Origin of the sequence: Hymenobacter norwichensis DSM 15439, from assembly GCF_000420705.1 — a bacterium.
Lineage (GTDB): Bacteria > Bacteroidota > Bacteroidia > Cytophagales > Hymenobacteraceae > Hymenobacter > Hymenobacter norwichensis.
This window is the reverse complement of record NZ_ATVL01000007.1, coordinates 460,792-922,164: the sequence shown is the minus strand read 5'-3', so window position 1 is coordinate 922,164 and position 461,373 is coordinate 460,792. Positions and strand designations below refer to the sequence as shown.

At 56.5% G+C, this 461,373-nt stretch carries 386 protein-coding genes, 5 tRNA genes and 1 pseudogene (2 of these 392 cut by a window edge); 206 read left to right on the top strand and 186 right to left on the bottom strand.

The annotated features are described in order from the left end of the window. Positions 1 to 351: the start of a glycoside hydrolase family 31 protein gene (locus G536_RS0110115; protein WP_022823477.1), read on the bottom strand. The gene continues 2,046 nt to the left of window position 1, outside the view; 351 of the gene's 2,397 nt are visible here — the first part of the coding sequence; its start codon is at positions 349 to 351; its stop codon lies beyond the left edge, outside the window. 806 nt (positions 352 to 1,157) lie between these two features. Here G536_RS0110115 and ald point away from each other — a divergent pair. The 3 genes from ald (at position 1,158) to G536_RS0110100 (ending at position 5,011) form a co-directional block, all read left to right on the top strand. Next, positions 1,158 to 2,285, top strand: a complete 1,128-nt coding sequence (gene ald / locus G536_RS0110110) for an alanine dehydrogenase (protein ID WP_022823476.1) — start codon at positions 1,158 to 1,160, stop codon at positions 2,283 to 2,285. A 166-nt stretch (positions 2,286 to 2,451) separates the two neighbouring features. Further along, positions 2,452 to 3,057: an SMI1/KNR4 family protein gene (locus G536_RS0110105; protein WP_022823475.1), complete on the top strand. Its 606-nt coding sequence runs from the start codon at positions 2,452 to 2,454 to the stop codon at positions 3,055 to 3,057. A 61-nt stretch (positions 3,058 to 3,118) separates the two neighbouring features. Beyond that, on the top strand, positions 3,119 to 5,011 hold the full coding sequence (locus G536_RS0110100; RefSeq protein ID WP_022823474.1) for an LTA synthase family protein: 1,893 nt from the start codon (positions 3,119 to 3,121) through the stop codon (positions 5,009 to 5,011). A 90-nt stretch (positions 5,012 to 5,101) separates the two neighbouring features. Here G536_RS0110100 and G536_RS0110095 read toward each other — a convergent pair whose 3' ends face one another. After that, positions 5,102 to 5,557 (bottom strand): type I restriction enzyme HsdR N-terminal domain-containing protein, encoded by a 456-nt coding sequence (locus G536_RS0110095; RefSeq protein WP_033370014.1) that lies wholly within the window; start codon positions 5,555 to 5,557, stop codon positions 5,102 to 5,104. Positions 5,558 to 5,745: 188 nt separating this feature from the next. Here G536_RS0110095 and G536_RS0110090 point away from each other — a divergent pair, with 188 nt between their 5' ends. The 3 genes from G536_RS0110090 to G536_RS0110080 all read left to right on the top strand — a co-directional run bounded on the left by G536_RS0110090 (position 5,746) and on the right by G536_RS0110080 (position 8,788). Further along, positions 5,746 to 6,519: an AMP nucleosidase gene (locus G536_RS0110090; RefSeq protein ID WP_022823472.1), complete on the top strand. Its 774-nt coding sequence runs from the start codon at positions 5,746 to 5,748 to the stop codon at positions 6,517 to 6,519. 152 nt (positions 6,520 to 6,671) lie between these two features. After that, positions 6,672 to 7,121 carry a hypothetical protein gene (locus tag G536_RS0110085; RefSeq protein WP_026880033.1) on the top strand — a complete coding sequence of 150 codons (450 nt, stop codon included), beginning with the start codon at positions 6,672 to 6,674 and terminating at the stop codon, positions 7,119 to 7,121. A 20-nt stretch (positions 7,122 to 7,141) separates the two neighbouring features. Next, positions 7,142 to 8,788: an amidohydrolase gene (locus G536_RS0110080; protein ID WP_022823470.1), complete on the top strand. Its 1,647-nt coding sequence runs from the start codon at positions 7,142 to 7,144 to the stop codon at positions 8,786 to 8,788. 447 nt (positions 8,789 to 9,235) lie between these two features. On the opposite strand, the gene G536_RS0110070 is transcribed toward G536_RS0110080, so the two are convergent. The 9 genes from G536_RS0110070 to G536_RS0110025 all read right to left on the bottom strand — a co-directional run bounded on the left by G536_RS0110070 (position 9,236) and on the right by G536_RS0110025 (position 20,513). After that, positions 9,236 to 9,751, bottom strand: coding sequence for a DinB family protein (locus tag G536_RS0110070; protein ID WP_071837706.1), 516 nt, complete (start codon positions 9,749 to 9,751; stop codon positions 9,236 to 9,238). Between the two features lie 124 nt (positions 9,752 to 9,875). Continuing rightward, complete coding sequence (locus tag G536_RS0110065) at positions 9,876 to 11,318, bottom strand: MFS transporter (protein WP_022823467.1); 1,443 nt, start codon at positions 11,316 to 11,318, stop codon at positions 9,876 to 9,878. A 330-nt stretch (positions 11,319 to 11,648) separates the two neighbouring features. Further along, positions 11,649 to 12,239 carry a nucleotidyltransferase family protein gene (locus tag G536_RS0110060; RefSeq protein ID WP_022823466.1) on the bottom strand — a complete coding sequence of 197 codons (591 nt, stop codon included), beginning with the start codon at positions 12,237 to 12,239 and terminating at the stop codon, positions 11,649 to 11,651. 14 nt (positions 12,240 to 12,253) lie between these two features. Further along, entirely contained in the window at positions 12,254 to 13,441 is a 1,188-nt protein-coding gene (locus G536_RS27295) for an XdhC family protein (RefSeq protein WP_022823465.1), read from the bottom strand. Between the two features lie 107 nt (positions 13,442 to 13,548). Continuing rightward, positions 13,549 to 15,885 (bottom strand): xanthine dehydrogenase family protein molybdopterin-binding subunit, encoded by a 2,337-nt coding sequence (locus G536_RS0110050; protein ID WP_022823464.1) that lies wholly within the window; start codon positions 15,883 to 15,885, stop codon positions 13,549 to 13,551. Between the two features lie 160 nt (positions 15,886 to 16,045). After that, positions 16,046 to 17,026 carry an FAD binding domain-containing protein gene (locus G536_RS0110045; RefSeq protein WP_022823463.1) on the bottom strand — a complete coding sequence of 327 codons (981 nt, stop codon included), beginning with the start codon at positions 17,024 to 17,026 and terminating at the stop codon, positions 16,046 to 16,048. 100 nt (positions 17,027 to 17,126) lie between these two features. Next, the gene (locus G536_RS0110040) at positions 17,127 to 17,765 is read right to left on the bottom strand and encodes a (2Fe-2S)-binding protein (RefSeq protein WP_022823462.1); all 639 of its coding nucleotides are present in this window, start codon (positions 17,763 to 17,765) and stop codon (positions 17,127 to 17,129) included. A gap of 315 nt (positions 17,766 to 18,080) precedes the next feature. Next, the gene (locus tag G536_RS0110035; RefSeq protein ID WP_022823461.1) at positions 18,081 to 18,290 is read right to left on the bottom strand and encodes a hypothetical protein; all 210 of its coding nucleotides are present in this window, start codon (positions 18,288 to 18,290) and stop codon (positions 18,081 to 18,083) included. A gap of 1,515 nt (positions 18,291 to 19,805) precedes the next feature. After that, a complete protein-coding gene (locus G536_RS0110025; RefSeq protein WP_022823459.1) occupies positions 19,806 to 20,513 on the bottom strand; it encodes a RibD family protein in 708 nt (235 codons plus the stop codon). A gap of 370 nt (positions 20,514 to 20,883) precedes the next feature. Here G536_RS0110025 and G536_RS27285 point away from each other — a divergent pair, with 370 nt between their 5' ends. The 6 genes from G536_RS27285 (at position 20,884) to G536_RS0109995 (ending at position 27,004) form a co-directional block, all read left to right on the top strand. Continuing rightward, positions 20,884 to 22,131 (top strand): site-specific integrase, encoded by a 1,248-nt coding sequence (locus G536_RS27285; protein WP_084708560.1) that lies wholly within the window; start codon positions 20,884 to 20,886, stop codon positions 22,129 to 22,131. Continuing rightward, on the top strand, positions 22,118 to 23,146 hold the full coding sequence (locus tag G536_RS32135; RefSeq protein ID WP_157530536.1) for a hypothetical protein: 1,029 nt from the start codon (positions 22,118 to 22,120) through the stop codon (positions 23,144 to 23,146). Before G536_RS27285 ends, G536_RS32135 begins: the two co-directional genes overlap by 14 nt. 97 nt (positions 23,147 to 23,243) lie before the next feature. After that, on the top strand, positions 23,244 to 23,567 hold the full coding sequence (locus G536_RS33055; protein WP_022823456.1) for a helix-turn-helix domain-containing protein: 324 nt from the start codon (positions 23,244 to 23,246) through the stop codon (positions 23,565 to 23,567). Beyond that, on the top strand, positions 23,560 to 23,931 hold the full coding sequence (locus G536_RS0110005) for a hypothetical protein (RefSeq protein ID WP_022823455.1): 372 nt from the start codon (positions 23,560 to 23,562) through the stop codon (positions 23,929 to 23,931). Before G536_RS33055 ends, G536_RS0110005 begins: the two co-directional genes overlap by 8 nt. Further along, the gene (locus tag G536_RS30535; protein WP_169515080.1) at positions 23,870 to 24,865 is read left to right on the top strand and encodes a BT4734/BF3469 family protein; all 996 of its coding nucleotides are present in this window, start codon (positions 23,870 to 23,872) and stop codon (positions 24,863 to 24,865) included. The genes G536_RS0110005 and G536_RS30535 overlap by 62 nt, the downstream gene beginning before the upstream one ends. Before the next feature lie 594 nt (positions 24,866 to 25,459). After that, positions 25,460 to 27,004 carry a DUF3987 domain-containing protein gene (locus G536_RS0109995; protein ID WP_022823453.1) on the top strand — a complete coding sequence of 515 codons (1,545 nt, stop codon included), beginning with the start codon at positions 25,460 to 25,462 and terminating at the stop codon, positions 27,002 to 27,004. Between the two features lie 436 nt (positions 27,005 to 27,440). On the opposite strand, the gene G536_RS32965 is transcribed toward G536_RS0109995, so the two are convergent. Next, positions 27,441 to 27,659 (bottom strand): YHYH domain-containing protein, encoded by a 219-nt coding sequence (locus G536_RS32965; protein ID WP_157530532.1) that lies wholly within the window; start codon positions 27,657 to 27,659, stop codon positions 27,441 to 27,443. Between the two features lie 119 nt (positions 27,660 to 27,778). Here G536_RS32965 and G536_RS0109990 point away from each other — a divergent pair, with 119 nt between their 5' ends. From G536_RS0109990 to G536_RS30530, 3 genes are all read left to right on the top strand, one after another. Beyond that, positions 27,779 to 31,126, top strand: a complete 3,348-nt coding sequence (locus tag G536_RS0109990; RefSeq protein WP_022823452.1) for a class I SAM-dependent DNA methyltransferase — start codon at positions 27,779 to 27,781, stop codon at positions 31,124 to 31,126. Between the two features lie 27 nt (positions 31,127 to 31,153). Then, positions 31,154 to 32,887, top strand: a complete 1,734-nt coding sequence (locus tag G536_RS0109985; protein WP_022823451.1) for an SBBP repeat-containing protein — start codon at positions 31,154 to 31,156, stop codon at positions 32,885 to 32,887. Positions 32,888 to 33,851: 964 nt separating this feature from the next. Continuing rightward, a complete protein-coding gene (locus G536_RS30530; RefSeq protein WP_022823450.1) occupies positions 33,852 to 34,184 on the top strand; it encodes a DUF5681 domain-containing protein in 333 nt (110 codons plus the stop codon). Positions 34,185 to 34,574: 390 nt separating this feature from the next. Here the strand turns inward: G536_RS30530 and G536_RS0109975 are convergent. Then, positions 34,575 to 34,662, bottom strand: a tRNA-Ser gene (locus G536_RS0109975). Positions 34,663 to 34,731: 69 nt separating this feature from the next. Further along, positions 34,732 to 35,790, bottom strand: a complete 1,059-nt coding sequence (locus tag G536_RS0109970; RefSeq protein WP_022823449.1) for an asparaginase — start codon at positions 35,788 to 35,790, stop codon at positions 34,732 to 34,734. A gap of 159 nt (positions 35,791 to 35,949) precedes the next feature. Between G536_RS0109970 and G536_RS27265 the strand changes: the two genes are divergently transcribed. Beyond that, positions 35,950 to 37,233: a glycoside hydrolase family 28 protein gene (locus tag G536_RS27265; RefSeq protein WP_084708558.1), complete on the top strand. Its 1,284-nt coding sequence runs from the start codon at positions 35,950 to 35,952 to the stop codon at positions 37,231 to 37,233. Positions 37,234 to 37,399: 166 nt separating this feature from the next. Here the strand turns inward: G536_RS27265 and G536_RS0109955 are convergent, their stop codons facing one another. The 5 genes from G536_RS0109955 to G536_RS0109935 form a co-directional block, all read right to left on the bottom strand. Then, positions 37,400 to 38,173, bottom strand: coding sequence for a TatD family hydrolase (locus G536_RS0109955; RefSeq protein ID WP_022823446.1), 774 nt, complete (start codon positions 38,171 to 38,173; stop codon positions 37,400 to 37,402). 99 nt (positions 38,174 to 38,272) lie between these two features. After that, positions 38,273 to 39,379: a glycosyltransferase gene (locus G536_RS27260; protein ID WP_169515079.1), complete on the bottom strand. Its 1,107-nt coding sequence runs from the start codon at positions 39,377 to 39,379 to the stop codon at positions 38,273 to 38,275. A gap of 50 nt (positions 39,380 to 39,429) precedes the next feature. Next, complete coding sequence (locus G536_RS0109945; RefSeq protein WP_022823444.1) at positions 39,430 to 40,068, bottom strand: polysaccharide deacetylase family protein; 639 nt, start codon at positions 40,066 to 40,068, stop codon at positions 39,430 to 39,432. Positions 40,069 to 40,124: 56 nt separating this feature from the next. Then, the gene (locus G536_RS0109940; protein ID WP_022823443.1) at positions 40,125 to 41,252 is read right to left on the bottom strand and encodes a glycosyltransferase family 4 protein; all 1,128 of its coding nucleotides are present in this window, start codon (positions 41,250 to 41,252) and stop codon (positions 40,125 to 40,127) included. Positions 41,253 to 41,359: 107 nt separating this feature from the next. Further along, a complete protein-coding gene (locus G536_RS0109935) occupies positions 41,360 to 42,760 on the bottom strand; it encodes an oligosaccharide flippase family protein (RefSeq protein WP_281170606.1) in 1,401 nt (466 codons plus the stop codon). Between the two features lie 339 nt (positions 42,761 to 43,099). Here G536_RS0109935 and G536_RS0109930 point away from each other — a divergent pair, with 339 nt between their 5' ends. Both G536_RS0109930 and G536_RS0109925 read left to right on the top strand, forming a co-directional pair. Then, complete coding sequence (locus G536_RS0109930) at positions 43,100 to 44,188, top strand: GumC domain-containing protein (RefSeq protein WP_071837683.1); 1,089 nt, start codon at positions 43,100 to 43,102, stop codon at positions 44,186 to 44,188. Between the two features lie 67 nt (positions 44,189 to 44,255). After that, positions 44,256 to 45,719, top strand: a complete 1,464-nt coding sequence (locus tag G536_RS0109925; protein WP_022823440.1) for an O-antigen ligase family protein — start codon at positions 44,256 to 44,258, stop codon at positions 45,717 to 45,719. A gap of 101 nt (positions 45,720 to 45,820) precedes the next feature. Here the strand turns inward: G536_RS0109925 and G536_RS0109920 are convergent, their stop codons facing one another. From G536_RS0109920 to G536_RS27255, 7 genes are all read right to left on the bottom strand, one after another. Beyond that, entirely contained in the window at positions 45,821 to 46,540 is a 720-nt protein-coding gene (locus tag G536_RS0109920) for an FkbM family methyltransferase (protein ID WP_022823439.1), read from the bottom strand. 110 nt (positions 46,541 to 46,650) lie between these two features. Further along, positions 46,651 to 47,889, bottom strand: a complete 1,239-nt coding sequence (locus tag G536_RS0109915; protein ID WP_022823438.1) for a PP2C family protein-serine/threonine phosphatase — start codon at positions 47,887 to 47,889, stop codon at positions 46,651 to 46,653. An 87-nt stretch (positions 47,890 to 47,976) separates the two neighbouring features. Further along, positions 47,977 to 49,167, bottom strand: coding sequence for an ABC transporter permease (locus tag G536_RS0109910; RefSeq protein WP_022823437.1), 1,191 nt, complete (start codon positions 49,165 to 49,167; stop codon positions 47,977 to 47,979). A gap of 2 nt (positions 49,168 to 49,169) precedes the next feature. Beyond that, positions 49,170 to 49,427, bottom strand: a complete 258-nt coding sequence (locus G536_RS0109905) for a hypothetical protein (RefSeq protein ID WP_026880025.1) — start codon at positions 49,425 to 49,427, stop codon at positions 49,170 to 49,172. A gap of 75 nt (positions 49,428 to 49,502) precedes the next feature. Further along, a complete protein-coding gene (locus tag G536_RS31785; RefSeq protein WP_245575791.1) occupies positions 49,503 to 50,036 on the bottom strand; it encodes a c-type cytochrome in 534 nt (177 codons plus the stop codon). A 162-nt stretch (positions 50,037 to 50,198) separates the two neighbouring features. Then, positions 50,199 to 51,386 carry a glycosyltransferase gene (locus G536_RS0109895; protein ID WP_022823434.1) on the bottom strand — a complete coding sequence of 396 codons (1,188 nt, stop codon included), beginning with the start codon at positions 51,384 to 51,386 and terminating at the stop codon, positions 50,199 to 50,201. Next, complete coding sequence (locus G536_RS27255) at positions 51,383 to 52,435, bottom strand: lysylphosphatidylglycerol synthase transmembrane domain-containing protein (protein ID WP_022823433.1); 1,053 nt, start codon at positions 52,433 to 52,435, stop codon at positions 51,383 to 51,385. The genes G536_RS0109895 and G536_RS27255 overlap by 4 nt, the downstream gene beginning before the upstream one ends. 127 nt (positions 52,436 to 52,562) lie before the next feature. Here G536_RS27255 and ruvC point away from each other — a divergent pair, with 127 nt between their 5' ends. The 4 genes from ruvC (at position 52,563) to G536_RS0109870 (ending at position 55,785) form a co-directional block, all read left to right on the top strand. Then, complete coding sequence (ruvC, locus tag G536_RS27250; protein ID WP_022823432.1) at positions 52,563 to 53,186, top strand: crossover junction endodeoxyribonuclease RuvC; 624 nt, start codon at positions 52,563 to 52,565, stop codon at positions 53,184 to 53,186. Positions 53,187 to 53,279: 93 nt separating this feature from the next. Next, complete coding sequence (locus tag G536_RS0109880; protein WP_022823431.1) at positions 53,280 to 53,498, top strand: KTSC domain-containing protein; 219 nt, start codon at positions 53,280 to 53,282, stop codon at positions 53,496 to 53,498. A gap of 299 nt (positions 53,499 to 53,797) precedes the next feature. Beyond that, positions 53,798 to 55,069 carry an LVIVD repeat-containing protein gene (locus G536_RS0109875; protein WP_022823430.1) on the top strand — a complete coding sequence of 424 codons (1,272 nt, stop codon included), beginning with the start codon at positions 53,798 to 53,800 and terminating at the stop codon, positions 55,067 to 55,069. Next, positions 55,069 to 55,785, top strand: a complete 717-nt coding sequence (locus G536_RS0109870) for a hypothetical protein (RefSeq protein WP_022823429.1) — start codon at positions 55,069 to 55,071, stop codon at positions 55,783 to 55,785. Before G536_RS0109875 ends, G536_RS0109870 begins: the two co-directional genes overlap by 1 nt. 191 nt (positions 55,786 to 55,976) lie before the next feature. Here the strand turns inward: G536_RS0109870 and G536_RS0109865 are convergent, their stop codons facing one another. Genes G536_RS0109865 through G536_RS0109845 form a run of 5 tightly spaced genes read right to left on the bottom strand, consistent with a single transcriptional unit; the run spans position 55,977 to position 59,037 of the window. Continuing rightward, the gene (locus tag G536_RS0109865; protein WP_022823428.1) at positions 55,977 to 56,372 is read right to left on the bottom strand and encodes a hypothetical protein; all 396 of its coding nucleotides are present in this window, start codon (positions 56,370 to 56,372) and stop codon (positions 55,977 to 55,979) included. Continuing rightward, positions 56,373 to 57,110, bottom strand: a complete 738-nt coding sequence (locus tag G536_RS0109860; protein ID WP_022823427.1) for a class I SAM-dependent methyltransferase — start codon at positions 57,108 to 57,110, stop codon at positions 56,373 to 56,375. It abuts the gene before it with no gap. Continuing rightward, on the bottom strand, positions 57,107 to 57,844 hold the full coding sequence (locus tag G536_RS0109855) for a DUF2071 domain-containing protein (protein ID WP_022823426.1): 738 nt from the start codon (positions 57,842 to 57,844) through the stop codon (positions 57,107 to 57,109). Before G536_RS0109855 ends, G536_RS0109860 begins: the two co-directional genes overlap by 4 nt. A gap of 1 nt (position 57,845) precedes the next feature. Beyond that, positions 57,846 to 58,235: a DoxX-like family protein gene (locus tag G536_RS0109850; protein ID WP_022823425.1), complete on the bottom strand. Its 390-nt coding sequence runs from the start codon at positions 58,233 to 58,235 to the stop codon at positions 57,846 to 57,848. 4 nt (positions 58,236 to 58,239) lie between these two features. After that, positions 58,240 to 59,037, bottom strand: coding sequence for a PhzF family phenazine biosynthesis protein (locus G536_RS0109845; RefSeq protein ID WP_022823424.1), 798 nt, complete (start codon positions 59,035 to 59,037; stop codon positions 58,240 to 58,242). Positions 59,038 to 59,254: 217 nt separating this feature from the next. On the opposite strand from G536_RS0109845, the gene G536_RS0109840 reads away from it, so the two are divergent. From G536_RS0109840 to G536_RS0109830, 3 genes are read left to right on the top strand one after another with little or no spacing between them, the layout of a single operon-like run. Beyond that, entirely contained in the window at positions 59,255 to 59,809 is a 555-nt protein-coding gene (locus tag G536_RS0109840) for an RNA polymerase sigma factor (RefSeq protein ID WP_022823423.1), read from the top strand. Next, positions 59,802 to 61,349, top strand: a complete 1,548-nt coding sequence (locus G536_RS32120) for a hypothetical protein (protein ID WP_157530531.1) — start codon at positions 59,802 to 59,804, stop codon at positions 61,347 to 61,349. Before G536_RS0109840 ends, G536_RS32120 begins: the two co-directional genes overlap by 8 nt. 16 nt (positions 61,350 to 61,365) lie before the next feature. Continuing rightward, positions 61,366 to 62,364, top strand: coding sequence for a hypothetical protein (locus G536_RS0109830; RefSeq protein ID WP_022823421.1), 999 nt, complete (start codon positions 61,366 to 61,368; stop codon positions 62,362 to 62,364). Positions 62,365 to 62,453: 89 nt separating this feature from the next. Here the strand turns inward: G536_RS0109830 and hutI are convergent, their stop codons facing one another. Then, on the bottom strand, positions 62,454 to 63,707 hold the full coding sequence (gene hutI, locus G536_RS0109825) for an imidazolonepropionase (protein WP_022823420.1): 1,254 nt from the start codon (positions 63,705 to 63,707) through the stop codon (positions 62,454 to 62,456). A 77-nt stretch (positions 63,708 to 63,784) separates the two neighbouring features. Between hutI and G536_RS27245 the strand changes: the two genes are divergently transcribed. Further along, positions 63,785 to 64,318, top strand: coding sequence for a 2'-5' RNA ligase family protein (locus tag G536_RS27245; protein ID WP_022823419.1), 534 nt, complete (start codon positions 63,785 to 63,787; stop codon positions 64,316 to 64,318). Positions 64,319 to 64,410: 92 nt separating this feature from the next. Here G536_RS27245 and G536_RS0109815 read toward each other — a convergent pair whose 3' ends face one another. From G536_RS0109815 to kduD, 14 genes are all read right to left on the bottom strand, one after another. Then, the gene (locus G536_RS0109815) at positions 64,411 to 65,949 is read right to left on the bottom strand and encodes an aldehyde dehydrogenase family protein (RefSeq protein WP_022823418.1); all 1,539 of its coding nucleotides are present in this window, start codon (positions 65,947 to 65,949) and stop codon (positions 64,411 to 64,413) included. 145 nt (positions 65,950 to 66,094) lie between these two features. Further along, positions 66,095 to 67,447, bottom strand: coding sequence for a Gfo/Idh/MocA family oxidoreductase (locus tag G536_RS0109810; RefSeq protein WP_022823417.1), 1,353 nt, complete (start codon positions 67,445 to 67,447; stop codon positions 66,095 to 66,097). Between the two features lie 61 nt (positions 67,448 to 67,508). Next, positions 67,509 to 68,531, bottom strand: coding sequence for a class 1 fructose-bisphosphatase (gene fbp, locus G536_RS0109805; RefSeq protein WP_022823416.1), 1,023 nt, complete (start codon positions 68,529 to 68,531; stop codon positions 67,509 to 67,511). A 102-nt stretch (positions 68,532 to 68,633) separates the two neighbouring features. Then, complete coding sequence (locus tag G536_RS0109800) at positions 68,634 to 69,107, bottom strand: nuclear transport factor 2 family protein (protein ID WP_022823415.1); 474 nt, start codon at positions 69,105 to 69,107, stop codon at positions 68,634 to 68,636. Between the two features lie 116 nt (positions 69,108 to 69,223). Next, the gene (locus tag G536_RS0109795; protein ID WP_051166898.1) at positions 69,224 to 70,582 is read right to left on the bottom strand and encodes an MFS transporter; all 1,359 of its coding nucleotides are present in this window, start codon (positions 70,580 to 70,582) and stop codon (positions 69,224 to 69,226) included. A 79-nt stretch (positions 70,583 to 70,661) separates the two neighbouring features. Next, a complete protein-coding gene (locus G536_RS0109790; RefSeq protein ID WP_022823413.1) occupies positions 70,662 to 71,318 on the bottom strand; it encodes a beta/alpha barrel domain-containing protein in 657 nt (218 codons plus the stop codon). Positions 71,319 to 71,415: 97 nt separating this feature from the next. After that, positions 71,416 to 72,423, bottom strand: a complete 1,008-nt coding sequence (locus G536_RS0109785; protein ID WP_022823412.1) for a sugar kinase — start codon at positions 72,421 to 72,423, stop codon at positions 71,416 to 71,418. Positions 72,424 to 72,513: 90 nt separating this feature from the next. After that, positions 72,514 to 73,968, bottom strand: a complete 1,455-nt coding sequence (gene uxaC / locus G536_RS27240) for a glucuronate isomerase (RefSeq protein WP_022823411.1) — start codon at positions 73,966 to 73,968, stop codon at positions 72,514 to 72,516. A gap of 135 nt (positions 73,969 to 74,103) precedes the next feature. Further along, the gene (locus G536_RS0109775; RefSeq protein WP_022823410.1) at positions 74,104 to 75,756 is read right to left on the bottom strand and encodes a UxaA family hydrolase; all 1,653 of its coding nucleotides are present in this window, start codon (positions 75,754 to 75,756) and stop codon (positions 74,104 to 74,106) included. Between the two features lie 150 nt (positions 75,757 to 75,906). Then, complete coding sequence (locus tag G536_RS0109770; RefSeq protein WP_022823409.1) at positions 75,907 to 77,442, bottom strand: tagaturonate reductase; 1,536 nt, start codon at positions 77,440 to 77,442, stop codon at positions 75,907 to 75,909. Between the two features lie 11 nt (positions 77,443 to 77,453). Beyond that, positions 77,454 to 79,529 (bottom strand): pectate lyase, encoded by a 2,076-nt coding sequence (gene pelA / locus G536_RS32735; protein ID WP_022823408.1) that lies wholly within the window; start codon positions 79,527 to 79,529, stop codon positions 77,454 to 77,456. 81 nt (positions 79,530 to 79,610) lie between these two features. Further along, on the bottom strand, positions 79,611 to 79,952 hold the full coding sequence (locus tag G536_RS0109755) for a cupin domain-containing protein (RefSeq protein ID WP_022823407.1): 342 nt from the start codon (positions 79,950 to 79,952) through the stop codon (positions 79,611 to 79,613). A 15-nt stretch (positions 79,953 to 79,967) separates the two neighbouring features. Next, on the bottom strand, positions 79,968 to 80,798 hold the full coding sequence (gene kduI, locus G536_RS0109750) for a 5-dehydro-4-deoxy-D-glucuronate isomerase (protein WP_022823406.1): 831 nt from the start codon (positions 80,796 to 80,798) through the stop codon (positions 79,968 to 79,970). Between the two features lie 113 nt (positions 80,799 to 80,911). Continuing rightward, positions 80,912 to 81,682, bottom strand: coding sequence for a 2-dehydro-3-deoxy-D-gluconate 5-dehydrogenase KduD (gene kduD, locus G536_RS0109745; protein ID WP_022823405.1), 771 nt, complete (start codon positions 81,680 to 81,682; stop codon positions 80,912 to 80,914). A gap of 307 nt (positions 81,683 to 81,989) precedes the next feature. Here kduD and G536_RS27225 point away from each other — a divergent pair, with 307 nt between their 5' ends. Next, on the top strand, positions 81,990 to 83,042 hold the full coding sequence (locus G536_RS27225; RefSeq protein ID WP_022823404.1) for a LacI family DNA-binding transcriptional regulator: 1,053 nt from the start codon (positions 81,990 to 81,992) through the stop codon (positions 83,040 to 83,042). Positions 83,043 to 83,122: 80 nt separating this feature from the next. Here G536_RS27225 and G536_RS0109735 read toward each other — a convergent pair whose 3' ends face one another. The 4 genes from G536_RS0109735 to G536_RS0109720 all read right to left on the bottom strand — a co-directional run bounded on the left by G536_RS0109735 (position 83,123) and on the right by G536_RS0109720 (position 91,679). After that, the gene (locus G536_RS0109735) at positions 83,123 to 85,066 is read right to left on the bottom strand and encodes a DUF4350 domain-containing protein (RefSeq protein ID WP_022823403.1); all 1,944 of its coding nucleotides are present in this window, start codon (positions 85,064 to 85,066) and stop codon (positions 83,123 to 83,125) included. Between the two features lie 167 nt (positions 85,067 to 85,233). Beyond that, positions 85,234 to 86,892 (bottom strand): glycoside hydrolase family 28 protein, encoded by a 1,659-nt coding sequence (locus G536_RS0109730; RefSeq protein ID WP_022823402.1) that lies wholly within the window; start codon positions 86,890 to 86,892, stop codon positions 85,234 to 85,236. Between the two features lie 54 nt (positions 86,893 to 86,946). Next, positions 86,947 to 88,602 (bottom strand): RagB/SusD family nutrient uptake outer membrane protein, encoded by a 1,656-nt coding sequence (locus G536_RS0109725; protein WP_022823401.1) that lies wholly within the window; start codon positions 88,600 to 88,602, stop codon positions 86,947 to 86,949. A gap of 110 nt (positions 88,603 to 88,712) precedes the next feature. Continuing rightward, positions 88,713 to 91,679 (bottom strand): SusC/RagA family TonB-linked outer membrane protein, encoded by a 2,967-nt coding sequence (locus G536_RS0109720; protein ID WP_033369783.1) that lies wholly within the window; start codon positions 91,677 to 91,679, stop codon positions 88,713 to 88,715. 285 nt (positions 91,680 to 91,964) lie between these two features. On the opposite strand from G536_RS0109720, the gene pncA reads away from it, so the two are divergent. Continuing rightward, entirely contained in the window at positions 91,965 to 92,573 is a 609-nt protein-coding gene (pncA, locus tag G536_RS0109715) for a bifunctional nicotinamidase/pyrazinamidase (protein ID WP_022823399.1), read from the top strand. Between the two features lie 67 nt (positions 92,574 to 92,640). Here pncA and G536_RS0109710 read toward each other — a convergent pair whose 3' ends face one another. Then, entirely contained in the window at positions 92,641 to 93,441 is an 801-nt protein-coding gene (locus G536_RS0109710) for a class I SAM-dependent methyltransferase (RefSeq protein WP_022823398.1), read from the bottom strand. A 118-nt stretch (positions 93,442 to 93,559) separates the two neighbouring features. On the opposite strand from G536_RS0109710, the gene G536_RS27220 reads away from it, so the two are divergent. Next, positions 93,560 to 94,669 carry a mechanosensitive ion channel family protein gene (locus G536_RS27220; RefSeq protein WP_022823397.1) on the top strand — a complete coding sequence of 370 codons (1,110 nt, stop codon included), beginning with the start codon at positions 93,560 to 93,562 and terminating at the stop codon, positions 94,667 to 94,669. Between the two features lie 144 nt (positions 94,670 to 94,813). Beyond that, a complete protein-coding gene (locus G536_RS0109700; protein ID WP_022823396.1) occupies positions 94,814 to 95,368 on the top strand; it encodes a GNAT family N-acetyltransferase in 555 nt (184 codons plus the stop codon). Positions 95,369 to 95,513: 145 nt separating this feature from the next. On the opposite strand, the gene G536_RS0109695 is transcribed toward G536_RS0109700, so the two are convergent. Next, entirely contained in the window at positions 95,514 to 96,632 is a 1,119-nt protein-coding gene (locus tag G536_RS0109695; protein WP_022823395.1) for a spore photoproduct lyase family protein, read from the bottom strand. A gap of 316 nt (positions 96,633 to 96,948) precedes the next feature. Between G536_RS0109695 and G536_RS0109690 the strand changes: the two genes are divergently transcribed. Next, positions 96,949 to 98,463 carry a malate:quinone oxidoreductase gene (locus tag G536_RS0109690; RefSeq protein ID WP_022823394.1) on the top strand — a complete coding sequence of 505 codons (1,515 nt, stop codon included), beginning with the start codon at positions 96,949 to 96,951 and terminating at the stop codon, positions 98,461 to 98,463. Between the two features lie 66 nt (positions 98,464 to 98,529). Here the strand turns inward: G536_RS0109690 and G536_RS0109685 are convergent, their stop codons facing one another. Together G536_RS0109685 and ctlX are read right to left on the bottom strand one after the other, a co-directional pair. Further along, positions 98,530 to 99,267 (bottom strand): SDR family oxidoreductase, encoded by a 738-nt coding sequence (locus G536_RS0109685; protein WP_022823393.1) that lies wholly within the window; start codon positions 99,265 to 99,267, stop codon positions 98,530 to 98,532. A gap of 243 nt (positions 99,268 to 99,510) precedes the next feature. Further along, entirely contained in the window at positions 99,511 to 100,440 is a 930-nt protein-coding gene (gene ctlX, locus G536_RS0109680) for a citrulline utilization hydrolase CtlX (protein WP_022823392.1), read from the bottom strand. Between the two features lie 155 nt (positions 100,441 to 100,595). On the opposite strand from ctlX, the gene G536_RS0109675 reads away from it, so the two are divergent. Further along, entirely contained in the window at positions 100,596 to 101,438 is an 843-nt protein-coding gene (locus G536_RS0109675; protein ID WP_026880016.1) for an ion transporter, read from the top strand. A 104-nt stretch (positions 101,439 to 101,542) separates the two neighbouring features. Here the strand turns inward: G536_RS0109675 and G536_RS0109670 are convergent, their stop codons facing one another. The 3 genes from G536_RS0109670 to G536_RS27215 form a co-directional block, all read right to left on the bottom strand. Then, positions 101,543 to 102,205 (bottom strand): class I SAM-dependent methyltransferase, encoded by a 663-nt coding sequence (locus G536_RS0109670; protein WP_245575788.1) that lies wholly within the window; start codon positions 102,203 to 102,205, stop codon positions 101,543 to 101,545. A 159-nt stretch (positions 102,206 to 102,364) separates the two neighbouring features. After that, positions 102,365 to 103,198, bottom strand: coding sequence for a phosphatase PAP2 family protein (locus tag G536_RS0109665; protein WP_022823389.1), 834 nt, complete (start codon positions 103,196 to 103,198; stop codon positions 102,365 to 102,367). Between the two features lie 144 nt (positions 103,199 to 103,342). Next, on the bottom strand, positions 103,343 to 103,771 hold the full coding sequence (locus G536_RS27215) for a BLUF domain-containing protein (protein WP_022823388.1): 429 nt from the start codon (positions 103,769 to 103,771) through the stop codon (positions 103,343 to 103,345). Between the two features lie 290 nt (positions 103,772 to 104,061). Here G536_RS27215 and G536_RS0109655 point away from each other — a divergent pair, with 290 nt between their 5' ends. Next, complete coding sequence (locus G536_RS0109655) at positions 104,062 to 104,994, top strand: NmrA family NAD(P)-binding protein (protein ID WP_022823387.1); 933 nt, start codon at positions 104,062 to 104,064, stop codon at positions 104,992 to 104,994. An 87-nt stretch (positions 104,995 to 105,081) separates the two neighbouring features. Here the strand turns inward: G536_RS0109655 and G536_RS0109650 are convergent, their stop codons facing one another. After that, positions 105,082 to 105,678 (bottom strand): hypothetical protein, encoded by a 597-nt coding sequence (locus tag G536_RS0109650; RefSeq protein ID WP_169515078.1) that lies wholly within the window; start codon positions 105,676 to 105,678, stop codon positions 105,082 to 105,084. Positions 105,679 to 105,865: 187 nt separating this feature from the next. Here G536_RS0109650 and G536_RS0109645 point away from each other — a divergent pair, with 187 nt between their 5' ends. The 3 genes from G536_RS0109645 (at position 105,866) to G536_RS27210 (ending at position 109,120) form a co-directional block, all read left to right on the top strand. Next, positions 105,866 to 106,990: a TlpA disulfide reductase family protein gene (locus G536_RS0109645; protein ID WP_022823385.1), complete on the top strand. Its 1,125-nt coding sequence runs from the start codon at positions 105,866 to 105,868 to the stop codon at positions 106,988 to 106,990. Positions 106,991 to 107,116: 126 nt separating this feature from the next. Continuing rightward, positions 107,117 to 108,127 (top strand): glycoside hydrolase family 43 protein, encoded by a 1,011-nt coding sequence (locus G536_RS0109640; RefSeq protein ID WP_022823384.1) that lies wholly within the window; start codon positions 107,117 to 107,119, stop codon positions 108,125 to 108,127. Positions 108,128 to 108,376: 249 nt separating this feature from the next. Continuing rightward, positions 108,377 to 109,120 carry a ThuA domain-containing protein gene (locus G536_RS27210; protein WP_022823383.1) on the top strand — a complete coding sequence of 248 codons (744 nt, stop codon included), beginning with the start codon at positions 108,377 to 108,379 and terminating at the stop codon, positions 109,118 to 109,120. Between the two features lie 100 nt (positions 109,121 to 109,220). Here G536_RS27210 and G536_RS27205 read toward each other — a convergent pair whose 3' ends face one another. The 4 genes from G536_RS27205 to G536_RS32880 form a co-directional block, all read right to left on the bottom strand. After that, positions 109,221 to 110,510 (bottom strand): MFS transporter, encoded by a 1,290-nt coding sequence (locus G536_RS27205; protein ID WP_022823382.1) that lies wholly within the window; start codon positions 110,508 to 110,510, stop codon positions 109,221 to 109,223. Positions 110,511 to 110,643: 133 nt separating this feature from the next. After that, a complete protein-coding gene (locus G536_RS0109625; RefSeq protein WP_169515077.1) occupies positions 110,644 to 111,060 on the bottom strand; it encodes a hypothetical protein in 417 nt (138 codons plus the stop codon). A 114-nt stretch (positions 111,061 to 111,174) separates the two neighbouring features. Next, complete coding sequence (locus G536_RS32730) at positions 111,175 to 111,513, bottom strand: HPP family protein (RefSeq protein WP_245575786.1); 339 nt, start codon at positions 111,511 to 111,513, stop codon at positions 111,175 to 111,177. Between the two features lie 91 nt (positions 111,514 to 111,604). Then, positions 111,605 to 111,727 (bottom strand): hypothetical protein, encoded by a 123-nt coding sequence (locus tag G536_RS32880; protein ID WP_281170600.1) that lies wholly within the window; start codon positions 111,725 to 111,727, stop codon positions 111,605 to 111,607. A 274-nt stretch (positions 111,728 to 112,001) separates the two neighbouring features. On the opposite strand from G536_RS32880, the gene G536_RS27195 reads away from it, so the two are divergent. From G536_RS27195 to G536_RS31770, 10 genes are all read left to right on the top strand, one after another. After that, complete coding sequence (locus tag G536_RS27195) at positions 112,002 to 113,618, top strand: glycoside hydrolase family 28 protein (protein WP_051166923.1); 1,617 nt, start codon at positions 112,002 to 112,004, stop codon at positions 113,616 to 113,618. A gap of 191 nt (positions 113,619 to 113,809) precedes the next feature. Beyond that, entirely contained in the window at positions 113,810 to 114,409 is a 600-nt protein-coding gene (locus tag G536_RS0109610) for an RNA polymerase sigma factor (RefSeq protein WP_022823379.1), read from the top strand. A 200-nt stretch (positions 114,410 to 114,609) separates the two neighbouring features. Beyond that, positions 114,610 to 115,728: a FecR family protein gene (locus G536_RS0109605; protein ID WP_022823378.1), complete on the top strand. Its 1,119-nt coding sequence runs from the start codon at positions 114,610 to 114,612 to the stop codon at positions 115,726 to 115,728. Between the two features lie 149 nt (positions 115,729 to 115,877). Further along, the gene (locus tag G536_RS0109600; protein WP_084708554.1) at positions 115,878 to 119,243 is read left to right on the top strand and encodes a SusC/RagA family TonB-linked outer membrane protein; all 3,366 of its coding nucleotides are present in this window, start codon (positions 115,878 to 115,880) and stop codon (positions 119,241 to 119,243) included. 22 nt (positions 119,244 to 119,265) lie between these two features. Further along, on the top strand, positions 119,266 to 121,005 hold the full coding sequence (locus tag G536_RS0109595) for a RagB/SusD family nutrient uptake outer membrane protein (protein ID WP_022823376.1): 1,740 nt from the start codon (positions 119,266 to 119,268) through the stop codon (positions 121,003 to 121,005). Between the two features lie 148 nt (positions 121,006 to 121,153). After that, positions 121,154 to 121,591 (top strand): GNAT family N-acetyltransferase, encoded by a 438-nt coding sequence (locus G536_RS0109590; protein WP_071837702.1) that lies wholly within the window; start codon positions 121,154 to 121,156, stop codon positions 121,589 to 121,591. Positions 121,592 to 121,724: 133 nt separating this feature from the next. Further along, a complete protein-coding gene (locus tag G536_RS0109585; protein ID WP_026880011.1) occupies positions 121,725 to 122,411 on the top strand; it encodes a GNAT family N-acetyltransferase in 687 nt (228 codons plus the stop codon). A 105-nt stretch (positions 122,412 to 122,516) separates the two neighbouring features. After that, positions 122,517 to 123,968 (top strand): glycoside hydrolase family 28 protein, encoded by a 1,452-nt coding sequence (locus tag G536_RS0109580; RefSeq protein WP_022823373.1) that lies wholly within the window; start codon positions 122,517 to 122,519, stop codon positions 123,966 to 123,968. A gap of 162 nt (positions 123,969 to 124,130) precedes the next feature. After that, a complete protein-coding gene (locus G536_RS31775) occupies positions 124,131 to 124,982 on the top strand; it encodes an acetylxylan esterase (protein ID WP_051166896.1) in 852 nt (283 codons plus the stop codon). Continuing rightward, on the top strand, positions 124,970 to 125,446 hold the full coding sequence (locus tag G536_RS31770; protein ID WP_051166895.1) for an acetylxylan esterase: 477 nt from the start codon (positions 124,970 to 124,972) through the stop codon (positions 125,444 to 125,446). The genes G536_RS31775 and G536_RS31770 overlap by 13 nt, the downstream gene beginning before the upstream one ends. Before the next feature lie 34 nt (positions 125,447 to 125,480). Here G536_RS31770 and G536_RS31765 read toward each other — a convergent pair whose 3' ends face one another. The 7 genes from G536_RS31765 to hutU form a co-directional block, all read right to left on the bottom strand. Next, positions 125,481 to 126,053 carry a DUF6985 domain-containing protein gene (locus G536_RS31765; RefSeq protein ID WP_157530528.1) on the bottom strand — a complete coding sequence of 191 codons (573 nt, stop codon included), beginning with the start codon at positions 126,051 to 126,053 and terminating at the stop codon, positions 125,481 to 125,483. 75 nt (positions 126,054 to 126,128) lie between these two features. Continuing rightward, positions 126,129 to 127,205, bottom strand: coding sequence for a DUF5694 domain-containing protein (locus tag G536_RS0109565; RefSeq protein WP_157530527.1), 1,077 nt, complete (start codon positions 127,203 to 127,205; stop codon positions 126,129 to 126,131). Positions 127,206 to 127,235: 30 nt separating this feature from the next. Continuing rightward, on the bottom strand, positions 127,236 to 127,613 hold the full coding sequence (locus G536_RS27180; RefSeq protein ID WP_022823370.1) for a GNAT family N-acetyltransferase: 378 nt from the start codon (positions 127,611 to 127,613) through the stop codon (positions 127,236 to 127,238). Between the two features lie 282 nt (positions 127,614 to 127,895). Then, positions 127,896 to 128,624, bottom strand: coding sequence for an NADPH-dependent F420 reductase (locus G536_RS27175; protein WP_022823369.1), 729 nt, complete (start codon positions 128,622 to 128,624; stop codon positions 127,896 to 127,898). Positions 128,625 to 128,782: 158 nt separating this feature from the next. Beyond that, entirely contained in the window at positions 128,783 to 129,256 is a 474-nt protein-coding gene (locus tag G536_RS32115) for a hypothetical protein (protein ID WP_157530526.1), read from the bottom strand. Further along, a complete protein-coding gene (locus G536_RS0109550) occupies positions 129,253 to 130,095 on the bottom strand; it encodes a DUF4747 family protein (RefSeq protein WP_022823368.1) in 843 nt (280 codons plus the stop codon). Before G536_RS0109550 ends, G536_RS32115 begins: the two co-directional genes overlap by 4 nt. A gap of 132 nt (positions 130,096 to 130,227) precedes the next feature. Further along, a complete protein-coding gene (hutU, locus tag G536_RS0109545; protein ID WP_022823367.1) occupies positions 130,228 to 131,991 on the bottom strand; it encodes a urocanate hydratase in 1,764 nt (587 codons plus the stop codon). A gap of 424 nt (positions 131,992 to 132,415) precedes the next feature. On the opposite strand from hutU, the gene G536_RS0109540 reads away from it, so the two are divergent. The 4 genes from G536_RS0109540 (at position 132,416) to G536_RS27170 (ending at position 135,133) form a co-directional block, all read left to right on the top strand. Then, entirely contained in the window at positions 132,416 to 132,982 is a 567-nt protein-coding gene (locus G536_RS0109540) for a DUF2975 domain-containing protein (protein WP_169515076.1), read from the top strand. 5 nt (positions 132,983 to 132,987) lie between these two features. After that, positions 132,988 to 133,221 (top strand): helix-turn-helix domain-containing protein, encoded by a 234-nt coding sequence (locus tag G536_RS0109535; RefSeq protein ID WP_022823365.1) that lies wholly within the window; start codon positions 132,988 to 132,990, stop codon positions 133,219 to 133,221. Between the two features lie 322 nt (positions 133,222 to 133,543). Beyond that, the gene (locus tag G536_RS0109530; RefSeq protein WP_022823364.1) at positions 133,544 to 133,912 is read left to right on the top strand and encodes a hypothetical protein; all 369 of its coding nucleotides are present in this window, start codon (positions 133,544 to 133,546) and stop codon (positions 133,910 to 133,912) included. A 225-nt stretch (positions 133,913 to 134,137) separates the two neighbouring features. Further along, positions 134,138 to 135,133 (top strand): MBL fold metallo-hydrolase, encoded by a 996-nt coding sequence (locus tag G536_RS27170; protein ID WP_022823363.1) that lies wholly within the window; start codon positions 134,138 to 134,140, stop codon positions 135,131 to 135,133. 67 nt (positions 135,134 to 135,200) lie between these two features. On the opposite strand, the gene G536_RS0109520 is transcribed toward G536_RS27170, so the two are convergent. Beyond that, positions 135,201 to 136,133, bottom strand: a complete 933-nt coding sequence (locus G536_RS0109520) for an arginase family protein (protein WP_022823362.1) — start codon at positions 136,131 to 136,133, stop codon at positions 135,201 to 135,203. Positions 136,134 to 136,264: 131 nt separating this feature from the next. Here G536_RS0109520 and G536_RS0109515 point away from each other — a divergent pair, with 131 nt between their 5' ends. From G536_RS0109515 to G536_RS30505, 24 genes and pseudogenes are all read left to right on the top strand, one after another. Further along, on the top strand, positions 136,265 to 136,705 hold the full coding sequence (locus G536_RS0109515; protein WP_022823361.1) for a copper resistance protein NlpE N-terminal domain-containing protein: 441 nt from the start codon (positions 136,265 to 136,267) through the stop codon (positions 136,703 to 136,705). Between the two features lie 153 nt (positions 136,706 to 136,858). Continuing rightward, a complete protein-coding gene (locus G536_RS0109510; protein ID WP_022823360.1) occupies positions 136,859 to 137,593 on the top strand; it encodes a YebC/PmpR family DNA-binding transcriptional regulator in 735 nt (244 codons plus the stop codon). 116 nt (positions 137,594 to 137,709) lie between these two features. After that, positions 137,710 to 138,291, top strand: a complete 582-nt coding sequence (locus G536_RS0109505) for a hypothetical protein (protein ID WP_022823359.1) — start codon at positions 137,710 to 137,712, stop codon at positions 138,289 to 138,291. A 59-nt stretch (positions 138,292 to 138,350) separates the two neighbouring features. Beyond that, entirely contained in the window at positions 138,351 to 139,403 is a 1,053-nt protein-coding gene (locus G536_RS0109500) for a proline iminopeptidase-family hydrolase (RefSeq protein WP_022823358.1), read from the top strand. Positions 139,404 to 139,429: 26 nt separating this feature from the next. Then, the gene (locus tag G536_RS0109495) at positions 139,430 to 139,786 is read left to right on the top strand and encodes a hypothetical protein (RefSeq protein WP_022823357.1); all 357 of its coding nucleotides are present in this window, start codon (positions 139,430 to 139,432) and stop codon (positions 139,784 to 139,786) included. An 83-nt stretch (positions 139,787 to 139,869) separates the two neighbouring features. Beyond that, positions 139,870 to 140,973, top strand: coding sequence for a 23S rRNA pseudouridine(2604) synthase RluF (rluF, locus tag G536_RS0109490; protein WP_022823356.1), 1,104 nt, complete (start codon positions 139,870 to 139,872; stop codon positions 140,971 to 140,973). Between the two features lie 513 nt (positions 140,974 to 141,486). Next, a complete protein-coding gene (gene yiaA, locus G536_RS0109485; RefSeq protein WP_022823355.1) occupies positions 141,487 to 141,885 on the top strand; it encodes an inner membrane protein YiaA in 399 nt (132 codons plus the stop codon). Positions 141,886 to 142,056: 171 nt separating this feature from the next. Next, complete coding sequence (locus G536_RS0109480) at positions 142,057 to 142,596, top strand: sugar O-acetyltransferase (RefSeq protein ID WP_026880008.1); 540 nt, start codon at positions 142,057 to 142,059, stop codon at positions 142,594 to 142,596. A 273-nt stretch (positions 142,597 to 142,869) separates the two neighbouring features. After that, entirely contained in the window at positions 142,870 to 143,877 is a 1,008-nt protein-coding gene (gene bioB / locus G536_RS0109475) for a biotin synthase BioB (protein WP_022823353.1), read from the top strand. Between the two features lie 77 nt (positions 143,878 to 143,954). Next, entirely contained in the window at positions 143,955 to 144,578 is a 624-nt protein-coding gene (locus G536_RS0109470; RefSeq protein ID WP_033369781.1) for a hypothetical protein, read from the top strand. Then, positions 144,578 to 145,723 (top strand): aminotransferase class I/II-fold pyridoxal phosphate-dependent enzyme, encoded by a 1,146-nt coding sequence (locus tag G536_RS0109465; RefSeq protein WP_022823351.1) that lies wholly within the window; start codon positions 144,578 to 144,580, stop codon positions 145,721 to 145,723. The genes G536_RS0109470 and G536_RS0109465 overlap by 1 nt, the downstream gene beginning before the upstream one ends. 46 nt (positions 145,724 to 145,769) lie before the next feature. Continuing rightward, positions 145,770 to 146,119, top strand: a pseudogene (locus tag G536_RS33050) (immunity 51 family protein). Between the two features lie 36 nt (positions 146,120 to 146,155). Further along, positions 146,156 to 146,776, top strand: coding sequence for a dethiobiotin synthase (gene bioD / locus G536_RS0109455; protein WP_022823350.1), 621 nt, complete (start codon positions 146,156 to 146,158; stop codon positions 146,774 to 146,776). Between the two features lie 230 nt (positions 146,777 to 147,006). Continuing rightward, complete coding sequence (locus tag G536_RS30510) at positions 147,007 to 148,794, top strand: serine hydrolase domain-containing protein (protein WP_022823349.1); 1,788 nt, start codon at positions 147,007 to 147,009, stop codon at positions 148,792 to 148,794. Positions 148,795 to 148,929: 135 nt separating this feature from the next. Continuing rightward, a complete protein-coding gene (gene bioA, locus G536_RS0109445) occupies positions 148,930 to 150,264 on the top strand; it encodes an adenosylmethionine--8-amino-7-oxononanoate transaminase (protein WP_026880006.1) in 1,335 nt (444 codons plus the stop codon). Further along, positions 150,257 to 151,513 (top strand): beta-ketoacyl synthase N-terminal-like domain-containing protein, encoded by a 1,257-nt coding sequence (locus G536_RS27155; RefSeq protein WP_022823347.1) that lies wholly within the window; start codon positions 150,257 to 150,259, stop codon positions 151,511 to 151,513. Before bioA ends, G536_RS27155 begins: the two co-directional genes overlap by 8 nt. A 253-nt stretch (positions 151,514 to 151,766) precedes the next feature. Then, complete coding sequence (locus G536_RS0109435; RefSeq protein WP_022823346.1) at positions 151,767 to 153,125, top strand: M20/M25/M40 family metallo-hydrolase; 1,359 nt, start codon at positions 151,767 to 151,769, stop codon at positions 153,123 to 153,125. A gap of 419 nt (positions 153,126 to 153,544) precedes the next feature. After that, entirely contained in the window at positions 153,545 to 156,697 is a 3,153-nt protein-coding gene (locus tag G536_RS27150; RefSeq protein WP_169515075.1) for a SusC/RagA family TonB-linked outer membrane protein, read from the top strand. Positions 156,698 to 156,846: 149 nt separating this feature from the next. After that, positions 156,847 to 158,814, top strand: a complete 1,968-nt coding sequence (locus G536_RS0109425; RefSeq protein WP_022823344.1) for a RagB/SusD family nutrient uptake outer membrane protein — start codon at positions 156,847 to 156,849, stop codon at positions 158,812 to 158,814. A gap of 415 nt (positions 158,815 to 159,229) precedes the next feature. Beyond that, positions 159,230 to 160,003: a slipin family protein gene (locus G536_RS0109420; protein ID WP_022823343.1), complete on the top strand. Its 774-nt coding sequence runs from the start codon at positions 159,230 to 159,232 to the stop codon at positions 160,001 to 160,003. 354 nt (positions 160,004 to 160,357) lie between these two features. Then, a complete protein-coding gene (locus G536_RS27145; RefSeq protein WP_022823341.1) occupies positions 160,358 to 161,728 on the top strand; it encodes an aspartate kinase in 1,371 nt (456 codons plus the stop codon). A gap of 177 nt (positions 161,729 to 161,905) precedes the next feature. Next, on the top strand, positions 161,906 to 163,054 hold the full coding sequence (lysA, locus tag G536_RS0109405) for a diaminopimelate decarboxylase (protein ID WP_022823340.1): 1,149 nt from the start codon (positions 161,906 to 161,908) through the stop codon (positions 163,052 to 163,054). A gap of 148 nt (positions 163,055 to 163,202) precedes the next feature. Further along, positions 163,203 to 164,693 carry an SDR family oxidoreductase gene (locus G536_RS0109400; RefSeq protein WP_022823339.1) on the top strand — a complete coding sequence of 497 codons (1,491 nt, stop codon included), beginning with the start codon at positions 163,203 to 163,205 and terminating at the stop codon, positions 164,691 to 164,693. Between the two features lie 520 nt (positions 164,694 to 165,213). After that, complete coding sequence (locus G536_RS30505) at positions 165,214 to 167,043, top strand: prolipoprotein diacylglyceryl transferase family protein (protein WP_022823338.1); 1,830 nt, start codon at positions 165,214 to 165,216, stop codon at positions 167,041 to 167,043. Here G536_RS30505 and G536_RS31380 read toward each other — a convergent pair. From G536_RS31380 to G536_RS0109385, 3 genes are read right to left on the bottom strand one after another with little or no spacing between them, the layout of a single operon-like run. Then, the gene (locus tag G536_RS31380) at positions 166,945 to 167,277 is read right to left on the bottom strand and encodes a DUF2905 domain-containing protein (RefSeq protein ID WP_084708549.1); all 333 of its coding nucleotides are present in this window, start codon (positions 167,275 to 167,277) and stop codon (positions 166,945 to 166,947) included. The genes G536_RS30505 and G536_RS31380 overlap by 99 nt on opposite strands. 19 nt (positions 167,278 to 167,296) lie before the next feature. Further along, positions 167,297 to 167,563 (bottom strand): hypothetical protein, encoded by a 267-nt coding sequence (locus G536_RS0109390; protein ID WP_157530525.1) that lies wholly within the window; start codon positions 167,561 to 167,563, stop codon positions 167,297 to 167,299. A 28-nt stretch (positions 167,564 to 167,591) separates the two neighbouring features. Further along, positions 167,592 to 170,138, bottom strand: coding sequence for a type IA DNA topoisomerase (locus G536_RS0109385; RefSeq protein WP_022823336.1), 2,547 nt, complete (start codon positions 170,136 to 170,138; stop codon positions 167,592 to 167,594). 1,162 nt (positions 170,139 to 171,300) lie between these two features. Here G536_RS0109385 and G536_RS32490 point away from each other — a divergent pair. Further along, positions 171,301 to 171,816 (top strand): T9SS type A sorting domain-containing protein, encoded by a 516-nt coding sequence (locus G536_RS32490; RefSeq protein WP_169515074.1) that lies wholly within the window; start codon positions 171,301 to 171,303, stop codon positions 171,814 to 171,816. Between the two features lie 188 nt (positions 171,817 to 172,004). Here G536_RS32490 and G536_RS0109375 read toward each other — a convergent pair whose 3' ends face one another. Further along, positions 172,005 to 173,519: a peroxidase family protein gene (locus G536_RS0109375; protein WP_022823334.1), complete on the bottom strand. Its 1,515-nt coding sequence runs from the start codon at positions 173,517 to 173,519 to the stop codon at positions 172,005 to 172,007. A 303-nt stretch (positions 173,520 to 173,822) separates the two neighbouring features. Here G536_RS0109375 and G536_RS0109370 point away from each other — a divergent pair, with 303 nt between their 5' ends. Then, a complete protein-coding gene (locus G536_RS0109370) occupies positions 173,823 to 174,917 on the top strand; it encodes an NAD(P)-dependent alcohol dehydrogenase (protein WP_022823333.1) in 1,095 nt (364 codons plus the stop codon). A gap of 72 nt (positions 174,918 to 174,989) precedes the next feature. On the opposite strand, the gene G536_RS27135 is transcribed toward G536_RS0109370, so the two are convergent. Further along, positions 174,990 to 175,358 (bottom strand): hypothetical protein, encoded by a 369-nt coding sequence (locus G536_RS27135; RefSeq protein ID WP_022823332.1) that lies wholly within the window; start codon positions 175,356 to 175,358, stop codon positions 174,990 to 174,992. A gap of 132 nt (positions 175,359 to 175,490) precedes the next feature. Here G536_RS27135 and G536_RS0109360 point away from each other — a divergent pair, with 132 nt between their 5' ends. From G536_RS0109360 to G536_RS27130, 3 genes are all read left to right on the top strand, one after another. Then, positions 175,491 to 175,994 carry a glycine-rich domain-containing protein gene (locus G536_RS0109360; RefSeq protein WP_022823331.1) on the top strand — a complete coding sequence of 168 codons (504 nt, stop codon included), beginning with the start codon at positions 175,491 to 175,493 and terminating at the stop codon, positions 175,992 to 175,994. Further along, positions 175,991 to 176,815 (top strand): hypothetical protein, encoded by an 825-nt coding sequence (locus G536_RS0109355; RefSeq protein WP_022823330.1) that lies wholly within the window; start codon positions 175,991 to 175,993, stop codon positions 176,813 to 176,815. The genes G536_RS0109360 and G536_RS0109355 overlap by 4 nt, the downstream gene beginning before the upstream one ends. A 129-nt stretch (positions 176,816 to 176,944) precedes the next feature. Continuing rightward, positions 176,945 to 179,425: a M1 family metallopeptidase gene (locus G536_RS27130; RefSeq protein WP_022823329.1), complete on the top strand. Its 2,481-nt coding sequence runs from the start codon at positions 176,945 to 176,947 to the stop codon at positions 179,423 to 179,425. A gap of 112 nt (positions 179,426 to 179,537) precedes the next feature. Here the strand turns inward: G536_RS27130 and G536_RS0109345 are convergent, their stop codons facing one another. From G536_RS0109345 to G536_RS0109270, 12 genes are all read right to left on the bottom strand, one after another. Beyond that, on the bottom strand, positions 179,538 to 180,515 hold the full coding sequence (locus G536_RS0109345) for an NAD(P)-dependent alcohol dehydrogenase (RefSeq protein ID WP_245575783.1): 978 nt from the start codon (positions 180,513 to 180,515) through the stop codon (positions 179,538 to 179,540). A 152-nt stretch (positions 180,516 to 180,667) separates the two neighbouring features. Next, positions 180,668 to 182,278, bottom strand: coding sequence for a SulP family inorganic anion transporter (locus tag G536_RS0109340; protein WP_022823327.1), 1,611 nt, complete (start codon positions 182,276 to 182,278; stop codon positions 180,668 to 180,670). A 163-nt stretch (positions 182,279 to 182,441) separates the two neighbouring features. Next, positions 182,442 to 183,842 carry a HAMP domain-containing sensor histidine kinase gene (locus G536_RS0109335; protein WP_022823326.1) on the bottom strand — a complete coding sequence of 467 codons (1,401 nt, stop codon included), beginning with the start codon at positions 183,840 to 183,842 and terminating at the stop codon, positions 182,442 to 182,444. A gap of 157 nt (positions 183,843 to 183,999) precedes the next feature. Next, on the bottom strand, positions 184,000 to 184,677 hold the full coding sequence (locus G536_RS0109330; protein WP_022823325.1) for a response regulator: 678 nt from the start codon (positions 184,675 to 184,677) through the stop codon (positions 184,000 to 184,002). A gap of 403 nt (positions 184,678 to 185,080) precedes the next feature. Next, entirely contained in the window at positions 185,081 to 186,331 is a 1,251-nt protein-coding gene (locus G536_RS0109325; protein ID WP_022823324.1) for a 5-(carboxyamino)imidazole ribonucleotide synthase, read from the bottom strand. Continuing rightward, positions 186,328 to 186,840, bottom strand: coding sequence for a 5-(carboxyamino)imidazole ribonucleotide mutase (gene purE / locus G536_RS0109320; RefSeq protein ID WP_022823323.1), 513 nt, complete (start codon positions 186,838 to 186,840; stop codon positions 186,328 to 186,330). The genes G536_RS0109325 and purE overlap by 4 nt, the downstream gene beginning before the upstream one ends. A gap of 461 nt (positions 186,841 to 187,301) precedes the next feature. Further along, entirely contained in the window at positions 187,302 to 188,579 is a 1,278-nt protein-coding gene (locus G536_RS0109310) for a dihydroorotase (protein WP_022823321.1), read from the bottom strand. Positions 188,580 to 188,654: 75 nt separating this feature from the next. Next, complete coding sequence (locus G536_RS27125; RefSeq protein WP_022823320.1) at positions 188,655 to 189,635, bottom strand: aspartate carbamoyltransferase catalytic subunit; 981 nt, start codon at positions 189,633 to 189,635, stop codon at positions 188,655 to 188,657. Between the two features lie 57 nt (positions 189,636 to 189,692). Then, positions 189,693 to 189,929 (bottom strand): hypothetical protein, encoded by a 237-nt coding sequence (locus G536_RS0109300; RefSeq protein WP_022823319.1) that lies wholly within the window; start codon positions 189,927 to 189,929, stop codon positions 189,693 to 189,695. Positions 189,930 to 190,591: 662 nt separating this feature from the next. Further along, positions 190,592 to 191,512, bottom strand: a complete 921-nt coding sequence (locus G536_RS0109290; RefSeq protein WP_022823317.1) for a DUF808 domain-containing protein — start codon at positions 191,510 to 191,512, stop codon at positions 190,592 to 190,594. A 206-nt stretch (positions 191,513 to 191,718) separates the two neighbouring features. Continuing rightward, positions 191,719 to 194,016 carry a catalase/peroxidase HPI gene (gene katG / locus G536_RS0109280; protein ID WP_022823315.1) on the bottom strand — a complete coding sequence of 766 codons (2,298 nt, stop codon included), beginning with the start codon at positions 194,014 to 194,016 and terminating at the stop codon, positions 191,719 to 191,721. Between the two features lie 606 nt (positions 194,017 to 194,622). Then, positions 194,623 to 194,696: transfer RNA gene (locus tag G536_RS0109270), tRNA-Ile, on the bottom strand. 150 nt (positions 194,697 to 194,846) lie between these two features. Here G536_RS0109270 and G536_RS31375 point away from each other — a divergent pair. The 3 genes from G536_RS31375 (at position 194,847) to G536_RS0109255 (ending at position 197,459) form a co-directional block, all read left to right on the top strand. Then, entirely contained in the window at positions 194,847 to 195,521 is a 675-nt protein-coding gene (locus G536_RS31375) for an HAD family hydrolase (protein ID WP_022823313.1), read from the top strand. After that, positions 195,478 to 196,686: a site-2 protease family protein gene (locus tag G536_RS0109260; RefSeq protein ID WP_022823312.1), complete on the top strand. Its 1,209-nt coding sequence runs from the start codon at positions 195,478 to 195,480 to the stop codon at positions 196,684 to 196,686. Before G536_RS31375 ends, G536_RS0109260 begins: the two co-directional genes overlap by 44 nt. A gap of 128 nt (positions 196,687 to 196,814) precedes the next feature. Beyond that, on the top strand, positions 196,815 to 197,459 hold the full coding sequence (locus G536_RS0109255) for a hypothetical protein (protein WP_022823311.1): 645 nt from the start codon (positions 196,815 to 196,817) through the stop codon (positions 197,457 to 197,459). 91 nt (positions 197,460 to 197,550) lie between these two features. On the opposite strand, the gene G536_RS0109250 is transcribed toward G536_RS0109255, so the two are convergent. Beyond that, positions 197,551 to 198,735, bottom strand: coding sequence for a phosphoglycerate kinase (locus tag G536_RS0109250; RefSeq protein WP_022823310.1), 1,185 nt, complete (start codon positions 198,733 to 198,735; stop codon positions 197,551 to 197,553). A 197-nt stretch (positions 198,736 to 198,932) separates the two neighbouring features. Between G536_RS0109250 and G536_RS0109245 the strand changes: the two genes are divergently transcribed. Both G536_RS0109245 and G536_RS0109240 read left to right on the top strand, forming a co-directional pair. Then, positions 198,933 to 201,701, top strand: a complete 2,769-nt coding sequence (locus G536_RS0109245; protein ID WP_022823309.1) for a D-alanine--D-alanine ligase family protein — start codon at positions 198,933 to 198,935, stop codon at positions 201,699 to 201,701. Between the two features lie 131 nt (positions 201,702 to 201,832). Further along, positions 201,833 to 202,621 (top strand): PASTA domain-containing protein, encoded by a 789-nt coding sequence (locus G536_RS0109240; RefSeq protein WP_022823308.1) that lies wholly within the window; start codon positions 201,833 to 201,835, stop codon positions 202,619 to 202,621. Between the two features lie 218 nt (positions 202,622 to 202,839). On the opposite strand, the gene G536_RS0109235 is transcribed toward G536_RS0109240, so the two are convergent. The 3 genes from G536_RS0109235 to G536_RS0109225 form a co-directional block, all read right to left on the bottom strand. Further along, on the bottom strand, positions 202,840 to 204,741 hold the full coding sequence (locus G536_RS0109235; RefSeq protein WP_022823307.1) for a DUF294 nucleotidyltransferase-like domain-containing protein: 1,902 nt from the start codon (positions 204,739 to 204,741) through the stop codon (positions 202,840 to 202,842). Then, the gene (locus tag G536_RS0109230) at positions 204,734 to 205,447 is read right to left on the bottom strand and encodes a 3'-5' exonuclease (RefSeq protein WP_022823306.1); all 714 of its coding nucleotides are present in this window, start codon (positions 205,445 to 205,447) and stop codon (positions 204,734 to 204,736) included. Before G536_RS0109230 ends, G536_RS0109235 begins: the two co-directional genes overlap by 8 nt. Positions 205,448 to 205,510: 63 nt before the next feature. After that, positions 205,511 to 206,581 carry a LacI family DNA-binding transcriptional regulator gene (locus tag G536_RS0109225; protein WP_022823305.1) on the bottom strand — a complete coding sequence of 357 codons (1,071 nt, stop codon included), beginning with the start codon at positions 206,579 to 206,581 and terminating at the stop codon, positions 205,511 to 205,513. Between the two features lie 437 nt (positions 206,582 to 207,018). On the opposite strand from G536_RS0109225, the gene G536_RS0109220 reads away from it, so the two are divergent. The 4 genes from G536_RS0109220 to G536_RS0109205 all read left to right on the top strand — a co-directional run bounded on the left by G536_RS0109220 (position 207,019) and on the right by G536_RS0109205 (position 214,469). Further along, positions 207,019 to 207,999, top strand: a complete 981-nt coding sequence (locus tag G536_RS0109220; protein ID WP_022823304.1) for an arabinan endo-1,5-alpha-L-arabinosidase — start codon at positions 207,019 to 207,021, stop codon at positions 207,997 to 207,999. A 346-nt stretch (positions 208,000 to 208,345) separates the two neighbouring features. Beyond that, positions 208,346 to 210,397 (top strand): transketolase, encoded by a 2,052-nt coding sequence (gene tkt / locus G536_RS0109215; protein WP_022823303.1) that lies wholly within the window; start codon positions 208,346 to 208,348, stop codon positions 210,395 to 210,397. Positions 210,398 to 210,523: 126 nt separating this feature from the next. Then, the gene (locus tag G536_RS0109210; RefSeq protein ID WP_033369979.1) at positions 210,524 to 213,361 is read left to right on the top strand and encodes a bifunctional transaldolase/phosoglucose isomerase; all 2,838 of its coding nucleotides are present in this window, start codon (positions 210,524 to 210,526) and stop codon (positions 213,359 to 213,361) included. Between the two features lie 103 nt (positions 213,362 to 213,464). After that, positions 213,465 to 214,469: a glycoside hydrolase family 43 protein gene (locus G536_RS0109205; protein ID WP_342664760.1), complete on the top strand. Its 1,005-nt coding sequence runs from the start codon at positions 213,465 to 213,467 to the stop codon at positions 214,467 to 214,469. A 189-nt stretch (positions 214,470 to 214,658) separates the two neighbouring features. On the opposite strand, the gene G536_RS27115 is transcribed toward G536_RS0109205, so the two are convergent. After that, complete coding sequence (locus tag G536_RS27115; protein WP_051166892.1) at positions 214,659 to 216,395, bottom strand: GH39 family glycosyl hydrolase; 1,737 nt, start codon at positions 216,393 to 216,395, stop codon at positions 214,659 to 214,661. 193 nt (positions 216,396 to 216,588) lie between these two features. Here G536_RS27115 and G536_RS0109190 point away from each other — a divergent pair, with 193 nt between their 5' ends. The 6 genes from G536_RS0109190 (at position 216,589) to G536_RS0109160 (ending at position 222,963) form a co-directional block, all read left to right on the top strand. Continuing rightward, positions 216,589 to 217,749, top strand: coding sequence for an MFS transporter (locus tag G536_RS0109190; protein WP_022823299.1), 1,161 nt, complete (start codon positions 216,589 to 216,591; stop codon positions 217,747 to 217,749). 87 nt (positions 217,750 to 217,836) lie between these two features. Next, positions 217,837 to 218,202 carry a helix-turn-helix domain-containing protein gene (locus tag G536_RS32110; RefSeq protein ID WP_071837680.1) on the top strand — a complete coding sequence of 122 codons (366 nt, stop codon included), beginning with the start codon at positions 217,837 to 217,839 and terminating at the stop codon, positions 218,200 to 218,202. After that, entirely contained in the window at positions 218,189 to 218,794 is a 606-nt protein-coding gene (locus tag G536_RS0109180; RefSeq protein ID WP_157530523.1) for an IS630 family transposase, read from the top strand. The genes G536_RS32110 and G536_RS0109180 overlap by 14 nt, the downstream gene beginning before the upstream one ends. A 326-nt stretch (positions 218,795 to 219,120) precedes the next feature. Continuing rightward, the gene (locus G536_RS27105; protein ID WP_245575779.1) at positions 219,121 to 220,503 is read left to right on the top strand and encodes a 3-keto-disaccharide hydrolase; all 1,383 of its coding nucleotides are present in this window, start codon (positions 219,121 to 219,123) and stop codon (positions 220,501 to 220,503) included. Positions 220,504 to 220,538: 35 nt separating this feature from the next. Further along, entirely contained in the window at positions 220,539 to 221,894 is a 1,356-nt protein-coding gene (locus tag G536_RS0109165; protein WP_022823297.1) for a Gfo/Idh/MocA family protein, read from the top strand. Positions 221,895 to 221,913: 19 nt separating this feature from the next. Further along, positions 221,914 to 222,963: a DUF6807 domain-containing protein gene (locus tag G536_RS0109160; protein WP_022823296.1), complete on the top strand. Its 1,050-nt coding sequence runs from the start codon at positions 221,914 to 221,916 to the stop codon at positions 222,961 to 222,963. A gap of 13 nt (positions 222,964 to 222,976) precedes the next feature. Here the strand turns inward: G536_RS0109160 and glpK are convergent, their stop codons facing one another. The 10 genes from glpK to G536_RS0109110 all read right to left on the bottom strand — a co-directional run bounded on the left by glpK (position 222,977) and on the right by G536_RS0109110 (position 239,931). After that, entirely contained in the window at positions 222,977 to 224,497 is a 1,521-nt protein-coding gene (gene glpK / locus G536_RS0109155) for a glycerol kinase GlpK (protein WP_022823295.1), read from the bottom strand. A 41-nt stretch (positions 224,498 to 224,538) separates the two neighbouring features. Further along, a complete protein-coding gene (locus G536_RS0109150; RefSeq protein ID WP_245575777.1) occupies positions 224,539 to 226,194 on the bottom strand; it encodes a glycerol-3-phosphate dehydrogenase/oxidase in 1,656 nt (551 codons plus the stop codon). Between the two features lie 318 nt (positions 226,195 to 226,512). Further along, positions 226,513 to 228,564, bottom strand: a complete 2,052-nt coding sequence (locus tag G536_RS0109145) for a glycoside hydrolase family 127 protein (RefSeq protein WP_022823293.1) — start codon at positions 228,562 to 228,564, stop codon at positions 226,513 to 226,515. Between the two features lie 47 nt (positions 228,565 to 228,611). Further along, complete coding sequence (locus G536_RS31370) at positions 228,612 to 230,468, bottom strand: NPCBM/NEW2 domain-containing protein (RefSeq protein ID WP_022823292.1); 1,857 nt, start codon at positions 230,466 to 230,468, stop codon at positions 228,612 to 228,614. Between the two features lie 109 nt (positions 230,469 to 230,577). After that, positions 230,578 to 232,650 (bottom strand): alpha-L-arabinofuranosidase C-terminal domain-containing protein, encoded by a 2,073-nt coding sequence (locus G536_RS0109135; RefSeq protein ID WP_022823291.1) that lies wholly within the window; start codon positions 232,648 to 232,650, stop codon positions 230,578 to 230,580. Positions 232,651 to 232,731: 81 nt separating this feature from the next. Beyond that, positions 232,732 to 234,408, bottom strand: coding sequence for a sodium/sugar symporter (locus G536_RS0109130; protein ID WP_022823290.1), 1,677 nt, complete (start codon positions 234,406 to 234,408; stop codon positions 232,732 to 232,734). Between the two features lie 52 nt (positions 234,409 to 234,460). After that, positions 234,461 to 235,951, bottom strand: a complete 1,491-nt coding sequence (gene araA, locus G536_RS0109125) for an L-arabinose isomerase (RefSeq protein WP_022823289.1) — start codon at positions 235,949 to 235,951, stop codon at positions 234,461 to 234,463. Positions 235,952 to 236,121: 170 nt separating this feature from the next. Continuing rightward, positions 236,122 to 236,820: an L-ribulose-5-phosphate 4-epimerase gene (locus G536_RS0109120; RefSeq protein ID WP_022823288.1), complete on the bottom strand. Its 699-nt coding sequence runs from the start codon at positions 236,818 to 236,820 to the stop codon at positions 236,122 to 236,124. Beyond that, entirely contained in the window at positions 236,817 to 238,556 is a 1,740-nt protein-coding gene (locus G536_RS27100; RefSeq protein ID WP_022823287.1) for a ribulokinase, read from the bottom strand. The genes G536_RS0109120 and G536_RS27100 overlap by 4 nt, the downstream gene beginning before the upstream one ends. A 175-nt stretch (positions 238,557 to 238,731) precedes the next feature. Further along, positions 238,732 to 239,931 (bottom strand): aldose epimerase family protein, encoded by a 1,200-nt coding sequence (locus G536_RS0109110; RefSeq protein ID WP_022823286.1) that lies wholly within the window; start codon positions 239,929 to 239,931, stop codon positions 238,732 to 238,734. Positions 239,932 to 240,788: 857 nt separating this feature from the next. Between G536_RS0109110 and galK the strand changes: the two genes are divergently transcribed. Together galK and G536_RS0109100 are read left to right on the top strand one after the other, a co-directional pair. Beyond that, positions 240,789 to 241,940: a galactokinase gene (gene galK, locus G536_RS0109105; protein WP_022823285.1), complete on the top strand. Its 1,152-nt coding sequence runs from the start codon at positions 240,789 to 240,791 to the stop codon at positions 241,938 to 241,940. A gap of 102 nt (positions 241,941 to 242,042) precedes the next feature. Next, positions 242,043 to 243,095 carry a UDP-glucose--hexose-1-phosphate uridylyltransferase gene (locus tag G536_RS0109100; RefSeq protein ID WP_022823284.1) on the top strand — a complete coding sequence of 351 codons (1,053 nt, stop codon included), beginning with the start codon at positions 242,043 to 242,045 and terminating at the stop codon, positions 243,093 to 243,095. Between the two features lie 291 nt (positions 243,096 to 243,386). Here the strand turns inward: G536_RS0109100 and G536_RS0109095 are convergent, their stop codons facing one another. Beyond that, complete coding sequence (locus tag G536_RS0109095) at positions 243,387 to 244,478, bottom strand: cellulase family glycosylhydrolase (protein ID WP_022823283.1); 1,092 nt, start codon at positions 244,476 to 244,478, stop codon at positions 243,387 to 243,389. Between the two features lie 215 nt (positions 244,479 to 244,693). Here G536_RS0109095 and G536_RS0109090 point away from each other — a divergent pair, with 215 nt between their 5' ends. The 3 genes from G536_RS0109090 to G536_RS30495 all read left to right on the top strand — a co-directional run bounded on the left by G536_RS0109090 (position 244,694) and on the right by G536_RS30495 (position 249,142). Further along, positions 244,694 to 245,728, top strand: coding sequence for a LacI family DNA-binding transcriptional regulator (locus G536_RS0109090; RefSeq protein WP_022823282.1), 1,035 nt, complete (start codon positions 244,694 to 244,696; stop codon positions 245,726 to 245,728). Positions 245,729 to 246,091: 363 nt separating this feature from the next. After that, a complete protein-coding gene (locus G536_RS0109085) occupies positions 246,092 to 246,592 on the top strand; it encodes a fasciclin domain-containing protein (RefSeq protein WP_425402131.1) in 501 nt (166 codons plus the stop codon). 225 nt (positions 246,593 to 246,817) lie between these two features. Further along, complete coding sequence (locus G536_RS30495) at positions 246,818 to 249,142, top strand: endonuclease (RefSeq protein ID WP_022823280.1); 2,325 nt, start codon at positions 246,818 to 246,820, stop codon at positions 249,140 to 249,142. A 95-nt stretch (positions 249,143 to 249,237) separates the two neighbouring features. Here the strand turns inward: G536_RS30495 and G536_RS0109075 are convergent, their stop codons facing one another. Then, on the bottom strand, positions 249,238 to 249,516 hold the full coding sequence (locus tag G536_RS0109075; protein ID WP_022823279.1) for a GNAT family N-acetyltransferase: 279 nt from the start codon (positions 249,514 to 249,516) through the stop codon (positions 249,238 to 249,240). Positions 249,517 to 249,728: 212 nt separating this feature from the next. Between G536_RS0109075 and G536_RS0109070 the strand changes: the two genes are divergently transcribed. From G536_RS0109070 to G536_RS0109055, 4 genes are all read left to right on the top strand, one after another. Then, entirely contained in the window at positions 249,729 to 250,262 is a 534-nt protein-coding gene (locus G536_RS0109070) for a hypothetical protein (protein WP_022823278.1), read from the top strand. Positions 250,263 to 250,389: 127 nt separating this feature from the next. Then, complete coding sequence (locus G536_RS0109065; RefSeq protein ID WP_022823277.1) at positions 250,390 to 250,659, top strand: hypothetical protein; 270 nt, start codon at positions 250,390 to 250,392, stop codon at positions 250,657 to 250,659. Positions 250,660 to 250,821: 162 nt separating this feature from the next. Beyond that, on the top strand, positions 250,822 to 251,640 hold the full coding sequence (locus G536_RS0109060) for a universal stress protein (RefSeq protein ID WP_022823276.1): 819 nt from the start codon (positions 250,822 to 250,824) through the stop codon (positions 251,638 to 251,640). A 229-nt stretch (positions 251,641 to 251,869) separates the two neighbouring features. Next, a complete protein-coding gene (locus G536_RS0109055) occupies positions 251,870 to 253,030 on the top strand; it encodes a Gfo/Idh/MocA family protein (RefSeq protein ID WP_022823275.1) in 1,161 nt (386 codons plus the stop codon). Between the two features lie 130 nt (positions 253,031 to 253,160). Here the strand turns inward: G536_RS0109055 and G536_RS0109050 are convergent, their stop codons facing one another. Beyond that, on the bottom strand, positions 253,161 to 255,302 hold the full coding sequence (locus G536_RS0109050) for a TonB-dependent receptor family protein (RefSeq protein ID WP_022823274.1): 2,142 nt from the start codon (positions 255,300 to 255,302) through the stop codon (positions 253,161 to 253,163). A gap of 269 nt (positions 255,303 to 255,571) precedes the next feature. Between G536_RS0109050 and G536_RS0109045 the strand changes: the two genes are divergently transcribed. The 4 genes from G536_RS0109045 to G536_RS0109035 all read left to right on the top strand — a co-directional run bounded on the left by G536_RS0109045 (position 255,572) and on the right by G536_RS0109035 (position 258,756). Further along, on the top strand, positions 255,572 to 256,090 hold the full coding sequence (locus tag G536_RS0109045) for a hypothetical protein (protein WP_169515073.1): 519 nt from the start codon (positions 255,572 to 255,574) through the stop codon (positions 256,088 to 256,090). 25 nt (positions 256,091 to 256,115) lie between these two features. Next, positions 256,116 to 256,853 carry a hypothetical protein gene (locus G536_RS32105; protein WP_157530519.1) on the top strand — a complete coding sequence of 246 codons (738 nt, stop codon included), beginning with the start codon at positions 256,116 to 256,118 and terminating at the stop codon, positions 256,851 to 256,853. Positions 256,854 to 256,922: 69 nt separating this feature from the next. Then, positions 256,923 to 258,143: a PQQ-dependent sugar dehydrogenase gene (locus G536_RS27090; RefSeq protein ID WP_022823272.1), complete on the top strand. Its 1,221-nt coding sequence runs from the start codon at positions 256,923 to 256,925 to the stop codon at positions 258,141 to 258,143. A gap of 61 nt (positions 258,144 to 258,204) precedes the next feature. Next, positions 258,205 to 258,756, top strand: a complete 552-nt coding sequence (locus G536_RS0109035) for a hypothetical protein (RefSeq protein WP_022823271.1) — start codon at positions 258,205 to 258,207, stop codon at positions 258,754 to 258,756. 126 nt (positions 258,757 to 258,882) lie between these two features. On the opposite strand, the gene G536_RS27085 is transcribed toward G536_RS0109035, so the two are convergent. Continuing rightward, positions 258,883 to 259,326: an energy transducer TonB gene (locus G536_RS27085; RefSeq protein ID WP_022823270.1), complete on the bottom strand. Its 444-nt coding sequence runs from the start codon at positions 259,324 to 259,326 to the stop codon at positions 258,883 to 258,885. A gap of 168 nt (positions 259,327 to 259,494) precedes the next feature. Between G536_RS27085 and G536_RS0109025 the strand changes: the two genes are divergently transcribed. The 8 genes from G536_RS0109025 (at position 259,495) to G536_RS0108990 (ending at position 268,619) form a co-directional block, all read left to right on the top strand. Next, positions 259,495 to 259,809 (top strand): hypothetical protein, encoded by a 315-nt coding sequence (locus G536_RS0109025; protein WP_022823269.1) that lies wholly within the window; start codon positions 259,495 to 259,497, stop codon positions 259,807 to 259,809. A gap of 268 nt (positions 259,810 to 260,077) precedes the next feature. Continuing rightward, entirely contained in the window at positions 260,078 to 261,025 is a 948-nt protein-coding gene (locus G536_RS0109020) for an alpha/beta fold hydrolase (RefSeq protein ID WP_026879992.1), read from the top strand. A 107-nt stretch (positions 261,026 to 261,132) separates the two neighbouring features. Beyond that, positions 261,133 to 261,717 (top strand): DUF7010 family protein, encoded by a 585-nt coding sequence (locus G536_RS0109015; RefSeq protein WP_022823267.1) that lies wholly within the window; start codon positions 261,133 to 261,135, stop codon positions 261,715 to 261,717. A gap of 13 nt (positions 261,718 to 261,730) precedes the next feature. Next, entirely contained in the window at positions 261,731 to 262,807 is a 1,077-nt protein-coding gene (locus tag G536_RS27080) for a sensor histidine kinase (RefSeq protein ID WP_169515072.1), read from the top strand. Positions 262,808 to 262,896: 89 nt separating this feature from the next. After that, positions 262,897 to 263,643: a LytR/AlgR family response regulator transcription factor gene (locus tag G536_RS0109005; RefSeq protein ID WP_022823265.1), complete on the top strand. Its 747-nt coding sequence runs from the start codon at positions 262,897 to 262,899 to the stop codon at positions 263,641 to 263,643. A 73-nt stretch (positions 263,644 to 263,716) separates the two neighbouring features. Then, entirely contained in the window at positions 263,717 to 264,634 is a 918-nt protein-coding gene (locus G536_RS0109000; RefSeq protein ID WP_022823264.1) for a pirin family protein, read from the top strand. An 832-nt stretch (positions 264,635 to 265,466) separates the two neighbouring features. Then, a complete protein-coding gene (locus tag G536_RS27075) occupies positions 265,467 to 268,016 on the top strand; it encodes a S8 family peptidase (protein ID WP_169515071.1) in 2,550 nt (849 codons plus the stop codon). Between the two features lie 354 nt (positions 268,017 to 268,370). After that, positions 268,371 to 268,619 carry a hypothetical protein gene (locus G536_RS0108990; protein ID WP_033369768.1) on the top strand — a complete coding sequence of 83 codons (249 nt, stop codon included), beginning with the start codon at positions 268,371 to 268,373 and terminating at the stop codon, positions 268,617 to 268,619. Between the two features lie 164 nt (positions 268,620 to 268,783). Here the strand turns inward: G536_RS0108990 and G536_RS27070 are convergent, their stop codons facing one another. Together G536_RS27070 and G536_RS0108980 are read right to left on the bottom strand one after the other, a co-directional pair. Continuing rightward, positions 268,784 to 269,491 (bottom strand): carbonic anhydrase, encoded by a 708-nt coding sequence (locus G536_RS27070; protein ID WP_051166921.1) that lies wholly within the window; start codon positions 269,489 to 269,491, stop codon positions 268,784 to 268,786. A 53-nt stretch (positions 269,492 to 269,544) separates the two neighbouring features. Continuing rightward, positions 269,545 to 270,249, bottom strand: a complete 705-nt coding sequence (locus G536_RS0108980) for a TIGR02117 family protein (protein WP_022823260.1) — start codon at positions 270,247 to 270,249, stop codon at positions 269,545 to 269,547. Between the two features lie 91 nt (positions 270,250 to 270,340). Between G536_RS0108980 and G536_RS0108975 the strand changes: the two genes are divergently transcribed. Further along, positions 270,341 to 270,751 carry a hypothetical protein gene (locus G536_RS0108975; RefSeq protein ID WP_211223322.1) on the top strand — a complete coding sequence of 137 codons (411 nt, stop codon included), beginning with the start codon at positions 270,341 to 270,343 and terminating at the stop codon, positions 270,749 to 270,751. A 63-nt stretch (positions 270,752 to 270,814) separates the two neighbouring features. Here G536_RS0108975 and G536_RS0108970 read toward each other — a convergent pair whose 3' ends face one another. From G536_RS0108970 to G536_RS0108945, 6 genes are all read right to left on the bottom strand, one after another. After that, on the bottom strand, positions 270,815 to 273,631 hold the full coding sequence (locus G536_RS0108970; protein WP_022823258.1) for an MSEP-CTERM sorting domain-containing protein: 2,817 nt from the start codon (positions 273,629 to 273,631) through the stop codon (positions 270,815 to 270,817). Beyond that, positions 273,615 to 274,151, bottom strand: a complete 537-nt coding sequence (gene xrtK / locus G536_RS0108965) for an exosortase K (protein WP_022823257.1) — start codon at positions 274,149 to 274,151, stop codon at positions 273,615 to 273,617. Before xrtK ends, G536_RS0108970 begins: the two co-directional genes overlap by 17 nt. 131 nt (positions 274,152 to 274,282) lie before the next feature. Then, positions 274,283 to 275,278 (bottom strand): AAA family ATPase, encoded by a 996-nt coding sequence (locus tag G536_RS0108960; protein ID WP_022823256.1) that lies wholly within the window; start codon positions 275,276 to 275,278, stop codon positions 274,283 to 274,285. A gap of 45 nt (positions 275,279 to 275,323) precedes the next feature. Next, a complete protein-coding gene (locus G536_RS0108955; protein WP_084708542.1) occupies positions 275,324 to 277,318 on the bottom strand; it encodes a TonB-dependent receptor in 1,995 nt (664 codons plus the stop codon). 82 nt (positions 277,319 to 277,400) lie between these two features. After that, complete coding sequence (locus tag G536_RS0108950) at positions 277,401 to 278,348, bottom strand: DMT family transporter (protein WP_022823254.1); 948 nt, start codon at positions 278,346 to 278,348, stop codon at positions 277,401 to 277,403. Between the two features lie 82 nt (positions 278,349 to 278,430). Further along, entirely contained in the window at positions 278,431 to 280,725 is a 2,295-nt protein-coding gene (locus G536_RS0108945) for an aconitate hydratase (protein ID WP_022823253.1), read from the bottom strand. Positions 280,726 to 280,982: 257 nt separating this feature from the next. Here G536_RS0108945 and G536_RS27065 point away from each other — a divergent pair, with 257 nt between their 5' ends. Beyond that, positions 280,983 to 282,314 carry a TlpA family protein disulfide reductase gene (locus G536_RS27065; RefSeq protein ID WP_071837679.1) on the top strand — a complete coding sequence of 444 codons (1,332 nt, stop codon included), beginning with the start codon at positions 280,983 to 280,985 and terminating at the stop codon, positions 282,312 to 282,314. A 107-nt stretch (positions 282,315 to 282,421) separates the two neighbouring features. Here the strand turns inward: G536_RS27065 and G536_RS0108935 are convergent, their stop codons facing one another. Further along, positions 282,422 to 282,973: a hypothetical protein gene (locus G536_RS0108935; RefSeq protein ID WP_022823252.1), complete on the bottom strand. Its 552-nt coding sequence runs from the start codon at positions 282,971 to 282,973 to the stop codon at positions 282,422 to 282,424. Between the two features lie 186 nt (positions 282,974 to 283,159). On the opposite strand from G536_RS0108935, the gene G536_RS0108930 reads away from it, so the two are divergent. The 4 genes from G536_RS0108930 (at position 283,160) to dnaK (ending at position 289,512) form a co-directional block, all read left to right on the top strand. Further along, positions 283,160 to 285,238, top strand: coding sequence for a VWA domain-containing protein (locus tag G536_RS0108930; protein WP_245575776.1), 2,079 nt, complete (start codon positions 283,160 to 283,162; stop codon positions 285,236 to 285,238). Positions 285,239 to 285,394: 156 nt separating this feature from the next. Continuing rightward, on the top strand, positions 285,395 to 286,297 hold the full coding sequence (locus G536_RS31750) for a pseudouridine synthase (RefSeq protein ID WP_022823250.1): 903 nt from the start codon (positions 285,395 to 285,397) through the stop codon (positions 286,295 to 286,297). Between the two features lie 23 nt (positions 286,298 to 286,320). Beyond that, entirely contained in the window at positions 286,321 to 287,292 is a 972-nt protein-coding gene (locus G536_RS27055; protein ID WP_071837698.1) for an alpha/beta hydrolase, read from the top strand. 270 nt (positions 287,293 to 287,562) lie between these two features. Beyond that, positions 287,563 to 289,512, top strand: a complete 1,950-nt coding sequence (dnaK, locus tag G536_RS0108915; RefSeq protein WP_022823248.1) for a molecular chaperone DnaK — start codon at positions 287,563 to 287,565, stop codon at positions 289,510 to 289,512. A 162-nt stretch (positions 289,513 to 289,674) separates the two neighbouring features. Here the strand turns inward: dnaK and G536_RS0108910 are convergent, their stop codons facing one another. Beyond that, entirely contained in the window at positions 289,675 to 290,232 is a 558-nt protein-coding gene (locus G536_RS0108910) for a 2'-5' RNA ligase family protein (protein ID WP_022823247.1), read from the bottom strand. A gap of 154 nt (positions 290,233 to 290,386) precedes the next feature. Beyond that, a complete protein-coding gene (locus tag G536_RS27050; protein WP_022823246.1) occupies positions 290,387 to 291,490 on the bottom strand; it encodes an endonuclease/exonuclease/phosphatase family protein in 1,104 nt (367 codons plus the stop codon). A 303-nt stretch (positions 291,491 to 291,793) separates the two neighbouring features. On the opposite strand from G536_RS27050, the gene G536_RS0108900 reads away from it, so the two are divergent. The 3 genes from G536_RS0108900 (at position 291,794) to G536_RS0108890 (ending at position 295,023) form a co-directional block, all read left to right on the top strand. Further along, positions 291,794 to 292,411, top strand: a complete 618-nt coding sequence (locus tag G536_RS0108900) for a MarC family protein (RefSeq protein WP_022823245.1) — start codon at positions 291,794 to 291,796, stop codon at positions 292,409 to 292,411. 74 nt (positions 292,412 to 292,485) lie between these two features. Then, on the top strand, positions 292,486 to 293,517 hold the full coding sequence (gene hemE, locus G536_RS0108895; RefSeq protein WP_022823244.1) for a uroporphyrinogen decarboxylase: 1,032 nt from the start codon (positions 292,486 to 292,488) through the stop codon (positions 293,515 to 293,517). A 348-nt stretch (positions 293,518 to 293,865) separates the two neighbouring features. Further along, entirely contained in the window at positions 293,866 to 295,023 is a 1,158-nt protein-coding gene (locus tag G536_RS0108890) for a DUF6056 family protein (protein ID WP_022823243.1), read from the top strand. Positions 295,024 to 295,026: 3 nt separating this feature from the next. Here G536_RS0108890 and G536_RS0108885 read toward each other — a convergent pair whose 3' ends face one another. The 6 genes from G536_RS0108885 to G536_RS0108860 all read right to left on the bottom strand — a co-directional run bounded on the left by G536_RS0108885 (position 295,027) and on the right by G536_RS0108860 (position 302,553). After that, complete coding sequence (locus G536_RS0108885; protein ID WP_022823242.1) at positions 295,027 to 296,040, bottom strand: bifunctional heptose 7-phosphate kinase/heptose 1-phosphate adenyltransferase; 1,014 nt, start codon at positions 296,038 to 296,040, stop codon at positions 295,027 to 295,029. A gap of 149 nt (positions 296,041 to 296,189) precedes the next feature. Continuing rightward, positions 296,190 to 297,419, bottom strand: coding sequence for a pyridoxal phosphate-dependent aminotransferase (locus G536_RS0108880; protein WP_022823241.1), 1,230 nt, complete (start codon positions 297,417 to 297,419; stop codon positions 296,190 to 296,192). A 390-nt stretch (positions 297,420 to 297,809) separates the two neighbouring features. Further along, positions 297,810 to 299,873, bottom strand: a complete 2,064-nt coding sequence (locus G536_RS0108875; protein ID WP_026879984.1) for a glycosyltransferase family 2 protein — start codon at positions 299,871 to 299,873, stop codon at positions 297,810 to 297,812. Between the two features lie 165 nt (positions 299,874 to 300,038). Further along, positions 300,039 to 301,418 carry an aspartate kinase gene (locus G536_RS0108870; RefSeq protein ID WP_022823239.1) on the bottom strand — a complete coding sequence of 460 codons (1,380 nt, stop codon included), beginning with the start codon at positions 301,416 to 301,418 and terminating at the stop codon, positions 300,039 to 300,041. Between the two features lie 144 nt (positions 301,419 to 301,562). Next, a complete protein-coding gene (gene recR, locus G536_RS0108865) occupies positions 301,563 to 302,177 on the bottom strand; it encodes a recombination mediator RecR (protein WP_022823238.1) in 615 nt (204 codons plus the stop codon). 94 nt (positions 302,178 to 302,271) lie between these two features. Beyond that, a complete protein-coding gene (locus G536_RS0108860) occupies positions 302,272 to 302,553 on the bottom strand; it encodes an ATP-dependent Clp protease adaptor ClpS (protein WP_022823237.1) in 282 nt (93 codons plus the stop codon). A gap of 200 nt (positions 302,554 to 302,753) precedes the next feature. Here G536_RS0108860 and G536_RS0108855 point away from each other — a divergent pair, with 200 nt between their 5' ends. Then, positions 302,754 to 304,928, top strand: a complete 2,175-nt coding sequence (locus G536_RS0108855; protein WP_022823236.1) for a S9 family peptidase — start codon at positions 302,754 to 302,756, stop codon at positions 304,926 to 304,928. 228 nt (positions 304,929 to 305,156) lie between these two features. Here the strand turns inward: G536_RS0108855 and G536_RS27045 are convergent, their stop codons facing one another. Continuing rightward, a complete protein-coding gene (locus G536_RS27045) occupies positions 305,157 to 307,724 on the bottom strand; it encodes a DUF4132 domain-containing protein (protein ID WP_022823235.1) in 2,568 nt (855 codons plus the stop codon). Between the two features lie 87 nt (positions 307,725 to 307,811). After that, positions 307,812 to 308,204 carry a hypothetical protein gene (locus tag G536_RS0108845; protein WP_022823234.1) on the bottom strand — a complete coding sequence of 131 codons (393 nt, stop codon included), beginning with the start codon at positions 308,202 to 308,204 and terminating at the stop codon, positions 307,812 to 307,814. 141 nt (positions 308,205 to 308,345) lie between these two features. On the opposite strand from G536_RS0108845, the gene G536_RS0108840 reads away from it, so the two are divergent. Together G536_RS0108840 and G536_RS0108835 are read left to right on the top strand one after the other, a co-directional pair. Next, on the top strand, positions 308,346 to 308,903 hold the full coding sequence (locus tag G536_RS0108840; RefSeq protein ID WP_022823233.1) for a hypothetical protein: 558 nt from the start codon (positions 308,346 to 308,348) through the stop codon (positions 308,901 to 308,903). A 26-nt stretch (positions 308,904 to 308,929) separates the two neighbouring features. Continuing rightward, positions 308,930 to 309,697 carry a hypothetical protein gene (locus G536_RS0108835; protein ID WP_022823232.1) on the top strand — a complete coding sequence of 256 codons (768 nt, stop codon included), beginning with the start codon at positions 308,930 to 308,932 and terminating at the stop codon, positions 309,695 to 309,697. A gap of 59 nt (positions 309,698 to 309,756) precedes the next feature. On the opposite strand, the gene G536_RS27040 is transcribed toward G536_RS0108835, so the two are convergent. After that, positions 309,757 to 310,431, bottom strand: coding sequence for a YceI family protein (locus G536_RS27040; RefSeq protein WP_022823231.1), 675 nt, complete (start codon positions 310,429 to 310,431; stop codon positions 309,757 to 309,759). A 51-nt stretch (positions 310,432 to 310,482) separates the two neighbouring features. Further along, positions 310,483 to 310,929: a MarR family winged helix-turn-helix transcriptional regulator gene (locus G536_RS0108825; RefSeq protein ID WP_022823230.1), complete on the bottom strand. Its 447-nt coding sequence runs from the start codon at positions 310,927 to 310,929 to the stop codon at positions 310,483 to 310,485. A gap of 170 nt (positions 310,930 to 311,099) precedes the next feature. Here G536_RS0108825 and G536_RS0108820 point away from each other — a divergent pair, with 170 nt between their 5' ends. Further along, positions 311,100 to 311,678 (top strand): DUF6799 domain-containing protein, encoded by a 579-nt coding sequence (locus tag G536_RS0108820; RefSeq protein WP_022823229.1) that lies wholly within the window; start codon positions 311,100 to 311,102, stop codon positions 311,676 to 311,678. Between the two features lie 10 nt (positions 311,679 to 311,688). Here the strand turns inward: G536_RS0108820 and G536_RS0108815 are convergent, their stop codons facing one another. The 4 genes from G536_RS0108815 to G536_RS0108800 all read right to left on the bottom strand — a co-directional run bounded on the left by G536_RS0108815 (position 311,689) and on the right by G536_RS0108800 (position 316,045). Beyond that, complete coding sequence (locus G536_RS0108815; RefSeq protein ID WP_022823228.1) at positions 311,689 to 312,702, bottom strand: dipeptide epimerase; 1,014 nt, start codon at positions 312,700 to 312,702, stop codon at positions 311,689 to 311,691. A gap of 279 nt (positions 312,703 to 312,981) precedes the next feature. Beyond that, positions 312,982 to 313,626 carry an ATP-binding protein gene (locus G536_RS29985; protein ID WP_051166889.1) on the bottom strand — a complete coding sequence of 215 codons (645 nt, stop codon included), beginning with the start codon at positions 313,624 to 313,626 and terminating at the stop codon, positions 312,982 to 312,984. Beyond that, entirely contained in the window at positions 313,623 to 314,519 is an 897-nt protein-coding gene (locus G536_RS30490; RefSeq protein WP_022823227.1) for a hypothetical protein, read from the bottom strand. The genes G536_RS29985 and G536_RS30490 overlap by 4 nt, the downstream gene beginning before the upstream one ends. Positions 314,520 to 314,608: 89 nt before the next feature. Next, complete coding sequence (locus G536_RS0108800; protein WP_022823226.1) at positions 314,609 to 316,045, bottom strand: phage tail sheath family protein; 1,437 nt, start codon at positions 316,043 to 316,045, stop codon at positions 314,609 to 314,611. A gap of 424 nt (positions 316,046 to 316,469) precedes the next feature. Here G536_RS0108800 and G536_RS0108795 point away from each other — a divergent pair, with 424 nt between their 5' ends. Together G536_RS0108795 and dinB are read left to right on the top strand one after the other, a co-directional pair. Further along, entirely contained in the window at positions 316,470 to 317,891 is a 1,422-nt protein-coding gene (locus G536_RS0108795) for a dicarboxylate/amino acid:cation symporter (protein WP_026879983.1), read from the top strand. A gap of 158 nt (positions 317,892 to 318,049) precedes the next feature. Beyond that, positions 318,050 to 319,129, top strand: coding sequence for a DNA polymerase IV (dinB, locus tag G536_RS0108790; protein WP_022823224.1), 1,080 nt, complete (start codon positions 318,050 to 318,052; stop codon positions 319,127 to 319,129). Position 319,130: 1 nt separating this feature from the next. Here dinB and G536_RS0108785 read toward each other — a convergent pair whose 3' ends face one another. The 3 genes from G536_RS0108785 to G536_RS30485 form a co-directional block, all read right to left on the bottom strand. Next, entirely contained in the window at positions 319,131 to 319,535 is a 405-nt protein-coding gene (locus G536_RS0108785) for a hypothetical protein (protein WP_022823223.1), read from the bottom strand. A 50-nt stretch (positions 319,536 to 319,585) separates the two neighbouring features. After that, positions 319,586 to 320,029: a hypothetical protein gene (locus tag G536_RS0108780; protein WP_022823222.1), complete on the bottom strand. Its 444-nt coding sequence runs from the start codon at positions 320,027 to 320,029 to the stop codon at positions 319,586 to 319,588. Between the two features lie 155 nt (positions 320,030 to 320,184). Further along, positions 320,185 to 320,838: a sce7726 family protein gene (locus G536_RS30485; RefSeq protein ID WP_022823221.1), complete on the bottom strand. Its 654-nt coding sequence runs from the start codon at positions 320,836 to 320,838 to the stop codon at positions 320,185 to 320,187. Positions 320,839 to 320,974: 136 nt separating this feature from the next. On the opposite strand from G536_RS30485, the gene G536_RS0108770 reads away from it, so the two are divergent. The 3 genes from G536_RS0108770 to G536_RS27020 all read left to right on the top strand — a co-directional run bounded on the left by G536_RS0108770 (position 320,975) and on the right by G536_RS27020 (position 324,945). Continuing rightward, positions 320,975 to 321,871, top strand: a complete 897-nt coding sequence (locus G536_RS0108770) for a T9SS type A sorting domain-containing protein (RefSeq protein ID WP_169515070.1) — start codon at positions 320,975 to 320,977, stop codon at positions 321,869 to 321,871. A gap of 134 nt (positions 321,872 to 322,005) precedes the next feature. Next, entirely contained in the window at positions 322,006 to 322,509 is a 504-nt protein-coding gene (locus G536_RS0108765) for a hypothetical protein (protein ID WP_157530517.1), read from the top strand. A gap of 102 nt (positions 322,510 to 322,611) precedes the next feature. Continuing rightward, on the top strand, positions 322,612 to 324,945 hold the full coding sequence (locus G536_RS27020; RefSeq protein WP_022823218.1) for a GAF domain-containing protein: 2,334 nt from the start codon (positions 322,612 to 322,614) through the stop codon (positions 324,943 to 324,945). A 73-nt stretch (positions 324,946 to 325,018) separates the two neighbouring features. On the opposite strand, the gene G536_RS0108755 is transcribed toward G536_RS27020, so the two are convergent. The 4 genes from G536_RS0108755 to G536_RS27010 form a co-directional block, all read right to left on the bottom strand. Then, positions 325,019 to 325,873 (bottom strand): bestrophin-like domain, encoded by an 855-nt coding sequence (locus tag G536_RS0108755; protein WP_022823217.1) that lies wholly within the window; start codon positions 325,871 to 325,873, stop codon positions 325,019 to 325,021. A gap of 102 nt (positions 325,874 to 325,975) precedes the next feature. Continuing rightward, positions 325,976 to 326,650, bottom strand: coding sequence for a phosphatase PAP2 family protein (locus tag G536_RS27015; protein WP_157530515.1), 675 nt, complete (start codon positions 326,648 to 326,650; stop codon positions 325,976 to 325,978). Positions 326,651 to 326,778: 128 nt separating this feature from the next. After that, a tRNA-Leu gene (locus tag G536_RS0108745) sits at positions 326,779 to 326,860 on the bottom strand. A gap of 135 nt (positions 326,861 to 326,995) precedes the next feature. Further along, positions 326,996 to 327,709: a phosphatase PAP2 family protein gene (locus G536_RS27010; RefSeq protein WP_022823215.1), complete on the bottom strand. Its 714-nt coding sequence runs from the start codon at positions 327,707 to 327,709 to the stop codon at positions 326,996 to 326,998. Positions 327,710 to 327,816: 107 nt separating this feature from the next. Between G536_RS27010 and G536_RS0108735 the strand changes: the two genes are divergently transcribed. Continuing rightward, a complete protein-coding gene (locus tag G536_RS0108735; protein ID WP_022823214.1) occupies positions 327,817 to 328,464 on the top strand; it encodes a class I SAM-dependent methyltransferase in 648 nt (215 codons plus the stop codon). A gap of 103 nt (positions 328,465 to 328,567) precedes the next feature. Beyond that, complete coding sequence (locus G536_RS0108730; RefSeq protein WP_022823213.1) at positions 328,568 to 330,400, top strand: M61 family metallopeptidase; 1,833 nt, start codon at positions 328,568 to 328,570, stop codon at positions 330,398 to 330,400. Positions 330,401 to 330,477: 77 nt separating this feature from the next. Here G536_RS0108730 and G536_RS0108725 read toward each other — a convergent pair whose 3' ends face one another. Next, entirely contained in the window at positions 330,478 to 331,209 is a 732-nt protein-coding gene (locus tag G536_RS0108725) for a Bax inhibitor-1/YccA family protein (protein ID WP_022823212.1), read from the bottom strand. 108 nt (positions 331,210 to 331,317) lie between these two features. Between G536_RS0108725 and G536_RS0108720 the strand changes: the two genes are divergently transcribed. The 10 genes from G536_RS0108720 to G536_RS0108675 all read left to right on the top strand — a co-directional run bounded on the left by G536_RS0108720 (position 331,318) and on the right by G536_RS0108675 (position 343,747). Beyond that, positions 331,318 to 332,535, top strand: coding sequence for an MFS transporter (locus G536_RS0108720; protein WP_022823211.1), 1,218 nt, complete (start codon positions 331,318 to 331,320; stop codon positions 332,533 to 332,535). 167 nt (positions 332,536 to 332,702) lie between these two features. Continuing rightward, complete coding sequence (locus tag G536_RS0108715) at positions 332,703 to 333,428, top strand: hypothetical protein (RefSeq protein WP_169515069.1); 726 nt, start codon at positions 332,703 to 332,705, stop codon at positions 333,426 to 333,428. Positions 333,429 to 333,554: 126 nt separating this feature from the next. Then, positions 333,555 to 334,154, top strand: coding sequence for a hypothetical protein (locus tag G536_RS27005; RefSeq protein WP_157530513.1), 600 nt, complete (start codon positions 333,555 to 333,557; stop codon positions 334,152 to 334,154). Positions 334,155 to 334,249: 95 nt separating this feature from the next. Next, a complete protein-coding gene (locus tag G536_RS0108705; RefSeq protein WP_022823208.1) occupies positions 334,250 to 335,266 on the top strand; it encodes an MBL fold metallo-hydrolase in 1,017 nt (338 codons plus the stop codon). A 473-nt stretch (positions 335,267 to 335,739) separates the two neighbouring features. Next, positions 335,740 to 336,753 (top strand): ABC transporter transmembrane domain-containing protein, encoded by a 1,014-nt coding sequence (locus tag G536_RS0108700; RefSeq protein WP_022823207.1) that lies wholly within the window; start codon positions 335,740 to 335,742, stop codon positions 336,751 to 336,753. Further along, a complete protein-coding gene (locus G536_RS0108695; protein WP_022823206.1) occupies positions 336,746 to 338,119 on the top strand; it encodes an HlyD family secretion protein in 1,374 nt (457 codons plus the stop codon). Before G536_RS0108700 ends, G536_RS0108695 begins: the two co-directional genes overlap by 8 nt. 15 nt (positions 338,120 to 338,134) lie before the next feature. Further along, the gene (locus G536_RS27000) at positions 338,135 to 339,667 is read left to right on the top strand and encodes a TolC family protein (protein WP_169515068.1); all 1,533 of its coding nucleotides are present in this window, start codon (positions 338,135 to 338,137) and stop codon (positions 339,665 to 339,667) included. A 108-nt stretch (positions 339,668 to 339,775) separates the two neighbouring features. Further along, the gene (locus G536_RS0108685) at positions 339,776 to 341,260 is read left to right on the top strand and encodes a sodium:solute symporter (protein WP_022823204.1); all 1,485 of its coding nucleotides are present in this window, start codon (positions 339,776 to 339,778) and stop codon (positions 341,258 to 341,260) included. A gap of 59 nt (positions 341,261 to 341,319) precedes the next feature. Beyond that, positions 341,320 to 341,796 carry a TonB family protein gene (locus G536_RS30480; protein WP_022823203.1) on the top strand — a complete coding sequence of 159 codons (477 nt, stop codon included), beginning with the start codon at positions 341,320 to 341,322 and terminating at the stop codon, positions 341,794 to 341,796. Positions 341,797 to 341,911: 115 nt separating this feature from the next. Next, on the top strand, positions 341,912 to 343,747 hold the full coding sequence (locus G536_RS0108675; RefSeq protein WP_022823202.1) for an ABC transporter ATP-binding protein: 1,836 nt from the start codon (positions 341,912 to 341,914) through the stop codon (positions 343,745 to 343,747). Positions 343,748 to 343,821: 74 nt separating this feature from the next. Here G536_RS0108675 and G536_RS0108670 read toward each other — a convergent pair whose 3' ends face one another. Next, a complete protein-coding gene (locus G536_RS0108670) occupies positions 343,822 to 344,823 on the bottom strand; it encodes a T9SS type A sorting domain-containing protein (protein ID WP_022823201.1) in 1,002 nt (333 codons plus the stop codon). 298 nt (positions 344,824 to 345,121) lie between these two features. Here G536_RS0108670 and G536_RS0108665 point away from each other — a divergent pair, with 298 nt between their 5' ends. The 3 genes from G536_RS0108665 to G536_RS0108655 all read left to right on the top strand — a co-directional run bounded on the left by G536_RS0108665 (position 345,122) and on the right by G536_RS0108655 (position 347,678). After that, on the top strand, positions 345,122 to 346,117 hold the full coding sequence (locus tag G536_RS0108665; RefSeq protein WP_022823200.1) for a cation diffusion facilitator family transporter: 996 nt from the start codon (positions 345,122 to 345,124) through the stop codon (positions 346,115 to 346,117). Positions 346,118 to 346,160: 43 nt separating this feature from the next. After that, the gene (locus tag G536_RS0108660) at positions 346,161 to 346,700 is read left to right on the top strand and encodes a hypothetical protein (RefSeq protein WP_157530511.1); all 540 of its coding nucleotides are present in this window, start codon (positions 346,161 to 346,163) and stop codon (positions 346,698 to 346,700) included. A 93-nt stretch (positions 346,701 to 346,793) separates the two neighbouring features. Continuing rightward, positions 346,794 to 347,678 carry a DUF2911 domain-containing protein gene (locus G536_RS0108655; RefSeq protein ID WP_022823198.1) on the top strand — a complete coding sequence of 295 codons (885 nt, stop codon included), beginning with the start codon at positions 346,794 to 346,796 and terminating at the stop codon, positions 347,676 to 347,678. A gap of 240 nt (positions 347,679 to 347,918) precedes the next feature. On the opposite strand, the gene G536_RS0108650 is transcribed toward G536_RS0108655, so the two are convergent. From G536_RS0108650 to G536_RS31745, 5 genes are all read right to left on the bottom strand, one after another. Then, positions 347,919 to 349,613, bottom strand: a complete 1,695-nt coding sequence (locus tag G536_RS0108650; protein WP_022823197.1) for a sodium:solute symporter family protein — start codon at positions 349,611 to 349,613, stop codon at positions 347,919 to 347,921. A gap of 178 nt (positions 349,614 to 349,791) precedes the next feature. Continuing rightward, positions 349,792 to 350,427, bottom strand: coding sequence for a phosphatase PAP2 family protein (locus tag G536_RS0108645; RefSeq protein WP_169515067.1), 636 nt, complete (start codon positions 350,425 to 350,427; stop codon positions 349,792 to 349,794). A gap of 102 nt (positions 350,428 to 350,529) precedes the next feature. Then, complete coding sequence (locus tag G536_RS0108640) at positions 350,530 to 353,154, bottom strand: PIG-L family deacetylase (RefSeq protein WP_026879981.1); 2,625 nt, start codon at positions 353,152 to 353,154, stop codon at positions 350,530 to 350,532. Positions 353,155 to 353,322: 168 nt separating this feature from the next. Next, a complete protein-coding gene (locus G536_RS32095; protein WP_157530508.1) occupies positions 353,323 to 353,775 on the bottom strand; it encodes a hypothetical protein in 453 nt (150 codons plus the stop codon). A gap of 511 nt (positions 353,776 to 354,286) precedes the next feature. After that, the gene (locus tag G536_RS31745; RefSeq protein WP_169515066.1) at positions 354,287 to 355,345 is read right to left on the bottom strand and encodes a T9SS type A sorting domain-containing protein; all 1,059 of its coding nucleotides are present in this window, start codon (positions 355,343 to 355,345) and stop codon (positions 354,287 to 354,289) included. Between the two features lie 575 nt (positions 355,346 to 355,920). Here G536_RS31745 and G536_RS0108625 point away from each other — a divergent pair. Further along, a complete protein-coding gene (locus G536_RS0108625) occupies positions 355,921 to 357,549 on the top strand; it encodes a S8 family peptidase (RefSeq protein ID WP_022823192.1) in 1,629 nt (542 codons plus the stop codon). Positions 357,550 to 357,611: 62 nt separating this feature from the next. Here G536_RS0108625 and G536_RS0108620 read toward each other — a convergent pair whose 3' ends face one another. Continuing rightward, positions 357,612 to 358,031: a DUF805 domain-containing protein gene (locus G536_RS0108620; RefSeq protein ID WP_022823191.1), complete on the bottom strand. Its 420-nt coding sequence runs from the start codon at positions 358,029 to 358,031 to the stop codon at positions 357,612 to 357,614. A gap of 456 nt (positions 358,032 to 358,487) precedes the next feature. On the opposite strand from G536_RS0108620, the gene G536_RS0108610 reads away from it, so the two are divergent. Further along, a complete protein-coding gene (locus G536_RS0108610; protein WP_022823189.1) occupies positions 358,488 to 359,333 on the top strand; it encodes an MOSC domain-containing protein in 846 nt (281 codons plus the stop codon). Positions 359,334 to 359,391: 58 nt separating this feature from the next. Then, positions 359,392 to 360,057 (top strand): DUF2461 domain-containing protein, encoded by a 666-nt coding sequence (locus G536_RS0108605; RefSeq protein WP_022823188.1) that lies wholly within the window; start codon positions 359,392 to 359,394, stop codon positions 360,055 to 360,057. 87 nt (positions 360,058 to 360,144) lie between these two features. Here the strand turns inward: G536_RS0108605 and G536_RS0108600 are convergent, their stop codons facing one another. After that, positions 360,145 to 360,768, bottom strand: a complete 624-nt coding sequence (locus G536_RS0108600) for a deoxynucleoside kinase (RefSeq protein WP_022823187.1) — start codon at positions 360,766 to 360,768, stop codon at positions 360,145 to 360,147. A gap of 141 nt (positions 360,769 to 360,909) precedes the next feature. Here G536_RS0108600 and G536_RS26985 point away from each other — a divergent pair, with 141 nt between their 5' ends. After that, positions 360,910 to 361,392: a hypothetical protein gene (locus G536_RS26985; protein ID WP_022823186.1), complete on the top strand. Its 483-nt coding sequence runs from the start codon at positions 360,910 to 360,912 to the stop codon at positions 361,390 to 361,392. 15 nt (positions 361,393 to 361,407) lie between these two features. On the opposite strand, the gene G536_RS0108590 is transcribed toward G536_RS26985, so the two are convergent. Further along, on the bottom strand, positions 361,408 to 362,067 hold the full coding sequence (locus G536_RS0108590) for a hypothetical protein (RefSeq protein WP_157530504.1): 660 nt from the start codon (positions 362,065 to 362,067) through the stop codon (positions 361,408 to 361,410). 136 nt (positions 362,068 to 362,203) lie between these two features. Here G536_RS0108590 and G536_RS0108585 point away from each other — a divergent pair, with 136 nt between their 5' ends. Further along, positions 362,204 to 362,722 carry a GNAT family N-acetyltransferase gene (locus tag G536_RS0108585; RefSeq protein WP_022823184.1) on the top strand — a complete coding sequence of 173 codons (519 nt, stop codon included), beginning with the start codon at positions 362,204 to 362,206 and terminating at the stop codon, positions 362,720 to 362,722. A 96-nt stretch (positions 362,723 to 362,818) separates the two neighbouring features. Next, a complete protein-coding gene (locus tag G536_RS26980; RefSeq protein WP_022823183.1) occupies positions 362,819 to 363,088 on the top strand; it encodes a CDGSH iron-sulfur domain-containing protein in 270 nt (89 codons plus the stop codon). Between the two features lie 93 nt (positions 363,089 to 363,181). Here the strand turns inward: G536_RS26980 and G536_RS0108575 are convergent, their stop codons facing one another. Next, positions 363,182 to 363,442 carry an acyl-CoA-binding protein gene (locus tag G536_RS0108575; protein WP_022823182.1) on the bottom strand — a complete coding sequence of 87 codons (261 nt, stop codon included), beginning with the start codon at positions 363,440 to 363,442 and terminating at the stop codon, positions 363,182 to 363,184. A gap of 182 nt (positions 363,443 to 363,624) precedes the next feature. Here G536_RS0108575 and G536_RS0108570 point away from each other — a divergent pair, with 182 nt between their 5' ends. The 3 genes from G536_RS0108570 to G536_RS0108560 all read left to right on the top strand — a co-directional run bounded on the left by G536_RS0108570 (position 363,625) and on the right by G536_RS0108560 (position 366,343). After that, a complete protein-coding gene (locus tag G536_RS0108570) occupies positions 363,625 to 364,917 on the top strand; it encodes a metal-dependent hydrolase family protein (RefSeq protein WP_022823181.1) in 1,293 nt (430 codons plus the stop codon). Between the two features lie 137 nt (positions 364,918 to 365,054). Then, on the top strand, positions 365,055 to 365,705 hold the full coding sequence (locus G536_RS0108565; protein WP_022823180.1) for a hypothetical protein: 651 nt from the start codon (positions 365,055 to 365,057) through the stop codon (positions 365,703 to 365,705). A 104-nt stretch (positions 365,706 to 365,809) separates the two neighbouring features. Continuing rightward, positions 365,810 to 366,343 carry a CinA family protein gene (locus G536_RS0108560; protein ID WP_022823179.1) on the top strand — a complete coding sequence of 178 codons (534 nt, stop codon included), beginning with the start codon at positions 365,810 to 365,812 and terminating at the stop codon, positions 366,341 to 366,343. Positions 366,344 to 366,456: 113 nt separating this feature from the next. On the opposite strand, the gene G536_RS0108555 is transcribed toward G536_RS0108560, so the two are convergent. After that, entirely contained in the window at positions 366,457 to 367,494 is a 1,038-nt protein-coding gene (locus tag G536_RS0108555) for a hypothetical protein (RefSeq protein ID WP_022823178.1), read from the bottom strand. Positions 367,495 to 367,655: 161 nt separating this feature from the next. Here G536_RS0108555 and G536_RS26975 point away from each other — a divergent pair, with 161 nt between their 5' ends. The 3 genes from G536_RS26975 to G536_RS26970 all read left to right on the top strand — a co-directional run bounded on the left by G536_RS26975 (position 367,656) and on the right by G536_RS26970 (position 370,999). After that, a complete protein-coding gene (locus tag G536_RS26975; protein ID WP_022823177.1) occupies positions 367,656 to 368,891 on the top strand; it encodes a zinc dependent phospholipase C family protein in 1,236 nt (411 codons plus the stop codon). A gap of 295 nt (positions 368,892 to 369,186) precedes the next feature. Further along, positions 369,187 to 370,092, top strand: a complete 906-nt coding sequence (locus G536_RS0108545; RefSeq protein WP_022823176.1) for a manganese catalase family protein — start codon at positions 369,187 to 369,189, stop codon at positions 370,090 to 370,092. A gap of 157 nt (positions 370,093 to 370,249) precedes the next feature. Next, complete coding sequence (locus G536_RS26970; RefSeq protein ID WP_071837695.1) at positions 370,250 to 370,999, top strand: peptidylprolyl isomerase; 750 nt, start codon at positions 370,250 to 370,252, stop codon at positions 370,997 to 370,999. A gap of 11 nt (positions 371,000 to 371,010) precedes the next feature. On the opposite strand, the gene G536_RS0108535 is transcribed toward G536_RS26970, so the two are convergent. Beyond that, on the bottom strand, positions 371,011 to 371,376 hold the full coding sequence (locus G536_RS0108535; protein WP_157530502.1) for a hypothetical protein: 366 nt from the start codon (positions 371,374 to 371,376) through the stop codon (positions 371,011 to 371,013). Between the two features lie 197 nt (positions 371,377 to 371,573). Then, entirely contained in the window at positions 371,574 to 373,706 is a 2,133-nt protein-coding gene (locus G536_RS0108530; RefSeq protein ID WP_026879976.1) for a M13 family metallopeptidase, read from the bottom strand. Between G536_RS0108530 and G536_RS32090 the strand changes: the two genes are divergently transcribed. From G536_RS32090 to G536_RS0108515, 3 genes are all read left to right on the top strand, one after another. Continuing rightward, entirely contained in the window at positions 373,705 to 373,869 is a 165-nt protein-coding gene (locus G536_RS32090; RefSeq protein WP_157530499.1) for a hypothetical protein, read from the top strand. The two genes, G536_RS0108530 and G536_RS32090, sit on opposite strands and share 2 nt — an antisense overlap. A gap of 246 nt (positions 373,870 to 374,115) precedes the next feature. Beyond that, positions 374,116 to 375,123: a GDP-mannose 4,6-dehydratase gene (locus G536_RS26965; protein ID WP_022823172.1), complete on the top strand. Its 1,008-nt coding sequence runs from the start codon at positions 374,116 to 374,118 to the stop codon at positions 375,121 to 375,123. Between the two features lie 93 nt (positions 375,124 to 375,216). Beyond that, a complete protein-coding gene (locus tag G536_RS0108515) occupies positions 375,217 to 376,917 on the top strand; it encodes an ArnT family glycosyltransferase (RefSeq protein WP_084708536.1) in 1,701 nt (566 codons plus the stop codon). Between the two features lie 68 nt (positions 376,918 to 376,985). Here the strand turns inward: G536_RS0108515 and G536_RS26960 are convergent, their stop codons facing one another. Both G536_RS26960 and G536_RS0108505 read right to left on the bottom strand, forming a co-directional pair. Next, a complete protein-coding gene (locus tag G536_RS26960; RefSeq protein WP_022823169.1) occupies positions 376,986 to 377,669 on the bottom strand; it encodes a lipid-A-disaccharide synthase N-terminal domain-containing protein in 684 nt (227 codons plus the stop codon). Continuing rightward, positions 377,656 to 378,417 (bottom strand): glycosyltransferase, encoded by a 762-nt coding sequence (locus G536_RS0108505; protein WP_022823168.1) that lies wholly within the window; start codon positions 378,415 to 378,417, stop codon positions 377,656 to 377,658. The genes G536_RS26960 and G536_RS0108505 overlap by 14 nt, the downstream gene beginning before the upstream one ends. Before the next feature lie 147 nt (positions 378,418 to 378,564). Here G536_RS0108505 and G536_RS0108500 point away from each other — a divergent pair, with 147 nt between their 5' ends. From G536_RS0108500 to G536_RS26940, 8 genes are all read left to right on the top strand, one after another. After that, positions 378,565 to 379,188 carry a DUF3575 domain-containing protein gene (locus G536_RS0108500; protein WP_022823167.1) on the top strand — a complete coding sequence of 208 codons (624 nt, stop codon included), beginning with the start codon at positions 378,565 to 378,567 and terminating at the stop codon, positions 379,186 to 379,188. A 49-nt stretch (positions 379,189 to 379,237) separates the two neighbouring features. Further along, positions 379,238 to 380,590 carry an exodeoxyribonuclease VII large subunit gene (xseA, locus tag G536_RS26955; RefSeq protein ID WP_084708535.1) on the top strand — a complete coding sequence of 451 codons (1,353 nt, stop codon included), beginning with the start codon at positions 379,238 to 379,240 and terminating at the stop codon, positions 380,588 to 380,590. An 83-nt stretch (positions 380,591 to 380,673) separates the two neighbouring features. Beyond that, entirely contained in the window at positions 380,674 to 380,979 is a 306-nt protein-coding gene (gene xseB, locus G536_RS26950) for an exodeoxyribonuclease VII small subunit (RefSeq protein WP_022823165.1), read from the top strand. Positions 380,980 to 381,100: 121 nt separating this feature from the next. Continuing rightward, a complete protein-coding gene (locus G536_RS0108485; RefSeq protein ID WP_022823164.1) occupies positions 381,101 to 381,457 on the top strand; it encodes a hypothetical protein in 357 nt (118 codons plus the stop codon). Positions 381,458 to 381,471: 14 nt separating this feature from the next. Beyond that, entirely contained in the window at positions 381,472 to 382,176 is a 705-nt protein-coding gene (locus tag G536_RS0108480; RefSeq protein ID WP_022823163.1) for a hypothetical protein, read from the top strand. Between the two features lie 301 nt (positions 382,177 to 382,477). Then, positions 382,478 to 382,999 (top strand): hypothetical protein, encoded by a 522-nt coding sequence (locus tag G536_RS32485; protein ID WP_169515065.1) that lies wholly within the window; start codon positions 382,478 to 382,480, stop codon positions 382,997 to 382,999. Continuing rightward, a complete protein-coding gene (locus G536_RS26945; RefSeq protein ID WP_022823161.1) occupies positions 382,992 to 383,810 on the top strand; it encodes a sensor histidine kinase in 819 nt (272 codons plus the stop codon). The genes G536_RS32485 and G536_RS26945 overlap by 8 nt, the downstream gene beginning before the upstream one ends. Next, entirely contained in the window at positions 383,807 to 384,214 is a 408-nt protein-coding gene (locus tag G536_RS26940; protein ID WP_022823160.1) for a response regulator, read from the top strand. Before G536_RS26945 ends, G536_RS26940 begins: the two co-directional genes overlap by 4 nt. Before the next feature lie 141 nt (positions 384,215 to 384,355). Here G536_RS26940 and G536_RS0108460 read toward each other — a convergent pair whose 3' ends face one another. Next, on the bottom strand, positions 384,356 to 384,718 hold the full coding sequence (locus tag G536_RS0108460) for an MGMT family protein (RefSeq protein ID WP_022823159.1): 363 nt from the start codon (positions 384,716 to 384,718) through the stop codon (positions 384,356 to 384,358). Between the two features lie 131 nt (positions 384,719 to 384,849). Here G536_RS0108460 and G536_RS0108455 point away from each other — a divergent pair, with 131 nt between their 5' ends. The 4 genes from G536_RS0108455 to G536_RS26935 all read left to right on the top strand — a co-directional run bounded on the left by G536_RS0108455 (position 384,850) and on the right by G536_RS26935 (position 391,377). Beyond that, positions 384,850 to 385,353 (top strand): YciE/YciF ferroxidase family protein, encoded by a 504-nt coding sequence (locus G536_RS0108455; protein WP_022823158.1) that lies wholly within the window; start codon positions 384,850 to 384,852, stop codon positions 385,351 to 385,353. Between the two features lie 228 nt (positions 385,354 to 385,581). Continuing rightward, positions 385,582 to 386,736, top strand: a complete 1,155-nt coding sequence (locus tag G536_RS0108450; RefSeq protein WP_022823157.1) for an efflux RND transporter periplasmic adaptor subunit — start codon at positions 385,582 to 385,584, stop codon at positions 386,734 to 386,736. A gap of 86 nt (positions 386,737 to 386,822) precedes the next feature. Then, positions 386,823 to 389,900, top strand: a complete 3,078-nt coding sequence (locus tag G536_RS0108445) for an efflux RND transporter permease subunit (RefSeq protein WP_022823156.1) — start codon at positions 386,823 to 386,825, stop codon at positions 389,898 to 389,900. A gap of 58 nt (positions 389,901 to 389,958) precedes the next feature. Further along, positions 389,959 to 391,377, top strand: a complete 1,419-nt coding sequence (locus G536_RS26935) for a TolC family protein (RefSeq protein WP_022823155.1) — start codon at positions 389,959 to 389,961, stop codon at positions 391,375 to 391,377. Positions 391,378 to 391,389: 12 nt separating this feature from the next. Here G536_RS26935 and G536_RS0108435 read toward each other — a convergent pair whose 3' ends face one another. Continuing rightward, on the bottom strand, positions 391,390 to 391,800 hold the full coding sequence (locus G536_RS0108435; RefSeq protein ID WP_022823154.1) for a hypothetical protein: 411 nt from the start codon (positions 391,798 to 391,800) through the stop codon (positions 391,390 to 391,392). 295 nt (positions 391,801 to 392,095) lie between these two features. Here G536_RS0108435 and G536_RS0108430 point away from each other — a divergent pair, with 295 nt between their 5' ends. Next, positions 392,096 to 392,284: a hypothetical protein gene (locus tag G536_RS0108430; RefSeq protein WP_022823153.1), complete on the top strand. Its 189-nt coding sequence runs from the start codon at positions 392,096 to 392,098 to the stop codon at positions 392,282 to 392,284. Between the two features lie 157 nt (positions 392,285 to 392,441). On the opposite strand, the gene G536_RS0108425 is transcribed toward G536_RS0108430, so the two are convergent. The 8 genes from G536_RS0108425 to mltG all read right to left on the bottom strand — a co-directional run bounded on the left by G536_RS0108425 (position 392,442) and on the right by mltG (position 400,473). Further along, positions 392,442 to 393,713, bottom strand: coding sequence for a zinc dependent phospholipase C family protein (locus G536_RS0108425; protein WP_026879970.1), 1,272 nt, complete (start codon positions 393,711 to 393,713; stop codon positions 392,442 to 392,444). Positions 393,714 to 393,944: 231 nt separating this feature from the next. Next, positions 393,945 to 396,485 (bottom strand): fibronectin type III domain-containing protein, encoded by a 2,541-nt coding sequence (locus tag G536_RS0108420; protein ID WP_084708534.1) that lies wholly within the window; start codon positions 396,483 to 396,485, stop codon positions 393,945 to 393,947. A 642-nt stretch (positions 396,486 to 397,127) separates the two neighbouring features. Next, positions 397,128 to 397,212: transfer RNA gene (locus G536_RS0108415), tRNA-Ser, on the bottom strand. Positions 397,213 to 397,275: 63 nt separating this feature from the next. Next, positions 397,276 to 397,362 (bottom strand) — tRNA-Ser (locus G536_RS0108410). Positions 397,363 to 397,490: 128 nt separating this feature from the next. After that, the gene (locus tag G536_RS0108405; RefSeq protein ID WP_022823150.1) at positions 397,491 to 398,492 is read right to left on the bottom strand and encodes a YihY/virulence factor BrkB family protein; all 1,002 of its coding nucleotides are present in this window, start codon (positions 398,490 to 398,492) and stop codon (positions 397,491 to 397,493) included. Between the two features lie 52 nt (positions 398,493 to 398,544). Then, positions 398,545 to 399,036, bottom strand: coding sequence for an acyl-CoA thioesterase (locus tag G536_RS0108400; RefSeq protein WP_022823149.1), 492 nt, complete (start codon positions 399,034 to 399,036; stop codon positions 398,545 to 398,547). Positions 399,037 to 399,040: 4 nt separating this feature from the next. Then, on the bottom strand, positions 399,041 to 399,313 hold the full coding sequence (locus G536_RS26925; protein ID WP_169515064.1) for a hypothetical protein: 273 nt from the start codon (positions 399,311 to 399,313) through the stop codon (positions 399,041 to 399,043). A gap of 80 nt (positions 399,314 to 399,393) precedes the next feature. After that, positions 399,394 to 400,473, bottom strand: a complete 1,080-nt coding sequence (mltG, locus tag G536_RS0108390) for an endolytic transglycosylase MltG (protein ID WP_022823147.1) — start codon at positions 400,471 to 400,473, stop codon at positions 399,394 to 399,396. Positions 400,474 to 400,597: 124 nt separating this feature from the next. Between mltG and G536_RS0108385 the strand changes: the two genes are divergently transcribed. Further along, positions 400,598 to 401,578 (top strand): T9SS type A sorting domain-containing protein, encoded by a 981-nt coding sequence (locus G536_RS0108385; RefSeq protein ID WP_169515063.1) that lies wholly within the window; start codon positions 400,598 to 400,600, stop codon positions 401,576 to 401,578. Between the two features lie 190 nt (positions 401,579 to 401,768). Continuing rightward, positions 401,769 to 402,401: an L-threonylcarbamoyladenylate synthase gene (locus tag G536_RS0108380; protein ID WP_022823145.1), complete on the top strand. Its 633-nt coding sequence runs from the start codon at positions 401,769 to 401,771 to the stop codon at positions 402,399 to 402,401. A gap of 83 nt (positions 402,402 to 402,484) precedes the next feature. On the opposite strand, the gene G536_RS0108375 is transcribed toward G536_RS0108380, so the two are convergent. Continuing rightward, positions 402,485 to 403,390: a lysophospholipid acyltransferase family protein gene (locus tag G536_RS0108375; RefSeq protein ID WP_022823144.1), complete on the bottom strand. Its 906-nt coding sequence runs from the start codon at positions 403,388 to 403,390 to the stop codon at positions 402,485 to 402,487. After that, positions 403,387 to 404,316 carry a hypothetical protein gene (locus G536_RS0108370; RefSeq protein WP_157530497.1) on the bottom strand — a complete coding sequence of 310 codons (930 nt, stop codon included), beginning with the start codon at positions 404,314 to 404,316 and terminating at the stop codon, positions 403,387 to 403,389. Before G536_RS0108370 ends, G536_RS0108375 begins: the two co-directional genes overlap by 4 nt. Positions 404,317 to 404,478: 162 nt before the next feature. On the opposite strand from G536_RS0108370, the gene G536_RS0108365 reads away from it, so the two are divergent. The 6 genes from G536_RS0108365 (at position 404,479) to G536_RS0108340 (ending at position 411,920) form a co-directional block, all read left to right on the top strand. Then, positions 404,479 to 405,126, top strand: a complete 648-nt coding sequence (locus G536_RS0108365) for a WbqC family protein (RefSeq protein WP_022823142.1) — start codon at positions 404,479 to 404,481, stop codon at positions 405,124 to 405,126. A 122-nt stretch (positions 405,127 to 405,248) separates the two neighbouring features. Further along, the gene (locus G536_RS0108360; protein ID WP_022823141.1) at positions 405,249 to 407,855 is read left to right on the top strand and encodes an ATP-dependent Clp protease ATP-binding subunit; all 2,607 of its coding nucleotides are present in this window, start codon (positions 405,249 to 405,251) and stop codon (positions 407,853 to 407,855) included. 214 nt (positions 407,856 to 408,069) lie between these two features. Beyond that, a complete protein-coding gene (locus G536_RS0108355) occupies positions 408,070 to 409,635 on the top strand; it encodes an acyl-CoA carboxylase subunit beta (RefSeq protein ID WP_022823140.1) in 1,566 nt (521 codons plus the stop codon). 12 nt (positions 409,636 to 409,647) lie between these two features. Then, positions 409,648 to 409,926, top strand: coding sequence for a hypothetical protein (locus tag G536_RS0108350; RefSeq protein ID WP_022823139.1), 279 nt, complete (start codon positions 409,648 to 409,650; stop codon positions 409,924 to 409,926). Between the two features lie 18 nt (positions 409,927 to 409,944). Continuing rightward, positions 409,945 to 411,015: a M42 family metallopeptidase gene (locus G536_RS0108345; protein WP_022823138.1), complete on the top strand. Its 1,071-nt coding sequence runs from the start codon at positions 409,945 to 409,947 to the stop codon at positions 411,013 to 411,015. A gap of 104 nt (positions 411,016 to 411,119) precedes the next feature. Then, positions 411,120 to 411,920, top strand: a complete 801-nt coding sequence (locus G536_RS0108340) for a helical backbone metal receptor (RefSeq protein WP_022823137.1) — start codon at positions 411,120 to 411,122, stop codon at positions 411,918 to 411,920. 68 nt (positions 411,921 to 411,988) lie between these two features. Here the strand turns inward: G536_RS0108340 and G536_RS0108335 are convergent, their stop codons facing one another. Further along, a complete protein-coding gene (locus G536_RS0108335) occupies positions 411,989 to 413,257 on the bottom strand; it encodes a 3-phosphoshikimate 1-carboxyvinyltransferase (protein ID WP_022823136.1) in 1,269 nt (422 codons plus the stop codon). Between the two features lie 85 nt (positions 413,258 to 413,342). Beyond that, the gene (aroB, locus tag G536_RS0108330; RefSeq protein WP_281170605.1) at positions 413,343 to 414,371 is read right to left on the bottom strand and encodes a 3-dehydroquinate synthase; all 1,029 of its coding nucleotides are present in this window, start codon (positions 414,369 to 414,371) and stop codon (positions 413,343 to 413,345) included. Between the two features lie 142 nt (positions 414,372 to 414,513). On the opposite strand from aroB, the gene G536_RS0108325 reads away from it, so the two are divergent. Continuing rightward, positions 414,514 to 414,972 carry a hypothetical protein gene (locus G536_RS0108325; protein WP_157530495.1) on the top strand — a complete coding sequence of 153 codons (459 nt, stop codon included), beginning with the start codon at positions 414,514 to 414,516 and terminating at the stop codon, positions 414,970 to 414,972. 96 nt (positions 414,973 to 415,068) lie between these two features. Here the strand turns inward: G536_RS0108325 and G536_RS0108320 are convergent, their stop codons facing one another. Then, positions 415,069 to 416,166 carry a chorismate mutase gene (locus tag G536_RS0108320; RefSeq protein WP_022823133.1) on the bottom strand — a complete coding sequence of 366 codons (1,098 nt, stop codon included), beginning with the start codon at positions 416,164 to 416,166 and terminating at the stop codon, positions 415,069 to 415,071. Between the two features lie 161 nt (positions 416,167 to 416,327). Here G536_RS0108320 and G536_RS0108315 point away from each other — a divergent pair, with 161 nt between their 5' ends. The 6 genes from G536_RS0108315 to lysS all read left to right on the top strand — a co-directional run bounded on the left by G536_RS0108315 (position 416,328) and on the right by lysS (position 424,549). Next, on the top strand, positions 416,328 to 417,518 hold the full coding sequence (locus G536_RS0108315; protein ID WP_022823132.1) for a proline dehydrogenase family protein: 1,191 nt from the start codon (positions 416,328 to 416,330) through the stop codon (positions 417,516 to 417,518). Between the two features lie 115 nt (positions 417,519 to 417,633). After that, positions 417,634 to 418,002, top strand: coding sequence for a hypothetical protein (locus tag G536_RS0108310; protein WP_022823131.1), 369 nt, complete (start codon positions 417,634 to 417,636; stop codon positions 418,000 to 418,002). A gap of 167 nt (positions 418,003 to 418,169) precedes the next feature. After that, complete coding sequence (locus G536_RS33045; RefSeq protein ID WP_022823130.1) at positions 418,170 to 419,024, top strand: hypothetical protein; 855 nt, start codon at positions 418,170 to 418,172, stop codon at positions 419,022 to 419,024. Between the two features lie 319 nt (positions 419,025 to 419,343). Next, entirely contained in the window at positions 419,344 to 421,494 is a 2,151-nt protein-coding gene (locus G536_RS0108300) for a carboxy terminal-processing peptidase (protein ID WP_022823129.1), read from the top strand. Between the two features lie 272 nt (positions 421,495 to 421,766). Beyond that, on the top strand, positions 421,767 to 422,798 hold the full coding sequence (locus G536_RS26920) for a hypothetical protein (protein ID WP_022823128.1): 1,032 nt from the start codon (positions 421,767 to 421,769) through the stop codon (positions 422,796 to 422,798). A gap of 185 nt (positions 422,799 to 422,983) precedes the next feature. Beyond that, entirely contained in the window at positions 422,984 to 424,549 is a 1,566-nt protein-coding gene (gene lysS, locus G536_RS0108290) for a lysine--tRNA ligase (protein ID WP_022823127.1), read from the top strand. Between the two features lie 555 nt (positions 424,550 to 425,104). On the opposite strand, the gene G536_RS26915 is transcribed toward lysS, so the two are convergent. Together G536_RS26915 and G536_RS32960 are read right to left on the bottom strand one after the other, a co-directional pair. After that, complete coding sequence (locus tag G536_RS26915; RefSeq protein ID WP_022823126.1) at positions 425,105 to 425,458, bottom strand: YtxH domain-containing protein; 354 nt, start codon at positions 425,456 to 425,458, stop codon at positions 425,105 to 425,107. A 168-nt stretch (positions 425,459 to 425,626) separates the two neighbouring features. Beyond that, positions 425,627 to 426,061 (bottom strand): CsbD family protein, encoded by a 435-nt coding sequence (locus tag G536_RS32960; RefSeq protein WP_022823125.1) that lies wholly within the window; start codon positions 426,059 to 426,061, stop codon positions 425,627 to 425,629. Between the two features lie 340 nt (positions 426,062 to 426,401). Here G536_RS32960 and G536_RS0108275 point away from each other — a divergent pair, with 340 nt between their 5' ends. Next, complete coding sequence (locus tag G536_RS0108275) at positions 426,402 to 426,644, top strand: Kazal-type serine protease inhibitor domain-containing protein (RefSeq protein WP_033369915.1); 243 nt, start codon at positions 426,402 to 426,404, stop codon at positions 426,642 to 426,644. 14 nt (positions 426,645 to 426,658) lie between these two features. Continuing rightward, positions 426,659 to 427,030 (top strand): cupin domain-containing protein, encoded by a 372-nt coding sequence (locus G536_RS0108270; RefSeq protein ID WP_022823123.1) that lies wholly within the window; start codon positions 426,659 to 426,661, stop codon positions 427,028 to 427,030. A gap of 22 nt (positions 427,031 to 427,052) precedes the next feature. Here G536_RS0108270 and G536_RS0108265 read toward each other — a convergent pair whose 3' ends face one another. After that, positions 427,053 to 427,925 carry a hypothetical protein gene (locus G536_RS0108265; protein ID WP_022823122.1) on the bottom strand — a complete coding sequence of 291 codons (873 nt, stop codon included), beginning with the start codon at positions 427,923 to 427,925 and terminating at the stop codon, positions 427,053 to 427,055. Positions 427,926 to 428,050: 125 nt separating this feature from the next. On the opposite strand from G536_RS0108265, the gene G536_RS0108260 reads away from it, so the two are divergent. Together G536_RS0108260 and G536_RS0108255 are read left to right on the top strand one after the other, a co-directional pair. Further along, complete coding sequence (locus G536_RS0108260; RefSeq protein ID WP_022823121.1) at positions 428,051 to 428,911, top strand: dienelactone hydrolase family protein; 861 nt, start codon at positions 428,051 to 428,053, stop codon at positions 428,909 to 428,911. A 46-nt stretch (positions 428,912 to 428,957) separates the two neighbouring features. Beyond that, positions 428,958 to 429,605, top strand: a complete 648-nt coding sequence (locus G536_RS0108255) for a hypothetical protein (protein ID WP_022823120.1) — start codon at positions 428,958 to 428,960, stop codon at positions 429,603 to 429,605. 137 nt (positions 429,606 to 429,742) lie between these two features. On the opposite strand, the gene ilvA is transcribed toward G536_RS0108255, so the two are convergent. The 11 genes from ilvA to G536_RS26905 all read right to left on the bottom strand — a co-directional run bounded on the left by ilvA (position 429,743) and on the right by G536_RS26905 (position 443,064). Beyond that, a complete protein-coding gene (gene ilvA / locus G536_RS0108250; protein ID WP_022823119.1) occupies positions 429,743 to 431,011 on the bottom strand; it encodes a threonine ammonia-lyase IlvA in 1,269 nt (422 codons plus the stop codon). 40 nt (positions 431,012 to 431,051) lie between these two features. Further along, positions 431,052 to 431,804: a class I SAM-dependent methyltransferase gene (locus G536_RS0108245; protein ID WP_022823118.1), complete on the bottom strand. Its 753-nt coding sequence runs from the start codon at positions 431,802 to 431,804 to the stop codon at positions 431,052 to 431,054. A gap of 70 nt (positions 431,805 to 431,874) precedes the next feature. Beyond that, positions 431,875 to 432,942 (bottom strand): ketol-acid reductoisomerase, encoded by a 1,068-nt coding sequence (gene ilvC, locus G536_RS0108240; RefSeq protein ID WP_022823117.1) that lies wholly within the window; start codon positions 432,940 to 432,942, stop codon positions 431,875 to 431,877. 201 nt (positions 432,943 to 433,143) lie between these two features. Beyond that, positions 433,144 to 433,752, bottom strand: coding sequence for an acetolactate synthase small subunit (gene ilvN, locus G536_RS0108235; RefSeq protein ID WP_022823116.1), 609 nt, complete (start codon positions 433,750 to 433,752; stop codon positions 433,144 to 433,146). A gap of 167 nt (positions 433,753 to 433,919) precedes the next feature. Beyond that, the gene (ilvB, locus tag G536_RS0108230; protein WP_033369914.1) at positions 433,920 to 435,677 is read right to left on the bottom strand and encodes a biosynthetic-type acetolactate synthase large subunit; all 1,758 of its coding nucleotides are present in this window, start codon (positions 435,675 to 435,677) and stop codon (positions 433,920 to 433,922) included. Then, on the bottom strand, positions 435,640 to 437,358 hold the full coding sequence (gene ilvD, locus G536_RS26910; protein ID WP_022823114.1) for a dihydroxy-acid dehydratase: 1,719 nt from the start codon (positions 437,356 to 437,358) through the stop codon (positions 435,640 to 435,642). Before ilvD ends, ilvB begins: the two co-directional genes overlap by 38 nt. Positions 437,359 to 437,513: 155 nt before the next feature. Then, on the bottom strand, positions 437,514 to 438,416 hold the full coding sequence (locus G536_RS0108220; protein ID WP_022823113.1) for a branched-chain amino acid transaminase: 903 nt from the start codon (positions 438,414 to 438,416) through the stop codon (positions 437,514 to 437,516). A gap of 361 nt (positions 438,417 to 438,777) precedes the next feature. Beyond that, entirely contained in the window at positions 438,778 to 439,902 is a 1,125-nt protein-coding gene (gene leuB / locus G536_RS0108215) for a 3-isopropylmalate dehydrogenase (protein WP_022823112.1), read from the bottom strand. Beyond that, positions 439,890 to 440,486 carry a 3-isopropylmalate dehydratase small subunit gene (leuD, locus tag G536_RS0108210; protein ID WP_022823111.1) on the bottom strand — a complete coding sequence of 199 codons (597 nt, stop codon included), beginning with the start codon at positions 440,484 to 440,486 and terminating at the stop codon, positions 439,890 to 439,892. The genes leuB and leuD overlap by 13 nt, the downstream gene beginning before the upstream one ends. 15 nt (positions 440,487 to 440,501) lie before the next feature. Further along, positions 440,502 to 441,896: a 3-isopropylmalate dehydratase large subunit gene (leuC, locus tag G536_RS0108205; RefSeq protein ID WP_022823110.1), complete on the bottom strand. Its 1,395-nt coding sequence runs from the start codon at positions 441,894 to 441,896 to the stop codon at positions 440,502 to 440,504. Between the two features lies 1 nt (position 441,897). Next, entirely contained in the window at positions 441,898 to 443,064 is a 1,167-nt protein-coding gene (locus tag G536_RS26905) for a 2-isopropylmalate synthase (RefSeq protein WP_022823109.1), read from the bottom strand. Between the two features lie 165 nt (positions 443,065 to 443,229). On the opposite strand from G536_RS26905, the gene G536_RS0108195 reads away from it, so the two are divergent. Beyond that, positions 443,230 to 444,774, top strand: coding sequence for a hypothetical protein (locus G536_RS0108195; protein ID WP_022823108.1), 1,545 nt, complete (start codon positions 443,230 to 443,232; stop codon positions 444,772 to 444,774). Between the two features lie 165 nt (positions 444,775 to 444,939). Then, a complete protein-coding gene (locus tag G536_RS0108190; RefSeq protein WP_022823107.1) occupies positions 444,940 to 445,257 on the top strand; it encodes a hypothetical protein in 318 nt (105 codons plus the stop codon). 202 nt (positions 445,258 to 445,459) lie between these two features. Here the strand turns inward: G536_RS0108190 and G536_RS0108185 are convergent, their stop codons facing one another. Beyond that, the gene (locus G536_RS0108185) at positions 445,460 to 447,028 is read right to left on the bottom strand and encodes a M28 family metallopeptidase (protein WP_022823106.1); all 1,569 of its coding nucleotides are present in this window, start codon (positions 447,026 to 447,028) and stop codon (positions 445,460 to 445,462) included. Positions 447,029 to 447,609: 581 nt separating this feature from the next. Between G536_RS0108185 and G536_RS0108175 the strand changes: the two genes are divergently transcribed. From G536_RS0108175 to G536_RS0108140, 8 genes are all read left to right on the top strand, one after another. Then, a complete protein-coding gene (locus G536_RS0108175) occupies positions 447,610 to 450,783 on the top strand; it encodes a SusC/RagA family TonB-linked outer membrane protein (protein WP_084708532.1) in 3,174 nt (1,057 codons plus the stop codon). 21 nt (positions 450,784 to 450,804) lie between these two features. Beyond that, entirely contained in the window at positions 450,805 to 452,424 is a 1,620-nt protein-coding gene (locus G536_RS30470) for a SusD/RagB family nutrient-binding outer membrane lipoprotein (protein WP_022823104.1), read from the top strand. Positions 452,425 to 452,591: 167 nt separating this feature from the next. After that, a complete protein-coding gene (locus G536_RS0108165; RefSeq protein ID WP_022823103.1) occupies positions 452,592 to 452,894 on the top strand; it encodes a putative quinol monooxygenase in 303 nt (100 codons plus the stop codon). A gap of 10 nt (positions 452,895 to 452,904) precedes the next feature. Continuing rightward, positions 452,905 to 453,231, top strand: a complete 327-nt coding sequence (locus tag G536_RS0108160) for a ribonuclease E inhibitor RraB (RefSeq protein WP_022823102.1) — start codon at positions 452,905 to 452,907, stop codon at positions 453,229 to 453,231. Positions 453,232 to 453,331: 100 nt separating this feature from the next. Further along, positions 453,332 to 455,143, top strand: coding sequence for an ABC transporter ATP-binding protein (locus G536_RS0108155; RefSeq protein WP_022823101.1), 1,812 nt, complete (start codon positions 453,332 to 453,334; stop codon positions 455,141 to 455,143). 611 nt (positions 455,144 to 455,754) lie between these two features. After that, on the top strand, positions 455,755 to 456,801 hold the full coding sequence (locus tag G536_RS0108150) for a hypothetical protein (RefSeq protein WP_169515062.1): 1,047 nt from the start codon (positions 455,755 to 455,757) through the stop codon (positions 456,799 to 456,801). Positions 456,802 to 456,814: 13 nt separating this feature from the next. Then, entirely contained in the window at positions 456,815 to 457,261 is a 447-nt protein-coding gene (locus G536_RS0108145; protein ID WP_022823099.1) for a hypothetical protein, read from the top strand. Between the two features lie 12 nt (positions 457,262 to 457,273). Further along, positions 457,274 to 458,926, top strand: coding sequence for an ATP-binding protein (locus G536_RS0108140; RefSeq protein WP_022823098.1), 1,653 nt, complete (start codon positions 457,274 to 457,276; stop codon positions 458,924 to 458,926). A 68-nt stretch (positions 458,927 to 458,994) separates the two neighbouring features. On the opposite strand, the gene G536_RS0108135 is transcribed toward G536_RS0108140, so the two are convergent. Further along, complete coding sequence (locus G536_RS0108135; RefSeq protein WP_022823097.1) at positions 458,995 to 460,410, bottom strand: cytochrome P450; 1,416 nt, start codon at positions 460,408 to 460,410, stop codon at positions 458,995 to 458,997. A gap of 197 nt (positions 460,411 to 460,607) precedes the next feature. Here G536_RS0108135 and G536_RS0108130 point away from each other — a divergent pair, with 197 nt between their 5' ends. After that, on the top strand, positions 460,608 to 460,910 hold the full coding sequence (locus tag G536_RS0108130; RefSeq protein ID WP_022823096.1) for a hypothetical protein: 303 nt from the start codon (positions 460,608 to 460,610) through the stop codon (positions 460,908 to 460,910). A gap of 86 nt (positions 460,911 to 460,996) precedes the next feature. Here the strand turns inward: G536_RS0108130 and G536_RS0108125 are convergent, their stop codons facing one another. Further along, positions 460,997 to 461,373, bottom strand: partial view of a hypothetical protein gene (locus G536_RS0108125; protein WP_022823095.1) — the 3' portion only. 49 nt of this gene lie beyond the right edge of the window; the window shows 377 of its 426 coding nt (coding positions 50-426); its start codon lies beyond the right edge, outside the window; its stop codon occupies positions 460,997 to 460,999.

Sequence of the window (461,373 nt, the reverse complement as noted above, 5' to 3'; positions counted from 1 at the left end):
CAGCGGCTGCCCCTTAGCAGTCCGGAAGCTGACCTGGCCGGTTTGCTGGTTGACCAGCACCTGCGTGCTTGCGCTGCCCACGGTAGCTACGCCGTTCTTTTCGCTGTATTTCAACTTGCCCGGCGCGGGCGTTAGCACCACCGCCAAACTTTTTTTCATGGCTTCCCGGTCTTTCGGAAACTTCAGCACCCGCACGATATCAGGCGAGTAAAACTGCACTTCCACGGTCACTGAGTCGGTGCTGAGCTTGAGGCCGGTAGCGGTAGGCTGGTAGCGCTGGGCCTGAGCGGCAACGGCGGTAGTCAGTAGTAGCCCCAGGCTGGCTAATGGTTTAAAGCTAGTTGGAAACATTCTGTTTGGGGGTGGGTAGCAAATGTTGTGGGGAGGATCAGGAAAGAATCAATCGTAAAGCCATAAACTAAGCTGTCCGCCTGAGGCTAGCAGCATCAACCGCAAGCCCTGCGTGGTGCGCTCGAAGGCCAGTGGCAACTAGCTCGGGCCAACCCACCGAATAATTTTCGGGGTTGAGTGCAGCAGCCAGACGGACCTGCTAAAGCTAGGTTTTATTGAAGGCGGCAAGGCAGTTCATTGGCTTCGAGTCAGGGAAAGAGCAGTACGGTACCATTAAAGCAAATAATGCAGGGCGCAGGCAGCTGGCAACTAAATAGCGAAGGCTGCTTTTCAGATTAGCTCAACTATGCCCTTGCTTGCAAAGATGATTAATTTTCGCACAATCGATTGTGCTTATGTAAATAAGTATGCAGCACTACGGCTCAAACTATGAGCAGCCTGCAACTCAAGGAGTAACGGGCGAAAAGGAAGGTTGAGCGAACAGGCAACTGAGGCCAAGTATACTGGCAGCAAGGTCAGTTTTTATAAATGACCATTGTGGCACAAATCAGCTTTTTAAGGGGTAATAATTCGTCAGGCAGCTGTTTCTGCATTCAATTTTAAGCTCCCGGCACCACTCCTAGCCCATAATCGAGACGGAAGGCCATTTTGCAGCCATGTGCTAGCCCTCTGGTTCAACAACCATAGGCTGGCGGCTTGTAACAAAGGAACGGCGGCCTGGCAACGTGCAATGCCAACCGCTTCGCTTATCTTTGCTGCCGTTTTCAAGCCAGTTATTTTCCCCTCCTCACCATCTCCGCTCTCACATGATTATTGGCGTCCCGAAAGAAATCAAGAACAACGAAAACCGCGTGGGTCTGACGCCCGCCGGCGTAGCTGAACTCCGCAAGCATGGCCACGAGCTGTACGTGCAAAGCACAGCCGGACTGGGCAGCGGCTTCCAGGACGCCGAGTATGAAGAGGCCGGCGCCACTGTATTGCCTACCATCGAGGAGGTATATGCTAAGGCCGAGATGATTGTGAAAGTAAAGGAGCCGATTGCGCAGGAGTACCCACTTATCAAGGAAAACCAGCTGCTGTTCACGTACTTCCACTTTGCCTCGGGCGAGGAACTGACCCACGCCATGATTGAGCGTAAAGCCGTGTGCCTGGCCTACGAAACCGTGGAACTGCCCAGCCGCGCCCTGCCCCTGCTCATCCCGATGAGCGAAGTAGCCGGTCGCATGGCCCCGCAGGAAGGTGCCAAATACCTGGAGAAGCCGCTGAAAGGCCGTGGTATCCTGCTGGGCGGCGTGCCCGGCGTGAAGCCCGCCGAGGTGCTGGTGTTAGGTGCCGGCATCGTGGGTACGCAGGCCGCTAAAATTGCCGCCGGTCTGGGCGCGCAAGTGACCATCATGGACATCAGCCTGAACCGCCTGCGCGAGCTGGACGACTTCATGCCCAAGAACGTGGTGACGCAATACTCCAACGAGTATAATATCCGCGCGGCCATCAAAACTGCCGACCTCATCATTGGCGCGGTGCTGATTCCGGGGGCCAAAGCGCCGCACCTCATCACCCGCGAGATGCTGAAAACCATGAAGCCCGGCACGGTACTCGTGGATGTGGCCGTGGACCAAGGCGGTTGCATCGAAACCTGCGAGCCCACCACGCACGAAAACCCCACCTTCATCATCGACGACATTGTGCATTACTGCGTGGCCAACATGCCCGGCGCGGTGCCCTACACCTCTACCCTGGCCCTGACCAACGCTACACTGCCGTACGCCGTGAAGCTAGCCAACCTGGGCTGGCAGGAAGCCTGCCGCCGCGACGAGGCCCTGCGTCTCGGCCTGAACGTGGTGCATGGCGAAGTGGTGTACAAAGGTGTAGCCGAAGCCTGGAACCTGCCGCTGGTTGACGTGCAGAATGTGTTGGAAGGCGCTGCTGTGTAATTGAAAAGTAGAAGCAAACAATAGATATTGGGCGTTCTGACAACTTCATGGTTGTTAGGACGCCCAATTTTTAATTCAACCCGGCAGCTGGTGGCTCTCATTCAATGTGCAGCCTGACTTCGTAAAGTCACCATTTTTAATCTTCAATTTTTAATTTCCGATTGATTTGAAAGGTATTCTGTTCACTGGCGGCGAGCTAACCGACCTCGTCACGTTTGCCCGGCTTCCGGTGTATCTACAAACCTTCCTGCGCGAGCAGAACGGCGTAGTAGCATATTTCGGGGGCCTGCACATCCGGGGCTGCGTGGCCGAACCCACTTGGCACTCTTTGGACGTGGCTTGGCACGGCGAAGAAGCCTTTTGGCGCACTTATGATGAAGTAATGGAATCCGATATTCCATTCGGGCAGGACTGTGTAGGCAACCAGTTTCTGCTGCGCGGCGACGCGGTGCTGTGGCTGGACACCGAAACCGGCGAGCTGGCCGACTTGGAAGTGGACTTTAAGCATTTTCTGTTTGGGGCTGAAAAATTTCCGATGGATGCGCTGAGCATGGAGCCGTTACGAGCTTTTCAGCAAGGTGGCGGCGTGCTGCGGCCGGGCCAGTTACTAAGCGTGTATCCGCCGTTCTGCATGGCCACCAACAACCAACAGCCCGCCAGCACCAAAGCAATAAGCGCTGCTGAACGCCTGGCTTGGCTGGCCAACTTCTACCGCCAGATCAAGGATTTGCCTGATGGGCAGTCCATCCGCTTCACGCCCGACCAGAAATAGTGCTTGGTATTCATCAGAACAACCTAAGCGCTGCCATCTAAGCACCAAGCACTAAGAACCCATGATTTCACCGCTTTTGCGCCTGTTGCTGCGTCGGTTGCTGCTGCTGATGGGCGTGTATGTGCTGCTCCGGCTGGGCTTTTACTGGGCCAACCGGAGCGTATTTCAGGAGGCACCCACGGAGCAAGTGCTACTGGCGTTCTGGCACGGCTTCCGCTACGACATTTCGGCACTGCTGCTGCTCAACGTGCCGTTTCTGGTGCTGTCGTTGGTGCCGGCTTTCAGCTTCCGCTGGCAGGGCTTCTTGCGCGGGTTCTACCTGACCGTCAACGCCGTTGGCATTGCCCTGAACCTGATTGACACGCAGTATTTCAAGTTCATCGGGCGGCGCACTACCAACGAGCTGTTCACTATCACCGACGACATTCAGCGGCAGGCGGGGCAGCTGGCGGGGCACTACTGGTTTCTGCTAATTCCGTTTGGGGTGCTGTTTGGCCTAGTGTGGTACTTTTACCCCATGCCTTCCGAGGCCGACGCTGCCTACTATCAGGCCCGCCCAAAGCGGCGAGTGTGGCAGCCGATTGTAGAGGTGCTGCTCCTGGCCGGACTCACGGTGCTGGGTATCCGGGGTGGGGTACAGCTCAAGCCCTTACGCACAGGCCACGCCTTCATGCAGACGCCGCCCGTGCTGGGTCACGTGGCGCTGAACAGCACCTTCACCTTCCTGAAAAGTTTGCGCACGGAAGCTCCCGAACGGCGCACGTATTTCCCCTCAATGGCGGCACTGAAGCCGGCGCTGGCCGCCCGACCGCCTGGCCCGCGCCCCGGTGCCCCGCGGGATAATGTGGTGATTCTGCTGATTGAGAGCTTTGCCTCCGAGTACAACGGCATCGAAAACGGTGGCAAGGGCTACACGCCGTTCTTCGATTCGCTGGCTACTCAGGGGCTGTTTTTCCGGCAGCATTACGCTAACGGCCGCCGCTCCATTGAGGCGCTGCCGGCGGTGCTGGCGGGCTTGCCGGCCCTCACCGAAAACTCGTTTATCACCTCTGATTTCCAGACTGATGAACTGCACGGGCTAGGCGAATTGCTGGGGCGGCAGGGCTACGCTACCTCGGTATTCCATGGAGCCACCAATGGCACCATGGGTTTCAACACCTTCGCCGGCATTACCGGTATTCAGCAGTACTACGGCCTAAGCGAATACCCCGGCGGCACCTCCAGCCCCGATTTTGATGGGCACTGGGGCATTTTCGATGAGCCCTACTTACAATATTTCGCTAAGCAGCTGGGGCAGCAAAAGCCGCCGTTTTTCTCCACAGTGTTCACGCTCACTTCGCACGAGCCGTTTCCGGTGCCAGCGCAGTATAAGGGCAAGTTCACGGCCGGCGAACTGCCCATTCATGCCTCCGTGCAGTACACCGATTTTGCGCTGCGGCAGTTCTTTAAAACCGCCGCCCGGCAGCCGTGGTATCAGAATACGCTGTTCATTGTGCTAGCCGACCACACCTCCCAAACCCTGCGTGCCGAGTACCAGAACACGTTGGGTTCCTACAAAACGCCGCTGCTACTCTTCCACCCCGGTCATGCCTTGCCCGCCGCCAACGTGCAGCGCATCACCCAGCAAGCCGACATTCCGGCCACCGTCCTCGACTACCTGGGCCTAGCGCCGGGGCAGCCACTGCTGCCGTTCGGCTACTCTGTGTTTGACGCCGGTACCACCGGCCGGGCCTTGTTCTTGAGCGGCGGCAGCTACTTCCTCGTCCACTCTGACTATGTGGCCGAACTCACCACCGACAATCAGGTGCGCCTCTACCCCTACCAAAAGCATGCCCTGCCTGCGCTGCCCCTAGCTGCTCCCGACCCGCAGAAGCTCCATCAATACGGCAACGAGCTGAAAGCCTGCGTACAGTTCTACCTCAACGGCCTCGCCGACAACACGCTTTACAAGTGAAATGGTGAACCTGTGAGATGGTGAGTTTACTGTTCTGCTGGCGCTACTTGCGCAAAACCGTGCGACTAGAACATAAAACGCACCATTTCACTAACTCAAAACCTCACCATACGGCGGCACTTCGCTTAGCCGCTCGTTGGTGCGCTGCGCGAGATTTACGCGCCAGCAAAAATGCTGCAACCCGTTGGTAAGCAGCAGCAGCGGCGCCCCGATGGTTTGGTTGTAGGTGGCGGCCTGCTGGGCTACGGCCGCCGTGATGGGCACGGTGGGCCGCTTGCATTCCACCAGCAGCAGCGGGTTGCCGTCGGGGCCGAGGGCCCAGAGGTCGGTGCGCTTCTGGCGCTGGTTGTAGCGGTGCCCCCGCTCGATGCTCAGCAAGCCGCGCGGGTAGCCTCGGTGGTTTATCAAATAATGAAGAATGTGCTGGCGCACCCACTCTTCGGGCGTCAGCACCACGTTCTTGCGGCGCAGTACGTCCCAGATATATAGAATTTCGCCGGTTTGCGTAACTTTGTACTCGAAAGGCGGCAGGTTTAGCTCTTGCATCACCTCCAAAGGTACGGCCTGGGCTCTGTTCCCGCTTTTCAATTCCGTACCGTCGCCCTATCACAAGGTCGGCGGTTTTTTTATAGGGTCTTAGGAGCTTAGTGGCTTGGCTTTATTCGCCGCCAAAGCCCTAAAACCCCAAGCCCTATCCAACTAAGACCCCAAATTCCCAATAAACCAAGACCCTAATGAAAACCAAATCAGACATCGTAGAGAACTGGCTGCCCCGCTACACCGGCGTTCCGCTAAAAGAGTTCGGCCAGTATATTCTACTCACCAACTTTCTGAACTACGTGCACATGTTTGCCGAGCAGTTTGGCGTGGAAGTGCGCGGCCTCGATAAGCCCATGCAGTCGGCTACGGCTGGCGGCATTACCATCATCAACTTTGGTATGGGCTCCCCCATGGCGGCCACCGTAATGGATTTGCTGTCGGCCATCAGGCCCAAAGCGGCGCTGTTCCTGGGCAAATGCGGCGGCCTGAAAAGCAAAACCAAGCTCGGCGACCTGATTCTGCCGATAGCCGCCATCCGTGGGGAAGGTACTTCCGACGACTACTTACCTGCAGAAATTCCGGCCCTGCCTTCGTTCCGCTTGCAACGCGCCGTGAGCAGCATGATCAAGAAGCACGAGAAAGACTACTGGACCGGCACCGTGTACACCACCAACCGCCGGGTGTGGGAGCACGACGAGAACTTCAAAGAGTACCTGCGCCAGATTCGGGCTATGGCCGTGGATATGGAAACGGCTACCATCTTTACGGTAGGCTTCGTAAACGAAATTCCGCACGGCGCGCTGCTACTCGTGAGCGACAACCCGATGACGCCGGAGGGCGTGAAAACGTCGGAGAGTGACAAAAAGGTGACGGCCGATTTTGTGACGGCACACCTGCAAATCGGCATCGACTCGCTGCTGGAACTGAAGAACTCCGGCGAATCGGTGAAGCACATGCGCTTTGAATAGTGCAAGGCACTGAGAAAACACTAGTTGCTTAGTACCAAGCATAACGTTTATCCCCAGTAATTTGTAGTTACTGGGGATTTTTTTGCAGTTTACTTTCTTCTTACTTTTCCTTATTCATTTCGTTTTAATATCGACCGAGACGTTTATTCTACATGGGTGCTTTTTCTTCTACCTACCTTGATATTGAGTATCAGTCTATACCGCGGGTGTTGGCGGCCCACTGGCGGCGCGGAGTGATGCCATTTGAGCTGCAACGCGGCTACATGGCTATGCTAGATGAAGCCGTGTCTCGCCGGTGCCGCTTTTGGCTTATCAACCTCAGCGGCCGGGCTAGCGGCGTAAGTGCCACCGACCTGCAATGGATATTGGAAGAGTTCTTTCCGCAACTCCCGTTGCGGCTTCGGAAGCCCGTGTACATTGCCTACCTAATGGCGCCGCACCAACTAGCTGGCTCCCTCGCTGATCCTAATATTCCTAACGCCTCGTATTACGACGACCGTTCTTACCGCATAGAGCGGTTTACAGTAGAACCAGAGGCCCTAGCCTGGCTCCAGAATTGCCGCCAGGAGGATGCCAAAATTCGCCGCCGCAAAACCGCGTAGGGGCGCGTACCTTCGCCCGTATGAACCGAATTTTCTTGTTTGCCGCAGGCCTGTTGGTGAGTCTGCTGAGCGGTTGCCAGTCGCGCCAGCCCGTTGATTTGGTGGTCTATAATGCCACCATATATACCGTGGATTCCGCCTTCAGCAAGGCCACGGCCTTTGCCGTACAGGATGGCAAGTTTGTAGCCGTGGGTACCGCCGACGAAGTGCAGGCAAAATTCCAGGCCAAGCAGGAAGTAGATGCCCACGGCCAGTTCATCTACCCCGGTTTCTACGATGCGCACTGCCACTTCTACCGCTACGCCCTGGGCTTGCGCGACGCCGATTTAGTGGGTACTACCTCGTGGGCGCAGGTGGTGCAGAAACTACAGCAACAACGCCAGCAGTTCCCGCAGGCCGCGTGGCTCACCGGCCGCGGCTGGGACCAGAACGACTGGCCCGGTAAGCAATTCCCAACCAAAGACACGCTGGACGCACTGTTCCCAAACACGCCGGTATTTATCGTGCGGGTGGATGGGCACGCTGCCCTCGTCAACCAGAAGGCACTGGATTTGGCCGGCGTAACAACCCGTACGCCCATCAGCGGCGGCACCATCACCAAGGATGCCGCCGGCCGCCTAACTGGTTTACTGGTTGACAACGCCGTGGATTTGGTGTCAGTGAAGATTCCGGAACCGACGGCTACCGAAGCTGCTACCCTCCTGCTGGAAGGCCAGCAGCGCTGCGTGGCCGTGGGCCTCACCAGCCTCGCCGATGCCGGCCTCGACAAAGCCAATATCGACCAGATGGCGACCTTACAGCAGCAGGGCAAGCTGAAGCTGCGTCTCTACACCATGCTCAATCCCACTAAGGCCAACAAGGAGTATTACCTGAAAAATGGCCCTGTATTTCAAGACCGCCTAACGGTGTGCAGCTTCAAGGTGTACGCCGATGGGGCCTTGGGCTCACGTGGCGCCTGCCTACTGCACCCCTACACCGACAAGCCCCGGGAAACTGGCTTCCTGCTTTCGTCTATTGCCGATTATCGCACTTTGGCCAAAGAACTGGCAGCTAGCAAATTCCAGATGAACACCCACGCCATTGGCGACTCCAGTAACCGGCTCTTACTCGATATATACGGGGAAGTGCTGACAGGCAAAAACGACCGGCGCTGGCGCATCGAGCACGCCCAGGTGGTAAGCAAGGCCGATATGGTGAAGTTCGGGCAGTTCAGCATCGTGCCTTCGGTGCAGCCCACCCACGCCACCTCCGACATGTATTGGGCCGGGGAACGGCTGGGGGCTGAGCGCCTAAAAACTGCCTATGCCTACCGCGCCCTGCGTGAGCAATACGGCCAAGTGGCTATTGGCTCCGACTTTCCGGTGGAAGACATCAATCCGCTGTTCGGCTTTCACTCGGCTGTAGCTCGGCAGGATGCCAAGAACTACCCGGCCAGTGGCTTCCAGATGGAAAACGCCCTCAGCCGCCCTGACGCCTTGCGCGGTATGACCACCTGGGCCGCCCACGCCGCCTTCCAAGACAAGCAGAAAGGCAGCATCCGGCCCGGTATGGCCGCCGATTTCGTGGTCCTGGACACCGACCTGCTAGAAGCCCCTAAGGAAAAGCTACGCGGTGCGCAAGTGCAACAAACCTGGATTGCAGGCGAGCAGGTGTACAAGGGCAAATAAAGTTATTCTACTGCTTGGCTTTCTTTGTGGTTATGTTTTGCAGTTCAGCCAGTTCTTCCTTCCTAGCCGCTAGCAGTTCTTTCGTGCGGGAGCATATACTCACTGAAAGAACCGTTGGGGATATCTAGTTATCGGCATGACTTAAGTAAGTCTTCCCAATCTGAAAACCGAACTGGCAATTGGTATCAGCTAACAGCACACACTTTAGCACATTGCTGTTGCCTTCGAATACCTTTTCTACTTTCAAGTTTAATAGTTGCTCATACCTGCCAACCAGAGGGCGCTGCTACTATAGTGGCCACGTAAGCTGCTGATGCTTGCCGGAAATCTTGCGCAAGCGCAGGCAACACGTAGCATTCACAAGCGCTTGTATTATAGCTACTAACCACGCCCGTCAGCATTAGAAAGAACGTAGTTAGTAGCCGCATACGGGTTTAACGGTTGCTATTAGCGTTGCGGTGCTTCATCAGCAGAGCCGCCATAGATGGCTGGTACCGGAATATCTAACAGGCGCAGGTACACGCTTAGTTGGCCGCGGTGATGAATAAGATGGTTGAGAACCAAAGTGCGGACTACGGCCGCGCGAGGTATCGTCATGAATACCTGCTCGCCCCGGCGCATAGTCCAAGTGCCATGCAATGTGGTATCGTCTACTTGCTCTAAAGCCTTATGGATATTTTCGCCATTCACATCGAAGCGGCGCAGCACTTCATCGGTAGTGGTTGGCGACGAGGGCATTTGCTGGGTGAGTATATCGGTTTCGGGCCCCAGCAATGACATTTCCAAAAACCCAACTAAGTTGGCCATGTGTGAGGCCAGCGTCCCCAGCTTCATGGATTTAGGATGCGGCTGCCAGCTGAACTGCTCAGTAGGTACCCGTTCTAGTAGGCGGCGTGTCAACTTCAGCTCGTGCTTCAGTTCGGCGCTGAGGCTAGCTTGTAGAGTGGGTTGCGAAGTATTCATAGTGCTTAGAAAGAAAAAAAAATGCGAGACGGCAGCCGTTACATGCCAAGCGTTTGGGTTGAGCTGCTGACAAAAAAGCCGCTTACCAATAATAGAAGCGGCTTTCTCAAGCTTGAGGTTATGGCTATTTTCTAGTAGCCGGCATACCGGCATTAGGCGTAGCAGGTGGCGGCGCCAAGGTGTCGTTTACATCTTCGCGGAGCTTGCGGCCACGCAACTGCAACAGGAAAATCAGGCCTAGGATAAAGAACACAATCAGGGCCAGGATGCTGTAGCGCATGTTGCCGCCCATTAGCTGCGAGATGCCTCCGAATACTACCAACCCAATCACAATGCCTACTTTCTCGGTTACATCGAAGAAGCTGAAATAGGCGGCGGAGTTGGGGGTATTTTCCGGAATAATCTTGGAATACGTGGAGCGCGAGAGGCTTTGCACTGCGCCCATGGTGAGGCCAATAACGGCCGCCAGCGCATAGAACGTCCAGCCAGCCTGCACGAAGTAGCCGGCGATACAAATCAGCATCCAGATAAATACGGCCCAGCTTAGGGCCCGTGTATTACCGATGCGCTCTGAGAGCTTGGCAAACAGGTAAGCACCCAATATGCCCACAATCTGAAGCAGCAGAATGGTAATGATGAGCGACTTGCTATCCAAATGCAGCTCTTCGTCGCCGAAAAGTGTGGCCACATACATCACGGTCTGTACGCCCATGTTGTAGGTGAAATAAGCCAGCAGGAAACGCTTTAGGTTGGGCTGCTTTTTGGTTTCTTCCCACACCTTACCCAACTCCCGAAAGCCGTTGAGCAGCCAGCCCGACTCGGCGGTGGCGCCAGCGGGGCGGCCTCGGTCAGGGGGCAGCGTGAAAAAGGGAATCTGTGCAAACCCGGCCCACCAAACGCCCGTGAGCAGAAAGCTGTAGCGGGTGGCCATGCCGGCATCCAGCCCAAACATAGGCGTGCCCGACAGCGTGGGGCCCTGAATCAGCATCAAGCACATAACCAGCAGCAGCACCGACCCGATGTATCCCATAGAGAAGCCGCGCGCTGATAGGGAGTCGAACTTTTCTTCCGAAGAAATATCGGGCAGGTAGGAGTTGTAAAAAACAATAGAGCCCGAAAAGCCCACCGTAGCCATGATGAACACAAACACACTGATGGTGAAGGTGCTGGGCTCAAAGAAATAGAGGCCGGCGCAGGAAATGGCTCCGATGTAGCAGAAGATTTGCAGGAACAGCTTCTTGCGGCCCGAATAATCGGCTAGGGCCGTGAGAAGCGGGCTGATGAGGGCAATGACAAGGAAAGCCGCTGACACCGAATAGTTCTGCAAGGAGGTACCCGGAATGTGCATTCCTAGAAATTCCACTGGCGTTTTACCGCTGTCGGTACCCGTAATGGCCTTCACCATGGATCCCCAATAGATGGGAAAAATGCTGGAGGTAATAACCAGCGGATACACCGAGTTGGCCCAGTCGTAGAACGTCCAGCCGGTGGTGATGCGCTTGTTGTCTTTGGGAATGTCAGAGGTGTGGGCGGCTGGTGCCAGCGGTGTAGTAGGAACTGAAGTCATGAAAGAGGGAGTAGCAACGTAGCAACGAGTGAAGTAACGGGTTTCCAAGGTTCAGGTTGGGGTGGACCAAGCCGCTGACTTTCACTTCACGTCAGGAAAGCGAATTACACCATCTTATTACAAAGTAATTCTATAGCTCCTCAACATTATTTAACCCTGTGCCTTCTCCTTCACTTCTGCCCTATCTAATTGCGAAACTATCCGCACGAATGTGCCATTCGTCGGCTACACGACGGCTTCTCCAAGCCAGCAACCTTATCGAACAATAACTAATCCAGCTGTGTGGGCAGCACTTTTCACACGCTAGCTGAGTATATATTCGCTAGGGTACTATTTTACCAGCAGCGCCGCGTACTGCTCAGGCGTATCCACGTCGATGGCGCCTTCCGGAAAAGGCACAGTGGCTACCAGTTGCGGGTGCTTTTTTAGGAATTGGCTGGCGCCGGCGTTATCGGGTAGAGTACCCAGCAGCGGCAATGCCTCAGAGCCAAAGAGCACGGGTACACCGCGCACTCCGCCGTACTCGGCGGCGACTATAGGCTGGCCGGTAGATTCGTGGGTGATGGCTAGCTGCTGGAGTAACGCCGGCGTCACGAAAGGCTGGTCGCAGAGCATGACTATAATAGCCCCCAAGACCGGCGTGGTGGCTTGCAGCAGATGCAGGCCAGTTTTCAGGGAAGCTCCCATGCCCAGCTGCCAACTCTGGCAGCGCACCACCTGCACTGGCAGCCCCGCCAGCTCCGGCAACAACTCCTCGTGTAGCGCGCCTGTTACCACTACTACCGAGGCACCAGCTGCGGCAGCTACGGCCGTTTCGGCAGCGCGGCGCAGCAGGGTCTGGCCTTGATACGGAAGTAGCTGCTTGGGTTCACCAAGCCGGGACGACGAACCGGCTGCCAGCAAAATAATAGCCGTAGACATTGAGTAGGCGTTGCTTACAACCCACAGACCGCATCTACCCGGCCTTCGGCTACTAAGGGCGCGTTGGCGTGCAGTGGCGGATGGATTGGGTGCGGCGAGTCGCGCAGGAAACCGGCCGGGCGACCTGCCAGCACCGCCTGAATTTCAGCCACTATTGATAACGCAATTTCCTCGGGCGTTTCGGCCCCTAAATTGAGGCCGATAGGGCTATGCAGCCGAGTGGCTAGCAGCTCGGCGGCAGCAGGTTCTTCTTTGTGCAAGTCGGTGAGCAGCCGCTCGTATTTCTTACGGGGTCCTAGCAGCCCGATGTAGCGGGTGGGGGCGCGTAGTAAGTGGCGTAGCACGGCTAGGTCGTAATAATAGTTGTGGGTCATGAGCAGCGCGAAGCGGGCATCGTGCGGCTCGTTTGGCACTTCGGCCAGTGGCAGAATCCGTACCTGCTCGGCCTCCGGAAAACGACTAGCCTGCGCCTGCGCCGGGCGGCCATCCACTACCTGCACCCGCCAGCCCAAACCAGCGGCCAGGCGTACCAACGGCTGCACATCGTTGCCGGCTCCGTACACCGTGAGGCGCACTGGGGGGCGCAGAATTTCCAAGCTTACTCGCACCGTACCCGCTCCTACGGGGTAGTGCCGGGTGGCAGGCTGACTGGCTACAAGTGCAGTTTGGGCGTCGGCTAGAATGGTAGCATACAACTCGGAAGTGACTGGCAGAGTACCCTGCACGGTATTGTCGGCGAGCAGCAGAAGCCGCTCCCCCATCTGAGCTGGTGCGTCGGGGCCGGCCAAGCTGAAGACGGTAGCTACCACGGCCGGTTTCTCCACGCCTTCTGCCCAGCGGCGCAGCAATTCCAGCGGGTTATTGGGGTCGGCGAAATCGAGGGGTTCCAACAGAATTTGCACGACGCCCTGGCAGCCCAACGCGGCCCCGAACTGCAAATCGTCGTCAGGGTCGGTGGAGTCGTAGGTGACGACGGTGGGGCGGCCCTGCCGGATAGTGCGGCGGGCACGTTGGCGGGCGTCGCCTTCGAGGCAGCCGCCACTAATGGCCCCTGTCAGCCGCCCGTCGTCGGTGACCAGCATCCGGGCGCCGGGCCGCCGGTAAGCCGAGCCAGCCACATCCACCACTGAGGCCAGCGCGCAGGCCTGGTTGGTGGCTTTGTGGTCGTCGTAGGCTATAAGAAGTCGTTGAAGCTCAGTCATGTTTCAATTATCAATTGGGAGCTGTCAGTTGTCAGCAATGAATTACCAGTTGCCCTGAAAGTTCTACTCCCAGTTGGCAACTGATAGCTTATTACCAACAACTGACATTACACTGCCAGTGCGCCCATTACTTTGTCGGGGGTGATAGGCAATTCCCGAATCCGTTTGCCAGTGGCGTGGAATACGGCGTTGGCCACGGCGGCCGATACGCCCACCATCGAAATTTCACCAATGCCCTTCACGCCCATAGCATTTATATAGGGGTCGTGCTCGTCGATGAATTCCACAGTCATGTCCGGAATATCGGCATTGACGGGAATGTGGTATTCGCCGAGGCTGGCATTGGTGTAGCGGGCAAACGTCTGGTCCCGGAAGGTTTCTTCCATCAAGGCCGCCCCAATACCGAAAATACTGCCGCCGATGATTTGGCTGCGGGCGGTTTTGGCATTTAGAATCCGGCCGGCGGCGTGCACGCTCACCCAACGCGTCACGCGCACGGTACCTAGCTCGGCATCTACATGCACCTCGCAAAAGTGTGCCCCAAACGAGTGCATGGAATGTTCGCCCGCCTCATCTTTCTTGGTGGGGTCAGCGTTGAGGGCAGCCTGGGCAGCTTCGTAGCCCGAGCCGTATTTGCCGTTGCCGGTACCTTCCATGTCGGGCAGGTCGTTGCGCTTCATCAGGGCCATGAAGTCTTCGCCTTTCTGCTTGTTGGATTTCAGCACCAGCCGGTTTTTCTCCACCATTACATCATCTAGCTTAGCCCGGTATAGCGGCGACTTTTTATCGGCTACAGCCAGCTTCTTCAGCTTCTGCCACACCTCTTGTGCTGCCACGTACACCGACGACGACACCGTGCCGCCCGCCACCGAACCGCCCGAGTTGGGCGCCGTCGGTAGCCGCGAGTCGCCCAGCTCGAACCGTACTTTGTCGGGCGTGATGCCTAACGTATCGGCAGCTACTTGGGTCATAACGGTATAGGTGCCGGTACCCAGGTCGGTAGCCCCACTTTGTACCACGGCATGACCATCAGCGTAGAGCCGCACACGGGCCGTGCCCTGCGAATTGTGCACCGGGTATGAAGCCGTAGCCATACCGTAGCCCACCAAATATTTCCCGTCGCGGGTAGCTCCATTGCGGGGGTTGCGCTTGCTCCAGCCAAACAGCTCGGCACCACGGGCGTAGCACTGCTTCAGGCTCTTGCTGCTCCAAGGCTTGCCGTTGGTGGGGTCTTTTTCGGCGTAGTTGCGCAGCCTGATTTCCAGCGGGTCGATGCCCAGCTGGGCCGCCAGATCGTCCATCGAGCACTCAATGGCAAACGAGCCAGGCGCTTCGCCGGGAGCCCGCGTAAAGGTGGACGTCATTACGTTGGCGCGGGCCAGCTGGTAGCTCGACTCGAACGTAGGGCAGGCGTACAGCAGGTTGATAATCTTGCTATTGGGCTCGGCGTAATTGTCCCAGGGCGAAGTGGTTGAGGTTTTTTCGTGCACCAGCGCCAGCAGCTTGCCTTCCTGAGTAGCTCCTATCTGTAGGGTTTGGGTCTGGTCTTCGCGGTGGCCCATGCCCGTAAACATTTGCTGGCGCGTGAGAGCCAGCTTCACTGGCCGGTTCACGGCTTTGGCAGCTTGCACCGTTAGCACCGTGTGGGGCCAGCTAGCACCTTTGCAGCCGAAGCCACCACCCAAGTATTTGGTTACCACCCGCACCTGCTCCTGCGGTAGCCCCAGCATAGTAGCCAGAGACTTCTGGGTGCGTGTAATGCCCTGCGTAGATTCGTATACCGTCAGCCGGTCGGGGCCTTCCCATACAGCCGTAGTGGCACCGGGCTCCATGGGGTTGTGGTGGTTGATGGCGTGGGTATAGGTGGCTGTGTGTTTGATGGGGGCCGCTGCCAAAGCCGCCCGGGCGTCGCCGCGCCGAGTGTAGCCTTTGGTTTTGTCGTCCTGCACCTTTTCCGGGTTGAATATTTCGGCTTTGGGGTCCAGGTACGAGGCCAGAGGCTTCTCCACAGCATATTGCACCCGCACCAGCGAAGCAGCATGGGTGGCTCGCTCAAAAGTGTCGGCTACTATTAATGCCACAGGTTGTCCGGCATAGTGCACTACATCTGAAGTCAGCGGCAGGAACCCCATTGGGGCCCCAATAGCCTTTTTGCCTTCGGGGTCGTTGGGCGTTTTCGCGAGTTTGGGTAGGTTCTGGTGGGTGAGTACGGCTAGTACCCCAGGCTCCTTCAGGGCTGCCGTGGCGTCAATGCTCTGGATTCGACCTTTCGCAATTTCACTGCCTTTCAGCACCCCGTAAGCCAATCCCCGCTGCGGAAACTCGGCCGAATAGCGGGCTTTGCCAGTTACTTTGTCGTAACCATCTATGCGGTTGAGCGGCTGCCCCACTACCCCACCCGTGCCAGGGCCATTGGTTTCAAAAAATCTGGGTTCGGTATCCATAGTGAGAGTGAGCTTGGCTATAACACCAAGCTTCCGCTTGGCAAGTCTGTTTACTGTACTAGGTGAAGCGTGCGACTAGGTGTCGCCAGGGCTCATTTAAAACACAAGCGGCGCACATTATTTGTTGCGGCTGGTGGCTTACATCAAGAAGAGCATACCACTAGACTGCTACTTCCTGCAACGCCCGCACAACGGTTTTTTGTACCATCTCCACTTTGAACCGGTTGTGCTCCCGCGGTGCGGCCCCACTCACGGCTGCAACAGCCGCCGCCCGGAAGCTGGCCTCGTTAGCTGGTTTGCCCACCAGCAGCTTTTCGGCCTCTAGGGCGCGCCAAGGCTTGGTACCCACGCTGCCCATAGCAATACGCGCCGACCGGATTTGGCCGCCTTGCACATCCAGCCCCACCGCTGCTGATACCAGCGCAAAAGCGTAGCTAGCCCGGTCGCGCACCTTCACGTAGTGCGACTTGCGGGCGTGGGCTGCGGTGGGCACCGTTACGGCCACAATCAGCTCGTCGGGCTCCAGCACGGTTTCGCGCTGCGGCGTGGTACCAGGCAGCAAGTGAAAATCGAGAAGTGGCACGCGGCGCTGCTTGCCCTTGCTGTTTTCCAGTAGCACTACGGCATCCAGCGCCACCAGGGCCACGGCCATGTCACCGGGGTTGGTGGCAATGCAAGCGGTGCTGCCGCCCAAAATAGCCAACCCGCGGTTGTCGCCGGTTTGGGCCGGGCAGCCCGAGCCAGGGTTGCGCTTATTGCACGGAAAAGCTGTGTCGCGAAAATACGAGCAACGAGTACGCTGCATCAGGTTGCCACCAATGCTGGCCATGTTGCGCAGCTGCGGTGAGGCACTTAGCAGCAGCGCCTCCGAAATGGCGGGGTACTGCTGCACTATCAACGGATTCTCGCCTACGTCGCTCATTCTTTCCAGCGCCCCAATACGCAGGCCGTCAGCTGTTTCACTGATGCCTTTAAACGGCACCATGTTGATGTCAACCAACTGTGGATGCTGCTCCACGTTAAGCTTCATCAAGTCGAGAAGTGTGGTGCCGCCGGCAATAAAGGCCGACTGCGCATTGTCTTTTCGGGCACTGGTAGCCTCTTTGGCCGTGCTGGTGGTGGTATAACTAAAGTTATTCATGTACTAGTGCTTTGTGCCTCGTGCTTAAATATTGTCGCGCCTCCTTTGTGCTTACCTGTCTTCTCGGTCGAAAAACGATGTAAGCACAAAGCCCAAGGCACTATGCACTCTTTGCCACTTCGCGCACAGCGGCGGTGATGTTGGGGTAGGCGCCGCAACGGCAGAGGTTGCCGCTCATCCATTCGCGGGCTTGGGCATCAGTGGTGGCGTGGCCTTCCTTCACGCACGCCACACCGCTCATAATCTGCCCCGGTGTGCAATACCCGCACTGAAAGCCGTCGTGCTTGATAAAGGCAGTTTGCATGGGATGCAGAGCCTCTCCTTTTGCTAGGCCTTCAATGGTGGTAATTTCTTTGCCTTGCGTCATCACGGCCAGCGTTAGGCAGGAGTTGATGCGCTTACCATCTATGTGCACGGTGCAGGCTCCACACTGGCCATGGTCGCAGCCTTTTTTGGTACCGGTCAGGTCCAAATACTCGCGCAGGGCGTCAAGCAAGGTCACGCGGGGTTCAGCGCGTAGCGTGCGTGCTTGGCCGTTTACTCGCAATGTTATTTCGCTTACTCCTTCCACCGTTTTCGAGTAGGCCTTTAAGCGCTCGGCCTGGCTGACCAGCGGCGGCGTAAGGGCCAATCCCAGAATCCCGCCTGCCTGCTTCATAAAGGAGCGCCGCGATTTATCATCGGGCCGTGCGCTGAGCGGATTTTCGGGGGAGTCGTCGGGAGTAGGGTAAGCTGACATAAGAGGAAAGAAAAGCGCAAAGTGAACAGCTAACAGCCCTATGCGAGCTACCGGCATAATAACAACCTATTTGATGAACAGAGGTTTAAGGGGCAGATGTGGCAGTATCGCGCAACTTTCTGGCCCCTCCGAGCAACTCAATCCTCCTTATTGAATACGGCAGACTATACAGTGGAGTTTATGCTACTCTTCATCTGGCAATAATTAAGCTGCATGCGCTGGCTATATAGTTAGGTAGCCTTACAACTGGCCTAAAACAGCACAACCCCTCCACCTTACGGTGGAGGGGTTGTGCACTTCAGCGAAGGTCTGAAATTACATGCTGGACTTATCCATCTTCATTTTGCCTTTGCCCTTCTTATTGTTCATTTTGGTTTTGCCATCCGTAGATTTAACCTTCTCTTTTTTCGAGTTGGTTTTCATCTTGGTGGTATCGCCCTGCATAGGCATGCCTTGGGCGAAGGCAGGAGCTACAGTACCAAGCAAGAAAGCAGAGAGAACAGCAGTGAACAGTGCCTTTTTCATGACTAGTGGTGTGAGAGAAGGATAATATGAAAAGCAACCTGAAATACAGTTGCGCTTAGCCTAAGCTGGCACAACAATCGAAGCGCATACGAACGCAGTACCGTTCAGGTTGTGCCCCAATGTTCATAGAATGTGTTGCTTGAACATCTCACTCCGTTTTTCACCAATCTACCGGCCGGTCCAACGGATATTCCTAGAGAGCTTCATACCTCATGAGGCTACCACCTAGGGCATCTATTCGGTAGGCAGGCCAGTGATGCCTTTGCTACGACGGCGCCAGCAATACCATGCCCAGCGCGTCGGAAAGAATCCGCTAGCAAGGTCGTAAGACTTGTAACAGGTGCGGCGCAAATGAGCGCGCTGAGATAAACGTGACAGGTTCGGACGCATGAGTAATGTATTCTTTAAGTACGCAAGGCCCTATTGAGTTGGATTGAGTACCTAGATACAAAAACTGCCCGTCGATTTCATCTAAAGCATCCTATTTGAAATTACTTTACAAACATATACAACTGTATAACAGATATTTACAAACTTTTACTAATGCATTGCCAATAGGGTTAAAATGATTCTAGTAGAAGCCCGACTGGCTTATTATTATTGCATAGCAGGCAGTACTGGTATTCCAACTTCTGCCTTGGAAAGCGTAGCCAAGACCAGTGCTTTACGGCCTAATGCTTCAAGGGCAGTTACTGGTTGCTGGCTGTGCGTACTAATCGTTTGCGCGGCTGCTTGGCAGGTCAGCTAGCCACTGCCGCACGTGCAGATGCTAAGCCTGCTTTCAATTTGACAACTGGCGCTGGAACCACTACCGCCAACGGCTCTTTGGTGGCCCACCCAGTTGCCTTAGCCTGCAAAATAATATCGGTGACAGGGTCATACCCTTCAGGCCACTGCTCCCTCGGCAGTTCACGCCACGAGTCATACGGATAAGGCGGAGTGTCAACAGCTAACACCCACGAAAAGAGATTGCGGAGCCAAGTAACCGGCGAATTCATATGCTAGATGCGAAAGTAATGATATACAAACTTAAATATAAGCTCGACATTATCAATATATTTTACAACATTAGCAAAATATTGCAATAAATGATTTATTAAAAGTATTTTGCCACCATAAGCATACTAAAAAGTATAAGCACAAATCACATATTTTGAGCTTAAGTATACCGTATTCGCCAAGATACCAAGCTATTGAGGTATAATATTTACTGTGTTGCATACATATTCTTGGAGTTGTTTCGGCCAGAAGCAGGCTTTGTCATATAGCTCGTATGTAAGCCACTCATTAGCTCTCACTCTTTCCTAATGATTTTAATTCTAGCCGTGCCTATATATCAATCCTATATACCTTGAAGCCCGTTGGAATAACATTAGCAGCACGTTGACAGCAAGCTAACTTGTAGGCTGAGCTTACGAGCATACACCGAGAAAAACGCAGCAAGAGCTACTCGCTAGCGCCTTTCCTGGGGAGGAAAAACGCTAGCGAATAGCTCTTGCTGCACCGGCTGATACTTTACTTAGTGGATTTGAAGCGGTATTTAAGCCAGACTACATCGTTGTCTAGCTGTTTTACTTCAGCTAGATGTAGCCGCGTGGCGGGACCTTTGCGCAGGTAGTCGCTCACCTCGAAGGTGGTTGGCGACTGGGGTGTACCGTCAGCAATGGGCAGCAGCAGCAAACTCAGCTCATCAACCAGCCCGGCATTCAGCAAGGACCCGTTGAGGTGGCCGCCGCCTTCTAGCATCAGCGTTTGAATAGGAAACAGTGCGGCTAATTGCTCGAGCGCTGAGGCAAAGTCCACTTCGGTGCGGCCAGCAAACAGGTACGAAATGCGCTGGCGTTGCAGGTAATACAGGTAGTCGTCGCTCACCTGCTCGGTCAGCACTTCCACAATATGGTCGCCGCCGGTGGTGTTGGCGTCCCAGCCGAGCCGGCCGTGCGCATCTACGGCCACAGCAAAGGAAGTGGCCTGCACATCGCCGATGAAGGGCTGCCGGGTAATGGGGTGCGGGGCCGGTTGCAGGTTGGGCTGCACGCCGCCGGAAAAGTCACGCTCCATGGTCACGCGCCCGCACATCCAGGCCTGGCTGGTGAAGGTATCGTGGTACTTCTCGAAGTAGCCGGAAAAGGTATCAGTGAGTTCTTTGTCCTTCCAGTTCGCAGACAGAATCTTTCCGTCCACCGAGGACATCATGTGGCAGATTACGTGAGGTCGTTTCATAGTAGGCCTTAAACGGAAGATGCGCGGCCGTGGCCCGTCCATTTTTCCCCTTTGCCTTCACTGCCGGATCTACCCACACGGCAGCCGGCGGCACGGCACCCGTATATCAATCCCCAGAAAAAAGCAAAACCCCGTTCCTGACTCAGAAACGGGGTTTATTGTAGAGAGGATGGGACTTACTCCCTACATGCGGGCCCGACAGCATAAGACTCAAATAATGCCTCTTTGCAGCGTATACAGGCATATTGAGCGTGTACCCTGAAAGAACAAATCGGGTAAAGTCGGGGTAAATCGGCAAGTGTGTACCCCTACGCGTACCCCGAAAAACATTTTTCAGTAGCTTTAGAACGGCAACTACTTACCCCGTTTTATGGCAACTGTATCCTTCCATTTGAAGGAGCCCAAGGCTGACCGCCCTACGGCTATCTTCGCGCTGCTCACTGTTGACAGGCGCACCCGGATAAAGGTCTATACTGGCCTTTCTATCCATCCTACCCAATGGCTAGCTAAAGCACAGAAGGCACTGGAACGCGGCTACCCAGATAACCCAGCAGTTAATGACGCGCTAGAGGTCAAGGCAAAGCAGATAGAAGATTGTTACGCCTCTTATTTGGCAGAGGGACTACTTCCAACAGCAGCTCAACTCAAAGAGGCCGCCGCTCCCAAGTCACAGGAGGAAACGCCCGAAGCAGGCCCTACCCTCGCCTTCTGGGACTACTATGCTGAATGGATAGAGTTAGCCCGCGTACGTGGCAAAGCCCGGAGCGCCGCCGTATACGAGACAACCGGCCGGCACCTACGCGGCTTTGAGAAGAAAGCGAAGTACGCCGTAGGATTCGATACAATTACCACCGCCTTTAACGACCGTTTTACAACCTACCTGCTAGGTACTGCTGGCCTCACAGATAACACAGTAGCTAAGCAGGTAATGACGCTCAAACGTTTTATGAAGTGGGCAGCCGAACGCGGCTACCACCAAAGCATAGGATACGAGCGGCTAACCTGGAAACGACAGGAGCCCGATATAATGACGCTCACTGCTGAGGAAGTGGAAGCGTTGGAAACCTTGCCCCTGCCAGAAGCCGGTTACCTAGACAACGCCCGCACCCTGTTTCTACTGAGCTGCTACACCGGCCTCCGCTACTCCGACCTAGTAAGCATCCGGGCCGAACACTTACGCGGCCAGACGTTACGCCTCACTACTCAGAAAACACGGGAAGCAGTAACCATCCCACTGCAGGCCCGCGCCCTACCTATTGTGCGCCGGATGATTGCCGGAGAAGTGCGGCCGATAACTAATCAGAAGCTCAACGACTACCTAAAGGAATTGGGAGAGCGGGCCGGTATTACAGAGCCGGTAGAGGTTATCCGCTACCGGGGCGGAACCCGCGAAAGCCACACTGTACCCAAGTGGCACCGTTTAGGCTGTCATACTGGCCGCCGTACGTTCGTAACGCTAAGCCTAGAACGGGGCCTACGGCCGGAGTTGGTAATGAAGATAACCGGGCACCGGGATTGGAAGTCTTTCAAACGCTATGTGAATATCACAGAGCAAGCGGTAGAACGCGAGTTTGCCCGCGTCTACGAAATGCCTCAGTTATTACGTGTTGCTCAATAATTTACTCGCAAAACAAATTCAATTAATGATGAATAAATTAATAGGCAATTCTATAATACCGTTTGCAACTCCAAAAAATATTGGCGAAAAAGCATCCGTCATGCTACCAGTTATTCCATCTGCAAAAACTATTACACATCTAGCGCCTTCAATCCCAAATTCTAATGCTCGAAGTAGCTTTATCGATCTAATAACTCAATTAGAGGGCACCACACATGGCGCTGCTTTATTAGGTCTATACTGTACTAAGCCTTCCTTTTTACCCCAACAGTATATCAAAACTAAATGGATTGGCTTTGTACAAAATGCTCTTAAACAAGTGTCATTTGGAGAATCTGATATTGACGGATACATTACTATTCATGAAGAGGGAAAGCCTATAAGTCATTTAGAATTACCAAATGTTATAAGAGAAACGATTATATTTTTTGATAAATTATTTCATGTTCTCAGAAGAAGTACGAGAGAACATATCTATATCACCCTGAATTTTTATTACAATAACTACAAGGCTACTAGCCGAAAAATGGCTAGTGACTTTGTAGCTCAACTAGCAGCGAATACAAGAGAAGCTAATTTCACAGAGGAAGTGAATGATGCTGTTAAACAATGGGCAGAAAGCAAGAGACATAAAGTACCTCCCTTGGCTGCTATATCTCCTGTTTCTGTTATAGAAACAATGACTATTAAAGCTCAACAACCAGTAGATAAGGTTCTAATAGGATACATTGATATTGACACGTTAAGAGACATACTAAGAAAATTCAAGATGATTGGTCCTGATGCAATCAGTAAGCCTCTAAAATGGGTCGCTTTAAGGTCTGCACTTGAATCCCTCAATCTACTGCTCCCACTTACCGACCAAGAGGCCTCTAACTTTATGTTGAGTCATTTCGGAGTTAAGATTGCCCGCAACTCGTTTAATAGAAGAGTAGAAACAGAAAAAAGAAACTGTCAGGCCACGCGCTTATATCGGCAGTTTTGCGAAGTCATTCCAGAGTATAAACCAGCTTAAACTTGACATTCTTTGACTTTGCTTGATGCGTCAAAGAGTGTCAAGACTCAGTTCTGTATTTCGCCTCGGTTCTGCACAAAAGTAGGCCACCAGCGAAATGCAAACCATCCTAACCAGCGGAGTGACATACTCCCAACTCCTAGATGACCTAAGAGCAATTATCAGGCATGAGGTAAGTAGCTCAAGCCCGGCCGCGCCCACTGATACAGCCAGTGGGCCGGAACTTCTAACCGTGCGAGAGGCCGCCGATTTTCTGAATGTATGCCCCCAAACCATCCATGACTGGAAACGGCGGGGTATGCTCTTATATCACAAAATAGGGGGCCGTACGTACCTGAAAAGAGTCGATGTGCTGAACGCACTACAGGGCCACCAGCGTACGGCTAAGCCAGCCGGGAAAGGAGGAACGCGCCGTGGCTAACGTACTGCTTCTCGATGCGCCACCAGTGCTACTGTTAGCCAGCGGCCGGCCCTGCCTAGCTTACCCCGTACGCCGCCGGGATTGGCCCGCCGTGCCAGCCGGTTCTGCCGTGGCACTACTCACAACCGGGGAAGGGATGGACTTTGGCCCGCGTATCCTCTGGGTAGGCAAAGCAGTAACGAATCTGCTTACCTCTTATAGTGGCGCACTGGCTTTTGTTCCGGCTGACCCGCACCCCAACGACGATCCGGTGTTTCGTTTTGAGGCGTCGGACATAAAACGGCTCTATTTGCTGAACCCAGTTGCTGCGGCTTCACCCGTTACGGTTACCAGAACGGGCCCGGCCCGCCGACCCCGTGGCTAGTGGTGGGCCTCCGGCCGCTGAAACCCGTGCCATGGATACGGCCGCCGTACGCGCTCTATTCTCTGACTACAGCCCAACCCTTACCCGTACCGCCGCCGAACTGGAAGCAGCTTTGCACCGACACGGCTACACGGGGCCCCTCTCCGACTGGCTAAGCATGCTCCGGGCCGGTGGCCTCCGGGAGCCGCGGCGGGGTGTATTTGGCGCACCTTGGAAGCCAACAGAATACAGTGAAACTACAGGGAATTATTCCGAAGAATCGGACAATAAACGGAATACAATCGGAATAGAACCGGCCCCAGCAAGTGAGGCCGCGCCACCGGAGCTACTGGCCAATAACAGCAACGAAACAGCAATAACAGACCCGGTTTCAGTGGTACTGGAGCCGCCTCAGTTCAGCTACTTCCGGGGCGGTATCCGGAGCGCCACTCCTTACGCGGCCATTACCCCGCGCCAACTCTGGGAAATGATACAGGGCCCTATGTTCGCGTCGGCTACGGCCCAACTCCGGCAAGTACCGGCTGGCAGTGACGCCCGCGCCGAACGGAAAAAGCTACTCGACTACGTAACGCCCGCCGGCACCTTCGCTCCTACCCGTGCCAATGGCAACCTGGTTGCCCCTTCGGGTTTGCTGGTGCTGGACTTTGACCATTTGTCCGACGTGGGCACGGCCCGCACCGCCTTACTAGCTGATCCGCTGCTGAGTCCGGCTCTGGTAGTCCTATTTACCAGCCCCGGCGGGGAAGGGTTAAAGGCTATCCTGGAAGCGGACCCAACCGCCTCTCACCTCGACAACTTTCGGGTACTATCGGGCTACTTGCTAGGCTCCTACGGGCCGGAGCTACAACCCGACCCCAGCGGCAAAGATGTTGCCCGCGCCTGCTTTGTCTGCCATGACGACGACGCCTGGTTAAGCCCACGCTTTGCAGGTTAAACCGCGGGCTTTCGCTCAATATTGAGCAGAAGAATAAACTGGGTTTTGCGGCTTAAATACCCCTAAAAAGGAGAGTTATACTGGCTAGCAGTGAAACGCCTGACCGGTATCCTACTTCCGAGAAAAAAGCACGGGCTGGGTTTTCGTCCACTTGGATAACAACCCCACAGAACCCTACAAAACCCTACATTTTGAATAGAGCTGGCAATGAAATTAGACTTAAACGCCCTCCGGGCTGCTACCCCGGCACCGGAGCCCGACCCGACAAAACCCGACACATCAACGCCCGCGCAACCCGTCGACGGGAGTTTCGGGCCCAATACGCGCGCACGCGCGTACGCGCGTACTGGGCCCGAAACTCCCCCGCCGGTGTTGACAAATGTTGACAGTTCCACGCGCACGCACGCGTACGCGCGTACTTCTCCCGAAACTGCCAACAGGACAGAACTGGACACCCCTACGCGCGCGCACCCGTACGCGCGTACTGGTCGCGAAATGCCTACCCTTGATGCCCTTACCTGGTGTATAACCCAACATGAAGCACGGCATGGCGCTTTTCCGGCTAAGGGTGGGCGTAATGCTTGGCTAACTGCTTTGGCCTTTTTCTGCAATGAGAAAGGGGTACCCCTACCCGATTTGGAGAACCACGCCGCCGGGTATGCCGGCGCCGATTTCTCTGCCGATGAAATAGCCCGTACCATACGCGGCATTTACCAGCGGGGGGCCGGCCAGCATAACAGCAGGCCATGGGAGCCGCCCACGGCCCGACCCGACACAGCCGCCGGAGCTGAGTACGGTAGCGCCGGACGTAGCCTCGGCGGCACGGGCTCCGGCCCCTTGCCAGCCGCGCCCCTCCATACGCCGACCATTTCGGAGGAAGTGTACCAGCTGCTACCTGACTTCCTGCAACAGTGCTGCCAGCCCTTGCCCACGACCCGCGAACGGGACGTACTATTAACCGGTGCGCTGGCTGTGCTATCGGGCTGCTTCCCGACGCTGGAAGGAATGTACCGGGGCAAGGTTATCGGGGCCAACGTGTATGCCTTTGTGGTAGCCCCCGCGGCCTCCGGCAAGGGTGCGTTGGATTGGGCCCGCCGGCTGGCATGGCCTCAGCATTTGGCCGTGCGCGAAGCCAGCCAGCGGGAACGGGACGGATACGAACTGCAGCTACAGGAATACGAGCAACAGAAGCGCGCCGCCAAAGCCGGCGGGCCGCTACCCCCAAAGCCAACAGAGCCCCCGCGCCGCCGACTCTTTATCCCAGCCGACAACGGCGCGGCCAATGTGGTAAAGACGCTGGCCGAAAACGACGAACGTGGTATACTGTTTGACACGGAAGCCGACACCCTAAGCGGCGCGCTAAAGCAAGACTTTGGCGACTACTCCGCACTGTTGCGCAAATGTTCCGAACACGAACCGCACCAGTACGACCGCAAAACCGCTGGCACCTACGAGTTAAGCCGGCCGGCCCTGTCGGTGGCGCTGGGAGGCACGCCGGAGCAAGTGGCGCGGCTTATTCCAACTGCTGAGGATGGGTTGTTTTCGCGCTTCTGGTTTTATGCCTTTGAAGCTCCGCACGTTTGGGACGACCCGTTTGCCGTACCCGCCGGCGGCTCTCTCGATACCTGGTTTGATGCCCTGTCGGTGCGGGTATCAGGAATGATAGCCGCCGCTGGCGCGGGCCGGGTAGTGGTACGCCTTGCCCCAACTCAGGAACAACGTTTCAACGCGGCCTGGCAGCAGTGGCTACGCGAAGGAATAGCCGACTTTGGGGAAGGGTCTGGCAGTGCCTCTAAACGCCACGGCCGCGCCTGTTTCCGCCTCTGTATGCTGCTGACGCTGTTACGCTGTTTTGAGAACGGGGAAGCCCCGGCCGGCCGTACCCTTACTTGCGAAGATGCCGACCTAACGGCCGCTCTAGCTATTGCCGACGTGTACAGGCAGCACGCGCTAGCTTTGTACGAACGGCTACCCCGCCCCGGTGGCTCTGCTTTCCAAGGTGCTACCCGATACGCCAGCAAGGCAGAGAAAGAGGCCCGCGTACGAGAGCTACACGCCCAAGGCTTGAGCGTGCGGGCTATTGCTGAACAATTAGAATTAGGCAAATCAACGGTAGCACGTTGGCTGGGATTAAGCTAGCTACAATAGAGAACCTTGCCCAAAGTTACTTGTCCCGTGTCCCAGTATTGGGACGGGACATTACTTCATTTCTTGACAAGGCTATACAAGAAGTATACTCCACCTACTACCACAGCGGCAATAATTCCCAAAGCCATAACAGATTGCAGAATAATATGGAGCCAGTTAAATAATGGAATGAGGCATATGAGGCCACCTAGGTATAATAGGCCTGTTACGCAGCCCCAATTGCTAGATCCATCCTTACCTAGTTTTGAGAGTCCGTACCCCAAAAGAAAGCAACAAGTTGCAGCTAGAATACCATACCCAACGTCAGAGGCTGATAGTAGGTCAACTTCGTCGTTACCGTAGTAACGCCCTCTATCATAATACCTCTGAGCAGCTACACTAAATGACAATGAGAGCGCACAAAGAACTAGTATAATTTTCTTCACTATTATTTATTGCTTCTGGATTTTAAGATAAAAAAGACAATAGCAGCACCACCTAGGGCTATCCAACCCATGTTCCCTCTTACCCCTCTATGGTAATGATAGCCTCCTGATTTATGATTGTGATGTCCCCCATTGCTATCTAATCCTCCGCTGTGGGCCGACAAGTTTAGCGCTGAACATATAAGGAATACAAAGATTGAGAGTTTGAAAAACAGCTTCATAGACAGATTCGGATAAATACAGCCTCTAAGCAACTAAAAAAAGACTGATTCTAAAACAGTAGATAATTGGAGTGAGGAATTATCTTCCCCGCCTGATTCCTACCTTATTCTTATCCGCTTTGACTTACCCCGACTTTGAAGCCCGCTGGAAGAACTCCGGCGGCGCGGAACGGGCCAATTACGGCCTGTTTCTACAAGACCTATGCGACCTGCTGGAAGTACCCCGCCCCGACCCTACTACCGACGACCCTACCCAAGATAGCTACGTGCTGGAACGGGCCGTGCAATTCAACGACGGGGCTAAGAAAAGCACCGGCCGGATTGACCTGTATAAGCGCGGCTGCTTTGTGCTGGAAACCAAACAGGGCACCGACACCGCCGACCAGCAGAAGAAACAGGAACGCGCCGACCTAGGATTGGAGCCCAGCAAACGCCGCAAGGGCCACGCCGTACGCGGCTCCGCCAAGTGGGCTGAAATGATGCAGGCCGCCCGCCAACAGGCCCTTGGGTACGTGCGCGCCCTGCCTGCGGAGGAACCCCGCCCGCTGTTTGTGCTAGTGGCCGATGTGGGCTACTGTATAGACGTGTACAGCAACTTTGCTGGCGTTGGGGATTCCTTCGTACCCTTCTCTGACCAAACCAGATTCCGGCTGCCGTTGGCCGCGCTGGCCGATGAAGCCACACGGGCTATGCTCCGCCAAATCTTCCTTGACCCGAAAGAGCTAGACCCCAGCCGCCGCGCCGCCCGCGTGACGCGGGAACTGGCTGCCCGTCTGGCTAAACTATCGGAGCAGCTGGAACGGGCCGGGCACGCGCCCGACGTGGTAGCGCAATTCCTGATGCGCTGCCTGTTTACCATGTTTTCGGAAGATGTAAACCTGATTCCGAAGCAGAGCTTTACCGGCATGCTGGCTCAATACAACACCCCGGAGCTACTGGAATTTCTGCCCGACGCACTTACCAACCTGTGGCGCACCATGGACACCGGCGGCTTTTCGTCGGATTTGAAGGCCCGGTTACGCCGCTTTAATGGCAAGCTGTTTCACGATGCCACGGCCCTACCCCTGAACGCGGGACAGGCGGAGCTGCTGTTGCAGTCGGCTAAAGCGGATTGGACAGAGGTAGAACCGGCCATTTTCGGTACGCTGCTGGAACGCGCCCTCGACCCCAAAGAACGGCACAGCCTGGGGGCGCACTACACCCCGCGTCGCTACGTGGAACGCCTGGTGCTGCCTACCGTGCTGGAACCCCTACGCCGGGAGTGGGCCGCCGCGCAAGCCGCAGCCGCCCGCCGCTTGGAAGAAGGCCAGCCCAAAGACGCCCGCGCCGAGCTGGTGCGCTTCCTCACTCGCCTCACTAGCATCAAAATATTAGACCCCGCCTGCGGCTCCGGCAACTTCCTATACGTGACGCTGGAACACCTCAAACGGCTGGAAGGGGAAGTGCTGGCCGCCATCAACAGCTACGGCCAAACCGGTTTGCTGGAATTGGGTGGCGGTACCACCGTTAGCCCGCACCAGTTGCTAGGGCTGGAACTCAACCCGCGCGCGGCCGCCATTGCCGACGTGGTGTTGCGCATTGGCTACCTGCAATGGCACCTGCGCACCTACGGCCCCTCCGAACTCCGGGAGCCGCTGTTGGATGAGTACCAGAATATCCGCCAACAGGATGCCGTGCTGACCTATGATGACGGTTTTCAAAACGCCAGACCTACTGAGTGGCCTAAAGCTGATTTCATCATTGGTAATCCTCCCTTCTTAGGTGACAAAGCTATGCGCGGCGCGTTAGGTGGAGCCTATGTGGATACGCTACGCAAGACTTATAAGGGTATTGTACCTGAGTCTGCTGATTTAGTAATGTACTGGTGGGAAAAGGCTGCTGAAATTGTACGTCAAAATAAGGCGGAGGCTTTCGGATTCATTACCACAAACTCTATTACTCAAACTTTCAACCGCCGGGTAGTTCAACGTCATCTTGATGCCTCCCCTCCGCTTTATCTTACTTATGCTATAGCTGACCATCCATGGGTAGATAGTGCTCAAGGAGCTGCTGTACGAATTGGCATGAGTGTAGGGCGTACAGATATGCTGGCTGGCAAATTATTGAAGCTAACAAATGAAGCGGCTACGGATGACGACGACGCCCACTCCGTGGAACTCACAGAATTTGAAGGCATAATTAATGCTGATTTTACTGTTGGCGCCGATGTAGCAAGTGCCAAAGCATTAGAGGCGAACGGAATAATTTCGAGTTTCGGAATGATGCTAGCAGGTTCAGGTTTTATAGTTACTCCTGCTGAAGCTCAGGCCCTTGGTTTGGGACGTATTCCGGGGCTAGAAAAGCATATTAGACAATATAGAAATGGCAAGGATTTGACAGCTTCACCTAGGGGTGTGTATTTGATTGATCTATTTGGACTAACTGAGAGCGAAGTAATCAATCGGTTTCCTGAGGTATACCAGCATATTTATTCGAGAGTAAAGCCCGAACGGGATCAGAATAATAGAAAAAAACTGAAGGAGGTCTGGTGGCAATTTGCTGAGCCTAGAAAAACTTTAAGAGCGGCTTTGCAAGGCCTCTCACGTTTCATTGCTACACCTGAAACAATGAAGCACAGAATATTTCAGTTTTTGAGCAATGAAATACTACCTGATCATAGGTTAGTTAATATTGCACTAGATGACGCCTTTTATTTAGGTGTGCTATCAAGCCAAATTCATACAACTTGGGCTGCTGCTGCAGGAGGTAGGTTAGGTGTAGGCAATGACTTAATCTATAATAAAACCCGAACGTTAGACCCTTTCCCCTTCCCAATAGCCACGGTGGAGCAGCAGGCGCGCATCCGGGAGCTAGCCGAACAGCTGGACGCCCACCGCAAACGCCAGCAGGCCCAACACGCGGCCCTCACTCTCACCGACCTCTACAACGTGGTGGAAAAGCTACGCGCCGGCCAGCCCCTCACCACGGCCAAAGAGCAAACCATTAATCAGCAGGGCCTAGCCTCTGTGGTATTGAGCCTGCATCAACAGCTAGACGCCGCCGTAGCTGATGCCTACGGCTGGCCCACCGACCTACCCGACGCGGAAATCCTTACCCGCCTGGTACGCCTCAACCACGAACGGGCCCAAGAAGAACAGGCCGGCCACGTTCGGTACCTTCGCCCCGCTTACCAGGCCCCCGAAACCGAGCAGGCCAAACTTTCTTTGCCTGCCGACGCAACCGTTCCCGCTACCGGCCGGTCATCCTCTCCAACGGGGGGAATCGCCTCCCAAGTCTGGCCCGCCGAGTTGGCCCAGCAGATGCAAGCCTTGCGCGACGCCCTACAGCAAGCCGCCCAGCCGCTCACCGCCGCCCAGGTAGCCACTTGCTTTCGGCGCTTGAAACCCGAAAAGGTAGAGCCTCTTCTTCAGACACTTACGGCACTGTCTTTGCTCCGCCAAACGCCCGAGGGCGCCTATGTACTATAATCCTTCATCCTTACCCCTGCCGTCTGTATGAAAACAATTATCCTCCATTTTGCCCAGCTAGCTTTAGTGACCTTAAGCAGCATGGCATTCGGCCCGCGCGCCGTTGCCCAAACCACCCCAGCTTGGGTCAGTGTATCCAACACTGGCGAATATTTCTCCTACAATAGGGGTAACCTGCACCTAGCGACCGACCCAGCGGGTAACGTGTATGAATTGGGTATGTTCAGCGTGGCGGCCAACGTGGGCCATACCTACCTTCGGAGCCAAGGCAGCTTCGACGGCTACTTGGGCAAGTACAACCCCGATGGCACGGCGGCCTGGGTGCGACAATTCGGTTCGACTGACCAGGACGGGGCTGATGATGTGGCGTTCGACGCAGCTGGCAACGCCTACGTGGTGGGCTCCTTCACGCACCGCATCAACCTGGGAAACGGCCAAACCCTGGATGCGGGGACGGACCCCGGCCGGAAAATTTTTCTCATCAAATACGACCCCGCCGGCAATCCCCTGTGGGCACAGCAGAGCGACTCCTACCCAGGCACCATGCTCCCCACCTGCCCGCCCGTAGCCAACAGCTTAGGCGTGCAAGTTGATGGCGCCGGCCACGTAAACGTGACCTGCGTGTATAGTTTCGCTACCGGATTTGGCTTCGGCGGGTTGCGAGCAACAGCCAGCGCCGCCCCGAACAGCAATGCGCTGGCCACTGTGTACATGGCCCGTTTTTCGGCCGCTACCGGCACGCCTCAGTCGTTGTTTCCGCTGCTATACTCCACCGCGGCCAACGGAAACGGGCTGATTTATGCGCAAAAGCTGTTGACCGCTCCCGACGGGGGCACCTACCTTGTGGCCAACTACGTCACGGCTCTGTCCTTCACCTCGGGGCTAGCCCTACCTGCGCCCACCAGCCCCGACATGCTGGTGGCCAAGTACAACGCCGCGGGCCAGGTGGAATGGGCCCGCACCTTTGGGGGGCCCAACTGGGATGAAATGACCGGCGCCGCCATCGATGCAGCTGGCAACGTCTATGTGAGCGGTTCTTTCCGCGGGTCGTTGAGCTTTGGCACCACTACTTTGCCCGGTGCCGGCGCCGAGGACGGGTATGTGGTGAAATATTCCTCCCAAGGCAACCCGCAATGGGCAAGGTCGCTGGCTGGTCCTGGCGCCGACCTTTTTCGCGGCGTGTGCGCCGACCCCGCCGGCAATGTGTATGTGACGGGTAGTGCTAGTTCCAACGCCCAGTTTGGCACCCGGACCTTCACGTCGGCGGGCAAGCTCGATATGGTGGTAGCCGCCTACACGTCGCAAGGCGTGCTGAGCTGGGTGCAACAGGCCAGCAGCGCCGAAGACGATGAAGGTTTTAGCCTGGGTTTCACGGCCCAGGGGCGGTTGCGTGTATTCGGCTACGCGGGCCGTGGCGCTACTTTCGGTGCCATTCAGTCGGGTATAAGTTCTAATTGGATAGGGGTTATGGCAGAGTTAGCCGCTTCTCCGCAGACTCCGCTCCCAGTGGTCGACGCGCAAAGCCCGGACGGGAAAACGTTCGACCTGTACCCCAATCCGGCTACTACGGAAGTGCATCTAAAGGGCATTCCAGCAGGGGCCCGGGTGCAAGTACTTGATGCGTTGGGCCGCATAGTCCGCGAAACCGCTATTTCAACTGCTTCGCAAGTATCGGTGCGGGGCCTGGCGCCGGGCCTCTACACGCTTCGCGCTACCGATGCCCAGGGCCAGCGTTATGCTGCCCGTGTGTCGGTAGAATAGCGTGCCCTACCCGAGGCCGGGATTCTGCAGCGTCAGTCTATAGCAGTCAGCGCTGGCCCTACACACCGCCATGGCCACGGCCGCCGCTGCATCCGAAGTCACAGGCCCCCAGTTCTGGCCCAACAGATGCAGGCCGTTCGGGATGCCGTGCAACAAGCCAGGCAAGCTCTTACCGGGGCCCCAAGTGGCCGCCCGTTCCCGCCGCAACAAGCCGGAGCACGTTTAGCCGTTATTAGATATCCTAACCGCGTTGAGCCTCTTACGCCGCACAGAAGAAGTAGCTTACGCGGCCTAGATTTTCGAGTAAATACTTTCTTCCAAAGTTGACTAAAAGTACTGCCTGCCTTAGACCGGGCCGCGTGCATTACAGCAGCAAAGGGTATATCTAACCGGTATACCCTTTGTTGTTTTCGGGCGGATTAGCAGAAAGCAGTTTTGCTTTCATGCGAAGGGAAGCAGAGTTTTCCGCATAACTGAAGAAAACCCTATGAACGCCAGGCGCTAAGGTTTACCGGTAGATTCTGTAAAACTAGATTTTACCGCTTTTATGAAAAGTACCTCTAGGGATTTTTCGCACCGTCGGTAACTGGTAGTAAAAGTCAATACCAGTCAGGCAAAGCACCCTACTCCGTAAATTTCATGGAATTAGAGCGGGGCCCAAATCCAATTTTGGATTCACCCCCGCCGGGTTATACTCTGTAGATTTTACAGAGCTACAGCCACATTCTATCCTGGCTAAGCTGTAGCAGCCCGCGCCCGCTCCGAACTAGCAGGCAGAGAAGTTGTCCACAAAAACGGACTACTTTCCCGGCCCCGCCGGCGTAGGCGTGCAAACATGGAACCCCAAAAAGTACATGCTCAGATACGCCTGCAATCGGCGCAAAATTGCGCCGCCAAAACCAGCGTGCCCCGGAGCTTTAGGCGTATCTTCCCTGTAAACAACAGGCCGAAACAGGCACCGCCGATGCAGTACGACAAAGGAACAAGTGGCAACCCCGCCGGCCGCCCCAAGGGCCGGCCCAACAAAGCTACGGCCTACGCCCGCGAAGCCATAGGCGCGGCCCTCTCCGGCGTCACTGCTGAGAGCCTACAGGCGAAGCTGGAAGCCCTCAACGGTAAAGACTTTATAGACGCCTACGTGAAGCTGGCAGAGTTCGTAACGCCTAAGCTGCAACGTACTGCCCTGGCTGCTGATGATACCGACACAGGCCGAATCAAAGTGACGTTACATATCGGCGGCACCCCAGCCCAACAGAAAGCCAACGCCCAAGCCGCCCGCTTGCTGTTGCCCAACTAGGGCCGGCTGTTACAATTGATAGAGTTATCGGACGTTGTTTCTTGCCGCCGGGTTACTCCCTAAAATTAGGGAGTAGCCCGGCGGCACTCATATGTAAGGGTAGCCGGTACTCTGGACACCCTTGCTCAATGAATCCGATTTTATGAAACGGCTTACTAAGCCTCTAAAAAGAAAGGCCGCCGCATCAAATGACGCGGCGGCCCTTGCCCGTAGGTAGGAGCTGGCAACTACTTACCCAGCGGATAGAACAAAGATAATCGGCCAACGCAAAAATGCACCGGCATGCAGAGCCTCATGCTTTCTGTTATACGCTGGTTATACTTCGTGTACCCCTACGCGTACCCCCAAAAAAACAAAACCCCGTTTCCATTACGGAATCAGGGTTTATTGTAGAGAGGATGGGATTCGAACCCACGATGAGCTTTAGACCCATACACACTTTCCAGGCGTGCTCCTTCAACCACTCGGACACCTCTCTAGGTGTGGTTAGCGGGCACAAAATAGCACCCGATTTTCCGGATACGCAAGCCGCACCCGCAACAACCTTTCAACCCAGCGTGATTTCGCCGCGCAAATTGTGGGTAAGGAGGCGGCTGGTTTCAGCGGCGGAACGGCCTAGGCCGAGCACGAACATGAGTTTGGCAATGGCCGCTTCGCGGGTGATGTCGTCGCCGCCGATGATGCCGAGGTCGGTGAGTTGGGCGCTAGTTTCGTAGCGTCCCTGAATCACGCGGCCTTCCTCGCACTGGCTGACGTTGAGCACCTGTACGCCCCGCTCCCGCGCTTCGCGCAGGCAGTTGAGAAACCAGGCAGAAGTAGGCGCGTTGCCGGAGCCATAGGTTTCGAGCACGCAGCCGCGCAGGCCCTCCACTTCCAGTTGGGCACGGATCATACGCTCAGTCAGGCCCGGATAGAGCGACAGCAGCGTTATCCGCTCGTCGAGATGCTGGTGGGTGTGCAAGCGGGCGGCGGGCAGCAGCCGGATCTGTTCGTCGTTGAATTCCAGCTCGATACCAGCGCGGGCTAGAGGCGGGTAGTTTTCCGAGCGGAACGCATCATACTGCTGGCTTTCCACTTTCTTGGCGCGGTTGCCTCGAATCAGCAGGTCGTTGAAGAAGACACATACCTCGGGCACGCGCACGGTGCCAGCCGTGGGGTTTCGGGCCACGGCTATTTCCAGGGCCGTAATCAGGTTGCGGCGGGCATCGGTGCGGATACCGCCCACTGGCACCTGCGCCCCCGTAAATACCACCGTCTTGCCCAGGTTTTCCAGCAGAAAGCTGAGTGCCGCCGCCGAATAGGCCATGGTATCGGTGCCGTGCAGCACCACAAAGCCATCGTAACGGGCATAATTTTCCTGGATGAGCAGCGCCATCTTATACCAGTCGGCCATCGTGACGTTGCTGGAATCAATGGGCTCGCCTAAACTCACCACTTCCACGTGCATATTGAGCTGGTTCAACTCAGGCATTTTCTTGCGAATCTGCTCAAATTTCATAGGTACCAGCTCGCCTTGCTTGTTGTAGGCCATGCCGGCGGTGCCCCCGGTATAGATAACGAGGACGGAGGTTTCGGGGCGGTTGTTGGAGGAAGCCAAGGCGGACATGGTTGGAATGGAGGCGCCAAGTTAACGACGTCTGGCAACCTACGCAGTTTGTAGGCCCGCCGGAAGTTTACACCCTATAGCAGGAAAGTGCAGAACGGCTGCATCAGCTAAAGCCCCCATCTTCAAATCACCTACATTATCCAGCCTCACTCCTACCCGATGACACAACGAAACTGGCTTCTTCTGACAGCGCACCTGCTAGTGCTGGTTGTGCTGGCCTCGTTCAGTGCCCGGCAGCCCCCCAAGCGCTACAATATTGCCGCCAACGGAGCTGTAGCTGATGGCCAAACGCTAAACACCCAAGTTATTCAAGCTTCCATTGACAAGTGCTCGGCGGCGGGCGGCGGTACGGTGGTGGTTCCGAAGGGCACGTTTAGGACGGGCGCCATCTTTCTGAAACGCGGGGTGAACCTGTTGATTGAGAAAGACGGCGTGCTGAAAGGCTCGACCCGGCCTGAGGACTACCCGCAGGTAGCCACCCGTTGGGAAGGTACTGAGCAACAGTTCACGGCAGCGCTGATAAACGCCACCGACCTGACCGGCGTCACAGTGGAGGGCGCGGGCACTATTGACGGCTCCGGCGAAGAATGGGTGGAACTGGCCCGACAAGCCCGGCTACAAGAAAACAGCACTGCCCCTGCCGCCGCCCGCTTGGGCCGGCCGCGCCTGATTTGCTTTCAGAACTGCCGCAAGGCGCGAATTGCCAACCTGAGACTGAACAACCAAGCTGTGTGGGGCCTGCACATTCTGTACTGCACAGGCATGGTGGTGGAAAACCTGACCATCCGGGCCGCTCACAACATCCCCAGCTCCGATGGCATCGACGTGGATTCCAGCCGCGACATCCGCATCAGCGGCTGCGACATTGACGTGAACGACGACTGTATCAGCATCAAATCAGGCAAGGACGCCGACGGCTTGCGGGTAAATCGGCCCAGTGAAGACATACTCATCAAGAAAACCCGCTTCGGCTACGGGCACGGCGGCGTGGCGATGGGCAGCGAAACCTCCGGCGGCATCCGGCGCGTGATGGTGCGCAACTGCGTGGCCGAAGCCGACAACTGGGCCCCGATTCGGTTTAAGTCGCAACCCAGCCGCGGGGGTGTGGTGGAAAATATTACCTACCGGGATATGGTGTTGCGCAACACTCGCCAGGCCTTCGAGTTCAACATGGAATGGCGCATGGTACCGCCCGTTGCCCCGCCGGCGCAAGTGCTACCCCTGGTACGTAACGTGAAGCTCATCAATATTACTGGCACTGTTACGACGGGTGGTCGCATCCACGGCCTCAAAAACAGCCCGATTGAAAACGTCAGCTTTCAGAACTGCGTGGTGACGGCACAAAAAGGGCTAGTGCTGGAAAACGTGCGTGGCCTGGACACCAGCGGCCTAAAGCTGACCGTAGTGGAAGGCGAAGCCATCGTACGGCGCGATGCGCAATAGAAGCATTGGCCACTTCAACCACTGTTAATACCGAGCGTCATGCTGAGCTTGCCGAAGCAGTTCTCCCGCTTCGTTGTAACGGCTCAAGTGAAGCGGGAGAGCTGCTTCGGCAAGCTCAACATGACGGGCTAGGGTTTTACATTGTCTAGCCTGAGGTATGGGCGTTTCACATGTTAGCGCCGAACAGTTCCTTGGTGTTGCGGGTGGTGGCGTCGGCTATTAGTTGCACGTCTTTTTGCAGGATGTCGGCTACGCGCTGGGCGATGAAGGGCAAGTAGGCGGGCTCGTTGCGCTTGCCGCGGTGGGGCATGGGGGCTAGGTAGGGGCAGTCGGTTTCGAGGAGCAGGTGTTCGAGGGCGATGCTGGGTAGCGTCTTGTCGAGGCCACCGTTTTTGAACGTGGCTACCCCACCGATGCCCAGCTTGAAGCCCAGCTTGATGACTTCTTCGGCTTCGGCTGCCGAGCCAGAAAAGCAGTGGAACACACCACGCAAGGTGCCATCCTGCGCCGCTTCGATGAGGTCGGCGGTTTCGCGGAAGGCGTCGCGGGTGTGCAGCACTAGGGGCAGGTTGTGCTTTTTGGCCAGACTGATTTGGATGCGTAGGGCTTCTTGTTGCTCGGCGAGGTGGCTTTTGTCCCAGTACAAATCGATGCCGCACTCCCCTACCGCCACAAATGGGCGCTTATCGAGCCACTCTTCCACTTCGTAGAGCTGCTTCTCGAAGTGCTTGCCCACTGAGCAGGGGTGCAAACCCATCATGGGGTGGCACTGATTGGGGAAGCGGGCCTCGGTTTCCAGCATCCCATCAATGCTGGAATGGTCGATATTGGGCATGAAGATGGTTTCAACGCCGGCCTCATAGGCGCGGTTCAGCATGTCGTCACGGTCAGCTTTGAACTGTTCGGAATAGACGTGGGCGTGGGAATCAGATAAAGTCATGGTGGTTGATTATTGACGGCTGGTTGCTACTTGTTGGTATTGTGAGTTGCCTGATGTTATGCCAGACCAGCAACAAATAACAAGCAGCAAGCAACCTTCTTACTTGTACTGCCGGCCTTTCCATTGAAACGACAGCGGCAGCAGGCGGTAGGTGGTGAGGGTGAGCGTGAGGATGAAATTATATAGTTCAGCCAGCGGCATCAGCCATAGCGGAGCGCGGCGGCCGGCCCGGCGGTAGCAAAAGTACGCCAGCATGCCTTGCAGCAGCATCTTGCCGGCCAGCACCAATCCGGCTACACCTGGCCCAGCCAACCACGCCAACACCAGCAGCATCGGGTAGAAGCCAGTGTAGTAAAGCACGCCGCCGCGCAGGTTCCATGGCAGGCTTTCCAGGCCGCGCATCCAGCGGCGGCGCTGCTGGAGCAGGTTGCCGAGGGTGCGCATGGGCAAGGAAATAGCCAATACTTCGGGCCGGAAAATAATGCGGTAATCGAAGCCCTGCTGGATGGTGGCCTGAAACAACGCGTAGTCTTCGGTGACGGAAAACGGCAGCGCCTCATAGCCCCCAATGGCCTCGTACGCGGCGCGCGTTACCAGCATGTTGTTGCCCATCGCCGTCACGGGCCGCCCTAGGTCAGACACCACCTGCACCAGCCCCAACGACATCAGCCAGTCGAGGCCTTGGAGCTTGTCGAAGAGGCGCGGCCCATCCACCAGCGTCAGGCCGGTGACGGTGCCCACGCTGGGGGCCGCGTGCGCCAGTAGCCCTTGTATCCAGGTGGACGGCACGGCAATATCAGCGTCGGTGATGAAGAAATAGTTGCTGGAAGCGGCGCGGGTAAGGTGGGCCAGCACGTTGGCTTTGCCGCGGGCCAGCCCGAGCGTTTCTTCGATCTGTAGTACCTGAAAGCTACCCGCAAAACCCTGCATGGTGCGGGCCGCTACGGCACTGGTAGCGTCGGTGGAAGCATCATCGCCGAGCAGCACTTCCAGTAGGTGCGCGGGGTAACTGAGCTGGCGGATGGCGGTCAGGCAGCGGGCCAGGGTGGCTTCCTCGTTGCGGGCGGCAATCAGGATGCTGATGCGCGGCAATGGTTCCGGCAGCGGCTTCGGCTGGCTGCCCGGCCGGGTGGCAAACAGCGTGGTGGAAGCCGCCAGAATCAGAAACCAGCCAACCAGAAGAACCGTGAGAAGTAACAAGGGCACAGAGTAATTATCGGCGCAAAGGTAAGTTATAGCGCCACGCCTGCTTTCCGTTACAGCGCTTCGAACGAATATCCGGCGGCAGCGCAGGCGTCGAGGTAGCGGGGCAGCACGGCGCGTAGGTTGCGCTGGGCCTTCTGGCTGTCGTGAAACACCACGATGGAGCCCGGCCGGGTATGGGCCAATGCAGCCTTCAGGCAAATATCGGCGGGGTAGGTGGCATCGTAATCGTAGGTCAGCACATCCCACATGATGAGGCGGTAGTTGGGGTGCAGAGCGGCGGCTTGGGCGCGAGTGATACGGCCATACGGTGGCCGCAGCAACGGCTGCTTTTCCGGTGTTCCGGCCAAGCTCTCCAACACCTGTTGGCACTGCTGCACCTCAGCCAGATACTCGGCATCAGGCAAGCGCCAGCCGCTGACGTGGTGGTGGGTATGATTGGCGAGGCGGTGTCCAGCGGCCAGTGCCTGTTGGGCTACCTCGGGGTGTTTTTCCAGATTGTCACCTACGCAGAAGAAGGTGGCGCGGGCATCATGGCGGGCTAACTGTTCCAGTACAAAGGGCGTCTGCTCAGGAATGGGGCCGTCGTCGAACGTTAAATACAGCAGCTTTTCACCCTCGGGCGCGGGTCGGCGCCATTCGGTATGGGGAAGCAGGCGTTGCAAAAGTTTCGGCAGACGGTGCAGACGCATGGGTCAATAGTTGGTAGGTGGGCGAATAGATGAGCGGCTAACAATATCTGACGCACTTATCTGCTTATCGAAATAACTGCTTGCCACAGCGCATCCGCGCTTTTATCCCAGGAAAACCGCTGCACATTCACTTTGCCTTTACTCACCAATTGATGCCGCAGTTCCGGCTCCTGCCAAAGCCGGCCTAACGCGGCAGCAATGGCGGCAGAACTATACGGGTCAACGAGCAAGGCCGCGCCGCCGGCTACTTCGGGCATTGAGCTTCGGTCGGACGTTAGGACGGGTGAGGCGCAGGCCTGAGCTTCGATGATAGGAATACCAAACCCCTCGAAATAAGGCACATACACCGTAGCTAATGCGGCGGCGTACAGTTGCACTAACTCGGCGTCGGTTGCACGGCCAGTGAGGTGTACGTCGTGGCGGTGCTGCATTTGTTGGTACACATCGAACATGGGGCCAGCTTTCCAAGCTGTGCGGCCTACAATGAGCAGCTTGGAAGGCGCACCAGTTTGCTGTTTGAATTCATCGAAGGCCTTGAGCAGATTCACCAGGTTTTTGCGCGGCTGTAAGGCTCCCACAAACAGAAAGTAGGGCTTGCCGGCCGCAAACCGCTCCCGCGTGGCCTGTTGCACCGCGGCGGACTGGGGGTGGAAGTGCGCGTCGACGGCATTGTACACCACTTGAATCTTATCGGCGGGCAGTTGGTACGTGGCTATCAGGTCTTGCTTGGTGGCTTCCGATACAGCCACTAACCGCTCGGAGGCTCGCACGAAACGCGGGAAAAAGTAATGGTAGTATTTGCGGCGCAACAGCTCTACATCCTGGGGGAAATGCTCGAAGGCCAAGTCGTGCACCACCGTCAGGCGCGGGACGTTGGTGGCCAGTGTAGTAAAGCCGTCGGTACTGAGAAACACGGCCGGCTTGTGCCGCCGCAGCCACAAAGCCACAGCTCCCTCAAACCAAGCCACGAACAAAAACGGGTGCCGCGCCGGCGGGAACAGCACGTGCGGCACCACGTTCGGCCCGAACACGTAGCGCGCATCAAACGGCCTATCAAACAGGAAATGGAACGTGTGCTCGGGGTGCGCGGCCACCATGCGCTTCAGCGTTTCGAACGTGAAACGCCCAATGCCCTCCAGCTGGTCGCCAGGCAGTAGAAAGCGGGTATTGACGGCTATATCCAAGTGGCGAAGTAGTGAAATGGTGAACTTGTGAAACGGCGAGTATATCCCTGCAATGGCGCAAATAGAACAGTAAACTCACTGTTTCACAAGTTCACTGTCTCACCGCCTCACTTTGGCAGTAAGCGCCGAAGCTCGGAAATCCGCACGATACCCGTTACAAACAAGATACCTCCGAAGGCCACACCCGCCAGCACCGATTCGGGGAGCCAGTGTAGCGCCAGCCCGGCTTGCAGGCCGTACCACACGGCGCACAGCAGCCCAAACGCCAACGCCAACCGGCCCAGCCACGCCCATGGAATAGGCACGCCCGTGCGGCGCTGCACCAGCCACAAGTACCCTAACGATACAAATACGGCGCATACCAGCGTGTTGATGGCCCCAGCTACCGCGCCCAATTTGGGCAGCAGCAGTAGGTTCAAACTCACGTTCACCACCACACTACCAGCCACTAGCCAGCTGACCGGCCGCTCGTGGTTGGTGCTGGTGAGCAGGGTACTATAGATGGCAAAAAAGGCGTGCACCAGTACGCTGACGAACAGAATTTTCAGGCACACCGTCATGCGGGCAAGTTCTTCGGGGGTGCTGTGCTTGAACTGGAAGAACAGCAGCTCCCCCCTGAACAGTACGAAGGCGCACATCAGCAGCAGCGGTACTGTTACCACCCGCTGCCCGAACCATAGCAGGTCGCGCTGCTCCTGCGGTCGGCTGGTGGCGTGGGCAAATTTGGCAAAGAACAGCGGCAGCACTGTCCAAAGGTACATCATCACGGTGTCGACCAGCCGGTACGAAGCCTGATAGTAACTAGCTTCCTGCGGCGACACGATGCGCTCCAGCATCAGAATATCAATTCGCTCATTGAGGCCATACACCAGCGTAATAAAGGCCAGCGGCAGGCTGGCTTTCATTACTAGCCGGGCCTTGTCCCAATCCAACCGAAACCTCACCCAGCCGTAGAGCCGCGTCACCAGCCCATAGAGCACAATGAACGTGAAGCCGATGGCTATTGACCTGGCCACCACGTAGTTGTTTAGCGTAATACCCACCGGAATCAAAGCCAGCACCAGGGCCAGCAGCAGCAGCTTTTCCAGCACCGACAGCAGCGCATCGGTGTTGAAGCGCTGATGCGCCTGCAATACTCCCCGCAAGAACAGCGTGTACTGCGCCAACAACAAGCCGGCACCCGTAAGGGCCAGCAACGTGAGCAGATGTCCTTGGTAGCCAAGCAGCCACCCGATGCCCACCAGCCCGCCCAGAAACAGAAAGGCTAAGCCGCTTTTAAGCGGTAACAGGGTAGGAAAATATTCGGTTAGAAACTCCGGGCTGGCAGCTATACGCTTGGTGGTCAGCTGAGTAGTACCCAAGTCGGAGATGGAAGCTACGATGGTCGCCAGCGTGAATAGCGCCCCAAACGTGCCAAATGCCACGTGCCCCAGCCGGTCTTGCACTAGGTTTTCCACTACCACCCAAGCCGGTTTCACCAGCAGATTGAGCAGCACGACAAAGCTGATATTTCCGAAAAAGCGTTTGATAAGCGCAAAAGTAGGCGAAAAGGCGGATTGACGCGGTAGCAGATTAGGAATAGATAATCTTCCGGTAGTACCACCGCCTTACAAACGCCCTAAAAACGCTCTACCCCAGGATTCCCTTAAACACGAGTTTGCCTGCCCAAGTAATCTTTTCTAAGCAGCCAACGAAGATTCTACCTCGAGTATAAGGAGTACTCCACCGGGTAGTGCTCCTATATAAGGCAGTTATTCACGTATTCACTCGCATTTTCCGAGTAGATTTGCCTCGTTGTGGTAGTGCCGATTGGCTGATGGTGCTGCCTGGTTGTCTTTTTCCGCTGTATGTCGTCCCGATCTTATTCGCTTCTGGGTTTGTGGCCCGTTATCAATCGTTGGAAATTTTTGGTTCTGACAGCTGTGGCGCTGGCCTTGGTAGTCAGCGTAGTGGTGGCTCTGATGCTACCCAATATCTACAAATCAACTACGGTATTCTACCCCACCAACCCGCAAACCACTGACCCCGACCGGATTGTAACCGAAGGCGGCAAACTGGAACTGGGTGGCCGCAGCGAAGACCTGGACCGGGTAATTACCATCGGCGAGTCGCAGCCGGTGGCCGAGGCGCTCATCAGGCGCTTCAACCTGCACCAGCACTACAAAACCGGCAAGCCCGGAGATGATGCCGCCGACCAAGCTGCCCTCGACGAATTTACGGGCAACCTGACTATCGTGCACAACGACCGGGATGCCATTGAGCTGACGTTTCAGGACAAAGACAAGCAGCTGGCTGCCCGTATTGCTAATGCATTGGTGAAAAGCATTGACTCGGTGAATCAGCAACTTACCTTTGCCAACCGGGGCAAAGTGCTGGAACTGTACGCCCAACGCCGCAGTTTTCTGGAGCGCGAATACCAGCTCACCTACGATAGCCTGCTGGCTGGCCGCCGCCGCTACGGCGTGTACGGCCTGGCTCTGGAATCCCGTTACTTAGCTAAAGAGATTATCGAAACGGAAAGTGAGCTGCGGCGCGCCGAGGGCGAAGGCAACAGCGGCAAAGCAGCCGGGTTGCGCCGGGCCCTGCGTGCTCTTACCAAAACGGAAGGCGGCAACATTTTCAACCTAGAAAGCTATACAGCCGGCATCGACCGGATGAACACGCTCTACGCCCGCTTCAATGATATTCAGGGCCGCTTGCTGGGCGCGCGTAGTGCGTATGAAACTGCCCGGCTAGGTATTAGTGGTAAGATTTCCAGCATCTACGTGGTGCAAGAAGCCTACCCCGCCACCAAGAAATCCAAGCCAGTCCGTTGGCTGATTGTGGCTTCTTCAGTGCTGATTACGTTCGCGCTGTCGGTCATCTTCATCACGCTGCTGGAGCTGTATCGCGGCAACCTAGCCATGGGCAAACCGTCCAAAGCTGGTAAGGAATAACGCCAGTAAACCGGACGGCCACTGTTTGACTGGCTGGCTCCCAACTACCTGCTAACTTGTTTTCGGTTTGAACTTCCTAACTCGTCTGCGTCCGCAAAACACCGACCAACGCTTCTTTATGGCGTTTGTCGGGTTGCTGCTGGTCTCTGGCGTAGTGGCGCTCTTCTCGAATGCTTTGGGCTGGCTGGCACTGCCTATCGTGGCGCTAGGTGCAGCAGTATTGCTCGTCGATTGGCGCTGGGTGTACTATTTGCTGCTGCTCACGCTGGCTTTCTCACGCGAGTTTCCGTTGCCGGGGGGGCTGAGCATGGATGTGCCTTCTGAGCCACTGATGCTAGTGTTGTTGGTATGCGTGGTGGTGAGCGTACTGCTGGGGCGGGAGGAAATACCCCGGCAACTCTGGGTGCATCCGCTGGTAGTCATCATGGGATTGGCGCTGCTGTGGTCAGTTATATCTGCGCTGTTCTCGGTGAGCGGGGTGAAATCGGTCAAGTATCTGCTGGCTAAAACTTGGTACATCGGGCCGTTTGTGTTTGGCACGCTGGCTATTGTGCGACGCCCGCGCGACGTGTGGCGGCTGGTTGGCTTCTTTACGGTAGGCGTGGTGATTACCATCCTTTACACGATGAAGCGACATGCGGCTCTTAGCTTCGGCTTCGATACCATTAACAAGGCCATCCAGCCCTTCTACATCAACCACGTTATTTATGCCACCACAGCGGCGTTGCTGGTACCCTACGCCTATTTTGCTGGCCGGAGCGCCACTACCACTCGGGCGCGTTGGCTCTGGTACGCAGCCCTAACGATACTAATAGCCGGCGTGTTTTTGTCGTATACGCGGGCTTCCATGCTATCCTTGATAGTAGCTGGCCTGTTTTATGTCGTCATTCGGTGGCGGCTGGTACGGCTAGTGCTGGTAGCGGCGGCAGTAGCGGCGCTTAGTGGGGCCTTCTACTTTATGAGCGAGAACAACTATATGCTCTATGCGCCTGATTTTGAAAAGACTGTCTTCAACGGAAAGAACTTCGAGAAACACCTTGAAGCCACTTACAAACTCCAAGACGTATCGGGCATGGAACGGGTGTACCGCTGGGTGGCCGCCGCCCGCATGATTGCCGACAAGCCCATGACCGGCAGCGGCCCCGCTACGTTCTATCCAGAGTATAAGCGCTACACGGTCAAGAGTTTCCGCACCTACGTGAGCAACAACCTGGAGAAATCCACTACCCACAATTACTTTTTGCTACAGCTAGCAGAGCAGGGCGTGCCGGGGTTCGTGCTGTTTGTGTCTCTCATCAGCTCAGCCTTGGTGATGGTGGAGCGCATCTACCACCGCAGCCGGGTGATGCTGCATCGGCGCGTGGTGATGGCGGCGGGGCTGTGCCTCGTGATTATCATCTTCCACCTGTTACTCAATGAGTTGATTGAAGTGGACAAAATTGGCTCCTTCTTCTACATCTCGCTGGCAATACTTATGCGCGCTGGTATGTGGATCAGAGAGGAAGCACCTGAAGAACAAGCTACTGCTTAACAACTACTAGCACTAACGCACTGCGGCCCTCCGCCAAGCCTGAGTGAACTACTCAAATCTTGGCGGAGGGCCGCAGTGCGTTAGCGCCAAACGCTTCGTAATCAGGGGTAGGCGATGAAGTAGTAGTGCGACTTGTTTTGGTAGTGCTGCTCGAATTGCTTTTGGGTGAGAGCTGGCCGGCTATTCAGCCAATTCTCCATCAACGAGACCTTCAAGCCACACTCCATCAGCACATTAAATACCATGTCGGGGGTGGAACCGTAGAACTCGGACGCGCCCAGGCCACACTCGAAGATAACCACTGGCTTGCATCGGGTGAGGGTCTGGCGGGCACCTTCCAACACCAGCAACTCGCCGCCTTCCACATCTATCTTCACAAAGTCAACTTGCTCGGTAGCGGGCAACACATCATCCAGCTTGTCGGTCTGCACTTGGATGGATGTATCCTGCTCATCTTCCCGGTCGTATTTGCGCTTAATCAGGCCGCTGTAGGCCGGGTTGGAAACCACGTAATTGAAGGAGGTTTCGCCGCGTTTGTTGCTGAGCGCGATATTGGAAATGGTGATGTTGGGGCGGTTGTACTTGGCGCGCAGTGCTTGGTAGAGCACCGGAATCGGCTCGAAACCGTAGTGTTTGCCAGCCGGACTGGCCGCCAGCAGCATATCGAGTACCTCGCCTTTGTGGCAGCCCACATCAATGCAAGTACTGTCGGGCCGGCAACTGCGCCGGATTACTTCGGCTGTTTGACGGTCGTATTTCTGGTTTTGCGTGAAAGCGAAAGGTAAACTCTTGATTAGCCTTTTTGCCAGTTCTTTAAGCATGAATATGGAGTTAGAAGACAGAAGTTAGGAGCGGAAGTTGGCAGAGAGAAACTAGACGGCAGAGACAACACTCTGGCTTCTAACCCCTACTCTACGAACCCTTTGCTTCCTCACTTAAACCGGCAGCTTAAGATGGTAATGTCGTCGGCAAAGTGACTACCGTTGACGTTGAATTCTTTGATTTCGCGTAGTAGCTCTTCGTGTAGGCGCGGTAGTGGCAGGTAGCGGTTCTGCCGGATGACGCGCAATACGCCTTCTTCGCCAAACTCGTTGTAGTTGTCGTCGAACACCTCCGTCAGGCCATCTGTATAGGTGAGCAGCAGCGTGTGCGGCGGCACCTCTACCTCCCCTACCTTCAGCATCGGCAGCTCGTCCATTACGCCCAGCATAATGGTACCGTCTTTTAACAGCTGCACCGAGTTGTCGTCGGCGAGCAGCAGCGGATCGTTGTGGCCGGCATTCACGAATTGCAGCTTGCGGGTGGTGCGGTCATAAAGCCCGAAGAACACTGTAATGAACTTGTCGCCGCCAGCATTGCGGAAAATCAGGTTGTTCAGTTCGTTGGCTACCGTGGCTATATCGGCCTGCTGGCGGAGCAAGGTGCGCAAGCCCGCTTGAAAGTTCGACATCAGCAATGAAGCCGCTACACCCTTGCCCGATACGTCGGCAATGCAGAACATAAACCGGTTGGCATCCAGCGGCACCACGTCGTAGTAGTCGCCACCCACGGCAGTATGCGGCACGTACGAAGCCGCTACGGCTACGTAGGCATCGTTGGGCAAGGAGCGCGGAAACAGCATGGTTTGCACCTCCTGCGCAATTTCAATCTCCTTGCGCATGGCGGCGGCGGCAATGCGCTGCCGCCCCAAGCGCCGGTTCTCGATGGCTCCGAACAGGATGTTGCTCAGCGTTTCCAGAAACTTGGTAGCCTCGCCGCTGGCGTAGTCATCGTGCATATTGCCAATGAACACGTAGGCTACTACTTCATCGTTGCGCACCACCGGAATCAGGGTTTCCAGCAGCTTCCACTTCTCGTCGGGCAATACGCTGGCTACGGCCGCTGGGGCTGAAGTACAGTTGTTGATAACCACTTCGGGCAGCGGAATACGGCGGTAATCGGGTAAGTGCTGCCCAAACGATACCATGCACTGCCACTCCCCTTCCTCTTTCACATAGAGCACCACGCGCCGGATGTTGAGTTGCCCCAACAGTGTGAACTGGAATATCTTATAGAGCGCCGACTCGCCCAAGTCCTGGTTGATAGCCTGCGTGATTTCCAGCAGCGCGCCCAGCTCCCGGTCTTTCAGGAAGAGCCGCTTTTCGGCAGTAATAGGGGCAGCGTTTGGCATGTAGTTACTTGTTGAATTATTGAATTGATAAATGGTTGATTGTTCTGTTCTGTGGTTGGTCATTCAACCATTTATCAAGTAAGCCATTTACCCATCCAAGGGTGTTTTCGGGTCGTAGGCGTCGCGGAGGCCGTTGCCAAGCAGGTTGAAGCTCAGCACCAGTAAGCTGATAGCTAGGCCCGGCAGCAGCGTAAGCCACAAGCCGGCTTCGGTGCCCAGTAGCTGAAACCCCTCGTTCACCATCAGCCCCCACGACGGCGCCGGTGGCTGCACGCCCAACCCCAGAAAGCTCAGCCCCGCTTCGAGCAATATAGCTGCCGCAAAATTACTGGTTGCAATGACAATCAGCGGCCCGGTCATATTGGGCAGTAAGTGGCGGGCAATCAGGCGACTCTGGGGCAGGCCCAGAACCCGGCCGGCTTCCACGAAGGTTTTTTCGCGCAAGCTCAGCATCTGGCCGCGCACCACGCGAGCCACGTCCACCCACATAGTTAGGCCCACGGCCACAAAAGAGGTCCAGACACCTTTAGAATCCAGTGCCAGCGAAATGGCAATGACCAGCATAATACCCGGAATGCTCCACACTACGGTCATCAGGCCCAGCAACAAGCTATCCAGCCAGCCGCCCACGTAGCCAGCCACCGCGCCAATAGTCATGCCTAGCACCAACGAAATCAACACGGCTACCAGCCCGATTCCCAGCGAAATACGCGTACCCAGCAGCAACCGGCTCAGCTCGTCACGGCCGGCTTTGTCGGTACCCAGCCAGTAGGTTCGGTTGATAATTCGCTCTTGCTCTATTACTTGCCGAAGCTCAGCGGCCGAACCCGCTTGGCCGGCCAGTTCGGTTAGGGCGTAGTGGCGGGGCTGGTCGGCGAGGGCGGAGTGGTTGCGGTAAGGCTGGGTGAACAGCGAGTCGCCCACGAACCGGTAGCTACTTATAGGCACTTCTTGGTAACGGGGCGCGCGGCCATGCAGCCAAGTAGTCAGCAGATTGTCGGCGGCGGTGGAGCGGGCAGCTTCGGGGAGCGGCAGGCGCAGGATGGTGGCCCGAAAACCCGGCGGCTCCTTTTGCAACTGCACGAGGCTGTTGTTGGCATTCGGCGAATTGTCGGGCAGCACCCAATAGCCTAGCACGGCCACTAAAGCGCACAGCACAATAAAGCCCAGCCCCGCCATAGCCGGTCGGTTTTGTAGTAGGCGCTGGCGCACGTAGTAGCCCGGCGGCCGGGCAATAGCCGCGGCGCTTGGCTGTCCTGATATGACGGCCCCGGCCACCGCTAGCGGGTATTGTGTTGCAGCAGACCTTCTTTAGAGGCCAGATAGTAGCAGTCCTGACTGATGGCCCCGAACGAGCTTTCCTCGTAGGCTAGCTCGGTATCGGGGTCGGGCCAGAAACTGCGGATGAGGCCTTGTTCCAGCAAGCCACGCAGCCCCTGCTTCAGAGCAACTTCAGACAAGCCAGTTTTCTGGAGTAAATCACGAAAAGAAGTAACGAAATACAGTTCGTCGAGAATGTCGAATTCAGGGTCAGTCACGGGCAATAAGAACGGGGAGTACGGGCAAAGGTAGCGCGCACCGGCCGGATTAGCTGCCTGCCGGGCGCATGATGGCTAGTTGAGGGCAACCGCAGTAGATCTTGTCATGCTGGAATTGCTTTCCACTTCCAGGTAAGCGAGAATCTGCCGGATTTCCTGGTCGGAAAGGGCGAAGCTGGGCATTTGCTGCTTCTGGTACTGATTGAAAATCTTAACGGCGTACTCGTCGCCGCTGGCTACCACTTTGCTGGAATTCTTGATCCAGGGAATCAGCCAGGAAACTGGGCGGCGTTTGTGCAAGCCAGCCAGCGCCGGTCCTACTACCACATCATTCACAGCGTGGCATTGGGCGCAGTTGCCTTTGAAAAGGGCGTCGCCAGCGGCAATGGCAACAGCTTGCTCAGGAGAAACAGGAAGCCGATTTTCTAAAGACTGGGTGGTACTATCCTCTCCAGATCCTGCGCATAACGATTGTTCAGTTAAAGCCGGCGTATCGGTGTCGGCGCGGACCGCACCCGCATCGGCAAGAGGAGTTACAAGACCGGTGGCGGCGAAAAACACCCCACCAATAGCAAATACCAACACCACGACCAACAGGGGGAACATCATTTTCAGGCTGAAATTAGACATAGCGCAGCGGTTAGATGAAACTGTTTGACTTACTCGAAAAAGTAGTTGCCAAACGCCAGCATCCCTATTATTTCCACCTTTTTATTTCTTTGCTACCGTTCAGGCACTTGCTTTCTAGCGGTGTGCTGCCACGGAGAACGGCTAACGCAACTGCCGACCCTTCCACTCGTAGCCGCCACGCAGGCCCGCCAAGCCCACCAGCAGCGCATATGGCGCATACGCCAACTGTAGCACCGGCACCCAGACCAGCCAGCGCCGCCGCCGGAAAAACTGCAGTACCGGCGTCAGAAACAGTACATCGGCCCCCAGCTTCATAGTCCAGCCAACGACCACCCAGGACGCCAGAATGGGCTGCACCAGCATAGCCACAGCCCCACCGGCCAGCGCCACGTTGGCAGCCAGCACCAGCACAGCTAGCTGTTGGGGAGCGGCGGCTTGGTAGTGCTGCCACTTGCTGGCCCAGCGCACCCGCTGCCGGAGCAGTTGCCGCAGGGTTGGTTGGGCGGCGGTACGCACTGTGGCTTGTGGGTCTTGCAGAAACCGGATGCCCGCCGGAAACATTGCGTGCAGCTTGTGCAGCAGAAATTCATCGTCGCCGCTGGCCACTTGGGCGTTGCCAGTGTAGCCACCTACCGCGTGGAAGCTGGCGCGGCGGTAGCTAAGGTTGGCGCCGTTGCACATGGTGGGGGCGCCCAGCAGAATGCCTGCTGCGCCACTGCCCACCAGCCCTACCAGTTCCAGCCCCTGCAACGCCGCCAACGCGCCCTGTCCGGTAAGCAACACCGGCCCACTTACAAATTGAGCATCCGGGTCGTGGGCTTGCTGGTGGGCAGCCAACCAGTTTGGTTGCACGCGGCAATCCGCATCGGTGCAGACAATCCACGGAGCCTGGGCGACGGCAATGGCGGCTTCTAAGGCGGCTTTTTTGCCGCTGCGGGCAGGATCGGGCAAATTGGCCAGTTGTAACAGGCGTAGCTGGACGGCACTGGTTCGGGCCGCCTCCGTCACTATTGCCGCCGTGGCATCGGTGGAATGGTCGTCGATGACAATAACCTCGAAGGCAACAGGCGACAGAGTTTGGCGTTGCAAATCCGCAAGAAGGTTGGGCAGGTTGGCGGCTTCGTTCCGGGCGGCTATCAGGACAGAAAGTTGCGGGTGGAGCGCACCAGAGCTAGTAGCTGTTGGCTGTTGGCTGTTGGCCTTCTCCAACTTCTTTTCTTGGGTAAGAGGACGTGGGGGCGAGTTCCACGCCCGCCGGAATTGCAGCATCCGGAGGGCGTAGGCAACTGGAGCAGCCAGCAGCAACAAACCCAGAACAGTAGTTTTCATGAGGCAGCGGAAGCTTGGGTGGTGGCACCAACTGGTTTCTTTTTGCGAAAGACTTTCAAGCGCAGCACAAAGCCCAATCCGGCGGCGCTGGGCAGGGCGATGTTCAGTACCCATAAGCTCAGGCTGGCGCTCAGCACGGGTAGCACCGGCTCGCCCAGCAAGCCAAATAAATGCGTGGCCGACAACTCCCGCACGCCTACATCGGCTAAGGCATTGAGCGAGGGAACCAACGACTTCAGCAGAAAAGTACCCGCCACGGCGGCCGCACCCGGCCCCAGTGGCGCATGGGCACCGTAGGCGTACAGCAGCAAGCCAAACTGCCCGCAAAACACCACGTACCGCAGCCCCGACAGTGCCAGCACCACATGGATGGCCTGCGCCGGATAGGTAGGCATGACGGCTAGAAACCGGCGGAAGCGGCGCAACGGCGGCACGGCCATCAGCACGGCCAGCAGCAGCCGCGAGCGGTAAAGCGGCAGCAGCACGGCGGCATTTACCAGCACGGCAGCCACTATTACCCCCAGTCCGGTAGCCGGGTAATCGTACAAGTAGAAGGTCAGCAGGAAGTACACCAAGCCTGCCGTACCGGCCAGCACCGTAACCACCAGCTGCCCATAGCGGCCCAGAAACACGGCGCCCAGCGCATCGAGGCGGCGGCTTTTCAGTTCGATGATGCGGCCGGCGTAGTCGCCTACGCGGTTGGGGGTTACGAAGCCCAGCGTGAGGCCCACCAGTACTGCCCGGAAACTACGACGGAACGAAACGGGTTCTAAATGCCGAGCCAGCCGCCACCACTTCCAAGCTTCCACGCCCCAGTTCACGGGCACCAGCGCTAGGGCCAGCAGCACCGGCGTACGGCCCTCGCCGGTAAGCGTGGACGTGAGGAGTCGCCGCCAAGCCGCCGCCGTAGCTGCGTCGGCCACCACCGAATGCCAGAGCAGCCCTAGCGTGAGCAGGGTTATCAGGAGCTTGCCCCCTACCACTAGCCACTTGCGGCGCGTGGTGCGTTCCGGCTTTTCAGCGTATTTTTGTGAAAGGTGGTCGGGCAAGATGACAGCAACAAAAGCGGTTAGCGTCGGCAAGTTACCTACACTATTTGCATATGTGTTGGCATTTCACTGCTACCAACCGCAGCGGCAGTCTACCTACTTGCTAATCACTATTTGATCCCCCCGAATGATTCTGCCCCTCGCTCCCACCGATTTACTACCCAAGATTATTATGGGCGTCGACCCTGGCACCAACATTATGGGCTATGCCCTGATTGAGGTGCAGGGCCAGCGTGTGAAGGTGCTGCGCTATGATGTGATTGACATGCAGAAGATGGGCTCCAACCACGCCCTCAAGCTGAAGAAGATATTCGAGCGGATGCTGGAGCTGATTGACGAGTTTCTGCCCGACGAATTGGCCATTGAAGCGCCTTTCTACGGCGTAAACGTGCAGAGTATGCTGAAACTGGGCCGGGCGCAGGGCATGGCCATTGCCGCCTGCCTCTCCCGCCAGATTCCGTACGTGGAATACGCGCCTACCAAAGTGAAGCAGTCGGTGACGGGCACGGGTACGGCCACCAAGGAGCAGGTAGCCCACATGCTGCGCCAGACGCTCACGCTGCCGCCCATTGCCGAGGCGTCTAAGTTCCTGGATGCTACCGATGCGCTGGCCGTGGCCTTGTGCCACCATTACCAGAAAGGCAACAACGCCAAAGCCGGGGGCAAAAGCTGGGGTAAGTTTCTGGCCGACAACCCCAGCAAGGTAGCCGCCCCAGTAGCCGGCAAGAAAAAGAAGGTGGCCTCCAAGTAAGTCACCAACGCCGGCGAATTCAAGCCGCAGAAGAGGTTACCTCTTATTACTACAATTACTTAATACGTTACTATACCTCTTACTATCAATTATATGCAGCGCCGACCAGTCCGTTCTACTTCCTTGAAAGCCGTTGGCTACGACGACACTACTTTGGTGCTGGAAATAGAGTGGCGCAACGGCAGCATCGTGCGCTATACCGGAGTTCCTGAACCGATGTACCAAGCCTTGCTGGCAGTGCCCGGGAAGGCCATGTTCGTAGAGCAGGTGGTAGAGCGGGGTGGCTACGCACGGGAGCAGATTCGCAAGTAGATAAGCGCCTGCTTATACTGTCATGAACCGCAGCCGGCTTCTTAGTGGCAGCCCATTTTCCGGCGTTTATCCGACTTAAGATGGAATCGGCTCGGCAGCTTTTTGCTACCAGAAAGCCAGTAGTTCATAACAACACGCAAAGCAACTTTGGGTGATGCTACCGTGGTTTGTAAGGGCCTGAGAATAGGTGTGTAAAAATCCACTTATTGGCTTGCAACTTTCCAGTAAGTCTTTGGCTCTGAAAAGAAAGAGGCTTGCCTCTGCGCCGTACATCCTTCCACTTTTTACTACCCTATTCCATGACTAAATTATCTACTTACCTGTTCAGTTGGCTACTGCTGCTGGGGCTGCTGGCTTGTGGCAAGAAAGAAGACCCCACCGTTGCGTATTACGAAGGCTACGCCCCACAGCTCATGGACCGCACGGTGCTGGAGCAGTCGGTAAGTGCGCTGCCGGCGCGGCCCATGCATGAGGCGGGCAAAATATACCTGTTGGGGCGCTACCTGTTTATAAATGAGCGGTTCGAGGGTATTCACATCATCGACAATCAGAACCCTGCCCAGCCGCGCCCAATAAGCTTCCTGCGCATTCCCGGCAACGTGGATTTGGCCGTGAAAGGCAACCTGCTCTACGCCGATAATGGCCCCGACCTAGTAACCATCGACATCAGCAACCCCGAAGCCGTGCAGATAAGAGGGCGCGTACGCAACGCCTTCCGCGAGCTGCCAATGCCCGTACGGTGGGCCAGCATCCCCCCGGAATCCCTGCCCGAAAACCGCCCAGCCAACTCGGTGGTGGTAGGTTGGAAAAAGGTGCAGATTCCGTACACAGTCAACCCCAACCCGGACCCCCGGTGGTGGGGAGACGGCCGCATCTTTATGGCCAACGCTTCTTCCACTTCGGCCGCGCCCGGCGCGGTAGGCAAAGGCGGCTCTTTAGCCCGGTTTGCTATTTTGGGGCAAACGCTCTACACCGTGGATGAGCAAAGCCTACGCCTGTTCGATTTGAGTGATCCAGCCCAGCCTTCTTCCGGCTCGAACTTCGCTCTGCAATTCGGCGTCGAAACCATCTTCCCCAAAGGCCAATACCTGTTTTTGGGCACCCAGCGCGGCATGTACATCTTCGATGCCGCCGTGCCCCAAACGCCCCGCCAAGTCGCCTACTATCAGCACACTGTAAGCTGCGACCCGGTGGTAGTAGACGATCGGTACGCCTACGTAACGCTACGCAGCGGCCAGGCGTGCGGCGGCGGCACCAACCAGCTCCAGGTTATTGATCTAACTAATCTGAGCCAGCCGCGCCTGGCCCGCACTTACCCCATGACCGGGCCGCAAGGCCTGGGTGTTGATGGCAACCAGCTGTTTATCTGCGACAAAGACGGCCTAAAGGTGCTTGACACCAGCCAGGCCCCCACCCTCACCCAGCGCCAGTTTTTCCCCGTCAAGGTGTTTGATGTAATTCCGAATGGCGGCGTATTGCTGGCCATTGGCACCGAAGGGCTTTATCAGTATAGCTACACCGGCACCGCGCTCCAGCAGCTGAGCTTGTTGCCCATTACACCACAGCTCTGATGCCGACTACTCGTGCGGGCTACTGTTGCCTGTGGCTGTTGCTGCCTGCGTTGCTACTTGGCATAGCGGGCGGAGCACAGGGGCAGAACACGCCACCTACCCGGACGTTGCTGGTGAAAGCTGTGCCCCAATACGTGGTGGTGAGTGGCTATTGGCTGGAAGCAGAGCGAAGTTGGAAGCAACACCCGAACCAAAGTTTCGCCGTTACTGCGCAGGCCTACGCCGGCCCTACCGGCAACCCCAATGGCGAGACTCCTATTGATAACCCCTTCTCCCCCGACCAAAACCGGCAAGTGCGCGGCGTGGGCCTGCAAGTGCACCACCGCCTGTACCTAGACCCTACATTTTCTACCGACTATCCATCGGGCTGGTATGTCAGCTACGGGCCGCAGTTCCAGCACTTTGCTTTGTCACACGAGGGGCTGGGCTGGAAGGTAGTGGAAGGCCCGAACGGGGCGCCCGTGTACGAGTTGCGCAACGGCCGCCACACCGAAACCATCAACCGCTACGGCGCCAGCGTGCAGCTAGGTTACCAGGCACCGCTGCCACCCGGCCCGGTTTTTCTGGACTTCTACGTGGGGTTTGGCTGGCGCGAAAGCCAGAGCCGCGGCGACTCCTGGAAAATGAGTGGCCGCTACCACTCCGGTTCTTCCAATTACGGCCACGAGGGGTTTTACTTTCCGGCGGGCTTCAAGATAGGCGTAGCGCTGCGCTGACCTAAACTCGCCACTCACCGCCAAAAGCAGTATGGCCGGCCTTCAACACTGAGGATACCCCCAGAAGCTGAAGAACGACCGTACTGCTTTTTGGCTTCGCAGATACTTGATAGTGTTGCCACTTGCCTGCCTTTACGCTACTACTCTATGAGCCGGATGCACAAAAACCTGCCTTCAAAGCGCACCGATTTTCATTGCCAGTATACCGTGAAGAAGACAACCACTAAGTAAGTCCACAGCAAAGAAAAACTTATGTGAATAGTGGTTTCGAGACGCTTGCCACGCCACAAGGCACTGGAGTAGCCAAAGAACTGCACCAGTAACCGGGCCAGCCAGAAGAGCCCCAAGCCAAACGCAACTTTTCGGCCTAGCGAAGTTCCAACCAACTCTGACGCACAGTTCAGGCACAACAGCCCCATAAGCAGTACTACAAGAGCAATGAATAAGGTGTGCACGTACATCATTTGCCGGTTAATCAAACTCAAAGGTTTCAATTCAGTTGGCCAATCGAAGTAGCGTGGAAAACCAGCGTGCAGTAGTGCCAGCACCACCAGCAACCCGCCAATAACCTTGAGTTGCAGTTCCATTTACCGAAGTATAAAAGCAGATACGAAGGGGGTTATTTTCTTTTCTTCCTCCAGGTGTAACCCGGCCGCCCGGAATACGCCTTGCCATATTGAGCGGGAATAGAAATGCAGGAACCCAATTGTGTAAGCCAGGAAATTTGCCGGGTCGCGCAGATGCTCGACTACTAACACTCTTCCTTGCGGACGCAGAATTCGGCGTATTTCGTTGAAAAAGGCAAGCCGTTGCGTGGGCTGGCGTATCTCGTGCGCAGCCAGCATCACAACCACTAAGTCGGCACTTGCGGTAGGAATAGGTAGGGCCTGAGGGCGCACCTGCTGCGTGCCCGGAAATGCAGGATACGCCGCCCGGGCACGCCGAATCGAGACTTCCGTATGCTCGGTTGGGTTGTAGAAATCGAGCACTACTAGCTTTGCATCAGCAAAGTGGTGCTGTAGCAAAGCACTGGTTTCATCGAATCCAGCATGAATATTTACCACTGTTCCTTGGTTAGGCAGCCATTGGGGGCTCATCCAAGCCAAGCTATAGAGCTTTGGCGTGTCATACACGTAGCAGGAAACCAGCAGTGACACGATGGTAGGAGCGGCTACCAGAAAGCTTAACCCGTAGGCGTACGGTTGCAAACCCGCATTGCCGTAAATACCCACAATGCATAGCAAAAGCACTACCGCACCAGCCACTACATAGAAGTGCCAGTTGAATCGAACGATGTTCCAGACGCCCTGGCCTAGTTTTCTCACGCGTGCCAGAGTTCAGTGCGGCCCTTTTTCCAGCTATACGGTACGTTAGCCATTGTGAAGGCACTGGCCAACCGTACGTCGCTGAAGTGCAACTGCTTGATAAATCCGACCTGTGCCTGGTGTACTTGCACTGGCACCGGACGCCACTCTTCCCGCACTCCTTCTACAATCCGCACTAGTTGCTTGGCCGGCTGATACGAGAAGGTAAACGGTAACGGGCCAGCAAAACGCCGGGCCTGCTGCCAAGTAGCAAACGGCGACCCAATCGGCAATGCTGGCTCCGTTGGGGGTATTTCAACGCTAACAATTAATTCTGCCTTCTGAGATTCAAAGGCAAAGTGGTTTGCTGAAGCGGAATATCGGACGTCAATAGTATTGTAGTGGTAGCTAGTAAACAACGTACCTAGCAACTGCATTTTCAAGCTGTCGGTTTCCGATTTGAGGATGTAAAGTCCGCGGAGCCGCTTACCAGTTGCCGTGGTGTAGCGCACGAATACCCGGTAGCCAATCAGAAAAAAATCGTTGCCAAGCCACGCCGGTAGTCCTTGCGGGCGCAACGCGTTGGTTTGCACCATTGCCACGGCTACAAAGCCCCAGGTACCATCCAGGGTATCCAGCGTCAGGCATTCCGGAATCAAGGACTGCAACTCGGTGGCGGGCACAGCAAACGTAACGACCGTGGTGCGGGCCAAATGTGCCTCTACGCCAAATGGATGATGTGCTAGCCAAGCCATGCTACCAGGTGGAATTGGAATTCGGGTGTAGCCTAAAACCGTAGTAATATAGCACAAGCCCAAACAAGCCCGCGAAAACCAGATTGAACTCGTGCCACAGCAATAGATCGGCAGCTAGCAAGAACTCCAGCATATTCATTCCTAGCACCAAGGCTATTTGAATGGCCACGTTAAGCTTTACCCAACGCCCGCTAAGTACCCACAGGGCCATCACTATTTCTGCCACGCCAATCAGCCGTGTGAGCGGACCAGCATAGGCAGGGCCAAGTATGCGCGCTACAATGGCTTCATGGCGGGGCACCAGATACAGCACCTTGCATAGTAGACCGTTGATCAGCCATACCAGGGCTATACTATAGCGCAGGAAGTGTTGAACGATATACTTTTGCATTGCGCTACCCCACCTCAATTTCGCCGCGCAGATACGTGACGGCGTAGCCACTGATGAGTACCCGCTCGCCGCGCAATTCGCACCACAGCTCGCCACCCCGCGCCGATACTTGCCGGGCCTTGAGGGTAGTTTTGCCGAGCTTCGCCCCCCAAAACGGCACGAGTGTGGTATGTGCTGAGCCAGTTACTGGGTCTTCGGGCACGCCCACCCGCGGACCGAAAAAACGAGATACAAAATCGGTTTCTGCATCAGCAGCCGGCGCCGTAACTACTACGCCGCGGTACTCCACCTGCGCCAGCTGCGCCTGGTTGGGCTGAATGGCGCTCACTTCGGCCTCAGTGGCAAACAACACAATTAGATCGGGGCCGGCTAGCACTTGCAGCGGCGTAGCGCCCAAGCCGTCGAGTAGGCCGTTGGGGTGCGAGGTCAGCAACTGGGGCGGGCGGCTCGGGAAATCCAGGGTAAGGCGGCCGTTGGTTTCGCGCAGCACCCGCAGCGGGCCACTGGCCGACTGAAACACGATTTCCGGCCCTTCAAAGCCCAGATGCTGGTATAGCACGTGCGCCGAGGCCAGCGTGGCGTGGCCGCACAGTTCTACCTCCACGGCGGGCGTAAACCATCGTATTTCATACTCGTGGCCGGTTTTGGGTACAAAAAAGGCGGTTTCGGCGAGGTTGTTTTCGGCGGCAATGGCCTGCATGGTTTCGGCGGGCAGCCACTCGGGCAGCGGACACACCGCGGCAGGGTTGCCAGCAAAAGGCCGGTCGGAAAAGGCGTCGATTTGGTAGATAGGGAAAGTCATGGCAAAGCAAAGATTCAGGTGGCAAGCCATTAAGGTAGTGGCGAAGCTGGAAATTGCCGGCAGCATCTGTATTTGGCGCGGTGCAGCCTTTGCTAAGAGCTTATATTACAGCCTCTAGAAATAAAGTTGGTACCCAACGCAACGCTACTGGGCCGGGGCCGGTCATGGGTGCAGAACGCTAGCGGATTACATCTTTATTTCTCTATCCAGGTTGCCGATGGCCCACACTCTTGATGCTGTTCTGGAAGGCTGTCGGCGGGGGCGCCCTTCGGCCCAACGGGCCCTCTACGACCAGCTAGCGTACCGACTGATGGGGGTGTGCCTGCGCTACTGCCCATCTAGGGCAGAAGCTGAAGACGCTTTACAACTCACGTTTGTGAAAATCTTCACCCGCCTCGACCAGTTTCGGGGACAAGGCCCTTTCGAGGCTTGGGCCCGCCGCATTGCCGTTACTACCTCGCTCAACCTCTGGCACCAGCACCAGTTGCGCGGCCCCCAGGTGGAACCCGACGAGGCTGCCGAGCTGCACCACCCCGATGGCACGCCATTCGACCAGCTGTCCGCCGATGACTTGGTTGCTCTGATAAATACCCTGCCTCCAGGCTACCGGGCCGTGCTCAACCTCTACGCCATTGAGGGCTACACGCACGCCGAAATTGGAGAATTGCTGGGCATTTCGGAAGGCACCAGTAAGTCGCAGCTTTCCCGGGCCCGCCGCCTCTTAGAGGATAAAATACTCGCGCAAGCGAATAGTTCTCCTTACCATGACTGAACGCGAATCGAAAGAATTTTACGACGACCTCCGGCGCAAGCTGGAAGAATACGGCAGCCCGCCGCCCGAATCGGTGTGGGCCGGTATCCGACAGCAGGTACCAAACCGGCGTCGTCGGTGGTGGCGAGGCGCTTTGCTAGTGCTATTACTAGTGGGCACGGTGTCTTACTTGACTATCAGCACGCGTACTCAGCGTCCTACTCCAATCAGTACGCCGGCTGCTGTTGCCACTGTCTCCCCGGGCGCGCAAGCTGATGCCAGCGTTTCCAGCGGCAGTTCAAGCCGCCCCCAATCCGCTGCTGCGCAGGCACCTAGTACTGGCTTGTCGCCCAATACTGGAGCGGCACCATCATTAGCCACTCCCGAAACGCAGCCTGGTACTAATGTGGCAACGCAGGAAACCGCACCAACAGCTAGTAGGCAGGCGGACCGCGGCCTTATAGCAGGGCGGCTAACTGACCCTACTGGAAAAGCACCACGGCAGGTACTGGCACCCGATAGCGCCACGCAGCCTCAGTCGGAAGCCTCGGGCGCTACCCTAGCAGCTACGTCAACAACTAGCGAGGGCCGTAAGCAGCACAAAGCACGAGCAGGTGTTGCGTTGGTGGTATTGCCTAAGCAATATCCAAATCCAACGCGCCGGCAGATACCTGCTGCTTCGCTGGAAACCACTTACGCGGAGCCAACGAATAAGGAAACTCATCCGGAGCAAGAAGCAGCAAAAAATCTTACTGCGGGTTTGAGCAGTGAAGGTGCGGCCTACGGTAGTAGCTCTTTGCCGACTAACCAGACAACACTATTTGGGGGCCGCTTGCTGCCGCTGCTGGTGCGCTTGCAGCTTCCGGGGTTACCCCTGCCAAGGCCAACTGCCGTGCTGGTTCCGGAAGTCCGGCAGCCACAGCCTATCAAACCCAATTGGGCCATACAGGCGTTGGGCGGGCCTACCGTATCGTACCGAAAACTGGGGGCTAATGTGCGGCGCGTGGAACAACTGGAACGGCCCGCGGCGGGCTATGGCATGCAACTTGGGGTGGCCCGAACCCTCACGCCCCGCCTTTCGCTTTCGGTAGGGGTTGGCTACACGGAAGTAGCCGCCAGCTTGTATCTGCGCCTACAGAAAGCGGATTCTGTGCCGTTAGTTATCACACGCTTGCGCGACTATTACCGCTTGCTTACGGTGCCCATGGAAGCACACTATCTGCTCGGTGCTACTACCCGGTGGCGCTACGGCGTACAGGCCGGAGTTGCACCGGCCCTGTTGCTGAGCGCCCGCACCACCGAGGGCGGCGCCTGCAACTGCCAGCAGCAACAGTGGCAGCCTAGTGACAGTACCCGCCGCTTCCGGCAACTGAATCTGACGCTTACGGCGGGTGCTTTTGTGGGCTACCAGGCAGCTCCCGGCCTGTGGCTGACGCTTCGGCCGCAGGCGCAATACTTCCTCAACTCTATTACCGATCCTACCTCTGGGCGGGCCGCACGCCACCCTTGGAGCGTAGGCGTGCAGGGTGGAATCTCCTTCGATCTTCCTTTCAAACCTTAATTCTATCTACCTACTTATGAAGAATTTCCTTGCCTATGCCCTGCTTTGCGCGCTGCCTCTGTTTGGTAGCTGCAAGAAGGACGCCGACTTGATTGATTGTGCCACCGAAACCGAAAGCGGCAGTGTGCTGACGGCCACTCTCACCAAGCATGCCGTGCCCGTGCAACAGTTCACCGTTACGCCCAACAGTGCTGCTGTGGTCCGGACAGCGGCGGGCTCCACAATTTATGTACCCGCTAGCCTGGTGCGCCCAGATGGCCGGCCACTTTCCGGCAGCCCAGTGGAAGTACGGGTGCAGGAAGTAACCAAGCGCAGCGAAATGATTTTCACCAATACTCCTACCATCTCCAACGGGCAACTGCTGGAATCGGGCGGCATGTTCAATGTGGCGTTTCAGCAGGATGGGCAGCAGCTTCGGCTTTCCCGCAATTCTCTTGTAGTCAGGACCAGCCTTCCAACGGCGCTGAGCACCACCGCCAACATGCAGTTGTTTCGGGGCTTACCTGATAGTGCAAACCGCACTCAGGTGGGCTCATGGAGCCAGATAAATACGCAGACGCAGCAGGATTCCAGCCGCATCTTTCCAGTTATGAGCCCCATTGGCAATGGTACTGTTGTAGGGTTCCAGGTGAACCTAAGCCCTAATATCTACAACTTTAACCTGGGCCTACTCAATTGGATTAATTGTGACCGGTTTGTGACGGCCACCAACCGCACCACTGTGCAGGTAAATGTGACGCGGCAGCCGGTTACTAACGCTACTACTCGCTCTTTTCTGGTATTTACCAATCTCAACTCGGTACTAAGTGCTTACCTGGGTGGCGCAACGAGCAATACGTTTTACGCCAGTGCTATTCCGGTTGGCCAATCCGTCACGGCGGTAGTGCTGCACCAAGAAGGCACCCAGCTGTACTTCGGCAAGCAAACGGCCATTATTGCCGCCAACCAGCAGTTCAGCCCCACGCTCCGGCCCGTAACGGAAGCCGAGCTGACCACTGAAATCAACGCGCTATGAGTCTCTTATCCTTTATTCTTGAATAGCTATCCAACGTATGCTAGCACAAAGAAGCGCGGCCAATCAGGCGGCGCTTCTTTGTTTTATACTCAGCACCTTATGCCGCCAATTACCACTTCCCGCACCGGGTTTTCGCCTAGCCAGTAGGGTATTTCCTGGTAATCGGCTACATCGAGCACCAGCAGGTCGGCGCGCTTACCAGGCTCTAAACTACCTATTTCCGCTTGCAGATCCAGAGCCCAAGCCGCGTTGAGCGTGACGGCGGCCACGGCCTCCCTAGGGGTGAGGCCCATCTTCAGGCAGGCTATAGACACTGCCAGCCAGAGGTTTTTGCTGGGGCACGAGCCGGGGTTGAAATCGGTGCTGACTGCTACTGGCACGCCGGCTTCAATTAGCTGCCGACCGGGCGCATATACCTCCTGCCTAAGAAACAGCGGCACCAGCGGCAGCAGTACCGCTACAGTGCGGCCGTTGGCGGCTACTTGTGCGGCATCAGTGGAATTGAGGTAGTCGCAATGGTCGATGCTGATGGCGCCTAACTCGGCGGCCATGCGGCAGCCGCCCAAATCGTGCAACTGCTCGGCGTGGATTTTCAGTTTAAAGCCCATTGCCTGAGCCTGGGCTAAATAGTGGCGCGACTGTTCCACACTGAATGCACCTTCCTCACAGAAAATATCCACGAATGGCACTTCGACGGGACTAATCTGCGGCAACACCTCCGTAACCAACAGCTGGAGGTAATCGGCGGGCCGCCCCTTGTATTCGGGACCGGGCACGTGGGCCCCCAGGAAGGTGGGCACCACGCGCACAGGCTGACGGCGACCGGCCTCTTGAGCAATCCGGATGAGACGCAACTCGGTTTCTGCATCGAGACCGTAGCCGCTTTTTGCTTCCACGGTTGTTACGCCGTAGCGCTGAAAACCGGCCAGATGGTGCAAAGCGTTGGCCAGTAGGGTTTCATTGGAGGCGGCGCGGGTGGCGCGCACGGTGCTTTGGATGCCGCCGCCGGACGCCAGAATATCGAGGTAGGATTCGCCTGCAAGCTTGCGTTGAAACTCGTGGGCGCGGTTGCTGCCAAACACTAGGTGCGTGTGGCATTCCACCAGGCCTGGCATCACCACGCGCCCGTTGGCATCCAGCACCTGCGTTTCGGCGGTTACGTGGGCTTCGTCTAGCTCCGCCATTGTTCCTACGGCTACGATACGGTCGTTTTCACAGGCTACGTAGGCATCAGCAATAATGTGCCAGTCCTGCATGTGGGCACCGGTGAGCAGCTGCTGGGTGGGGCCGCCGGCCAGCGTGAGCAGTTGGCCGCAGTTACGAACGAGAAGCGTGTAGGGCATAAGACAAGAAGCGCAAGTTGTGGTGCAATATCGGCGGACGGCGGCAACCTGAGTGTTCCTACCGTGGTATTAGCTGCATGCCCACCTCCCTACCCGCAGTTTCGGCCGCCACTCCCCTCATCCTCACGCTAGCCCTCGACGCTGAAACCCAGCTGTTTTTCGATGAGCTTCGGCAGCAACACTTCCCGCCCGAGCGCAATTATCTATCGGCGCACCTCACGCTTTTCCATCACCTGCCCGGCGCCGACTACGCCACCATCACCAACCACTTAAATCAACTAGCCGCCACCCAGCCACCGCTGAAATTAGCCGTTACAGGTGTGCGGTTTTTGGGCCGCGGCGTGGCGTACACGCTAGAATGCCAAGCGCTACAAGCCTTGCACCGCACGCTCCAAACCACCTGGCAGCCTCACCTTACCCCCCAGGATCAGCAGAAGCTCAACCCACACGTCACGGTTCAGAACAAGGTAGACCCCGCCGTAGGCCGCACCTTGCACCAGCAGCTGTCAGCCGACTTCCAACCCTTTGAGGCCACGGGTACGGGCTTGCAGCTATGGGCCTACCGCAACGGGCCGTGGGAAGCCCTCCAAACATTCCCTTTTGCAAGTTGAAGCGTTACAACATTGGTAAAAGAAAAACCTGCTTGTACTGCTCTAAATTGAGCAGTACAAGCAGGCTAGCAGCTACAGTTATTCGCCTAAGCTTATATTTTCTCTGGCAGCAACGTCGAATCCTGGTAGTTACCTAGCACGGGTTTGTCGCCTTGGGTTACGGCTTCTACCAGCAGCGCGCCGCCCACAAAAGCCCCTTTCCACGACTCGCCGAGGCCGCCGAATACTTCGTCCCGGTCGCCGCGGGAGCGTAGCTTGTTGATGCCGACTTTGAAGGCGCGCACTTCCTTGGCCGTGCGGGCAGCCCATTTCTGGTCGTCGGAAGCTACGGCGGCTACTAGGGCGCCGTTGCTGATGTTCATTTCGCCTACCAGTTCCTCTACCCGATCCACTAGCACAATGCTGTCAATCGGGCCGAAAGGCTCTTTGAAGTACAACTCGCTCTGGCGGGGCAGGTTCACCAGGGCCCGCGGGGCGCGGTAAGCCGAGCGGTCCTGGCCGGGCAGGAACAGGCTTTCGTCGAGCTTGCCTTCGTAGATGGGCGTGGCGCCGGTTTTCAGCGCGTTGGCGTAGAGACGGTCTAGTTCCTGCGCCTGCATGGCGTTGATAACCGGGCCAAACGCCAGGTCCGGCAGCTTATCGTCGGGGTTGTCAACCAAGGTAGGGTTGCCCACTTTCAGGCTGCGGATGGCTTCCCAATACGTTTCCAGGAACTGCGGAAACAGCTGCCGCTCCACCACAAAGCGCACGTAGGCGGTGCAGCGCTGCTTGCCGTAGTCATAGCCTTTTTTGAGCTGGTCGGCCAGGCCGTTCCAGTCGGAGTAGTTCCAGATGCCGTAGGTGTTCACCCCTTCCATTTCCAGCATATAGCGCTTGTGCTCCTGGCTGAGGGCGTCGGCAATGTTGCGGCCGTTATAGCGCCCACCCACGAAGCTGAGGCAGTCTACGGCTTCATTCTTCACCAGCACGTCGCTTAGCTCGCCGCCCGAACCGCTCACCAGCGTAACCGGCAAGCCACAGCGGCGGGCAATGGCAAAAGTTAGGCTCAGTGAAATAAAGCCGCCATCGGTAGGGGTTTTGGCAATCACCGAGTTGCCGGCCAAAGCCTGCACCAGCACCGCGTGCAACAGCACCGACATTGGGTAGTTCCAGGAGGCAATGTTGCTCACCAAACCCAGCGGCTTGCGCGAACCCAGCATACCTTCGATGTTGTCGATGTACCACTGCACGCCGTCGATGGCCCGGTCGATGTCGGTGAAACCTAGCTTGTAGGTTTTGCCTATTTCCCACATAATCAGCTTGGCCGTCAACTCGACGTGCTCCCGCAACTGGTTCAGGCAATCCTGCACGCGGCTTTTCCGCTCGTCGAGGTCGGTGGCGGCCCAGCCGGCGGCTTCCTTTTTGGCAAATTCCACGGCCCGTAATGCGGTGGCCCGATCGAGCATGGGCAGGCTGCCTAGGTCGGTGCCATCAATGGGCGAGGTGAACGGGCGCGGCTGGCCCGGCTCCTGCCAGCGGCCTTCCATCAGGTTCAGAAATTTCCCGTCGGCCGCGAAAACCTCCGGCGTTACAGCTTTCATCTGAGTTAGCAAGCCGCTGAACTCAACCTGGGGCGAAATGATTTTAGGCATTGTAGAGAAAAGGAACTGGTTGGAAAGGAGAAATCAACTCTGTTCCCGGCGGAATGTTGGGTATTGCTAGTTACCTGTTAGTTACTGACTGTTGATTTCGTTTAGCATAAAGCCCGGAATCAGCAATCAACTCTCAGCTTGCAACTCACGCTTTAACAGCTACTGGTTTCAGATTGGTAAGGTCAGCAATGCGGACGGGCTGGCCGCTGGCAATGCTTTTGCGGGCCGCAATACCCACCAGAATAGCCATGGCCCCGTCGCGGCTGCCAGCAGCTTGGCGGTAAGTATCGGGGGCTTCGGGGTGGCGGAACAGTTGGGCCCGCAACAGCTTGTCGCCGCCGCCGTGGCCCTCGGCCTGGGGTACCTGAATGTATTCCACCTTACCGAAATTGTGCGACACCATAATCTCGTCGTAGGGCTCCATTTTCATTTCGCCCGACTCCTTGATCCATGCTTCCACCCGGCCTTTGGTGCCGTTGAAGGCTATGCGGTAGCCTTCATAGGGCGAGTACGCCGTGAGCGAATAGCTGACCTGCACCCCGTTGGCGTAGCCGATGGTAGCGGCCATCTTGTCGTAGATGTTCACGTCTTCCTTGAACACGCACCCGTCGCGCAGATAGCCGTCGTACTGCTCGTTGGCAGCGTACAGGGCCATCAGGCGAGCGTCTTTGGTCATGTCCCAGTAGTAGGGGCATTTGGCTTTGTGCGGGCAAGGGCGGCAGTTGCTGAATCGGAACGGGCCGTTTTTGCCGTAGTTTTCCAGCGCGCCCTTGGCGTACACCGTTTCCGGCTCCGATTCCAGCCACCAGTTCAGCAAATCGAAGTGGTGCGAGGCCTTGTGCACCCACAGCGAGCCACTTTTTTCGGTGAGGCGGTGCCAGCGGCGGAAGTAGTCGGCGCCGTGGCGGTTGTCGAGGTACCAGTGAAAATCGACGGAGGTTACCTTGCCAATGGTGCCTTGGCGCAGCAAATCGTAGATTTTCTGGCGGTGCGGGGAGTAGCGGTAGTTGAACGTGACGGTCACCTTTTTGCCGGTGCGCTTCTCGGCGTCGAGAATGGCCTGGCACTTGGTTTCGTCGGTGGTCATGGGCTTTTCCGACACAATGTTGGCGCCCATTTCCATGCCCTTGATAATGAACTCGTCGTGGGTGGCATCCACGGTGGTTACGATGAGCGTGTCGGGCTTGGCCTTACGCATCATCTCCTCGAAGTTGGTGTACGTGGGGCACGACACACCCATCAGCTTCTTGCCGGTTTCCAGGCGCCCTTTGTTGCTGTCACAGAGCCCCACAAACTCAATCACATCGGCATGCTCTTCCAGCAGCAATTTGCCCCACATGCCGGTGCCGCGGTGGCCGGTGCCCACCATGGCTACTCGGCGTTTGGCTTTGGGTGCGCCGAGTACGGCCAGTGGTAGCGGCGTAAGTAGGCCCGCCGTAGCTAGCGCCGACTTTTGGAGAAAGTCCCGTCGGGACTTATCGTGTACAGTTGGATGCATGGGGATGGGATTTAGGATAGTGGAGCGCAGAACGGAGGCAGGAGGCTAGCTCCTCAGTTGATCAGACGGCGGCCAGCACGGCTTCGCCGGAGGCTATCAGTTCTTGTACCATGTCGGTGGAGCCGATGAAAAGCGGGGTGCGCTGATGAAGCTCGGTAGGCACAATATCCAGCACGGCTTCGGTGGCCGAGATTACCGCCTGGCCGCCGGCCTGCTCGATGAGCATAGCCAAAGGGTAACACTCGTAGAGCAAACGCAGCTTGCCATTCGGGTTTTTGCTGGTGGGCGGATACAAGTAAATACCGCCGTTGAACAGGTTGCGGTGGTAATCGGCTACTAGCGAACCGATGTAACGGCCGGAGTATTCGCGGCGCTTGCAGTTCATCAGAAACGTGCGGATAGACTCCGGATAGTCGAACCAGTAGCCTTCATTACAGGAGAATATCTTGCCCTGCTGCGGAATCTGGATGTTGGGGTGCGAAAGGAAAAACTCGCCCAACGACTGCTCATACGTGAAGCCTACCACGCCGTGGCCGGTGGTATACACGAACATGGTGCTGGACCCGTACAAGATGTAGCCCGCCGCTACCTGCTGCCGGCCGCCTTGCAGAAAATCCACTTCCGAGGCCTTGGTACCCACGGGCGTAACGCGGCGGTAGATGCTGAACAGCGTCCCGATGCTCACGTTCACGTCGATGTTCGAGGAACCGTCGAGCGGGTCCATGGCCACTACGTAGTTGCCCGAATCGTTGTCGGTATGTATGATTTCACCTTCTTCTTCGGAGAGAATGGCGCAGGTTTCGCGGCCGTTTTTCAGGGCTCGTACAAACCGAATATGAGCTTCCATATCCAGCCGTTGCTGCTGCTCGCCTTGCACGTTTTGCGTGCCCATGCCGCCGGTAACGTCCGAAAGCCCGGCCCGATTCACGTCGCGGTGCACGATTTTGCCAGCCAGCGCCAAGTCGCGCAACAGCTGCGACAACTCCCCGGTAGCAAACGGAAATTCGGCCTGCTTGCGCATGATGTAGCGCTCCAGCGTGATGCCAACGGGCTGCGCTAAGGTGTTTTCTTGGGTGATACTCATAGTTATTTTGCTGTTAGCTACTAGCTGATGGCTGTTAGCTTTTGGGAGGGATATTCGGAAGATCTAACAGCTATCAGCTAGTAGCCAACAGCCAAGTAAAAACTAGCTCTTGGCTTCGGGCTGTTTCTGCGACTGCCATAGCACTACCTGCCAGCCTTTCTTGGGGTCTTTCACCTGCACCACCACGTACTTGATATGCGCTACGTTGGGCGTACCGTCGGGCTTATTGGGTTGGTAGATGGTGATAGTGCCGTTCACTACGGCGGCCTTACCGTCGTTGTAGGCGCGCACGTTCACGGCTTCCACGTCAATCTTATCATACACGCTCTTGCCGTCGCGGATAGATTGGATGTACTCGGTTTTGTTGTTCTGCTTGCCGTTGGAGTGCGTGTACACCAGGTCATCGGCGAATACTTTTTCCAGGATGGTGTAGTCCTTTTTCACCTGCGCCTCGAAGCGCTGACGCTCTAAGGCTTCCACCTCTTTGGCAGCAGCTTTGTCTTTGGCAGATTGGGCGAACGTGAGGGCGGGTAGCGCCAGAAACAGCAGCGCCAGCAGGAAATTCAGTTTTTTCATGGCAATACGGGAGAAGCGTCTGGCTTTTACCAGGCGTGGTCAAGGAAAACGAATAGGAAATAGAGAATCAGTGCAAAGCCTGAGCGGGCCAGGATTTCGCCCGGCCCGCTTACTAGTTAGGCTTTCGGCTCATCCAGTTGGATGGGTTCCATGCGGGGCACTAGCGCAAACATCAGCGCCCAAGCCAACAGGTAGGCCGATCCGCAGATAATGAACGTAATAAAGTACGCCATGTCAGGCTGGTCGCTGTAGTGGGCAATCAGCTGCTTCTGGATCAGGGCTGTGAAGGCAATACCACCCAACCCGCCGGCCATGCCGCCGATACCGGTAACCGAAGCCACTGCCCGTTTCGGGAACATATCCGACACCGTGGTGAAGATATTGGCACTCCACGCCTGGTGAGCCGCCGCCGCAATACCTATAACCAATACGGCCAACCACATATTCATCCGGCCCAAATACTGCGCGAATACTATCGGGAATACGCAACACGCAATAAGTAACATGGTGCGCTTGCGGGCCGCAAAGGCGGGCATGCCACGCTTAATGAAACCCAGAGGCAAATAGCCGCCACTTACGCTACCAATACTTGAGAGCACATACACGGCCGCCACTGGCAGCGCAATAGCCGTACCATTCAATTGGTACTGCTTTTTCAAGAAATCAGGCAACCAGAATAGGTAGAACCACCAGATAGGGTCCGTTAAGAACTTGCCAATAACGAAGGCCCAAGTCTGCCGAAACCCTAGCAAGGTAGCCCACGAAGCCTTGGGCTTTTCTTCGGTCACGCCTTCCGCCGGCAGGCCCACCGGAATATCAGCATTGATGTACTCGAACTCGGCTTTGCTTAGGCGTTTGCTGTTAGAAGGAGTATCATAAATTACCAGCCACAGCACCAGCCACACGAAGCCCAAGGCGCCGGTGATCAGGAAGGCCCACTGCCAACCATATTGTTCGGCAATAAACGGCACCGAGAGCGGAGCAATAATTGCTCCCACGTTGGAGCCGGAGTTGAAGATACCCGTGGCCAGTGCCCGTTCGCGCTGCGGAAACCACTCGGCTGTCGTTTTGATAGCCGCCGGGAAGTTACCAGCCTCCGTGATACCCAGAAAGCTTCGTGCCACTCCAAAACCCAGCGTACTGCTTACTAGGGCGTGCCCCATGGCGGCTATGCTCCACAGCGTAGTAGAAAGCGCATACCCGATTTTGGTACCCAGCTTATCCACTACCCGGCCAGCACCCACCATACCAATAGCATAGGCTAGCTTAAAGGCAATTTCAATGTTGGCATAATCGGCATCTGTCCACTTGAATTCGGTTTCCAGATAGGGCTTGAGCAACGAAATAACGGCTCGGTCGAGGTAGTTTATCGTGGTAGCGAAAAACACCAGGGCGCAGATGACCCAGCGGTACTTACCGATGGACTCTGACACGGACGACGGGGCGGGGGGAGAATGGGTTGGGGATGGAATCATGCGAGTTCGGGAAAGGAAGTCAAGGGGCGGTACTTGGTGGCAAACTGCCGGCACCCTCACGGTGCCGAGCAGCCCGACGTCACTTTTTCAAGGTATCTACAAATTTCAACAGCTCGGCAATCTGGCGGCTTAAGGCTTCGGTATCGTCGGCGTTTTTGAAGAGCTGGGAACCCATGCCTACCACGTTTACGCCGGCCTCAAACCACTCTTTCAGGCTGTCGTTGGTGGGCTCTACCCCGCCCGTCACCATGATGGGCACTTTGGGCATCGGGCCGCGCAGGCTCTTGATGAAGCCTGGCCCTACCACGTTGCCAGGGAATATCTTCACAATAGCAGCGCCCAGTTTGGTGGCTTGGTACACTTCCGAAATGGTCATGGTGCCGGGCAGCCACGGAATGTTGTGCTTGTGGCACACCTCGGCTACCTCAGTGGTCAGGCAGGGCTGCACCACAAAGTCAGCGCCGGCGGCAATGAACCGCTCAGCATCTTCGGCTACGTAAATGGTACCGATGCCCAGCAGCATATCGGGGCAGGCTTCCCGCACAAACGTCACTAGTTCGGTAAACACATCGAAGGCCTTTTCGCCCCGGTTGGTAAACTCAAACACGCGCAAACCACCCGCGTAGCAGGCTTGCAGAATACGCTTGGCATAGGCCGCGTCGGCGTGGTAGAACACCGGCACCACGGGGTAGCGCAGTACAGTTTCGAAGGCTTCAGCGGGAGAGAATCGGGACATTATTATCTTGAGCTGTTGGCTAGTAGCAGTTGGCTAGTAGCTCTTTTGAAACAAACATTTTAAAAGCTAATAGCCATCAGCTAGAAGCCAAACACCATTACCGCACCAAGCGGCCCGTGGTATTGCCCTGCATCACGTGCTCGACCTCGGCGGCCGTCACTAGGTTCACGTCGCCGTGGATGGTGTGTTTGAGAGCCGAGGCCGCCAGGGCGAAGCTCAGCGCTTCGGCGGGCGTGGCATACGTCAAGGCACCGTAGATGAAGCCGCCCATGAAGGCGTCGCCACCCCCGATACGGTCCACTACGGGCGTAATGTCCAGGTAAGGCGTTTCGGTGTAAGAGCCGTCGAAGAGCATACCTTTGATTCGCTCGTGCGAGGCACTTTGGGTCTTGCGACGGGTGGAAATCACCTGCCGAATTTGCGGGAAACGGGCCATCAGCTGCTCCCCCATCGAGGCAAACTTGTTTTCGGCACCCGCGACTACCTGAATGCCAAACAAGTCGTCGGCGTCATTCTCGGAGCACACCACCACGTCGCAGCCAGCAACTAATTCAGTCATCACCTCTTGGGCAGTTTGGCCGTACTGCCACAGGTTGCGGCGGTAGTTTACGTCGGCCGAAACGGTGATACCCAAGCGGCGGGCGGCAGCAATGGCATCGGCAGTAGCCTGCGCAGTAGCAGCCGAAATGGCGGGCGTAATACCCGTCCAGTGCAGCCATTGGGCGTTTTTCAGAATTTCATCCCAATTGAAAGCCGCCGGGTCGAGGTTGGCAAACGACGAATCGGCCCGGTCGTATACCACCTTGCTAGGCCGCAGCGACGCTCCTACTTCCAGGAAATACAATCCCAGCCGCTTGCCGCTGTACACGGTGTGCTGCATGTCCACGCCGAGGCGCTGAAAGCTCTGCACGGCGGCTTGGCCCAACTCGTTGGCGGGGAAGCAGGTAACGTGCGCGGCTGGCATGCCGAGGCCGGCCACGGCGGCCGCCACGTTGGCGTCGCCGCCGCCATAGTTCACCTCCAGGCTCGCAGACTGCGTGAGCCGGTAGTTGAGCGGTGTCGATAACCGCATCATGATTTCCCCGAAGGTCACTACCTGTTTCATGTATTACTATTGTTCCACGAAGCGCTAAGCCTCGTATCGTTGCTGAAGTGAAAAAAAGTAGCGCGAAGGCTGGCTCCGCGCTACGTCCGGTTAGCTATGGGCAAAGCTGGCTTTGCTAGCTGCTGCTACCACCGAGGCGGCCTCAAAGCCAAAGTACTCCTTGGCGTTGTTATAGCAGATGTTCTGCACAATGGCGCCGAGGTGAGCCATATCGTCGGGCAACTCGCCGTTTTCCACGTCGTTGCCGAGCAGATTGCACAGAATGCGGCGGAAGTACTCGTGGCGCGGGTACGAGAGGAAACTGCGCGAATCGGTGAGCATGCCCACGAAGCGGCTCAGCAGCCCCATGTTCGACAGCGCGTTGATTTGCTTTTCCATGCCGTCCTTCTGGTCGAGGAACCACCAGCCGGAGCCGAACTGCACCTTACCCGCCACCGAGCCGTCGTTGAAGTTGCCAATCATGGTGGCAATCAGCTCGTTGTCGGCGGGGTTGAGGTTATAGATGATGGTTTTGGCCAGCTTATCCTGCCCGTCGAGACGGTCGAGGAAGCGCGACAAAGCTTGCCCCTGCGAGAAGTCGCCGATGGAATCCCAGCCGGTATCGGGGCCGAGCTGGCGTAGCATGCGGGAGTTGTTGTTGCGAAGTGCACCCAAGTGGTACTGCTGCGTCCACCCTTTCTCCCAGTCCATTTCGGCCAGCAACACTAGCATAGCTGATTTGAATTGCAGCACTTCGCTGGCAGTCAGTTCCTCCCCACCCCGCACTTTGGCGAAAATGGAGCTGATTTCCTCAGCGGTGTAGTCAGCGGCATAAATCTGCTCCAAGCCGTGGTCCGACAACCGGCAACCCAAGGACGCAAAGAAGTCGTGACGCAGACGCAAGGCGTTTTCTAGGTCACTAAACGTGCGGATTTCCACGTCGGCCGCTTCGCCCAGCTTATCAAGGTACTGATTATATGCAGCGGCGCTTTCCGGCGACATGGCTTTGTCGGCGCGGAAGGTGGGTAATATCTGCACGTCAAAGCCGCTTTCGATGATGGCTTGATGGTACTCCAGCGAGTCGGCCGGGTCGTCGGTGGTGCACACCACTTCCACGTTCATCTTGCGCAGCAGGTTCCGCACCGAATAGTCAGGCGTTTGCAGCTTGGCGTTGCACTCGTCGAAAATGCGGCGGGCGCTGTCTTTGTTGAGCAGCTCCTTGATGCCGAAGTACCGCTGCAATTCCAGGTGCGTCCAGTGATAGAGCGGGTTGCGCACGGTCTGGGGCACGGTTTCGGCCCACTGCTCGAACTTCTCCCAGTCGGAAGCATCCCCGGTGATGAAACGCTCCGGAATGCCGTTGGCGCGCATGGCACGCCACTTGTAATGGTCGCCGTAGAGCCAGATTTGGGTGATGGTTTCAAACTGCCGATCCTGCGCAATCTGCTCGGGAATCTGGTGCGAGTGATAGTCGATGATGGGCATCTGCTTGGCATACTCGTGGTAGAGCTGCTGGGCAGTTTCGGTTTGCAGTAGGAAATCCTCGTTCAAAAAGGGCTTTTTCATACTAGAAAAGGGCGTTGGAGCCGAAAGCGTGAGCAACTAGCTCACCCTGGTTATTTAGAAAAGTAAGCGACTCGGCCGGCATGCCCGTCCTGAAGTCTCCTGTGACGCTTGATTTTCGCTGGAAAGCGGCAGCTTTTACAGCGAAACGCCACGCTTCCACGGAATAAAGTCGGTTTGACCGTGGCGCACGGCGGCTACTTCCTCGCCGCTAGCCACCCGAATCACGTAGTCCAAAATCCGCTCCCCGGCCTGCTCGATGGTTTCCTCGCCGTCGATAACCGTTCCGGTGTTCACGTCAATGATGTCGGGCATGCGGTTGGCCAGGGCTGTGTTGGTGGCAATTTTCACTACCGGCGCAATGGGGTTGCCGGTGGGCGTGCCGAGGCCAGTGGTAAACAGCACCACGTTAGCCCCCGACCCAACTTCGGCCGTGGTCGATTCCACGTCGTTGCCGGGAGTACAGAGCAGGTTGAGGCCAGGCTTGGTTACGGGCTCGGGGTAATCGAGCACGGCTACCACCGGCGAGCTGCCGCCTTTGCGCGCCGCGCCCGCCGATTTCATGGCATCAGTAATCAATCCGTCACGGATATTACCCGGCGAAGGGTTCATATCGAAGCCCGAGCCAACAGCTATAGCACTGTCGCCGTAGGCTTTCATGAGGTGGCTGAACCGCTCGGCGGTTGCGGTATCCACGCTCCGGTCAACCAGTTCTTGCTCCACACCGCACAGTTCCGGAAACTCGGCCAGAATAACCGAACCACCCAGCGCCACCATCAAATCGGACACGTGGCCCACGGCGGGGTTAGCGGAAATACCCGAGAAGCCATCGGAACCGCCGCACTCCAACCCAATGCACAGCTTGCTGAGCGGGGCGGGCTGGCGCTGCTGCTGGTTGGCTTGCATCAGGCCGGCGAAGGTCTGGCGCAAAGCCATGCTTACTAGCGTTTCCTCGGTGCCGAGCTGCTGCTGGTCCAAGATGAACAGCGGCTTGCTGAAGTTAGGGCTGCGCTTGTTGATTTCGTCTTGCAGCATGCTGGCCTGCGCGTTCTGACAACCTAAGCTGAGTACGGTAGCACCCGCCACGTTGGGGTGCGTGATGTAACCGGCCAGCAAACCGCAGAGCGTTTGGGCGTCTTGCCGAATGCCGCCGCAGCCTCCTTCGTGGCTCAAAAACCGGATGCCATCCACGTTCGGAAATGGCTTAGGTTTCTGGTGGCCCGGTTCGGCGCTGTGCAGGTCGGTAGCCAGAATTTCTTCCACCGATTTACCGGCCTGCATCAGCGCCAGCAGCTCCTGCGTCTGGGGCTGGTATGATTTGCGGCGAGCGTAGCCGAGGTCAGTCACCAGAGCTTCTTCCAGCACCTGAATGTTGCGATTCTCGCAGAACACCAGCGGAATCACCAGCCAGTAATTGGCGGTACCCACGCTGCCATCGGCGCGGTGGAAGCCCATAAAGGTGCGGTCCTGCCACTTACTTACGTCGGGGCCCTGCCAGCTGGCGCGGCGCTCCTGGTGCTCGCCGTAGCTGTCGGTGGCATGGCGAATGTTGGCCGTGGTGAGCAATCCGCCCACACCAATAGCGGCGGCGGCTTTGCCTACCAGCACCCCATACATGTGTACTGGGTCGCCGGGGGCCAGGAATTGCAGGGCCAGCTTGTGCTTGGCCGGAATCTTTTCGGTAGTGGTGACGGTAACCCCGTCGTAGGTTACGGGCGTGCCGACGGGCAGGTCGGTGAGGGCCACCAGCACATTGTCGTCAGGATGTATTTTGGCTACCAGATGCTTCATTGCTTGGTCTTGATTTACGGCCTTTTAAGAGCCGGACAGAGACGCCTCAAACCGGCTTCTCAAGGTTACTAATTTTGTATCAACTAATTTGTCGGAACAGGTTATCCGATTCAAGCACAACAAAACAAACCGGGGTTTCGTGTCTCTGGCTTACTCGGCCACTTCCTGCCGTGCTACGGTCTTGTTCAGCACCTTCGCTACGGTAGCTTGCGCGCCGTGCTCCAACAGGTGCTTAAGGTAGTTGCTTACTGAGGCCGCAAAGCCCGGAATGGTTAGCAAATCGTGGCCCCACAAACTGGTGTTGTGCAGCACGGTGCGGGTCAGTTCTTCGGGCTCCAGGCGGCTCCAGAGGTCGGCGAAGTAGCTGGCCTTCTCGTCCTGAATGGGGTACTCGGTGCCGTTGTTTTCGCCGTACCACACGCTGCCCTCTTGGCGGGTGCCGCGCATGAACAGCAAGTAGGCCGCAAAGCCCAGTGCCACATAGTGCGGCACAGCTTCCAGCTTTTTGGCGTAGTGCAGCAAGGCGGGTACTACCCGCATTTGCAGCTTGGCCGAGTAGTTGAGGCTGATGCTAAGCCAGCGGTGCTCGATGTAGGGGTTGCGGAACCGGTCGAGCACCTGCATACCGAAGCGCTGGCCCGTTTTTTCGTCTACGGCGTACGGAATACCGGGCAGCAAATCGGCCAGCATCAGGTTGTGCACGAAGCCGGCCAGCAGTTGGTTTTCCATGGCTTCCCGCACGGTGTTGGCCCCGGCCAGGAAGGCCAGTCCGCAGCTGAGCGTGTGTGTGCCGTTGAGCAAACGCAGCTTTAACTCCCGGAACAAGGTGATGTTGGGCTGCACAATTACACCGGCATCCACCTGCTCGAAGCTCAGCACCGACTTCACGTGCTCGTTGCCCTGAATGGCCCACAGCGTGTACACTTCCGACATCGTCAGCAACTCGTCCTCATACCCCAGTTGCTCGGAAAGCGAGGTTTGCATAGCCGTGTCGGGGCGGCCGGGCACGATGCGGTCCACGAGGGAGTTGCAGATGGAGTTGGCCGTTTCCAGCCAGTCGATGAATTCGGCGTCGAGGTTGTTGCGGTGGGCTTGCTCCAGCAGGATGGCCTCCAGCTTGGTGCCGTTGTCTACAATCAGCTCGGTTGGCACAATCACCAGGCCCTTAGCTTTGTCGCCTTGGAAGGCCTGGTAGCGGGCGTGCAGGAAAGCCAGCAGCTTGCCCGGAAACGAAACCGGCGGGCTTTGGCTTACATCGTCGGCTACTAACTCGATCCCTACTTCGGTGGTATTCGACAACACTACCGTCAGTTCGGGGTTGGCGGCGCAGGCCAGTACTTCGGCCCATTGGGTTTTGGCGGACAGTACCCGGCTGATGGCCGAGCACACCACGTTTTCTTCCACTATCTGCTCGTCGGCAATGCCCCGGATGGCTAGCGTGTAGAGGTTGTCCTGCTGGGTGAAGGCGTCTAAGTCGCCACCGCCGGTGCTTTTCACCACCACAATGCGGCCATTGAAAACACCTTGGCGGTTGGCCTTGTCGATGAGGTAGTCGGGCAGGCCGCGCAGGAGCACGCCAGTACCGAACTGAAGCACTTTTTCAGGCAACTCAAACTGGGCCGCGGTGGGTAGGGCCGCCGCAGTGGTAGGCGCGGAAAGAACGAGGGATTTTGAAAGCTGGGGCATGTCCGGGGAGGTTATTTACTTGCTTGCGGGGATACAGTGGCGGGGACGGCAGCCCATTTCTGCTGCCATTTTGGGTAGGTTTTGGTAAGCAGCTTCTCGGGCCAAGTGCCCGCGTAGACGTAGCCCGCCCGCCGCTCATTCTCTATTTCAGCTAAGGTGTAATGTACTTTGCTGTCGCGCCCGACGTAGATGGGGCGGTTGGTTTCAAGGTCATAGAAGCGGGCCCATAGGTTGGCGCCGGGCTCGGCTATCATCAGCCGGTCGCGGCCGGTAGGCTGCTTGGGGTCCTGCACTTCTTTCACGGCCATGTTGGGTATTTTCACTTGCTCGAACCAGGCAATGGCGCTGGCAATGGCCTGCTTCACTTCCGCCGAAGGGTTATCAATACCTAACAGGAACTCCACAATAGCCACCGATTCATCACCGCTCAATGAGGCCAGCTCGAAAGCCCGGGCCTTGTCGGGACGTAACGTTTTTTCGTCGTACTGCGCGCACCACGCGGTGCGCTTGCCTTTTTGCACGTACTGCGTTTTCAACATGCAGTCGATGCCACGCGCTACGGCGTCTTTGGCGGGTACTACCAGTTCAGGGCTCACCAAGGCGTAATCGGCTTGCTGGTTGGCTACGGCCCGCAGCACCAGCAGGGCCCGCACCATGGCGTTGTCGTTGTAAGTAATTTGGTGGCGGTAGCCGCTGAAATCGGGGTAGAACTGCGGGAAGCCGCCGTTAGCGTACTGCATTTTCAGCAAGTAGCGAATACCCCGCTCTGCGCTTTGTTTGTACACCGGGTTATTGGTGCGCTTGAAAGCCGCCAGCAAATACTCTATTTCACGGGTGGTGGCTTTATTGTCGATGGTGGCGTCTTTGCGGTCGGCATCGGCTAGGGTGCTAGCCCGCAGCGTCGCCGACAACGGCTTGGTGTAGTCTACCTTCACTTCCTTCACGGCTTTCGGCCAGCCGCCCACACTACGCTGATACACCAGCATCTTCTCGGCAATGCTGTCGGCTTGGTCGGCGCGCAGGTTGGCGGCCGTGGGCAGTGTGGAGTTGGTTTTGGCTGGGTTGGAAGGGGCTAATGCCACGGTGGCTTTCTTGCCCGATACTGGGTACCACCGCCCACCGTACGTCCAGTCGGCCGTAATTTGGGAGGCTTTGGGCGCGCCAACTGCGGCACTGAGGTTATCTTGGTGCCAGGCGTAATCGCCGCCAGTGTGGTGGCAGTTGGCGTAGTACACGCGCCGCCCCCACTCTTTGGCGCCCGGTCCGGAGGTGGCCCAGTAAATGTCGGCGTCAGCCATGTTCTTGGCAAACTTGCAGTCCAGCAAATAGAACTGTGCCTCCCGGTGGAAACGGCCCAGCTTGAAATTGTCGTCGCCCTCGAACACGCAGTTTTTCAGTACCGTTTTCGAGTCCTTGTTGCCCGAGCCATCGTGCCAGATGGCCGCGTTAGGATTATGGCAGATGAAGCGGCAGTTTTCGGCATAGGCCCAGCCGCGGGGGCAGTAAAAATCCACCCCACCTTCCATGGTGCAGTCCTGAAAGTAGTACAGGCCTGCATCGGTATCCCAGGGGCTAACGGTGTCGCCGCCCAGGGCGCGGAACGTGCAGTGCTTCACCACAAGCCGAGTAGTACCTGGCATGGTGCGCAAGGCCATCTGGTGGCCGGTTTTGCTGATGGTTTTCTTTTTTGTTGGGTCGGTTGGGCAGTCGATTACCACTTCGCCTTTCGCATCGAAGCCGTAGGTGTTGAGGACCGTCAGGTTTTCGAGGGTGATGTCGGGCGAGTTGCGCATATTGAGCGTCGCCACGCCCCAGTCGTCCTGGCCGCCGTCGGGGTTGCAGCGCCACTCGTCACGGGCAAGAGCGTAGGTCAGGATAACGCCTTTCTCGCTTTGCCCTTTCAATATGATTTGCTGCTTGTTATCGAGCAGCACTTTTTCGCGGTAAGTGCCATTCTTGATGTACACCGTGCGCGGCTTTGCGGCTGTATTAGGCAAACTATTGAGCGCGGCCTGGATGGTCCGGAAATTTCCCGAACCATCCGCCGCCACCGTCACCTGCTGGGCCCGGGTTGAAAAGATCCCCATCCCCCCTATTCCCGTCAGCAGGAGCAGTAGTTTTCTCAATAAGTTATGGTGCTGAGTCCGCATCGTTTCAAGTGAACCAGACTAGATAAAATCTTCGCGCATGGGGCTGAACGTGTCCAGCAGTGTACCTGCTTCCAGGCATTCCACGCTGTGCCACACGTTAGAGGCCGCATAAAAAACGTCTCCTGCGCGCATCACCCGCGTATCGTCGCCCACGGTAGCCGTAAACACGCCGCTTTCCACGTAAGTGATTTGGGTGTGCACATGCTGGTGCCGGGCTCCAATACCGCCCTGCTCAAATGCCACCCGGACCAGCATCATGTCGGGGCCATAGGCGAGTATCTGACGGCGCAAACCGTCGGCTACCGGCAGCCAGGGCTGACTGTTGTTGTCGAGTTGAAAAGGAGCTTCAAGAATTGCCATAGGGCGAATCAGTAACTAGCGGAGGTCGTGAATGGTAACGGGGTCCATGTCGGTGTACTCCAGGTTTTCGCCGGCCATACCCCAAATGAACGTGTAGTTGCTGGTGCCGCAACCGGTGTGAATCGACCACGGCGGTGAGAGGATAGCCTGCCCACTGTTCACCCACAAAGGGCGCGTTTCCTGGGGCTGGCCCATCATGTGTAGCACCCGCTGGTTTTCGGGCAAATCGAAGTACAGATACGCTTCCATGCGCCGGTCGTGCACGTGGCTGGGCATGGTGTTCCACACCGAGCCGGGCTTGAGCCGAGTCAGGCCCATCACCAGCTGGCAGCTCTGGATGCCTTCCAGGTAGATGTACTTATAGATGGTGCGCTCGTTGGCAGTTTCCGGCGTGCCTAGTTCCACGGGCGTAGCCTCGGCCTGGGTCATGCGGCGCGTGGGGTAAGCGTGGTGCGCCGGCGCCGACAGCAAGTAGAACTTAGCGGGTTGGTTGCCGTCGGTGGAGGCGAATACCACTTCCTTAGCGTCTTTGCCCACGTAGAGGCAATCTTGGTTGCCTAGCTCATACACGGTGCCATCCACCGTCACGGTGCCGGGCGCGGCCGTGTTAAGGATGCCCAGTTCGCGGCGCTGCAAGAAGAAATCAGCTTTCAGATTCTCGGGGCAGGGCAAGGTCAGCGGCTCGGTGGTAGGCGTGGCGCCGCCCACAATCATCCGGTCGTAGTGCGTGTATACCAGTTCGATTTCGCCGGCCACAAACACGTCTTCAATCAGAAAATTCTCGCGCAGTTGCTGGGTGTTCATCGCCGCCGTTTCGCGGGGGCTGATGGCATATCGTTGGGTCATTGGAAAGTGGTGAAATTGTGAGGTGGTGAAATTGTGAAGTGATGTTATAGTGGCGCGTTCTGTGCGCTTGGCGCTGTCAAGAACGGAAAACTCACCACTTCGCAACTTCATCTTTACCGGCCCATCCAGCCGCCATCGACGGTGAGGATGGTGCCGTGCACGTAATCAGCGGCCGACGAGGCCAGGAACACGGTTGGGCCTTTGAAGTCGGCGGGGGTGCCCCAGCGGCCGGCCGGAATGCGGCTCAAAATGCTGGCCGACCGGTCGGGGTCATTGCGTAGGGCTTCGGTGTTGTCGGTGGCAATGTAACCGGGGGCAATGGCGTTGACGTTCACGCCGCGGCCGCCCCACTCATTGGCTAGGGCCTTCACTACCGAGCCAATGGCACCTTTGCTAGCGGCGTAGCCCGGCACGTTGATGCCGCCTTGGAAGGTCAGCAGCGAGGCCGTGAAGATGATTTTGCCGCTACCCTGCTGAAGCATTTGCCCGCCAATGGCACGGGCCAAGCGGAACGGCGCATCGAGGTTGATAGCCAGCACCTCATCCCACAGCTCATCGGCGTGCTCGGCGGCGGGGGCGCGCTTGATGGTGCCGGCGTTGTTGATGAGAATATCGATGCGCGGGAAGTCCTGCTGCACTTGCTTGATGAAGGCATCTACGGAGGCCCGCTGGCTGAAATCGGCCTGGTAGGCGTGGAACTGTCGGCCCAGGGCTTGCACTTGCTGCTCAGTGTCGGAGCCGCTCAGGGCCAACGAGGCCGATACGCCGATGATGTCGGCGCCGGCCTCGGCTAAGCCCAAGGCCATGGCCTGCCCGATACCACGGTTGCAGCCCGTTACTAAGGCAATCTTTCCGGTTAGGTCGAAAGAGTCAGCGAAGGCCATGCAAATAGGAGTTTGTAAACTTTTAGAGGGAAAATGATGTACTTTTCATACAACCTGAAGCACATCGTATCTGTAAAGATTAAGGATTGTGTTAGCCAAAACGAAGAATAGAACAATGTTTATTCTCGCAAACGTTATCGGGAACGTTGCCAACAAGTGGATTGCTAGGTTTTACTGGCGGTGGTGTGGCTAAACTGAGTAGCTCTTTCTACTTTCACCCCCGGTAAGACACTTGGCGCTGCTGTTCACAGCTCTTGCACTTTAGGAAGCCCACCTCCTACCCTACTCCCTCAAACCTGCCTTCCCATTGGAAACATTCACCATAAAAGACATTGCCCGCGAGCTGAACATTTCCACTTCCACGGTGTCGCGCGCGTTGCGGGGCAGCTACGAAATCAACCCGGAAACGAAGCGGCTGGTAATGGAGTGTGCCGAGCGGCTCAACTACCGCCCCAACCCTATTGCGCTTAGTTTGAAAGGCAGCGCCAGCCGGGCTATCGGCGTTATCGTGCCCCAAATTGCCAACTATTTCTTTTCGCAGGCTATCAACGGCATCGAGGCTATTGCCTACAACCGTGGCTACCACGTTATTATTTTCCAAAGCCAGGAATCCTACGAGCGGGAAATGGCCAACGTGCACCAAGCCATGTCGCGCAAGGTGGATGGGCTGCTGATTTCGCTGTCCAGTGAAACCTCCGACGTGGCCCACCTGCGCGACGTGCTCGACAAACACGTACCCATTGTGCTCTTCGACCGGGTAGCAGACGAGTTGGGCGTGACGCAGGTGGTAGCCGACAACTTCGGGGGTGCGTTTGCCGCCACAGAACACCTGATTCAGTCGGGCCGCCGGCGCATAGCGCACCTCACCATTCAGCCCTGGCTGAGCATCACCCAGGAGCGCCTAGCCGGCTACCGCGCTGCCCTAGAAAAGTATGGCCTGGAGTACGATGAAACACTAATCCGCTACGGTACCTTTGGCCCCGACGAGGTAGGCCCGATGGTGGACGAGTTGATGGCCCTAGACCCCATGCCCGATGCCTTTTTCACTGCCTCCGACCGGCTGGCAGTAGGCTGCCTGAAGGCCTTGCACCAACGCAACCTAGCCATTCCGGATGATGTATCGCTCATTGGGTTCACCAACCTGAACGTGGCCGATTTGCTGTCCCCCTCGCTGAGCACCGTAGTGCAGCCCGCCCAGGAAATCGGGCAGGTAGCGGCCGAGCGTCTGATTGACTTAATCGAGTTCAAGCACCGCGCCAAGCCCGTAGGTACCGTTAAAATCCCAACCGAGCTGATTGTGCGCGACTCCACCCGCTTACCGGAACACGCCGAGCACGCAGGCGCAGCTTCCAGAAAATAACCGGCATCTGTACACCGATAAAACAGAAGGCCCGATTCCGTACGGAATCGGGCCTTCTGTTTTACACGCGTTTCTTAGCTTTACTTAGCATTACTCTGCTGCAACAGCCAAGTCGCCAAATCTTTGCCAGCCTGGAAGTTCTCGAACTTCGCTGGGATTTTGCGGCCGTCGGTGTACTCGTTGTACAGCCACGGGTCACCGATGGCGAATACTGTCCCTTTGCCCACTTTGGCGGTGGCCATAATTACACTGTTGCCGTTGCTGATAAGCGGCTTGGCGGGGCTCTTCACGTCCAGCACCGACAGTTCTTTCACGTAGGCGGTTCGGGCCGTTTTGAACACCGAGTTGCCGGCTGGCAAAGTCACCAGGCCTTGGTCGAACTGGCTGCCTTGCACCATGTTCATGCTGGTGTTGGTGAACTGAATGCCAAAAGCTTTGGCCAGCGTGTTGAAGCGCGGAATTTCGCAGTTTGAAGTGTCGTTAGCCATCAGCACCAGCGTACCGCCGGCCTTCACCCAATCGGAAATAGCCTGCACGTCGGCGGGCTGCACGAAGTTGGGCTTGGGGCTTTCCTTTTTGCTGTCGGGGTCCACGATGATGTAGACATTTACGTTTTTCAACGCGGCAGCCGTAGGAGCAGTAGGAATGGTAACGGTTTTGGCGCCTAACTCCCGGAACTGGTTGCCCCACAGATAGAAGCCGCCGTGCTGGCGCTCCTCCCAAGTGTAGTGCCAAGGCTCCGGCTCACCAGTCAAGGGGCTTTTGCGGATTTCGTGGTTGAAGTAGTTGTCGAGGCCTACGGTTTTGCCTTTACCGGCAGCACTCTCGGCGGCAATTTCCATTTCCACGCTGGCCATGATGAACGGCCCTACACCCTTCAAATCGTTTTTGCGGAGCGGCTCGCTCAGGTAATACTCGAAGCTTCCGTCGCGGTAGGGGTTGCCGCCGAGGCCGCCCACGCTTACCGTGCCGTTGAAGGCCAGCGCGTTGCCGGCTTCAGTGGTTACAAAGGTTTTCAGCAACCCGTCGTAGCCTTTTTTAGCCACGGCGGCGTACTTACTGTCGAGGTAGCCCAGGCGCACGCCCTTGGCCAGCGCATACACGAACATGCTGCTGCCCGAAGCTTCGGCGTAGTTGCCCTTGCGGGAGCCCTGGTCTACTACCAACGACCAGGTGCCGGTTTTAGAGTCCTGGTACTTGGCTAGCACGGGCGCCAGCCGCTGCAAATCCTTGACGAGCTGTGCGCGTTGTGGGTGGTTAGCGGGGAAATAATCCAGTACATCCACTAAGGCCATGGCGTACCAGCCCATGCCCCGGTCCCAGAAATTGGGCGACTGGCCAGTGGTTTTGTTGGCCCACTTCTGCTCCTTGCTTTCGTCGTAGCCGTGGTAAAGTAGGCCGGTTTTAGGGTCCACCAGGTTCTTCTCGATGAGGGCAAACTGCTTGGCTACATCGTCGAAGCCAGTGGGCTGGTTGAACACATTGCTGTACTCGGAGTAGAACGGCTGGGCCATGTACAGGCCATCCAACCACATCTGGTTGGGGTACACCTTCTTGTGCCAGAAGCCGCCCGCTTTGGTGCGCGGCTGGCCGTCCAGCTGCTTGCGCAGGTACTGCGCGGCTTTGATGTACTTCTGCTGCGCCGCCGAGCTACCCAACGACACCTGGCTCATCAAGAGCAGCGCGTGGCCGGTGGCCATGTTGTCGAGGTTGTAATCTTCCTGCTTGTAAGTGCGGATGCTGCCATCGGCCTGCACGAACTTGTCGAGGTCCTTCTGAATGTAGGAGAAGTACTTGGGGTCACCGGTGCGCATCCATACTCGCTCCAGCGCCTTCATCATCAGGCCCTGCTCGTAGTCCCAGCGGGCAGTGGTGCGGTTGCCGATGAGGATGGAATCGGGGTACCACGACATAAACGCATCGGTCATGCGCTGCGACATGGCGGGGGCTGCCGGTTTGGTTTGGGCGGTGGCGGAAAGAGTAGTCAGCAGCAAGCCGGTGGAAAGGAAACGGCGAATGGACATAGGCGGAAAGGCAGGCTAAGTTTCGGTAGTTAGTTGAAAAACTTCTGTCATCCGGCGCTTACGCGGGGCTCTCGTGCTGACGGAACGGGTAGTATTACACCGGTTCGTTCTACTAGCACAAGGTCCTGCGCAAGCGCCGGATGACAGACAAAGATGGGGAGGACAGATTACAGCTGGGAAACTGTTACCACTTTCTTGGATAGCTTCTGGCCGAGCTCCACGTCTTTTTTGGCGGCTTTGGTGTTAGTATTCACCAGCTTCACGGCCTTGCTCCGGTCACCGGTTACGCGCAACAGCAAATCGGCGCCAGAAGCGTATTTAATATTGTCGAGGGTGATGTTCTGGCTATTTTGCACTTCCATCACCGGCTTGGTTTCCGTGGAGTACAGCGACACGTTCTTCAGCCGGATGCCGTTGCCTTCCTGGCATACCAAGCCTTTTTTGCTTTCCAGCACCACGTTTTCAATTTCAATATCCTGCACGTTCATTTCAGGCAAGCCGCGCACCAGAATGCCGGTAGCAGCACCTTTGCAGGTCACGTTTTTGATGCGGAAGTTGCGGAACACCGGGGTACCGTCGTTCAGCGGCTCGGCCTTGATTTCGGGAATGGCAAACGCCTCGCCAGTCACCTGCACGGGGTCTTTGGCGGCGTAGTACATGTCGAACAGGATGGCTTCGCCGGCAATGTCGGTCATTTGCACGCCGTCCACGAAGATGTTTTCCACCACCCCACCGCGGCCGCGGGTGGTTTTAAAGCGCAGTCCCACATCGGTACCAATAAACGTGCAGTTGGTCACGTACAGGTTGCGCGCCCCACCCGACATTTCACTGCCAATCACGAAGCCGCCGTGGGCGTGGTACACTTTGGTGTCGCGGATGATGAAGTTCTCGGTAGGCACGCCGCGCTTGCGGCCCTGCTCGTCGCGGCCCGACTTGATGCAAATACCATCGTCGCCCACGTCGAAAGTGCAGTTCTCCACGATGCCGTTCTTGCACGACTCCAGGTCCAGGGCGTCGGTGTTCTGGCCGTACCAGGGGTTGCGGGCCGTTACGCCGCGCAGCGTGATGTTCTCGCACAGCAGCGGGTGAATGGTCCAGGCCGGTGAGTTTTGGATGGTAAAGCCTTCGAGCAACACCTTTTTGCAGCGCTGCAAGCTTAGCATATTAGGCCGCAGAAAGTCTTTGATGTCGGCGTAGTCGGCAATGTCTTTGCCGGGTTGCAAGACACCGGGCTTGGTGGTAGTAGAGCCCTTCAACGACTGCGCCGTGGGGTACCAGGTGGTGCCTTTGGCGTCCACCACACCACCCGATTTCACCAGTTTCTGCCACTGCCCTTCGGCTAGCTTTTCCTTCTTCACCATGCGCCACGCGTCGCCGGCCCCGTCAAAAACTCCTTCGCCGGTAATGGCAATATTTTCCAGGTCGGAACCCGAAAGCGGCGACTGGTTGCGCACGGCATCCACGCCTTCCCAGTTGGTTTTTATCAGCTGGAAATCGGAAAGCTTGCTGCTGAACTGCACCAGCGCGCCGCGCTGTACATGCAGGTTCACGTTGCTTTTCAATTGAATCGGGCCGGTGAGCCACAAGCCGCGCGGCACGAGCACCACGCCGCCTTTCTGGCTACAGGCGTCAATGGCTTTGCGGAACGCTTCGGTGTTCAGGGTCTGACCGTCGGCCACCGCCCCGTACTTGGTGATGTTGAACGTGTCGCGGCTGAAGGTTGGCTCCACCACCTTGGGCAAGGTGGGCGGCGTGTCGGCAGCGGGCCGGAAAGCCAGCAGGCCACCCGTGAAAAGGGCTAGAACGCAAGCAGTAAGTTGTTTCATAGGTGCAAATAAAACCCCACTGGCTAAGTCACCAGTGGGGTTTCGTGGAAAGTATTAGCGGTATCCCTGGTTCTGTATGAACTCCGCTTTGTTCTGAATGGCATCCAGCTGGCGTTGCGGAATGGGCCGTAGCATGTGATAATCCTGAATGCTGGCTCCCGCTTCGGGGTTGTTGGCTTTCACCCGTGGCACTAGGCGGTTGGTGCGCTTGAGGTCAAACCACCGGAGCTGCTCGCCGGCCAGTTCCCGGGCCCGCTCATCGAGGATGAAGTCTAGGCTCAAGTTGGCGGCGGTGATGCGCATGTCGGCCACTTTGCCAGGCAAGGCGGCCCGCTCCCGCACCGCGTTGATTTGCGTAACGGCTTGGGTGGTGTTGCCCAGCTTGAAGTTGGCTTCGGCGGCCATCAAGTACACGTCGGCCAGCCGGATAACGTAGGCGTCGCGGGCACTTTGCTCTTCGGCAATGGTTGGGCGGGTCGGGTCGTCGAACTTACGCAAGCACACGTAGTGCAGCCGGTCGCCGACTACTGCGCCCGTAGCGGGGTTGTACACCTTGCTTAAGTCGTAGGTGCGGTAGTTCTTGGCGTTTTCAACGCTGGTTGGAATTTCCTTTTTGGTAGCCAGAATAGCAGTATCGCCTTTGGCCAGAGGCTTAGCTCCAGTCACGGCCGTGTTGGCAATCCAGGCGGTTTTGAATGAAGCGAGGTAACGTGAATCCTTGGTTTCATCGAACAACCTGAGCAGGAACAACGACGGCATGTAGCGGTTGAAGGGACGGCCGTTGGCAATGTCGCGCGTCATGCCGGGCTGGTCGTCGTACTTCATGGTCCAGAGCAGGTGGCCGTTGTTGGCGCCGCGGGGGTGCCCATCGGGGTACAAAACATCATCACGCTTATCGTCTAGGCTTAGCTCTTTCGAGTAGTTCACAGCCCACACGATTTCCTTGTTTTCCAGGTTGGTCATCGACCACAAATCGGCATAGTTGGCCTGAAGCGAGTAGCCGTAGCTGGAAATCACCCGCTGGGCCAGCGTGGCAGCCTCCTGGTTGTTGCCACGGGTGAGGTGCATCTTGGCCAGGAACGCCTCGGCGGCGGGCTTTGTCACCCGGCCGTACTCGGTGGTGGTGTTCGGCAGGTTGGCTACGGCAATGTTCAGGTCGTCGAAAATCTGCTTGTAGAACGTCTCAATCGGGGTACGGTTAGCTGTGGTTTGCACCGTGGTGGTTTCATCGGTAGTGAAGTGCACGCCACCCCAGGTTTCTACAATGTGCCAGTAGTAGAAAGCGCGCAGAAAGCGTAACTCACCCTCACGGGTTTTCTTTTGCGCGTCCGTCATGCCCGACTGCCCAATGCGGTTGATACCCGCGTTGCAGAGGTTAACGGCGGCATACAGCTTGCCCCACAAGGCTTCGAGGGCGCGGGAGCTGCCTTGCAGCGTGGTGTAGTCGGTCAGGTCGGGGTTGACGTCGCCGGCGCCGCGCTGCCACAGGTCGGTGCCCATTTCCGAGGCGCTGTAGCCGTCTTCTTTACCGTACCACCAGCGGGTGTACGAGTAGGCGGCATTCACCAGCGTTTCAAAGCCAGCGGGCGTGGTATATACGGTTTCGGCGGTGAGGCCCGAGGGGTTGTATTCTTCCAGCTGCTTTTCGCAGGAAGAAAGCACGGCCAGCGCGCAGGCAGCCAGACCGAGGGATATGCGAGATATTTTCATGGAGTTGATGCGTGGTAAGTTGTGCTTGACACTTGATGCTTATTGAATTATTCTTCTCAGGAAGAAATCCATCAGACTAAGCACGATGCCCTATCATCAAAGCACTGTGATTAGAAACCGAGGTTGAGACCCGCCAATACCACCCGTGGGATGGGCGACGTAATGCCCCCGCCGCGCTCTGGGTCGTAGTCCTCAATGTCGCTCCAGGTTGCCAGGTTTTTGCCCTGCACGTACACCCGCAACGAAGACATATGTAGCTTGTCTAGCACCGATTTCGGAATGTTGTAGCCCAAGGTGGCAGCGCGCAGCTTTACGTACGAGCCGTCGCGGTAGTACAGGGTATTGCCGTACAAAGCGCTTTGCTGCGTGGTTTTCGAGAGGCTGGCGTCCGGCCGCGGGTAGTCGTTGGACGGGTTTTCAGGCGTCCAGTAGTTCTGGCGGGAGCTGTTCTCGATGCCCTGGGGGTCGTAGAAGCTGTTGTACTCGTAGTTGAACATCTGACCCATGCGGGCAAAGAACTGGAACGACAAGTCGAAGCCCTTGTAGCTGAAGTCACTGTTGAAGCTGCCGTTCCACTTCGGTACGCGCCAGCCCAGCACTTTGCGGTCGGCGCTGGCTGTAATCTGGCCGTCGCCGTTCAGGTCGCGCACCTTAATCTGACCGGGTTTCTGGCCGTAGGCTTTAGCCTGGTCCGCTTCATCGAGCTGCCAGATGCCAATCTTCTCGTAGTCGTAGATAACGCGGGTGGGTGAGCCGATAAACCAGCCGTTGGTGATGTCGCTGCTGGCCCCGCCCAAGTCCACAATTTCCTCACGGTTCATAAACCACGTCACCCCGGCGTTCCACTTGAAGTTTTCGTTGTCGATGACGCGCCCGTTCAAACCTACTTCTATGCCTTTGTTGCGGGTTTTACCAATGTTCTGGGTGATAACCGATACGCCCGAGCTAAGCGGCAGAAACCGGTCGAGTAGCAGGTCGCTGGTTTCGGTGTTATATACATCAACCGAGCCAGTGAGCCGGTTGTCCAGCATCCCGAAGTCCAGACCAATGTTCTTGGTATTCGATAGTTCCCAGCCCAAATTGGGGTTGCCGATGCGGTTAGCGAAGGTGTAGCCCGGCGCGCTGGTTTCGCCGTAGCCAAACGGAATCCGCGACAGCAACGACTGCGACGAGTACACCGGTACATCATAGTTGCCGGCTCGGCCGTAACTCACCCGCAACTTCAAGTCAGTCACGGCGCTGATGTCTTTCATGAAGTTTTCGTCGATGATGCGCCAAGCCACCGCCGCCGACGGGAATAAAGCCCATTTGTTGCCCGCCGCCAGCTTCGAGGAACCGTCGCCGCGGCCGGTGAGCGTGAGCAGGTAGCGGCCCTTGTAGCCGTACTGCACGCGGCCCGTAAACGAAATCAGCTTGCTGTCTTCGTAGGCACTATTGATACCTAGCTGCTGGTTGGCGTTGGCTAGGTTGTAGTAGAGCTGCGAGGCCAGCAACTGGTTGCGACCCTGGGCGTTGGAATTCTCGGTGTTGAAAGTCAGCAACGACGTAACGCCGGTGGCCGTGAGCGAATGGTCACCGAAGGTCTTGCTGTAGTTGATAATGTTTTCCCAGCTCCAGTTGGTTACAAACTGCGTGCCGTACGACGACTGCGGCACCGAGCCGTTACGATCCAAGGTATTGCTGCCCTGATAGATACCCGTGCGAGCGTTGGACAGCGTGAGGCCCAAGTTGGAGCGAATGTTCAAACTCGGCAGAATCTGGTAGCTCACGTAACCCGTCGTGAAGGTGCGGGTGGTGCGGGTGTTGTTCTCGTAGTTGCCATCGACCTCATCAATGATGGGGTTGATGAAGTTGCCGCTGTTGGGGAAGATAGCCAGGTTGCCATTGGCGTCATAAGGCGTCAGCAGCGGGTTAATTTTGTTGGCCTGGTTGGTGGGGTCGCGCCGGACGCTCTGGTTGTAGTACGTCAGCTGGCTTTGCAGACCAATGGTGATTTTCTTGTTAATCTCCTGGTCGATGTTGAAGCGAATGGAGTACCGATTGAGGTTATCCAGCTTAAACAAACCCTGCTCGTTGAAGTAGTCGAACGAGGTGTAGAACTTGGTTTTTTCGGAGCCGCCTGAGAGGCCGATCTGGTGCTCCTGCTGCACGCCTTTGCGCAGTAGCAAATTCATCCAGTCGGTTGAGGTACCGTTGCCAATAGATTCCAGTTCGTAGGGCGTGAAGATTTTAGAATCGTCGGCCGCGCTGTTCCACAGGCCCGTAGTGCGGTTGGCTTCCCGCTTCTGAGCCACGTACTGCTCGGCGTTGTTCACCTTGGGGTAGTTCGCAACGTCGGTCTGGCCGTAGTAGGAGTTGATGGTCACCCGCGGCTGACCCGAAGTACCGCGCTTGGTGGTAACGATAATAACCCCGTTGGCCCCGCGCGAACCGTACACCGCCGTGGAAGCCGCATCTTTCAGCACCTCCATCGACTGAATGTCGTTGGGGTTGATGTCCTGAATGGAGTTGTACTGCACGCCATCCACAATGAACAGCGGGCCGTTGTTGGCGGTGAGAGAGCGGTTACCCCGCACCGTCACGCTCACGCCCGACGTGGCCGAGCCGTTGGTGCGCGCAATATCCACGCCCGGCAGCCGGCCCTGCAACGATTCCATAACGTTGGCCGCCGGCGTCTTCTTGATGTCTTCTTCCTTTACCGATACAATGGCGCCGGTTACGTCGCTCTTTTTCACCTGCCCGTAGCCGATAACCACTACCTCGTCCAGGGCTTTGGTATCAGCCAGCAGCCGGACCTTCACGGCGTCATTGCTGCCGGGGCTTACGGTCTGCGTAACGTAGCCGATGTAACTAATAGTAAGCTGCACGCTGCCCGTAGCGGGTACGCTCAGCGTAAACTGGCCGTCGGGGTTGGTGGAAGCGCCGTTGGTGGTGCCTTTCACCAGTACCGTTACGCCCGCCAGTCCTTCGCCGGTTTTAGCGTCCAGCACTTGCCCTGAGAGCTGCCGGGTTTGCTGCGCCCAGGCCGGCGCCGCCGCGCACAGCATGAGAGCTGGTAGTAGTAAGGAATGTTTCATGAGTAGGTGGGAATTGTAATAAAGAAGCAAGCAGGTAAGCTCACTGCACTCATTGCATGCAGCACTGTACTTTGACTGCTAGTTAATATTAAGCAACTCAAACGTTTGCGGAAGCTTGTTGTCCATTGTTTTTTTATGCAAACGTTACCGGCAACGTTCCCACAAGCGCTACTCACGTATGCTTTTCACTGGCCAACACTACATTTATCTAATTCGTAGCGGTGCTTCTTCGGTTCGCCTCTGCTCCTTGCCACTTTCACCCGACGTTCTAAATAGGCTCCTTCAATGAAAGCGCTTCTCTTAATTGATATCCAGAATGACTTTGTACCCGGCGGGGCCCTAGCCGTAACCGACGGCGACGCTATTCTGCCGCTGGTGAATGAATTGCAGCCACGTTTCGAGTTGGTGGTAGCCACCCAGGACTGGCACCCGGCCGGGCACGGCAGCTTTGCCAGCAGCCACCCCGGCCAGCAGGCCTTCCAGCAAATCGACCTGCACGGGCTGCCCCAAACCCTCTGGCCCGACCACTGCGTGCAAACCACGCCCGGCGCCGACCTGCACCCCGCCCTCGACCAGCACCGAATTGAAGCCGTGTTCCGCAAGGGCACCGACCCCGCCATCGACTCTTATAGCGGCTTCTTCGACAACGGGCACCGCAAGGCCACCGGCCTCACTGAGTATCTGCGCGGCCGCGGCGTCACGCAGGTGTACCTGGCCGGCCTGGCCGCCGATTACTGCGTGTACTTTTCAGCCAAAGACGCGCTGGAGCAAGGCTTCGAAGTGTTCTTCATTGAGGATGCCACCCGCGCCATTTCCGCCGATGGCTACGCCCAAGCCCGCGTGGATTTGCTGGCTCACGGCGTGCATTTCGTATCTGCCGCGGAAGTGCAGTAAGTAGTTCCGGGGCGGGAGGAATCGTTGGCTAGGTGCAGTCCAGTTGCTCCCGCCCTGGAACCGCAACTTACCGCTTGCGGGCCATTACCGAGTACAACATAGGCAGCTTATCGGGTAGATGCTGGAGACGGTAGCGGTGCTCAGCTATCTGCTCCAGGTTGGCAAAGCAGTTGTAGGGCGAGTAGTCGTACTCGTCGAAGTGCGTAATTTCCAGGCCCTGCTGCAACAGGCTGCCCAGCACTTCGCTCAGGCTGTGGTTCCAGGAAATAGCTTTGTGCTCGATGGGCGCGGCGCGGTCGGCATAGGTGCCGGTTTCCATTTCCTCGATGGCGGCGCGGTTGAAGTACGAATATTCCACCCGGGTGAAGTCGTTGTCGAACATCCACACCACCGGATGAAACTCGACTAGCAACAGCTGGCCGCCGGGCTTCAGGAAGTGCGCTACTACGGTGGCCCATTTAGTGAGGTTGGGGAGCCAGCCCAGCACGCCGTAGGTGGTAAACACCACATCAAACTGCTGGTGCAGGTGCTCAGGCAGTGCGTACACATCAGAGCAAATGAATTCAGCTGATAAGTGCAGCTCGGTGACCAACTCGCGGGCCTTGGCAATGGCCTTGTCCGACAAATCGACGCCCGTTACCTGCGCCCCCAGCCGGCTCAACGACAACGAATCCTGCCCAAAATGGCATTGCAGGTGCAGCACCGACTTGCCGGCCATCTCGCCCAGCAGCCCCAGCTCTACTTCCCGCAACGACGACTTACCGGCCCGAAAGTTGACCATATCGTAGAAATCCGACGCTACATGATAGTCGGTTTTCATGTTCCAGAGGTGCCGGTTCAGCGCAAGGTAGTTGAGGGGCTCGTTCATGCTGCAAGAAATCATTTTACTAATACTTTCCCTATCGTAAGGCTTACTTGCGCCACTGGACCAGCAGCAACCTTTCGCGTTGGAGTAGGGTACTGCTAGGCGGACTCGCTTTCTGCCCATGAAATTCAACTTACCGGAACTGCTTCCCGATCAACTCGAAGCCATTCTATATACTGCCTTAGTAATAGCCGGCGGCTTGGCCAGCGGATTGCTGCTCAAATTTGTGGTTTTCCTGGTGTTGCGGGCCTATAACCGCCGTGAAGACACGCTCCTCTCCCACTCCGTGGCCCGCCATCTAAACCGGGCCAGCACCTATTTTTTTCCGGTGCTGGTGCTTTCGTTTGTGCTGCCGCTGGCTCCGCTCACGCCCAAGCACTACGAGGTGCTCAGGCGGCTAGTGGAGACGGCGCTGCTTATCACGTTTGCCTGGGGCTTGGTGAAAACCGTGGACGTAATCGAGGATATGGTGAAGCAGCATTACCAGCTGGGCGGCGACGATAACCTGCAGGTACGCAAGCTGTTCACCCAGCTTCAGTTTGTGCGCAAGCTGGTGGTTTCGCTGATCATCTTCGTGGCGGTGGCCCTGATTCTGATGAGCTTTGCCACGGTGCGCAAAATCGGGACGGGGCTGCTGACCTCGGCGGGTATTGCCAGCGTGATTGTGGGTTTTGCCGCTCAGCGCTCCATCGGCAACCTGCTAGCGGGCTTCCAGATTGCCTTCACCCAGCCCATCCGAATTGATGATGTGCTGGTGGTGGAAGGCGAATGGGGCCGGGTAGAGGAAATAACATTTACGTATGTGGTGCTGCGCATCTGGGACGAGCGGCGGCTGGTACTACCACTCAACTACTTCATCGAGAAGCCGTTCCAGAACTGGACCCGCACCGGCTCCCAACTGTTGGGCACCGTTTTCATCTACACCGATTACACCCTGCCAGTGGAAGAAGTGCGAGCCGAGCTGAAGCGCTTGGCCGCCGCCAATCCGCTCTGGGACCAGCGCGTGTGCGTGCTGCAAGTCACCGACTCTAAAGAGCGCACCATCGAGCTACGGGCCCTAGTGAGTGCCTCCAGTTCCAGCCGGGCCTTCGATTTGCGCTGCGAAATACGGGAGCAGCTAGTAGCCTTTATCCAGCAAAAATATCCCGAAAGTCTGCCTAAAACCCGCACTACCCTCGATGCACCAGAGCCGCCGTTCCTGCCCACCGGCGCGGCTGCCGAAGCCAGCTAGCGGCAAGTTAAGTTGGCTCTGCTGCCCCGCCTAGCCACACTACTTTCGGCGGCACACCGTTAGGCGGCGTGCCCGAAACGCCGTACCTTGGATGGCTCTAAACGACCGAGTAGCCACTTTTCGGTGGTTTACTTTTCTGCCTGCATGATTCGACTCGAGTACTTCACCCCCACTGATTTCCCCCAACTGATTTCCTGGATTCCTGACCCAGAACTGCTGCAAAGCTGGTCGGGAGCACTGTTCAGCTTCCCCCTCACCGAAGACTCGCTGGCTTGGTACCTGGAAGGCACCAACGACTTGCAGGAATCAGACGCGCTGGTGTACAAGGCAGTGGAATCGAAGACAGGCGAGGTGGTGGGCCATATTTCGCTGGGCGGTATCAGCCGCAAAAACAACTCGGCCCGCATCAGCCGGGTGCTGGTAGGCAACACCACGGCCCGCGGCCGGGGCGTATGCCAAGGCATGATCAAAGCCATCCTAAAAATCGGCTTCGAAGACCTAGGCCTGCACCGCATCGACCTAGGCGTGTACGATTTCAACACGGCCGCCATCCGCTGCTACGAGAAGTGCGGCCTGAAACAGGATGGCCTCATGCGCGACATCCTTAAGCACGGCGACGAATACTGGAGCCTCGTGGAAATGAGCATGCTGGAGCACGAATGGCACGAACTGCACGGCAAAAAACAGAAAAGCTATTAGATATTAGCTTTTCTTGATGCCTACCCTGTAAGCCGCCTAGTTGGTAGTGAAAATGCCCGCCAAGTAGTGTACTACTTGGCGGGCATTTTCATTGCTGAACATATATCCCGAGAAACCTAACAGCCAGTAGCTATAACAAGGAGGCTTACGTCCAGTACAGCATGGGTGCGTTTGGGAAGCGGCGCTGCCATTCCTCATAAAAGAACTGTTTGAGCGGGCGCATATCGTCGGGCGGATACACGTACTTCACGCCGCCGAACTTGTTGCGCTTGGCGGCCCGTAGGCTTTCATCGAAGTTGAGAGCTGTATTAGGGTACCACTCACGCAGCACATCACGGGAACCGGGCGTGAAGCGGTGGGTGATAAACTCCACGGTCAGGTCGCAGTCGAAATCCAGCGCCGCCGCTACCCGGTCGAGGAGTTGGGTGTAGTGTTCCTGCCAGTCGGGTACCAGCATGATGGGAGCCAGCACCACGCCTACCGGGTAGCCGCCCCCACCCTGCGCCACGGGCAACGCCAGCTTGCGCAACGCCTGAATACGGGCCTCCACGGAAGCCGTACCGCCTTCCATGCGCCGGGCTACGGGCTCGGCATTGAGGCTCACGCGGGCCCGGGTACGGCCGTTGTGCGGTAAGTCTAGCAGGGAATTCACATGGTCGTACTTGCTCACGAAGCGCAGCCGGGCACCTTCGCGGGTGCCGTAGTGCCGGATGCACTCAGCCAAGCTACCAGTCAGGTGCTCGATGCCCAGCACGTCGGTGTAGCAGCTCACCTCGAAGCTGGTGAGACGGCCGGGCTGCTCGTAGCTGGCTGTGTTTTCCAGCAATTGAGGCAGGTTGGCAAACACGCGCACCACCGGCGGCCCCTGCAAGCTGCCGGCTAGGTAGCAATACTGACAGTGCGCCGGGCAGCCTTCGGCCACGTTCATCTGCCAGTCGGCGGAAGGGGGCGTGGGCTGGAGGCGCAGAGCGCCGGGCGGGGCTTTTACCACGGCTAAGGTGTTCTTGGCATTGCGGTACGTTTCACGGGCATCGGCGCCGCGCAGGTTGGTAAGGCGGTTGCTTTTCAGCAACTCCACATCTAAACCATGAGCCGTTACGCGCTTTAAAATCTGCTGGCCGAAGGGCTCGTCGAGCGCATCGGGCGTGAAAAGCACCCGCTTGGGCAGCCACAGCTTGGCCGACTTCGTGAGAGGCTCTGGAACGGCAACCGGGGCCAAGGTGGGCTGGTTGAATAACGGCAATACAGGCAACGAATCGAACATGAACTACGCGGATTTGATAGCTGTTGATAGAACACCAAATGCCGCCGGATAAGTCCGTAAAACATACATAAACCTGTGATTTTTCGAGGTTTTTGATAGTTCTACCAGTAGTTTACTTGTTGCCTAGCAAGCTCCACCATGAGTAGCCCAAACGGTACTTTTATCTGTTTTCAAGTCGCTAGCAGTACCTTTGCAGCGGCTTTCAACGTATTGCCACTTTCCGCTCCCAAATACGCTTTTCCAATCCCGCCCCAACCTAGCGCCACCCGCGCCGGGTTGGGGCTGTTTCTGAAACTCAGTTTCTGTCACTGAACCGATGCCAATCAACGATATTGCCACTGACCATCCCGTAGCCGACGTTATTCTTATCGGGGCGGGTATTATGAGCGCTACTTTGGGCATGATGCTCAAAGAGTTAGATCCCAACCTGACTGTTGCTATCTACGAGCGGCTCGACGTAGCTGCTGCCGAGAGTTCCGACGCCTGGAACAACGCCGGCACTGGCCACTCGGCCTTTTGTGAACTGAACTACACGCCCGAGCGCCCCGATGGCTCCATCGACATCAGCAAGGCCCTGAAAATTGCCGAGCAATTCGAGGAGAGCAAGCAGTTCTGGGCGTTTCTGGCCGAGCGCTACGAGGTGAAGGAAATTAGCCGCTTCATCAACCACATTCCGCACATGAGCTTTGTGTGGGGCGCCGACAACGTGGAATACCTGCGCAAGCGCCACAAAGCCCTCACCAAATCGGCCTTGTTCGAGGGCATGGAGTTTTCCGAAGACCGGGAATTGCTGCAAAGCTGGATTCCGCTGGTGATGGAAGGCCGCGACCCGGCGCAACCTGTGGCCGCCACCCGCATGGATTTGGGCACCGACGTGAACTTCGGTTCCCTAACCCGCGGCATGTTTACGCTGCTGCAAGCTAAGCCCGGCGTTTCGTTGCACTTCAACCACGAGGTGCAGAAACTGAAGCAGAAAGATGGCGTGTGGCGCATTCAGGCCAAGAATCTGGCTACCGGCGAAGTAAGCAAGATACGGGCGAAGTTCGTGTTTATTGGGGCCGGTGGGGGCTCGTTACCGCTACTCGAAAAATCAGGTATTCCGGAGGCCGATGGGTTTGGCGGATTCCCGGTGAGCGGGCAGTGGCTGAAGTGCACCAACCCGGCCGTTATTGCGCGGCATGAAGCCAAGGTGTATGGCAAAGCCTCGGTTGGCTCGCCGCCTATGTCGGTCCCACACCTAGATACCCGCATGATCGAAGGCAAGCGGGAACTGCTGTTTGGGCCGTACGCGGGCTTTAGCACCAAATTCCTGAAATCGGGCTCGTACCTGGACTTACCCGGCTCGATTCAACTCAACAACCTGCGGCCGATGATTATGGCCGGCCTGAAAAATATACCGCTCACTAAATACCTGATTCAGCAGGTGCGCCAGTCGCCGCAGGACCGGGTGGCAGCGTTGCGCGAGTATTTGCCCGAGGCCCGGCCCGAAGATTGGGAACTGGCCATTGCCGGCCAGCGGGTGCAGGTTATCAAAAAAGACGCCAAGCAAGGCGGTGTGCTGGAATTTGGTACCGAAGTGGTAAGTGCCGCCGATGGCTCTATTGCGGCCTTGCTGGGCGCTTCGCCGGGTGCCTCCACCGCCGTGAGCATCATGCTGCACCTGATTCAAAAATGCTTTCCGCAGCACTCCCGCACCCCAGAGTGGCAGGCTTGTTTCCGCGAAATGATTCCGTCGTTCGGCCAGTCCTTGCCCGACAACCCCGAGCTAGTGGCCCAGGTGCGTACCCGTACCAGCGCCGTACTAGGTTTGGAGCCAATGGTAGAGAAGTAGGACCTTCAATAAGCAAAAAAGCCCTCTGCAACGTGTGCAGAGGGCTTTTCGCTTATTGAAGGTTGATTATCGGTTGTTCATCTGCTCGAAAGCGGCATCCAACTCGGCGCGGGAAGCCAGCCGGCGAGTTTCCGAACTCTCGTAGCCTACTTCCACTTCACCAGCTGCTAGCCGGGCCATCACAGAGTCGGCAAAGTCATCGACGGGTACGCCGAACGTGTGCAAGCCAGGGCCGCCGAGGTCGGTATTCACGGCCGGGGGCACTATTTCCAGTACCTGAATCGGAGTTTGGTTTAATTGGTGCCGCAAGGAAAGCGTGAAGGAGTGCAAAGCTGCTTTGGTGGCACTATAAATGGGCACAAACGCCGCCGGCGTGAAAGCCAGCCCCGACGTCACGTTGATGATGGCTGGGTGGGACTGTGCCTGCAATTGTTCGATAAACAACATAGCCAAGTGAATGGGTGCCTCTACGTTGATGATGATTTCTTGGCGGCGAGTTTCCCATTCTTCGGTATCGGTGGCTAATTGCACGCGGTTCTGAATACCCGCGTTGTTGACCAGCACATTCAGGGCCGGAAACTCGTTGCGTACCCAGTCTAGCAGCGCTACCCGCTCGGCGGCATTGCCTACGTCGCAGACGTGGGTGTGCAAGCCAGGTAGTTTCTGCTGCGCCTCTTGCAGCTTGTCGGCACGGCGGCCACACACGATGACGGTGCTGCCGGCCCGTACAAAACGCTCGGCCAGCGCGAAGCCAATACCCGAAGCGCCACCGGTGATAAGAACAGTGTTGTTGGCTAAGTTCATGAGTTGAGGATGGAGTTGGAAGGGCTGCAAACAGTACGTTTTTACTCTCAGCCTAGCTACTAGGTTGGATTAGGGCCTCACGGTTACGCCCTTACCATGTTCGCCATGCTGAGTTTGTCGAAGCATCTCGCGTGCTGCTATTAGATTAGCAATCCAGCATCAGCACGCAAGATGCTTCGGCGCCTTTGCATTTCCGCTTTTCTTACTCTCATCTTACACAGCTTAGAAAGCTAGCAATCAGGGCTAAGCACCGCTTTTCGGCGGCAGAAACACCTCGGCCAGCATGCACCGGACGCTGCCGCCCCCGATAGTTTCGATGGTGGGAATGGGCAACGGCAGCAGTTCGGCGTACTTCTCCAAGGTCTGGCGTTGCGGCTCAACCAAGGCATCGAAGGCGCTTTGCGACATAGCCAGCACCACTTTCTCGTCCGAGGTGCGCAGCGCCAGCAGATTACCGGCAAAGCAGGCCACCTGCGCCAACGAAATAGCGACAATTTCGTGGCCGGTGACGGTGAACGAGGCAACCACGGCAGCGCGCTCGGCAGCATCGGTTATACTTTCCAGGCACACCACAGCAAAGCCGCTGCCAATACAGAGCATCACGTTGGTGTGGTAGATTTCCTGCCCTTGCGCATCGTAGGCGCGGAATGCCACCGGGCGGTAACTTAATTGTGCGGCTACTTCCTGGAACAAGGCCGCGTCGGTACGGGGCGAGAGGGCCGCGTAGGCCACGCGGTGCTCGTGGTCGAAGAGGATGCTGCCAGTACCTTCCAGAAACCGGTTTCCCTGCTCGTGCGCCGAGTAGTCGAGCACTTCTTTGATGGTGAACTGCTGCCCCAGCGCCGCCAGAATATCGGGGCGGCGCTCCGGACGGCGGTTGAGGGCACACATTGGGTAGAGCAGCACCCGGCCGTCGGGGTGCAGCGTGAGCCAGTTGTTGGGAAACACGGCGTCGGGCTTGGCGGGCTCGGGCGTATCCTCGAAGATTAGCACCCGTACCCCTCTGGCGCGCAGCGTAGCTGCCAGCCGGTCAAATTCTTTGAAGGCCTGCGCCTGCACAGCAGCGGCATCGAGCCCCGGCAAGTGGTGCTGGAAGTGGTTGGATTCGGCCGTTTCGACATTGAAGCCGAAGCGCACCGGCCGAACCACAAAAACGGTGTTGGTGGCTTGCATAGCCGGCAAATTACGAGGAAGCCCGGCAGTTCTGATGCCGGTAGCCCGGTGGGCACGTACCTGTTGGGCACCAAGACGGGCGAGGCTTCCGTATAGCTGCATTCCGCTTGGCCCAGCTACCGGCTGGGCTGGGCTATCTACCGGGCTCTATTACTATGGAAATTCAACCTTACGAAAACGCACCCGCCTGGAAACGCGCCGCGTACAGCGTCATCTTTGAAGCAGACACGCCGGCCGGGCGCATGTTTGATATTGTGCTGCTCGGGGTTATTGTACTGAGCGTGCTCACGGTGATGCTGGAAAGCGTCCCCTCCATCAATGCCCATTACGGCCCTGTGCTGCGGGCCGTGGAGTGGGGCTTTACGGCACTATTTACGGCAGAATACCTAGCCCGGCTATTGGTGGTCCGGCGGCCCCTGAACTACGCCTTCAGTCTGCTGGGTATCATTGATTTTCTAAGCATTGTGCCCACCCTAGCCACCCTAATGCTGCCCGGCAGCCGGTACCTAGTAACTATCCGCACGCTGCGGCTGCTACGGGTATTCCGAGTTTTCAAGTTGGGCCAGTTTGTGGGCGAGGGCGAGTTTATTGTCACGGCCCTCAAGGCTAGCCGCTTCAAGATTCTGGTATTTCTGACGGCCGTTGTGACGCTAGTAGTGGTGATGGGCACGCTGATGTACGTGGTGGAAGGCGGCCGCAACGGCTTTACCAGCATCCCGCAAAGCATCTATTGGGCCATCGTTACGCTCACCACCGTTGGCTACGGCGACATATCCCCTACCACCGTGCTAGGCCGTACGCTGGCATCCATCCTCATGATTCTGGGTTACGCCATTATTGCCGTGCCCACTGGTATTGTATCGGCGCAGATGGCTGGCGCCCGGCCGGCAACCCCTACCACCGCCTCCGCCTTCAAGCAGGTAATCTGCCACGTGTGCCAAGCCACCGACCACCGCCCCGACGCCGAGTTCTGCTGGCGCTGCGGCGAGAAGCTGTAGGGTTTGAAAGTAAGAGGGTGTGCGGGTAGGATGGTGTGAGTTATGCTATGCTTCCCCTTGCTCCCCTACCCGCACACCCTCTTACCTTCAAACCCTAAAATACCCTATACCACCCTTCCAATCACGGCAAACAGAGGGTCGGAATGGCGAAGCGCGGGGCTCCGGTCGAGCAGTTCGATATTGTGCCAACCGCCGGCAGCTTGCAGGTATTGCTGCACTAGCACGAGGTGGCCCCGGTCGTCGAGGGCGTGCCAGGCGGCTACGGCTTTGCTGGGAAAGCAACGATTGGAAAAGGTGATAACCAGGGGCGCGCCGGGCTGCATCACGCGGGCTAAGTCGCGGAGTACGGCTACCGGCTGGGTCAGGTAGTCGATGGATACGCAAATAGCCGCACCATTGAAAGCGTTGTCTTCGAAAGGCAAGGAGGGTTGCTGATTGAGGTCCTGCACCACGTACTCGGCCAAGCGTGGGTTGGCGTGCAGCTCCATTTCGTTCATACCCAGCCCAACCACCCGCTCGTACGGCACTTCGGCGGGCAGGTGGCTCACCCAGCTACTCATCAAATCGAGTAGGGTGCTGCCGGCTGGAAAATACTCCCGGTACAGTTGCGTAACGGCCGCAATGGCCCCTTCATCAATGTGCGTAACGAAGCGCGGGTGCTGATAAAACTGGGCATCGGGCGTTTCATCTTGGCGCCGGAAAGTGCCCGCTGGGAAAGAAAAGCTATTCTGGTCGTGGGTCATGGGAGGCGTTACCTGAAGTTTCAAGGTGCAGGTCGTTCCCAAGTCTAGTGGCTCGGGTATCCGACTTGGGCATTACGCTCTATAAACGGCCTCACGGGCAAATAGTAACTGAAAAAGCCGTTGGTTTTCCAGTTACAGAAAACCAACGGCTTTTTCAGTTAGCACCAACGCCAGCTACAGTGGCTAGAGCTGTTTGGTGAGCAGCAGGCCACCATAAGAGAAGCCGTTCACGTTCATACCTTGCATGGGCACGACGGACAGACCGGCGCGACGGCCAGCTTTGTGCAACTGCGGCACCACAATACCCATAGTAGCACCCACGGCATAGCCCACAATGTTGTCGGAGAGGAAGTGCTTGCCAGCTTCCATGCGGTAGTAGGCCACGGCGGCTGGCACCACGGCGGCGGCTCCCCACACAAAGGGCTGGGCCGGCGAATCGGGGTTGAAATCGTGGAAGACCTTGGCCGCGAAGAACGTGGCCGTAGCCGTGTGCGCCGTATGACCCGCGAAGAAAGAGTTGGTGGCAATTACGCTGGTGCCTTTGCTGATGGGCGCGTCGGAACCGTAGGTGAAGGGTCGGTAGCGCGACACGTTGCCCACCGTCATCGTGAAAATGGCATCGGTGGCGAGCATGGTTTGCAGGTAGAGCCCGGCCACTTGCCCGTAGCGGGCCCGGATGTCGGAGTTCAACGCTAGCAAGCCCGGCGCTACCACCAACGAGCCGTAGCACAGATAGTCGCTGGCGGTTTGGGCCGACTCGCTGTAGTTGCCGGCCACAAACCGGTCGAACTTCGGCACGTCGTTTTTGTTGAGGTTGGCTATATCGGCTTCGGTGAGGCTGGTTTTCTGCTGAATCAGGTAGAGCCCCACGCCACTAACGGCACCGAGGCCAGCAGTAATGGGAGCATCAACGCCGAAACGGGTTTGGTACGGCGACGGGGCCTTCTGGGCCGTAGCCTGTGGTCCGGCCGCTAGTAGTAGCGAGCCAGACAGGGTGAGAGTAGCGAGTAGCTTCATAAGGAAAAAGAGAGGGACAGAATGCCGCTAAAACGCGGAACTGTGGAGCTAGGTTGCTGCCCACCCGTCGTTTTACGTAGCCAAGCGGGTTGCCGGCCATCTTGAAACGATACAAACATCTTGAAAAAATACTGATACTTGCATTTAGGGCAATAAACAGTCGTCGGTGGCGAAAGATCTAAGCAAATCCATCATGTCCTTGTCAACGCCCGGCGGCGTGGCAGCCAGGAAGCGGGCGGGGCTAGGGTCGATGTAGCCTGTCAGCCGCCCGAAGTCATCTTCCGACAACGCTCTAAAGCCCATCGACCAGTTGTGGAAGATGCGGGCCGGAATAGGGCCGTCGGCCAGCAGAACCACGCGGGTATGGCGCGAGTCGGCCCGGATGCGGGCATACATTTGCTGCACTGCCGCCGGCGCACCTTCCAGCACTTGCAGAAAGCAGCCGTTGCCGTACAGTAGCAGCCCCGTGATGCCTAGCCGGGTGTTGTTGACGAACGACTGCCGAAGCAGAGATTTCAGCTCGGCAGTTGTGGGCTGCCCTACGGCATAGCTTTGGTAAACAATCTGGTGCATAGCTCAATCGGGGTTACGTCCGCCTGAATCCGGACCTCTGATTCTGCCTATTCGGCCTACTCCTATAGTACTACCTACGTCCTATTGCTACTGCCGGGTACGTAAGCGTTGTTGCCGTTCCGTCCGAAATTTACCGTTTCACCCTTGGTAGTAGCCGAAATTGCCCCTGCTAACTTGCCCCGTGGCGCAACTTTTCCAGGTGTCAGCCGGTAGTGTAGCTCCCGGCTTGGCCGCTTATACCGCCGCGCCGGGCTCCGCCTAGTTTATTCACCCTGTACGCCTCCTTCCCTTTGACTCAGCCCCTTCCGCCCGCCACTCCTTCTGCCGCCGCTCCTACCATTGTGCTAGCCGGGGCCACCGGGGCGCTGGGCCTCCTGATTGCCCACCACCTGCGCCAGCGCGGCGCCGCCGTACGAGCACTAGTGCGTTCCAGCGCCCTGCACAAAGCCGAAGCGCAATCGTTGCGGCTGCAAGGCGCCGAGGTGGTGGAAGTTGACTACAACAGCGTAGCCGACCTCACGCAAGCTTGCGCCGGCGCTACTTGCGTGGTATCAGCCCTATCCGGCCTGCGCGACATTATCGTGGACGCACAAACTAGGCTCCTGGAAGCGGCCGTGGCAGCCGGGGTTCCGCGCTTCATTCCCTCCGACTTTTCCGCCGATTTCACCAAGCTGCCCGAAGGCTCCAACCGCAACTTCGACTTGCGCCGGGAGTTTCAGCGGCGGCTCGATAAAGCGCCCATTCAGGCCACGTCCGTTCTCAACGGTATGTTCATGGATTTGCTCACGGGCCAGGCGCCGCTGGTGCAACCCGGCATCAGCCGGATAGTGTACTGGGGCGACGCCGACCAGCCGCTGGACTTCACCACGATGGTAGATACGGCCGCCTTCACCGCCGCCGCCGCCCTCGACCCAAACACGCCGCGTTACCTCCGGGTAGCCGGCGACGTGCAAAGCATCCGCGGGCTGCAAGCCGCCGCTAGTGCGGCAATGGGCAAAGAATTCAAGCTGTTGCGCGTTGGTAGCCTGGGCGTGCTAGCCGGCCTTATCAAGCTGACGAAAACCCTAGCCCCGGCCAAAGACGAAGTGTTTCCGCCGTGGCAGGGCATGCAATACATGCACAACATGCTCACGGGCCAGGCCAAGCTAGCCGAACCGCTCGACAATGCCCGCTACCCCGACATCCAGTACATTAAAGTACAGGACCTACTGGCCCGCAAGTAGCCGCCAGCCCTAAGCAAAAGAGCCTGACCAGCGCCATAAGGCGTCGGTCAGGCTCTTTGTATGTAATAAGAGTTTATGAAGTGACGGTTAGCACGGAAAGTAGAACTCCACTTCTTGCAAGCGTCCTTTCTTGAATATGAGATTCAAGGAAGCATCCATGAGTTGCCCACCATGCTCGAAAGGCAAGCTTACTGTCCCACTATCAGATCCGGCCTCTTTGACTGGTAGCGGGTAGAAGCGGCGTACGTCTTCTAGAGTTGTGTTTTGGTTGAGAACCAGCTTGCCAATATTGCCGTAGAATTTTCCCGTTGTTACGTCAAAGAGATATAGAATGGCCTGGTTACCATTCACATCGTACATCGTTTTGCTATAGTACCAGAAGTCACCTTCCGGGCTGTTTATGGGGATATCCAACACGCTTCCGCATTCCACAGCACCTTTCGCAATGCTGTCTGGGCGGCCTAATTGTTTGATTAAGGCCTGCGTGGTGAGTTGTCGGTGTGGCTTGCCATTGACGGTGAATAGTTCATCTTGAATGCGCTCAGAGTTGGCAGCTACTGCATTTGCCCCTACTGCGCTGGCACTGTCGGCGTGGGAGGTAGCTTGCTCCTTTACAGGCGTGGCTGGCTGCTCTACACTGGCTGCGGCGGGCGTAGATGGGCTGCTTTGGCAGGCAATAGCCAAACTCAGTAGCAGCGGCGACAAACGGAATAGAAGCTTCATAGTGGTGCTAAATAAGGTCAAACGCTGGTTTCGTGGGCAATACTAGCAGCTGGAGCTTGCATTATGGCTTCTGTTGTTGAAGCCCGAATGATATACACTATGCTATATTACAGAGCGTTGCATCTTGCTGCCTAACCACCACCTTATTATGAAGACTTCATTACTCGGTTTATTGCTAGTTGCGCCTTGGCTGGTGCAGGCCCAGACGCCCTTCACCATTAAAGGCACAATTGGTAAGCTGAATGCGCCGGCCAAAATCTACTTATTGCAGGGGATGCAGCCCACGGATTCTGCAACGCTCAAAAATGGCACCTTCGAGTTCAAGGGCACTACTGACATACCGAAGCCGGCGAGTCTGGTAATAAAGCGCAACGGCAAGCTAGGAGAAGGCCTATTCGGGCCAACCGATGAAGCCAGAATATACCTAGAGCCTAGCCCAATCGTGGTTACCAGCCCCGATTCGCTGAAAAACGCCCGCATTACGGGAGGCCCCATCAACGCCGACCACCAACGGTTGGTGGCCTCCTCGAAACCCTTGCTCGTCAAACAGAAAGCATTGGGGGCCGAATATCAGAAGGCAACGGAGCAAGAGCGCGGAACACCCGAGTTCAAAGAGCGAATGGAGGCTATGGGCCAAGCCCTTTTCAAAGAATACGCGCAGAGCGACATGGCGTTTATTAAGGCCAACCCTACCTCTTGGGTGAGCTTGTACTCTTTGCATAGCTTAAAAATGATACAGCAACCACAATATTACGAGGTTGCGCCGCTGTATGAGGCACTAAGCCCAGAGTTAAAGAAAAGCGCGCCCGGCCGCCAGTACGGCGACATGGTGCAGGGACTTAAGGTTACAGCAGTAGGCGCTCAGGCGCCAGCTTTCACGCAGAAAACGCCCGAGGGCAAGGCAGTATCGTTAACCGACTACCGGGGCAAATACGTGCTAATTGACTTCTGGGCCTCCTGGTGTAAACCTTGCCGCGCAGAAAACCCCGCCGTAACCAAAATATACAACCAGTATAAAGGCCGCAACTTCGATATCTTGGGCGTGTCGCTCGACGACGAGAAAGGGCGCGAAAAATGGCTGAAAGCCATCCAGGACGACCAGTTGGCTTGGACGCAGGTATCGGACCTGCGCGGTTGGGAAAACCAGGTGGCCCGGCTTTATGGGGTGCAGGGCATTCCGCAGAACTTCCTGATTGACCCAACCGGCAAAATCGTGGCCTTTAACCTGAAAGGCGACGACCTAAAGAACACCCTGGCCCGCTACATCAAGTAAGCTAGCCACAGCCATATAAGTTAAACGCTAATTCCCCTCCTCAACTGAAGAGGGAATTAGCCTCTTGCCACTTACGGACTACCACTCCCAAGCCGCATACTCTGGAATTTCACTATCATAGCGGCCATGAAGAACCTTCTGCTGCTCACGGTATTGCTTGGCCTGCTACTGCCCCAGGCCCTACTGGCGCAAACCACCAAAACTGCCGTTAAGCCAAAGCCTACTGCTGCCGCTGCGCAATCTGGTAACCCAATATTCCCGGGCTGGTACGCCGACCCCGAAGCCATCATTTTCGGCAAGCAATATTGGGTGTACCCCACCTACTCGGCGCCCTACAACCAGCAGGTGTTGATGGATGCGTTTTCGTCGCCCGATTTGGTGCACTGGACCAAGCACCCGCGCATTGTGGATACGGCCAGCGTTAAGTGGGCCAAGCGGGCTATGTGGGCTCCGTCCGTCATCAAAAAAGACAGCAAATATTTTCTGTTCTTCGGGGCCAACGATGTGCACGAGGGCGAAATTGGTGGCATTGGGGTAGCCGTAGCCGACCGGCCGGAAGGTCCGTTCAAGGACCTCCTAGGCAAGCCACTCGTCGGCAATATCCACAACGGCGCCCAACCCATCGACCAGTTCGTATTTCAGGACAAAGACGGGCAGTACTATCTGCTGTATGGTGGCTGGTCGCACTGCAATATGGCGCGCCTCAAGCCCGATTTCACTGGCTTCCTGCCTTTTCCTGATGGCAGCACCTTCAAGGAAATAACGCCCCAGAACTATGTGGAAGGGCCGCTGATGTTCCAGCGCGGCGGCAAGTACTACTTCATGTGGAGCGAAGGCGGCTGGACCGGGCCCAACTACTCGGTGGCCTACGCCGTGGCCGATTCTCCGCTGGGACCCTGGCAACGGGCGGGCAGGATTTTGCAGCAAGACCCGAAAGTAGCAACTGGCGCCGGCCATCATTCGGTGCTGCAAGTGCCGGGTACCGACGAATGGTATATTGTGTATCACCGCCGCCCCCTCACCGAAACCGACCAGAATCACCGCGTCACCTGCATCGACCGAATGTATTTTGACGCGCAAGGCCGCATTCAGCCCGTGAAAATTACTGAAGAAGGTGTAGCCGCCCGCAAGCTGTAATTAGCATCTGCTTGCTTCAACGTCTGCGTGCACGTTCACTTGCGCGCTTCGTACTTTATTCACTAGTAGTCTGCACCTGCTCTTACTGCACAGTTATCCTGTTTTATGAGCTCCAGTCCGATGGCTTTTCAACCGCCGGGCCAGTCGTCCGCTAGTTAGAAAGGGAGAAATCCTACGACCAGTCTGAGGGCCGAAAAGCCGTCGGGCTAGGTAAACCAGTTCTGAAACTGCACTTAAAAAACAACTGATATGCGTCTGCTGGCTTTAACTTGTGTTTTTATCGCCTTTACTCTAGGGGGCTGCGCTACAAAAAAGGCCGACAAGCCGCAGCCCGAGCCAACCACTGCGGTATTAATATTCAGCAAAACCAGCGGCTTCCACCACGAGTCGATTCCGGCTGGCATCCGAACAATTCAAGCCATGGGCCAAGAGAATAACTTCCAGGTTGATACCACTACGGATGCCAAACTATTCACAACGGCGGGGCTACGGCGCTATCAAGCGGTAATATTTCTGAGTACCACGCAGGACGTGCTGAACGACGACCAGCAGAATGCTTTCCAACAATATATCCGCAGTGGCCGGGGTTTTGTTGGGGTACACGCCGCCACCGATACAGAATACGACTGGCCCTGGTATGGGCAACTGGTAGGCGCTTATTTCAATGGCCATCCGGCAGTGCAGGCAGCTACCGTGCGCGTCACCAATACCACTCATCCGGCTACTGTGGGTTTGCCGGCGCAGTGGGCGCGTACTGATGAGTGGTACAATTTCCGTAACCTCAACCCCACCCTTACGGTGCTGGCCACGCTTGATGAAAGCACTTACACTGGCGGCACCAACGGCCCCAACCACCCTATTGCTTGGTATCATGAATTTGAGGGTGGCCGGGCGTTTTATACCGGAGGCGGCCATACCAATGAGAGCTTCGACGAGCCGTTGTTTCGGCAGCACTTGCTGGGCGGCATTCGTTATGCTATTGGCAAAGAGTAAGGCCAAGCACTAATACGCTGCCGCGCTTTGCTCGACCTAATTTATATCCACTCAGGCACGCAGGCCTAAGCGTGGAACTACGCCTAAACGGCAGCCTCTTTTACGTTGCTGACCCCAGCGGTATTGCGGACTGCCGCGCAGCCGCTACAGTCGCTGGCTGGCGGCCGGAACCAGTTTCGCGCAGCAATAAGCTAGCCAGCAGAGCTACGCTGGTGCAGCAAATCCAGAACAGCCCGCCAGTCATGAAGTGGGCGCTAGGGTCGTCGGCGTTGCCCAGGCTTTGGCCGTACACGCGCGCAAACAACGGCCCCAGCACCGCCGAGACGCCGAACGTGAGAAAGTTCATGGCGCCGGTGGCACTGCCTTTCACTTCGTCGGGGTTGGCTTCTTTGATGATGGAATACGGAATCATGGCCGCGCCCGAGGCCACCCCAAACAGGAACAGGCTACCATAGAGCGGTAGTAGCGTGGGCAAAAAGAGTTGTTGCAGCCCAATTACTATCATAGCAGCTGCGCCACCGAACAACACTGGCTTGCGGCGCCCAATACGGTCGGCTACCCAGCCCAGCAACGGGCACCCCACCACCCAGCCTAGTGGCACCATCGAGCAGGCCCAAGTAGCGGCGGCGTAGCTCATCTGCTGGTCTTGCTGCAATGAGGCCACGCCCCAGTTCATGGCGAAAATAGTAGTGGGAGCAAATAGCAACCCCGCAATCAGCCCACACAGGTAGGACTGCGGGTTGCGGAACACAATTTTGTAGGGTTGCAGAAAGCCGCCCGCTGCCACGGGCTTACGGGCTTGCTCGGCGGCATCATTGGGGGTAATGAAATACAGCGCCAGCGCCGTAGCCAGGTTGGCCGCGCCCATCAACATCCAAAACAGTTGTACATCGAACCCGTTGTGAATCAGCGGCCCTACCACCGACTGCCCCAAGGCGCCACCCAGCATGCCCAGGCACTGCGTAGCGCCAATGGCCGTAGCCAACGAACCCGCCCGAAACCCTCGTGAAGCTAGGTACACCGACCCCGTAAAGGCAAACGCCGAGCCCGCTCCTTGCAACAGCCGCCCCGCATTACCAGCGGCTGCGCCGGGCACTGCAAACAGCGCGCTACCGACGGCCACCACCAGCACGCCCACCGGCAGGGCATACTTGGCGCCGGTGCGGTCTAAGGCAATACCGGCTACTAGCCCAGCCAACGAGTAGGTGTAGTAGTACGTACCCAGAATGGAGCCGACTTCCAGGTTGCTGACCCCAAACACACCAGCTAGCTCCGGAATCATGACGGCCGGGCCTGAGCGTACGGCGTATTCCAAAAAGTAAAACAGCAAAGAAAACACCCAGGCAATGACATAAGGCCGAGTGCTGCGTTGGTTGTCGAGTTGTTCCATTTTGCGCGTACGACACCGAAGTACGCAAGCCCCTAGCCTACCCTTCCGATGCCCTGGTTTAATGCAAGGGTTGTACCCCGTGGCCGCCGCATTGGTTTTATTTAATCGAGAAGCGGACTGGCAAGTACCTGACTTACTGAACCCCGGCTGCCCTCAACGCCGCCAGCAGTTTATCACTGCTGAAGGAAAAAGGCACTGTGCTACCGTCGCTGCTGATGTGGGTGGAATAGGTTTTCGACCACAGAAACGTATGCTCCTGCACCGGCCCGAAAGCCGACCAGGGGATAAATAACGGGGGATGCCCGATAAAGAAAATTTTCCAGGTGGTCAGGTACAGGCCCTGTGGAGTGAAACCAGCCCGGGCGGCATTTTTGTAGTTTGCTACTCCCACGCGCAGGAAAGTTAGCGTCTCCCGATGTGCAGTGGCGGGCACAGCCTCCACTGCATATTGCGCGGCCAGCCGCTGCCAGCCCATGCGGGAAATCATGAATACAATCAAGCACCAAAAAGCCCCGAAAACAGGGATAAACAGCAGCGGAAGCCAGGGCACAATAGGATGCATGCTTTTCCATACGCTTCCTGTGCGCCGCCGGTTAATACGCTCCTGTAGATGCGGCAATATGGCCGCTATCCGCTACATATTCTTTGGCTACCAATAACGCCGCTAGACTGTGTACCAGTACTTGTTGGTGGGGTAGCTGTGGGTGGCTGTAATGTTGTTGGACACCAGCGCCACGGCCAGCAATAGCAGCACGCCTACCAGTGCCGGCAGCAGCACATACCAGCAACCCAGCGCTTTTAGCTGCTCCGAGCCTACCGTGACAATGAGGGCGGTAGCGCCGCCGGGTGGGTGCAACGTTTTGGTTATTTGCATCACCACACTAGATAGTGCCACGGCCAGCGCCGATGCCAGCCACATTTCCCCGCCCACCAATTTCTGCGCCGTCACGCCGATAAGGGCACTGAGCACGTGCCCGCCCAGCAGATTGCGGGGTTGCGCCAACAGACTATTGATAACACCATAAATCAGCACCGACGAGGCCCAAACGAACCGACGAGCAGCATGGTGTTGGTGGACCCAAACTCATAGCGGCTCAGCAGCCCGATTCCCACAAACGCCCCACGAACGTCCAGAAGTGCTCCTTGTAATCGAACAGCGTTTCCTGGTAGATGATGCCCTTTACCCGACGCACGTGTCCCCGTAGTTTTCTTCGCATTGGCAACAATTGACCGCGCCCAACAATACGTTCTGCCGCCACAAGTAAGGCATCAGCCGCAGGCCTATCGTGGTAACCCCATCCTCGTAGGTCTGGGTTTCTGAATAGCCGAGGGTAAAATTTACAGTGCGGGCGGCGTATTTCTGGAATACAGAAATCTCGAATAATAGGACAGTACAGGACAGTTGCTACTACCCTGGCAGGTTGCTTTACGCCTCTTATTTAGCTGCTTATGGTGCCTTATCCACCTTTGGTTTTTCAGGAAAATCGGCACATGCGCAAAAACCGCTTGTTCGTGCTAGCGCAGGTTTGCTGGCTGTTGCTTGTTGCCTCGTGCACGGTGGGGCATAGCGGGAGGCCAGCAGCTACTACGGCTGCTATTCCCACCAAAGAGCAGGTTGGGGCCAGCCAGCTACCCGCAGATATTGCGCCGGTGCGGGCTCCGTTTACCATGCCAGCCTTCCGAAAACCATCGTTCCCGGCCTACACACGCAGTATTGTTGAGCAAGGAGCCCATACCGGCGCCAAAGTCACAGCCGAAATCCAAGCTACCATCGACGAGGTAAGCCAGCACGGCGGGGGCACGGCAGTGGTGCCGGCCGGCAAATGGCACACCGGGCGTATCAGCCTGAAAAGCAACGTAAACCTGCACCTCGATGAAGGCGCGGAACTGTATTTCAGCGGCGAAGTGAAGGATTACCGCCCGGCCGTATTTACCCGCACCGAGGGCGTGGAGGTCATGTCGTTGGGCGCCTGCATTTATGCCAACGGGCAACAAAACATTGCCGTGACGGGCAAAGGCAAACTTATCGGGCCCACGCAGGGCGGCTCGGTACGCAAGCAGACGATGACCCACGACGTGGTGGAAAACGTGGTGCTGGCCAGTACGCCGGTAGCGCAGCGGGTGTACGAAGGCCACAACGGCAGCATCGTTTTTCCACCCATGTTCATTTCGCCCATTAACTGCCGCAACGTGTACATCGAAGGTGTTTCGCTGGAAAACACGGCCTTTTGGAACATTGTGCCGGTGTACTGCGACGGAGTGATTATCCGGGGCGTAACAGTGAATTCGGTGGGCATTCAGCGCGGCGACGGTATTGACGTGGAATCGTCGCGCAACGTGCTGATTGAGTACTGCACTTTAAGTTGCGGCGACGACTGTTTCACCATCAAGGCCGGGCGCGGTGAGGACGGCCTGCGGGTGAACATGCCCACCGAAAATGTGGTAGTGCGCTACTGCTTGGCGCGGGAAGGGCACGGCGGCATCACCTGCGGCAGTGAAACAGCAGCCCTGATTCGCAACCTGTACGTGCACGACTGCGTGTTCGACAATACCGGCGTGGGTATTCGCTTCAAAACCCGACGCTCACGCGGAGGCGGGGGCGAAAATCTGACTTATGAGCGCCTGCGCATGAACCTGAAAGCCACGGCGTTTCACTGGGATATGCTGGGCAGCGCCACCCACGTAGGCGCGCTGGCCAGCCGATTGCCTGCCCTGCCCATTACCCCTCTCACGCCGCATTTCGCCAACAATACCGCCCGCCACATTCTGGTAGAGCAAGCCAGCCAGTTTGTGAAAGTGGAAGCCATTCCGGAAACGCCGCTCACCAACGTGCTGCTGGAAAATATTGAGGTAAACGCGCAGAAACTATTTACGGGCGCCGACCTCCAAGGCTTCACCGTGCGGCGTGCCACCCTCCGTACTGCCGCCGCCCAGATTACGCTGCTTGATGCCCGGCAGGTGCTGTTCGAGGAAGTGAAGTTCGTGGTGCCGGGCAACGCCGTGCAAGCCACCGTAACGGGCGACAAATCCGCTGACATTCGTTTCAAGAATTGTGAACCGCAAAAACCCGCAAACTGGTCGCAGCCCACTTGGAACAAGCAGCACTAAGCCGATACATCCTGTTACAATCCTCCCCAAGCACAGAGAGATACAGCAGAAGCAAGGTTCTGACTGTAAAAGCTTTAGCCAAGTAGCAGGGCCATCCGGTTTTTATTGCAGCATGCTAGCTTACTAACTGCGGTTCTGATAACTTTAACATTCAACCTTTCTTCCGTACCATCTGAGTTGCCCTTTTCAGCGTGTATACTCCTGCCCCTTCCTACAATGAGCAGCGCCACGGCGAGGACCTGGCGCTGTGGCAAGCCTTCCGGGCGGGGCAGCAGCAGGCATTGGCTACCCTCTTCGACCGTTACGCGCAGCAGCTCTACGCCTACGGGCACCACATCACCGCCGACGAGGAGGCCGTGAAGGACGGCATCCAAACGTTGTTCGTGACGCTGTGGGCGCGGCGGGAGCATTTGGCGGCAGAGGTATCGGTGAAGTTCTACCTGTACGGCAGCCTGCGGCGGGAGCTGCTTAAGCTGCGCAAGGAAGCGCGCATGTGGGTGCCAAGCGCCGAGCACCTTGAAAACGAGCCGTCGGTGGAGCAGCAGCTAATGGCTTCCGAAGACGAGCACCACCGCACTATCAAGCTCAGCACCTCATTGGGCCAGCTTTCCGGCCGGGAAAAGGAAATTATCAACCTGAAGTATTTCAACAACTTCAAAATCAGAGAAATTGCCGACTTGCTTCAAGTCAACGAGCAAACGGTTTCCAACCTGCTGTACCGCGCCCTTCAGAAGCTGCGCCGTTCTTTCACTATCAGCTTGGCCCTGCTGCTGTTGCTGCCGGGCAGCTGAGGGTCCTTACCATTTTTCGTAGCAGGTTGCACTGTACTATACAGTAAGCCTCAAAGGCCATTATGCTGAGCTTACCGGAGCAAAAAAAATATTTAAAGAATTACTGCGCGATGCGTGGTAGAAAAATGGTTGGGCTTGCTCTTACCTAGCACAGGCCTTTACTCCGGCAACCGCACTGCCCGGACGATAGCCGCTGACTGATGCCCGGCCCCCACGATTACCTCTCTTTTTCTGCCGAAGACTTTGCCCAGGACGAGCATTTTGCACGCTGGGTACTCACCCCCGATGCCGACACCGAAGCGTTCTGGCAGCAGTGGTTAACCACGTACCCGTTTCAGCGCGACGAGGTGGAGCTGGCGCGCCACTTGCTGCTGGCCCTGCACCAGCTGCCCCAGGTGCGCCTTACCACCGACGAAAAGCAGGACCTCAAGCAGCGTATTTTCACGGAAATAGGGGCCGAGCAAACGCCCACCACGCCAGCCTTCCACTCGCGCCACCGCGGCAACTGGTATTGGGCGGCAGCAGCACTTGTTTTCGCGCTGCTGGGGGGCTGGCAGCTGTGGCAGGTGCGTCAGCCAAGCGCCAGTTCCTACGAAACGCTTGTAGCGGCAGCCCGGCAAGCAGAAGCACTGAAGGAAGTGGTGAATACTGGGCCCCAAACGCGCCTGGTTAATCTGCCTGACGGTAGCTCGGTGCTGCTACGCCCGCGTACTCGCTTGGCGTTTCCGGCGCGCTTCACCGGACTTACCCGCGTGGTGTACTTAAAGGGCGACGCGTTTTTTGAGGTGTCGAAGAATCCCGAGCGGCCCTTCTTCGTCTCGACGGCGCATTTGGTAACCAAGGTGCTCGGCACCAGTTTCGAGGTGCAGGCCCAGCCCGAGGCGCCCGCCGTGGTAGTGACAGTGAAAACCGGGCGGGTATCGGTGTATCCGCAGGAAAGCCAGCAGGCGCAACGGCAGTTGCACACGCGCAAGCTGGAAGGCTTTGTGTTGGCGCCCAATCAGCAGGTCATCTATCATCTGCAAAACCGGAAGCTGCTTCGCTCCTTGGTTCCGCAGCCCATTTTGCAGCCCGGCGCCCCGCGTACGGTTGCTTTCGAATACGCCGAAACACCGATTCGCAAAATATTCGCCGATATCGAGCAAGCCTACAACGTGGACATCGTGTACGACGAAACCACGCTGGGCAACTGCCCGATTACGGCCTCTCTCTCCGACGAACCGCTTTTTGAAAAGCTCAACCTGCTGTGTAAAGCAGTGCACGCCAGCTACGAAGTACTGGATACTCAGATTGTTGTGACGGGTTTCAGCTGCCAGTAATCCGCCTTTTCACTTGCTGCTATGACCTGACCCGCTACTGTTTTCCGCGCAAAAGAGCCGGCGAAGCTTGCACCGCCCGGCCGCTATATAACGTCGTGCCATCCGGCCAGATGGAGACGCCAGTTCCTCCCTAAAAATCCCCCGCAATTATGGCTACTACGTTACCCTCCCGGATTCGGCTGGGGTTATCCGCTCCATTTCTCGGCCTAGCTTGGTCGTTGGCACCCCAGCCCGCAGCCGGCGCCAATCTGTTGCCGCAGCGGCAGGAAATTCTCTCTCGAACTATTACACTGGAAGTCAACGACCTGGAGCTGAAAACCGCGCTAGACCGCATCGGCCAGCAGGCCGATGTGAAGTTTGTGTATAGCTCGCGCATAGTGGATGCGCACCGCAAAGTATCGTTGCAGGTGCAGCAGCAGCAACTGTCCACGGTACTCACTCAGCTGTTTGAGCCACTCAACCTGGCTTATGAGGTGCTGAAAGGGCAAGTGGTTATCAGCCGCCGGGCCACCAAAACGGGCGCGCTACTCCCAGCCTCCCAAGCCACAGCTGCCACCGCCGACGTAACCGTAACCGGGCGCGTGGCCGATGCCAAAGGAGGCGGCCTGCCGGGCGTAACAGTGGTAGTGAAAGGCACCACCCAGGGCACTTCCACCGATGGCAACGGCAACTTCACGCTGGCCGTGCCCAGCGGCGGCACTTTGGTTTTCAGCTCGATTGGGTTTGTGTCGCAGGAAGTACCCGTAACGGGACCTACGCTGAACGTGGTGCTGGCCGAGAATACCAAAGCCCTAGACGAGGTGGTGGTAATTGGCTACGGGACGGTGCGCAAGCGCGACCTGACCGGCGCGGTGTACTCCGTGAAGGCCGATGACATTACGAAAACGCCCACCCACAACGCTGTGGAAGGCTTGCAGGGCCGCGTACCGGGCGCCGACATCACTCGGGCTTCGGGTGCGGCCGGGGCCAACTCCAACATTCTGATTCGGGGTACCCGCTCCATCAACGGAGCCAACAACGGCCCGCTGGTGGTTATCGACGGGTTTCAGGGCGGCAACATCAGTGACCTGAACCCCAACGACATCGAGAGCATTGAGGTGCTGAAAGATGCCAGCTCCACGGCCATTTACGGGGCGCAGGGGGCCAACGGGGTACTCATTGTAACCACCAAGCGTGGGTTGGCCGGCAAAGTGCAGGTGAACTATAACGGCTACTACGGCGTGAACGACTACCAGTTCCCCGACTCCCGCACCGGCGACGACTACCTGGCGCTGCGCCGGGAAGCTTGGCGCGCCACCGGCGACTGGAACAGCCCCACCGACGACCCCAAAATCTTCCCCGACCCCGGCGAATACGACGCTGTGCAAAACGGGCAGTGGGTGAACTGGATTGATCAGGTGAAAAACCGCGGCACCCAGCAAAGCCACGCCGTATCGTTGCGCGCCGGCTCCGACAAAACCCGGGTGTTCAGCTCGTTGGGCTACTTCCGCGAGGAAGGCATGCTGAAAAACAACAACTACAACCGCTACAACGCCCGCCTAAACGTCGACCAAACCATCAGCAAGGTATTCAAGGCGGGGCTGCTGAGCCAGGTGAATTTCTACAAACAGAACGACCGGCAGAACCCGCTCGGCCAGGCTACGCAGATCAGTCCGCTGGGCGTACCCTACAACGAGGCCGGCGAAGTCAACCTCTACCCTATTGCCGCCGACCAGACGCGCATCAGCCCCTTGGCCGATGAGCGAGGGCCCTACGTAGCCCGCGACAACACCATTCGTACCAACGTCATTGCCAATGGCTACCTGGAAGTGACGCCGCTGGAAGGCCTGACGTTCCGCTCCAACCTAGGTACCAACCTCGACTTCCGGCGGCGCGGTATCTACAACGACCGTACTTCCTTCTCGCAGGCCAACAACCGCACGGCCGTAGCTTCCACGGAAAACACCTTCAATCGGTTTCTGAACTGGGACAATATCCTGACATACAGCCGCGAGATAGGCAAACACTCGCTCACGCTCACCGGCATCACCAGCTACATCCGCAGCGACATCGACAACACCTACGCCAGCGGCACCAACCAGCTGCTGGCCTCGCAGCTGTTTTACGATTTGAGTTCGACCAGCACAGCCACTACGCGTAACATTTTGTCGCCTTACGTGGGCTCCGAGAACATGGCGTATGCCGCGCGCGTCAACTACAGCTTTGCCGGCAAGTACCTGCTCACGCTGAGCGGCCGCTACGACGGCGCCTCTCGCCTCGCGCCGGGCAACAAGTGGGACTTTTTCCCTTCCGTGGGCGTAGGCTGGAACATTGCCGACGAAGCCTTTTTGCAGGATACCCGCTGGCTTTCTCAGTTGAAGCTGCGGGCCAGCTACGGCGTGTCGGGCAACTATTCCATTGCGCCCTACGGCACCCAGAGCGTGTTGTCGGCCAGCTCACGCATGAGCTTTGGCGAGGTACCAGCGCAGTTCTATCAGTTCCAGCCAACGGTGGGCAACCCCAACTTGGGCTGGGAAAAATCGGCGGCGTTGAACCTGGGCCTGGATTTGGGCTTGTTTGACAATCGTTTGTCGGCGACGCTGGACGTGTACAATACCAACACTTCCGACATTCTGCTGCTGCGCCCGCTGCCCATTTCCTCGGGCGTGACGCAGGTGTACGAGAACATCGGGGCGACGCGCAACCGGGGCGTGGAGCTGGCCATTACCTCGCAGAACATTGCCACCGACAAGCTGCGCTGGTCCACTACGCTCACCTTCACGCGCAACCGCGAGGAAATCACCAAGCTCATCAACGACCGGGACATTATTGCGACGGGTACGCCGGAAACCAGCTCGCTGCTGCTCGGGCGGCCTATTGGCTCGTTCTACTCCTACCAAAAGCTGGGCATCTGGCAAACCAGCGAAGCCGATGAGGCTGCGCAGTACAAAATCGGTAACTACTCCTTCAAGCCCGGCGACATCAAGCTGGCTGACCTCAACGGCGACTTCACCTTCAACGCCAGCGACCAGGGCTACATCGGCTCGACGGTACCGAAGTGGGTGGCGGGCCTGCAAAACACGGTGAGCTACCGCAACTTCGATTTGAGCGTGCTGGCCGTAGCCCGCTACGGGCAGTTTATCGACGCCAAGTTTCTGGGCCGCTACAACACTTCGGGCGGCGGCAACGGCCCGGCCATCCTCGACTACTGGACGCCCGAAAACCCCAGCAACGACTTCCCGCGCCCGCGCCGGGGCACCACGCTCAGCTCCTACCAGGGCTACACCGGCTACCAAGCCCTGAACTTTGTGGACGGCTCGTTTTTCAAGATTCGGACGCTGACGCTGGGTTACAACCTGCCGAAAGCCTGGGCTGGCAAGGCCCTGCTGGAAAACGCCCGCCTGTACGTAACCGGCACCAACCTGCTGATTATCACCAAGAGCGACCTGATTGAAAATTACGACCCGGAGCGGGGCGGCGACGAATCGACGCCGCTGAGCCGCCAGATAATAGTGGGTTTGAACCTGAGTTTCTAACGACTTCTCCCCCCCTCCGACGATGAAAATCTCACTAGCAAAGCATATCGGGCTGGCGGCAGTAGCCGGCGCCCTGGGCCTCACCGCCTGCAACGACCTGGACGAGTTCAACCCCTCCAACGCCACCGCCGATACCGTGTGGACGACGCCCGAAGGCTTCGTAACGGTGGTGAATGCGGCCTACTCCGAGCAGCGCTCCTGGTACGGCAAGGAAGACGGCGAGTTCATGAGCGAATCGGGTACGGACCTGTGGTTCAACCGCGACAAAAACACCTACGCCGGCCAAATCACCCAGTACGCTGGCCTGACGCCCTTGCAAGGCAACCCCAACCGCGCCGCCTGGGTGCTGCTCTGGAAATCCATTAACCTCTGCAACGCGGGCATCAACCGCATTGGCGACGCGGGCTTCAGCAACGCCGAGGAGCGTAACCGCCGCGAAGGTGAGCTGCGCTTTTTGCGGGCCTTTTATTACTGGCACCTGGTGGAAACCTACGGTGGCGTGATGTTGCGCACCGAAGAAACCAAGGAGCCAGTCCTGACGGCCACGCGCAGTTCGGTACCCGAGTTCTACGATTTGATTATCAGCGACCTGCAATTTGCCGCCGCCAACTTGCCCCTGAACTGGGGCAACGAGTACAGCCGGGCGTCGCGCAAATCGGCGCTGGGCTTTCTGGCCCGGGCCTACCTCTCGCGGGCGTATTACAGCACCGGCGCCGAGGCCCAGCAGTACTTTACCAGAGCGCGCGATGCGGCCAACGACGTAATCAACCGCAAGGGAGAGCTGCGCGTGGATTTACGCCCCGCCTACGCCGACCTCTGGAACCCAGCCAACAACAAAACGCTGGGCCGCGACGGGGGCGAGGCGCTGTACGTAATCAGCAACTCCACCAACATCGGGCTGAACTACGACGACAACGGCAACCGTTTGTTTCACGTCTTCCAGACGCAGTACAGCAACCGGCCGGGCCTGGAACTGACGCTGAACTACGGCTTCGAGAACAACCGCCGCCTGATGCCCACGCTCACGCTGCTCGACCTTTACGACCAAACGCGCGACAGCCGCTACGATGGCTCGTTTCAGGAAGTGTGGCTGGCTACTCGCGCCTACACCTGGACCACCGCCGACGCTACCACTTACCTGAAAGACCCCAGCGTGGTGGGCCGGCAGATTCGGGTGGGCGACACGGCCATGGTGATTACCAAGCGCGCCATTCCGGGCAAGCGGACGAAAAACTACGTGGTGTTCGACCGCGACGATGTGTACCTGCCGAACCGCACCATTCGCAACGGCCTGAATTTCGTGACGCTACGCAAGTTTCAGGACCCTGACCGGGCCGCCGCCAACGTGCAGGCCGGCACCAAAGACGTGGTGGTGATGCGCCTGGCCGAGATGTACCTGATTTCGGCGGAGGCCGAGAACCGCTTGGGCAACAACGCGGCCGCCGCGGCTATGGTGAACGTGCTGCGCACCCGGGCCGCTAAGAAAACGCCCGTCAACTACACGGCGGCCCTGCAAGTACCGGCCGGCGACATTACGCCGGATTTTATTCTGGATGAGCGGGCCCGCGAATTTGCCGGCGAAAACATCCGTTGGTTCGACGTGAAGCGCATGAAGGATGGGCCCAGTTTCGTGAGCTACATCAAGCAGCGCAACCCCGACATCACGCAGGTGCAGGACTTCCACCGGCTGCGGCCCATCCGGCAGGAAGAGCTGAATTCTCTGCTCAACGGCACCGAGTTCGGGCAGAACCCTGGGTATTGAGTAGCTGGTGTTGAGTGGTAGGTAGTCGGGGGTACTGTTGGGCGAATGCTACTCGGAAGCTTACCGCTCCACACTACTCCACAGCTGCTGCCTGCTACTCATCACCAACTGTCAATTTCTTCTCATTCCAAGCCTTTCCACACTGATTATGCCGCCTGTTTTTTTGGCCACCCACGCTCCCCAGATTCTGGCTTGTTGGCCCGTGCTGCATTTGCTACGCCCCCAACTCCAGCAGCATACTTTTCTGGCTCGGATTCAGCGCATGCAGCAGAGTGGCTACCAACTGGCGTATATCGAATCCGACGGCGTAGTGGTGGCCGCTATGGGGTTCCGCTACCTCGACCAGCTGGACGCTGGCACCCTCTACATCGACGACCTGGTTACGTTGCCTGCCGCGCAGAACAACGGTTACGCCAGCTACCTGCTCGACTATGCCACCAACTTGGCCCGGACGCTACGCGCGGAAGGCGTGGCCTTGGCCTCGGCTTTCTCTCAGGCCGCAGCGCAGCGGCTGTATCTGCGCAAGGGCTTTCGGCCACTGGCGTTTCATTATTATCACCCGCTCGATTTGGGAACGGGCGAATAGGTGACAGGCGCAGCCGATTAGTGTGGGCGGCTAGGTTTTAGCGGAAGCTTGGCTAGCTTTCCTGCTTGCAACGCCTCCTCAGCTAAGCGCCTTCGCTGTCGGTGGAACTGAGGCAATGCTTATTTCCTGCTACATGGAGCACCCCTTAGACAACCCCATCTGGAACGCCTTACGCACCGGCAACCACGCCCTGGCCCTCGGCGACCAGCAAGCCCGCATTCTGCCACCCGACGTAGGAGCATTTGCCGGGCTAGCCGATTACTCGCCTTCAACCTTCGCCAGCCTGCACAAGCTGCTACCGGCCGGTGCCTTAGCGGTGTTGTTTACGGCCGAAGCCATCAACCTACCCGCTGGCTGGAAGCCATTGCTGCACCGAGACTTATTGCAACTCGTGTATCCTGCACTTGTAGCTCCACCCGTCGTCGACAGCCACTTGGTGGCTTTGCAAGAGCAGGATGTACCCGCCATGCTGGCCTTAACGGCCCTGACCAACCCTGGTCCGTTTCTCGCCCGCACCATCGACTTCGGCCAGTACTACGGCGTTTTTCAGGACGGACAGTTGGTGGCTATGGCCGGCCAGCGGCTGCAACCTTCGCCGTACGTTGAAATAAGTGCCGTGTGTACCCACCCTGCACACCTCGGCAAAGGCTACGCCAACCAACTGCTGCGGCACCAAATCAAGCTTATTTTAGCCGCGGGCCGCACTCCTTTCCTGCACGTGTACGAGAACAACACCCGAGCCTACGCCCTCTACCAGCAACTGGGCTTTCAGCTGCGCAAACAGATGCAGGTGTACATCTTGGAAAGGCAAGAACAGTAGTTACTAGCCGTTCTTGCCGCGTGGCCGCCGCTATACTTTCTTGTTGAAAGCAACTATGGAACTGAAATACCGTGGTTGCTTGGTCTTACTTGTTTGCTTTATCCTATGAATCTGAATCAGTACGTTGTCAGAATACTGGCCTTAGTGGCGGGCATTACGCTGCTCCTGGCCTGGCGCCCCAAAGACAAAGACGAGCCCACCGTGTGGACATCGGTTAGCCAGCCCCTCAAAGAAATCGAGCGAATCCGTAAGCTGATTAAGGCTCCCACGTTCAAAAACAAAGACTATGCGGTGGTTGACTTTGGGGCCAAAGGCGACGGTACCACGATGAACACTGAAGCTTTTCGCAAAGCTGTGGAGGCCTGCAACGCCGGGGGCGGCGGGCGGGTGGTAGTACCGAAAGGCCGCTTCCTGACCGGCCCCATCTACCTGAAAAGCAACGTCAATCTGCACGTGAGCGAGCAAGCCATCATTGTGTTCAGCCGCAACACCAAAGACTACCCTCTGGTGCTGGTGCGCTGGGAAGGAATGGATTGCATGAATTATTCGCCCCAGATTTACGCCTACAACGAAACCAACATTGCCATTACTGGCAGCGGCACCATCGACGGCAATGCCGACAAGGACAACTGGTGGCCCTGGAAAGGCCGCACGCAATACGGCTGGCAGCCAGGCACACCCAACCAAACCAAAGCCCGCGACAGTCTGCACGTACTGATGCGCCAGCAGGTGGACCCGCGCAAACGCATTTTCGGCGACGGCCACTACCTGCGGCCGTACATGATTCAGCCCTACAACTGCAAAAACCTGCTGATTTCCGGCGTCAAGCTCATCGAGTCACCGATGTGGTTTATTAGCCCGGTGATGTGCGAAAACGTGACGGTGGAGAAGGTGCGCATCTCGTCGCACGGCCCCAACACCGACGGCTGCGACCCCGACGCCTGCAAAAACGTGCTCATCAAGGACTGCTACTTCGACACCGGTGACGACTGCATTGCTATCAAATCGGGCCGCGACGAGGACGGGCGGGGCCCCGGCAAGCCGGCAGAAAACCACATCATTGAGGGCTGTGAGATGAAAGACGGGCACGGCGGCGTGGTGCTGGGCAGTGAAATTGCCGGGGGCGCCCGCAACATTTTCGCCCTGAACTGCACCATGAGCAGCCCCGATCTGGACATCATTCTGCGCATCAAAACCAGCTCTTCCCGCGGCGGTATCATCGAGAACATCTTCCTGAAAGACATCAAGGTAGGCACCTACAAAATGGCGGCCGTGCATTGCACCATGTTCTATGAGAAGCCCGGCAAGTTTTTGCCCACCGTGCGCAACATATGGGTGGAAAACCTGGACGTAGCTGATGGCGGGGAATACGGCGTGTTTGTCAATGCCTACAAAGAGTCGCCGGTGAAGAACCTACGGCTGGTTAACTCCACCATCAGAAGCGTGGACAAGCCGCTGCAAATCGACTACGAGCAGGGCCTGGTGTTGCAGAATGTGCTCATCAACGGCCAGCCCGTGAAGCCCACGAGTAGCCCGGCCAAGTCGCCTAAAAAGTAGTTTGGCTCTAGGCGGCTACTAGCGGTAGCCCAACGGGGCGTTGGCGCGGTGTAGGCCACGCCAGCGCCCCGTAGTTGCGCAAAACGCGGCTGTACGCCTCGGCTACACCCGCAGTTTGACACCCGTTTTCAAGTAGTTTCTTTCCTGGTTACCTCTCTTTGCATGGGCACTCGTTACGCGCGCTTCTGGCTGTTTTTGTGCTTGCTTTCAACTGGCATCAGCCAACTAAAGGCGCAGAATTCGCCGGCCCCGATAAAGCTGCTGGAGTTTGTGCTGACCCCTGGGGCGGAAGACTGGAAGTACAGCGTGGGCCAGCCGGCGGTGGTGCAGGTGACGGTGTTGAAGAATGACGTGCCCTTGAAAAACGTGACGCTCAGCTACGAAGCGGGCCCGGAAATGCTGCCTGCCGACACCAAAGGCACTGTGCTGCTGAAGCGAGGACAAGGCAAAATCAAGCTGGGCACTAGCCAGCAACCGGGCTTCCGGCAGTTGGTAGTGAAAACGGAGTACCAAGGCAAAACCTACAGCGGCCAAGTGAAAGTGGGCTTTTCGCCGGAGCGGATTCAGCCCACCGTTGCGTTGCCCGCAGACTTTCTGGCGTTCTGGAACCAGGCCAATGCCGAAGCAGCCCAAGTGCCAATGGCGCCCTTGCTCACCCATCTACCCGAGCACTCCACGGCCACCGTGGATGTGTACCTGGTTAGTTTGCAGCATTACCGGGTGGGGCAGCGCCTATACGGCTACCTCTGCAAGCCCAAAGCACCCGGCAAGTACCCGGTTTTGTTTCAGCCGCCAGGGGCCGGGGTCAAGCCGTTCAGTCCGGTTACTGCCTATGCCGAGCAAGGCTACATCAGCTTCAGCATCGAGATTCACGGCTACTCTCCCCTACTAAGCAGCGAAGAATACAAAACCATCAATAAAGCAGTAGGCAACTACCAAACCCAGAACCTAGCAGACCGCAACGCCTATTACTACAATACAAGCGGGTGTACCTCGGGTGCGTGCGCGCCGTAGATTACCTGTGCAGCCTGCCCGAGTTTGACGGCAAAAACGTGGTAGTAACCGGAGGCAGCCAAGGCGGCGCGCTGGCCATTGTTACGGCCGCTCTAAATAAGCGCGTTACCGCCTTGGCGCCCTTCTATCCAGCTCTCTGCGATTTAACCGGGTATCAGCACGGCCGGGCCGGAGGCTGGCCCCACTTGCTCACCGAGCGCACCACCCCCGATGCCAGCCTGCCAGCCCAACTCGCCACCATCGGCTACTACGACGTGGTGAATTTCGCCCGGCAAATCACAGTGCCCGGCTTCTACTCCTGGGGCTACAACGATAACACCTGCCCGCCTACGTCGATATATGCAGCTATCAACGCCGTGCAGGCGCCCAAAACCGTGGTTATCACGCCCATCTCAGGGCACTGGCGTTTCGAGGAAACCAACCAGCAGTCGTTGATATGGCTGAAGCAACAGCTGGCCAAGTAGAACCTACTTCCGGTTAGCGGCGGCCCGAGCTGCGCTACTCCGTTCCTTCGGCGTCGCGGGCGGCTATCCATTCCAGAATAGCCGTGTCGGCGCCCCCTACTTCCACTACCCGGCTGCCATGCAGCATGGCGCCCAAGCCGTGTTCCTCTTCCCAACTGCACACAAACTCGTATCCGGTGTAACTCAGCCCGTTTTTGGCGGTGGAAAATATGTTGATGGCCGTGAGCTGCATAAGCCCGACCAGTTGCGCCGGCTCGGTTAGGGCTGGTAGGTAGCGGGCGGCCTCCTCTTCATCGTAGCCGTTTTCGTCGCGCCAGGTTAGGTAGTCTTGTTGGTACCAGTCAAACACCGCCGCCAAAATGGCCTCGCGCACCGTTGCGGCCTGGGCCGCTAGCTGCTCGTACGCTGCGGCCTGCTCCGGGCTTGGCAGCGCGGGCTCGTCGTTTTCAGTGGATACGCGTACTTCCACAGTGCCATCAATAGGCAAAGAGGTATCATCTGGCAGCCGCATTCCGGTCCAGGTAGGCAACTGCACCAAAGCCGACCAAGCGTATCCATCCCAAGCAAGCGGCGGAAACGGCGGGGCAAGAGTTTGAGGGAGGGTCATGCTACGTGGCGTTAGATTGATACGGTTCTCTAAGCGTGACTGGCTAGCTCAGCCGTGCAGGTTGGGGCGGCGGTTCTACGGCAGGTCGTTGTAGATGCGTACTCGTACCTGGGGCATTTGCGCCAGAATCTCGCGCATGGCTTGTCCGTGTGAGGCGCCCACGGCTACCAACACACGTTTCGCCTTCTGCGCGCGCGCTTGGCGCACCACGTTTTCGCACATGCCTTGGTTGCGCAGTTTCCATTGCACATGCATGTCCTGCACGGCTTGGGTGGGAAAACCGGGCGCTCCGTACAGCGCCTCGCCGCCGTAGAAATTCAGGGCTGCATCGAGCTTCTCGTACGCCGGGGTGTTTAGCAGGCGGTAAGCGTCGGCGTCGGTGGGGGCGGTGTTGAGGTGGGCGAAGTAGGCAGTTTTGGCCCCATCAATGCGCCGGTACGTGGCCGCCTGCGCCGTAGTCGAATCGACCTTGAAGCCCTTTTGCAAGGCTACGTACTGCGTGTAGGCTTGGCCGGAGGCCGTGTTCCAGGGCCCGTCGTAGCGCTGGCAGTCCATCCCAAAAATCTGCTCCTGCCCCAGCTCGTGCAGCAGCGGGAAGATGATGGTGTGGTACTCGGTGAGCGGGCGCACCAGCTTGACTTTACGCAAGGAGTCGGCCGGGCCGAAGGCCTGGGTGTAGTAGGTGCGGTCGGCGGCGGTTAGCAGCCCTTTCAGGGGTTCTTCCAGCAAATACAGCTGATACTCGGCATTGCCCCGGTCGTAGCCAGCGGTGTAGTAGCGGGCCAGATCTACGCGGGGGCGCACCAGGGTTGGGGCTTTGCGCAGGCGGCGCTGGGCGGCGGCGGCTTGTTTGGCGGTGAGTGGGGTGGCAGTCAGTTCGCGGCGCTGCAAGTACTTCTGCCAGCGCTGATACGACCGGGCCATGGCCTGATCGGCAGGAAGTTGTTGGGCGTCGACTGCCGTCAGGTACTCACCGAACACCATGTCGGGCCGGTAGGCTTTCAGCTTCTCAATCACGGGGCGGTATTCTGCCGGTTTGCTGCCATTGTAGTGCGAGGTGGCTACAATCACCACTTCCAACGGCTGTTGCGCCTTTCCCTCCCTTACCGCCAGGCTGCACAGCAGAACCAGCGCACTTATCACCTTTCGCATCAGTATCTTGAAAAACTATGGAGTGTACTACTACGCAGCGGCGCGTTGACTTTTGCCTGCTTTGGCGCCATTCGGCGGCGGCCAACTGTTACTGCTGTGGCGTTGGCTGGAACCAGCGCTGATAACCGGGCGCTGCCACTCTGGGTGCCGCTTCAGGTAGCTGGTCACGAAGGGGCACAGCGGAATCAGCTGCCGTTGCCGCCGCTCCACTTCCGCCAGCACCTTTTCCACCAGAGCCGAGCCTACCCCCTGCCCTTCCAACTGCGGCGGCACTTCGGTATGAAACAGGGCAATGGCTTCAGGCCGGTCGCCGTACTCCACGAAGGCGGTGGCGTGGTTTACAGTCAGCTCGAAGCGGTGGCTGCCGCTGTTGTCGATGAGCGGAAGGCCTTGCAGTTCGGGTTTCATAAGAGGTAAGATGCGGAATGGGGAAGAGTGGTTGGCTCGGGGCTAAAATAAGGATAGAAGTAAAAGCGCGTTTGGATTCCACTAAAAGCGCCTATAAACCGTCATGCTGAGCTTGCCGAAGCATCTCTACCACCAAAGTAAATTATATACCATTGCGGTAGAGATGCTTCGGCAAGCTCAGCATGACGTTTTTTCCTAAACACGCTCTAAGAACAAAAAGCGCCCCCCAGGTTTCCTAGGCGGCGCTCATAGTGAGTTAATTAGCTGATTATTTTGCCGCGGTTAGCGTAGCGAGATGCCTTGCGCCTCCATATGCTTTTCGGCAGCATTTTGGTTGGCCAGGAACTCGGCGTGCTGTTCCTCGGTGCGCGTGGTGCCAAGGGAAGCCAGATGCTTGTTCACTTCGGTGGCCGACAAATCGTTGCAGTAGATGGGGCCGCCGGGCTGCTGCCGCCACGATTCGCTCATGCTGCCACCGTCCACGGCGTCGAAGCCTAGTTCCTCTACCAGGGCCATTACTTTCTGCTTGGCGGCGGCATCGTCGGAGGCTACGGGCAGGCCAATGCGGCCGGGCGTACCGGCGGGCTGGCCGTTCTTTTCGAGGTGCTCGGCGAGGATGTTGTTGAACACCTTCACGACGGGGCGGCCCAGGTGCTGTTGCACCCAGCCGCTTTCAGTCAGGTCGCCGGTTTCCAGCTCCGGCATCTGGTCGTCGCGCAGCAGGGGGTAGTAGTTGCTGGTGTCGATGATGGGCACGTTGGCGGGCACGCCCTCGAACAGGTCCTTGGGCAGGTCGGGGATGTTTTTCAGCGGGATGGTTACCACAATAAAGTCGCTGCCGCGCTGGGCAGCTTCCTCGGCCGTAACAGGCGTAGCGCCCGTCTTCTGCTCCACGTCTTTCAGGGTTTCCGGCCCGCGGGAGTTGGCAATGTATACTGAATGGCCGAGGCTGGTGAGCCGCACGGCCAGGGCGCTGCCGATGTAGCCGGCCCCAATGATTCCGATGTTCATGGTTGTGTTATTTGGTTCGTGTCCCGGTGATGTGCCGGTGCAGGGAGGTAAACAACGGAAGCGGGGTTTTGCTTTTTTCTTTATACTCTCTAAAACGGACAACGCATGAGTTTTCTGAAGCGTTACTTATATCATTACGGGTAGGTGCAACAACAAAGTCATTTTCCCTTTAAAAATTTCATCCGGTACATAGAATATGCTATGGCATCTCTGGCTGAATTATATGAGCAAAAAACCGCATACGAAAACAAGAATGCAAAAGTAGATATATAAAATTGACTCTGATTGTTTACAGGACCCTTTGCCTTAAATGAAGTAACTAAAGAAAGGGATATAGAAGTTACTAGGCCAACAAACAATACTGCAAGAGTATATTTATATAGATTAATTATAGCAGAATAACTACCATCCTTTTCAAGGAATTTTACAAATTCATCACTTGATGACGACAATATTATTGCAAGAGCAGCGAAATAAACAGAAAACAATATTGACAATACAGAAACGCCCGTATTATAAAAAGCTAGTGCTATATCATGAAAAACTCTATCAGGTGAGTAATAGTAAGTAAGGCCTCCTACTACTAATGCTAAAGCAAGGTCCCAACTCACTATTATATCTTTTAACTTCATGGCTTTCCTTTAACTCGATTAATCATTCGCTGTATATAGGGCAATATATATTCAACGAGTATAGACGGCTCAGATTTTTCGTCATCTAGCTTAAAAGTTTCGGGATTATCAGCAGTTGTATAACTGACATCAGCTCCATCTTGGTCTGTTCCTATTGCAGATGCTATACCATAACCATCTTCAGCCATAGCTATAGATTGCTCTATATGATTGTCCGTTGATAAAGAAGGACCAGCTGGTTTAGCTTCATACAACTGAACATATTTTCCTGCATGCAGGTTCTGAATTCTATTATCTACTTGTTCCCAGACGCGCGAAGAACTTGGGTTAGAAGGATGAAGATTAATTTTTATTTCTTTAATGCGCCGCATTGTTCTTAACCTATCAAGCAGACTACCTCTATCTTCAATAGTTTCTATTTTTGCTTCAATAAAAAAATTATCATTCGCTCTTTCAATGAGCTCTGTAAATCTATTTGCAAAAGATTGTATATTAAAATGCCTTGAAGGAGTGTTGTACACAATAAGACCTGTCTCATTTTCCAAAACAAATCTAGCCAAACTTATTACTTCATTCTCAACTTCGATTTCAGTTACTTCCCTATTTTTTTCATCCACCACTGGATGCAATTCGTTTTTACTATATTTTATCAAATATCCAACAAAGAATAAACGACCTGAAATACTCACTTCATCTATTTTTGAAAATTTAAATCTAAAATTTAAATGATCTATAGCCACATCTGCAGACAAACTATTTCTTATTATTATTTCTTTTTGCTCATAAGAATCATAATTAGCATTCAAGTTAAACCGACCCAAGTAGAATACTTTACTCATATAACAAAATAAAAAAAGAGAGGATTATACATGTTACCCAAGCACCAGTTTCGAAAAGCAGTGCTTAGATAAGAGCAAATTGACGGTATTAAATTTTTCGAATGCAAGAAACAAAGTTTGGATATCAGCTTCCTAATTCCGCCCTGGAATCTTCACGCCGCGTTCCTCGGCTACTTGCTGGGCCAGCTCGTAGCCGGCGTCGGCGTGGCGGAAGACGCCCATAACGGGGTCGGTGGTGAGGACGCGGCGCAGGCGCTCGGCTTTTTCAGGGGTGCCGGTGGCTACTATCACCATGCCGGAGTGGGTGGAGTTGCCGATGCCCACGCCACCGCCGTTATGCAGCGAAACCCAGTCGGCGCCGCTGGCGCAGTTGGCCAGGGCGTTGAGCAGAGGCCAGTCGGCTACGGCGTCGGAGCCGTCTTTCATGCCTTCGGTTTCGCGGTTAGGCGAGGCCACGGAGCCACAGTCGAGGTGGTCGCGCCCGATGACGATGGGGGCTGATACTTCGCCCCGCGCCACTAGGTCGTTGATAACCAGTCCGAACTTCTCCCGCTCGCCGTAGCCCAGCCAGCAGACGCGGGCCGGCAAGCCAATGAACGGCACTTTGGCCTGGGCCTTGGCTATCCAGCGGGCCAGCATCTTGTTCTCGGGAAAGGTTTCGAGCAGAGCCCGGTCGATGCGCAGTATGTCCTGCGGGTCGCCGGAGAGGGCCGCCCAGCGGAAAGGGCCTTTGCCTTCGCAGAACAGCGGCCGGATGTAGCCGGGCACGAAACCGGGGTACAGGAACTGGCCGTGCTCGTCGCGCACTTTGAGGCCACCTTTCTCGGCTTGGCCGCGCAGGTTGTTGCCATAGTCGAGGGCGACAGAACCGGCGGCCTGCATGTCGATAATGGCTTGGCAGTGCTTCACGATGGAGGTCAGCGCCTGGCGCTTGAACTCCTCAGGGTTACTGGCGCGCAAGGCCAGCACCTCATTGATGTCGCCTTCAGGCAGGTAGTCCATCAGGTCGTGGGCCGAGGTCTGGTCGGTTACGATGTCGGCGCGGAAGCCACGAGCTAGCAGCTCGGGCAGCACAGTGGCGGCGTTGCCGGTCAGGCCAATGCTCCAGCCTTTGCGCTCCTGCTTGTACTGCGCGCACAGCTCCAGGGCGTGGTTTAGGTCGCGGGCCTGCTCATCGAGGTAGCCTTCACGCACCTTTTGCTTCACCCGCTCATCAATCGGCTCGATAACCAGGCACACCCCGTCGTTCATGGTAATGGCCAGCGGCTGGGCGCCGCTCATGCCGCCGAGGCCCGCCGTAACCGTAACAGTGCCCGCCAGCGTACCCGAAAAGTGCTTATCGGCTACGGCGGCGAAGGTTTCGTAGGTGCCTTGCAGAATGCCCTGGGTGGCAATGTAAATCCAGGAGCCAGCCGTCATCTGGCCGTACATCATCAGCCCCAGTTTGTCCAGTTCATCGAAATACTCCTGGGTGCTCCAGGCGGGCACGAGGTTGGAGTTGGCAATGAGCACCCGCGGGGCATGGGCCCAGGTACGCAACACGCCCACCGCCTTGCCGCTTTGCACCAGCATGGTTTCGTCGGGTTCCAGGTTTTTGAGGGTGCGCACAATGGTTTGGTACTCTTTCCAGTTGCGGGCCGCACGGCCGGCGCCGCCGTACACAATCAGCTCGTCGTAGACCAAGCTCACGGCCGGGTCGAGGTTGTTTTCCAGCATGCGCAAAGCCGCTTCGGCTTCCCAGGTTTTGCAGCGCAGCGTAGTGCCGTGCATAGCGCGCACGGATTCCTCGGGCTTGTACTCATAGTACATAGGCCGGGTGGCAGGCGCGGCGGCCGGGGTAGATTGGCTGGTGGCTTCGAGGTTGAGTTCGGGCGTGTCGAGGGCGGAATGGGGCATGAGGTGGAAGGCTGATGAAAGTGGGTAGGCTGGCAAGTTAAACTTTTCGCTCTTCTACCCTAGCGGCCTTTCCATTGGGTTGCACTCCCCGTTTGGCAGCCGTTGATTACGGTAGCCTAGCTCCTTTCTATTACTGAGTGTGCTCGGCCTGTGCCAGTTAATTTTCAGGGCTGCGCGGTATGGCTTAATGGTGCTGAGACACAACACTCTTCTATCGAACAAAGAAAATTATTTATCTTTAATCAGATATTATTTATTGTTTATCAATAAATTTTTATTTCTTTGATCTGCTCTGCCAATTCTATTTATACCTCTCCCTATGAACCAGTTCACTACGCTGCTCCTCAAGTTTTTGCAATTTGTTTTTACCCTATCCAGCGTGGCTGGTGTAGTTGGCCTAGTGGGAATTGGGATTTTTACATTCATGTTCCCCTCTTCCCCCAAAGCTGACGACATAGTATCCGTGAATGTACGGCAACACCTCCCGTCGACTAGCGCCACTATACCGTCGGTTACTATTGCCAAGGAGGAAGTGGCAGCCGGTAAGCCGACCCAACTAATTATGCATGCTCAAACCGGCACCCTCGTGCTACGGGAGCCACAGGCAAGCCGCCGCTTGTTGGTCCGCATCATCAACGCCGAAAAAGGTCCATTACCGCTGATGCTGGCGGGCCTAATTTTTAGCTTCATCATGGCCGCAATTCTAAACGACGTTAAGCCCGGTGTACCTTTTAGCCCAGCCAACACCAGGCGGCTATATTGGCTGGCTGCGCTTTTTATTGGCTGCGAGGTGTACCAGCGGGCAGCTTTCTGGTGGATGCAACACTACCTTCACAGCGTGACCCCACCCGGTATAGCTGAATTGACGCCTAACTCCGAGTTCAGTTCGTCGTTGGTGTCTAATGGGTTGGTCGCGGCCATGCTGGTGATACTAGCGGCTAGCTACCGGCGCGGAGTGCAACTGGCCGAGGAAGCAGAATTAACTGTCTGAACGAGATGCCCATTGTAGTCCGATTAGACGTCATGCTGGCGCGGCGCAAAATGTCGCTCAGTGCGTTGGCCGCCGCCGTAGATATCACGCTGGCCAACCTGTCCATCCTGAAGAGCGACAAAGCCAAGGCCATTCGGTTCAGCACGCTGGAAGCCATTTGCCAAGTACTGGACTGCCAGCCCGGCGACTTACTGGAATTTGTGCCTGACGAGAATGCCTCCTCCTCATCTGCCAGCTAGCATATCTTTTTCCGGGAAGCTGTAGCTGCTGTCCTCTTAGGCAACAAGCACATTTACCTGCAACTCATTGAAGGTCAGAAAGCTTCTTAGATGCCTTGAGTGCCTGAAGCTCCTCAGATACCTTTTGCACTATTCGTTGTATCTGCTTTTACTAATAGCTCAACTGTACTATTTTACAAAGCTGGACTATATAATAAAATTATGATCTGTTTTATCTTTTTTGGGTTACCTCCGTTAGATATCGGTATTAAACCACAGACAGCTCAGCTACTGGAGCCGTCTCAACCTATTCCAAACTCCTTACCACCATTACCCTAACACGATGAAAAAAGTATTGTTTCTTGCCCTTGCAGCCGCTTCGTTGACTTTCGCTTCGTGCGGCAACCAAGCCGGTGAAGGCAGCCAGGCTGGCGGCGAAACCAGCGACGCCTCGGGCACCTCAACCGAAGCTTCCTCTTCGGATGCTAGCGGCACGGATACCGGCATGAGCTCCGACACGTCGATGTCGGGTGGCACGGGCGCCGCCGACGGCTCCACTACCATGGGCGCTACCACCACTGACGGCACCTCTACGGCTGGTACCACGGCTGGTGGCACCACGGCCGGCGCTTCTACCACCACGGGCGGCGCTACCACCGGCAGCACTACTACAGGCACTACCGCCGGCACCGGCACTACCACCGGTCAATAGAAGATACGGGCACGCCCGGTTTTCGGGAATTGCTTTGTACCCCGACCACTATCCTGCTTGTTCAGGCCAGAAGCCACCCGTTTCGGGTGGCTTCTTTTGTTTGGGGCCGGCTGGGCTGTACAGTCGCTACTAACCGATAAAATCCGGGGTTGTTGTCTCCCTGCCGGCCTGATTTGCGTACTATCTCCCAAATCGAGCTCAACCATTACTTACCCAACAAACACCATGAAACAAGTAGCTCCCGGCGTCACGCAGCTTACTATTCAGCGCTTTGTCAATCTGTATTTTGTAGAAACTGGTCACGCTGGCGGCTGGGTGCTGGTCGATACGGGCTTACCCGGCTCCGAGAAGGCCATTATTGCGGCAGCCGACGAGTTGTTCTATCCCGGCACACACCCCGAGGCCATCATCCTGACCCACGGCCACATGGACCATTCCGGCTCGGCGCTGGCCCTGGCCGAGCACTGGAAAGTACCCGTGCTGGCCCACCCGCTGGAGTTGCCCTTCCTGACGGCCCACGCCGTGTATCCGCCCGCCGACCCCACCGTGGAAAACGGCGGTACGCTGGCTTTCATGGCTCGGTTTTTCCCGCCGCAGTCGTTCCAGTTGAGTAGCGTGGTACAGGCCCTTCCCACCGATTCTGAGGAAGTACCGTTTTTACCGGAGTGGCGCTGGGTGCACGTGCCCGGCCACGCGCCTGGCCAAGTGGCGTTGTTCCGCGAGAAAGACAAAACCTTGCTCGGCGCCGATGCCTTTGCCACGGCTAACCACGAGTCGGTACCGTCGTTGCTGCTCCAGGTTCCCAAGGTGAGCGTGGCGGGTGCGCCGTTCAACTACAACTGGCAGCAGGTACGCGAGTCGGTGCAGAAGCTGGCAGGTTTGCGCCCCGAAAACATCGGCTGCGGCCACGGCCCGGTGATGCAGGGCGTAGAAGCCACCGATGGCCTCCAACAGCTGGCCAACTTCTTCCCTATGCCTACCACCGGCCGCTACGTACTCGACCCTGCCCGCCTCGATGCAAACGGCGTAGCTTACCTGCCACCCGCCCCCGAAGACCCGTTCCCACAGCGCCTGACACTGGCCATTGTGGGCGTGGGCTTACTGGCTGGCGCGGCTTGGTTGGTACAGCGGCGGCAGCAGCGCCGGCACGAAGGCTACCCAACCACCAAGTACGTTTCGTCGCGTCGCTTCCCCACCGGCTCCGGCAAATATCAGGCGTAGAACGCACGTTCTCATTGAAAAAGCCGTTCCGCTTCAACTGTAAGCAGGACGGCTTTTTCACTGGTATTCAAATCCTAGTAGTTATTCTGGCTGCTGTGGTAAGCCCAGCTGCCACGCCCGTTAGGTAGGCCGTGATGATGGTGGCGGCCAAGCGGGCCGTTTGGTTGTCCCGGTCGAAGATGGGGTTCAGCTCTACCACTTCAAATAGACGGACTTCCGCTGCTTGCCCTGCCAGAAAAGCCGCTTCTGCCGCTTGCCGAGGCGTGAAGCCATCAGCACTGGGGGCCGAAACGGCGGGGGCATATGCTTCGGCGCAACCGTCTAGGTCGAAGCTGACGAAGGCTGGCCCACCGGCTCGCTTCAACGCGCGGCGCATGTACTCCGGCATTCCATCGGCTTGTATGTGCGCCAAAGGCACTATATGAACTTGCTGTTCGTGCAGAAAGTTGATATCGGCCTGCGTGTTGAGGTTGGAATGCAGGCCGATTTCAGTGAAGCGAAAACCAGCCAAAAATTCTTCGCGCAGCAGCTTACCGAAGGGGGTACCGCTACTGATGATGCCGAGCTTATGCTTCACGTCGGCGTGCGCATCAAGGTTGATACCCCCAACTGGCTGGCCGCCACTGGCATCAGCCAGGCCGCGCACGGTGCTGTAGGTGCCGTCGTGCGAACCACCGAGCACCACTACCCGCGGATACTGTCGGCACAACTCGCCTAGCTTCTCCCGAATACGGTGGTGATTTTCTTCGTGGTTAGGATGGCGTAAGTCCACATTACCAGCATCCGCAATTCGCAGGTTTTCGAGGCTGACGTTGTGCTCTAGGTTATAGGTTTTGTGGTAGCGGCGCAGTTCCCGCCGGATGGCGTCGGGGGCATGTACGGCGCCAGCCCGTCCCCCTTCCAGCACCGTTCCAAAATCAAGCGGCAGGCCCACTAAGCACACATCGGCTTCGGCCAGTTCGGCGGTAGGACGAATAAGGTCGCGGAGAAAGTCAGGCATGAAATGAACTGGTACAGTAGTGAAATGGTGAGGTTGTTGTTCTGGCTGCGCAATATGCGCAAGCGGCGTCATTAGAACGGCAACCTCATCATTTCACTACTGCACCACCTCACTTGTATTACCTTTCCAGCATGAATAGGCGCTATTTCGTTTTCATTATTGGTTTGCTGCTGAGCGCACCAGCGGTGCTAGCACAGCGCAAAGCCACGCCGGCGGCCACGCTCAAGCCGTCGTTCTTTACCACCTACACTTACCTCAGCTACAGCATCCTGGACCAGGAAAGCGGCCCTACTCCAGTGGCGGCCAGCGGCGTAGGCGGCACCCTCACGCTCCGCCCCGACGGCACCTACCAGAAGCACCTGACCCTGACCGTCAACCAAAACCCCATGCCCTTCGACCAGACGGGCCGCTTCACTTTCGCCGGCAACCACATCACCTTCACGTACAGCGACAAAAAAGGCCAGCCCCGCACCGACCAAGGCACGTTCAGCTTGCGCAACAACCTGCTCACGCTGGTTATCGAGGGCTACCCGGCCGGCAACTCCAGCACCTACACGCTACGGGCGCAGTGAGCCGGTAGCCGGCCCGAACGCCACGTAGCCGGCCGGCCCAAACCGGAATTCGCAATTGCGCCCCGCCCGGCTTTCTCCTAACTTGCAGCCCCTTCGGCTCCACTACGCCGACAGAAATTCTCACTAACTCACCATTTCACCAACTCACCATAGATGGGACGCGCATTTGAATTCCGCAAAGGCCGCAAAATGAAGCGCTGGGACCGGATGTCCAAAGATTTCACCCGCATCGGCCGGGAGATTGTGATGGCCGTGAAGGAAGGCGGCACCAACCCCGATGCCAACTCCCGCCTGCGCACGGCCATGCAGAACGCCAAAGGCGTGAACATGCCCAAAGACCGGGTGGAAGCCGCCATTAAGCGGGCCAGCAGCAAGGAAGAGAAAGACTACCAGGAAGTGGTATATGAAGGCTACGCCCCCCACGGCGTGGCCGTGGTAATTGAAACCGCCACCGATAACCCCACCCGCACCGTAGCCAACGTGCGCATGTACTTCAACCGTGGCAACGGCGCCCTCGGCACCGCCGGCTCCTCAGACTACACCTTTACCCGCAAAGGCGTGTTCCGCCTCGCCGCCGAGGGCCTCGAACTCGACGAGTTGGAACTGGAATTGATTGACGCCGGCGCTGAAGACGTGTACGCCGACCAGGAAGAAGACGAGCAAGGCAACGTGAAGGACTTCATTGTGGTGGAAACCACTTTCCAAGACTTCGGCCAGATGCAGAAAGCGCTAGAGGAAAAGGGCCTGAACGTTACGTCGGCCCAGCTTCAGCGCGTGCCCAACACCACCGTCCACCTCGAAGGCGACCAGCTGGAAGAGGTAATGAACCTCATCGAGAAGTTCGAGGAGGACGACGACGTGCAGGCCGTGTACCACACGCTCGGCTAAACCACGTATTCACCGGGTTTTATAGTCGATTCGGTTATGTTAGCGGGCCGCTCCTGACTGGGGCGGCCCGCTACGTTTATTTGGTATCACCACAAGCGCCAATAGAAACTCTACCTATGAATTTCGATTTTGCAGAGGTTGTTAATCCTTTTCTAGAAAAGGCAGATTTCAATCAGGCAATTCAGCTCGCTGAAGCTCGACTAGTGGCTATTCCTACTTCCCCTTTTCATTTGATACTTGGCAAGTCGCTACTCAACCAAGCCGAAAGCTTATGTCTGTGGGTTGACAGCTTCTACGAGAAGGCAACACGCAGTATCGTCGTTAAGTCACTTTACTTTGAGTTGACCGAATTTGATATCAACACCGATAAGTGGGAAATTGAGGGATTTACGTACGCGGAGGATGGTGGCCTTGACGACCAGGAATGGCTAGCCGATTTCAGCCAAACCATTAGTACTGACGAGGCATTCGTCCTGGTAGGCTATGAAAGTTTGCAGGAGGCATTCGAGGAAATTGCGCTTGATTCCGACGACTTGCAAGACGCTCACGACTGGTGTGAGCAACTCGTTTTGGCGCGGTATCGGCAGTTAGTGTATACTGCTCACCAGCAAGCAGTAGAACGACAATTGTCGTGGGCTCATATTCCTGTTTATTGCGCAGAACACGGGTACAACATTATTACAAAGTCAGTCGTGTAGGAAAGCATACTATTTATTCTCGCTCAGTCCTGCTACTTCTTCATTTTCTTCTCATAGCCATGACAAACAAACTACTCGCTCCTGCCCTCCTCCTTGCCGGCCTCCTTACCACCGCGTGCAATACCCAGCCCAAGCAGGAAGCAGCCGTTGCGCCGGCGGCTAGCTACTTCCAGCGCACGGAAACCGGCGTGCAGGATGGTGGCGTGCAAGTCATTCCGATTACCACGCCCAAGGGCACGTTCAACGTCTGGACCAAGCGGTTCGGCAACAACCCGAAGATGAAGGTGCTGCTGCTCAACGGCGGCCCTGGTGCCACCCACGAGTATTTCGAGTGCATGGAGAATTTCCTTCCCCAGGAAGGCATCGAGTTCATCTACTATGACCAACTCGGCTGCGGCAACTCCGACAACCCCAAAGACACCGCCATGTGGAGCTTGCCGCGCTACGTAGAGGAAGTGGAGCAGGTGCGCCAAGCCCTCAACCTGACCAACGACAACTTCTATCTACTCGGCCACTCCTGGGGCGGCATCCTGGCGGCCGAGTACGCCTTCAAGTATCAGCAGAACCTCAAAGGCCTTGTCATTTCCAACATGATGATGAGCTGCCCCGACTATGGCCGGTATGCCGACGAGGTGCTCGCCAAGCAAATGAAGCCCGAAGTGCTGGCCGAAATCCGGCAGTTGGAGGCTAGAAAGGATTTCGCCAACCCGCGCTATATGGGGCTGCTCGAACCCAATTTCTATGCCCAGCACCTGTGCCGCATCGTACCTAATCCGGAGCCGGTAACCCGCTCCATGAACAAAATCAACCAGTCGCTTTACGTGACTATGCAGGGCCCCAGCGAGTTTGGCATCTCGGGCAAGCTCACCACCTGGAACCGGGTACCCGACCTGCCGAAACTATCAGTACCAGTCCTGAGCATCGGCGGCCAGTACGACACCATGGACCCCGAGCACATGCGCATGGTAGCTCAAAAAGTGCAAAACGGCACGTCCTTGATCTGCCCCCAAGGCAGCCACATGAGCATGTATGACGACCAGCAGATCTATATGAACGGACTAACCAAGTGGATAGTGAGCGTGAATAAGGGGGAGAAGAAAGTGGAGCTGTAAAGTCTAATAAATCACAATCTCACCTTATGCCCATCCCCTACCGCACCCTCTTTCTGCTCGAAGCTGACGCGGCCATTATCTTCGAAATCAAGCGTCTCGATGTGCAGAGCGACAACCCCGGCGACGTGTATTTCTGGCTGTATTTCGATAAAGCCACGCAGACCTTGCACCCGCTCACGTTCGTATCGATGAACAAGGACGGCGACCAGCAGCAACGTGAATTCACGCAGGGACACTTGCACTTTACAACTACGCAAGGCGCATACACGCCCCAGGCGGCAGGCGCGCCGCTGCCGTTGCACCCCGTAACGCCCGCCACCCTGCCTGCCGAAGTGGAAACGGCGCTGTTTGCGTTTTTCGCAGCGGCTGACGCGGCAGTTTAAGTGAAGCGTTTGCTTCTGCCGTATCTTTGTGGCCCGCTGGTATTTCTGGCGGGTCGTTTCTTTTTCGCTTAGCATCCCACACCATGTCAACCCGGCTCAATAAATACATCAGTGAAAGCGGCTTCTGCTCCCGGCGGGAGGCCGACAAGTTTATCGAGCAGGGCCGCGTGTTCGTGAACGGCAAGCGGGCCGAGGTGGGCGTGCAGGTCGGTGCCCGCGACAAAGTGGTGGTGAATGGGCACGCCATTGAGCCGCGGGCCGAGGAAGACGCCGTGTACATTGCCTTCAACAAGCCACCGGGCGTGACGAGCACCACCGAACGGGGCGTGAAAGGCAACATCATCGACTACATTAAGCACAGCGTCCGCATCTTCCCCATCGGCCGCCTCGATAAGGAGTCGCAGGGGTTGATTCTGCTGACCAGCAACGGCGATATTGTCAACAAGATTCTGCGGGCCGGCAACCGCCACGAGAAGGAATACATTGTGATGGTGGATAAGCCCATCAACGACCAGTTCATCGAGGCCATGGCCAACGGTGTGTCGATTTTGGGTGTGATGACGCAGAAGTGCGAGGTAAAGAAGGAAACCAACTACATCTTCCGCATCACCCTCATTCAAGGCATGAACCGCCAGATTCGGCGCATGTGCGAAGCCTTCGGCTACGAGGTGGTGCAGTTGGAGCGCATCCGGGTAATGAACATCAACATCAAAGGTATCGGTATCGGTGACTGGCGCGAGCTAACCGAGAAGGAGCTAAAGGAGCTGTTCAGCATGATCGAGCACTCCAGCGGCACCGACGATGGCTCAGTACCGCGCCGCCGCAAAACCGTTTCCACCGCCGAGCAGTGGGCCGACCGGCCATCGCGCAAAACGGCGCGCCCGACCTCCGGTCAAGCCGCTATAGCGCGCCCCGCCTCCGGCCCCGGCAACGATGACGCGCCACGCAAGCCCAAAACCAAACTAGCCGGCGCCTGGGTTGAAAAATCCGCTGGCCGCAAACCCGCTACTCCGCGTGGCCTGGCTACTGCGGGCCGCGCCGCCGGCTCCGGGCGACCAACCGGCCAGCCCGGCGCCCGCCCCAACCGCCCGGCTGGCCCATCCAAAGGCCCTTCGGGAAGCGCCGGTCGGCCCAAAAATACCACCCGCGGTACCCGCGGCAGCGCCCGACCCGGCAAACGCTCTTAATCACAAACCAGAACGAGCCGCTCCACTTGGAGCGGCTCGTTCTGGTTTGTGGTACATGCTGTCTGTCATTGGCGAAGATAAGCGCACCCATAAAAACCCTAGACCGTCATGCAGAGGCGCAGCCGAAGCATCTCGCTCGAATCGTTGAATCGGCTCTGCAACCTCAGCACGCGAGATGCTTCGGCTCCACCTCTGCATGAGGGACTGGGGCTTGTTAACGGAGCAATTTTCAGCCTGCTGCGCGTGGGAAACAATACGAATTAGCGCCATTTAATAGTCTGATTTTATCAAAAAAATAACAGAAGCCAAATCAATAAAGAATACCTTTCAAGAGCATTAAAACAGCCTTTTCAGTTAAATAACACGATTTAAAACCCAAAGAATAAAGCATTTTCAAAAGTCTAATCAAGACAGAAGTTTGGATACGGAGTAGGTGGGAATAACTGCTATGTTTGGCTTGTCGACCGGCTACTACCCGGCGTTTGTACTCCAACCACACACCATTGTACCGTTATGAACACCAAGCCCTCCAATGCCTTCATTGCCGCTTCCTGGGTGGCGCTGCTTGCCGGAATGGCCGCCTTTATTGTTGGCCTGTGGAACGCCCAGATGGTACTCAACGAAAAAGGCTACTACTTCACCGTGCTCATGTACGGTCTGTTCTCGGCTGTTTCACTGCAAAAAACCGTGCGCGACCAAATGGAAGGCGTGCCGGTGACGAGCATATACTACGGCCTGAGCTGGTTTTCTACCCTAATGGCGGTGGCGCTGCTGGTGGTAGGCCTCTGGAACGCCACCCTCACGCTCAGCGAAAAAGGCTTCTACGGCATGTCATTCCTGCTGGCGCTGTTCGGGGCCATTGCCGTGCAGAAAAACACCCGCGACAGCCGTACCAACAGCAACCCGCTGTAAGCACCGAGTCGCGCGGCAATGCAGCTACCCGTTGTTCTGTCATTCCGACATTCCGCGCATTAAGCGGCGAGAGGAAGCTTAGTTTCCCTGAACGAAACCTGACCTCCCGGCGGCGCAACAACAAGGCAACCCGTAGCTTTGGCGTCATTATCCCTCTTTTCAGCTATGGTGATGACACCCAAACAACAGATGCTGGCCGGCGAACTGTATCAGGCCAACGACCCGGAACTGGTAGTGGAACGCCTGCACGCCAAGACCTTGTGCCACCGCTACAACCAGGAGCCCGTGCACCTCGATAAGCAAGTTCTGTCCGAGCTGCTGGGCTACGAAACCGATGCCCACATGGAGGCCCCGCTGCGCTGCGACTATGGCTACAACATCAAAGTAGGCCGGAATTTCTATTCCAACTACAACCTCACCATCCTCGACTGCGCCCCGGTCATCATTGGCGACAACGTATTTATTGCCCCAAATGTGTTGCTCAGCACCGCCGGCCATCCCGTAGAAGTCGAACCGCGCATAGCGGGCTGGGAGTTTGCCCGGCCCATCACCATCGGCGACAATGTGTGGCTGGGAGCCGGCGTGCAGGTGATGCCCGGCGTAACCATTGGGGCCGGCACCACCATCGGGGCCGGCAGCGTAGTCACGCGCGACATTCCGGCCGGCGTGGTGGCTGTCGGCAACCCCTGCCGGGTGTTACGGTCGGTGTAAGCCAGGCAGAACGATGTAGAGACGCGACACTTCGCGTCTCGGCGTACGCGCCGTTTGGACGACACAAGGCAAACGACCTCAGCAACGCCGAGACGCTAACCACAGGCCGGCGTAGCCAAGTGTCGTGTGTCTACAACACCAACGAAAAACAAAAAACCAGCAACGAAAAACGAGGACCCCGTATCTTGCGGCTCGCCGTGCAGCGTCAGCACCGGCGGGCTGCCCTTTTCAGGGCCTGTTTCCTGTCAATTCTTCACCGCCTACCGCTCCCACATGCAGCTCCGTACCGACTGGACCCTCGAAGAAGTAAATGCCATCTATCACCAGCCCGTGCTGGAACTCGTGACGCAGGCCGCGGCCATTCATGCCCAAACCCAGGCCACCGGCGAAGTGCAGGTGTGCACTCTGCTGAGCGTGAAAACCGGCGGCTGCCCCGAAGACTGCGCTTATTGCCCTCAGGCTGCCCGCTACCATACCGGCGTGCAGGCCCATAAGCTCCTGCCCGATGCCGAAGTACTGGCCTCGGCCCAACGCGCCAAAGACTCGGGCAGCACCCGCTTCTGCATGGGCGCTGCATGGCGCGAAATCCGCGACAACCGGGACTTCGACCGGGTGCTGGGCATGGTGGAGCAAGTGAACGGCCTCGGCCTCGAAGTGTGCTGCACGCTGGGTATGCTGAACGAGTACCAGGCTGAGCGCCTCAAGCAAGCCGGCCTCTACGCCTACAATCACAACCTCGATACCAGCCGCGAGCATTACGACGACATCATCACAACCCGCACCTACGACGACCGGCTGAACACGCTGGAGCACGTGCGTAAGGCGGGTATTTCGGTGTGCTCCGGCGGTATTATCGGCCTCGGCGAAACCGACGAAGACCGGGTAGCCATGCTGCATACCCTAGCGACCCTGCCCGCTCACCCCGAGTCGGTGCCCGTGAATGCGCTGGTGCCCGTAGCCGGCACGCCCCTCGCCGACCAGCCCCGCGTGAGCGTGTGGGAAATGCTGCGTATGATTGCCACGGCCCGCATTCTAATGCCGCACACCATGGTGCGCCTCTCGGCTGGCCGCCAGGAAATGCCCGTTACCGAACAGGCCCTGTGCTTCCTGGCCGGTGCCAACTCTATCTTCAGCGGCGAAAAGCTTCTCACCACTCCCAACCCCGACTTCGACGCCGACAAGCAGATGTTTGCGCTGCTCGGCCTGAAGCCCCGCAAATCGTTCAAGGACGTGCCGGAAGGCGCTATGGTGTTGGGTAAAGAGGTTTCAATAGAGGCGTAATCTATTTTACAAATAGATTAGTTAGTGCTCCTTCGGTTAGACATTTCTGAACCGAAGGAGCATTTTTCTATTTCTGCATGGAAATGTATTCCCCTAAGATTAAAGCACTTGCTTGGGTACCATTAGTAGGAATGCTGCCACTTTTCGGTCAAGCACAAACTACCAGCGGTTCTATGCCTGCACTACAGCAGCTTTACTCCACATATGCAGTACATGGTGTTCCGTTTGGAACCTCAGAAGGAACCGTTCCGAGCTTACAACCACAGGTCTCCGGCATTGGCAAACGCTGGAAGATAACCCGTGTGTATGGACTTATATCCCAAGCCGACACGGCAACGTTTGCTCACGAGAAAATACGCCCCCAGTTCTGGTTTCGTGGTGGCCGATTTATCGGAGTGACTTACCAATTGAAAAAGGAACAGAAGACCCGCGTTATTCTACAAGCACTTACTCGCCGGTACGGTCCACCGAAACCTGGCAATGTGGAAGGCGCCTTCTATTGGTTAGGCAAGCGCACGTACATTCTCTATGAGGATGCTTTGCCTGACGTTGCGCTTCATATTGCCAGCTTAGGTATGCTCAATGAGCAAGTAATTGAAACGTCCGTTCGTCAGGAGGCCAGAACCTCATTAGGCTGGCAGCCCGACTCGCTAGGATTACCTCGGCAGTTCCCGTTGCCTACCGAAAAGAAAAAGAAGTAGTGTCAACTCTCTCTCCCCTCCACCAGCGCCTTGCCCAGCAACTCACCCAGCGTGAAGTAGCCGGCACGCGCCGCCGCCTCACGCAGCCAGCGGCCGGACTGGTGGATTTCAGCTCCAACGACTACCTCGGGCTGAGCCGTCACCCAGCAGTACAGGCTGCTTTGCAACAGGCTATGGCAGAAGCTGCGGGTAGCACCGGCTCCCGGCTGCTCACCGGCAACTCGGCGGCAGCCGAAACGTTGGAAACACACTTGGCGCAGTTTCACCGGGCCGAGGCCGCGTTGCTGTTCAACTCTGGCTACGCGGCCAATATGGGCTTCTTCTCGGCTGTGCCCCGCCGCGGCGACACCATTCTCTACGACGAAGCCTCCCATGCCTCCGTCAAGGACGGTATCCGCAGCAGCTTTGCCACCGCTTGGAGCTTCCGCCACAACGACCTCGCCGATCTGGAGCGGCGGCTCACCCGTGCTACTGGCGCCGTGTTTGTGGCTGTGGAGTCGCTCTATTCGATGGATGGCGACATGGCGCCGCTGCTGGAACTGGCGGCGTTGTGTCGGGCGCGGGGCTTGTACCTAGTGGTGGACGAAGCGCACAGCAATGGCGTTTACGGACCAGCAGGCGAAGGATTAGTAGCGGCTCTAGAACTGGAAGCCGAGGTATTTGCCTGCATCCTTACGTTTGGGAAGGCGCTAGGCAGCCAAGGGGCCGCCGTTGTTGGTCCCGCCGTGTTGCGCGACTATCTACTGAACTTTAGCCGCCCGTTCATCTATACTACGGCCCTTCCTCCACTTACCGTAGCAAGCCTTACAGCCGCCTATCAGGTACTGCCGCAGCTATCCGCAGAACGCCAACGACTCTTCGCCCTTTCCGACTACCTCAAGGCTACGCTCAATGCTGTGCCCGGTTTGCACGTGCCGCCGGAAAGCCACATCATCCACCCGGTATTCTTCCCGCAGCAACCCGGCCCCGAAACCGCCCGGCGCGTAGCCGGTGCCGCCCAGCAAGCCGGCTTCGACGTACGCCCCATCGTGTCGCCGACGGTGCCGGTGGGCACCGAGCGGCTACGGCTTATCGTGCATAGCTACAACACAGTGGCGGAAATTGACGGGCTAGCGGCGGTGTTAGGGCAGGCAATTACCAGTTGAAGAAAGTTTTGCGTACTACTTCATCCCACCATAAGGAAACCACAGTATGAATAGCGAAGGATTCAAGAAAACGATTAGCCCGTTCTTCTGGTCGGAATGCGACAACAGCGCTTCTGTATGTTTGGAAGTTGGAAGCTATAGAAACGAAATCTTTGAAGCACGAGCCGAAGAGGGCTTCGAAGGCAGCGGCTATGACTGGGCTTCCTTAGCCAGAGTATTTTAGCAGAGAAACATCCTCAGCTAGTGGGCACCGTGAAGTTTGACCCAGAAGGAAGCATGTACTGCGCCTACTCATCAGACAAAGAAGCGCTAAAGCAATTTGCTGTTGCTTTCAAAACGGCCGTCGAGAACGAAACGCTGATACGCGACCTATTTTCTCGAGCAGAACTCGATTAGGCTCAACACTGCTTCTACACTTAAGAAACTACTCCCTTGGAACGACTTTTCATTACCGGCATTGGCACCGACGTTGGCAAAACGCTGGTTTCGGCCATCCTCACCGAAGCCTTACAAGCCGATTATTGGAAACCCGTGCAGGCGGGCCTAGAGCCTACCACCGACGCGGCCACGGTACGCAGCCTCGTGCAGAACCCGGTAAGCCGATTCTGGCCCGAGCGGCACCGACTGCAATTGCCAGCCTCGCCCCACGCCGCCGCTGCCGTGGAGGGTATCACCCTGCAACCTGCCGATTTTCAACTACCTGAAACCACCAACCACCTGCTGGTGGAGGGCGCGGGCGGGCTGCTGGTGCCGCTGGCACCTGGCTTCCTGCTGGCCGACCTTGCCCAGCAATTCGCGCTTGATGTAATAGTGGTGTCACGCAACTACCTTGGCAGTATCAATCACACCTTGCTTACGCTGGAAGCTTTGCAGGCGCGCGGGCTGCGGGTGCGCGGCTTGGTGTTCAACGGGGAGCCCACGCCCGCCACTGAGGACTTCATTGCCGAACACACCGGCGTGCCGCTTATGCCTCGCATCTTGCCCGAAACGGAAGTCACACCGGCTATGGTGAGCCGCTATGCGGCCGAGTTTCGGTCGTGGTTCGGGTTGTAGAAACTAGTTCAGGCAGCCCGTGCATAGCTTGCTCTGTTTGTACTTAACCCAGCTACACTTTACTGACAGGCCCTATACTGAATCCAGCATCCAAGCAACAGTTAAAATTCATATTTATTGAACTTATATTGAACTAGAAACTTCAAATAAGCTAATAAAATTGCGCTAGCAATCCGAATTGAAATCAGCTTCAATTCAGGCTATTAACGGCGTTTTTATCGGCTATTTGTTTGAAGAGATTTTATACTTTCCTATACCTGCTCCTATCCTTACAAGCTATAGCGCAGCAAGGCGTTCCAGTTCCCGAATTCACCTCATTTGAGGTAGCCACGCAGCGCTTCATGCAGCGCTGGAATATCTTGGGTGCTTCCGTGGCCTTCGGGACGCAGGGCCGGCTGGTGTACGCCCGCGCCTTTGGGTACGCCGATGTGGCTCGCACCGTGCCACTACAACCCTACCACCTACTAAGGGTGGCCAGCCTCTCGAAGCCTATTACGGCCCTAGCGGTGCTGAAGCTGGTGGAGCAGGGCCGTCTCGACTTGGTCGGCAAAGCTTTCGGGCCGACAGGGTATCTGCGGAGTCCATACTATACCGGGGCCATCACCGATAAGCGTATCCACGACATTACGGTGCAGCAACTGCTGGAGCATACTGCCGGCTGGGACCGGCAAATTGGGTGCGACGGCTACAACAGCTGCGACCCAATAGATTTTCCCGTTTACGCGGCTCAAACCCAAGGTGCGCCCACCCCCGTAGCCGACTCCACGCTACTTCGGTTTCTGCTCACCAAAAACCTGAATTACGCACCCGGCAGCCGCTTTGCATACTCCAACATGGGCTACTTGGCGCTGGGCAAAATCGTGGAAAAAGTAACGGGGCAAAGCTACGAAGCGTGGGTACGTGCCAACCTGTTCGTGCCAGCCGGCGCCCTCGAAGCCCATTTGGGCCACGACCTGCCCGCCGGGCGCTTGGAGCGCGAAGTGGAATACCAGAGCAGCTACCAAATGCCGGCCTGCAATGGATCGGGGCGGCAGGTACCGGCGGCTTACGGCGGCTTCCACCTGGAAGCCATGAGTGCCCACGGCGGCTGGGTGTGCTCGGCCCGTGACCTGGTACGGCTGCAACTCGCGGCGGAAGGCAACGCCACCCACCCCGGCCTATTGGCCCCCGCTACGCTGGCAGCAATGGTAGCGCCCTCGAACGTGGCCCCCGGCTACGCCAAAGGCTGGCAGGTAAACCAAGCAGGCAACCGTTGGCACAGTGGTTTGCTGGATGGCACGGCCACCTACTTGGTTCGCACGGCAGGCACCTACACCTGGGCCATTCTGCTCAATAGCTGCCCCAATACCGAAGCATTTTGGCAAGAGCTAGACCAATTGGGCTGGCGAGCTATGCCCACTGCTGCGGCCTGGCCGACGCATAATCTGTTGGCGCCCGCCGAAAACGCCACGGCCCTCAGTGCCACCGAAGACTCCTTGGGCGTGGTGCTGCACTGGACCCGCGGCACCGGCACCCGCCGCTTGGTACTCATGCAGGCCGATGCCCCCGTAGATGCCTTTCCGCTGGATGGCACCCACTACCAAACCGCTGCTTTCGGCCGTGGGCCTGCGCTGGGCCGGGGCACCTACGTAGTAGCCAACGAAGCCGACGACTCCGTGCGCATACCCCGACCAGCGCCAGGCCACAAGTATCACCTTCGGGTGGTGGAATACGCTGCGGATGAAACCACTAAGTACCGGCCCATTTATACCCTCGATGGCAACCCAACCCTGGTGCTACACAGTGCTCCCGAGCTAGCCTTGCAGCTCTATCCCAACCCCGCACGGGAACAGCTAACTGTGAATGGCGCTGCTCAGCCGCTACCCTACGAGGTGCTGGACAGCCAAGGGCTACTGCTACGCAAGGGCATACTGGCCTCCGACCAGCTGATTACGGTTGCTGAGCTACCGACCGGCACCTATTTTATTCGTTTTCAAGCGCCTAGTGGCCTTGTTTCGCAACGATTTATCAAGGAGTAACGGCGGCACACAGCTTGGCTTTAAGACAGGGCGACGCACCGCGGCCAACCTTCCGGCGGCGACCTTGTTGCATCCTGGTTTAGCTTTGCGGCCGCTGCTGGGGCGTATTGCCCTTCTTCCTCCTTGTCGAAATCAGTGAAATCAACCTCGCTTTCCCCGTCCACCAATTCCCTTGCCCAGCGCGACCACGCCGTGCTGTGGCACCCTTACACCCAGATGCAGACTGCGCCGCTGCCCATCCCCATTGTGCGCGGGGAAGGCAGTTGGCTGATTGCCGAGGATGGCACCCGGTACCTCGACGGTATTGCGTCGTGGTGGGTGAATTTGCACGGGCACGCTCACCCGCACATTGCGGCCCGCGTGAGCGAGCAATTGTACACGTTGGAACACGTACTGTTTGCCGGTTTCACGCACCCTACGGCCGTAGAACTGGCCGAACAGTTGCTGGAAATCTTGCCCAGCAACCAGGCCCGCGTCTTCTACTCCGACAACGGCTCGACGGCAGTAGAGGTGGCCCTGAAGATGGTGATGCAGTACTTTCACAACCAGGGCCAGCCGGAACGCCGCACCTTCCTCTGCTTCCGCGACTCCTACCACGGTGACACGTTCGGGGCTATGTCGGTGAGTGGGCGCGGGGCGTTTACGGCGCCGTTTGGACCGTATTTATTTGACGTGGAGTTTATTGATGTGCCGGTGCCGGGCCGGGAGGCGGAGGTATTGGCGCAGCTTGATGCGGTAGTAGCCCGCCCCGACGTGGCCGGCTTTATTTTCGAGCCGCTGCTGCTGGGCACGGCGGGCATGATTACGTATTCGCCTGAAATACTGAGTGAGCTGATGCGCCGCTGCCACCAGCACGGCGTGCTATGCATTGCCGATGAGGTAATGACTGGTTTCGGGCGCACCGGTCCGCTATTTGCCAGCGAACTGCTTGCCGAGTTGCCCGACATGATGTGCTTCTCAAAGGGCCTGACCGGCGGCACGATGGCCATGGGTCTGACCACCTGCACAACCACTATTTACGAGGCGTTTCTGAGCGAAGACCGGCTGAAAACTCTGTTTCACGGGCACTCCTATACTGCCAATCCCATTGCCTGCGCCGCCGCCCTGGCCAGCCTGGAACTTACCCGCGCCGACGAATGCACTATGCAGCGCACCCGCATTGCCGCCGCCCACGCCGCATTCCGGCAGGAAATAGAAAGCCAGCCAGGTGTCCGGCAGGTGCGGCAATTAGGCACTATGCTAGCTGTGGAATATGACCCCGGCGAAGGCACCAGCTACTTCAGTGGCCTCCGCGACGCGCTGTACCAGCTGGCCCTCGACAACCAAGTGGTGCTGCGCCCGCTCGGCAACGTGGTGTATCTGCTACCGCCCTACTGCACCACCAACGCGGAGCTTGACCTGCTCTACAACGTGCTGCGCCAGATGCGCCAGCTAGTGCTTTCCCTCACCGCTACGTCTTCTCATGTCTGATTCGCCCGATTTGATTGTGATTCGGGGTCGGGGCCGGGTGAGTGCCTTGGGTACCGATGCAGCCACTTACGCTCCTGTCAGCTACGCGCCTTTCCAAACCCAAGCAGTCGGCTCCCATAACCTCCCGGTGGCCCGGCTGCCCGCTACCGCCGAAGCGGCCGTAGCAGCTTTACAACGCCGCTACCCCGCCTACCGCCAACTCGACCGCACGGTATTGCTGGCGCTGCTGGCAGCCCGACAAGCCACCGCCGAAGCGGGCTGGAACCCGGAGGCCACTCTTCCGCACACACCCCTCACTCCCAACATCGAAAAACCAGCAACCGAAAACCAACAACCAATAACCGTCAGCATAGGATCCAGCCGCGGAGCTACGGGCCGACTGGAGCAGTTTCACGCCGATTTTCTGGCTGATGGGGCGGTGGCTGCTGCCTCTTCGCCCCTTACCACCCTGGGCAATGTGGCAAGCTGGGTGGCATTTGATGCGGGCAGCCACGGCGGCGCGGCCCTCAGCCATTCTAGCACGTGTAGCAGCGCGTTTCAGGCCCTGGGCAACGCCATGGCGTGGCTCCGGGCCGGTATGGCCACCCGCTTTCTGGCTGGCGGCACCGAGGCCCCGCTCACCGATTTCACCTTGGCCCAGATGCATGCGCTGGGCATTTATTCCACCTTTCCCGCGGCCGACTGGCCTTGCCGACCCGGTGCTGGCCGGCCTTCTACGTTTGTGCTCGGTGAGGGCGCGGCCCTATTTGCGTTGGAGAAAGTTACGGCTGCCTCTCTAGCAACTGGGCAACGCACAGACGAGCCTGTATTCGTGCTGGAAGGTGTGGGCTTCGGCTTTGAAGCCATTGCCAGCAAAACCGGCCTTTCACCCGACGGGCAGCATTTTCAGCAGGCTATTCGCCAGGCACTGCACCAAGCCGGTTGCCAACCAGCCAATGTGGATGCGGTAGTATTGCACAGTCCCGGCACCCCGGCCGGCGACGCCTCCGAGCGGGCAGCACTACGGGCGGTTTTCGGGGAGGAATTACCAGCGTTTCTATCCAACAAGTGGCTGCTGGGCCATACTCTCGGGGCCTCGGCAGCACTCAGCCTGGATTTTGCCCTGCACGTACTCGAAACCCAGCAGTGGCCTGCTGCCCCTTTTGTTACGGATTTGGCAAAAGCCACCTCCCGTCCCATTCGGCGTATTCTGATAAATGCGGCTGGCTTTGGCGGCAACGCAGCCAGCGTGCTTGTGACGCTGCTATAACCAGAGCACTTCACGCCTTAGCGTTGCTAATAGTATTCGACTAGCGCAGTTCTGGTAGTTCAACACCGAAACTTGAAGTGTCGCGTTTCTGCAATAGCGCTAAGCGTAGCATTATTGAAATTATGGCAAAAACAGGGGAAGTGCTTTATTAAAAGTGCTAGAAATTCTCATTGGCTTTACATTGCAGTGCAGCCGCAACGTTTGCCTGTCTTCGTGGGTCTCTGCCCTTAGCTTCTCTTAATTCATTCGCTGAATGCTTCGTTCTACTCTGTTCTTGCTGGCCCTGGGTTTTGCCGTCTCCACTTTTGCCCAAACCAAACCCACCACTACGCCCGACCCCATCATCACGAAAATGGTGGAGGACCTGTCGGAGAAAAACCTACGCGACGACGTGGACAAGCTTGTGAGCTTCGGCACGCGCCACACTTTATCCGACACGAAAAGCAAGAAGCGCGGTATTGGGGCGTCGCGCAACTGGGTGGAAGACGAGTTTCGCAAGTACAGCAAAGCCAGCGGCGGCCGGCTGAAAGTCGAGCAGGACACCTTCACCATCAAGCCCGATGGTCGCCGCATCAACCGGCCGGTGCTCATGGCCAACGTCATGGCCACATTGCCCGGCACCGACCCTACCGACAAGCGCATCTTCCTTGTGAGTGGCCACATCGACTCGCGCGTTTCGGATGTGATGAATGCCACCGCTGACGCGCCGGGCGCCAACGACGACGGCTCGGGCACGGTGGCAGTGATGGAGCTGGCGCGGGTAATGAGCAAGCAGCAGTTTCCGGCTACCATCATTTTTGTGGCGGTGCAGGGCGAAGAGCAGGGCCTGTATGGCTCCACGCACCTCGCCAAGCGGGCCAAAGCGGAGAACTGGAACCTAGTGGCCATGCTCAACAACGACATCATGGGCAACTCCACTGGCCACGACCCCGAGCTCAAGAACACCACCCAGCTGCGCGTGTTCAGTGAAGGCGTGCCCGCCACCGAAACGCCCGAGGAAGCCAAAGTACGGCGTACCCTATCCTCGGAAAACGACTCGCCGAGCCGGCAGCTGGCCCGTTACGCCCGCATGGTTACCAAAAGCCACGTAGCTGGCCACGAAGTAGTGCTGGAGTACCGCCCCGACCGGTTCCTGCGCGGCGGCGACCATACGCCCTTCAATCAGCAGGGCTTTGCGGCGGTGCGTTTCTCTGAAATGAACGAGGACTTCCGCCACCAACACCAGGATTTGCGCACCGAAAACGGCGAGGAATATGGCGACTACGCCAAGTTTATGGACTTCGCCTACCTGCGCAAAAACACCGGCGTAAACCTAGCCACGCTGGCGAACCTAGCCTTAGCCCCCGCCGCTCCCGAGAATGTAGGAGTGCTCACTGCCAAGCTCACCAACCGCACCGAGCTGCAATGGGAAGCCCCTAAAGCCGGCGAAAAACCCACGGGCTACTACGTACTGATGCGCGAAACCAGCGCCCCAGAGTGGCAGCAGAAATTCTTCGTAGCCGACACCAAAGCCGACCTGCCCCACAGCAAGGACAACTTCATTTTTGGGGTAGTTTCCGTGGATGCCGAGGGGCACGAAAGCTTGCCAGCACTGCCCAAGCCGGTGCGGTAACGCTTCAAAACAAGACCGGTACACTACAGTACAGTTGCCTTTCCGGCCGATACTCTTCTGTTAGATTACTGGTTTTGGGGGTGGCAACTGGCAACTACTTCGCTAGGAATGCTATGTAGAGCTTACTGCGGCTCAGCCATTGGCTAAGGCTCCATTCTAAAAAGCTAAGCCGTATCAGAAAAACCACTTCTTGGTAGCAAGGAGTGGTTTTTTTTCGTGTGGCGAGTTCCGTGCTGGCGCAGGATAACTAGCAGGCTGGTTGGGCTTTTAACGCATGGAAGCTCCTGTGTAGCAACTTTCTGATAGCCCTCGAAAACCTTTGCGTGCAGGAGAGTGCGGGATGGGGTAGTATGATTTTACTGAAAACTTTCAGCAGAATTCCTTTAAATCCCACACATCCTATGCGAAAAATTTATCATTTGTCCCGGCACCTCCCAGCTGCGGCCATGCTGTTGGTAGCACCGGCTGCAGTGGGCCAGGTCATAACCGGCAAAATCACCGCCGACGATTCCAAGGCGCCCCTGCCCGGCGTAACGGTGGTACTCAAAGGCAGCACGACGGGCACTGCTACCGGCGCCGATGGCAGCTACTCCATCAACGTACCAAACCGCCAAGGCACGCTGATTTTCTCGTTTATCGGGTACGCCACGCAAGAGGTGCCGATTGATGGCCGCTCAGAGCTGTCTATCGTGCTGGGCCAAGACACCAAAGCCTTGGGCGAAGTGGTGGTAGTGGGCTACGGCTCCCAGAAAAAGAGTGATGTAACTGGCGCTTTGTCGTCGGTATCAGAAGAACAGATTCAGCAGGTAACCACCCAAAACCTCACGCAGGCCCTGCAAGGCCGGGCCGCTGGGGTTGACGTGGCCGGCGGCAACTTCCGCCCCGGCGAAACGCCCGCCATCCGCATCCGGGGTAACCGCTCCATCCGGGCGTCCAACGAGCCGCTGTACGTGGTGGATGGCATTCCGCTGGCCCAAGGCACCGGCCTCAACGACTTCAACCCCCAGGATATTCAGTCGGTGGAAGTGCTGAAAGATGCATCGGCCACGGCTATTTATGGCTCCCGCGGGGCCAACGGCGTAGTGCTAGTAACCACCAAGCGTGGGCAGGAAGGCAAGTTCACGCTCAACTACAACAACTACTTCAGCATTGATAAGGCCTCGCGCACGCTCGACCTGTTTAATGGTGGCGAGTTCTTGGAACTGCAGCGCGAAGCCAACCGCAACACCAACGCCTACCCCACCCTCTACGCCGACCCAGCACGAGACTTCGCCTTGTTCGGGGCCGCGGACCTCAACGCCTGGGAAGGCATTGCCGATGGCTACGAGTGGACTGACCGCGCTAACCGCGTAGTAGCCACCCGCCCTACCACCGAAGAGGAGCGCGCCCGCTACGGCGCCAACGTTACGCAGATTCCGATTTACGATGCCAGCAAGGTGCGCACCACCGACTGGCAGAAGCTGGCTCTGCGCACGGCCCTCACCCAAAACCACCAAATCAGCGCCAGTGGCGGCACCGATAAGATGCGCGCTTCGCTGTCGGTGGGCTACCTCAACCAGGAGGGCATTCAGCAAGGCCAGGATTTCACGCGCTACAACGCCCGCGTTACCCTCGACTATAAGGTCAACAACATCGTGACGCTGGGGGCTTCCACCAACGCTAGCCTAGCCATTCAGAACTACGGCCCTGACATTTACGGCCGCGCCGTGGGCCAGATTCCGTATGCCACGCCTTACGCGCCCGACGGCTCGTTTATCGTCAGCCCGGCTTTCATAGCTACTATTTACAACCCGTTGCGCGAAGTCGATAACGCCTTCAACGAGCGGCGCGTGACCCGCTTCTTCGGCAGCTTCTACGGTGAGGTGAAACTCCCGATTGAAGGATTGCGCTATCGCCTGAACGTAGGCCCCGACTTCCGCAACAACCGGACAGGTATATTCCAGTCGGCTAGGGCTATTGCCCGGGATGCCGGCGGGCCAAACTCCACCTCGTTTGCTTCCTACGACCAGGGCCAGAACTTCACCTACGTAGTGGAAAACCTGCTGTTCTACGACAAGCAGATCAACGAAAAGCACAGCCTGGGCATCACAGCTTTACAAAGCGTGCAGGCTGACCGGAGCGAAGGTTCCTTTGTGAGTGCCGTAAACCTGCCCTACGACAGCCAGAAGTGGTACAACATCAGTTCTACGTATCAGGCGGCCGCCAACGGCTTTAGCTCCGGTTTCTCCAAACGCACGTTGCAGTCGTGGATGGGACGCGTGAACTACAGTTTCATGGACCGCTACGTGCTGACGGCTACGGGCCGCGCCGACGGCGCTTCGGTGCTGGCACCAGGCAACAAGTGGAGCTTCTTCCCCTCGGTAGCTGTAGCCTGGAAAATTCAGCAGGAAAACTTCCTGCAGAACGTAACGGCCATCAATGAGCTGAAGCTGCGCGGCGGCTACGGCACCGTGGGCCAGGCCTCGGTTGACCCCTACACTACGGGCGGTACTCTACAGCGTTCCTCCTACGCCTTCAACGAAGTACCAGCCTACGGCTACTCGCCTACGCCGGGTACGTTGCCCAATACCCTTGGTGGCATTCCCAACCCGGATTTGCAATGGGAACGGACTTCAACCATCAACTTAGGTTTAGACTTCGGGTTGTTTAAGAACCGGGTAAGCGGCTCGGTGGAAGTGTACCGCGCCAACACCTCGGACCTGCTGCTGCCACGCGGCCTGCCCACAGTAGGCGGGGTAGCAAGCATTCTGCAAAACATTGGCGAAACCCGCAACAGCGGCTTGGAAACCAGCTTGACCACGGTGAACGTGGAGTCGGATGGTGGTTTCCGCTGGAGCACCGACTTCATCTACACCCGCAACAAGGAGGAGTTTGTGAAGCTGGCTTCCGGCGCGCAAGACGACATCGGTAACCGCTGGTTTATCGGGCAGCCGCTGGGCGTGTACTATAGCTATCAGAATGCCGGCATCTGGCAGTTGGGTGAGGAAGACGCGGCCCGCGTGTACGGCCGGGTGCCCGGCGACATCAAGGTGGTGGACCAGAACGGCGACAATGTCATCAATGCCAACGACTTCGTGGTGTTGGGCTCAAACCGGCCAAAGTGGACGGGCAGCGTCAACAACACGTTCAACTACAAGGGCTTTGAGCTGAGCTTCTTGGTGTACGCCCGCATCGGACAGAAGGTGGCCACCGGCTATACCACCAGTTTGGGCGGGGTGTTCCAGAGCCAGCAAGGAAACTACTGGACTCCGAGTAACCCCACCAACGACTTCCCGCGGCCTATTTATAAGAATGAAACTCCCGTTGGCTACGAGAGCTACGCTTTCGTGAACGGCAGCTTCGTGCGGGTGCGCAATATCTCGCTCACCTACACCGTGCCGCAGGCCATCAGCTCGAAGGTGAAAATGAGCAACCTGAGCGTGTATGCCAACGCGGTGAATCCTTTCCTGTTCACCAACTACAAAGGCCTCGACCCTGAAGCTACTGATGTAGGCACCACGTCCGGCGAGCGGGCCCAGGCCCGCAACCTGGGTACCAAGAGCCTAGTGTTTGGCTTGCGCGTGGGATTCTGAGTTGACTGCTGAACACTGCTTGTTGATTGGTAGCATAGTGGGTGGTTGTTACTTATGAGTGCTACAAAGGCTCGAACAACCACCCACTATCCTACCAATCAATAATCGACGATTCAACACTCAACTCCCATCAATCAACAATACTTATCATGAAATTCAACCGTACCATACGCATTGCCACCCTTACCGTCCTGATGGGATTGGGGCTGGGCTCCTGCAAAGATTTCCTGGAAGAAGAGCTGGTTTCCACGCTCACCAACGACTACTTCAACACTGAGCAGGGCCTGGAAGACCTGGTGAAAGCCAGCTACGAGCAAACCCGTTACAAATTCGCCAATGAGCACTCTTATGCCATGTTCAACTTTGGCGTAGATGAGATGACCAGCGCTGACCAAATCAACTACGAGTGGTGGAACCGCTACGACAACCGCCTGAACTCGTCGGATTTGTTTGTGGGCGAGGTTTGGACGGCCAACTACGACGGCATCAACCGCTGCAACATTGGCATCTCTCGGATTCCCGGCATACAGGGCACTACCACGCTCCGCACCGACGCGCAGAAAACCCAGCGTCTGGCTGAACTTCGCTTCCTGCGGGCCTACTATTACTTTCAGCTGGTCCAGCAGTACGGCGCTATTCCGCTGTTGCTGCAACCCACCGAAGGCGTGCAGTTGGAGTTCACCCGCGAATCGGTGCCGAACGTGTACAGTGCCATCATCAAGGACCTGCGGTTTGCTTCGGATAACCTGGCTCCAACCACCACCGAGTTCGGCCGGGCTACCAAGAATGCAGCCATGCACTACTTGGCGAAGGTATACCTGACCCGCGGCAGCGCCGTTACCGACGTGCGCGGCCAGAAGCCCACCGATATGGACAGCGCGGCCTACTATGCCGACCAGGTGATTACCTCGGGTCGCAACCCACTGGCTACCAACTATGCGGACTTGTTCGACGTTGCAAATTCGCCGACTACTCCTTTCGCCTATAACTTTCTCCCAACCTACGCCAGCAGCGTAGCGGCTCAAACCAACCGCGAAATCTTGTTTTCGTCGCAGTTCGTCAACGTGCCCGCGCTGTCGGGCCGCTTCGGCAACCGGGTGCACTCTTACTTCACGTTGTCGTACGACGGCGAGCCGGGCATGATTCGGGACCTGCTCAACGACCGGCCCTTCCGCCGCGTGATGCCGACCAACTATGCCATGGACATCTTCGACCGGCGCAACGATTCGCGCTTCTATAAGATGATGAAAACGGCGTGGATTGCCAACAACACCAGTGCCACCAGTTACCCCCGCTGGACCGCCGCCGACGCCCCCACTCCGGCGCAGGTAGGCCAGCCTAAGTTTGCCCTCGGCGACACGGCGTTCTACGTTATTGTGAACACGCGCAACAACCCAGTGCCGCAAGCCCAGATTGACCGCTCGCGCTACAAGATTTTCGCCCGCTTTGTGCGCAACGCGGCCGGCAACGTGGTAGCCGGTGCCTACGACCCATCGGGCACGCTGGCGTTGCGCAACAAGTTTCCGCAGCTCATCAAGTACACCGACCCATACCGCCCCAGTGCCGCCGATGAAGCTGGCACCAAAGACGGCATCCTAGCCCGCTCCGCTGAAACGTACCTGATTGGCGCAGAAGCCTACGGCCGCAAAGGCAATTATACCAAGGCCCTGGAATACATCAATGCGCTACGGCAGCGCGCGGCTTACAAAGCCGGCGAGGTGAAACCCTCGGTGAACTGGCGCATTGAAGGCGGTACCCGCGGCGACGTGGCAACGACGTACCCCGCTCTGACGGCTACGCTGACCAATTTCACCACCAACGACGCCCGGGAGCTATACCCAGCTTCCGTTACCACTACCGAGCAGCGCTTCATTCACTTCATCCTGAATGAACGCACCCGCGAACTATTGGGTGAGTTGCACCGCTGGGAGGACCTGACCCGCACCGAGACGCTGTTGCTACGTGCGCCTTTGTTTAACGCCGATGCTGCCCCAGTAGCCAACGCGCCGAAGTTCAAGCTGCGCCCAATTCCACAGAGCCACTTGGAGCGTATCTTCCGTAACGGCCGTCCGCTCACCAACGAGGAGCGCATTGCCGAGCAGAACCCTGGCTACTAAACTGGATTCAGAGCCAGAAACTAGCCTCAGCTAAAAACAGCAAAGGGAGTAAGCCGTATTGGCTTGCTCCCTTTGCTGTTTTTCGTGCTATTATAACCATTGTAGAGACGCAACACTTGGCTACTCCGATCTTCAGTTCACGTCTCGGCATCGCGCTGCCGGGGCTCCTACCCTACCAAAACGGTAAGCTACCCTAACCGAAATGGTAGGGCAACAACGGGCGCTACAAAGCTTTACCAAGAGTGTTCAACCACTTATTAGCTTCATAAAAGCGCTTTTAAGAGTAATAGACCAGCTTCTACAAAGCAAATACAACTTGGGTGAGCAAGATTAAGCCAAGCCGGCACCGGGTTTGTGGCGGAAGATGATAGCGCCAGTTCATTGACGCCAGCGTTTCACCTTCACTTCTTTTCCTATGTCATTGCTCTCTATTGTACTGCTAGTCGTTGTTTTCCTGCTACTTGGCCTGCGCATTTCCCAAGAGTACGAGCGGGCCATTGTGTTCCGGTTGGGCCGGTACACCGGCACGCGCGGGCCGGGGCTGTACTGGATTATTCCCTTCATCGAGCGGCGCGTCACCATTGACATGCGCACCAAAACCGTAGACCTGGAACAGCAGGAAACCATTACCAAAGACAGTGTAACCATTAAGGTAAATGCGGTGCTCTGGTTCCGGGTACTCGACCCGGCGGCGGCCATCATCAAAGTGGCCAACTACAACCAAGCCGTGTACCAACTGGCCGTGACGGCACTGCGCAACATCATCGGGCAGCACCAACTGGATGAAGTGCTGCGGGGCCGCCAGCAAATCAACGCGTCGTTGCTGCAACTCGTGGATGCCGCTACCGAGCCCTGGGGCGTGAAGATTGAACTGGTGGAAATCAAGGACGTGGAAATTCCCGAATCCATGCAGCGGGCTATGGCGCGCGAGGCAGAAGCGGTGCGCGAAAAACGGGCCCGCATCATCAAGGCCGAAGCCGAACTGGAAGCCAGCATCAAGCTCACCCAAGGGGCCCAGCAGATGGAAGCCAGCCCGATGGCCCTGGAGCTACGCCGGATGCAGATGATTTCCGAAATCGGCATCGACAACAGCACCACCACCGTCGTCCTGATTCCGTCGGAGTTCAGCCACGCCGCCAAGGGCCTGGCCACTATGGCGGCTGCCATACCCTCGGCGCCGGCGCAGTAAACACTGCACTTCAGCTGCCAACACAGCCACGCGCGGCAAAGCAAGCCCGCCGCCGAGCTGGCACAAGATTTCTGCGGGGTATGCAGGCAAAATGAGAATTATGTTTTTACTTGCAGCCGCAGAACCACTTATGCGTGGCTTGCTTGCCTCTATGCTGTTTGCTTCACCTGTTTTCAATGCGCTACCGCTGCCTGTTTCCAAGGCAGCCAGCATGTGCGTGATGGTGAAGAAATGCAAGAAACGGATTCCGGCCTGACCGTCGTAGCTGTTCTCTGCACCTTCGTTTGCTGAACTCTCCGCGCCGGTCCTAATAGGGCCGGCGCTTTTTTTGTTTCTCTATTCCCTTTTTTCAGTATGAAAGTTCTCAAGTTTGGCGGTACGTCAGTGGGGTCGGCGCAACGAATGCGTGAGGTAGCCGAGTTGGTTGATATACCTGGCCAGCGGCGGGTAGTGGTGTTATCGGCCATGAGTGGCACCACCAATACACTGGTGGCTATTGCGCAGCTGCTCTACGCCGGCGACCTAGCCGCCGCCACGGCGCGCATCGAAATCATGCGCCAGGATTACCATATGGTAGCCCGCGAGCTACTACCTGAACCTGCCGTAGCGGCAGCAGCCATCAGGCACCTGGACACCATTTTTCGGGCCCAGTTCGACCTTACGCGCCAGCCGCTTTCCGCTTCCGGCGAGCGGGTAATTCTGGCGCAAGGCGAGCTGTTGAGCACCTACCTGTTTCACCAATACGTCACGGGTATTTTGGGCCGCGAAGCCGTGCTACTGCCTGCGTTGGACTTCATGCGCCTCGACCACGACGATGAGCCCGACGCCGCCTACATTCGGGAGCACCTAGCTGCCACGCTGGCACCGCACGCCAACCAGCAGCTATTTATCACGCAGGGCTATATCTGCCGCAATACGCAGGGCCACATCGATAACCTCAAGCGCGGCGGCTCCGACTACTCGGCTTCATTGATTGGAGCAGCTTTGTCGGCCGAGGAAATTCAGATCTGGACCGATATCGACGGGTTGCACAACAACGACCCGCGCATTGTGCCCAACACGTATCCGCTGCGCGAATTGTCGTTTGACGAGGCTGCCGAGCTGGCGTATTTCGGGGCGAAGATTCTGCACCCTAGCTCAGTGCTGCCGGCCCGCCAGCACGGCATTCCGGTGCGGCTACTCAACACCATGCAGCCGGAAGCGCCTGGCACCCTTATTTCCAGCAAAACCGGTGAGGAAGCCATCAAGGCCGTAGCAGCTAAAGACGGTATTACGGCCATCAATGTAAAATCGAGCCGGATGCTGCTGGCACACGGCTTCCTGCGCAGCTTATTCGAGATATTCGAGCGGTACCGCACTTCCATCGACATGATTACCACCTCGGAAGTAGCCGTTTCGCTCACTATTGACGACGCCAGCCGCTTGCCCCAGATTCTAGAGGAGTTACGCCGCTTCGGTACTGTGGAAGTAGACAACCACCAAACCATTATTTGCCTGGTGGGCAACCTGGGACAGGCCAACCACGGCGCGGCGCATCGGGCGTTTAAGGCGCTCCAAAACATTCCGTTGCGTATGATTTCCTACGGCGGCTCCCCCAACAACATCAGCATCCTGGTGAATTCTGCCGATAAAGTGCAGGCGTTGCAGGCGCTGAATGCAGGGCTGTTTCAGCGGCCAGCTACTTCCCTCAACTCTTCTTTTAAAGAAGAGGAACTAGCTTTCTAGTAGTAGATTTGCTTGCGTTTGAAAACCGGGTTTTCAAACCTATTCCTTCAACTTCCCGATTACCAGCCATTCGCTGCTCTTTCCGGGTCCGGAGGTACAACCACCAGCCAATTTCAAGGCCGGTTACTGGCTCCTCCACCCGAAAACAGCCTCTGTACGAGTGCGTTTTAACTGCTCATGTCCTTTCAGCTTTCTTCCGCGCTGCACGCGCAGCCAACTCCTTTTTACCACTACGACCTAACCCTGCTCGACCGCACGCTCACGGCCTTGCAGCAGGCCGCCAAGCCCCGCAATTTTCAGGTACACTATGCCTTGAAGGCCAACGCCAACCTGCCCGTTCTGGAGCGCATTCGCAACGCGGGCCTGGGCGCCGACTGCGTGAGCGGTGGCGAAGTGCAACGGGCGTTGGAAGCTGGTTTCGCGCCGGGTCACATTGTGTTTGCGGGCGTGGGCAAGTCGGATGCGGAAATCAACTTGGCGCTGGCCGCCGATATTTGGTGCTTCAATGCCGAATCGGCGGCGGAGTTGGCGGTGCTGGATGCTCTGGCCGGAGCGCAGGGCCGCACGGCGCGAGTGGCATTGCGCGTGAACCCCAACGTGGATGCCTATACGCACCCGCATATCACCACCGGACTGGCCGCCAACAAGTTCGGCATCAGCCTGACCGATCTGCCGGCTGTGGTAGCACAATTCGCGTCGTGGCCCAACCTAGAGTTGGTAGGTTTGCACGCGCATATCGGCTCTCAGATCACCAACCTGACGGTGTTTGCCAAGCTCAGTGAGCGACTCAATGAGTTGCAAACTGTCCTCACCGACCAGGGCCACCACCTCCCCCACCTCAACGTGGGCGGCGGCTTAGGCATCAGCTACGAGCAACCCGACGAGCAGTCCATTCCCGATTTCGAGGGCTATTTCTCGATGTTTGAAAAGCACCTGGTGCGGCGGCCAGGCCAGCAGGTGCATGTAGAGCTGGGCCGGGCCGTGGTGGCGCAGGCAGGGACGCTCATCAGCCGGGTGCTCTACGTCAAGCAAAGCCAGGAAACCAATTTCGCCATTCTCGATGCAGGCATGACCGAGCTGATGCGCCCGGCCCTCTACGGTAGCTACCACCATATCCAAAACCTAACCAGCACCGGCCCCGAGCAGCTCTACGACGTAGTAGGCCCCATCTGCGAGTCGTCGGACACGTTTCGCAAAGGCGTGCAGCTCCCCACCACTCAGCGCGGCGACTTGGTAGCCATCCGGTCAGCGGGCGCGTACGGCGAGGTGATGTCATCGGGGTACAACCTGCGCGAAAAAGCCGCAGCGGTGTACACTGAGGAGTAACACGGAAGTAACTTTGCCGCACGAATAGCTGGAAGCTCCTGACGTCGATGGTCGTTGGGAGCTTTTGGTTTTTAGTGGATTACCAGCTTTTCACGCAACTCAACGGCGGCGCTTCGGTTAAAGAGAATCTACCTCCTAACTGTCCGCTATGAAAATCCTACTCACTGGTGCTAATGGGTATATCGGCCAGCGCCTGCTGCCGCTGCTGGTAGAAGCCGGCCACGAGGTCGTGTGTTTGGTGCGCGACCCGCGCCGGTTTGAGTTGCCGGAGCGCCTACGCAGCCGCGTAACCGTAGCCGAGGGCGACCTGCTGAAACCCGACTCGCTGCGTGAGCTGCCTACCGACATCGAAGCTGCCTACTATCTGGTGCATTCCATGAGCGGTAGCAACAAGAACTTCTACCACTCCGAGCAGCAGTCGGCGCGGCACTTCGCGCATTACTTGGATACTACCACGGCCCGGCAGGTTATCTACCTCTCCGGCATTGCCAACGACCACGACCTGAGCACCCACCTTCGTTCCCGGTTGGGGGTGGAGCAGGAATTAAGTAAGTGCAAAGCGGCCTTCACCGTGCTGCGGGCCAGTATTATTATTGGCTCGGGGTCGGCGTCGTTCGAGATTATCCGGGACCTAGTGGAAAAGCTGCCGGTAATGGTGACGCCGCGCTGGCTGAACTCCCGCTGCCAGCCCATTGGTATCCGTGACGTGATGCATTACCTAACAAACGTGTTGGGCAACGAAGCTTGCTTCAACAAGTCGTTCGACATTGGCGGGCCCGACGTGCTGACCTACCGTGAAATGCTGCTAGGGCTGGCCGAGGTGCGTGGCTACCGGCGCTATATCGTGACGGTGCCCGTGCTTACGCCGCGGCTGTCATCATGGTGGCTGTTTTTGGTTACGCGCACCACCTTTTCGCTGGCCCAAAGCTTGGTGGAAAGCTTGCGCAACGACACTGTATCGGACCCAGCCCGCAGCATTGGGCAAGTGTTGCCGCACGAGTGCATGAGCTACCGTGCCGCCGTGGAGCTAGCATTTCAGCGCATCGAGCAGAACGAGGTAGTGAGCAGCTGGAGCGACGCGCTAAGCAGCGGCGTGATGCCCCGCAACTACATGGACCACATTCAGATACCACAGCACGGCCTGCTCACCGACCGCCAAACCCTGCGCTTCACCCGGCCCCCACAGGAGGTGCTGCAAAACGTGTGGAGCATTGGTGGCGAGCGGGGCTGGTACAAAGTGGATTGGCTGTGGCGGGTGCGCGGCCTCCTCGACAAAGTAGTGGGTGGCGTGGGGTTGCGCCGGGGCCGCCGCTCCCCCACCAGCCTGCGCGCCGGCGACCCGCTGGATTTCTGGCGCGTGCTGGTAGCCGACCGCAAAAGCTGCCGCCTGCTGCTCTACGCCGAAATGAAGCTGCCTGGCGAAGCTTGGCTGCAATTCCGCATTCTGCCCAACGACGACGGCTCGCACACGCTGGAACAGCTGGCGGCTTTCCGCCCGCGAGGTTTGGCGGGCCGGCTGTACTGGTACTCACTGGTACCGTTTCACTTCGTCATCTTCAAAGGCATGATTGAAAACATCGTGCAGTACGGCGAAGACGCTCCGCTGCCCCATCCACCGTTGGCAGCACCGGCTAGCTAAAACTCTTTCAAGCGGCTCGTTCGAAGGTGGTCTGTCTGTCGCAGTAGGCCGTCAACCGCTTAAACCTAATGAAGATTTACGTTGGCAGAAGTAATTGCAAGTATACACCTGCAAGACGATTATCTATTGCCATTATATAAATTTAAAAGTCTCTATATATAAGGTATATCTATTTGATTTTCAAATTACTAACACAATGCATCAGCTATATTTAGAGTCTGAATATATCAGCTTTTAGCCTCGTTTACAGAAACGAATTTCTGTAATTCAACCCATGGTTCAGCGCAATTGGATTTTCAAGATTCATAGCAGCTGAGTCTGCCTTCAACCCACATTGCATTAGGTTATTGCTGCTATCCATTTACTTTCTATTCACTTAGTAATACAGTGTAGTATAATGGTGCTTTTATACTTGGCCGCCTTTCGAAATCTATAGCTCGAAAGGCGGCCTTTTCATTGCCGCTGCTTTTATACCCGCGCGCTGGTTTTCGTTTTTCGCTCCTCCTTTCCATCTACTGCTATGCCCCTATCTGCTACGCTGCTACTGCCTTCGCCCGAGGGACACGCTTATTCTTATTATACCACCTGCTATGTAGCGGCTTTCGGGGTACAGCTGGCCCTGCTGCTGCGGGCAGGCTATAAGCGTGGCTATCCGCTTCAAACGTGGTTGGTGTTAGTAGCTGCCAGCACCCTAGCGTTTATTGTAGGCACTAAGCTGCTAGCTCTGCCCGCCGATGCTTGGCCTGCTTTGCTGCAACACGGCACCTGGCCCGCCACTACGGCCCGATCAGTACTGGGCGGCGGCCTAGGGTTTGGCATGGTGCTGTTGTTGCTACGCCGATGGCTAGGCTTCGGCTGGCACGTGGCCGATGCCTTTGCTATGCCGTTCTGCGCTGGTTTGGTGGTGCAATGTGTGGGCTGTCTACTGACCGGCTGCTGCTTCGGGGAGGTTACTGATGGTAGTTGGGGAATTACTTATGCGGCGGGATCTATTCCTTACATTTTTCAACAGCAGCAGGGCTTGTTGGAAATGGGAGCTGCCCACTCCCTGGCCTTGCACCCCACTCAGCTCTATACGCTGGTGCTGTGCGCCGGCACCGGGCTAGTACTATGGCTGACGCGCCACCGCCACTGGCCGGCTGGCAGTTGGGCTTTGCTGCAAGCCGGTTTGCTGGTACTGGGGCGGCTGGTTATCGAATTCTGGCGTGAGCCGGCCGGTGAGCCAGTTGGCGCAGAGTTTATCACGCTGGGCGGCATCCGGATGATGCAGTTGCAGTGGTTACTGCTGCCGTACGCCACTTTTTTACTGGCCGTGTGGGGCCTTTTCGTGTACCACGCGCGTACCGTAAAGCTCACCCCAGAAGTGCCACCCCGCAACCAGCCTGTGCGCAACCTGCTGGTTGTGGTGCTACTGCTGGTTTGCACGCTACTATTGCCAGCAGGGGCACTCACGCTGCCAGAAGTGGTGGTAATGAAGGCAGTACTACTGGTGGTAGTGCTTCTGGCTACTGCTACGGTATTACAAGGGGCTATTGCTACGCGACGAGCCGGGCTGCCCTTGGCTGCGGCGGCCGTAGTGTTGCTATTCACCAACCAGGTACCCGCTGATTCTGCCCGAACAGAGTTAGAAATTGGCTTGGGCGCAGGTAGCGGAGCCTTTTATGAAGATGTCTCGACCAGCGGCTGCTCTTCGCCCTACAGTCGGGAAACATTCGACCACCGCTACTCTTTACGTGGTGGCTCCATAGAACTTCACCGCTACCGACCCGAAAATCGTTTGACTACCTATGGCCTAGGCATTTGGCAAGGCCAGGACCGTATTGCGTACCAGGACCTTGATCCTGAAGACGGCACTGTTATATTCCAGGCTGCTAGTAAGAAGTCCCTATTAGACATCAACCCGTACATAGCTTCTCATTCGCGGCTACGCCCTGGGCGGGTAGGTTTTGGGTTTCGCGTAGGTCTGCACTTAGGAAGGCTTGCCCGCTATGGCGAGAAACTTGACAAATGGGAAGACTTCAGCAACGCCAATGTTGAATTAGGCACCTGGGTAGGTCTGCGTGAAATCATATACCTACAAGGTGATATTAACCGTGGAATGTTAGGGTTAGGCAATTTTACCAGTCGCGTAGGCTTAGGTTCTGGTTTAGGCCGCCCAGATGGTAGTTCTATTCTAGCCGGTATGGCCTTCAGCCGTCATCATCCTAGCTACGGTATGGGCTTTGTTGAAGCTAATATCCGATTGGGAAATTCAGGCTTTATGCTCTACCCCTATGGCGCTACCAACTTCGATGGGCACCACCAAGTGAATATGCGCGTTGGCTATAGAATTCCTTTGAAAAAGCAATAAGGCATGTTCGCTCAGTCGGCGCCACAGCCATAGTATCGCGCTCAGCAATAAACTCACAAGTAGCATCGACACGAGGGGCGCGTACAGCCGGAAGCCGGGCCGTTCAATGCGGATATCGCCGGGCAAGCGGCCGAACCAGCTCAGCCACGCACCGCTACCAAGCCACACGAACGCACCGAAAGCAGCTACGGCCAAGCCCATTAGGACAAGTATTTTACCAAGCTGAGGAGACATAACTACGAGAGTGAAGCCTTTACCACTTCACTACTAGTAGCGTACCAATAACTACTAGCACCAGAAAAACGCCAAAAGCCAGCCATTCTTCACGCTTTCTGAAATCCTGCGGGTACGAACGACGAATCCGCGCTTGTCCCCCAATGGCAATAAAAAGCCCCACTACAAAAAGCGGAAACATCACCTGCATGGATACATGCCCCCGCGTAAACAAATACAAGACTAGTAGCACTGGCAAACCCATGCAATAGGCAGCGAGGCGCGGCAGAAAAGTAGATTGGTTCATATAGTGGTGAATCTAACAAAGATATACATCAGCCTTGCCCGAACACCGGCTCGATGCGGCCTTCTGGGTTGATTTGCAGCACCGCCTCATAGCGCTGTCCTGATTTGGCCGACACGAACCCACGAATAACGCCGGTTTTGCCTTTGCGCAGCAGTTGGTTCATTTGGGTGTCGCTCAAGGTTTTACCGCCCCACTCGAAGGGCACCCGGAACTGGCAGTCTTCGCGGAAACGGGAGCAACCGTAGGCAGCTTTGCCTTTGAGCATGGTGCCAAGCCGGCATACTGGGCACGGAATCTGGCCGGGGTCGGTAGGCGTGGTGGGTTTGCTCTCGGCGGCGCGCACCAGCTGCAAGGTCCGTTGCGGGGTGAGGCGGATGGCAGCGTCGAACTTCTGGCCAGCATCATCCACGAAGCCTTTGATAACCGGCGTACGGCCTTTGCCCAGCAGTGGCGCCAGCTGCTTGTCGGTGAGTTTTTTGCCCTCAAACTCAGTGGGCAGCCGAAACTGGCAGCCTTCGCGCCAGCGGGAACAGCCGAAGGCGGTTTTACCGCGCAGCACATGGCCGCTACCGCAAGCCGGGCAGGCACCAAGCGCCCCCGGAACAGCCGGCGTAAGCGCGGCTTTGGGCGGAGTGGCTTTAACGGCAGCGGCTTTCTTCTGACCGGTGAGGTCGGCTAGCTCAGTTTTGCTGACGGTGATGCCACGGCCCGAGCCGTCCTGCTTCACTTCCTGCACCATTTCGCGCACCAGTTGCTTCAGCTCATCCAGGAACAAACCCGCATCTAGGTTGCCGGACTCAATCTGCCGCAGCTTCCGCTCCCACTGCCCGGTCAGCTCCGCCGATTTAAGCGTGGGGTTGCGAATCAGGCCGATGAGTTCAACGCCAGTGGCGGTGGGCAGAATCTTCTTCTTTTCGCGGATGATGTAGCCGCGCTTGAACAACGTTTCGATGATGGCGGCGCGGGTACTGGGCCGTCCGATGCCGTTTTCCTTCATAGCCAGCCGCAGTTCGTCGTCGTCTACGTTGCGGCCAGCGGTTTCCATGCCGCGTAGCAGCATGGCCTCGGAGTATTCGCGGGGCGGCTGGGTTACTTTCTGGTCGAGGCGCGGCTTGTGGGGGCCGGTTTCGTCTTTCACGAAATTGGGTAGCACGGTGCTTACCACATCGTCTTCGCCCTCGCCAGCCGCTTTCGGGGCCGACGGGGCTTGCTGCTTTTCCGGGTCGCCGTACACCACGCGCCAGCCTGGATTCAGAATCTGGCGGCCCCGCACCCGGAACGGGTAGCCGCCGGTTTCGGCCGTAACAGTGGTGTTCGACACTTCGCAGTCGGGGTAAAACGCGGCCAGGAAGCGGCGCACGATGATGTCGTACACGCTTTGGTCGTGGCCGCTGAGGCTGCTGGCACTGGCGCCGGTCGGGATGATGGCGTGGTGGTCGGTGACTTTGTTGTTGTTGAATACCTTGGTGCTCTTGCGGATTTTAGCGGCCAGCAACGGCGCCGTGAGGCCCGCATAACCACTCAAGCCACGCAGAATATCCGGGATTTTGGGGTACTGGTCGTCGGGCAGAAACGTGGTGTCTACCCGCGGATAGCTTACCACTTTCTTCTCGTAGAGGCCCTGCACAATCTTGAGCGTATCCTCAGCCGACAGCCCTAGCTGGTTGTTGCACTGCACCTGCAACGAGGTCAGGTCAAACAACGAGGGCGGCGTTTCATAGCCTTTCTTGATTTCGACGCCGGTAACGGTCAGCGGCACGTCTTTCACGGCGGCCATAGCCACGTCGGCTTCTTCCTGGCTCACAAAGTAGCCACGGGCTTTCAGGCGAGCTTTTTCGTCGGGCTCATCGTCGTCGGCTTTGCCTTTCTTGGGCGGCGCAACGTGGCTGAACATGGTGCCGCGATACTCGGTGCGCAACACCCAATATGGCTCCGGCTTGAAGTTCTGAATTTCGTGGTACCGATCCACCAGCAAGGCGAGCGTGGGCGTTTGTACCCGGCCCAGGCTCAGCACTTGGCGCTGCCCGGCGGCGTATTTCAGCGTGAACAGCCGCGTAGCATTCAGCCCGAGCAGCCAGTCGCCGACGGCGCGGCTCTTGCCGGCCTGGTAGAGCTTGTCGAACTCGGCCCCGTCGCGCAGGTTGGCAAAGCCCTGGCGGATGGCTTCTTCAGTCAAAGATGAAATCCAGAGGCGCTTGAAGGGCTTGCGGTACTTGGCTTCCATTAGCACCCAGCGCTGAATTACTTCCCCTTCCTGCCCAGCGTCACCGCAGTTAATTACTTCCTCGGCATCAGCCAGCAGGTTTTTGATGACGTTGAACTGCCGCACCACGCCGTCGTCGCGGCGCATGAGCTTGATGCCAAAGGTTTCGGGCAGCATGGGCAGGTCGTGGATGCTCCAGCGCTTCCATTCGGGGCGGTAGTCCTCGGGCTCCCGGAGCTGGCAGAAGTGGCCGAACGTCCAGGTGACTTGGTAGCCGTTGCCTTCGTAGTAGCCATCCATGCGCCGGTTGGCGCCGAGGACAGTGGCAATTTCGCGGGCAACGCTGGGCTTTTCGGCAATGCAGACTTTCAAATCGGTGGTTCTCGCTGAGGTGGTATGGTTGCTGAGGTGGTCAGCAGGGAATCAACAAAGATAACAGGAGAAAAAGTCGGCTGATGTACATAGAAATTAGGCTGTTTGACCAGGGCAAAAAGAAACACAAAAAACGACTAGTGTATCACCTTAAGGCTATTGCTGCTTAAACCGCTTGTACTTGTCAACTATAATATTTTCTTGATTTGTTGATACTATATTAACCAATGCAACCCTTTGCCCCTGCTGCCGGTCATACCGACACAGGCCATACAGCAGTGGGTTAAGCAGTATACATCACCTTACTATATCCTTCTTCTTTCTTATGTCTAAAGTTTTCTCCTTCCTCTTGTTGCTTATCAGTAGCTTTCCGGCTCTAGCTCAATGGCAGCCCGTTAGCGACCCTGTGCCTGTAGGTAGTGTATTGCAAGGTTGCCAGCTCGATGCTATCAATGCGCAGACTGCGTGGTTTACCAATACATCTTACTCTACCCCGCTGCCAACGGTTCAGGTTTCACGCACTATTGATGGTGGCCAAACGTGGCAAAATAGTACGCCGGTAGCACCAGCTGCTGGCCGTTATACAAGCAGCATTCTAGAAGCTTACGATAGCCAGAATGCTTGGCTGATACTACAGCGCACCATTACAGTTGGCACTACACCCAACCTGGAGCTACACTACACTGCTGATGGGGGTGCAACCTGGAGCCGGCGCTCCTTGCCGACAGTATCTCCGCGGCAAAATATGATTCGTTTTTTCAGCCTTACAGAGGGTCTGCTACTCGACCAGGTAGCGGGCGCATTATATCGCACTACTGATGGGGGCCTAAGCTGGCAACTACAAACTACCACCCCTGCTCTATCAGCAGGTCAATCTTTATCGGGTATTCACGAAGCATCTGGCATACTTTGGGTTGATGTTTGCGACACACAAGCACATCCTATTGCGTTTTGGGCTAGTACCAACCGTGGCTTAACGTGGCGCAGTCAGTTGATACCAGTTGCACCAAGTGCGGTGGTATTTAGAGATGCGCAGCATGCCTTGCTCCCTACTCCTCAAAGAGGCCTACTAAGCAGCATTGATGGAGGCTTAACGTGGCAAAATGCCACGGCTCCTCCCTGCTGGCAGAACACCACGACTTCTGCTCTCCGATTAGGGCCGTTGACAGCCATACCAGGTACTCGTGCGTATATAGCAGGCGCTGAAAACTGGATTGGATTTACGAGAACCAATGGCTCAGCCGTTACATACGACGATGGCCAGACTTGGACAATACTAGAGAGCAACAATAGTTACCTGTCTATACAGTTCACTTCGCCCGACGCGGGCTGGCATATTCGCGCTTCCTTTGCTGCTCCCACTTGGTGGTATGAGTATGAAGGGATAGGCCGCTATGTGGGCCGCCCACTAGCAGCACGCGCAGCAAGCACACCGGTTGTTGCCGCCGATGTGTTTCCCAACCCCAGCCCCTCGGGCACTTTCACCGTGCAACTTCCCACTACGGCTGGCCCGATTAGCCACGTGCGCGTGCTCGACGCACTAGGTCGTAGCATATATCAAGCGGCGGCATTGCCCGCCGACAAACGCCTCGACCTGAGCCAGCAGTCCAAAGGCGTTTACTCACTAGAAGTACAGACCAGCACTGGCGTGGTACGGCGCAAACTGTTGGTAAAGTAAGTAGTAGTGAGGCAACCCAATCAGCCTGTAAAAGTGTTTATAGTGCCTTCATAGATAGCATAACCTGTTTTAGCGGAACTGGCCTGACGGATTTTGGGCCATCGTGCGCCAGCTAGCAAAAGTAGCATCCCACGACCGGCCCGACGTCCCAAAAGGCCGTTAGAGTAGTCGTGGGATGACGCTTGTCTTTATAGCTTGACGCTTACTTTCCCTTCGGCAATGCGAACCAAGTCAGCAATGGTGAAGTGCTTACCAGTGCGGTAAGGCTCCCAGCAGTCTAGGCAGGGCTTCCAGAACGGGTTTTGGGTGAGGAAGGAGCTATTGTCGCCTTCCAGCAGCCCCACAAATACCTCGGTAATGATGCGGCCCCCCACGTCGCCCAGGCGGATGCCCATGTGCTGCACTTCGGCCTCCTTGAGGATGTAGAACCAGAGCGGCGTGCTTTTCTCGAAGTTCACTTTATAGCCTTTCAAATCCTCGAACACGTCGTCTTCCAGCGGCTTCATGCGCATAGCATGGGCCACCCGTTGGCCCGAGGGGAGGCTGAACGTAAGCTGCCGCAGCAGATTGCGCGAAGCCAACGAAATGACGTCGCCGCCGGCGAAGCCCAACAGCTGGAACAGCGGCGACGACAGCTTGGTATCGATAAGCTTGTTGGGGCGGGTGCTACCGTCGCCGAGGTTGAAGAACGTATGCCAGTCGATGAAGCGGCGCGGGGCCCGTTTGCCGCCGCGCAGGTCGTTGGGGTCGGGGCTGTGGTGGTCGGCGTTGAAGTCGAAGATGGTGGCAAAAAACGGAGCTGGATTGGGGGCGCTGGTAATACCAAAATTGGCGCGGTAAGATGGCCGCACTTGGCTGTGCCCAAACCGGTATGCCGCCACCGAAAACTCCACCGGAATGTAGGGCGCGTTGTGCCAGTTGTAGAACTTGCGGCCATTGTTCAGCACGTCGTCTACCACCTGCTCGCCGCAGAGCTGAGGCAGAAACTCGTGCAGCAGCAGCCACTGATAATGCCAGCGCACTAGTTCCTGTGCTTCCCGAAACACTTCACTGGGGCCCTTACTCGGATATTTCACTCGCACGGCGTCTACCAGCACGTTGTGAAAGCGCAGAAACAGCAGGTGCAACTGCGATACTATCAGGTTTTCGTCGTTGCGCGGGTCGCCGAGCAGAGCTGTGTTCTGGGTGTTGCGCGGCAAGTCAAACTTCTCGATTCCGTCTTTCCCCTTTACGCCCAGCGGCTCAACCAGAAACTTGATGCCCTGCCCGTCGGAAGCGTCGTAGAGGTGGGGCGAGGCGCCGGGGCCGCTGCCGTACACGTTGTCGAGGGCCAGCGTGGGCGTGCGGAAATTCTCCACAAACTCCGGGTCAATCTGGCGCTCTAGGCTGGAAGTCGGGTCGAACGTAACGTCGTGGTCGATGAATTGACCAAGAAAGGTCATGCCGGCCGTCATGAAGGGAGCGTTGGGGTTGTTGACTTGCAGATCGGGGTTGGTGATAAGGTCAACTGGCGGCTTGGTCAGGTCATCTTTGGCATCCATGATACCACCCTTCTTACCGATGTCCTTGAGGGCCTCGCGCACCTTTGGGCTGTCCGGCGCGAAGGACGGTAGGTTGGCAAACATTCGCCCGAACTTCCCTTTGTCGTAGTAGCGGGAGGTGTACGGTACAATATCCTGGTAGAGCGCCCCGTGTCGTGTCATAACCTAATTATTTAGAGTGGTTATCAAATATTAAAAAGCCCTAATAAATAACCTACCCAGTCACATCTATATGTGATGCGCGGCCATACCACATCCGCCCCCTCCAACCCTATTATTGGCTGCCTCCAGAATATCAGACGCTGGCCGCTTCAGCAGTCATGTACCTACAACATTCTGCCATTCAGTTGTGCCCCACCAACTTCCGGCTGAATGCGGCCGTACCTCACACAGGCTCCACTGGCTTCAACCGGCTGTGGGCCACTCCGCCCTTTTCCACTTCCAAAACCAACCTGAGTTACCGCTATGTCAACTACCTCCCCCGACATCATCAAAACCAAAGCTTACGGTGCTACCAACTCGATTTTCAATGGCCTCAAACGCATGGAAATCGAGCGCCACCGCCCGCAGGCCGACGAAGTGCACATCGAAATCCTCTACACCGGCGTGTGCCACTCCGACCTGCACCAGGTGAAGAACGACTGGAAAAACACAGTGTACCCCTGCGTACCTGGCCACGAAATTGTGGGGCGGGTAATTGAAGTTGGAAGCACTGTGAGCAAGTTCAAAGTAGGCGACACGGTGGGCGTGGGCTGCATGGTAGACTCGTGCGGCCAGTGCAAGCCTTGCCAGCACGGCGAGGAAAACTACTGCCAAGGTCCGGTCAGTTGGACGGCCACCTACAACGGCCCCATGAAGCCCGACGGCAGCGGCGCCAATACTTTCGGGGGCTACTCCACCAACATCACCGTGAAGGAATCATTCGTGCTGCGCATTCCGGATAGCCTCGACATCAAGGCTGCCGCACCGATTCTGTGCGCGGGCATTACCACGTATTCGCCGCTCAAGCACTGGAACGTGAAGGAAGGCGACCGGGTAGGCATTGTGGGTCTGGGTGGGCTGGGCCACATGGGCGTAAAATTGGCCAAAGCCCTGGGCGCTACCGTCACGGTGATTACCACTTCCAAAGACAAGCGCGCTGATGCCGAAGCCATGGGCGCCCATGAAGTGCTCATTTCCACCGACTCAACGGCCATGAAGCAGCACGAAGCCTCGTTCGACTTCATCCTCAACACCATCCCCGACGCTTACGACATCACCGACTATGTGAACCTACTCGACCTCGACGGAACCATAGTAGCGGTAGGCTTGCTGGGAGAATACAAGAAGCCGCTCAACAACATGGAAATGGCCACGTACCGCCGCACGGTGGCCGGTTCAGTTATCGGAGGCATTGCCGAAACCCAGGAAGTGCTGGACTTCTGCGCTCAGCACAACATCTTGCCCGACGTGCAGATGATTAAGATGCAAGACATCAACAAAGCCTTCGACGACCTCATGGACAAGGAAGTGCGCTACCGCCACGTCATTGATATGCAGTCGTTGAAGGACGAAGCGTAAACTCATTAGCAGTAGACAAAAACGGCCCACCTGGTAGCAGGCGGGCCGTTTTTGTTTTCAAAAAATTGGGCGCTACACTTCGTCCGGCATTTCCTCGGGGCGCGACAGAGTGCCAGCCGCCAGGCCAAATGCTCCGAGTAGCAGGAAGGAATTGCGAGCCGCTTTATTGTCGGCGAAGCCGAACAACCACGGCGCACTGGCCGCCAGCACGCCCACGCCTATGTCGAGCAGCAGATGGGTTTTGAAGGGCAGCTTCTTGAAAGCGCCCCACTCGGCGCGGGTGAATAGGCTGGAGGTGAGAATGTTGCCGGCCAGTACGCGGGTGAGCGTAACGGCTGTTTTTTCATCTTCAAACCCAGCTAGTTTAGGCAGGGCCAAAGCTAGAGGAATGTAGCTGTAGTCGGTGAAGCCGTGTTGCTTACGGGAAATAGGCTGATTCATATGTGCAAACGTTCAGATGGTGGATAAAACAGGTACGCCAGGGATGCAAAAAGGGTATTGTGGAGGTTGTGAGCCGCTTGTATGACTTAAAATGCTTTATCTTTCGGTAAGCTCAGCTGTTATTGCTTTCCCATGACGCCCACCCGGCAACCCGACCTGTGGAACCGCATCCGACGCTTCGAGCTGGACGACCCAGCCGCGGCGTTTTCCTTCACCGACCGGCTGGCCCGTGAAAATGGCTGGCCCCTGGAATATGCCCTACGCGCAACGCTGGAATACAAGAAATTCATGTTTCTGCTGTGCCTCACCGAGCACCCGCTCACGCCCTCCGACCAGGTGGACCAGGTGTGGCACCTGCACTTGCTCTACACCCGCTCCTACTGGCTGGAATTCTGCGAGCAAGTGCTGGAACGGCCCATTCACCACGGCCCCACCCGCGGCGGCGACGCCGAGCGGGGCAAGTTCAACGACTGGTACGGCCGCACCAAAGCGCTGTATCAGGAGGTGTTCAGCCAAGTGCCGCCCGCCGACATTTGGCCCGACAACGAGACGCGGTTCCGAGACGTAAACTTCCGCCGAGTGAACTTGAGTGCTTTTTGGCTGCTACCCAAACTTCGTTTTCGTCGCAAAACATGACCAGCCTTCCCCCGCACTCCCCCGCCGAGCTGCTGTTGCTGCTTGCTAAGCACCACAACCCCAATCTGCGCCAGCTACTGCGCGTTACGTTCCTGGATTTGCTGCGCCAGCAGGTACTCGCCATCCGCAACGAGCCAGGCCAGCCGCATCCGCGCGACCCGGTTACGTGGCAGCAATACATTGTAAGCGGCCCTGCCCTGCGCACGCACGCAGCATTACCTCACGAAAAGCTGCTGATTAACGCGTTCCGAGCTGAAGACCAACTGCGTATACCATTCAAGCAGTACGTACACATGGTGTTTGAGCAGGCCCGCACCGCGTCGGAGTACTACAAGCTCATTGAGGCGAATGCGCGCACCGGGCAATTGTTTTCGCAGCACTGGTTTTGGAGCCTGATCAATACCCGCTACCTCACCCGGGAGGGCCAGCAGCTGCAAGACGCCGTTGAAGCGGAACTAGTGCGCCTCGACAAAGAGGTGAAGGCGCAAACCGCGCAAAACCCGGCCAACAGCTACCAGCTGATGTCATTGCTCGGCGGCGCGTTTTTTCTGCTGCCTTCCTACACCTCGGAAACTAGCAGCCAGCTGGAACGGGAGCTACACCAGCTGCACGAGCCACGCGACAATACCAGCACCGATTTTGGCGGCACCACCGATAGTGGCACTTCCTGGCACGCACACGGCACCACCTTCGACAGCCATTGCCCCAGCCACGGCGACTCTGACAATAGCAGCGGCGGCGGTGGCGACAATAGCAGTGGGGATAGTGGCTGTGGCGGCGACAGTGGCTGCTCGGGTTGCGGCGGCTGTGGCGGCGACTAGCTTTCCTTGGCTGGCAGGAACGCACGGGTCCTGCTGATGCAGGAGATGTTTCTTCGAGGGTGCGAGGCAACTTCAGCTTGAAGTCCACATCTTTAGGCCCTCAAACCTCTTCCTCTCACGTTCCTTTCAATGAAGCATTCTTTTGCGCTAGGCCTGTTGGTACTAGCCGCCAGTGCTGTGCAGGGCCAGGCCCCTGCCCCACCCACCGAGCCAGTTGGGCCGTACCGGGCTTCAGCCACCAAAATCAACGACTTGGTACACACCAAGTTGGATGTGCGCTTCGATTATGCCAAGCGCTACCTCTACGGCAAAGAGTGGGTGACGCTCAAGCCCCACGGTTACGCCACCGATTCCTTGCGGCTCGATGCTAAAGGCATGGATATCAAGAGCGTGGCCTTGATGAACGGCGAGCAGCAGGTGCCCCTCAAATACACCTACTCCGACCAGAACAACCTGCGCATCGACCTCGGCAAAAGCATGGCACCGGGCACCGCATATATGGTGTACATCGAGTACACAGCCAAGCCCGACGAGCTAAAAGTGCAAGGCAGCGCGGCCATTTCCGATGCCAAGGGCCTGTATTTCATCAACCCCGATAGCTCCGTAGCCGGTAAGCCGGTGCAAATCTGGACGCAAGGTGAGACGGAAGCTTCATCGGCCTGGTTCCCGACCATCGACCGGCCCAACCAGAAAACCACCTCGGAAATCAGCATGACGGTGCCCAGCAAGTACGTCACGCTCAGCAATGGCGCCCTAGTCAGCCAGAAACCTGCTGGGGCCGGCCTGCGCACCGATACCTGGAAAATGGAATTGCCGCACGCGCCCTATCTGTTTATGATGGCCGTCGGCGACTTCAAAATCCATAAGGAAACTTGGCGCGGCAAGGAAGTCAGCTACTACCTGGAGCCCAAGTACGCGCCTTACGCCAAGCAGATTTTCGGCAACACGCCCGACATGCTGGAATTCTTCTCGACCCGGCTGGGCGTGGAGTTTCCGTGGAACAAGTACGCCCAGATTGTGGTGCGCGACTACGTGAGCGGGGCCATGGAAAACACCTCGGCCACCCTGCACGGCGACTTTGTGCAGATGACCGACCGGGAGCTAATTGACCGGCCGTACAGCAACGAATCGGTTATTGCGCACGAGCTGTTCCACCAGTGGTTTGGCGACTACGTGACGGCCGAAAGCTGGAGCAACCTGACCGTGAACGAGAGTATGGCCGACTTCTCGGAAGGCCTCTATGCCGAGCACAAGTACGGCGCCGACGAGGCCGACGCGCACAACTACCGCAACCTGCGCAACTACCTCACCAACGCCCGTAGTGCCTCTAAGGACTTGGTGCGCTTCCACTACGCCGACAAAGAGGACATGTTCGACTTGGTGAGCTACCAGAAGGGCGGCGCCATTGTAGACATGCTGCGCACCTACCTCGGCGACGACGTATTTTTTGCTGGCTTGCAGAAGTATTTGAAAGACAACGCCCTCGGCAATGGCGAAGCCCACCAGATGCGCTTGGCCATGGAAGCCGTATCGGGCCAGGATTTGAACTGGTTCTACAACCAGTGGTATTTCAGCTCGGGCCACCCGCTGGTTACCATCGATTACAGCTGGGACGCCGCCAAAAAGATCCAGGCCGTAACCGTGAAGCAGACGCAGCCCGGCAAAGTATTTCAGTTGCCGTTTGCCATTGATTACTACGTGAACGGCAAGCCGCAGCGCCAGCGCGTGATGATGACCGAAGCCACGCAAACTTTCCTGATGCCGCTGGCCAGCAAGCCCGACTTAGTGAACGTGGACGCCGAAAAAACGCTGGTGTGGATGCCTACCGACAAGAAGTCGATGGCCGAATACGCTTACCAGTATGCCCACGCTCCCTTGTACCTGGACCGGCGCGAAGCTTTAGTAGCCGCTGCCAACGAACAGAAAACCAACGCTGCTGCCCGTACCCTGTTGCTGAGCGGCTTGCGCGACAAATTCGCCGGCTTGCGCAGTCTCGCCCTAGAGCGCCTCGACCTCGACGACAAAGCCGTAGCCAAAGCGGCTGCCCCTGCCGTCCGGAAACTAGCGGCCAGCGAGAAAGAGCCCGCCGTACTAGCCGATGCCCTCACTACTCTATCGAAGCTAAAGGACAAGCGCGACGCCAAACTGTTTGCCAACAAGTTCAACGACAGCAAATCGTACAACGTGCAGGGCGCTGCGCTTAGCGCCTTGGCCAGCACCGACCCGGCGCAAGCCTTGAAGCTGGCGAAGCCGCTGGAAACCAGTGAGCAACAGTCGGTGGTACAGTCTGTAACGGAGGTGTACGCCAAAGCCGGTGGCACACCCGAGTGGAACTACATCCGCACCAAGTACGATGCCGCCAGCCTGCAAGGCAAGTTCGGCTTGTTGGAAAGCATTTCCACTATGCTCCCCCGCCTGCAAGACCCTACGGCTTTTGCCGAAGGCGTAGACCGGATTAAGGCCATTGCCATTCAGTTCAAAGCCCGCGGCGCCGACAAGCCCATGATTGAGCTACTGCAAGGCGTAACCAAAGGCAAGTCGGGCGCCGCTGCCACCATGCAGCAGCCCATCATCGACAAAGCCGTAACTGAAATCCAGCAGGCCAAGTAAGCCCGCTTGGCATTCCAACATTCCACGCATTAAGTGGAATGTCTGAATAACAGCAAAAAGCCCCTTCTGCACAAAGCGGAAGGGGCTTTTTGCTGTCACAGAACAACCAGACCTATTCCACCGTCAGCACGATTTTGCCGGCGGCGTGGCCCTGCTCGTTGTAGCGATGAGCTTCGGCAATTTCCTGGAGAGGAAAAGTTCTATCGATGATAGGTCGCAGGGTGCCAGCTTGCAGCCATGCGGAAATCAGGGCCAAATCCGAGCCGCTTTCCTTGGCCATGAAGGCGTGTACCGTTTTGGTGCTGAACACTGCGGCCGCCTTGCCAGCTACTATTGCAGCGGGGTCGGGTGTGGTGGTAACGTAGCGGCCGTTGCGGCGCAACGCTTCTTTGCTGGCTACAAACGAGCTTTTACCAGCGGCATCGAACACAATGTCATAGTGGCTCAGGTCTTTGGTGAAATCGTGCTCTTGGTGGTTGAGCACCCGGTCGGCGCCGAGGCTGCGCACTAGGTCTTGGTTGTCGGGGCCGCACACGCCGGTTACTTCGCCAGCGCCCAGAGCTTTGGCAATCTGCACCGCCATTGACCCCACACCGCCGGATGCACCATTAATCAGCACCCGGTCGCCGGATAGCAGCTGGGCATGGTCGCGGAGGGCTTGCAGGGCCGTAAGGGCAGCCAGCGGAATAGAGCCCGCTTCCTCGAAGCTCAGCTTTTCAGGGATGAAAGCCGCCACCGAATCCGCCAGCAGTGCGTATTGGGCGTTGGCACCACCCACGCCATCGTTGGGCATGCCGTACACCCGGTCGCCGGGCGAAAAGCGCGTGACGTTGGCTCCTACGGCCGCTACCTCACCGGCCACGTCGCGGCCCGGAATTTTGGGAAACGAGAAGCCGGTAATAAGTTTTAAGTCGCCGTTGCGGACTTTCCAGTCTACGGGGTTGACGCTGCTGGCCCGCACCCGCACCAGAATCTGGTTGGCTTTGGGCGTGGGGGTAGGTTGTTCGCCGTATTGTAGTACATCGGCGGGGCCGTATTGCTCGAAATAAGCTGCTTGCATGGCTAAGTGAGTTGGTGTTTGGAAATTCATACGTAACTCAACTGTACTTAGTGACCCAACCCATACAGTAGCAGCCTCGCTGAAAAGCAAAACCGCCGCAGCCAGAAGCCACGGCGGTTTTAACCACACTTAACTAATTAACTTGCCCGGGGGCAAGAGGGTGAGCCCTGCTGACTTGGCAGCTAGTGGCTAATCATGTCGACTTGTTTGATGCCGCGTAGCTCCAGCTTGATACCGCGGGATTCCGCAGTTTGCCGGAAGTTCTCCACGGCTTCTAACACGTCGTAGTCTATCATTTTCGATTCGGTGCCATCAAGGATGACGTGGGTGCCGGGCGAGAATTGCTCCAGCATGCGCACGATGCTGGCCTTATTCAGAAACGAGACATGCTCACTTAGTTTGAGGTGATACACCCCGGCTTCTTGAAGCGCAGGCGCTGAGCGCAGGAAATACGCCGACTCGTAGTGGGTTTTCAGAATGTAGAAAATGCCCACTACTAGCCCAATAGTCACGCCTTTCAGCAGATCGGTAAACAGCACGGCCAGCACCGTTACAATGAACGGCAAAAATTGCTGCCAGCCCAGCCGCCATTGGGTACGGTACAGGGCGGGCTTGGTCAGCTTATAACCCACTACCAGCAGCACAGCCGCTAGAGCCGATAGGGGAATCCGGTTCAGAATGGTTTCAAGGAACAGCAAGCTTACCAACAGTAGCAAGCCGTGAAAAAACGCTGACACCTTGGTTTGGCCGCCCGCGTCGATGTTGGCTGAGCTACGTACGATAACCGCCGTTAGTGGCAGACCGCCCAGCAAACCGCTCACCATGTTGCCGGTGCCCTGCGCCATTAACTCCCGGTTGGTGGGCGTAGCGCGCTTCCTGGGGTCAAGCTTATCCACGGCTTCTACGCTCAATAAGCTTTCCAACGAAGCCACAATAGCAATAGTAAAAGCCACTGTGTAAGTAGCGGGCCGGGTGAAGGCCGTCCAGTCGGGGGCGGTGAAGATGCTCGCCAAATCCTGCCACGACGACACTACGGGTAGCTGCACCAAATGCTCGGGCCGTACCCGCAGCCCCGGTACCGTAACGTCGAGCAGGGAGCTGATGCCGATGGAAAATAACACCACAACCAACGCTGCCGGAATAATCCGCAAGGCTGCTACCCGCTTGCGCACTACGTTTTCCCAGAACAGCAGCACGCCTAACGATAGCAGCCCAATCAAGGCCGAGCCCCAGCCGAAAGAACGTAACGCACCAGCCACTGCCGAAAACGTGTTTTGCCCGTCAAATTGCAAGAACGTCATGTCCTCGAAGTAGTCGGTATCAGCCCCCAGCAGATGCGGAATCTGCTTGAGGATGAGAATCAAGCCAATAGCGGCCAGCATACCGCGGATAACCGACGTAGGAAAGTACAGCCCAATGATGCCAGCGCGCACCAAACCCATTATCACCTGTAGCGCCCCTGCTATTACCGTGGCCGCCAGTACCGCCTGAAAAGTGCCCAGAGTTTGCAGCGCCGTCAAAACAATGGCCGTTAGCCCCGCAGCTGGCCCGCTTACGCTAAGTTGTGAGCCGCTAAGCCAGGATACCATTACCCCCCCCACAATGCCGGTGATGATGCCTGACAACAGCGGTGTACCAGAAGCCAGTGAAATGCCTAGGCACAATGGCAACGCTACCAGGAAAGTAACCAGCCCAGCCGGAATATCTTTTCCTAAATGTTGCAGGTAACCCACCTTGGCTGGTGCCTCGGCAGCAACTTTGGTGGTCAGCGGGACGTTGACTATTTCAGGCATAAATAGACGAGTTTGATGTCCCCAATGTCAGGCAGTAACCGCCTACCGATGTGGATATCTTACAAGTCTATAAGTCAGCAATTAAGACCTGGTTAAAAGGAAATTAAAAGCAGATTAATTTCTAAAATAAGCGTCTACTTACCCTCCCGTTGATCCTCACAGTTTAACCCAGAGCGGGCCACTCCAGCAGTACTTGCGTTCCTTCTCCCAGTTGACTTTCCACCCGCACCGTTCCGCCGTGCAACGACATGATTTTGGCCGTAAGCGGCAGCCCAATACCATGGCCTGGCACCGTCCGGATGGCTTCGGCGCGGAAAAATGGCACGAATACCTGCTGGCGGTCGGCCTCAGTCATGCCTACGCCGTAGTCGCGCACTTCCAGTACCACATGCCGGGTGGTGGTGGTCAAGCTGGCCAGCACCGGCATGTTGGCGCCCGTTGAGAACTTACAGGCATTTTCCAGCACGTTCAAGAAAGCCGATAGCAGCAGCGCCTCGTTGCCCCGTACTGCAAACGGCTGCTTCACCTGGACTGGCACATCGCCAAATTCTAAATCGACGCGGTGCGTAGGGTGGCGGCGCTGCAATTCCTCATGGGCTTGCAGTAGCAGTTCATCAAGGCGCAAGGTGGTCAGAGGTACCTGCGAAGGATCGTCGGAGGCACGGGCAATTTGGAGTAGGCCGTTGGTGAGGTCTTTGAGCAGCCGAGATGCGTCGAGGGTACTTTGCAGCACCCGGCGGTATTCCTGGGGGCTGCGCTCCTGCTGGAGCAGGGCCACTTCCAGCTCACCAATCAATACGGTGAGTGGGGTGCGTAACTCGTGCGAAGCGTCGCGGACGAAGGTGCGCTGCCCGGCAAACGCAATTTCCAACCGGTCGAGCAGTTGGTTGAAGCGCTGGGCCAAGTGAGCTATTTCGTCGTATCCATCGGCCTGCGAGAGGCGCCGGTGCAAATCAGAAGCCGTGATGCTGTCCACTTCCCGCACCACTTTCTGCATAGGTTGCAATGCTTGGCTCGCAAAAAACCATCCGCCAATACCCACAATAATCAGTGAAACCAACAGCCCGCTAATCAGGATATTACGCAAACCCTGCTGCCTATCGCGCGTGTCAGTATCCACCGAGGAAGCCACCACCACAAAGTAGCCTTGGCGAGCATCTTTGTACAGTAGCCCTACCGTCTGATAGAACCTATTACGCGTCTGGACCTGCCGGCCGGTTTGGCGCACGGCTGTCAGTAAGCTCACAGGCACGGGCACTTCCGTTAGCTGCCCTTCTCGAAACACCACTTTATTGTCGGCGTTGTACACCCGCACCTCTTCTTCGGGCAGCGTCCGGTAGAACTGCCGCAAGTACCGCCGATAAGACGCCCGGCTGGCCTCGTCGGCGCGGTTGGTACCGTCGAGGTAGACGTGGGCCACAATACGGGCCCGCGCAAACAAGCTCTCCGTAAACGACTCCTGGCGGGCCTGGAATGTGAAGTAGTAGATTACTACCGAAAACAACAGCAGCGTAACGGCCAGAATAGCAGCAAACTGCAAAGCCAGACGCAGGCGAATAGACATGATGAATTGGGATGCTGATTAGTGATGTGTTGATGCGCCTTGCTATAATGATTGGGGCTTCCTATTTCATTGAAATACTTGTGCTAACGTGCCTAACATCTATTCTCTAGCCAGCGTCGTCATGATTAGCAACCACCCCAACAGGCAACACATTGGCCTATTCTTCCTTCATCACGTAGCCCATCCCCACCAGCGTATGAATTAGCTTGGGGTTGAAGTCTTTATCAATTTTCTTACGCAGGAAGTTGATATACACGTCAATAACGTTGGAACCCGTATCGAAGCTAGTTTCCCAGACGTGCTCCAGAATGTCCACCCGTGAAATAACCCGGCCCTTGTGGCGTAGCAGGTACTCCAAGAGCGAAAACTCGCGTGCGGTTAGCTGAATGGGCTGGCCAGCCCGCTGCACTCGTTTGCTGCCGGGGTCAAGAGTAAGGTCGGCGAGGAACAGTACGGCAGCGTTACCGCTAGCTTCGGGCCGTCGGCGCACTAAGGCCCGAAGCCGCGCCAGCAATTCTTGAAAAGCAAATGGCTTCACCAAGTAATCGTCGGCGCCGGCATCGAGCCCTCGGATTTTGTCGTCCGTTTCGCCCAGGGCCGTCAGCATCAGAATCGGGACGGCGGAGTTCTGAGCGCGCACCTGCCGGCATACGTCGAGGCCACTTAGGCCGGGCAGCAGGTTATCAAGGATAATCAGGTCGTAGGTGCCCGCTAGTGCCATTCGCAAGCCAATGGGTCCATCGGTGGCTACCTCTACGGCGTGCTGTTGCTCGGTAAGGCCTTTGTGCAGAAACGCCGCCACTTTGGGCTCATCTTCAACCAGCAGAATTTTCATGGATTAGATTCAGGGTGCAGAACGAAATCGAAACGGCAAGATACTGGGATTCAGTTGGAGCTACCGAACGGTGTTACCCGCAGAGCAGCTATTGGGCATACAACCCAGAAGGCTAGGCTTCCTGCCTTTTGCAGCCCTTAGTAGTAGAACTCAAACCAATTTGTGATAACAGAGTTATTGGCAGCAAAACAAAACCCCTATTTGCAGCTTGCAAATAGGGGTTCATAAGCCCAATTAGTACTCATCAAACTGTTGGCGTTCAGGCTCAGAAGCTATTGGAGCCTGAAGTCACTATAGCTACCTCGATGCTTACTTCTTTTCTCAGCAGAGAGCATCAGGTAATGAATGATGTGGTCCAGATACGAGACCTTCGGCTGACTTGGTCACGTTCAGGCAAGGGCCTCTATATAGCGTCCAACCCTGGCAAGTTGAGCAGAGCACCGGCGCGGCGCGCCACGGTTTTGATACTGTCGACATCCAGGCCGGTGATGGTCAGGTGGCCCATTTTGCGGCCGGCGCGGGCCTGCATCTTGCCGTATAAATGCAGATGCGTGCCCGGCAGGCTTAGCACAGAGTACCAATCCGGTTCTTGCAATTGACCATCGGCGTCAAACCACACGTCGCCCAGCAAGTTGAGCATGATGGCCGGGGAATGCTGGCGTGGCTGCGGTAAGGGCAAGCCGGCCATGGCGTGCACCTGCAAGTCAAACTGCGACGCGTCACAGGCGTCCAAGGTGTAGTGGCCGCTGTTGTGCGGGCGCGGGGCCATTTCGTTGACAACCAGACCACCGAACTCACTGCCATCGTCCACCACAAAAAACTCCACACACAGCACTCCGACATAGCCAAGATGCTGCGCTATAGCCACAGCGGCCTCACGCGCCCTAGTAGACAAGGCTACCGGCATATTGCCTTCATACGCGTGAGTCACGGCCAAAATGCCATCGACGTGCACATTGCGCTGCGGAGCGAAGCTGACGACTTGCCCGTCCCAACCACGCGCCACCAGCACCGAGCACTCGGCGGTGAGCGGCAACATCTTTTCCAGCACGCAGGCCACACCACCCAGCTCCGCCCAGGCGGCAGCCAGCTCATCGGCAGTCTTGACGCGGACTTGGCCCTTGCCGTCGTAGCCCATGCGCGCGGTTTTCAGGATGCCGGGAAGCAAATCGGCCTGTTCATCCAGCACGGCCTGCAACTGGGCCGTCGTTTCAATCACCGCATAAGGCGCGCAGGTCACCCCCGACACGTCAGCACAGGCCGCGAACTGCGCTTTTTCCTCAATGCGGTTTTGGGCAATGCCAACCACGGCCGCACTGGGTGCCACGGGCCGGGTTTGCGCTAGGGTTTGCAGAGCCTGGGCCGGCACATTTTCAAACTCGGTGGTAATAGCTTGGCATAGCTGGGCTAGTTCCGCCAGCCCGATCGGGTCGTCGTAGTTGGTCTGGATGTAGTGGTGACTCACCAGCCCGGCGGGGCTTTGCGGGTCGGGCTCCAGCACGGCGGTGAAGTATCCTAGGCGCTGAGCAGCATGCACAAACATCCGGCCCAGCTGCCCGCCCCCCAGTACCCCTAAGGTGGCCCGCTGACCCGCAGCGTCCACACTACCTGGAAAAATTGGAGCCAGGGCTGCAACGTGATTATCGGCACTCATAGGGGCAACGTCATGGCGCGAGCCGCTTCGGTTTGTTCGGCGCGAAACGCCTGTAGCTTTGCAGCCAAGTCTGCGTCGTGCAAAGCCAACAGGCTGATGGCAAACAGCGCCGCATTAGCCGCCCCGGCAGTGCCAATAGCAAACGTAGCAACGGGTATTCCTTTGGGCATTTGCACGATGCTATGCAGCGAATCCACCCCCTGCAAATGGCGGCTGGCCACTGGCACCCCCAGTACGGGCACCGTAGTTTTGGCCGCCAGCATGCCCGGCAGGTGGGCGGCCCCACCCGCGCCAGCAATGATGGCTTGTAAGCCACGCGGACCAGCTTGTTCGGCGTAGGCAAACAAGTCGTCGGGCATGCGGTGGGCCGACACTACGCGCGCTTCGTGGGCCACACCAAACTGGGTGAGAATCTGCACGGCATGCTGCATGGTGTCCCAGTCGCTGCTGGAACCCATAACCACGCCAATTAGGGGTTTGATAGTATTGGAAGAGGAAGGAGTACTCATCGAAATTATTTAGTGGTCATGCTCAGCGAAGCGGAGCGGAGTCGAAGCATCGTAGCAGGTTAAAGGAGAGCACTAACCGCTTATCCAAACGTAAGCAAATCCAGCACTAAGCAATCCGACTACAAAAAGAATGATACCTAGTAAAATATTGGTGTAGCCAACATCCTTCTTTTCTAAGTCGCCCAGCCTGCTAGATGATTTGAAACCTTTGAAAGAAAAATACAGGCCTATAACGCTGCAAGGCATTACCGTGAGTAGTGCTAGCAACAGAAAAAATCTAGCAGAAAACCCAGCAGTACAAGTCCAAAAGGAGCCAAATAGCTATAAGTGGCTTTTTTGTAGTAGCGCACAATATGCGTTGTACTATCACCTATCTGCGATGAATTCTCCATGATTCTATAGATCAGTCATCCTCAATCTGCGCGATAGGAACGCTTCTCCAAGCTTAGTAGGACACTTACTTAGCGCTCCAGCAGGATTTCCGAACCCAAAATCACCAGATCTACCCGTCCTTTCAACGTCTGGTCGATGAAGGGCGTGTTCTGGGATTTGGATTTCATGAATTCCCGCGTAAAGGTCGTTTCCGCTTCGGTATCAAACAAAATACACTCTGCTGGCTGACCGACTTCGATGGTGGGTACTGGCAAACCCATCAGGCGGCGGGGTTCCGCTGAGTAGCGCTTCACCAATAAGTCCCACCCAAATTTGCCGGGCTCAATAAAGAAATGGTGGAGCGACACGAGGGCGGTATCTAGGCCGGTGATGCCGTTGGGCGCGCTGATGAAATCCTGCGCTTTTTCAAACGGCGTGTGTGGCGCGTGGTCGGTGGCAATAAGGTCGAATACGCCGTCGATGAGCCCTTCCAGCAGCGCATCACAATCGGCCTGCGTGCGCAGCGGTGGGTTCATCTTATAGTTGGTGTCGTAGTCGCCGATGTGCTCGTCGGTGAACAGCAGGTGGTGCGGGGCCACTTCGGCCGTCACCTTCACGTCGCCGCGGGATTTCCACCAGCGAATCGTTTCCATGCCGAGCTTGCTGGATACGTGTTGGATGTGCACGTGCGCACCCGCCGCCCGGGCCAGCCGGATGTCGCGGTCAATGATGATTTCCTCGGCGCAGGCCGGTGAGCCCTTAATGCCGAGCCGGTAGCTCATCACGCCTTCGTTGAGGGCGCGCGGCCCAGCCAGCTCCGGCACCTCGCAGTGGCTGGCGAAAAACATCCCAAACTCGGTGGCGTACTGCATAGCCCGTAGCAGCACCGCTGGGTCGTTGGTGGTGTCTCCATCGTCGGTCAGCATGGTCACGCCGAGTCGGTGCATCCCCTCAATTTCCGCTAGTTCCTTGCCCTCACGGTTCTTGGTGACACAGCCGGAGGTATACACCGGAATGCGCGACCGGTGCTTGGCATTTTCCAGCACCGTAGCTACCACCGTTGCCGAGTCGATGGCCGGGCGGGTATTGGGCATCATCACCACGCCAGTAATGCCGCCATTGATAGCTGCCTCACTCCCCGTAGTAATGGTTTCCTTGTTCTCAAACCCAGGGGCGCGGAAATGAACGTGGGCATCAAACATACCCGGCATCAGCACCCGGCCCCGCGCGTCGATGACGCGGGCTCCTTTGGGAACAGTCAGGTTGGGTCCAATGTCCTGAATTTTCCCCTCGACAATCAGGACGTCGCCCTCGAGCAGCACAGGTGAATTTTCGGAGGCAATGCGGGCGTTTTGAAGGAGAAGCATGAGGTGATAATTGCTGTAAACCGGCAAGGGGTATGGAAGAAGTAAAAGTAAAGAGTTAACCGCCGCGTTCGGCACTTAGGGCATAATCACCGATGAGCCAGCCCGCTGCCGCGCGGCATATGCCTCCTGTTTCGGGAACTCCCCGCCTGGCGTGAGCCAGTCGAGCACGGCCATGCGGATGGAGATGCCGTTTTCAACTTGGTTGGTAATCAGGCTGCGCTCATAGTCCATAACGGCATCGCACAGCTCAACCCCCCGGTTCACGGGGCCAGGGTGCATGATGTAGAGACCCTTATCGCGGATTTCCGCTAGCCGGGCAGTAGTAATGCCGTACACCCGGTGGTATTCGCGGACGCTAGGGAAAAACTGCACGTCTTGGCGCTCCATCTGCACACGGAGCAAGTACACTACATCGGGGGCCCAAGCCATGGCCGCTTCGTAGTCGGTGAAGCGGGGGATGCTTTCCGGCACGTATTTGGGCACCAGCGAGCCTGGACCAAGGTAGGCAACTTCAACACCTAGCTTTTGCAGCAACGTGCTGGTAGAGCGCGCGACGCGAGAGTGGAGAATGTCGCCGATGATGAGCACTCTTTTACCCCGAGGATCAGGGAATTTTTCCTTGATGGTGAAGGCATCCAGCAGGGCTTGGGTGGGATGCTCGTGCGCCCCGTCGCCGGCATTGATAACCGACGCCGTGGTTTGGCGGGCAATCATGCCGGGCAGGCCGGGGTGGCTGTGGCGGACGACGATATAATCGGTGCGCATAGCTTGGAGCGTCTCGATGGTCTCGCGCACCGACTCGCCCTTGGTGATGGAGGAATGGGCGACGTCGAAATTCGTTACCTCCGCCGAGAGGCGCTTGGCCGCCACCTCAAAGGAAGAATGGGTCCGGGTGCTGGCCTCATAGAACAGCATGAGCACGGACTTGCCCTCTAGCGCAGGAATTTTCTTCACCGAGTGGGTGAACAGTTTTTTAAAGGACGTGGATTGGTCGAGCAGGAACTCGATTTCCTCACGATGGAGGGAGGCAATGTCGAGCAGGTCTTTACGTGCCATACCGAAGTTGAGGAAAAATGAGGTTGACTAGCTAAAATGGACAGTGTTAATTCTTATCTACCCCTCGCCATAACGGGAAGCTGCGTGCTGCGCGACGGCAGCCGCCAAACTCAGCGGGCATAAAAAAACCGTTTCGGAATCCGAAACGGTAGCGGGGCAACAATCAGAAGAGACAATAGAGATACCAAAGGCAAAATCGGGGAAACCAATGATGGCGAAGACCTTACGGTCCACTCGCGGTTCCCAGCCGAGCAGGATCTCGCGCTTCATCAACGAATTTTTTGGTTGAAGCATGGCGCAAAATTAAGGCATTGTTAAGCCCAGCAATTCATTAGTAAGATTAATTTTTTTCACCTCGCGCTTCACAAATTCTATTTCCAACCTAACGAGCTGAGCTACGCAGTTTTTGTTGTCTTTTTTGCTATCAAAAAAATTATGGCCTGCGTGGCCAATTGCTTTGCATGTACGCTCCATCTTAACTTTAGCTCTTTATTCCGCAGCCTTAGCTGACAGGCTATGGCTGCGGCAAATCCCCACAAGCTAAAATTTTGGCGGCGCTAGCTCATCAGTGAGGTCCACGTCTTGGTTGAAATCTGCCACCAAGCTCGAACATCGAGTTCAACTGTTGCTGCCGTGGTTGAAGCCTAACGTTAGCAGTACTTTAGCTTAGGACATGCCACCTTCAAGCACAGTCGTATCTGGACTGTATAGTGGTTGTACTTCCTCTATACTACCACTTCTTCGTTAGGCATAATTTCAACGGAATGTTATCTATTTTCTCGTTGCTCTAGCAAGGCGTTTATTATATTTTACCAATTTTAATTTACACTAAACAAATCAAATCCTGGTTCCTGCCGTAGTAATAGTTTTGGTCAACTCTCCTAATCTAGCCGAGCCGTTGGCAACGGGCTAGCTTTTCAAGGCAAGGATACACGGAACCAGTAAATACACTTTTGTTAAGGCTTGCGGAATATCTTTTTGAAGAGCAACACTGCTTTTTCAACCACAAACCCTATCAGGAGCCCGCCTACTGCGCAAGCCAGCACTTTAGCCAACCATGCCACCACCGGTAGGTGAGCGAATGTCTGCTCTAAACCGTGCAGCAAATGATTGGTAAAGGGAATGCCGTGGGCAATGATTTCGGCCCCAACCCACAGCATGGCGGCTGTTCCCACATAGCCTAGCACACTCAACAAGCGCGGCATTAAGTGCACGATGCCACGCCCAATTTTTTGCGTAACAGCAGGGTAGTTATCCTGCGCTAAGTGCATGCCGATATCATCTGCTTTCACGAGCAAGCCCACAAAGCCATAGACGGCCACGGTAATAAACACAGCCACAGCCGCCATAACGACAATCTGGTTGACAATCGGTTGGCCGGTCACCTGGCTATAGGCAATGGCCATAATTTCAGCGGACAAAATAATATCGGTGCGCACGGCCCCCGCTACCCGCTCTTGTTCCAGCTCCTCGGGCGTAATCTGCTTTACGTTTTCACTTTCCACTGGCACGTCGGGATGTTTGCTAAATAAAGAGTGCACCTTTTCGTACCCTTCAAAGCATAAGTAAGCCCCACCTACCATTAAAATGGGCGTAATAGCCCACGGCGCGAAATACCCGAGTAGTAGAGCCGCAGGCGTCAGAAGCAGAAGCTTATTGATTAGGGACTTCTTGGCTATTTGATAGATAATAGCTAGCTCCCGAGAGGGGTCGAGGCCCACAACATACTTGGGTGTCACGGCCGTATCATCAATAACAATACCGGACACTTTGCCGGTGGTCTTGGCTACTTGGGCCGGTACGTCATCTAGACTAGCCGCGCTGGCTTTGACTAAAGCGGATATGTCATCTAAAAGAGCAAAAAAACCGGAAGCCATACGTTGGATACTTATACTGTGATTTTCGCTTTTAAAAAGCTATGCGGGGTGCCGCTGCCTTCGGGCAGCAAGTTATAGCGGTTTTGCGAGCGGGGCACTTCTTTGTTAAACAAAGGAATAAGCTAAGTAATAGCCCCCAAACAAAAGTCCAGTCCCGCTACTATGCGAGGTCTGCCTTTCGTTTGGGGGCCGTTACTTAGCTTATGCTATGCTTTTACATCGTAACGATCGAGCATCATCACCTTGTGCCAGGCCTTCACAAACGCTTTTACAAAGCGCTTGTGTCCATCGTTGCCAGCATATACTTCTGATACGGCGCGCAACTGACTATTGGAGCCAAACACTAGATCGGCGCGCGTGGCGGTGAAACGCGTTTCACCCGTCTTGCGGTCGTTAAGGGTTAGGGTTAGGCTTTTGGTATCGGCTTTCTTCCACTCCAGGTCGGTGCTCGTCAGCACGTTAAAGAAATCGTTAGTGAGCACGCCCACCCGATCGGTGAAGATACCGTGCTTGGAGTTGTCGTGGTTGGCATTCATAGCCCGCAGGCCGCCTACCAACGCCGTCCACTCAGGAGCGGTGAGTGAGAGCAGTTGGGCTTTATCCAAGAACATTTCCTCTGGCGCCACACCCTGGGAAATTTCGTTGAAGCCCTCGTCGAGGTAGTTGCGGAAGCCATCGGCCACGGGCTTTAGCCAAGTGAACATCTCGATATCGGTGAGGTCTTGCGTGGTATCGCGGCGGCCCGGCGTGAAAGGCACCTCTGTAGGCACGCCCGCATCGGCAGCGGCTTTTTCAAGTGCCGCGCAACCGCCCAGTACGATAAGGTCGGCCAGCGAAACTTGCTTGCTACCCGCATCCGAGCCGTTGAATTTCTCCTGCACCGTGCGCAAGGCCGCCACTACCGGCACCGTACGACGGTTCACCTCCCAGTCCTTTTGAGGAGCTAGCGCGAGCCGGCCACCGTTGGCGCCACCGCGCTTGTCGCTGTGGCGGTGCGTGACGGCCGCCGAAAATGCCGTGAACACCAAATCTGAAGGCGACACTCCTAGGTTCAGGATTTCCTTTTTCAGCGCTGCCACATCGGCCGCGTCGATGGGGGCGTAATCGGCCAGTGGAATGGGGTCTTGCCAGAGCAAGTCGTTTTCGTTGCGTTTTTCCGGACCTAAGTACCGCTCGCGCGGCCCCATGTCGCGGTGCGTCAGTTTGTACCACGCTTTAGAAAAAGCTTGGGTGAAGGCCTCGAAATCGTTCAGAAACTTCTCGCACACCTTGCGATATTCGGGGTCTTCTTTTAGCGCAATATCCGTGGTCATCATCATCAGCGCGTTCATCTGGCCGGGGATGTGCGCGTCGGGCGTTTTAGGAGCATTCGAGTCCACAGGCGTCCATTGCAGCGCGCCGGCTGGGCTCTTGGTCTGCTTCCAGTCGAACTTGAACAGGTTGGTGAGGTAGTCGTTGTCCCACTGCGTAGGGTTGGGCGTCCAACTGCCTTCGATGCCGTTGGTCATCGTATTTTCGGCATTACCCGCACCCTTGGGGTTGTGCCAGCCCAGGCCCATGGCTTCCATCGGTGCAATTTCGGGCGGCATCCCAATTTCGGCGGCCGGCACCATGCCGTGGCTTTTGCCGAAGGCGTGACCACCAGCAATGAGAGCCACGGTTTCCTCGTCGTTCATGGCCATACGCGTGAAGGTGGTGCGGATGTCGCGCGCCGAACCTAGAGGGTCGCCATTGGCATAAGGGCCTTCGGGATTGACATAAATGAGGGCTTGGTGCGAAGCAGCCAACGGGTTTTCGAGGTCGTAGTTAGCGTCGCCGTTGCGGCCGCGCCAGCGCTTGTCGCGGTTCACCATCTCGTCAGGCGATTTAGCCTTGGACAAGTCATGTATCACCTCGGGTCCCCAATACGTAGCGTTGTCGGCCTCCCAGGCATCCTGGCGGCCACCGGCGAAGCCGTAGGTTGGGAAGCCCATGATTTCTAAAGCGCAGTTGCCGGTCAGTACAATCAAATCAGCCCACGAAAGGGCACTGCCGTATTTCTGCTTAATAGGCCAGAGCAATCGGCGCGACTTATCTGTGTTGCCATTATCCCACCAGCTATTGATAGGCGCGAAACGCTGTAAGGCTTCGCCCGCACCGCCGCGGCCGTCGGCAATACGATAGGTGCCAGCCGAATGCCAGGACATGCGAATCATCTGTGGGCCGTAGTTGCCGTAATCGGAAGGCCACCAATCTACCGACGAGGTTAGGAAGCCTTTGATTTCTTGCTTCAACGCTTCTAAATCAATAGAATTGAAAGCCTCCGCGTAGTTGAAGTCCTCACCCAATGGGTTGGCTTGGGGACCATTCTGATGCAGCAGTTCCACTTTTAGGCGGTTGGGATACCAGTCAGACAGCGTGGGGGGTGTACTTACTACACCTCCAATTCGGTCGCCGCCGAACGGGCACTTCCCAAGCATTTCGAAGCTCTTGGTGTCAGTTTTGTCGTGGTTGATGTTGAGCATGACGGGTTCGATAAGTGGACTTAGTGTAGGATAGCTGACCGGCCCAGAGTGCAAGCAAAAGAGGCTTGCGCAACCTGGACCGTAGCTTTCCGCTACGCTGTACGCTAATTCACTTATAGAGGAGCTTACTCTCAGAAAATAATTTCAAATGGGCACCGTAACCCGGCCGTACATACGAAGCCAGCGCTACGTTGTAGAACTGGCAATCAACGGATTAGGAGCGGTATAAATTGAATAACTATTTTTATCCCACAGCCATGGTGACAAGAAATAGAGCGCTGAAGGAACTGGCAATAGATATAAGTAAGACATGCACCAGCGCAGCATACTTGTATTTGGCGGCATTGGTGCTTTTACTGAGCTTGCTAGCAATTCTCCAGAGCCGCTCTTCAGCGGTTTTCTTCTGCTGATGCTTATAAGAGGTGTTACAAGTCGTAGCCAAGCACAGAATGCAAGCAACAGTAATGCTTAAAAGTAGTGTAAATCGAGGTTGGCTTTCTTCAAGCAAGACCACGGATAAAGTTGAGCAACTACCAAACGCGGCCTTACAAACAAAAAAACACCCTTGCGAAGTGCTGATTATCAGCTCATTGCAAGGGTGCATTGTGGGCCCAACTGGAATCGAACCAGTGACCTGCTGATTATGAGTCAGCTGCTCTAACCGATTGAGCTATAGGCCCGGTGCGAAGACTGCCAAAGCAGTTGGTTTCGGCAGCGCAAACTTCGACTTTTACGGGCAATTTTGCAACGCTGCTCGCAAGATTTGCTGGAACTGGTCTTTGGTCAGCACCCCATATCGTATTTCTTTTCTGCTGTATACTTCCTCACTCATGCCACATAAACTGCCTAATCTGCTCTTCGATTTCGGAGGCGTTATCCTCAACATCGAGTTTCGGCGCACCTTAGAAGCTATGCGTCTTCTGAACTCGCAAGGAGAAACTATTCCGTTCACGCAGGCAGCCCAAAGTGAATTGTTCGACTTAGTGGAAACCGGCCGCCTCACGCCTCATGAGTTTCGAGCGGGCTTGCGGACGCACTACAACCTGACGGCTACCGATGCCGAGCTAGACGCTGCCTGGAACGCTATGCTGCTGGATGTACCGGCGGAGCGGCTGGCTCTCATTGCCGATTTGCGTGCTCAAGGTCACCAAACCGCGCTGCTTTCCAACACCAACCACATTCACATTGAGGCCGTCAACCAGACGTTGAAAACGCAGTACGGCTTCGAGCACGGCATTGCTGATGTGCTGGACCGAGTATTCTACTCGCAAGAGGTAGGCTTGCGTAAGCCGGGCGAGGAAGTTTTCCAGCATGCCTTGCGCGAGATGAACTGGAAAGCCGAAGAAACTCTTTTCATTGAAGACAGTTTTCAACATATCGAAACGGCCCGCCGCCTGGGGTTGCGCACGTTGTTTCTGCCCCCGCCTCATACCATCCTCGACGCTCTCCCCGCTGCCATCCGTGCCTTTCCCCGAGAATACGACCCCGCCACTGCCGTTTCCTGACGCCCCGGCGCCTACGCCCGCAGAAGAAGTTGAGACAGCCTTTATTCAGTATGAAAAACCTACTCCGCCTTGGCGCACCGCCGCGCTCCACTTAGGGCTGTTTCTGCTGACGCTGCTTACTACCACGCTGGCCGGCGCCGAGTGGATGACCGGCAAGCTCACCTTTGGCCCAACGCCCTTAACTGCTGCGGAAATGCAGCGTGGGCTCTGGTTTTCGCTGCCATTTCTGGGGGTGCTCACGGTACATGAGTTTGGGCATTATTTCACGGCCCGCCGCAACGGCATTCGGGCTACGTTGCCGTATTACATTCCGTTTTTCACGGGCTTCTTCAACACCATCGGTACGTTTGGGGCGGTTATCCGAATCAAGGAGCGGATTTTTTCGCGCCGGGAGTTTTTTGATGTAGGCCTGGCCGGACCGCTGGCGGGGTTTTTGGTGGCGGTACCGGTGCTCATCTACGGTTTCACGCATCTGCCGCCGGCCGACTACGTGTTTCAGGTGCACCCCGAATATCGGGCATACGGCTCTGACTATGCCCGTTACGTGTACCAATCCGGCGAGGGCATAGCCTTGGCGCGGCCGTTGCTCTACCAGGGGCTGGAATATCTGTTTGCTGATCCTGCACGCCTGCCGCATCCGTACGAGCTAATGCACTACCCGGTGCTAATGGCAGGCGTGCTGTCGTTGTTCTTCACGGCGCTGAACCTGCTGCCCATTGGTCAGCTCGACGGCGGGCACATTTTGTACGGCCTGTTGGGGTTCAAGCAGTTCAATCGGCTGTCGATGGTTCTGTTTGTGGGCTTCATCTTTTACGCTGGTCTAGGGTTATTTTCCTTGCAAACCGATTCCGACACTTGGCTATACTGGGGCTTACCCTACTTCGGGTACCTGTTTCTAGTATTTAGAAGAGCCTTGCCTACTCCGCGCCGGGCATTGCTCCTAAGCCTGAGCGTGTGGGCCGCACAATTAGCTGTAACAGTGGCCGTACCCGATATTATGGGTAATCCGGGCTGGCTGGTGTTTGGGCTGATGCTGGGCCGGGTTACAGGTATTTACCACCCGCCTGCTCCCGACGAGTCGGCGCTGAGCACGGGCCGCAAGGTGCTGGGCTGGCTGATGCTAGTTATTTTTGTACTGTGCTTCACCCCAAGTCCGTTTCATTGATTGCTGCGTAGCTGTTTTGGTGCTATTGCCTCGTGCGTAGTACTTAGGCTGCTCTGCTATAATCCGTGAAGTAGGCACAAGCCACTACCAACTAAGCACTATATCAATCAGGCATTTATTCCCAGAGAATGATAATTGAACAACGTCGGCTGCTGGCCGGCTCCACGCAGCTTGCTCTACGTCCCAACGGATTATATATCTGCCAACGCAACAGCCACGGCCGCGCTACGCTGGAATTTGAAATGCCGTACGAGGAAGTGCTGCCAGTGCAAGTAACACGCTTCCGTACTACGCCGCAACTCACTTGGCGGCCCTTGCTGGCGCTGTGGTTTGTGGTTAATCTATTACACCGCTTGATTCCTGTTACCGAAAACGGACAGCTTTCCGACGCAGCCTGGCTAGGACTGTTCGGATTTGGTGGCCTGCTGATCGGAGTATACCTCTATGGGCAACGCAACTGGTGGCAGCACGTTACGCTAGGCACGGCCCGCACCAACATCACTCTCGCCGACCGTTCCTCAGAACGCGCCTCGGTCGATAAGTTTGCTCGTGCGCTGGAGTCACGCACCAAAGCCTACCTGCGCGAGGAATACGCCAACATCAACCCGCTTGGGCTCATCGACACCCAGTTGCACCGCCTACGCTGGCTGCGCAAGCTCGACGTGCTGACCGAGCGGGAAGCCCGCATCCTCGCCACCCGCCTCACCGGCCGCCTCGACTCATCCCCCCTACGCAGTATGGGTCAGGAATTAGAATCGCCTTATGTGAACTAAGTGGTGAGATTGTGAAGTGGTGAGTTTGATGTTCGACTTGCGCAAACAGCGCCGAAGGAACACCACACTCACCACTTCACTATCTCACCACTTAGTTCAGCGCTGCTACGCCGGGTAGTTCTTTGCCTTCCATGTATTCGAGGAGGGCGCCGCCGCCGGTGCTGATGTAGGATACTTTCTCGGAGAAGCCTAGTTGGTTGACAGCCGCCGCGGAGTCGCCGCCGCCGATGAGGCTGAACGCGCCGGCTTCGGTGGCTTCGGCAATGGCTTCGGCTACTTTGGTGGTGCCGGCCGCGAAGTTGCTCATCTCAAACACACCCATTGGACCATTCCAGAGCACAGTTTTCGACTGGCGCACGATGTCGGCAAATGCCTTCTGTGACTCGGGGCCGAGGTCAAGGCCCAACCAGCCGTCGGGGATGCTGTCGTTGTTGGCTTCTTTGGTATTGGCGTCGTTGGCGAATTTATCGGCAATGATGCTGTCGGTAGGGAGCACTAGGTTCACGCCCTTGTCTTTGGCTTGCTGGATGAGGCGTAGGGCCAAATCCATCTTGTCGGCTTCCAGCAACGAGCTGCCGATGCTGCCGCCCTGGGCTTTGGCAAACGTGTAGGCCATGCCGCCCCCGATGAGCAGGTTGTCTACCTTATCAAGCAGCTTCTCAATCAACAGAATCTTGTCGGAGATTTTGGCGCCGCCCATAATGGCCGTGAAAGGCCGCTCGGCGTGTTCCAGCACTTTTTGGGCGTTGTCTAGTTCTGATTGCAGCAAGTAGCCGGCCACCCGGTCTTCGGGTGCGAACTGTGCGGCCATTACGGCCGTGGAGGCGTGCTTGCGGTGAGCGGCCCCGAAAGCGTCGTTCACGTACACCTCGCCGAGCTTGGCTAAGTTTTCAGCAAAGGCTTCGTCGCCTTTCTCTTCTTCGGGGTAGAAGCGTACGTTTTCTACCAGCAGTATCTGGCCGGGCTGCAAGGCGTTGGCTTGCTCTTCAGCTTTCAGGGCGTCGTCGGCAAACTGTACGTCGGTGCCGTACTCTTCGCCGAGGCGAGCTACGATGTGCTTCAGCGAGTACTTGTTTTCGGGACCACCTTTGGGCCGGCCCAGGTGCGAAAGCAGCACCACCGAGCCGCCATCGGCCAAAATCTTCTTGATGGTGGGCGTAGCCGCCCGGATGCGGGTGTCGTCGGTGATGTTGAATTCTTTGTCCAGAGGCACGTTGAAATCTACGCGCACCACGGCGCGCTTGCCACTGAAGTTGTACTGGTCGAGCGTTTTCATGAAGAAGAAAGAGATGGGGAAAGTGGAACGTAACGGGGCGAATGTAGCATAAGCTTTGTATGCTTTGAAGCTTATGCCCGGAATACGGCCACGAAAATCATCGGCTACACGTCGTAGTATGGCCTATACGTCCCACTTTCGTAGTAGGCAAAGCCACTCTACACCTTACGTTCCATCCCCGTACCTTTGCGGTAACTATGAAAATTGGCATCTTCTTCGGCGGCCCGTCGCGCGAGCGGGAAATCTCCTTTGCGGGCGGCCGCACCGTATATGATAACCTCGACAAGTCTCTGTTCGAGGCCGTTCCTGTGTTTGTGGATAGCCGGGGCAACTTCATTCTGCTCGACTGGCACTACATCTACAAAGGCACCATCCGCGACTTTTACCCGCCAGTTTCGGCGCTGCCGCCGTCCACGCTGCCGGTGCAGGTGTACCTGGAAAGCCTAGGCGACTTATCCCAATCCGAGCAGGACAGCATCATTTCCGAAGTAGGCCGGCGCGTGCAGCCCCACGAGTTGCGCGAGCTGATGGACTTCGCCTTCCTGGCTTTGCACGGACCGGGCGGCGAAGACGGTGCCATTCAGGGCTTGCTGGAATGGTACGGCATCCCGTATTCCGGCTCCGGCATTCTGCCCTCGGCTTTCGGCATCAACAAAGTGGCTCAGAAGAAGCTGCTCAAAGCCCTGGGCCGTCCTACCCCCGATTTCCGCGTGATTTCAACGGAAGAATGGGATGCCGCCGACCCTGCCGCCACCCTCGGTTATCTGGTGCGGGAGTTGGGCCTGCCGCTGGTATTTAAGGCGCCGCGCCAGGGTTCCAGCATCGGTATCAGCATTCTGCGCGAGGCCGACGTGGCCAAGTTTGCCACGGCTATGGAGCGCAGCTTGTTCCGCAAAACTGTCACCCGCACCGAGTGGCAGCAACTCACCGAGCATGATAAACTCCAGTGGGTGCAGCAACTGGTTGATATTCGGGAAGGCATTGGCCTGCCGGTTGTTTTGGCTGCTAGCCCTGAGCCATTAGTTGTTAGCTCTCTGGCAGAGGAAAACGCTAACAGTCAACAGCTAACCGCTACAAGTTCGTCTTTCATTTACCATCCCGAAGCGTTACTAGCCGCTCTCGATACCCAGCTGGCAACCGCTGAAACCGTGCTGCTAACCAGCGTGGAAGGTGAGGCGCAAGTATTGGTGGAAAGCTTCGTGCAGGGCCGCGAATTCTCGTGCATTGTGGTGGAAGACCCCGATGGCAAACCCCTGGCCCTGCCGCCCACAGAGATTGTGAAGGGCGAGGAAATGTTCGATTACCGCTCGAAATACCTGCCCGGCCTGGCCCGCAAAGTCACCCCCATCGACCTGCCCGAAGCGGATATTCAGCGCATCCGAGAGGCATGCGAGGAAATGTTCGACACGTTCGGCTTTCAGGTATATGCGCGGTTGGATGGCTTCATTCAGGCCGACGGTACGCTGTTCCTGAACGACCCGAACACCACGTCGGGCATGTTGCCGGCGTCGTTCTTCTTCCACCAAGCCGCCGAAATCGGGCTGAATCCTTCGCAGTTTCTCACCTTCCTGATTCGTACCTCGTTGGCGGCGCGGCGGCGCGGCGGTATGCAGCCGGTGCGGCTGGCCGGCTTGCTTAAGCAGCTAGATGATGCCGTAGCAGTTCGCCAAACCCAGGAGCGCACCCGCACCAAAGTGGCCGTCATTATGGGCGGTTATTCGTCGGAGCGGCACATTTCGGTGGAGAGCGGGCGCAACATCTACGAGAAGCTTAGCTCTTCGGTGAAGTACGAGCCGGTGCCTGTGTTCCTGACCGGCAACAGCCAGGAGTTCCGCCTGTATGTGCTGCCCATCAACGTGATGCTCAAGGACAACGCCGACGACATCCGGGAGAAGATCGAGCTAGCCGAAGCCGGCCACGCCACGCATCCTATCCTGACGCGCATCCGGCAGGAAGCGGCTACCATTACTAACACCTACGCTGGGCAACCGGTGGAGCAGCCACGCGCCATTACGTTCCCGGAGCTGGCCAAAGAAGTGAGCGAGGTCTTCATTGCCTTGCACGGCCGCCCCGGCGAGGATGGAGCTTTGCAGCGCCAGCTAGAGCAATACGGCCTGCCGTACAACGGCTCAGGCGTAGCCAGCAGCAGCATCACCATCAACAAGTTCGAAACCAACCGCAAGCTGCGCGAGGCCGGCTTGCGCGTGGCCGAGCACCGCATGGCCAGCCGCCTGGAGTGGACCGCCGACCCGGAGGCGTTCTACCAGAGCCTGGAAACGCAGTTCCCCTACCCCTTCATTGCCAAGCCCGCCGACGACGGCTGTTCCTCGGCCGTGAAGAAAATCAAGAATCGGGCGGAGCTGACGGCCTTCACCCGCCTCATCTTCCGCGACCAGGAGGACTTGATGGCCGCCGACGCTACCGTGCTGCACCTAGGCTTCAAGGAAGAGTTTCCGCAGAAAGAAACCTTTCTAATAGAAACCCTGATTGAGCGCGACGGCGCGGCCCACTTTTTGGAAGTAACCGGTGGCCTGCTCACGCATTGGGGCGAAAATGGCGAGCTGCAAATCGAAGTATTTGAGGCCTCCGAAGCCCTGGCCATTGGCGAAGTATTGAGTTTGGAAGAGAAATTCTTGGCCGGCGAAGGCCAAAATATCACCCCGGCCCGCTACGCTCCCGACCCCGTGGAGCGGCAGCGTATTTCCGAAGAAGTGAAGGCCGAATTGCGCCGCGTGGCCGAGGTGCTCGATATCCAAGGCTACGCCCGCATCGACGCGTTTGTGCGAGTACGGCAAAACGGCGCCGTGGAAGTACTGATTATCGAGGTGAATTCGTTACCGGGTATGACGCCTGCCACCTGCATCTTCCACCAAACCGCGCTGGCCGGCTACACGCCTTATCAGTTCATCGACCAGATTTTGGAGTTTGGGAAAGCGCGGAGTGAGAAGCTAGCATTCCAGAGCTAGAAGCTGGGAGTTAGAATTCATTCTGCTTTCCAACTCCCAGCTTTCCTTACTATTGTAGCTCCTAACTTCTTCTTTTCTGCTTCTCCTAGCACTCCAACTCCCAACTTCTAGCTCCTAGCTTCTTCAATAGAATGTCTTTTCTTAAATCTGATACGCCGATTGACCTGGTAAAGCACTTAGTGGTAATGGCGGTGGCCACGGCGGCGCTGGTGTTTGGCTTCTTCTTCGTGTATCTGCCGCTCACCACCAACCACGGCGAAACCATTGTGGTACCCAAGATTACGGGCATGAATCAGTCCGACCTCGAAGATTACCTCGACGAGCGGAACCTGCGCTACTTCGTGGATGATTCCAGCTACAACCCTGGCACCCGGCCGTTTACAGTGCTCAACCAGGACCCCGCGCCGGGTGAGAAGGTGAAGGAAGACCGCAAAATCTACATCACGGTAGCGATGCAGAATCCGCCGGTTATCAAGATGCCGAAGCTCACCGATGGGTCGGAGAAGAACGCGCAGATGATTATTTCCAGCTACGGCCTCACGGTGGGCAAGCTCATTAAGGTGCCCGATGTGCGCCAGAACCAAGTGCTACGGCAGTTGGTGGACGGCAAGGAAATAACACCCGGCTCACCTATTGCCAAAGGTACCCGCGTGGACCTAGAAGTCGGTGACGGCCTCGGTAACCAAGAGTTTGCGGTGCCTAACCTCATCAATATGCCCGCCGATGAGGCCACTACCCTGCTGGTTGGCCAGGGTCTACAACTCGGCGAAACCTTCTATCAGGAGCCCCAAGACGGCGAAACCGAAGGCACCGTAGTGAAGCAGCGGCCGGTAGCCTCACCCGTTGCCACCATCCGGATGGGCCAGCTAGTAGACATTTGGGTAGCTGGCAAAGCGCCACTCTCTGAAGTGAAAGACTAACGGATTCTTGCGGATTACAAACACTACGCCCCGGCAAAGTAGCGGCAACGTCACTTCGCCGGGGCGTAGTGTTTGTGCTCAAGTATTTAATTTCTCGTCATGCAGAGCGCAGCGAAGCATCTCGCGTGCTGACGTCAGACTACTAACCTAGCAGCAGCACGCGAGATTCCTCGGTAAGCTCGAAATCATGGCCTTTATTGGGTTGCTACCCGCATAGCCTACAGCGTCTTGGTGAAGGCTACTTTGATGCGAAGCTGGAAGTCGGCTATGACTTTGAAAATCTCCTTTAGGGTTACTTGCTCTACTTGCGTGAGGACTTTGGGGTCGAGGTAGTTGGTGGGCGGCACCCGGTCGTTGATGAGCTGGCGGGCCTGCTTTTTCAGGCGCATACCCATCAGGTAGTAATAGGCTTGAAACAGTTCCTCATACTCTTTCTCAGTGAATACGCCTTTCGTGCGTAGCTCCTGAAGCCGCTCACCGGTATTGGTCTTGAAAATCTGGTGTTTGAGGGCGTACACCCGTACTAGATCCACGATGGGCGTCATAGTTTTTTTCAGGTCGAATACCTGCTGGGTGCCTTGCGTGAACGTGCGGAAATTGCGGAAAAACGTGAGGGGCGGCTCGTATTGCAGGGCGTTTTTGGCCATGTAGTAGAAAAACCGGTCCACCGGGCCACGCAGCTCCTCACCCATAAATGCCTGTAGCTCGTCCATGATGGCTGCCTCACCATACAAGAACCGGCAGTCGAAAAACGTGGAGAACTTCATCACCGTTTCGGCGTTCGAATCGCTCATCCAGCTGTGATAGTTGCGCTTCCAGTGCGACAGGGAGTGAGTCCACTTGTGATTTTTAGCCATGAAGCCGCCCGTGCAAAAGCTGAGTCCGATGTGGTTGAGCTGGTCGGAAACGGCTTCGGCGAAGTGCAGGAAATACGCCCGCACCAGTTCGCGCTGCTCGTTGGCCTTGTCTTCGTAGATAATAGCGTTGTCTTGGTCGGTGAGCAGGGTTTGCTCTTTGCGGCCTTCGCTGCCGAGCACCATAAACACGAACTTGGCTGGGGCCGGGCCGTGCTCGGCCAGTACGCTTTCAATCACCTTCAGGGCAATGGTATCGGCCACGGTGGTGATTACCTGGTTCACAATTTCGGCCTTCACGCCGCGGCTAAGCAGCTGATTTACCATGTCGGGCACCATCTCCCAGCGCCGCTTCAACTCCCGCGCGCTCTGCGCCGATTTCACCGCCTGAATGAACATAAACGGCGACTGCGCCAAGTCGCTTAGCAGCTTGTTGCGGCTCATAAACCCAATGTACTGCCCGCCCTTCTCCACTAGCAGATAGCGGGTTTTCGTTTGGAACATCAGCAGGATGGCCTCATACACGTAGGCCTCGCTGCTGATGCTCACAATGGGCGTATCCAGCACGTCGGCTACGGGGCGCGTCACGTTCAGCTGCTGCGCTATTACATTGTCGCGCAGCGTGATATCGGTTAGGTAGCCGATGATTTCACCGGTATCGGCGGTTACAAACGAGCAACTCACCTTCGCTTCGGCCATGAGCTGGGCGGCCCGGAAAATGGGCGTATCGAAGGGCACGGCTAGGATAGAGCGTACCTCCAGCGTCTCGATACGGCGCGAGTACATCTGGTCGGCGGCAATGTAATTTTCTTCGGGCGCTGATATAGGCTTCACGAAGTGCGCGTATTCCTCGTTGAGCATCCGCTCGCCGTAGCGCGCCGTGAAGTAATGAAAGAAGTTCTCGTAAGCTAGGCAGAGCGCTCGGAAGTCGCGCCGGGGCAGGGCATATACCACGGTGCCTTTGCGGGCTATAACCGTGCGAATTGAGCGTTTCTTGTTGAGCAATATCGACATGCCGCCGTAGCAAGCCCCTACCCCGTAGGTTTCGGGCAGACGCTTGTTTTGCTCACTATCGTAAAAAAACGTTTCGTAGGCGCCCTCCACCACAATGTCGAGCCCCCGCAGCTTGGAAGTATCCTGCTGGTAGATAAGGGCTTCCTTGGTATAGCGCACCTCTTGCAACAAGCTTTCCACGCCCAATAGCACGTCATCGGGCAGTAAGTTGAAGGGGCTGACGGTTTTCAGAAAAGCGAAGCGGTTATCCATAAACCCAAAATAATAGCAGTAAAAGCACTCCGGCCACAACCAGCACGCCCGGCCCTAGCCACCGATGCCGCTGAAAGATACCGGGTTCGGCGGTTGGTACCAGCAGCTGCGGCTGGCCAGCAATAATAGCCTCATCCAAATCGCCAAGGCGGCGCAGCTCGAAAAAACAGTTCGCAGTGGCCTGGGCATCGGCTTGGGCGTCGTGCTGACGCGGCATCGGCTCCCGAAACAGGTGTTCGTGCAACTCGCCCAGGCGCAGGAAATTGCGCTGAACTGCTTTTGCGTGCCGCTGGCTGGTTTGCATGGTGCAGAGCGTGGGCAGTTCGGCCAGCAAATTGGGCAAGCCCGTCCGGTGGAATTCCGCGCCTATCATGTGAAAATCGAGCCGCATGTAATGGCCGACTACTAGGGGCTGATACACGCGCAAATCGTCGTGGAAGCGCTGCATAACCAGAGCGGGGTCCTCGCCCTGCTCGGACAAGAAAGTTGCTGTTAGGCCATGAATGGCTTGAGACCGGGCCCGCATCTGGCCAGCGGGTACTCGCAGAAAGTGGTTTTCCTCTTTTACCAGTTCACCTGTTTGGGTGTACACCAGCCAGGCAAGCTGCGCTACGTAAGGCCAGTTGCGCTTGGCCGCGTACGTCGTGTTCCAGTTGCCGGGCAGCCCGGTGGTTTCGGTATCGACAAACAGTAAAAATTGCTGCACCCGGCTTTTCTTAATTATAAGACGTTTGTCTGCTCCATGTTCCAACAGGCGCAACCGGGAGCATTAAGCTTTGTTCTGATGCAACGACGAATCCCGCACAAACAATTGGGGCTGCAATACCACCTGCCGGTGCGAGAAGTTGGTGCCTTTGGCTTCCACTAGCTCCAGAAAAAGCCGCACGGCTGCTTGGCCCATTTCCTCGCAGCGCTGATCCACGGAAGTGAGCATGGGTTCAGTAATAGCGGTGAAGCCCTCGTTGCTGAAGCCAGCCAGCGCCACATCCTGCGGCACTCGAATCCCCTGCTGCTTGAGCAACTGCAATGCCCCCAGCAGCGCTGAGTCGCCAGCCGCAAACACAGCATCAGGTGGGTTGGGCAATGTCAGCAGATGGCGCATGGCTTTCATACCTTCCTCCAGGTTCATGTCGCAATATACAATCAGGTCCTCGTCGTGCGGGATGTTGTATTCGGTGAGGGCATCGAGGTAGCCCTGACGGCGGTTTTTGTAGATGTTGAGGTGCTGCAAGCCCGCGAAATGGGCTACGCGCCGGCAGCCTTGTTCCAGCAAGTGCTTGGTGGATTGAAAGCCCCCGTCCCGGTCGTTGAGCACCACGGCATTCACGTTTTCGCCTTCCATTGCGCGGTCGAAAAACACCAGCGGAATGCCGCGCTTACGCACCTTATCGAAGTGCTTGAAATCAACAGTAGTGCGCGACAAGGAAACCATAATACCGGCTACCTGCGCGCTAATCAGCGTTTCGATGTTGCGCCGCTCGTGCGCCACATCCTCGTTCGACTGGCAGATGATGACGCTGTAGCCCGCCTTGCTGGCAGCCGTTTCGATACCGTGCACCACCGACGGAAAAAAGCGTCCTTCTATGTATGGTACTACCACCCCAAGCAACTTGCTTTTGCCTTTGCGTAACGCCGCCGCCAAGTGGTTGGGCTGGTAGTTGAGCTTTTTGGCCAGCTTGAGCACCTTCTGCTTGGTGGCCGGCCCAATGCTGTGGTGGTCGCTCAGTGCCCGCGAAATAGTAGTCATCGAAACACCTAGCTCCCGCGCCAAATCAGCCATAGATACCGGACTGTTGGGCTCGTGGGTGGTATCGTGTTTTTTGCTGCCGCGTGGAGGCATAAATGGATGGCGAAAGGCTGCTTATATAGATGCGTTGCGTAAAGCTACAGCAGTTTTATAGACTGCCTATAGCCTGACGAAATACGCGCTGCTTGCTATGCGTGGTATAATATGCTTTTCTTTTTCACCGAATGGCAATGATGCTCCTCAAAGCGAAAGGTTGCCTTGAAAACTCTTACTTTGTAAATAACTGTGTATGACTGCTGAAATAAAGCCACGCTTACTTCAGTACGTGCCATGCTCATAACCCCAAGTGAAACGACACTGCTTTTAGGTAACTAGTCTAATTAAAAGCGCATTGGGTATAAGCTCATACACCTTCGAAAAGCTTAATCGGAGAACAACAGAGCACTTTACAGCGGCAGCAGAATATGAATAGCATAATTTCTCTTATCTATGCGCAGATTACACAATCGTTAATCTAGCATTTCTGCTTGATGAGATTTTTACTGTTCCTCCTAGTGCTATTCGTTGGGTTTCCGGGGTTCACCCAGCAGGCTCCGCACCTCATTCCGGCCCACGACCCGGTTATGATCCGACAGAACGGCACGTACTATATGTTCTGCACTGGTCAAGGTATTGCCATCTGGTCGTCGAAGGATATGAAGACTTGGAAGCTGGAGAAGCCGGTGTTTGCCAGCGCGCCAGAGTGGGCCGTGAAAGCCATACCCGGCTTCAAAGGCCACATTTGGGCGCCGGATATTTCCTTGCATAACGGCGTGTATTACCTGTTCTACTCGGTGTCGGCGTTTGGCAAGAACACGTCCTGCATTGGGCTAGCTACCAACAAAACGCTGGACCCAACCTCACCCGACTACCAGTGGGTGGATAAAGGCAAGGTGATTCAGTCGGTTCCGGGGCGCGACCTGTGGAACGCCATCGACCCCAACCTAGTGCGCGACGACAAGGACACGCCGTGGTTGGTGTTTGGCTCGTTTTGGAGCGGTATGAAGCTGGTGCAACTCCGCCCCGACCTTACAGCCCCCGCCCAGCCCGAGCACTGGCGCACCGTAGCCGCCCGTCCCCGCGACCCGAAGCTCACCGACTCCTTGCCCGGCGACGCGGCCATTGAGGCCCCTTTCATCTTCAAGAAGAACGGCTATTACTACTTGTTTACCTCATTCGATTACTGCTGCCGTGGCCCCCAAAGCACGTACAAGATGATGGTGGGCCGCTCGAAAAGCGTAACCGGTCCTTATGTGGACAAAGCCGGCACGGGCCTGGAGCAAAGCGGTGGCACGCTGGTACTGGAAGGCGACAAGAACTGGTTCGGCGTCGGGCACAACTCAGTGTACACCTTCGATAAGACCGACTATCTAGTTTTCCACGGCTACGATGCCGCCGACCGGGGCCGCTCCAAGCTCCGAATCGAGAAACTAGGTTGGGATTCCGATGGCTGGCCCGTGGTAAAGCGCTAAAATATCAGGTTATTTTTTCACTGAATCGTTTCCGGTCGGCCATATAAATAAGGAAATACTCTTCTTTGCATAACCGAATAGTTGGGGGCCGGAGAAGCGCTTTAGCCCCGAACATTCTTTGGAGCAAGCCGGTCAATTTAGCGCGCTGGTTGCGCACTAATGCCACTACTTACTCGGCGCTAGGCTTCCAATAAACGTATAGGGCCATTCCGGGGACTGGTTTGCCCGAGCATTCGAACCCGCTGGCTGGTTCACGCTGCTTGTAACGGCAAGCAGTTCAGCATCAACCGCAACATTTCACCTAATTCTCACTCAATCAAGCACATACACTTCTTTCCATTTTCTCATGACTGAACAAGCAACGTCCATCGAGCAGCAAAGTGTTAATACCATCCGCCTGCTGTCCGTGGACATGGTGCAAGCGGCCAACTCCGGCCACCCCGGCCTGCCACTTGGTGCCGCCCCCATGGCCTACGTCCTGTTCTCGCGCTTTTTGCGCTTCAACCCCCAAGACCCCAAGTGGCCTAACCGGGACCGTTTCGTACTGTCGGCAGGTCACGGCTCAGCACTGATTTACAGCCTGCTGCACCTCTACGGCTATGATTTGCCACTGGCCGAGCTGAAGCAATTCCGGCAGCCTGGCTTCCGCACCCCCGGCCACCCCGAGTCCAACGTGACGCCCGGTATTGAAGTAACTACTGGCCCCTTGGGTCAGGGCTTCGCCAACGGCGTGGGTATGGCAATGGCTGAGGCGCATTTGGCCGCCACGTACAACAAGCCCGGCCACACCGTGCAAGACCACTATACCTACTCTATCGTGAGTGATGGTGACCTGATGGAAGGCATTGCCTCAGAAGCGGCTTCGCTAGCCGGCCACTTGAAGTTGGGCAAGCTCATCTACCTCTACGACGACAACGACATCTCGCTCGACGGCCCGACTAGCTTGGCCTACACCGAAGACGCTATGAAGCGTTTCGAGGCGTACGGCTGGCACACCCAGCGCGTTGAAGATGGCAACAACCTCGACGACATAGAGGCCGCTATCAAAGCAGCCCAAGACGAGAAAAATAAGCCTTCGATTATTTCGATTAAGACCATCATTGGCTTCGGTTCACCGCTGGCCGGCACCAACAAAGCCCACGGCAGCCCCCTCGGCCCCGACAACGTGAAGAAAGCCAAGGAGTTTTTTGGTTGGGACCCAGAAGCCAGCTTTGTGGTACCCGAAGGCGTGTACGAGCACCTGAGCAAGCCCGGCCAGCAAGGCGCTGAGTTGCAAAAAGAGTGGGACGAGCAGTTCAAGAAATACGAGCAGGAATTCCAGGTGGAAGCCCAGCAGTTCCACGTTTCCTTCAACGGCGACCTACCCGAAGGCTGGGACAAAGACCTGCCGGTTTACACCCCTGCTGATGGCGAGCTAGCCACCCGCCAGGCATCCGGCAAGGCCCTGACGGCCCTCAAGAAATCCGTTCCGTTCATGTTCGGCGGCTCGGCTGACTTGGCTTCGTCCAACGAAATGGACAAGTCAGGGGATGACAGCTTCCAGCCCGGCCACTATGAGCGCAGCAACATCTGGTTTGGGGTGCGCGAGCACGCCATGGGCGGCATCATGAATGGTATGTCGCAGCACGCGGGTGTACGCGCCTACGGCGGTACCTTCCTCACCTTCTCCGATTACATGCGCGGTGCCATCCGTCTCACGGCCCTGGCCGAGTCGGCTGCCACGTTCGTTTTTACCCACGACAGCATTGGCTTGGGCGAAGACGGCCCAACGCACCAGCCAATTGAGCAAGTGGTATCGTTGCGCACCATTCCGAACATCGTGGTGCTGCGCCCCGGCGACGCCAACGAAACCACCGAAGCCTGGCGCATTGCCATGACCACGCCTAAGTCGCCGGTCTGCTTGATTTTGTCGCGCCAGAAACTGCCGATTTTCGACCAGACCGTACTGGGTTCCGCTCGCGAAGGTGTGGCCAAAGGTGCATACATCCTGAGCGAAGCTGACGGTGGCACGCCGCAACTGATTTTGATTGCAACGGGCTCGGAAGTGAGTTTGGCATTGGAGTCGCAGAAGGCGCTGCAAGGCGAAGGGGTAGCTACCCGCGTGGTGAGCATGCCGTCGTGGGAACTGTTCGAGAAGCAGGATAAGGCCTACCGCCAGCAGGTGCTGCCGCCTTCGGTGCGCAAGCGCGTGACCATTGAGGCTGGTTCGCCAATCGGTTGGGCCAAGTACGCCACCGACGAAGGCACCAGCATCAGCATGAACCGTTTCGGCGAGTCGGCCCCGGCCGAATACTTGTTCGAGGAGTTCGGCTTCACGGTGAAAAACGTGGTGAAAGTCGCCCACTCCGTGCTGAACGGTCAGCCAGAAGAAGAAGACGAAAAACAAGTGGTTTCGTAAGCAGTAACCAAGGTGCGCGAACAGCTAGCCTACTTGTAGCGCGGAAGCCACCAGATTTCCGCGCTACACTTGCTGCTTCTGGCCACCTATACTTCTTACATTCGCTTTCCACTCTATTCCCCTAGCATGAACCCATTAATTGCCATCCGCGAGTTCGACCAGAGCATCTGGCTGGACTTTATTCGCCGCAAAATTCTGATTAACGGTGAGTTGAAGCGCCGCATTGATAACGAGGCATTGCGCGGCGTAACCTCCAACCCGGCCATCTTCGAGAAGGCTATTGGCGGTTCCGACGACTACGACGGCGCTATCAAAAGCTTGGCGCTGCAAAACAAGACCACCGACGAAATCTACACGGAGATGGTTATTGCAGACATTCAGCACGCCTGCGACCTGTTCCGCCCGCTCTACGACAGCCACGATAACTCTTCCGACGGCTACGTGAGCCTGGAAGTGTCGCCGACGCTGGTCAACGATACCGAAGGCACCATTGAAGAAGGCATGCGCTTCTGGAAAACGGTGGACCGCCCGAACGTGATGATTAAGGTGCCGGCCACCCTGGAAGGCCTCCCCGCCATCCGCCGGCTCATCGCCGAAGGCATCAACGTCAACGTGACCCTGATTTTCGGGTTGGAGCGCTACCGCTTGGTGGCCGAAGCTTACATTTCTGGCCTCGAAGACCGGGTGAAAGCTGGCCTACCCCTCGACAACATCGACTCGGTAGCCAGCTTTTTCCTCAGCCGCATTGATGTGCTGATTGACCCGATGCTGGAAAAAATTGCAGCCGAAGGCGGCGAGAAAGGTGCGCTAGCTGAAAGTATGGTGGGCGAAGTAGCCCTGTCGAGTGCCAAGCAAGCCTACCAGATCTACAAGGAAATCTTCCAAGGCCCGCGCTGGAAAGCGTTACTGGCCAAAGGTGCCGATACGCAGCGCCTGCTGTGGGCCAGCACCGGCAACAAAAACCCGAAGTACGACGACCTGAAGTACATCGAGAACCTGATTGGGCCGAAAACGGTGAACACCGTGCCAACCGAAACGCTGGACATTTTCCGCGAGAAAGGCCAGCCCGCTAACCGCCTGGAAGAAGGCCTTGACAAAGCCGCCGACGTGCTGCGCCGCTTACCCGAGTTGGGCATCAACCTGGAAGAGCAAACCCAGGCGCTGGAAGAGGATGGCGCTAAAAAATTCAAAGAGCCCTTCGCTAAGCTGATGGACTCGATTGAGAAGAAACGCCTGGCAGCACTGGAGCTAACCACGGCTCCGGCTAAGCTGGCGTTGGGTCAGTACCAGGCTGATGTCGATGCCAAAGTCAAGGAGTTCAACGACAAGAACTTCACCGAAGGCTTCTGGAACAAGCAGGCAGATTTGTGGGTGCAGGATGCCGAAGGGCAGGAAAGCATCCGCAGCTTCATGGGCTGGCTGCGCGTGGCCGAAACGATGGTAGCGGCCGTGCCCGCCATCGAGCAATTCGCGCAGGAAGTGAAAGATGCCGGCTTCAAGCACGTAGTGGTAATGGGCATGGGCGGCAGCACCATGGCGCCCATCGTGTTTACCGAGAGCTTCGAGCAGGGCGAAAACGGCCTGCCAATTTCGGTACTCGATACCACTGACCCAAGCACGGTACGCCGCATTGAAGAGTCAATACCGCTGGCAGATACGCTGTTCATTGTGGCCAGCAAATCGGGCACCACGGCCGAGCCGCTGGCATTTGGCGACTATTTCTACGACAAGGTAAAGCAGATTAAAGGCGACAAAGCCGGCGAAAACTTCGTGGCCATTACCGACCCCGGCTCCAAGTTCGTGACGTCGGCGACGGCGCAGGGCTACCGCCATATCTTCTTGAACTTCGCGGAAGTGGGTGGCCGATTCTCGGCTCTTACCTACTTCGGTTTGGTGCCAGCGGCCATGTACGGCTTGAGCACCGGCGAAATTCTGGGCCGGGCTGTGCTGATGATGCGCGCCTGCGGCGCTTACGGCAAAGTGGACCAAAACCCCGGCGTAGAGCTAGGTGTGGCGCTGGGCGTACTAGCCAAGCAAGGCCGCGACAAGCTAACGCTGATTGTACCCGAATCGTTGAGCAGCTTCGGGTTGTGGCTGGAGCAACTGACGGCCGAGAGCACTGGCAAGCAGGGCACCGGCATCATGCCGATTGCCGGCGAGCCAGTGCGCGAGCCTGCGCTATATGGCAACGACCGGGTATTTGTGTACGTGGGCTACGAGAACGAAGCCGACGAAGCCAACAAGCAGGCGCTGCAAGCGCTGGAGCAAGCCGGCCACCCCGTGGTGCGGATTACGCTCGAAGACGCGTATGATTTCGGCCAGGAGTTCTTCCGTTGGGAAGTAGCCATTGCTGTGGCCAGCGCTGTGCTGGAAATCAACCCCTTCGACCAGCCCAACGTGCAAGCCGCCAAAACGGCTACCGATGCGCTGATGAAAGTGGTGGAAGAGCAAGGCAGCCTGCCCGAAGGCGACGCGCCAGTAGTAACCGAAAACGACGTGGCGTACTACACTGCCGTGTCGGGTTCCAGTGCTACGGAGGTGCTGCAAGCCTTCTTCGACCAGGCCCAGCCCGGCAACTTCCTCTGCCTGCAAGCTTACTTGACCGAAACGCCTAGCCTGAACGCCAGCCTCGACCAGTTCCGGGCGCAGGTGCAAGAGCAGTTGCACATTGCTACGGCTTCCGGTTACGGTCCGCGCTTCCTGCACTCCACGGGTCAATACCACAAGGGCGGCCCCAACAACGGGCTGTTCGTGCAGTTCACCAAAAACCACCCGCAGGACTTGCCCCTCCCCGGCCGCTCCTACACGTTCGGCACGTTCCAGAACGCGCAAGCCGCCGGTGACCTACAAGCCCTACACGACTATGACCGTCGTACGCTGCACATCCACCTCGGCGACGATGCCGAGCAGGGTCTGCAAACCGTGCTAACGGCCCTGCAAGCGGCTACGTTGCAAGCGAAGTAATCGAGTAACCGACTAGGTTGAAATCGGCTTGGCACTAGCAGCGCCAAGCCGGTTTTTTTGTTTAGTTTTAACAATCGATTGTGTAATTCTTCACCATTCCAGAATGCCCTTAAACTCCCACAAAAAAGCTGTTTCCTTATTCCGCTACGCCGCCTTCGCTGGCTTATTAGGAATGATGACCGTGCCCTCGGTGTTAGCTCAAAACCCAGCTTCGACGGCACCGGCGGGCAACCCCATCATTAAGCAGAAGTACACTGCCGACCCGGCCGCCTTCGTGCACAAAGGAACCGTGTATCTCTACACTGGCCACGACGAAGCACCGGCCCGGCAGGAACGCTACGTGATGCACGACTGGCTGTGCTTTTCCTCCACCGACATGGTGAACTGGACCGAACACGCCTCACCCCTCGCCGTCAAGGATTTCACGTGGGCCAAAGACGATGCGTGGGCTTCGCAGGTGGTGGAGCGCAACGGTAAGTTTTACTGGTATGCGGCCGTGGAGCACGCCACCGTCAAGGGCAAAGCAATTGGCGTAGCAGTAGCCGACAGCCCCACCGGCCCTTTCAAAGATGCTCGTGGCTCAGCACTGATTACGAGCGACATGACGCCCGACGACAAAATCAGCTGGGCCGATATCGACCCCTCGGTTTGGATAGACGAAAAGGGCCAAGCCTACCTGTTCTGGGGCAACACCACGTGCTACTACGCCAAACTCAAGCCCAATATGACCGAACTGGACGGCCCCATCAACAAAGTGGCGCTGCCCAACTTCACCGAGGCCCCTTGGGTCCACAAGCGCGGCGACTGGTACTACCTCTCCTACGCGTCTGGCTTCCCCGAGAAGATTGTGTACGCTATGAGCCGCAAGATTGAGGGTCCGTGGGAGTATAAGGGCATTCTAAACGAAATAGCTGGCAATTCCAACACCAACCACCAGTCCATCATCGACTTCAAAGGCCAGTCGTACTTCATCTACCACAACGGCGCCATCAACACCGATGGCGGCAGCTACCGCCGTTCCGTCTGCATTGATTACCTGAACTACAACAAGGATGGCACGCTCAAACGGGTGGTAATGACCACCGAAGGTGTGAAACCGGCGAAGTAAAATACAGATAGGCGTGGCTTCGCACATTTGTCTACTTACGAGAAGATAAAAGGTCGTCATGCAGAGCGGAGCCGAAGCATCTCGCGTAGCGTCGTTGAGTTAGTCTATCAACGTCAGCACGCGAGATGCTTCGGCTCCGCCTCTGCATGACGGCCTTTTTGAGTAGTGAAGGTAAAGCCGCTTACACTCCTACCAAGTCAGTTTTAGCAGCGAAACGCCTTGCCGCGGGAGCGTAAAGCGCAGGGTGGTTTTGCCGTCTTTGGTTTTCACCCAGGCCGGCGAATCGAGTAGGGCCAGCTGGCCAGCTTGCTCCAGCTGGGCGCGTTGGGTGGCCGATACGTTTTGCGGGGAACCCATTTTCTGCCACACCGTGTAGGAGTTGCTATGCTCGCCGTCGATGCGGTAGTGCTGGGCTAGGGCTTGCGGCGCGGTTATACCTTGCAGCACAATTTCAACTTCCGATGCCGCCGCGGGCAGGTCGTCGTTGTGGTAGTTCCAGACGAGCACGTTGGCGGAGCGGCCATCGGTAGAGGCCAAGGCGCTAATATCGGGTCGCTGGGTTTGCTGGCCTTGGCGCACGTCCTGCAACGACAGCGCCGTAGCGTTGCTGACGGTTACGCGCTGCCCGCCCATCAGGCCCATCATCCGGAATACATTCAGCACCGGCTTACCGACGCCGTTGGTGGCTAAGTCGCGGAAACCGGCAAACCAGGGCTGGTTTTCAAACTCGAACGACCAGCTTACCGCACCCAGCAGATTCACCTTGTACTCGTCGGCTAGCTCATATAAGTGCGCATAGGCGGCGGCGGTGTAGCTGGAATACATGGTGCCGTTGCGGTAGGCATTTTCCGGGCTCAAATCTACGGAGCAGGCCGCGCAGCCTTCGGGGTCGTTTTCGCCGATGATGATGGGCAGCTTCTGGTACTGCGGAAACGAGGCCACGATTTTAAAGCCTTCGGTGAGGTCCTTGAACTGGGTGCCCATGTTCATGCGCACGTGGCCCTCCACCACTTTCGGCCCGCCTTTGGCGTGGAAGGTGATGAAGTCGAGGCGGGTGCCGGATTTGCCGGTGGCGTAGTTGGTGCCGGTGGCGCAGTGCTGCAAGAAGTTGCGCAGAAAGTCGGCGGCCTTATCCCAGCCTGGGCCAGTGGTTTCGGGGCCGCCGAGTTGGATGCCGGGGCAGGCACGGTGCACGGCTTCTTCGGTGTAATCGAACAGCTTGCTGTACTCTTCGGGCGTGCCTTTCCAGTAGCCGATATTCGGCTCGTTCCACAGTTCCCAGGGCCAGCTTTTCACCTCAGCTTCGCCGTAGCGCGCCACGCAGTGCTTCACCCATTGGTACACAAGCTCATTCCACTTCTTGTAGTCGTTGGGCGGATAGGCCCAGCCGGTGTAGATGTCGTTATAGTTGTCGCCGGGCTTCCAATGGTGGCGGTACGGCACCGGGTGCGACGATAACGCCTCGGGCATGAACCCGATTTGGGCAATGGGCTTCATGCCCCGCGCCAAGTAGGTATCGAATATCTGGTCGGCTATTTTCCAGTTGTAGATGGGCCGGCCTTTTTTGTCTTCGGTGTAGGCGTTAGTAGAGCCCCACTTGAGGGCAGGCGTCCCGTCGCCGGTGGTGAGCAGGTTGTGGGTGCGCACGTACACGGTGGTCGGACTCAGGGCGGCTAGTTCCGTCAGCAGCTTCTGCCCGTCCTTCATGTAGGTGTAGTTCGGCTCGTCATACCCAAAGTAGGCCCACATTGGGTACATGGGGCCTTTCGGCTTCGCCAAATCCACCTGAATAACCACCGGGGCAGCAGGTGTTTGAGCTTTGGCAGGGCCAGCGGCCAACAACAGCAAGCAAACGGCATAAAAAATTGTAGCGCGAAAAGCCGTTCTGCAACGAACAGCGCGAGTATCTGGTACCGCACCATACATGCACATGCAGGAACTCGCTGTGTTCGGCGCGGAACGGCTTTCCGCGCTACGGTTCACACAGGAAGATATGGCCAGCTTTAGCATACGTGGTGGGGTTGGGAGAGCAAGAACGTTCGAAGCAAGCTAGCATTCCTGTCTGCCAAACACAACCGATTGTGTACCTGCGCGTACCTTTGCCCGATTATTCCTTTATATGCAGCTTTCAATTACCCGAAGCCGGATTGCCGTTGCGGCCGTTTTCTTCCAGGCAGGCATCTGTTTCGCCAGCTGGGCTTCCCGCATTCCCGACATCAGCTTGAAGCTGGGGTTGAGTGAAGGCGACCTTGGCCAGTTGCTGCTGGCCATGCCAGTGGGCGCCCTCACCGCGTTGCCGCTGGCCGGCTGGCTAGTGCACCGCTGGGGTAGCCGAACGGTGGTGCTGTTAGCGGCCATCCTATACGCGGTGTTTCTGCCGCTGCTCGGGTGGGTGGAGCATTTCTGGACGCTAGCCGCGGCGCTAGCACTGTTTGGCTTTGCCGGCAATCTGGTGAATGTATCGGTGAACACTCAGGCCATTAATGTGCAGGCACACTACGGCAAACCCATCATGGGGTCGTTTCACGGGCTTTGGAGTTTGGCGGGCTTCTTGGGCGGGGCGCTGGGCACGTTGCTGATTGGCTGGCAACAGTCGCCCCTCTCCCACTTCTTGCTGGTGGCCGTGCTGGGGCTGCTGCTGGTGCTGGGCGCGCACCCGTTCACCGTGCGCCACGACGAAGGCAGCGAATCCGGCGGCATGAGCTTGCGCCGCCCCGAGCCATATTTACTGCGCATCGGGCTGATTGCGTTTTGCGGGATGCTTTGCGAAGGCTGCATGTTCGACTGGAGCGGGATGTATTTCCAGCGGGTAGTGCGTCCCGATGCCACGCTGGTAACCAGCGGCTACGTGGCCTGCATGAGCACCATGGCCCTGGGCCGCTTCCTCGCCGATTACTTCACGCACCGTTTCGGGGCGGCCCGCATGCTGCAAGTCAGCAGCGCGCTTATTGCCTCGGGGCTGCTAACGGCAGTGGTTTTCCCGTATTTGGTGCCTGCTATTCTGGGCTTTTTGCTGGTTGGGTTTGGTATTGCATCGGTTACGCCGCTGGCTTACTCTGCTGCCGGGCAGGCGCAAACCGTGTCGCCGGGGGTAGCGCTGGCGCTAGTTTCCACCATTGGGTACCTGGGGTTTCTGTCGGGACCGCCGCTGATTGGGTTGCTAGGTGAGATCTTTAATCTGCGTATCTCCTTTGCACTTGTGGCGGTAGTTGGGGCCGCGGTAGGAGTACTAGCAGCGGGCATTGCCATCAAACCCAAGCCGGTGCCCACTCCAGCGTAGCGGTTTCGATTAGCCTTAGCCACACGTATGTTATAGCAGATTCAAGAACGGTGTAGCTGTTCGCGTCCGGGCTACGTAAGCAGTTGTATGCAAGCCTATTCTTTGGATTTACGCCAGCGTGTGGCCCAGGCGTGCGCTGAGCCGGGGGCGCGGCAGGCGCAGGTGGCTCAGCGCTTTTGCGTGAGCGGGGCCTTTGTAGGCAACCTGTTGCGGCGGCAGCGACAGACCGGTCAGGTGGCAGCTTTGCCCGGCCGGGGCGGACCGCCGCGCTGCCTGAGTGCGGCGGCGCAGGCGTGGCTGGTGGCGCAGGTCGAGCGGCAGCCAGACGCGACGCTGGCGGAGCTGCGTGACGGGTTGCTGGCCGAAAGCGGTCAGTGTGTGAGCCTCGGGGCGGTCTGGCGCGTACTCGACGAGCACGGGCTGCGCCGCAAAAAAAAGCCTGCACGCCACTGAACGCGACACGCCCCGCGTGCGCGACGCGCGTTGCCAGCATGTAGAAGCCATCGCCACCCGCCGCGATGTGCACCGGTTTTACTTTTTGGATGAGACCGGCGTGCGCCTGGACTACTGCCGGCACTACGGGCGGGCAGCAGGCAGCCAACGTGTAGGGCAGGCGGTGCCGCTCCGGCGTGGGCGGGCGTTAACGCTGATTGGGGTGCTGGGCGTGCGCGGCCTGACGGCGGTGCAACTGCTGGACGGCGCCTTGAACCAGCACAACTTTGCCTTCTACGTGGGCCGTGTACTGGGTCCGCAACTACGCCGCGGCGACGTGTTGGTGTTGGATAACCTGGCCGTGCATAAACTCGGCGGGCTGCCGGAAGCGCTGGCTGTCCGCGGCGTGCAGCTGCTGTTTTTACCGCCTTACTCGCCCGACTTCACCCCGGTCGAGCAGGCCTGGAGCAAGCTCAAAACCATCTTGCGCCAAGCGCAGGCTCGCACCCGTGAGGCGCTGGAAGCGGCCATTCAAACCGCCTTGCAGTGGATTACCCGTGACGACGCCACCGCGTGGTTCAACCACTGCGGCTATCACGTACACCGTTCGTGAATCTGCTATATCTGCCACTAGGCGCTAATAGTTTCGCTCTTCGTAAACGATTGCGCAATTAAAGCCCAGAATATTGGCTATTGGATTGTATTTGCCTATAGATTAGCATATCAAGCACTTTGCCTGGTTGCGAAAGGCACACCTTAGCTCTAAGGCCTTCTCTTGCTTCCTGCGCGCCACTGGAAAAAGGGCAACGAAAAACGCACCACCGAAATCGTTTGCCTTTTCATCATCAAGTACCACTAGATGCTACTTGCTGCCTGAGTTTTCTGGCAAGTGACCCTCCTACTCGCACTACATCCTCCACCATTCCTAATTCCACCAAGTTGATAAAGCTTACGACCTTCGTTATCTGCGCCACCGCGGTTTCAGCGGCGTTTGTGCAGCCTCGCCCCGCTCCTGTCGACCCTGCCGATACCTGGCAGAACCTGTTCGACGGCAAAACCCTGACCGGCTGGAAGCGCCTGGCTGGCACCGCCGACTACAAAGTGGAAAACGGCGCCATCATTGGGACGACGGTGATGAACTCCGGCAACACGTTTCTGGTCACCGAGAAAGAGTACGGCGACTTTCAGCTGGAACTGGACATTATGCTGGAAAGCAACGTCAGCAACTCGGGGGTGCAAACGCGCAGCCACTTCAACACGCCCGGTTTCGAGAACAAAGTGTACGGCCGGCAGGTGGAAATCGACCCGTCCGAGCGGAGCTGGTCGGGGGGCGTGTACGATGAGGCGCGCCGGCAGTGGCTGTACCCGCTGGATTTGAATCCCAAGGCTAAGCCGCTTTTCAAGGTGGGGCAGTACAACCACATGAAAGTGGAATGCATCGGCAACGAGATGAAAACCTGGCTGAACGGCACGCCCGTGGCCTACGTGGTAGACCCGGTGGATGCCAAGGGCTTTATTGGCTTGCAGGTGCACGGCATCACCACCAAAGAGCAGGAAGGCAAAAAGGTGTACTTCAAGAACATCAAAATCAAGACCACTGGCCTCAAGCCAAGCGCCTTCCCTACCGACATTTACGTGGTCAACTTTATGCCCAACATGCTGACGCCCTACGAGAAAGAGCACGGCTGGAAGCTGCTGTTCGATGGCAAATCCTCGGCGGGCTGGCGCAGTGCCAAAGGCACAGCTTTTCCGGCCAAAGGCTGGCAGGTGAGTGATGGCATGATGAGCGTGCTGCCCGCCGAAGGCAAGGAATCAACCAATGGCGGCGACATTGTAACCAATGGCCAGTACAAGGCCTTTGACCTGTCGTTTGAGTTCAAGCTGACGCCGGGCGCCAACAGCGGCGTGAAATACTTCGTGACGCTGGCCGAGCAAAGCACGGGGTCAGCTATTGGCCTGGAGTATCAGGTGCTAGACGATGAGCTGCACCCCGACGCCAAGCTCGGGCGCGACGGCAACCGCACGCTGGCCTCGCTCTACGACCTCAAGAAGGCCGATAAAAACCCGCGCTTCATTCACAAAATCGGGGACTGGAACGTGGGGCGCGTGATGGTGTACCCCGACAACCGGGTGGAACATTACCTGAACGGCGCCAAAGTGCTGGAATACACGCGCGGCTCCCAGGAGTTCAAAGACCTGGTGGCCATCAGCAAGTACAAGGTGTGGCCGAACTTTGGAGAGGCCCCGGCTGGGCACATTTTGCTGCAAGACCACGGCAACAACGTGTCGTTTCGGAGCATCAAAATCAAAGAGCTGAAGTAATCATCCGCTTTTCTCACCCTCAATTGCCTGTTATTATGTCTTATCAGCGTCGTGATTTTCTTAAAACCACTGCCCTAGCTAGCGCCGGAGTGATGTTCTCGCAGGTTTCCTGGTCGGCCAGCAGCTACAAGCGCATCATCGGGGCCAACGACCGGGTGCGAGTGGGCGTAGTGGGCTTCTCTGACCGTCACCGCAACTCCCACATGCCTTGCTTTCTGAACCACTACAAGGAGCTGAATTTCGATGTAGTGGCCGTGTCCGACATTTGGAAGCAGCGCCGGGAAGAAGGCGCGGCCATGTGGAAGGCGAAGCTGGGGCACGACGTGGTGGCCTACCGCAACAACGAGGAGATGTACGCCAAGAAAGATGTGGATGCCGTGTTTGTGGGTACCGCCGACTTCCAGCACGCGCTGCACGCCATTGAGGCCGTGAAAGCCGGCTGCGACGCCTACGTGGAAAAGCCCTTCGCCGAGACGATGGAAGACAACCGGGCGGCCCTGAAAGCCATTAAGGCGTCCAAGCAGATTGTGCAGATTGGCTCGCAGCGCCGCAGCGGAGCCAACTATCACGCCGCCGATTCTTTCATCAAATCCGGCAAGTTTGGCCCGATTACGATGGTAGAACTAACCTGGAACGTGAACCAGCCGGGGCGCTGGCGCCGGCCGGCCTTACTCAGCCAGCTCAAGGAAGCGGATACCGATTGGAAGCGGTTTTTGATGAACCGCCCCGCCGAAGCCTTCGACCCGCGGAAGTACTTGGAGTACCGGTTGTTCTGGCCCTACTCCTCGGGCTTGCCGGGCCAATGGATGAGCCACCAGATTGACACCGTGCATTGGTTTACGGGCCTGCAACACCCGCGCAGCGTGGTGGCGAACGGCGGTATTTACATGTGGAAAGACGGCCGCCGCAACTGGGATACGCTAACGGCCGTGTTCGACTACGGCCCGGCCAACGACCCGTCCAGCGGCTTCCAGGTGACGTTTGGCTCGCGCATGCACAACGGCGACGAACGGCCCACCGAAATCTACTACTCCAACGGCGGCGAGCTGAACCTGAACACCAACAAGGTGATACCCAGAGGCGGCCTAACCAAACAGCACGCCGACGAAATGCAGATGCAAGCCAATCTGCTGCCGGAGTTCAGCTTGTCGGAGGCTACGGCGGTGGCTGCATCGGCCAATACGGGCGGCGACTTGCTTACCTCCAACCACGTGCGCAACTGGATGGAGTGCGTCCGCAGCCGCAAGCAGCCCAATGCGCCTGTTGAGGCCGGGTATTATCACTCCATTGCCAACATCATGACCACCGCCGCCGCGCACACAGGGCTCAAAGCCACCTTTGACGAGAAAAAGCAGGAGGTGATGGTGGGCGGTAAGGTGTTTACTTCTTAGCCCGTTACAGGTCCGCGCCATGATGAAATTTCTTTGCTTGCTTTTGACGGCTGGCTGCTTGACCGAAGTACAGGCGCAGCAAAAGCCGGCTGTGCGCATCACCAAAGACGCCAAAGCCAAAAAGATAGATGTGTTTGTGGGCAAGCAGCTATTCACCAGCTTCCTCTACCCCGACAGCCTGGAAAAGCCCGTGCTCTACCCGCTGCACACGGCCAAAGGCACGGCCGTTACGCGCGGCTTCCCCGTAGCGCCTAAGCCCGGCGACCCCACCGACCACCCGCACCACCTTGGGTTGTGGTTGAACTTCGAGAACGTGAATGGCCTCGATTTCTGGAACAACTCCTACGCCATTCCAACCGAGAAAAAGGGGGCCTACGGCTGGATCAAGACCGACAAAATCTTGGAAACCACCAGCGGCCCCACTGGCACCTTGGCCTACCACGCCAACTGGACGAACCAGCAAAACGACGTTTTGCTAGAGGAAACCACCCGCTTCGAGTTCAGCGGCACCCACCAGCAACGCACCATCGACCGGGTTACGACGCTCAAGGCGAATACCGAAGTCACGTTTACCGATGTCAAGGATGGGCTGCTAGGCTTGCGAGTGGCCCATGAGCTGCAAATCCCGAGCGACAAAGACGAGAAGTTCACCGACAACAAAGGCAACGTAACGCTAGTGAAGGCTGGCACCGACCGAATCCCCAACGGCAACTACCTCGCCAGCACCGGCAAGCGCGGCAACGACGTGTGGGGTACTCGCGCCGCATGGTGCAAGATGTATGGCAAAATGGGCGCTGATTCGGTGAGCGTTGTTATCCTCGACCATCCCAAGAATTTCAACTATCCCACCTATTGGCACGCCCGCGGCTACGGCTTGTTTGCCGCCAACCCACTCGGCGAGAAGATTTTCACCAACGGCGCCACTGCCAAAAACCTTCAACTCAAGAAGGGCGAATCGGTGACGTTCCGCTACCGAGTGCTAATCGACGAAGGCAACAGTACCCTATCCACCAAACAACTCAACCAAGCTGCTGCCGACTTCGCCAAGAAAAACCTAGCCGTGAAGTAAGGCCCATATAATACTAGCTAGTTTCGAGTAGGGTGGATTGCGGGGCTTTTGACCATACTTGCAGGGCCTGCACGGCGCGGTGCCAGTTCGCAATTCCGGCCTGCACCTGGGCTGGTTGCAGCTTCGGGCTGAACCGTTTTTCGGCGTGGGGCAGCGCCTGAATTTCCTCTAAGCTTTTCCAGTAGCCCACGGCCAGTCCGGCCAAGTAAGCCGCGCCCAGCGCGGTGGTTTCGGCCATGCGCGGCCGCACTACGTTGGTGTTCACCACGTCGGCCAGAAACTGCATCAGGGTTTCGTTGCTGGTTGCGCCGCCGTCTACCCGTAGCTCGGCAATGGGTAGGCCGGCATCAGCCTGCATGGCTTTCAGCACGTCCATGGTTTGGTAGGCAATGGCTTCCAGGGCGGCGCGGGCGATGTGCGCCGCTTGGGTGGCCCGGGTCATACCGAAGATGACGCCCCGCGCGTACGGGTCCCAGTAGGGCGCGCCCAGCCCAGCAAAAGCGGGCACGAAACACACTCCGTCGGAGCTGCTGACTTGCCTAGCGAGCTGCTCTACCTCCGCCGATGTTTTGATGACGCCGAGGTTGTCGCGCAGCCATTGCACCACGGCGCCGGCAATGAAAATACTGCCTTCCAGCGCATACTGCACCTGCCCGTTTATCTTCCAGGCCACGGTAGTAAGCAGTTGGTTTTGCGAGAGCCGGGCTTCCGTCCCGATGTTCATCAGCATGAAACAGCCGGTGCCGTAGGTGCTTTTCACCATACCCGACCGCACACACTGCTGCCCAAACAGCGCCGCTTGTTGGTCGCCGGCAATGCCTGCAATGGGTATTTTCGAGGCGAAGATGGTGGTTTTGGTTTCGCCATACATCTCGCTCGATTGCCGCACATCGGGCAACATGCTACGCGGAATATCAAACAGCGCCAGCAGTTCCACATCCCATTCGAGCGTGTGAATATTGAAGAGCATGGTGCGGGAAGCGTTGGTTACGTCCGTCACGTGCAGCTCGCCCTGGGTGAAATTCCAAATCAGCCAACTATCCACGGTGCCAAATGCCAGTTTACCCGCCTCGGCCTGCTTGCGGGCGCCTTTTACGTGGTCGAGAATCCAGCGCACTTTGCTGGCTGAAAAGTAGGCATCCAGCAGCAACCCGGTTTTGCGGCGAATCAGGTCTTCCTGGCCTTCGGCGCGCAGTTGGTCGCAGTATTCGGCGGTGCGGCGGTCTTGCCACACAATGGCGTTGTAGACCGGCTTGCCAGTTTTGCGGTTCCAAACTACCACGGTTTCGCGCTGATTGGTGATGCCGATGGCGGCAATGCTCTTGCCGTTGCGGCCAGCTTTCACCGTGGCTTCCGCCGCCACCCCCGCCTGCGTCGACCAGATTTCCAGCGGGTCGTGCTCCACCCAACCGGGCTTGGGGAAAATCTGCTTAAACTCCTTCTGCGCTTCGGCCACAATATGCCCTTTCTTATCGAAAAGGATGGCGCGGGAGCTGGTCGTGCCTTGGTCGAGAGCCAGAATAAACTGTTGCATGGCGGGTGGATAAGTCAAGGGTAAGATACGACCAGAAGCACTCAGCTAGGCAGCACGTACTGCTGGGCCACCTCTCGGAATGCCGCTACTTGCTGCTGCTGCCAGGCGGCATCGTGGCCTAGCTCCTGCGCCAGCAGGGCGGCCACTGCTGGCGCCACGCGCAGGGCTGCGCGGGCGTCGAGGAACAAGATGCGCACCCGCCTAGCCAGTACGTCTTCCACGGTGCGGGCCATTTCGTGGCGGGCAGCCCATACCACTTCCGCCTTCAGAAATTCGAGGCTTAGGTCCAGTTTTTGGCCGAGTTCGGGTTGCTGGGCTATTAGTTCGAGCAAGGCCGGTTGGTCGGTGCCGTACACGTAGAGGTGGCTGCTTCGGTCGGGGGTGGGCTGGGCACCGTGGATGGGTAGGTGGGCGGTACGGCTGGCGGCAGCGGGCAGCTTGCTCAGCGCCACGGCCTGGTCCACGGTGTCTTGGCCCATACGGCGGTAGGTGGTCCATTTGCCGCCCGTAATGGTGATGAGCCCGGTTTCCGACACGATTATCTTGTGGCTGCGCGAAATTTCCTGAGTTTTCTCGTCGCCGCCTTCCGTAGCCGCCAAGGGGCGTAGCCCGGCAAATACGCTCAGCGCATCGGAGCATTGGGGGGCGCGGGTGAGGTAGCGCCCGGCCGTGCGCAAGATGAACTCGATTTCCGCTTCCAGGGCCTGCGGTTCCTGGCGGTATTCGGTGAGGGGCGTGTCGGTGGTGCCAACCACCACCCGGTTGTGCCAGGGCACGGCAAATAGCACCCGGCCGTCGTCGGTTTTCGGAATCATCAACGCGTCGTCGCCGGGCCAAAACGACTTGTCTAGCACGATATGCACGCCCTGGCTGGGCCGCACCAGCTTCCGGCCGCCCGGCTTATCAAGTTGCAGAATATCATCCACGAAGATGCCGGTGGCATTTACCACCACCTTGGCGCGCACTTCATAGGCAGTGCCGGTTTCCTGGTTGGTGGCCGATACGCCAATGATGTTGCCGCGCGCGTCTTTCAGCAGCCCACGCACCTCGAAGTGGTTGAGTAGCGTACCGCCTTGCTCGATGGCCGTTTGGGCTAGGTTGATGGCCAGCCGCGCATCATCAAACTGCCCGTCGTGGTAGAGCACGCCGCCGCGCAAACCCTCCGGTTTCAGGCTGCCGAGGCGCGCCAGGGTTTCCGCTTTGCTAAGATGCACCGAAGCACCCAGGCTGAGCTTACCAGCCAGCAGGTCGTACAGTTTCAGACCGATAGTATAGAACGGGCCGCCCCACCAGTTGTAGTTTGGGATGATGAAATCCTGATTCTTGACCAGATGCGGCGCGTTTTTCAGCAACAGACCCCGCTCGTATAATGCCTCGCGCACCAGCGCTACGTCGCCTTGCGCCAAGTAGCGCACCCCGCCGTGCACCAGCTTGGTACTGCGGCTGCTGGTGCCTTTGGCGTAATCCACCTGCTCTAGCAGCAAGGTTTTGTAGCCCCTACTGATACCATCCAGCGCCACCCCCAGCCCAGTAGCGCCGCCCCCAATTACCAGCAGGTCCCACTCAGGCTGCGCTTCCAATTGTTGCAACAGCACCTCCCGGCGAAACGGCGTGAACGAGGGTTGATTGGGCATTGCGTAGGTGGGTTGGTTGGTTGACGAGTCGAGGTCTATACGGTAGATAACAGGCTTACGCATCAAACTGGAATAGGCACTATCAGCCCAACAATAACTGGTCATGCTTCAAGAAGCATAACCAGTTTTGTTCTATACATGAGCTAATCACATAACAAAGGCCGTCATGCAGAGCGCAGCGAAGCATCTCGCGTGCTGAGGTTGCAACAGTAATCCAGCGTCAGCACGCGAGATGCTTCGCTGCGCTCTGCATGACAGTTCTTTTGTTTGCTATGCACACCCTGGTAAACCCATAAAAAACCGGTCATGCTTCGGGAAGCATGACCGGTTTTTGACTGGCAGAAATGAATCTGGATTCCTCTATACGGTCGGAATAACAGTCTACTTGGCGACTATCTTCTCTTCCGCTTTGCGGGTAATCAAGTCCACGTCGGTGATACGTTCTGGGAACCACACGGTCATTTCGCCTTTGCCGCGGTTGGCCCAAGCGTAGTACGGAATGGCGGTTAGGGTTTGCTGCACGGTGCTGATGGAGTTGTTGGCGGCGTCCACTTTCACCACGGGCACGGTGGCGGTTAGCTCGGTGATGCCGTTGAGCACGTCAGGCTTGTAACTGGCCGTGAAGCTGGTAGCGGCGGGCACCACGATGTTGCTGGTGCGGCCGTCGTTGTCTTTCCACTCGGCGCAATACATCAGCGGGCCGCGCTGTAGGGCCACTTTACCAGCATCGTCGCGCACGTTGGGGTTAGCCACTACTTTGCGCGTTTCCATCGGCAGGGCCACTTCTACCACGTCGTTTTTCTTCCACTTGCGGGCCAATACGGCGTAGCCATTGCGCGTAGTGTACGGCTGCACCTTACCGTTCACCTTGATGCTCACTTGCTCCTGCGAAGGGGCGGCGAAGGTGTAGAGGTTAGATGGCAACGCTTCGTTGCGGGCCCAGCCGGGCAGGCGCACCAGAAGGTTGAAGTCGGCGCTGGACTTGGGGGCTACCGTGAATTTTAGGTCAGCGTTCCAGGGGTAGTTGTTTTGCTGGGTGATGCGCACGGCCTGCTTGTTCACGTTCAAATCGGTGGTGCCGTTGATGAACAGGTTGACGTACACGTCATTGGCTTTCTGGGCATACACGTAGCCCGGCAACGACGGGAACAGCCGCGCCAGGTTGGTGGGACAGCACGAGCACTCAAACCAGCCCGCCCGCTCCGGCTCCGACTGCCCGAACACGGCGCTGTTCTTGATTTGCATGGCGTTGGAGTAGAAGAACGACTTGCCATCGAGCCCCACACCCGAAATCAGGCCGTTGTAAAGCACCTTCTCCATTACGTCCACGTACTTCGAGTCGCCGTGCAACAGGAACATGCGCTGGTTCCAGTACACGTTGGCCACCGAGGCACAGGTTTCGTTGTAGGCCGTGCCATTGGGCAGCTCATAGTTGCCACCGAACCGCTCCCCACCAGCCACGGCTCCGGTGCCGCCGGTTACGTACAGCTTCTTGGTAACCATGTTGTTCCAGATGCTGTCCACCGACGCCAGCATTTTCTGGTCGCCGGTGAGGGCCGCTACATCCGCCATAGCCGAGTACAGGTATTCGGCGCGTACGGCGTGGCCAATGGCTTCTTTCTGGTCGTACACCGATTGGTGGTCTTGCCAGTACGAGCCGTTTTTCCAGACATCGGGGCTCTTGGGGTCGTAGCCTTTGTACTGCCCGCGCTGCTCGATAAAGAACTTGGCCGTACTCAGGTACTCGGGCTTGCCAGTCACGCGGTACAGCTTCACGAGGCCCATTTCCACGATTTCGTGGCCGGGCGCGACGGCGCGCTTGCCGGGCCCGAAGGTGGCGCACACCAAATCGGCGTTTTTGAGGGCAATGTTCAGCAGGTTCTTTTTGCCAGTCGCCTCATAGTGCGCCACCGCCGACTCGTAGAGGTGGCCGGAGTTATACAGCTCGTGGCTCAGCTCCCGCTCCTTTTCCCAGCGTTCCTTACCGGCCCAGGCGTGCGGGTGTGCCGGGTCGATGGTGCGGGCCGTGTACAGGTATCCGTCGGGTTCCTGCGCCTTGCCCACTTTCGCAATCAGCTCATCGATGTAGCTTTCCAGCTTCTTGTCGGGGTACAGGCTCAGCGAGTACGACGCACCCTCGATGGTCTTGTAGATGTCGGTATCGTCGAAGGGAAACGTGGTGGCAAACTTGCCCGATTTGGCCGCGGCCATCTCGAAATTCTTCACCCGGTTGGTGGCTTCGCAACGCTGAAACGAAGCCGGAATGGTGACGTCGGTGTTGGTTTTGAGGCGGGGCAACCAGAACTTATCATCTAGCTTCACCTTGGTGAAATTTACAGCCTGAATGGGATAGTCGGAGCGCTTCACCGACTGCGCTACGCTCGGCGTAGCAAGCAAGCCGGCAACGGCAAGCACAGGAAATAAGCTTTTCATACGAAAGGGGGAATTTGGGGATGGGGAATGCGTGAGGAAGGAACGGCCTACTTCGAGGTAGCCGTTCCGCGTTTGGAAATTCGGTACAGATGCGCGCCGTGGCGCCGCACGTACGGGGCAAACTCGTCGGTAACGGTGCCCACAGTTTTGCCGGCCCACAGGTCGCGCACGGTACACGGCCCGGTGAGACCTACCTCGGCCAGATTCACTTTCACCGCCACCGAATCGAGCGGGGCTGCCTGGTAAGGGCTTTTGGTGAACACCAGAAACTGCACGGTGCCGCCGGTATTCTGGCCGGCCGCCGCCTTGTCCAAGCCTACCGTGGCAGTGAGTTTGGTGTAGCCGGCCGGCAAGTCGTACTCGATTATCGAGTTGGAATGGGTGCCGATACCGTCGGCGTAGGTTTTGCCATCTACCACCAGTGGCCCGCCTGACACGCTCTTATTGACGGTGGTTTTGCCCCAGCCCGCCGAGGCCGTTTTCCACGGAATCGAGGTCAAGGCCACCGATTTGCTGCCGTTGGAAAGCGTGGGTGTTAGCCAGTCGGCGTGGTCCCAACCGGTATCGTCGCCGCCATTGCGCACGTTCAGGTAGAGCTTGGTGGCACCCGTAATGTCGATTTCGGCGGTTTTGCTTTGGCCGGGCGTGCTGCGCGTAATCACGCCGCTGTTCCACACGGCGGTTTTCTCTTCGGCCAGTTCTTGGTCCTGGGCGTTGAATACGGCCAGAAACTTGTCGCCGGTTTTGGGGTCATCGGCGGTCCAAGCCACTAGGTTGTCGCGGCGGAACAGCTGGCGGTTGTTGCGGCTGTTGCTGTGCATGGCCAGTACGTCCTTGTTGGTGAGCATGGCCAGCGTAAAGGCATCGTTGCTTGGCAAATCACCCCCAAACATCAGTGGGGAGCGGAAGATGCTCCACAGCGTCATCAGGGTGTACTGTTCGTCGTGGGTGAAGCGCGTCATCCGGTCGTCGCCGCGCTCGGCCCGGATGCCCAGCCGGCCCATCGGCAGCATGTCGGCATCGGGCCACGCCCCCGTCATGACGTACGGTGCCCAGCGGTTGCACACTTCGAAGTGCTCTTCGAGCTGCTCCCAACTGTCCCAGAAGTCGCCGACGGTGCGCCACATATTGGCGTGGGCCTGCACGTGCTTGGCCTCGCTGATGGGCGTTTCGCCGGGCGAGGTGCTGAACACGATTTTGCGGCCTGAGCGGTCAATGGCTTTGCGAATCATCTCCACCTCGGCCTTGTGGTAAGGCTCCGAGAGGTCATCGACTTTCACGAAATCCAGCCCCCACGAGGCGTAGAGCTTGAACAGTGAATCGTAGTACTCCTGTGCGCCCGGCCCTTCTTTCACGGTGTACATGTCGTGCAGCCAGCGGGCTTGCCCCTCTTTCGAGTAGATGTCCGCCGCCGTGAGCTTGGTACCGAGGATGGGCAGCTTGCGATTTACGGCAATGACGGGCACGCCGCGCATGATGTGAATCCCGAATTTCAGCCCCTTGGCGTGCAAATAGTCGCCCAGCGGCTTGAAGCCCTTACCCCCAGCCGCCGATGGAAACCGGTTCGGCGCCGGCACGAAACGCCCGTACTGGTCGATGTTCCAGTCGGGGTTTTTCTCGTTGTAGCCGTGCGCCGTGTCGTTGCCCACGTACCACCGAATATCCACTACCACGTAGTTCCAGCCACTGCTTTTAAGGTTTTTGGCCATGTAATCAGCGTTGGCTTTCACCTCGGCTTCGGTCACGGTAGGGCCGTAGCAGTCCCAGCTATTCCAACCCATCGGCGGCGTAGCAGCCCACTGGTGGAAGTCGGATTTGGAGGTAGGTTTGGTTTGGGCGAAGGTGGGCATGGCCGCACAGGCAAGCGCGGCTACAGCTAGTACTGACTGGGGTATAAATTTCATCAGCGAGTGCAAAAGTTGCTTATAACGCTAAGTCGGAGCCTAGCGAGTCAACGCAGGTAAATGAAAAAGCGGAGCGCTTTTTCAGCCACTCCGCTTTTCTATTCATGCTTTAGCGCTTACCCGGAATCCGTAGCACCGTGAATGAATTCGGGGCCAGCGTGTAGCTGACCGTGGTAGACGACACCTTGAACTGCTCTTCCTTCGGAGCCAGCTTCATGGGCTCCTGCAAGCTGTTCACGGCTTGCAAATCGTTGCTGGCAAGCACAATGGCTTGGCCGGTTTTACCCATTTTCTTGGCCCCAGCCAGGTTCAGCTTCACTGGGCGCGCATCGGTGGAGTAGTTGACCAGCTTCACAATGATGTCACCGGCCTTGTCGTCGGCTACGGCACTGGCGAAAAGGTTTGCGTCTCCGTTCTTCGCGTTGTTCGGCATTTGCACCGGCAACATGGTGGTGCCGGCGTTGGTGGCGTACATTTTCTGCACGTAGTAGTTAGGCGTACCGTATGATTTCAGATTATCAAACCAAATCAGGTCGGGTGTCCACTGCCAGGCGTCTACGTGCGCAAACAGCGGCGCGTAGGAAGCCATGCGTACTACGTCGGCGTTGCGCTCCAAGCCGGTCATGAAAGCCGCTTCCGAAATGGCGCAGTCCCAGGTGTTCTTGTTTTCGGCATTGCCGGTGTTCACGCTTTGCGCGGCGTACTCGCCGGCAAAGATTTTCGGGCCGGTGCGGGCGTAGTTGTCGTAGCGGCCCACGTTCTGCCGGAACCAGTCGGGCTTGGCGTAGTAGTGCTCATCCACGAAGTCGGCCTTCAGCTCGCCTAGCCGCTTGGAGGCTTTGGTGAACAAATCCCCATCGGGGCTCGGGCCGGCGCTGCTCACAATCTGGATGTTGGGATACTTGTCTTTCAGCGCCTTAGCAAACGGCTCGTAGCGCTCCAAGTACTGCGGCCCCCACTGCTCGTTGCCCACCCCGATATACTTCAGGTTGAACGGCGCGGGGTGGCCCATAGCGGCGCGCTTGGCGCCCCAGGGGCTGCTGGTGGAGCCGTTGGCGAATTCCACCAAGTCCAGCGCATCCTGAATGAAGGTGTCCAGCGAAAGATCAGCGCCACCTGCTGTGTTGCCAGCATTCGGACCCGAGGCGGTGGTAATAGGTGCCAGCTCGGCCGAGTTGAACTGGCAGGCCATGCCCACATTCAGGATGGGCAGCGGCTCAGCCCCAATATCCTCGGAAAGCTGGAAATACTCGAAGAAGCCTAGGCCGAATGATTGATAGTAATCGGGCGTGAACTTGTGCCGGAACTCGGTGTTCCAGCGGTTAATCAAAGGTTTGCGGCTGGCTACGTCGCCAATGGTTTCTTTCCACTGATACCGCTCTTCCAGCGTACGGCCTTCCACAATGCAGCCTCCAGGGAAGCGCAGGAAACCAGGCTTCATATCCTTGAGCAGTTGCACTAAGTCGGGCCGCAAACCGTTTTCACGGTTCTGCCAAGTGTCTTTCGGAAACAACGATACCACATCAATATCGAGGGTACCGGCGCCTTCCATCGTCAGCTTGAGCCGGGCTTTGGGCGCCGTGCCTGAGGCCTTGATAACGGCCGTGTACTTCTTCCACTCGTTGGTCAGGCCTGTGATTTTGGTTTGGCCCAAAACCTGCCCAGTGTTGCCGCGGCCGGGCTCTTCCAGCGTTACGATCAGGCCGCTGGCGTTGCCGGGGCCGCGCCGCAGATACACCGAAAACGTGTACTCGGCATCCTGCTTTATGCCCATTCCCCGGAAGCCTTCGTTGGTGAAGCCGGCATCGGCGCTAGCGGTGGTGGCCGTCATGCGCAGGAAGTGGTTGTTGGTGGCGCTGATGGGCTGCTGGCTGGAAATGGTGTATGTAGATAGCGCCGCCGCCCCATTGATGCCCTTCCACCCTACTAGCTTCTCATCGGTTTCAAACGACTTGTTTTTCACCAGTTCCGGGTACAAGCCGCCATCGGCCGCGAAGTTGATGTCCTCGAAGAACAGACCGTACATGGTTTTAGCAATGGACGCGCCCGGCTTGTTGACCTGCACCGTGATGGTGCCCGGCGCGGTATTCTGGGCCAGCGCCGCGTTGCTGGCCAGCGCGCTAAGCAATAAAGCACCGCACACAATCGATTGTGCTTTGTGGGAGTTGTTTTTTGAAGTCATGACAAACAGTTGTAGTTGATTTCATCCAGCCCACCAACTACAAAGCAGTGCGCTTCGCAACTGGTGGGCTGAACAAACTCGTTACCAGTAGATTGTGTAAAGCACCGTAACCAACACCGCTACGATGATCGAGCCGACCGTGAAGCTACGGTTAGTACGGAACATATCTGTATCGATTTCCAGACCGTTGGTCTTGGCGCCCTGGCTGGTTTGGATGAGGCTGATGAGCACCATGCCCAGAATGCAGAAGACGAACACGAAGCCCATCCGGTCGAGGAAAGGAATCTCGTAGATACCGTTAACCGGAACTGCAAAGCCGAACGGTGCCAGCCACGATAGGTCTGTCATAATAGGCAGGAACTTGAGCAGTACCGATAGCAAGAAGCCGCCAATAGTAGCGAACAGAGCTGCTGTGGAGGTAGCCTTTTTCCAGAAGAAGCCCAGGATGAACATGGCAAAGATGCCCGGCGACACAAAGCCCGTGTACTCCTGGATGTAAGTGAAACCACCTTTCTCGATGCCTAAATGCGGCGCAAGCAAGATGCCCAGCAGCATCGCTACTACCACCGAGATTTTACCTACGGCTACCATCTTCTTCTCCGAAGCATCTTTATTCAGTACTTTCTTGTAGATGTCAAGAGTGAAAATGGTAGCAATAGAGTTGGCCTTACCTGCCAAAGAAGCTACTACCGCTGCCGTAAGTGCCGCAAACGACAAGCCTTTCAACCCTACTGGCAGAATGTTGAGCAGTACGGGGTAAGCGCGGTCGGGCGCTACCTTACCATCCAACATCATTTCCGAGCCAAACACATTCTGCTTGAACAGTACGAAGGCCGCAATACCAGGCAGCACTACAATCACCGGCATCATAATCTTGAGGAAAGCTGCGAACAGCAAGCCACCACGCGCTGTGGGCAAGTCGGCACCTAGCGCCCGTTGCGTGATATACTGGTTGCAGCCCCAATAGTTCAGGTTCACAATCCAGAGGCCCCCAAGCAGTACAGTCATACCAGGTAGGTCGATGTAGCTCGGATTGTCGCGCTCCAGAATCATGTGGAAATGGTCGTTGGCTTGCGTGGTGAGCAGGTTGAAGCCGTTAACCACTCCGCTGGTACCGTAATGCTCGGCTACCAGGTTGAGTGCCATGTAGGTGGTAGCCAAGCCGCCCAGAATCAGGAAAAACACCTGAATAACGTCGGTGAAGCCGATAACCTTCATACCACCCAGCGTGATAATCACCGCGCAAATGGCTAGCCCGTAAATACAGATGTTGATGTTCAGACCCGATACGCTGCTGGCCGCAATAGCTCCGAGGTAAAGAATCGAAGTCAGGTTAACAACCACGTACAGCGCCAACCAGAACACGGCCATAATCATGGCCACCGTGCCGTTGTAGCGCTGGTGCAGAAACTGCGGCATCGTGGCAATATTGTTCTTCAGGTACACCGGAATGAAGAATACGGCCACGATAACGAGCGTAATGGCGGCCATCCACTCGTAAGCAGCAATAGCCAAACCCATCTTGAAGCCTGAGCCCGACATAGCCACGAACTGCTCGGCCGAAATGTTGGAGGCAATCAGCGATGAGCCAATGGCCCACCACGTTAGGGAGCCTTCGGCTAGGAAGTAGTCTTTGGAGTCGCCTTCAAGGGTGCCGTCATGGCTCGTTTTCTGGCGATAAATCCAGATGCCATAGCCGGCCACAATCAAGAAATAAATGAAAAAAATGATGTAATCAATTGTGGCCAGTTGATTCATTGGGGAAGTGGTAGGACTTTATGAGAGGTAGTGGAGCTGGAAATTAGTGAAATTAGCGGCCACCGAAGGCTACTTCATTGTAGCGCAGCTCGTTTTTGAAGGTGCGCAGCTTGGTGTCGGCGTCGATAACCACGTATTCGATGCCGGCCATTTCAGCGAAATCCTCCAGGTACTCGGCGGTCAGGTTCTGGCTGAAACCAGTGTGGTGCGCACCGCCGGCCAGAATCCAGGCGGCAGCGCCGGTGGCGAGGTCGGGCTTCACTTTCCAGAGCACGCGGGCTACGGGCAGGTTCGGCAGGTCTTGCTCGGGCGCTACGGCCACCACTTCGTTTACAATCATGCGGAAGCGGTTGCCCATATCCACGATGGTGGCGTTGAGGCCTTCTCCAGCGGGGCAGTTGAACACCAGACGCACCGGGTCGGCTTTGCCGCCAATGCCCAGTGGGTGAATCTCGGCGCGCACTTTGCCTTCGGCAATAGTGGGGCAGATTTCCAGCATGTGCGAACCCAGCACTTGGTTGTTGTTGGGCGCGAAGTGGTAAGTGTAGTCTTCCATGAACGAGTTGCCGCCGGGCAGGCCGGCACCCATCACCTTCATGGCGCGCACCAGCGCCGAGGTTTTCCAGTCGCCTTCGCCCCCGAAACCGTAGCCTTCGGCCATCAGGCGCTGAGTGGCAATGCCGGGCAGCTGGACCATGCCGTGCAGGTCCTCGAAGGTATCGGTGAAGCCTTTGGCGTTGGTGTCTTGCAAGAATTTGCGCATGCCAGCCTCAATGCGGGCGGCGTCGCGCAGGGATTCGCGCTGGCTGCCGCCGTCTTTCAGCGTGTCAGCTAGGTCGTACTCCTTTTCATAGGTAGCCAGCAGCTCGTTGATTTGCTCGTCGGTTACGGCGTTTACCACGGCCACCAGGTCCCCGATGCCATAGGTATTCACTGAATAGCCGAACTTGATTTCAGCTTCCACTTTGTCGCCTTCGGTTACGGCTACGTAGCGCATATTGTCGCCGAAGCGTACGAAGCGGGCACCCTGCCAATCAGCCCAGGCACAAGCCACGCGGCTCCAGATATTCAAGCTCTGGTGCACAGCAGAGTCCTGCCAATGGCCCACTACCACCTTGCGCTTGATACCCATACGGGCCCCAATGAAACCAAACTCACGGTCGCCGTGCGCCGATTGGTTGGTGTTCATAAAGTCCATGTTGATGTCGCCCCACGGAATGTCGCGGTTGAACTGGGTGTGCAGGTGCGCCAGCGGCTTTTGCAGAATCTTCAGGCCGTTGATCCACATTTTGGCCGGCGAGAAGGTGTGCATCCAGGCAATCAGACCCACGCAGTTCGGGGTGGTGTTGGCTTCCTGCACCAGCTTATAAATCTCCTCCGGGCCAGTCAGCACGGGCTTGTATACAATCTTGATGGGTAGCTGCGTGTTCAGCTCGGCGGCAATCTGCTGCGAGTGTACGGCTACTTCTTCCAAGGTTTCGGGGCCGTAGAGGTGCTGGCTGCCGGTGATGAACCAAGCTTCGTATTGCGAAATGTCAATCATGAGAAAGGGAAACTAAAGAAATTAAGGTCTAAGGTCATGCTGAGCGCAGTGCAACGAAGCCGAAGCATCTCGCGTGCTGAAGTTGTGGTGCTAACTAAGTCTACCACGCTAGCGAGATGCTTCGACTGCGGCTGCGCCTCCACTCAGCATGACGTTCTGTTTTGGCGGCCCTACTGTCCGTAATAAGAATTAGCGCCGTGCTTACGCTCGTAGTGCTTGCGAATCAATGCATCTTTTAGGCGAGGCACCTCGGGGCGCAGGGTGCAGCTCAGGTAGGCCAGGCGGGCAATTTCTTCCAGCACCGCACTGTTGTACACCGCTTTTTCCACGGTTTTGCCCCAGGTGAACGGCGCGTGATTACCCACGAGTATCATCTCCACTTCGGTGGGCGAAATGCCGCGCCGCTCGAATTCCTGGATGATCTGCCAGCCGGTTTGGTGCTCGTAGTCGCCCTGAATTAGCTCGTCGGCCATGGGCGGGGCGCAGGGCACGTCGGTGGTGAGGTGGTCGGCGTGGGTGGTGCCCAGAATCGGAATGTCGGTTTGGGTTTGGGCCCAGGCCGTGGCGTAGGTGGAGTGCGTGTGCACGATGCCTCCAATTTCCGTCCACTGCTTGAAAAGCAGCGCGTGCGTTTTGGTATCAGACGACGGACGCTTCTCCCCTTCCACAATGTTGTTGTCGAAATCGACAATCACAATGTCCTCGGGCTTCAGCGTATCGTAGGGCACGCCGCTGGGCTTGATGGCGAATACGCTTTTTGCGCGGTCCACCACGCTGGCGTTGCCGAAGGTGAAGAGCACCAGCCCGAGTTTGGGCAGTTGCATGTTGGCGTCGTAGCACGCCTGTTTCAGGTCTTGGTATTGGCTCATGCGGAGGTGATGGCAGGCGTTTCGGGTTCCATTACCGGCTCAGACTGGCCCACGGTGGCGCTTTCCACGAACTTACCAAAGGCTTGGTACTGCTCGTAACGGGCCTGGTAGTCGGCCACGCGGGCGGGGTTCGGCTCGTAGGTTTCGGCAAAGCCGCTGCCCATCACGCGCTGGGCGGTCAGCACATCGGCGTGGATACCGGCGGCAACCGAAGCGTACATGGCCGCGCCCAAGGCAGGGGCCTGCTCAGAAACGGCAATTTTGATGGGGCGGTCCAGCACGTCGGCCAGGGTTTGCATTACAAACTTCGACTTCTTGGCTACGCCACCGATGCCGATTACCTGCTTCACCGGAATGCCTTCCTGCTCGAAACGCTCCACAATTTGCTTGGAGCCGTAGCAGATAGCTTCCACCAGCGCCCGGAAAATCTGGGGGGCGTTGGTGCCCATGGTCAGATTCATCAAGGCACCTTTCAGGGCTTGGTTGGCGTCAGGCGTGCGGCGGCCATTCACCCAGTCTAGGGCCAATACGGCCGACTCTTCGGGGTCCACGTCGGCGGCGGCTTTGCTGAGTTCTACTAGCAGCAGGTCGCTCATTTCGTCGCGCAGGGCAGCTTGTTGCTCGGCGTTCAGCACTTTGGAATGCGGCAGCACGTTGTGCAGCGGCCACTCCACAATCTGCCGGAACCAAGCCAGCAAGTCACCAAAAGCCGACTGCCCAGCCTCTAAGCCCAGCATACCGGGAATTACGGAGCCATCTACCTGTCCGCAGATGCCGGCCACAAGGTGGCTGCCCACTTCGGCGGTGGGCGCCACCACAATGTCACAGGTGGAAGTGCCCATCACTTTCACCATCGAATAGGCTTCGATTTCTCCGGCTACGGCGCCGGCATGGGCATCGAAGCTACCCACGGCTACCACGGTGTTGGTGGTCAAGCCGAGGCGCTCGGCCCATTCGGCGGAGAGGTTGCCGGCTACTTCGTCGGCGGTGTAGGTTTCCTCGAACAGACGGCTGCGCAAGCCGGCCAGTTTGGGCTCCAGGTGCGTCAGGAACTCTTCGGAGGGCAAACCGCCCCAGCTTTCGTGCCACATAGCTTTGTGGCCGGCGGCGCAACGGCTGCGCTTGAAGGTGGCCAAATCCTGACCGGTCAGCAGCAGCGTCACCCAGTCGCAGTGCTCAATCCAGGAGTGCGCGGCCTGGAATACGGCTTCATCCTCGCGGATAACGTGCGCAATCTTGGCCCAAAACCACTCCGATGAGTAAATACCGCCTTCAAACTTGGTGAAATCTTCACCGCCCCAGGTGCGGGCTTTCTGGTTGATTTCGGCGGCTTCGGCTAGCGCGGTGTGGTCTTTCCAGAGCACGAACATGGCGTTCGGGTTGGATTCGAAGCCGGGTGTGAGAGCCAGGGCCACGCCCTGTTCGTTCACGGGGCCGGGCGTCGAGCCGGTGGTGTCCACGGCAATACCCACAATCTGCTCGGCGGGCACTTGGGCGGCCACTTTGCGGATAGTGGTTTCCAAGCCTTCGATGTGGTCGAGGGGGTGTTGGCGGAACCGGTTGCGGGCTGGGTTGCAGAACTCCAGCTTTTTCCAGCGGGCGTAGTAGTGCACGGCCTGGGCTATTTCGGCCCCGGTCCGGGCATCAACCAGCAAGGAGCGCACCGAGTCAGTGCCGTAGTCGACCCCAATGACGTACGCCGGGGAGTCGGAAGATGCGGTATGAGAAGTTTCCACGGGTGGTGAAATGGTGAAGTTGTAAAGTGGTGAGTTTGTGAAGTGTCACTAGAACGTCATGCAGAGCGCAGCGAAGCATCTCGCGTACTGACGTCAGATCACTAACCTAGCATCAGCACGCGAGATGCTTCGCTGCGCTCTGCATGACGTTCTGATAGTACATTGCAACTTCACCTTATTTGCGCACGCCGAACTTGTAGATCGTCGTTGATTTCAGGGTGTCGCCGGGCTTGAGGATGGTGCTTGGGAACGAAGGCTGGTTCGGCGAATCGGGGAAGTGCTGGGTTTCCAGGCAGAAGCCGGAGTTTTTGCCGTACACGGTGCCGCCTTTGCCTTTCAGGGTGCCATCGAGGAAGTTGCCGGTGTAGAACTGGATGCCGGGCTCGGTGGTGGTTACTTCCATGGTACGGCCGGTGGCGGCATCATACACGGTAGCGGCGGCATGCATACCGCTCGGGTTGTTCAGCGCCCAGTTGTGGTCGTAGCCGCCGGGCACCTGCCCGATCCGCTCGCCAATGGTGTGCGGCGTGGTAAAGTCGAAGGGCGTGCCTTTCACGGGCTTTAGCTCGCCAGTCGGAATCAGGGTGGCGTCTACGACGGTGTAGCGGTCGGCGGGCAGCGTCACTTCGTGGCCCAGGATGTCCTTGCCGACGCCGTGATTGAGGTTAAAGTAGGCGTGGTTGGTCAGGTTGACGGGCGTGGCCTTATCGGTAGTGGCGGTGTAGTCGAGGCGCAGGGCGTCGTCGTTGGTAAGAGTGTAGACCACCGTCACGGCCAGGTTGCCGGGGTAGCCTTCTTCGCCGTCCTTGCTATTGTAGGTGAGCGTCAGGGTCTGGCCGTCGGCCGAGGTGCCGGGTTTGGCTTCCCATACCACTTTGTCGAAGCCTACTTTACCGCCGTGCAGCGTGTTTGGCCCATTGTTTTTGGCCAACGTGTACTCCTTGCCGTCCAGCGTGAACTTGCCGCCTTTGATGCGGTTGCCGTAGCGCCCAATCAAGGCCCCAAAGTATGGGCCTGACTTCAAGAACTCCGGGCTCTGGTAGCCGCTTACCTCATCAAAACCCAAGATTACGTCACCCATCTTGCCGTCCTTATCAGGCACCATGAGGCTGGTGAGCGTGCCACCGAAGTTAGTGATGGTGGCCTTCACGCCGTGGGCATTGGTGAGCGTGAAGAGTTGCGCTTCGGTACCGGCGTTGGTTTTGCCGAAAGAAGTGGAAGTAGGCATTGCAGCAGCAGAGGTTTGAGTGGAATCAGTGGCGGCAGCGGTGCTGCTACCTTCGGTGTTGGTGGCAGGCTGCTGGTTGCAAGCTGCAAAGGCCAAGCTGGCCGCAATACTGCCGGCAAGCAGACCAGCACGGTTTAGGTTTTTCATCAAGCGAGGGGGAGTTAGGAATGCTAGAAATAGAGAGTGCAAGTAAGCCGTGAAATGCAGATGAAATCAACCGATTGACCGGATAGCTGGGCACAATACGCCGGCTGCGGTGCGGACTGGCAGCAGGTTCGATTCCACTTCAGCAAGCATAAGTTGTAATCAAATAAGAAGTAAGTGCTTCTTGCATGACGAGCCATCATGGCTAAGTAGCCCGTAAAGTATGAATTACTATTGGTTTGCACAATCGTTTGTGCTTGCTTGTTTTCAGATATCGATTTGCGCTTTCTGCTGTATTTACTTGAGTACTAGCAATTCGCTCCTTGGTACTAGGCAATAAATTATTGAAAAAGGGCAGCTGAACTTTTGCCGTCTATAGCCTAAAACTCCATTCAAGCTTAATTCCACTAGCTGCTACTTATCTTGATGGTAGCCTACTGCACTGGTGTCCGGTTAGGTATTTGTTTCCAGCTATTATTCAAACCAATTGGAATAATCGCAGGCTTGTGTAGTCTTCGCATTGCAAGTAGTTAAAAATTACAGTGCTTAATGCACACAAGGAAAGCCTAATCCCATTCATTTACTGCATTCCGATAACGTTCAGAAAGACGCTTAAACAGGTGAAATATGCGCATAATTTGTGCAAACCTTTGCATCATTTATTTCACTTGTCACTATGCTAAATTATCCTTGCTAGCTCCACTACACTTCACTGGTGGCGTATTAAGTGCGCCCAAAGATTGGTAAGTGGTACTGAAATATTGCAAACGTATGCGCCGAAATCCAGAATTAATTTCCTTTACTTTAGCCTCTGTTTCCTTTGCCTTAGTCCAGTTTCACGTCCTTGTTTCCTACAGCCCATGCTCCAACAATCAATTGCAAAGTCTTTTCAAGAACGATTCGACCACTCTCCTTTGCTGGTCAGAGCGCCCGGCCGAGTAAACCTTATTGGTGAGCATACTGATTACAATGAGGGATTTGTGTTGCCGGGCGCCATTGACAAGGAAATATACTTTGCAGTAGGCTTGAATGGCACCAGCAAACTCCGCCTGTATGCTTATGACCTAGAGCAAGACTACGAAGCCGAGGTGGCGGACGTAAGCAAGGGTAAAACTATGTGGGCCAACTACCTGAAAGGCGTGGTAGCCCAGTTTCAGAAGCGCGGCCTCACCGTGCCGGGCTTCGACTGCGTGTTTGGGGGCACTATTCCTATTGGCGCGGGCTTGTCGTCGTCAGCAGCCGTTGAATGCGGGCTGGCCTTTGCCCTCGACCACCTGATGGACACTCAACTCGACCGGATGACGCTGGCACACATGGCCCAGAAAGCCGAGCACGAGTTTGCCGGCGTAAAATCGGGTTTGATGGACCAGTTTGCCAGCCTGTTCGGGAAGCCCGGCCAAGTGGTGCGGCTCGACTGCCGCTCCCTCGACTATGAGTATCTGCCCTTCGATACTGAGGCCTGCCGCATTGTGCTCTGCAACTCCGGCGTGAAGCACTCGTTGGCTAGCTCGGAATACAATCTGCGCCGCCAAGAGTGCGAGCAGGGCGTGGCCATTCTTAAGAAATACTACCCCGAAATCAACTCCCTGCGCGACGCCACGCTGCCGCAGGTGAACGAGCACCGCGACGAAATGGGCGACGTCGTGTACCGCCGCTGCCTGTACGTGGTGCAGGAAAACTTCCGGGTGGAGGCTGCCTGCCAGCACCTCAAAGACGGCGACCTGAAAGCCTTTGGGCAGGAAATGTACGCCTCCCACGCCGGCCTGCGCGACGACTACGAAGTAAGCTGCCGCGAGCTGGACGTGCTGGTACAAATTGCCAAGGCGCTGCCCGGCGTGTACGGTTCGCGCATGATGGGCGGCGGTTTCGGCGGCTGCACCATCAACCTGGTAGCCACCGAGCACGTTGACAATTTCGTGCAGAAAGCGTCCGAAGAATACCACCGCTACCTGAACCTGCCCCTCGAAACCTATCAGACCACAATTGTAGGTGGTGTGGAAATAATCGATTAGTTGTTGGTTTATGGTTGTTATTGGTCGGCTGAACAGAGTATCAACTAACCACTAACAACCACCAACTAGCAACCAACAACTAGCAATTAACAACTGAACACAATGGCTGAATTCGACAGCGCCGAGCACCCGCACCGCCGCTACAACCCGCTTTCCGGCGAATGGATTCTGGTGTCGCCGCACCGCTCTAAGCGGCCCTGGCAGGGTCAGCAGGAGAAAACGGCAGCGGAAGAGCGCCCCACCTACGACCCTACCTGCTACCTCTGCCCCGGCAACACCCGCGCCAACGGCTCCGTGAATCCGGCCTACGAAGGCACGTTTGTATTCGACAACGACTTTGCGGCCCTCATGCCCGACGTGCCTGTGGGCAGCATGAACGTGGGCGGCTTGCTCCGGGCCGAGTCGGAGTCGGGCGTAGGGCGCGTTATCTGCTTTTCGCCGCGCCACGACCTGACGCTGCCGGAAATGACACCCGATGAAATCCGGGGGGTGGTGGACGTGTGGATCCAGCAATACAAAGAGCTAGGTGACCGGCCCGACATCAACTACGTGCAGATTTTCGAAAACAAGGGCCAGGCCATGGGGGCCAGCAACCCGCACCCGCACGGCCAGATTTGGGCTCAGCGTACCGTACCGGTAGAACCTGCCAAAGAAACCGTGCAACAGGCCGCCTACTTCGCCGAGCACGGCCGCAGCCTGCTCTCCGACTACCTGGAAATCGAGACCAAGGAAAAGACCCGTGTAGTAGTTGAAAACGAGCATTTCGTGGTAGTAGTGCCGTTTTGGGCAGTATGGCCTTACGAGACGCTGCTGGTACCGCGCCGCCACGTACAGGACATCACCCAACTCACCGATGCCGAGAAAGATGCCCTGGCCGACATTCTGCGCCAGCTCACTATCCGCTACGACAACCTGTTCGAAATATCCTTTCCCTATTCGGCCGGGCTGCACCAGCGCCCCACCGACGGGCAGGCGCACGAAAGCTGGCACTTCCACATGCACTTCTTCCCGCCGCTGCTGCGCTCAGCTACGGTGCGCAAGTTCATGGTCGGCTACGAAATGCTAGGCAACCCCCAGCGCGACGTAACCCCGGAGTTTGCCGCTGAACGACTCCGCATTCAGTCGGACGTGCATTACAAGCACGTCAACGACTAGATTTTGCTTCTAACGGCAACAAAAAGGCTCCATCCCGTCAGGAATGGAGCCTTTTTGTTGCGCACAGAAATTTCCTAAAAAACACAACAGGCCGTCATGCAGAAGCGCAGCCGAAGCATCTCGCGTGCTGATGAAGGGTTACTAATTCAAGGTTCGAGCGAAATGCTTCGGCTGCGCCTCTGCATGACGTTTAGATGATACTTTCTCGGGTACGAATGTCTTTCTAATGCAAGGAAAGCTCAGGTTATTACATCCCTACTGTGGCGGCAGGACATTACCCAAGCACCAACACTACTTCCCATTTAGCTTCTTAATCAGGTTGGTTTCGTCCTGGCGGTAGGGCGTGCCGTCTTTGTGGAATACTTCGTGGAACCACTCGATTGGCTCACTGCCGTCGGCTAGTGGGGTATCCCAGGCGTATTTGGTGTTGGTTTTGCCATCGACCAGGCCCCAGTTGATGGCCCCTACGTTTTGCTTTTTGAGCAGCGGCATAATGTTGGCGAAGCGGCTGTTGCGGGTACGGGCCATGTACTCAGTGCAAATGAGTGGGCGGCCGTGGGTTTCGAGCAGCTCGATTAGGCGCTGATGCATAGGAGCCTCCTCGTAGTTGTGGTAGGTGATAACATCAGAATTGCGCGCCTGAAACGTATTCAGCGCCTCGAAGTCCCAGGCCCAGAGGCCCACACTCAGCGGCTGGTCGGGGTTTACGGCGCGGGCCCAGCTGAACACGTTGCGTACCAGTGGCAGCGAGGTAGCCAGCTTGCCGGAGTTGCCGGGTTCGTTGAACAAGTCCCAGAGCAGAATCCGCTTATCGGTTTTGAAGCTGGTGAGTACGTCCTGCACGTAGGGCTTGAGTTGCACGAAGGTGGTGGAGTCGCGAGAGGCGGGGTCGCCGGGGTCTTGCAGCCAGCCGGAGTTGTGGATGCCAATTTTAGGTGCGGGCTGGAGGCCGGGCTTGCTTTCCTTGTTCCAGCAGTCATCAAAGAACACGAAGATTGTTTGGATGTGGTGCTTGTCGGCAATGCCTAGGTAGGTGTTCAGGCGCTGCTTGAAGCCGCTGGGGTCTTGCTGCCAGGCTTTGCTGTGTAGAAACACGCGCATGGTATTGAACCCGATGCCCTCGGCCCAGCCCAGCTCCCGGTCGATGGTGGTGGGGTCGAAGGTGTTGGCCTGCCACATTTCCAGCTGGTTGATGGCAGTGCTTGGGATGAAGTTGGCGCCCGACATCCACGGATGCGCCCGATACCAAGCCCAGGCCTTGGCCGGCGTCCAGACTTGGCCGGCGGCAGGTTGGGCAGTGACCTTGGTTCTGGTTTTCGCCTTTTGCGCATGGGTGGTGCCCCCAAAAGAAAGTAGGAGCAGAAAGAGCAGTAGTTTTTTCATAACTGATGAGTGGGAGTTGGTATGCGGGAGCTTAGACGAGCCAAGAACGAAGAAAGAAACTGGCTATACAAACGTTTGTGTGCATCTGGTATGCATTCTGGGTGCTTTTCGCTGGTCTGGTATTCCACAGCGGGCTGTTTTTATGCAAATCTTTGCGCAAACTTGCAGAGCCTAGGCTACCTTACCAGTCCTATCTTACTCAACCAGATTCATTCGTGGCCCGCACCCGTACTTCCATTTCCGACCTAGCCCAGCAGCTCGGCATTTCCATTTCCACGGTTTCGCGCGCCCTCGCCGACCATCCCAGCATCAGCGACGCCACTAAGAAGAAGGTCTGGAAACTTGCCAAGGCCCTGCATTACCAGCCCAACCATATGGCGGCGGGGTTACGCAAAGGCCGCAGCAATCTGTTGGGCGTGATAGTACCGCACATCGATGGGCACTTCTTTACGATGGTGGTGAAAGGCATTGAGGCCGTGGCCGCCAAGGCTGGCTACAATGTGCTGATCTGCCAGTCCAACGAAGACGTAGTGCACGAGCAGAAAAACATCGAAACCCTGCTTAATGCGCAGGTAGAAGGTATTTTGGTATCGTTGGCCCGCACTACGCGCACGTTCACGCACTTCGAGAAGGTGAGGATGCAGCAGATTCCGCTGGTGTTTTTTGATCGGGTTCTGGATGGGCTTGATGTGAGTGCCGTGGTGATTGACGACCGGGAGGGTGGCTACCAGGCTACCAAGCACCTGCTGGAACGGGGCTACCGGCGCATAGCCCATTTCTGCGGCCCGCAACACCTCAACATCTACAAAAACCGCCGCCAGGGCTACCTCGACGCCTTGCACGAGTACGGTTTGCCAGTGGTAGAAGAGCTGATTTTCAATTGTGACATGACTCTGGAAGATGGCGAGCGGGGCATCGACTACCTGCTGAGCTTGCCCGAGCCACCCGATGCCGTGTTTTCATCCAGCGACTTTTCGGTGGTGGGGGCCTTGCAGCTACTAAAGCAACGTGGTGTGCGCGTACCGCAGGATATGGCGCTGGTGGGCTTCAGCAACGAGACGTTCACCTCCTTCACCGACCCGCTGCTCACGTCGGTAGACCAGCGCTGTGAGCAGATGGGGCAGGCCGCCGTACGACTGTTTTTGGAGATGCGCGAAGAAAATGACGGCCTGTTTTCACCGCGCCGGGTGGTATTGCAGCCTGATTTGATGGTGCGCGGCTCGTCGGGCACGAAGCCGAACCAAGCGTAGGGCAAACAGAGAGCTGCCAGAAACTGATGTAGAAACAAGAAAGCCTTGGCTAAATCTATTGTTGGGTTTAGCCCGTATAGGCTTCCGACAATATGTTGACTGTTCCTACTAATCTTCTCTCTCATGCTTAAGAACCTCCTCTCCGTTACGGCCCTCACGCTGGCTTTCTCTTTTGGTAGTGCCGCTACCTCGCAGGCCCAAAGCTCGATGAAAACCAAATCGGACGACGAAAAAACCAAGACCAAAGACGGCGAAATGATGACCAAAACCAAGGTCGCCGACGATGGCAAAACCAAGCTTAAAGGCAAGGCCAAAGACGGTAGCAAAATGAAAGCTACCACCAAGCCCCGCGAAGGCAAGGACATGAAAAACATGCAGATGACCAGCACCGACGCAGCCGGCGGCGTGATGGTAGGTGGGGCCATGATGACGCCCGACAAAGACATTGTAGACAATGCCGTGGGCTCATCGGAACACACCACGCTGGTAGCCGCCGTGAAAGCCGGTGGCTTGGTGGAAACACTGAAAGGCGCAGGTCCTTTCACGGTATTTGCCCCTACCAATGCTGCGTTTGAGAAACTGCCCGCTGGTACCGTGAACACGCTGGTGATGCCCGAAAACAAGCAGAAGCTGACCACCATCCTGACCTACCATGTGGTACCCGGCCGCCTGATGGCCGCTGACCTCAAAGACGGCCAGACGCTGACCACCGTGGAAGGCGAAACCCTGACCGTAATGGCCAAAGGCGGCAAAGTGATGCTGCACGACTCTAAAGGCGGCACGGCCAACGTTACCATCCCCAACGTGGTATCGAGCAACGGCGTAACGCACGTAATCGACGCGGTGCTGATGCCATCTAAATAGAGTTGAATTGCTGAATTGTTAAATTATTGAGCGTTCAGCAACCAGCCTTGAAAGGGTCCGTTTCTTTATGAAGCGGACCCTTTTTCATGTGTTGGGTGGCAAGCAACTGAGAGCAGCCAATTTCTAAGGCATCCTTAATGACTACCATTTATCCCGCTAATCATCCAACCATTGCGGCATAATCCCGACCTTTAACAACGTTTTTCTTACCTATTGCTTTTGCTGATGAAACACTTTTTCGCTCGAATACTGGGGGCAGCACTGACGGTATGCAGCCTTGCCGCTTCGGCCCAGGTACTGCCGCCGGCTCCACCCGTTTCGCTCCAGGGCCAAGCCCTGAAAGTATGGCTGCGCCAGAACTGGTATGATGGCCGCCGCACGGTGCTGAGCTACAACGTGGCTCGCGGCAAGATGTACAACTACATCGACAACCAGAACGGCAGCGTGGTGTGCGTGTACTCGGGCTACCCCGAAACTACCCCGCTGGACTCGGTGAGCACCAGTACCACCGTAGTCAACCAAATCAACTGTGAGCATACTATTCCGCAGTCGTGGTTCAACGAAACGGTGCGGATGCGCTCCGACATTCACCACCTGTTCCCGACCTATATCACCTGGAACTCTGACCGGGGCTCCGACCCATTTGCTGAGATTCCGGATGCGCAAACGCTGAAATGGATGCGCGGCACCCAAAGCCAGAGCACCATCCCGACCAGTAACATCAACGAGTACAGCGAGGACACCAACACCCAGTTCGAGCCCCGCGAAGACCATAAGGGCAACCTGGCGCGGGCGGCGTTCTACTTCTATACCATGCACCAGGGCCAGGCCTTCGATGCTGGCAAAGACACCATTACGGCCCTGGCCGATGTGAATACCCTCTACCAGTGGCACCTCGCCGACCCGGTGGACGCCCGGGAGCGGGAACGGAACCGGCGCACCGCCAAAAGCCAGGGCAACTTCAACCCCTACATTGCCTACCCCGACCTTGTGGGACGCGCCTTCGGGTTCCAGGTACTGCCTACCTTCTCGTTTGCTACAGCTACTGGCAGCATTACAGAAGGCAACACCGGCACCAGTACCTACACCGCCACCGTTACGCTCACGGGTGCTGCTACTACGGCCCTCACGGTGCAAGTAGGCCTTGATGCAGCCAGCTCTACGGCCACTTCTCCTACCGATTTCTCTTTTTCTTCGCCCCAGACTTTGACCTTCGCGCCCGGCCAAACCAGCCAGACGGTGACGGTAACAGTGAATGGCGACACCACTCCTGAAGCCGATGAAACAGTGGTGCTAACCCTGCGGAATGCAAGCAGTGGCGGCGCCATTGGGGGGCCGGCTGCCCACGAACTCACCATCACCAACGACGACGGCACGCCGCCTTCAGTACGTTTCGCGGCAGTTTCGGGCTCGATTGCGGAAGGCAACGCCGGTACTACCACTTACACGGTGAACGTAACGGCCACCAACATTCCGGCTGGCGGCGTAACAGTGCCAATTACCGTAGATGCCGCCAATACGACGGCTACCGCAGCTGATTACTTGCTCAATACCAGCGCCCTGACCTTTGCGGCGAATAGCGGCGTACAAACCGGCATTGTAACAGTAATTATTACCGGTGACACCACCCCCGAACCCAACGAAACGGTTCGACTGCGCTTTGGCACACCCAGCAACACGGCAGTTCTGCTAGCCACTCCGGCTACGCACACACTCACCATCCTCAACGACGACCAAGCCCCGGCCGGCTCTCCCTGCACCGACCCGTACTTCTCGGAATACGTGGAAGGCTCAGTGGGTAACACCAAGGCGCTGGAGATTTACAACCCTAGCCCCGCCCCTATCAGCCTGAGCGACATCCGGGTATCGTTGTTTGCGCCCGGCGCCAGCACGCCCACTACTACAGTCACCCTGAGCGGTACGCTAGCCCCCGGCGACGTGTATGTTATTGCCAATACGGGTGTAGCCTCACCAATAGTGCAGGCCCAGGCCGATTTGATTTCCAGCGTTTGCTTCTTCAACGGCCCGCACTCGTTGGTGCTGTTTGATGGCACTGATACCCTTGATGTTATTGGCGTACCAGGTCAAACGCCTGCTGGCAATGCTTGGCTAATTCCGGGTGGCTCAACGCTCAACAACACCTTGATTCGCCGGCCTACGGTGTCGCGGGGCGAAGTGCGCTGGAGCACCGCCGCTGCTACTTGGCAGGCTCTCGGCACTGATGTGTACACCAACATTGGCAGCCATATCAGCACGGCTTGCGTGGTGAACTCTACCACCAAAAACGCGCCTATCAATACCGGCTTGGCTGTGTACCCCAACCCAGCGGCCACTGCCGTGCAGGTGCAAGTTCCTGGTTTGGTTGGCCGCCATTCCGCCGATATTCGCCTCTACAACGCGCTGGGGCAGGAAGTGCTTTCTCAACAGCAACCCCTAACCGGCGCCGATACAGCCACCTTGGACGTGCGCAATTTGTCCACCGGCCTGTACTCGTTGCGCGTGACGGTGAACGGCGTGCGCTACACCAGCCGCGTGGCCGTGCAGCCTTAATTCATCGAGCACACATTGAAAAGCCCCGGTTTCCTGAGCAGGAAGCCGGGGCTTTTTGTTGGGAGCTGCTATCCAAGCTATTGCGGTATCTGCCGCTACGCCAACAAGTCCTGGTACTCGGGGTGGCGCTGCACGAAGCCAGCCATAAACTCGCAGCTGGTTTTCACGCGCAAATTTTTCTCGCGGGCGTAGGCAAGGCCTTCCTTAGCTAGTGCCTCTCCCACGCCTTTGCCACGCAGGGCTTCGTCAACAAATGTGTGGGCAAAGTCGATGGTATCAGGAGCAGGTTGACTGTAGGCTAGCTCGGCCTCGTAGCCATCAACGGTGGCCACAAATTCTTGGTCTTCGGGATGGTGCTGAATGGAAACGGACATGAAATTGACTTGCTGATGGTGGAATGGTTGATTGCTGAAGGTGCAATAATCAAGGGTGTACGAGTGATAAGGCCAATTCAATTATCAATCCCACAACAATCATCAATCAACTTTTTCGCTTCCAGCCTAACCGTGCACTGCCCAGCCTGCGTATGCAGTTCGGGGCCTGCGCCCCTCTCCCTTCCTACCCCCTCATCTTTCAGCTTTTCCCGATGAATACCACTCCCGCTTCCGACGGCAACAGCCCATTCAACTCCGACGACTTCAACGATGTGCCCAACAAGAACCCCGAAAATATCGAGCGGGGCACGCACGATAACAGCCCCGCCCCTACCTCCGGCCACTCCAATACGCCCAACTACGGCGACTTCGGCCACGTAGCGGGACAGCCTACCAACCAGCAGTCCGACCGCCCCGCTGGCACCAACCCCGATGGGGAAGCGGCTCCTAGCACCGTCGACCCAAACCAGCGTGGCAGCGTGCCCCAAAACCTTAACCCAACTGAGGTGCGCAACGTGGAAGACGAAGAGTACCGCGACCAGCGCGAAGGCTGGGCCAAAGACGACCCACGCTACGGCGGCGGTACTCGCAACTGGGCCACCAACGAGCCGGCCAACAAAAGCACGGGCTCGGAAGAAGAAACTGCCGATTCGGAGCGCCGTAACCCCAACGACGGCAGCAACGACAACCCCGACGAGTTCAGCGCCCTGCGCCCCGATGGTGGTGCCGGCATACCTGGCAAATAATTGTAGCGCATAGTTGGTAATGTCTCATGCTCAGGCTGTTCGATTACAAGCGAGTTGAACAGCCTGAGCATGAGACATTACCAACTATGCACTAACTACTACCAATTAAGCATTACTTATCACAGCCATGACTGAACCCAACCAAGACCCCGCCGCCGCTCTCGACCCAAACTCAGGTGCTAACCTGACTGAAGAGCAGCGCAAGCACCGCGAAGAGCTCTACGGCTATAAGAAAGACGAAGAAGGCACACTCGATACGTCGGAGCGGCTGGAAGACGAAACCACCGGCATCCCGACTGGCAGTGCCACCACCGGCCCTGACCCCGACAACTCCAGCATGACCGACGAAATGAACAATCCTGGTTTCAACAACCCCATCGACGACAACAACCGCTAGGTTAACCAGCACATATTCTGGAAAAGCCTTCTGCTCCACGCGGAAGGCTTTTCTTTTTAGCCTACTTCTCTTCCGAAGGAGGCGCTAGGCTGCTTGGGCAAGGTGCAGCTTATGCGTCTGGTCCTGCGTATAGAGCCGTAATCCATCGTTACTTGTTTTGCTATGGCTGCCTGCTTGCTTGTTCTGACCGATTTCACGCCCGCCGCCGACCAGGCCCTCACCTACGCCGATAAACTGGCCACCAAACTGGGGGCTTCGTTGGTGCTGCTGCACATTCGCCGGGAAAGTCTGCTCGACCCCGATGCCTTCAACGGCTACATTCAGCGCATGAGTGAAGGTGAAGTAGCCGCGGCGCTGGCCGAACGGACGGCCCCGCTCACTGCCCCCACCACCGTCGAAGCGTCGGTGGCGGGTATCACGGAGGCCACGCAGCAGGCCCTGGAAAAGTATCAGCCGCTGCTGCTGGTGCTGGGCAAGCCCGACAGCACCCGAATCCCCGACGAGTTAGTGACCACCACCTCGCTGAATCTCTTGCGGGCGGTGTCGCTGCCGCTGCTGGTGGTGTCGGTGGGGCAGGCGGCCACGGTACCGACGCAGGTGGTAGTAGCCGCCGACGGGGAGCCGTTTCAGTTGAGTGCGCCGGTAGCAGAAGGCGCGCAGCAACTACTGGCGGCCCTTGCGCCCGGTATTACGGTGGCGTACGTGGCCGAGCCTGAGCACAGCGACGACTCCAAGCCCGCCGTAGCTAGTGTGCAGGACAGCGGGCTGCTTCCGGAGACGGCGTTGGTGCAAGGCTACGGGGTGCGCTGCCGCCGAGCATCGGAGGGCGTTTTGCAGGCGCAGCTAGACAAGCAAGCCGATTTGCTGGTGGTTATTGCGCGGCGCCGCAGCTTTTTCGGACACATGTTCAACCACAGCGTATCGTCGCAGCTGGTGCTGCACAGCCCGGTGCCGGTGCTGTTGCTGCCGGCCGTAACCTAAGCGGGAAGTACAAGCCCTACGTCTTCGCCCCGCGCCTGTGTGCTTTATCTGGTACATAAGGCGCGGGGCGCCGCTTTAAGCGGGTAGGCAGCAGTAACACCTCTTGTGCAAACGTCTATGAGCAGTTTACCCTCGGCTACTTATTGCTTATACCCCGCTGCTTAATAGATTGAAACATAACGCGCTGCCCCATTCGCCCGTTCTGTTTGAGAGGAACCACTTTTTCTCTATGCTTTCCAATTCCAACTCCACGGAGTCGCGCCGGCAGTTTCTACGGCAGGCGAGCCTTACAGCAGCCGTTGCCACGGTGGCCGGCCCCGCCGTCGCGCTGCCCTTCTCCGAACCTCTTGCCGCTATGCAAAACGACAACCAACGCAAGCTCGGCTTCGCCATTGTGGGCCTCGGCAAGTTTGCCACCCAGCAAATGATGCCTGCTTTCAAAGACTGTAAGCACGCCAAAATCACCGCCCTGGTCAGCGGCTCACCCGACAAGGCCCAAAAGCTGGCCGCCGAGTACGGCGTAGACACCAAAAACATTTACAGCTACCAGAATTTCGATTCCATCAAAGACAATCCGGCCGTGGATGTGGTGTACATCGTGCTGCCGCCGTCTATGCACCTAGAGTACACGCTGCGGGCCGCCAAAGCCGGCAAGCACGTGCTGACCGAGAAGCCGATGGCGACATCGGTGGAAGATTGCCAAAAGATGATTGATGCCTGCAACAAAGCCGGTAAAAAGCTAATGGTAGCCTACCGCGCCCAGTTCGAGCCCTTCAACCTTGATGCCATTGCGCGCATCAAAAAAGGCGAATTGGGTAAGCTGCGCCAGATTACCGCCGACCACGGCCGCATTGTAAAACCCACTGAGGAGCCCGCCGAAGCGTGGCGCGTAGTGAAAAAGCTGGCGGGCGGCGGCTCACTCATGGACATTGGCATTTACTCCTTGAACGCCACCCGTTACCTCACCGGCGAGGAGCCCACCGAAGTAACCGCCCAAGAATTCAGCGACAAATCTGACCCGCGCTTCAAGGAAGTGGAAGACACCATTCACTTCACGCTGCGCTTCCCCAGTGGCGTGCTGGCTTCCTGCACCAGCTCCTACAGCATTCAGGAGGTGAAGCGCTACCGGGTGTTCGGCGACAAAGCCTTCCTGGATCTGGACCCCGCCACCGACTACTACGAGCACAACATGACCATCGGCACCAAGGAAGGCGACATGAAAGTGAGCCTCAAGGAGGGCAACCAGTTTGCCGCCGAACTGGACCACATGGCCGAATGCGTGCTGGAAAACAAAACTCCCAAAACGCCCGGCGAGGAAGGCCTCAAAGACATCCGCATCATCATGGCCATCTACGAGGCCGCCCGCACTGGGAAGAAGGTGAAATTGTGAGGTGGTGAAATGGTGAATATTAGGTTGTAAACCTGCAAAAAGCCCGTCATGCTATGCTCAGCATGACGGGCTTTTTGCACCACATGCGCCACTCACGCAAGCAGAACATCAAACTCACAACTTCACCATCTCACAATTTCACCGTCACTTGCGCACCGCCGTAGTAGTTGCGGCCAGGGGCAGGCTGGAAATAGCGGTTACCAAAGGCATTGAGGTCGTTGCCAAGGCTGTAGCGGCGGTTAGTGGCGTTTTCGATGCCGCCGAATACATCCAATTCCAGCCGGCCTAGGGTGCGGCGCCAGCCCGCACGGGAGGCAAACGTCCAATAGCCCGGCGCCGATACGGTATTGGCGTCGTTGAGGAAAATGCGCGCCTGGTGGTTGGTAGTTGGGCTGAGGTAGAAGCCATGCTTTTCGCTGAAATCGAGACCGGCGCTGAGCGTGTGGGGGGCAGTACCGGTGAGGCAGTTGCCGCTGAAGTCGTTGCCGCCCGACTCGTAGCGCCCGAACCGGTAGTGATTGTAGGCGTAACTGGCAAAGGCCCGTACCGCACCAACTACTTTTTCCTCTCGATAGGTGACACTGGCTCCAGCAGGTCCAACCAAAGTCGATTCGCTTACTAATTCCCGCTGCTGCCACAACCAGCCGCTCAGTGCGGCTTCCACACCGCGCTGGCGGGTATTGCCGGAGTTAGCAAACAGTTGCGTCCCCAGCTCGTCGGTGCGCGTAACGATGGTTTCACGCAGGCGAAAATTGTAGGCGGCCACATCGAAATTCAGGCGCTGATTGAACAGAGTGCCGCGGGTGCCCACTTCGTAGCTGGTGCCCCGCTCGGCCTGCAAGGCCGTGTTGATGGACCCGTTGGACGGGCGGATTTCCTCTTCGGTCGGCGGCGAGAAGCCACTGCTCACGCTACCGTACACCGATACCAGAGAAGTCAGCTCTTTGAGCAAAGCCAACCGAGGCGCCAGCCGAGGCTGAAAGTTGCGCTCCGTCTGGTATCCTTGCAGCGGTGGTGTCACGGCTTCGGTCAGGCGGTTGATGCGGTAGCGCAGGCGGTTGTAGCTGGCCCCGGCCGTCAGCAGAAACCCCGCGGGTAGCTCGTAATCAGCTTGCGCGAAGCCAAAGCCCGTGAGCGTCCGGATTTCGTCGTCGTAGCGCAGTGGTCCGGGCGTGCCACCGCGGTTCTGGTAGTTGCGGGAACTCTCGAAGCTTGTTTGCAGCTCGGCGCCACCTTGCAAGCGCAGCGTGCGGCCAGCCAGCGTGGTGCGGTAGTTAAGCGCCGTGCGGCCGCCACCGCCCACGGGAGTGTTGCGCTCCAAATCTACCAGAAACGGCGTGGCAATAGTACTACCCGTGCCGTAGAGGGTTGTTTTGCTGGAAATCCGGTCGGTGAAGCGGTACTCATACGTCACGCCGAGCAACGCGGTACGGGAGGCATAGCTGGCCTGCTGGGCCACGGTGCCAGGCGCAGTAGTGGTACTCGGGCGGGCCTGGCGCGGGTCGGCATCAAACTGGGCGCGGGTGAGGCTGCCGGGTATCTGGTAGTCGAGGTCGGTGTAGAGGGCGTGCACGCCGAGGGTGCCTTTTTCGGAAGCACGCAGCTCGCCATCCAGGGTTAGCACGGTGCGGCGCAGGGCGCTTTGCTGGCGGTAGCCATCCAAGGTTTGGCGGGCGTACTGGGCCCGGAAGTAGCCGGTGGCGCTGCCGGTTTCAGCGGCCACAGTGTAGCGGCGCAAACCGTAGGAACCCGCCGTAAAGCCGGTTTGAACCCGTGTTTCACCCACTACCGGGCGGCGGTTTTCGAGCAACACGGCCCCACCCGTACCAGCTCCGTACACGCTGGCGGCAGGGCCTTTCAGCACTTCCAACCGGCCCAGCTGGCTAGGGTCGAGCAGGTTGAGCGGGGTGCTGCCGCTAGCTTCGGTGAATGGGATACCCTCGTAGTACACCTTCACATTGCGCACTCCAAATGGGGAGCGAAGCGTGCTACCCCGCACACTGAGGCGGTAGCTGCCGGTGGCGCGTTCTTCCAGCCGCACCCCCGGCAGCGTGTTGACGGCCTGGGTGAGGGCATTCTGCGGAAACCGCTCAAACGTGGCGGCATCTACTACGCCCACGGCGGCAGCCGTACGGCGCAGCGGCTGCTGCTGACCATAGCCGGTTACAGTGGCTTCGGGCAGGCGAACGGTACGGGTGGTATCGGGCGGCGCGGTTTGGGCAAACAGCGAAATAGGCAGCAGCAATAAGGGCGCGGCGTAACGGGTAGGCATCAGGCAAGCAAAAGGATTCGTTGCTGCTAACCGAAAATCAGTGGTCAGGGTTGGAGTTGCCGGCAATTCCAGACAATATTCCTTCATCTGTCTGCGTGTAGTATCTATTCCTCACAGCCATGACCAACACGCTCCACCTCCCCCGCCGCCACCGCCGGCCCTTACTGTTGCCCCGCGGCTTACTGGCGCTGGGGTTTCTGCTGCTGATAGGCTGCCGGGTACTAGTGAATCAGCCCCGCCTCCACCGCTATTCAATAATGCAGCTGACTATGCCAGCTTCGCATAGCGCGAAAGATCCACTTGTACTTCGGTTACCTTCTGCTCAAGAAATCAGGAACATGGGCTTCTGGCGGATTGCTGATTTCACCGGCAATGCTACTGCCGACAGCAGCAACTTGCGTCTTGTACAGCGTCATCTGCGCGCTGTATATTATCATTCAACTACTGATGGTCTACAAGTGCGCTTTCATGCCCGAGCACGCTATGGCAGTTTGGTAGATGCGCTTGATGAAGTGAATATGAGTAACGCCTCAAAATATTTCGTTGATATCCGTTCGTCTATTACAACGCTATACGTACTCCCACTACGTTACAAATCAGGCTTTTCCGCTACTTCTGAAGCCGAAAGAGTATCTACTCAAACCCGGCCAACTGCTACTGGCATTTCACGCTGGCTTGACCGTATCAGCAGCCACCTGGCTAAGCCAGCCTGGGGTACCGCGCTGTTAGCGGCCGCCAGTATCTGGCTGTTAGTAGCGCTTGGGTGGGGGCCACTGCGAGACAAGTAAATAATTCACCTATGGATTGTTAGCCATGACCAACACGCTCTATCTGCCCCGCCGCCACCGCCGGCCGCTACTGTTCCCACCGGGCCTGTTGGCGCTAGCGTGGCTGCTGTGGATAGGTTGTGTGGTGATCTTGCCACATATTCCGGTTAAATATGGGTCTCTCTTTGCTTCGTTTGCGCCACTTCCTTTACAACCTGGTTTATATACCAATCGGCTTGACCCAGCTCTGCCTGTTGCGGACGTCAGACAAGCTGACTTACCTAACATGTTTGTATCGTTAACTCCATTAGATGACTTTTTCTTCTCCAGACAACTAGATTTTGCTCTCCCAAATAATTCTTATAACAAGCCTTTTAAAGGCATAGAATACCAATTTCACTCTGTACCTAAAGTGGAGGAAATGGACAGAACAATTAGCTCATTGCAGAAACGTTCAGATGTACTTTTCTGGCTTGACACTCGAAGTACACTCACAAAAATCTATGTATACCGAGAACCGGTATTTCGTAGAATTGAGTGTCGTGGTATGGTGATACCAAGTTTTATTTACGCCGATAATAATTTTCCTTCTGGACCTGATGTCATTCCCTATTATCCCTATGTACCTATCGAGCAACAGCTGAGTAGTTGGTTGCAACCGCTCTTCTCTCCCAAAACGTATACTACCCTCTTTCACCCGGACTGGCGCAACACCACACTCCTGCTACTCTTGTTGACACTCCTCACCGCCATTCGCCTGTATCGGCAGTGGCGCACTGGCTAGATGCCTAAACGTAACTTAAGCTCGGCAAAAACAGTTGAACAGAAGCACCTTTTCTGCTTCTCTTTTCTCATGAAAACGACTGTTTTACTAGTCACTATTTTACTGGCAGGTTTCTCTACCATTGCCCAAAACGTACCACCCGAAGGCACGCCATTCCAGATGCAGGGCAACATCTATCTGCCCAAGAAGCTACCGGCCACCCCCGAACGAGTAGCTACTCTAAAAGCGCCGTCCGGCTTCACCGTCAGCAAATACGCCGAAAACCTAGACATGCCCCGTATGCTGGCGCAAGCTCCAAACGGCGACCTATACGTGAGCAACCGAGTGAAAGGCACTGTTACGCTGCTGCGCGACGCCAACAAAGACGGCAAGGTGGAAACCACCAAGCAAGTAGCCCAAAAGCCGCACCTGCACGGGCTGGCCCTCAAAGACGGTAAGCTCTACATGGCCGCCGTGCGCGAGTTATACGTGGCTGACGTGAAAGCCGACGGTACCCTCGGCGAGCTGAAAATGCTGTATAAAGACCTACCCGACGCCGGCCAGCACGCCAACCGCACCCTCAACTTCGGGCCTGATGGCAAGCTCTACCTCTCGGTGGGCAGCACCTGCAACGCCTGCGACGAAGACAACCCCGAAAACGCCACCCTGCTGGAAGTCAGCACCGACGGCTCGGGGCGGCGCGTGTACGCCACCGGCCTGCGCAATACCATTGGCTTCGACTGGCACCCGACCACCAAGGCCTTGTTTGGCATGGACCACGGCATTGATTGGCTTGGTGATGAAGACCAGCAGGAGGAGTTCAACCAGCTGAAGGCCGGCGCCAACTACGGCTGGCCCAGCATCATTGCCGATGGCAAGCCCTACCCCGCCAACAAACCCAAATCGGGCGAAACTTACGAGCAGTTCGACGCCAAAGCCGTGCGCCCACTATTGCTCTATAAGGCGCATTCCGCGCCGCTGGGGCTGGTGTTCAACAAGGCTCAGCAGTTTCCAAAAGAGTACCAGAACGATGCTTTCGTGACCATGCACGGCTCCTGGAACCGCGCCCAGCCCTCGGGCTACAAGATTGTGCGGGTGCATTTCAACGAGCAGGGCCAGCCCCAGCAGTTCGAGGATTTCGTGACCGGCTGGTTGGTTGAAGATGGCAAATCGGAGTTCGGGCGGCCCTGCGCCATCGTACAGGCCACCGACGGCTCGTTGCTGGTATCTGACGACGACAACGGCGTGATTTACCGCGTGGCATACGCTGGTGACAGTAAGCCATCAGCAAAGCCGAAGAAGAAAAGCTAGAAGTTGGGAGCTAGAAAGTGAAACTAGCTCCCAACTTCTAATTCTAAACTCCTCCTAAAGCATGCCTACCCTTTCTCCTGACCTGCGCAAAGCCCTGTTCAACCTTCCGCAAAAAGAAAAAGACCAGCTGCTGGCCCGGTTGGTGGCGCAGGATGCCGTGCTAACCGAGCAGCTTACGTTTCGGTTGCTGGAGGGCGACGATGCGCTGGAAACCCGGCGCGAGCGGCTACGCACGCAGGTAGACGACCCAGTGCGCGGCTACCATCAAACCCCCAACGATTTACTGCATATTGTACGGCAGTTGCAAGCCCGTCTCACCTATCACGCCCGCATTACCGGCGACACGCAAGGCGAAATCGAGCTGACCCTGCGGCTACTCACCAACGTGCTGCGGCATCAGCCCGAGGCGGTGGCCCGGCTCCATGGCCCCACTCAGTTGCTGCTGCAACATCTGGCCCGGCGCACCCACGAGGTACTAAAGCAAATCATTAAGTTGCACGAAGACTACCGCGTGGAGTTTGCGCCGGCCGTGAATGAGTTGCTGCCGTTACTCTATGCCTCGGCGGCGGCCCCGTTGGCGCGAGAGTTAGGCGTACCTACAACTTTTGGGTGATAGTCATGCAAGTAGGGCCAGCTTGAAAACCCAATTTGCTACCTATTTTTTATCCTGAACCCTACGACTAGATTCAAGTAAGTGGCATTTACACTACTACCATACAAAGTGTAACTATTCCTTTTATCACTCCAAGACCCTGAATCCAACTGGCAGCGTGTAAGCCACGCGCACCGGTTGCCCATTAACGCGACCCGGCGTCCACCAAGGCATGATGCGCACTAGGCGCAGGGCTTCTTCGTCGAGGCCGCAGCCTAGGCCCCGCACCACTTTAGCATCCAGAATCCGGCCTTCTTCATCTACCACAAAACTGACGTGCACTTTACCTGATAGATTGCGCTGCAAGGCTTCTTCGGGGTATCTAATTTTTGCTTTCAGAAATTTTTGGAATGCCAGGGCGCCACCAGGGAAGCTAGGCATTTCGTCGGCGGCCAGATACACGCGGGGTACCTGCGGAGGTGGTTGAGAAGCAGAACCAGTGTCGGCTAGCTCACTGGAAGTGAGTGTCTGGGCAAACAAACCGGGTGCAGGCAGCAACACTAAAAGCAGTAAAAGGCGCAGGCGAAGCATACGAACAGAATATAATATAACCGTGCAAAGGTAGAGCCGCCTTGTTGCCCTGCCTCGGCGGCGGCGTTACGGAACCGTTGTGTTTGTGTTATGGCCTCGGCGTATCCTTTGCTCGCTAAAAGCTGTATCTTATTCAGTAAGACTTTCAACCTTCAGCATCCACCTGCTATGTCTACTATTCCAGCCCCCGAACACGTACGCGTGCCCCAGCACCTTTCCGATAAAGACCTACGCCAGTCGCTCGAAGACTTGGACGGCAAAATCAAAACCCTACGCAACCGCGCCCACGCTACTACTGAGGGCGCTCAGCATACCTACCACGAACACATTGCTATGCTAGAGGCCAAGCGCAATAAGCTGGCCGAGCGCCTCGGCCCAACCCCCGCCGCCGATACCCCACCCAGCAACGAAGATCAAAGCACTTGGAGCGAAATCTGGCACGGCATCGAGAACCTCCGCAACGACCTGCGCAACATTATATAACGGCTGTGTTGAAGCGCGAACAGTTTAATGCCCCGTAACGCGGAAACCACTATTTGAAACACAAAGAGACGCTTCCTCGGGGGCGTCTCTTTGTGTTTCGGACGGTAGCATGCGCTGCTGAACAACGGCACGGTGCGGCTATTCGGACGGGTATAAAGCAGTTCAGCCCGTGGATTTACCGTTCCCTGAAATTCTGTTTCCAGCGGCGGGCGGCGGCAGTAGGTTTGGCTATCCTTTCACTTCTGCCGCTCCTTACTTGCTCGCTACCATGAAACTTGTTTCTGCCCTCCGCTCCTTCTCGCTTTGCTCTGCCTTGCTGCTGGCCGACCCTGGCTTTGCTGCCGCTCCGGCCTTGGCTGGCACCACGTCTTTGTCGGTTATACCTGATAACCCGGCCGCGCACCCCAATTTCACGGTGCGAGTGGTGGGCAAGGGCCGGCCGATGCTGCTGATTCCGGGCCTCACCTGCCCCGGCGCAGTGTGGGACGAAACGGTGGCCCGCTACCAGAAGCAGTACCAGTGCCACGTTGTATCGTTGGCGGGTTTTGGCGGCAACGCCGCGCCAGCCAGCACCAGCCAGCTGCTGCTCAACGTGCGCGACCAACTGCTGGCCTACATCAAAACTCAGAAGCTCGACAAGCCAGTAGTGGTCGGCCACAGCCTGGGCGGGTTCATGGGCTTATGGATGAGCGCCACCGAGCCAACCACCCTCGGCCCACTGGTTATCGTGGATTCGCTGCCGTTTCTGGCGGCCGTGCAAAACCCTACCCAAACGGCCGAAGGCGCCCGCCCCATGGCCGAAGGTATGCGCCAGCAGATGAGCAACGGCAAAAACAGCATGGCCAACGCCCGCCAGATGTCGGCCTCACTGGTAACCGACACGGCCCGCGTTACGCAGCTGGCCCGGTGGAGCGTCGCCTCCGATATGCCTACCGTCGGGCAGGCCATGTACGATATGTTCACCACCGATTTGCGCCCGGATGTTGCCCGTATTCAGCAGCCAGTGCTAGTGCTCGGTGCCTGGGCGGCCTACCAGCAATACGGCTCTACCAAGGAAAGCACTAAGGCTGTTTTCGAGCAGCAATACGCCAAACTGCCCCAGCACCACATCGAAATGTCGGAGGCCGGCCGCCACTTCCTGATGTACGACGACACTGCTTGGTTTTTCGCGCAGTCCGACGCCTTTCTGAAGCAGAACCCCATAGCCAAAAAGTAAGCTGCTCTTTGCTGGTCGGGGCAAGCTTGGCGCAGGCGCTGAGCTTGCCTTGGCAGGCTACCCTCTCTTTACCTGTTGCATCTACATTTAGTGCCTCTCCTTTGCTTATGCTACTCGAACAGCAGTTTGCCAAGCTACACCTTGAACTGTCGGTAAAAGCTAAAAATGGGCTCGATTTCATTCTGGCCGCCAGCATTGTTTGGGCTGCTATTGTCTTCGTCTGGACGCTACCCAACCCGCCGGGACTGAATGGGTTTATTACGTTTTTTGTGGGCGCCGTTGTCCTGCCGCTGGCGTGGCTTTTTTCTAAACTACTCGGCACCACCTGGACTATTGCGCACAACCCGTTGCAGCCTTTAGGGTTGTGGCTGAATTTTGCGCAGTTGCTCTATTTTCCGATCCTGCTGTTCATGTACAGCAAGCATCCCGCCCAGTTTATCATGACTTACGGTATTATCACCGGGGCTCATTTCTTTCCCTACGCCTGGTTTTACAAGGCCAAGCCGTATGCCGTCATGGCTGGCATTATTGCAGTGGGCTGCCTGCTGCTGGGGCTGCACACTTCGGAAACAAACCTGTACCTGCTTCCTGTTTTTGTGGCTTGTGCCTTGGTGCTGTTGAGCGGTTTGCTGTATGTTTCCTACCGCCAGAACAAGCAAGAGTACCTGCTTTTACCGGCGCAATCCGAGTAATTTGGGCGGCACTATGTTTTCCTACGCATCTGTTCCACCACCCAGCCGCCTCTACTGGCGGGCCCAGCTACTCGGCTGGACGCTCTATTTTGCTTTCAACCTGCTCTTGTTTTCCGTGTTTGGGCGGTTTTCCAGCGAGCTGCTGCTCATCACTACGGCAGTTGTGCTACCCATAGCGGCCCTCACGCACGCACTGCGCTACCACATTCGGGCCAACCAGTGGGAACGGCTGCCCCCTTTCGCGCTACTCGGCCGCCTATTATTTATGAACGCCACCTTGTCGGTGCTGAGCCAGGTGATTATCTGGGCACTGCTGATTTGGGTGGTGCGGCCCAGCCCCGATGGCCAACCGCACGGCTGGGCTCAGTTTTTGGGCTATTGCCTCAACGTCAATTTTATGCTGTGGCTGTGGGCAGGCTTCTACTTTGGATGGCACTTTTTTCACCGCTACAAGCAAGCGGAAGTAGATAAGTGGAAGCTGGCAGCTGCCGTGCAGGAAGCAGAAATGCGCACTCTCAAGGCCCAAATCAACCCGCATTTCATGTTTAATGGGCTCAACAACATCCGGGCCCTGGTGATGGAAGACCCCGCTCGCGCCCGCAACATGATTACACACCTCTCCGACTTGCTGCGCTATTCCATCCAGCTCAATAGCGCCGAATGGGTGCCTTTGCAGCGGGAACTGGAAATTGTGCGGCACTATCTGGAGCTGGAAGCCATGCAGCTGGAAGAGCGCCTCACTTATTCGCTCGATGTAGACCCAGCGGCCTTAACTGTGCTTATTCCGCCCATGACCTTGCAGCTGCTCGTGGAAAACGCCATCAAGCACGGCATTGCGCCCCGGCCCGAAGGCGGCATCATTCAGCTCACCACCCAGCCCGACGCGGCCACTGGGCAGCTGCATATTGTGGTGCGCAACACTGGCCGCTACCAACCCCAGCTCGGCCACGAGGGCGTAGGGTTGCGCAACGCGCAGGAGCGGCTGGCGCTACTTTTCGGCAAGGCCGCTACACTCACCATCAACAACGACCCCACAATTGCTGATATGGTAGTAGCCGAGTTGCAGCTACCCATACAGGCAGCCGCTTAATCTTTGGTTTTTTCAGCTGTTAGCTATTAGCCGATGGCTGTAAGTTTTCTGCCGCAGAACGCCATCAGCCAATAGCCATCCCCCTTCATATGAATATCCTGCTCGTTGATGACTCACGCCTGGCCCGAACCGAGTTGCGCCACCTGCTGCAAGTTTTCCCCGACGTAACGGTGATAGGTGAAGCCCGCCACGCCGCCGAGGCCCGCACCCGCATTCAGGAGCTACGGCCCGACGTATTGCTGCTTGATATCCACATGCCCGGCGAAACCGGCTTCGAGCTGCTGGCGTCGCTGGAAGCAGCCCCGCACGTTGTCTTCACCACTGCCTACGACGAGTACGCTTTGCGCGCCTTCGAGGTAAATGCCCTCGATTATTTGCTCAAACCCATTGAAGCACACCGATTGGCTGCCGCCCTCGACAAAGTCCGCACCAAACTGCGCCCGGCGGTTGCCGTAGAAGCCCCGGCATTTACTACCCCCGAGGAGCCAGCCGCCACGCCACTCACCGAGCACGCCCAAGTGTTTGTGAAGGATGGCGAGAAGTGCTGGTTTGTGCGTCTCGCCGATATTCGCCTCTTCGAAATCAACGGCAGCTACACCCAAATCCACTTCCACGAGCACCGACCCCTGATTCCGCGCACCTTGCAGCACTTGGAGCAGCGCCTCGACCCGCGGGTGTTCTTTCGGGCCAACCGCCAGCAAATCATCAACCTGAAATGGGTGGAAGGCATCGAGCCCTGGTTCAGCAACTCTCTGAAAATCCGGCTGCGTGGCGGCCCCGAGGTGGAAGTATCGCGCCAGCAATCGGTGCGGTTTCGGGAGTTGCTGAGCTTGTAGACACCTAGGCAGGCGAGCTATGGTTGGAAAGCGCCAATCCGCTACTTTGCGGCGGTACCATCGTCGTATTCTCATGCTGGACTTAATCATTGATGCGCGCCCCGCCGATCTTGGCAACGGTTTCGGTGTGCGGCGCATTCTGCCCTACCGGCTGCGGCGGATGCTGGGGCCATTCATTTTCATGGATCACGCCGGCCCGGTGCAGGTAGCCCCCGAGCTGATGCCGGCTCTGGATGTGCTGCCGCACCCGCACATCGGTTTGTCTACGGTCAGCTACCTGTTTGGCGGCCAGGTGGTACACCGGGATAGTCTGGGCGTGGAGCAGGTTATCCGGCCGGGTGAGGTGAACTGGATGACGGCCGGTAGCGGTATTGCCCACTCCGAGCGGTTCGAGGACCCGGCCGCGCTGGCGGGTGGCGCCCTGGAAATGGTGCAGACTTGGGTGGCCTTACCCGAATCGGCCGAGGAAGATGCACCGAGCTTCACCAACTACCAGCCCCACGAGCTGCCCATCTTCACCGACCAGGGCGTGTGGATGCGTCTGATTGCCGGCGACGCTTTCGGCCTGCGCAACGACGTAAAAACCCATTCGCCCCTGTTTTATTTGCACGTAGTGCTGCAAACCGGGGCACGCTTCGGTCTGCCCACAGGTTATCCAGAGCGTGGCGCCTACGTAGCCAAAGGCAGCGTGGAGGTAAATGGCCGAACTTATACGGCCGGGCAATTGCTGGTTTTCACCCGCGACCTCGACCCCATATTGGTAGCCCGCGAGCCTACCACGCTTATGCTGCTTGGCGGCGAACCACTGGGCGAGCGGTACATCTGGTGGAACTTTGTGTCGTCGCGGAAGGAGCGGATTGAGCAGGCCAAAGCCGACTGGCAAGCCGGTCGCATTGCTCTTCCGCCCACCGATAACACCGAGTTTATTCCGCTGCCCACCACCCATTCCCGCCCAGCCAGTAGTTCTCCGCCACCCCCACCCTTGTCGTAGTGGATACTAAGTAGTACAGCGTGAGTTTCAACGAAGCGCCTGACCACCCTTAAATGGGCTTGGCCAGGCGCTTTTCATTTGGCTTTTCCTTCCTCTATCGGCCTACATAGCCTTAACTGACCTCCTCAATTCTAGAACATCGAAGCATACAATAATCCTATCGTCGACAGTATGCTCTACACATTAATTAGTACACCTATCAACTACTATATCGCGCAAAATTGCAGATCACCTATAACTGCCATCTTATAACTATTGTACGTTATATATTTCTTGTGGCACAATCATTTTAAAAGCAATTGGAGTAAACACCATTTATCTATATTCATTTATTATAAAATAAATGAATCAGTATAATGTATCACTTAACAATGATTATTAGCATTTATACATCTCAACAGGCTTAGAATTGACTTTATACTAACTAGATTTACAGTATTGGTTTTGCACTTTTTAATAATTAGTACAAAATCTTCATCTGTTTATCCGTTCTTTTCAGTCTGCTATGAGTAAACTTATACACCCCTTCAAATTAGTACTATTGTCATTGACCACCTGCTTAAGCCTCTCAGGAAAGGCTCAGCAGTCAGGCAACAGCTCTGCGTCATCAACAACCGGCTCTTTCACTGATAATTTCAATCAACCAACTACACTGGAGGGCACGCTGGTTTTCAAGCTAAAACCTGAATTTCAAGCGCAGGCATTTCGTGATGGGGTAACAGTACCAGCTCTGACGGATATGCTCCGGCGGATGGGTATAACCCGGATAGCGCAGAAGTTTCCGCACGCTACAGCACCACACCCGGAACAGCGCGACGCTGTTGATTTACGTTTGATCTATCAGATCTGGCTGGATAAGGCTGCCCCACTGGCCAAAGTACAGCAGGCCCTGCTCAGCACGAACACCCTTAGCTATGCGGAGCCGCTCTATTACCGCGAGCCTCTTTCGCAGCCCAACGACCCACTAGCCGATTCCACTCTAGCTACCGGCCAGTATCACCTCAAGAACATCCGGGCTTACCAAGCCTGGAATCTAACCCACGGTGACAGCACCGTGCTAATTGGCATCACCGACACCGGTTTCCGCCTTTCACACCAAGATTTGGCCGGCCAGTGGCAGCGCAACAACCAAGATCCACCTGACGGCATCGACAACGACAACGACGGCTTTATCGACAACTATCGGGGCTGGGACTTTGCCGACCGGGACAACAACCCCGCCGCCAATGGCATGACGCAGCCCCTGCACGGCGTGCACACAGCGGGCGCAGCGGCCGGGCGCGTGGATAATGGGCTGGGCATTGCGGGCGTGGGCTACAATTGCCGCTTTCTACCTCTGAAAATTTACCCGAGCACCAGCACCGGGAGCTTTGCCGGCTACGAAGCAATTGTGTACGCCGCCGACCACGGCTGCAAGGTCATTAACATGTCGTGGGGTGGCGCTGGGGGCCGTTCCCAGTTCGAGCAGGATGCCATTACTTACGCTGCCGTCAACCACGACGTGGTGCTGGTGGCCTCGGCCGGCAACACCAACGCCGAGCTAGATTTCTACCCCGCCAGCTACGACCATGTGCTGTCGGTGGGCTGGACCGGCGCCGATGATGTGCGGGCCAGCCGCGCCACATACAGCCGCCGCATCGACTTGGTAGCGCCCGGCGACAACATCTACACCACTTGGGGCGATACCGATTCCGACTACGTTCGGGCCACGGGGTCGTCGTTCTCGGCACCGTTGGTATCAGGAGCGGCGGCGCTGGTGCGGGCCCGGTTTCCGCAGTTTACGGCCGCGCAGGTTGTTGCGCAATTGCGCGCCACCACCGACAATATCTACGACCTGCCCGGTAACGCGGCATACGCTGGCAAGTTGGGTACGGGCCGCCTAAATGTGTTTCGGGCGGTGCAGGCCAACAACCAACATGCCTTGCTTATTACGCAGCGCGTGTTTACGCCCAGCAAAACCATCTACCAGCTCAACGACACCATCCGGCTGGCCGTGGAAGTGCAGAATCTGTTGCAACCCGTTCAGAACCTGACCCTCACGGTTACGTCCCTGTCGCCTTACCTCACGGTGCAGCGCGGTACGTTCACGGCGGGCGCGGTTGCCACTATGGCGCGGACGTCCAACACGAGTGTTCCTTTCTGCTTGAAAGTGGCGGCGGCGGCTCCGGTCAATACCTCCGTTACCATCCGCTACCATCTCTCCGACCCTGCCACCGGCTACGAGCAGGATCAGTACAGCACGTTGCTTATCAACCCGGAATATGTGGTACTGAATGCCGGCAATCTGGCTCTTACTCTGACACACCGCGGCAGCCTGGGCGTTGACGGGCTAGGCTCTACTAAGGGGGAAGGTGTGCGGTACCAAGGCGGTGCTTCGCTGATTTACGAAGGTGGCCTTATGGTGGGTACCGGCACTACCCGTGTTTCCAGCCGCCTGCGCAACGACCGGAACGGGGTGGATGCCGATTTCTACACCCAATCCCAAACCACCATGAACCGCCAGACCCTGCGCGCCGACCAGGAGGCCTGTGGTTTGCTGCAAGATTCTCTGCCAAGCGCCACCCGCAACCGTACCGTAGGCGTGCAGATCCGGCAGCGCGGCTACTCGTGGGCCCAGGCCCCGCACCGCGACTACGTGGTGCTGGAATACGTAATCAAGAACGTGACAGCTGATACACTGAAGCCACTGTACGCCGGCCTGTTTGCCGACTGGGACCTGGGCGACTATATCCGCAACGCCGTAGCCTGGGACTCGGTACGTAACCTGAGCTACGCCTACAACGTGAACAGCCAGAATGCTTACATCGGCTTACAATGGCTACGGGGCGGCACTCCGCTTGCCTATGCCATCGACGTGAATGCTCCTAGCGGCCCGGTTCGGCTGTCCAATGGCTTCAGCCGCGCCGAAAAGATGCTTACCCTTAATAGCGGCACCCAGCAGCGCACCGTCGGTGCAACCACCGGTACCGATATTGCCCAAGTGGTAGGCGCCAAGCTGCCTTGGCTTGCTCCTTCCGATTCGGTGGTGGTGGCACTGGCGGTAGTAGCCGCTCCCACGCTTGGGCAGCTACGCGCGGCGGCCAGTGCCGCCCAGATACGCTATAGCCCTCAACAGGCACTGCCCGCCCGCTCTGCCCTGGCCGTCAATGCGTGGCAGCTCTACCCCAACCCTACTACCGGCCGCATTCGGGTAGAAGTACCTGCCGGCTTTGGCAGCCGCCAACTGGAAGTGCTGAGTGCCGTGGGTCAGGTAATGAAGCAGCAGGCTTTCATGGGCGCAACAACCGAGGTAAACTTAGAGGAATTGCCGGCCGGCATGTATCTGGTCCGGATTCATGGCGCGGCCGGCTCCCTAACACGCAGGGTTTTGCTAACGCGCTAAGCCAGAAACAGACGCACACCTAAAAGGCCTGGACCAACAACAAAAGCAGCGAAAATGCTGACTTTGCTGTTGGTCCAGGCCTTTTAACTAGCAGAATAACCCGCCTATACCTCTTCCTAAAATCAAGAAACTTTACACCTTACTACCGATGTATATACATACACAATAGGGTATTATCAACTAACTTTTTTAGCAAAATCAACCTATACAGCAACAACAGTTCTCGATGATTAGTTGGCCGAAAAATGACTTTAATATTCATTAAAATTCGATTAAATACCTATTAGAGGCTGTTTTCTCTAAAAAAATATCAACTAATATTTTTAGAATGGCTTAATATCCTTATCTTTGGATATGTCGAAAGTTAAGCTTCCCGTCCCGCCGCCCGTGCAGCAATATGCTCGCTGTGTAGATGACAGCCGCCGCCCCTCCGACCATATCGGCGACTGGCCTACCGCTGGTCAGGTGTACCCGATTCAGGTGCGCCGCAACGCTCGCACTGGCCTTCCCCAAATACATGTGCTGGGCTTCTATGCCGAACAGCCTTATGGGGCCTTTGCCCGCCACCGCTTTGAAACGGTGGCTGAGCTTTGGCTCAACTAATAGGATCCGGCCGTTTTTCTGCCACCCTCAGCCCCGGCTGTTCCCGTCTTGCTACGCGGGGGCAGCCGGGTTTCTTTTATGGCTGCCGGCTACAGGCAGCACCCCACAAAAAAGCCGGGCCTGTTCATAGCAGACCCGGCTTTTTTGCTTGCTCAGCGTACTACTTAGCGTTCAGCATCGGTTTTGGCAAGCTGGCCAATTTCCTGCGCCGGGCTGCCGCCTTCCGCGTACATCGGCTGGTCGCTGAGGTTGTAGATTTCCTGAATGTCGTGCAGGATGTGCTCGAAGTCCAGCTTAAGGTCTTTCAGCAGGCCGGTTTTCAGGTCGAAAACCCAGCCGTGTACCGTAGGATAGCCATTTTTGAGGTACATCTGCTGTAGGACTGCCGTCTTGATAACGTTGACGCACTGTTCCTGCACGTTCAGCTCCACCAGCCGGTCATAGCGCTTAGTAGTGTCCTCGATTTTATCAAGTTCGGCGTGGTGCAGGCGGTACACGTCACGGATGTTGCGCAACCAAGGGTTCATAATGCCCAGGTCTTTGGCCTGCATAGCGGCTTTCACCCCTCCACAGCCGTAGTGCCCACATACTACAATGTGCTTCACACCCAAGTGCGCCACTGCGTACTCAATCACCGACATGGCATTCAAGTCGATATTGATGACCATGTTGGCAATATTGCGGTGTACGAACACCTCACCCGGCGCTACACCCATTAGCTCCTCGGCCGTTACGCGCGAGTCGGAGCAACCGATATACAGATAGTCGGGCTTTTGGTCGGCAGCCAGGTGCTCCAGAAAGTTGACGTTGGAAGCCGTGTTGCTGGCTACCCATTGGCGGTTTTTCTCGAAGATTTGGTCGTATGTTATCATAGGGGCTTTTACGTTTTGCATCCGTGGAAGATGCTTTTGCAGGTGGAAGATTTTTAGTTGACGGGGCCTCGGTTGCGGTAGTGCCAAAAAATACCGCCATCAAACGGTGTCCAGAAGGCGGCACGCTGGCCGGCAGCTTTCAACGCTGCATTGGCCCAGCTATTGCAGGTGTAAAACAGGTTGTATGTGCGCTTGGCTTCGTAAAAAGCGTCATACTGGCCGTAGCTATGGCCTTTGATGTGCTCCACCAGCCCCTGCGCATCGTAATCGAAGCTCTTGCGGATGAAATCTACCAGCTCGGCATACTGCGCCGGAGTCAGGTAGATGCGCACACAGTCGGGGCCTTCTTTGGGCCTGTGGTGGAAGGTGGCATGGATGGCCGACTCGCCGAGCCAGAACATGGCCTTGAAGGCCGTACTAGGTTTCAACTCGGCCCAGGTAGGCGTATCAAGGTAAAAGCCTTTGTCGCCCCACCCGAACCCAACGTAGCGCATGCTGGAGTCGGCGGCGGGCGTATCGACGTAGCGAATCTGCTGAGTCCAGTCGATTTCGGGGTTACGCACCGGCACTACAAGATCGGTGTGCACACCATTGGACAGGATGTAAGCCTCAATGGCGCCGGGTGTGGGCTGGCTTCGCTCCCCTACCGGTATAGCCGAGCAGACAACCGCCGCCACGGCATACACCACCACCACACCCACTATTCCGCCGCCCACGTAGGCGGTTGTTTTGAGCACTTTTCTGAGCGTAATCGGCATGAACTGGCAGCTACAAGTAAAGGCAGACGCTTGGGCGAGGTTTTCGCAAAGAAACTACCTGCGGTTTATATTTGGGGAATCCATCAGCACCATGCCGCAGCCCGACGACCAAATATACAGCATCCCGGCTCCTTACCGCCGGATGGAAAACATGCACATCCTGTTCTGGCTGCTCAAAGACATCGGCTGGTGTATGATCTGGAAGCCGCTGGGGCTAAGCATGATTGTACCCACGCTGGTTATTGCCATCGTCATTACTTGGCGCACCCGCGACATCAAGGCCGAGTTGGCGCACAATCTGGCTATTGTATTCTGGATTTCAGCCAACTCCTACTGGATGATCAGCGAGTTCCTCGGCTTTGATACGGCGCGCGTGTGGGGCAATGTAACGGGCAAGCATTTGGCGTTGATTCCGTTTCTCACGGGCTTGGGCATTCTGCTGTTCTATTACATCGTGCAGAAGCCCCGCGAGAACCGCGCCGCACAGGTAGCCACCCTGTAGTAACTCACAGCCCTGGTGCTTGATGCGCGGGCAGGCAAGCTACCATAGTCGTAGTCATCTGGCTCAGAACACCTGAAGCTTGCGGCGCCTGTACCATTGTACGAGCCCCCAGCCGCCGGCCAGTAATAAGAGCAGCCATACTTCTGGTTCCGACATACGCTGCGTATCCTCGCCGGCGTCGAGAGCCGCATGAGCGTTCAGCACTTCTTTCTGCTTACGGCGTAAGGCAGCTTTCTGCGCTTCGTTTTCGAGGGCCAGGTAAGACGTCAGCGGCGTCATGATACCCGACCGGAAGCTGGCTTTGATGGCAGAAAGCCGCATGGTTTCGGCTGCTGCGGGGTGGAGAGCTGCATACGTTTGGTACCCTTGCAACCACAAGCCGGCTTTCCAGCCCTGGCCTACCGTAGCGGGTAACTGCAGTTCCGTGGCCACCAGCACAACCGACGGTTGTTCATCGTTGGGCAGATAAGCGCGCGGTGCGCCGGCGGAAGGCCATGCCCGCACCGCCGGCACCGAATCGGACGGCGCAGCAGCAAGTGGCCAAGAGGAATCCTGCCGGAGCGAGTGGGCAACCGGCGGTGCGTTGGGGGTGAGAACGTAGAAAACCGACTGCTCAGGAGTAGCGTCCTGTAGCTCGGCAAAATCCGCCGGCAACAGGGCCCGCGCAAAATCATCGGTGACGGCAACAAATACCGGATAGGTGGCGGCCGGATTGGTTTGGGTTTCTGCCAGGAGCTGGCGCATGGCTCCTTCCAGGTAAAAGCCCCCGGTGGCCGGTTCGGCAGCAAGTGCGGCCTGCCATTCTGACTCGGTGGTACGCTTGGTGGTGGCACTTACCAGGCTGTAGCGGGCCATGGCGGCAGTGCCGGGCCGCTGCTTTAGAAAGGCAGCTACCTGCCGCGCGTAAGCCGGCCGGCGCGCAACCACACTTGCTGACGCATCGAGCAGAAAATGGTAGTAAGGACGGCGGCGTACCAGGGGCAGTGCGCGTTTGGCAGCTGCACTCAGGTAGGTAACCTGGCCGCCAGGCAAAGTAACAGGAGTTGTCACGCTGCTTTTGGCGGAGTCGCCCAGGGAAATAGCCCGATCTGCCAGGTGCAGCACAACCGGTTCTTTGTGCACGAGTTGGAAGCCAGTTCGACGTACTTCCCGCGCGGCGAAGGGGAACACTCGCAAAGCCACTCGGTTGCCGGTCAGGTAGTACAAAATACCAGGGTCGCGTTGCTCGTTGCGAATTTGGGAGAACACCCAGGTAGCGGCTTTTTTCTCCGCCAGAATTCCTTTTTCCCGGCGGCCCCGGATGTCCAAGTAGTAATCCTGCACCCAGCAGCCCGCCGGTAGTTGCAGCGTGGTAACGTATTCGGCATTGTCGGCGGCGGTGGTATTCGTCATTTCCAGCTCCACCCAACTGGTCCAGGTCGCTTGGTGCATATTGTAGGTACTGCGGCTGGTAATCTGGGTCAGGCGGGTCTGGTCGGGGTTGTCGGCGGCCGGGTTGCCGGGCGCCTCGGCTACTGGCGGCTCCCCCATAAACACTTGGCTCAGACGATTCAGCTTCTGGTTCGACAAGGTCATGTTATCCAGTACCAGCCAGTTGAAATACGACGACAGATATGGCAGATGGCTCCCAAACATTCCGCCTCCGCCGCGCTTATGGTCCCGAACCTCCTGGAGCACGGGCACCAGCGCGTCAGCTTCAACGGTCTGCGCCGACGCGTAATCCGGGAGGTAGAGGTAAGCCAAAGCGGCGTGCAACACCTGCCGATGATGCAGGTACGTACCGGTGATACCCAGCGGCAGCAGCAACCCGCTGCCAATAAGTATGCTCACCAGTACTCGCCGCGAAAAGTAGCTGCGCAGCACTTCGAAATCCTGGCTTAGCTCCCGCAAGTGCACCAACAGCAGTACCAGCGGCGTCAGCATCAGAAAGCCAAGCCCAACGGCAACAACAGCAACCAGGGAGAGCGGCAAAAAGGGCAGAAAGACCAGGAAAAAGTAGAGGGTGTAGGCCAATGTGGCGGCGCGCCCGGCAAACAAGGCCAACCGCCCCCATTTCCCCCTCGGCGACGGGCAGCAAACCAGCACCCCATTCAGTACCGCCAGGCCATAAAACCAGGGGCCGTTGAAATCACCGAAAACGCCGTTTTCAGCGGAGCCAAAGTTGAGAATCAATCCGCTGTTGGTGGCCAGCCCGATCAACGGCAGCACTAAGGCAATCAGCGCCTTCCACACCAGCTGGTACTTCGCCCAAACTCCTGTTCTGCTGCTGGTTAGAATGTACACCCCGCGGGCCAGAAAAAACAGAAACCCCAGCGTTGTGGCAATCAGCAGCACGATCAGCGCATGCTCGCCGAATTCTCCAGCGGGTACGCGCCACAAGGGCAATATCAGTTGCCCGAACAGGTAGGCCACGGCGGGAATAGCTACCGCAACCCCAAAGTTTGGCAATGCCCTGTGCGACTGCTCTTCGGGGGTGAGGCGCACTAAAAGTACCAACACGGCATGGGCCAACGTAGGCATTAGAAAGGTTCCGGCGTACAGTTCCATTTCGCCGGGCACCATCCAGCGGGGCACTTCAGTGGGAAACAGCTGGCGCAGGAAAGAACCGTAGGCATACAGGAAGGCGATATGCAAGCTGAGCGCTACCACGCCATAAGCAACCGTAAGGCGCTGCTTACGGTGCATTTGCCAGAGTGCAAACCCGGCCTGAGCTGCTCCTAAAACGAGCAGGGCCGTCCCTATCCCCTGCCACACCTGCTGGCTGGCTTTGGGCAGCAGCGTATGAATCACGGCGTATTCGCCGGCCAGCAGCACCAGCAGCACCACGATGGGTAACGTGTTCAGAACCAGCAGCCACTTGGGGTTAAGCAGATTTCGCATAGCGCAGTAGATAACGGTGGCACAGCAGCTCGAAGCCACTGTAGATAAGCAATAGAAAAACCAGATAAACCAGCACGCCCTCGGCCTGATGCAGCCACGGTAGCTGCCGCGCGGCCTGCGGAAACACGCGCTGGATGCTCACTGCTGTTAAAATCCGGGAGGTATTGACCAGTAAAGTCAGAACATAGCCCAGCACGGGCAAAAGCAGAAGCCAACTGTTCTGGAAGGTCCGCATGGGCTCCTGATGGCGCAGAGCCGAGACAAGCAGCAGGCCGCTGCATAGCAACCAGAAGTTGAACCCCGAGCACGACTTATCAATAGCAATGTGCAGGTCAGCGTGCACGAACCCGCGGGCCGGCTCGAAGCTCGACACCGACCCCAGCACCCCTCCTACCAGCACATCGGTAGGCCACAACAGCCACAGCAGGTGACTAGTAGCAGCGTGCATATACCCGAACTTGAGGGCTATGAAAGCGCCGGCAACAAGGCCGTACGGCAACCAGCAGCGTGAAGGCAGCATGAGATGAAACAGAAATTGAAGCCTGAGCAAACATAAACAAAGAACTTTGTATTACAAAGTTAATATACAAAAGAGCTTTCATCCTTCTCCCTGCATACCATAATAGCCACCGGGGTTTTCTGGAAAGCTTCTTATCCGTGCAGCAGTTCGTCGATTAGCTGAATGGCTTGCTGCAGCCGCGCAGTCCAACCGCCACTGATTTCCACCAGCGGCACGTTGTAGCGGCGCAGCGTGGCGCGATGTGAGGCGTCTAGCCGTAACCGGTCGGCGGCGGAAAGGCGGGTGCCGTCCTGCACGAAGGGCACATCGGGGCTCAGGTACAGATACAGGTCGGCGCGGTTGAGGGCATACACCTCCGCCGGCACCAGTAGCTCCAGCCCAAATATCAGCTGTGCGTACGACATGGTGATGTGCACGTCGGTATCGATTATCAGCAGCGGACTAGGGCCAGTTTGTGCCTGCTGGATGCGGCGGGCGTGCTCTTGAGCTACGGCGTGCAGGTCATCTAAGCTGAAGCACTCGGAGCTAGCAATTAAGTCACGGCCAGCTTCGGCTACTAGGCTGGCCTGGAAGTGCGCAGCTAATTGGTTGGCTAGCAAGGTTTTGCCGGTCGATTCGGCGCCTAGTATCACCACTTTGCGCGCGTAATACGGTTTCACGCTATCCGGCAGAAACTGCCAGTACGCCACCAGGTTCTGCCGGATAGCCGACGCCGAAACGGGTACGGTTGCGCGCGCCACATCAAACAGCAGATATCGAATACCCATGCGCGCCGCCACCAGCTCACCATACGGCTCCGAGGTAACTACCAACTGGCATTCCGGCAGTAGTCGGCTGAACACGTCGGCCCATACCTCCGATACAGCCAACGACGTTTCCGACGTATTCGGCAGCTCACTTTCCAGGTATTCCAGCACCCGGATTTCCACGTCCGGCTGCCCGGCATAGGTTTCCCGCAACCACGCCTGCCGCACCTGGGCCGGCAGTTGCTCCTGGTCACTGGCGCACACCAGCACCGTTAGATGGTCGCAGTGCCGCCGCGCGAAGTTGATGAGCTGCTCATGGCCTTTGTGGAAAGGCATGAACTTACCAAACACAAAGGCTTTAAGCGGAGCGTCAGCTTGCATGAATAATGATATGTCATTCCGACCAGAGGGAAGAACAACAGGGGGTTAAAAGGTGTACTGCGCGTTCAGGTAGAAATTGACGGGGGCCTGCACGAAATATTTGCGGGTACCATCGGCTTCCACATAGCCGTTGTTGTAGTACTTGGTGTTGGTGAGGTTGTTGGCAAACAACGACACCTGATAGCCTTTATGCGCGTACTGCACCCGCGCGTTCAGCAGCACGTAAGTGGCCACGGTGGCCGAGTTGGCAAAGTCGATGTAGGAGCGACTTTGGTAGCGGCCTACCAGCGCGGCAGTCCAACGGCCCACTTGGTACTGCGCTTCCTGGTTGATGATGAGCGGCGGCGTGAGAACAGGCTCGAACGTTTCGCGCTGCTCCCGGATGCGGCTGTAACTGAAGGCCGAGTTGTTGATAAACGCCCACTGACGGTTGGGCTGGTAACGCACCGTGGCTTCCAGGCCAGTCCGGCGGCTGCTTTCCACTTTGTTGGTCAGCGCCAAGCCATTCGGCCCAAACTGCCCATTCAGCACAATTTCGTTGCGGAACGCCATGTAGTACGCATTCAGGTTCAGCTGCCACCGTTCGGTTTGGTGCCGCACGCCCAACTCCTGGTCCACCACCGATTCGGGCGTGGCGCTGGTTACCAGAGCCGCGCCGGTGCTGTCGGCCAGCAGGTCGTCGTTGCCAATGAATAAGTCGTTGCGCGTGGGTTCCCGGCTGGTACGGCCCACGGTGTAATAGAGCGTCGTAGTAGGGGCAGCAGCGTAGCTTATGCCAGCTTTGGGGTTCAGAAAGTGCCAGTTGAGGGTCGGTAGTGGCACGCTGCCTTCGTAGCGGAACGCGGTATAGCGCAGCTGCACATCGGCAAAGAAAGTAAATTGCTGCACCTGCGCTTCCAGCTTACTGAAAGCACTTAGGTCTGGCTTACGGCCGGTGTTGCGGTAGAGCTGGCCTAGGGTTCGTTCGGTGCCAGTGTGGCGGCGGTGGTAGGTGCTGGCGTGTACCCCGCTGGTCCAGGTGAGGCGCTGAGTGCGCCGGGTGTACGTGCTGAATGCGCCCAGCCACCCCGACTGAAACCCGTAGTTGTACAGCTCGCTGGTACTCGGCAGCCCGATAAAGTTGTTGAAGTCGAAATCGTAATTGCCGCGCAGCGCGGAGTAGTACACGCTGGAACTCACCAACGAGCCCGCACTAGGCTGCCAGTCGTTGCTTAGCTGCACCAGAGCCTGCGTGAAACGGTCGTTTTCGGCGGGGCTGTTGGCGTTGGCCCGGCGGTTGCGTTGCAGCACCGAATCGGCCACGCCCAGCCACGCCAACTGGTTGCGCTGCTGCCCAGCCAGAATGTTCAGCTTCCAGGTGGTTTTGTCGCGGAACAGCCCGCTGCTCACAAACACCGAGCGCGACGTATTGGCCGACCGATCTTTGTAGCCATCGGAATGCAGCTCCGAAGCCCGCACGTATAGGGCCTTGCCGTTGTGCAGTCCGCTAGCGTATTCCCCAAAAATCCGGTAGCTGTTGAACGAGCCGTAGCCCAGCCCCAGCGTGGTATGCGCCGAGTCGCGAAGCGAGGTTGAAAATAGCTGAATACTGCCCCCATAGCTGGCCGTGCCGTTCTGGCTGGTGCCCACTCCACGCTGAATCTGGATGGAACTGACCGAGTTCAGCAGGTCGGGGTAATTGGAAAAGTAGGCACCCTGGTCTTCCGGCTCGTTGAGCGGCACGCCGTTTAGGGTGGTATTGATGCGAGTCTGATCGATGCCGCGCAGCCGGAAATAGGCGTAGCCCTGGGTGCTGCCCGCGTCGGAATAGGCGGTAATAGAGGGCGTTTCGGAAAGTAGAAACGAGGGCTCCTGCCCTACACTTTTGCGGGCCAGCGCCCGGCCATCGAGGTTCAGAAAGGTAACTGGCGTCAGCTTTTCCGCCTGGTAAATTACGCGCACTTCAGGCAGCGCGTGGGTGGTATCGGCGGATAGGGTTTGGGCCTGAACCGGGGCGGCATACACTAGTGCAGCCACCATTGCACTGGCTAATCGTTTCATCAAGTGTATCGGCGTAAGATAAATAAGCCCGAAGCTACGGCTCTTTCAACGCTTACCGCAGCACCGCAGCCACTAGCCGTGTTTACAAAGCCCCAGATTCAGGTTTCGCCAATGGTACTTCCCGCTTCCAACTAATCAATAGCACACCTACTATAACAATCAAAGTACCCAGCACTTGCGTGAAAAATATCTTCTCGCCCAGCACAAAATGCGCCTGCAAAATGGTGGAAACCGGCCCGATGCCACTGATAACCGCCACGTTGTTGGAGCCAATGCTTTTCAGCCCCTGCGACAACATAAACGAGGGCAGCACCGTGGAAAAAACCGCCAGCAACACGCCGTACTGCCAAATATCTGGGCTGAGTGCCAGTCCCTTACCGGCATTAACCACCAAAGAATGCCCCAGCACACCCACCGTGGCCGCCAGCATGGCGTAGGCCGTGAACTTGTTGGCCCCCACCCGCGGAATTATTCGGCCGCTGCCCACAATGTACACCGAGTACGTGACGGCGCACAGCAGCACCATAAAACTTCCAAAGTAGAAATCCGGGTTGCTAGCGTCAACCGACAGCTCGCCGAAGTAGGCAATACCAATGCCCAAGTACGTCAGCAGCAAAGCCGTTTTCTGAATACCGGAAATCCGTTGCTTGAAGTAGAAAGCGTTGATAAACACGGCGAAACTGGGGTACAGAAACAGAATTAGCCGCTCCAGTCCCGCCGATATGTATTGCAGGCCAATGAAGTCGAACAGGCTGCTGAGGTAGTACCCTAGGATTCCAATGGTACTTACATACAGCCATTCTTTCGCCGTGAATCGCACGTTGCCTTTCTGCCGGCTCAGTACGAAAGCAGCCACCAAGTAAAACGGCAGCGCAAAAATCATCCGGACCGCCAGCAGCGTTACGGCATCTACGCGTAGCTGCCCGAAAGCCAGCTTCACAAAGATGGCTTTGGTGGAAAACAGTACGGCGCCCGCCAGCGTGATAAACAACCCACCCAACGACAAGGTGTGCTTACTAGAAGAATTCATGTTGAAACACGCTACAAAGCAAAACAAAGAGCCGTTTCTTACGAAACGGCTCTTTGCGTAACAGCTGAAAACTAGCTAAGGATTACTTCTGTGACAATTCCGCGCCACTAGCTTCTTTCTGACGGATCAGGTTCAGGGCCGAACCGGCTTTGAACCATTCAATCTGACCTTCATTGTACGTGTGGTTCACGGTAATCAGGTCGGTGTCGCCGTCGGCGTGGTGCAGGCGGATTTGCAACGGCTGACCCGGCTGGAAGCTATTGAGGCCGAGGATATCGAGGATGTCGTTTTCCTCAATCAGGTCGTAGTCGGCCTTGTTGGCGAAGGTAAGCGCCAGCATGCCCTGCTTCTTGAGGTTGGTTTCGTGAATCCGGGCAAAGCTCTTCACCAAGATGGCGCGTACGCCCAAGTGGCGCGGCTCCATAGCGGCGTGCTCCCGGCTCGAACCTTCTCCGTAGTTCTCATCACCCACTACAATCGACCCGATTCCCTGGGCCTTATAGTTACGCGCTACAGCCGGAACCGGCGAGTAAGGCGTACCCGAGGTCAGCGCATCCTTCACCGAGTTGGCCTCGCCGTTGAAGGAGTTGGTTGCCCCGATGAGCATGTTGTTGGAGATGTTGTCCAAGTGGCCGCGGTATTTCAACCACGGGCCAGCCATCGAAATGTGGTCGGTGGTGCACTTACCTTGGGCCTTGATGAGTAGGCGCAACCCTTTCAGGTCGGTGCCTTCCCACGGCTTGAACGGCGCCAGCAATTGCAAACGGTCGGAACCTGGGTCTACAATCACTTGTACGCCAGTGCTGTCGTCGGCCGGAGCTTGGTAGCCGGCATCCTCCACGGCGTAGCCAGCAGGCGGCATTTCGAGGCCCGATGGCTCGTCAAACTTCACTTGCTGGCCGTCTTTGGTAGTCAGGGTGTCAACCAGCGGGTTGAAGGTCAGATCGCCGGCAATGGCGAAAGCCGTCACGATTTCGGGCGAGGCCACGAAGGCGTGGGTGTTCGGGTTGCCGTCGTTGCGCTTGGCAAAGTTACGGTTGAAGCTCGTAATGATGGAGTTGCGGCGCTTGGGGTCGTCGGTGTGACGAGCCCACTGCCCAATGCACGGACCGCAGGCGTTAGCCAATACCACGCCACCCATTTGAGCGAAAGTGTCCAGCAAACCGTCGCGCTCCACGGTATAGCGCACCAGCTCCGAGCCGGGCGTTACCGTGAATTCGGCGTTTACCGTTAGGCCTTTGCTTACTGCTTGCGAGGCTACCGAAGCCGCACGGGTGATGTCCTCGTACGACGAGTTGGTGCACGAGCCAATCAAACCAACCTCTAGCTTCTCGGGCCAGCCATGCTCACGCACAGCGGCAGCAAACTCGGAAATCGGCCAAGCGGCGTCCGGCGTGAACGGGCCGTTCACGTAAGGCTCCAGCGTGTTAAGGTCGATTTCGATAAGCTGGTCGTAATAGGCTTGCGGGTCAGCATATACTTCGTCGTCGGCGCGCAGATGCTCGGCCACAGCGGCAGCAGCATCAGCAATTTCGGCCCGGCTGGTGCCGCGCAGATAGTCGCCCATCTTCTCGTCGTAGCTGAACACCGAAGTGGTAGCCCCAATTTCAGCACCCATGTTGCAAATGGTGCCTTTGCCGGTAGCCGAAAGGCTGTTGGCACCTTCACCGAAGTACTCTACAATAGCACCGGTACCGCCTTTTACGGTCAGGATGCCCGCTACTTTCAGGATTACATCTTTGGCCGAAGTCCAACCGTTCATTTTGCCGGTCAGCTTCACGCCAATTACTTTCGGAAACTTCAGCTCCCAGGCCATGCCCGCCATCACGTCTACGGCGTCGGCACCACCAACACCAATGGCAATCATGCCGAGGCCACCCGCGTTGGGCGTGTGCGAGTCGGTACCGATCATCATACCGCCGGGGAAGGCGTAATTTTCAAGTACCACTTGGTGAATGATACCTGCGCCGGGCTTCCAGAAGCCGATGCCGTATTTATTGGAAACCGAAGCCAGGAAATCGTATACTTCCTTGTTCTCGGAGTTGGCAATGGCCAAATCCTCGTCGGCGCCATCTTTGGCCTGAATCAGGTGGTCGCAATGCACGGTGCTGGGTACGGCCACTTGGGCTTTACCGGCCTGCATGAACTGGAGCAACGCCATTTGAGCAGTAGCATCCTGCATGGCCACACGGTCAGGAGCGAAATCGACGTAAGAAACACCCCGCTGATACGCCTGCGAAACCGAGCCGCCGTACAGGTGAGCGTACAGGATTTTTTCAGTCAGGGTAAGCGGACGGCCAACAGCAGCACGCGCTGCCTCAATACGCTGGCCCATACCAGCGTACACCGCCTTGATCATTTCTAAGTCAAACGCCATAATGCGAAAGGGAAAAATGTGAAGGGAACGAACCTACTAGGAGGTAGGTACGCAAATATAGGTACCGGGTAGGGCGCGTCCCAATTTTTCGGGGCTTTGCGGGACCTGCCCGACCTCATTTAGAATGATTCCAATGAACCAGGGCCGAAACGGAACGCCATACTCCTTATGTAGGCAGTACCTTGGCGGCCTTAGGTAGTAAACTAATAGCGGCCCGTAGTAGTTTAGTGCCGCATCAACCTTTTCAACTTTTCTCTATGCCCGTTGCCTTCTTCTTTCGCAAGGCTGTAGCTGGGGCCGGACTCGCGCTGGCCGTAGCGGCCTGTCAGTCAAACTCATCATCAGAAAATCAAGCGGCCACTACGGCCGCCACCCCCCTCACGGCGGGCACTTGGCGCGGCGTACTCTCGGCCCAAGGCCAGGAAATACCGTTTCTATTCGATGTGGCCACTGATGGTGGTAAGCTCACCGTGACGCTGCGCAACGGCGAGGAACGCCTCAAGCTCGATGAAATCAGCACGGCCGGCGACTCCACCACCATCCGTTTGGGCGTGTTCGACGCGGCCTTGGTGGTGCGGGCCGACGGTGCCGACAAGGTGAAAGGCACTTGGGTGAAGTACGATGGCAAAGAGCCGTATCGGGTGCCGTTTGCGGCACATCGGAACACAGTTTCGGAAGACGATTTATTCTTTAATGATGCAACGAAGGTCACCCCTATTTATGGGGACTTAGTTCGCGGTGCGACTTTTCGCACGGAATTTCGGGACAGTGAGGGTATAACTTATCCTGCCGTGGCTCTAATTAAACAGGACACTGCGAATGGTAATAGGCTTGTCGGCACCTTCCTGACTTCCACCGGTGACTACCGTTACTTAGCGGGCAATCTAGTGTATAAGGCCGACGGCGAGCATATTCTGCTTTCCACTTTCGATGGTAGCCATGGCTTTCTATTCGATGGCAAGCTGGCCAAGCCGGGCAATATCAACAACATCACCGGTGACTTCTATGCCGGCAAATCCGGCCACGAGACCTGGACTGCTGTGCTCGACGGCAACGCCAAGCTTCCCGACGCCAACGCCTTGGCAGGCATGAAGCCCGGCCAGAAAAAGCTGGATTTCAAGTTCCCGAGTGTATACGAAGGTGGCAGCGTCTCCCCCACCGACCCTAAGTATAAAGGCAAAGTGGTGGTAGTGCAGATCCTCGGCTCGTGGTGCCCAAACTGCATGGACGAGACCAACTTCCTAGCTCCGTGGTACGAGAAGAACAAGCAGCGCGGCGTGGAAATCATTGGGCTGGGCTATGAGCGTACCCCCGACCAGAAACTAGCCTCGCAGAAACTGCTCAAGATGAAGCAGCGCCTCAACGTTGGCTATGATTTGGCCGTGGCCGGCGTAGCTAATAAGGATTCGGCCGCCAACTCTTTGCCGCAGCTGGCGAAAGTGGTAGCCTTCCCAACCACAATTTTTATAGACAAAAAAGGCGAGGTGCGCAAGATTCACACCGGCTTCTCCGGCCCCGGCACCGGCAAGTACTACCAGCAGGAAACCGCGGAGTTCGAGAAAACCGTGGCGAGTCTGCTGGCAGAGTAACTTGGCGTACGTCCGTTCTCGCACTTATCAACACCACAAGGTCCTTCGTGCTAGCACGAAGGACCTTGTGGTTTCAAGCAGCGTAATAATTATGTGGGCTGAGCACTTTAGTTGCCGAATAACTTTTCTCGCAATGCTTTATGTCCCCTCCAACTATACTGGGTATCATAAACCCATATTTGAGGTTTTCCATTATCCATTCCAACCCAGTATACATTTCCGGCATGGAATGTACGCAGGTCTTTCAAGCTGTAATTGAGCAAAGCATGCATGTATCGCACAATAGCTTTTTCATCGTCGGCACTTAGCACTTTCTGCTTTTCCAAGAAATACTTTCTGTCAGCCCGGTAAGAGCATCCTATTGTATCAAGGAAAAAATCCGCAGTAAATGGTCTTTGTCGAAACTCTGCATAGCCTAGTCTTTCTCTAACGTCACCTTCATCAGACAAGTACACTTTTATTAACTCCCGATGCCCACCAAACTCTCCACATTCTGAGTATTGTGCATAAATGAAAAGGGTATCTCCGTAAGATATATTGTCGATTACATGCTCCTCACTATGCTTTGCTTGATTCACGTGAGGTGCAACAGGCTTTCGTGTGAATACTATTACTAAAACAGACACTGCTACCAGCAGCACTAATGCAGCTTTCCACATACTCTCAGTCAGCTTATTCTATAGAATCTGATTTATATATGTTGAGGCAATATGCTTTTTATTCAGGTTAAGTGAAGTCCTGTCTTCTAACTTCCTACTTTGGCTAACCAACTCTGCCACTACCTTCGCAAGCAACTTCCCGGCTGGTTTCGGGGTTCTTGATACTCTCACTCGCTATTCCTGTCTTTGATTTCCGTCGCTGCTTCTCCCTGGTTGATTCTGCTGTGCCTGGCCGTGGGCGCGGGCTACGCGGCGCTGTTGTATTCGGCGAAAGCGCCGTGGAGCAAGGCGATAAACTACGGGCTGGCAGCCCTGCGCTTTGCGGTAGTGAGCTTTCTGTGCTTTCTGCTGCTCTCCCCGTTCCTGAAAACCACTACCAATACCACTGAAAAGCCCACGGTTGTATTGGCCGTCGATAACTCGCAGTCGGTGGGGCTGTTTACGCCCCCCGCTGTGCTGAGCCAGGCCCAAACCGGGCTGCAACAGCTTGCCGAAACGTTGCGCGGCCGGGGCTTCGAGGTGGAAACCCGCACGCTCGGCCCTAGTACTAGCCGCTCCGTCGCGCCCGATTCTGTGCGCTTCACGGCCCCGGCCACCGACCTGAACGGGCTGCTGACTGGTGTGCGCGAAACGTATGAGGGGCGCAACCTGGCCGGCGTGGTGCTGGTGTCGGATGGCATTGTGAACCAGGGCCAGTCGCCAACGTATTCTGAGTTCAACTTCCCGATCTACTCGGTAGCCGTGGGCGATACGCTGCCCAAGAAAGACCTAAGCCTGCCTGCGCTGAATTACAACCGGGTGGCGTTCAGCGGCAACAAATTCCCGATTGAGGCCGAAATGACCTATGACGGGTTTGCGGGCGGCACCGCCATCGTGCGGCTGCGCGAAAACGGCCGGGTATTGCAAACCCAACGGGTACGTCTGCCTGCCGGCCAGCGCCGCACCAAAATCACTTTTACGGTAGTAGCTCCGGCACCCGGCAAACGCCGCTACGAAGTGGTAGTGGAGCCCCAAACCGGAGAGCTTACCACGCTCAACAACAGCAAATTCGCTTATATCGAAGTCGTGAAAGGCAAGCTGCGGGTGCTGCTGGCCGGGGCCGCGCCGCACCCCGACCTGAAAGCGCTGCGGGCCGCCATTCAGCAAAACGACAACTTTGACTTGGTTACTTACCTGCCCGGCATCAGCCCGCTGAAAAGTCAGGACTACGACGTAGCCATATTGCACCAACTGCCGGCCCGTAGCGGTGAGGGCGCCGAAGTGCTGGCCCAAGTGCGCAGCCGCCGCATTCCGGCCCTCTATATTGTGGGCGCACAGTCCGACTTCAACGCCTACAACAGCGCGGGCACCGGCCTTACCATCCTGCCCCGCGGCACCCAAACTGATGACGTAACGCCCGTGCTGAACCCTGCTTTTTCGCGGTTCACGTTCGAGGAAGAAGCGTTACGCCGGTTTGCAGCGTACCCACCCGCGCCAGTGCCATTCGGGGATTTGCGCTTGGGCGGCGGGGCCGAAGTGGCGCTGTATCAGCAGGTGGGTCGCTTGCGGACGCAGAAGCCACTGCTCGTTTTTGGTGGTTCGGGCACGCAACGGCAGGCCACGCTGCTCACGGATGGCAGCTGGCAGTGGCGCCTCCAGGAAGCCGTGGAGCACGACGACCAGCCCGAGGCGTACGACCGGCTCGTGATTCGCACGCTTCAGCTGCTCACCCAGAACGCCAACAAAAAGCGCCTTGATGTGTACCCCACCCAGGACGCCTTCAGCACCCAAGACGACGTTACGTTTGGGGCCGAAACCTACAACGCCATTTTCGAGCGCACCTACGGCCAACAAATCACGCTCACGCTCACCGACGAGCAGAAAAAAACGCGCACCTTCAGCTACACCAACTCCGAAGATGGCGCGCCGCTGCACCTCGGCACGCTGCCCGGCGGCGTATACCGCTATGCGGCCCGCGCCATGCTAAGCGGCCAGGCCCAGCAAGACCAAGGCGAGCTACTGATTCAGGAGCAACAGCTGGAAGCCCTCGATTCGCGCGCCGACCACAATCTGCTGTACCAGCTGGCGCGCCGCAGCAACTCGCGGCTGTATTATCCGCAGCAATTCGCCCAACTCACCCAGGATATTCTCAAGGCCGACTACAAGCCCGTCATCTACTCGCAGGAAGACCTCAAGGACCTCATCAACCTGAAATGGCTGTTCTTCCTAATTCTGGCCCTTGTAACGGCGGAATGGGCTACGCGCAAGTACTCAGGCGGGGTATAAACCTGTCTGACAGAACGATGTATAGACGCCATACCTGGCGTCTCGTTGTTACTGATGTTGTTTAACCGGACGACCTAAGCGGCGCGGATGCCGAAACGCCAAGTGTTGAGTCCTTCGCAGGCACTGTTATATAGCCCCGCGTGGTACCTTTGCATCATGCGCTACATTTTGGTCAACAAACCCTACGAAGTCCTCACCCAATTCACCGACGAGCAAGGCCGCGCCACGCTCAAGGATTTCGTGGCTATTCCGAATATCTACCCAGTTGGGCGGCTGGATTTCGACTCTGAGGGCCTAGTACTCCTCACCGACGATAAGCAGCTCCAGCACCGCCTCTCCGAGCCCCGGTTTAAAGTAGCTAAAACCTACTGGGTGCAGGTGGAAGGCACCCCGACCGAAGAAGCGCTGGAAACCCTGCGCCGCGGCGTAGACATTAAAAGCGGCTTTACTTCTCCCGCCGAAGCCCGCCTGCTACCTAATGATACCGAGCTGTGGCTCCGCAGCAAGCCGGTACGTTTCCGAGCCAACATCCCAACCAGCTGGATTGAAATTACCATTTCGCAGGGTATGAACCGGCAGGTGCGCAAGATGACGGCGGCCGTAGGCTTCCCCACCCTGCGCCTGGTGCGCGTAGCCATTGCCGATTTGCGCGTAGAAGGCTTGGAACCCGGCAAATGGCGCGAATTGACCATCGAGGAAGTTCAAGCCCTGAAAGAAGACATGGCTGCCCAAACTGCCGCGGCAGGCACTTTCAAAACGCCTGGCAAAACCTCGGAATATTGGCCCGGCGGCGTCCGACCCGGCACGGCCAAATCCAACCAAAACAGCGCCGGTGGGTACAACCGAGGCGGTTTCGGTGGTACATCAGGTGGCAAGACGAAAGGTGATGCGCGGGCTGCTGGCGTACGAGGTTCCGGCCGTAATGCCAAGCCTACCAGTGGTACGTTCAAAGCTAAGCCCACCGGTGGCCCAAAGTCAACGCCCGGCAAAACCGGTAGCAAGCCCGGCCCAAAATCGGCAGGACGCGGAACAGCCGGCGGCCGGGGCGGCCGGAGCTAATGGCACGCCGGCGTAAATGGCCAATGCGCCTGCTACTGCTGGCAGTCTTGGCGTTTAGTGCTATGAACGTGGTAGCGGCTTTTCACGCGTGGCGCTTCACCCATTTCACCACCGAAACGGGTACCCACACCGATAATCCCGAGCAGCTGACGGCCGCCCAAAAGTTGTGGGTGCTGCTGACCGGCATCAAAAACCCCAAACCTGTCAATCACCAGACGCCGGTTTTCCCGTACCGGACCATCTACCTAAATGGCCCCAACGGCCGGCTGGAGGCGTGGTACGGGGCCGTGCCGCACGCGCGAGGCACGGTAGCGCTGTTCCACGGCTATACCAGCTCCAAAAGTAAGCTCCTGACTGAAGCGGCTACGTTTCGCCGCCTCGGCTACAACGTGCTGCTGACCGACTTTACCGGCAACGGCGGCTCCGCGGGCAACGTTTGCACCGTCGGCCACCACGAAGCCGCCGACGTGGCCGCTGTAACGCGCTGGCTGCAACGCCGCCCCGGCGCAGTGTTTATCTACGCCAACTCGATGGGGGCCGTGGCCACGTTGCGCGCCGAGGCCGAGCTAGGCGTGCGCCCCACTGCCAACGTGCTGGAATGCCCTTACGGCTCCATGCTTGAAACGGCCCAAAGCCGCTTCCGCTCTATGCACGTCCCATCGTTCCCGATGGCCAACCTGCTGGTATTCTGGGGCGGCGTGGAAAACAACTTCTGGGCCTTCGACCTCGACGCCACCGCTTATGGAGCCCGCATCAGCACGCCCACGCTTCTGATGTGGGGCACCGCCGACCCGCGCGTAACCCGCCCGGAAACCGACGCCATTTATGCGGCTCTGCGTGGCCCCAAGCAACGCCAGGATTTCCCCGGCTCTGGCCACGAGCCGTATTGGCGCAAGTATAAGGCGCTATGGGAACAGACAATTCAGGAGTTTTTGGGCGGCAAAACGTCCGTCGGTTCTCGGCCCGACGCCGCAGGAGTCCGACCAACTCTTTGAAAGAACTGCGTGCCTAGTTCCAGACGAGCGGCTTTATCGGCTGCCGCTGCTGAGCTTTATCCTCATCCTGCCCCTGTGTCAGCATATCCTGCAGTTATAAATTCCGTAGAAGTCAGTCCGGCGGGGATTCACGAACTGAGGCCTCTAAAAATGACAATCTGTCACAAAGAAAGCCTTTTCTCGGGGATGGTACGAGCCTTGTAATTCCCCCGGTGCGAGTGATTCGCAACACAACCTGACACCTCAACTTACTACATAACAACCATTCAAATGGGCAAAATAATCGGTATTGACCTCGGCACTACCAACTCGTGCGTCGCCGTAATGGAAGGCAACGAGCCAGTGGTTATTCCAAATAGCGAAGGCCGCCGCACCACTCCTTCCATCGTGGCGTTCCTCGACAATGGCAAAGGTGAGCGGAAAGTCGGTGACCCGGCCAAGCGTCAGGCCATTACCAACCCCACTAACACGCTTCAGTCGATTAAGCGCTTCATGGGCCGCTCTTTTGGCGAAGTGACCGAAGAAGCCAAAAACGTTTCTTACCAGCTCGTACGGGGTGCCAACAACACGGTAGCCGTACAAATTGGTGACCGGCAGTATACGCCGCAGGAAATTTCGGCCATGGTGCTTCAGAAAATGAAGCAAACCGCTGAAGATTACTTAGGCACCACCGTAACCGAAGCCGTTATTACGGTTCCGGCCTACTTCAACGACGCCCAGCGCCAGGCCACCAAAGAAGCAGGTGCCATTGCCGGCCTCGACGTAAAACGTATCATCAATGAGCCTACCGCCGCTGCTCTGGCGTACGGCCTCGATAAGAAGCACACCGACCAAAAGATTGCTGTGTACGACCTGGGTGGTGGTACCTTCGATATCTCCATCTTGGAGCTCGGCGACGGTGTATTTGAAGTACTTTCTACCAATGGTGACACCCACCTTGGTGGTGACGACTTCGACCAAGTAATCATCAACTTCCTGGCTGAGACGTTCGCCAGCGAAAACGAAGGCCTCGACCTGCGTAAAGATGCTATGGCTCTTCAGCGATTAAAAGAAGCTGCTGAGAAAGCTAAAGTGGAGTTGTCGTCTTCGACTGAGACGGAAATCAACCTGCCATACGTAACGGCTACTGCTTCAGGTCCCAAGCACTTGGTGGTGAAACTGAGCCGTGCTAAGTTCGAGCAGCTAGCTGATAACCTGGTTCGTCGTTCGATGGAGCCAGTGAAGAAGGCTCTGCAAGACGCAGGCCTAAGCACGTCGGATATCAACGAGGTTATCCTCGTAGGTGGTTCGACCCGTATCCCGCGCATCCAGGAAGAAGTGGAGAAGTTCTTCGGCAAGAAGCCTTCGAAAGGTGTTAACCCCGACGAAGTAGTGGCCATCGGTGCTGCTATCCAAGGTGGTGTACTGACCGGTGAAGTGAAAGACGTGCTCCTGCTCGACGTTACGCCGCTTTCGTTGGGTATCGAGACGATGGGCGGCGTAATGACCAAGCTCATCGAGTCGAACACGACCATTCCTACCAAGAAGTCGGAAACCTTCTCGACGGCTTCCGACAACCAGCCTTCGGTGGAAATCCACGTGTTGCAAGGCGAGCGTCCGTTGGCTTCGCAAAACCGCACTATCGGTCGTTTCCACCTCGACAGCATTCCGCCAGCACCCCGCGGCGTACCGCAAATCGAAGTAACCTTCGATATCGACGCCAATGGTATCCTGCACGTATCAGCTAAAGATAAAGGCACTGGCAAAGAGCAGAAAATCCGCATCGAAGCTTCGTCGGGCCTTACCGATGCCGACATCGAGCGGATGCGCAACGAAGCCGCAGCCAACGCCGACGCCGACAAAGCCGAAACCGAGCGTATTGGCAAGGTGAATGCTGCTGACTCGATGATCTTCCAGACCGAAAAGCAGTTGAAAGAGTACGGCGACAAACTAAGCGCTGGCAACAAAACGGCCGTTGAAAACGCCCTTGCTGACCTGAAGAAGGCCCACGAGAGCAAAGACATCAGCCAGATTGACACCGCTATGGAGGCCATCAACGCTGCTTGGCAGGCTGCCTCGCAAGAGATGTACGCCGCTACCCAAGGCGGTGCCGAAGGCCAACCTGGTGCCGACGGTGGCAACCCCTTTGGTGGTGCCGGCCAGCCTGGTGGCAACGGTGCCCAAGGCCAGCCCCACGACAACGTGACGGACGTGGATTACGAAGAAGTAGGCAACAAGTAATAGTTGCTAACTAAAAAAAAGGCCCGAAGCGTATTGCTTCGGGCCTTTTTTTGTTAGAGGCACGATGTAGAAACGTGACATTCCCCGGCTCAGTATCTAAACCATTTGGATGATGCAGTAGCCAACAACGTCGGCAGCGACGAGCCGCGAATTGTTGCATCTCTACAAATGGTCGGCTAGTCCAAGACCTAATTCAAACGTAGCGCAGGGCTGCCACTGCTGGCCGTTGTGGCGAAAAAGCGTAAGAGCTTCCACCGGGAATGAGGCAGCATACGAACGAGCCGCGAAAAGCTGACGTAACTCTGGCACTTGTGTGGTTGGCAGGTCGCGGGTGGCTAGCGTGAGGTGAGGTGTGAAGGGCCGCTGCTCACGCGGTACTTCTGGCAGGTGCAACGCACACCACGCAACGAGAGCCGCGTGAAAGGTTTGGATGGCCGCCGCTTCATTAACCTCTACAAACAATGTACGGTTACCAAACCAGGCAAAATCGCGCAACCCTACTTCAAAAGCTGATTGCGTTGCCACAAACCCAGTCAGTGCCGCTGTGCATCTGGCCTCAAACTCATCGGGCTGGTGCAACGGCGGAATTAGGGTGATATGCGGGGGTAGGCGCACAGCATTGCGGCTGCCTGTGAGGCGGTGGACTTCCTGCTTCAACGCCCACGTTTCTGAAAAAACTGGTTCGGGAGGAAGCAACGCTAGTAAGTATAGGCTGTTCATTAGATAAGCAGGTTTCAAGCAGTGTGATGTTACTGACTATGCCGAGGCTTACATACGCTTTTCCGTCTGGCGGCAGACGCAAAAATGCCCGGCCAACTGTATGTCGGGCGGGCATTGGGTGTGCTTGATAGGTTCAAGCTGAAAAGTGCGTCAATCAGGTGGTTAGTTCCTTTCGCTGCTTCTCCGGATTAGCAGCTTCTTCAGCCTCTTCTTCGGCTTCTTCTTGGAAGCCCTCCTGAATCTTTTCATTGGCTTCCTGGTGGTCGTCGGCGTCGGCTTGCTCGGCGTTTTCCTCCTGCTCTTCCTTGCACTCGGGCTCGTAGCTGAGCTTGATGTAGATAGGAAAATGGTCGGAGCCCACGTATGGTAGGCGCTCCATATCGTCTACCTTGAAATCAGGCGAAACAAATACGTGGTCGAGAGGCCAACGTAGGGCCGTATAATCGGCATGAAACGTAGGGAGCAGGCCGCGGCCTACACGCGGATCCATCAGCCCGCTCACCCGGCGAAACAGTTCAGAGGTGTGCGACCATGCTACGTCGTTCATGTCACCGAATACGATGGTCGGTTCTTTGTGCTGCTCTATCTCCTTGCCCACTAATAGCAATTCGGCGTCGCGCTTGGTACTGGTTTTCGATTCGGCGGGTGCCGGCGGCTTAGGGTGCAAGCCGTAGAGTCGCACCCAAGTTTTACCGTCGGGTAGCTGCACCCGGGAGTGCAGGGAAGGCACATCATCGTCGAGCAGGTATTTCACTTGGCATGCTTCCAGCGGCAGCCGCGAAAAGAACAATAGGCCATAGGTGTTATCGAGCGGCTCGTGGCAGGTGTAGGGGTGCGTCTTTTCCAGAGGCTTCAACTGCTCGTACCACCACTTATCGGTTTCCACAGCCATGATAACGTCGGGGTCGGCTTGCTGTAGTGTAGCTAAGGCTTTGGCGCCTTCCTTGTTGAATTGCAGCACGTTCATCACGGCTAAGCTTAGGTGGCGTTGCCCATCCTTCAGCGTACTATCACCCACTTGCTTGCCCACTAGCGGCGTGTAAGGCGCAATCCGCACCGACTGATAAGCTACCACAATGCCCAAGGCGCCCATAGCACTCAAGCCGGCCCAGCCTGGCAGTTGGTGCCACCCCAGCATCGCCGTAGCGCCCAGCGTGAGCAAGGTTATGCCCACAATTTGGAGGCGCGGAAAATCGAATACTCGTATCCACCAGGCCGTTTGGCGCAAAAGCGGCAGCAAGGTGGCCACAACGGCCATTATAGCAAGTAGAAGAGTGAAGCCATGCGCTATGAGAAGCCAGAGCGGAGCGTTGAGGTTAGGCACAGGTGGGTGGGTATTAAGAGTGAAGAGCGCACCTGCCAAGGCAGAAAACAACGAACTACAGGTCTGTGTGGGGCAGATTGCCATCCTGTTTGCTGTGCGTTATTTGTTTTTTGCCGTGAGGCTGGGATTTGTACGCTAATGTGAGCCAGCGGTTGACCTTTCAAACATAGTACTTTCCTGGATTGCCGCTTCTATCAGGCCGCGTACCTTTGCCGGGCCTTGCACCGGCTACCCGTCATGGAAATTCTACTCGCCACCTTCACCACGCTCTTCTCGGTTGTCAATCCGTTTGGAGCCATGCCCGTATTCCTGACCCTGACCGAAGAAGATTCGCCCGCCGAACGCGCCAACATTGGCCTGCGGGCCTGCCTTTATATGATTGGGGTGCTGTCGGTATCGTTTTTCGCGGGGCAGTACGTGCTCAACTTTTTTGGCATCAACATTCACCATTTGCGCATTGCGGGCGGCATCCTACTCATGCGCTCTGCTTTCGACTTGCTTACGCCCGGCGGCAACCGCTCGAAGGTATCGGAAGAGACGCTGGAGGAGAGCATGCACAAGGATGATATATCCTTCACGCCGCTGGCCATGCCCATGCTGTCGGGGCCAGGCTCCATGGCCGTGTGCATCGGGCTATTTACCGAGAAGCTGAGCTACCTAGACATGGGTTTGATTGTACTGGGCTTCGTGCTAGTGGCGCTGGCGGCTTACGTTATTTTGATGTCGTCGCTCAGACTCACCCGGTTTCTGGGGCGGCCGGGCATGGCAGCGCTGGCGCGCATCATGGGCTTTATCACGCTGGCTATTGGTGTGAATTTTTTGGCGTCGGCTATAAAGGCGCTGTTTCAGGAATAGCAGCCATTCCCTTACTCAGCAGGCCTTACCTTTGCGGCAGCGAATCAGCGCACTCCGAATAATCTGCAAAATCAGTGCTTAAAAACGACCTCCTCCTCCGGGCCGCTCGCGGCGAAGAAACCGAACGTACCCCCGTCTGGCTGATGCGCCAGGCCGGCCGCATTCTCCCCCAATACCGCGCCTTGCGAGGCCGCCTGAGCGGCTTTAAAGAGCTGGTGGAAACACCTGAGTTGGCTGCCGAAGTCACCATCCAGCCCGTGGATGCATTGGACGTAGACGCTGCCATCATCTTCTCCGACATTCTAGTAGTGCCCGAAGCCATGGGCCTCACCTACGAAATGCTGGAAGCCAAAGGGCCGCTGTTCCCCGAAACAATCAAAACCGCGCACGACGTGGCCCGGATGCGCGTTGCCGACCCCGAGGAGCACTTGGGCTACGTACTAGAAGCCCTGCGCGTGACCAAGCGGGCCCTCAATGGCCGGGTACCGCTCATCGGGTTTGCCGGTGCCCCCTGGACCATTATGGCCTACATGGTGGAAGGCCACGGCTCGAAAACGTTCAGTAAAGCCCGCCGCATGCTCTACGCTGAGCCCGCCTTGGCCCACGAGTTGCTCGCCAAAATTACCGCCACCACTATTGCCTACCTGAAAGCGCAGGTAGAGGCTGGGGCCAACATCGTGCAGATATTTGATTCGTGGGCTGGGATTCTGCCGCCCGCGCACTATCAGGAGTTCAGCACGCGCTACATTGCCGAAATCTGCCGGGCCATTCCTGAAGTACCCGTTACAGTGTTTGCCAAAGGTGCCTTCTGGGCTGTGGAAGAGTTTGCCACCCTCCCCTGCCGCACCATCGGCCTAGACTGGAATCAGGACGCCCGCGTTGTGCGCCCGTTAGTAGGCGACAAAACCCTGCAGGGCAACCTCGACCCTTGCGCCCTGTACGGCACGCCCGCGCAGGTGCGCGCCGCTACCATCGCCATGCTCGACCAGTTTGGCCCGCACCGCCACATTGCCAACCTCGGCCACGGCGTCTACCCCGATACTAATCCCGACAACGTGAAGGTGTTCATCGAAACCGTGAAGGAGTATAGCCCAACCTTGCGTTAGGCAGTCAGGCACTTTATGCTTATTACTACCGCAGCCCGCTTGTAGCGGGCTGCATTGTGTTTAATCGAATCCTTTATGCCCTATTCACAAGTAATGCGGTGGGCTACTTCTCACCGCTTGGCACTTTTAACTATTGGTATAGGGCTAGGGTTGTTACCCTTTTTAGCGCTGTGCCTCTATAACCAGCCGTTTGGGTGCGATTTCTCTGTATCCTCGGACACGTTCAACCATGGTATATGGGGGGCTCAACCTTATCTTTTTCAAAACTGGTCAGGGCGTTATTTCAGCAATTTTCTTTTATATGCATTTAACCCTCTGAGCTATAGATGGCTGGCTGGAGTTAAACTGGTGGCTGCTATTAGCCACCTGCTACGTATTGTGGTGCTGTATTTATTTGTACGCCGCCTCACAGGTCAGCAGCTTCGTCGCCGTGAGGCAGGATTACTGGCTGCTGGCTTGAGCTTGGTGTATGTGGCGCTAGCCCCCTACCGGTTTTCTGTCCTGTACTACTTCACCGAAATTGCGGTGTACCAGGTGGCTACCTGGCTGCTGGTACTGGTTCCGCTGGCGGTGGAACGGCTGCACCGTGCTTCCAACTGTAACTCGCGAAGAGCGTGGGGCCTAGCAGCCGTCGTAGGTACCATTGCCGCCGCTGGCTCCAATGAGCTTACGCTCATCCAACTTTGCTGGCTGATGGCCGTGGCGGCCGGTATAAGCTTATTTCGGCGGCAGTATTATAGCCTCCGAATTTGGATAGGATTAGGCATTCTCTTAGTCATATGCGGCACCATATCGGTACTAGCACCAGGCAACACCGCACGCCAACACCTCGATGGCGCCGTAGTTCCAGCCGCTTCTGCGTGGGAAGCCGCTTCACGTTTGGTGATACTGTTGCGCTACTTGTTCGTGGAGCCTTACATGTTGATTGCGCCGATACTGACGCTGGTATTGGCACCACTAGCTGCCCGAACGTTGCCAGCTCGGCCGCTAGGCTTGAAGTTGCCCTTGCTACTTAGTGCTATTGTTCTGGTGGTAGGCGTGATGTTAGCCGCTGTTCCCTATGCCCTCATGCTCCCTCGACCTCCTTTGTTACCACGGGCCACCAACGCTATGGTCTGGTGGTGGCTGCTGGGTTGGATAGTTGCTTCCTGGGCGAGTTTACCCACTGAACCGGCTACCGTACCAGCAGCCTCACCGGCGGTGCGTACATTGTTAGCTTTTGTACTGCTCATCGTGGTATTTATTTCAAGTGGACGAGCTTACCTAGACTTACAGCATGATGCGCCTGAATTTGCGCGCCAATGGGAGCAACGCTTCCAAGCATTACAGTACGCGGGCCGTACGCCCCACACTGTCCTTCGGGTGCCCCCTCTCCCACCTCTCACCAACCGCTTCAACTTTCTTCCTCCCGACGACTTGTCTACAATGCCTGGCTTTGGGGTAAACACGCGGCTAGCCATCTGGTTCGGGGTAGATTCAGTACAGGTGATGGCGCCATCACAGTAAGCGCTACTTCAACAACCCCACTTGCTGCGCCTCTTCCAGCAGTAGCTGCTTCTCGATGGGCACCACACCCACCTGCTCACAAACCAAGCCACCCCCAAGGTTAGCCAATGCTGCCATAACCGCTACAGGCAAGCCAAGGGCTACGCAGAGCGCCGCAATGCTAATCACCGTGTCACCGGCACCGGATACGTCGGAAATGGAACGTAGGTGAGCCGGCAGGTAGGTTTTTTCCTGCTGGCGCTGCGCGAATACGCCATGCTCGGAAAGCGTTACCAGCACGATTTCCGGCGTCAGCACCTCTCGCAGGCGAGCTACGGCTGCTTCAAACCCGGTGCGGTCGGTATCCGGCTCCCCAAATTCCAGCTTCAGGCCTTCGCGCAGCTCTTTCAGGTTAGGCTTGAACAAAGTGCAGTGCTGGTAGGCCAAGAAGTTCTTTTTCTTGGGGTCAACCACGGTGGGAATGCCGCGCTGCCGCGCCAGTGCAATGAAGTGGTGAATGCCGGCTTCGGTGAGCACCCCCTTGTCGTAATCCTCAAAAATTACCACATCAGCTTGCGCCAAAAGCATTTCGTAGCGGGTTGTGAGCTGCTTGTTTTCCTCGGCGTTGAGGTCGGTTTCCACTTCCGAATCGATGCGAAGCAACTGCTGCCCTTGCGCCAGAATCCGCTGTTTCACGGTGGTCGGGCGGTACGAACTGCGCACGATACCTTCGGCCGAAAGGCCAGTGCTGTGCAACAAGTCCACCAGTTGATTGCCGCCTTGGTCCTCACCGATTACGGCGCACAGCAGCGGTGTGGCCCCGAGCGCCTGCACGTTCAGAGCCACGTTGGCGGCTCCGCCGAGGCGGTTTTCCATACGACTCACATTCACAACAGGCACGGGGGCTTCCGGCGAAAGGCGGGTGGCTTTACCCCACACGTAGGCATCCATCATCACGTCGCCTACAATAAGCACACGTAGCTGATTGAAGGCATTAAACAGCTCGGGTAAGGTGGTGAGGGCGGCTGGGACAGGCATTCTGACGGATTCAGTGAAGCCGCAAAGGTAACTCTAACGCCGACTTTCACTTGCTGAAATGAACAAGGCGAGTAGCTAGCCCTGCCCTAAATGGTACAGTAGCCGGCTACTCGCCTTGTATGCGGTGCCAATTGGTTGGCGCCGCTACTTTATACTAAGGTGGCTAAGCTCTTTTTGATGCGGGTGAAGGCGTCGCGCAGCTTTTCGTCGGCGGCAGCGGTGCTAAACCGGATGCAGTTCGGCGCCCCAAAGGCCCGGCCATCCACGCAAGACACGTGCGCATCACGCAGGATAAACAGCGCGAGGTCATAGGCGTTTTCAATCACTTGGCCGTCGGGGGCAGTTTTGCCGAAGAAGCTGCTCACATCGGGAAAAACGTAGAACGCGCCGCTGGGCGTGGGCGTGCGCAGGCCAGGAATTTCCTTGGCCATTTCCAGCACCAAGTCGCGGCGGCGGTGGTAGGCTTCCACCATTTCGTCAGCCGAGGCGCGGCCTCCTTCCAGAGCGGCCAGAGCAGCGCGCTGGGCAATGGAGCAGGTACCCGAAGTAATTTGGCTCTGGATTTTTTCGCAGGCGCTGGCAATATCCTTGTGGGCTGCAATGTAGCCCACGCGCCAGCCGGTCATGGCGTAGCCTTTCGAGAAGCCATTCACGGTAATCACCCGGTCTTTGATGTCGGCGAACTGCGCAATGCTGGCATGGTCCCCCACGAAGTTGATGTACTCGTAAATCTCATCAGCCAGCACGTGCACCTGCTCGTGGCGCGCTACCACGTCGGCAATGGCCGCCAGGTCGTCGCGGGAGAACACCGAGCCCGTGGGGTTGCAGGGCGAAGAGTACATGATGAGCTTGGTGCGCGGCGTAATGGCAGCCTCCAGCTCGGCGGCCGTCACTTTGAAGTCGTTTTCGATGGAGCCCACTAACTCAACCACCACACCTTCCGCCAGTTTCACTATTTCGGTGTAGCTCACCCAGTACGGCGCAAACACAATCACCTCGTCGCCGGGATTCACCAAGCTTAGCACGGCATTCGCCAACGACTGCTTGGCGCCAGTACTCACCACAATGTTTTCGTTTTTGTAGTCGAGGTTGTTGTCGCGCTTTAGTTTGTCGCAGATGGCTTGGCGCAGCTCGGGGTAGCCGGGCACGGGTGTATAGAAGGTGTAACCTTCGTCGAGGGCAGCTTTGGCGGCATCCTTGATGTACTGCGGGGTCTGGAAATCCGGCTCGCCGAAGCTGAGGTTGATAACATCCACGCCCTGGGCAGCCAGCTCGCGGGATTTTTTGGCCATGGCTATCGTCTGGGACTCCTGCATGGTCAGGATCCGGTCGGACAGGACAGAGGTAGACTCTGGGGCAAGCGTAACTTCTTGAGACATGGGGGCAAAGACGAATTAGTGAACCGGGCGAATGTACTGAGGATAGAATAATTATGCAGTATCAGCGCCCGGATTATCTACACAGGCCAACGTACTGTTTCCGCTGCCCTTAGCCGCTTATCTAGGGACTTCAGACCCTCTTGTCCTTCTGCACCGAATTTGGTTTCCAGCCACGCATTTTCGCCTAAGTCGGATTCCAGAATACGCCTGAACGTGCTGAATAGCGGCTTTCAACTGTACATGGATCCTTGCTGCTTCTGCTTTGGCACCCCGGCTTACCGTGGCAGCCAGCGTCCTAAAGTACTTCCACGCCGCAAAGCGAATCTATTATTTCCAACGCCCGGATAGCCCGCTGGGAGTGGCTAAATAACCGCTCTTCGGAGCGTAGCGCTACTCCACTCCTAGCCACCGAAAGCGCCGCAACATGATACTCAGGTCGGTGCCGGGCTCGTAGTCTTTGGCGTAGAGCAGCTCCAGCCGGCGGCGGGTGGCCTCGGTTAGGGGTGTAGTTACTTGCGTGGCATCGGCGGGCGAGAGGATGGCGCGGGCCATGTGGGTAGGCGTGGCGGCGTGGCGCAAGCCTACCCAAGTGCGCGAACCGCCCAGCACCCGCAAACAGTTGCGCACAAATCCACCCTTATTCTCCTGCACTCCCAGCACCAGCGGCGAGGCCAGCAGTAGCAGCAGGGCCGTCAGAATGTCGAGTACGCGCTTGTTGCGCACCTGCTGGGGCCGGAACAGATTGAGCGTAATATCGAGGGCATAGTAGTCGCCGGGCGCATCTTTCGACGAGCTACCAATGATGTACTGGCTATCCTGGGGCAGAATTTTGTAGGCAACAGCCGGGTGCTGTGGCAAACTCACCATCAACCCAATAATCTGGCTGGCCGACAAGTCTTTGCCGCAAAAAATCAACTCATCCAGCGCGTAGATGCGAATAATTTCTTCCAACTGCCGCACTTCGCCCAGTAAGTCGTCGGCGGGAGCAGCTAGTGCGGTTTCCGCAGCTTGCACCGCCGATTGGGTTCCAGAAGTCACCCAGGCCGCCCCGGCCAACACCGGCGCTGCCGCTGTAACAGAAACGGCACTTGTACCGACCTCCGGCGTGATGTAGCCGATGATGCGGACCTGCACCGCCGCGTGTTCCAGTAGTTGCCGCACCCGCAGGCTTTCTACGCCCGAGCCCACGATGGCCACGTTTTTCTGCCGCCGCTCACTCAAGCGTAGGTCGTGGTAGCGCAGAAAGTGCGTGGCCAGCCGCCGACCCACCAAAGCCGCCACGGCCCACACGCCCCCCAGCACAATCAGCGCCTTCGAGAAGCGCCAGGCGTCAAAGAAGTTGCTGATGGCCGAAATCAGGACTGTGCCCAGGAAAATCCCGCGCACGATGCGCGAGGTTTTGGTGGGCTCGTCGTAGGCGCCGCTGAAGTATGCTGAAGTCAGCCACACCAGAATATAGGCCGGCACTGCCACCAACATAAACTGCGGCGGATAGGCCGTGGGCACGTACTTATGGTTCTGCTCCCAGTAGGTTTTCAGGAAGTACAGCCCCCCGTAAATAAGGCCGACATCGAGCAGCACCGGCGCGGCGCGGGTTAGCAGGCGCTCGGCCACCGCCATACCTGCCCGCAGCCAGATGGCTGCGTTTATCAATACCGAAAACAGACCCGCCTGGCCCGGCATGAAGTGCTTGCGGGCAAAAATCACCATGGCCCGGTAGAACACGAACACATAGTTGACGCTCGTGCGCTTGGTGCTCTCGCCCTTGTAGTGGATGATGCGGGTGCCGGGGAAGTAATAGTTTTTCCAGCCGCCCTGCGTGATGCGGTACGAAAGGTCAATGTCTTCGCCGTACATGAAGTAGTCCTCGTCGAGCAGCCCGACTTGCTGCAACGTAACCTGCCGCATCAGCATAAAGGCTCCGCTCAGCACTGCCACCTCGTGGGTTTGGTCTTTGTCGAGGAAGCCGAGGTGGTAGCGCCCAAACCGGCGCGACTTCGGAAACAGCTTGGCCAGCCCGAATATCTTGTAGAACGCCACCCATGGCGTAGGCAGCCCCCGCTTGCTTTCCGGCAGAAACTTGCCCTGGCCGTCCAGCATCTTCACGCCCAGCCCGCCGGCGTTGGGGTGATGGTCCATAAACGCGCAGCAGGCCCGGAAGGTATCCTCTTCCACCACGGTATCGGGGTTGAGCAGCAGCACGTACTCGCCGCGGGCTACGCGCAGGGCCTGGTTGTTGGCCTTCGAGAAGCCGGGGTTGTCGTGGTTTTCAATGAGAATCACCTCCGGAAACCGGGCCCGAACCATGGCTACCGAACCGTCCACGGAATTATTGTCCACTACGAACACCTCCACCGGCAGCCCCAACTTTTCCACCGCTCGCCGAACCGACAAGAGCGCCTGCTCCAGAAAGTAGCAGACGTTGTAGTTGACAATAACAACGGAAAGTTTCACGGACGGCAGCAAGCAAGAAGTAGCCTCGAAAGGTACGCAGAGTCAGATCAGAATGTAGCGCGTAAATCTGTTCTGCGACGAGCCACGCGAGTTCATACACGTTGGTCCAGTACCAGATACTAGTGCGGTTCGTCGCGGAACAGATTTATGCGTTACGTCCCGTACCTAGAAAAACAGGGTTTTGTTTAAGGCCACCACGGCGGCTTTAAAGTCTTTGCGGGCAATCAGAAACTGAATGTTCACTTTGCGCAAGGCAAAACCAGCACTCATGATGTTGATATCGGCATCGGCCAGGGCACCGGCGGCTTTGGCCAGCAGGCCCGGCTGGTCGATGTTGGAGCCGATGAGGCAGACCATGGCCATCTTCTCCACCGTTACTTTTTCGTACTTCTCCTGTAGCTCCAGCACCAGCTTCTTGTTGAAGTCCTTCTCCCAGATAACCACCGAAATACTGTTGGCGCTGGTAGCCTTGAAGCTGTAGCTGATGCCTAAGTCATAGAATATCTGCATAATGTGCAGGTCGTAGCCGGCCGCACCCACCATCAGCGGGTCGTACACGTCAATCATCATCACCTTATCGGTGCCGGTAATCACCTCTACCCGCTTCTGCGGCGACACGTAATCTTCGGTGATGAGCGTGCCGGGGTGCTCGGGCTCGAAGGTGTTCTTGATGCGCAGGTTGATCTTACTGATTTCCAGCGGCTTCGAGGCTTTCGGATGAATAGCCTCCATGCCTACGTCGGCGAGTTGGTCGGCTACGTCGTAGTTAGTGAAACCAACGGGCTGGCAATTGTCCACGCCCACCATCATAGGGTCGGCGGAGCAGAGGTGGTACTCCTTGTGAATAATGGCCTCCTGGGGCTTCACCGCTACGGCTATCTTGCTGAATGTCACCTCGGAGTAACCCCGGTCGAATTCGCGCATAATACCTTCGGTGCCCTTCACGTAGCCCGTCACAATGCAGATGGTTTCGGCGAAGTTGATTTTCTTGAAGGCATGCCGGATACGCTGGTCGATGGTGTACGATTTATGGTCGTGGAAACCACTCAAATCCACCAGCGTAGCGTTGATGCCGCGGTTTTGCAGGATGTTCACCGAGTTGAACGCCGAATGCGTTTCACCAATAGAGGCCAGAATCTCGCGGGCAGCTTGCAGGATATTAGCGCTGCTCACGTAGCCCGACGCCAGAATATTAACGAGGCTATTAAGGTAGGTTTTAGCGTCCTGAATGCGCTGTTCGATAAAGGCATCGGCCACGGCCAAATCCAGTCCCAGCGGCTCGTATTGCCGGTTGAGGGCCTTGAGTTTGGTAGCTACTTCGGCCAGGGCCTGGTGGAACTTCTTGTGCTCGGTGATGCGGTGATACACGCCCGGCTCGCCGGTTTTCTTGTTCTCCAGCAGCCAGTTAGTCACGCCCGCGTACGCCGACACCACAAAAATGCGGTTGTACAGCTCTGTACCCGTGCGGTTGTACAAAATGATGTTGCTTAGCACGTCGGCGAAGGCACTCATGGACGTACCGCCGATTTTTTCTACGGTGAGCATGGAAGTAAAGCAGGTGAATTGGCAAACATAGGTAACAACCCCCGAATAGCTTATATGTACCTCCCGCGCCACTGCTAAGCCGAGTATAATGCAAAAGGCCACCGCTAAAAAGCAGTGGCCCCATGGCTTCAAGTAATCAAACGATTATTTTGCTTGACGCTGGCGCTCCACAATACTGCGGCCGAGCGTAATTTCATCGGCGTACTCCAGTTCGCCACCCATCGGGATGCCGCGGGCAATGGAGCTAATGTGCACTTCGGCAAAGTCGCGGAGCTTGCGCGAGAGGTAGAAGGCGGTAGTGTCACCTTCCATCGTGGGGCTGATGGCCAAGATAACCTCCTTGATTTCAGACTCCGGCGCGCTGATACGCTCCACTAGCGAGTCAATCTGCAAGTCGCTGGGGCCCACGCCTTCAATGGGCGAAATCACGCCGCCTAGCACGTGGTAGCCGCCTTTGTACTGCCCCGTGTTTTCGATGGCAATAACGTCGCGGATGTCTGATACCACGCAGATGATGCTATGGTCGCGGAGCTTGTTGGCGCAGATGCTGCACTCGGCCGTGTCGGAAATGTTGTGGCAGGTGTCGCAGTAGCGAATGTCGAAGCGCATTTTGGCTAGTGCCTCGGCCAGCGTGGCGGTGGTATCCGTTTCGGCTTTCAGCAGGTGCAACGCAAGGCGCAAGGCGGTTTTTTTGCCAATGCCGGGCAGTTTAGACAACTCCCCGACGGCGTTTTCTATCAGTTTGGAAGGAAAGTCCATTCAGTTGAATTGTTGAATAGCTGATTGTTAAATTGTTGACTGTTCAACGAGCCGCTGAAACGACCACCAATTCAACAATCAACCATCCAACTATTTATAATACGTCGGCCGAGATGCCCCGGTCGTGGATGGCGGTGCACATGGCGGCCAGTTCCTCGTAGACGCCGTGCTTCACAGTGCACTGGCCTTTATGATGAATCAGCAACGTGCACTGCTCGGCCTGCTCGGGCTCGTGGCCGCACACATCCATGAGGGTTTTTATGACGTGGTCGAAGGTGTTGATATCGTCGTTGTACACGATTAAGTCGCGAACATCCGTTGTTTCCTCCAGCAACAGAACGTCCTCGTCGTAGTCGATTTGTGGTTTGCTATTCATAGCACAAAAGTACGGAAAAAACGGGCGAAAAAACGGGGTTGGTGGCCTCTATCGGCCTACTATAACCTCTTGAAGGGCAGAATCGTTTCGCGGATTTCCAGAAAAGACGAGCGGTAGTAGCAGCAGCAGAAAATTGTGCTGGGTTACCGTCAGCCGCCGTAATTTTCGCCTTTTAATTCCTGGCACCCGCTTCCACATTTATGCTCCATTCCTCTCCCCGCCTGCTGCTGCTCGTGCTGCTGGCGCTGCTGGCACAACTACCCGCCCGCGCCCAACAGAAACTGCTGACCATGGAAGACGCCTTCCTGAACCGCAGCCTGCAACCCGAAAATATCCGCCAGCTGTCCTGGATTCCGACTTCGCAGGACGAATACAGCTTTTTGCGTACTTCCGGCGGCCAGGACGAACTGATGCGGGCCAACATTGCCGGTAACCTACGAGCCGTGGTAACGCTGAACGAATTGGGCCAGGCGCTGCAAGCTGCCGGCGCCCCCGCCGTGAAAGCCACCAGCTTTCCATCCGTAACGTGGACCAGCCCTAGCAGTTTTGTGGTGACGCGCGCCAGCAAAATGTACCGGGTTGATGCAGCTACCAAACAAGCCAGCTTGCTTTTCAGCTACGACCCAACCGCTGAAAACGTGGAACTGGACCCCACCAAAACCCGCGTAGCGTACACCAAAGCGCAGAACTTATACGTGTCGTTGGCGGGGCGCGAAAACGAGGCCGTAACTACCGAAACCAACCCGACCATCGTGAACGGGCAGGCGGCGCACCGCTCGGAGTTCGGCATCACGAAAGGCACCTTCTGGAGCCCCACCGGCCGCCGACTGGCCTACTACCGCATGGACCAGACGATGGTAACCGACTACCCACTGGTAGATATTTCCATCACCCCAGCCCAGGTTAAACCCATCAAATACCCCATGGCCGGCGACAAAAGCCATGAGGTAACCGTAGGCGTGTATGACTTGGAATCGCGCAAAACGGTGTTTCTGCAAACCGGCGAGTTGAAAGAGCAATACCTGACCAACATCAGCTGGGGCCCCGATGAAAAGTCGATTTACGTAGCCGTGTTGAACCGGGGCCAGAACCACATGAAGCTGAATCAGTACGATGCCAGCACCGGTGCTTTCCTGAAAACGCTGTTCGAGGAGGAAGACGAAAAGACGTTCGTGGAGCCGCTACACCCGCTGGTTTTCGTACCGGGGAATTCTAAATATGCCATCTGGCAGAGCGAGCGAGACGGTTATAATCATCTGTACCTCTACGATTTGACTGGATACCGGAAACCCATACAACTCACTAAAGGCGCATGGCAGGTAACTAATTTGCTAGGCTTTACCAACAAGAATCAGGAAGTGGTCTTCCAAAGCACAGCAGCTAGCCCCCTGGAGCGGCAGGTGTACGCCGTGAAGCTGAGCGCCGGCAAGGTGCGCCAGATCAGCCAAGAAAAGGGCACCCACACCGCCACACTCAGCCCCAGCGGCAACCACCTGTTCGATAGTTTCAGCAGCACTGCCACGCCGCGCACTGTAGGTGTTATCGGGGTAGATGGCAAACTAAAACAGCAGTTGCTCAACGCCGAAAATCCGCTTACCGGCTACACGCTAGGCGAAACCAAGCTAGTAACGATTAAGGCCGCTGACGGCAGCACTGACTTGTATGGCCGCCTCATCACGCCCCCCAACTTCGACCCGGCCAGGAAGTACCCCACGGTGGTGTATCTCTATGGTGGCCCGCATGCCCAAATGGTAACCAACTCGTGGCTGAGTGGTGGCAACCTCTGGATGCAGCTGATGGCCCAGAAGGGCTACGTGGTATTTACCGTGGATTCGCGGGGTAGCGGCAACCGGGGCTCGGCGTTTGAGCGGGCCACGTTCCGGCAGCTCGGCACCGTGGAAATGGCTGACCAGCTTCGGGGCGTCGAGTATCTGAAAAGCTTGCCCTACGTAGACCAGGCCCGCATGGGCATCCACGGCTGGAGTTTCGGCGGCTTCATGACTACTACGATGATGACGCGCAGCCCTGGCACGTTCAAAGTAGGCGTAGGTGGCGGCCCGGTTATCGATTGGCGCATGTACGAAATCATGTACACGGAGCGCTACATGGACACGCCCCAAGAAAACCCCGAAGGCTACACTCAGGCTAATCTGCTTAATTACGTAGACAAGCTGCAAGGCAAACTCCTGCTCATCCACGGCACCGTCGACGACGTGGTGGTGTGGCAGCATAGCCTCGACTACCTGAAAACCGCCGTCGATAAAGGCATTCAGCTCGACTACTTCGTGTATCCCGGCCACCCACACAACGTCGGCGGCAAAGACCGAGTGCACCTCTACAATAAAATCACCCAGTATTTCGACGAGAAGCTGTAGGCTCCTACATCAATAAAGGCAAAAGGGCCTGTTGGTATCAACAGGCCCTTTTTTTATAACTATGCGTGTACTAAAGCCTCTTAGACAGCTGTCATGCAGAGCGCCGCGAAGCATTTTGCGTGCTGATGATAGAGTAGAATATAGTGCCAGCACGCGGGATGCTTCGCGGCGCTCTGCATGACGGGCTTATATGTTTCGAATAGCCGCTTAGCTCTATTGTTTTCCCTCCTACCGCTGCTTGATTTGGCGCATGATGGTGTCGTCGGTAATCTTGTCGTCGTCCATCAGGAGCAGGGCTTTACTGAGGATGATGGACAGCACGGCGTCGCCTTCGAAGGGCAGGAATACGCCGGCGGTGCTGGCGGTTTTGGTGGACCGGTCGGGCACGATGCACAGGTACTGGTCGTTGGGCATCATGAGGATGTTGCCCGAGCCGAGGTGGATTTTGTAGGTCCGCAGCTTGCCCTGCACTTCCAGGAAATTGCCCTTGATTTCGCTCACCTTCCCAATTTTTAGGCGCGGTACGAGCCGTTCCAGAGCCAGCTTGCGGTTCTTGGCCACTTCGCCCAGCTCCCCAAAACTGTAGCTTTCCCAGTAATTGCGGTATTGCACCAAACCGCCATTGTCGCGCCAGAGCGGATCATTACCGACGGAAGCCACTCCTACAAACAAATCCACGTCGCGCATCACTTCCGAAAACACCAGCGGCGGTACCTCGGGCAGCGGCAAAGGCTCGTCGGCATTCATGCGGGTGAAACGCACTTGGTCGGTGCTGATGTAGTTCCAGATGCCGGTGTCGTTGAATGCGTCGTTGGCGTTAACTTCACTCACCCAGAACTCGGCCCGTAAATCGTGCGCCGGCAGTTGCAGCGTGGCCGAATCCGATTCGTAGCCTTTGTCGTAGGCGCCCATCAGGCTGTAGTGCCAGCCGCGTAGCTTGGCTAAGGAGTTGAATTGGTGCTGCTTGAGCACGTGCGCCGCCATGCGGTTAGAGTACGTGCGGGTGCGCTCCTCAGGCGGCGTCAGCAGGTACACTTCTCGGTAGGCTTGCTTGAGCGGCTGGCGCAACTGCCGCGCGTCCAGTAAGTTGCGCCACGCCAAAACCTGTGTACTGTCGGTTAGCACGGGGTGCCATAATTGCACGGTATCGGCTTCGGAACGCGGTGCCAGTGGATTTCCTTGGTTGTCGCACCAAGTGCCATCCAGCCACAGCGCATCCGTAAAAGAGCCCTCGGCATGATGAAAACGCCAGATGAGCGGGCGCGCGAGTTCAGCCATCAGGCCGTGCTCGAAATAGTACTGCTGAAACCAGGCAAACGGAATCCGCCGCTCGTCCACGAAGCTCCGGTCAAGCCGCTCCCGCTGGGCCGTGAAGGTCTGCTGGGCTTGCGCTTGAGTGTTTTTCAAGTCCTTCAACTCCTCGGCGTGCATGCTCTTGATGGCCGCAGGAGCCGACTTCAACGGTTTGCCGGCTTTCTCCCACTGCACCTCGGCTTTGCCAGCCACCAGCCGCAACGTAGCCTTGTACTCCCCGAATTCATGCTGAACCTGCCCCGCCTGCAACCCAAAATCCGGCGCGGCCATATCCTCAATTTCGGCCGGACTCACACCCAGCTTTTCGGAGGCGTTTTCGATGTGCCCCGCAATGAGGCTTTGCGTATTCGACTGCTTGATTTTGGGCCGCACCCGCGAGAGGTAGGCTACGCCGGCCAGCCCGCTTTCAGCCAATACCAGCAGGCAAGCATTACCGAGACTGGCCGCCAGCGGCCCGCGGCCCGGAATCTTGCGGTAACATTTCACTGCCAAATCGGCCAGTTGGTGCAGGGTAGTTTCGTTGGCCACCGCCTGCATGGTCCAGATGAGGCCTTTGGCTACGTTTAGATTAGGCTCCAGCACCCACACGTACTCAGTATACGTGCGGGTGCTACCATCACCGTAGCTGTACCTATTCTGGCGCTCCTCCACTGCTACCCGCAGCAGCAACCCTAGCAAATCGTTACCGCGCGCCTGTACTTCCGGCTCGCCTATAGCCGCCACCGTAGCATCCAGCTCTTTCCGAAACTTAGCGGAGGGCTGCGAGCCACTAGCCTTCTGCCACAATTGCAGAAGCGTCAGCCAGGGGCGCGCCGCCGGGTTATCGTAGTGCAGTTGCTCCGCTACCGTGTTCAGCTGCTGGCCGAAAAAGTCGCCGTCGGCGAAGCGCACTACGGGCAGCGCATCGGCAGCACCTTCCGATTTGCCGAGTATTTCCTGCACCTTCACCCGCATTTTCGCCACGCCTGCGTCACTGGTATTATTGGCCGTAAGGGCAAGCAGATGATGTAAGCGCGCCATCAGCTCATCCGACAAACTTTCTTTTTTGGCCAGTTTATCTACTTGCCCCAAGGTGAGCAGCAGCGGAAACCGGTACATAGCGGTGGTGTAAGCACTTAGTTCTGTCTGGCCTTCCTGCAAGCCGTACAGGCCTAGCAACCGCAACAGCCCGTCACTGCCCAGCCCCAACGTGGAGCGCAGCAACATCTGCAACAGGGCCTCTAATTGATGGCGAATCTGGTAGTCATCGGTTTGCTGGCGCATGGCCTCCGCCGTAGCCAGCGCTAGGCGCCCTTTATAGGCCACATCCTTGTATTTGAGCGTCTGGTAAGCCGTTATTTCCGAGAGCTTCACATTCCAATAGCTCAGGTTACGGTCCTGGATTTCGGTTAGGAATTGCAGCAACAGTGGCCGCATTTCTGTGGCTTCGGGGCTTTGGCTGCCAAGCAGCTTCGTGAAATCCTTTTTTTCTTTGGTGGTCATAGGCGAAGAAGAAGGTACTACGGAAGACTTGCCGGCCCAGGCAGTGCAGACGGCGCAGGCAACAGGCCGGCCCAAAACGAGGCCAACTCAGCCACCAACCAGCGGTGTAAGTTTGATGAAGCTGGCCGTAGCGCCTGCGCCCAACCAGATTTCCTCGTCCAGGCTTTCCACCTGCCGGTTGTTTACCAGCACGAAATAGCCGTTTTGCTGGAAGCCTTCCAACGCCTTATACACTTGCTCCTCCGCATCAATCTGCTTGATTTTGCGCAGCCGAAACCCGTTGAGCACCTGCTCCGACTCGGTGGGCTGCACCAGCCCGCGGTACACCTCCGACTGCTGGGCGTTGTGGGTGGCCACTTCCTGCTGCACGCGCTGAGCTATCAGTTCGCGCACGGTGAGGGTTTCTTGGGTGATTTCCAGCTCCAGCCGGTTGAGGATGCTGCCGGTGGCGGTTTCGTCCTGAATGGTGAGGTAAGCCATAAGGGAAAGATTAGTTGCTAACTGAACTCAATATACTAATTTTATTAGCAATACCTGCTAACATAATCGGCAAACTCGCCAAAAATTGCGTGGCTGCGTTTCAAGCTTACTTTTAGCCTGCATCCGCCATTTTAGTTTGCCATGCCTGTTCCGTCCGCCGATTTCAAAAAAGCCCTCCAGCGCCTCTCCGAGAAAGAAAAGGAAGCCTTATTGCTCCGTGCGGCTCGCCGCGACGCTGAACTCTACGATACGCTGAGCTTCGAGTTGCTGCCCGAAGTAACCATTGAAACTGTGTTCGAGGAAACCTCCGACCGGATTCACGAGCTGTTTGCGGTAGGCGCCACCGGCCGGCTGCTCAACCGTAGCCTTACCAAAGCGCTGCAAAAAGCTACCAAAGAAGTGGCCCGCGCCAAGCGCGTCACCAAAAACAAGCGCCTGGAAATCGACCTAAACCTATATATCTTGGGCCTTGTCTTCGATAACTATACCGGGCAGTTTGAAAGCGTGTACGGCGGGTTTTACACGGCTACGGCCCGGCTAACAGCCCGAACCACCCAGCTGATTATCAGCAACCTGCACGAAGACTTATGGCTGGAATACAAGGAAAGCCTCGATGACTTCCTAAGCCAGTTGCACACCCGCAATAAAAGCCACGGCCTCAAGTTTATCCTGCCCCGCGAGTTGGTGCTACCAGATTAATAGTTTCTTGCGGAAAACTATCCTCTATGTCGATCTTCCGCATTTTCGCTACCCTTATCCTGCTTGGCGGCCTGGCCGCTTGCTCCGAAAATTCTCCCCAGCGCGCTGCCACTTCTCCCCCCGAAGCAACGCCTGATACGGCCGCGGTGCGCAAAGCGGCGCGGGAGTATCGAGTGCATTACAACACATCGGTGAGCCTAGACAGCACCGATTTTTACTACCAGCCCATTTCGGTGGTGCCGCTCAACCAAGGCAGTCGGAGCCGCATCATATCCAGCAACGAATACGGTGAGTACGAAGAAGCACGCAGCAGCATTGAAGGCACGTGCTACAATGTGCTGTTCTTTCAGAAATCAACGTTGCAGGAGCACGCGCTGTTTGCGCACGGGCGCTTTGTGATAATGCAAATTGATATCGATAGGAAACCCGATGCACGGTGGCCCTACCTGTTTTACACCGTCATCAAGGCCGATACCAATGCCGACGGACACCAGACCGAAGCAGACGCCAGCACCCTGTTCGTGTCCGACCGGAGCGGCCGGCAACTGCGGCAGCTCACGCCCAACGGCACGCGCCTAGCCAACCGGATTATCCTGCCCAAAACCAACATTATGCTGGTGGAAGTGCAGCCCGATTCCAACAAGGACCACGCCTTCACTCACGCTGATGGCACTTATTGGCTGCGCTTCAACCTAGCTAACCTGAATACTCCTCCTACCCGGCAGCCCACGCCTGCCTTATCCGGAGCCCTGAACCAGCAAATGCTGGAGCGCCAGAGCCGCACCGAGCAATAACCACCAAACAAAAAGCCCCGCTGGCAATGCCAGCGGGGCTTTTTTACGTTGTGCAGCTACTACTTAACCGAAGCGCTGCTCTTGCCTTCAGATTTGGCAATAACGTTGAAGCTCAGCGTGAAATCGTCCATGATGGCTTTGTCGCCGATGCCTTCAAAGAAAGATTTCGAGCCGTATTTGATGTCAAATTTGGTACGGTCGATGGTAGCGGTACCGCTGGCCGAAGCCAAGTCGCCTTTCACGCCGGTTTTGGCGGGGAAGCTTACGGGCTTGGTGATGCCTTTGATGGTCAGGTCGCCGGTGATGGTGGCGTTGTTGCCAGCCGCATCGGCTTTCATGGTGGTTACTTTCGTGATTTTGAAAGTAGCGGTTGGGTTTTTCTCGATGCTGAAGAAGTCATCGGAGCGCAAGTGGCCCATCAGTTTTCCGTTCATGCCAGCATCCTTGATGTCTTCCACTTTCAGCGTGTTCATGTCCACGGTGAACATGCCGCCTACAATCTGGTTGCCGCTTACTTGCAAGGTACCTTCTTTGAACTGCACGTTGCCGTTGTGCTGGCCGGTCACTTTTTTACCTTCCCAGCCCAACGTGCTCAGCTGAGGCTGCAGCTTGAAGGTTTTGGTGGCAGCCTTCGAGCTGCTCACAGCAGCTTTGCTAGCAGCAGGCGTGCCGGCAATAACGGGCGAAACCAACAACGAAACGGCCAACAGGGCTGGGAGAATGATCTTTTTCATGAGAAAAGAAGAAATGGAATGAGAGTAAAATGAAGGGCGGACTGAAAACCGTCAGTCGCGGATTTTATCGAGAAGGTCGTTGAGCTGAATGGCTTCGGCCTCAGTAAGATTGCGCAACTGAGGTTCTTGCGCAAATACTATGTCTATTTCGCTGAGCAGTTGCAGGCCCGCTTCGGTGATGCGGATATCAACGGCGCGGCGGTTGCTGGGGCACACGGTGCGCGTCACCAGTTTCTTCAGCTCCAGCTTGTCTACAATGCGCGAGGCGTTACTGGTTTTATCGAGCATCCGCTCGATCAGCAGATTAACGGTGGCTGGCTTGGGGTGCTGGCCCCGCAGGATGCGCAGCACGTTAAATTGCGGAGCAGTAATACCGTATTGTTTGAGCTGTATCGTGTTACGCTGCCCAATCCAGCCGGCGGTATACAGAATATTGATTAAGCCTTTCTGATACACGTCGCTGAAAGTGGGCTGCTTGATTTCGTCTTCAATTTTCATTGCGTGAAGGGCGTTGACCCGGAAAGCGTTGCAAATATATGTACATACATTTAATGTTGCAACACAGTTCGAAAATATTTTTTATTCTGAATTTACTGGTCTCCCGCTGTAGCCATTCTCGTTGGCTGTCCGTAAGCGCAGCCAGCCTCCCATTTTATTATCTGAATACTATGAAAAAGCTGCTGTTTTTACTGGTTTTACTAGGGTCAACTATTGGTGCTGCCAGTCAAGCAGCGGCCCAAACCAAAACCGCGCCACCAATTGGTGCTGTTGAGGCCAACTCATCGGATCGGTTTCTGATGCAGGATGGTGCCGTGGTATTAGTGCAAGGTAGGCGCCCTACGCCACTCACCAAAAACGTAGTGCTGGCCAACGGTACTAAGATCAACTACAAAAGCGGGATTGTAGAATTCGTCACGGGCAAAAAAACCACGCTGCAAGAGGGCGACTACGTGAAAATGAACGGCGACCTTGTGTTTGCCACCCCAGCCAGCGCCGCCGCTGCCCGCGGCAACAACTCGGTACCCGCTACCGCGCAGTACGACCCGTATGTGCAGCAAACCGGCACGGCCACTAGCACTACCGTTTCGGCTACACCCATGGAGCAGCAGCTTACCACGCTCCTCACGCGCAAAATTGAGCTGCTGAACCAGAAAATCAGCCTCATGACGCCCAACCCCGCTAACCAAGCCGCCCTCGACAAGCTCAACCAACAAATCAAGAGCCTGGATGCACAGATAGGCCGGTAGTTATCTTAGCCTATTGGTCAGCCAGCAGGAAGCCATTTTCCTCGCGCACCAGCCCAAACGGCTCGTCGCGCACAATCAGCAGGCCATCTAGGTCGTGGATGTCGGCCAGGGCACTGACCTGAAGTGCGCCCCAGATGCCTAAGGAGGTTTCCACCATGCAGCCAATCATGGTTTGCAGGCCGTGGGCGCGGGTTTCGCGCAGAATCTGGAGGCCGTTGCGGTAGCCACCGGCCTTCATCAGCTTCATGTTTACGCCGTGAAACTGCTGGGCAATGTCGGCGAAGTCGGCCGCATCTGTCACCGATTCGTCGGCGAAAAGCGGCCAGGCGGAACGGGAGTGCAAGTAACGGTAGTCAGCGGCCTGGGTGGCGGGCAGGGGCTGTTCCAGCATCCGAACGTGCAGGCCAAGCAAACCACTTGCACGCTCCACAAATTGCAGTAGCGCATCGGCGTCCTGCCAAGCTTCGTTGCCATCTATGAGCAGCGGCCGGCCAGGTAGCACGCGGGTTAGCTCCCGCAGCAAATCGTAGCCGCTTTCCTGGTTCACCTTCACTTTCAGGGTTTGGAAACGTGCCATGCCTTGTTCGCGCACAAAATCAGCTACGGCGCCGGGCTCCATGATGGGCAGCGTGAAAGCCGTGGGCACGGCTACCGCGGGCTGCGGCGCGCCCAACCACTGCCATACCGGCTGCCCGGCCCGCGTCGCCAGCCACTGCACAAACGCCGCCTCGATTGCGAAGCGCAGCGCGTGAGCCGGCGGGTGCGCCGCCAGAAACTCGTGCAGCTCCAACTCGGTTTGTACTTCTGCCAAGCCAGCCGCCATTAGTGCTGCAAATTCCGTTTGGAGTGCTTCGGGCGTTTCGTTGTAGCGCACGTTGGGGGCGGCCTCTCCTCTGCCTACTGACCCACCGCCGGCATCCTGCACCTGCACCACCAGGTTGGTTTTGGTGGTGGAGGCATTGCGGGAGATTTTCCAGGTGAAGCGCAACGGCAGCACGTAGGGCGTGAGAGTCCAGAGGGGCATGAGGCAGCAGAAAAGACGAAAATAGCCTATTAGCGCCCAATGCCACGCACTGCTTGTGCTGCTTTGCTGGTTTCTTGTCGAATACAATCTTCCAACTGTTTCAGCGTCAGTTGCTGGCTACCAGCGGCGGCCAGTGCAGTGGTACAACAGTGAACAACTTGCAGGATAGCCGCTCCGGTAAGCTCGTGGGGGGGCTGCCACTTGCGGTTATTCGATGTCGGGAGCTAAACTGAGCTGTTAGGAAATCGTCTTTTGCCAGATTACCGCCCGCTCTTCCACTCAAAGGGCCGGAAACTGGATGATGGTGCGAAGGCGCCGCAAGAAGGCATCATCGAGGTTGGTGCGGTGCTCGGCAGCTAGTATTACTACACCCTTGTACGCTTCAAGGCGCTGCAAGAGGTTGCTGGCTTCTTGGTTGGCGTACTTGTCGTGGGCGTTGCGGATACCGGTACGCTTCCCAAACAGGGCGTCGGCTTCGTCGAAAAATAGCACCCAGTTGTTAGTTTCCGCTTGTTCGAAGAGACGCGCCAGGTTTTTCTCGGTTTCGCTGCTGTACTTGGCCACTACCTGCGCGGCGTCGATACGCACTATCTTTTTGCCCAGATATTTGCTTAGTACAGCAGCCGTTAGGGTTTTACCGGCACCAGCCGGTCCATAGAACAGAGCCCGGTAGCCGGGACTTGAGGCCCCCAGCCCGGATGCAGCCGAACCAGGTGCAAGCTGGCGGGCCATTGCCTGCACCTGGCGCAAGGTATCGGGGTGTAGCACCAAGTCGTCCCGTTCAATATCCGTTGCGAGGACTTCAGTAGGAAAAGCCAGTGAGTTACTTACGGCGCCAAGCGGCGCCGCTACATAGCTGGACCGGGGCTGCAAGGCACCCAATTGGCCAGGACGAACCGGCGTACGGTTTTTTTCGGCACTCATACAAACGTGTTGGTAGCTGCGTGGTAGGTCTTTTGCAGCACTCCCGTCCCGACGCCTTCAGCAATTTTTTGCTTCAGGGACTTGATGCGCTCCGCATAGTTGGCGGCCCCAATGGTTAGCAGATTGGCGTAGGCCCGGTCCCAATTGCCACCAGTGTTTAGGGCCGCGGCAATCCGGTCGAAGGTAGCGCGGCCCTGGTGCAGAATGTCGCATACCACTATGCACACCCGAGCCGGGGCCTGGTCGAGGCCGAGCCGCCGATGGTAGCGCGGCAGATTGGCCTGAAAATGGGTAACAGCTAGCTCCACCTGGGTTTGTTGATTGAGCGCATCATGCTGAGCCCAGTGCACCATACGGGCAGCGCAGATGGTTTCCTGCGTTTCAATGTCCAGCAGCGTCGGGTTCAGGTATTCCATCAGCCCCTTGGTGGACGTGTCACTTTCCAGCGGCGTCAGGGTTTCATCGTTGCTTTGGTAACAGATGCGGTTCTGTTTCAGTGTTAGCCGCGGGAAATATTCGGCGGCCAGCGGTAGTTGCAGCAGCGCCCGCACATAGCGTACAAAGTCGCCGTTGGGAACATGAGCGGCGTATTGCATGAACCCGAACGTGAACCGGGCTCGGTCGTAGGTATTGAGGCAGAAAAACGAGCCTTTGCTTTCCACGTAGGCGGTCGGGTAAATGAAATCCACCCAGAAGCCGTGCCGGGCCCGGTACGTGCCCGGCTGATAAACCAGCCCGGCTTTCACATCGGTGTTGTAGAGCCCAAAATTGTCTTGATACCGGGTGCTATACCCAATGGTGAAGCGCGCTTCCGGAGAATTCAGCCGCGCACCAAGGTAGGCAGTCCGGCCGTTGGGCAGCACGTTGGAACTGATAGTAAAGGAGTAGGCCATAGCATGACTGTGTTTTTATACCCGTGAAATTCAAACCACTGTAACAGCACCACAACATGGTTGGGTGGCCGCTAACGACATCAGCAGCATTAGGCACTAGCCATGCGGCACACCAACCGCCGGACGATAAACTCGGCGGGACGCGTGGCGGCCAAACCCATTTCCACTACCATTCGGCCCTCCAGAATATCAAGGGCAGTCATGGTTCTGCCCAGCCCCACGGCCACGTAAAAGGCGTGTTCCGGCTTAATGCCCGGTAAAGCGCCTTGCCGCCAGAGCGTAAGCAGGAAGTTTTCAACCATGCTCTGTACCCGCCCCCAAGTGGTGGCGTCGTTGGGTTCAAACCCGAATGGCTGGATGGCTTTTTTCACTGATTCCTCCACGAAAAGAAACAGCCGCTGCACGTTCACGTAGCGCCATTCGCTGTCGTTGCCGGCCAGGGTGCGGGCGCCCCACACCAGCGTGCCTTTCCCAACGAACTCCCGAATGGCATTCACCGATTTGCCGGCTACCGGGTCCACGTTCAATTGGTCCTGTTGGGCGTTGGTTAGCGCGAAAGTTGGCTTCAGCACCGCCACCAAGCTCACATTGGCCGGTGCTTTCCAAACACCCCGGCTAGCATCAACAGTGGCATATACTCCCGCCACGGCCGCACTAGGCGGCAGCTTGCAGGGCAGGTCCCGAATGGCAGCTTTTGCCAGCTCATAGCGCTGCGGATTGGTGGTAGCCAGGCTACTTAAAGTGGTGATAGTTGCCCGCTTGAAACCCTGAAAAGAGTGTACCACAACGGCGCCCTCGTCCACGGCATAGTCCAGCACGGTGGCCAGGTTGGGCGCGTAGGCGGCTCCGTAGCGGAGGTTGCCGGAGCTTATGCCGCTACGGCGGAAGTTGTTGATGACCGTCAGGAAATCAGGGCCGGGCTCGTTCAGAGAAACCCCGTCGCCGTGCACGTCCAGCAGCACGAAACGGTCTTGGCGCAGGGCGCATTGCGCCAGAGCCAAATCTTGCAGGGCTTTAAAATCGATGATGGAAGCCAGAGCCTGCGCTTCAGGCAATACCAGTAGAGTTAACTCGTCGGCGGCCCGCAGCACAGCCAAGCCGGCGGTCAGTTCGGCCAAGACAAGCGCCGTTCCTAGCGGCTTGTACAGCCCCACCGACGCGATATAGCAGGGCCCGCCCCCGTTGGCAAAAAACAGCTGCATGGCATAGTAGAGAATATGCCGGGAACGGGCCGTTTCCGCCAATGTAGCCACTACATTCGTTGCAGACTTACCGGCGGCCTTTAGCGTTCCGGTGATGGTGACGGCAACGGCAGTTTCAGGCTGTGGCCCCCCAAAATACTGGCGGTATTCTGCCATGGATGTAATGCGAGTCGGTTGCAGATGCAGGTCGTTGGCGGTGGTGCGCTGGGCCTGCTGGGTGTAGCCGACGAAGGCCGGAATGGCCGTTGGCACTGCGGCAACCGAAGGCGGGAACTTCGGTATTTCCTCCACATAAACTCCCGGTGTTTTGCTTGGTCCTGGCATCCTGTTCCTGCTGAAAGTCCCACTTACCACTCCTAACCGCCTTGTATTCACTCCGCCACGCCGCAGCTCCCTCACGGTTTATATTTTGGCTATCAACAATTTACCTATCCATAGCCTCACAAATAAAACAAAGCGCTGCTACTTCCCCAATCACATAAGCATGTGGTAAAGCCCGCCTTCCTGCGGCTCGTTTTCAACGAAAATCACAGCCAGTATTCATAGCCAAGAGCGTTACCGCCTAGTGCGTGCCCGGTACTCGGCGCGGGCACTCGCGCCCTGCGCCTGCCCCGTCTGTAGTGCGCTGGTGCAGGCTGGTGGAAAGGGGCGGCGGGGCCGGTTAGAGGAGTTGCAAGCTGGGTTGGCGCTGGCCGACCCCAAAAACCTATCTTTGCTATCTACACCCTCTCTCATTTTGCTGCCGCGTATGAAGTTTTCGCGACTCGTCCCTGTCGTTTTGGTGCTGGCCCTGGTGGCCGTGCTACTTACCGTTCTCACTTCCTATCAAGTTATTAGCCTCGACCCCGTGGTGGCGCAGGCGGCCCGCTGGCTGTTTCTGGCCGCTTTCTTCGTCTATGGCATTCAGCGCCGCTCCCTCACCTTCTGGATTGTGGTGAGCATGTTTGTGGGCGCGGAAATCGGCAACGACTTCCCCGAATTTGCCGTGAACCTGAAAGTGCTCAGCGACATTTTCCTGAAGCTGGTTAAAACCATTATTGCACCGCTGGTTTTCGCTACGCTGGTGGTGGGCATTGCCGGCCACGCCGACCTAAAACAAGTAGGCAAAATGGGCCTCAAGGCGCTGGTGTACTTCGAAGTCATCACCACGTTTGCCCTCTTCATCGGGCTGGCGGCCATCAACCTCACCAAAGCCGGCGTGGGCATCAGCCAGGCCGGCGTGGACGTAGAAACCGAAAAGCTGCAAGCCGTCAAGCAGTCAGCCTCCGATATTATTCTGCACATCTTCCCCGAAAACATTGCCAAATCGGTGGCCGAGGGGCAGGTATTGCAGGTGGTGGTGTTTGCCATCATCTTCGCCATCGGGCTGGCTATGGTGCACCAAAACAAGCGTAAGCCGATGCTGGAAATCATTGAAAGCTTGTCGGAGGTGATGTTCAAATTCACCAACGTGGTCATGTTCTTCGCCCCGATTGGCGTGGGTGGCGCTTTGGCGTACACGGTGGGCAAAATGGGCTTCGAGCCGCTCAAAAATGCCTTCTATCTGCTGCTCACGCTGTACGTGGCGTTGCTGGCCTTCCTGCTGCTGGTACTACTACCCATGGCCTTGATTGCCCGCATTCCAGTGAAGCGCTTCGTGCAGGCCATTGCCGAGCCGGTGAGTATTGCCTTCGCCACTACCTCGTCGGAAGCCGCTTTGCCCCGCGCTATGGAAGCCATGGAAAGCATTGGCGTACCGCGCCGTATTGTGGCCTTCGTGATGCCCACGGGCTACTCGTTTAACCTGGATGGCACCACGCTCTACCTATCGTTGGCGGCGGTGTTCGTGGCGCAGGCCGCCGGCATCGACTTGTCGTTTGGGCAGCAGCTGGTTATGGTATTCACCTTGATGCTGACCTCGAAAGGCGTGGCGGGTGTCCCGCGGGCGTCGTTGGTGATTTTGCTGGCAACGGTAGCATCGTTTAATCTGCCGGCGTGGCCGGTGTTCATCATCCTGGGTATTGATGCCTTGATGGACATGGCCCGCACGGCCGTCAACGTAATCGGTAACTGCTTGGCTACGGCCGTGGTAGCCCGTTGGGAAGGCGAGTTTGTGGACAATTACGTAGCCCCCGACCCGGTGGAAGGCCTAGCTGAAGCCGACAGCACCTTGGCCCAGCACACGCACTAAGCAGTTTTAGACATCAAGCAAGCACATCCCCTTAGTAGAGCGAATCTGCTAAGGGGATGTGCTTTTATATAGTGTTTAGGGGTTATTGAGTGCTGTACCCAATTCCTTCGCACAACTGATGCTGGGGCTTTATCTTCGTTGTTTCAACGAGTAACGCAGTGGAGCAGGAGGTACAGCGCAAGATTATTCACCTAGACATGGATGCTTTCTATGCCTCGGTGGAGCAGCGTGACCAACCGGCGTTGCAAGGGCGGCCGGTGGCAGTAGGTGGCTCCCGGCAACGGGGCGTGGTGGCGGCGGCCAGCTATGAGGCCCGGCAGTTTGGGGTACGCTCGGCCATGGCTTCGTCGGTGGCGGTGCGCAAGTGCCCAGAGCTGGTATTTGTGAAGCCGCGCTTCGAGGTGTACAAGGAAGTGTCGCGCCAGATTCGGGAGATTTTTCTGGAGTACACACCGCTCATTGAGCCTTTGTCGCTGGATGAGGCTTACCTGGACGTCACGCACAACCTGAAGCACATAGCTTCGGCGACGCAACTTGCGCAGGAAATCCGGGCCCGAATTCATCAGGAAACCCGCCTGACAGCTTCAGCAGGCATTTCTTACAATAAGTTTCTGGCCAAGCTGGCTTCTGATTACCGCAAGCCAAACGGACAATTCGTTATCAAGCCGCACGAAGGGCTGGCTTTCGTGGAAACACTCTCCGTAGGCCAGTTTCACGGCATTGGGCCTGCTACGGCTGGGCGGCTCAACCAACTGGGCATCTTTACAGGGCTGGATTTACGGCAGCAAACGGAGGCGTTTCTGCGGCAACATTTCGGCAAGGCTGGTTCGCACTACTTCCACATTGCCCGCGCCCAAGACCACCGCCCGGTAGTAGCCGACCGGGTGCGCAAGTCCATCGGCTCGGAAACCACTTTCGAGCAAGACCTTACCACGCATGTTGAATTGCTGGCGGGCCTGGAACCCGTACTAGCGGCGGTGTGGGCAGCCAGCCAACGGACCGGCGCCACCGGCCGCACCGTCACGCTGAAAGTGAAGTACGCCGACTTCCGGCAGATTACGCGCAGCCGCACCTTCTTGGCTCCCATCCGTACACCTGAGCTGCTGGCTCAGGTCAGCCACGAGCTACTAGCGGTGTTGCTGCCATTGCCGCTAGGTGTGCGCCTATTAGGCGTTTCCCTCTCTACGTTGGAAGTGGAAACCGAAGCCCCAGGCCAGCAGCTGACGCTGAAGTTCTAAGCTACAAAGGTGCAGTAGCCCAGGCGCGAGCTTCAGCAATGGTAGAAAAGAATTGGCTGGTTAGTTGAGTATGCGGAATGACCGTGGCTACCAGCGCGGTAATACCCATGCGGTTCATGGCGTCCAACGACTCTACGGCCGCAAACCGACACCCTCCCCGTTCACTTAACCCCTTAAATATCAAGTCACCGCTCCACTGCAAATCGGCTTGGCGTAGGGCGCGCAACAACCGGTTGTCGGCAATCAGGGCCTTGGCCCCGTGCTGTTGAATCAAGCGTATGAGTTCCAGCATTGAAACTCGGAAATCGGCGCTAGGCACAAAGTCTAGCCATTGCAGTTCCAGCGTATTATGGGTGGTCTTGTGCAGGTAGATATGCAGGTACTGGGAACTGTACAGAGTTTCCATAAGCAGAGCAGAGACGAACGAAACAAGTTGAACTGGTAACAGGAGAGAGCCTACACATTAAGTGCAGCGCACCGTTTCTGCACGCTCTGCCGAGCCTCTTCCAACGAGGCATAGTACACAGGGTCCAGCACATACTTTTCCGGCTGGGCTACGGCCTGCTTGGCGTACTGCTGCGTAGCCATTTGTCCCAGAATATTAGTGGAGGCCACAATGCTCACTTCGCGCAGCCCCGCCTGATATGCTTGGGCGTTCCAGTCATCGGCCAACCATTGCTGCACTTCCTTAGGAATGGCGCTCATGTGCCGGGTATCGGCAATCCAGCCCCAGCGCTGCATAGGTTGGCTGTGCGCCTTGTAGTGGGCTAAACCCGCATTCATCAGGTGCTTGAACTGGTCCCGATTGGCAAAAGCATGCAACTGGACAATAATACAGGGTACTTCTTGGTCGGCCCACACCAGTGCGTAGGGCTCGTCCACAATAACTTCTTCTGCCATACGGCCACATACGGTTCCGCTTGGTATGTGGTTATCTTCCCCCTTCAGGCCGATACGTTCGTTTAATTTTTCAGCTTTCCAAGGTCTGAACAACTCGGTGCGGGCCGCTATACCGCTTATGCAGTCACAGTATTTTCTGGTGCTTTACGCCCGCATTATAGCTTGCTGGCCTTGGCAGGTTTGCTGCGCGTCGGGCGCTTTTTGGTTTTCTTTTTTGGTTTGCGGTGTTTGGGGCGCTTGCCGAACAGCTCCCGCACCGCTTTCCGCTCGGCCCGCATTTCCAGGCGCTGCGGTAGCCGAGCCGTTAGCCGCTCCCGCACATACTGCGCCACCGCCGACAGCGGAATGGCATGCGTGGTGCGCAGCAAATTGAGCACGTCGCGGCGGCGGAGCGTGCTGATGCCAGTTAGGCCGCGGGCCAATAGAAACTGCCGAACCTCTTCCAGCAACAGCAAATCGGCCACTACGGCGCGCTCCACGGTGGCGTTGTAGAGCGCCGGCCGGTACGCCCGCAGCCCTTCCGCCGACGCTACTAGTATCCCCACCCAATCGGGCAGCAAAGGCAGCAATTTAGGCAGGTGCTTCTCCGTCACCACGAACGTCACGAAATCGTAGGCTCCGGCGTAGCAGCCCAATTGCCGGCTCACCCGTTGCAGCGTGTCGCCGTCGCCTTTCACCTCATAGCCGTGCATAAACTGCTCGGTGATGTGCACCACATCTACGCGGGTGCTGCCAGTGGGTAGCTCGTTGATGTACACGCCGCCCGCAAGCAGTGGGTAAAGCAGAGCGCGGATTTCCGGGTCGTTCATGGGTACTGCAAGTTACCAAGGCTTCGTTGATGTTCTGAACCGAGCAGCTGGCACAATTTTTCCAATCGGCAGTTTAAACCCGCACTCACGGCTGGCATCTATGCACCTAAAACAGCCATCTTCTTTTCTTTGCCCTATGAAAGCAACCTTAACCTCTACCCTAGCGATGCTGCTACTGGCTACCGCCACGCTGGCGCAGAATCCGCTTGATAAGCCTCAAGGCCCCGGTGGCCCGTCCCGCTCCGAAATGAAAGCCTACTTCGAGCAGAATGTGCTACCTGTGGTGCAACAGCAACGTCAGAAGCTGGAAACTCAACTCGCCAGCACCGACAAAGCTCAACTTACCACTTACCGCACCCAGCTGAAAGACGTGCGCCAACGTAGCCAGGCCTTGCGGCACAGTTTCCGCGTCAGCCGAGCTACCGCTCCGGCCAGTCCCGCGCCCGCCAGCACGCGCCCTGCCCTCACCGAGGAGCAGCGCCAGCAGTTTCGGCAGCTGCACACCGAAAGCCGGGCCATTATGCAGAATGTGGCGCAACTGGCTCAGAAGTATGCCGGTAGCATCAGCCAGCTAACTGAGGAAGTCCAGCCTCAGCGCGCGAAGTGGGCCAATGATATGCAGGCCATTGCCGCCAAAAACGCCACGCCCGAGCAGCAGGAGAAGCGCGCTCCGATGCAGGGCCGTATGCGCCACCACGGCGCTGGCAGGTTTTTTCGGCCTACCGCCTTTCTCTTGCTCGACCCTAGCGCTACTACTACGGCGCCTGAGCCCGGCGTGAGTGGCACCAGCCTTTACCCCAACCCGGCAGTAGCTACCAGCCAACTCGAATACACCGTAACCAAGGCCGGCCCCGTAACCGTGGAACTGCTTGATGGCCGCGGCAACACCCTGCGCACCATTACCCAGGAGCCCAAGCAGGAAAAAGGCCCGCATGTGCTGCCTGTTAACCTCAGCGACCTAGCGGCGGGCACTTACTACTACAAAATCACCACCCGCACCAGCTCGGAAACCAAGCGGTTCGTGAAAGAATAACCAATTGCCTTCCAGCGTTAGAAAGCCAGCTTCCTTTCGGGGCTGGCTTTTTCGTGTGAGTGGGTCTGCTGGAATCCGCTCTATCTTTGTGCTCTATGCTTCGCAACCCGCTTACCTGGCTTTTGCTTTTTGTTGTGTCCACTGCCTTGGCTGGCTGCTGCGGGTCGGTGGAATGTGCCTGCAACGACCGATTAGACGATGCCCTGGTCTTTCGCTTCAATGTGGACGGGGTGAACGATCCAACCAAAAGCTTCCCGCTTACCCAACTCGATACAGTCTTTATTCGGCGGGTGCCTATTGATACCGCGCAGCGGCCCCGCGCCGACACGGTGGCCATAACGGGACGGGCGGGCTACGTTACCACGTTCACCATCAACAACAACACGCCGTTCCTACAGAACAGCTCCCGCAAGCTCGACCAATACGACTACACCATCTACCTGGGCAACCGCCGTCGTCCAACGCAGCAGTTTGTGATAGATACGGTTCGGGTCGTTGACGACTTCGCCGGTTCCGGTTGCTGCACCTGCAACCGCAACCTGGACAAGTTCATTCGGCTCGATGGCCGGGACTACAACCTGACTGATCCTGCGGGCGACGACCAAACCGTGGAAGTGGTGCTCAACAGCAAACCGTAACACCGCCTCTACGTCCGGCAGGCGGGCCAGCTACGTATAGTTGGCGTACTCCGCCGATGAGTGGCCTTGAATTTGGCTATCTTCGATGTTGTTGCCTCTGCTATGCTACCCGAACCCACACTCACCCGCGCCACCCTTTCGGCGTTTCCGTTCAAAACAACGCTCAGCCTCGAGCCGCTGATTGCCTATTGGCAAGCGCACGAAAACGACGCCAACCCCGGCCTGGCCATGCTGGCTCGCGCCATTGGCCAACGGGTAGCCGAGCAGCCCTGGGCCCGCGGCCCCATCACCGATATGTCGTTGCTAGAGTGCAACTGCGACTTGGTAGAAACGCTGATGCTGGCTATGTTTCCGCCGGCCTCCTTCAAAACCGACATCAGTGGCGCTATTGCGCCGTTTCAGCGCTTCAGCTTTTATCATACGCCTGCCTTTGCTGATGTGCTGCTGACGGCCAACAAAACCATCAAGCAGCCGCTCAACATCGACCTCAAAACGCTGGAAATCTACACCACCCGAATGGCGTACCAGCTCATTCTAGACAAGGTGTATGGCGTGCAGATGCCCCACACCGGGGCCATTACATTCACGGTGCCCGACTACAGCATTGGCCTGTATCGGCACTACGGCGTCGATTTCAACTCCACTTTCCTAGATGTGCAGGTAGTGGGCGGCCCCCGGCCCGAGCTGACTTCCGAGCAGATTGAACTGCTGACGCGCAACCCACACCGCCTCAGCTTGTGGCAGGAGTTGCTGCCCGCTGAGCAGTTCGAACTGGAAGGCTTCAACATTCTGCACCTTGTAGACGTCACTGACCAGGAAATTCTGTCGGAGCTGAAGTACGACCTGCTGGAACGCGACGTACTGCAAGCCTCCGACCGGCTGGAGCAGATTCAGGAGAAGCTGCGGGTGCTGTTTGGCCGGCCGTTCTTACAGCTTGGCATTGCCGCCTACGACGAAAAGAAGCAGGCTTTCGTGGACTTCGGCCGCAAAATCAACCATAGTTTTCTCACTAAGCAGCTGCACAGCCAAGATGCCGGCTCGGGTTTCCGCCAGATTTACAGCCAGCTGTGGCAGAACCGCCAGCCGCTGGTGCTCGAAAACGTGGAAACCGCCGACATTCCTGAAGATTTACGCCAGCAGATTCTAAGCCTCGGCATTCGGTCAGCCATCTTGGCTCTGCTGCCATACGGCGACGACACAGTAGGCTTGCTGGAGCTAGGCTCGCCGAACGTGGGCGACTTGGACGAGTTCGACGTGGAAACGGTAGCGCAGTTTGTCCCGCTCTTTGCGGTGGCCGTGAAGCGCAACGCCGAGGAAATCCATACCCGTGTGCAGGCCATTATCAAGGAGAAATTCACGGCCATCCACCCCACTATGGAATGGCGCTTTACCAACGCGGCCCAAAACCTGCTGCAAAAGGTGGAAGATGGCAACCGCAACGCCGAAATGGAGGACATCGTGTTTCACGACGTATTCCCGCTGCACGGTTCCAGTGATATCCGGGGCAGCAGCACGGCCCGCAACGAAGCCATCCAGGGCGACTTGATTGAGCACTTATCGTTAGCCAACAAGGTGCTGAAAAAGGCCGCTGAATTTCAGGCGCTGCCTATTCTCGACGAGTTGAAATTCTACGTCAACAAGAACTTGCGCCGCCTGCGCCAGGGTATCGTGTCGGGTGATGAGGTAAGTATCTTTGAGTCGTTGCGAACGGAGGTGGAGCCGTTGTTCGAGTATCTGGGGCAGAACACGCCGGCTTTGCGGCCAATTATCAGCCAGTACTGGTCGAATATTGACCCCGAGCTAGGCATAGTGTACAAGCGCCGCAAGGATTTTGAGGAAAGCACCACCATGCTCAACGACGTGGTGAGCGACTACCTCGACGAGGAGGAGGACAAGGCTCAGCTGATGTTTCCGCACTACTTCCAGCGGTTCAAAACCGACGGGGTGGAGTACAACATCTACGTGGGCGCGTCACTGGTAGAGAACAAGCCGTTCGACATGGTTTTCCTGAAAAACCTGCGGCTGTGGCAGTTGCTGGTGATGATAGAAATTACGCGTCGCACCGCTGCGCTTAAACCGCAGCTGCCCGTACCGCTCGATACCACGCAGCTCATCCTCATCCATAGCCAGTCGTTGAGCATCCGTTTCCGGCAAGATGAGCGCCAGTTCGATGTGGACGGTGCCTACAACATTCGCTACGAAATTATTAAGAAGCGCATCGACAAGGCCACCGTGCTAGGAACCGGCGAACGGCTCACCCAGCCCGGCCATATTGCCCTCGTGTACGCCCAGCAGCGCGAAGCAGATGAGTACCTAGAGTACCTCGACTACCTCCAAGACCGGGGCCTGCTGGAACCGGAAATTGAGGAGCTAGAGCTGGAAGAGTTACAAGGCGTGAAAGGCCTACTGGCCCTACGGGTGAAAGTGAAATTGTAAATCAGAAATAAAAATTGGCCGTTCAATATGCTCAAACAAGGGGATTGAACGGCCAATTTTTATTTTCTAGTTTTTAATTTCCTTCCGGTACCATCACTTTATCTAGCACTACTTGATATGCATCAGCGGTGACGCTTACTTCGCCTAAATACGGATGGTCGAGGGCCGCAATTAGAAAGATCATCAGCCCAACCATGAAGGCCAGCAAGCCAGTTAGCAGCGCATGAAACGGTAAGCTGTCTACCACGAAGCAGTAGGAAAAGGCAATGGTGATGAGCGCCCCAATCAGCACCACCGACCACAGCACGGCCGGCACCCCGCTGCTAATGCTCTCAATGCGCTGCCGCCGCAGTTCCACCAGTTTATTGAATGTTTCGATGGCCTCACCGTGCAGCACTTGCAGGCTCCCCGTCTCGACTTCGGTGTGCAGCAAACCCAGTTGAAACTTGGTGAGGACTTTGCGCTCGGTATCGTTGGCCATGCCTAGGCGCTGTGCCGGCCACGATTTGCGCACGATAAATTCGGTGTAGCCCCGCAGTTCTTGTTGCAGGGGTTGGGATACGGTGTCGGGGTAGCCGCTTAGGTCGCGGTAGAGGACGGCCAGCGTGGCGGCCTCCTGCGAGGCAATACTGGAAGCATCGGAGTAGTTCTGCCAAGTAGCTATGGTGAGCAAACCCAGCGTCAGGCCGTAGAGCACCGTCACGCCCGAGAAGAACCAACCTACCGTGCCATTGTCAATCAGGGTGGCCATGCGGCTACCGTGCAGCCGGCGGTGGCTGAAATACAGGCCGAGCAGAGAAACCAAGATGGTGACGCCCACAATGAGCACAGCCAGGAGCCACGTGGGCATTTCATACAGCCACAGCATATAGTGCAGGGAAGGGTCTACGGAGTATAAACTAGCCTCCCAGGGTGAAGTGGCATCCATTGGTTTGTTTGCAGTGAAGAGGCCGTATCATACCGCAACTGCCGAGCTTTAGTTGCTTGTTTACGAGTACTTAGCTGGAATTTCGCAAAGAACCCGTTACCCCTACGCCTTCTGTTCCTCGCGCCACCATAGCCGAAGCGCGGTGCGCAGCAGAATCAGCCATAGCAAACCGGCCGCAAAGCCCGCCAGTACATCGGTAGGGTAATGCACATGCAGGTACACGCGCGTAAGGCCGATAAGCACTGCCCAGACCACCAGCAAACCCGCCCAAGCCGGATGCCGGCCGTGCCGCCACAGCAGCCAAGCCAAGCAACCATAAAGTGCCATACCAATCATGGCGTGGCCGCTCGGAAAGCTCAGCCCCGCTTGGTATAACAGCGCCGACGAGGGCCGCACCCGGTGGTAGTGTGTTTTAAGCAGTTGGTTGAATAGCGCCGCGCCGGCCACGGCCAGAAACACTTCCAGCGCCTCCCGCTTTCGGCCTAGCCAACGTAGCAAGCTAGGGCCAAGAATAGCCACTGCCACCAGAAAAGGTGCCGAACCAAAAAACGTAATGCCTCTAGCCACCGAGTCCAACCACAAACGGCCCGCCCGCAACTCTTCCATTTGCCGGAAACCCCAATCGTCGAACTGCGCGGAGTGCGCCACGAACACCACCCGCGTAAGGTAGAAAAACAGCAGCAACGACGCGACGAACGTTCCGCCTACCACCAGCACTTCCAAGGTCAGGAAGCTAAACAAGGTCAGCAGACGGTCGGTAACGGATTTTCTTGGCACGGGCGACGCGGTTTTTCGCTGATTACGCAAGACAATTGTCTCTGATGAAGACCAGAAGCAGCGTCGGTCTTATTGATGTAGACAAGAACAAACAAAAAAAGCCGGTCCATTTCTGGACCGGCTTTCGGTGCGCTCGGAGAGACTCGAACTCTCACACCTTGCGGAACTGCCGCCTGAAGACAGCGCGTCTACCAATTTCGCCACAAGCGCAGACTAACAACCAAACTACAGATTCCCTTTCGGATTGCTGTTTGGTTCTGCAAAGATAAGCGCATTTTTCAGGCTTAGGCAAGTATCAGGACAAAAAATCCAGTAAATTCTCCTCAGCAAATCCTTATTTACAAGCTATTCAGGCTGTTTTTCAGCTGTTTGCGCTGGATTTTCGAATGGTTTTTTCCAGCGTTTTTCCAGTTGTTTCAATACCGGAATAGCTACCAGCAGCCAGACCAGCCCAGCCGTGAAGCCGGCCAGTACATCGGTGGCGTAGTGCACGCGCAGATACACGCGGGTAATACCGATGAGAACAATCAGCAGCACCAGTCCGGCAATCAGCAGCCAGCGCCACAGGGGGCGGCGCACGTAGGTGTAGCATAGGTAGATGAGCAGGCCGTAGAACGAGCTGGAAATCATGGCGTGGCCGCTGGGAAAGCTTAGCCCCGAGGCCGAAACCAGGGGCAGCAATGGCCGCGGGCGGTGGTAGAATTGCTTAAGCGCTAGGTTGAGCGTGATGCTGCCCAGCGCTACTACCGGCACCAGCAACGAGTTCCAGCGGTGCCGCCGAATCAGCAGAAACCAGTTGATAAGCAGGCAGCCGGCCACCGTGATAAAGTTGCGGGAGGCAAGGAACGTAATGGCTTCCACCCATTGCTGGCGCGGCCCTAGCAGCTTGCGCGCACAGCGAAACGCCGCCGCATCGAAGGTGGCAGCATCTTGGTCGAACACCTCCCGCCCTAACGCCAGAAACCCCACTACGCCTGCAATGCCCAGCAGCAGCGTAACCGTAAACTCGGTGAAAAACAGCGTGAGGGTGGCTAGTATCCGCCGCAGATGCGTGGTCATAAGCAATGAAAACAACGTAAAGACAAACCGAGCCGGTTGAATGAATAAAGTAACGGCTCGGGCAAGGTAGCTGTTGCTTGCTTTGCTGCCGGCTCAGTCTTTAGTGTATGCGCTTTTCCCTTCCTGATTCCGGCTTCGACCGGGTAGCCGCTTTCTACGACCCGCTGAGCCGGCTGGTGTACGGCCAAGCACTGTTACGCGCCCAGCATCACGCCCTGGAAGCTGGCTTACCGCCCGGTGCGCCGCACCTGCTGGTTATCGGCGGCGGCACGGGAGGCGTACTGTTAGAAGTGCTGCGCCAGCGGCCCCAAGCCACAGTATTGTATCTGGAAGCCTCACCGCAAATGCTTAGGAAAGCACAAGCTTTACTATTGCGCCGGCTGCCCGCAGCGGCCACGCAGGTGGAGTTTAGGCGGGGTACCGAGGCCAGCCTGACCAGCCAAGACGCTTTCGACGGCATCATCACCTTCTTTTTCTTGGATTTGTTTGAGCTGCGACGTTTGCAACAGATTATGGCCCGCCTGTACGCCACTCAAAAACCCGGTGCTTCCTGGCTGCTAGCCGATTTTGCGCCCGCCCAAACGTGGTGGCAACGGCTATTGCTGGCGGCTATGTACCGGTTTTTTCGGCTGACCACCGGCATCAGCGGCCAAACGCTTCCACCTTTTCGGGAGGAACTAACCCGATTAGGGTTGCGGGCAGAACAGAAACAGTATTTTTTTGGTGGGATGATAGAAGCTTCGGTGTGGCGGTAGGAATGTAAATGCGGAAGACACCGCCTTAAATGCAGTGTCAGTGAAATCCGCAACGTGGGCTACCTTTAGCGCGTCCTTGGTTTTCACACCTCTTTGCTCTCGAATGATCAGTAAAACTGCTACTCTGTTGCTGCTGGCGCTGCCGCTGGCTTTCACGCGCCCGGCGGCGGCTCAGGAAACTCCCGTTATGTACACGGTGGCTTTCCCCAATGCCGTTCACCACGAAGCCCGCATTCAGGTCACGTTTGCGCAAGTGCCGACCGGGCCGTTGCAGGTGCGCATGTCCCGCTCGTCTCCGGGCCGCTACGCGCTGCACGAGTTTGCCAAGAACGTATATGACGTGCAGGCCACCGACTCGAAAGGGAAGGCGCTCAGCGTCAACAAGCCCGACCCCTACGGCTGGGATGTAACTGGCCACGATGGCACGGTTATTTTCACTTACACCCTGTTTGGCGACCGGACCGACGGCACCTACGCCGGCATCGACCGGCGCCACGCTCACCTCAACATGCCTGCCACGCTGGCTTTTGCGCGGGGCCTAGAGCAGCGCCCCGCCGAAGTGAAGTTTACCGTGCCGGCTGGCTGGCAGGTGGCCTCACAGCTCCGGCCCGATGCCACCAAAGGCACCTGGTATGCGCCTCACCTACAGTATCTCATGGACTCTCCTACTTCGTTGGGGCCGCAGCAAACCCGCAGCTGGCAAGAACAAGGCCGTACCATTGAAATGCAGGTGCTGCACGACGGTACCGAAGCCGAGCTGGACAGCTATGTAAGCCTGACCAAGAAAGTAGTGAAGGAAGCTGCTGCCGTATTTGGGGAGCTGCCAGAGTATGATTTCGGGCGCTACACGTTCATTGCCAACTACCTGCCCCAGACCAGCGGCGACGGAATGGAGCACCGTAACTCCACCTCCCTCACCAGCAGCCGCCCCTTACGTGGCCCCGCTGCCCTCGATAACCTGGGCACTGTGTCGCACGAGTTTTTCCACAGCTGGAACGTGGAGCGGATTCGTCCGCAAGACTTGGAGCCGTTTGATTTCGAGCGGGCCAACATGAGCAGTAACCTCTGGTTTGCCGAAGGATTCACGCAGTACTACGGCGAGCTATTGCTGCGCCGGGCGGGCGTATACACCGATGCCGAATATTGCACTGAGGCTCTGAGCGGCATCGTGGATGCCATGCTCACGATGCCGGGGCCGAAGCGTTACTCGCCGGTGTATATGAGCCAGCAGGCGCCCTTCGTGGATGCCGCCGCCGCCATTGACCCCAACAACCGCTCGAACACCTACCTGAGCTACTACTACATTGGCGCGGGCAACGCGCTGGCGCTGGATTTGCAACTGCGCCAGAACTACAAAACCGACCTCGACACTTACATGCGGGCCGTGTGGCAGCAGCATGGCAAAACCCAGCGCAACTACGCGCCCGCGCAGCCCTACACCCTTCGCGACCTGCAACGCGTGCTGGGCGAAGTAGCCAAAGACACCGCCTTTGCCGGACAGTTTTTCCGCCAGCACATTATGGGGCACGAGCTGCACAAGTACGATGCCTTGCTAGCTCCCGCCGGCTTACTGGTGCGACCTGCTCGCCCCGGCCAAGCCACCCTGGCTGCCCGCCTGCAATTCAACCCCGACAGCACCGCCATGCTCGGCACCACCCTACTCGGCAGCCCGCTCTATACTGCCGGCCTCGACCGGGAGGATGTGCTGCTGAAGGTGGAAGGCCAAAAGCCTACCAATGCCAAGGAAATGCAGAAACGCCTAGCCGCCCACAAGCCTGGCGACGTGGTGCCCATCGAGTACCGCACCCGCGACGGGGTACACACCGCGCAAATCACGCTTCAGCAAGACAATACTCTGGAAGTGGTACCGATGCCCAACGCTACCCGCAAGCAACTGGCCTTCCGTAAAGCATGGCTGGCTGGTAAAGCAAAGTAAGCAGTTTCACCTAATCACAAAAAAGCCTCTCCGTACGTACGGAGAGGCTTTTTTATGGACTTAACAACTACTCTGTTCTAACGGCGACGACCAAAGAAGCGGAGCAGGAACAGGAATAGATTCACGAAATCGAGGTACAGCGTGAGGGCACCGAGCACAGCCGCTTTGCGGTCCATGTCCTGGTCTTCGTAGCCCAAGAAAGCCAAGGCTTTCACTTTCTGTGTGTCGTAGGCGGTAAGGGCCGTGAAGAGCAGTACGCCAATGAAGCTAGTAATCCAGTACAACATGGAGTTGGCCCAGAACAGATTCACTACCGAAGCAATAATAAGCCCTATCAGCCCCATAAACAGCAAGTTGCCCCAGCGCGACAAGTCGGTGCGGGTGATATAGCCATAGAGGCTCATGATGCCGAAAGTGCCCGCCGTGATGAAAAACGTGGATGATATGGACTCGGTGGTGTACACCATGAAGATGACGCCCAGCGTCAGGCCATTCAATAGCGAGTAACCGATGAAAGCCGCTGTGGTAGTACCCGCCGACCAGTCGAAGGCTTTACGCGACAGGAAGCCTACCACCACCAACTGAGCCAGCAGCAAACCCATAAACACAAACCGGCTACCAAATATCATTTCCTGTAGCGTGGAGGAGGCGCCAACTACCAAGGCTACCGCGCCGCTCATGGCCAATGCAGCGGCCATCCAGCCGTATACCTGGGTCATGAAGCGCGCCATAACCTGGGAGGCTTCCTCCGGCGACAATACCAGTTGCGGCTGTTGAACAGGGTAATTTTCAGAATCAAACTCTTCCATTGTGTAGTAAAATAAGTAGAGGTGTGAGGTAAAGACGGGGGAAATTAGTGGTTTGCCATATATGAACCTAGCCGCCCCACTTTACTGGATTGCCGGTACTTTTGCCGAATGCCCGTCCTTCCCTCTACGCGTCAGCTCTGGCTGCTGTACGCCATTATCCTGCTCGATGTAATTGCGGGGGCGGCCATTGGGCCGGTAATGCCGGAGTTTGTGCGGGGGCTGCCCGAGCCGCAGCTATGGTTGTCGGTCGGGACGGGCGTATTTCTGGGGGTACAGCTGTTTTCGGCGCCGCTGCTGGGCCGGCTCAGCGACGGGTACGGCCGCCGGCCGATTCTGATTGTGTCGGCGGTGGGCACGTTGCTGGCCAATCTGCTGCTGCTGCCGGTGCGGGCCGGGCTCTACTTCGTGAACCGGGCTTCCGACGGTCTCACCAACGGCATGTATGCCACCGTGCGCTCGGCCATTACGGATATTTCGCCACCCGAGCGCCTGTTCAAGAACCTGGGCGTGGAAGGTGCTATTATTTCGTTGGGCTTCGTGCTGGGGCCAATGGCGGCGGGCGTGCTACTTACCACGCTGCACGTGCCACCCACTCAGCAGGCGGCGTACGTGGTAGGGCTGGCGGTGGTACTGGCTGCTCTGAACATTGGATTGAGCCTATTGCTGCCTGAAACCCATCGGCAACGCAACGGCGTGCGAGGCGCTGAATTACGTACCGAGCTAGCATTAGCCGTGAATCCGCTCACGCTCTGGGCGCGGCTGCAAGCCAAGGATGCTACCAACCCCGGCATCCGGCGGATTGTACTCACGCAGGTGGCTCTCACGCTCAGCACAGGCTATTATTTCTACTTCGTGCCATTTATGAGCTTGGGTGAGCTGCGCATGGATGCCCGGTCTATTTCCTACTTCTTCATGTTTTTCGGGGCCCTGAGCGTCGGGCTGAACTACGTGTTCTACACCTACTTTGCCGACCGAATCAACCAGCGCCGGGCCATTGTGTGGCTGGCTGTGCTAGGCACTCCGGTGCTGGCCGGCTACGGGTTGGTAGGGACGTCGCGCACGGTGCTGTTTGGGCTAGTGTTTTTCGACTGCCTCACGCTTTCCTTGATTCAGGGCTTGCTGGAAGGGCTACTGGCTCGCCGCACCACCGAGGCCGACCGGGGCGAGATTTTCGGGTTGAACCAAGCGTTTCAGGGGCTGGCCAGCTTCACTGGCACCTTGGTATTTGGGGCGCTGTCGGTGCTGAATTTGCGGCTGCCGTGGGTGTGGTTTACGCTGTGCTTGGCCGCCGTAGCGTGGTTGGCCCGCAATCGGAAAACGGCATAATGAACGGTAGGTAGTTTGTCACAAACCACAATTTAAGACGCCTTTATGCTTCGTTGCGCTCTGCATGACGGCCTAGTTTTCAGGGCACGGTCTATATGTCTATATAGTGAGCAGGGTCAGCTATTTTTTATGGAAAAGCTGTAATGATTACTGCTAACTGACGATACATGGCGGGAAACCTATCAGTTCTTTCCCAGCCCGTACGCATCATGGCTATCTTCGATAATATCGCCAAAGCCGCCAAAGACTTTTTTGTGGAGGAAGATGAAGCTGCCATTAAGCCAGCAGCTTCAGCACCCGCCCACCCGGCTGCCACTTCCATCAGTCAGTCGCTCCCTTCCTACAATGCCAGCACCCAGCCCGAGCAGCGTCACCTCGACCATATTGCCGGCCTGCTGATTGGTGACGGCAAAGACTTTGCGGCCTATATGAAGATGGTGAAGAGCATGGCCGCCGCGGGCATGAATGGCCCGCTGCTCTACCAAACGGCGTTTAACGCTTTTGCCGCCATAAATGGCGCAACGGTGCCGGGCCTGTTGGCTTCGGCGGCTACATTTGAAACGGCCCTACAATCAGACCGCAACAAGGTGCTAGAGCGCCACCGCGAAAAAATGGGCGAAACCAAGGGCCACAACATTGCTCCCAGCGCACTACTGAACCTAACAGCGCAGGAACAAAAGCTGGCCTTGGAAATTGCTGAACTCACTAAGCAGCTTCAAGAAAAACAACAGCAGCTCACCGAAACCCAGCAACAGCTCACCGAGGAAAAGCAGAAAACGCAGTCGGCGCTGGCCAGCTACGAAGCGGCTAATGCCAGCGCCCTGTCCGAACTGCAAGCACACCGTAAAGCTGCCGAATCGTTTTTGATTGGCAGTGGGGCTGCTATGGCCTAAGCAAGTAAGCTGAAGGCATAGCAATGCCCGCGGAAGCTTGGTATATTTCCGGAAAACTGCACCACTCGCGCATCCTTTGCGTTGCATACCGTATCTATCCAGTACCGCCCACCATTTCTTTTTGCTATGCTTCGTCTTTCTGCTTTCCTCGTGAGCGTGCTACTAGCTGGCACTGCCGCCGCCCAAACGGTACTGCCTGCGGCCGGCTTGTCGGCCTCGTCGCCCACGCTGCCGGGGGTACTGGGGCCGCGCCAGAGCTTTCGGGTGAATGCAGGCTTTATGACGATGGGGCGGTTTGGGTCGGCGTCGTACGTTAGCCCCGAAGCCGCTTACAAGCTCAGCAACCGCCTCACGGTGTTCACGGGCCTCACTTACATGCGCCTCACGCCCGGCCTGGGCACCCGCACCGCCGTGGCCGATGGCGCCCCCCGCGCCTTCGCGGGTACCAATCAGTACCTCATGCAGGTGGGCGCGCAGTACGCCGTGTCGCCGCGGCTGGCCCTTACGGGCACGGCCTGGAAAGATTTGTCGCGCGCCGTGCCAGGCAGCCCTATCGTGAATCCGTACGCCGGGTTTGGGGGCCGCATGGGCTCGGGTATGAGCTTGCGGGCCGATTACCTGATTACCGAAAACCTGTCGGTGTCGGGTGGTATTCGGGTCAGCAACGGGCAGTCGGGAGCGTATCCGGGGTATGCGCCGGGGCTGACGAACGGCGGCATCTGGTAGAACGCATCATCTTACTTTTCAGCTTCTACAACCAAGCCTCGGGAACCTTCCGGGGCTTGGTTGTTTATTTGCCACCCCTTCACTTTACCTCTTGCATGGCTGCTCGCCCTACTTACGTCCGCAACGAAGCGCTGAACACCATTCGCCCCAATTATCCTGGCAACAAGATGATTGGCAAGGAATTCTGCAACGGAGAGGAATTGTACGAACCTACGTTTAGTACGGTGCTGCGCTGGCAGACCAGCAAGAATCCACAGAAAGAAGAGAAGAAAGCCGATACCTGGGTGCCCAACGTGGTAGACTGCACGGCGTTTCTGCAAAGCCAGGAAGATGGCCTAGTGTGGCTGGGCCACGCCAGCTTTCTGCTGCGCGTAAGCGGCGTGCTGCTGCTCACCGACCCGCTGCTGTTTTCGTCTATCGGGCTGCGCCGCCGCCACGCCCTGCCCTGCCGCCCCGAGGACCTAGTGAGCATCGACTACCTGCTGCTCAGCCACGGCCACCGCGACCATCTCGACGCAGAATCAATCAAACTGCTGGCTCGCCAAAACCCCACTATGCAGGTGCTGACTTCGTTGCGCATGGCACCGCTGCTGCGCGGCATGGCACCCACGCTAAAGGTGCAGGAAGCTGGCTGGTGGCAGCAATACGACTTGGGCGACAAGGCCCCGTTCGAGCTGTTTTACCTGCCCGCCTCGCACTGGCACCGCCGTGGCCTCTTCGATTTGAACACGGTGCTGTGGGGTAGCTTTTTGCTGCGGACGCCCGATTTCCGCACCATCTACTTCGCCGCCGATACGTCGATGGCCGGGCATTTCGAGGACATTGAGCAGCAATTTGGCCCTCTGGATATCGTGCTGATGCCTATTGGAGCCTACAAACCGGCTTACATGATGCAGCTCAGCCACGTAAATCCGCACGAAGCCGCTAAGGCGGCCAACCTGCTGCGGGCCGGCCACGTGGTGCCCATGCACTACGGCACCTTCGATTTGAGCGACGAGCCGGCTTCGGAGCCCCTGCACGAAATCCAGATGGTGGCCAATGGCAATATGCTGCGTGGGGAGCTACACGTGCCGGCCGTGGGGGAGGTGCTGCGCTGGCAGGACTGGGAATAAACTTGGCAGCCAGGCCCAAATACGGCCCCCTCGAAACAATATGAACAGCTCACAGAAAACCTGTGAGCTATGGCCTGAAAGGATTTATTAGGCGGTTTGTTTTTGTCGGCTTCCGAGCCGACACACGCCGCTTTGTGGTTATTCCATCTAATATCTGGTTTCCAGCGTATAGGGCCTGACTGTTCAGCTTCGCACACACGCGAACCTACTATTGAACCTTGTCGTATTTCGAGATTTAATCCTATTAAAATGGCGTTAATCTGCATTTAACGTCATTTTAATACAAGTTTTTGCAACCTTTTTGCACCTTTGTCTTTTGTTAACCTGTCTGCTTACTGCTTAGTTAACGGAGTACAGCTGCGTCGTCCGGCTCGACTTGCTGTCAATGAATAGAATCAACTGGCCTATTCTATTCAACGCTTGTTTTGATGTGCGTCTGGCTCCTCTGGTAACTGCCTCTCTCGCAACAACCTATGGCTTCCAAGAATTTACCATTACCTCCCCCTACCCCGTGGCAGCGCCTCACACGCATGCTCGACACGGAGCGCGACACCATTCGCTACATCCTGTTCTATGCCATCATTACAGGCCTGATTAGCCTCACGCTACCCTTGGGTACCCAAGCGGTGTTCAACCTGGTTTCGACGGGGGCGGTGTTTGCGTCTTCGTACATCCTGATTGCAGTGGTGGTGCTGGGGGTGCTCATTGGGGGTATTGTGCTAATTGGCCAAATGAAGCTGGTGGAAGCCATTGAGCAGCGCTTGTTCGTTAAGGCGTCCATTGAGTATGCCTACCGCCTGCCGCGCATCAAGGCCGAGGCATTGGAAGGCGAGAATCCGCCGGAACTGGTCAACCGCTTCTTCGACATCCTAACAGTACAGAAAGGCTTGTCCAAGTTCTTGATTGACATGATGTTCGCGGCGTTCCAAATTCTCTTCGGAGTAATTGTACTCGCGTTCTACCATCCCATTTTCATTGCCTTTGGGTTATTCACCATTGTCATGCTGGTATTCGTGTATATGCTGAACTACAGCCGGGCCCTGCGCACCAGCATCGAGGAGTCGGCCCACAAATACGAAGTGGTGAACTGGCTGGAGCAAGTGGCCGGCAACCTGCCCGTGTTCCGTGGCAATCCACAAGAGCAACAGTGGGCCCTGACCCGTACCGACGAGCTATCAGCCGATTATCTACACGCGCGCAATGCTCACTTCCGGGTCCTGAAAAACTATTATAAATGGGGCGTGGCGCTGCGCACCGTGCTTACGGGCGGTCTGCTGATTGCGGGCACCCTGTTTGTGGTGTCGCGGCAAATGACGCTTGGGCAGTTTGTGGCGGCTGAGGTACTCATTGTACAGATCAGCAGCTCCATTGAAAAACTGATGTCCGGCGTCAGCAATGTGTTCGACATTCTGACCGGCGTGGAGAAACTAGCGGCGGTAACCGATTTGCCAATGGACGAGAAAGAAACGGAAGGTACCCATGCTTAATTTATCGAATCAGCACGTAGACGAGGCTGTGTGGCATGAGCAGCCGACACGCTCCCGCAAAGAGTTGCTCGAACCCAAAAGCAGCAAGTTCTTGGGCCGGGTTATGTTGGCCATCGGGCTTATTTTCCTGATTATCTTGTTTCTGCCTTGGCGGCAAACCATTCAGGGCACGGGTATGCTCACCACGCTTAGCCCCCAAGACCGGCCCCAAACCGTACAAAATGCCATTGCGGGCCGTATTGAGCACTGGAATGTGCGGGAGGGTCAGCTGGTGAAGAAGGGAGACACTATCCTCACCATTTCTGAAATCAAGGACGAGTATTTCGACCCCAATCTGCCCGAGCGCCTGCGCGAGCAGCTAACCGCCAAGCGTGGCAACGTGAATGCCAACGTAGCCAAAATTCAGGCCACCGACCAGCAAATGGCAGCCCTGCGCCTCACCCTAACTGTGCAGCTAGAAGCCGCCGCCAACCGCGTAATACAAGCCCGCCATACTGTTTCCATCGACAGTGCCGATTTGGTGGCTGTCACCAACTTCTACCAGATTGCCAAGAACCGGTTGGCCCGCTATGAGGAAGGCTACAAAAACGGTTTGTTCTCCCTCACTGACATTGAAACGCGCCGCCTGAAACTTCAGGAAGACTTGGCCAAGGTAACTGCGCAACGCAACAAGCTATTGAACTCGCAACAGTCTCTGGCTAATGCGAAAATCGAGCTAGCCAACCTGCGCGCCAAGTACGAGCAGGATTTGGCCAAAACCCTCTCAGACCGCAGTTCGGCCGTATCTAGCCGGGCCAGCTCGGAGGGCGAGGTGGCGGTGCTACGCAACAAAATCAGCAACGTGGAAGTACGGCGCGGCTTGTATGTGGTACGGGCCCCACAGGACGGCTTCGTGGTACGCACGCTCAAAGCCGGTATCGGCGAAACCATCAAGGAGGGTGAATCCATTGCCACACTACAACCCGATACGCCTGTGCTAGCCGCCGAAATGTACGTGCGGGCCATGGATGTTCCCCTCATTCAGCGGGGCCGTCCGGTGCGCATTCAATTTGATGGCTGGCCGGCGGTACAGTTTTCGGGCTGGCCCTCGGTGGCAGTAGGCACCTTCGGCGGCACCGTCACGGTGATTGATGTAGTAAGCTCAACCAACGGCAGATACCGCCTGCTGGTGCGCCCCGACCGGCACCACCAGCGCGACAACAAATGGCCCTCACAGTTGCGTTTGGGCTCGGGCGTGTACGGCTGGGTGATTCTGGATTCGGTGCCGGTGTGGTACGAAATCTGGCGGCAGCTCAACGGCTTCCCGCCTAGCCTACAAGACGCGCCCAATGAGGCCCCGATTAAGGCAGAAGCGCAAAAGAAATAGCAGATGAGGATTCCGATGATAACTGAACTTGTGGGTTATGGCACCCGCGGGCTGCGCTTGCTAGCGGTGCTTCTGCTTTTGATAGCAGGCCGTACGCAGGCCCAAGACCCACGCTTGCCCACCCAAAAGCCCGGTTTGGAGCCTGCTCCGCTGCAAACCCGCCAACTGGCCGCCGACCGGCCACCAACGGATACAGCCCGCGTGTTTTCGTTGCAGGACTTGGCCGACCTGGTGTTTGCCAATCATCCGGTAGTGAAGCAAGCTGCCTTGCTCAGTGCTGATGCGCAGGCCCAAGTGCAACAGGCCCGCGGCGGCTTCGACCCCAAGCTAGGCTCGGGCTTCGACCGAAAGCTGTTCGGCGGTACTGACTACTACAACAACTGGGGCAACGAGCTGAAAGTACCCATCTGGCCGGGCGGCATCGACCTGAAAGCTAGTTACGACCGGATGGTGGGTACCTACGTCAACCCCGAGCACCGCACCCCGCTTGACGGCCTAGCTGGGGTCGGCCTTTCGGTACCGTTGGGCCAGGGGCTATTCATTGATGCCCGCCGGAGCACCCTGCGCCAAGCCCGCATCATGGTAACGGCTGCTGAAGCCGACCGAGTGAAGCAGATAAACGAGGTGTGGCTGCAAGCCGCCAAAGACTACTGGAACTGGTACTACTCCTACCAGCAGATTTTGCTCATTCAGGAAGGCGTAAATCTGGCGGAAACCCGATTCCAAGGCATCAGCCGCCGTGCCCTACTCGGCGACCAGGCCCCCATCGACTCGGTGGAAGCACAAATAACCGTGCAGGACCGGCAGGTGCAGGCTACCCAGCTGCAAGTGGAAATCCAGAACGCCCGGCTGCTGCTGTCCAACCACCTCTGGAACCGCGACGGGCAGCCGGTGGAACTGCCTACCTATGCCGTACCCCAGACCCCGCCCATCACCCCCGTAGATTCGGTGCAATTCGAACAGCTGCGGGATCTGGCGGCCAACCGACACCCTACCCTTATCAAGCTCGACGCCAAAATCCGGCAGCTGGGCGTAGAGGAGCGCTACCGCCGGGAAATGCTCAAGCCCAAGCTCAATGTAAGCGGTACCCTACTCAGCCGCGGCGATTTTTACCGCTCCGAGTTGCCGGGCTACTACGATTTCGGGCGCGACAACTACAAGCTGGGGGTTGATTTTGCGCTGCCGCTGTTTCTACGCCAAGAGCGCGGCAAGCTCCAGCAAACCCGCCTGAAGGTGCAGGATGCCACCCTGGAGCAACAGCAAAGCCGCCGCACGATTATCAACCAGGTAAGCGGTGTGTATAATACGCTGAAAGCCTACGAGCAACAGCTTCAGGTGCAAACCCAAACCATTGCCAACCAGCGCCTACTGTTGCGGGCCGAGCTGCAAAAGTTCGAGTTGGGCGAAAGCACCATCTTCCTCATCAACGCCCGCGAAACCAAGCTCATCGACCTGCGCCTGAAGCAGGAAAGCATGCGTGCCAGCTACGAAAAGGCCCTGGCCGAGCTGTATTACTACGCCGGCACCCGTACCCTGGGCGCGGAATGAGCTGATAGCTTTTGGCTGTTAGCTGTTAGCTTTGATGTTCGTTTTGCTACCGACGGCCGCCCTACCGCGGCTATCAGCTAACAGCCAAAAGCTAACAGCTAACTACCCATGTCCCCTACCCTCATTCTCAGCCTGATTGCGGGCTACTTTGTTGTACTGATTATCATTTCGATTCTGACCTCGCGCAAAGCCACGAGCGAATCGTTCTTTATTGCCAACCGCAACGCCCCCTGGTACATGGTGGCGTTTGCCATGATTGGCACCTCCCTATCGGGCGTCACGTTCATTTCTATTCCGGGCATGGTGGCGTCGGAAAGCTGGAGCTACGTGGCGGTAGTGGCGGGCTATACCGTTGGCTATTTGGTAATTGGCACCATTCTGATGCCACTTTACTACCGGCTGCGGCTGGTGAGTATCTACACGTATCTGGAGCAGCGCTTCGGGTTCTGGAGCTATAAAACCGGCGCCTTGTTCTTCCTGATTTCCAGGGCCGTAGGTGCGGCGTTCCGGCTGTTTCTGGTGGCGGGCGTGTTGCAGCTGGCCGTATTCAACGACTTAGGCGTGCCGTTTGCCGTCACCGTGTCGGTCAGCATCTTCCTGATCTACCTCTATACCTTCCGTGGCGGCCTCAAAACCATCCTCTGGACCGACACTTTCCAGACCATGGCCATGCTGGTGTGTGTGGCGGTGAGCATCTATCTGATGGCCGATGAGCTGAACCTGGGCTTTGCCGGGGTAGTGAAAACGGTGAAGGAAAGCTCGATGTCGAAGATCTATTTCTCCGACCCCAAAGACGGCAAGTTTTTCTGGAAGCAGTTCGCCTCCGGGGCCTTCATTACCATTGTAATGACCGGCCTCGACCAGGATTTGATGCAGAAAAACTTAAGCTGCCGCAACCTCCAGGATGCCCAGAAAAATATGTTCTGGTTTACCATTGCTTTGGTTGGCGTCAATATCCTGTTCCTGTCGTTGGGGGTGCTATTGTATCAGTTTGCGGCGGTTAAAGGCATAGCACTACCTATCAACCCCGCCACCGGTGCTGTCATCGGCGACAAAGTATTTCCGCTGCTGGCCACCGAGCATTTCTCGCTGTTTGCGGGCGTTGTGTTCATCCTGGGCATCATTGCCGTTACCTACGCCTCCGCCGATTCGGCCCTGACGGCCCTCACCACCTCGTTCTGCGTGGACATGCTCGACATCAAGCAGTACGAGGAGAAAAAGCAGACCCGCGTGCGGCAACTCACGCACTTTGGATTCTCGCTGGTGCTCATCGTTATCATCCTCATCTTCCAGGCCATCAACGACCAGAGCGTAGTTACGTCACTGTTTAAGGCGGCGGGCTACACCTATGGGCCGCTGCTGGGACTCTACTCGTTCGGCATCTTCACCAGCCGTGGCCTCCACGACAAGCTAGTGCTGCCCGTGTGTTTGTTCACGCCGCTGCTTACCTACTTCATCAATGCCAATTCCAAAGCCTGGTGGGGTTACGAGTTTGGCTTCGAGATTCTGATTCTCAACGGGCTGCTCACCTTTATTGGACTATTGGCAATTTCGCGGCCCCGAGTTGCCACCGAATTGAACCCCGTGGCGTAGGGCGTGTTTAGGAGGATGCGTGCGTACCTTTACGTGGCACTGCGCGCAAACCCGACCCTATGAAACATCTGTTCTTCATGTTGCTGCTCGTAGCTTGCGGCCAGCTAACCCAGGCGCAGCAATCTACTCCGGCCAAGCAACCCATCGAGCTAAAAGCCGGCCGGATGCAGGCACAAGCCCGTCCCGCCGCCAATCGCCCCGATGTAGCGCCGCAGTTTCCGGGTGGCGCGGCCGCGCTGGGTGCATTTTTTCAGGAAAACATCAAGTATTCAGAGGCGCCGGGCGTCAATAGTCCTACTGGCAACGTAGTGGTTACGGCAACTATCGAAGCCGATGGCCGCCTGACTAACCCGGTGGTAGCCCAGTCATTATCTACGGCGCAGGATGCGGAGGCACTACGGGTGGTGGCACTGCTACCGGCCTTCAAACCAGCCACCCGCAAAGGCCAGCCAGTACCAGTGCAGATCAGCTTGCCGGTACCGTTCGGCAACGCTCAGATTTTGAAAGTAGAGCAAGGTAAAACGAAATTTCAATAACGATTTAAGACATGAGAACTAAGCGCTGAGAAGCACGACATTCCTTTGCCCTTCATTTGGAGGAGCATCCATTTGTCTCCTTTCTTGGTTCTTGCTTCTCCCTTCTATACCTAGAATGGCCCGAAGTGGATTGAATACCAGTGGCAACGACGCAGCCTCGGATGCGCCGAAACCCAAACTGAATAAAGAAACCTTTCAACAGGGGCTGCGGATTTTTCGCTTCACGCTGCCTTACCGGGGCAAGCTAATCTTGAGCATTGTGCTCCTGACCTTGTCCAGCGCCACTACCATGGCTTTCCCCTGGATTATCGGCAAGCTGGCTGATACGGCTAGTGGCCATCCGGTTCAGTTACCCAACGGTACTGTTGTAACCATCAATCAGATTGCTATTGGCTTCGCCGTGCTGATTCTGTTGCAGGGCCTGATTTCGTTTGGCCGCATCTGGTTTCTGACGCAGGTAAGCGAGTTTACGGTGCGCGACATCCGGCAGGCGCTCTACCGCAAGTTTGTGACCCTGCCTATTCCCTATTTCGAGAGCAACCGAGTCGGCAACATCACCTCGCGCATCACCTCCGATGTGAGCGTAATTCAAGATACTTTCTCCATCACCTTGGCCGAGCTTTTCCGCCAGGTAATGACGCTGCTGGTAGGTGTGGTATTTATTATGGTGGTATCGGTGAAGCTGTCGTTGTTCATGCTGCTTACGTTTCCGCCCATTGTGCTGCTGGCGATGGTGTTCGGGCGCAAGATTCGGACGCTGGCCAAAACTACCCAGGACGAGCTAGCTAAAACCAATGTCATTGTAGAAGAAACGTTACAGGGCATTAGCTCGGTAAAGGCTTTCACCAACGAAGATTTCGAGACGGGCCGCTACACTTCTTCGCTTACGCGCACGGTGCAGGCCGCTCTCAAAAGCAACCTCTACCGGGGCGGCTTCGTGTCGTTCGTAATTATTGGGCTGTTCGGCGGTATCATACTGGTGCTGTGGCGGGCGGCCACGCTGGTACAATCGGGCCAGATGACGATTGGCGACCTGACGCAGTTTGCCCTTTACACCATCTTCATTGGGGCCTCCGTAGCAGGCTTGGGCGAGCTATATGGCAAAGTGCAAAGTACTCTGGGCGCTTCAGAGCGGATCCTGGAAATTCTGGACGAACCCTCGGAACCTACTCACATCAAGCCTCCCGTGGGCTTGGTACCCGCCCAAATCCAAGGCAATATCGAGTACCGCAACGTGGCGTTCCGCTACCCCACACGCCCTGATTTGCCGGTGCTACGTGACATTAGCTTTCACATTGCAGCGGGCGAGAAAATTGCCCTCGTTGGGCCTAGCGGTGCGGGCAAAAGCACTATTGCTAGTTTGCTGATGCAGTTCTACGAGCTGAGCGGCGGCGAAATTATCATTGATGGGCAGCCTCAGCAATACTACGACCTCACTGCGTTACGCCGCCACATCGGCATCGTACCGCAGGAGACGCTGCTGTTTGGTGGCACCATACGCGAAAACATTGCCTACGGCAACGTGCTAGCCACCGACGAGCAGATTGTTGCTGCCGCCCGCCAGGCCAATGCTTGGCAATTTATTTCGGCTTTCCCCGAAGGCCTTGATACGGTGGTAGGCGACCGGGGCGTGAAGCTCTCGGGCGGCCAGCGCCAGCGAGTAGCCATTGCCCGCGCCATCCTGAAAAACCCAGCCATTCTGATTCTAGACGAAGCCACCTCAGCCCTCGACTCGGAAAGCGAAAAGCTAGTACAAGGCGCCATGGACGAGCTGATGCTGCACCGTACCAGCATCATTATTGCGCACCGCCTGAGCACCATCCGCAAAGTCGATAAAATTCTGGTTATCGATGGTGGCCGCATTGTGGAACAAGGCACCCACGACGAGTTGGCCCATAACGACAACGGCCTCTACGCCAACCTGCTGAAGTTGCAGTTTGAGTTGAGCTAACAAAAACTGAATTCTACGCAAAAAGGCCCCGCAGCAGATACTACGGGGCCTTTTTCGTTGCCAGTAGCAGCAAGCTACTGCTTCACTACTTTGATGGTTTTGCTACCGCTGTCGTTGCGGTAGCGCACCATGTATACGCCGGCGGCCAAGCTGCTCATTGAGAAAACAGCCTGCTGATTTTTCATGGTAGTGGTTTGCAGCTCGCGGCCTGTCAGGTCCAGTAATTGCGCTGTGGCTGTGCGTTGCGCATCGTCTACTTGCAGTGTGAGGGCATCAGTAGCTGGGTTCGGATACGCCTGCATGGTTACTTGGGGCAAGCCATTGCGCGCGGCCAATGGGGTAGCGGCTACGCTGATAGCCATGATGTTGGCTGCACCCGAAGTGCTGCCTGCCGCCTTGCTGAACGTGATGCTCTGAATCGGCTTGGCGTAGTTTGTCGCCGACACAGCCAGCTGCAATTGATACAGCCGAGGGTTAGTGGTCAGGTTTTCGATGGTGCTGGCCGTGTTGCGGCTTACCCGGCCCAAGCCGGTGGCGGCGGGGCTGCTGCCATCAAACCAATCCTGCACAAGTAGCGACCCTAATACTTGGGTGGTACCGTCGGTGAAGGTGATAGTAGGTGTAACGTTGCTAATGCCGCCGCCCGAAGTAGCCAGTACGTATACAACAGAGGCCGTACGGGGAGTACTGAACGTGAGTGTGCCGCTAGCCGCCGTGCCAAGCCCGGTAAGTGGCAAACGCAACGAGTTATTGGCTGAGTATGAAGCCAACTGGTAGGTCAGGCCCGTAGTAAGAGCGCTAGTAACCACACCTGTGGCAGGCAGAAACCGCGTAGGGGTTGCGCCGGAGGGAGTAACGAAGCTCGGCGCCATGAAATTATAACCGGCGCCGTTGCTACCATCTACATCATACGTAGTAGAAACCAGCGTAGTGCCCGTAGCATCAGCTACCACATCCTGGTTGAAGCCGGTAACCGTTACGGGAGCATACGACTGCGCACGCGCCACAGTGGCAGCACCCAAAGCGGCGGCGGCAAAAAGAGCTAGTTTAATAGAGCGAGTAAAAGTTGTTTTCATACAGTACAGTAAAGGGTTGTTGGATACCCCAAAGTAGAAAAAACAACTACATATATAAATACGCAGGTATTTTATTTAACTGCTTTGGACTATTTATCATCTTAATTCTGCATTTAAGCCTCTTTTAATCCAACCCTTTCACCCATAAAGGGTATCTGTGTTATTTGTTCAACTCTGCGCTATTGAGTTCCACTCGTGGGCCCTAGCTTTGCAGATTCGCACCACCTCAGCGCGACCTTTTCCGCTTTTTTCGCGTTTCCCTCATTCGCCAGCTTCATTCCGCTGGTGGTTCCTGCTTATGTCTGTTGCCACGACCAAAAACCGCCTGGGCTTACTCTCACTGGTAGTGAGCATTGTGCTGGTACTGGTGAAATTCTACGCTTATTACCTGACCCGCTCGCAAGCTGTTCTGACTGATGCGCTGGAATCTATTATCAACGTATTTACCAGTGGCTTTGCGCTCTACAGCATCTATCTGGCCAGCTTGCCCAAGGACGAAAACCACCCCTACGGCCACGGCAAGGTGGAATATTTGTCTATTGGCTTTGAGGGCGGACTGATTTTATTTGCGGGGGGCTACATCTTTTACAGCGCCACCAAAACGCTGTTTCACCCCCATATAGTAGCCCGCCCCGATTCGGGCCTGTGGCTGCTGGCAGCTACAGCTATAGTAAACCTGGCAGTGGGCTTCATCTTGGTGCGGGCCGGCAAGCGGCTGCACTCAGTAGCGCTGGTCGGCGACGGGCAGCACCTGTACATTGATGCCCTGAACACCATTGTATCGTGCGTGGCGCTGGCGCTGGTGTTCTTTACCAACAATGTTATTTACGACACCATTGCGGCCTATCTGTTGGGGCTGTTTATCACGGTGAACGGCTACCGGATGCTGCGCAAGTCGGTGGCCGGGCTCATGGATGAATCGGACGTGAAAACGATACGCAGTGTGATTCAGGAGTTGCAGCAGCACCGCCAGCCTGCCTGGATTGACGTGCACAACCTGCGCGTGCTGCGCTACGGCGCCGATTTACACATCGACTGCCATGTGACGCTACCCTACTATTTCAGCCTAGAAGAAGTGCATACCGAAGTACACCGCATCGAAGAATTCATTCAAACCCGCTTCGAGGTGGACACCGAAATGTTTGTGCACGCCGACCCCTGCACGTTTGCGGCGTGCTCGCACTGCCACATGCCGGAGTGCCCCGTTCGGCAACATCCCTTCAGCCGCGAAATCCCTTGGACGGTGGCCAACACCGTGAAAAACGAGCGGCACCAGTTGGCGGAGTTGGAGTAGCTAATTCACGGAACCAAGACCTCTTCTAAACGGCCATTTGCCTTTGACACCACCTGCCCCTCTCCTGCTCGTTTCCCACGTCACGATGACAGCCGATGAATTTGTGGCCGTCAACTTTCGGCTGTGGCGGAAAAGGCCCCGTACTAAACTGAACCATGGGTTACTGGGGCTGGCCCTGCTTCTGCTTGGTATAAGCGTGGCACTGGATGTAGTCCGGACCGGGTATGTCAGCAACTGGAGCACGGTGGCTGTTTTGGCGGTAGGTGTGCTCTATGGCTTGTTCCGAATGCAACTGGTGCGTTACCAGCTACGGCGCGGCTACGTCAAAAACACTGCTCTACACATACCCGTTGACTTTTCTTTCGACGCCGAAATGCTGCGTAGCCAAAGTACCGACGGCTGTTTCGAGGCACGCTGGCACACAGTGCGCCGGGCCGTGTGGGTGCGGCCCGACTGGTTGCTACTCTATCCAACTGAAGTAGCCTGCTATTACGTGGATTTGCGCCGGGTGCAAACGCCTAACACGCCTGAGCAATTGCTGAGCCTGGTGAGGCATGCTGGCGTTCCGGTTGTGGAGGTGTAGCAACTACTTTTCAAATAGCACAACTGAAACCCGCGCTCCAACGCGGGTTTCATTACTTTTGGGCCGCTCATCATCGTTTCACTTTTCCTTTCCATGAAAGCTCTTTTTTCTGTTACTGCCGGGCTGGTGTTGCTAGCCGCTGCTCCCCAAGCTGTTTACGCCCAGATTGCCACCCCCGCGGCCAGCCCCAAAAGCACAATTCAGCAGCGTGTTGGCCTCACCGACATCACCATCACGTATTCGCGCCCGAGCGCCAAGGGCCGCACCATCTTCGGCGATTCTACCACCAAGGCCATTGTACCTAACGGTAAGCGCTGGCGCACCGGGGCCAATTCTACCACTACCATTAAGTTTTCCGACGACGTAACGGTGGAAGGCAAGAAGGTGGCGGCCGGCGAATATGGCCTCTACAGTGTACCTGGCAAAGCTACCTGGGCTATTGTACTCAACAAGAGCACCAAGCAGGGCGCCGATGTTGACGGCTTTAAAGCCGCCGATAACGTGGCCATCTTTACGGTGAAGCCTTACAAAACCGCTACCAAAGTGGAGACCTTCACTGTCAACTTCTCCGACCTGACCAGCGCCACGGCCAACGTGGACATGGTCTGGGAAACTACGGGTGTGAAGTTCAAAGTGGCCACCGATGTTGACCCCAAGGTGATGGCCCAGATCGACGAGAAAGTCATCAAGAACGCCGCTCCTTCTGCTAACGACCTCTCCGCCGCTGCCGTTTATTACTACGACAATAACAAGGACCTAAAGCAGGCCCTGGCCTGGATGCAGAAAGCCAACGAGAAAGACCCCAAGTTCTGGAATGTGCACACCGAAGCTAAAATTCGGATGAAGATGAAGGACGCCAAAGGCGCCCTAACCTCCGCCACCCAGTCGCGCACCCTGGCCTTGGCCGCCAAAAATGCCGACTACGTGAAGATGAACGACGATATCATTGCCGAAGCCAAAAAGGCTGGTGCCAAATAGAACGGCTGTAGCATAAGCATTAGCTTACTGCCATGCAAAAAACGCCTCTTGCTTGTAGCAAGAGGCGTTTTTGATTTGTATAGGATAAGGAACCTTCCCAACCTCAGCATGGCATGAGGTTTACTTTTTGCAATAAATCCAGTAAGGAACTCGCTGGCCCTGTCCTTGGTGCCTACAAAGGACAGAACAAGCAAACAGCTTCAGTACCTAGCAAGTAGGTATTCCACTTCCAGCGATAGTTCACGCTACTTTTCGGCGGCTGTTCAAAGACAACAGACTAGCAAAGAGCATGACCAGCCCGCAGCCGATGATGTTGAACCAGAGGTAGCCAACGTCGGTGCGCCAGAACAGCAGCAGCACGAGTAGTTGAGCCAGAATGGCGGCCCAGAACACGGCTTTCCCCCCAATGAATTTCATGAAAAACGCCACCACAAAAATACCCAGAATGGTGCCGTAGAACAGGGACCCCAATATATTCACAGCTTGAATCAAGTTTTCGAGGCGGGCAGCAAACGTGGCGAAGGCTATACCCAATACTCCCCACCAAACGGTAGCCCACCGCGACGCCCGCACGCACTGCGTGCCCGTGAGGTGCGGCCGGCTTGGCTGGTACAAATCCACTACGGTAGTGGACGCCAAGGCATTAAGCCCTGAGGCTGCCGAACCCATAGCTGCCGAGAGCACCACGGCAATCAGCAGCCCCACTAAACCTTGCGGCAGGTAGCGCAGCACAAACGTCAGGAATACGTAGTCGGTGTCTTTAGCTTCGGCGGAGGGAGCGGCTTGCTTAAGCAAGGCCTGCGCTTCGGTGCGTAGGCCACGGGTGGCGGCATTAGTGGTTTGCAGGTGGGCTTGAGCCGCGGCTAGCTCGGTAGCATCGTGGGTGCGTAGGGCTTGCACAAGGCGGGTGGTGGCGGCGCGCTTGGCCTCAAACAGCGTGGCGTGCTGTTGCTCCAGAGCCTGTAGCTGCGGACCGTAAGTGGGGCTGGCGGCTACTTGGTCGTGGATGGGGCGGTTGAAGGTGAGTGGCGGCGCGTTGAACTGGTAGAACACGAACAGCAGCACCCCAATCAGCAAGATACCAAACTGCATGGGCACCTTCACCAGCCCGTTCATGAGCAACCCGAGGCGGCTCTCGGTGATGTTGCGGCCGGCTAGGTAGCGCTGCACTTGGCTTTGGTCGGTGCCGAAATATGAGAGGGCCAGAAACAGACCGCCCGTCATACCCGACCAGAAATTGTACCGGTCGTTGGGGTCAAAATGAAAGTCGACGAGGTTGAGCTTGCCCTGGTTTCCAGCTACCTGCATGGCGTCGGTAAAGCCCATATCGGCTGGCAGGTAGTGCACCAGCAGGTAACCCGCTACCACCATACCCGTGAAGATAACGCCCACTTGCCACTGCTGCGTAACGGCCACCGCGCGGCTGCCGCCTACCACCGTATAGAAAATCATAAGCCCGCCCATTAGCCACACCGTGAGGTTGATGTTCCAGCCCAGAATAGCCGACAATACCAAGGCCGGCGCGTACAACGAGAGGCCGTTGCTGAAACCGCGCTGCACCAGAAACAGCAGCGCCGCCAACGTGCGAGTCCGCCTATCGAAACGGCCTTCTAGATACTCGTAGGCCGTAAACACCTGAAGCCGCTGATAGATTGGGACGGCAAAAATGGCAATTAGCACCATGGCCAATGGCAGGCCAAAATAGAACTGAATGAACCGCATGCCGTCGTCGTAGGCTTGGCCGGGAGTGCTCAGAAAGGTGATGGCCGAGGCCTGCGTGGCAATGATACTCAAGCCGATACCCCACCACTGCGCCTGCCGGTCGCCGAGGTGGTAAGAGTCCATGGTGTGGTCGGCGCGGCGGGTGCGCCACGTACCGTACCCCACTATAAAGAGCAGTGTGCCGCCCAATACCAGCCAATCGAGGAAACTCATGCGGTGAAATGCTGAGTGAGGTAGGTGAAAATCCCCACTTCTGCTATCAATGCCCCCAGCACCAGCCAATACCAGGTTTGCCACGAAGGCAGCAGTGGAGGCTTATCGACTTCAGATGGCTGAGGGAAGTTTGACACGGTTGGTAAGTAATAGTTTGGCAATGGCGAAAGATACAGTCTCAGGTTGCACCGGCAGCTACCAGCTCAACCTTCTCCGGTGAAACAGGCCGCAGCCACCACGTACCCAGTTCCCATCCACAAGTAAGCAGCAGCCCAATGGAAGCTCCGGCTACTACGTCGCTGAGCCAATGGTACTCCAGCACCACCCGCCCCAGACATACCAGTCCCAGCCAGCCTAGCAGCCATGGCCGGGCCTTTGAAAACCGTAGCGTCCAAGGCAACAGCAAAGCTGCCGCACCGGTAGCATGCCCCGACGGAAAAGCATCGAACTGCCCCACCGGCTGCCAGAAATAAGCACCAAGCCCTAGCTGACTGAACACCTGAAAAGGCCGCGGCCGGTTGAAATAGACCGCCAACAAGTTGCGTACGGCTTGGCTGCTTACTAAAGTCAGAACGGCTACCAGCCAGATGGTACTGTGGCGCTGCCGCAGCAGGCGCGTAATGCAAAACAGAAGTAGAAGTGCCAGCCACAAGTACAGTGGTTGCCGCATCAGCACTGTATCTATAAAGGCATCGTGCAGGCACATTACTTCAGCAAAGAATGTCTTAAGAAAGCCTCCCTGCCCATGCATTAGCTCCGCTAGCGGCTCGTCCACCCACCAAATCAAAATGGGCGCGACCAACAGTGCAAGCAACCCAGCAAGAAATGAATAGCCGTACTGACGCCTTGGTAACATAGCGCATAAGTGAATGAAGTTGGGCTACGCTGGCTTCAAGGATTAGCCTGCGCGTCTTGTCTACTTACCCAACGACACCATGTTGGTCAGCAGGCGGTACGCGCCTGGCACACCAGCCGGCAACTCCCGGAACAAGCTGAGGCCGGTGTAGATGTAGTGGCCTTTGCCATAATCGGCAACCAGAATGGCGCTTTCCTTGGCGGGCTCATTAGGGTCGTGGCTGCTGATGACGGGCTGGTACTTGGCATCCCACTGCGAGGGGTAATAGAGGCCTTGTTCCTGCACCCAGCCTTCGAAATCCTTGGTGGTTATCTTATTGGGCGTATTAAGCAACGGCTGTTGAGGCTTGAGGAACGTAATAGCTGCGTTTTCCACCGTCACCCGGTCGTTGGAGAGGGTGAGCGGATACGGTCCGATTTGCCCCATCACGGTGCCGCGAGCTACCACGTACTGCACTATCATATTGCCGCCGTTTTCCACGTATTTCAACAGCGTCGGCTGAAGCGTTTTGAGCCGGTCCAGTGTGTTGTAGGCCCGGATGCCCAGCACCACGGCATCGAAGCGGCGCAGGTTTTGCTCGGTGATATCCTCGGGCTTGAGTAGCGTGACGTTATAGCCAATCTGCCGTAAGGCGTCGGGCACCTCGTCGCCGGCTCCCATCAGGTAGCCGATTTCCTGGCCTTTGCGCTTGAGGTCCAGCTTCACCAGCGGAGCCACGGCTTCGGGAAACAGGATTTGGGTGGGAATGTGGTTGTACTCGATGGCTTGATAGCCCCGTGAGTACGCTTGCCCATCCACGGTAGCCACAGCCCGCAAATCCGTTTTGCCTTCCTGAGCTCCGGCACCGGGCTGCACCCGAAACTGGACAGTCTGCTCGGCGTCTTTGCTGGCAATATCGAAGTTAAAGCTCGACGGTTCCGCTTTCCAGCCAGTCGGCAGCGTGAGGGCCACCGAGCCTTTCACACCAGCCTTACCAGCACGCAAGGTCACGGGAATAGTTTTGGGCTGGTTGTCGGCAAACACGTAGGCCCGACCACCAATATTCACGGCCACCGGCGGCACCACCGCCAGCGGGCGGTACTTCTCCCCTTCCACTGGGTCGGTACTTTTGTACTGGACCGGAATCTGATACGTAACGGGTGCGCCTTGCACTGTTGCTACCACATCAACGGCTAAGAATCCTGGTGTTTCAGCATTTCCAACCAGCTGCTGTTGAGTAATCATCCGCTGGCTGCCTTTGTCCGAAGAATGCAGCCCCTTGCTTGCCGAAGGAGAGGAAAGCTCTTCTTGCACTACCACTAGCTGAGCAGGAACCGCATACATCCCTACTGTGCCTGGCTCTCGCAACCAATAGGGTTGCGACGCAGGCACTTGGGTGCCTAGTGGCAGACTCAGGGCTTGGGTAAGCGTCTGGCCGGCAAGCAGATCTTTGTTAACCGCGTTTCGCTGGCTGAATCCGCTTGCCCCAATGCTTACCACTCCAACAGATACTGATGAGCGGTTCAGGGCCGTGACAGATACTTGGGCGGTTTGGCCCGAAGCAACGCTAGGCTCCACCGCTACTGCTTCTAAATACAAGCCTGAGCAAGCCTGAAGTAGTTTTTCAACTTCTTGACGTTTTGCTTCTATCCAAAAATAAGCTGGTTGCTCCGTCCGGCGTCCTCCATACGCAACACCCCAAGCGTCCAGCGCCTTTCTAACTGACAACAGCCCTGCTACACTGGCCGCCGGATTCGCCGCGTCGTACTTCCGAATCACCTCGTCTAGCAGCTTCCCTACGGCCGCGCCGCCGGGCACCCGGTTCCAAGTCATGTCGATGCCCTCGAACAGGTCGGACTTGGCTTTGTCGCCTTTCACGTATTGCAGATACTCCAGCGCCTCGCCGCGGGTGGCTGATGAGCCGAAGCCCTGGCTTTTGTGCTGGCTGCGGCTGCGAGCAGCAATTTCACCGTAGCTCTGGCCCAGTAGCGGGTTGTAGCCGCCGGCATCAAGTCTCAGGTAGCCGTCCATGCTCTCGCCGGGCTTCACGAAGAAGCTGCCGGTGTTCCAGTACAGGCGCTTGGGCTGCCACACCTGCACATATTTCAACTGCTCGGGAAACCGTTTCGGGTCGCCGGCGGCATCGAAGGCCTCGGCCGCTAGGATGGCACTGGCCTGGTGGTGGCCGTGGCCGGCGCGGGGGTCGGGTGGGAAACGGGTGATGAGCACATCAGGGCGACGCTGCCGGATCACCCACACCATATCAGCCAGCACCTGCTCTTTGTCCCAGATGGTGAAGGTTTCGTCGGAGGTTTTCGAGAAGCCGAAGTCGTTGGCGCGGGTGAAAAACTGCCGGCCCCCATCAATGCGGCGAGCTGCCAGCAACTCCTGCGTCCGAATTACGCCGAGCTGCTCGCGCAATTCCGGCCCGATTAGATTTTGACCTCCGTCGCCGCGCGTGCAGCTCAGGTAGCCGGTTTCCAGCAGGCGGCCGTTGGCCATATAGGCAATCAAACGGGTATTTTCGTCGTCGGGGTGAGCCGCCATGTACAGCACCGAACCCAGCACGTTCAGCTTCTTCAGCCCTAGCAGAATTTCCGACGATGAGTACGTTTTGGGAGCCTGCGCCTGGGCAGTGAAGGAGTGACTGACTGAGTGAGCGAGTATGACAGCCAGCAAAGCGGCGCGAAGTCGAGAGAAATGCATTCGGTAAGTCGGAAGCGTGACGGAAGGGCTAAAGATACTGGTGGCGCGAACAGGTTGCAGAATTGTCACGGCGGAGATGTCCGCAAAGGTGTTAGCAACAGTTGTTTTATCCTTCAGCAAGCAACAAAGACTACGTATGTTTAGCTCTGGGCAGCCGTACTAGCCGTTTCAGCGCCGGGCGTACTTACGGCGGTTTTCTTCGCTGAAATTTACAGGAGCCGTCCATTTCATTGGGCGCCAACGGCCAAAGTGGTAGGTAGCACCCCAGTTGCGGCGCGCAACTTGCTGAGCGGCCAGTAAAGCAACTGCATTATAAGGATTGCCACAGCCTCTTCTAATAAGTACACGACAATGTTTACCAGTGCTATCAGGTGAAAACTCCACCAGCACCCGGCACGATGCAGCTGGCTGTTCGGGTATGCTGCTCCAATTGATGGCTCGGTGAAGTTGCGCCACAAACTCTTCATCCGGCATCCAGCCCACCCGGTTCTGGTAGGTGCGTTGTGCGACCAGCCGGCCGCGCTGAAAAGTCAGCCGCCAATCTTTTTCGTGTATAGTTTCATAACCCATGTGCTCGTAGTGCAGCACCTTGCCCAATGGCACAGTCAACTTCCCGTCCATCCAAGTGGCAGCTACCCGCCCATGAGCATCCGGACGAAACCAGCGCCGCAATGGGATTACCGCTTTTTCGCTGTTGCAGCCGGGGCGTATACTCAGTAGAAAAAGCTGGTTATTTTCTAGCAACCAGGTAGCATAATATCCGCGCCAGCAGGCAGTAGAATTACTTTCCAGTTCTTTCGGCCGCCGGGGCAGCTTATCCAGCCACCCTTCCAGAGGGTTGGAATACAGAAGCAGAGTGTCGCCCTTATATATTAGATAATCTGGGTATTGAGCTGTGCCATAGGTGGTACGAGCAACCAGTGTAAGCACTACTAACAGAAGCTGACAGATAATTCTCATACTGAGCGCCGTTGTGCATAGATAACGCTAAAGCTGCAGGGATTATGACAGGCACTTCACCCTGAATCTTTTTCCAACTACATAACGAACAGAACCTACTTCTCATCGGGCAATCTTACGCACAAAAAAAGTCCTCCCATCGGGAGGACTTTTCATTTACGACTAGCAGATATTACTTTTTTAGCAGCTTCATAGTCTGCAACTCGCCATTCAGGTTCAGGCGCAGGTGATACATACCAGTAGGCAGATTATTTAGTGCGGGTAACCGCACCTCATCAACTCCAGCAGCTAGTGTGAGCGGCTGACTCAGCGCCGTACGGCCCATCATATCGGTCAGAACCACAGTGCCGGTGCGGGTGTTTCCCAACGATGGCAAGCTCAAAGTCAGCTCACTATTGAAAGGGTTTGGAACAGCCTGTAATGCCACCAATGAGCCAGCTTTGCTGAAGCTAACGGCTTGCGGGCCATAGAATTTTTCGGTGCCGTCGAGGTCAACCTGGCGCAGACGGTAGTAGCGCACACCAGCTTTGTTGGCTTCGGTATCGAGGTAGCTGTACGTGTTGCGGGCGGTGCTGGTGCCGTCACCATGGCTCTGAACAAAGCTCAGTGCCCGGAACGTGCGGCTGTCGGTAGATACCTGCACTTCGTAGCCACGGTTGTTGTGCTCAGAAGCCGTTTCCCAGCTCAACTTTACGTTATTCTCTTGGCGCTGAGCTACAAAGCGGGTGAGGGCAACTGGCAAAGGGCCTTGGCTGACCGTGAAATACGCCACGAAATTTGAACCACCGTTGCTGTAGTAGTTAGTACCACTCCCAATTGGGCCGCCGGCATTGTAATCATTGTACCGGGAGTCCATATATACTTCCAGCACGTAGCTACCAGTGGCAAGGCCCGCAATCAAATCAACGTTGGCGTTAGTTTGCTGCCACCGCTGGTCACCTATCGAGTTGGTAGGACTCGCCTCTGGGTTGTACAATTCTCCGTTGTAAGGCAAGTTGATTGTCTCAAACCGGCCACCATCAGCGCCAGCCTTATACACCCGATAACGCAAGTTGCCATCCAGCACGTCGCTCAGGTTGTTCTTGTACGTCTTGATTTCGCCACCCCGGAGTGTAAACTTTTCATTGGTTTTGAAATCACCGAACGACACCCCATTGAAGTCACTATTACCGGTTTGAGTGCTAGGGTTCAGATCATAAAAAATGTCGCGAGTATTTTTTTGATTCAGCACAACAAAGCCCTGCCAAATGCCTGAACCGGCTAGCAAGTCAGTAGGGATAAGGGCACATAGCAGGACAACCAGAAGCACGCCCAGCTTGTGGGCACTTTTGAAATGATTAGCGGTTGAAAGCCGAAATGGTAGATTGTGTTTCATTCCTTCTAGAGTAGAGAAGATGGGATTGTGGGTATAGGAGAACATGCGCTGCCACCAGGCAGCATACAACGTGAGTGCTACAAACTCAGAGAATAGAAGAACGCGCAACAGAACATTTACCGTACCCCTCTTTCCTCAAGCGTAGCGTCAGTTTCCAGCAGAACCATATTTTGTATTGATTCAGTGCTGCAAAATTACTAAAAATCAATTCTAGGTGGTGTATTTTTTGGAAAAAATTGCACCCATTGTAAAAATTCAAAGTTTGTCCTATCCCTGTACCCAATGGCACATTTTAAAGGCCATGCATCTTCACAGAGTTCAAAATAGTCTGTAGGCCTAATTCTGCTGGCTGCGTAATGCGCAGTTGAATTCTGCGGGCCAGATTTTGTTAGGCTGCGTACACTTGTGCTTTCTGACCGATTATTTCTATCATGCTTCTTCCTACTTTCCGCCGGCAGTTGCTCGGCATTGCGCTGCTGCTGCCGGTGCTGGCTACCGCCCAAACCGCTACCCCGCCGCAGCCTGAAGTTCCGGCTCCGCAATGGTACCTGCTCGACCCAACTGCCGACGGCGTTATGGGCGTGAGTGCCAAGCGTACGTACCAGGAGTTGCTGAAAAACCGGGTATCGACGCCGGTAGTAGTGGCCGTAATTGACGCCGGTATTGATACTGCTCACGTGGACCTGAAGCGCGTGCTATGGGCCAACCCGCGCGAAATTGCGGGCAACGGTCAAGACGACGACAAGAATGGCTACGTAGATGACGTGCGTGGCTGGAACTTTCTAGGCAGCGCCGACGGCCGCAACGTGGATGTCGACACTTACGAAGACACTCGCCTGCTAGCCCGGCTTAAGCCGCTCTACGAAGGCAAAGTTCGGACGGCCATTCCAGCCGCCAAGCGCGCTGAGTACGACTTGTATCAGAAAGTAAAGCGCAGCCAGGCTGACAAAATAGCCGAAAACACCCAGCAGTACCAGTCGCTGAATGAGAGCTACACCCAAAGCAAGTCCATGGCCGACAACCTACGGGAGATTTTGAGTGTGCCCCGACTCGATACGGCTACCCTGCGCCGGCTGCAGCCCACCGACCCCAACCTACAACGTGCCGTTCAGGGCCTAGATGCCAACCTGCGGGCCGCTGGCTATGCCGATTTAGAGTCGGTGGTGACTGATATGAAGGAGGGCATGGACCAAAGCAAAAACCTGCTCGATTACAGCCTGAACCCCAAGTTCAACCCGCGCGCTACCATCATCGGCGACGACCCCACCAACACCACCGACCGGCTCTACGGCAACCGCGACACGCACGGCCCCGACCCCGGCCACGGCACACACGTAGCTGGTATCATTGGGGCCGACCGTACCAATAACGCGGGTATCCTGGGCCTGGCCGACAACGTACGCCTAATGGCCGTGCGGGCCGTACCCAACGGCGACGAACGAGACAAAGATGTGGCCAACGCCATCCGCTACGCCGTGGATAACGGGGCCAGCATCATCAATATGAGTTTCGGTAAGTACTACTCACCGCAGCGGGAAGCCGTAGATGCCGCTATTCAGTACGCCGAAAAGAAGGGCGTGCTGCTGGTACACTCCGCTGGCAACGAAGGCCAGGACATCGACACGAACGTGGAATATCCGTCGCCAGTGTACCTGAGCGGTAAGCGCGTGCCCAATATGATAACTGTGGGTGCCGCCGCTCGCCTCAACGACAACCACTTAGTGGCTGACTTTTCCAATTACGGCAAAAAGAACGTAGACGTGTTTGCTCCCGGCCATCAGATTTACTCGACGCTACCCGGCCAGCAGTACGGCAACAAAAGCGGCACTAGTATGGCCTCGCCGGTGGTAGCAGGCATGGCGGCCGTCCTGAAATCGTACTTCCCGAAGCTGACTGCCACTGACCTCAAGCGCATTATTCTGCAATCGGCGGTGGTATACCACACGAAAGTGGTGAAGCCTGGCACCAACCTGGAAGTGGATTTCGCCGAACTATCGAACACAGGTGGGCTGGTGAACCTGTACCAAGCGGTACAGCTAGCAGCCAGCCAGAATCCGTAGGCTGTACCAGCGCCCGTCGTTGGTAAGCCCGGCGTGCCTGTCAGGTACGCCGGGCTTTTTTGCTAGTGAGCCATCGTCCGAACCAGCCCTATCCGGAGGTAGCGCAATGCCGTGAAATAGTATCCATCGAGGCTGAGGCGCGACTTACGGATACTGACGGGCGCAGCAGTCCCCCAGCGGTTGGCGACCGGCTGGCCCGGCAGCAAAGCCAGCAGCATCAGCCCCGGCAGGTTCAAGCCCGGAATAATAAGCAGCAGCGTGTGCCAACCGCTCAGACCCAGGTCGTGGCAGCGGCGCACGGCCAGCAGGGCCGCCGCCACTGTGCACACGATAACTAGGAGCGTAGCCAACAGAATATAAACCCAGCTGGCCGTTTCGGCAGGCGGATAAGCAACTAACAGGGGGAGAAGTAGAACGAGCAGTTGCGCCCCATAAGCCAGACGGCCTTGGCGGCCTTCGAGGAAAGCAGGTAATTGTATCACGATAGGGTGTGTTAAGTAGTATAGTAATCAGGTCGTGGCGGAATTACAGCCAAAAGCCACGCCATTTCCGGTTTTCCTTGTAGTCACCCCTTGTTATTGCAATAGCCAAACCACCTGCAATAGAACTTTATCTATCTCCCTTCTTTTCAAATCTCGGCATCAGCTATACAGGAAGCTCATTAACAGCTCGGCACGTCGCACTTGTACAACTCAGCTAGCCTCACCTCACTTCTGTCTTTTTTCTATAGTATTGCACTATATCAATCCAGCTGTTTTCTGTTTTTATTAGCAAGGCAACTGTAGACAACGGAGTATTTTGCTGCTATGGCCCAAAGTGGTATTCTCATTTCTGTAATTGAGCCACTTTTCAGTGAAACTAGCCTCCGCTACGCTATACTGCCAGAAATAACCGAGGTGCCAGCCGATGCATTGGCGCAAGTATCCTAATTTCGCCGCATGGCTGATTCTTTGATTCTACAGGACCTCTATATTTATCCCGTTAAGTCGCTAGGTGGTATCCGGCTCACGGAATCAGCAACAACAACTCGGGGCCTGCGCCACGACCGGCGTTGGGTGCTGGTAGATGCCCGCAACCAGTTCATGACCCAGCGCCAGATGCCAGCCATGGCGCTGCTACGCGTGGCACCCGCCTACAACGGCTTTCTGCTCACGCACGCCCAAAGACCCGATTTGCTGCCGCTCTACATTCCCTTCGAAACCACCCCAGAACGCACACTTTTCGTGACCATCTGGGACGATATGGTATTTGGATGGCGGGGCTCTCGCGAGGCCGACGAGTGGCTCAGCGACGCTCTGGGCAGCACCTGCAAGTTGGTATACATGTCGGATATGGTGCGGCGCGACGTGGAGCCGGAGCGAAACCCCGAAGGCCAACTCGTGAGCTTTGCAGATGGCTACCCGTTTCTACTGATTGGGCAAAGCTCGTTGGAGGAACTTAATTCTCGCCTCGCTGAGCCGGCGTCCATGGACCGGTTTCGTCCTAATCTGGTATTCAGCGGCGGCCATGCTTTCGATGAGGACAGCTGGGAACAATTTCGCATCGGCGACGTGAATTTTCGAGCGGTGCGGCAGTGCGGACGGTGCGTGATGACCACTGTAGATCAGCAAACCGCCCGAAAGAGTCCTACCGGGGAGCCGCTCCGCACCCTGGCCCACTACCGCACAGTGGGCAACAAGGTGATGTTCGGCCAGAACGTAACCAGTGCCAACCAGGGCGTGCTCCGCATCGGCGACACCGTGGAAATTCTGAGCGTGAAACCCGCTACTGGTGAGCTAGCTTAGTGAACGGCCAAACCGGAAACTGCGTTAGCGGCACTCACCCCGTTTCTTTCCTCCGCTCATGGACCGCGCTTTCCTGCTCGAATTTTTGCGTAATCTGGCCGCCAACAACCACAAGGCCTGGATGGACGAACACCGTGCCGACTACCACCGGGCCCGCGCCATCTACACAACTCTGGTGCAGGAAGTCCTGACGGGCTTGCAGGCTTTCGAGCCGGAAGTGCGCGGCCTCATCCCGGCTGACGTTATGTTTCGCATCAACAAAAACGACCGGTCGCAGCGCGACCCGGAGCCGTACAAGCGGCGTATGGGCGCCGGCCTGAAGCGCGACGGCCGACACGCACCGTGGGCCGGCTATTTTCTGGCTATTCAGCCCGAAGGCCATTCTTGGGTGGGCGGCGGCATCTGGCGGCCTGATACGGCTGGGCTGGCGCGTATCCGGCAAGAAATCCACTATAATGGGGCTGAATTTCGAGCGGTGCGCGAAGCCGCCGACCTGCAACAGCAGTTTCCAGCCGGGGTGCAGGGCGAGCAGCTTCAGCGGCCGCCCCGCGGTTACGACCGCCACACTCCCGACCTGGAATGGTTGCAGCTCAAACAGTTCACCGTCGTGCAGCCCGTCGCCGACGCCGACGTACTACGTCCCGAATTCGTATCCCGCGTACTGGCTGCCTTCCGTGCCGCGCAGCCGCTGGTACGCTTCCTGAACGACGGTTTGAGTAACTGAAGCATCGGCAGGATGACCAGATAAAAGAATACAAGAAGAGGGCCGAATAGCAGCTATTCGGCCCTCTTCTTGTATTCTTTTATCTGGTTAAAACAGACCGAACAGCGTACCGTTGATCCGCTCGATGATGGTACCTAAATCCTCAGGGTTCTGCACGTAGTCGAGGTGGTTGACGTCGATGATGAGCAGCTTGCCGTGCTTGTAGCCGCTGATCCATTTCTCGTAGTGCTGGTTCAGGTTCTGGAGGTATTCAATTTTAATGCTATTCTCGTAGTCGCGGTTACGCTTCTGAATCTGGTTGATCAGTCGGGGCAAGTCGGCGCGGAGGTACAGCAACAAGTCGGGAGGGCGCACCATGTCAATCATCGAGTCAAACAAACTCAGATAGTTCTGGTAGTCCCGCTCACTCATCAGCGTCGATTCGTGCAAGTTGGCCGCGAAGATGTGGGCATCCTCGTAAATCGTACGGTCCTGGATTACGCCTTTGCCAGTGTCCTGTAGCTGCTTGATTCGCTGCGTTTGGCGGAAGCGGCTATTCAGAAAATATACCTGCAAGTGAAAAGCCCAACGGGGCATGTCGTCATAGAAATCCTTGAGGTACGGATTATGGTCGACGTCTTCCAGGAACACTTCCCAGTTGAAATGATGGGCTAGCTTGTTGGCCAGCGTGGTTTTGCCGGCCCCAATGTTGCCGACGATGGCAATGTGCATAACGCTTGAAAAAGAATACCGGCTAACCTCCGTGGCTGAAACCGAACCGCAAAAGTACTGAATCGGAAATCGGGACCAACATTGCTATTTTTTATATGTATTATCTAGTATATTCATCTTGTTACCTAATTATTGTGCCTTATGCTAGCGTCGCTGTTATCCTCCCCCACCGAGCACCTGTCTGGCCATACGCTGGACAGCCATTTCCAGGAATTAGGGTTGCTGCATGACGCGCACGGGGCGCCACTGCTGCGGCAACTGTACTACCCACACGAGCAGTTGCTTTACGTGCAGTGGTATGGCAACCTCACGCCCGAAACGGTGGTAACGGGGGCACAAGCCGTACTGGAAACTCAACAGAAGCTACCGTGCCTGACGGTGCTCAACGACAAGCAAACCTCTACCGGCGACTGGATGGAGGCCATGGAATGGCTGGAGTTTGAGTGGCTGCCGCAGGCCCGCGAACTGGGCCTGCGGGCTTTTGCCTACGTTTTCGCGCCTGACTTGAACAACCAGCTGGCCTCGCTGGACTTTGTGAACCGCGCCAAACAGACGTTAGCTATCCAAGTATTCTATGACACCGAAACTGCGTTGGCTTGGCTACGCGACCAACGACTGCATTAGTCCAGTCAACTACGGTTACTTGCTGATTACTTCTTTGGCGTCGCGGGCGGCTTCCAGAGTGCGGAACTCACCCTGCCACGACCGAATGCGGATTTTATCTTCCAGCGGAATCTGCTCGCGCACCTGCTCGTAGCGGCCGTTCAGGTTAGCGAGTACGGCGCTGGCATTACTCCAGTCGGTAGCCGACCACTGGCGGCGCTGGCTGCGGGTAGCCTCAATAAAGCGGGCGTATAAATCGGGCATCTCACTGGCGCGCACCCGGCTCATCACCACTTTCTCACCCAGCAGCCGGTCCTGAATCTGCTGCGCGGTTTCGGGGCGGCGGGCGCGGGCATCTAGGCTATCCTGGCGGGCAGCCCAGTCTTTGTAGCGCTGCTTCTGGTCGGCGTACTCGCGCTTGCCCTGGGCCGAGAGGCTATCCACACTCCGGTCGATGCGGCGGCTTTGGCGGTCGAACTCATCCGATACTTTAGGCATTTCGCGGCGCACCCCCGCCTCAGCGCGGTCCAGCTTATCATTCACCCAGGAGCTGAAAACCCGCAAATCCCGCTCGATGGCCGATGGGGTTTGGGTGGACGGAGTGGTGGGTTTAGGCGTGGTTTGCTGGGCGTAAGCAGTCGGAGCCAAGGCCAAAGCAGCCAGTAAAACCGACACGGAAAGAACGAGACGTTTCATAAAAAATGGGATTGGAAGTAGCCTGTTAACGGCTAAAGTCAGACCTTTTATACGTCGACAGGCAATTTCCGGCCCAAAACGGCGAAATCCAGGGTGAAGTTCGGTGGTTCCCCGGAAAATGCCGTTTTTGCACCCTATGTCTGCTTTTGCCTCTGCTGCTATTACCATCCGGCCCGCCGACCTGGCCGATATTCCTACCATCATTCAGCTGGCCGAAGCCACCTGGGAGCCCACGTACCGCTTCATTATTTCCAAGGAGCAAATCGACTACATGTACCGTGTCATCTACACGCCTACCTCGTTGCAGCGCCAGATGACCGATGATCAGCATACGTTTCTGCTGCTGTTTGCTGAAGACCAACCGGTAGGCTTCGCGTCATTTTCGCGGCTGCCTGGCACCCACAACGTGTTTAAGCTTCATAAAATATACGTACTACCTTCGCACCAGGGCCAGAAACTAGGCCAGCATCTAGTGACAGCCGTAGAAGCGGCAGCCCGCACGGCCGGGGGTCAGGCGCTGGAACTGAACGTGAATCGCCATAATCCCGCGCTGGCATTCTATGAGCACCAGGGCTTTACCCGCAACCGAGAGGAAGATATTCCGATTGGCCCCTTCTGGATGAACGACTACATCATGCGCAAGGAATTGCATTAGGTGAAGTGGGAAACGGTGCGATTGCCGTTCTGGTAGCAAACGCACCGCTTCCCCACTTCACTACCTTACCACTTCACCTTCTCACCACTCACCACAATGTCTATCAAACTCACCGTTCTCAGCAATGGCTCTCTCCGCGTGGAGGGTACCGACATCGAACTAGTTGACGCTCAAGGCCAGCCGTATGGCTTGGGCGGGCGCGAGCGTATCAGCATCTGCCGCTGCGGCCTCTCCAACCAGAAACCCTTCTGCGACGGTTCGCACAAAGGCCACTTCGAGCACGCCGCCGTAGCCTTCGACTTGCCCACGCCCAAGCCCGCCACGCCGCCCGTGACGCCTCCTAACTCAGGTACCACGCTGGGCTAGCCACGTTACGGCCAGCACTAAAACGCAACAAGCCCCTGCTACCGCGCGGTAGCAGGGGCTTGTTGCGTTTTCAGAACGCCTTAGAACGTTCCGTTATGCCTGCTGAAACAGAGAATTGACGAGGTCAACGTATTCTTGGCGGGCTTCATCGGCGCTTTTGCCTTTAAGGCTACTCCAGGCATCATATTTGGCAATAGCTTTGAAGTCGAAGCCGCCGGGCCGCTCGCCACTTACGTCGCCTTCGGAGGCTTGCTTGTAGAGGGAATACAGTTGGAGCAGCACCGTGTTGGATGGTTTGCTGGGAAGTTCTTTGCTGCGTGTGGCAGCGGCTTCAAATTCTTCGGGAGTGGCCATAGAGCGAGTAAGTGGATGAGTGAGTAGGCGGAAGGTACGGCGAAACCGGAAATTTTAGGCGGCATGCCTACTTGTTTTGGTTGCTGGCAGATTTAGCACATCACAGAGTCCGAGAGTGGAAGTGCTGCAAAAGCTTGTTATTTAGGGTACTGCCGCGTGCCGGCTAGCCACTACTCCCACTCATGAAACAACCGCTACTGTTGGCCGCCCTGGCGCTACTGCTACACTCCTCGGCCGCGCAGGCCCAGAAAACCTACGTACAGTGCGGCCGGCTGCTGGACATGCGCCAGGAGCGCGCCCAACCCCAGTCTGAAATGACCGTGGTAGTGGAAAACGGCCGGGTGACTGCCGTGCAGACTGGCTACCAGACCGGCGGTCCCACCGACAAGGTTATCGACCTAAAAAACCGCACCGTGCTGCCCGGCCTCATCGACTGCCACGTGCACCTAGAAGGCGAAACCAGCAAAGACAACCAGCTCAAAGGCTTCACTGAAAACCCGGCCGACGTAGCGTTCAACTCGCTTGACCACGCCCGCAAAACGCTGCTGGCCGGCTTTACCACGGTGCGCGACCTGGGCGGCTCGGGCGTGAATATTGCCTTGCGCAACGCCATCAACCGGGGGCAGGTGGTAGGCCCACGGGTGTTTACATCGGGCAAAACCATTTCCGGCACCGGCGGCCACGGCGACCCTACCAACGGCTACCGCCTCAGCCTGATGGGCGTGCCTGGCCCGGCCGAAGGCGTTATCAACGGGCCCGACCAGGGCCGGCAAGCGGTGCGCGAGCAGTATAAGCGCGGCGCCGACCTCATCAAGATTGCCAGTACCGGCGGCGTGCTGAGCGTGGCCAAAGACGGCTCGGCTCCTCAAATGAGCGAAGCCGAAATCAAGGCCGTAGTGGAAGCGGCCCACGATTTGGGCTTGCGCGTGGCTTGCCACGCCCATGGTGCCGAGGGCATGAAGCGGGCCGTGCGGGCAGGCGTCACCAGCATCGAGCACGGCACCCTCATGGATGACGAAACCATGCGCCTAATGGTAAAAAACGGCACTTGGTACGTGCCTACCATTACGGCGGGCAAATCGGTAGCCGACTCGGCTAAAATACCGAACTACTACCCACCGCTGGTAACGCCCAAGGCCCTAGCTATTGGGCCGAAGCTGCAAAGCACGTTTGCGCGGGCATATAAAGCCAAAGTGAAGATTGCCTTTGGAACCGATGCGGCCGTGTACCGGCACGGCGTGAATGCGCTGGAGTTTCAATACATGGTGGAAGCTGGTATGCCCGCTTACGCTGCGCTCCGCAGCGCCACCGTATCGGCGGCGGAATTGCTCGACCAAACTGCCAACATTGGCACGCTAGAACCAGGCAAGCTAGCTGATATAGTAGCCGTGGAAGGCGACCCGACCCAGGATATCAAAGTGATGCAGCAGGTGCGGTTTGTGATGAAGCAGGGCGTGGTGTATCGGCAGGAATAGGTAGTGAGCGGGTTGAGGCAGAACGCTGCATGAAGCAGTGATAATAATTTAAATAGTCTATACAACGAAAAGCCATCCTCCTTTCTCTTTCTCGCATAATTTCATCTGCTACTCTTCCAGCCCATTCCGGTTACTTTATGCAAGCCTCTACCCTACTGGCCGCTCTGCTGCTAGCTGCCAGCCTACCTGCTGCCGCCCAAACCGACTTGAACACACAGCCAACGGCCCCGGCATCCAGTTCACAGCCTGTCTTCATGGCTCGCCCCATCGACCTAAGCAACTACCGGGTTTCCTCGCTGGGTGTAGACCTAGGCTGGGGCGGCCCCTATGGCGGCCTGGGCTTCAGCTATGCCCACATGATTACGCCTAACATCGACCTGAATGCAGGATTTGGAGTTGGCTTTGGCGGCAAGATTGGCATCGGCGCTCGGTATTTTGTGAACCCCGCCAAGCGCGTTTCCCCGTACCTGGGGACCAATATTTCCCGTAGCGGCCGGATCGATGAGTTCAACCTCACGCTGGACGAAGGTTTGCCCACCGAAGAAAAAGCCAGTTATACAATGGCCCCTTCCGGCCTACTGCACCTGCGCGGCGGCCTGCGCTGGCAGCCGGGCCGGGTGGGGTTGCTGGGCACCGTGGGCTACGGCATCCGGTTTGCCGGCGACCCAGTGCTGTATGCTACGTCTACGGGTATGGCGCCTTCCACCCGCATGCGCAACATGACCGACCTTTTCACTCCCGGCGGCCTGGAAATTTCGCTGGGTATGAGCATTGGGCTGGGTCGCTAATACTCTGTTAGTTATAATCGAGCAGCAGGTTACTACCCAGCAGCTCGGCTATAACTAGCAGGGGCCTGGCTTGCGTACAGGGAGGATTCCACTAGCCCTGCCCTATGAAACCATCCGACCTGAATACGCTTGTCAAGAAATTTCTGCAATACAAGCTCACAGTGGCCTTTGCCGAAAGTTGCACGGCCGGTTTGCTGGCTTCGGAGTTTATAAAAGCAGAAGCCAGCAGTGAGGTGCTGCTCGGCTCGGTAGTTACTTACCACGCAGTAGCCAAGCAGCGGCTGCTGGGCGTGAAAAAGGAAACCCTAGCCATGTACACTGCCGAAAGCCAGCAGGTAACCAACGAAATGGTGATGGGCCTGCACAAACACCTACCTACTGCCGACGTGTGCGTAGCCGTAACGGGCCTGTGCGCGGGCGGCGCCTCCGAATCCGACGAAAAGCCGGTGGGCACTATGTACTTCACCATCCTGCACGAAAACCGCGCTAAGGAGCTGCGTCAGGAGTTCGAGGGCAACTGCGACACCGTGCGCCAGTTGGCCGTCGATTTCATTTTCGATCATCTGAACGAACTGCTCGACCACTACGCCGAACAGCACGCTAACGACGCCATCGTAACCAAGCTAGCACAAAACTAGCGGTGAGATGATAAGATAATGAGGTGGTGAATGGGTAAGGTTGATATTCAAGTTGCGCACTTAGCGCGGTCAGAACATCAACCTCACCCATTCACCACCTCGACATTTTACTATTAGTCTAGCTTATTGGGAATGTCCAGCACCAGCTTCAAGTTTTGGCGTACTAGGTCGCCCATGCTGTGGCAACGGTTGAAGGCGGTGGTTTGGTGGTGCGCGTTCAACTCCTGCTTAAGTTGAGTTATTTTTTCGGGAGGGGCTAGGTCGTCGCGGCGCATGCAGTCCATAAGGGCTTTGAGGCGGTACCGCTCCAGGCGCACCCGGCGCAGCATCAGCACCCGCTCCTCGGTTTGGTACTGGCGGATGGCCTCGGCTTTCAGGAAGCGGCTGCACATCTGAATTACGGCTAGGTTGTCCTTGAAATACTGCGGCAAGTACATGGTTTTGCGGCCTTCGTAGCTCTGCTGGTCGAAGTCGATGGCCCGCACACGGTACTGCTCGGCGTCGAAGTCGGGCGTTACCACAATCACGTAGTTGTAGGAGCGCATATCCCCCAGCAGGCGGGCAAAGCACCGCTCGTTGAACTTCACGAACTCCTTGGCAATGCGTACCTGGTTGAACTGCATCTGTGGAATCCGGGTCCGAATGAAATCATCGCCGGGGATGCCAGCAATGTGCTCCTCAATCAGCGTATCGCCACTCACCAGGTAGCTGATGCGGTTAGGCGACAACAGGTGCTCTAGCTCCAGCCCGTAGATGCGCGAGGCATCGGCAGTTTTCACGTAAAAGTAGTCGTAGTTGTCGTTGAGGCGGTTGATGATGCGCACCCGAAATGGGTTGGAGTTGCCGAAGCGGCAATAGTCAATCCGGTCGGCCAGCAGGTGGTCGGTGAACGACAGGTCGCCATCGGTTTTCAGCAGCGCATACACTTGGGCCAATCCTTCGCTCAACTCAACCAGCGTTTGGGGCTCGTAGAACACGGTTTCCCACAGCGTATCATTTCCCTGCCTATCTAATAGCGGAAACGCGCCACTAAAGCGGGTCAGGTCGCGGTAGCTGATCGGCAGCCGGGTTTCCCGGTCGTAGTGATGCAGGTACTCGCGGAGCGCCGGCTGAATGGCGTAGTGTAGCTTCTTGCGGGAAATAAGCGCCATAAGGTGATGTAGTGAAATGGTAAAGTGGTGAGTTTATGTGCTACGGATGAGAATCTGCGTGAATTGCTTGGGTGAAACCGGAAACTCACCATTTCACCATCTCACAATTTCACCATCTCCAGTAACTTTAAGCGTCTATCCACGGGCTCTGTCATTATACCATGAAAAAACCGTTTATTCTCTTGCTGTGCCTATGCTTGCTGGTGCCGTTTACGTCGCCAGGCTGGGGCTTTTTCGCGCACCGCACCATTGCGCAGATATCAGTGTACGCGCTGCCGTCCAATTTGCAGCCGTTTTATTTCCGGCATCTCAAGGAAATCGTGAAGCTTTCCACGGCTCCCGATGAGCGGCGCGACTCTGACCCGAAAGAGGCTACCAAGCACTTCATCGACATGGACCACTACGGCGACGACCCGTTTGGACTCATGCCCAAAACCTGGGAGAAGGCCGAAGCTAAGTACACCGCCGACACGCTGCGCAAGTACGGCACGGTGCCGTGGGAAATCATGGAAGTGAAAGAAAATCTCACGGCCGCTTTCAAGGCCCGTGACACCGTGGCCATTGTGCGCCTCTCCGCCGACTTGTGCCATTACGTTGCCGATGCGTTTGTACCGCTGCATACTACCGTCAACTACGACGGGCAGCTTAGCAACCAGCAGGGCATTCACTCGCTGTGGGAGTCGAAGCTGCCCGAAAACAACATTGCCAAATACAAGCTGGATTCGGAATCGGCGAGCTACCTGAAAGACCCGCAGGCTGCCATCTGGCAGGTAATTCAGAAGTCGTATGGCTTCCTGGGTGCCACTTTCGACCTGGAAGAGAAGGCCTCGCGTGGCTTCAAAACCGAAACCAAATACGTGTTTTCGCATAAATACGGCAAGACTCGCCGCTCCTACTCCGATGCTTTTGCTGATGCCTACCACAAGGAAGTAGGTGGCATGGTAGCCTACCAGCTGAAGCAGGCCCCCACCATGGTGGCCTCGATGTGGCTCACGGCCTGGCGCGACGCCGGTAGCCCCAACCTCACGGAAATGCTAGCCAGCAAGCCTAGCAAAGAAGAAAAGGAATTGCTGAGCAGCCAGCTGAAAGTGTGGAAAGACAACGAGTTGGTGCCGCAGCAGATGTTGCTGGCATTAGCGAAACAAGAAGCTGGCGTACAAGCCGACCAAATCAACTCGGCCGTGGATGCGCCTGCGCCGGTGCTGGAAACCACCTCACCCACCGAAGCAGCACCGTCGGCCTCACCCATTCCTGGTGCGCCAGCCGTGAAAGGCGCCGAAAAGGTGAAAGTGAAGGTAAAAACCGACGAGGGCACCACCAAGCAGAAAGAGAAACCCAAGAAACCAGCCAAGAAAAAAGATGACGGCTGGGGCTCGCCTTCTAACTCAGGCTGGTAGCTGGGAAGCGGAACGGTACTCGCCGCACCCGTGCCCCCCCCGCCCCGAGTGGAGCCCCTGACTACCGGGCACTTATCTTACTCCAAGCACCCTACGAAAGAGCATTTTCAGCCAAGCTGGAAATGCTCTTTTTGTTGAGATATATTGAGCGGCATACGGTTGAGCTTAAAGCAGTTACAACGCCAAGCTCGACATAACACCCCGGTTGGAGGCGCGTAGGCTGATAGTGTTCCTGCTAGTGCCAGCTTGGCATTGGCAGGAGCGCACGACCTTTCATCCTTTCAATTTCTGAGCTATGATTTTGCGCTATGACCGGCTGGCTGTTGAGCTGCCCAAACCCAAAAACCCGTCGCCCAATGATGCGGCCGCCATTCAGGAATTGCTCGGCGGTAAATACGGAGAGATGTCGACACTGATGAACTATACGTTCCAGTCGTTCAATTTCCGGGGGCGTAACCGGTTGCGGCCATTCTACGACCTGACGTGCAGCATTGCAGCTGAGGAGTACAGCCACATCGAGGCCGTGTCGTACGCCATTAATCTGCTGCTCACCGGCCAAACGGTGCGAGGCAAAGACCCAGTACCGGCGCCGCTAGCCGACGCCAAAGATGCGCGCAACAGCTATCACTTCCTGAGCAGCGCCCAAACCGCGCTGCCCGTCGATTCGATGGGTAACCCCTGGACCGGCCAAAATGTGCATGCCAGCGGCAACCTGAAGCTGGATTTGCTACACAACTTTTTCTTGGAATGCGGAGCCCGCGCCAACAAAATGAGAGTATATGAAATGGTATCGGACCCTTGCGCCCGTACCATGGTAGGCTATTTGCTGGTACGCGGCGGCTTGCACGTAGTGGCGTATGCCAAGGCTTTGGAGCACCTGACCGGCGTGGAGGTAACCAAGTTGGTGCCTGTACCGGAACTAAGCAATGACGCCTTCCCGGAAGCTAAGAAGCTTCAAGACGAGCAGAAGCTGCACCTGAAACTCTACACCTTCAGTCCCGACGATTACAAGCAGGCAGGCATTATCTGGAACGGCACTCACCCCGAAGACGGCCAGCCACTGGAAGTAATTCACGGCGGTTTTGAGGGTGTACCGTACCCGGTGCTGGAAGAGGAGCCCCAGCTCAATTCGCCTGGCGCAGACGATTATGACCCACAGATGTTTGCCGACATTGCCAAGAAATTAGGCATCAAGCTGTAGTTTGGCAGTCGGTATTGAGCGGTAAGACAAGAGCAACTCCATCTTACCACTCAATACCTACTATCAATCATCTAGCATATGGTTGAGGTGGCTGCCGCAAGGTGGCCACCTCTTGCGTTTTTCGGCTAGCTTGCACCGCGTACTACCGTTTTTGCCCATGCGCTTCGTTGCTTCCCATTTTCCGCTTGCCTTCTCCCTGTTGCTACTAGCGGCGTGCAACCGCCAGCAGCCCGCCGACGACACTGTGGCGCCCACACCCTCAGCGGAGCGCAACGTGCCTGGCCCCAGCCTAACCGCCATAGCCGACAGCAATGCGGCCCGGCTGCTGCTCCCCTATGGCAAGCAGTATCCGGCGTCGGAGGTGATAGTGCACACCCGCCTCGGCGACATCCGGGTAAAGCTCTACGACGATACGCCCATTCATAAGGCCAACTTTCTGCTGCTGGCCCGCCGCGGCGTATTCGACGAAACTGTGTTCAACCGCGTGGTAAAAGGCTTTGCGGTACAAGGTGGCGCCTCCGACCACCGCACCATCCGCCTCAGCCGCTACCGTCTGCCCCCCGAAATTCTGCCGCAACACTTTCACAAGCGCGGCGCCCTCGGCATGGCCCGCTACGACGACGACGAAAATCCCGGCCAGCTGTCCTCGAACACCGATTTCTATTTCGTGCAAGGCCAAACCATGACGCCCGCCCAAAGCCAGGCCATGGCCGGCCGCTCCCTCACCCCTGCCCAGCAGCGCACCTATGCCACCGTGGGTGGCGTACCGTCGCTCGATGGCAAATACACGGTGTTCGGCGAAGTAACAGAGGGCCTCGATGTGGTAGATAAGATAGCCAACGAACCCGTGGACCCTTATAAGTGGCCGAAAAAGGACGTGGATATTAAGATAGAAATAGTGAAGTAGGTAACCCTAAGCTACGGGCGACGCACCTGAATCAGCTTGCTTTTAGTGGCGTCGCCGGGCTGCTCGTTCAGTAGTTCAACTAGTTCGGCGCGGGTATAGGCAATTGTTTTGGGTAGCGGCTCGAAGGCCAACTGGCGTAAGTCGGCGTCGGCCGTAGGCGAATCTTGGCGGGCGGGGTGGAGGTAGGCGCTATCGGGCGTAACGCGGTAAAGGTGGTAGAAAAAGTAGCGCGTAGTAGTGGCGCCTGCGGGCTGAAACTGCACCACGTACACGTCTCCAGCCTTGGGGTTGGCCACCTTTTCCTGCACTGTCTCATCGGAACAGGCGCTTAGGAGCGGTAAGAGCAGCAAGCAGAGACGACGGATACTAGAAGGCATTGGTAAAGGTGGTTGGGAGTTGACTGGCAAGATAAGCGCGTTGGCTTCTATTTGTCATGCTGCCACTTAATAGCGGCTATTGGAAGCCTGAAGTAGTACTTGCAACACAGGACATCAAATAGCATAAAAAAGGCGGCTCGCAATGTGCGAGCCGCCTTTTCAACGATTTATCAGTCAGCCATTCAACAAGCCAAACCCTACCAAATCTTGGCGCGGTCGGTTTGGGCACGCACCATCTTGGCGTCTTCCTTGCAACCGAAGGCCTCGTAGAACTGGGGCATGTTCATAAGCGGGCCGTTGGTCCGGAACATGGCTGGGGAGTGCGGGTCGGTTTGTACCTGCTGGCGCAGATACTCAGGCCGAGCATTGGTACGCCATACCTGAGCCCAACTCAAAAAGAAGCGCTGGTCGGGCGTCAGGCCATCGTATTTGGGGTAGTTGCCATCAGGATACTGCTTTTTCAGCTGCTTATGCAGCGCCGAATAGGCAATGTTAAGGCCGCCTAAGTCCGCGAGGTTTTCACCCATCGTGAGCTTGCCATTCACGTACACCGAGTCCAGCGGCGAGAAGGCCGAGTACTGCTTGCCTACCATGTCGGCGCGCTGCGTGAATTTGTCGGCGTCTTCCTTGGTCCACCAGTCTTTCAGGTTGCCTTCCGAGTCGTACTGCCGGCCCTGGTCGTCGAAGCCGTGGGTGATTTCGTGGCCGATAACGGCGCCCATACCGCCGTAGTTCACGGCATCATCGGCTTTAGGATCGAAGAACGGGGGCTGCATGATGCCGGCCGGGAACACAATTTCGTTCATCGGCGGGTTGTAGTAGGCATTTACCGTGGGCGGGGTCATGCCCCACTCGTTGCGGTCAATTGGCTTGCCGAGCTTGCTGTAGTTGTCCAGCGTGGCCCACTTGCGGGCAGCCAGCGTGTTCTGCAAATACGAGTCGCGCGAGATGGTCAGGGCCGAATAGTCCTTCCACTTGTCAGGATAGCCGATTTTCACCGTGAAGGCGTTCAGCTTCTTGAGGGCCTCCTTCTTGGTAGTTTCGCTCATCCAATCCACCTGCCGAATGTGGTCGGCCATGGCTTCGCGAATGTTGGCTACCATTTCCAGTGCCTTGGCTTTGGTTTCGGGCGTGAAGGCTTTGTCAACGTACAACTGACCGAAGGCTTCACCCAACGCCCCATCGGTGGCGCGGTTCATGCGCTTCCAGCGGGGCTGCTGTTGCTTGGCACCACTCAGCACCTGCGAGAAGCGAAACGCCTCGTCGCCGTATGCTTTCGGCAGCGCCGACGTAACCGACGATACCATGTGCCAGCGCATGTAGGTTTTCAGGTCGGTTAGGGGCTCCTGCTTCAGCATGGCGCTTTCCTCTTTGAAGAAAGCCGGCTGCCCCACAATGATTTCCTTGGCGGCCCCAAGTTTCATGGCCTGCAACGCCGTGGGCAACCCCAGGTTCGGGAATTGCTTGTTGGCTTCGGCCACGGTCATTTTGTTGTAGTTGGCATACGGGTCGCGCAGGTCAACACGGCTCTTGCTGGCTTTGGCCAACCGGGTTTCCAGGCGCACCACGGTAGCGGCGTTTTTGGCGGCTACGGCGGGCGCGTCGCCCAGCATCTTGAACGTGTTGGTCAGATAGGTGACGTAGGCCGTGCGGATGGCCTTCGAGCGGGCGTCGTCCTTGAGGTAGTAGTCCCGGTCGGGCAACGAAAGGCCGCCCTGGCCCATCTGGAAGGCATATTGCGTGCTGTTCTTTTCGTCTTGGCCCACGTAGGCGTTGAAGAAAGCGCCCGTGCCCGTCAGTTGGTGACGCACGATTTCCGCCTGCAACCCCTTCAGGTCTTTGATGCCTTGAATCCGGTCTAGCTCGGGCTTCAGGTACTTCAGGCCGGCCTGCTCGATGGCCACGGTGTCCATGGCTGAGGCGTAGAAGTCGCCTACTTTCTGGGCATTGGTGCCTTTAGTGGCCGAGGTGTTGGCGGCAGCTTCCTGCAAAATCTGCCGCATTACGGCGTTGTTCTTATCGCCCAATTCCTGGAACGAGCCCCAACGGACTTCGGCAGCCGGAATCGGGTTGTTCTTGTACCAGTTACCGGAAGCATACTGGTTGAAATCCTGGCATGGCGAAGCTGATGGGTCGATGTTGGCCAGATTCAGACCATTGCCTTTCAGGGTAGGAGCTTCCGCGGGGGCCGACGTGCTGCCGGTCGCGGACATGTCCGGCTTGATGGAGGTAGCAGCCGGGCGTGCCTTGGGGCCACTGGTGGAGCAGGCCGCCAGCGTCAGGCCCGTGAGAGCCACGGCGGCCAGCGTCATGCTGTTGCGTTTTTTCATGGAAATTGAAATTGGTGTGTTCAATGGTTTCGGTGGCGAAATATACAGGCGAAATACTACGCAAAGCTTGCTTTCAGCAGAAGGCAGCACTTGCACCATAGGTTTCAGTCTGCGCATGACAGACAACGCCAACAAAATAAAGGTTGCGCTACCAGCCTGCTAGCCTATACTTTTTCTGTAATATTTTCCAGGCATAATACCAGCCTTGGTTGGACTTCGCCTCACTGAGTAAAGCCGAAACGTAGCCTCACTCCTACCTACGCTGTGGCCGCAGCAATTGGCTAGTGCAACAACTCTTCTTCTAATCCTGTTCTAATGGTGCTCTAATGCTATTCTAATCTATTGCTACCTTGTGCGCCCGAACTGGCTTTCGGAGCGTTTTCCTGGTTGCTTATTTCGGCTACTCTGCATGCCTACTGCCCTCGTTACCGGCTGTGCCGGCTTTATCGGCTCCCACCTCTCCGAACGACTGTTGGCCGATGGCTACCACGTAGTGGGCCTCGACAACTTCGACCCGTTCTACGACCGGAAACTCAAGCAAACCAATCTGGCGGGCTCCCTGCACCACCCGAACTTTGTGTTTCATGAGTTGGACCTACAAGCTGGCGCATCGGCGCTATCGGCCGTGCTGGCCTCCAAACAGGTGGATGTGGTGGTGCACTTAGCGGCAAAAGCCGGGGTAGGCCCGTCGGTGAAGGAGCCGGCCGCCTACCTGGAGGCTAACGTACTGGCCACGGTGCAGTTGCTGGAGTGGATGCGGCTATCAGGCGTAAAAAACCTGTTTTTTGCGTCGTCGTCGTCGGTGTACGGCAATACCACCGAAGTGCCATTTCGGGAGGATATGAACCTGCTGTCAACGTGCATTTCGCCGTACGCAGCTTCCAAGCTGAGCGCCGAGCAGTTCACCTTCACCTACCACCACCTCTACCAGCTAAACGTGCTGAATGCGCGGTTTTTCACCGTATACGGCCCGCGCCAGCGCCCCGATTTGGCCATCCATAAGTTTGCGCGCCTGCTGCTGGCCGGCCAATCCATCCCGATGTACGGCGACGGCAGCACCGCCCGCGACTACACGTTCGTGGCCGATACTGTGGACGGTATTGCGCGTGGCGTGGCGTATCTGCTCACGCACCCCGGCACCTACCAAACCATCAACCTCGGCAACAGCAGCCCCGTCAAGCTCTGTGACCTGATAGCTGCCGTGGGCGACGCAGTGGGCGTAGAGCCCGTGCTAGACCTTAAACCCATGCAAGCTGGCGACGTGGAAGTAACCTACGCCGATATTAGTAAAGCCCGGCAGCTGCTTGGCTACGCCCCCCAAACTGCCTTACCCGAAGGATTACGGCAGTTTGTGCGGTGGCTACAAGAGCAAGAGGCAACCACCGTTACACCGCTGGTTTCCATTCAGGCCTCGTAGCAGCCGGTCACCTTCGCGTTGGCGGGGAAACCTGCCAGCTGGCGCCCTAGTGGCGTTGCTTTCCGGTAATTTTTCAGAACTCGACACCCCGTAATGCCCTCATTTACTGCTTCTCCCTGGCTGCGGCCGTTTACGGTGCTATTGGTTTGCTTCTTTAGCTGCTTCGTGCATTTGGGAGCCCCTGAGGTCAACTTGATGGAAGCACGCAACTTCACGGCAGCCCGCGAAATGGTAGCTGGCGGCTCCTGGCTGATTCCGACCATGAACGGCGCACTACGGGTGGCCAAACCGCCACTGCCCACTTGGGCCGTAGCGGCGGTGGAACTGGTAACGGGCCCTACCCAAAACCCCGGAATCCTACGCTTGCCCGCAGCCTGCATGACCACACTGCTGGTGTTTTTCTTCTGGGGCCTAGCCCGCACCCTCATTCGCAACGTACCTGGCGAAACCGAAGACCCCGGCCGTACCGCCTGGCTGGCTACGCTGGTATTGGCGAGCAGCCTATTGGTTATCACCGTGGGGCGCGAAGGACACTGGGACATCTTTGCCAATAGTCTGTTGGTGGGGGCTTTGTGGGCACTGGCCCGCGGTTGGTTTGCCGCCGGAGCGGGCTGGGGCTGGTTTACGCTGAGTGGTTTGCTGCTGGGCGCTTCCATGCTCAGCAAAGGCCCCGTGGCGCCCTACGCTATTCTATTACCCTTTCTGGCAAGTTTCGGCGTTACGCGTTTCTACCCTGAGCGGGGCCCTATGCGCCCGCGCCGCTTCCAATTGCTGCTGGCCCTAGTTGTTGGGTTGATGGTAGGCACAGCTTGGCCGATTTACTTGTCGGTACAGCATACAGTGGCCCCGGCGGCCATGGCTGTGGCGCGCGTGGAGGTTACATCGTGGGCCGAGCGGCACGTGCAACCGTTCTGGGACTATTGGAACTTCCCGGTTTTCACCGGCATCTGGACGCCGATGGCGCTGGCGGTGTTGGCGGTGCCTTTTGCTCGCAACCGGGCCGGCCGCTACGTGCCTTACCAAGCAGCGCTGGCCTGGCTACTGATTGCGTTTCTGCTGCTGAGCCTAGTTCCCGAGAAAAAAGAACGGTATTTGCTGCCCTTGATGCCGCCGCTGGCCTTGCTGATAGGCGGCTTGTTGCGGCACCTGGAAACGGTGATGCGTGAGCAAATCCGGCCGCACCTGGATGCCAAACTAGTCCGTATTTGGGCGGGCCTACTGGCGGTGGCGTGTTGCCTGTTCCCGGTGGTCTTGATTTTTATGAAGCTGCCGCCGTACGGACCGGGCTCGATACCCTTTACGATTACCCTAGTGGCGTTTCTGCTGCTGGCCGCGGCCATTGTGCGCTGGGGTTACCGGCAGTACCAAGTGCCGGTGCTGATGGCTAGCTCTATCATAGCTATGGCGCTGCTACTATCGGTGTTAGCCCCTGCTTACCCGCTTTGGACCAACCGCAAAGCCGAGCCTGGCTTGCGTCACATTCAGGAGTTGCGCCACAACCCGGTGCTGGCTTCCCTGCCCTGGTACACCATTGAGGAGTTGCACGTTAAGCGAATTTGGGATGCCGGCCGTGCTACGCCCACCTGGCCCCGCTCCCCCGATTCGCTGCTAATCAAGCCGCCCGGACCCGTAGCCTTGCTGTCTGGGTTCAAGCCGGCATACACCTTCAAAAAGCTGCCGCTGGCTTGGCGCAACCAGGTACGGTTGCAAGTGGTGGACAGCTTCTACCTAGACCGTCGCCGCAAAGACGGCCGCTGGTTTGTTACGCTGGTTACGCCCATTGAGGCGGAGTAGCAGCGTAATTAGAAACTTCGCCCCCTTATTTTCTGCCTTGCTAGCTTGATTTCAAGGGCAGGGCCTACTTAATCGGGCCGGATTGGCTGTATTTCGGCAGTTTGCTCCTCGGTTTTTTCTTCGCGCCGCATCAGCACAATATTGCGGGCGTACACCACCGTTCCGAACACGTTGCCCACGATAAGCACAACGTCGATGGGATGACGCAGGAGGGCGTAGGCCAGAATCAGGATAGAGCCCACGAAGCTCACCAGCCAGAACCCCAGCGGCAGCACCGACTCGCCTTTGCGTTCGGAATACAGCCACTGATACACGAAGCGCATCAGGAAAATAGCCTGCCCGATGGCTCCTAGCGCCAGCACACCGCTCGGAATGCTATGGCTGAGCATGGCTTGCAAGCTAAAATGCTGATTGCCCACCACAAACCACGCCAGCGTAGCCAGCGGAAATACGTACGCCCCCAAGCGGAACAGGCCGTGCAGCTTGCGCCATTCGCCCAGCAGTTGCAGGTTGCGAATGTAAATGCCGTAGCTAATGAGCTGGGCACCTAGTATCACCGGGTCGTGGCGCAGCATGCCGTAGATTATCATCAGAAACGACGAAATCAAGCTAATTTGCCAGAACAGCGTGGGCACCAATACGCGTTTGGCCCGCTCACTCTGCACCCATTGCAGCACAATTCGGCTGCTGAACAACAGCTGCGACGTCAGCCCAATACCCAGGGCTACCTGCTCGGTTTTAAGCATGGGCATCGGCGCGGTGCTGCTCCCCGATTTCGTAGTTTTTCCAGCGGCTCCGTATCCAGCGGAACCCGAACGTATCGACCAGGGGCTTCCAGGCGCGGTTCCAGAGGTTGTACTTGGCCGTGCCCGCAAACCGCGGGAAGTGCTGCACCGGCATTTGCTTCACGCGCCCGCCTTGCAACTGCACCAGCGCCCCCAAAAAGCGGTGCATGCCATGAAACAGCGGAATCCGGCGGGCGTACTCAATCTTGATGATTTTCAGCGGGCAGCCCGTGTCCTCAATGCCGTCGTTGATGAGGGTTCGGCGCACGGTATTGGCAATCTTCGACGACATTTTCTTCACGAATGTGTCCTGCCGCTTGGCCCGAATCCCGTTCACCATGTCGTAGTCAGGCAAGAACTCGAAGAACTTCAGGAAGTCGAGCGGCGAGGTCTGGATATCGGAATCAATGTAGCCCACTAGCGTGCTGCGGCAGTAGTCGAAGCCCGCTTTGATGGCCGTGCTTAGGCCCTTGTTTTCGCTCAGGCTGATGAACTCGTAGCGGGCATCCTGCCGGCAAATGTCGCGCAGCAAGGCCAGGGAACCATCCTTCGAGCCGTCATTCACGAACAGCACCGTAGTAGGCAGCGGCGACTGGTCAAGAAACTTGTTCATCTCCACCACAAACTGCGGCAGGCTTTCTTCTTCGTCGTACACGGGCACAAGTACGGTGAAGGTTTGCTGGGATAGAAAAGGCGTAGCAGGCGGCACGGGCATAGCGAAAAATCGGAAAACGGAGCGCAAGGTAGCCAGGTTTCGGGCCTTTTCCTGCCAGGCCTATCTGCTGGCGTTTTTTTAGTAGCTACTCCTCTAAGATTTAGTTAGGTTGAGCGTAATTCTCTTACCCTTCTTATCCTACCCTGTATGCTCACACTCTATACGATTTTGCTGGGCTCTTTCCCGTTTATTTCCCCTCCAGATACGGCCGCTCGGCCTCCCGTGCATCAGCAAGTGAAACTAGGCCTGCACGCTTTTTCTCCCGCCGACCTGACCTTAAGCTACGAGCGGCAGTTTTCGGATGGTCGATGGTCGGTATCGGGAGGCGTGGGCTACTACGGCCAGACTTCGCGCAGCAACACTATCTTCCACGACTACGACGACACATTTATTGAAGACTGGTACACTATGCAAGACCGGTTTTACAGCCTCGATCTGCAAGTACGCCGCTATATACGCCCTCGTGCTTCCCGGCCACTCGGGGGTTGGTACCTAGCGGCTAACCTACACACCTTTTTGCGAGCCAGCCAGGAACGGCACACCTTGTATACCGCGCAGAACTACAACGCCTCGGGGGTGCTGAGCCAGTTGGAGCTGAATCTAGGGCGGCAGTGGCTGCTTGGCCGCCGCATCACACTCGACACATATGCAGGGTTAGCGCTCGGCCAACAGCGGCTGATCAAATTACATTCCACCATCTGGCCTCGAGGCTACATCGCAGGCTTCGGCGTGCAGGTCGGCTACCGATTACGGCCGCTGCCGCCACGTTAGCCCTGATTTTTTAGCGCGAGTCGGTACGCAGGTCGTAACTTTACGCCTCATGCCGCCCCTCTACAACCGTCGCCCCGAACCTGGTCTTTCTGCTTCCTTGCCGCCCGTAGCCCTGCCGTTGGCCGAGCTGTTGCTACGCGTCAAGCAAAGCCTGAGTGAGCGGTTTGCTGATTCGTACTGGGTGGTAGCTGAAATTGCCGACCTCACCCTGCCCCGCTTCGACGGCGCGCACTGCTACCTCACCCTCACCGACCAGCACCAAACCAGCCGCGGCGCTCAAATGAAAGCCCAAGCGCGAGCTACCATCTGGAGCCAGCGCTACCAACAGCTGGCGCCCGTGTTCGAGGAGCACACCGGCCAGGAACTGCGGCCAGGCCTGAAAATCATGCTGCGGGTGCAAGTGAAGTTTCACGAGCAGTATGGCCTGAGCTTAGATGTAGTAGCCATCGACCCCACCTACACGGTGGGCGAGCTGGCCCGGCAGCGCCTGGAAACCCTACGCAAACTCACCGAAAAGGGCTTGCTGGACCGCCAGCGTGCTTTACCCCTACCTCTGGCCCCACAACGGCTGGCTATTATTTCCTCACCCACGGCCGCTGGCTTTCAGGATTTCGTGCGGCAGCTCGAAGAGTCGGTGTATGCGTTTTCGCTGGCGCTGTTTCCGGCCAGTATGCAGGGCGACGACTCGCCGGGCAGCATCCGGGCGGCGCTGGATGCCATCCGAGGACAGCGGCAGCACTTCGATGCTGTGGTTATCATCCGGGGCGGGGGCTCGAAAACCGATCTGCTGGCCTTCGACGACTACGGGTTGGCAGCGGCCATTGGGGCGTTTCCGCTGCCCGTTCTCACCGGCATCGGGCACGACCGGGACGAAGCCGTGGTGGACCTGACGGCGCACCTGGCTTTGAAAACGCCCACCGCCGTAGCCGCTTTCCTGGCTGACCGCCTGGCCCGCCTTGATGCGGTGTTCGACGGTTACGCCGGCCGCGTCCGGGAGCTAACTATGCAGCAGGTACAAGATGCCGCCGGCCACCTCGACCAACTCAGCCACCAGACGCACCAAGCGGCGCAGGCCCGCCTAGAAGACCACCACAACGCCCTGCGCCAGCGCGTACGCACCACTGCGCCGCTGGCCCGCGCCCGGCTACGGCAGCAGGAAACCCAGCTCAGCCAGCAACGCTACGCACTTCAGCGGGCGGCGCACCACGCGGCCACGGGCCAACAGCGGCGGCTGGTGAGCCTGGGCATCACGCTGGCTCGGCGCTTTCGGCACTTGCACCGCCGCCGCCGCGAGCAGCTGCTACACCGCCGCTACCAGTTGCAACTAGCCGCCGAGCGCCTGCTGCACCGCGCCGAAATCCGGCTGCTGGAAATGGCAAGCAATAAAGTGGTGAAGCAATAAGCGGGCGCATTCTATTTCGCGCTGCCAGAAATACCTCTTCTGGTTTATTGCTTCACCCGTTCACCAATTCACAATCTCACCGCATGGAAACCACTTACCGCGACGCCATAGCCGAACTCGAAACCATTCTTCGGGCTCTAGAAACTGATACCGTAGATGTAGACGAGCTAACGGCCCGCGTACAGCGCTCCGCCCAGCTTATCCGACTGTGCAAGCAGAAGCTGCGCACTGCCGAAGACGCCATCGACCGGGTATTTGAAAACCTGGATCAAGACGTTGACGATGACCTAGCCGATGACGCGCCAGAAACCCAGGCCCCTACTCCCCTACCCGCTCCGAAGCGTGCCAGCCGCACACCGCGCGAAACAGGTGGTGGTCTGTTGTTTTAAGGGTTTATCGGACGGCCAGCAGACACAGGCACGCAACACGATGTACTTTGTTCTATATTTGGATTCCGTTATTTAAGTAACGGGGTCGAATATAGCGTTTCACATTAGTATTGCTATTGCCATGGAACCTGAAGTCACCGACATCCTCTCCGACAGCCCGGAGAAAAAACCCGGAGCCACCGTTGGCGCTCAAATTTCGATGCAGGAGGCTAGTGACTGGACCAAAACCTATCAAGACAAGCATCAGGGTGAACTGAAAGCTGTTTATTTCAGCGCCGACGTCTTTACGGCCCTGCTCAAGCAAGCTGGCGCCGACGGTATCCGCATCTACAATGCCACCGATGCCACTGGTAAAGATTGCTTCGTGCTGGTAGGAGCCACTGCCAGCGACGACTTAACAGAAGGGCGACACTTGGTTTACGATAAAGGGGCATCCTGCCCGGACAGCTGCGTCAGCAGCCCGTTGAATCACGACTAGAAAGCACGCGCAGCATGATACTGAAAGAGTCTGCGTGGTGGTCTTTAAGTCAGTTTATCAAGTTTACCGCGCAGCTTTCTTTGCTACTGCCTTTGTGGATTGGCTACCAACGCTGGAACTACTTAAAGCAAGAATATAAGCCGATATTCTGGTGCTGCGTCATGTGGGCGGTGCTAACTGTTGTGGGGGAAATCCTTTTCGCCGCCAAACTGCTCAACCTGTATATCTGGAACCTCGTTACGGTGCTGGAAACCTTGCTTATAGGCTATGCCTTTTACTTAGCCTTGCCATCCAGCAAAATTCGATTCTTTGTCCGCCTGGCGGCTTGGATATTTATGGTTACGGCTTTTGCCGATTACTTTTTCATTAGTGGCTTGCGCGCTACCACTACTTACACGGTAGCCTTAGAAACCGTACTGCTGGTTACACTCGTCTTGCTCTACTTTGAGCGGTCATTGCATGACCTGCGCACTACTCCTCTTGAGCGCCACCCAATGTTTGTGATTGGTATAGGCGTAATAACTTATTTCGCTGGAACAGTGATGGTATTTCTGCTGCAAAATTCAGTGCATGGAGTTCAAAAGTTGCTAATGATGCTAATCAACTTCGTTTTGAGCTTTATTTTGAATTCCATTATTGCGCGGGCTTTCTGGCTTGCTGGCCGAGAACCGCTGCACGAATTGAACTCATCGAAAGCATACAAACGTGAAGCGTTATAGCTACTGCTGGGCTACATGATGCTTGTACAATGCCCGATTTATTATGCTCTCTTTCCGGATGCAACCTAACGGGCTTCGTTAAGCAAAATAGTACCTTGCGTATCCCTTATAGGCAGGAGTTTATTTGATGGTATTCCCACCTTGGATAATTACAGTAGCTGACTACTTAGAACAAGCTAGCGACTTACTGGTGCTACTTCCTTTGACGCTAGCCGGACTTCGGTGGCCTTACTTAACGCAGCCGTTGCGGCTGTTGGCTAGCGGGTTGGCTATTACGTCTGCGCTGGTTGCATTTGCTGCTTTGGGTCAGCTTACGCCCGCAGCTGAGAGCATACTGTGGCACCTTTACACCATCGTTCAAACTTTGATTTTTGGCGGAATCTACGCTTTGGCTTTCCAGCAAAAACGGCAGCGGCAACTGGTTTTGCTGGTGCTAGTGGGGTTTCTGGCATTTGCCCTATTCGATTGGAGGTGGCTGGAACAGGGCGCTTCTATGCATGCCTACACACACAGCGTACAGAGTGTGTTACTAGTGGGCTTAAGTGGTCTATACTTGCGGGAGCTAGCTCAGCAGATGCCTGTGCTTCACCTCGAAAATCATTCGTTGTTTCTGGCTAGTTCGGGTATAGTGATGTACTTTTCAGGTACCGTATTACTGTATGTATTTGCGGGCCACTTTGTGAGTGCCACCGATGCTATAGGGGAGCATACCGTTTCGCTGCTGATGTCGACAGTAAATGTGGTGCGGTTAGGTTTATTTACATTGGCTTTCTACCACGCCTCTCAGCCAGCTGTGTTACCGGCGGTTCGCTCTCATGAATAATTGGCTGGTTCCTGTATTGCTAGCAACTCCGGTGCTGCTGCTGCTCGCGCTGGGTATCGTGGCCTTTGTGCTACGCTACCAGCGGCGGCTGCTTCGGCAGCAGGAGCAAATCCGACAGGTGCGCGAAATGGCTCAGCAACAGGCATTGGAAGCGGCCCTGCTAGCCCAAGAAGATGAGCGCCGCCGAATTGCCGCCGACCTGCATGACGGGGTAGGAACTACGCTGGCCATTGTGAAGCTGCACTTAAGTACGTTAGGCCAGCCTGCCCTTACGCAGGAAGCCAGCGCTTTACTCGACCAAGCTATTACCGAGGTGCGGCGTATTTCACGCAACTTGCTCCCGGCAGCACTTCAGAAATTTGGGCTGCCTTTCGCGCTGGATGCGCTGGCCCGCACAGTGCCTTCCGACGGGCCTACTCGCTTGAACCTGGAGCAGCGGGGCCAGCCGCGCCGCCTCAATCCGCACTACGAACTGATTGTTTACCGTATGGTACAGGAGTTGCTTGGCAACGGCTTGCGCCATGCTCATTCCGACCGAATTGACATAATTGTGGATTTCGGAGCCGACACGCTTTCTTTACATTACACCGATAACGGCATCGGCTTCGACACCTCTATCATTGACACCCAACCCTTGCTGGGCGCCCGCACTGGCCACGGTCTTACCAACCTGCAAAGCCGCGTGAAGGTGCTAAAAGGAACGCTCCGCTACCAGTCGGAACTAGGAACGGGTAGCCAGTTCTGGATTTCTTTACCTGTGCCGTATATTACTGCTTCTCAAGCTCCTGCTCCTCTCACCTCCCTATTATGACACCTGCAATAATTCGCCTGGCCGTAGTCGACGACCATATTTTATTTCGAAAGGGACTACGTGCCCTCATCAGCGGCTTTCCTGGTATGGAGGTCCTCTTTGAAGCCGGCGACGGCGAAGAGTTGCTCCAGCGCCTCGACCAGGGCAACCTACCCGAAGTTATTCTGATGGATTTGCAAATGCCCAACCTCGATGGCCTGCAAACCGTGCGCCTGCTCCGGGCACAGTATCCGCGCATCCGCGTCATCATCATTTCTATGCACGACGAGCCGGAGCTGATTGAGAACCTGAAAGTGGAAGGTGCCCACGGCTACCTGCTCAAAAATGCTAGTCCAGAGGAAGTGCGCGGCGCTATTCTGGCGGCGGCTTCCACCCACGAGTCACGCATTGCCCTGACAGCTTAATTCTGCTTGTTGCACGTGTGTAGCTGGTAGAGCGCTCTAAGTGCGGGTTACCCACTACCATAGCTGTTTTACAGCTTATGGTAGAGCTACGCTATGCCTAGCGGTAGGGTGTTGCTTAATTAGTATAGGCTACTGCTGAGCTTACTCCAGTTCTACGCTCGGGTCCCAAAATACGGTTTTGAAGTCGGCTACTTGGTCGTCCTCTACGCGGACCCCTTCGGCTTCGAGGGCTTCCTGCATGGCGGTAGGTGTGGCGAAGTGCATGCGGCCGGTTAGCAACCCATTACGGTTTACTACGCGCTGAGCCGGAATATCGTCGAGGCCGTGGGCGGGCACGGCGGCAATGAGGGCGTAGCCTACCATGCGGGCGCCGTGCTTGGCCCCGAGGTAGTGCGCAATGGCCCCATACGTACTCACCCGCCCGCGCGGAATCAGCCGCACCACCTCATGCACTTCCTGGAAAAAATTACGGCTGGCTTCAGATGGGTTGCGGGGCAGGCTCATGGGCTGGAAAGATAGAAATGAACACAACAAGGTAGAGAGCCATCGGCCAGCACCCAAGCCGGACCATAACACCACGTTGAGGTTATGCGTACAGAAGGCACTTTCTTTCCATCCTTAACTAATTGTGTATCATGGGTATTTTCTCAGATAAACTCAGCACCCTCGACGACCTTTTCCACGAGCAGCTCAAAGACTTGTACAGCGCTGAAACTCAGCTGTTGGAAGTGCTACCCAAAATGGCCGACAAGGCCAAGGACTCGGGTCTGAAAACTGCTTTCCAAACCCACTTGCAGGAAACCAAAAATCAGGTAGCCCGCCTCGAAAAGATTGGCAAGCTACTGGACATCAGCCTGACCGGTCACAAGTGCAAAGCCATGGAAGGCATTCTGAAGGAAGGCTCCGACATGATTCATGAAGATGCTTCCGACGAAGTGAAAGACGCCGGTCTAATTGCCTCAGCCCAGCGCGTAGAGCACTACGAAATTGCGGGCTACGGCACGGCAGCACACTACGCCCAGCGCGTAGGGCAAAACGAAGCTGCCACGCTGCTGCACGAGACGCTCAACGAAGAGCAAGCCGCTGATACCAAGCTCAACAACCTAGCAAAAGGCTATATCAACCAGAAAGCACTATAGCATTTTCAGCTTCCTAAGAAGCATTTTAAGAAACCCGGTTGGCTGCTTGGCCGGCCGGGTTTCTTATTGAACTGGCGTCGGCTGCAACCTAGGCCGTTTTTTGGTGTCATACCGCCATACTTGCCGCGTCAACTTTGGCGGGCAAGTCAACTTATATCTGCCGATTCGCGTTGTGGAACGTTGCCTGCTTCAATGAGTTAGGTGCCTCAGCCGGAACCCACCCCGTATATGCAAACCAAGGAGCAAGAAGAAATAGAAGTAATGCCAGCTCCTGCTGGTAAAAGCAACCGTGTGCTATGGATAGTAGTGGCCGTGGCCTTAGTGGCCGGGCTGGTATTTGTGAAGATGAAATACTTCCCTTCCACTAATGCAGATGGTAAAGGAGGTGGCAAAGGCGGAGCCGGCAAAGGAGGCCCTGGTAGCGCAGGCGGTGGCAAAGGCGGCGGCCAGAAGCTACCTGTACAGGTGTACGTAGTAAAGGCCACCAGCCTATCCGACCAAGTGGCCGCTACGGGCTCGGTACTGGCCGACGAATCAGTGGTAATTAAGAGCGAGCTGTCGGGTAAGATTACCAGCCTCAACATTCGGGAAGGCCAGCCAGTTAGCAAAGGGCAGCTACTGTTCAGCATCAACGCCGATGAGGCCCAGGCCGCCATCAAGAAGCAGCAATACAACATCAACCTGTACCGGGACCAGGAGCGCCGCCAACGCACGCTACTTGATAAGGAATACATCAGCGCCCAGGAGTATGAGCAAGCTAACAACCTGCTGCTCACGGCGCAATCCGACTTGCAGGCGCTACGGGCCACGCTGGATAAAGCCTACGTAAAGGCCCCTTTCTCAGGGGTGCTGGGTTTGACCACTGCCACCGTGGGTACCTATGTAAGCCCCGGCACTGAAATTACGACCCTTTCGCGGGTGCGGCCCGTCAAGATTGACTTCGCTGTACCGGGCCGCTTTGCCAACAACGTGCGCGTCGGGGACGTGGTGAGTGTGACGGACGAGGGCACCAACAAGAAGTACGATGCCAAAGTTTACGCCATCGACCCGCAGATTGACCCCGTGAGCCGCACCCAGCCAGTGCGCGCCCGCTACGCCAATACCAACAACGAACTGCGCCCTGGTGCCTTCGTGAAAGTGAATTTGAAACTCGGCGAATCGGCAGATGCTTTGCAAGTGCCTACCGAATCGGTGATTCCAGAAGCCAGCGGCTACAGTGTTTACACGGTGGAGAAAGGCAAAATGGTACCGAAGAAGGTAAAAATTGGTATTCGTTCCGATAAAGTAATCCAGATAACGGATGGGCTTGCGGTAGGTGATTCTGTACTCCGCACGGGCATATTGCAAGTGAAACCGGGTGATGCGGTTAGAGCAACTAAGTAATATTTCTCGCAGAGGTTCGCAGTACGCTGGCGTTTTTCTCTGCGAACCTCTGCGTTACCTTCTGCGAACCTCTGCGAGAAAACCATATGAGCTTATCCTCAACTAGTATAAATCGGCCGGTGCTCGCCATTGTGATGAGCCTAGTCATCGTGATATTCGGCGTGATTGGGTTTCGGTACCTCAGCATCCGGGAGTATCCGAGCGTAGATCCGCCTATCATTACGGTATCAGCCAGCTATACCGGGGCTTCGGCTGATGTAATGCAGGGCCAGGTGACCGAGCCGCTGGAAGAAGCCCTCAACGGCATTGCGGGCATCAAAAACCTAACCTCAAACTCACGCGACGGCCGCACCCAGATTACTGTGGAGTTCGACCTCGACTCCGACCTGGAAACCGCCGCCAACGACGTGCGCGACAAGGTATCAGGGGCACAGGGCCGCCTCCCGCGGGATATTGACCCGCCAGTGGTGAGCAAGGCTAACGCCGACTCGCAACCGATTGTAATGACCTACCTCAGCAGCAGCCAACGCAGCTTGCTGGAGCTGACCGACTACGCCAACAACGTACTCAAGGAGCGCCTCCAAACCATTCCAGGCGTGTCGGAGGTGCGGGTGTTTGGCGAGCGGAAGTACTCAATGCGGCTTTGGCTGGACCCCGTGAAACTGTCAGCGCTGGGCGTGAGCCCCGTGGATGTACAAGCTGCCCTCACCCGCGAAAACGTGGAGCTGCCCAGCGGCTCGGTGCAGGGCGAGGCCACCCAGCTCACATTGCGCACCATGGGCCGGCTTACTACCGTCGAGGATTTCAACAACCTGATTATTCGCAAAGACGCTTCCTCGCTAGTACGCCTCACCGATGTTGGATACGCCGAACTGTACCCCGAAAACGACCAAACTATCTTCAAGGTAAACGGTGTGCCGATGGTGGGCGTGGCTGTTATTCCGCAGCCCGGCTCCAACCAGATTGACATTGCCGAAGAGTTCAATAAGCGAATTGACCTCTATGGCAAAGATTTGCCTAAAGACTTACAACTGAAGCCCGGCTTCGATAACTCGGTATTTATCCGGCAGTCTATCAACGAAGTAGAGCATACCATTGTGGAAGCCTTTGTGCTGGTGGTGGTGATTATCTTCTTGTTTCTGCGCGACTGGCGCTCCACGCTTATCCCGGTAGTGGCCATTCCCGTGTCGTTGGTGGGTATCTTCTTCGTGATGTACCTGCTCAACTTCTCCATCAATGTACTCACGCTGCTGGCTATTGTGCTGGCCATCGGGCTGGTGGTAGACGATGCCATTGTAGTCCTGGAGAATATCTACTCGCGTATTGAGGAAGGCGAAGACCCGAAAACGGCCGCCATTAAGGGTTCCGAGGAAATTCTGCTGGCCGTAGTAAGTACTACGGTGGTGCTGGCGGCGGTATTTTTGCCAGTGGTATTTCTGACGGGTATCACCGGGCGGCTGTTCCGTGAGTTCGGTATTGTAGTAGCCGGTTCGGTGCTGATTTCGGCGTTTGTCTCGCTCACGCTCACGCCCATGATGTGCTCGGTGCTGCTCAAGCGCGAGGAAAAGCACAACTGGTTTTACCGCAAAACCGAACCTTTCTTCGAGCGGCTGATTGGTGGCTACAAACACAGCCTGCAAACCTTCCTGCAAAACCGCTGGCTGGCTTGGCTGATGGTGGCCGGTACGGGCGTGGGCATTTGGTTTTTCATGGGTGTGCTGCCCTCTGAGCTAGCCCCGGTGGAAGACCGGAGCCGCATCAACCTGAACGCCACCGGCCCTGAGGGTGCATCATTCGAGTTCATGGATGCCTACATGGACCAACTCAGCAAGCTCGGCGTTGATTCGACGGGCGAAGAGAACTTAAGCAGCGTCTACGCTGTGACGTCGCCGGGCTTTGGCGGCGGTTCCAACTCGGGCCGGGCCCGTGTGCTGCTGCTTGATGCCGATAAACGCGAAGTAACCCAAGACCAGATTGCCGCCAAGCTTTCGACGGGCGTGAAGAAGCTAACGGCCGCACGTACTTCTGTGTCGCAGGACCAGAGTATTGGTAATGGCGGCGGGGGCTTGCCGGTACAGTTTGTTATCCAGACCCAGGACTTCGACAAGCTGCGCGAAGCCGTGCCGAAGTTCCTCGATGCGGCTCGCCAAGACCCAACCTTCCAATATGCTGATGTCGATTTGAAGTTCAACAAGCCCGAGTTGCGCGTGACCATCGACCGGGAGAAGGCCCAGAGCCTCGGGGTGTCGGTGCAGAGCATTTCGCAGACGCTGCAAGCGGGCCTGAGCGGGCAGCGCTACGGCTACTTCATCAAGGACAGCAAGCAGTATCAGATTATCGGGCAGGTGGCCCGCGAAGACCGCAACCAGCCGCTGGACGTTCGCTTGCTGTCGGTGAAAAATGCTGCTGGCCAACTCGTGCAGCTCGACAACGTGATTCGGTTGGAAGAAAGTAGCACCCCACCGCAGCTGTTCCGCTTCAACCGCTATAACTCGGCTACCTTCTCGGCTTCGCTGGCCCCCGGTAAGTCGCTCGGCGACGGTATTGCCGCCATGCAAGCTATTGCCGACAAGCAACTGGACGAAACCTTTACCACCGAGCTAGCCGGTGCCTCCCGCGACTTTCAAGAAAGCTCATCCTCGCTCATTTTTGCCTTTGGGCTGGCCTTGGTGCTGATTTACCTGGTGCTGGCCGCGCAGTTCGAGAGCTTCCGCGACCCGGTAGTTATCATGGTAACGGTGCCGCTGGCACTATCCGGGGCGCTGCTGAGCTTGTGGTACTTCAACCAGACGCTCAACCTGTTTTCGCAGATTGGTATCATCATGCTCATCGGGCTGGTAACTAAGAACGGCATCCTGATTGTGGAGTTTGCCAACCAGCAAGTGGAGCAGGGCAAAGACTATATGACCGGCCTGATTGAAGGTGCCACCGCCCGCTTCCGCCCGATTCTGATGACTTCATTGTGCGCCATTTTGGGCATTTTGCCCATTGCCATTGCCACCGGCGCGGGCGCGCTTAGCCGCCGAGCTATGGGTATTGGTGTGGTGGGCGGCCTGTTTTTTGCTACCGGCCTCACGCTGTACGTGGTGCCTGTGATGTACTCGTACTTCGCCACGGCCAAAAAGCATAGCGCTAAACCCAAAGACAAAAAAGTGGTGGCCTAGCCTCCGCCTCCCTATTCGCGTCCCGCCCGATTCCCGTTTTAGCAGTTAGTAGTTTCTGATGTTTTCCCTCCGCTTCCTTCCCACCCTTGCCTTTCTGACGCTGCCGCTGCTTAGCTATGCTCAGCAACCGGTGTTGCCCTCCCAGCAGCCCGTAACCCAGCCCCAGTCGAAAGCTCAGACGGAGAAGCCAGAAACAGTTGCCAGCGCCCCCTTTCTGACCTTGGCGGAAGCCCTCCGGATTGCGTTGGAAAACAACTATGATATTCGGCTGTCGAGGCAGGATGTACGGATTGCGGAAAACAACGTGACGCGCGGCAACGCCGGCCAGTTGCCGGTAGTCAATGGCAACCTTACCCGCACCTTCAACCGCAACAACGTGCGGCAGGAGTCATCGAGCCGCCCCGACCCTAGTATTGCCAACGGAGCCAAGTCCAACCTGCTCAACGCCAACGTGGCCGCTACCTGGACCATATTTGATGGTTTTGGGATGTTTATTGCCTACGACCGGCTGCAAGCCTTGGAGCAAAGCCAGCGCCAGCTTACCCGTGCTACCATTGAGGAAACCGTTGCCAACATCACTGATTCTTACTTCGTGGTGGTGCGTGAGTCGGGAAAAATCAAGTCCATCGAAGAAGCCCTTAAAATCGGGCAAGCCCGCATCGACTTAACACAGGCCCGCGTGGATGTGGGCGTGGCAGCCAAGGTAGAAGTGCTGACGGCCCGCGTGGATTACAACGCCGACCGTTCTATCCTGATTCAGCAGCAGGAACTGTTGAAAACTGCTAAAATCAGCCTCAACAACCTGCTGGGTCGCGACCCAAACCAGGATTTTCAGCCTCAGGACTCGATTGTAGTGACGGAAAATCTGCAACGCGACGAGGTACTGCAAGCTATTCGGGCCAACAACCCGCGCCTACAACAGGCCCGTACCAACACCGAAGTAGCCACCTACGACCGGAAACTGGTGCGTGCGTCCCGATTCCCGCAAATCGGGCTGACTTCGGGCTATGGCCTCAACCGTAACATCAACGGCGCAGCATTTTTCGGTACTCAACTGGTAACTAATACCGGCCGCACGTATGGGCTAAACTATGGCGTAGTAGCATCGGTGCCGATATTTGATGGTTTCAACCGTACTCGTTTAGAGCAGAATGCCCGCATTGTGGAGGAGCAAAGTCAGCTTCAGCTCAACCAGACCCAGTTGCAGCTAAACACTGAAGCCGAGCAAGCCATTGCGCAGTATCAGAACCGCTTGCAGTTGTTGAAGTTGGAAGAAGCTAATATCCTGCTGGCCCGCGAAAACGTGGCCATTGCCCTGGAACGGTACCGCCTAGGCCTGCTTACCCCCCTCGATCTACGCGTGGCCCAGCGTACCCAGCTCGATGCTGAGGTACGCCTGCTCGATATTCGCTACCAAGCTAAGCAGGCCGAAATTGTATTGCGCCGCCTAAGCAGTGGCTTGGTGCAAGGCCAGTAAGTAGCTCACTTGTTATTGCTGCTCACGTAACCACTCTTCGGCCGCTGAGGCATCGTCGAATACTTGTAGCTGGATGTCACCGCCGAACGATTCGGCTTCCAACACGCTCACCTCGTGAGAGAGGTCGTTGGGCTGCGAAATGTGCGCAATGTAGCGCAAGCCCAAGCTTCGAGCCTGCGGGGCCCACACAGTCCGGAGCCATTCTACGGAGTCGAACCAAGGTCCACGTAAGCCGCTGTTGTCGTTGAGTAGGTAGGGGCAGTGGAAGCTTTTCATAGCATCCAGAAAGCCGGTTGCTCCCGCATACGCCTGAGCAGGCTCAATATACCCCAGCCAAATAGCCCGTATCCACTGGTTTTCCTCGTCATAAACCAGTTCACAGGTACTGCCATCTTTTGGGTCAATGTCTATAGAAATGTGCATACTTATGTAAACGCAGACGCTGGGAGGCTAGGTTACTAGTGTTCAGGTAAGAATTGCAAGGTGTTTTGGGGGTACTAGCGAGTAACTTCTTCATAGCCCGCAATCTAGCAGCGGAATACGCTGTGGCTATTTTTGAGCTTCGTCGGGAATTGACAAGGTTTGGAGGCGGGTTCAGGCTGGCTCACCGAAAAGCGCCATTTCTGTGGAAGTAGCCAGGTACTTTTGAGCACTTCTTCATCGGGGCTACTTATAGACTGTTGATGAAAAAGTTTGCTCCCTACACACCTATTGCACCATGCTCTCCATTATCTGCCGCCTACTCCTGCTCCTAACTCTGGTGGCGGGTGTAGCCTGTGCCTCCTTTGAAGCCACTGCCGCTGTGCCTGCTTTTCGGCTGCTCCCTCAGCTACGCATGAAAAAGCAGAATCGTCTCAAATCAATTCACCGGCCCATCTACCACGCTTACAAGCCTTACCGCTGCTAAAGGTAATCTAGCGGCTTGCTTTTCAGTTCTGCTTGCCCATCAGCTACTCCCTTTTCACTGGGTTTAATGTTGCTAACCACTAAAAAGGCTGCCGGATGTTCCGGCAGCCTTTTTCATTGGATTGAAAGTACTTAGTACTGCGCGGTCTTGACACCCATTAGTTTAATTGTAGTTCCCGTAGTTGTTTGAGAGCTTCGAGAGTTTTTTCGCGCGTTTTGGCTTCCTTTTCATCTTCGTCAATGGGAGACTTGGCGGAGGAATCGAAGAAAGCTAGGATGTTCTGGCGGACTGGTGGAGTCATACCCTCAAATTTCTTATCGGCCAGTTGGCGTAGCCATTCCCCGTACGCTTCGTCGGTTAGCTCGTACTCTCCTACTTTGGTGGGTTTGCCGGTATCAAAATCGGTGTTGGGCAATGGTTGAGTGCCCATCTGCGTGGTGTCGCGGGGCTCAGCTTCTACGAACCGACAATATCCCGTCATTACATTCCGGAAACTAGCTTTGAACAACTCTTGTGCTTCAGGAGTAGGCAGCTTGAACGCAAACGGACGGAGCGGCCCAATTTTGGGTAGCACCCGCACAAAGTAAGACAGGATACGGGCACCAGTACCGGGTTTCTGGTAGCCAGTGCCATAGAGCTTGCGGTACTTTTTCTCGCTTTCGTTGTACACGTATTCGCGCCGGCGAGCTTGCGGGCTCAGCCGCCGAATTTCCTTTTTTTGCGACTGCCACGCAGCTCGGCTGGCAATAGGAATCAGCTGGCGCACCGCAAACCGAAACGACTCGATGGCCAAGTCCACGTTGAATACCACATTGCCCAGTTCCAGCCCATAAGTTTTCTGAAACGCCCGCTCTAACACTGGCTTCGATACTTTAAAGCCGATGGAACGCTGGTATTCGGCAGTGCGGTAGCGGCCGGCAGCTAATTGCACTACATCGAAGGCAAACTCCAGTTGAGTGTGCTGAATGGGTGCTTCTTCATAGGTGATGTCGTTGCCAAACTTGCGCTTTAGCTCCGGATACACCGAGGGCATAGCCCGGTTAGTACCCTCCGGATGCCCAATAACATCAGCCGCGTAATGCGCTAGTGCTCCTAGCGCAAAGGCATATTCGTTGCGGTTGTGGGCCTCATTGAGCAAGTTGCGCACAAAGTCGCCACTCCTGACATAATGCGTGAGGTTGGTAAACAGCTCCGACCCCATCGGATAGTAGCCCATATCCTGCAAGATGGAGCCTCCATAGGCATAGGCTTTTGCTTCTACCAACTGCTCTTCGGTGGCACCAGGGTAGCGCTGTTGCAGCATTGGCAGCAGACAGCGCGCCCACGACGAATCGACATTGGCTTGGTGCGTCAGCACTGAATAGCCGGAGGCAGAAAACGGAACCAACAGCACCACCAACACCAAACTTCGCAATAGGCACTTAAGCATGGAAACAAGCCCTGAACAGGCTGTCGGGAAATTCCAACGCTGTTAAAGCACTGTCTGTACGCGCAAGCTCGGCCGGAGTTGTGTTTTGGTGAGTCGTTGGTACAAGAGACAGTTGCAGATTACGTTTTACGCCTCAATCAGCTTACTAACTAAAAACAACAAGCCCCCAACGCGGATACGTTAGGGGCTTGCTTAATTACCTCCCACAATAACGGGGGCAGTGCTTGGCAGCTACTCCAGTATGACTTTGCGCGTGATGAAGAGGCCGTCAACCTGTACGCGCAGTGTATATAGCCCTTTGGCTAGGGTGCGCACGGCTAAAGGCTGCTCAGCAGTACCGCTCCGCAGGCCTACGGCCTGCGTGAATACCTGCTGGCCTAGGGCATTATAGAGAGTAGCCTGCGCGGTGGTAGTGGTAGCGCCGGCAATACGGAGCGTCAGTTGACCGGTGTTGCTGGGGTTTGGGTACACCGATACTTCCCCATTAGGTAACTCGTTGCGGGTTGCCAAAACGCCCTGCCCTAGTTGCAACGAGAAGCTTCCTGGGAAATCACTCGATGAATACCCCGACACCGACACGTAGTAGGTAGCACCAGGCGTCAGGTTGGTTAGCACCTGCCCACCAGCGGCTGTATTAGGACCGGTGCCACCCTTGCAGCTTATCTGAGTGAATGGACCTGAACAGCTAGCTGCCGAAAACACGCGCACTTGCCCAGCTGGGTCGCCAATAGCCACCAGGCTCATACTGGTTCCACCCGTAGCGGGCGTTACAAAACGGTACCACACATCTTTCGGGGCCGAGGCCGTCGTACAGCCGGGGTTCTGGTAGCCGTTTATAGGAGTGGAAGTAGCACCCAAGTTGGTGGTCCGGATGGTTTGGTACGCTCCATTTGGGCCAGTGGTAAGCAGCATGGCTCCGCACGGCTCGTCGTTGACTGAAGGCGGAATGAGGGTGGTGAGGCTAGCGGTTACGGGCACCGACGACTGGCCAGGTCCGCAGTTACTTACCACGCTCACCCGGTACTGTGTCAGGCCCTCCAACCCAGTAAGCTGCACTGGCGAGCCGGTAGCTTGCACTGTAACTGGTGTACCCGTAGTAGGAGTTGCTACCACCGTATAACTGGTTACGCCTGCCACGGGCGTAAAGGTGACAGTGGCGGACGTACCCGTGATGTTGCTTATTGCCAAGGCACTTACGCGGGAGCAGTTGGCCACCGTCACGTTATCAATACCTAAGTCGTTGGTACCATAATCGGCAACAGCCCGAAAGCGGATAACTGAGGTAGCGGAGGTGCTGGTGAGTTGCAGCGTTTGAGTCTGGAACGAAAACGGTATCGATAAGCGCAACAACTGCGGCCCAAACGTGAGGCCCCCATCAGTGGATACCTGTACCGTCAGAGAATCAGGTCCACCAAAGGCACCAAGTGTATTGATGTAGTCGAAGCTCAACTCCTTGCTGCCGGGCGAACTCAGGTTGATAAACAAATCCAAGGTACCAACCACGCCTCGGCTGTTTTGGCCGCTGTGGAAACGTGCTGAATGGTCACTGCCCTGCCCTCCCGACGGCGAGTATGACCAAGAGGTAGGACTGGCCCAGTTGGCAGATACGCCATCATCCTCACGGCGCCACGAGTTATTACCGGTACTGGGGCTATTACGCCAGAAGTTGGTAGGCACGTCGTTGGTACCGCACCGGCTAAGCCAGTTGTTTTCAAACGTTTCTACAAACGGCACCGTGGCGTACAGCGGCGCTACACAGTCGCTACGAAAAACGCCAGCATTGGAGCGCACCGAACTGGAAGTAGCCGAGCAAACCTGAGTTACATAGAACTGATACTCGGTGCTGGGCATGAGTCCAGTTACCGTTACACTGTTAGTGGAACTGGTAACCGTCTGCCCACCAGTACCGGGTGTGAAGCCTGTGGGCCCGTAGTTGATCCGGAATGTACCACCGCCGCCAGTCACCGTCCAGTTCAGTACTGCCGAAGTAGCCGTAATGGTCCCAGTGGTTAGGTTACGAGGGGTAGGGCAAGCAGCTGGCGGCAAGGGTACAAAAGCATACACTTGCCCAGCGGCTGGCACCGAGTTTAGCGAAGAATTTTCGGTAACGGCACTAGCCACAGGTGCAGCGCCCGTACTGCTGAGCGACAAAAACGTAGCCGGCGTTCCGCCCGCTAGCCCAATAGAAGCTGAAGGCAAGTTGGGAGGCGTGGTTTCGGGCTGGTAGATGTACTCAATACGATTAGTGGTTTCGTAGAGCTTCACCTGCATCGACAGCACCGGGCCCGTGGCAGAGTAATTCCATTTCCAATTGCGCCATTCAAACGTAAACACCCGGTTGGGCGCTGTGCCAGTGGTCTGGTAGCTGGCAGCGGCCCCTGTTCCGTTTCCGCTTAGGTCGTCCCAGAGTGGGGCCAGCAAGGGAAAGTCGGAGGCATTGCCGTTAGCCAAACTATTACTCAAGGAAGTACTAGCGGCGCTATTGAACGATAAAAAACCGTTGGAGCTGGCGAAGACGTTTGTATATGGCAGGCCATCGAGAGCAAACGAAAACCCGATGGGAATAGCTCCGGATACAGCGTCGTCGCTTAAGATAGAAGCCGAATTAGCGGTGGCTGGCAGCACAGTGTAGGTTCCTTGTGAGGCCGAGAACTGGTACGTGTCAATCTGCGCCTGCGCGTTGCCAAAAGCGGCACCGAGAAGTACAGAAGTAACTAGGCTAGCACGCCACTTCTTCAATTGATGCCAAGATGCGCGTAAAGTTTTTCTCATAGATGGTGGAAATAGAGGATGGAAAGGTGGCAAGCAGCAACCGTGTAAGCAGCATCTGCCAGTTGGTGAATATAGATGCAATCCACTGATCAGCAATATTTTCCGACTATTTCATCTTATATCACCATTTGCAATCGGTTTCGGCTCCTTGTTTCACCAATTCCCTTATCTATCCCTCTCCACAGCAAACAACAACCGACTTACTTATAGGCTGTTGAGCTGTTTGCTGAAACCTATAATGAAAAAAGGGCCAGTGTCCAATCAGACATTGCCCCCTTCAAGGCCTCTTCACTTACTTTCACGGCCCAAATATCTAGCAGGCGCTAACTATTGGATACTATGTTGTGCAGGCTTCATACAAACGTAAAACAGCTTGCTACTTATGCCGAGCTTGGGCGGTATGGTCGTTGTGTTGTGGTACACTTGCTCAACCTAGCTAGTTGCTTCGATGCAAATTAGCTTGGCATCTTCCGAGAAAAGGGCCAACGATAGGTAGCCTATGCATGGCAAGCTATAGGCCTTGGCTACAGCCTCCTCTCCTACTGGCAACCAATAAAGCCCATACATTTTTAGTAATTCTGATTTTAGCTGTGCCCTTGAAAAGCAAAAGCCCCGTTTCTGAATCAGAAACGGGGCTTTTTGTAGAGAGCGAGGGATTCGAACCCCCGGAGGTTTAACCCTCAACGGTTTTCAAGACCGCCGCAATCGACCACTCTGCCAGCTCTCTAGATCGGCTTGTCATTCGGAAGCAAGATACACAGAATCCAGCGGAAACCGGCTATCGGTACTGTAGAGAGGGGGGGATTCGAACCCCCGATACCCTTGCAGGTATAACGGATTTCGAATCCGTCGCATTCGACCACTCTGCCACCTCTCTAGAAGGTATAATCAGTCGTTTTGGGACGACAAAAGTAGCAGCGCCTCGCCCTCGTCACAACTTTTACTGATATATTTTTCTGAATTCAGGCGCTTTCTGTGCTTGCTCTCAGCTTTGCCAACTGATAATCAGGCGCTAACCGATTTCACTTCTTTGCGCCGTAGCCGGTCGAGCAGGCGCAGGCCCCCACTCTCATTGCGCAGGCGGCCGGTTACTACATCGATGCTGACATTCACTTCGAAGCCCACAATCAGGGTCATACACACGAAATCAAGCCACACCATAAAGCCCACCAGCGCCCCGATAGAGCCGTAAAAGGTATTGTAAGAGTCGAAGATCTTGACGTAAAGAATGAACAGAAATGACACTAAGAAGATGAGCAGCGTGGCCACCACCGCCCCGGCCGAGAAGAAAGGCCATTTGTCGTGCACTGGGGGCACGTAGTAGTACACCAAGCAAGTAGTGAGCAGAAATAGGCTAACCACCGAGCCGTATTTGATAATCGTAATCAGCTCCCCAGTATATTTTTCAGGCACTATTTCCTGAAATACCAGCGCATCAATGATGTAGGTCCCGAAGAAGATACCCGCTACGGATACCAGTAGCACCGCCGACAGCACCACTGTTAGTAGGGTGGCAATGACCCGCTTGCGCACGTAAGTCCGCTTCTTGAACGAGGGATACTTTTTCTCGAAAGCATCAAGCAGTGCCATCAGGCCGTTGCTGCTGAGCACCAGCGCCGTGGCAAAACCGAATGAGAGCAGGCCCCCATGCGGAATGTTTACAATGTCTTCGATAGTACCCGACAGCACTTTGTACATCTCCGCCGGAATGAAATCGGCCAGGAACTGGAGGATATCAACATTCAGATTAGGGATGGGCAAATATGGGATGAGCGTGAACAGAAAAATAATGGTAGGAAAGAGTGCCACCGTCACGTTGAAGGCCATGTAGCCTGCCCGCTTTTCCACGCTGTCGAGCTTCAACTCCTGCAGCATCCGGTCCACCACGTCGTACACAGAGGCCTTACCATCGGCGAAGCGTAAGCGCTTCAACCACACGATAAATCGGCGGTAGCTACGCCGACGGCGCAAGTCCGGCAGATGGTAACGGCGAGTGGGTAAGGCCATGCGAGTAATTGAGTGACTAAGTAAACGAGCAACTTATGAATTAGTCACTCGGCTACTCTTTTTTGAGAAACGCAGCCGGAGCCGGGGCATCCGAGGAGGATTTGGGTGGAGTAAGCGGGCCAGCCGTTTCGTCGTCGGTAAAGTACGGGGCCAGTTTGGCTTGGATATGGGCCGGCACGGGTACGGGCCGCCCGGTGGCCATGCTCACGAACACCATCAACGTGTGGCCTTCGGTTAGCAGTTCCTGCGCTTCGTTGTAGATTTCGTACTCGAACAAGACCCGGGTGCCTTCGGCGGGCTGCTTAAGCAGCAACCGTACCGTCAGCAGGTCGTCGTAGCGGGCCGGGCGCCGGAAGCGGGTACGGATTTCGCCCACGGGCATGCCAACGCCTTCCGCTTCCAAATCTTTGTAGCTGATGCCAAGTTGCCGGAACGCCTCAGTACGGCACACCTCAAAGTAGGCCGCGTAGTTGCCGTGGTAGACGTAGCCCATCTGGTCGGTTTCGGCGTAGCGGACCCGGATACTGGTGTCGGAAGAGTACATAGTTTTATTGATCAAATTCAGGCGTTACTTGATAAAGCTCTAACAGATTCAGTAGATAATGGCCATATATTTCCACTGAGGATAAATCAATTATTACCACTAGAAACACGTCTGCATTATTGGTTGAAACAAGGACGTGCAGAAATCTTCTTTCTGGGTGCTGATATACGTGCTGAACTAAGCCATCATCAGCAAGAGCATAACCTGCCAAATCATCAATTGATATTGCATCGACATACGGCCAAATATCTACTACAGGCTCTGCCGTAGTTGTCACATCTAGCATTGGAGCCTGGAAAGTCTCTTGGTACTGTTCGTGACTTAGCTTGTTCGTCTCTACTATCACAAGCCAAACACTTACTTCATAATGCCGGCGCGGCTGAGGGCGGCTTGGTAGCGACGGGCGTTTACTAAGTGCTCCTGCTCGTTACGGGCAAAGGCGTGGTAGCCGCTGAAATCCTCCTTCGCGCAGAAGTACAGGTAATCGTGGCTTTCGGGGTTCAGCACGGCGTCGATGCTGGCAATGCTGGGCAGGTTGATGGGGCCGGGCGGCAGGCCGGCATATTTGTACGTGTTGTAGGGCGAGTCTTTGGTGAGGTGCACGTTGAGTACCCGCTTGATGCCGAAGTCACCGTTAGCGTACACCACCGTCGGGTCGGCCTGGAGCTTCATGTTGCGTTTGAGGCGGTTGAGGTACACACCGGCCACGCGCGGCCGCTCATCGGCGTGCTGCTGCTGCTCGGCTTCCACAATACTGGCCAGCGTACTGACTTCGGCGCGGGTGAGGCCCAGCTTTTCGCGCTTGGCGTCGCGCGCCGGTGTCCAGAACTTCTCGTATTCCTTTTTCATGCGCTGCATGAGGTTTTCGGCCGAGGTGTTCCAGTAGAGCTCGTAGGTGTTCGGAATGAACATGGTGAGCACTGAAGTAGTGTCGAAGCCCAGGCTGCGGGTGTAGCTAGGGCTGCGCAACAACGAATCGAGGGTGCGGGGCTTCACGTCTACCTGCGCAGCCAGACGGTCCACTAGGTCTTGGCGCAAGCGCACAGTATTGAAAGTAAGTTGCAACGGCGACTGGGAGCCGCTTTTCAGGATATTGATGAGCTGGCGGTTAGTGAGGCCATCCTTCAACTCGTAGTTGCCGGGCTTCACCGCGCCCGGCTTGTTGTAGTTCATCATGCGCCCGACGAAGTGCAACGACATCTTATCAATAACTGCCCCACTAGTATCCACACGGTTCAGGGCCGTTTTCCAGTCGGCTCCGCGCGGAATCAGCACGTAGGTACGCTTGCCCTTGGTTTCGATATTCGGGGTGAAGAATATCTGGTAGAAGTAATACGAGAATGTGATGAGCAGCAGGCCGATGATGCCCACGGTGTAGGAGAAACGGTTGCGACGACGAGTGGCCTTGGCTTTGTAGTCGATGCGGGGTTTGGCCATGTTGAGAGAAAACAAAAAGCGGAAAAGTGCGTAGCCTCTATCGTTTGGGCTGCGGGCTGATTTCAAAGTAGCTTTGACGGTTCAAAAGTACATGTTCTGTCTCTTAACCTTTTGCTTTCGACTTATGCGTCACACCTACTCTTCTCTTTTAAGCTTACGCAAGCTATTCACCCTTTCTCTAGGCCTAGGTCTTAGCTCGGCTGCTCTTGCCCAAACTCCTATTAGCATCAGCAGTGCTACAGCAGTATACACTCAGAACTTCGACGCTATTGGCGCTACGGGCGTTACATATCCAGCGGGTTGGACAGGATTGCGTCTTGCAGGCTCGGGTGTGGCAAATGAAACGTTGCCACCAGCTGTTACCGATGGCAGTGCCAATGCAGGAGGGGTGTACAACGTTGGAACAACAGGTGCAACTGACCGTGCCTTTGGCACTCTTGGTTCTACTAGCACCGAGCCAGCCATAGGAGCAGTATTCACCAATGGTACGGGTGCTGCTATAACGCGTGTAAATATTGCCGCCCGCGCCGAACAGTGGCGCTCAAGCAGTAACAACACCGTAAATGAGGTAGTTGCCTTTGAATACAGCCTTAATGCTACCAGCCTAAGCACTGGCACTTGGACTGCTGTTACAGCACTAGACTTAAATGAACGTGCTACTGCCACTACAACGGCAGCAGCTATTGACGGTAATTTAGCAGCTAATAATGCTGCTATCAGTGGCAGCATCACCTTAAACTGGCCTGCTAACACTACCATGTGGATTCGTTGGAAGGATGTTGACAATACCGGCTCCGATGCGCTACTTGCCGTTGACAACTTTGCTATTTCCACTGGTACTACGCCATTGGCTACCCGCAATGCGGCTGCTAACAGCGCTATTAGCGTGTTCCCAAATCCGGCCAACGACGTAGTGAGCATCCGTATCAACGGCAAAGCTACCAACGCGCCCATCACCGTTTCCGACCTGACGGGCCGTAAGGTATTGAGCGGTACAGCTGCTGCCGATGGCACGTTCAGCCTGCGCAGCCTGCCCGCGGGCAGCTATGTGGTTTCCGTTCAGGACGGTGCTGCAAGTGCTACTTATAAAGTGGTGAAACAGTAGCCTACTGCTGATTTTAAAGGAAAGCCTCTGCCTTCGGGTGGAGGCTTTTTTTGTGGCTGGATTTTCGATGAATGAAAACCTAACAGGAATTTTACACGAAAACTGTAAGCAGAAGTCTGCTACATCGGCTACCTTGCTCCGCTCCGACCCCTGGGTCGTTTGTTTCACTTAGCTACTCCCCTGTTTCCCTATGCCCGCTACGCTGCTCCGCATTCACCCCGATAACCCACCGCAGAACCGCATTCAGCAAGTTGTAGACGTGTTGCGCAAAGGCGGCATCATCATCTACCCTACCGATACCGTGTATGGTATTGGGTGTGATATTCACAATGCCAAGGCTGTTGAGAAACTCTGCCGCATCAAAGGCCTAAACCCCGATAAAGCCAACCTCAGCTTTATCTGCTCCGACCTCTCGCACATTTCCGATTACGCCCACGGCATCACCACGCCAACTTATAAAGTAATTAAGAAGGCACTGCCAGGTCCGTTCACATTCATCTTCGAGGCCAGCGCTAAAGCTCCCCGCCAAGGTGGCCGCCAGCGCAAAACCGTAGGTATCCGGGTGCCCGACAGCACTATTATCATTCAGCTGGTAAAGGAATTAGGCAACCCTATTATTAGCACCTCGGTGCGGGAGGATGAAAACACACTAGAAGAGTACGTAACTGACCCCGACCTGATTTTCGAGAAGTACCGCCTGCTCGTGGACCTAGTAATTGACGGCGGTTTTGGTGGCAACGTGCCCAGCACCATCATCGACTGCACCAACGACGACTTCGAGCTAATCCGCCAGGGTGCTGGCGACATCGAGCAGTATTTGTAAAAGAAGTTAGGTGCCACTAGAAGCTAGGCGTTAGAAGTTGATTACTAGAACAATAGACTTTCTATTGTTCTAGTAATCAACTTCTAACGCCTAGCTTCTCTTTTATGCTTCCAGCGGCGGTGGCTCCAAAGGTAGTCGGCGGGGAAGGCGCGGATATCGGCCTCTAAGTGACGCACGAAGGCCTCGGTGATGGGAAAGCTGTCGGTGGGTAAGGGCGAATTGCCATCGTAGAGGTCGGCCAGCACAATTTCGTAGCGGCCCTGGTGCAGGCGATGAATGCCCACGTACACCACTGGGCAATTGAAACGGCTAGCGAGCCGCTCGGCGCTAGTGTAAAAACCAGCATCTTGGTTCATGAAGGTGGTCCAGTAGGGCCGGTCTTCGGGGCCGGCGGCTTGGTCGGAGAGCAGACTTACCACCCGCGTTTCGCCCCGACGCTGAACTAAATCCCGCAGTGTGTCGCGCATTGGAATCAGGCCGGCGCCGGTACCGGTGCGCAATTGCCGCATGAAGCTCTCGAAAAACGGATTCATCAGCGGCTTGTACACCCCATCTACGTGCGCCGACAGCCAGAGCGCTCCTGAGGTCAGCACCCACTCCCAGTTGCCCGCGTGCGACGATAAGCCCAGCACCGTGCGCCCCTGCGCAAAATGCCGCTCCAATACCTCCGGGTTGCGGAAAGTTACGCGCCGCTTCAGTTCCTCGTTGGATATAGCACCCAGCTTTAGGGTTTCCACTAGCACCTGCGCAAAGTTGCGGTAGAACTGTTTCTGGAGTTGCTGTATTTCCGCTTCCGGCTTCTCGGGGAAAGAATTACGCAGGTTGGTGAGAATCACATTTTGGCGGTAGCGCACCACGTAAGCCAGCAGGAAGTAGATAAAATCGGCTAAGCCATAGAGCATGGTTAGCGGCAGATGCGCTAGGCCACGCAACAACCCGCCAAGCACATGGTAGTACCAGAGGTACGATTTGGAAGTGGGTTTACTCATCGGGCGGGGCCTGCGCCAGCCGGGGCATAATCGGTGGTCATGCGGTGCACGGTGGCGGTTTGGGTGGTCAGTGCTTGTTTGGGCGTGCGCACTTCTATTGTTAGCGTGTAGTCGCCGGCGGGCACTTTGCTTAAATCAAGCTCATTAGTAATAGGCGTTGGCCGGCCAGCCATGCCCCGCGTGGTAGCAGCTTGGGTTAGCGCATCGGTTTTACTACCCGCTTTGCGCAGCCGGTACCGCACTTGCAGTTCCTGCTCTGGGGCAGCATTGTAGAGTTCGGTGTACAGCCAGAGCTTATCGGCGCCGCGGGCGTAGGTGCCGCCGGGGGCCCGCGTCAAACTGAAACCGCCGCGGCTGAAATTACTGGCCTCGGCTCCTTTGGCAGCTGGTTTGGCTAAAAGCACCACGTCGCTGAGCGTAGGTTTCCCGTCGGCAGATGCCAGCAACAGGGGCATTTCCACTAGGGCCTGCTGGCTACCACGATACTGGTCGCGCACTAGGCCCCTAATACGGTAGCTACCATCAGGCAGTACCAGCCGTTTCTGAAAGCTGAGCGGATTTTTGATGGCGGCCGTCGTGTCGCTGAGCACGGGCGGTTTGAGCGTGATATTCTCCTGATAAGCCGCTTGGCCATCGGGCCGGATAATTTCCAGCGTCAGCACGGCCGCTGCCTGGTACATTTTGGAGGCGCGGCGCATATACGTCAGCCATTGGCCGGGCACGGTAGCGTAGATTTCCACTACGCTGCCTTTCACGCTGGTATCTAGGTTGCGGAAGCGGGCTACATCCAGCAACAGTTGCGGCTGTGCTGCCAGCACCGGACCAGCAAGTGGTAATATTAGCAGTAGAAATAAAAGGTATACCGTGCGCATCGTGTCAGTTTGGCCGGTAAAGGTAAGGCGACTTTCAAAAGAATGTGGTTTCATGACGGTAGCCATAATTTTATGTATATCATTAGCCCAACTTACTTACCACCCCCATACGTTCGAAAAGCGGCTGAATGGTAGCTCCACTTATGCCGTCTTATGGTGTCGCTGCCTGCGCCATCTTTCCATTTACCAATTGCTTTTTAGTCTTGCTTGCTGCTAATGCCTCGTATTCTTTTTGAAACTCAGTACCACCCTCCCACTTCGTTTTTCGCTGAAATTATCGGGGCTGATGCCTTGCAACTGGAAACACAGGAGCACTACCGCAAGCAAACCTACCGCAACCGTTGCCTGATTCTGACCGCGCAGGGTGTAAAGCCGCTTACCGTGCCGGTAGTGGACGGCAACCGTAGCGAGAAAGTGAAAACCGCTGAAATTGAAATCGACTACCGGCAGAACTGGGTGCATCAACATTGGCGCACCATTCAAACCGCCTACGGCGGCACACCGTATTTTGAGTACTACGCCGACTATTTGCACGATATCTACGTACAGAAACATCAGCGCCTTTTCGACTTGAATCTGGCTTTCTTACGCTTCTATTTGCGTTGCTTGCGGTTGCGGATTCCTGTGGAATTCACTACTGAGTATTTTCCACCATCCAGCATTACTTCACTTGAAAATCTTTCCTCACCCTCCGTTATTGATAAGCGTGATTCCCTGACACCAAAGGCATTGGTAGCTACCGAACCTGACAGGAAGTCGGTACTACCTTACCTCCAAACCTTTGGTAAAGATTTTGCACCGGGGCTCAGCATCCTCGACCTGCTATTCATGCAGGGCCCGGCTGCCGGCAATTTTCTCGTGTAGTACACCTGCCGCCCGAACCATCGCCCGTTACTATCTGTTTTCAGATTACATACGGCCCAACCCGCCGGAAAACGCGCTGACTGCGCTTGCGGGGTTCCGTTTTTCTTCATTACCTTATCTGCATGGAAGCTAAATTCTCAAATCGAGTCAAGGAGGTCATCTCCCTGAGCCGGGAGGAGGCCATCCGGCTCGGGCACGATTATATCGGTACCGAACACTTATTGTTGGGCATGATTCGCGAAGGGGAAGGCACGGCTATTGGTTTGCTCAAGAAATTGGGTGTATCCGTAGACGAGCTGAAATACGCCCTCGAGCAAGCCACTCGCAATACGGCCACGCAGGGTACGAGCATTACTGGCTCTATCCCGCTGACGAAACAAACCGAGAAAGTCCTCAAGATTACTTACCTCGAAGCCAAAATCTTCAAGAGCGAAATCATCGGCACCGAGCATTTGCTGCTGTCGATTCTGCGCGATGAAGACAACATTTCGTCTCAAATCCTCAGCAAATTCAACGTGAACTACGAATCTGTGCGCGATTCGCTGGATTACCACGGTAACACGGCGAACAACCCAACCAACGGCCCCGAGGCCGATGACGACGACAACGACCGCCTCTTTGGTGGTGGTGCAGGCCGCGGCGGTGCCGGTGCTGGCGCTACTCCCAAGAAAGGCACTGAGAAGTCGCGTACTCCTGTACTCGACAACTTCGGCCGTGACCTCACCAAGCTAGCTGAAGACGACAAGCTCGACCCGATTGTAGGTCGTGAAAAAGAAATTGAGCGGGTAGCCCAGATTCTGAGCCGCCGCAAAAAGAACAACCCGATTCTGATTGGTGAGCCCGGTGTTGGTAAAACAGCAATTGCTGAAGGCCTTGCCCTGCGCATCATCCAGAAGAAAGTATCGCGCGTGCTGTTCGGCAAGCGAGTTGTTACGTTGGATTTGGCTTCGCTGGTAGCTGGCACCAAGTACCGTGGCCAGTTTGAGGAGCGCATGAAGGCCGTGATGAACGAGCTGGAAAAGTCGCCCGACGTGATTCTGTTCATTGACGAATTGCACACGATTGTAGGCGCTGGTGGAGCTTCAGGCTCGCTGGACGCTTCCAACATGTTCAAGCCGGCTTTGGCCCGCGGCGAAATTCAATGCATCGGTGCTACTACGCTCGACGAGTACCGTCAGTACATCGAGAAAGATGGCGCTTTGGCTCGTCGTTTCCAGATGGTAATGGTAGATCCTACCACGCCCGAGGAAACCATCGAAATCCTGCACAACATCAAAGACAAGTATCAGGACCACCACCATGTGGTGTACACCGATAAGGCGATTGAGTCGTGCGTGAAGTTGTCGGACCGCTATATGTCTGACCGTTTCTTGCCAGACAAAGCCATCGACATCTTGGACGAAGCTGGTGCTCGTGTGCACATCAACAACATCGTGGTTCCGGAAGATATCTTGAAGCTCGAAGAGAGCATCGAGAATATCAAAACCGAGAAGAACCGCGTGGTGAAATCTCAGAAGTACGAGGAAGCTGCCAAGCTCCGCGACAATGAGAAGAAGCTATTGGAGCAACTCGACCAAGCCAAGAAGGATTGGGAAGAGGAAACCAAGAAGAAGCGCTATACCGTCAAGGAAGAAAACGTAGCCGAGGTTATTGCCATGATGACCGGTATTCCGGTTAGCCGTGTCGCGCAGAACGAAAGCGCTAAGCTTTTGAACATGGGCGAAGAGCTGCAAGGCAAGGTTATTGGCCAAGACAAGGCTATCAAGCAGTTGGTAAAAGCCATCCAGCGCACCCGCGTGGGCTTGAAAGACCCCAAGAAGCCAATCGGTTCGTTCGTGTTCCTCGGCCCAACTGGTGTTGGTAAGACAGAACTGGCGAAGGTGCTAGCCACTTACCTCTTCGACAAAGAAGATTCGCTGGTGCGGATCGACATGTCGGAGTACATGGAGAAATTCAGCATCTCGCGCTTGGTGGGCGCACCTCCCGGCTACGTGGGTTACGAAGAAGGCGGCCAGTTGACGGAGAAAATTCGCCGCAAGCCGTACTCGGTTATCCTGCTCGACGAAATCGAGAAGGCGCACCCCGACGTGTACAACTTGCTGTTGCAGGTGCTCGACGATGGTATCCTGACTGACGGTCTTGGCCGCAAGGTGGACTTTCGCAACACCATCATCATCATGACCTCCAACATCGGTGCCCGCGATTTGCAGGACTTCGGTGCAGGCATCGGCTTCGGTACGAAGGCCCGGAACGAGAACATGGATGAGTTGACGAAAGGCACCATCACCAACGCCTTGCGCAAAACCTTCTCGCCAGAGTTCCTCAACCGTTTGGACGATGTGATTGTCTTCAACTCGCTCGAGAAGAAGGACATACACAAGATCATCGACATTTCGTTGTCGAAGCTGTTGGGTCGGATTCAGCAACTTGGCTATCGTGTCGAGTTGACCGAAGCTGCTAAGGACTTCGTAGCTGAGAAAGGCTACGATCCGAAGTTTGGCGCTCGTCCGCTGAACCGGGCTATCCAGAAGTACATCGAAGACCCGATTGCTGAGGAAATCCTGAAAGCAGAAATTGCTCAGGGCGACGTTATCACTGCCGACTTCACAGAAGGCGCTGAAGAACTCGTCTTCAAAGTGAGCAAGAGCGGCGAGGCACAGAACCTCGCCAGCGACGAGCGGCCAGCTGAAAAGCCTGAGCCAAGCGACGACGCTGACGCTAAGAAGTAAGCAAATAGCGTGACTATAGAAACGGTCGGTTCCTGTGAAGGAGCCGGCCGTTTCTGTTTGTAGCCAGTACAGTTTAAACTTGGCTTTCAACTACTGTTGATACATAGTGTGTCCCGAAACCAAATAGCTGCACCACAATTCTGATGCGGCTTTTCTTTACCCTTACGTTACCTTTGAATCTCTCACCTAATTACCCAACCTGACTCCCCACTCCATGTCCGATCCGCAGGCAAAACCCCACTCAAGCAAACTGGAAATTCTCGAACGCAAAAACCAGGAAGCCCTGCTAGGCGGTGGTCAGGCCCGTATTGAGGCCCAACACAAGAAAGGAAAGCTCACAGCACGGGAGCGGGTGGACTTGCTGCTCGACGAAGGTTCGTTCGAAGAAATCGGCAAGTTCGTCATGCACCGCTCCAAGGATTTCGGTCTGGATAAGGAGTACTATCTCGGCGACGGGGTAATAACGGGCTATGGCACAGTAAATGGCCGGCTGGTATATGTCTTCTCGCAGGATTTCACGGTCTTTGGTGGCTCACTGAGCGAGACGCACGCCGAGAAAATCGTGAAGATTATGGACTTGGCCATGAAAAACGGCGCGCCCGTTATCGGCCTCAACGACTCAGGCGGCGCCCGTATTCAGGAAGGTGTAGTAAGCCTCGGGGGCTACGCCGACATCTTCTATAAGAACACACTAGCTTCAGGCGTGGTACCGCAGTTGTCGGCCATTATGGGGCCATGCGCGGGTGGCGCGGTGTATTCGCCAGCCATCACCGACTTCATTCTGATGGTAGAGGACACGAGCTACATGTTCGTGACTGGGCCCAACGTAGTGAAGACCGTAACGCATGAAAACGTAACGAGTGAAGAACTTGGCGGCGCCAGCACCCACTCCACCAAGAGCGGCGTCACGCATTTTTCGTGCGCCAATGAGGTGGCCTGCATCAACCACCTCAAGCAGCTGCTGAGCTACATGCCTCAGAACTGCGAGGAAACCGCCCCAGCCGTTCCTTACGAAGCTGGCAACGAAGCCCGTCCGGCACTGGACAACATTATTCCCGAAAACCCCAACCAGCCATACGACATTCGGGAGGTAATCGAGGGCCTCATCGACACCAATACGTTCCTAGAGGTTCACCAGAATTTCGCGGAGAATATTGTAGTCGGCTTTGCCCGGCTGGGCGGCCGTAGCATTGGCATAGTGGGCAACCAGCCGGCCGTGCTGGCGGGCGTACTCGACATCAATGCTAGCACCAAAGCAGCGCGGTTCGTACGGTTCTGCGACTCGTTTAATATTCCGCTGCTGGTGCTGGAAGATGTACCCGGCTTCTTGCCTGGCACCGACCAGGAGTGGCGCGGCATTATCACCAACGGCGCCAAGCTGCTCTACGCTTTCTGCGAAGCCACCGTGCCGCGCATTACCGTTATCACCCGCAAAGCCTATGGTGGCGCTTACGATGTAATGAACAGCAAGCACATTGGCGCCGACCTGAACTATGCTTGGCCCACAGCCGAAATTGCAGTAATGGGTGCCAAAGGAGCCGCCGAAATTATCTTCAAGCGCGAAATTGCTGCTGCCGAAAACCCGGAAGCCAAACTCCAGGAGAAGGTAGACGAGTACCAGCAAAAGTTTGCTACTCCTTATCGGGCCGCGCATCGGGGTTTCGTAGATGAAGTAATTCTGCCTTCCCAGACCCGACAGAAGCTCATCCGGGCTTTCAAAATGCTGGAAAACAAAGTAGCTACGTTGCCACGTAAGAAGCACGGCAACATTCCGTTATAAGTTGTACGCCACATGAACTGGGAAACTATCGGCAACGTTCTGTTCGGCTTGGGTCTATTGGCCTTGTTGATAGGTTTGTTGCTGCGGTTTCGGGTAGGGCGGTGGTTGCTGGCGGCGTTGTGGCTGGTGCTTACGCTTGGCTCCTTGCTGACCGGTGACTGGCACTCGCTCAGCGACAACCCAAACGTTGATACGACTCCTCAGAAAGCCAGCCGCTATTTGCTAATAGGCGGTGGCGGTGGCGTTATACTCGGGCTGATACTCCGTGCATTGACCAGCAAATCGATTTAATTACTTTTTTTCTCGCGTATGCGTCCAGAATCATTCGATTTCCTACAGAAATACCTCAATAATCCATCCCCTACCGGCTTCGAAAAAGAGGGCCAAAAGATTTGGCTGGATTACATCAAGCCCTACATCGACGAGTACTTTGTAGATACTTACGGTACGGTAGTAGGCGTCATTAACCCGGAGGCTAAGTACAAGGTGGTGATTGAAGCCCATGCCGACGAAATCAGCTATTTCGTCAACTTCATCACTGAATCGGGCTTCCTGTACCTGCGCCGCAACGGTGGCTCCGACCCGCTGGTAGCGCCTAGCAAACGAGTGAACATTCACACGGCGAAGGGCATTGTGAAGGCTGTCTTCGGTTGGCCGGCCATCCACGTGCGCAAGGTAGAGCAAGATAAGGCTCCTACTATTGAAACAGTGTTCTTGGACTGTGGTGCATCCAGCAAAGAGGAAGTGGAGCAGATGGGCATTCACGTGGGCTCAGTCGTCACGTTTGAGGACGAGTTTATGGTCCTCAACGACAAGTTCTACGTGGGTCGGGCCTTGGACAACCGCGTGGGTGGCTTCATGATTGCCGAAGTGGCCCGCATGCTGAAAGAGAACGGCAACAAGTTGCCCTTCGGCCTCTACATTGTGAATGCTGTACAGGAGGAAATCGGCTTGCGTGGTGCCGAAATGGTGGCTCACCGCATTCAGCCTGACGTGGCTATCATCACCGACGTAACCCACGATACCCAGTCGCCGATGTATGAGAAGAAAACGGCTGGTGATTTGTTCTGCGGTAAAGGCCCAGTAATAACCTACGGGCCAGCGGTACAAAATAACCTGCGTGACTTAATCATCAGTACGGCCCAAGAAGCGGAAATTCCGTTCCAACGGGCCGCTGCCACCCGCGCTACCGGCACCGACACTGATGCATTTGCTTATTCCGGCGCTGGTGTGGCTTCAGCCCTGATTTCGTTGCCGCTCAAGTACATGCACACCACCGTTGAAACCGTGCACAAAGACGATGTGGAGGCCGTAACCAAACTCATCTACGAAACGCTGTTGCGCATTGAGGATGGTCACGATTTCCGGTATTTCAAATAAGCCCCAATTCCAATTGTTCTAATGAATGAGGCCTTCTGCTAGCCGCTGGTAAAACTGGCGGCAGAGCGGAAGGCCTTTTCATTGCAACTGTCAGCCTTCGTTCTATGAACCTCCCTCCCATTTTTCCACCGCTAACCGTAACCGACCAAATGGGGCGGCGAGTGGCCGTACCGTTTCCGCCGCAGCGAATTGTGTCGTTGGTACCCTCCCAAACCGAGTTGCTTTACGATTTAGGTATCGGCAACCGCGTGGTTGGGGTCACGAAATTCTGCATTCATCCGCCAGTCGCCCGGCAACAGGGAACAGTTATCGGAGGTACCAAGAACTTTGATTTCGAGAAAATTGCTGCTTGTCGCCCCGACTTAATTATTGGCAACAAGGAGGAGAACTACCAAGCAGGTATTGAGCAGCTAGCCGCCAAATATCCGGTTTGGCTGAGTGATATCTATACACTTCCGGATGCGCTAGACATGATGAATCGAGTAGCGTTGATTACCGGCCGTAAGCACATGGCTGAGGCGTTGGCAGCCGAAATAGCACAATCCTTCGGAAGTCTGCCTACTCCTCCCGAACCGATTTCGGCGGCGTACTTCATCTGGCGCAAACCCTATATGGTGGCCGCCGCCGGCACATTCATAGATGATTTATTGCGCCGCGGCGGTTTCCGCAACGTGTTCAAAGAACTTAGCCGCTATCCTGAGGTAACAACCGAACAGCTCACAGCCGCAGCCCCGCAGCAGATTCTACTCTCTTCCGAGCCGTATCCGTTCGGCGAGAAACACATAGCTGAATTTCAAGCTATCTGCCCAACTGCCGAAGTGCGCATTGTGGATGGCGAGTTGTTTAGCTGGTACGGTAGCCGGTTGCGGCACTCGGCTGCATATTTGCGCAGCTTACAGCCATAAGAACACTGCGTCATCTGCGCAAACTTTCGCGCCCTCTGCGAGCTAAAAAACCCAGAACAACTACAGCGTTACACCACGCCGAACCCCGCCTTTTCCAGTTCCAACCAAAATTGCGGATACGATTTGCGCACTACCTGCGGCGAGTCAACGGTAATAGGGCCACGTAGTGCTAAGGGCGCGAAAGCCATAGCCATGCGGTGGTCGTGGTAGGTGGCTACGATTTGGCCGCCTACGTGGAAGCTTTCCGTGGACACCCGGAAGTGACCGGCCTCTTCTTCGGTGAGAAAGGCGCCAAAGTTGGCTAGCTCGGTTTGCAACGCAAAAATCCGGTCGGTTTCCTTGATGCGCAAGCTTTCTAGGCCTGTCATTACCACGGGCACATCCAGGGCGGCGGCTACTACAGCTATGGTTTGGGCTAGATCGGGGCAGTCGGTGAAATCTTGGGTGAAGCCACCGGTGGGCGTGGTTTGGGTGAGGCGGACCCCATCAGTTAGAAACTCGGTGTGTACACCCAGCTTGGCCATGATATCGACAATGGCTTGGTCGCCTTGCCAGGAATATCGCCGTAAACCGGGCAGCGTGAGGTGCGAGCCGGCCGGGGCCAAGGCTACCATAGCGTACCAGTAGCTAGCCGCCGACCAGTCCGATTCAATGGTATAATCGGCGGGTTGGTAGCGGCTGGGGCGTGCCTCCAAGGCGGTACCCAGGTCGCGACAGTCGCCGTGGAAATGCTGCATCAGCGCCATCGTCATGCGGATATATGGCCGGGAGCCCACCTTACCAGTCAGCCAGAGACGTAGGCCATTGGGCAGCATAGGCCCAATCATCAGCAGGGCCGAAATGTACTGGCTGCTGATATCGCCGCGCACCTTTAGCTCAATCAGCTCGGTGCTATCAGCTACGGAATCCTTTCCCTGCTCTATCCCCTGCCAGCCGCGCAGGCGCAACGGCGGATAGCCTTCTTCTTTCTCATACCCAATATCGGCTCCCAATTCCCGCAGAGCATCAACCAAAATACCAATCGGCCGCTCCTGGGCTCGCGCGGTACCTGTAAGCAGCGCCTCGCGGTTAGTGATAGCCAGATAAGCCGTCAAAAAGCGCATGACGGTACCAGCATCTTCGGCGTCAACTTCCGTGGCGGTTGGGTCAGCCAGCAAGCGCTGCATCAGTTGGGTGTCGTTGGCGTCGGAGAGGTTGTCGAGGTGGCCGCCACCTGCCAAGGCTTGCAGGATGAGGGCGCGGTTGCTTTCGCTTTTCGAGGCGGGCAAGTGGGCCGTGCCCCGCAAAGGGTTGCCGGACCAGCTGAGTTGGACGGAAGAGTTGATGATGGTACGCATGAAACTTGCGAAGCCAGGCTTCGGCGTGAAACAAAAAATAAGTAAGCCGCCAGCACGTGCAACGCCTCTGACAGCTTGGCTATAGTTAAAGTCGGTTGTAATAACGCAATGAATCCATTATTTCCGCTACTGTTACTGGTTGGTTGTACACTCCGTGGCCGATGCCTTCGAGCAAAGTACAGTTGATAATGGAACCAGCGTTTTTCTTGTCTTGCCGCGCATACTCGGCAATGGCCTGCACTTCTAACGACACGAACTGCACTTTCTCATACACCGAGAAAAGGAAGGTTTCAATCTGGTCGAGTTCAGTTTCGCTTAGCAAGCCGTGCTGCACGCTCAACCAAGCCTCACACACCATACCTGCCGCAACCGCCTCACCATGCAGAATCTCGCGGCCAGGCTGGGCCAGCAGGAAGCTTTCCAGCGCGTGGCCCACTGTGTGCCCATAGTTAAGCAGCTTGCGCGGGCCGGCTTCCAGCGGATCTTGGGCTACAATTTCCTGCTTCAGAGCCACCGAATGACGAATGGTATCGGTCCAGTCTTCGATAAACACGCTATTGATGCGTTGCTCCCGGAAAGCGTCGGCATCGGTAATCAGGCTGTGCTTAACTACTTCGGCATAGCCCGATTTTAGCTGGCGCGGGTCGAGGGTAGCCAGGAAACGTGGGTCGATGAACACTCCGCCGGGTTCCTGAAATACGCCTAAATGATTTTTGAAACCTTGAAAATCGACGCCGGTTTTGCCGCCTACGCTAGCATCTACTTGTGCTAGCAGGGTGGTAGGCACCTGCATGAACCGGATACCGCGCTTGTAGAGGGCCGCACAAAAGCCCCCTAAATCAGTGATTACTCCGCCACCTAGGTTTACCAACACTGCAAATCGGTCGGCTTGCCGCTCGGTTAGTTTGCTCCATACCACCTCACAAGTAGCTAGAGTTTTGGCTTCTTCGCCAGCCGGAATTTCTAGTACAGTATGGTTCGTGGGCAGGTGTTGCTGCAAGAGCGGGTAGCACAGACGACCAGTGTTTTCGTCCGTCAGCACAAAAACTTCACTTACGGCCGGCTGACGCAGCATTTCTGCTAACTCTGGCAAGGCATTTGCTCCAATCGACAAGATATTGTTCAATGCAAACTGGTTTAAAGAAAATTTAACAGATAAATTTCTCGTTTCGGTGTAAAAATAGCTTGCTTTGATGCAACTATTTTGGCTTAACAATAATCATGTATTTGTAACAGACTTTACTTCCTATTTATTGATGTTATCCTTACTCCACCGTTACACATTACCTGCACTATTAGCTGCTGTAAGCTTATTTGCTAGTGCCTGCAACCGCGACTCAGTGCCTACTATGGAGCAGCAATTGGTAGGCCGCTGGGAATGGCAGCAAACATCCGGCAGCACCAATTCTGTACTTACACCGGCCTCTACAGGTCACCAACTAACGGTTGTTTTCGACCGCCGGGGCCGAGCACGCTTTTATCAGGATGGCAACTTGCTAAGTGCAGCGGCCTTCACCGTGCGGCACAAACGTGGTGGCTTCCGGCGTCCGGGGCGGTACATTATCCAATATCGGGGCTATGAAGGCACTCAATATTACTCCGTAACGGGCAATATCCTGTATCTGGAGGAAACGCGAGGTAAAGCCATCCGGCATAGTTACGTGCGCCTCCCTTCCGAAACCGAACTTACAACCCTAAATCAACCACCAAAGTAGTCTTTGTGGCCTCATTCAGGGAAAGCCTCCGTTCAGTATGGGAAAAGCGTTTCGCTTTACGCGTCCTCCTTATTGAACGGGGGCTTTTTTTGCTTATTACTCAGGGCGTTGCATGATTTCGGTTTGCCGCCGGATGCTCTCAATATGAATCAGCTTGTATAGCTCAGCAATGAACTTCTCATTCACTTGCAGCTTGCGGGCCCATGCCTGCCGCGACTCAAAAATCTCATTCCAGCGGTCCATTTGCAGAATTTTGACGTCGTTTTCCTTTTTATACTCGGCCAACTCCCCTACTAGCGCCATGCGGCGGGCCAAGCCTTCCATTATTTCCCGGTCGGCTTCGTCCATCTTGTTACGCAATTCCTCGGCTTTATTCAGATACTCGGCGTTGTTGGAAGACCGGTAGCGGAAATGTAGTTCGCTAATGATTTCCCCTAAGCGGGCGGGCGTTACTTGCTGAGCCGCGTCGCTGAGGGCATTGTCTGGGTCAGGATGGGTTTCAATCATCAGGCCGTCGTAGTCGAGGTCGAGGGCTTTTTGGGCGATGGGCAGCAGCAGGTCGCGGCGGCCTCCGATGTGGCTGGGGTCACAGATGAGCGGCAGCTTCGGAAAGCGGCTTTTCAGCTCGATAGGCAAAATCCAGGTGGGCGCGTTGCGGTAGCGCGAGGGCGCAAATGTGCTGAACCCGCGGTGAATAGCCGCCAGATCGGTAATGCCAGCGCGTTCCAGCCGCTCCAGAGCCCCAGCCCACAAGGCTACATCGGGGTTTACAGGATTCTTCACCATCACTGGTATGCCAGTACCCGCCAGCGCATCAGCTAGTTCCTGGATAGCAAATGGGTTGACGGTGGTACGCGCACCAATCCACAACACATCGATACCGTGCGCCAGCGCCTCCTCCACGTGGCGCGGGGTAGCTACTTCCACCGTGGTTGGAATACCGGTTTCCGCTTTTACGCGCTGCAACCACGGCAAGGCCACCGAGCCCATTCCCTCGAAACCACCCGGCTTGGTTCGTGGCTTCCAGATACCGGCCCGAAACAGATCTACCCTACCCAACGCCTTCAAGCCGTGAGCAGTAGCCAATACCTGTTCTTCGGTTTCGGCCGAGCACGGCCCGGCAATCAGTAGTGGGCTGCCTTTAGCAAGTAAGCGGCTGGAAAAGAAATTTTCGGGAGTGGCAGATGCAGACATAACGAAAGCGAAAAACCGAGCAACTGAAGCTACCCAGCCAGTGAATGAAAGCAGGAGAAACTATGTTCGGAAGAAGAGCACAAAGGGCGTAACCTGATCTATCAGAATCTTGTTTAAAAGCTACCTTTGTTCCCTAGTTTCCTCCGCCAAAGCTACACCCTATGCCCATAACCCAAGCCCCGCCCGTTTCATTTGACAATACCGCCGTAGCCTTCGCCTCGAAGTCGGATGCGGAGCTGCGCAAAATGTACGCGCTATTTGCTTCCATGAACAACAATACGCTGGTGAAAACCGGCGGCGGGCTAATGAAAACCGCGCTGAAGTGGGGCATACCGGGCAGCAAGTTTTTAATTAAGCACTCTATATTCAACCAATTCTGTGGGGGTGAAACTATTAAGGAGTGTATTCCCGTCATTGCCGAGCTAGGCCGCTACGGCATCGGTACCATCCTCGACTACTCGGTGGAGGGCGAAGGCAGCGATAAAAGCTTCGACCATACCCGCGACGAAATCCTGGCAACAATTGACTTGGCGCATCGGTCCACCCACATTCCGTTTTCGGTATTCAAGGTAACCGGGCTGGCCGATAGTGCCTTGCTGGAGAAAGTGCAGGCCGGTAAGCCGCTTACCCCGGCTGAGCAAGCTAGCTACGACCGGGCCCACGCCCGCATGGACGCCATTTGCCAACGCGCCCACCAATATGGGGTACGCGTGTTTGTAGATGCTGAAGAAAGCTGGTTTCAGCATACCATCGACAATCTGGCTTACGAGATGATGCGCAAGTACAACCGCGAGTCGGCCATTGTCTGGAACACTTACCAGCTCTACCGCCACGACCGGCTCGATGCCATCAAAGTAGCGCACGATGATGCTAAACAGGGTGGTTATTACTTAGGAGGCAAACTGGTGCGCGGAGCCTACATGGAGAAAGAGGCCCGAGTGGCTGGCCAGCGTGGCTACCAAAACCCCATTAACCCCAGCAAGCAGGCCACCGACGACTTGTATAATGAGTCGTTGCGTTACTGCGTGCAGCACATCAATCGAATCAGCATCTGTGCCGGTACACACAACGAAGCTAGTTCCAAGTTTCTAACTGAACTGATGCAAGAATTTGATGTACAGCCCGGCGACCCGCGTATCTGGTTTGCGCAGCTCTATGGCATGAGCGACAACCTTAGCTATAACCTAGCGCACGCCGGTTACAATACCGCCAAATATGTACCCTACGGCCCCGTAGATGCAGTTATGCCCTACCTGCTACGCCGCGCCGATGAGAATACCGCCATTGCCGGCCAGAGCAGCCGCGAATTTTTATTGATTCAAAAAGAAATAAGGCGCCGCCAGGGCCGTTAAGTGGGTTTCACTGATCGGCACGGTTTTGGGTAACCGCCGCCCGTTGCTTCGGTATTTTGCCGAGACAACGGGCTTTTTTTGTACTTTTCACACCCAACTCCCATTCTCACTGCCCATGTACGGCCGAATTCGCAGCCATTTAATTCGCTTTGCCCGCCATCAGGTAGGTACTATCAGCTATCTGAACTTAGTGCAAGAAGCTGAACTAGGCCTCAACCTCGACATCTCTCACGAGAAGGCCCGCTTGAACGAACTATTAGCCGAAATTTCGGAACAAGAATACCAAGCCGGCCGACCCATCATCAGCAGTTTGGTGAAAGTAGAGGGATCTAAAGGCCAAGGTGACAACTTCTATAAGTTGTGCGAACGGCTAGGAATGGGCGAATGGCGCACCCTCAAGCAGCAAGAGGACTTCCTAAAAAATCTGCGCCGCGAATGCCGGGCTTTCTGGCAAGACCAAGCAAACTTCGAGCGTTTTGGTTAGGCAGAATTACAGATGATTGATTAAGCCAAGGTTTTTGAAAGGCCCTAATTTTATGTGTAACCTCTACAAAGGGGCCGCGTTTAGGTACTTATCAAACCAGTCTGGTCTCCCTACTCTTCGGGCTGGTTCTTTCCTTTCCCACCTTTCATTTAACCTCTCTCTGTATTATGAGCACTAACGATTCGAATAACCCGATGAATACTGGTACCGGTTCAGGCTCCAACTACGGCACCGGCAACGCTGGCACTGGTTTCGGTAGCGGCACAAGCTCTAACAGCAACTCTACTTCGGGCGGCAACCTAGGCAACTCCAGCACGGGTGATTCTAGCCTCAGCTCAGCCGATAACGATGCAGCACACCATGACTACAGCGCAACTCAAAAAGGTGCAGCTGTAGCCGGTGGTGTAGGCGCTACGGTAGGCGCTGGTATTGATGCCGTACAAAACGCTGCAGGTGATGCAGCTCGTACCGTAACTGGCAACGATACCACTTATGGTTCTGCCAACAAAGGTGGTATGATGACCGGTATGTTCCGTGACCGTGACAGCGCAGAGCGTGCTTACCAGTCATTGTCCTCGCGTGGCTACACCAAAGACGACGTGAACTTGCTGATGTCGGACGACACCCGCAAAACCCACTTCGGCGACAACACGGCTGACACCGACCTAGGCGATAAAGCCATGGAAGGCGCTGGTGTAGGTTCAGCTATTGGTGGCACTGCTGGTGCTGTAATTGGCGCCATTGCTGCCATTGGTACTTCGGTAGCACTGCCTGGCTTGGGTCTGATTATTGCTGGCCCAATTGCTGCCGCCTTGGCTGGCGCTGGTGCCGGTGGCCTGACGGGTGGCCTAGTAGGCGCCTTGGTAGGCTCGGGTATTCCTGAAGAGCACGCTAAAGAATACGAATCCGACATCCAGAACGGTGGCATTGTAATGGGTGTAAAACCCCGTAATGACGAAGATGCTACCTACTTCGAGGACGAGTTCCGTCGCAACAACGGTGACAAAGTACGTCGCTACTAGTTGACAGTAAGTATTTTGTAAAAAGGCCTCTCCTATTGTAGGAGAGGCCTTTTTTTGTAGAGCTAGAATATATAAATTACTGCTTCTGCCAAATGCCATTATCCCACTCTTTGGCGCGCTTTTAGCTACCCTCTAAAGCAACCGCCTACACAGCTGTTGCGTCGTATAAACCGCGCTGTTTTCTGGAATAGCCTTGTATTTTGGGCACTTATTCCCTGGACTTAGGCGTTTTCATCTCGAACTAGGGTGGCAACTATGTCGTAAAGTAAAGGACGGCATTTGCTTACAATTGATTTTCCTTCATTTCACTCGATTCTTCATGTCTTTCCCCCGAATTAAAATCGGCTTATATGCCGCGGTGGTGCTGGCAGTTTTCGTGCTGGCTTCCTACAAGCTCTACCGCCGTGGCGACGCCAGGCCGCCTCAGAAAGACGCCGTTCTTATTCAGGCCATGCTTTCGGGCCTAACCACGGCTCATTATCAACCCGAAAAGATAGACGACACTTTCTCTAAGCGAGTGTTCGACTTGTATTTGAAGCGGGTTGACTCCAACAAAAAGTTCTTGCTGGCTTCGGATGTAGCTCAGTTGCGCACCAAGTACCAAAACGACGTCGACGATGAAGTGAAGCGTGGTACCCATGAGTTCATGGACCAAACAAATGCCGTTATCGATCAGCGCGTGAAAGACGTGCAAGCGTTATACCGCGACATCCTGACTAAACCGTTTGATTTTACCACTGAGGAAACTTTCGAAACCGAGCCCGATAAGGCCAGTTTTGCCGCCGATAAGGCTGCTCAGCGCGAAGAGTGGCGCAAGTTTTTGAAGTACCAAACAATGGTACGGATTTCGGAAATGATGGACACTCAGGCTAAGAAGAAGGACAAGCCATTGGCTGCTACTTCTGTTACGCCTTCTTCCGCCACCACTTCTGAACCTATTCGTACTCCCGCTGAAATGGAAGCTGAAGCCCGCAAACGGGTTCTGAAGTATTTCGAAGACCAGTTCAACGACCTGCTGCAGAATGATGCTAATGACCGGCTAGCCATGTACGCCAACGTTATTGCAAATACCTATGATCCCCACACTGAGTACTTCGCTCCGCGCGATAAGGAAAGCTTCGACGTAGCCATGACTGGCCGCTTCGAAGGTATTGGGGCCTCGCTGCAAGAGAAAGATGGCTCAATCAAAATTACCGATATCATTCCGGGCAGTGCTTCGTACCGACAAGGCGAGCTGAAAGCCGGCGATGTTATTCTGCGTGTAGCACAAGGTGCCGATGAGCCCGTATCGGTGGAAGGCATGCGCCTTGATAAAGCCGTGTCGATGATTAAGGGTAAGAAAGGTTCAGAAGTACGCCTGACGGTTAAAAAGCCCGACAACAGCACAAAAATCGTATCTATCATCCGTGATGTGGTAATCATCAAGGATACGTACGCGCAGTCGGCTACCATCAACGAGGCTGGCAAGAAGATTGGATATATCAAGCTACCAACTTTCTATGCTGATTTCAACGACAACGGCGGCCGTAGCTCGGCTGATGATGTGAAGAAAGAACTAGAGAAGCTGAAGCAGGAAAATGTGCAGGGCGTGGTACTTGATCTGCGCTTTAATGGTGGCGGCTCGCTGCAGGACGCTGTGGAAATGGCAGGCCTATTTATCGACAGCGGCCCAGTAGTGCAGGTAAAAGGCCCGCAGGGTGCCCCTACTGTTCTCAACGACCGTGACCCCCGCGTACAATACAGCGGCCCACTAGTGGTGTTGGTAAATAAATACAGTGCTTCGGCGTCTGAAATTCTGGCTGCCGCTATTCAAGACTACAAGCGCGGTGTGATTATGGGTGCCGCTAGCACTTATGGCAAAGGCACTGTACAGCGCATCTTTGATTTGGATGATGCTCTACCAGCTGAGTTCAACAGCATCAAACCATTTGGCTCGCTGAAGCTGACCACGCAGAAGTTCTACCGTATCAATGGTGGCTCTACACAGTTCAAAGGGGTAGTGCCTGACATTATCCTGCCCGATGCGTACAGCTACCTCGACCAAGGTGAGAAGGAGTCGGACTACCCACTGAAGTGGGACGAAATTACGCCAGCTCGTTACCGCCCTTGGGCGCAGGCTCCGGCTACCGACAAATTGCGTACGGCCAGCCAAGTCCGCGTAGCAGCCAGCCCAAGCTTCCGCCTCGTAAACGAATTGGCTCAGCGCATGCGCAAGCGTAAGGACGAAACGAAAGTATCGTTGAAACTAACGGCGTTCCGTGCCGAGCAGCAAACCAATAAGGTAGAATCGGATAAGTACGAAGCTGCACAAAAAGCTGCTCAGCCCTTGGCTATTGCTCCGCTCTCATCTGACTTGCGCGTGTTGGGTACCGACACAGTAGAAATCAATCGTGCTTCGCGCTTCACTAAGAACTTAAATAAGGACATCACGCTTCGTGAGGCCGTATCGGTTGTGAAGGACCAGATGTAACCCTAAATCCAGTAGCAAGAGGTAAACTCTCCGTTCTGAAAAAAGCCCCGATAGCAGTAGCTAACGGGGCTTTTTTGCGGCTTATTATATAACTAACATGGCGCCTACTTATCGTTAGTAAACAGACCCTAAATTTTTCTTCTACAAAACCTATAATACTTGATACAATCATCTGATTTACAGCGCTATAATTGACACTATATTTACCCAATATTTTTAGCAAATAAGAACTAATACTTTTACCTTCATGTTAAACTAGCATGACGACGAACATGGAAACTCCTATCATCCCGCTCGTGACGGACGAGCAGCAGAAGCTAGCTGACGAGACCTGGCGCAAGTCTATTCCGGCGCAGGTTTTCCTCAACTATTTCTTCGCCATTAACTACCACATTCAAGAAGCTGATGACGCTACTGGCGGCTTACAGCATCTTCCTTTCTTCCGGGCCCATCAAGCAGAGCTAACCGACACTGACCTAACGGCCGTAACCAAGCTGCTGCATTCCTGCTGGAGCACCGAGTATGCCTTGCGTTCCACAGCCGAGTTGGGCGACGAGGACTACCTGCGCAATGCGCTGCATTGGACGTTCCCACAGGCGTATCATACCATCATGGCAGGCTTGCAAGCCTTCTTGTATACGGCTGGTGTACGTGGTAACAACCCGTCGTTGGTACGGCGCGAGGTCGGTCGGTTGGTAGTGCGCAATGCATACCCACGGCCAGTATCGTTCTACGCTGCTGGTGCCTACGGCGATTTTAGTATTCACCGTCTGCCGCTGGCTGGCTACAAGGCCGGGCTCAACATCGCCAGCAAGGAGATTGATGCTCAGGCCCAGATTGGACAGTTCTTGCGCACTACGCGCAAGCTCAAAGCCACCGCTACTCGTCAGCAGATTCAGGCCAACCCTAACACGGCTATCCGCAGCCAAAAAACTGGCAAGGTGCTGGATAAGTGGACGGCCGCACACTGGCAGCAGATTACGTGGCGCCTGGGATACACCACCATTTTCGACTTGCTGGGACGTTTGCGCATTTCGCAGACTAGCCGCGAGATAGAGCGGTTCATTGAAGCCGAAATTGACTTCAAGCTGTTTCACCAGTCGTTGCTCAACATTGTGAGCTACCTCAACGGCCTTCATGAAACTTACGTGGCCAAGGCTATTGGGCTGGAGCGCTATCAGCAATTGGTAGATGAGTTGCCGAAGCACCTGCGCCACGGCTTTGTAGAGGAGCGCCTGCGTACGCGTGTGCAGCCTACCATCACTGGCGAAACTCCCGCTCCGCAGATGGGTATTGCCGCCTAATATCCTCCCTAGCTCAACATATCTTACTCCATATACACGTAAGCGCCATCCCCTTGGGGTGGCGCTTTTTGCGTTATCGAAAACCAGTACACTCAGCTACGTGTTAGGTTAGGCGCGCAGGTCGCGCTATTTTTACGACCTGATCATTCCGGCCCTACGTGGGTCTTCTTTTTACGCCCTGCCCCATGCATCATCTTAGCGAACAGGAAATTATTCGTCGTAGCAAGCTCGAGGAGCTCCAGAAGCTCGGTATAGAGCCGTACCCTTCCGAACTGTTCGACGTAAATTTCTACGCCCAGGAAATCCACGATAACTACCACCCCGAGCTGAACAACTTTCAGGATGTGAGCCTAGCGGGCCGCCTGATGTCGATTCGGGTGAAGGGCAAGGCCTCGTTTGCGGAGTTGCAGGATGCGTCGGGTCGGATTCAGCTCTACATCAACCGCGACGAAATCTGCCCTGGTGAGGACAAGGAGCTGTACAACACAGTGTTCAAGAAACTGCTGGACCTCGGTGACTTTGTGGGCGTGAAAGGCCACGTATTTAAGACGATGGTGGGCGAAACGTCCATCCACGTTACCAGCCTCACGGTGCTCAGCAAAAGCCTGCGCCCCCTGCCCGTAGTGAAAGAGCGCACCGACGAAACCACCGGTGAAAAAATAACCTATGATGCCTTCTCTGACCCCGAGCAGCGCTACCGCCAGCGGTACGTGGACTTGGTGGTGAACCCGCACGTGCGCGAAGCGTTTATCAAACGGACGCAGCTGGTGCAGGCTATGCGTAACTACCTGAATGATAAAGGTTATTTAGAAGTAGAAACCCCAATTCTGCAGCCCTTGTACGGTGGTGCCGCTGCTCGCCCTTTCAAAACGCACCACAACACGCTGGACATGACGCTGTATTTGCGCATTGCCAACGAGCTGTACCTGAAGCGCCTGATTGTGGGTGGTTTCGACGGGGTGTATGAGTTCAGCAAGGACTTCCGTAACGAGGGTATGAGCCGGTTCCACAACCCTGAGTTCACGCAGATGGAGCTGTACGTAGCCTACAAAGACTACTACTGGATGATGGACCTAGTGGAGGAAATGGTGGAGCGCGTAGCCCTGACGCTGCACGGCCAAACCGAGGTGCAGGTAGGCGAAAACCTCATCAACTTCCAGCGCCCCTGGAAGCGCTTCACCATGGCCGAATCTATTGAGCACTTCACGGGCTTCAATATTGATGGCAAGTCGGAAGACGAACTGCGCGCGGCGGCTAAGGAGCTGAAAGTAGGCCTCGACCCAAGCATGGGCAAAGCCAAAATCATCGACGAAATATTTGGTGAGCATGTGGAGCCCAAGCTGATCCAGCCGACGTTCATCACCGACTACCCGGTGGAAATGTCGCCGCTGGCCAAAAAGCACCGCAGCAAGCCAGGCCTAGTAGAGCGGTTCGAGGCTATTTGCAATGGCAAGGAAATCTGCAACGCCTTCTCAGAGCTAAACGACCCTATTGACCAGCGCGCTCGGTTTGAGGAGCAACTGGAGCTAGGCAAGCGCGGCGACACCGAGGCTATGGTGCTCGACGAGGATTTCCTGCGAGCTTTGGAGTACGGCATGCCCCCTACCGCCGGCCTCGGCATTGGTATCGACCGCCTAAGCATGATTATGACCAACTCCAATTCCATTCAGGATGTGCTGTTCTTCCCGCAGATGAAGCCAGAGAACACCAAATCGGAAAACGCACCGAAACCAGAGGAGCCAGTCGCATAAGTAAGCTGACCCTAGATAGAGAAAGCCTCCCGCACAATAAAGGTGCGGGAGGCTTTCTTTTTATAAGCGGCTAACTTTTGCTGGCAGAACTATTTGAAGAAGCTTACGATGAACAAGTATGATTTTACTACTTGGTTAAGTTAACCATAATCAAGTAGAAGCTCTACTGTCGGCAATTTTACTTCAATTGTGCTTACCAACTTCTTTCAAGCCGGTTATGTCTTCTTTAACGGCAATATTTGAAAAGAGGTTATGCACATATTCTTTTTTTCAAAAAAACCTATGAACCTACTACCCTTAAAATCAGAAAGCCTCCCGCTAATTGAATGCGGGAGGCTTTCTTTTGTACAACAGACTTACCATTCCAACCGGGTTCGAATGCAGAAGCTTGCGATGGGCACATCCAGATTTTACTGCTGTTTGTTTAAACCACAAACAGCAGAAGCTCGGTAGCCGGCAATTTTACGACATTGAATTCTCCGATCTTCTTTTAAGTCGGTTATATATTCTTTAACGGCAGCACTGAAAAGAAGTTACAATGTGCACAAACTTTTTTTAGATTCCTTTACCATAGCTCGCCGAATGTCGAGCGTCGCCACCGATACCATCGTAGTCGGAATCAGCATCGGAACCGCTTTCAGGTGAGTGGAGCGCGCCCAGAAGCACGTCAGCCGCCGAACGGTCGGACTGTTGCTTGGCCGAGCCTTTGCTTTGGTCGGTTAGCGAATTGAAGCGGGATAGTCCTTCTTTGAACAGCTTATCTAAGTCCTTGCCAAACTTAGAGGCAGATTTTTTTAAGCCCGACCGAGTTTCGTCGCCGGTTTCGGGAGCCAGCAGCAGGCCAGCTACGGCTCCAATAGTGGCTCCGGCCAGCAGCGAGAGTATCACTTTGCCTTTCGTATCTTCCATAAAACAGAATAGTTGGGTGATGAGTACATGAACTACGTGGCTAGCGCAGGTATGATGCCCGCAAGCATAGCCACTTTCTACAATAACGTCTTTGCTGAATATTAGTTAACAGAAACGCCCCTGCTCTCGTGAGAAAGCAGAGGCGTTTCTATTAGTTACTGCTTCGGCCTACAGGTCGTTCAGCAATTTCACTACTTCATTCTTGGCTTTGCCAAGCTTCTTTTGCAAGCGGCCTACTAGCTCGTCGCTCTTGCCTTCGGCATACTCTAGGTCTTCGTCGGTGAGCTGAGCGTACTGCTGCTTCAGCTTGCCTTTGGCGTCGTCCCAGTTGCCTTTCAGCTTCAGGCTGCTACCAGCACCACTGATACCCAAGTCTTCCAGTTTCTCAACATAACCTTTGAACTTGGCGTCCAAGTCTTCGGTGTATTTAGCGAATTGCTCACCGAACTGGCCCGTGTATTTGGTAGCAGCGCTGCCGATTTTCTCGCGGGTAGCTTTGCCTTTATCAGGAGCCATCAGCAAACCAGCAATGATACCAGCACCGGCACCGGCCAAAGCAGCGAGGAGAATTTTACCCGAGTTGTCTTCTTCGTGATACGACATGATGTAGGGAGAGAAAAGTGATGAATTGCAATTAAGTGGCTACCAGAGCGAGACTCCGGCCTAAGCGAGCAACAAGAGCTCGTCAGGTTTTCGCCATTATGAGCCTCTTACGGAGCTTAGCAGCACAGGTTTTCATTGGCAGCTAAAAAAGCGGTTCTTTAAAATATAGCGACCCGTTTATACCATGCGTAGGCTGCGTATTAGCAGTTGCTGCACTAGGTGCTACGGCGTGCGCCGTTGCGCCATATAATTTGCATGATGGCTTCGGGCATGTACCTTGCGGCCTCCGCATCTGCCCAAAGTGGCTGCGTTCCTGTTTTATTTTTTAGCTATTTATCTGATGAAACCAATGCTGTTTTCACTGGCCCTGCTGCTAGCCGGCGCCTGCCAGAACACCACCCCGGCCAGCACTGCCACCAAGCCGTGCATCGACCCCGCCAAAATCCGGACGGATGCCATGTGCACCATGCAGTACGACCCAGTCTGCGGCTGCGACGGCAAAACATATAGCAACGCCTGTGTAGCTACCAATGCCGGCGTTACCAGCTTCAAGCCCGGCGCCTGCCCCGATCCGCAAAAGTAAAAACCGCCTTTACCATGCCTGAAAAGCGTTATTTCCGCCAGCAGAACCCGTTCGTGGTGCCTACCACCGACGGCAAACTCATTGAGGAGCATATTGGCCTAGCCAGCACCCAAACAGCTGCCTACAGCGTGGCGCATATGGTAGCACCGCCACAGTGGAGTGAGCCTCACCAAAGCCCAGATTTTGATGAGGTAACGATTGTTGTACGCGGCCGCAAACGGTTTGAAATTGACGGCGACGTGGTAGAGCTAGGCGCCGGCGAATCATTGCTGATCAAGGCTGGAGCGCGGGTGCGCTACTCCAATCCGTTTGATGCCGAATGTGAGTATTGGTCGGTGTGCGTGCCAGCATTCAGCCCGGCCACAGTGCACCGTGAAGAGCAATAAAGTATCCTGACGAGCGGCAGCATTATATATCGATGGATGGCAGGCGCCACCGCCGGCCCTGAAGTTTCAGTAAGGTGCGCCGCCAGCTTGGCAGGTTGCGGTAGGCTAGTTCTTGCTGGTGCAGCTGCGCAACATTCAGCTGGCTTAGCTGCTTATATAGTACATCAAGTCCCTGGGAGGCGTAGTGCTGCACCACTTGCGTAAGCACCGGCCTGATTTCTTTCAGGTTCCAGTAGTGCAGCACATACGGCGCGGCTTCGGCTATGGGCGCCTGGGTCTGGAACCACATGCTGAAAGCCAGCTGCTCCATAATATGCTTGTTGTAAGCTGCGTATAGTTGCTCTCCCAGTTCCTTTATGCTGTCCAGCGCGTGCGCATCCTCGCTCGGGAAGCCGAGTACGCCAGAGTTGTAGAGCTTCGTGCTGGGGTCAACGGTGAGCATACGACCGTTGACTTGCCAGTGCTTGCCGTGTAGGTGCCGGTAGATTTTTTGACTCAGGTAATTGCCCTGGGCCAGCACGCCTTCGCAAACGTGCATGTAGCGCTGCCCGCGGCTAATGGCCTGAAAGATAGGCGCCGGATCTTGCTGCCAAATGGTGTCCGTATCCACGAACAACAAGTTGCCGGGGTAGTGCTCAGCAGCGTGTTTCAGCACTTCAATCTTAAGCAGATACACCCGACTTCCTCGCCAGGCCTGCCATTGTGCAGGCGAAATAACCGGATAGTGGATGTAAACCTGTTCCCCTATTACTTGCCGAAACGCCTGCGGCTGGTCAGTGTAAACGAGTATCTGCACCGGACTGTGCGGCACAAGCTGCTGATACGAAAGGATGCTATAAATTCCTTCGTTAATCAGGTCGGGCAGGCCGTAAGCCAGGTAAATCAGCGAGTTCATACAGCAAGCTACGCAATGGTTTCTGACTGATTAGCGCTATCGGCACTGATTGCGCTGCCACGAGCAACCTTTCCCTGCATTAACTGCCTATCTTTCAACTACACTCTCACGCCCACTCCCGCCACATGGACCAGCGCATCATCAACCTCTTCGACGAGTACACCCACGCCCCCCTCAGCCGCCGCGACTTTCTGGACCGCCTGCACAAGCTGACGGGCGGCGCGGCCATGGCGGCGGCAGCGCTGGCCGTGCTGGAACCCGGCTATGCCCAAGCCGCCACTGTGCCCGAGCAAGCCGACGACCTGATAACCGAAGAAGTAACCTGGCCCGGCGACGCGGGCGTGACCATGAAGGGCTACCTGGTGCACCCGAAGAGCAGGAAGAAGCTGGGCGCCGTAGTAGTGATTCACGAAAACCGCGGCCTCACCCCCCACATCAAGGACGTAACGCGCCGCGTGGCGCAGGCCGGCTATTTGGCTTTAGGGGTTGATGCGCTGTCGGTGTTTGGAGGTACGCCTGCCAATGAGGACGAAGGCCGCACGATGATTGGCAAGCTCGATAAGCAGCAAAACCTGAACAACTACTTAGCGGCTCTCACTTACCTGCGTGGCCGCAAAGACTCGAACGGTAAAATTGGCTGCGTCGGCTTCTGTTGGGGTGGGGCCATGGCCAACAGCTTAGCTGTAGCCGACCCCAAGCTCAACGCCGCTGTAGCCTACTACGGCACCCAGCCCAAAGCCGAGGACGTGCCCAAAATCAAGGCCACCCTGTTGCTGCACTACGCCGGCCTCGATGAGCGGGTAAACGCCGGCAAAGACGCCTATGAGGCGGCCTTGAAAGCCAACAACATCAAGTACGAACAGTACGTGTACGAAGGCGTCAACCACGCTTTCAACAACGACTCCTCCCCCGCCCGTTACAACGCCGAAGCCGCCAAACTCGCCTGGGACCGGACGCTGAAGCTGTTCAAGGAGAAGTTGGTCTAGGTATCTACCTCAAACTTCAAGTGAAGTAACTATTCAAACTTATTGCATGACACTTGCCTTACTCACTCGCTTAAGCAGCGGCTTACTTCTTGGGTTATCAATACTATCGAGCTGTGGAAATGAGGAGGCAGAGAAGCAGACCGTAGCTAGCCTTGAGGTTACCAAATCCTCCGTGACTGAACTCAACACACCGGAACTGTCTACTCCATCTAATGATTCTACCAATGCAGAATACCTGGATTGGAGTACAGCAAAGCTTAACGGCCGGCTGCCGATGCTTAGCACCACCAAAGTAGTGTTCCAAGAGTTAGGGCAGCCCGATAGTTTGATTACGCCAGATATGAACGAAGTCTGCATGCCTTACTTCGACCAGCAATTTAAGTTCGCTTATATCAAGTCAACAGAAGTCGAAGTCTGCGGCGATACAGCTGTTGTCGACATTATCAACTTTCAGCAACAGCCACAACTGACACTACAAACGGGCAACATTCGTTTGAATTCAAAAACCACTTTATCGGATTTAGCGAAGGATTTTCCGAATGCAGTAAGAGGCCAGTACGAATTGAATGTTTACAAGCTGGGGAAAGTGGTAACCGTGAATCTAGCATCAGGTCCAATACAATCCGACTACTCTTGGCTCTTGATGTTCCAGCACGGCAAACTCGTACGAATAGAACACTACACGCTTTGCTAATAACCCGCATTGTTCTGCTGCTGGCTGTGGCCCCAGCTTCCTAAATTCGCCCCTTCTCGGCCCCTTAAACCACAAGCTGCCCCGCCGATAGTATCGGCGGGGCAGCTTGTTTTGTTGTTAGTGCAGTGCCTCTGTTTCTACACTAACAACGCCAGGAAATCCTGCTTGCCGTTCAGGTATTCGAAGGCAAAGCCTTCTTCCGCCATGCGGACTTTGATGCCTTCCACATCGTGGGGCTGCTTTACTTCGACGCCGATGAAGACAGGACCTTTTTCCTTGTTGTTTTTCTTGATGTACTGAAACTGGATGATGTCGTCGCCCTCGTGCAGCACGTTGTTCACGAAGCGGCGGAGGGCGCCGGGGGCTTGGTTGAAAGTCACCATGAAGTAGTGCTTCAGTCCTTGGTGCTGCATGGCGCGCTCCTTGATATCCTCCATGCGAGTGATATCGTTGTTGGAGCCACTAACGACGCACACCACCGTTTTGCCCTTGATTTGCTCCCGAAACTGGTGCAGCGCCGAGATGGTAAGCGTACCGGCCGGTTCGAGCACGATGCCTTCCTCGTTGTACATCTTCAGCAAGTCTTGGCAGATTTGGCCTTCCGGCACCAGCACTACCTCGTCCAGCAATTCGCGGCAGATTTCGTAGGTGAGCTGGCCGGGGCACTTCACGGCCGCGCCGTCCACGAAGCTGTCGATGCTAGCCAGGGCGGCGTGCTGGTTGCCGCGGATAGCCGAGTACATGGAGGGCGCGCCCAAGGGCTGCACGCCGATGAGCTTGGTAGTCGGGCTGAGCTGCCGGAACACACTGGCCACGCCCGAAGCCAAGCCGCCGCCGCCGATGGGCATGAAGCAGTAGTCGATAGGCACGGTAGCGGCTTTCAGGATTTCCAGGCCCACGGTAGCCTGGCCTTCTACAATGGCAAGGTCATCGAAGGGATGGATGAAGGTGCTGCCCCGTTCGTCGCAGAACTCGCGGGCCGAGCGGAACGAGTCGTCGAAGCTAGCGCCGGTGAGGACCACTTCCACGTATTCTTTGCCGAAGAGCCGCACTTTGTCCACCTTTTGGGCGGGCGTTTGGGCGGGCATGAAAATGTAGCCTTTCAAGCCGAGCATCTGGCAGGCATAGGCCACGCCCTGCGCGTGGTTGCCGGCGCTGGCGCACACTATTTCCCGCTCTCCGCTAATGGGCGGCAGCGTGAGCATCTTGTGGTAGGCACCCCGAATCTTGTAGGAGCGTACCACTTGCAAATCTTCCCGCTTCAGCAGCACCGTCGCGTCGTAGGTGCGCGAGAGGCCGTGGTTTTGCAGCAAAGGGGTTTTGTAGATGACGCCTTTCAGGTTGCGCGCGGCCTGCTCCACATTTTCCAGCGTGACGGCCAGCGGCGCGGCTACTTCATTTTCCATGTCCTTGATATTTTAAACGGCAGACACTCATTAGACAGCATTACCGCTTTTCGGCTACTACACGCAGCCGTTTGTAATCCGCAACCCATTGTCCATCCTGAAACAACACAGGCCGCAACTCCCCATTAACGGCAGCTAGCACGGTGGCTTTATCGGTGGCACTCACACCAGTGAAAAAGTTGTCGCCGAACTGTTCAATCCAATCCGTCAGCCCATGCTCAGGATCAGCAAGAATCGTATTTCGGTCGTAGTGCTGCGCCAGCCGAACCCGAAAACCGTATTTCTCAAGCAACGAAGCGTATTCGCCCACGGAAGGGAAGTACCACCAATTAGCTTGCGCCTGCTTGTAGCCACTCTCATGCAAGTGCCGCAACAAGGCAGTCACAATCTGTCCCACGTTGTCCTGGCCACCAAATTCAGCTACCAAGCGTCCGCTCGGCTTTAGATGCCGATGTATCTGCTGAATCACAGCGCTAGCCTCCGGCACCCAATGCAGTACAGCGTTAGAGAATACAGCGTCGAAGCGTTCAGGCAACTCGAAATCAGTGGCATCGGCTATTCTGAAATCCAGAGCAGGAAATTGCTGCTGGGCTTTAGCAATCATGGCAGCCGAGGCATCTAGCCCCATTACCGTAGCTCCGTGGCTAGCAATTTCCTGGGTTAGCTCCCCTGAACCACAGCCTAAATCTAGAATTGATTCGTTGGGCTTTGGCGCTAATAGGTCAACCAAGCCAGTACCATATTGAAAGACAAAAGCGTGCTTCTGGACATAGGAATCAGCATTCCATTGCATAGTTACTTGGAAATTGAAAGGCTGGCGCTACCAGCAATGGTAGGCCAGCCTTTGCAGTTGTTACTCTATTTTAGCTCAACTCTTCTACTTTCTCGGCGGCCTTGGAGCGGAGCTGACGCACTGTAGCGCCGGTCTTCCATAGCTCGGAGTCGCGCACTTCTTTGAGTTCGGTTTCCAGTTCCGAGCGGTAGTTCGGGGTGGTGCCGCGCTCGATGGTACGACGGGCTTCCTCACCGCTGGCTACGCTGTCGTACAACTCGTTGAGGACGGGCAGGGTGGCTTCGCGGAACCGGCCTTTCCAGTCGAGGGCGCCGCGCTGTGCGGTTACCGAGCAGTTGCTGAACATCCAGTCCATGCCGTTTTCGCCTACCAATGGCACGAGGCTTTGGGTGAGTTCTTCTACGGTTTCGTTGAAGGCTTCGGAAGGCGAGTGACCGCGCTGCCGCAGCACTTGGTATTGCGCCTCGATGATGCCAGCCAAAGCGCCCATCAGTACGCCCCGCTCGCCGGTGAGGTCGGAGTATACTTCCTTCTTGAAGTCGGTTTCAAAGAGGTAGCCTGAGCCGACACCGATGCCCATAGCCACTACTTTTTCATAGGCTTTGCCCGTGGCATCCTGGTACACGGCAAACGACGAGTTGAGGCCACCACCGGCCACGAACAGGCGACGCAGGCTGGTGCCGCTGCCCTTGGGCGCTACCAGAATTACGTCTACATCAGCGGGTGGGATGATGTTGGTTTGGTCGTTGAAGGTGATGCCGAAGCCGTGCGAGAAGTACAGCGTTTTGCCGGGCGTCAGCTTAGCTTTCAGCGTAGGCCACAGCGCAATTTGGCCGGCGTCGGAGAGCAGGTTGCAGATGATGGTGCCGCGCTCCGCTGCTTCCTCAATCGAGAACAGCGTTTCGCCTTCCACCCAACCATCTTTCAGCGCCCGCTCCCACGACGGAGAATCTTCGCGCTGACCAACAATAACGTTGAACCCGTTGTCGCGCATGTTGAGCGCCTGGCCGGGACCCTGCACCCCGTAGCCGATAACGGCAATAGTTTCGTCCTTGAGAACGTCCAGCGCCTTTTCCAGGGGAAATTCTTCGCGGGTAACTACGGTTTCGTCTACTCCGCCAAAATTGATTTGTGCCATTTTGCTGTGGGCTATTAAGGGTGAATGTGTGTTGTTTTCTTGTTGATTTATGCAGTTGACATTGCCAAGCTATCCGTCATGCTGAGCGCAGTCGAAGCATCTCGCTCGAATCGTTGCAACGGTAAAGAGTTTACCACACTAGCGAGATGCTTCGGCTTCGTTGCACTGCGCTCAGCATGACGTTCTTTTATGTTGCATGTTCTACATCGTGAACACCTTGCTGCGGCTGTTCAGGAACTCGTTTTCGGCGGGTTCGGCGCTTGGCTCGGTTCGCTCGAACTCGCGGAGCTTGCTGTTGAAGCCGTCGCTGGCCTTGATGATGGCGATGCGGGCGCTGCGCACGAATTCGATGAGGCCGTAGGGTTGCAGCACGCGGATGAGGTTGTCGGTTTCCTCACGGTGGCCGGTGGTTTCGAACACCGTGTAGTCTTTGCGGATCACCACGGCGCGGGCTCCATTCTCGCGGAGCAGGCGCTCCACGATGGCCTTCTCGGCAATGACATCGGTAGGCACTTTGTAGAGCGCCATTTCCTGCCAAATCACGTCGGCGTTGGTGTTGTAGTACACCTTCAGCACCTCGATTTGCTTCTCAATCTGTCCGGCCAGCTTGCTCACCACTTCTTCGGTTTCGTTGATAACGATGTTGAAGCGGTGAATCCCTTCCACCTCGGAAGGCGACACGTTGAGGCTCTCGATGTTGATTTTGCGGCGCGAGAAAATGATGGCAATGCGGTTCAGCAGCCCCACTTGGTTCTCGGTGTACGCCGTAATGTTGTATTCCTGCCGGTCGATGGATGGTTGCTGACTCATGGCTGATACTTTTACTAGTGTTGAACCTTAGCTCGGTATAAGGCTCTTGTCATGCTGAGCTTGCCGAAGCATCTCGCGTGCTGATGAAGGATTACTATTCTAGCGTCAGCACGCGAGATGCTTCGCTGCGCTCTGCATGACGTTCTTTTGTAGTTTCTACCGTCCTGCTACCGCAGCCGGATTTCCGATACGCTGCACCCTTGGGGCACCATGGGGAAGATGTTGTTCTCTTTCGACACCATTACTTCCAGCAGGAAAGAGCCGGGGTGCTCCAACATCTGTTGCAGGGTTTGCTTCAGCTCGGCGCGAGCTTCTACCCGCTTGCCGGCGATTCTGTAGCCGCTAGCCACGGTCACGTAATCGGGGCTGGCAATGTCCACGAAGGAGTAGCGCCGGTCGTTGAAGAGTTCCTGCCACTGCCGCACCATGCCGAGGAAACGGTTATTGAGGATGATGATTTTCACGTCGACGCCGGTTTGCATGATGGTGCCGAGTTCCTGAATGGTCATCTGCACGCCTCCGTCGCCGATAATGGCCACTACCGGGCGGTGCGGGGCACCGAACTTGGCGCCGATGGCCGCCGGCAGCGCGAAACCCATGGTGCCGAGGCCGCCGCTGGTGATGTTGCTGCGCGTGTTGTTGAGCTTGGCGTAGCGGCAGGCCACCATCTGGTGCTGGCCCACGTCGGTCACGATAATGGCCTCACCTTCGGTCAGCTCGTTGAGCTGCTGGATGACTTCGCCCATGGTCAGTTCCTCGCTGGTCGGGAACAGTTCCTCGCGAATAACGGCGTCTACTTCCTGCTCCATGTGCACCCGAAACCGCTCGTGCCACTCGGGGTGCAGCTTGGCCTCGACTAGCGCCGTGAGTTGCGGCAGCGTCTCTTTGCAGTCGCCCCACACGGGCACGGTGGCCGCCACATTCTTGCCGATTTCGGTGGGGTCAATATCGAGGTGAATGACTTTGGCTTGCTTGGCGTACTTGTCGAGGCGGCCGGTTACCCGGTCGTCGAAACGCATGCCGATGGCAATGAGCACGTCGCACTCGTTGGTGAGGACGTTGGGGCCGTAGTTGCCGTGCATTCCGAGCATACCCACGTTCAGCGGGTGGTCGGTGGGCAAGGCGCCGGCACCGAGGATGGTCCAGGCCGCCGGAATGCCGCTTTTTTCGATGAAGGCTTTGAACTCCTGCTCGGCTTTGCCCAACAGCACGCCTTGGCCCCACAACACGAACGGCCGCTTGGCTTGGTTGATGAGGGCCGCCGCCTCCCGGATGTACTCGGGCCGCACAATGGGCTTGGGGCGGTAGCTGCGAATGTGCGTGCAAGGCACGTACGGCGCGAAATCGAACTTTTGTTGCTGCGCGTTCTTGGTGATGTCAATCAGCACCGGACCGGGTCGGCCGCTGCGGGCAATGTAGAACGCCTTGGCCAGCGCCTCCTGAATTTCCTCGGCGTTAGTTACCTGGAAGTTCCACTTGGTTATCGGGGTGGTGATATTGATGATATCCGTTTCCTGGAAAGCATCGGTGCCCAACAAATGCGCAAAAACCTGCCCCGTGATGCACACCAGCGGCGTGCTGTCAATCAGCGCATCGGCCAAACCCGTTACTAGGTTGGTAGCGCCCGGTCCGCTAGTGGCAAACACCACTCCTACTTTGCCCGAAGAGCGCGCGTAGCCCTGCGCCGCATGGATGCCGCCTTGCTCGTGGCGCACCAGCACGTGGTTTAGCTGCTCTTTGTAGTCGTAGAGGGCGTCGTAAATTGGGATGATGGCCCCGCCCGGATAGCCGAAAATGGTATCCACGCCTTCCGCCAGCAGGGCCTGTAAGGTGGCCACCGCGCCGGTCATGGTTTCCGTTTCCGTCTGTACCGCCGTGGCGGTAAACTCAGGCAGGGTTTGCGCTGATTGCTCGTTCGTTAACATAGCTTTCGTCTAAGTCGGTGATACAGCCGTGACTGGCGTCGCTGACCGTGCGGATATATTTCAGGAGAACTCCTTGCGTGGCGTTGGGGCGCGGGCGCTGCCACTGGCTGCGGCGCAATTCCAGCAGCGCGGGCTCTAGCTGCACGTCCATGGTGTTGGTACTGGCGTCGAGCACCACCCAATCCCCGTCTTCTACCAAGGCAATCGGACCACCATCGTAGGCCTCGGGGCAGACGTGGCCGATTACGAAGCCGTGCGTACCACCCGAGAACCGACCGTCGGTAATCAAGGCCACTTTGTCGCCGAGGCCGGCCCCGATGATGGCGGAAGTCGGCTTAAGCATTTCCGGCATGCCGGGTCCGCCCTTGGGCCCCACGTAGCGAATCACCACCACGTTGCCGGCCTTGATCTTGCCTTGCACGATGCCCTCATTCAGCTCTTCTTCGGAGTTGAACACCACGGCTGGCCCTTCAAACCGCAGCCCTTCTTTGCCGGTGATTTTGGCTACTGCGCCTTTTGGGGCCAAGTTGCCGTACAAAATCTGAATGTGGCCGTCGGCTTTGATGGGGTTGCTGAGCGGGCGAAGCAGGTCTTGCTCGGCACCGAGCGGCTTCACATCCGCTAGGTTTTCGGCTAGGGTTTGGCCGGTCACGGTCAGCAGGTCGCCTTGGAGCAGGCCGGCATCAAGCAGGGTGCGCATCACGGCAGGCACGCCACCAAGGGCAGCTAGGTCTTCCATGAGGTATTTGCCGCTCGGCTTGAGGTCGGCCAGCACCGGCACCCGGTTGCTGACTTCCTGGAAGTCTTCCATGGTGAGGTGCACGCCAGCCGCGTGGGCAATGGCAATCAGGTGCAGCACTGCGTTGGTAGAGCCGCCGAGCACCGTAATCATCACCAGCGCATTCTCGAAGGCCTCGCGCACCAGAATGTCGCGGGGCTTGATGTCGAGCTCCAGCAGGCGCCGTAGGTACACCCCGGTATCTAGGCACTCCTGGTTTTTCTCGGTGCTCACTGCCGGCGACGACGACGAGAACGGCACGCTCATGCCCAACACCTCGATGGCTGAGGCCATGGTATTGGCCGTGTACATACCGCCGCACGCACCCGGGCCGGGGCAGGCATTATGAATGATGCCCTGATAATCCTCATCGGAAATCTGCCCCTGCAATTTCTTGCCGTACGCCTCAAAACACGACACAATGTTGAGCTGCTGTCCCTTGAAGTTGCCGCCCTTAATCGTGCCGCCGTACACCATCAGCGACGGCCGGTTCAGACGTGCCATGGCAATGAGGGCACCCGGCATGTTCTTGTCGCAGCCTACCACGGTGGCAATGGCGTCGTAGTTGTGCGCGCCGGCCATGGCCTCAATGGAATCGGCAATGATTTCGCGCGACACCAGCGAGAACCGCATGCCCGGCGTACCATTCGTGATACCGTCGCTCACTCCAATGGTGTTGAACCGCAGCCCCACCAGCCCTTGCGCCTGCACGCCGACCTTTACCGCGTCGGCCAGGCCGTCGAGGTGCATGTTGCAGGTGTTGCCTTCGAAGCCCGTAGAGCAGATGCCCACAAACGGCTTGCGCAAATCGGCATCCGACAGGCCGGAGCCAATCAGCATGGCTTGAGAAGCCGGCAGGCTGTCGTCTTGGGTGTAGATGCGGCTGTACTTATTGAGAATCATGAGGAAATTTGTTTTGTATCAGAGGCCGTTCGGGGCGTTTGTCATGCTGAGCTTGTCGAAGCATCTCGCGTGCTGATGTTGGGTTTACCACACCAGCGAGATGCTTCGACTTCGGCTGCGCCTACGCTCAGCATGACGTTCTTTTTTCACGGAAGCTAGCTGTGGGCGAGGTTAGAAGCTTGTACCAAAGATTGGCCGGTTACCAGGGCATGGTAGCGCTCGGCTAGCACGTGGCCGAGGGTTTCTTGGTAAGGCGTGCTGAACTCTAAGTCATCAATAGAGGTGATGCCGATTACTTCGGCGGCCGTGCCGGTGAAGAAGGCGCCGGTTGCGCCTTGCAGCTCGTCGGGCGTGAAGAACTTTTCGGTGACGTTGATGCCGGCTTCCCGCGCCAAATCGATGATGGTGTTGCGGGTGATGCCGCGCAGGATGCTGCCGGGAGGCGCCGTGAACAACTCGCCGTCTTTCTCGAAGAAGAAGTTGGCGCCCGGACCTTCGGCCACGAAACCGTTCATGTCCAGCAGCAAGGCTTCATCGAAACCGCGGTTTCTGGCTTCCGAGCTGGCGATGATAGAATTGACGTAGTGGCCCGACACTTTAGCCTCGATGGGCACGGCCTTGGGGTTGGGGCGCTGGTAGGGCGAAATGCTGAGGCGCAGGCATTGGTCGCCGAGGTACTTGCCCCAATCCCACACGGCAATCATCAGGTTGCTGGTGCTGGCGTGCTTCAGGGTCATGTTGGGCGTGCCGGCGTACACCAGCGGCCGGATGTAGGCATCCGACAGGTTGTTGAGTTCGAGCAGCCGGTAGGTGATTTCCGTCATTTCCTCGATGGAGTAAGACAACGGCAACCCCACCGACTTGCAGGAATATTGCAGCCGCTCGTAGTGCTCCTTGGCCTTGAAAATCTGCGTGCCCGCCGGTGTAGCATACGACCGAATGCCTTCAAAAACAGCATAGCCATAGTGCAGCGACTGCGCATACGAGCTAACCTGCGCTTGATCGGCTTTCACGAACTCGCCGTCTACAAAAGCGAGAGTGTCGGGATTGAAATACATGCGTGTGAAACTTGAGAAGAAGAGAAGCCAAAAGAAAAGCCTTCCTGAGCGCGGGGCTTAGAAAGGCTTTTGTCGAGATACAAAAAGCTGTTCCTATGCGCCCGCGAGGCAAGGAATAATCACTATAATCACCAGCAGCAGGTTCTTATTCATTGAGTTGTATTGTTCTATCCAGGCCGTCATGCTGAGCGAAGCCGCAGGCGAAGTCGAAGCATCTCGCTAGTGTGGTAAACTCAACTATTACAACGAAGCGGTAGAGATGCTTCGGTTCCTCAGCATGACAGATAGTTTGGCAATGTCAGCCCGCGAGATGCTTCGGCTGCGCCTCTGTATGACACTCCTTTTTTGTTGTTCGGACAACCTAGATAATCGTGCTAGCGCCGATTTCCACGTTGTTTTTGTTCCACTGCTTCTCGTTGGAATCAGCAATCCAGAAGGCGATGTAGCTGCCTACTTCTTCGGTGCTGTATGGAGCGTTGGGGCTGAGTTCTTGGGTCAGGATGCCGTTGTGCAGGGCTTCGTCCACGGCCTCGCGCACAATGGCGGCTTCCGTGTTCAAATCCAGGTGCTCGAGCAACATGGCGGCCGAGAGAATGGCGGCAATGGGGTTGGCAATGCCTTTGCCCTTGGCCTGCGGATACGAACCGTGGATAGGCTCGAACAAGGCCACTTCCGCACCTACCGAAGCCGAGGGCAGCAAGCCCATGGAACCAGCAATGACGGAAGCTTCATCAGAAATGATGTCGCCGAACATGTTCTCGGTCAGAATCACGTCGAACTGCGTGGGGTTCAGGATGATCTGCATAGCAGCGTTGTCCACGAACAGGTAATCCACGCTCACCTCGGGGTATTGGGCAGTCATTTCACGAACCACTTCGCGCCAGAGGCGGGAAGTTTCCAGCACGTTGGCTTTGTCAACCAGCGTCAGCTTTTGGCGACGGCCGGCAGCGGCTTTGAAGGCGAGGTGCGCGATGCGCAGAATCTCGTCGCGGCTGTAGGTGCAATGGTCGTAGGCGCCGGTGCCGTCGGCGGTGCGGCCTTTCTCACCGAAGTAGATGCCGCCGGTTAGCTCGCGGAAGATGACCATGTCGGTGCCCTGAATCCGCTCCCGCTTGAGGGGCGAGTGGTTCAGCAGCACGTCGTAGGCCGTAACGGGGCGGATGTTGGCATACAAGCCTAACGACTTGCGCAGGCGCAGCAAACCCTGTTCAGGGCGCACCTTGGCAGAAGGGTCGTTGTCGTACTTCGGGTCGCCGATGGCGCCTAGCAGTACGGCGTCGGCCTCGCGGCAGGCAGTGAGGGTGGCTTCGGGCAGCGGGTCGCCGGTGGCATCGATGGCGCACGCGCCCATCAGATGGTTGCGCATCTCGAACCGATGGCCGAAACGCTCGGCTACGGCCTGTAGCACCTTCACCGCCTGTCTACACACCTCCGGCCCGATACCGTCGCCGGGCAATACCGCTATTTTCTTGCTTACCATGCCCATGTTCTGCTTTGTTCGTAGGCTTCGATGGCCTGTTTCTGACTTACTAGAAAATCGATGTCGTCGTACCCATTAATCAGGCATTCCTTCTTGTAGGGGTCGATATCGAAGTGAATCGTTTGGTTGGTGGCCGGCACGTGCAGAGTTTGCTCGGGCAGATTCACCACGAATTGCGTGTCGGCGTCCTGCTCCACCAAGGCAAACAGGTTGCTTAGTTCGGCGTCGGTTACTTGCAGCGGCAACAGGCCGGTGTTCAGGGCGTTGCCGCGGAAGATGTCGGCGAAGTAACTGGAAATCACTACCCGGAAACCGGCGTCATACAGGGCCCACGCAGCATGCTCCCGGCTGGAACCGCAGCCGAAGTTTTTGCCGGCCAACAGAATCTGGCCGCTGTAGCGCGCGTCGTTGAGCACGAAGTCGGGCTTCGGCGTTCCGTCGGCGTTGCAGCGCCAGTCACGAAACAAGTTCTCGCCGAAGCCCTCCCTCGTGGTGGCTTTCAGGAAACGGGCCGGAATAATCTGGTCCGTGTCGATGTTTTCGAGTGGCAGCGGTACTGCGCTGGAGTATAGGGTCTGAAACTTTTCCATGGCTGTCGGCGGCGCTTAGTTTAAGTACTGCGTGATGTCGACAATGCGGCCTTGTACGGCCGTGATGGCCGCTACCAGCGGCGAGGCCAGTAACGTGCGCGAGCCCGGCCCTTGGCGGCCTTCGAAGTTGCGGTTGGACGTAGCCACGCAGTACGCGCCGGCCGGAATCTTGTCCTCGTTCATAGCCAAGCAGGCGCTGCAACCAGGCTCCCGTAGTTCGAAGCCAGCTTCAGCCAGAATCTTATCCAAGCCTTCGGAAATGGCTTGCTGCTCGACTTGCTTGGAGCCAGGCACGATGATGGCCTCCACGTGCTTGGCCTTTTGCTTGCCTTGCACGTACGCCGCCACCGCCCGCAAATCCTCGATGCGCGAGTTGGTGCAACTGCCAATGAATACGTAGTTAATTTCCTTACCCAACAACGACTCGCCGCGCTGGAAGCCCATGTAGGCTAGCGACTTATCGAAGCTTTCGGATTCGCTGGCGGCTACCTCGCTTGGGATGTTGCCGTTCAAGGCAATACCCATTCCGGGGTTGGTACCGTAGGTAATCATCGGGGCAATATCGCGGGCGCTGAAGTGGTGTTCGGCGTCGAACACCGTATCGTCGTCGGAATACAGGGTTTTCCAGTAGGCTACCGCCTGCTCCCACACAATACCCTTCGGGGCGTAGGCGCGGCCCTCCACATAGGCAAACGTAGTAGCATCGGGGGCAATAAGGCCGCCGCGCGCCCCCATTTCGATGCTCATGTTGCAGACCGTCATCCGGCCTTCCATGCTCAGGCCGCGCACAGCACTACCCGCGTATTCAACAAAATAGCCCGTGGCACCACCGGTACCGAGCTGCGAGATAATATAGAGAATCAGGTCTTTCGCCGTTACGCCGCGGCGCAACTCACCATCCACGGTGATGCGCATGCGCTTCGGGCGACTCAGCAGCAAGCACTGTGTAGCCATTACCTGCGCCACTTGGCTGGTACCAATACCGAACGCCACCGCGCCAAACGCGCCATGCGTAGAGGTGTGGCTGTCACCGCACACGATGGTAGCGCCGGGCAGCGTGAGGCCCAATTCCGGACCGATTACGTGCACGATGCCTTGGCGGGCGTGGCCCAAGCCGTAGAGCTCCACGCCGTACTTTTCGCAGTTCGCAGTGAGTTTATCCACCTGCGAACGGGAAAGCGGCTCCTCAATAGGAAGGTGCTGGTTGCGAGTCGGTACGTTGTGGTCGGCGGTGGCCAGAATACGGTCGGGGCGGTAGAGCGGCAGGTTGCGGGCTTCGAGTTCGTCGAAAGCCTGCGGGCTGGTTACCTCATGAATCAGGTGCCGGTCGATGTACACAACATCCAAGCCGCCCGGCGCGGTTTTCACCACGTGCGCATCCCAAATTTTATCAAATAAGGACTTGGCCATGTTAGTTTGCTGCTACCAATTTTTGCTGTTCAACCAAAGCGTGCAAATCTTCGTCGCCTACTTCCCGCTGACGGTCAGCAAGTTCCATAAAGCTTGCATAAGCCTTGTTCAGCGCCACTTTTTCGAAATCGTACCCGATTTTCTGGAGCCTGTAGGCCAGCGCCGCACGGCCCGAACGAGCCGTGAGCACAATAGAAGAATCGGCGACGCCCACTTCTTTGGGGTCGATAATTTCGTAGGTTTCGCGGTGCTTGATGATGCCGTCTTGGTGGATGCCGCTGGAATGCGAAAACGCATTGGCGCCCACAATGGCCTTGTTAGGCTGCACCGGCATGGTCATCAGATGCGACACCATGGCAGAGGTTTCAGCCAGCAAGCGGGTGTTGATGCGCGTATCGAGGTCGAGGTAAGGGTGCTGACGCAGAATCATCACCACTTCCTCAAGGGCCGTGTTGCCGGCCCGCTCCCCTACCCCATTAATGGTGCACTCAATCTGGCGGGCACCGTTCATCACGCCGGCAATAGAGTTGGCCGTAGCCAGCCCTAAGTCGTTGTGGCAGTGCGTGGAGAGGCGCACGTTTTGAATGCCCGTCACGTTCTCGTGGAGGAACTTGATTTTGGCACCGTACTCCTGCGGCAGGCAGTAGCCCGTGGTATCCGGAATGTTGAGGACGGTGGCCCCAGCTTTGATGGCGGCCTCACACACACGAGCCAGGAACTCATTATCGGTGCGGCCAGCGTCTTCGGCATAGAATTCCACGTCTTCCACGAAGCTTTTGGCGAGCTTTACGGCGGCTATGGCCCGCGCTAGCACGTCTTCACGCGTGGTGCAGAGCTTGTGCTGGATATGCACATCGGAAGTACCGATGCCCGTGTGGATGCGCGGGTAACGGGCTTTTTGCAGCGCTTCAGCGGCTACCCGGATGTCGTTTTCAACGGCGCGGGACAAGCCGCAAACGGTAGCGTCTTTGGTTTGGGCCGCTATGGCCTGCACGGCGGCAAAGTCGCCGGGGCTGGACACCGGGAAGCCGGCTTCGATTACATCGACGCCAAGTAGTTCTAGCTGTCGAGCAATAACAAGTTTCTCGTCCCTGTTTAGCTTGCAGCCCGGCACCTGTTCGCCGTCGCGGAGCGTTGTGTCAAAGATTTGTATTTGCTGATGCGCCATGCTAGAATAGCCTTATGAATCAAAGTCCGATGTTCAACTTGGGTCTAAGTACCGGGCTTTTACGCGTCGTGAAAACCTTTCTTTAGTTATTCCTACTATTTCAGACCAAGTGGCATAACAATTTAATAATCTATTTATCAGACACTTACCCGGCAAATCCTTACAATGCCCAACCGTAGTACAGAGCCCATCTTTCAGTTAATAAAGTCTTTAACCCGGTCGGAGAAGCGGCATTTCCGGCTGTTCACCAACCGGCAGGGCTCCACCGATGGCCTCAAGTTCATCCAGCTCTTCGACGCGTTGGAGGCGCTGGAAACCTATGATGAGGCTCAGATTCTGGCGCACGTGCCGTCGTTGAAGCGGGTGCAGCTGGCCAACCTGAAAGCCAACTTATACAAGCAGCTGCTTTCCAGCCTCCGGGTGTACCACGCCGGCCAAAACCCTGATATCCAGCTTCACGAGCAGCTCGACTACGCGCGGGTGCTTTATAATAAGGGCTTCTACCAGCAGAGCCTGCGCATGTTGGAGAAGGTGAAGGTGGCCGCCCGGCAGGTGGAAATGCCCCACATCGTGCTACTGGCGCTGGATTTCGAGAAGCTGATTGAAAGCCAGTACATCACGCGCAGCATAAAGGACCGCGCCGAAACGCTGGCCACCGAGGCCGTGGACACGGTGGAGCACCTGAGCAAGCTGCACGAGTTATCGAATGCGTCGTTGCGCCTCTATGGGTTGTACCTGAAAGCCGGCCACGCCCGTAACCGCGCCGACCATGAGCAGATTAGCCGGTTTTTCCGCGAGAATTTGCCGCCCTTTGAGGATAGCAAGGGCGGTTTTTTCGAGAAGCTGTACTATTACCAGGCGCACGTGTGGTACTACACGCTCAACCAGGACTTCCGGGCCTGCTACCGCTACGCGCAGAAGTGGGTGGATTTGTTTGAGCAGGCCCCGCACATGAAGGATTTGCAGGCCATGCTCTACATCAAGGGCTTGCACAACCTGCTGGCCACACTCTACAACATGCTGTACTACAGCAAGTTCAGAGAAGTACTGAATACACTGGAAGAGTTTGCCGCCAACCAAACCCGCCGCAGCAGCCCCAACACCGAGATTCTGCTGTTCCAGTACATCTACACCAACCGCATCAACGCCTACTTCCTGGAAGGCCGCTTCACCGAAGGGCTGGAAATAGTGCCGGAATTGCTGGAGAACCTGGAGCACTTCAAGTCGCAGCTGGATATGCACCGCACGCTGGTGTTCTACTACAAGATTGCCAGCCTGTACTTCGGCAGCGGGTACTACCACAAGGCCATTGAGTACTTGAACCTCATTATTCAGCACAAGGACCTGAGTTTGCGCGAAGACTTGCAGTGCTTTGCGCGCATTCTGAATTTGATTGCGCACTATGAGGCCGGCGAAGATGCCAGCTTGGAGTACCAAGTGCGCTCGGTGTATCGGTTTTTGGGCATGATGAACGACCAACAGCCCATGCAGGTGGAGATATTCCGGTTTCTGCGCAACGTGGGCAACATTGCGCCCAACCAGGTGCGCGAGGCGTTTATGGCTCTCCGGGACAAGCTGATGGTTATTGCCGCCGACCCGTTCGAGAGCCGCCCGTTTCTGTACCTGGACATCATTTCCTGGCTGGACAGCAAGATTACCAACGTGCCGGTGCAGGAGATAATGAAACGCAAGTTTCTGCTGATGAAATAGTGCTTAATCCCTAACAGTCAAGCGCCTTTCGGGTTCTGCGCTGGCCGCCTCTGCGAATACTGCCTAATTCCGCTTGGTTACTTGAAAAACCGTGGCAGCTTTGTGGTTGCACCCAGACAACCCCGCGGCTGGCTGCTGCATCTTTACAGCATCAACCCGGTTCCGATGTTCAAGAGTAAACTGCTTGGTCTGCTGTTTTTCCTGCTGCTCTCGGCTACGAGCGGTTGGGCGCAAACCCGCCGAGCGGCCACTCTACCTCCCGAAGACGAAGACTACAAGGAGGTAACCGTAGTAGTAACGGTCCCGAAAGCCGTCAGCGCCATCCGGGACTACGGCAAGATTCTGCTTTCCCGCACCGACGAAAAGAGCCGCCTAGAGCGCCTCTCCGACCGTTTCCGCCGCAAAACCGAGCAGGACGTAGTGGACGTGAAAATGGAAGTACCTAAGAATTGGGTCACCAAGAAGCTGGGAATAGCAGAGTAACGTTACTATTGTATCAACCTGCCCAAACGGTCATGCAGAGCGCAGCGAAGCATCTCGCGTGCTGACTCTTGATTACTACCCTAGCATCAGCAGGCGAGATGCTTCGCTGCACTCTGCATGACGTTCTTTGCTCATATTTTATAACACAAAAGCCCCGCTGACCTGGAAAGGCAGCGGGGCTTTTGTGTTACTTGATAAGTTATTACTGTGCCTTAGCAGTAGCGGTTGGCAACGGCTTGCGGGGCAGTTTCTGGTCGCGCATGGCGGCGTGGTACACGAACGAGGCCACTACGACGGAGGCCTGCTTGAGGTCCTCGGGGATAAGCCGGTCGTAAGTGTCCTGGTTGGTGTGGTGGGTGCGGGTACCGTAGTCGAGGGGGTCTTGGATGAACTGGAAACCGGGTAGGCCTACGGCGTCAAAGGAAAGGTGGTCGGTGCCGCCGGTGTTGCGGGCCGTTACGGTGGTAGCGCCCAGGTCGGCGAAGGGCGTTAGCCACGCGGTGAAGATGGGCGCTACGGCCTCGTTGCTTTGCTGGTAGATACCGCGGATTTTGCCACCGCCATTATCAAGGTTGAAATAGGCCGACAACTTCTCGTGCTCGGGCAGCAGCTTCATGTTAACAGGGTCGGCGAAGTGGTTTTTCACGTAGCCACGCGAACCAAACAAGCCTTCTTCCTCAGCACTCCACAACGCAATCCGGATGGTGCGGCGCGGTTTCAGGTTGCTGGCTTTTAGGATGCGCACGGCTTCCATCATCACGGCACAGCCGGCAGCGTTGTCGGTGGCGCCGGTAGCGGCGTGCCAGGAGTCGAGGTGGCCACCAAGCATTACTATTTCACTTTTCAGCTTCTTATCGGTACCCGGAATTTCGGCTATTACATTATAGCCTTTCAAGTCCTGGCTTTGGAAGCGGGTTTTGGTTTCCATTTCAACTTCCACCGGAATGCCAGCCTCTACCAACCGGATGATGCGCAACTGGTCTTCCGGCGACATCTCAATTTCGGGCAGTACGGGCTTGGCATCAGCGGCATAGGGGGCGCCGTTGGAGGTGAAGAACGTGCCTTGTGAGCCACCACGGGTACTGAGCACAGCGGCCGCGCCTTCACTCATCAGCATGTCGCTCATCTTGGTACGCAAGGCCATGCGGGCGCGCATGGTGGCCATCCGGTCGGCATCTGGGGCAGGGCGAGGAGCGGCGGGCGTAACGGTGGCAGCGGCCATCTTGCTTAGCTCCTCGTCGGTGTAGCGCTTGGCGTCGGGCTCGAAACCTTCCTTGGGTGGGGTGGCTACTTCCAGCACCACAATTTTGTCGCGTAGCTGGCCTTTGTACTTGTCTAGTTCGGCTTCGGTGGTAGCCTTTACATACACCACCTGCTTTTTCACGGTGCCGCTGGTGCTGGGCGTCCAGGCTTTGGGCGCGCCAATCATGGTGTGATAGTAGGGCGCCGTCATGGCCACGTACGACTTCTCGATGTCCCAGCCGCGGCCGAACTCGCCCCAGGGCTCTAGTTTGGCATTCGCGAGGCCATCTTGGGTGAGGCGGTTTTTGGTCCAGTCGTAGGCGCGCTTGAGGCCGTCGGAGCCGGCCAGGCGCGGGCCACATACGTCGGTGAGGTAGAAGGCCGTTTCCATCACCTTGGAGCGGTTCATGCCCTCGTCCTTGATTTTGGCAATGGCAGTTTGGTCTACCTTTTCGGTGGTTTGTTGGGCCAGCGCAGGTGCTGCAACAGCCAAGCTGCCCGCTAGGGTTAAGAGTTGAAGTTTGTTCATAGAGCAAATTGTAAGTGAAGCTTCGGAAGCTAAAGTAACCGAAACAGCAGCAGTGTTGCGCGAAATCGTGCAGTTCTAATGTAAAAAAAGTCAATAATTAAAACTGTCGCGTCCAACTCGCTGAACAACATTATTCACCCATTATAAAACAGATGCACTTGCCACGTATAATATAATTAAAATAATAAAAGCCATTCTACAAAACTGTTCACAACTATCTACTCACAAGTAGCAAAGGCAGTCGTAGAAAGATAATTCCTACTACCAATGCAAGTTCGCTAGCTGAATTTCCTATTAACAACGCTTAATTCAAACACGCGCGTGTAACTTATAGCACCACCTCTACCTGAGCTTTATAATGATTAATATGCCCAAACGATTATAAATAAAATAATACAATACTTTATGCAAACCATGTATCAACACTTATACTCTCTTAGCAGACTCACAATTATTGAAGGACAATGTTCAAATTATAATAAAATTTAAGTTGTATTTAATGACTATGTAATGAAACTTCTACTGTATACTTGTAATTCATCCGATTCCTCTTTTTCTCTTCACTCACCAAAAGCAAACACATGAGACAAAAGTTACTTCTGACCTCTGTGCTGACTGTCAGCCTGTTGCAGCAGGGCATGGCACAGAACCGAGCAATTTCTGGGCGGGTTACCGATCAGAGCAATGGTCAAGGGCTGCCTGGGGTGACTGTATTGGCTAAAGGAACTAATATTGGCGTTTCTACAAACGCCGATGGTAGCTACAGCATATCCGTTCCGGCCGGTACCACCATTCTTACCTTCTCTTCCATTGGGTATGCTGCTATTGAGCGGCCCATCGGAGATGCATCTACCGTCAACGTAGGCTTAGGTGCTGACACCAAGCAACTAGGCGAAGTGGTGGTAATGGGTGCGCTAGGTATTGCACGACCAGCTAAAGAATTGGGTTATTCCACTTCTACTATCGATGCAAAAGAGCTGAACCAAGCTCGGGTTACGAACGTGACCAATGGCTTGGCCGGCAAAGTATCGGGCTTACAGATCCAGACCGTAAACAACGGTATCAACCCCAGCGTGCGTATTACCTTGCGGGGTACCCGCTCACTGACCGGGGAAAACCAAGCACTGGTTGTTATTGACGGGGTACAAACCACTCAGGAGGTACTCACAGCCCTCAACCCCGACGACATTGCCGACATTACTATTTTGAAAGGTGCCAACGCTGCCGCTTTATATGGTTCGCAGGCTACCAACGGGGCGTTGATTATTACCACCAAGAAAGGCGGAACCAAGCCTTCGGTTACGTTTTCGCATACTTCTCAGTTCGAGCAGATCAACTTCTGGCCCAAACTCCAGAACGAATTTGGTCCTGGCTCTTCAGAATGGATTCGGGAGTATACCCCCTATGAAAACCAGCAATATGGCCCCCGGTACGACGGCTCGCTCCAGGAGCTTGGCTACCTTACACAAGCTCAAAATATCCAGACTATCCCCTATGAAGCTCGCCCTAATGAGCGGAAGGATTTCTTCAATACGGGATACCAGATGCAAAACAACGTTTCGTTCTCGGGTGGCGACCAAGACACGAAGATCTTTGTGTCGTACCAGAATGTGAAGAACAAGGGCATCGTACCCAAAGATCAGTACGACCGGAATACGTTCCGGGCCAACGCGTCTCGGCAGATGGGCAAGCTCTCCGCCGGAATGAACGTTTCGTTTGCGCAGGTGAAAATCGACCAAACCACGGCTGGTACTTACGACCAGTTGCTGAATACCTCGTCGCTGATTCCTATCACGCAATACAAAGATTGGCGCAACAATGAGTTTGCTAATCCAAATGGCTACTACAACGAGTATTTCCCTAATCCTTATTTCACGCTCGACAACAACCGTCGCAACATTCGGCAGAACACGCTGATTGGCAACATCGACCTAGGATATAAGATCAATGACTGGCTGTCGGCTCAGTATCGTATCGGCCTGACCAATATCAACCAGGACAATAAGAACTGGCAGGATAAATTCACGTACTCGACCTACACACTGGGCCGCCCGATTAACTCCCGCGCTAATATCGCCGGCAACGTAACCGAGCTAAATAGTTACGTGAACCGACTGAACTCCGACCTATTCCTCAACATAGTTAAGCAGGTTGGTGATATTTCCATAAAGGGCATTCTGGGTAATAACTTACAAATCAACAACTCTCAGTACCTGACAGTTTCGGCCAACGCGCTGTCGGTACCCGGTGTTTTCAACATTGCCACCAACCGGGTAGGAGAACTAACCGGCGACCAAGGTCGGTACCGGTACCGGCAAGGCGCCTTCTTTGCAGATCTGACGCTGGGCTACCGCGACATGATATTTCTGCATGGCTCGGGCCGGCAGGAGGCCGTTTCGGTGCTAAGTGATAAAAACCGTTCGTATTTCTACCCAAGTGTTGATGCTTCGTTGGTGCTGTCGGAAGTAGTGCCGGCTTTGAAGAACGTGTCGTTCTTTGACTACGGCAAACTGCGGGGCGGCTACTCGAAGGTTGGACAAGTGAACCTAGGTGGCATTGCTGCGGGGGTAGCACCCACCTTTGGGGCGTATAGCCTGCAGCCGGTGTATAACCCTGGCAGCGGCTTCCCTTTCGGGTCAACGGCGTCCTATACCCTTAGCAACCGAACGATTACCCCGGACCTCAAGCCTGAGTTTACGCACTCGACGGAAGTAGGAACAGAGTTGAGCTTCATGAAGCAGCGCATCAATTTTGCGGCTACATACTACTATCAGCTTTCCATCAATCAGACCATCAACGCCAACATTGCGCCATCGGGTGGTTTCACCAACTTCCTGCTAAATGCTGGTCGGGTGCAAAACAATGGAGTTGAAATTGACCTGAATACCACCCCGGTAGAAGCCGCTAGTGGCCTGACCTGGAAAGTGGGCGCCAACTACAACTATAACAACAACAAGGTTCTCAAGATTTCCGATCAGACCAGCCAGCTACCCCTTACTTCTGGCGGAAACGCGCAGGTGTATGCCATTGAGGGCCAGCCTTACCCGGTTCTGCAAGGCACCGACTACACTCGTGACAGCAACGGCCGCATTATCTTGAGCTACGTTGATCTAGGCCCGCAGACCGCGGGTGGGGTCACGTACCAGCGCCAAGGTTGGGTACCTTCTCAGGCTGGCCAGCTTACACGGTTCGGCAATACGCTACCTAAGCACAAATATGGTTTCAATACCAGCTTATCGTTCAAGGGCCTGACGGTGGCAGCACAGGCCGAATACCGGACCGGTTACTACGTGTACCACGGCCTTGGAGCTACCATGGACTTTACGGGGGCATCGGCGCGTAGCGCAGCATATGGTCGGGAACCATTTATTCTCCCAAATTCTTCTGTACAAGCACCTGATGGCTCTTATGTAGCTAACACGGAAAACCTGACTCCAGGCGGCGCTGAGTTCTGGGCGAATACATCCTACAACCGTAGCATTGCGGCCAACTACATTACCAAGGGTGACTTTTTCAAGATTCGGGAAGTGTCGCTGAATTACGCTTTGCCAGCCGCATTGCTTAGCAATACCGGCTTCATCAAAGGCGTATCAGTGAACCTGTATGGCCGCAACCTGTTCACGTGGGTGCCCAAAGAGAATCAGTACACAGACCCCGAGTTCAGCTTTACCAGCGGCAACGGCATCGGTATTAACGATACGAACCAGACGCCGCCAACCCGTTTTTACGGCGCCAGCCTGTCGGCTACCTTCTAATCATCCAGCATCCTGAGCACAATGAATAATATCTCTAAAGTACTCGTTGCGCTGGCTTTGGTGTCACTCACCACCAGCTGCGACTCCTTTCTGGACGTAAACCAGAATCCTAATAACCTGACCCTTGACACCGTATCTCCATCGGCGGTACTGTCCCAGGCTCAGAAAGTAACCGCTGACAACTTTGGCCTAACACTGAACACCTACGGTAGCTGGACGGCAGGCTACTGGGCCAAAACGGGTACGGTCAACGGCTTTCCTGAAGAGCGCACTTATGTTTACAGCACTGTTTACCAACAGGGTCTGTGGGGTGGAGTATATGACAACCTGAAGGATTACGACAACATCGAGAAGAACGGAGCCGCGCAGGGCTTAGCGTTCCTCTCGGCCATTGGCAAAATCATGAAGGTGTTCAACTACCAGCTCTTGGTAGACCAATACGGCAATATTCCGTATTCGCAGGCCCTGAGCGCCGATGCAGCTTCGCCCATTATTGCCCCGCAGTATGACGCCGCCGATGTTATCTACAAAGACTTGGCAGTGAAGCTGGATGAAGCCATAGCCTCTATCAGAACTGGCCTCGCTACGCCCGGTACCACGGTCGTGGGCAGTGAGGATATTATCTTTGGTGGCAACATGCAAAACTGGGTACGTTTTGCCAATACCCTGAAGCTGCGCCTGTTACTGCGCCAAGCTTTTGTACCAGCCTTGGATAGCTACGTACGGGCTGAAATGACCAAGTTGCAGACATCTCTAGGTACCGAAGGCTTCATCACAACCGATGTGCAGGTACAGCCTGGCTACCTGCAAACCGCCGGTAAGCAGAACCCGATCTGGAATGCCTATCGTGCCAATCCGGCCGGCGCACGAATTGCTCAAAGCAATTACCAAGCTGGTACCCAGTATATTATCGACCAGTACGTTCTGAACAACGACCCCCGCGTATCGCAGCTGTATTTTCTGGCTACGGCGGGCGCATTCAGCGGTACGTACAAAGGGGTAGTACTGGGCGACCCTAACCCCCTACCAGGCAGCACCCAAATTTCCCGCTGGAAAGACTTCGGCGGGATTCTCAAAGGCTTCGACGCACCAGTACCACTGATGCTGGCTGCCGAGAGCTATTTCCTGCAAGCCGAAGCCAAGTCGAGTGGCTACCTAACTGGTGGCGACGCCGCCGCCCGTACCGACTTCAACAACGGTATTCGGACTTCGTTTGTGTATTTCTACGCCCCCGCACCAAGCCAAGCCGCAACTGCCAACAACGTATCGGCCAACGCTGTAACGGACTACAACCGCTACCTGACGGCCAATACCACCAACGGTCTGGTTACCTGGGATGTTGCCACCACTCGAGTAGGTGTGGCCACTGGCAACCCGGCGCGTAATGTTAGCAAGCTGGAGAAGATTATCTACCAGAAATACCTGGCTATGAACTCGGTAACTGGCATTGAGGCATGGAACGAGTACAGACGTACTGCCTTCCCTAAGTTCCCAGCTTCGTTGCAGTCCGCTTCGCCCCGGGCCGATAAGCTGCCGCTCCGTTTGCTTTACCCGCAGTCGGAGATTAACACCAACGCAGCTAACATTCCGGCTGATGTCACCCAGTTCACCACCAAAATCTTCTGGGACGTAGTTGACTAAGCCCGTAGGCAGCCAATTAACTCTTACTAAAACTAAAAGGAGACTGAGTATTCAGTCTCCTTTTTTTATGTGCAAATCTGCGGCACACAAAAGGGTACATCATTATCTTTCAGTATCCACCCTGTCGTAAAAATCGATTCTTAACAGCTGGTACTTGCACTACTGCCATGACCGTCGAATATGTCCGCTACCGCATTGCCACCGAGTTGCAACCGGCTTTCATTGAGGCCATCCGGAGCGCCAACCAGCTACTAGCCGCCGCGCCCGACTGCCTCAACTACCAGCTCGCTCACTGCGAGGAAGACGCAGAACTGTTCGTCTGGCGCATCGAGTGGACTTCGGTGGAACGGCACCTGAACGGCTTCCGGAAAAGTGCGGGGTTCGGAGCATTTTTTCAGTTGGTGAAACCGTTTTACGCCAGTATTCAGGAGATGAACCACTACGCGGTGGTAGCCGACAATCCTCTCTGATCAATCTGCCATGACTGCTTCTTTCGAGAACCTACGGGACATTTTTGAAAAGATGAATACAGAGGGCTGGGATACTGGTTCGGCATTAAAATGGGGATTCTTCTTTTTTGATAAGGACAAGGATAAGTTGTTATCCCTGTTCACAGAGCTTGAAAATCACACGTATCATTTGGAAGAATTGCATCAAGCTGACGACGGCGACTGGGTTCTTCATATTTCCAAGCTAGACCTTCTGACACCAGAAAAACTGCACCGCCGTAATATTGCCTTCAACGAATTAGCAATGCATTGTGGTGTTGGTTTATATGATGGTTGGGATGTAGAACAAGTGAAGTAGCTGCTGCATTGATTGGATTTGCATGACCATTCAATCTACCTGATAACCCCACCCCCACCTCACTCGTCTAACCAGCCACTATCACACTAGCCGATTCTGCATGAGCCTTTGGGAGATTATCAAGCGCCTGATTCCGTACGTACGGCCCTACCGGGGGCTGGTGGTGGCGACATTACTACTCACACTGGTGGGCTCGTTGGCGGCGCAGGTAAACCCGTTTGTGCTGCGCTACACCGTGGATACAGTGCAAGGGCTGCTGAACCAGAACCAGGGCCTGGTGGAAGGCGCCGACTTGCTGCTGCTGGTGAGCGGGCTGCTGCTCGGCAAGGAAATCATCAACACGTTCATCCAGTTCGGGCAGAAGTTCTACGGTGAGAAAATCCGCATCAACGTATCGAGCACCCTCTCGCAGGATGCGGTGCGCAAGATTCTGAGCTACCAGCTCGGCTTCTACTCTGACAATGGCAACCAGACCGGCAAGCTCCAAACCCGCATTGACCGGGGCGTGGAAAGCTTGATGAAGCTGGTCCAGAACTTCTTTATCGACATCCTGCCACTGTTTGCCAACGCCATTGTGGCGCTAGTGGTCATGTTCACGGCCAACGTGTACGTGGGGCTGGTGGCGGTGTGCATTATGCCACTGTACTTCTGGATCAGCTACCGGCAGGCCGATAAGCTGAACGGCACCCGCCGGGCGTTGCGCGGCCTGCGCGAAACCAAAAGCCAGGGTCTCGTCAACCTCATCGATTCGGCGGTGGTTATAAAGAGCTTCGTGCGCGAAGACTACGAGGAACAGAAACAGGCCCAAGCGCAACAGAACCTTCAGCAGGCCCAGCTCCAAACCCGCAAAACCAACTTCCTCTTCGACGGCCTCAAAACCTTCACCGAGCAGGTGGGCGTGGTACTCATCATCATCCTGACCGCCTATCTGGTACTGGACCGACAGATCAGTATTGGGGCCATCATGTTCCATATCCTGCTGTTCAACAACGTGTCGGCGCCCATCCGGCAGTTGCACCGCATTTATGATGAGATGAACGACGCCCTCACTTACTCCGAAGGCTTCTTTGATATTCTGGATGCTCAGGACGCCGTGGAACCTACCGGCCAGCTCCAACCCGACCATCTGCGCGGCACCTTCGACATCTGCAACGTGGACTTCACCTACCCCAGCGGCACCCAGGCCCTGCACGACGTCTGCCTGACCATCGAAGCTGGCAAAACCACGGCGCTAGTGGGATTGAGCGGAGCCGGCAAAAGCACCATCATCAACCTACTCTGCAAGTTCTACGCCCCCGACCACGGCAAGATGCTGCTCGACGGCAAACCCCTAGCCGACTACGACACCCACGCCCTGCGTCAGCAAATCGGGCTAGTGCTTCAGAAAAACCACATTTTCAAGGGCACCATTGAGGAGAACATCCGCTACGGCGTGATGGATGCCAGCTTCGAGCAGGTGCAGGCCGCCGCCAAGCAGGCCTACCTGCACGAGCAGATTATGCAACTGCCCAAACAGTACGAGTCCGATGCCCAGCAACTCTCGGGTGGGCAGCAACAGCGCATTGCCATTGCCCGGCTATTCCTGAAAAATCCGCCCATCATCTTTCTCGACGAGCCCACCGCCTCTCTCGACGCCATTGCCACCGAGCAGATTAAGAACTCCCTCGACGCCATCAAGCAGGGCCGCACGGTGGTTATCATCTCCCATAGCCTCGCCCAGATTGTGGATTCCGACTGCATCTTCGTGATGAAGGAAGGCCGCATGGTGGAAAGCGGCACCCACGAGCAGCTCTACGATATGCGCGGCACCTACCGCGAAATCTTCGACGCCTCCGCACGCAGCCTCAACATCGAGAAACTAGCCCGCGTGATGGTAGACGACGAGGACGAAGTAGGCGACACGGCAGGGTAAGCTACCAACGCGGGCTACCCGGCGTCGTGGTTGTACCTATCGGCGTGTTATTTGTTTATTCCAAGGTGCGAAGTAGGTGCCGGTTAGCTGGCTTTGCTGCCAGCTAACCGGCACCTGCCAGCGGTGTATGGCAGACCAGCATCAGGCGACAACAACACATGTCAACCCGTCAACCTGTCAACTCGCCGAAAAGCGGACAGGCAGGCGCACCTCTACGAAGTACCCTTCGGCTATTCAGCTTCACTATTACTCGACCAAAACTGCTGCCAATTCAGGTGATGCAGCTGGTACTCCTGTGCCGGCCCCAACAACCGTAAACTGGCTTTAATGATAGAATATAGAATATGAAAAATTAAAGTATATTTGGAAGCTTAACAAGATTACTGACTGGGACTGAATTTGTGTAAGTGTGTCTCTTTTCATTTGTTTCGGCGCCCATTCACTTTTCCGCTGCTTCCGTTTTACATCACCTATTCGCTCAGCACATAAAGTAGCAGTTCGTCTATCAAGCCTCGTTCTAAGCCCTTCTTTATCAGCTTGAAACTATGCTGCAACGATAATCTTGCTTGCTGCTTTTACTTCCTATTCCTTTAGCTGCTCGCGCATGAAGCATGAATACTACTAGATATACTCTACTATTTTTATTGCTAGTGGGGTTACTGTGGGGGTCGATGCAACGGGCAGAGGCTCAGCGGACCCAAATCAGGGGGTTTGTAGATGCTTATAGCTCCTACCAAAACGGCAAGCTCAACTTTGGCCTCGGCGAGCAGGACCTGTTTATCACCTCCGAGATAACCGAGCGACTGTCGTTTTTGGGCGAAACGGTTTTCAAGTACTCTCTGGATTCGCCCACTGATTTCAATATCAGCATCGAGCGGGTAATTCTCAAATACAATTACGCGGGCAACCACAGCGTGCTGTTAGGCAAGCACCACACGCCTCTCAACTACTGGAACGACACCTACCACCACGGCCGGGTGTTTTTCCCGACGGTGGAGCGGCCACTCATCTTTTCGGAAGGCATCATTCCGCTGCACACCACGGGCGTCAGCCTGCAAGGCCAGAACCTGGGGCGGCTCCGGTTCGGCTACGACCTAATGCTGGGCAATGGCCTGGGCTCCGGCGACATAGCCGACAACAACCCCTTCAAGTCGCTAACGGCGGCCGTGCACGTTAAGCCCACCGATGGCGTCCGGTTCGGCGTATCTCTCTACCAGGATGTCATTTCCAAGGGTAGCGTGGTGCACAATCACTCCGGCGGGGCCATCAACGTGGCACGCGCCCGCATCCGGCAGCATATCCTAACGGCCTCGGTTTCCTACAACGATTCCATCTTTTCGAAGAAGTACGAGCTGCTAGCCGAGAGCAGCATGGCCATGAACAAGGCCGACAGCCTGGGCAGGCAGAACGTGGTGGCTTCCTACGCTTACGCTGGGCTTCGGCTCACCGATAAAATCATTCCGTACGTCCGCTTCGATGATATTCGCTACCGTAAGCAGGAGGTGTATTTTCATAACCACCAAGTGCAATCCTTGGTTGGGGGCTTGCGCTATGAGCTAAGCTACCTAGCCGTATTCAAGCTTGAATACCAACGCACCAACCATCACGACACGGTCGATGCCGACCGGGTGATTTTCCAGGTAGCCGTCGGCTTTTAACATACTATCAGGAATGATTTCGGTTTACCGGCTATTTATATACGCGCTACTGCTGTGTCTTTGCTGCCAGGCCCCGGCCTGGGCGCAGGAAACTAGCTTGGTAGTGATTGGCAACGGCAAGGGTGTACCCTCGGAGATGAAGCTGCCGCAGCTGAAAGCCACCCTGCGGGGCGAGCGGCTGCGCTGGCCCGATGGCAGCAAGGTGATTATTGCGCTGCTGAAAAGCAACACGCCCATTGGTACCACTACCAGCCGCCGGCTCTACAACATGAGCGCCAACGAGCTGAACAAGTACTGGCTGGCGCTGGTGTTTCAGGGCAAAGCCGATGCACCCAACTTCTTTACATCTGAGGCGGAGCTGGAAGAATTTGTGGCGCAGACCAACGGGGCCATTGGGGTGATGAGCCATCCCCCCGCCAGCGGTAAGACCATTCTTATCGACGGAAAAAAGATTTTGTAACCACTGCTTCGCATGAACAAGCCCGCGCCCTGGCCGCTGCTCCTTCGCCGTTTGCAGCGAATCCGCCTGACGGTTAAGACCAAGATTTGGCTGGCAGTAACCAGTATTGTGCTGCTGTTTTCGTTTTTTGTGCTGTTTTATCTGCCGGCTATTCAGGAGCGCTACCTGCTGAGCAACTTCAACAAGGAAGTGCAGAACCACGCCAACACGGTAGCTCTGGGCGTGAAGATTGCCATGACCGAGCAGAACTTCCAAGGCGTGCAAACGGCTATGGACTTTGTGAAGCAGGACCCTTTGCTGGAATTTGTGAGCTTGCTCCAGACCGATACCGTTTGGGACCAAAACCACGCCACTTATCAAGTGAAGCGCACGGTATTCCGGACCTATCCGGAGCGCCGGCAGATCAACGTAAATGCCCTTTCCGACGATTCGACGGTGGTGAAACGGTCGGCGTTTAGCACCCCCATGATGAACGGCGAAATCCTGCTGGCGTCATCCACCCGCGAGATTGTGCAAAGCAAGCGGCAGATTCGCCTCACGTCGTTGTTCTTCAGCTTTGTGGTGTTCAGCATCGGCATTGTGATTGGGTTTGGGCTGGCCCGCAGCATTTCGGTGCCCGTACTGAAGCTGCGCGACGCTGCCACCAAAGTTGGCCGCGGCGACCTTACCCAGCGCGTTATCAGCGAATCGCGCGATGAAATCGGGGAGTTGGGCATTGCCTTCAACAAGATGGTAACTGACCTGTCTACGGCGCGCCAGCAACTGGAAGCCCGCACCAGTGAACTGGTACTGGAAAAGAAGAAGTCAGATGAGCTGCTGGAAGGACTTCAGAAGACGCTGTTTGATTTGAAGGAGACGCAGGAACAGCTGATTCGGCAGGAAAAGCTGGCTTCCATCGGACAGCTCACCAAAGGCTTGGTAGATCGGTTGCTGAACCCGCTGAGCTACGTCAGCAACTTTGCGGCGGTGTCCAATGAGCTGCTGGAGGAAAGCCGGGAACTGCTGGGCGCCGACAAGTACGCTACCGACCCCCACGTCCAAACCGAGCTGCTGCCCCTGCTCACCATGATTGAAAACAACACTGAGAAGATAAAGGAGCACAGCTTCAGCCTCACGCGCATTGTGCGCAGCATGGACAAACTGCTGCAAGTGAAGTCCGACCAGTTTGTGGAAGCAGACATCAATTCCTTTATTGAAAACCAGCTTGTCCTGTACAGAAACGAGCTGGACCCGGGTTACAGCTACGTGCCGCTACACTTAGTTACGCAACCCATGCCACCCAGGCAATCGGTGAAGCTGCTGCCCACCGAAATGAGCACCGTGCTCTTCAGCCTTCTCAACAACGCGCTGTACTCCTTGCATGAGCGCGCGCTCAAAGACGAACACCTGCAACCCCTGCTACTAATAGAAACTTTCTTCCACGACGAATTCGTGGAAATCAAGATTCAGGACAACGGCAAAGGCATGTCGGAGGTGGAAAAGCAGCAGCTGTTTTCACCTTTCTTCACCACCAAGCCTACCTCCAAGGGGACGGGGCTAGGCTTGTTTATCAGCCAGGATATTGTGCGCACGCACCGAGGCAGCATTTCAGTGGAAACCGAACCCAACGTACTCACTACGTTCACCATCCTGTTGCCGCTTTCCCCTATTCCGCAAGTCGCATAAACGGGCGAGCAGGTTCTTGTCAGACTTGGTAGCGAATCAATAAGCACACTGAGGCCATGCCGCTGCGGTTATGGCACAAGCCGCCGGAACCGCAGCGGCATGGCCCCCTCCGGCCGAAGTGTGACCAGCGGCATCATGACGGGTGGTGCCGGGGCAGCGGGTTCAAGATGGAAATGGCGGAGGGCTTCAAGCATTACCAGCTGAATTTCGGTGAGGGCGAAGTGGTTGCCAACGCACAGGCGCGGCCCCCCGCCAAACGGCAAATAGCCATAGGTAGGCAACGCCGGTTGCGCGCCAGCCGCAAACCGCTCGGGCCGGAACACCTCGGCATCGGGCCAGAGGGTAGGATGGTGGTGCAGGCCGTAGAGGTAGAGCGAAAACTGCGTGCCTTTCGGGATGGGCTGCCCCTGAAATTCATCGGCTTCCAGCGCCACCCGGTCCAGTATCCAGGCGGGCGGGTAGAGGCGCAAGGCTTCCTGCACTACGTTCAGGGCGTAGGGCAGCTGGGCTAGCTCATGGAACTCCGGGCTTCGGTCAGCCAAGGCGGCCGTCATTTCGGTGCGTACTTTTTGCGCTATTTCGGGGTGCCGGGCTAGCAGGTAAAACAGCCAGCTCAGCGCATTGGCAGAGGTTTCGTGGCCGGCCACTAGCAGAATATTCACCTCATCAAGCAGCTGTTCTTCGGTCATGGGCTCGCCAGTGTCCTCGTAGCGGGTATCGAGCAGCATTTGCAGCAGGTCGTCGGGGGCTTGGTCAGGGCTGGCGGGAGGGTGCTGGCGGCGCTGCCGGATATAGCCTCGCACTAAGGTGCGCAGTTCCTGGCTGAGCGCATCGTGGCGGCGGTAGGCTCCATTCAGCCGAAACCAGGGCCGCAGGTAGGGCTGCCGAATGGTGCGCACGTAGAACGCCTGAATCCGGGTCAGAATATCAGCCAGCCGCTCCCCTTCCGCTTCGGTGAGGCTGGTGCTGAACGTGGCCCGCGCCATAATCCGAAACGCTACGCCGGTCATGGCCTCGTGAATATCCACCACGGCCGACTGGTCAGGCGTGGTAGTCCGCTCGGTCAGCTCGGTGGTCCATTCGGCGGCGGCAGTTTGCATCAGGCGCACCAAACCCGCTAGCCGTTGCCGGTGAAAGCCGGGCTGAATGAGGCGGCGCTGCCGTAGCCAGTCGGCACCTTCGTTGGTGAGCAGGCCCCGGCCCAGGTAGCGAATCAGACCGTGCGTGAGGTCGGATTTGAGGTAGCGCCGGTGGTTCTTTTGCAAAATATGCTGCACCAAAGCCGGGTCGCGGGTAATGATGCCAGGCCGGACGCCCCCTAGGTACACTCCTACCGTGTCGCCGTACTGCGCCAGCATCCGGTCGAGGTTACCGATAGGGTCGCGGGAGAAAGCCACCGAATTGAGCAGCGTGCGCCACTGTGGCACCCACGGAATCGGGGTTTTGGGGGCTTGTTCTACGGGTTCGATAGAAGCGTCGGGCATAATGGAATAGGCATAAAGTACATGAAAAGCCCTGCCAAGGTACGCGCCAGCACTACACGCTGCCAGCCTTCGGCACTACATATCCTGGTGGCAAGGCAACACAAACCCGTAGGTGGCGCGTACACCATACCAGAAGGGCCTTCGTTTCCCGTTGGCTGCCCCGCTCTCCCTTTCTCCAAAACCAAACTGTATTCCTTATGTGGATTCAACAGAAAGCCACCCCCGCCCCGCTCGATGAGTTACAGGGCCGCACAGTAGGCCTCAAATTCGAGTGCAACCACTGCCACACCGAAGTTTTCACTGACCTGCTCGGCGTACCCGCCCCCGACCATCTGGCCAACTCCATGGAAGATGACGGCCAGTACGAGAAAGAGGAAATCAAGTGCCCCGGCTGCGACATGACCCACGAAATAACCGTGAAAAGCACCTTCGATGGCGTCACGTTTGACGTTTCGGAAGTAGCCCCCGACAGCGTAGCCTATCAGATAGCACACGAATAGTTAAGTAGCTGCACCTAAGCCAGATACAACAAAGCCGACTGACCATGTGGTCAGCCGGCTTTGTTGTATCTGGCTTAGGTGCAAACTCATTGAAAACCAACGTACTTCAACCCTACTGGCACTAGCTTGGGGCCTTTACTAGAAACATCAACAAACAGGCGTAAAGTATCGTTGGACGCTGTCCGAAATATATAGAGGTCCATCATACTAAGCTTTCCATTGAGTGGTAGGCCTGTATACCGGTCAGTCAGTGCAATTGCGGGGCGCTTATAACCTGGATCTTTAACAGAGAAGCGTGTTATTAGGCGCAATGGCTGGTCGTCTGATGTGCGGAGGTTGTGCAGAAAAACCTCTGCTAGCGCCATGCTCTTGTATAAATCTCCTTGCTTTAGCCGCAACGGATTAAGCGCTGTGTATCCGTAAGTGCTATCAGTGGCAGCAATGGGTAACTCTGCCTTTTTCT

Coding starts and splice junctions, on each gene's coding strand:
- G536_RS32095 (WP_157530508.1), bottom strand. CDS start 353,775: ATGGACGGGAAGTTGACTGTGCCATTGGGCAAGGTGCTGCACTACGAG.
- kduI (WP_022823406.1), bottom strand. CDS start 80,798: ATGACCCAACGATATGCCATCAGCCCCCGCGAAACGGCGGCGATGAAC.
- G536_RS27180 (WP_022823370.1), bottom strand. CDS start 127,613: ATGAAACCCGAACTGCAAGGCCTTCCGCTCATCGACAACAGCGGCAGC.
- xseA (WP_084708535.1), top strand. CDS start 379,238: ATGCCGCCCCTCTACAACCGTCGCCCCGAACCTGGTCTTTCTGCTTCC.
- G536_RS0109290 (WP_022823317.1), bottom strand. CDS start 191,512: ATGGCTTCCGGTTTTTTTGCTCTTTTAGATGACATATCCGCTTTAGTC.
- G536_RS0109845 (WP_022823424.1), bottom strand. CDS start 59,037: ATGACTTTCCCTATCTACCAAATCGACGCCTTTTCCGACCGGCCTTTT.
- G536_RS0110065 (WP_022823467.1), bottom strand. CDS start 11,318: ATGACTTCAGTTCCTACTACACCGCTGGCACCAGCCGCCCACACCTCT.
- G536_RS0108320 (WP_022823133.1), bottom strand. CDS start 416,166: ATGTCTGCATCTGCCACTCCCGAAAATTTCTTTTCCAGCCGCTTACTT.
- tkt (WP_022823303.1), top strand. CDS start 208,346: ATGACTGAACAAGCAACGTCCATCGAGCAGCAAAGTGTTAATACCATC.
- G536_RS0109400 (WP_022823339.1), top strand. CDS start 163,203: ATGAAAATCCTACTCACTGGTGCTAATGGGTATATCGGCCAGCGCCTG.
- G536_RS0109110 (WP_022823286.1), bottom strand. CDS start 239,931: ATGAAAAACCTAAACCGTGCTGGTCTGCTTGCCGGCAGTATTGCGGCC.
- ruvC (WP_022823432.1), top strand. CDS start 52,563: ATGATTCTGCCCCTCGCTCCCACCGATTTACTACCCAAGATTATTATG.
- pelA (WP_022823408.1), bottom strand. CDS start 79,529: ATGGGGATCTTTTCAACCCGGGCCCAGCAGGTGACGGTGGCGGCGGAT.
- G536_RS0108195 (WP_022823108.1), top strand. CDS start 443,230: ATGCCCAACCGTAGTACAGAGCCCATCTTTCAGTTAATAAAGTCTTTA.
- G536_RS0109775 (WP_022823410.1), bottom strand. CDS start 75,756: ATGAAGCATCTGGTAGCCAAAATACATCCTGACGACAATGTGCTGGTG.
- ilvN (WP_022823116.1), bottom strand. CDS start 433,752: ATGAGTCAGCAACCATCCATCGACCGGCAGGAATACAACATTACGGCG.
- G536_RS0108220 (WP_022823113.1), bottom strand. CDS start 438,416: ATGTATTTCAATCCCGACACTCTCGCTTTTGTAGACGGCGAGTTCGTG.
- G536_RS0108530 (WP_026879976.1), bottom strand. CDS start 373,706: ATGAAAAAACGCAACAGCATGACGCTGGCCGCCGTGGCTCTCACGGGC.
- G536_RS0108570 (WP_022823181.1), top strand. CDS start 363,625: ATGAAACAACCGCTACTGTTGGCCGCCCTGGCGCTACTGCTACACTCC.
- G536_RS32960 (WP_022823125.1), bottom strand. CDS start 426,061: ATGTCGTATCACGAAGAAGACAACTCGGGTAAAATTCTCCTCGCTGCT.
- G536_RS0109120 (WP_022823288.1), bottom strand. CDS start 236,820: ATGAGCCAATACCAAGACCTGAAACAGGCGTGCTACGACGCCAACATG.
- G536_RS0108795 (WP_026879983.1), top strand. CDS start 316,470: ATGAAGTTTTCGCGACTCGTCCCTGTCGTTTTGGTGCTGGCCCTGGTG.
- G536_RS0109595 (WP_022823376.1), top strand. CDS start 119,266: ATGAAAATCTCACTAGCAAAGCATATCGGGCTGGCGGCAGTAGCCGGC.
- G536_RS0108555 (WP_022823178.1), bottom strand. CDS start 367,494: ATGGCGCTTATTTCCCGCAAGAAGCTACACTACGCCATTCAGCCGGCG.
- G536_RS27195 (WP_051166923.1), top strand. CDS start 112,002: ATGCGCAAAAACCGCTTGTTCGTGCTAGCGCAGGTTTGCTGGCTGTTG.
- G536_RS32090 (WP_157530499.1), top strand. CDS start 373,705: ATGGAAATTGAAATTGGTGTGTTCAATGGTTTCGGTGGCGAAATATAC.
- G536_RS0109720 (WP_033369783.1), bottom strand. CDS start 91,679: ATGAAACATTCCTTACTACTACCAGCTCTCATGCTGTGCGCGGCGGCG.
- G536_RS0109530 (WP_022823364.1), top strand. CDS start 133,544: ATGAAAAAAGTATTGTTTCTTGCCCTTGCAGCCGCTTCGTTGACTTTC.
- G536_RS0109075 (WP_022823279.1), bottom strand. CDS start 249,516: ATGTCCGTTTCCATTCAGCACCATCCCGAAGACCAAGAATTTGTGGCC.
- G536_RS27090 (WP_022823272.1), top strand. CDS start 256,923: ATGAAAACGACTGTTTTACTAGTCACTATTTTACTGGCAGGTTTCTCT.
- G536_RS0108420 (WP_084708534.1), bottom strand. CDS start 396,485: ATGAGAAAAACTTTACGCGCATCTTGGCATCAATTGAAGAAGTGGCGT.
- G536_RS0109955 (WP_022823446.1), bottom strand. CDS start 38,173: ATGACTTTATCTGATTCCCACGCCCACGTCTATTCCGAACAGTTCAAA.
- G536_RS0108300 (WP_022823129.1), top strand. CDS start 419,344: ATGTCTTTCCCCCGAATTAAAATCGGCTTATATGCCGCGGTGGTGCTG.
- G536_RS0109420 (WP_022823343.1), top strand. CDS start 159,230: ATGTCATTGCTCTCTATTGTACTGCTAGTCGTTGTTTTCCTGCTACTT.
- G536_RS0109675 (WP_026880016.1), top strand. CDS start 100,596: ATGGAAATTCAACCTTACGAAAACGCACCCGCCTGGAAACGCGCCGCG.
- G536_RS0108960 (WP_022823256.1), bottom strand. CDS start 275,278: ATGCAAGCTGACGCTCCGCTTAAAGCCTTTGTGTTTGGTAAGTTCATG.
- G536_RS0108500 (WP_022823167.1), top strand. CDS start 378,565: ATGCTCACACTCTATACGATTTTGCTGGGCTCTTTCCCGTTTATTTCC.
- G536_RS0108445 (WP_022823156.1), top strand. CDS start 386,823: ATGAGCTTATCCTCAACTAGTATAAATCGGCCGGTGCTCGCCATTGTG.
- G536_RS0108275 (WP_033369915.1), top strand. CDS start 426,402: ATGAAACCAATGCTGTTTTCACTGGCCCTGCTGCTAGCCGGCGCCTGC.
- G536_RS0108135 (WP_022823097.1), bottom strand. CDS start 460,410: ATGCCCGACGCTTCTATCGAACCCGTAGAACAAGCCCCCAAAACCCCG.
- G536_RS30530 (WP_022823450.1), top strand. CDS start 33,852: ATGCAGTACGACAAAGGAACAAGTGGCAACCCCGCCGGCCGCCCCAAG.
- G536_RS26935 (WP_022823155.1), top strand. CDS start 389,959: ATGTTTTCCCTCCGCTTCCTTCCCACCCTTGCCTTTCTGACGCTGCCG.
- G536_RS31375 (WP_022823313.1), top strand. CDS start 194,847: ATGCCACATAAACTGCCTAATCTGCTCTTCGATTTCGGAGGCGTTATC.
- xseB (WP_022823165.1), top strand. CDS start 380,674: ATGGAAACCACTTACCGCGACGCCATAGCCGAACTCGAAACCATTCTT.
- G536_RS0109060 (WP_022823276.1), top strand. CDS start 250,822: ATGGCTGCCTGCTTGCTTGTTCTGACCGATTTCACGCCCGCCGCCGAC.
- G536_RS0109480 (WP_026880008.1), top strand. CDS start 142,057: ATGACACCCAAACAACAGATGCTGGCCGGCGAACTGTATCAGGCCAAC.
- uxaC (WP_022823411.1), bottom strand. CDS start 73,968: ATGAAAAAGCCCTTTTTGAACGAGGATTTCCTACTGCAAACCGAAACT.
- G536_RS0109830 (WP_022823421.1), top strand. CDS start 61,366: ATGAAGAATTTCCTTGCCTATGCCCTGCTTTGCGCGCTGCCTCTGTTT.
- G536_RS0110060 (WP_022823466.1), bottom strand. CDS start 12,239: ATGTCTACGGCTATTATTTTGCTGGCAGCCGGTTCGTCGTCCCGGCTT.
- G536_RS0109605 (WP_022823378.1), top strand. CDS start 114,610: ATGCCCGGCCCCCACGATTACCTCTCTTTTTCTGCCGAAGACTTTGCC.
- G536_RS0109840 (WP_022823423.1), top strand. CDS start 59,255: ATGGCCCACACTCTTGATGCTGTTCTGGAAGGCTGTCGGCGGGGGCGC.
- G536_RS0108480 (WP_022823163.1), top strand. CDS start 381,472: ATGATACTGAAAGAGTCTGCGTGGTGGTCTTTAAGTCAGTTTATCAAG.
- G536_RS27000 (WP_169515068.1), top strand. CDS start 338,135: ATGATAACTGAACTTGTGGGTTATGGCACCCGCGGGCTGCGCTTGCTA.
- G536_RS0108640 (WP_026879981.1), bottom strand. CDS start 353,154: ATGCATTTCTCTCGACTTCGCGCCGCTTTGCTGGCTGTCATACTCGCT.
- G536_RS0109085 (WP_425402131.1), top strand. CDS start 246,092: ATGAAAAACATGCAGATGACCAGCACCGACGCAGCCGGCGGCGTGATG.
- G536_RS0110050 (WP_022823464.1), bottom strand. CDS start 15,885: ATGGATACCGAACCCAGATTTTTTGAAACCAATGGCCCTGGCACGGGT.
- G536_RS31750 (WP_022823250.1), top strand. CDS start 285,395: ATGCGCTACATTTTGGTCAACAAACCCTACGAAGTCCTCACCCAATTC.
- G536_RS0109055 (WP_022823275.1), top strand. CDS start 251,870: ATGCTTTCCAATTCCAACTCCACGGAGTCGCGCCGGCAGTTTCTACGG.
- G536_RS0108190 (WP_022823107.1), top strand. CDS start 444,940: ATGTTCAAGAGTAAACTGCTTGGTCTGCTGTTTTTCCTGCTGCTCTCG.
- G536_RS0108820 (WP_022823229.1), top strand. CDS start 311,100: ATGAAAAAGCTGCTGTTTTTACTGGTTTTACTAGGGTCAACTATTGGT.
- G536_RS0108310 (WP_022823131.1), top strand. CDS start 417,634: ATGTACGGCCGAATTCGCAGCCATTTAATTCGCTTTGCCCGCCATCAG.
- G536_RS30470 (WP_022823104.1), top strand. CDS start 450,805: ATGAATAATATCTCTAAAGTACTCGTTGCGCTGGCTTTGGTGTCACTC.
- G536_RS0109815 (WP_022823418.1), bottom strand. CDS start 65,949: ATGCCTAAAATCATTTCGCCCCAGGTTGAGTTCAGCGGCTTGCTAACT.
- G536_RS0109985 (WP_022823451.1), top strand. CDS start 31,154: ATGAAAACAATTATCCTCCATTTTGCCCAGCTAGCTTTAGTGACCTTA.
- G536_RS27215 (WP_022823388.1), bottom strand. CDS start 103,771: ATGCACCAGATTGTTTACCAAAGCTATGCCGTAGGGCAGCCCACAACT.
- G536_RS0108720 (WP_022823211.1), top strand. CDS start 331,318: ATGCCCGTCCTTCCCTCTACGCGTCAGCTCTGGCTGCTGTACGCCATT.
- G536_RS0108485 (WP_022823164.1), top strand. CDS start 381,101: ATGGAACCTGAAGTCACCGACATCCTCTCCGACAGCCCGGAGAAAAAA.
- G536_RS0109025 (WP_022823269.1), top strand. CDS start 259,495: ATGTCTACTATTCCAGCCCCCGAACACGTACGCGTGCCCCAGCACCTT.
- G536_RS32115 (WP_157530526.1), bottom strand. CDS start 129,256: ATGAAGTTAAAAGATATAATAGTGAGTTGGGACCTTGCTTTAGCATTA.
- G536_RS0108435 (WP_022823154.1), bottom strand. CDS start 391,800: ATGCACATTTCTATAGACATTGACCCAAAAGATGGCAGTACCTGTGAA.
- G536_RS0108575 (WP_022823182.1), bottom strand. CDS start 363,442: ATGGCCACTCCCGAAGAATTTGAAGCCGCTGCCACACGCAGCAAAGAA.
- G536_RS0109150 (WP_245575777.1), bottom strand. CDS start 226,194: ATGCGTAAGCCTGTTATCTACCGTATAGACCTCGACTCGTCAACCAAC.
- G536_RS27125 (WP_022823320.1), bottom strand. CDS start 189,635: ATGGCACGTAAAGACCTGCTCGACATTGCCTCCCTCCATCGTGAGGAA.
- G536_RS0109695 (WP_022823395.1), bottom strand. CDS start 96,632: ATGTTCGATTCGTTGCCTGTATTGCCGTTATTCAACCAGCCCACCTTG.
- G536_RS0109770 (WP_022823409.1), bottom strand. CDS start 77,442: ATGCCCCAGCTTTCAAAATCCCTCGTTCTTTCCGCGCCTACCACTGCG.
- G536_RS0110080 (WP_022823470.1), top strand. CDS start 7,142: ATGAACCGAATTTTCTTGTTTGCCGCAGGCCTGTTGGTGAGTCTGCTG.
- G536_RS0108245 (WP_022823118.1), bottom strand. CDS start 431,804: ATGCAATGGAATGCTGATTCCTATGTCCAGAAGCACGCTTTTGTCTTT.
- bioB (WP_022823353.1), top strand. CDS start 142,870: ATGCAGCTCCGTACCGACTGGACCCTCGAAGAAGTAAATGCCATCTAT.
- G536_RS0109930 (WP_071837683.1), top strand. CDS start 43,100: ATGTCGTCCCGATCTTATTCGCTTCTGGGTTTGTGGCCCGTTATCAAT.
- G536_RS0108130 (WP_022823096.1), top strand. CDS start 460,608: ATGTGGATTCAACAGAAAGCCACCCCCGCCCCGCTCGATGAGTTACAG.
- G536_RS26945 (WP_022823161.1), top strand. CDS start 382,992: ATGAATAATTGGCTGGTTCCTGTATTGCTAGCAACTCCGGTGCTGCTG.
- G536_RS0108430 (WP_022823153.1), top strand. CDS start 392,096: ATGCTCTCCATTATCTGCCGCCTACTCCTGCTCCTAACTCTGGTGGCG.
- yiaA (WP_022823355.1), top strand. CDS start 141,487: ATGAACACCAAGCCCTCCAATGCCTTCATTGCCGCTTCCTGGGTGGCG.
- G536_RS27065 (WP_071837679.1), top strand. CDS start 280,983: ATGCCCGTTGCCTTCTTCTTTCGCAAGGCTGTAGCTGGGGCCGGACTC.
- G536_RS0110100 (WP_022823474.1), top strand. CDS start 3,119: ATGATTTCACCGCTTTTGCGCCTGTTGCTGCGTCGGTTGCTGCTGCTG.
- G536_RS0109785 (WP_022823412.1), bottom strand. CDS start 72,423: ATGAAACAGGTAGTGACCTTCGGGGAAATCATGATGCGGTTATCGACA.
- G536_RS0109435 (WP_022823346.1), top strand. CDS start 151,767: ATGCTTCGTTCTACTCTGTTCTTGCTGGCCCTGGGTTTTGCCGTCTCC.
- G536_RS0108405 (WP_022823150.1), bottom strand. CDS start 398,492: ATGGCCTTACCCACTCGCCGTTACCATCTGCCGGACTTGCGCCGTCGG.
- G536_RS32110 (WP_071837680.1), top strand. CDS start 217,837: ATGCAAGCCTATTCTTTGGATTTACGCCAGCGTGTGGCCCAGGCGTGC.
- G536_RS27175 (WP_022823369.1), bottom strand. CDS start 128,624: ATGAACATCGGAATCATTGGGGCCGGCTACATCGGCAGCGCCCTGGCC.
- recR (WP_022823238.1), bottom strand. CDS start 302,177: ATGGACTTTCCTTCCAAACTGATAGAAAACGCCGTCGGGGAGTTGTCT.
- G536_RS0109300 (WP_022823319.1), bottom strand. CDS start 189,929: ATGCTTCAACCAAAAAATTCGTTGATGAAGCGCGAGATCCTGCTCGGC.
- G536_RS0109855 (WP_022823426.1), bottom strand. CDS start 57,844: ATGGCTTGGCTAGCACATCATCCATTTGGCGTAGAGGCACATTTGGCC.
- G536_RS0109880 (WP_022823431.1), top strand. CDS start 53,280: ATGCAGCGCCGACCAGTCCGTTCTACTTCCTTGAAAGCCGTTGGCTAC.
- G536_RS0108185 (WP_022823106.1), bottom strand. CDS start 447,028: ATGAACAAACTTCAACTCTTAACCCTAGCGGGCAGCTTGGCTGTTGCA.
- G536_RS0109540 (WP_169515076.1), top strand. CDS start 132,416: ATGTTCCCCTCTTCCCCCAAAGCTGACGACATAGTATCCGTGAATGTA.
- G536_RS27145 (WP_022823341.1), top strand. CDS start 160,358: ATGAAAGTTCTCAAGTTTGGCGGTACGTCAGTGGGGTCGGCGCAACGA.
- G536_RS0109310 (WP_022823321.1), bottom strand. CDS start 188,579: ATGCTTCTCCTTCAAAACGCCCGCATTGCCTCCGAAAATTCACCTGTG.
- xrtK (WP_022823257.1), bottom strand. CDS start 274,151: ATGCTGCCTTCACGCTGCTGGTTGCCGTACGGCCTTGTTGCCGGCGCT.
- G536_RS0109600 (WP_084708554.1), top strand. CDS start 115,878: ATGGCTACTACGTTACCCTCCCGGATTCGGCTGGGGTTATCCGCTCCA.
- G536_RS0108345 (WP_022823138.1), top strand. CDS start 409,945: ATGCGTCCAGAATCATTCGATTTCCTACAGAAATACCTCAATAATCCA.
- G536_RS0109505 (WP_022823359.1), top strand. CDS start 137,710: ATGAATTTCGATTTTGCAGAGGTTGTTAATCCTTTTCTAGAAAAGGCA.
- G536_RS0109015 (WP_022823267.1), top strand. CDS start 261,133: ATGCTACTCGAACAGCAGTTTGCCAAGCTACACCTTGAACTGTCGGTA.
- G536_RS0108325 (WP_157530495.1), top strand. CDS start 414,514: ATGTTATCCTTACTCCACCGTTACACATTACCTGCACTATTAGCTGCT.
- G536_RS0109035 (WP_022823271.1), top strand. CDS start 258,205: ATGCCTACCCTTTCTCCTGACCTGCGCAAAGCCCTGTTCAACCTTCCG.
- hutI (WP_022823420.1), bottom strand. CDS start 63,707: ATGCCCTACACGCTTCTCGTTCGTAACTGCGGCCAACTGCTCACGCTG.
- G536_RS0108860 (WP_022823237.1), bottom strand. CDS start 302,553: ATGAATAGCAAACCACAAATCGACTACGACGAGGACGTTCTGTTGCTG.
- G536_RS0109355 (WP_022823330.1), top strand. CDS start 175,991: ATGACCAGCCTTCCCCCGCACTCCCCCGCCGAGCTGCTGTTGCTGCTT.
- G536_RS27130 (WP_022823329.1), top strand. CDS start 176,945: ATGAAGCATTCTTTTGCGCTAGGCCTGTTGGTACTAGCCGCCAGTGCT.
- G536_RS0109050 (WP_022823274.1), bottom strand. CDS start 255,302: ATGCCTACCCGTTACGCCGCGCCCTTATTGCTGCTGCCTATTTCGCTG.
- araA (WP_022823289.1), bottom strand. CDS start 235,951: ATGATTGACATTTCGCAATACGAAGCTTGGTTCATCACCGGCAGCCAG.
- G536_RS0108585 (WP_022823184.1), top strand. CDS start 362,204: ATGTCTGCTTTTGCCTCTGCTGCTATTACCATCCGGCCCGCCGACCTG.
- G536_RS0108600 (WP_022823187.1), bottom strand. CDS start 360,768: ATGCACATTGCCATCGTCGGCAACATTGGGGCCGGCAAAACCACGCTG.
- G536_RS0110090 (WP_022823472.1), top strand. CDS start 5,746: ATGAAAACCAAATCAGACATCGTAGAGAACTGGCTGCCCCGCTACACC.
- G536_RS0109165 (WP_022823297.1), top strand. CDS start 220,539: ATGTCTTATCAGCGTCGTGATTTTCTTAAAACCACTGCCCTAGCTAGC.
- G536_RS0110070 (WP_071837706.1), bottom strand. CDS start 9,751: ATGAATACTTCGCAACCCACTCTACAAGCTAGCCTCAGCGCCGAACTG.
- G536_RS0108350 (WP_022823139.1), top strand. CDS start 409,648: ATGAACTGGGAAACTATCGGCAACGTTCTGTTCGGCTTGGGTCTATTG.
- G536_RS27080 (WP_169515072.1), top strand. CDS start 261,731: ATGTTTTCCTACGCATCTGTTCCACCACCCAGCCGCCTCTACTGGCGG.
- ctlX (WP_022823392.1), bottom strand. CDS start 100,440: ATGCAAGCCACCAACACCGTTTTTGTGGTTCGGCCGGTGCGCTTCGGC.
- G536_RS0108160 (WP_022823102.1), top strand. CDS start 452,905: ATGACTGCTTCTTTCGAGAACCTACGGGACATTTTTGAAAAGATGAAT.
- hutU (WP_022823367.1), bottom strand. CDS start 131,991: ATGCCCCATTCCGCCCTCGACACGCCCGAACTCAACCTCGAAGCCACC.
- G536_RS27170 (WP_022823363.1), top strand. CDS start 134,138: ATGAAACAAGTAGCTCCCGGCGTCACGCAGCTTACTATTCAGCGCTTT.
- G536_RS27040 (WP_022823231.1), bottom strand. CDS start 310,431: ATGAAAAAGATCATTCTCCCAGCCCTGTTGGCCGTTTCGTTGTTGGTT.
- G536_RS0108175 (WP_084708532.1), top strand. CDS start 447,610: ATGAGACAAAAGTTACTTCTGACCTCTGTGCTGACTGTCAGCCTGTTG.
- G536_RS27010 (WP_022823215.1), bottom strand. CDS start 327,709: ATGACCACGCATCTGCGGCGGATACTAGCCACCCTCACGCTGTTTTTC.
- G536_RS33055 (WP_022823456.1), top strand. CDS start 23,244: ATGCAAACCATCCTAACCAGCGGAGTGACATACTCCCAACTCCTAGAT.
- G536_RS0108980 (WP_022823260.1), bottom strand. CDS start 270,249: ATGCCGATTACGCTCAGAAAAGTGCTCAAAACAACCGCCTACGTGGGC.
- G536_RS32120 (WP_157530531.1), top strand. CDS start 59,802: ATGACTGAACGCGAATCGAAAGAATTTTACGACGACCTCCGGCGCAAG.
- G536_RS0109565 (WP_157530527.1), bottom strand. CDS start 127,205: ATGCGAAAGGTGATAAGTGCGCTGGTTCTGCTGTGCAGCCTGGCGGTA.
- G536_RS27085 (WP_022823270.1), bottom strand. CDS start 259,326: ATGCTTCGCCTGCGCCTTTTACTGCTTTTAGTGTTGCTGCCTGCACCC.
- G536_RS0108665 (WP_022823200.1), top strand. CDS start 345,122: ATGTCTGTTGCCACGACCAAAAACCGCCTGGGCTTACTCTCACTGGTA.
- G536_RS0109725 (WP_022823401.1), bottom strand. CDS start 88,602: ATGAAAATATCTCGCATATCCCTCGGTCTGGCTGCCTGCGCGCTGGCC.
- G536_RS0108315 (WP_022823132.1), top strand. CDS start 416,328: ATGCCCATAACCCAAGCCCCGCCCGTTTCATTTGACAATACCGCCGTA.
- G536_RS0109160 (WP_022823296.1), top strand. CDS start 221,914: ATGATGAAATTTCTTTGCTTGCTTTTGACGGCTGGCTGCTTGACCGAA.
- lysA (WP_022823340.1), top strand. CDS start 161,906: ATGTCCTTTCAGCTTTCTTCCGCGCTGCACGCGCAGCCAACTCCTTTT.
- G536_RS0108725 (WP_022823212.1), bottom strand. CDS start 331,209: ATGGAAGAGTTTGATTCTGAAAATTACCCTGTTCAACAGCCGCAACTG.
- G536_RS0109045 (WP_169515073.1), top strand. CDS start 255,572: ATGCCAGCTTCGCATAGCGCGAAAGATCCACTTGTACTTCGGTTACCT.
- G536_RS27295 (WP_022823465.1), bottom strand. CDS start 13,441: ATGACTGAGCTTCAACGACTTCTTATAGCCTACGACGACCACAAAGCC.
- G536_RS0109710 (WP_022823398.1), bottom strand. CDS start 93,441: ATGAACGAGCCCCTCAACTACCTTGCGCTGAACCGGCACCTCTGGAAC.
- G536_RS0108935 (WP_022823252.1), bottom strand. CDS start 282,973: ATGTGGAAAGCTGCATTAGTGCTGCTGGTAGCAGTGTCTGTTTTAGTA.
- G536_RS0109500 (WP_022823358.1), top strand. CDS start 138,351: ATGACAAACAAACTACTCGCTCCTGCCCTCCTCCTTGCCGGCCTCCTT.
- G536_RS0109875 (WP_022823430.1), top strand. CDS start 53,798: ATGACTAAATTATCTACTTACCTGTTCAGTTGGCTACTGCTGCTGGGG.
- G536_RS0108735 (WP_022823214.1), top strand. CDS start 327,817: ATGCGCTTTTCCCTTCCTGATTCCGGCTTCGACCGGGTAGCCGCTTTC.
- G536_RS0109895 (WP_022823434.1), bottom strand. CDS start 51,386: ATGAAAACTACTGTTCTGGGTTTGTTGCTGCTGGCTGCTCCAGTTGCC.
- G536_RS0109145 (WP_022823293.1), bottom strand. CDS start 228,564: ATGAAAAGCTTATTTCCTGTGCTTGCCGTTGCCGGCTTGCTTGCTACG.
- ilvD (WP_022823114.1), bottom strand. CDS start 437,358: ATGATTCTCAATAAGTACAGCCGCATCTACACCCAAGACGACAGCCTG.
- G536_RS32105 (WP_157530519.1), top strand. CDS start 256,116: ATGACCAACACGCTCTATCTGCCCCGCCGCCACCGCCGGCCGCTACTG.
- kduD (WP_022823405.1), bottom strand. CDS start 81,682: ATGGCCTTCGCTGACTCTTTCGACCTAACCGGAAAGATTGCCTTAGTA.
- G536_RS32880 (WP_281170600.1), bottom strand. CDS start 111,727: ATGCGAAGAAAACTACGGGGACACGTGCGTCGGGTAAAGGGCATCATC.
- G536_RS0108370 (WP_157530497.1), bottom strand. CDS start 404,316: ATGAAACCACATTCTTTTGAAAGTCGCCTTACCTTTACCGGCCAAACT.
- G536_RS0109970 (WP_022823449.1), bottom strand. CDS start 35,790: ATGTCCGCCTTGGCTTCCTCCAACAACCGCCCCGAAACCTCCGTCCTC.
- G536_RS0108515 (WP_084708536.1), top strand. CDS start 375,217: ATGCCCTCATTTACTGCTTCTCCCTGGCTGCGGCCGTTTACGGTGCTA.
- G536_RS0108625 (WP_022823192.1), top strand. CDS start 355,921: ATGCTTCTTCCTACTTTCCGCCGGCAGTTGCTCGGCATTGCGCTGCTG.
- G536_RS0109510 (WP_022823360.1), top strand. CDS start 136,859: ATGGGACGCGCATTTGAATTCCGCAAAGGCCGCAAAATGAAGCGCTGG.
- G536_RS0108400 (WP_022823149.1), bottom strand. CDS start 399,036: ATGTACTCTTCCGACACCAGTATCCGGGTCCGCTACGCCGAAACCGAC.
- G536_RS27205 (WP_022823382.1), bottom strand. CDS start 110,510: ATGGAACAACTCGACAACCAACGCAGCACTCGGCCTTATGTCATTGCC.
- G536_RS0109210 (WP_033369979.1), top strand. CDS start 210,524: ATGAACCCATTAATTGCCATCCGCGAGTTCGACCAGAGCATCTGGCTG.
- G536_RS0108355 (WP_022823140.1), top strand. CDS start 408,070: ATGTCCGATCCGCAGGCAAAACCCCACTCAAGCAAACTGGAAATTCTC.
- G536_RS0108455 (WP_022823158.1), top strand. CDS start 384,850: ATGGGTATTTTCTCAGATAAACTCAGCACCCTCGACGACCTTTTCCAC.
- G536_RS27210 (WP_022823383.1), top strand. CDS start 108,377: ATGCGTCTGCTGGCTTTAACTTGTGTTTTTATCGCCTTTACTCTAGGG.
- G536_RS0108565 (WP_022823180.1), top strand. CDS start 365,055: ATGCAAGCCTCTACCCTACTGGCCGCTCTGCTGCTAGCTGCCAGCCTA.
- G536_RS0109645 (WP_022823385.1), top strand. CDS start 105,866: ATGAAGACTTCATTACTCGGTTTATTGCTAGTTGCGCCTTGGCTGGTG.
- G536_RS0109850 (WP_022823425.1), bottom strand. CDS start 58,235: ATGCAAAAGTATATCGTTCAACACTTCCTGCGCTATAGTATAGCCCTG.
- G536_RS0108955 (WP_084708542.1), bottom strand. CDS start 277,318: ATGAAACGATTAGCCAGTGCAATGGTGGCTGCACTAGTGTATGCCGCC.
- G536_RS0109360 (WP_022823331.1), top strand. CDS start 175,491: ATGACGCCCACCCGGCAACCCGACCTGTGGAACCGCATCCGACGCTTC.
- G536_RS0110035 (WP_022823461.1), bottom strand. CDS start 18,290: ATGAAAAAGGCACTGTTCACTGCTGTTCTCTCTGCTTTCTTGCTTGGT.
- G536_RS26965 (WP_022823172.1), top strand. CDS start 374,116: ATGCCTACTGCCCTCGTTACCGGCTGTGCCGGCTTTATCGGCTCCCAC.
- G536_RS0109205 (WP_342664760.1), top strand. CDS start 213,465: ATGCCCTTAAACTCCCACAAAAAAGCTGTTTCCTTATTCCGCTACGCC.
- G536_RS0109005 (WP_022823265.1), top strand. CDS start 262,897: ATGAATATCCTGCTCGTTGATGACTCACGCCTGGCCCGAACCGAGTTG.
- G536_RS0108655 (WP_022823198.1), top strand. CDS start 346,794: ATGAAAGCTCTTTTTTCTGTTACTGCCGGGCTGGTGTTGCTAGCCGCT.
- G536_RS0109535 (WP_022823365.1), top strand. CDS start 132,988: ATGCCCATTGTAGTCCGATTAGACGTCATGCTGGCGCGGCGCAAAATG.
- G536_RS32965 (WP_157530532.1), bottom strand. CDS start 27,659: ATGAAGCTGTTTTTCAAACTCTCAATCTTTGTATTCCTTATATGTTCA.
- leuB (WP_022823112.1), bottom strand. CDS start 439,902: ATGGGCATGGTAAGCAAGAAAATAGCGGTATTGCCCGGCGACGGTATC.
- G536_RS0109425 (WP_022823344.1), top strand. CDS start 156,847: ATGAAATTCAACCGTACCATACGCATTGCCACCCTTACCGTCCTGATG.
- G536_RS0108145 (WP_022823099.1), top strand. CDS start 456,815: ATGATTTCGGTTTACCGGCTATTTATATACGCGCTACTGCTGTGTCTT.
- fbp (WP_022823416.1), bottom strand. CDS start 68,531: ATGAGTATCACCCAAGAAAACACCTTAGCGCAGCCCGTTGGCATCACG.
- pncA (WP_022823399.1), top strand. CDS start 91,965: ATGAAAGCGCTTCTCTTAATTGATATCCAGAATGACTTTGTACCCGGC.
- G536_RS26985 (WP_022823186.1), top strand. CDS start 360,910: ATGCTAGCGTCGCTGTTATCCTCCCCCACCGAGCACCTGTCTGGCCAT.
- G536_RS0108870 (WP_022823239.1), bottom strand. CDS start 301,418: ATGCTCACCGTAGAAAAAATCGGCGGTACGTCCATGAGTGCCTTCGCC.
- G536_RS0108150 (WP_169515062.1), top strand. CDS start 455,755: ATGAATACTACTAGATATACTCTACTATTTTTATTGCTAGTGGGGTTA.
- G536_RS31775 (WP_051166896.1), top strand. CDS start 124,131: ATGGGCACTCGTTACGCGCGCTTCTGGCTGTTTTTGTGCTTGCTTTCA.
- ilvA (WP_022823119.1), bottom strand. CDS start 431,011: ATGGAAAATGAAGTAGCCGCGCCGCTGGCCGTCACGCTGGAAAATGTG.
- G536_RS0109520 (WP_022823362.1), bottom strand. CDS start 136,133: ATGCCTGACTTTCTCCGCGACCTTATTCGTCCTACCGCCGAACTGGCC.
- G536_RS0109700 (WP_022823396.1), top strand. CDS start 94,814: ATGATTCGACTCGAGTACTTCACCCCCACTGATTTCCCCCAACTGATT.
- purE (WP_022823323.1), bottom strand. CDS start 186,840: ATGAGTACTCCTTCCTCTTCCAATACTATCAAACCCCTAATTGGCGTG.
- G536_RS26980 (WP_022823183.1), top strand. CDS start 362,819: ATGTCTATCAAACTCACCGTTCTCAGCAATGGCTCTCTCCGCGTGGAG.
- G536_RS0109580 (WP_022823373.1), top strand. CDS start 122,517: ATGAATCTGAATCAGTACGTTGTCAGAATACTGGCCTTAGTGGCGGGC.
- G536_RS0108695 (WP_022823206.1), top strand. CDS start 336,746: ATGCTTAATTTATCGAATCAGCACGTAGACGAGGCTGTGTGGCATGAG.
- G536_RS27020 (WP_022823218.1), top strand. CDS start 322,612: ATGCTACCCGAACCCACACTCACCCGCGCCACCCTTTCGGCGTTTCCG.
- G536_RS0109915 (WP_022823438.1), bottom strand. CDS start 47,889: ATGCCAAACGCTGCCCCTATTACTGCCGAAAAGCGGCTCTTCCTGAAA.
- G536_RS0108265 (WP_022823122.1), bottom strand. CDS start 427,925: ATGAACTCGCTGATTTACCTGGCTTACGGCCTGCCCGACCTGATTAAC.
- G536_RS27045 (WP_022823235.1), bottom strand. CDS start 307,724: ATGACCACCAAAGAAAAAAAGGATTTCACGAAGCTGCTTGGCAGCCAA.
- rluF (WP_022823356.1), top strand. CDS start 139,870: ATGTCAACCCGGCTCAATAAATACATCAGTGAAAGCGGCTTCTGCTCC.
- ald (WP_022823476.1), top strand. CDS start 1,158: ATGATTATTGGCGTCCCGAAAGAAATCAAGAACAACGAAAACCGCGTG.
- G536_RS0108950 (WP_022823254.1), bottom strand. CDS start 278,348: ATGAATTCTTCTAGTAAGCACACCTTGTCGTTGGGTGGGTTGTTTATC.
- G536_RS0108260 (WP_022823121.1), top strand. CDS start 428,051: ATGGACCAGCGCATCATCAACCTCTTCGACGAGTACACCCACGCCCCC.
- katG (WP_022823315.1), bottom strand. CDS start 194,016: ATGCTCAACATCAACCACGACAAAACTGACACCAAGAGCTTCGAAATG.
- G536_RS0109375 (WP_022823334.1), bottom strand. CDS start 173,519: ATGACACGACACGGGGCGCTCTACCAGGATATTGTACCGTACACCTCC.
- G536_RS0108825 (WP_022823230.1), bottom strand. CDS start 310,929: ATGAAAATTGAAGACGAAATCAAGCAGCCCACTTTCAGCGACGTGTAT.
- G536_RS27055 (WP_071837698.1), top strand. CDS start 286,321: ATGCGCCTGCTACTGCTGGCAGTCTTGGCGTTTAGTGCTATGAACGTG.
- G536_RS0108970 (WP_022823258.1), bottom strand. CDS start 273,631: ATGCGAAATCTGCTTAACCCCAAGTGGCTGCTGGTTCTGAACACGTTA.
- G536_RS0109325 (WP_022823324.1), bottom strand. CDS start 186,331: ATGAGTGCCGATAATCACGTTGCAGCCCTGGCTCCAATTTTTCCAGGT.
- dnaK (WP_022823248.1), top strand. CDS start 287,563: ATGGGCAAAATAATCGGTATTGACCTCGGCACTACCAACTCGTGCGTC.
- G536_RS0110095 (WP_033370014.1), bottom strand. CDS start 5,557: ATGCAAGAGCTAAACCTGCCGCCTTTCGAGTACAAAGTTACGCAAACC.
- G536_RS27050 (WP_022823246.1), bottom strand. CDS start 291,490: ATGGCCGTTGTGGCCACCTTGCTGCCGCTTTTGCGCCAAACGGCCTGG.
- G536_RS0108425 (WP_026879970.1), bottom strand. CDS start 393,713: ATGCTTAAGTGCCTATTGCGAAGTTTGGTGTTGGTGGTGCTGTTGGTT.
- G536_RS0109390 (WP_157530525.1), bottom strand. CDS start 167,563: ATGAACCAATCTACTTTTCTGCCGCGCCTCGCTGCCTATTGCATGGGT.
- G536_RS0108535 (WP_157530502.1), bottom strand. CDS start 371,376: ATGCCTTCTAGTATCCGTCGTCTCTGCTTGCTGCTCTTACCGCTCCTA.
- G536_RS0109250 (WP_022823310.1), bottom strand. CDS start 198,735: ATGAAAACGCTCGACCAGTACAACTTCAGTGGCAAGCGCGCCGTGGTG.
- G536_RS0108155 (WP_022823101.1), top strand. CDS start 453,332: ATGAGCCTTTGGGAGATTATCAAGCGCCTGATTCCGTACGTACGGCCC.
- G536_RS0108375 (WP_022823144.1), bottom strand. CDS start 403,390: ATGAGTAAACCCACTTCCAAATCGTACCTCTGGTACTACCATGTGCTT.
- G536_RS0109870 (WP_022823429.1), top strand. CDS start 55,069: ATGCCGACTACTCGTGCGGGCTACTGTTGCCTGTGGCTGTTGCTGCCT.
- G536_RS0108380 (WP_022823145.1), top strand. CDS start 401,769: ATGCCCGCTACGCTGCTCCGCATTCACCCCGATAACCCACCGCAGAAC.
- G536_RS0109190 (WP_022823299.1), top strand. CDS start 216,589: ATGCAGCTTTCAATTACCCGAAGCCGGATTGCCGTTGCGGCCGTTTTC.
- G536_RS26940 (WP_022823160.1), top strand. CDS start 383,807: ATGACACCTGCAATAATTCGCCTGGCCGTAGTCGACGACCATATTTTA.
- G536_RS0109590 (WP_071837702.1), top strand. CDS start 121,154: ATGCCGCCTGTTTTTTTGGCCACCCACGCTCCCCAGATTCTGGCTTGT.
- G536_RS0108715 (WP_169515069.1), top strand. CDS start 332,703: ATGGCGGGAAACCTATCAGTTCTTTCCCAGCCCGTACGCATCATGGCT.
- G536_RS0109585 (WP_026880011.1), top strand. CDS start 121,725: ATGGAGCACCCCTTAGACAACCCCATCTGGAACGCCTTACGCACCGGC.
- G536_RS27005 (WP_157530513.1), top strand. CDS start 333,555: ATGCTTCGTCTTTCTGCTTTCCTCGTGAGCGTGCTACTAGCTGGCACT.
- G536_RS0108785 (WP_022823223.1), bottom strand. CDS start 319,535: ATGGAAACTCTGTACAGTTCCCAGTACCTGCATATCTACCTGCACAAG.
- G536_RS27135 (WP_022823332.1), bottom strand. CDS start 175,358: ATGAATCAGCCTATTTCCCGTAAGCAACACGGCTTCACCGACTACAGC.
- G536_RS0108780 (WP_022823222.1), bottom strand. CDS start 320,029: ATGGCAGAAGAAGTTATTGTGGACGAGCCCTACGCACTGGTGTGGGCC.
- G536_RS0108990 (WP_033369768.1), top strand. CDS start 268,371: ATGTCGAAAGTTAAGCTTCCCGTCCCGCCGCCCGTGCAGCAATATGCT.
- G536_RS0108880 (WP_022823241.1), bottom strand. CDS start 297,419: ATGTCTCAAGAAGTTACGCTTGCCCCAGAGTCTACCTCTGTCCTGTCC.
- G536_RS0108800 (WP_022823226.1), bottom strand. CDS start 316,045: ATGCCAGGACCAAGCAAAACACCGGGAGTTTATGTGGAGGAAATACCG.
- G536_RS0108590 (WP_157530504.1), bottom strand. CDS start 362,067: ATGAAACGTCTCGTTCTTTCCGTGTCGGTTTTACTGGCTGCTTTGGCC.
- G536_RS31380 (WP_084708549.1), bottom strand. CDS start 167,277: ATGTCTCCTCAGCTTGGTAAAATACTTGTCCTAATGGGCTTGGCCGTA.
- G536_RS0108610 (WP_022823189.1), top strand. CDS start 358,488: ATGGCTGATTCTTTGATTCTACAGGACCTCTATATTTATCCCGTTAAG.
- G536_RS0108140 (WP_022823098.1), top strand. CDS start 457,274: ATGAACAAGCCCGCGCCCTGGCCGCTGCTCCTTCGCCGTTTGCAGCGA.
- G536_RS0109235 (WP_022823307.1), bottom strand. CDS start 204,741: ATGGATAACCGCTTCGCTTTTCTGAAAACCGTCAGCCCCTTCAACTTA.
- G536_RS0108755 (WP_022823217.1), bottom strand. CDS start 325,873: ATGGATGCCACTTCACCCTGGGAGGCTAGTTTATACTCCGTAGACCCT.
- G536_RS0109065 (WP_022823277.1), top strand. CDS start 250,390: ATGACTGAACCCAACCAAGACCCCGCCGCCGCTCTCGACCCAAACTCA.
- G536_RS0109240 (WP_022823308.1), top strand. CDS start 201,833: ATGTCTTTTCTTAAATCTGATACGCCGATTGACCTGGTAAAGCACTTA.
- G536_RS0109920 (WP_022823439.1), bottom strand. CDS start 46,540: ATGCTTAAAGAACTGGCAAAAAGGCTAATCAAGAGTTTACCTTTCGCT.
- ilvB (WP_033369914.1), bottom strand. CDS start 435,677: ATGTTAACGAACGAGCAATCAGCGCAAACCCTGCCTGAGTTTACCGCC.
- G536_RS26905 (WP_022823109.1), bottom strand. CDS start 443,064: ATGGCGCATCAGCAAATACAAATCTTTGACACAACGCTCCGCGACGGC.
- G536_RS0108855 (WP_022823236.1), top strand. CDS start 302,754: ATGCTCCATTCCTCTCCCCGCCTGCTGCTGCTCGTGCTGCTGGCGCTG.
- G536_RS26975 (WP_022823177.1), top strand. CDS start 367,656: ATGAAAAAACCGTTTATTCTCTTGCTGTGCCTATGCTTGCTGGTGCCG.
- G536_RS33045 (WP_022823130.1), top strand. CDS start 418,170: ATGAGCACTAACGATTCGAATAACCCGATGAATACTGGTACCGGTTCA.
- G536_RS0109370 (WP_022823333.1), top strand. CDS start 173,823: ATGTCAACTACCTCCCCCGACATCATCAAAACCAAAGCTTACGGTGCT.
- G536_RS30485 (WP_022823221.1), bottom strand. CDS start 320,838: ATGAACGACCCGGAAATCCGCGCTCTGCTTTACCCACTGCTTGCGGGC.
- G536_RS0109550 (WP_022823368.1), bottom strand. CDS start 130,095: ATGAGTAAAGTATTCTACTTGGGTCGGTTTAACTTGAATGCTAATTAT.
- G536_RS0110040 (WP_022823462.1), bottom strand. CDS start 17,765: ATGTCAGCTTACCCTACTCCCGACGACTCCCCCGAAAATCCGCTCAGC.
- G536_RS0109665 (WP_022823389.1), bottom strand. CDS start 103,198: ATGAAGCTACTCGCTACTCTCACCCTGTCTGGCTCGCTACTACTAGCG.
- G536_RS0109095 (WP_022823283.1), bottom strand. CDS start 244,478: ATGAAAAAACTACTGCTCTTTCTGCTCCTACTTTCTTTTGGGGGCACC.
- G536_RS0108675 (WP_022823202.1), top strand. CDS start 341,912: ATGGCCCGAAGTGGATTGAATACCAGTGGCAACGACGCAGCCTCGGAT.
- G536_RS0109100 (WP_022823284.1), top strand. CDS start 242,043: ATGGCTGAATTCGACAGCGCCGAGCACCCGCACCGCCGCTACAACCCG.
- G536_RS0109810 (WP_022823417.1), bottom strand. CDS start 67,447: ATGCATCCAACTGTACACGATAAGTCCCGACGGGACTTTCTCCAAAAG.
- G536_RS0109730 (WP_022823402.1), bottom strand. CDS start 86,892: ATGAAACAACTTACTGCTTGCGTTCTAGCCCTTTTCACGGGTGGCCTG.
- G536_RS0108700 (WP_022823207.1), top strand. CDS start 335,740: ATGGCTTCCAAGAATTTACCATTACCTCCCCCTACCCCGTGGCAGCGC.
- G536_RS30480 (WP_022823203.1), top strand. CDS start 341,320: ATGAAACATCTGTTCTTCATGTTGCTGCTCGTAGCTTGCGGCCAGCTA.
- G536_RS27265 (WP_084708558.1), top strand. CDS start 35,950: ATGACACAACGAAACTGGCTTCTTCTGACAGCGCACCTGCTAGTGCTG.
- G536_RS0108545 (WP_022823176.1), top strand. CDS start 369,187: ATGATTTTGCGCTATGACCGGCTGGCTGTTGAGCTGCCCAAACCCAAA.
- G536_RS0109640 (WP_022823384.1), top strand. CDS start 107,117: ATGAAGAACCTTCTGCTGCTCACGGTATTGCTTGGCCTGCTACTGCCC.
- G536_RS0109795 (WP_051166898.1), bottom strand. CDS start 70,582: ATGATTCCATCCCCAACCCATTCTCCCCCCGCCCCGTCGTCCGTGTCA.
- G536_RS0109020 (WP_026879992.1), top strand. CDS start 260,078: ATGAAACTTGTTTCTGCCCTCCGCTCCTTCTCGCTTTGCTCTGCCTTG.
- G536_RS0109330 (WP_022823325.1), bottom strand. CDS start 184,677: ATGAAAATTCTGCTGGTTGAAGATGAGCCCAAAGTGGCGGCGTTTCTG.
- G536_RS0109220 (WP_022823304.1), top strand. CDS start 207,019: ATGAGATTTTTACTGTTCCTCCTAGTGCTATTCGTTGGGTTTCCGGGG.
- G536_RS27115 (WP_051166892.1), bottom strand. CDS start 216,395: ATGTATGGTGCGGTACCAGATACTCGCGCTGTTCGTTGCAGAACGGCT.
- G536_RS0108685 (WP_022823204.1), top strand. CDS start 339,776: ATGTCCCCTACCCTCATTCTCAGCCTGATTGCGGGCTACTTTGTTGTA.
- G536_RS30495 (WP_022823280.1), top strand. CDS start 246,818: ATGAAACACTTTTTCGCTCGAATACTGGGGGCAGCACTGACGGTATGC.
- G536_RS0108365 (WP_022823142.1), top strand. CDS start 404,479: ATGCCTCGTATTCTTTTTGAAACTCAGTACCACCCTCCCACTTCGTTT.
- G536_RS27285 (WP_084708560.1), top strand. CDS start 20,884: ATGGCAACTGTATCCTTCCATTTGAAGGAGCCCAAGGCTGACCGCCCT.
- ilvC (WP_022823117.1), bottom strand. CDS start 432,942: ATGGCACAAATCAATTTTGGCGGAGTAGACGAAACCGTAGTTACCCGC.
- G536_RS0109070 (WP_022823278.1), top strand. CDS start 249,729: ATGAATACCACTCCCGCTTCCGACGGCAACAGCCCATTCAACTCCGAC.
- G536_RS0108770 (WP_169515070.1), top strand. CDS start 320,975: ATGAAAGCAACCTTAACCTCTACCCTAGCGATGCTGCTACTGGCTACC.
- G536_RS0109225 (WP_022823305.1), bottom strand. CDS start 206,581: ATGCCTCCACGCGGCAGCAAAAAACACGATACCACCCACGAGCCCAAC.
- G536_RS0109340 (WP_022823327.1), bottom strand. CDS start 182,278: ATGCCTGAAATAGTCAACGTCCCGCTGACCACCAAAGTTGCTGCCGAG.
- G536_RS0110045 (WP_022823463.1), bottom strand. CDS start 17,026: ATGAATAACTTTAGTTATACCACCACCAGCACGGCCAAAGAGGCTACC.
- G536_RS26915 (WP_022823126.1), bottom strand. CDS start 425,458: ATGGAAGATACGAAAGGCAAAGTGATACTCTCGCTGCTGGCCGGAGCC.
- G536_RS26920 (WP_022823128.1), top strand. CDS start 421,767: ATGGAAACTCCTATCATCCCGCTCGTGACGGACGAGCAGCAGAAGCTA.
- G536_RS0108945 (WP_022823253.1), bottom strand. CDS start 280,725: ATGGCGTTTGACTTAGAAATGATCAAGGCGGTGTACGCTGGTATGGGC.
- galK (WP_022823285.1), top strand. CDS start 240,789: ATGCTCCAACAATCAATTGCAAAGTCTTTTCAAGAACGATTCGACCAC.
- G536_RS0108340 (WP_022823137.1), top strand. CDS start 411,120: ATGAACCTCCCTCCCATTTTTCCACCGCTAACCGTAACCGACCAAATG.
- G536_RS0109135 (WP_022823291.1), bottom strand. CDS start 232,650: ATGACTTCAAAAAACAACTCCCACAAAGCACAATCGATTGTGTGCGGT.
- leuC (WP_022823110.1), bottom strand. CDS start 441,896: ATGGCCAAGTCCTTATTTGATAAAATTTGGGATGCGCACGTGGTGAAA.
- G536_RS0108975 (WP_211223322.1), top strand. CDS start 270,341: ATGCCGCAGCCCGACGACCAAATATACAGCATCCCGGCTCCTTACCGC.
- G536_RS0108910 (WP_022823247.1), bottom strand. CDS start 290,232: ATGAACAGCCTATACTTACTAGCGTTGCTTCCTCCCGAACCAGTTTTT.
- G536_RS0109255 (WP_022823311.1), top strand. CDS start 196,815: ATGATAATTGAACAACGTCGGCTGCTGGCCGGCTCCACGCAGCTTGCT.
- G536_RS0109800 (WP_022823415.1), bottom strand. CDS start 69,107: ATGAAAAAACTGAATTTCCTGCTGGCGCTGCTGTTTCTGGCGCTACCC.
- G536_RS0108165 (WP_022823103.1), top strand. CDS start 452,592: ATGACCGTCGAATATGTCCGCTACCGCATTGCCACCGAGTTGCAACCG.
- mltG (WP_022823147.1), bottom strand. CDS start 400,473: ATGGCCAAACCCCGCATCGACTACAAAGCCAAGGCCACTCGTCGTCGC.
- G536_RS0108560 (WP_022823179.1), top strand. CDS start 365,810: ATGAAACCATCCGACCTGAATACGCTTGTCAAGAAATTTCTGCAATAC.
- G536_RS0109790 (WP_022823413.1), bottom strand. CDS start 71,318: ATGTCCCGATTCTCTCCCGCTGAAGCCTTCGAAACTGTACTGCGCTAC.
- G536_RS0108885 (WP_022823242.1), bottom strand. CDS start 296,040: ATGCCTGTCCCAGCCGCCCTCACCACCTTACCCGAGCTGTTTAATGCC.
- glpK (WP_022823295.1), bottom strand. CDS start 224,497: ATGCAACAGTTTATTCTGGCTCTCGACCAAGGCACGACCAGCTCCCGC.
- G536_RS0109685 (WP_022823393.1), bottom strand. CDS start 99,267: ATGAACTTAGCCAACAACACTGTTCTTATCACCGGTGGCGCTTCGGGT.
- G536_RS0109130 (WP_022823290.1), bottom strand. CDS start 234,408: ATGAATCAACTGGCCACAATTGATTACATCATTTTTTTCATTTATTTC.
- G536_RS0108730 (WP_022823213.1), top strand. CDS start 328,568: ATGATCAGTAAAACTGCTACTCTGTTGCTGCTGGCGCTGCCGCTGGCT.
- G536_RS30490 (WP_022823227.1), bottom strand. CDS start 314,519: ATGGCCTACTCCTTTACTATCAGTTCCAACGTGCTGCCCAACGGCCGG.
- G536_RS0109865 (WP_022823428.1), bottom strand. CDS start 56,372: ATGGAACTGCAACTCAAGGTTATTGGCGGGTTGCTGGTGGTGCTGGCA.
- G536_RS31370 (WP_022823292.1), bottom strand. CDS start 230,468: ATGAAATTTATACCCCAGTCAGTACTAGCTGTAGCCGCGCTTGCCTGT.
- G536_RS0109755 (WP_022823407.1), bottom strand. CDS start 79,952: ATGGCAATTCTTGAAGCTCCTTTTCAACTCGACAACAACAGTCAGCCC.
- G536_RS0109515 (WP_022823361.1), top strand. CDS start 136,265: ATGAATAGGCGCTATTTCGTTTTCATTATTGGTTTGCTGCTGAGCGCA.
- G536_RS0109345 (WP_245575783.1), bottom strand. CDS start 180,515: ATGAATTTCCAAACACCAACTCACTTAGCCATGCAAGCAGCTTATTTC.
- G536_RS27070 (WP_051166921.1), bottom strand. CDS start 269,491: ATGATAACATACGACCAAATCTTCGAGAAAAACCGCCAATGGGTAGCC.
- G536_RS0108705 (WP_022823208.1), top strand. CDS start 334,250: ATGGCTGCTCGCCCTACTTACGTCCGCAACGAAGCGCTGAACACCATT.
- G536_RS26970 (WP_071837695.1), top strand. CDS start 370,250: ATGCGCTTCGTTGCTTCCCATTTTCCGCTTGCCTTCTCCCTGTTGCTA.
- G536_RS27245 (WP_022823419.1), top strand. CDS start 63,785: ATGCCCACCTCCCTACCCGCAGTTTCGGCCGCCACTCCCCTCATCCTC.
- G536_RS0109245 (WP_022823309.1), top strand. CDS start 198,933: ATGAAAATTGGCATCTTCTTCGGCGGCCCGTCGCGCGAGCGGGAAATC.
- G536_RS0108845 (WP_022823234.1), bottom strand. CDS start 308,204: ATGGCTTACCTCACCATTCAGGACGAAACCGCCACCGGCAGCATCCTC.
- G536_RS27220 (WP_022823397.1), top strand. CDS start 93,560: ATGAAATTCAACTTACCGGAACTGCTTCCCGATCAACTCGAAGCCATT.
- G536_RS0110025 (WP_022823459.1), bottom strand. CDS start 20,513: ATGAAACGACCTCACGTAATCTGCCACATGATGTCCTCGGTGGACGGA.
- G536_RS31785 (WP_245575791.1), bottom strand. CDS start 50,036: ATGATGTTCCCCCTGTTGGTCGTGGTGTTGGTATTTGCTATTGGTGGG.
- G536_RS0108900 (WP_022823245.1), top strand. CDS start 291,794: ATGGAAATTCTACTCGCCACCTTCACCACGCTCTTCTCGGTTGTCAAT.
- G536_RS0109335 (WP_022823326.1), bottom strand. CDS start 183,842: ATGTCTATTCGCCTGCGTCTGGCTTTGCAGTTTGCTGCTATTCTGGCC.
- G536_RS27155 (WP_022823347.1), top strand. CDS start 150,257: ATGTCTGATTCGCCCGATTTGATTGTGATTCGGGGTCGGGGCCGGGTG.
- G536_RS29985 (WP_051166889.1), bottom strand. CDS start 313,626: ATGAGTGCCGAAAAAAACCGTACGCCGGTTCGTCCTGGCCAATTGGGT.
- G536_RS0109735 (WP_022823403.1), bottom strand. CDS start 85,066: ATGTCCATTCGCCGTTTCCTTTCCACCGGCTTGCTGCTGACTACTCTT.
- G536_RS0108605 (WP_022823188.1), top strand. CDS start 359,392: ATGGACCGCGCTTTCCTGCTCGAATTTTTGCGTAATCTGGCCGCCAAC.
- G536_RS0109495 (WP_022823357.1), top strand. CDS start 139,430: ATGCCCATCCCCTACCGCACCCTCTTTCTGCTCGAAGCTGACGCGGCC.
- G536_RS0109470 (WP_033369781.1), top strand. CDS start 143,955: ATGGAAATGTATTCCCCTAAGATTAAAGCACTTGCTTGGGTACCATTA.
- G536_RS26960 (WP_022823169.1), bottom strand. CDS start 377,669: ATGCCCATGCTTAAAACCGAGCAGGTAGCCCTGGGTATTGGGCTGACG.
- G536_RS0109945 (WP_022823444.1), bottom strand. CDS start 40,068: ATGCGTCTGCACCGTCTGCCGAAACTTTTGCAACGCCTGCTTCCCCAT.
- G536_RS0108650 (WP_022823197.1), bottom strand. CDS start 349,613: ATGAGTTTCCTCGATTGGCTGGTATTGGGCGGCACACTGCTCTTTATA.
- G536_RS0109000 (WP_022823264.1), top strand. CDS start 263,717: ATGCTGGACTTAATCATTGATGCGCGCCCCGCCGATCTTGGCAACGGT.
- G536_RS0108505 (WP_022823168.1), bottom strand. CDS start 378,417: ATGCCCGTGCCGCCTGCTACGCCTTTTCTATCCCAGCAAACCTTCACC.
- G536_RS0108815 (WP_022823228.1), bottom strand. CDS start 312,702: ATGCCCCTCTGGACTCTCACGCCCTACGTGCTGCCGTTGCGCTTCACC.
- G536_RS0108270 (WP_022823123.1), top strand. CDS start 426,659: ATGCCTGAAAAGCGTTATTTCCGCCAGCAGAACCCGTTCGTGGTGCCT.
- G536_RS0108840 (WP_022823233.1), top strand. CDS start 308,346: ATGCCTGTTCCGTCCGCCGATTTCAAAAAAGCCCTCCAGCGCCTCTCC.
- G536_RS0108450 (WP_022823157.1), top strand. CDS start 385,582: ATGCAAACCAAGGAGCAAGAAGAAATAGAAGTAATGCCAGCTCCTGCT.
- G536_RS0108335 (WP_022823136.1), bottom strand. CDS start 413,257: ATGCGTACCATCATCAACTCTTCCGTCCAACTCAGCTGGTCCGGCAAC.
- G536_RS0108360 (WP_022823141.1), top strand. CDS start 405,249: ATGGAAGCTAAATTCTCAAATCGAGTCAAGGAGGTCATCTCCCTGAGC.
- G536_RS0108385 (WP_169515063.1), top strand. CDS start 400,598: ATGCGTCACACCTACTCTTCTCTTTTAAGCTTACGCAAGCTATTCACC.
- G536_RS0108835 (WP_022823232.1), top strand. CDS start 308,930: ATGTCGATCTTCCGCATTTTCGCTACCCTTATCCTGCTTGGCGGCCTG.
- G536_RS31765 (WP_157530528.1), bottom strand. CDS start 126,053: ATGACCCTCCCTCAAACTCTTGCCCCGCCGTTTCCGCCGCTTGCTTGG.
- G536_RS0109690 (WP_022823394.1), top strand. CDS start 96,949: ATGCCAATCAACGATATTGCCACTGACCATCCCGTAGCCGACGTTATT.
- G536_RS30505 (WP_022823338.1), top strand. CDS start 165,214: ATGCCCCTATCTGCTACGCTGCTACTGCCTTCGCCCGAGGGACACGCT.
- leuD (WP_022823111.1), bottom strand. CDS start 440,486: ATGGAAAAGTTTCAGACCCTATACTCCAGCGCAGTACCGCTGCCACTC.
- G536_RS0110085 (WP_026880033.1), top strand. CDS start 6,672: ATGGGTGCTTTTTCTTCTACCTACCTTGATATTGAGTATCAGTCTATA.
- G536_RS0108460 (WP_022823159.1), bottom strand. CDS start 384,718: ATGAGCCTGCCCCGCAACCCATCTGAAGCCAGCCGTAATTTTTTCCAG.
- G536_RS0108255 (WP_022823120.1), top strand. CDS start 428,958: ATGACACTTGCCTTACTCACTCGCTTAAGCAGCGGCTTACTTCTTGGG.
- G536_RS0108670 (WP_022823201.1), bottom strand. CDS start 344,823: ATGAAAACAACTTTTACTCGCTCTATTAAACTAGCTCTTTTTGCCGCC.
- lysS (WP_022823127.1), top strand. CDS start 422,984: ATGCATCATCTTAGCGAACAGGAAATTATTCGTCGTAGCAAGCTCGAG.